We start from the raw sequence: 461,373 nt of genomic DNA on the forward strand, positions 1-461,373 counted from the left end.
TTGACATTGATGTAGCCGTTGTTCATGTAGTGGTCGGCGATCAGCAGGGCGTCGTTTTTCAACACCTCTTCCTTGTATGTGCCTGCCCCGGTCAGCCACGACAGAAACCACTTTTCCTTGGTTTCCATAACCTTGAGCAACTGCTTGTCGGTGAAGGCCCTGTTCCCGTCGAAGCGGATGGTGCGGATAAGGATCTTCTTCCCTTCGGTGACCTTGAAGGTAATCGCAAGCTCCGTGGGCGTACGTTTTTCCGTCAGCGGTTCGATCTCGGCGAGATAGTACCCTTCGTCGCCGTAGAGTTTTTTCATCTTGGCAACGCTCTTGGCAAGGTCCTTGGTGGAGAGGATGGCATTCTGACGGAATTCCAAGGCCTCCTTGAGCTTGTCGGTACTGATTTCCTTGTTCCCCTCGAATTTAATGTCGCGGACAACCGGTTTTTCCAGCACCGTATAGACGAGAACCACGCCTTTGTCGGTCTCTTCCGTCGCGGCCTGAATATCCTGGAAATGCCCCAGTTTGTAAATGGCGCGGATATCTGCGTCGGTCTTGTCGGCGGACAGGGTGTCGCCGGCCTTGCTCGAAACGACATTGAGGATGGCAGCCGATTCAATGCGCTGATTGCCCTTGGTCCGTACCTCGAGAATCTTTTCGCCCTCAGCCCGCGCCGTACCGGCGACGACAAGCTGAAACGCACATACCACCATCACTGCCATACGAAATATGGGCACTCTTCCCCCGAGACTCACAAGAATTATTCAAGCCGTCCATCAACCAGCCGCACGGTTCTTCCCATGGCGGCAGCCAGATGTTCGTTATGGGTGACGACAACCAGGGTCAGTCCCTTTTTCTGCTGCAATTCGGCCAAAAGAGCATGCACACCCTCGCTGGTCTTCATATCCAGATTGCCGGTCGGCTCATCCGCCAGCAGCAACTCCGGCGACAGCGCCAGGGCGCGCGCAATGGCCACCCGCTGCTGCTCGCCGCCGGACAATTCACCGGGGCGGTGCCCCAGGCGGTGGGAGAGCCCGACATCATCCAGCAACTCCTCTGCCGTTGCCCTGGCCTTGTCACGAGCAGTGCGGGCGATCAGGGCCGGCATCATGACGTTTTCCAGGGCGGTGAATTCGGACAGCAGATGGTGAAACTGGAAGACAAACCCGATGCTTTTGTTGCGGAAAAACGCCAGTTCACGGTCGCTTTTTCGAAAAATATCCTCGCCGCGAAAGCTGACGGTCCCCGATGACGGCCGGTCCAGCGCCCCCAACAGGTGCAACAGCGTACTCTTGCCGGCACCCGAAGCCCCCACCAGGGCGGTGGTGGTCGCGGCTTCCAATTCAAGGTCGATGCCGGCCAGCACCTCAACCCTGTTCGGCCCGGTTGCATAGGTCTTGCACAGGGCGCGAACCTCGAGAAGGTTGCTCACAATAGCACCTCTTGACGAAAAACGCAGCGGGTTGAAAAAAATTCACATTTCCTACTCATAGCGCAACGCCTCGGCGGGCAGCATCCTGGACGCCTGCCACGATGGGTACAGGGTGGCGATGAACGAAATCAGCACCGCGGTCACCGATATCAGGACCACATCCGACGGCACCACCATCGACGGGAAATGGTCCAGATAATACACGTCCTTGCTGAAAAAGTTCAGGCCGGTGACCTTCTCGACGACGGTGATGATCGGCTCGAGATTGAGGGCGATGAGGAGCCCCGAGGCAACGCCCAGGATGGTGCCGATGACGCCTATGATCAGCCCTTCCAGGACGAATATTTTCATGATGCTGAGACCGGTGGCTCCCATGGATTTGAGGATGGCGATATCCCGGGTCTTCTCCATAACCACCATGAACAGGGTCGAGGCGATGCCGAAGGCCGCCACGAGGACGATGAGGGTCAGGATGATGAACATGACCATCTTCTCCGTCTTCAGGGCAAAGAGGATGTTGCGGTTCATCTGCATCCAGTCCCGGGCATAATAGTCGCCCCCCATGGTCCGGTTGATGGCGCGTGCCAGTTCTCCGGTATGATAGACGTCATCCACCTTGAGCTGGATGCCGGAAACCGTATCCCCCAGGTCGAAGAAAGCCTGGGCCTGGGCCAGGCTGACGTATGCCAGGGTCGAGTCGTACTCGAACATGCCGGTATTGAAGATCCCCACCACGCGAAACGGCTTCATCTTGGGCATCATGCCCAAGGGGGTGATGTTCCCCAGGGGAGAAACCACGTTGATCGTGTCGCCGACGAACAGGTTCAGGTGTTTGGCCAACTCCTTGCCCACCACCAGCCCCGGCTGGCCGTCGGAGCCCGCCCCCATGACGGGGTCGAGTTTGTCGATGGAACCGTCTATGATCGACTTGCTCAGCTTGGTTACCAGGCGGTCCGACTGGACGTCGATCCCCCGCAGCACCACTCCGGAGACATTCTTGCCCGACGACAGCATGACCTGGTTGTAGATGAACGGCGTGGCCGCCTGCACCCCTTTGAAGCCCTTGAGCTTCGCCATGACTTGCTGGTAGTCGTCCATGGGGGCGCCGCTGCGGATGACCACCACATGGGCATTGGTCCCGAGGATTTTTTCCTTCAGGTCTTCTTCAAAGCCGGTCATGACCGCCAGCACCACGATCAGCGCCATGACGCCGAGGGTGACCCCGGCGGTGGAAATAAAGGTGATGATGGAAATGAATGTTGATTTGCGCTTGGCCTTCAGATAGCGCAACCCGATAAAAAGCTCGAAGGGCATCGCCTATTTCATTTCCTTCCGCAACTGGGGAAACAGGATCACGTCGCGGATCGACGCGGAATCCGTCAAGAGCATCACCAGGCGGTCAATGCCGATACCTTCGCCGGCCGTGGGGGGCATGCCGTACTCCAGGGCGCGGACATAGTCCTCATCCATGTAATGGGCCTCCTCGTCCCCCTTGTTCTTCTCGGCCACCTGGGAGAGGAAACGCTCCTTCTGGTCGACCGGATCGTTCAGCTCCGAGAAGGCATTGGCGATCTCGCGGCCGCCGATGATCAATTCGAAGCGGTCGACGATATCGGGGTTGTGATCGTTCTTGCGCGACAGCGGCGACACCTCGGTCGGATAGGCGGTGATGAAGGTCGGCTGGATCAGCTTGTGCTCGACCACCTCATCGAAGATCTCCATGACCAGCTTGCCGTGGCCGATGTCCTGGGGAAGGTCGAGGCCGAGGCCGCGGGCATAGGCCAGCGCCAGGTCGCGGTCGTCCAACTGTTTGGCGTCGATATCGCCGTGCTCCAGGATCGCCTCCCGGACGGTCAGGCGCTTCCAGGGGCGCTTGAAGCTGATCTCGTTCCCCTGGCAGGTGAAATCCAGCGTGCCGAGAATCTCCTGGGCCACATGGCAGAAGAGCTCTTCGGTGAAATCCATCAGTTCTTCATAGGTGGCGTAGGCCTGATAGAACTCCATCATGGTGAACTCGGGGTTGTGACGCACCGAGATTCCCTCGTTCCTGAAGTTGCGGTTGATTTCGAAGACCCTTTCCAGGCCGCCCACCACCAGGCGTTTCAGGTAGAGTTCGGGGGCAATGCGCAGAAAAAGCTGCATATCCAGGGCGTTGTGATGGGTGACGAAGGGCCGGGCCGTGGCGCCGCCGGGGATCGGGTGCATCATGGGGGTCTCGACCTCCAAGAAGTCGCGGCCGGCCATAAAACCGCGGATCAGGTTGACGACCCGGGAACGCTTGATAAAGACCTCGCGCGATTCCGGATTGACGATGAGATCCACGTACCGTTGGCGGTAACGGGTTTCCAGGTCGGTGAGGCCGTGGAACTTCTCCGGCAACGGGTGCAGCGATTTGACCAGGAGACGGATCTGCTTCGCGTGGAGCGACAGTTCGCCGGTCTTGGTGCGGAAGGGAAACCCCTCGATACCGACGATATCGCCGATATCGAAGGATTCGAAGGTCTCGAAGGCCTCTGCGCCGATCTCGTCCTTTTTGACATAGACCTGGATGCGCCCCTTGCGGTCCTGGAGCTGGATGAAGGCGGCCTTGCCGAAGGAACGCCGGGCAAGCATGCGGCCAGCCACGATGTACCGTTCACCGCTGGCATCGAACTGTTCCGTGCCGCCGTAGGCGGCAACCACATCGGCCGAGGTGTGCAGCGGTTTGAAATCATTGGGGTAGGGATTGACTCCGGCCTCCCAGAGGGCATCGACCTTGCGGCGTCTCTGAAGCAGGAGTTCGCTGAGTTCTTCCATGGTGTTTTTTCAGCCTTTCGTAAGCAACAATCCGGGATTCGGTGGGGCAAGACTGGTAAAAATATCGCCAACATCCTGTCAGGTCAAGAAAAAAAGGAAGCGGCCGTCAAGCCCCGCCACAGGCGGTTCTCATCCTGCGGAGGGGGCTGACCGACAGGGGCACTACCGGTTTTCTTCGTCCTTTTTGACGCTCCGGGAACGGCTCGCGCGTTTTTTCGGCGCCACGGCTTCCTCAACCACCGGCTCGGATGGGGCGGGGGCTTTGGCGGCCTTTTTAGCCGGAGCCCGGCGCGGTTTCGCCGTTTTTTTCTCCGGCTTCGCCGCCCCAGGGTCCGCTTCTACAGGGGGAGCGTCTGCCGCTGCCGGCGCCGGCTCGATCTTCTTCCGGGTGCGGGGGGCTTTGGCCCGTTTGGGCTTTTCCGTCTCCGGGGCCGCCTCGGTTTTATCCGCAACGGGCGGTTCGGGGGCAACGGCCCCGGGCTGGACGATAGCCGCTTCGTCCTCCTGCTTGGCCTTACGGGTCGTGCGGCGCGGCTTGGCACGCTTTTCGGGCGCCGGCTCCTCAGCCGGGGCAGCAGCGGCCGGGACGGCGACATCCGCGGCCACGGCGGCCGGTGCGGCGGCAGCCTCCGTGGCCGCCCGGGCCGTCTTGCCGCGCCGGGGCCTTTTGGGGACCGCCGCCGCTTCGGGCTCAACCGGGACAGCCTGTTCGGCGGGCGCCGCCGGGGCGGTTTCCACTGCCTCGGCCATTGGCGCCGCTGTTTCCGCGGTGTCCCCATCCTGCGCCTTGCCCCCTTTACGGCGACGGCGCTTGCGCTTTTTCTTGGCCGGGGTTTCCGGCGTAGCGTCGTCTTCCTGGTCGCGCGCGGCTTCCGCCGGTGGTGCGGCTTGCTGCCGCGATTCCTCCGGCCCCCCTTCCGGTGCCGGGGATTCGGCGGCCACGGCTACCGCCTCGGGTGCTCCGTCTCCGGCCGGTTTCTTCTTCTTGCGGCGGCGTTTGCGCTTCTTGCCACCTTCGGCAACGACGCCCTCGGCCACCTTTTCTTCCGCCCGCGCGGGTTCGGGCCGGTCAACCTTCCGTTCCGACGGTTCCGGCTGTTTCGGCGCCTCGGCAGCTTCCGCCTCGGAGGCACGGACATCCTCCATACGCGGTTTTTCCCGTTTGACGGTCTCCAGTTCGAGCTGGTTCATGGTAAAGGAGGGTTTCCCCTTCACCGTTACCTCGATCTCGTAATCGTTTTCGATCTGGGTCAGATCCCGCTTCTTGCGATTCAGCAGGTAATAGGCGACTTCCAGCGGCAGGGAACCGCGTACCTCGGCCACGGTCCCTTTGGCCGCGGCGGCATGCACCTTGCGCAGGAACGAGACGGCCATGGCCTCCACCGACTTGACCTTGCCGCGCCCCTCGCAGTGGGGGCACGCCAGGTGAATGGCGTCGTTGAGCGTCTTGGCGATGCGCTGGCGCGACATCTCCAGCATGCCGAATTCGGAGATCCGCCCCAGATTGACCCGGGCCTTGTCCATCTTGAGGGCATGTTTGAGGGCCTTCTCAACATCGCCGTTATGCTTCCGTTCCCGCATGTCGATGAAGTCGATCACGATCAGGCCGCCCAGGTCGCGCAACCGGAGCTGGCGCGCCACCTCTTCGGCGGCCTCCAGGTTGGTCTTGTAGGCGGTATCCTCAATCCCCCGCTCGCCGCAGGACTTGCCCGAGTTCACGTCGATGCTGACCAGCGCCTCGGTCGGTTCGATGATCAACGAGCCGCCGGAGGGAAGCGCAACCCGCTTCTCGTAGATCTGGTCGATCTGCTCTTCCAGTTGAAAACGGGAAAAAATGGGGCGTTTCTCCTTATGCAGCTTGACCCGTTTTTCGCACTTGGGCATGGTCTCGCGGAAAAACTCCTTGGCCTCCCGGTAGGCGTCCTTGCTGTCGACGAGCACCTCATCGATGTCGTCGGAAAAATAATCGCGGATGGAGCGGATGATCAGCCCGCTGTCGCGGTAGACTTCGCCCGCCCCGCTGATCCCTGCTGCCCGCGCTTTAATATCCGCGTACAACTCCAGCAGGTTTTCCAGGTCCTTGTGCAACTCCTCCGGCGTGCGCCCGACCGCCTCGGTGCGGATGATGTAGCCGATCCCCTCGGGGACGTTCAGGCCGGCCACGATTTCCTTCAGTTTTTTACGCTCGCCCTCCTGCTCGACCTTGCGGGAGATGCCGGTGGAGTCGCTACCCGGCATGATCACCATGTAGCGTCCCGGCAGGGAGATGTAGCTGGTCAGGGCCGAACCTTTGGTGTCCCGCTCGTCCTTTTCCACCTGCACCACCAGCTCCTGGCCGCGGCGCAGCACCTCCTGGATGCGGGGCCGGCGCTTGCGCTGATCCTCCGGGACATCGTCGCGCCACTGCCAGAAGTCGGGATGTAACTCCCCCATCTGGAGAAAACCCGGCTTGGCCCGCCCGATATCGACGAAGGCGGCCTGGAGGCCCGGTTCAACCCTCAGCACGACCCCCTTGTAGATATTGCCCTTGGTCTGTTCCTTGCCGCTGATCTCGATGTTGAGCTCCATCAGGCGGCCATCGTGCACGATAGCCACCCGCGTCTCTTCGGGATGCATGACATTGATCAGCATTTTTTTGCTTACGGTCTCGCTCATTGCGTGTATTCCTTTCAAGTGAGACGTGCTCACATGACTACATTTAAATGAGTTATTATATAGATTCCAGCACCGAAAGCAAAGAAAAAGGGACACCTGGCGGAAATTGGCTGCCGCCCGGCGTCCCTTGGCAAGGATGTATGAGTGCGGGCATCACCATGCCCCGCCCGTCGTCAGTTTTCCGTCATGAAGTGTTGTTCGTAGAGGTCTTCCAACGCCTGCAAATGGCGGCTTTCTTCCTTGAAAAGCTGTTGAAAGAGCTGCCCCATGGGGGCGCCGCTGCACCCCGATGCGACCTTGCCGTAAAAATCGACGGCACCCTTCTCCAGGTGAATGGCGTAGACCAACGCCTCCCGCACACCCGACTCGGGGCCAAGCTCCTGTTTTTTGAAGACATAGTCCAGGTGCATGGTGGGGATCGGCTTATCCAGGGCCTCGCCCCCCCCCATGCGCCCTTCCAGCAGCGCCTTTTCCAACTGGTGTTTATGGTCGAGCTCATCCAGCGCATTATCGCGCAGAAGTTCCCGCGCCCCCTTGTTCGTCACCCTGCGGAGGGCGGCAAGATAACTGCGAAAACCCTCGTTCTCCATCTCAATGGCCATCTCCACGGCAGCATCAAAGGTATAGCAGACCTGATCGTCGCTCATGCTGTACTCCCCTCCTCTATCTGATGTAGGCGTTACCTGCGTCTGCGCTAGCGGGAGTCATACTGTAGCTCATATTGTATACAGTTTCAAGAATGCAATTTCACGCAACAACTCATGACAAAAAGCAACGCCCCGATTCCGGGAGGGAAACGGGGCGACAGTGCCGACGAGCGTACTCGGAACCAGGCGCTATTCGACGACCTTGGCCGACACGATGAAAACCGGCTCCACGGGGACGTCGGAATGGCCCCTGCTGGTGCCGGTCTTGACGGCGCGGATCTCGTCAACCACCTCCATGCCTTCCAGCACCTTGCCAAAGACGCAGTAGCCGTAGAGGTCCGGCTGCTTGCCCCGGTGGTCGAGAAAGGAGTTGTCCACCACATTGATGAAAAACTGGGAGGTAGCGGAATCCACCACGGAAGTACGGGCCATGGCCAGGGTGCCGCGCTCGTTGGAAAGGCCGTTGTCGGCCTCGTTCTTGATGGCGAACTTGGGCTTTTTCTGCTCCAGGTTTTCATTCATGCCACCGCCCTGCACCATGAAATCCTTGATGACCCGGTGGAAGACCAACCCGTCGTAAAACCCTTCACGAACGTAGGAAAGAAAATTCTTTGCGGTGATTGGCGCCTTATCACTAAACAGCTCGATCTTGATGGAGCCCTTGGACGTTTCCAACATGACACGTGGGTTCTGCTCGGACATCTGCAACCTCCTGGTGCGTATAAATTCTGATCTTGTCCCGTCAGGTGGCTGTTTAGCACACTGCGGCGTAAAATTAAACCTTCTTTTTTCAGGGTTGTCAATGGAGGCCCCAAAATCGCGACGTGCCTGCCCCGCAGGAAAGATTAAAAGAAATACACGTTTCTTGATTGCACACCTCAGTGATATTATTATTTATTTTTTAACATGTTAATAAAAGTAACACTGACGCCCATGTCACAATATATCGATATTATTATCATTTTAAAGACAGTGTTAAAAATGTTACCATTTTTTCCCCCGAAAACCGTCCCTGCAACGCCGCCACAGGTCACCCGCCAAACCAACCAGTGGATAACTCTGGATTTTGCACACATGGCACGCATGTTGATAGAACCGCTCCAGGAGCCCGTGCGGCAGGGAGAGCCCAGCTGTTCCACGGGACGAAAAAAGCGGTGGTCAGGGAGGAGTAATGATGGAAGAGGACCTGGTAACGTTTTTCTGTATCTCCTGCGGTTTTGTCGGCACCCTGCCGCGCACGGGAGTAACCCATGAAACAAAACGGGCGGTATGCCCGAAGTGCCGATACTCGTTTCGCATCTCCGGTTGCCTGGCGGATGTGCAACCCCGCACCCTGCCGGCCGGCGTGCTCATGGTGTAAGGTCCCACCGTCGGCGGGGCATCCGCCGCGCCGCCCTTCCGGCAGCATGAAAGACGGCCGCGACCATTCGCGCCGCCCGCGCCTCTTTTTTTGTGGAGCATAGCCGCAGAATAGGTTAGTATCCGCCCATTCTTTTCGGAATGGCGACATGGCACATCAGGAACAGTGGACAACCATCAAGGTCCTTGCCTGGACCAAAGACTATCTGGGCACAAAGGGCATCGAAAACGCCCGTCTCGAAGCGGAATGGCTGCTGTGCGCCGCCACCGGCCTGGACCGGGTCGGGCTCTATCTCCATTTCGACAAACCGCTCAACGACGGCGAATTGGCTGCATTCCGCGCCATGGTGGCCCGCCGGGCCCGGCGCGAGCCGCTCCAGCACATCCTCGGCACCCAGGAGTTCTGCGGCCTGGAGTTCGAGGTTTCCCCGGACGTACTCATCCCCCGCCACGACACGGAAACCCTGGTAACGGAGGCGCTCATCCGTCGGCCGGAGGCGCGGAGCGTGCTGGACATCGGCACCGGCAGCGGTTGTATCGCCGTTGCCCTGGCCCATAGCCTGCCCCAGGCGGCCGTAACCGCCATCGACATTGCCCCGGCCGCCCTGGCGGTGGCGCGACGCAACGCCGAGCGCAACGGGGCAACGGTGGAGTTCCTGTCAGGTTCGCTCCTGGAGCCGGTGGCCGGGCGCAGCTTCGACCTGATAGTATCCAATCCCCCCTACATCCCCAGTACCGATATCGACCGACTCGAGCCCGAGGTGCGGGACTTCGATCCCCGCGGCGCCCTGGACGGCGGCGCGGACGGGCTGGACCTCTACCGGATCCTGATCCCCGCGGCCCCGGCGCATCTGAACCCGTCCGGCTGGCTGCTGGTGGAGGTGGGGATCGGCCAGGCCCCGGCGGTTGCGGAATTATTCAAAAAAACACAAGAGTACGATCACCCCATGACGGCGCGCGACCCCGGCGGTATCGAGCGCGTGGTGGGGGCACAACGAAAGGATGTGTCATGACGGTAGATGAAGCGAACCAGGTGTTGACGGAGGCCGACCTGCTGGTTGGCGAGGCGGGCGTGGCAGCGGCCATCGGGCGGCTGGCGGGAGAGATCACGGAGCAGCTCAAGGAAGCAAACCCGGTGGTGCTCTGCGTCATGAACGGCGGCTTGATCTTTGCCGGACAACTCGCGACCAAGCTGGTGTTTCCCCTGGAGATCGAGTATTGCCACGCCACCCGCTACGGCCATGAAACAGCGGGAGCCGGACTGAACTGGATCGTGCGGCCGCGTCAGGAGTTGCGGGGCAGAACGGTGCTGCTCGTGGACGATATCCTGGACGAAGGCATTACCCTGGCCGCCATTGCCGACTACTGCCGCGAGCAGGGGGCAGCCCGGGTGCTGATGGCGGTCCTGGTGGACAAACGTCACGAGCGCAAGGTCTCACCCGGTTTCCGGGCCGACTTCACCGGCATGGAGACCGACGACCGCTTCCTGTTCGGCTACGGCCTGGACTATAAGGGGTATTGGCGCAATGCGCCGGGAATCTACGCGGTGAAAGGGTTGTAAATGAAAGACTTTTTCCGGTTCGAACAGCACAAGACGAGCTACCGCCAGGAGACCCTGGCCGGGGTCACCACCTTCCTGACCATGGCCTACATCATCATCGTCAACCCGGCCATCCTGGAAAACGCCGGCATCCCCAAGGGGCCGTCGGTCACGGCCACGATCCTGGCGGCGGTGATCGGCACCGTGATCATGGCCCTCTGGGCGCGGCGTCCCTTTGCCATCGCCCCGTACATGAGCGAGAACGCCTTTATCGCCTTTGTGGTGGTCAAGGTGATGGGCTACCCCTGGCAGGTGGCCCTGGGGGCCGTCTTCATCGCCGGGGCGCTCTTCACGCTGCTCACGGTCTTCAAGATACGCAGCTGGCTGGCGGAATCGATCCCCCTGTCGCTCAAGGCCAGCTTTGCCGTGGGCATCGGCCTGTTTCTGACCTTTATCGGCCTCACCGAAACCGGGCTGGTGGTGCTCGGCGTGCCGGGCGCGCCGGTCAAACTGGGCAATATCTCCCAGCCGTCGGTGCTCTTGGCCATGGCCGGCTTTCTGCTGGTGGTGGTGCTGATGGCCCGCCGCGTCCGCGGCGCCCTGGTGATCGGCATCATCGCCACCACCATCGGCTCCATCGCCCTGCACATCACCCCCCTGCCGACCCAGTTCGTCAGCCTTCCCCCTTCCCTCGCCCCGATCCTGTTCAAGCTGGACATTGCCGGCGCCCTGGACGTACACTTTTTCCCGGTCGTGATGGTCATCTTCATCATGGCGTTCCTGGATACGGTCGGGACGCTGATCGGCCTCTCCATGCGGGCCGACCTGCTGGATGAAAACGGCAACCTGCCGGAGATCGAAAAACCGATGCTGGCCGACGCCCTGGCCACCATGGCGGCGCCGCTCCTGGGCACCAGCACGACCGGCGCCTACATCGAATCGGCCGCCGGCATCGAAGAAGGGGGCCGCACCGGCTTCTCGGCCCTGGTGGTGGCGGCGCTGTTCGCCCTCTCCCTGTTCTTCGCCCCGCTCTTCACCATCGTGCCGCCCCACGCCTACGGCATCGCCCTGATCGTGATAGGCTCCTTCATGATCCGCCCCATCACCCAGCTCAACTTCGACGACTTCACCGAACTGATCCCGGCCTTTCTGACCGTGGTCCTGATGATCTTCACCTACAACATCGGGGTGGGCATGACCTCCGGGATGATCGCCTACGTCCTGCTCAAGCTGTTCACCGGCCGGGCGGCCGAGGTCAAGGCCGGGATGTGGGTGTTGGCGCTCTTGTCCCTGTCCCTGTTCTTCTTCCTGCCCAAGATGTAGCCAGCCCCGACAGGTCGCCCGATATAACGAAAGGGAGGTGGGAGCCGTTGCGCTCCACCTCCCTTTCGTTATCCTGAATCAGTGACGCCCGAACGGCGGAGCGAGCGACATGCCGGAGTCCAACGCCGCCCATGCAGCACCATGCCGGCTATGCCGTGAGCCCTCCGCCGTGGTGGAGGCACAGCCGACACTGCCGGGACTGAGGCATGCTAAGCGAACGGAACCGCGAAGGCGTCACTGATTCAGGCTTGTCCTGCTATTTCCCGCCGAACTCCCCATCCGTTTAATCACCACGCAGATAGAAAAGCGTCCTCCTTTTGAGCAACTATGGCGTTTCCAGAAACGCAAGCACCTCGGCCGGGTGCTGTTCCGCCTTGGCGACCTTGGCCCAGTGCTTTTGCACCACGCCGTCCGGGCCGACGACCACGGTGGAGCGGATGGTGCCGGTGCTCTTTTTGCCGTACATGACCTTTTCCCCGAACGCCTGGTAGGCCTGCATCATGGTGGTATCCGGGTCGGACAGAAGGACGAACGGCAACCTCTGGGCCGCGATGAATTTTCCGTGGGAGGCGATGCTGTCCTTGCTGACCCCCAGAAGCACGATCCCCCGGTCGACGAGCTTCGTATAATCGTCCCTGAAACCGCACGCCTCCTTGGTGCAGCCGGGGGTGCTGTCCTTGGGATAGAAATACAGGACCACGGTTTTTCCGGCATACTCCTTCAGGCTGTGGCGCGCGCCGTCGCTCCCCTCCAGGTTGAAATCGGGGGCCTTCTTCCCTTCCAGCGACATGATTTCCCTCCTCGGCACAAACAGGATAATTTTTATCTTCAATCCACCATACCATTATTTTCGGAAAGGTCAACACCGGCAGCCGGATCATTTTTGCTGCGCCTCGGCGCGAACTATGTTACCATTTCGTAACACGGTTTCGAACGGAGGCATTCATGGGCGCAACACCGGATATCTCGACCATCCACCGGGCAATCCTGGAGAGTATGGGAGAGGGGGTCATCTTCATCAACGCCGAGGACCGGCTGACCTTTATCAACCATACCGCCGAGCAGATCCGGGGGATCAAGGCCGAGAACTTCATCGGCCGCCACATCCTCACCATCCATTCCCCCACCACCGCGGAACGGGTCAAACAACTTCTCAGCGGCCTCAAGGACGGGTCGATCCAGCAGACGCGGCGGGTGATCGAGGTCAAGGGCAAATATTTCGAGAACAGTTACTACCCCATACGGGCAACAGAGGGCTCCTACCTGGGGGCCGTCCTGGTCAGCCGCGACATCACCGAGAAACAACTCCTCAAGGAAGAGAACCGCCTGCTGCGGGACCAAATGGGGCTGGGCGACGCCTTCAACGATTTTGTGGGGACAAGCCAGCCCATCCTGCAACTCTTCCAGACCATTGCGGCCATCGCCACCCTGGACTCCACCATCCTGATCACCGGAGAAAGCGGGACCGGCAAGGAATTGGTGGCCGCGGCCATTCGCCAGCACAGCAAGCGGCTCAACAAACCGATGGTCAAGGTCAACTGCGCCGCCCTGCCGGAAAATCTGGTGGAATCGGAGTTATTCGGCCATGAGCGGGGGGCTTTCAGCGGGGCTTTTTCCAGCCATCGCGGCAAGTTCGAGCTGGCCCACGGCGGCACCATCTTCCTGGACGAGATCGGCGACCTTCCCTCCAGCGCCCAGGCAAAACTGCTGCGGGTACTCCAGGATCGGACCATCACCCGGGTGGGGGGCGAGAAGGAGATCGCCGTGGACGTGCGCATCATCGCCGCCACCAACCAGGACCTGCAATCCCTCGTGGCCGCGGGGCGCTTCCGGGAAGACCTGTACTACCGGCTCAACGTCATCACCATTCATGTGCCCCCCCTGCGGGAACGGCGCGAGGATATCATTTCGCTGGCCGAATATTTCCTGCGGCGCTTTGCGGACCAGATGGGGCGCCCGGTCACGGGGATCGGCCAGGCAGCGGCCCATATCCTGACGGCCTACGATTTCCCCGGCAATGTCCGGGAGCTGGAACACGCCATCGAGCGGGGCGTTGCCCTCTGCAACGGCGGGAACCTCATGCCCCAGGACCTCCCCGCCGGTTTCCTCGCGGCCGGCGGCAGGACCGCGCCGGTCCGGCGCGACAACGACACCCGCCCCCTGCGCGCCCTGTCCCGCTCGGTCGACGATTTCGAGCGCCAGATGATCCGTGACGCCCTTGCTAAGACCGGCGGCCGCAAGCAAGAAGCCGCGCGCCTGCTCAACATATCCCGCAAAACCTTGTGGCAAAAATTGAAACAGATGGAAAACGGGTAACAGATGTTACGCTAATGTTACCCTAAAGTAACATCCTCCCGCCGCATTTCCCTCACTCTCCACCCGCCCCGCAAAAAATAATGTGTGCTTATGAATAGTTACACATTCATCGTCTCCTTGGCACGCTCCATGTAACGCTGTTCTCCGGTTGGGGTTCCCCCGCATTGCCAGGCGCTATTCCGGTGATACACTTGGAGCCGTACCCCTACACGCTAGGTAACAATCTTAGCAAGGAGCATTCATGCCGGTTTCAGGAGTCGTCATCACCTGTGTTGACGGGTGCGCCCGGGAAGTGGCCCAGCGGCTCGCCGCCCTCGACGGCGTCGAGGTGCACGGCGTGCTCCCGGACGGGCAGATCGTGGCCGTCCTGGAGGCGGATACGGTCGATGGTGAGGTACGGATGTTTGCCGGCTTTCACGACGTTGATGGTGTGGTGGCGGTCAGGCTTGCCTACCATAATTTCGAGGATACGGAGCAGGTGCCGTCCTGAAGTCGCATTTCCCAGCACAGGAGGGGTATATGGAACTTTCCAGGCGTGATTTTCTCAAGAGCAGCGCGGCCGCGGCCGCATTCGCCGCGGCTGGCGCCGCGGCGCCGAGCCCCTTGCGACCAAAGGATGCAGCGGCGGCGGAGAGCGGCATCACCTGGGGCAAGGCCCCCTGCCGCTTCTGCGGAACAGGCTGCGGCGTGCTGGTCGGCGTCAAGAACGGCAGGATCGTCGCCACCAAAGGCGACCCGGCCGCCCCGGTCAACCGTGGGCTCAACTGTATCAAGGGCTATTTCCTCTCCAAGGTCCTCTATGGCACGGACCGCCTGACCAAGCCGCTCATCCGCAAGGGAAACAGGATGGTGGAGGCTTCCTGGGACGAAGCCATGACTCTCATCGCCTCGAAGTTCCAGGAGGCCATCGCAAAGCACGGCCCCGATTCGGTGGCCATGTACGGCTCCGGCCAATGGACCGTCTTCGAGGGATACGCCGCCAGCAAACTCTTCAAGGGGGGCATCGGCACCAACAACATCGAACCCAACGCCCGGCTCTGCATGGCCTCGGCCGTGACCGGATTCATGAGCACCTTTGCCAGCGACGAACCCATGGGGTGCTACGACGACCTGGACCTGGGGGATACCTACTTCCTGTGGGGCGCCAACATGGCCGAGTGCCACCCCATCCTCTTCTCCCGCATGATCGACAACCGTTTGAAAAACCCCAAGGTCAGGATCATCGATTTCGGCACCCGCCACACCCGCACCTCCCAGATGGCGGACCAGTACGTCCGGTTCACCCCCCAGACCGACCTGGCGCTCCTGAACGCCATCGCCCACGTCATCATCCGCGACAAGCTCTACGACGAGCAATTCATCAAGGATCATGTCGTCTTCAAGCGGGGCAAGGAACAGATCGGCTACGGCCTGGAGGACAAATTCAAATTTGCCGACGAGCCGAAACTGATCGGCTTTGACGAGTACACGGCGTTTCTCAAGCCCTACACCCCGGAATACGTGGCCGCCATCTCGGGAGTACCGGCCACAACCATCGTGGAGTTGGCCCACCTGTACGCCGACAGGAAGCGCAAGGTCACTTCCCTCTGGACCATGGGCTTCAACCAGCATACCCGCGGCACCTGGGTCAACAACCTGGTCTACAACGTCCACCTTTTGACCGGCAAGATCTGCAAGCCGGGGGAAAACCCCATGTCCCTGACCGGCCAGCCCTCGGCCTGCGGCACGACGCGCGAGGTGGGCACCTTTACCCACCGCCTGCCGGCCGACATGGTGGTCACGAATCCCGAACACCGGGCGAAGGCCGCAAAAATATGGGGCGTCGATCCCAAGAAGATCTCCGCCAAACCGACCTACAACGCCACGGAGATGTTCCGCGCCCTGGACCGGGGGGACATCAAGGTAGTCTGGGTGCAGGTCACCAACCCGTTCCAGTCCCTCCCCAACCTGAGCCGCTACCGCACGGGTGCCCGGAAGGGGGATGGCCGTTTCGTGATCGTCTCGGACATCTACCCGACCCGCTCCACGGAACTGGCCGACGTGATCCTCCCCTCGGCCTCGTGGGTCGAGAAGGAGGGGGTCTTCGGCAATGCCGAACGCCGCACCCAGCAGTGGTTCAAGCTGGTGGACGCCCCGGGCGAGGCCCGAAGCGACCTGTGGCAGACCATGGAACTGGCCCGGCGCCTCGGCCACGGCAACCTCTTTCCCTACAAGGAGGTGGAACGGGAGATGTGGGAGGAGTACCGCACCTTCAACGAGGGACAGGGCAAGGATCTGGCACCCTACGCGACCTATGCCACGACCCGCGGCCTGCGCTGGCCGGTGGTGAACGGCAAGGAGACCCTCTGGCGCTACGCCGAAGGCCACGACCCCTATGTGAAGCAGGGGGAGGGGATCAAGTTTTATAAGAACAAGCCCGACCACTACAAAGCGGTCATCTGGGCCCGCCCCTATGAACCGGCGCCCGAGGTGCCCGACAAGCAGTACCCGTTCTGGCTCTGCACCGGCCGCGTGCTGGAGCACTGGCACACCGGCACCATGACCGGGCGCGTGCCGGAACTCAAGCGCGCCTACCCCGCCGCGGTGTGCGAGATGCATCCCGACGACGCCAAACGGCTCGGCGTCCAAAACCTCCAAAAGGTGAAAATTTCCTCCCGGCGCGGCTCGATTGTGCTGCCGGTGGAGTTGCACGGCCGAAGCCGAGCCGAAAAAGGCAACATCTTCGTGGCCTTCTTCGACGAGGGCAAGCTGATCAACGAGTTGTGCATCGACGCCTACTGCCCCATCTCCGGTGAGCCGGACTTCAAGAAGTGCGCGGTCAAGATCGAAAAGGCGTAAGACCGAAAAGAACAAAGACAATCTGCCACAGAGACACAGAGACACGGATAAAACCAGGAGTAAGACACACAAAAGAACAGCGATTCTTGATGTACCTCAAAGATTTTTTTGCTGTTCTCTGTGAACCTCTGTGTCTCCGTGTCTCTGTGGCAGATATTGATTTTTAATCCCAGTAGGAGGTCATCCATGAAAGCTTTGCTCAGGATTCCGCCCCTGGTCGCCTGCGTCGTCGCCCTGGCGCTCCCGGCGTTGGCCCAGGAGCGGGAAAACTACGAGGCCGATGCCCGCAGCGCCGAAGACGCGCCGCCGGTGATCCCCCATTTTGTGGCGGACAACGCCAACGGCACAACGTGCCTGGCCTGCCACGAAACCGGCCTGAAGGGGGCGCCCGTGACGCCCCACCCCACCCGCCTCAATTGCACCCAGTGCCATGTCAGGAGCGAGATGAGTGCGAAAACGCCCGGAACAAAGACAAAGTCACGGCAATGAGCATCAACCGCAGGGGACGCCCCGGAACGGACGGACGTGCCCAACAGAGGGATAAAATGAAAAGAGAGCGATGGGAGGGGGTGGGAGCATGTCGAGTTTTTTGAACGGGAAACAGTGGTTAGTCCTGGGCCTTGCCGGTGTTGTCGCGCTGTTGGCGGTTGCGTTCCTGCTGGTGGGACCACCCCAGCTACTGGCCAAATCCGACTCTCCCGGTTTTTGCGCGGGATGCCATGTCATGGAGAGCGAGCATACCGCCTTCCTGCATGCCGGAGCGCACCGCAGAAACCGCTGTGTCGATTGTCATCTGCCGAATGAGAACCTGGCGATTCATTACGTCTGGAAGTCCATCGACGGCATGAAGGACGCGATCTTCTTCTATTCCGGCCACACCCCGGAACGGATCACACTTTCCGAACATGGGGCAAAGGTACTCCAGGCAAACTGCATCAGATGCCACGAAGAATTGGTTTCCATGATCAATACGGAACAAAAATGCTGGAGTTGCCATCGCAGCATTACCCATTTACGCAGCGGCGCAATAGAGACACTCTAACTTATAAACAAAAGGGGGTACACCAATGAAGATGAGAACTGTGGTTTTTGTGGTTGCTGCGGCAGGTATGGGGTTGTTCGCCGGCGGCTGCTCTCCGCAAAAGGCCGAGCAGGTGAAAACGGTACAGATCGCCGACGGCACGATCGATCCGGCAGAATGGGGAAAAGCGTACCCGGTTGAATACGAAATGTGGAAAAAGACCGCCGATGCGCCGGAGACGCCCGGTCTGAGCAAATACAAAAGAGGGAACGACAACCCCAAATCCATGGTCGACAAGCTCTCCGAATATCCGTACCTTGCCCTGCTCTTTAACGGCTGGGGTTTCGGCATCGGGTATAACGAGCCCCGCGGCCATTCCCACATGGTGCAGGACCAGCTCGATATCGATGCATCGCGTGTCAAGGCCGGCGGCGTCTGTCTCACCTGCAAGACCCCTTACGTCAATCATCTCGTGAAAACCATGGGCCCCGACTACTACAAGACCCCCTACAAGGAGGTCCTGGCCAAGATCCCCGATCAGAAGAACGCCACCCTCAGCGTGGCCTGCAGCGATTGCCACAACAACAAGGACATGTCCCTGATGCTCTCCCGGGATTTCACCCTCGGCGCGGCCCTGCGCGACATAGGGGTGGATACCACCAAGCTCGACCATCAGACGAAACGGACCCTGGTCTGCGCCCAGTGTCATGTTACCTATGTCATTCCCAAGGACAAGGAGATGCATTCAACCGGGGTGTTCTTCCCCTGGCAGGGAAGCAAGCTCGGCAATATCACCATCGAAAACATCATCAAGAAGATTCAGAGCGACCCTTCCTACGGCGAGTGGAAGCAGACCGTTACCGGTTTCAAGCTGGGATTCATCCGCCATCCCGAATATGAACTTTTCTCCAACAACAGCGTGCACTGGAAAGCGGGAGCGTCCTGTGCCGATTGCCATATGCCGTACACCAAGGTCGGTTCCCACAAGGCATCCGACCATCGCATCACGAGCCCGCTGAAAAACGGCCTGAAGGGTTGCCTGCAGTGCCATGCGGAGAGCCCGGAATGGCTCAAGGGCCAGGTCATCGCCATCCAGGACCGGACCGTTTCCCTGCAGATCCGTGCCGGTTATGCAACGGCCACCGTGGCCAAACTCTTTGAGATGACCCACAAGGCCCAGGCGGCCGGCAAGACCATCGACAAGGGGCTCTACGACAAGGCGAAGGAATACTACGAAGAGGCTTTCTACCGCTGCACCTTTATCGGCGCGGAGAACTCGGTGGGTTTCCACAACCCCAGCGAGTCCCTGCGGGTGCTGGGAGACTCGGTTGCCTTTGCCACCAAGGCGGAAGCGCTGCTCCGTCAGGCATTGGCCCAGGCGGGAGTAAGCGTCCCGGCCAAGGTCGATCTTGAGCTTGCCAAATACCTCAACGACCGGGGAGCAGGTAAGTTGAAATTCCGCAAAGAGCTGGAACTGCCCGATCCAAGCGGTGTCCAGAACCGTTTCTAGGTTTCGGTGCCATGCTTGATGCACAAGCCCCGCAGTCAATGACTGCGGGGCTTTCCTGTCCGGTTGTCCGGGACTTCAGAATTTTCTACCATTGGGGTGCCCAGTCGTGCCATTATATTCACAGGTATGGTCGCCGGTTACCCCTCCGCGGTGGAAGCCAACACCGACGGAGAGGTCTTTCCGGCGTATCGCGAACACACCCGAACAGAAGGCAAGGACAAGGCAATGGACATCAGCCGCAAGGAATTCTTCAAAAAGAGCCTGTTTTCCCTGGGCGAGGCGATCACCACGGTGAGCAGCGCCCTGAAGGAACCGGGGCACGAACAGCCCACCATCCGGGACACCGCCGATTTCGTCCCGGCCGGGCAGGAAAATATGCGGGCGGTGGCCTATAATGGGCAGTGCCTGGCCAAGAACTGCGGCTGCTTCGCCTGTTTCGAGCGGTGCGAGGCCCAGGCCCTCACCGTGGTCATGGGTGAGGGGATCAGGATCGATGAAGCCAAATGCACCGGCTGCGGCACCTGCGAATACGTCTGTCCGGTGACGCCCAAGGCGGTGAGGCTGCAACCCCGTAAGGAGTTGGAACCACCTGTCCAGAAGGCTGTTCCTGGAATAGCATAAGGAAAAGGGCCGGCTGAATACAAAGACGGCGGGCGCCAAAAAACGGAAAACAGACACGTACCGCGAAAAAAGCCCCGTTCCAAAAGGAACGGGGCTTTTTTCGCGCCGCCTGAGCCTGGGGTGAACTAGACATAATGTCTAGGCGGCCAGCAACCCGAACAGGCTCTCCTGGATATTTGCGATGTCCTCCGACGTCGGCTGCACGTTGCCGATCCGTTTGAGCCAGAAATGGTCCGATGCGGTCGCCCCCTCGGTCTCNCGCGCCGCCTGAGCCTGGGGTGAACTAGACATAATGTCTAGGCGGCCAGCAACCCGAACAGGCTCTCCTGGATATTTGCGATGTCCTCCGACGTCGGCTGCACGTTGCCGATCCGTTTGAGCCAGAAATGGTCCGATGCGGTCGCCCCCTCGGTCTCAATCTTCATCTCTACCGGGAACAGGGAAAAGTAGCTGAGCTGTCGCAGTATCCCCACCAGAAAACCTATCTTGTCGGCCCCCACGATCCTGGCGTAGAGCGAGCCGCCGTGCCGGGGGGATACTTCCAGGTGATAATCCTTCAGGCTGATGTTGGGCGCGGACCTGTAATCCGCCGGTTTGCCGAATATGGACGGGACATCCAGGGAGGTGAGGACTTCCGGACGCGCCATGCGCGGTTTTATCTCGAACTGGGCCGACCACTTCAGGGGGCTGGTCTTGACGGCGCTCCCCCGGATAATGCCGATGTCCTGCTGCGTGAGGGCGGACGCCAGGGAACCGGCCCAGCCTGACGAGAGTACCCCGCTAAGTTCCAAGAGCGCCGTCCCTCCCTGGGGCCTGATGGAATACTCGAGATCCCTTCCCGGAGACGTGTGGAGTCGGGTGCTGTCGGTCATAAAGCTGCTCGTCGTCATTGGCTGCCTCGCTTCGTTATTTTTCTCAGGGAAGCGTGCAATTTGCTTGCCGACATGAGACGAGCCGCCAACCCAATGGCCAAACCGGGTCAACGCCCGATTTCCGCCGTTTTCCCTCGGGTAACCGCAGGAAACCGCCCCCGAAAAGGTTCTGGCCGATGAGTAAGGGATTGACACGAGTGCCCGTATTTGCGGCAGGGATGCCGAGGTAACGGAAGACACTGCGGGCATCCCCAGGCCGACGACTTTCCACCGGCCAGGGGATGCCCGTCAAGGCTGTGCGCCGTCAGGCGAGCTTGTTTTTGCTGATCGGCAAGTGGCGAATCCGTTTGCCGGTGGCGGCAAAGACCGCGTTGCAGATGGCTGCCACCACCGGCGGCACGCCCGGCTCACCGACACCGGTCGGCCGCTCGCTGCTCGGCACCAGGTGTACCCGCGTCTCAAGCGGTGCGTCGCCCATCCGCGCCACCGGGTAATCGTGAAAATTGGATTGCTGGATCTGGCCGCCGGCCGCAGTGATCTCGCCCATCAGAGCAATGCTGGCGGCAAAGACCGCGGCGCCTTCGAATTGGGCCCTCACCCGCTCCGGGTGAACCACCAGCCCGGCATCCACGGCCACATCCACGCGGTGGATGCGGATCTTCCCGGCATTGTCCACCTCCAGATCCGCCACGGCGGCCACATAAGTAAGAAAACTGCGGTGAGCCGCAAAGCCGAGGGCGCGCCCCTTGGCGGGCGCCGCCTTCCCCCAGCCGGAGCGCTCGGCCACGACCTCCACCACACGCCGCAACCGTCCGGTATCCAGGGGGTACTGGTCCAGCGGTTTGCCGGAGTTGACGAATTTCGTCCCTTCGGCTTCAAAATCGATGATCCGCGCCGGGCCCAGCAGATCCAGGAAATACTCGATCCGGTCGCGGCTGGCCTCCGCCGCCAATTCGTCGACAAACGACTGCACGGCAAAGGCGTGATAGACGTTCGCCACGGAGCGCAGCCAACCGATGCGCACATGGTTTTGGGCCGGCCCGTTCTCGGCCCTCATGTTGGGGATGGCGAACGGCACGTCCACCCACCCCTGGCCAAGTTCGTTGTCCCCGCCATAGCGCGCCGAGGCATCGAATGTGGACCCGATGGGGGGAAACACGCTGCGCTGCAACCAGGCGATCGGCCGGCCGCTTCCGTCCGTGCCCGCCTTCAGGTACATGGCCGCCACGGAATGGTAGTAATCGAACTGGATGTCATCCTCACGGCTCCAGGCAACCTTGACCGGTTTGCCGACTTTTTTTGACAGCACGGCCGCTTCCACCGCGTAATCGGGTTTCGATTTTCTCCCGAAGCCGCCCCCCAGAAGCGTCACGTGACAGGTTACGTCCTTTGTGGCGATGCCGAGCGCCTTGGCCACCGCATCCTGCACCGCCTGGGGGTTCTGGGTCGCAACCCAGGCCTCCACCTTGCCGTTCTTGTAGGAGGCTAGGGCCGCAGGCGGCTCCATGGCGGCATGGGCCAGGTGGGGGGCATAATACTCGGCTTCGTGGATGGCAACAGCCCGGGCAAACCCGGCATCCACATCGCCGATGTTTCTCACGACCTTCTGCGGTTTGCGGGCCGTCTCCAGCAGGGATTTCCTGTAGCTCTCCGATTCGTAAGCGCCATTCGCCCCCAGTTCCCACTGCACCTTGAGCTTCGAGCGTCCCTGCCGGGCCGCCCAGGTGCTGTCGGCGACTACCGCCACGCCACCCAGGGCCTGGAAGGCGTAAGGCGGTTTCGCCGGTTCCATGACCACCACCTTTTTCACCCCCTTGACCTTGCGTGTCTCCCGGTCGTCGCAGGACTTGAGCGCCCCCCCCAGGACCGGCGAGCGCTCGATGGCGGCATACAGCATCCCCGGCAGCCGCGTGTCGTATCCGAACACGGCCGTGCCGGTGCAGATGGCGGCCAGATCAACGATAGGCACCCCCGTGCCGACGTAGCGGTACTCCGACGGCTTCTTGAAGCGCAGTTCGCCTGGTGCCGGCACCGGCTGCCGGGCGGCCGCAGCCACCAGTTCACCGAAGCCGAGGCTTCGGCCGCTGGGGAGATGCAGCACCCGGTGATGGTCGGCCCTGCATTCCGAGCCCGCCACCTGCCACGTGGCGGCGGCCGCATGTTCAAGCATCAAGCGGCCCGTGGCGCCCACATCGCGCAGCGCTTCATAAAAATCGCGGATCGATTTGGAGCCGTCGGTATTCTGGTCACCGTACTTGGGATCGCCGATGGCCTGTTCTATCTTCACCCGGCTCCAGTCGGCGCCCAGTTCGTCGGCTGCCACCATGGGGAGCGCGGTACGGATGCCCGTGCCCATCTCCGAACGGTGGGCAATGATGACGACCGTTCCGGACGGCTCGATGCCCAGATACACGCCGGGAGACCATGCCACCCGGGGATCATCCGCCGCCAGGGCGCCCAGCGTCTGGAAGGGGTGCAACCGGGCGCACAGGACAAAAGCCCCGGCTGAGAAGACGCTCCCAAGAAAAACCCGGCGGCTGACAAGAATCACGTCGGTCACGATCCACCCCCCGCCGCCAGCTTTACCGCCTGGCGGATACGTTGATAGGTCCCGCAACGGCAGATATTACCCTGCATGGCCTCCTCAATATCCTGGTCCGTCGGCTTCGGCTTCTGCCCCAGCAGTTCGGCAGCCTGCATGATCTGGCCGCTCTGGCAATAACCGCATTGGGGCACGTTGCACGTCTCCCACGCCTTTTGAAGCGGATGGTCGCCACGGGCGCTCAACCCTTCGATGGTTACGACCTTTTTTCCGGCCATGGTCTTCATCGCGGTGATGCAACTGCGGGTCGCCGCGCCATTCACCAGAACCGTGCAGGCCCCGCACTCTCCGATGCCGCAGCCGAACTTGGCCCCGGTCAGGTGCAACTCGTCCCGAAGATACCACAACAGCGGCATGTCCGGGTCACCTCCAAATGTCCGTTTCATCCCGTTTACCGTCAGTGCGATCCGTTTCATTGCGCCCCCTTCCCCGCCATTTTCCGAATGGCTCGACTAACACCATACCCGGGGCGGAACTGTCCCCCGTCCATTTCACCGCAACGGTGCGGCCCCTTGCGCCGGAATTTTCATCTAAGTATACCCCCATCCCCTCCCCCCGCAAGAAAAGGTGGCGGCGCTTGACCGGCACACTCTCTTATCGCTCTTGTGCTATAATAACACCATACGAAGGAGGTGAATGATATGGACGCGATCGAATTCATGGCCCGTTTCGAAGAAGACGGCCTTCGTTTTTTTGAAACCCTCGGCGCCGAAAGCACCGATGCCGAACGAAAAGAGCTGTTCGACCTCCTGGCCGACAACCAGAGACGCCACCTGGGCTCCCTTGAGAATCTGAAGGAGAACGTGCATGGTATCGAAACCGACACCACCCTGGTTGACCGGGCCGAGCAGGTAATCAACGGCTTCCGGCGGGCACTCGACCACCACGACCTTCTCAAGGAATTCAAACAGGATGCCGACGCCTTTGATCACATTGTGAAGGCCGAAGAAGAGATCATCGGCCTCTTGGACGGGATGGCCAAGGCCGAAGCGGAGGAAAATACGCGGGAATTGCTGGTGCTCCTGGCTGAGGAGGAGAAGCAGCATCTGCGCAGGATGGAGAACATCTACGAGTTCATCGAAGCCCCCCGCAGCTACCTGGAGTGGGGCGAATTTTCAAACCTGCAACCGCTGTAACAGATGCCGCAACGGAAGAACGCGGGGCGCCGGTGAGAGGCGCCCTTTTTTTATGGGTCAGTGGGCGTGGCCGTGATGGTGGTGGGATACGTGGTTCAGGTCCTTGATGACCGGCCGGGTCAGGCAGGCGCTGCATTCCACCTGCAGGGTGGTATGGGTGATGTGGTAGCGGTCCAGGAGCATGTGTTCCACCTCGTGGATCACCTCGGCCTGCTGCCACTTGAAGTCGTCGTTCACATCCAGGTGGGCGGAGAGGGCCACAATGTGGGAGCAGATGGACCAGACGTTGAGGTGATGGATATCCCGAACCCCCGGCACGCTGCGGAGGCTTCCGGCAATCTCGCTCACCTTCAACCCGCGGGGCACCCCTTCCAGCAGGATGTGGGTCGATTCCCGCAATACCCGCCACGCGCCAAAGAAGACCACGAAGCCGATGCCGATGGAGATGAGGGCGTCGAGCACATACCAGTGGGAAAAGTACATGACCACCCCGCCGACGATGACGCCGACCGAGGCGGCCGCGTCGCCGATGACGTGGAGAAAGGCGCTGTGCACGTTGAGATCGTCGTGGGAATGCCGGTGGAGGGCCGAGGCGGCGATCAGGTTCATGGCCAGGCCGATCACCGCGATGACGAACATGGGGAGGCTGTTGACCGGCTCCGGGTGCAGCAGACGCCCGGCCGCCTCGTAGAGGATGCCGAAGGCGATCAGGAAGATCGATACCCCGTTGATGAAGGAGGCGAAGACCTCGGCCCGGTGCCAGCCGAAGGTGCGGGTCTCGGAGGAAGGGAGCCCGGCCAGCTTGATGGCCCCCAGGGAGAGCAGCAGGGCGAACAGGTCCAGGAACACGTGGGCGGCATCGGACAACAGGGCCAGGGAGTTGGTCCAGATGCCGCCGATGACTTCGGCCACCAGGGTGACCACCGTGAGCAGGATGGCGTAGCGAAACCGGGCGGCGATGCTTTTGTCGGGATTATGCAGGTCCATAATAGTTCCACCATACCACAGGAACCGGTGAAATTCAAAAGCTACGGCGCTTCGGTAGGATTCATAAGACGCTGAGAGTGACACCGGCAATGGAGGCGGGAATTACGGATCACGTTTGGACGCTGGAGGAAATTGCTAACCTAGTTTAATTTAAGCATCAAATGAACATATCTCTTATATAATCTTCAACAATAACACTCTCAGTTACAGCTGCTCTTAGCCGTTCAACGACTTCCATTGGCATATCACTCTTAAACCTTAATTGGCCACTAGCATATTTTTGGGCCAATTCGTTTATGCTTTTTTCAAAAACAACGTTACAGTCTACAATAGACAATACCCTAAAATCATTGTAGGTATTAGGGTCAATTTCAACCGTTGTACCATGATGCATGCGCCTCATGCGTCTAACCTTCTCAACTTGAGAAGATGCACACACTAGGTAAAGTACACTGTCTGTATGGGGGTTGTTGTTAAGAACAATAAAATAATGGGGATCAGTAGCAGGGTCTAAGCATGGGTCAGCAAAATAATAGACAGAGCCAGGTTTTAGGTTAGCTCGAATAGGCATATCAAAGCTAAGCCCACTGAGCTTCAAGTTTTGATAAATTTTTTAAGTGGTCTTCAATGTCTTGTTTTTGTTCATCGTTAAGCACATAGCATTTTTCGACATCGCCGACTGGATCGGCAAGGAAATCTTCAAAAGACATCTTAACCCTTGTCAAGCGGTCTAATGCACTTTCGTGTTTTTGCCACTCAGGGTATAAATGTGTCAAATCACAGAGTCTGTATTTATCAAAATGTCCAAATTTTTCCCATGCGAACTCTAATGCCTCAATGTCACTTCTAGAAAAAACCTTGCTATCTACCTCTCGTTTCGAAGAAAAACAAAGTCTATTTGAATTTAGAAATTGGGTCGAATACAGTTCTTCCTTTTCATCAAGGAAAGAGCTGTTCTCAGCGATATCCTTCACCCCTGATGCAACAGGTCCCAATTTCATTGCATAATATTCATCATTCGTAATTGGTCTCCCAAATTTACGAAGATGATATTTATCAGCAAAGAAAATCAGTTTTAAAGCCTTTAGCTTCTCAATTTCACCGCCCTCTTTTGTGGCAAAAAAATTAAGGGCTTGTGTTGCTTTCTGATAATTAAATTTTAAATGCACGCACATGGTTGTTTAGCCTCCTTCGTTTCGAAATTCTATTCCGAAGTCCGTTGGCCATCTCATTTCTAATCAGTTTTACTATAAGTTATATCTTAAGCTAAAATTTATAAGAAATGAGATTTATTTTGTCAATTTTTAAATTTAAAATAATTTTGTCCTTGATTCGGAGCCCTCTCCAATATGTTGAATTTTATAAGCAAATAAAGTGCCAACCTTGAATAATTAATTTTCAAACTAACCCACTACCGGAGTTTCCGCGTAGTCCGGGCCGGCAGCATCCCGATCTTCTCCGCTCACGGGGTCCCTTCATCGACAGGCTCCTCGCCGGTCTGCTGCGCCGTTACCGCCACCCCCCTGCGGAGACGCAGGTTGAACATCTCCACCATGACGGAGAACGCCATGGCGAAGTAGATGTATCCCTTGGGGATGTGCATGTCCAGACCGTCGCCGATCAGCGACACGCCGATCAGGAGCAGGAAGCTGAGCGCCAGCATCTTGATGGTCGGGTGCCGTTCCACGAAAGCGCTGATCGCACCCGAAAAGAGCATCATGAACCCCACCGCGATCACCACGGCCGCAACCATGACCGCCAGCTTGTTGGCCATGCCCAGGGCCGTAATGATCGAGTCGAGGGAGAACACGATGTCGAGCATCAGGATCTGGACGATGACGCCGCCGAAGGTGGTTCCGGCACGGCCGGAGGCGGCGTGCTCCTCCTCCCCTTCAAGTTTCCCGTGGATCTCCATGGTGCTTTTGCCCAACAGGAACAGACCGCCCGCGATCAGGATCAGGTCGCGCCCCGAGATCGCGTTGCCCAATACCGAAAAGAACGGCGTGGTGAGCCCCATCAGCCAGGTCAGGGAAAACAGGAGGCCGATCCTGATGAACATCGCCAGCCCCAGGCCCACCAGCCTGGCCCGCTCCTGCCGATGGGCTGGCAGTTTGCCGGCCAGGATGGAGATGAAGATGATGTTGTCGATGCCGAGCACGATCTCCAGTGCGGTCAGCGTGGCCAGGGCCAGCCAGATCTGGGGGTCGGTGAGCCATTCCATGGCGTACCTCCTTGTTCGATTCCCGGCATCAGGATGAGCCAGCGCACGGGGATGGGGAAAAACGTGTGTCTCCGAAGGTTAAACTGTCGCCGGGGATAATAAAAAAGACCTTTATCCCCGGCGTGTGAGCGCCTGGATAAAGGTCTTGCTTTCGAACGTCATCGTCCCCGGCCCGGGCCGTACGGCCGTATTGACGGGCCTGGGGCCGGCCATGTCTCCGGCCGGTAGCTACTCCCCTTTATACGGCTAAGACTATAGCCAATCTCCGATGAGACTGTCAAGGGGATTGCGCCTACTTCCCTCCGCCGTAGCTGTGGAGGCCCGACAGGAACAGGTTGACCCCCAGGTAGCAGAAGATGGTGGCGGCAAAGCCGATGATGGAGAGCCAGGCCGCCTTTTTGCCGACCCAGCCGCGGGTGAAGCGGGCGTGGAGGAATGCGGCGTACACGAACCAGACGATCAGGGACCAGGTTTCCTTGGGGTCCCAGCTCCAGTAGGTGCCCCAGGCGTAGTTGGCCCAGGCCGCGCCGGTGATGATGCCCAGGGTCAGCAGGGGAAAGCCGACCATGATGGCGCGGTAGTTCAGGTCGTCCAGCACCCGGATGGGGGGGAACATGCCCATGAGGCCTCCCGCGGGGGTAGAGTCGCCCCTCTCCTCGCTGCCCGCCTTGATCAGGTACATGATGGAGATGCCGCAGGCCACGGCAAAGGCCGCATAACCTAAGAAGCAGGTGACCACGTGGTACAGGAGCCAGTTGCTCTGGAGCGCCGGCACCAGCGGCTCGATGCCGCTGTGCAGCCCGAGTTGGGCCCAGGCCATGCCCAGCAGGGCAAAAGGCATGACAAAGGCGCCGATGACCCGGTATTTGTACTTCAGGTCGAGCAGGGCGAAGATCAGTACGATGGTCCAGGAAAAGAAGACCACCGACTCGTACAGGTTGGAGAGAGGGGCGTGGCCGTACCCCATGTCGTAGGACTCCTTCCAGCGCAGCAGGATCGCCCCGGTCTGGGCCAGAAGACCGGCGTAGGCGGTCACGATGCCGGCCGTGCCGAGCGCCTTGGCACGGCTGGCGAGAAAGGCGAAGAACAGCAGCATGGAGACGAGATAGGTGAACGTGGTGACGTTGAACAGAAGTGAGCTTGTCATTATCTTTTCTCCCCTGAGCATTCCGTTTTGAGTTTATCGGCCAGCCCGTCGAAAAACAGCTGGAAGGCCGCCTGGTTCTTGCTGGCGTTGCCGCCCATGGTGACGGTTCCGTGCTGGATTCGCACCCAGATGCGGCGGTGGGACAGGAAGAACGCGGCAAAGATGCCCACCACCATGAGCAGGCAGCCGAGCCAGACGATCCAGACCCCCGGGTCCTTGGCCACCTGCAGGCCGGTGTACATCCGCTTTTCCTCACCCTTGAAGTGGATGACCGGTCCCTTGCCGTGCTCCTTGGCATGGGCGACGTTCAACTCGGGGTGGTTGGCGTAGACCACCACCCGTTCCGAGGCTCCGCCGGGGGCATGGATCTCGATGTTGGCCGCCGGGCCGGAGAGGCCGGGGGAATAGGGGGCGATGTCGGGCGTGGTCTCGAGCACATGCATGCTGCTGCCGTCCGGCAGGGTTGCCGAACCGGTGGCGGGCACCGTTACCGGGACGGCGTTATTGCCGTCGAGATCGGTGACCAGAAAGCGGTATTCACCGGCATTGCCGTAGCTGGACTGGTAGAAGGTGATCCCCTTGTAGGTCAGCGGTTCGTTGACGATGACCGGAACATGTTCGTACCCCGGCACCGGTTTGCCATTCTCCAGGACCGTCAGAATGCTCTTGAATTCCTTGGGGGCGCCGCTGTCGTAAAAGGCGACGCTGAACTTCTCGCAGAGCACCGAAAAGCCGAGATCGATCTCCTTCTCCGAGCGGGTTATCGCCTTGGCAACGCTCTCCCCTTCCATGATGTTGACGAAGCCCTTGTAGCCGAAGAGCGAGCCGATCATCGTGCCGATGAAGATGACGATGACGCTCAGATGGACGAAGTAGACCGAGAGACGGCACCAGGGGGTCTTCTGGGCAAACAGGTGACGGGCGCCGTCGTCTTCCGTCGCCACCGGCTCGGCGAACTCGGCCTTGAGAAAGGCCGTCACCTTTGCCTGGAGCGCCTCGGGCTCGCCGCCCGCCTTGAAGGAAACCACATTGGGCAGCGTTTTTTCCAGCCCGCTGCCCAGCACCGTCACCGGCTGGGTAATGGTCTTCCAGATGTGGGGCAGGCGTTTGATGGAACAGGCGACCAAATTGACCGTCAGCAGGTAGAGCAGCAGGATGAACCACCAGGAATGGTACATGTCGAAGAAGCCCAGGGCCTGGTACAGCTTGAATTTGGCCGGAGAAATCTGTTGCAGGTATTCCTGGGGCGGCGTTCCCTGGGGGATGATCGTCCCGATGATCGAGGTGACCGCCAGGGTGATGAGCAGGAACATGGTAAGTTTCAGAGAGCAGAAGAAGTCCCACAGGGAGTTCAGAAAACTGCGTTGATCGGTTGTCACGTTGGCAGACTCCTTTGGTAGTGTGTCCCCCTGCCGCCGGACGCCGGGAGGCGCACGCAGCAACAGGGCAGTATGATGAAAGGCTTGTCGATGCAGGGGGATGCCGAACAGGGGCGCAGCATCCCGACGGATGGCCGGATCAGGCGGTGCGGTTCTGCGGGGGCACGTAGATTGCGGGGTAGACCTGGGGCAACTCCCCGTGGACTTCAAGGCAGCGCTGGAACGTAACCATCGGTGTATAGGCGACCGTGACGCGCTGGCCGAAGGGGGCATGGCAGGGGCAACAGCAGGCGCTTTCGCAGCAATCCGCATGCTGCGTTCCCGAGCAGGGACACGAGCCGCAGGGGGCCTCGCCGCCGCTCTGTACGACCTGGGTTCCGGCATTGCAGGCCTCCGGGGCGGCGCAATGGGCAAAGGCCTTTACCGGCAGCAGCAGGTACAGGGCGATGACGATGATGGCGAATGGGTAATACACTGAATGGCGCATGGCTGGTTCACTTCGTATAGAATTCGGGCCGCCCTGTCAACGATTAATCGTCAGGCCCATCCTGCCGCCTGTTTCGGCAGATCCCCGTGTGGGGAATATTCCACACACGCCTGGCGGATATTCTCCACACGCAAAATACATTCCAGCGCGGACAGGCCGAATATATAAACGATATTACAGCCAGTTACGCAACACAACCACGCTGGCATGCTCCTTGAAGACAGGAAAACAACGTGGATCGGCCGGTGAAATGACCGTGCCTGACCGAATGGGGCGACTATGAAAAACAGAATCATCAATACGGCATTGGTCGTGACGGCGATCGTGTTCCTTGCCCTCCTGGCGGTGCACGTCAGGGCCGGGGCGACCGCCGACTCGGTGGCGGTCCTGAAGACGACCGGCATGACCTGCGGAAGCTGCGCCGACAGGATAACGAAGACGCTGCGGAGTACCAAAGGCGTCGCCACGGCCGAGGTGGACCTGGAGGGTGGTTGGGTCATCGTCGGCTACGACACCAAGACGATCAAACCGGAGGTATTGGCGGAGAACGTCAAAAAGGCCGGATTCGCAAGCACGGTCGAGGAGGTCGTGACGCCGGAGCAGTACCGGCGGATCACCGGCAAGGACGTGGGCGCGAGCGGTGCCGGCAGGCAAGGGTGTTGCGGGAACAGAGGCTGCGGGGCAGGAACTACAACCAAGTAGGGGGAGCAGGGTATGCACATGAATTACACCAAGAAACTGGTTTGGGCAGGGGTCGTCATCGGGGCGCTGTTGATCGGCGCAGCAGGGGTGTTTGCCTTTTCCCTGGGCAAGTACGAAAAGATCAAGGCCAACAACGGCACGGTTGCCATCCCGGTTTCCCGCTTGAGCGGCGACAAGGCCCGTTTCTACCGTTTCGACGACGGGGGCAAGAGCATCGCCTTCTTTGTCGTCAAGGCGCCGGACGGCAGCTACCGCACCGCCTTTGACGCCTGTGACGTCTGTTACCGGGACAAGAAGGGGTACGAGCAGCAGGGGAACCAGATGCTCTGCAAGAACTGCAATAAGAAATTCGCCATCGACCGTATCGGTCCCAACTCGGGCGGAGGCTGCAACCCCTCCTTTCTCCCCCACCAGGTGAGCGGGGGCGCCATCACCATCAAGGCGGCCGATCTCAAGGCAGGCGCGCGGTTCTTTTAGATGAGACTCCACACCATCGCCATAAACAATCTCAAGCGCCGCAAGGCCAAGATGGCCTTCCTGACCATCGGTCTGATGGTGGGGATCGGGACCATCGTCACCCTGATCACCCTCACCACGTCCATGTCCCGGGATATCGGACGCAAGATGGACGAGTTCGGGGCCAACATCCTGGTGACCCCCCAGAGCAACGGCCTGGCCATGAACTACGGCGGCATCAGCCTGGGGGGCGTGACCTTCGACCAGCGGGAGATCCGTGAAGCCGACCTGGCCCGCATCGCGACCATCGCCAACCGCCGCAACATCTCGGCCGTGAGCCCCAAGGTGCTGGGGAGCGTCCCCATCGGCGGACACGACGTCCTCCTGGTGGGGGTCAATTTCGCCAGCGAATTGAAGATGAAACAGTGGTGGCGGATCTTCGGCGATGCCCCCAAAGGGGACAACGAACTGCTGCTGGGGAGCGACGCCTCCAAGGTGCTCAATGCGGCGAGCGGGGACACGCTCCGAATCAAGGGAGAGGCGTTCAAGGTTGTCGGGGTGCTGGACCAGACCGGCTCCCAGGACGACGCGCTGGTCTTTGCGCCGCTCAGAAAGGCCCAGAAGCTGCTCGGCAAAGAAGGCAGGATCACCCTGGCCGAGGTGGCGGCCCTCTGTTCCGGCTGCCCCATCGGCGACATGGTCGTCCAGATTGCCGAAAAACTGCCCGACGCCAAGGTATCGGCCATCCAGCAGGTGGTGGAGGGACGCCTCAAGGCCCTGAACCAGTTCAAGCGTTTCTCCTACGCCATGGCCGGTGTTGTGGTGTTCATCGGCTCCCTGATCGTCTTCGTCACCATGATGGGGAGCGTCAACGAACGCACCACCGAGATCGGCGTCTTCCGCGCCATCGGTTTCAGGAAGAGCCACATCATGCGGATCATCTTGCTGGAGGCGGCCCTGGTCAGCCTGCTGGCCGGCCTTCTGGGGTACGGCGTCGGCATGGCGGGCGCCCGGCTGGCGCTCCCTTTCATGGCGGAGGCCAAGGACGCCAAGCTGCTCTGGGATGCCTGGGTGGCGGGCGGTTCCATCGCCCTGGCCCTGCTGCTGGGGCTTTTGGCCAGCCTGTATCCGGCGCTGCATGCCAGCAGGATGGACCCGACGGAAGCGCTACGTGCATTATGAGGCGGCCACTTTTCCGCAATCTCGGCGTCAGGCTTCGAGCCTCCTTGTGCGGCGTAGCGCTGCTACGCCTCCGCGCAATCCCTCGACAGCCTTGATCTTGCACAAAATCCACGTTTTTTACGGTGGTCTGCCATAAACAAAAAACCGTTTTTCAAGAGAGTCCCAATAATGTCACTCATTGAAATCAGCAACCTGACCAAGCACTACACCAGCGGCGGCGAGACGGTCGAAGCGCTCCGCGGCGTGGACATCGCCATCGAGGCCGGAGAATTCATCACCGTCATGGGCCAGTCCGGCTCCGGCAAGAGCACCCTCCTCTCGGTGCTGGGGGGTATGAACCACCCCACATCGGGGGAGGTGGAGATGACCGGGGTCAAACTCTACCAGCTTCCCGGCGAAAAACTGGCCGATTTCCGGGCTCAGAACCTGGGGTTCGTCTTCCAGTCCTTTCACCTGATCCCCTACCTGACGGCGCTGGAAAACGTCATGCTCCCCTTGGCCATCGTCAAGGCGAAGAACGCCCAAAAACAGGCCGCCGCCCGCCAGGCCCTGGAACGGGTCGGCCTGGGGGCCAAGGCCGGGCGGCTCCCCAACCAACTCTCGGGGGGTGAGCAGGAACGGGTCGCCATCGCCCGGGCCATCGTCAACACGCCCCACATTCTCTTGGCCGACGAGCCGACCGGCAACCTGGACTCCCGCACCAGCGACGAGGTCATGGCCCTGTTCCGGGAACTGAACGCCGCCGGCCAGACCATCGTCATGGTCACCCACAACCCGGACAACGGCAGACACAGCGATCGGACCATCACCTTGAAGGATGGACGGGTAGTATAACTTACGAGCCCGAGAGAAACTGATTTGGGTTTAACTTTCCGCGAGGTTGCGCTATATAGGTACCCATGAAATCAACCATCCTGCGCACCGTACTTCTGGCCTTTTCCATCCTCGGCATCAGCCTGCTCCACTACCTGACACCGCTGAACCTCCACTACCTGCACGACATCTTCCAGCGGTTCTACTACCTGCCGATCATCCTGGCGGCCCTCTGGTTCGGCTTCCGCGGCGGGCTGCTCTGCTCCCTGACGGTCAGCGTGGTGTACGCCCCCCACATCCTCTTCCAATGGGGGGGCGGCCTGGCCCTGGAGATGGAGAAGTACCTGGAGATCGTCATGTACAACGTGGTGGGGGGCGTCACGGGACTCCTGGCGCAGCGGGAACGCGCCCGCAGCCAGGAGCTCCAGCGGACCGCCCAGGGGTTGGAGGAGTCCTACAACAAGCTGCAAACCCAGTCGGAACGGATCATGACCATCGAGGAGCAGTTGCGGCGGGCGGAACGGCTCTCCACCCTAGGGGAAATGGCGGCGGTGCTGGCCCACGAGATCAGGAACCCCTTAGGCTCCATCCGCGGCACGGCCGAGATCCTGCGGGACGACTACCAGCCCGGCGACCCCAAGCACGAGTTCATCGAGATTCAGATCAAGGAGACCGAACGGCTCAACCGGGTGGTGGAGGAGTTCCTGCGCCTGGCCCGGCCCCAACCGTCGGCGATGGCACGTTGTTCCCTGCGGGAAGAGTTGGAGACCATCGTCACCCTCACCGCCAACGACGCCAAGGCCCGCAAAATCAGGCTCGCGCTGGAGCCGCCCGCTGGCGATCACGTTGTGAACGCCGACGGCGAAAAGCTGCGCCAGGCATTTTTGAATATCGTCATCAACGCCCTCCAGGCTACGCCGGAAGGGGGCACCGTGACCATCGCCACCCGGCAGGCCGATGGCTTCCACCAGATCCGTTTCAGCGATACCGGCCCCGGCATCGACGCGGATACCCTTGCCCGGATCTTCGAACCGTTCTTCACCACCAAGCCGGACGGCACCGGCCTGGGGCTGGCCATCACGAAGAAGATCATCGAGGCCCATGGCGGCATGCTTGAGATGGAGAGCGAGGTTGGCAAAGGCACGATGGTTGTTGTCAGGCTGCCAGTAATATAGGAATTACTTGCTCTCGCTACAAAGGGCCTGTCTGGTAACGTGGGCAAAGGTATGAAGTGCTGAATGTTCTCTTGGAAAAGCCGGATTGCATAGTCGTTGAAGAAGCACGATCAAGGCACCGCCATGCGAGGTCGATCATGAGCAATAAGCCTGCAATTTTTGAAGATTACAAAATTCGCAGAATCTACGACGAACAGACAGAGACTTGGTTTTTCTCCGTAGTGGATATTATCCAGGCACTACTGCAACAGCCTGATTTCCAGGCGGCCAGGAATTACTGGAAAGTGTTGAAAAATCGTCTGAACAAAGAAGGAAGTGAAACGGTTACAAAATGTAACCAGTTGAAAATGCCTGCCGAAGACGGGAAGATGCGGCTAACCGACGCTGCCAGCCCGGAAACGCTTCTGCGCCTGATCCAGTCCGTCCCCAGCCCCAAGGCAGAGCCGATCAAGATGTGGTTGGCCAGGGTCGGTTACGAGCGTATGCAGGATATGGTCGACCCCTCACGTTCGCTTGACCGGGCCAGGGAGTACTGGCAACAACATGGCAGAAGTGAAAAATGGATTCAGCAGCGGATGATGGGACAGGAAACCCGCAACAAGCTGACTGACTATTGGAAAGAGCATGACATCAGGAAAGAATCCGAGTTTGCCATCCTGACCAACATCATTCATCAGGAATGGTCGGGATTGACTGTGCAGGCGCACAAGAAGGCAAAAGGACTGAATACCCAGAATCTGCGTGACCATATGAGCGAGGCAGAGTTGATCTTTACCGCCCTGGCGGAACTCTCCACCCGCCAGATTGCCGAAGTGACCGAGGCCACCGGCATGGAGGAAAATAAGATTGCCAGCAAGAAAGGCGGAGGCATCGCCAAAAAGGCGCGTTTGGAGCTGGAACAAAAAACCGGTAGGCGTGTTGTGACCGGGGAGAACTATCTGCCCCCGGAGGCTATTGTTATTGCTGGTAAAACTAAGAAAGAATGATAGTCTCGATACATTACCAGACATACTGAAGAGTCAAAGTGGTAATGAAAAACACGAGGAAATTACAATGGATAGACGGTATCAAGTTTTTCTCAGTTCAACCTATGAAGATCTTAAAGAGGAACGGCTTGAAGTTATGAAAGCTCGCCTTGAGTTGGATTGCTTTCCCTGTGGAATGGAGTACTTTCCTGCGGCAAACGAGGATCAGTGGGCATACATCAGAGATTTGATCGATCAGTGTGATTACTACATAGTAGTGATAGGCGGCCGCTATGGGTCAACAGATTCGTCCGGGATTAGTTTCACGCAAAAAGAGTATGAATATGCCGTTTCCCTTGGGGTTCCGGTCATCGCGTTTGTTCACTCCGCCCCCGACACCATTGCGACAGGCAAAACTGATAAGAATGCCTTGGCAAAGGCAAAGCTTGATGAATTCAAAACCCTTGTCCAGACACAATTATGTAAGGGTTGGTCGAACGCTCACGAACTCGGAGCTGTCGTTAGCAGAAGCTTGACACAACTCATTAAAAGAACCCCTCGACCTGGTTGGGTGAGAGCTGACAGCCTTGCGAGTGCTGAAGCTTCACAAGAAATATTACGCCTCAGGCATTTGGTTGATCAGCAGCAGGAAAAAATTGATCATCTCAAGTTGAAATCACCTGAAGGTGCTGAAGGCTTGGCACAGGGTGCCGAACTGTTTGAGCTTGAATTCAACATCACGCTTTCTGCTAGGGCACGATCCTACAACGACCCGGATCGGTACATAAAAAAGCAGGCTTCTGCATGCCATAGCTGGGATAGTATCTATGCTGCCTTCGCGCCATATTTGCTGGTAGAGAACAGGGAAAATACTATAAAAACAGGAATTGGGAGAATGCTTCGCGACGCTCACCAACATGAGATTCTAAAAAGCCAAAAAGAATATGATTTAGGCTCCTTAGCCATTACAGAAAAGTCCTTACAAACCATTATCGTTCAGTTCAGCGCGCTCGGCTATATAGAATTGAGTACTTCTCAAGAAGAGCGAAAGGTAGTCCGAATGGCCAAACTTACGCCTCTTGGGCACAAATATCTTTTAACAGTGACAGCTATAAAGACCAATACTGACGTAAGGAAAATATCGTCAACCAAGACATCAAGCCAACCTGCTAAGCATGCCTGATGCTAGACGTTACGCAAATTTCAATAGGACTACCATGACCCCCAAAATCCTCATCATCGACGACGACACCTCGCTCCGGCGGGTGCTGGAATACAACCTCCAGGAGGCGGGCTATCAGGTGGTGGCCGCGGCTGGCGGCGAGGAGGGGCTGCGCCTGTTCGGAGAGGAGACGCCCGCCCTGGTGATCACCGACATGAAGATGCCCGGCATGGACGGGCTCCAGGTATTGAAGGCCGTCAAGGAGCGCTCGCCCGAAACCCTGGTGATGATCATCACCGCCTTCGGCACCGTGGACATCGCCGTGGAGGCCATGAAACTGGGGGCCTACGACTACATCACCAAGCCGTTCAACCGGGACGAGTTGAAGCTGACCGTGGCCAAGGCGCTGCAATTCACCGGCCTGGCCGCCGAGAACAAGCGCCTGAAGAATCAACTTGCCGACCGCTCCGACTTCCGCACCATTGTAGGCGCCTCGCGCCAGATGGAGCGGGTCTTCGACATCGTGCGCAAGGTGGCCGACAGCGAGGCGGCGGTGCTGATCACCGGCGAATCGGGCACCGGCAAGGAGTTGGTGGCCCGCTCGATCCACGCCCACAGCGGGCGCAGGGACGCCCCCTTCGTGGCCATCAACTGTGCCGCCATCCCCCGCGACCTTCTGGAGAGCGAGCTGTTCGGCCATGTGAAGGGTGCCTTCACCGGGGCGGTGAAAGACAAGACCGGCAGGTTCCAACTGGCCGAGGGGGGCACCCTCTTTCTTGACGAGGTGGGCGAACTGCCGCTGGAGTTACAGCCCAAGCTGCTCCGGGCCTTGCAGGAAAAGATCGTCGAGCCGGTGGGGGGGACCACGGCGCACAAACTGGACGTGCGCCTGGTGGCCGCCACCAACCTGGACATGGAAAAGGCTTTGAGTGAGGGGACCTTCCGGGAGGATCTGTACTACCGGCTGTCGGTCATCCCGATCCACCTCCCCCCCCTGCGGGAACGGCCGGACGACATACCGCTCCTGCTCCGCTATTTCTGCGCCAAGCACGACAGCCAGCAGGTCAACTTCGATCACCCGGCCCTGGATACGCTGGTGCACTACGGCTGGCCCGGCAACGTGCGGGAACTGGAGAACACGGTGGAGCGCCTGCTGATCATGCGCACCGGGGACACCATCACCCCGGAGGATCTGCCGGACAAGATCCGTTCCGGGAACGCCGCGGCATCGGGGACGACGGCGGTGTTCAACCTCCCCCCCGAGGGGTATTCCCTGGAACGGCTGGAACACGAGGTAGTGGTGGCCGCCCTGGAGCGCAACCACTGGAACCAGACCGCCGCGGCGCGGTTCCTGCGCATCCCCCGTCATACCCTCATCTACCGCATGGAGAAATACGGCATCGTTCCCCCGGAAAAATAAACATCTGCCACAGAAACGCGGAGACGCAGAGGTACACAGAGAAAGGCAAAACGAGGTGGAAAGCAAAAATCTTTTGAATTTCAGCCTGTGGTTTTACTCTAAAAAATATTGGCTTTCTCTCTTTTGCCTTTCCTTTGTGTCTCCGTGTCTCTGTGGCAGATTGATCTTTTGTGATTTGCCGTTTCACTATCTGAAGAATATGCTCCCCCCCTGTAGGATATTCCACAGCCTTTCACCTCCTTCTCACTGTACATTCCAAGCAATCGCTGTATAATCGCCATATTGCATCGTTGGCACACCCCTTGAATCAGAGTGATGCATGACCACGAAACCAATACCGAGGCACCCCATGAAAACCCGCGTCGTTTTTCTTGCCCTGCTCGTCACCGCCATGCTTCCGGCAGGCTTCAGCCGCGCGGCTGAGACCAAACCGACGGAAAATCTTGCTGAACTGGTAAAAACCGCCCTGGCGAACAATCCCGAGGTCACGGCCTCCGGGGCGCACCTCAGGATGCTTGAAAACAAAGCCAAACAGGCCGGGAGTCTGGAAGACCCCATGCTGATGCTGAAGATCCAGAACGGCGTCGTCAGCGATCCCCTCAACTTCAGGCGCGACAGCATGACCCAGAAGGTCGTGGGCATCAGCCAGCAACTCCCCTGGTTCGGCAAACGGGGCCTTAAAAGCGAGGTGGCGCGGCGCGACGCCGAGGCCTCCCACTGGAACCGGGAAGAGCGCATCCTGGACATCGTCCGGGGGGTCAAGGAGACCTACTACCAGATCTATTTTACCGACAAATCCCTGGAGATCCTGGCCAAGAACACCCGCATCCTGGATGACTTCATCACCATCGCCCAAAACCGCTATGCGGTGGGCCAGGGGGTCCAGCAGGACATCTTCAAGGCCCAGCTGGAAAAATCGAAACTGCTCGATATGAAAATCACCCTGGAGCAGCAGCGGCGCGGCCTGGAGATCCGGCTGAACAGCCTGCTCTACCGCTCGGTGAACACCCCCGTCGGCACCATCCCCGACCCGCAGATACTCCCGCTCAATCACGGCGATGCGGAACTGCTGGAACAGGCCGAGAAGAACCGCCCCCTGCTGAAGGGGATGCAGGCCCAGATCGGCAAGACCCAAGCCGCCCAGGCCCTGGCCCGCAAGGAATTCTTTCCCGATTTCACCGTTTCCTTCGAGTACATGCAGCGGGAACCGGCCATGGGGAGCGACGGCTCGGACATGTACGGCCTGGGCGTCACCTTCAACCTGCCGGTGCAGCGGGAACGGCGCCACGCCATGCTGGCCGAGTCGGCCTCGGAACAGGCCATGTCCACGGCCGAGTTGAACGACGCCAAGAACAGCATCCGCAGCGCCATCGCCGACCTGATCTCCCAGATGGAGCGGCGCCGGAAGCTGGCCGAACTGTACAAGGGCGGCATCATCCCCCAGGCCGAGCAGGCCCTGGAATCGGCGGTCATCGCCTACCGGGTGGGCAAGGTGGATTTCCTGGCCCTTCTGGACAGCCGGCTGACGCTCTTCAACTACGAGCGGGACTACTACGACTCCCTGGCCGATTACCAGATCAGGCTGGCCCAGTTGGAGGCCACGGTGGGGGCCGACCTGGAAAACGGCAACACACTGGCGGATCATTACCAGCACTAGAACATTGCAACATTACCTATTTTGTCCCCCCTCCCTTGACGGGAGGGGGTTAGGGGGTGGGTGAAGCTGCAACAAAAGATCATTCCATGCAACCTCCCCCCCACCCTAACCCTCCCCCGCAAGGGGGAAGGGGACGTTACAGTTACCAGGGAAACATCCTCCCTCCCTCAGAGGCGAGAAACCATAACGAGGAAAGGTGCTCCCCATGGCCTTAAACAAGAAGATAACCATCCCCCTGACCCTGGTGGTACTTGCCATCGTCGTCGCCAGTTGGCTCTACAAGAGCGGCAAACTGAGCAAGGAAGCCGGCTGGTTCAAGAAAGACGGGCACAACCATCAGGAGCAGAGCGCCAAACCGCTCTGGACCTGCCCCATGCACCCCTTCATCATCAAGGACAAACCGGGGGCCTGCCCGATCTGCGGCATGGAGCTGATCAAGAAACTCAACGACGCCCAGGCAACCACCACCCAGACCGCAGCGCAGAAGCAGCAGGCCGACATGCTCGGCCATGTCTCCCTTTCGCCGACCCAGCGGGTGATGGCCAATGTGGCCACGGTGGAGGTGAAGCAGGAGGACCTGAACCGGGAGATCAACGCCGTGGGCATCGTGCAGTACGACCAGTCACGCCAAGCCAAGGTCACGGCTTGGATCGCCGGCCGCATCGACAAGCTCCACGTGGGCGCGGTCGGTGCTTATGTCGGCAGGAACAGGCCGGTGGCCGAGGTCTATTCCCCCGACCTCCTGGCCTCCCAGCAGGAATACCTGCTGGCGGTGAAAAGCCGCGACCAGCTGAAGAACTCGCCCATCCCCTCCATCTCCCAGAACGGTGATGGGTTGGTGCAGTCGGCCAAACAGCGCCTGATGCTGTTCGGGGTCAAGGAGAGCCAGATCGCCGCGCTGGAACGGGCCGGCAAGCCCAACATCCGCCTGCCGATCTACACCCCCCTGTCGGGGGTGGTCATCGAAAAGCTGGTCCAGCAGGGACAGTACGTCAACACGGGCGACGTGCTGTTCAACATCGCCGACCTCTCCCGGGTATGGGTCGAGATCGAGGTGTACGAAAACGAATTCCCCAACATCAAGATCGGGCAGCGGGTGGAGATCCAGTCCCAATCCTTCCCCGGCAAGCCCTTCAGCGGCAGGATCGCCTTCATCTACCCCTTCCTGGACCCCAAGACCAGGACGGTCAAGGCGCGGGTGGAGATGGCCAACCCCGGCATGAAGCTCAAGCCCGATATGTTCGTGCGGGCGTCGATCAAGATAGGGTTGGGCAAGGCCATCGTCGTGCCGGTCACGGCGGTGATGGATACGGGCAAGCGCCAGGTGGCCTGGGTCGAGACCTCCCCCGGCATGTTCGAACCGCGTGCAGTGCAACTCGGCCAGCGCACCGACGACAAGGTGCAGATCCTCTCCGGCCTGAAATCCGGGGACAAGGTGGCGGTCTCCGGCGCCTACCTCATCGACTCGGAATCCCAGCTCAAAGGTGGCGGCGGTCATGAAACCATGCCCGGCATGAAGATGGACGACAAGAAACCGGCACCGACGGCACCGGCGGCTCCGGCGGCTCCGGCCAAGAAGGATTCGCTGAAGATGGATGACATGAAGATGTAGACTTTAGAATCTGCCACAGAGACACAGAGACACGGAGAAAACCAGGAGTAAGGCAAAGAAATAAACGAGATTTTGGTGTTGGTTTACCCAATAAAGTCTTTAGTTTTTCTCTGTGAACCTCTGTGTCTCCGTGTCTCTGTGGCGGAATTGGACTTTTAATTATGATCGAAAAAATCATCGAATACTCCGCCAGGAACCGCGTCATCGTCCTGATGATCTTTGCCCTGATCGTAGCCGCCGGGATCTGGTCGGTCTACAAGACCCCGGTGGACGCCATCCCGGACCTGTCGGACAACCAGGTGATCGTGTTCACCGACTACCCCGGCCGTTCGCCCCAGGTGGTGGAGGACCAGGTCACCTATCCTTTGGCGGTCAACCTGCAGGGGCTGCCCCAGGTCAAGGCCGTGCGCGCCTCGTCGGCCTTCGGCTTCTCCATGATCTACGTGATCTTCGAGGACAAGGCGGACATCTACTGGGCCCGCACCCGGGTCCTGGAGCGGCTCAACTACGCCGCCTCCCTGCTTCCCCCCGGTGTGGTGCCGACCCTGGGCCCTGACGGCACCGGCGTGGGGCATGTGTTCTGGTACACCATCGAGGGCAAGGGGTATGACCTGGAGCAGTTGCGCACCTTGCAGGACTGGTTCGTGCGCTACCAGTTGAACACCGTGCAGGGGGTGGCCGAGGTGGCCTCCATCGGCGGCTATGTGCGGGAGTACCAGATCGACCTGGACCCCAACAAGCTGTTCGCCTACAACATGAAGGTGGGCAAGGTGATGGAGGCGGTCAAGGCCTCCAACAAGGACGTGGGGGGACGGCTGATCGAACAGGCCGACGCCGAGTACCTGATCCGGGGGCGGGGCTATGTCCAGTCCAAGGCCGACCTGGAGAACATCGTGGTGGGCGCCGACATGCGCGGCACGCCGATCTACGTCAAGAACCTGGGCACGGTCCAGATGGGGGGCGCCATCCGGCGCGGCATGCTGGACATGAACGGCGAGGGGGAGGCCGTGGGCGGCATCGTGGTCATGCGCTACGGCGAGAACGCCAAGGATGTCATCGACCGGGTCAAGGTCAAGATCAAGGATCTGGAGAAGGGATTGCCGCCGGGTGTGAAGATCGCGGTTTCCTATGACCGCTCCGACCTGATCGAACGGGCCATCGATACCCTGAAACATAACCTGCTGGAGGAATCGGTCGTCGTCTCCCTGGTGATCCTGGTGTTCCTGCTCCACTTCCAGAGCGCCCTGGTGATCGTGCTGACCCTGCCGATCTCGGTACTCATCGCCTTCATCACCATGAAGCTCATGGGGGTCTCCTCCAACATCATGTCCCTGGGAGGGATCGCCATCGCCATCGGCGTCCTGGTGGATGCCGGGGTGATCATGGTGGAGAACTGCTACCGCCACCTGTCGGAGATGCCGCCCGAGGAACGGGCCGGGAAACGTCTCGAGGTCGTCATCGCCAGCGCCAAACAGGTCGGCCGGGCGATCTTCTTCTCCCTGGCCATCATCGTGCTTTCCTTCGTGCCGGTCTTCCTGCTGGAGGGGCAGGAGGGAAAGATGTTCCATCCCCTGGCCTTCACCAAGACCTTCTCCATGATGGGCTCGGCCATGATCGCCATCACCCTGGTGCCGGTGCTGATGTACTTCTTTATGCGCGGCAAGATGCCTCCCGAGAGCGCCAACCCGGTCTCCACATTCTTCATCAAGCTCTACTCGCCGGTTATCCGCTGGGTGCTGAAATGGAAAAAGACCACCATCGCCCTCAACCTGGTGGCGCTGGGGATCGCCGTCCCCCTGTTCATGCACCTGGGGAGCGAGTTCATGCCGCCTTTGGATGAGGGGTCGCTGCTCTACATGCCGGTCACCCTGCCCAACGTCTCCATCACCGAGGCCAAGCGGCTCATCCAGGTACAGGACACGATCATCAAAAGCGTGCCCGAGGTGCAGCACGTCCTGGGCAAGGTCGGCCGTGCCGAAACCTCCACCGACCCGGCGCCGGTCTCCATGTTCGAGAGCATCATCATCCTCAAGCCCAAGGAGCAGTGGCGACCGGGCATCAAGAAGGCCGACATCGTGGCGGAACTGGACGGCAAGCTCCAGCAGATCGGCGTGCGCAACGGCTGGACCCAGCCGATCATCAACCGCATCAACATGCTTTCCACCGGGGTGCGCACCGACTTGGGGGTCAAGATCTTCGGCTCCGACCTGAACGTGCTGAAAGACCTGGCCGTGCAGGCCGAGGCGATCCTCAAACCGATCCCCGGAGCGGCCGATGTGGTGGCCGAGCGGGTTACCGGCGGCAATTACATCGACATCGACATCGACCGCGAGGCGGCTGCCCGTTACGGCGTCAACGTGGCCGATGTCCAGGACGTGATCGAGACCGCCCTGGGGGGCGCGACCCTCTCCACCACGGTTGAGGGGAGGAACCGCTTCCCCATCCGCATCCGTTACGAACGGGACTACCGGGACAGCATCCCGACCATCCGCCAGATCCTGGTGGGGAGCGCCGACGGCGCCCAGGTCCCCCTGGCCATGGTGACCAAACTCAAGGTTTCCACCGGCGCGCCGGAAATCAACAGTGAGGGTGGCCTGTTGCGTTCGCTGGTCTTTCTCAACGTGCGTGGCAGGGACATGGGCGGGTTCGTCAACGAGGCCAAGCAGGTGCTGGAAAAGAACCTCAAGCTGCCCCCCGGCTACTACGTGGCCTGGTCCGGGCAGTGGGAGAATCAGGTTCGCGCCAAGGCGCGTCTTCAGGTGCTGATACCCATGGGGATGGTTATCATCTTCATCCTGCTCTACTTCACCTTCCACTCGGCCCTGGAGGCCAGCATGGTCATGCTCTCGGTCCCCTTCGCCCTGGTTGGAGGCGTCTACCTGGTGTCCGCCCTGGGGTACAATATGTCGGTGGCGGTGTGGGTCGGCTTCATCGCCCTGTACGGCATTGCCGTGGAGACCGGGGTGGTGATGGTCATCTACCTGCACGAAGCGTTGGACAAGAAGCTGATCAATGGGCCATGCACGGAGCAGGACATCTACGACGCCACCTTCGAGGGTGCCGTGCTCCGCCTGCGGCCCAAGCTCATGACCGTGGCCGTGGCGCTTTTGGGCTTGGTACCGATCATGTGGTCCACCGGCACCGGGGCCGACGTGATGAAGCCCATTGCCGCGCCGATGATCGGCGGCATGCTCTCCTCGGCGGTGCACGTGCTGATCATGACCCCGGTGATCTTCGTGCTCATGAAGAAACGTGAGTTACGGAAGGGGACACTGAAGTACAGCGGGATGAAACACTGAATCATAATCTGCCACAGAGACTCAGAGAAAATCAGGAGTAAGACACAAAAAACAATTCTTTGTTTTGGCCTACGTCGCAATGTTTTGTTTTTCTCTGTGAACCTCTGTGTCTCCGTGTCTCTGTGGCAGACGTTGATCTTTAAGCAGCAATAACCTCGTACGTGAAAAGGAGAACAACAATGAAAAAGCAACTACTGATGATCGCAGCGGCAACACTGGCCTTCTCGGCCCCGGCGGCCTTTGCGGCCGACCATGAAGAGCATGACCACGGTTCCATGGACATGGGGCACGGCGACCATTCCATGATGGAGATGGGGACTGCGGCTCACCAGGAGGTGATCGACGGGGTCAAGGCAACCTTCAAGGTCATGAGCATGAAGGAACATATGAAGGGGATGGATATGCCCAAGGGGATGAAGGAAACCCACCATCTCATGGTCGAGTTCAAGGATGCCAAGAGCGGCAAGGCCCTGACCACCGGCGAGGTCAAGGCCAAGGTAATCGGGCCGAACAAGGCCGAACAGACCAAGGACCTGATGGGCATGCAGGGGCATTTCGGCGCCGACTTCGACCTCTCCAAGAAGGGGAAATACGGCGTCATGTGCAAGTTCAAGCTGGCGGACGGCAAGGTGCGCAGCGCCAAGTTCTGGTACACAGTGAAATAGGGCCAACGCAGACAGCCCCCCCAAAAGGAACAGGCAGTCGATGTATTGCACATCGACTGCCTGTTTTTTCTTTCAGAATACCGGCGTGGGCCTAATCTATGGCAACGGCAGGTTCCAGCCGTTCTTCTACCCTCGCCATGCGGCTTCCCAGCTTGGCAAGGGTCTTGCGCATCTCCGGCAGATAGGGGAATATGGCGGCGGACTTGAGCCGCGCCTGGTGAGGCATTGCCGGGGTGCCGCTCAATACGGCTCCAGCCGCCACGTTGCCGAATACGCCCGACTGACCGGAGATCATGGCGTTGTCGCCGATCACGGTATGATCGACGATCGCCACCTGACCGCCGAGGGTGACGTGCCTGCCCAACCGGGCGCTCCCGGCTATGCCCGCCTGGGCGACGATGATGCAATCCTCGCCGATATCGCAGTTGTGGGCCACCTGCACCAGGTTGTCGATCTTGGTGCCGCGCCCGATACGGGTGGTCTCCAGGGCGGCCCGGTCAACGGTCGAATTGGCGCCGATCTCCACGTCATCCTCGATGACCACGTTGCCGATCTGCGGGATTTTGAACCATCCTTTTCCGTTGGGTGCATATCCGAAACCATCGCCGCCGATAATCGTGCCGTTGTGGATGGTGACGCGGCTCCCGAGCAGGCACCCCTCGCGCACGGATACGCCGGAATGCAGGGTCACGTCATCCCCCAGCACCACCCCCTCGTAGAGCGATACATTCCCGTGGATGGTCACCCGGTCGCCGATCCGCACCCCGTCGGCGATGCAGGCGCCGGGGTAGATGGAGGCATCTTTGCCGATAACCACGTCCCGGCCCACAAAGGCCCCCGCCATGACCCCCTTGGCGCTGCGCGGCCGGGAGGTGAAGAGCGTCAGCAGCTTGGCGAACGCCAGATAGGGGTTGTCCACCACGATGGCATTGCGGCCGAACGTCTCTGCCGTGGGAGGCATGACGATCGCCGCGGCGCGGGTCGTCCCGACCTTGGCGCCATAGCGGGGGTTGGCCAGAAAGGTGATCTGCCCCTCCACCGCGTTGTCCAGCGTCCCAAGCCCCGTGATGACGGCAGCGGGATCGCCCTTAACCTGGCCGCCGAGATACTCGGCCAGTTCCTGCAGGGTTTTACTCACGTCACATTCCGTTCCCGGCGAAGACGATGAGAGGAGTCCGCCACGTTTATTGTATGGTACTGTATGTACCATAGCACGTATCCCTAGTACTGTAATTCCATTTACACGTTACAATTAAGGAAATATGAATGAACAATGCCAAAGGCTCTGGACGCCGGCACGAAATCATCTCTTGAATCGAAACCAATCGCTGCTATCATAGGGCAACCATGCTGTCCCAACGGGAGGTTTTGTATGCGTTGTGCCGTACTGCCGTTTTTCCTGCTGCTGGCGCTGTTCTCCGGCTGCGCCTTTGTCAATGTGCCGTTGATCCCGCCCCCCAGTCCCCTGGCCGAACAGGTCTTTGAGGGGGATGGGACCAAAAAGATCCTGCTGCTGGATATCAGCGGCACCATCTCGGAGCAGGAGAAGCCGGGCGGCTTGCTGGGACGCGCCGCCCCCTCCCTGGTGTCTCTGGTCCGCGAGTCGCTGCACAAGGCGGAACAGGACAGGGCGATCGCCGGCGTCATCCTGCGCATCAACTCGCCCGGCGGCACCGTGACTGCCAGCGATATCATCCGCCACGACATCACGGTGTTCAAAAAACGCCGGAACGTCCCGGTGCTGGCCTGCATCGTGGCCACCGGCGCGTCGGGGGGCTACTACGTGGCCACGGCGGCCGACGAGATCACGGCGCACCCCACAGCCATCACCGGCAGCATCGGCGTGATTCTCATGAAATTCAACGTGGAGGGACTGCTGGGCAAGATCGGGGTGGAGGAGCAGACCGTCAAGTCCGGGGACAAGAAGGATATCATGTCACCCTTCCGCAAGGCCACGCCGGAAGAGGTGAGGCTGGGGCAGGAGATCATCGACCAACTCTACGGGCGGTTTCTGGATGTGATCATGGAGCGGCCCAAGAACAGCCTGACGCGGGATGAACTGCGCAAGCTGGCCGACGGGCGGATCTATACCGCGAACCAGGCGCTGGCAGCAAAGCTGATCGACCGGATCGGCTACCTGGATGACGTCATCGCCCAGATTCGCACGACCGTGGGTGACGGGAAGGCGCGGGTGGTGAGCTATTACCGCCCCGGCAGCTACAAGGGGAGCATCTATGCCGGCGCGGCCGAAAAGGAAGGGCTGGCCGAGGCGTTGAGCGGCTTCGACGGTTTCGATTCCTTTGGGGGCAGCAGCTTCATGTATTTGTGGCGGCCGTAAAAATCAATGGGACTTATGGGACCCATAAGTCCCATAAGACCTATAAGTCCCATGAGGGGCTGATTCAGGCCGCCCCCACGAAATTTTCCAGCAAGCGCCGTGCAGTTGCACCATAGTTTGCCTCGGCCCGCCAGGCGGCCACCAGTTCGTCGGCACGCTCCCGGGTGGCCGAGTCCCAGGCGCACCAGGCGCGGATGATCTCTTCGGTCACCTCGGGATGGAACTGGGTGCCCCAGGCGCACGGCCCGATACGGAAAGCCTGGTGCGGGCAGGCCGGGGAAGCGGCCAGCAGGACCGCCCCAGGGGGAATGTCGAAACTGTCGTGATGCCACTGGAAGGTGCCGAGCCGGGGGGCACACCCCGTAAAGAGCCGGTCCTCCCTCCCCGCCGTTGTCAGTTCCACCTCCAGCGTCCCCAACTCCTCCCAACGGTTCGCTACCACCTTCCCCCCCATGGCCGCCGCCAGCAGTTGCCCCCCCAGGCAGATCCCCAGGTAGGGGGTGCGGTGGGCCACCATCTCCCGGATGAAGCCCTTTACCTGGGTGAGAAAGGGGTGGCGCTGATCGTCGTTGGCGCACATGGCGCCCCCCAGGACGATCACCCCCTGCGTCTCCTCCGGCGCGGGCAGCGGTTCGTTGCGGTAGGCGTGGCAGACCTTGGCCGCAATACCCATAGCCTGAAGGTGGTCAGTGATGTTGCCCGGTGGAACCTCCGGGTCGTTCTGGATGATGTGGAACACGCAAGCACCTCATTTCAGCGGATAGTCGGACATGCGAACGAAGTGGAAACCGCGACGCAGCAACTCCGGGACAGCAGCCATGATCCCCGCCCCGGTGCCGCTTTCCGGGTGGTTCATGTGGCAGATGATGATATCCCCGGGGACGGCCTTCACCAGCGCCGCCGTAACCTTGGGGGCGCTGTAGGTCGCCCCGGCATCCCCCAGGATGCTGAAACCGGCCACCTCATGCCCCAGGGCGCCTGCGACCTCCACCGCCACCTCGTCGTAATAGGCCGTACCGGAGCGATAGAGCTTCGGCCGCTTTCCGGTGATCGCCTCGATCTTCCGGGCGTTCCGTTCGATCTCCTCCACCAACTCCCCTGCATCCTTCGTGCCCTTGATGCCGTACACCGACCGGCCGGTCACCGAGGCCGGCTTGTGCCACATACCGTGGTTTGCTATCTCGAACAGCGGGTTGGCGGCCAGGCGCTTGAACAGCTCGGGGTTGGCGTCGATCCAGCGGGCGTTGATGAAAAGGGTGGCAGGTATCCGCTCCTGCGCCAAAAAATCCATCAGCCGGGCATCGACCCCCTTGCCTTTCCCGCTGCCGCAGGCGTCAAGGGTCAGGGCGACCACCCGGTCTCGCGTATCCAGACGGGTGCGCACGCCGCTGACCGTCTCGCCCCACTGGAGCGGCTTGCGGCCGGAGAAGCGGGCACTCACCTCCTGCTTCAAGGCATCCAGGGGAGGAGCGGGCTCCGTTGCCCACACCGGTACGGCCGACAGCAGCAGAACCGATAGGGCCGGATAAACCACCCTGATCTTTCCGAACAATAATCCCAACATGATACCCCCTTGTTTCATTAATCCTGAAGACGCAGTTATTCACCACAAAGACACAAAGGGCACAAAGGATTCACCGTCCTAACGGCGAAAAGGTATTCACCCTGAAGCCGAGTCCAGCCAATTACAAAATTGTCATATAACTAACTGAAATCATCCTCTGTGTAGCTTTGTGTCCTTTGTGTCTTTGTGGTGAACTGCCGTTTCTCTAGTAATGCTTCTTGACGCGCAACAGCCGCGCGGCAACCATGCCGATTCCGGCCGCGGTGATACTCAACATGGCCCCCATCTTGGCCGCCCCCTGGAGTGACGGGTCGGCGAAGGCCTCACCCGCCACGAACAGGGCCACGGTGAAGCCGGTGCCGGCGATGATGCCGGCCACCAGGAGGTCGCTGCGGTGCATCCCCCGCGGCAGGCCGAAGCCGAACCGGGTCGCCAGGCAGCCGAAACCGAAGATGCCCAGACTCTTGCCGCAGAGCAGGGCCGCCAGCACCAGCCAGGTGGCGGTCCCCAGACTGGAGAACCCGACCCCGGCATTGGCCAGGCCGAACAGGAACATCCCCACGTCCACCACCGCCTTCCATTCGTGCTCGAACCGTGCAAGGGGCGAGCGGTCGGCCGGGTCCTCCTCGAAGAGCAGCTTGGTTTCGCGGCGGCTGTGGGGCAGGAAGGGGACGATGAAGACCAGGGCCAGGGCGGGGTGGAGATGGGCGTGGTGCAGGCCGCTCCAGCTCAGGGCGCCGCCGCAGATCACGGCGGGCCAGTAGCTTGTGACCTTGAGGCGGCGCAGGCCGTAGGCGACAAGCATCCCCAGGGCGGTCAGCAGCAGCCATAACGGCGCCACCGGGTGACTGGGATCGGGGTAGAAGACGGCGATGATGGCCAGCCCCACCGCATCGTCGGCCACGGCCAGAAGGAGCAGATAGGAGACGGCCGGGTGAGCCGCGCCGAAGACGGCCCGGGCTACCAGCCAGGCCAGGGCGATATCCGTGGCCGTGGGGATGCCCCACCCGTTGCGCAACTCCGGCCCGCCCACCAGGGCGTTCAGCCCCAGGTAGACCGCCACCGGCCCCAGCACGCCCCCCATGGTGCCCAGAAGCGGGTTGACGGCCCGGGAGGGGGGATTGAGGGCGCCCCCCGGCAGGCAACTCTGGGTGATCTCCACCGCGGCGATGCCGAAGAAGAGCACCATGAACAGTTCGTTGGTGATGAAGTGGAAGGTGAGCCCCCCTGCAAGCGGCTGGTGCAGGAAGGCGTAATACCCGGCCGGGGCCAGGTTGGCCCAGGCAAGGGCAACCGCCACGCCGGTGAGCATGGGCACGGAAAATTCCAGCAGCAGGTTGAGGCGTCGTTTCATGGGGCTGTCCGAGATTTGATCGGCAGAGTGTAGCACCCTTTGGGCGGGGTGTGAAGTGATGCCTGCTCTTTCTTGTTGACCTGTGCGGTGAAGCGGATATGATTTGAAGAGATCAAAGGAATGAGGAGAACCCGTGCCCAAAAAACTGCCCAAAATGCTGTACGCCGATGAAAAAGGCAATATCTACGATCACCCCGAACTGTGCATGGCCGGGATGAACGGCACCGTACCGGTGCTGCCCGAGGATGTTGAGTTGATCCCGCTGCCCGAGGACAGCCGGATGTTCACCATGCCCGCCATGCCGCCCATCGCCTGGGACGAGCGCAAGAAGAGCTTCGTCACCCTGGACAGCGTCAGGGAGGGGAAGCGGACGCGGCGCATCCAGGCGGTCTCCGCCTTCATGGCCCCCGGCTACGTGCGCACCCTGCTGCCGGCCTGCGACTATTCCCGCAAGGCGGTCCAACTGCCGCTCTGGTCCTACACCGCCGTGGGGTGGGATGAGGAGCGGGACTGTTTCGTGGTGGCCGCGTCCAAGGTGGACAGCAACAGCAACTGGAACCCGGTCAACTACGACGACCGCACCCTCGACCCGCTGGTGCGCCAACGGCTGGCGGAGATGCCGGGCAACCGCCTGCTGGAGCAGTTGTCCCGCTGCGCCCTGGACTATCACTGCTTTGCCGCGAAAAACCTCTTCTATCGCCGCTGGGAAGCGCCGTTGCCCACCTCGCCGGTCTGCAACTCGGCCTGCCTGGGGTGCATCAGCCTGCAACCGTCCGAATGCTGCCCGTCCAACCACGAGCGCATCGGCTTTGTGCCGACCCCGGAAGAGATCTGCCAGATCGCCCTCCCCCACCTGGAACAGGCCGAACAGGCCATCGTCTCCTACGGCCAGGGGTGCGAAGGGGACCCGATCCTCCAGGCCGACACCATCGCCGAGGCGACGCGACGCCTGAAAAAGGCCACCAGCCGCGGCACAATCAACTTCAACTCCAACGGCTCCATCCCGGAGCGGGTGCAGCTTCTGTGCGACGCGGGCATGGACTCCTTCCGCTTCTCCATGAACTCGGTGCGGGAAGAGCTGTACAACCGCTACTACCGTCCCAAGGGGTACAGCTTCGGGGACGTGCTCCGCTCCGTGGCCATCGCCAAGCAGGCGGGCCGTTTCACCATGATCAACTACCTGGTCTCCCCCGGCGTCAGCGACGCCCCGGAAGAGGTGGAGGCGCTGCTGCGCTTCGTGGGCGACACCGGCATCGACATGATCCAGATGCGCAACCTGTCCATCGACCCGGATTTTTACAATAAAGAGATGGGGGTAGAGGGCAAGGGGATCGGCATGTATCGGCTGTTGGAGCGGTTGAAGCGGGAATTTCCCCGGTTGCAGTTTGGGTACTACAATAGGACCAAGGAGAATTTCTTTCCGGAGGGATTTGAGCAGGGGTGGCCGATCAAGGGATAGGAAAAGGGGAGACTCAAAGGGGCGGGTCTACATTTGAAAGTAGACCTGACTCGCTATCCCCCCAATCAGGCGGCGAGCCGCAACGTCGTCGCTATCTCATTCCAGGGGACAAAAATTCGTTTCTGCTCATCGCGCTCAACAAGCCCGACAAGCTCCAACACCTTTATGTCGTCGTACACATTCTTGTAGCTTCGGTTGAGGAGCTTCGCCAGCGCGTTAATACTCATTGCGCCGGCTTTATGCAGCGTTTCCAGCAACACAAGGCGTTTCGGCGTGATATACCGCAGGAGCGTTTTAAAATCGTTGAAGTAAATCCGTTCGATAGGCTGCTCGGGGAAAATTCCCTGATCGAACTGCCTCAAAATGTTTCTGGTCTCCTCTGCCGACTCTTTCATATCCTTTATACCGATTTTCAGATCTCTCATACGGTGATTCCCCTTTCCCCGCTCATAAGGCCCGTGAGGTCAGGCTTCCAAGATGCCAAACTTGGTTCAGAATAGGCTTTCAAGGGTCCAATCAGTGTCGCCAAAGTGGCGAATTTTGCATGTTGATAACTATAGGCCGGACTTTCAACTTATCTACTTTGAAGTCTGATCTAACTGACTTCATTCTATAATCTATTGAATCTCAATGAATTTATGAGCAATTGCATTTTGAAAAAGATTACATACCCCATATGACTTATTTCCAAGTATCTCAACTCTATATCTCGCTCTAGTTATTGCGACATATAATCTATTATGAGCAGTATATGTCAAATAATGAATGCTATCCTCTGTCATAGCTTTATTAGTTGGTGGGACCCTTCCATCATCAACTCCAATTAAAATAACACCATCAAATTCTAAGCCTCCTACATAGTCAGGAGCGCCCAAAACAAACCGTCCAGACTTTTTCGCCTTGTTGACCACCTCCATGTCACCACGATTTTTCAACAATTCAACTGGCTTATTATGCTCAACTGCATAATTCTTAACCATGTTGAAAATTTCGGTAGAAAAAGGCACCAGCAAGACATCTGATTTTTGTGATGACATCGCGTCAACAATATTTTCTGCATGCTTGAAAGCATTCTCAATCATTTCATCATCTGTCGTGAATAAATAGTACTGAGGTAATTCAGATTTTCTTTCTTCCGCTTCTGTAAAAGTACTTGTTGCTAATTCCAAAGGATTATAAAAATTTGTAAACAATGAAGCTCCAGACGATGTAACAGAAAACGCAAGATTAACAATATCTGGTGAACATCTAAAAACAGCTTTAACATTTGTTTCTATTGCTGATTTATCATGTTTCAATATTTCTTTGCAATATTTGCTCGATGATATACCTCTATCACCTGTTGCTTGTGATGTATCAAGGGAGAATATTATATTATTTATTTTTACATCTTTTATAAGGTGGTGAAAAACTGATAGTTCATTAATATTGAATAAATGAGTTTCATCTATAAATATACTATCAAAACCTTCTTTTTCCTTTATCCTGCGCCAAATGGGTGTGTCAAGATGCCCAATTGCCGTCAAAATAACATCGTCAGTATCATATTGACTTATTTTATTGAGCATTTTTCGATATTTAGTAAAAATCATAAAAACAAAGCCGATATCATATTCATTATTAAGTGGCAGCCCATATTGAATACGTTCTAACTTTTTATACCGCTCCAAATCTTCATCTGCACGACCCTTTATCATGATCGAGATTTCATGTTGTAACATTTCACAGATATTCCATGGACTTTCTTTCTCTAAAAAGATTGCAAACTCATTTGATAATATTTTTTTATAGGTTGTAAAGTCATTAGACATAGCTTCATCGAATGCTTGAACAATATATAAGAGCTGAGCGTCTTTTGAATCCATTGCATCCCGATCAATCAATTCTGTTTCAGATATATTCACTCGAATATTATTAACACACCATTCATGCAGTGTAGTTACAGTAACACCAACTATATATTCAGTATTAGATTCGCACAGGTATTTACTTGCATCGTTTCCAACAAATATATCCTCTATTGTTTTCTTTGTTGAATTACTATGAGTAATAAATAATGAGTGATGCTCCTGACTCAATTTTTCGCATTCAATTAAATTATTTATGCATTTCAATATTAGACTCAATGTCTTCCCAGTTCCAGCAGGACCCTCAATCTTTTCAGGGCCACTGACTGCCCGCTTTACAAACGCTTTCTGGGCGACTGTCAATATTTCTAGCCAATTACTAAATCCAAGCGAAGTAACACCAATAGGCCTATCTATATTATCCAATTTAGTGACACAAAAAGAGGATATTTCTGGCTGCTGAAGACTAGCTTGCCTTAATTCGTCCAGCTTCAGATATGCTTGATTTAGACATGTAATTGCTTTTCTATAATTCGTTGTTGGAGCTTCTTCATTTTTACCTGCTCCGTCATCAGTGCTCAATTTATATACAAGCAAAAACATGTTGCCAATATCTCTTCTTTCAGCCCTTCTTTTGTCTGGACTTTCTTCAATAACGATTCTTGGTGGAGCGCTAGAGGTCGTAAACGGGAACGGAAAGATAACAGATTTGGTTGAATCCTGAATGTGCCTTTCTGTCATTGGGTGAGCTAATTTATTCCAATATCTAAGGGCAAATCTAACGGTTTTTTGGAACAAAATTATTACATCTTTATTTGACTTGTTATCAAATATTCTACTTTCACCTAAATCAAAAACAAGGTACTTAGTCGATTTTTTTGTATTACTTAAAAAATAAACACCATCATCAACGTAAATAAGAGCTACTTTTATATCAAACTGGTTATATTTAGTCCCACCAGTGAGCACATCAACCAATTGATTTGCTTGGTCGAAGTCAATTGACTGTAATGTGCGATTAGAGGCTATTTGATCAGCAGCTTCATCACCCACAACTATATACTTCATAACGCCTCCATATCGTGAACAATAAAGTGATTGGCAATCGACGCAATATGTTCAGAATCAGTATCTTTTACACCAATTCTGCAAAAAGTAGTACCAAAGCATTGCATAATATGTTCTATATAAGGAGATTTCATTTGCGAAATTGGCATAACATAGTCTGTGTTAGAAAATGACATTTTATTATCATATAATTTATTTTTGCTGACTAAATAGTCGTATTCTGCCTTGGATAAACCATTTGCCATCTTAGTTGCCAATTCATTTGGCAACCAGTTAATTTCTCTTAACAATACCACATAGCCCGTATCAATTGATTCTGAACCTATTCCAGGTATATAATAATAACCATTGAGTTTGTGCTTTACCAGATCATTGATTATTGCATCTCTAATTTTAGAATTAGAATTAATCAGTTCAAGAAATTTGTTTTTGTTAAATTTAACAGATAAAGCATCAATTATATCTAATTGTGATAGTAAATATAAATATCGTTCTCTTTGTTTTTTATTATTAATATCAATAATTATTTTATCATACACTACCCTAGCAGGTATTGTATCTAATATTGAATTAGATAAATTCATGTTAGTCAATATATTATTCATTTCATTACGGATTTGATTTATTATTTTAGGTAATATAATGCTATTAAAATCAACATAAATCCAATCACTCATATTAATTATTGGCAAGTAATTATATAAATTAACCTTACTATGTGCTATATCACAACGAGCAGTTATTATAAGCCCATACACTTGGCAATGGCTATATTCTTCTGCCACAGCACCTGTAAAAATAAGCCCTTGATGTAATTTATTATCTTGTGGAAGCGAAATTATCTCATTTTTTATCATTGGATATCGTAGCCTACTAGCTTAATATAATTAACCAAATGCACTCTTTAAAAGAGAGAAGAACAGTGACGGCTTCGACTTCATGCCATATGCATCCCCATATTTAAACACTCATATGTTCAGGAGATGTTCCGGGACAGGCTTGCACCTTTGCATTCATACAACCCTAGGAAGAACATCGGCGTCAGGTTCCCATTCTCCACAAACAACTTCATACCGCCGCCGGTGCGATCCTTCACGCCCTTCTACACCCCGCAAAACCAAATTTCAACGTAAAACCAGAGTGTTAAAAAAATTACCATAAAAAGGCCAATCCCCTATTTCATTGAAATTAAACAATAAAAGGCTCACGAATCTCACCCAGCCACCTCCCATTGCATCATTTTGATACAAAAAAAAACCGGAAAATATCCGGGCTTGTGGGTGCCTTTTTCAAAAAGAAGCAAGGGGGTCAAAGCTCCAAATATCAAATTTGAATTTTGGAGACCTACCCCTCCCGCCTTTCACAGAAATTGCGTGGCGCGTCAACAGCGCGGAGAGAATCCGTGACAAGAATTTAACTTGCCGAGTGTAAACATTTTGTTTATACTGCATCCATGATTAAGACCTTTGCCGACAAAGCAACCGAACGGTTCTTTGAATCCGGGAAGTCGAAAAGGCTACCGCCAGGCATTGTCACCCGTGCGGCCATGCGGTTGAACCAGCTCGACAATGCCACGGTGGTCGAGGACTTACGGATGCCGCCGTCAAACCACCTTGAAACGCTTTCGGGAGACAGAAAAGGTCAGTGGAGCGTCAAGATAAACGACCAATGGCGGGTATGTTTCACCTTCGCCGAGGGTCATGCGTATGACGTAGAGATCACCGATTATCACTAGAACTGGAGAACTGGCATGGCAACAAAGAATGGGCTTCCGGCCATCCACCCCGGAGAATATTTGAAAGAAATCCTTGAAGAGCTTGGGCTATCGCAAAATGCCTTTGCCGGCTCCATCGGCGTCTCCGCCATGAGGGTTTCCCATGTCATTCATGGCAAGCGCCCGGTGACTGCCGAACTGGCCGTGTTGTTCGGCAAAGCGTTCGGCCAGACGCCGCAGTACTGGATGAACCTCCAGACGAGCTACGATCTGAAAATCACGGAGAAGATCATGGCGCACCGGGTCAGGCAGATACGCCCGATTGCGCTGGCCGCGTGATCAAGCAGCTTATGGAGAGGTAAGGGGGCCAAAGCTCCAAACAGTAAATTTGAATTTTGGAAAAAAAGAGCAGGGTCTCAGCTACCTACACATCCCCGTAAATTTTGGCCTCGCCTGTCACGATAACACAGCGAACACTAAAACACGCCTTTCGCCCTTCTACACCCCGCAAAACTAAATTTCAACGTAAAAACAGAGTGTTAAAAAAATTACCATAAAAGCTCGACCATCTATCACCTTGATATCACATGTAAAAACCAACCCAAAACCGCCCATCCGCCCATCATTGCATCTTTTTGACACAAAAAAAGCCCGGAAAATATCCGGGCTTGCGGGTGCCTTTTTCAAAAATGCCGCAGGGTCCATCCCTCTCAGGCAATAGTATGCCGGATATCCTTCCCCTTAACCATGAAGATCACCATCTCGGCGATGTTGGTGGCGTGGTCGGCGATGCGCTCCAGGGACTTGGCCACGTAGTTGAGCTTCATGGAACGGGAGATGGTACTGGAGTCCTCGATCATGAAGGTCAGCAACTCCCGGTGGATCTGCTCGTTGATCTCGTCCACGAAGTTGTCGTCGTTGCAGACCTTGATGGCCAGATCGTCGTCGCCGTGCACGAAGGAGTCCAGGGACTCCTTAACCATCACCTCGGTCCAGTGGGCCATGCGGGGGATGTCGATATACGGCTTGAGCTGCGGCTCCGCGTTCAACTCCTTGGCCCGCTTGGCGATGTTGGTGCACTGGTCGCCGATGCGCTCCAGGTCGGTAACGATCTTGAGGGCCAGGGTGATGAACCGCAGGTCGCGGGCGGCCGGCTGGCGCAACGCCAGGAGTTCCAGGCAGCGCTCGTCGATGTTCACCTCCAGGTTATTCACCTCATGGTCCATGGCGATGATACTGTCGGCAAGGGGGGTATCCCGCTCCACGAGCGCCTTGACCGACCCGGAGATCATCATCTCCACCTTGCCGCCCATGGCCAGGAGCATGCTGCGCAGCTCGTCCAGCTCTGTGTCGAATGTTGCACTGAAGTGTTCACGTTCCATATATCGTCATCCTTTCCATCCCGGCAACCGGTTGGTGTGTTTTTTTGTTCATGGGGGCCGGGATAGAGCCCGCCGGCCGGTTCCCCTAGCCGAATCTCCCCGTGATATAATCCTCGGTCTGCTTTTTCTCGGGGTTGGTGAAGACCTTGCGGGTCTCGCCGATCTCCACCAGTTCGCCGATGTAGAAGAAGGCCGTCACGTCCGATACCCGCGCCGCCTGCTGCATGTTGTGGGTAACGATGACGATAGTATACTTTGATTTCAAGTCCTCGATCAACTCCTCGATCTTGAGGGTCGAGATCGGGTCCAGGGCCGAGGCCGGTTCGTCCATCAGGATCACCTCCGGCTTGACGGCGATGGTCCGGGCGATGCAGAGACGCTGCTGCTGGCCTCCCGACAGTTCCACGGCCCCCGTACGGAGGCGGTCCTTGACCTCGTCCCACAGGGCCACGCGCTTCAGGCTCGACTCCACGATCTCGTCCGCATCCCCCTTCTTCAACACGCCGTTCAGTTTGTAGCCGGCGATCACGTTGTCGTAGATGGACATGGCCGGAAAGGGGTTGGGCTTCTGGAAGACCATGCCGACCCGGCGGCGGATCGTGACCGGGTCCACGCTGCGGCCGTAGATGTCGGTGTCGTCCAGCATGATGGTGCCGGTCACCCGGGCGGAGGGGGTCAGGTCGTGCATCCGGTTGATGCTGCGCAACACCGTGGATTTGCCGCAGCCGGACGGGCCGATGATGGCGGTCACGCTGTTCTCGGCGACCTCCATGGCGACATTTTTGACGGCATGGTTATCTCCGAAGTGGATATTGAGGTCTCGTATGGCTAATTTGCTGTTCATGAAATGCCCTTTCAGGAATGTTTGCTTCTGCCGAGCCAGCGGGCGGCCAGGCTCAGGCCGAACATCAGCACCACCAGCACCAGGGCTCCGGCCCAAGCCAGACGGTGCCAATCCTCGTACGGCGAGATGGCGAAATTGAAGATCTGCAGCGGCAGGGCGGCCATGGGTTCCGTAAGTTTCTTGCTCCAGAACTGGTTGCCGAGCGCCGTAAAGAGCAGGGGCGCCGTTTCCCCGGCCACCCGGGCGATGGCCAGCAGGACGCCGGTGATGACGCCGGTCAGGGCGCTGCGCAGGGTAACCTTGATGCTGGTGCGCCAGAGCGGTACCCCCAGGGCCAGGGACGCCTCCCGCAGGGTGGCCGGCACCATCTTGAGCTGTTCCTCGGTGGTGCGCAGCACGATGGGGATCATGATGAGCGACAGGGCAAAAGAACCGGCCAGGGCCGAAAAGCCCTTGAGCGGCACCACCAGCATGCTGTAGGCCACCATGCCGGTGATGATGGAGGGGATGCCGGACAGGACGTCGGCGCAAAACCGGATGGCGGTGGCAAGCTTGCCGGTGCCGTACTCCGTCAGGTAGACCGCGCCGAAGATACCGATGGGGAGCCCCACCAGCGAGGCCATGCCGATCATGATGGCGGAACCGGCGATGCCGTTGGCCATGCCGCCCCCCGCCTCGCCGGTCGGCTTGGGTATCTGGGTGAAGAAGTCTAGGGAGATGGAGCTGATCCCCATCTTGACGATGTGATAGAAGATGATGATGAGCGGCAGCAGCACCAGGAGCGTCGCCCCCCCCATCAACAGCGTGGCGGACAGGTTGGCCGTCCGGCGCAGGGTAATGGAACGCAGGATCATGCCACGCCTCCTTTCCACTTGCGGGTGACGCTCCAGAGCAGCATGCGGGCCAGGAAGTTGATCACCAGGGTCACAAACAAGAGGATCAGGCCGATCTCCATCAGCGCCGAGGCGTGCATCTTGGTGGTGGTTTCTGCGAACTCGTTGGCAATGACGCTGGGCATGGTGTAGGCCGGCGACAGGAGCGACAGGGAGATCTGGGGGGTGTTGCCGATCACCATGGTGACCGCCATGGTCTCGCCGATGGCCCGGCCCAGGCCGAGGATCACCGCGCCCAGGATGCCGGAGCGGCCGTAGGGGAGCACGGCCATGCGGATCATCTCCCAGCGGGTCGCTCCCAAGGCGATGGCCGCCTCCTTCTGGCTCGACGGCACCGCCATCAGGACCTCCTTGGTGATGGAGGTGATGATCGGCACGATCATGATCATCAGGATAAAGACGGCGGCCAGCATGCTGACCCCGTAGGGTGCCCCCCGGAAAAAGGGGAGAAAGCCGAAATGCTCGATCAAGAACGGCTGGATGGTGCTCTGGAGCCAGGGGGTCATGACCAGGATGCCCCACAGGCCGTAGATGACGCTGGGGATGGCGGCCAGGAGCTCGACCAGGGCGGCGGTGGCAGCGCCGACCTTGCGGGGCGCCAGTTCGGTGATGAACAGGGCGGTGCCGATGCTCAGCGGGGTGGCCAGCAGGATCGCCAGGATCGAGGAAACGATGGAGCCGTACAGGTAGGGGAGCGAGGCAAACTCCTCCTGGACGGCGTCCCAGGTGCTGCCGCCGATGAATCCCCAGCCGAAACGGCTGATGGCCGGCAGGCTCTCCTTCACCATCTCGGCGGTCATGAGCAGAAGGATGACGATGATGCTGCAGGCGAGGAGCAGGGTGAATCCCCGGAATATGGCGTCACCCTTGATGCCTTGTGCGCTGTTCTGCATGTCTGGTTCCTATCTTTTTACTCGTTTGTATCTGTTTGGATCGTATCAAGAACATGTTACGGACATGTTACGGAGCGGGAACTATCCGGCAACATTGTCAAGTTTGTAACATGCCGCCATTTTGTCAAATTCAGGTGACTGCCGGGCAGCTGTTACACATGCCGGGCAAGAAAAAAGCGCGGGCGCCGTGGTGACGGCCCGCGCTCGGGATGACGGGGTAACTGCATCTGCCCCTTGCTTGATTAGTGCTTGATGGTCTTGATGGTTTTCTCAACCATCTTCACGACCGGTGCGGGGAGCGGCGCATAGAGCATCCCTGCGGCCATCTTCTGCCCCTTGTGCAGTTCCCAGTTCAGGAATTCCACCAACTTCTTCCCCTTGACCGCATCCTTCTGGTGTTCGTACACCACCAGCCAGGTGAAACCGACGATGGGATAGGCGTCGTCGCCCGGCTGGTTGACCAGGGATACGCGGTAGTCGGCCGGCATGTGTTTGACCGCGCCTGCTGCGGCAGCGCTGGTGGTCTTGATGGAGGGCTCGACGAACTTGCCGTTTTTGTTCATCAGCGTGGCATAGGGGAGCTTGTTTTCGAAGGCGTAGGCCAATTCGACGTAGCCGATGGAGTTCTTGGTGTTCTTGATCTGACCGGCAACACCCTCGTTACCCTTGCCGCCCAAGCCGATGGGCCAGTTCACGGAAGCACCCTTGCCGACCTTGCCGTGCCATTCCTGGTTAACACTGGAGAGGTAATCGGTGAAGATGCTGGTGGTGCCGCTGCCGTCGGAGCGGTGCACCACGATGATCGGCTCATTGGGGAGCTTCACCCCCGGGTTGTCGTCGGCGATGCGCTTGTCGTTCCACTTGGTGATCTTGCCGAGGAAGATGTCGGCCACATCGCTGGAGCGGAGTTTGAGCCCCTTGTGAACGCCGGGCAGGTTGTAGGTGACGACCACGGCGCCCATGACGGTCGGGATGTGCAGGAGCTTGCCCGGGGCGGCCTTGAGTTCTGCGTCGGAGAGGAACTTGTCGCTGGCGCCGAAGTCCACGGTGCCGGCGGTGATCTGCTTGATGCCGCCGCCGCTGCCGATGGACTGGTAGTTGAATTTCACCGAGGTATCGATCTTGGCGTATTCGCTGAACCACTTGGAGTAGAGCGGATAGGGGAAGGTGGCCCCGGCGCCGTTGATCAGCGTCTCCGCGGAAGCCTGGCCCGCAACGCAGACCGACGCCACCAGGGCGAGGGTCAGAACGGTCTTACGGATGGTTGAAAACATCATAATCCTCCTTGTTTTTGTAATCGTTACCGAAACAGTACAGGAGAAATATTACAGCGATGTTACGGCCAGGCAAATTACCCGTAACAGAAACGGGCCGGATCAGGCGGCGGCAATGGGCAGGGTGAACGAGAAGATGGACCCCTTGCCGAACTCATTGTTGGTCACGGAGATTTCCCCGCCGTGCAACTGGACGATGTGTTTGGCGATGGCCAGCCCCAGTCCGGTCCCCCCCTGGTCACGGCTGCGCGCCTCATCCACCCGGTAAAAACGTTCGAAGATGCGGGGGAGATCCTTGAACGGGATGCCGATGCCGGTATCGGCGACGGCGATCTTCAGGAACCCCGGGTCATCGCCCGGGCGGACCGAGAGGGTCACCATGCCCTGGGGCGGGGTGTATTTGATGGCGTTGTCCAGCAGGTTCACGAGCACCTGCTCCACGCGCCCCTGGTCGGCCAGCACCCGCGGCAGCCCTGCCGGGATGTCGAGCTGCATCCTGATGTCCTTCCTGTTGGCGTTCTCCTCCAGCAGCATGTAGGTCTTGCGCATGGTGCCGGAGATGTCCAGCGGGTGGCGGTCCAGGACCAGCGCCCGGGACTCCAGGGTCGAGAGGGTGAGAATGTCGTTGATCAGGGCGGACAGCCGTTCGGAATGGCTGAGGATGATCTCCACGAAACGCGCGGCCCGGTCCGCATCGGACTGCAGCGCCCCGTCCAGCAGCGTCTCGGCGTACCCCTTGATGACCGATACCGGGGTGCGCAATTCGTGGGACACATTCGCGACGAAATCGCGGCGGATATTCTCCACCTTCTTCATGTCGCTGATGTCGTGGAACACCGCCACGACCCCGCTCTTCCTGCCGTCCACGGCGAGCGGCGCCCAGTGGGTCAAAAGGGTGATCTCCCCCGGCTGGATGGTGATCTCCCGGATAAGCTCCTCCCCCTCGGCGGCCCCCAGGGCCGTAAAGGCCGCCAGGAGATCGGGATGGCGGGAGATCTCGATCAGCTTCTTCCCCTCCACGTCGCCCGAGAGGGAAAAGAGCCTGCGAAACGCCGGATTCACCAGGGTGATCGCCCCCTCGGGCGAGGTGACCATCACCCCTTCCCCCATGCCGCGCAGGATCGTGTCCAGCTGCTGCTTTTCCGAGGAGAGCCGCTGCATCTGCTGCTCGATCCGTTCGCTCATATCGTTGAGCACGCGGGCCAGCTCCCCTACCTCGTCATGGGCCGTCGCCGGTATCCGCACCGGCGATTCGCCGCGCCCGATGCGGGCGGCTGCCGCGGCCATGTTCCGCAGGGGGCGGGAGGTCAGGTTGGACAGGATATAGCTCAGCAGCAGGGCGGCCAGGGTGGTCAGCAGTACGGCGACGCCCACCACGCGATGCAGGGCATTGCTGGAGTTGGTGAGGTAGGACAGCGGCATGGCCAGCCGCACAAAACCGTCGGTCTTGCCGTTCCCATAGGTCATGGCCACGTAGAGCATATCGGTCTTGAGGGTCTCGGAGTAGCGCATGGCGATGCCGGTCCCCGAGGCGAGGGCCGCCTGCACCTCGGGGCGGTCCAGGTGGTTCTGCAACTCACCGAGCTTGGCGCCCTTGACGTCCGAATCGCCGATAACACGGCCATCGGGTGCGATCAGGGTCAGCCGCTCCCTGATGGTGGAACCGACCATCTCGGCCAACTGCTGGGGGGGCAGCTTCATATGGTCGGACATCACCAGAAGGCGGGCCAGCTTGGCCTGGCTCTGCAGGCTCGTCCGGCTCTCCTCCACCAGGTTCGTCTCCAGGACATGATCCATATACAGATAAAAACTGCCGGCGATCGCAACGATCAACAGCAGATACGACAGCATCAATTTCAGGCGGAATCCCATCATCACTCCTCTATCTTGTAGCCGAAGCTGCGTACGGTCTTGATCAGATCGCCCGGTTTGCCCAATTTGCCGCGCAAGCGGGTGATATGGGTATCAACGGTCCGGGTGTCCCCCACGTTGTTGTAGCTCCACACGTTCTGCAGGAGCAGTTCCCGGCTCAGCACCCGGCCGGGGCGCTCCGCCAGGTAGAGCAGAAGCTTGTATTCGGTGCTGGTCAGCTCCACCTCGTTCCCGGCGCTCAACACGCGGTGGCGTTCGGTTTCGATGGAAATATCCCCGATGGAGATGCCCCCTTCGGCCGCGGATGACGGCTGGCTGTCGCACCGCCGCAGGATCGCCCGGATGCGCAGCAGCAGTTCGCGCATGGAAAACGGCTTCACCAGGTAGTCGTCGGCCCCCACCTCGAAACCGACCACCCGGTCGATCTCCTCGCCCTTGGCGGTGAGCATGAGCACCGGGACCTGGCTGGTGCGGCCGTCCTTGCGCAACTCCTTGCACACATCCGTCCCCATCATGCCCGGCAGCATCAGGTCGAGCACAACCAGGTCCGGGGGGTCGCGGCGCGCCGCTTCAAGGCCTTCCAGACCGTCATAGGACCACTGCATCTTGAACCCTTCCTTCTCCAGGTTGAACACGAGCAGTTCGGTCAAATCTTTTTCATCCTCGATTATCAGGATATTTTTCATCGGGGCCTCCCTGAGGCGCAGCAGAAGAATTTTCTTGTATTTTTACCCTTTTTTGCTTTCTTGTAACATAGTATTATTGCGATCATGTTACGAAAGGCCAACATATTTGTGTGACTTACGGTTTTTTCTTCGCTTTCCCACGGAAAGCACTATACTGGCCGCACCCCGACGCTGGCCGCGGTATTTTTTTACTCTTCCTAAACGTGCCACGGCGGCTCACAATTTTGGCTTGCATTTTCCAAAGCATTTGTGTAAACAATAATAAACGCATTAAATTACGTTATAAACTCCGCAGTTAGGCAAATTCTACGGTACGCATATCCACCAGTCAACGATCGACTGGTGGAATTTTAGTTTCACTAAAAAAGGCATTCCTGTGAAAAAGAAGAAGATGCTTCTTTCGACCGAGACCATGGACGTGGATTTCGTCCGCAAGGTCGAAGCCCTCTCCGGGACATCGGTCCGGCGTTGCTTCCAGTGCGGCAAGTGTTCGGCCGGCTGCCCCATGGCCACCTTCATGGAGCATCCCCCCAACCGGGTCGTGCGACTGCTCCAGCTCGGCCAGTGGCAACGTATCCTGGCCGGCCGCTCCATCTGGTACTGCGCCTCCTGCGAGACCTGCTCCACCCGCTGCCCGAACAAGGTGCACCTGGCCTCCATCATGGATGCCCTGCGCAAGCTCTCGTGGGATGCCGAAGGGCCGTCCAAGGAGAGTTACGTGCAGTTGGCCAACCGGCTCTTCCTGCAAAACATCCGCACCTACGGCCGCCAGTACGAGATGCGCCTGGCCGCCGTGTTCAACGTCAAATCCGGTCAGTTTCTCAAGGACCTGATGCTGGGGCCCAAGCTGATCAGCAAGGGCAAACTCAAGATGTTCCACCAGAAAAACAAGAACATGACCGAGATCGAAAAGATCTTCGGCCGCATCGAGGAGATGCGTAAAAACGGGGAGGCCCTGTGACCCCCAAGAAGGCTCTCAACTACGCCTACTATCCCGGCTGTTCGCTCCATGCCTCGGCCGGCGAATACGACCTTTCGACCCGGGAGTTGTTCAAAAAACTCGACATCGGCCTGACGGAGGTGCCGGACTGGTTCTGCTGCGGCGCCACCCCGGCCCACAACGTGGACGAACTGCTCTCCCTCTCCCTGTGCGCCAAAAACCTGGAACTGGCCGAACAGGTGGAGGGCGATCTGGCGGTCGCCTGCGCCGCCTGCTTCTCGCGGCTCAAGACCGCTCAACACGTCCTCGCGGAAAGCGATATCAAGCGCAGGCAGGTGGAAAAGGCCATCGACGCCCCGGTGCCCCTGACGAGCAACGTCAAGCACCTGCTGGACATCCTGGCCCGCGACCTGGGACTGGAACAGCTGGAACAGGCCGTCACCAAGCCGCTTGCCGGCCTGAAGGTGGCCTGCTACTACGGCTGTCTCCTGACCCGGCCCACCGACGTGCCGAACCTGGATTGCGTCGAGGCGCCGACCATCATGGAAGATATCCTGAAAGCGGCCGGGGCCGAAACAGTGGCCTGGAGCCACCGCATGGAATGCTGCGGCGCCAACTTCACCCTGTCGCGACCCGGCGTGGTCATCCAGCTCTCCCACGCCATCCTGGATTCGGCCAAGGAGGCCGGCGCCGACTGCATCATGGTGGCCTGCCCCCTGTGCCACGGCAACCTGGATATCCGCCAAAAGGAGATCGAGGGGGTCTACAATACCGAGTACGCCATGCCGGTTTTCTACATCACCCAACTGGTGGGCCTGGCTACCGGCCTGGGAGCGGACAAACTCGGCCTGGACGCCCTGATCGTCAACCCCATGCCGCTGCTGAAAGAGAAAGGTTTGGTGTAGATGTCCAGAATAGGCGTATTTATCTGCCACTGCGGTGAGAACATCTCCCGGACGGTCGATGTGGAACGGGTTGCGGCCCAGGTCGGCACCCTGCCCGGCGTGGCCTTCTCCACCGATTACAAATACATGTGTTCCGACCCCGGCCAGGGGCTTTTGAAAAAGGCCATCCAGGAGCAGCGGCTCTCCCACGTGGTGGTGGCGGCCTGCTCGCCCCGCATGCACGAGAAGACCTTCCGCAAGGCGGTGGAGTCGGCCGGGCTGAACCCCTTCCTCTGCGAGATGGCCAACATCCGCGAGCACTGTTCCTGGGTCCACGAGGACCGGGAGGAGGCCACCCGAAAGGCCATCGAGATCGTGGGCATGATGGTGGAGCGGGTCAAGAAGAACCGCGTGCTCCCCACCATCACCGTGCCGGTCACCAAACGGTCCCTGGTCATCGGCGGCGGCATCGCCGGCATCCAGGCCGCCCTGGACATCGCCGATTGCGGCCACGAGGTGGTCCTGGTGGAGCGGGAACCCTCCATCGGCGGGCACATGGCCCAACTCTCCGAGACCTTCCCGACCCTAGACTGCTCCCAGTGCATCATGACCCCCAAGATGGTGGACGTGGCCAATCACCCCAAGATCAAGCTCTACACCTATGCCGAGATCGAGCACGTGGAAGGGTACATCGGCAACTTCCAGGTCACGGTGCGCAAGAAGGCTCGCTCGGTGGACGAGGATAAATGCACCGGCTGCGGGGTCTGCATGACCAAGTGCCCCCAGAAGAAGATTCCCAACACCTTCGACCGCAACCTGGGCATGCGCCCGGCCATCTATGTGCCGTTCCCCCAGGCGGTGCCCAACACGCCGGTCATCGACCGGGAGAACTGCACCAAGTTCAAAACCGGCAAATGCGGGGTCTGCCAGAAGGTATGCGGCCCGGGCGCCGTTGATTACGAGCAGGAAGACCAACTGATCGTGGAACCGGTGGGCGCCATCGTGGTAGCCACCGGCTTCGACCTCTACTCCATCGAGGAGAAGCCCAAGGGCTCCCCCATCAAGGGGTACGGGGAGTTCGGCCACGGCAAGATCCCGGACGTGATCGACGGCATGACCTTCGAGCGCCTGGCCTCCGCCTCCGGCCCCACGGGCGGCAAGATCCTCCGCCCCTCCGACGGCAGGGAACCGAAGCAGATCGTCTTCATCCAGTGCGTCGGCTCCCGGGCCCGGGAAAAGGGCATCTCCTACTGTTCCAAGATCTGCTGCATGTACACCGCCAAGCACACCATGCTCTACCACCACAAGGTGCATGACGGCCAGGCCTATGTCTTCTTCATGGACGCCCGCACGCCGGGCAAGAGCTACGACGAATTCTGGCGCCGCTCCATCGAGGAGGAAGAGGCGGTCTACATCAGGGGCATGGTCTCCCGCCTCTACCAGAAGGGTGACAAGATCGTGGTCATGGGGAGCGACATCGCCGTGGGGGTGCAGGTGGAGATCGAGGCCGACATGGTGGTGCTGGCCACGGCCGTGCAACCCCAGAAGGGGGCCGACACCCTGGCCCAGAAGCTGGGCATCTCCTACGACAAGTATCATTTCTATTCCGAGGCCCACGCCAAGCTGCGCCCGGTGGAGTGCGCCACGGCCGGCATCTACCTGGCCGGCGCCTGCCAGGGGCCCAAGGATATCCCCGACACCGTCAGCCAGGCCTCGGCCGCCGCGGCCAAGGTCATGACCCTCTTTGCCAAGGACAAGCTGGAACGGGAACCGATCGTGGCCAAGGTCAGGGAGGCCGGCTGCGTGGGATGTTTCTACTGCCAAAAGGTCTGCCCCTACGGTGCGGTGGAGGAGAAAGAGATCCGCGACCGCCAGGGCAACCTGGTCAAGGTGGTGGCCTACGTCAACCCCGGCGTCTGCGGCGGCTGCGGCACCTGCCAGGCCACCTGCCCATCCAAGAGCGTGGAACTGGACGGCTATACCGATGAGCAAATTGTCGCGATGATAGAAGCGTTATGACAGGGAGAAATGAAACAGTGCATACCGAAGGACAGAAGCACGCGTTCGAGCCCAAGATCATCGCCTTTGTCTGCACCTGGTGCACCTATGCCGGGGCCGACCTGGCCGGCACCAGCCGCATGCAGTACCCGGCCAACGTGCGGGTGCTCAAGTTCCCCTGTACCGGACGCATCGATCCGGTCTTCATCCTCAAGGCTTTCCAGCAGGGGGCCGACGGCGTCCTGGTGTCCGGCTGCCACCCGGGGGACTGCCACTACATCGCCGGCAACTTCCACGCCCGCCGCAGGTTCGCCGCCTTCAGGAAACTCCTGGAGTTCGTGGGGATCGATCTGGGCCGCCTGCAATTCTCCTGGGTCTCGGCCGCCGAGGGGGGCAAATGGGTGGAGATGGTCACCGACCTGACCGAGCGGGTAAGACACATGGGGCCGATGCAGGAGTTCAAAGAACTGGCCCTGGAGGAGCAGTGGTCCGGGGTTATCGACACACCGGAGTTGAAGGAAGTTTATAACTCAATCTAACAGCTTTGCTCACCACAAAGACACAAAGAGCACAAAGAAAGACTCAAATGACCAGAGAAGAAATCGATTCTTTATCGAATAAGGTCATTGGAGCGCTGATTGAGGTTCACCGGTGTTTGGGACCGGGACTTCTGGAATCGGCTTACGAAGAATGTCTTTGTAGAGAGCTTGAGTTGCGAGGAATTGCATTTGAAAGGCAAGCATCATTATCCATAGCCTATAAAGGCATACAGATTGATGCAGCGTATCGAATTGACATTCTTGTCGAGAATGCCTTGATTCTTGAGTTAAAGTCAGTTGCTAAACTTGAATCCATCCATGAAGCTCAGGTGTTAACATATTTAAAATTGAAGAATCTATGGCTGGGGCTTCTTATAAACTTCAATGTTTCTGTCCTTAAAGACGGCATCAGACGAATGGTCAATGGTTAGATCTTCTTTGTGCCCTTTGTGTCTTTGTGGTGAAACAATAAGGTGTTGAATCTATGAATGACAATCCCATCGACACAACCATCTACGCCGCCGTCACCGAGGCGATCCAGGACGAGGCGCGACGTATTCTGTCGGAAGGTAGCGTCTCCGCCGTAGTCGGCTATGCCGCCGCGCGGCGCAAAGGTTCTGCCCAGCCGGTGGTCATTACTCAGGCCGACGATGCCGGTAAACTGATCTTCTCCGCCGCTTGCGTCAACAACCTGGCCGTCTACCTGACCAAGGCCAAGAAGGAGATCCCCAAGGCCGGGAAGATCGGCATCGTGGTCAAGGGGTGCGACCTGAAGGCGCTGGTGGGGCTGATGGGTGAGTCCCAGCTGAAGCGGGAGGAGTTGTACCTGATCGGCGTTCCCTGCGCCGGGGTACTGGCCTCCACGGCCCAGCCTGCCCGGGAACTGACCGGCGACACCATCGCCCCCAAGTGCCGCGAATGCGATAACCACCTGCCCCAGGGATGCGACTTCGTGCCGGACCAGCGACCGGTCACCCTCGAGTTGGCGGGGAAGTACAGCGCCGAGATCGCCCGCCTGGAGGCCATGACCCCGGCCGAGCGCTGGGCCTACTGGAAAGAGCAGTTCAAAAAGTGCATCAAGTGCTACGCCTGCCGCCAGGTCTGCCCGTTCTGCTTTTGCGAGCAGTGCCTGTGCGACCGCAACAAGCCGCAAATGGTGGAGACCACCCCCCGCCCGGCCGGCAACACGGCCTGGCACATCGTCCGGGCCATGCACCTGGCCGGCCGCTGCGCCGGCTGCGCCGAGTGCGAACGGGTCTGCCCCATGGACATCCCGCTCAACCTGTTGAACCGCAAGATGGCCAAGGAGCTGAAAGAGCTGTACGACTACGAGGCTGGGTTCGAGGTGCGGGAAAAGGGGCCGTTGGCGATGTACGACGAGAAGGATGACCAGAGTTTTATAAAATAAACGGCTGAACATCTGCCACAGAGACACAGAGACACGGAGAAAGGCAAAAAAACAAAGTTATTGTGGGTTACACACGATGAATCTTTCAGACTTTGGTTTTCCCTGAAAATGTTTTGGTTTTCTCTCTTTGTTTTCCTCTGTGTCTCTGCGTCTCTGTGGCAGATTTTAAAGGTGTTAACATGCAGAAATTCATCTCACAACAAAACCTGGGCCGCCTGCTGGACAAGTTGATCGCCGACGGCAAGCGGGTCATTGCACCGCGCATGGATGCCGGCACGCCGCTGTACGGGCCGCTTGCGGATGCCGCCGGAATCGTGCTCGACCAGTTGCCGCGCCGCTCGGCCAAGGAGACCTTTTTCCCGGTCTGCGAGGACATCATGTCCTACGGCAAGGAGGGGCAGCAGGTCACACTGAGGGATGTAAGCCCCGCCAGCTTCCCGGAGACGATCCTGGTGGGGGTGCGCCCCTGCGACGCCGCCGCGATCCCGGTTTTGGACGCCGTATTCTCCTGGGACTACCAGGACGAGTTCTTCCTGGAACGCCGGAGGAGAACCACCATCGTCGGCCTGGCCTGCACGCAAGCGGACGACGCCTGTTTCTGCACCGCCGTTGGGCTCTCCCCGGCCGCTCCCAAGGGGAGCGACCTGTTCCTGACCCCGGTGGAGGGGGGCGGCTACGCCTGCGAGACCTTCACCGGCAAAGGTGAGGCGTTAGTCAACAACCACGGGGAACTGTTCGCCGAACCGAACGGCGCACCGGCGCTTCCCCTGGCCGAACCGCAGACGGAGAAGTTCGACCTGAAAAAGGTCAAGGCCTGGCTGGACGATCATTTCGAAGACCCGGCCTGGGACAGCATCGCCGTGCGCTGCATCGGCTGCGGGGCCTGCGCCTTCCTCTGCCCGGCCTGCCACTGCTTCGACATCGTGGACGAGGGGACCGAGAAGGCGGGCAAGCGCCGCAAGAGCTGGGACGCCTGCGGCTTCTGGAAATTTACCCACCACGCCTCGGGCCATAACCCGCGCGACCTCCAGCCCAAGCGCTACCGCAACCGCATCATGCACAAGTTCAAATACTACGACGACAAGTTCGGCCAGACGCTGTGCACCGGCTGCGGCAGGTGCATCCGCTTCTGCCCGGTGGGGATCGACATCGCTGCGATTGTCGACGAGATCAGCAAGAAATAAATCTGCCACAGAGACGCAGAGACACAGAGAACGTCAAGGACAAAAACGAGGGAAAAACAAAAAAGCTTCAAAGTCCTTATTCTGCCTTTTGTCTTTACCCGGATCGATTTTGTTTTTCTCTCTTTTGCCTTCCTCTGCGCCTCTGTGGCAAAAATGAGGTTTCCATGGAACGATTCATCAACATACGGCACGTCATCGCCGCCCAGATGACCACCCCGGAAGACAACCCGCTGGTATCGGACACCACCCGCATGATGGATGTGTGGTTCGGCGGCCCGGTGGTCAGGAAGCAGCTGTTCAAGAAGGTGTCCAAGGTTGAGCAGGAGGCGTTCGTGACGGCGCTCCGCCAGCGGGGTTTCATCCAGTCCGGCAACCTGCTGGTCGATCCGGCGGCGGTCCTGTTCGCCGAGATGGAGCATCAACTGGTGGGGGGCGTCATCACCATCGGCTTCGGCGACAACAACCGGCCGGTGGAGTTGAAAGTCAAGGCCCCGGCATTTGCGGAGATGGCAGCGAAACTAGAAGGTTGTTGAAAAACAGCCATCAGGCCTTCGTCCTCGAAGTTCCTTTCGTGCGGCGTAGCGCTGCTACGCCTCCTCAGGGACTTCTGCGGGTGCGACGATCTGACTATTTTTGAACAACCTAGGTTTTAACTTCATAATCTGCCACAGAGGCACAGAGACATCGAGAAAGACGAACATGTGTGATCACAGCAAGAACATCTACCTCCCCCACCTGGCCACCGTTGCCGAGGTCATCGACGAGACGCCGGATGTGCGCACCCTGCGCCTGGTCTTCCAGGACGAGGCGGTCAGGGACGATTTCGCCTTCCGGGCCGGACAGTTTGCCGAGTACTCCGCCTTCGGCGCCGGCGAGTCCACCTTCTGCATCGCCTCCTCGCCGACCCGCACAGGTTATATCGAATGCTGCTTTCGCGCCGTGGGCCGGGTGACCGAGGCCCTGCGGCGCCTGGAGCCGGGGGACACCATGGGGGTGCGCGGCCCCTACGGCAACTCCTTCCCCATCGAGGAGTTCTTCGGCAAGAACCTGGTTTTCGTGGCGGGGGGCATCGCCCTGCCGCCGTTGCGCACCCTGATCTGGAACTGCCTGGACTGGCGCGACAAGTTCGGCGACATCACCATCGTCTACGGCGCCCGCACCGAGGCGGACCTGGTCTACAAGCGGGAGTTGCAGGAATGGCAGGAACGGGCAGACGTGCGACTGGTGAAGACCGTCGATCCGGGGGGCAACGAGCCGGATTGGGACGGCAAGGTCGGTTTCGTGCCGACCATCTTGGAGGAAACGGCCCCCAGCGCGGAGAACACCGTTGCCCTGGTATGCGGCCCGCCGATCATGATCAAATTCACCCTTCCGGTGCTGGAACGGCTGGGCTTTACGGACGAACAGGTCTACACCACCCTGGAGAACCGCATGAAGTGCGGCCTGGGCAAATGCGGCCGCTGCAACGTGGGCAACGTCTATGTCTGCAAGGACGGCCCGGTGTTCACGGCGAAACAGGTCAAGGCCATGCCTGCGGAGTTCTGAACCGGACGAGCCGGGGGTTGCCTCCCGGCTCATCTCGTGTCATGCTACCTTCAACCTCGGCAACAATCCTGGATATCGTATTTTTTTGCCACAGCAGCGATCCTATCCTTAAGATCCTTAATCTCGGCCTCAAGCTGGCGCACTTCAGTGATCGTGGAATCATACCCAAGCAGTTGGGACAACTCCATCTCCTTGGCCCTCACGGCATCGGACAGTGGAGCAGTCTCCTGCTGATACTGCCGCGCGGACGATTTATCGAAGCAGACCCCCTCATTGCAGCAGGACGTGGTGGTGGCGGCTGAAGCGCCCACGACGCCGGTTGAAAGCACCCCCAGCGCAATGGCAATCCCCATGACAATATTCCTTTTCATTGTGTCGTTCTCCTTTTCTTGAAAATGTGATCTGTTTGATCCGTTGCCAGGGGATATCTCAATTAGCATGCCAAACCGGAGCAATCAGCATAACACGCACGAACGACTACGCTATTTCCCAACCACCCTTCTTTGCCACCGGTTGCGACGCTAACGAATATGCGACAACCTGTGGAGAAAAATCTACAGACGGCTGTTCGTACGGCAAACGGACGCAAAAAAACGGGAGCAGGCTTGCAAGCCTGCTCCCGTCGATCGAGCTGCTGAAATCTGCGTGAATCTTATCTGCCCAGCGCCTCTTCGATCTTCTTCTGATCGAAGCCTTCGATAATCCTGCCGAACAGCATGAAGGTGGGCGTGGCGGAGACATTGTTCTTCTTGACGATCTCGTACTGTTCCTCCTGCAGCTTGATCCCCGCGGGCGTAACGGCAAAAGTCTGTTGGCTGTCCAATTTGCCCGACATGACGTCATGATAGGCCTTGGCCTTGTCATGCTGGGAGAGGATGAATTGGGCCTTTTCCTTCGCCTTGGGATGGCGGGGAAGCGGCCAGAAAAAGATATACTGGGTGACGTCCGTGCGTCCCGCAAAAAACTTTGCCGCCTTGCGGCAGAAGGGGCAGTCGGGATCGGTGAACTCAACGACCTTCTTGGGGCCGGAGCCGATGACGACCGCCTTGTCGAAATCCATACCCGAGGCGGATGCCGGCCCGACAGACAACGCCAGGACGGCGATCACAAACAGAACATACTTGAAGCAACCCATGAAACCTTCCTTTTTGTTCATTTTCCGGTACACTCCGTGCCGTTTAAATAGCAGGGGACCAGGATGACGAAGATACTCCCCAGCCCGGCCTCGCTTTCCACCCAGATGATCCCCCCGCAACTCTCCACCGCCATCTTGCAGAACGCCAGTCCCAGCCCGGCCCCGCCCCGCTCCCGGCCGACGCCGCTGCGCGACTGGCTATACCGTTCGAAGATGCGCCCCAGGTCGTCCGGCGGGATACCGCTGCCGGTGTCGCGAATGCTCACCTGTACGAAACAATCTTTCTCCGCAAAGCCATCGGGTACCGCCACATAGCTTGGCAGACGCGTCCAGGGAACCTCCGCGCCTTTCAGGCAACGGCAGGACACCACGATCTCGCCCCCCTCGGGGGTAAATTTGACGGAGTTTGCCAGCAGGTTGGCGATAACCCGGCTGAAAACGTTTTTGTCGACGGCAATCTTGGGCGTTTCGCGGAAAAACCGTTCCCTCAGCCTGATGCCGTCGTGCTCGGCAATCCGCGTGAAGGGTCGCGTCACCCCCCGCAGAATTTCCACGGCGCTGTGCGCGGCGACCTTCATCTGCATGCGGCCCGCCTCGAAGCGATGGATGTCCAGCAGATTGTCGATCATGGCAATGACTTCATTGCAACTGTCGATGGCCGCGTGGAGATACTCCGCCTGCTCCTGGTTCACCGCCCCCAACCGCCCCTCGCGTATGATGTCGATGGAGCCGATCACGGCGGTCAGGGGGTTTTTCATATCGTGGGAGAGCATGGAGACGAAATCGTCCTTTTCCTGCTCGAGGCGCCGCTTTTGCAGCAACACGCGCCGGTTGGTCATGGCGCGCATGACCCGCTGGAGCATATCGTCCATGGCGAAAGGCTTGGTGAGGTAATCCACGCCCCCGGCCTTCATGCACTCCACCGCCAGGTTTTCGTTGCCGGGGGCGGTCATCACGATGACCGCCGTATCCTTGCCCGATTCGCGGATATGGTCGACGACTTCGATTCCGTTGGCCTTGAGAAGCCTGATATCCAGCAGCGCCAGGGAGTAGTCGTCCCCGTCCAGCATGCCGATGGCCGCCTCCCCGTCCCCCGCCCAGGCAGCGGTGAAGCCGGCCTCCTGGAGTTGCAGCACGATAAGTTTCGCACTATCGGCCTGACCGTCCACGACCAGGATCTTTTCGGAAGGCTGCCGTGCGGCCATCAGAGAGCTCCATTCTGTCCGCTGCCGGCCAGGAACGCCTCGGCCAGAACGATATCTTCGGGCGTCGTAATCTTGATGTTGCGATAGTCCCCGCGTACAATGCGGACCGCGCCGCCGCGCCTCTCAATCAGGGAGGCATCGTCGGTCCCCGTGAATCCTTCCTGTTCCGCCGCCAGATGTGCTGCGTAGATGACGCCAAAACGGAACGCCTGGGGGGTCTGGGCCTGCCAGAGGGTTTCCCGGTCCGGGGTCGCGATGACGAATCCGTCCCGGACGGTTTTGATGGTATCCTTGGCCGGAACCGCCACCAGGGCGCCGTCGCAGGCGCGGGCCACAGCAATGGCTTCCCGCAGCAGTTCCGGGCTGATGAGCGGCCTGACCCCGTCGTGGATTACGACGACGTCATCCTCCCCCATCCGTCCCTGAAGCGCCCGCAACCCGTTCATGACCGAGTTCTGACGTTCCTTGCCGCCCGGCACGATGTCCACAACCTTGCGGAACCCGTAGGCATCGACCACATGTTCGCGGCAGTAAGGGATCTCGCCGGTCGGAGTCACCAGGAGGATACCGTCGATACAGGGGGCGTTTTCAAATACGGAGATGGTCCGGGCCACGATCGGCATGCCGGCCAGTTGCAGGTACTGTTTGTTGATGGAAGCGCCCATGCGCTTGCCCATGCCGGCGGCCGGGATCACGGCAAAGGTTCTGGAAGCTGTCACTGGTCTCCCCCTGACAATGAGGCCGCCGCCTCGCCGAGCGCGAGTGCCAGGCCGGGAAGGTCGTGGTCGAGGATGGTGCGCACATCCAGCAGAAACCGGTCCCGCTGGATACGACCCACGACCGGGATCGATGCCAGGCGGAGGCCCTGCTCGATCTGCTGCACGGAGGCGCCGGCAATGCGCACCTCGATGAGGCTCGTGGGCAGGCGGAGCAGGGGGAGCGATCCCCCGCCGGCGCTCGACTCCCCCGGTTGTTTCGCCAGGGTGACCGTTTTGGGGAGGCGGCGGCGCAGCATGCCGAGGATGCGGTCGGCCCGCCGCGACAGATCCGCCGGGGTGGCCGTCAGCATGGCCAACGTCGGGATCTCGCGGATTGCGCGCCGCTCGTCGCGGTAGAGCCGCAACGTGGCCTCCAGTGCCGCCAGGGAGAGCTTGTCCATGCGCAGGGCGCGCAGGAGGGGGTGGCGTTTCATGGGCTCCACGAGGTCCCGGCGCCCGGCGATGATCCCGGCCTGGGGACCGCCCAGGAGCTTGTCGCCGCTGAAGGTCACCACGTCGGCACCTGCGGCCAGGTAGCGGCGGATGGTCGACTCCCCGGCAATGCCGTAGGGGGCCAGATCGATCAGACAACCGCTGCCGGCATCCACCATGACCGGGACCCCGGTCTCGCGCCCCAGGGCCGACATCTCTTCCGCCGTAACCTCGGCAGTGAACCCGACCACGGCAAAATTGCTGGTATGCACCTTGAGCAACAGCGCCGTGGCATCGTTGATCGCGGCACGGTAGTCCCGGGGATGGGTGCGGTTGGTCGCACCGACCTCTACCAGACGGGCTCCGCTCTGGAGCATCACCTCGGGAATGCGGAACGACCCGCCGATCTCCACCAACTCACCACGGGAGACGATCACGTCCCGCCCCTGGGCCAGGGACGACAGGGCCAGGATAACCGCGGCGGCATTGTTGTTGACCACCAGGGCGGCCTCGGCACCGGTCAGCTCGCAGATCAGTCCCTCCACATGGACGTAGCGGGTGCCCCGTTCTCCGGCAGCGAGGTCGAACTCAAGGTTTGAATAGCCGCGGGAGGCCCGGTGGATGGCCTCTTCAGCGGCGGTGGCCAAGGGTGAGCGCCCCAGGTTGGTATGAATCACCACGCCGGAGGCATTGACGACCTCCCGCAGGCTGGGCATGGAACGTTGATCAAGCTCGGCCCGCACCAGAGAGACGACCCGCTCCTCGGAAAAATCGACGGGATCGCCGTTTCGAACGGCAGCGCGCAACCGGTCCAGCACCGAACGTATGGCTGCAAGCAACTCGGGACGCTGATGCGAAGCCGCAAGCGGCGCCATCAGGTCCCACGACAGGACACGGTCAACCTTCGGGATATGCCTCAATGTCTCTTTTTGCACAGTGGTGGCCTTGATCATGGTGTACTAACGGGATTGTGGATAAAACTGGAATATGACCAGGATATATTGCAGAGAAGCAGAGTTGATTAAATCACACAAATGGGGAAAGTGCAAAAGGAATCAGGGGATACCAGACAAGGGAGAGTGCGGGGTGGTACAGTCACGGGAGAATATCTGCGCCAGTTCCGGGCTTGCCCGCCCGGAACGTCCTTTGTCACAGGTCCATCGGCATGGCGTCGGACGGGGAAAGAACCGCAATGCCGCAATCCATGAGCGCCTTGCCGCCGTACACGGCATTCTTGCGCACCAGCGTCTCGGCGGCCTCGGCATCTTTGCGGCGGAAGGCTTCGATGATCTTTTCGTGTTCCTGCACCGAGCTTTCCATGCGGCCGGGCAGGGAGAGCGACATGAGACGCAGCCGCTGAAAGCGGGTCACCAGGCTGTTGATGAGTTCGCGAAGTTTTTCGTTGTCCGCGGCCTTGATGAAGACGTCGTGAAAATCGTTGTGGATCTTGAAAAAGGCCTTGATGTCGTTATGCGCAGCCAGTTCCGCCAGACGGTCATTGATAGATTGCAGCCGGTCCAACTCCTTGGGGGTCAGCTTCTCGCAGGCCCGGCTGGCGGCATACCCTTCCAGGATGCTCTTGATGGCGTAGAACTCTTCAACGTCCTTCTCGCTGAAATCGCTGACCACCGCCCCCCTGCGGGGAATGACCGTCAGGTATCCTTCCGATTCCAACTGGCGGAAGGCCTCGCGGATGGGGGTCCGGCTGATGCCGTAGCGTTCGGCCAGATCCGGCTCCGAGACCCGGCTGCCGGCCTTGAGAGCCCCGGAGATGATGGCGTCGCGGATGTTTTCCAGTATCTTTTCCCGCAGGGTGAGGTGTTTTTCCATCGGTTTTTTCATGGATGACCGGGCTCCGGAACAGTTTCTACGTATTGTATACAGTATGCATCATTTGTCAACCGTAACCTTACGGTATTGCAGTTTTTTGCATGTTCGGCGCCGCTGAAAAACGATTTTGACCCGCTTATTGACGCAGGAGGCAGCCACGACGGGGGAGAAAAAGAATAATCATCCTTGAATTTTACGGGTTCTGCGGGTAATCTTCTTAAAATTTGGCAGGTTGCTGAAAATCGTCATGGGCCGGCCGTTATCCGGGGAAGCGAGGCCCCCCGATCGGTACGTTGGGTTCCCGAACGAACGGCGACGCCGCAGAACGGCCTCGCAGTAGATTTGCGGCAGCCTGCTTGAGGAGATTCATGGAATGGACCCTGTCAGGCACCTGAAAATATCCGTGCTGGTGCTCCTGCTCTTGGTATCGGCGGGCACTACCGGCTTTATGACCATCGAAAAGTGGCAACCGCTCGACGCCCTCTACATGACGATCATCACCCTGAGCACCGTGGGGTTCCGGGAGATACACGATCTGTCCGACGGCGGCAAGATCTTCACCATGTGCCTGATCGTGGTGGGGGTGAGCGTCCTGGGCTACATCGTCGGCAGCTTGGCCCAGATCATGTTCGAGGGCCAGATTCAGCGGGTTATCGGGAGGAAAAAAGTGGAGAAGATGATCGAAGCGCTCAATGACCATTATATCATCTGCGGCTTCGGCCGGATCGGCTCACTGATCTGCAAGGAGTTCAAGGCCAATGGCCTCAAGTTCGTGGTGGTGGAAAAGGACGGCGACACCCTTGAGAAGATCAAGGGGGAAAGCTACCTGCACATGAGAGGCGACGCCACCCAGGACGAGAGCCTGCTCAAGGCGGGGATAAAGCGGGCCAGGGGGCTCATCTCGGTGGTCACCTCCGATACGGAGAATGTCTACATCACCCTGACCGCCCGCGGCCTCAACCCCGACCTGTACATCCTGGCCCGTTCCGGCGAGGAGGGTTCGGACATCAAACTCAAACGGGCCGGGGCCAACAAGGTGGTTTCCCCCTACCTCATCGGCGGCAGCAGGATGGCCCAGTCGGTGCTGCGCCCCAACGTGGTCGATTTCATCGAAATCGCCACCGGCAGCGAACATATGGATCTGCAGATGGAGGAGATCACCATCCCCCATCACTCAGCCTTTGTGGGGGAAACCCTGGTCAGCTCGGGATTCCGCAAGGAGATCGGCGTCATCATCGTCGGCATCAAAAAGACCCACGGCAAGATGGTTTTCAACCCCCATTCCCAGGCCAAGATCGAGGGGGGCGACACCCTGATCATCCTGGGTGAGCCGGGTGCCATCACCAAGCTGGACGACCTGGTGGCGCGACCCGCCACGGATGAGGTTATCAAACAACACCGGAGAGAGCACAGCGACCATGAAAAATAAGATCCACGCCCACGTCCCCTACCCCCAGCTTTCCGAACACCTGGCCTATCTGGTGGAGCGGCGCATCAACCCCGAGATCTATCTGCCGGCCGAGGCCCTGGACCGCATGGTCTGGGAAGAGCTGGGCGTCCAGGCCCAAACCCTCCATTCGGCGGGGCTTGCCGTCACCATCCATTCCCCCTTCATGGACTTGAACCCCGGCGCCCTGGACGCCAGCATCCGGGAAGCGACCCGGCGGCGCATCGGGCAGGTATTCAAGGCGGCGGAACTGCTGCGGCCGCGGGTGATCGTGGTGCACCCCGGTTTCGACGACCTGCACTACGGCGAGAACCGGCTGGTGTGGCTGAACAACAGCATCGACTTCTGGCGGGAATTCGTCCCCCGCGCCAAGGAACTGGACACGGTCCTGGCCGTAGAAAACATCTTCGAAAGAGAACCCTCCACCCTGCGGGCGCTCCTGGAAAGCATCGATGCCCCCTGCTTCCGGCACTGTTTCGACGTGGGGCACTGGAACATGTTCACCACCGTGCGGATGGAGGAGTGGTTTGCCGAACTCGGCCCGTATATCGGCGAAAGCCACATCCACGACAACCACGGCCAGACCGATGAGCACCTGCCCCTGGGCGAGGGAGAGATCGACTTCGACCTGTTCTTCGGCCTGCTGAAGCATTACGCGCCCGACGCCGTCTGGACCATCGAGGCCCACAGCATCGAACACCAGCAACGGGCGCTGAACAACATCGGAAAATACCTGTGAGACGTGAATGGTGAAAGAAGAAAATTCATGATTCACCATTCACGCATCACAATTCACGGTATACTATCCACGTTCAACCACTCGTCATCAACAAAGGAGTCCCCATGCCTGAAACCATTCTCGTAAGCGGAGGCTGCGGCTATATCGGCAGCCACGTCGTCCGTCAACTCAGCGAAGCGGGACGCAAGGTCGTTGTCTACGACAACCTCTCCACCGGATTCCGCGACGCCCTGCTCCACGGCGAAGAACTGATCGTGGGCGACCTGGCCGACCGCCAGGCCCTGGAGGCGGCCTTTGAGCGCCACCGTTTCACCACGGTCCTGCATTTCGCCGCCTCCATCGTGGCCCCGGAGTCGGTCTCCCAGCCGCTCAAGTACTACGGCAACAACACCCGCAACACCTTGGGACTCCTGGAGACGTGCACGAAGTTCAAGGTGCAGCGCTTCATCTTTTCCAGCACCGCCGCGGTCTACGGCATCCCCGACGGCGTGGCGGCCTCCGAGGAGAGCACCCTGGCCCCCATCAACCCCTACGGCACTTCGAAGCTGATGAGCGAATGGATGCTGCGGGACACCTCCGCAGCCCACGGCATGCAGTACGTGGCCCTGCGCTACTTCAACGTGGCCGGCGCCGACCCCCAGGCCCGCATGGGACAGCGCACCCCCGAAGCGACCCACCTGATCAAGGTGGCCTGCCAGGCCGCCCTTGGGTTGCGGGAGAGCGTCGCCATCTACGGCACCGACTACCCGACCCCGGACGGCAGCGGCATCCGCGACTACATCCATATCGAAGACCTGGCGGCCGCCCACCTCTGCGCCCTGCAGTACCTGGAAAAGGGGGGCGAGCCCACCGCCATGAACGTCGGCTACGGGCGGGGGGGCAGCGTGCGGGAGGTGCTTGCGCTAGTAAAGGAGGTCAGCGGGGTGGATTTCAAGGTGGTAGAGGCGGAGCGCCGTCCCGGCGACCCGGCCTCGCTGGTGGCCCAGGCCGACAAGATCAGACGCCTGACCGGCTGGCAGCCCCGGCATGATGATCTGCGGACGATTATCGCCGACGCCTGGCGGTGGGAGAGCAAGCTGGCGGGACGCTGAATCGGCGGTTGCGGACGGTTATGTACCGCTCAAACGTGGCACCCTGCCGCCACGTTTGAGCGGCACCCTTTACGGCGTTCAGGCGCCGCCGGCGAACAGCCGCTTCTGAAACCGGAAGGCCACGTTGACCAGACCGATCATCACCGGCACCTCCACCAGCGGGCCGATCACGGCGGCAAAAGCGGCCCCGGAATTGAGCCCGAACACCGCCACCGCCACGGCGATGGCCAGCTCGAAGTTGTTGCTGGCAGCGGTGAAAGCCAGGGTGGTGGTCTTGCCGTAGTCGGCCCCCAGCCGCTTGCCCATCCAGAACGATACCAGGAACATGACCACGAAATAGATCAGGAGCGGGATGGCGATGCGCAGCACGTCCAGGGGCAGGTGCACGATCAGTTGCCCCTTGAGGCTGAACATGACCACGATGGTGAAGAGCAGCGCCACCAGGGTGATGGGGCCGATCCGGGGGACGAAGTTCGCGTGGTAGCGTTCCTTGCCCACCAGTTTCAGGCCGACCAGACGGGTCAGGGCCCCGGCGATGCAGGGAATACCCAGGTAAATGAAGACGCTCTTCGCGATCTGGCCGATCCCCACATCCACCACCACCCCTTTGAGACCGATCAGCGGCGGCAGTACGGTGATGAAAAACCAGGCGTAGACGCTGTAGAACAGCACCTGAAAGATGCTGTTGAAGGCCACCAGCCCGGCGGCATACTCGGTGTTGCCCTTGGCCAGCTCGTTCCAGACGATCACCATGGCGATGCAGCGCGCCAGGCCGATCATGATCAATCCCACCATGTACTCCGGCTTGTCCGGCAGAAAGACCGCCGCCAATACGAACATCAGCACCGGCCCGATAAACCAGTTCTGCACCAACGACAGCCCCAGCACCTTCCCGTTTCGAAAGACCCGGGGCATCTCCTCGTACTTCACCTTGGCAAAAGGGGGATACATCATCAGGATCAGCCCCGCGGCAATGGGGATATTGGTGGTGCCGACCCGAAAGCTGTCGATGAAGCCCTCCACCCCCGGCACGAACCAGCCGAGCCCCACCCCCAGCGCCATGGCGGCGAAGATCCACAGGGTCAGCCAGCGGTCGAGAAATGAAAGTTTCCGGGATACATGTTCGCCCATGGTGTGCGCTCCTAAAATCGAGATTGATCCATAACCGAGCCTGTCACCATGATGTACATAATTTAGTTGCAAAATGCAAATAAATTATGTAGCGTTATTTCCCAGGAGAACAATGAATGGGAACAATCAGGGAAGAACTACAGATATTCGTGCGCCGTTTCGGCCTGTTGAACGCCTCCTGCTGCGACGAATGCTGCGGCGAGCAGGTGTCCATGGTGCAGAGCCACATCCTGTTCGAGATCAGGAGGATGGGGCGACCATCCATGCAGCAGGTGGCCGAGGAATTGGGCATGGACGTCACCACCTTCAGCCGCCAGGCCAAAAGCCTGGAGGGGAAGGGCCTCATCACGCGGCAGATTTCGCCCGACGACCGGCGGGTAAGCCTCCTGGGGTTGACCGCCGGGGGGCGCGAGGTACTGAAAAAGATCGACCGTTACATGACGGCGACACTTGAACGGGTCTTCTCCCACATGAGCGGCTTCGAGCGGGACACGGTGGTCAGGTCGCTGGAACTCTTGAACGAGGCCGTGGCCAAGACTGGCGACGACGCTTCACCGCAGGAGGGCAAGATTGCATGTTGCAACTAAATGACGGAACAGGTAGGCCCATGAAGATCACGAGCATCCGCAGGGTCACAGAGGCGGACCGTACCCCGGCCGCCTCCGCCTGCGGCGACGTCTCCGGTGACGGCCAGGACAAGCCACCTTGCTGAGGCCCCCCAACCTCCGCCGGGGGCGGAGCAATTACGGACAAGGTGCCCGGTTTCATTGAATGGCTGGAGACCCCGGCCGGGCGGGTCCCCAGGATCACGTCGAAACTTGGGCTCAAAGACCACCTGGGCGCCTGCAAGGTCCGGTGGGGCATCGGCCGCATGAGCTATATGGTGCCGCCCGGCCTCTACGCCATCGGCCGACCGACGCCGGAAGACCCGGTGCTGGTGACCGCCAACTACAAGATGAGTTACGACATCATCCGTCATACACTCTCGGAGCGCAACCTCTGGTTGCTGGTGTTGGAGACCTACGGCATCAACGTCTGGTGCGCGGCGGGTAAAGGCACTTTCGGCACCGGCGAAGTGGTGCGCCGGGTCGCGGCCACCGGCCTGGCCCGGGTCGTCAACCACCGCCGCCTGATCCTGCCGATCCTGGGGGCGCCCGGCGTGGCGGCCCACCAGGTAGCCCGGCGCTGCGGCTTTTCGGTCAGCTATGCGGCCATCCGGGCCGCCGACCTGCCCGAGTACCTGAACAACGGCATGGTCACTACCCCGGCCATGCAGCAGTTGACCTTCACCCTCTACGAGCGGCTGGTGCTGGTGCCGGTGGAGTTGGTCATGGCCCTCAAATCCGTCGCCATCATCGCAGGTGTCGTGTTGCTGCTCGTAGCCGCACTAGGCGGCCTCACGGCGGGCGTTACGGTCCTTATCGCCTATGTGGGTGCGGTCGTGACCGGGACCGCCGTCGGGCCGCTGCTCCTCCCCTGGCTCCCCGGCAAAAGCTTTTCCGTCAAGGGTGTCGTCGCCGGGCTGATCTGGAGCGGGGCATTCTATCTTCTTGCCGACGGCCCCGCCTGGGGCATACCGACAACCATCGCGCTCTTTCTGGCGTTGCCCGCGGTGAGCGCCTTCCACACTCTTAACTTTACCGGGTGCAGCACCTACACCTCCCGTTCCGGAGTGAAGAAGGAGATGCGCATCGCCCTGCCTGCCATGGGCGGCGCGCTGCTGGCGAGCGTGGTCTTGCTGTTGGCGGGAAGATTTCTGTAAGCACCAAAGGAGCGAGTGATGAAAGGCTTCCGATATTTGCAAAACGTGGTCACCCTGGAACTTGACCAGGCAGTCTGCATCGGCTGCGGCAGGTGCCTGGAGGTCTGCCCCCACCAGGTATTCTCCCTGGCGGAGAAGAAGGCTTCCCTCGCGGACCGGGACGCCTGCATGGAGTGCGGCGCCTGCGCCCTCAATTGCCCGGTCAAGGCCATCACGGTGGATGCCGGAGTCGGCTGCGCTTCGGGGATGATCAACGAGTGGCTCCAGGAACGCAAGCTGCGCGCGCCGAGCGGCGGTTGCTGTTCCTGATCCTTTGCGGGACTGTCGTCAACCAACACCACACACGGAGGACATCATGTTGCCGGGACAACAGCAGAAGGCGTTCGGAGAATTTTACGATACGGTCAGGGAAAATCGGATTCTCGACCCCAAGACCACGCTCCTGCTCCACCTGGGGGCTGCCATGGCGCTCGGCTGCTCCCCCTGCATGGAGTATTACCTGGGGCAGGTGGAGGGGGCCGGGATCACGGCCGAGGAGATCGGCGCCGTGCAGGGGGTGGTGATGGCGGTTTCTGCCGGCAAGGTCAACGCCCAACTCGGCGAGGTAGAGCGTCGCATACGGAAAGAGCGGAAGGAAACGAGCCCGGCATGATGAACCGCTAATTTGAGCGGCCCACAGATAATAGCCATAAGGAGGGTACCGTGTCCGATCGACAAAGAGAGAAAGCAGAGGCATTTCTCAGGCTTCATCAAGGTCCGGCGACCCTGGTTCTCCCCAATGCCTGGGATGTGGTAAGCGCCAGGATATTCGAGCAGGCTTCATTTCAGGCCATCGGCACGACAAGCAATGCCATTGCCGCCTCCCTCGGTTACCTGGATGGGGAGCGCATCCCATTTTCGGAGATGGTGGCGGTGATCGAGCGCATCGCTCAGCATACCGATCTCCCGGTCAACGCCGATATTGAGTCTGGTTATGGCATGGATATCGCCGCCGTGGCCGGGACGGTCAGGAGCGTGATCAAGGCCGGTGCCGTGGGGATCAACCTAGAAGATGCCACTCGCGATCCCGCGCAGCCGCTCTTTGAACCGGACTTTCAGTGCGAAAAACTGAAAGCCGTCAGGGAAGTCGCGAACACCCTCGATATGCCACTGGTTATCAATGCGCGGACCGACACCTACCTGGCTCCTTTCCATGACCCGGAGGCGCAGTTTCAGGAGACGGTGAAACGGGCCAATGCCTATCGCGAGGCGGGGGCCGATTGTATTTTTGTCCCCGGCAGACTCGACGGCGAACTGATAGCGCGTCTGGCCGCCGCGATCCATGCACCCTTCAATGTTTTCGCCACCCCCGTTACCCCCAGCATTCCCGAACTGAATAAAATGGGCGTGGCGCGCCTGAGCATCGGCCCCGGGGCGTTCCGGGCGGCGTTGGCAGGCACCGTAAAGATTGCGACCGAACTGGCCGGACAGGGGACCTATAAAACCCTTTTCGGCGAGGCTTTGACGAAAGCGGAGGTCGAGAACCTGCTCAACCGCGCAAGCTCTTATTCGGAAAGTGCGGCGAGTTGATTCCTGTTTTTTTGTTTGTACGTTTGGCGATTTTAACCCACCCCGGCTTTGGCAGACGCCCAAGTGAGTGACTATCCCCGTGCCGTTTCTACGGCTTGGCCTGTTCTTGCCATGCTGCAAATTCCAACGGGCGGATGCCGAAACGTATCGCATTCCCTTCATGCAGGTTTTCAAACTCTTCGAGGACAAGCTCGACAAACTTGTTATGGTCTTCTGCGGCTACCGAGGAGGGAGTGACTGCCGTCACTGTTTCACTGGTGGGTCGTTGCTGCTGTTGGACAATGGCCCTGACTGTTTCGCTGAGTGCCTGCCGGTACCTCAAACGGAAGATGTCCGGCGGCACGAGTTCCTGGCGAATTGCCAGATAGTGCTGACAAGAACGTTCATAGGCCCAAACAAAGACATCGCGCAACAGTTCGGTCCTATTCAGTTCGTACACCCCGAGCACGGCTTCTACATACGCACGTGCCGGAACGTCGATGAATGAGAGCGGACAGAGATTGTGCCGGATCAAGGGGATATTGGCGGCCAACCTGGAGACGCGCTTGTTGACGTCTTCAAACGGTTGCAGGTATGGCAGATGCACCATGAGAAAGAAAGCCTGCTCGAATGGGTCCCTGATCTCCTGGGTCGTGGAGAGAATTATCCTGAAAAGTTCTTCTAGCCGTTGCGGCATGGCAATCGGCAGGTAGACGCTTCCGCCGATGTCAACCGGACGGTGCCGAATCTTTCCACAGGCGCTGCTATGTGACAGAAGCCCATCGGAAAGGAGTGCATGCAGGTTTAAGATGGTAAATGGGGTAAAGTCAACCAGATCAGCCTCGTTTACCAGCAACTCGATAGCAGCCTTGTGGTTGAGGATCATCTGTGTTTCAAAGGCGTCTTTCCCTTCGGCCGCCTGGCCGAATTCAATCAACCGCTGTGTGTCGAGGCGGCTATAGGTGTTGCCTTCAAGTCGTGAAGAGGCCCATGAAAGATCAATCAGCAGCCGGTTCAGAATATCTCTGGCAAAGGTTCCAGCCGGACGTTCATCTTCGGGTGGTGTACCGATCTGACGAAGCTGTTCCCGCAGTTCGACCGGCAGATACGAAGTTTCATTGGGATAATACGCTTCCAGAAAACTCTGATTATACCCGATTGGTTTGCGCATCTGTCGGGGTTGCCGAACATACGCTTTTATTTCTTCGCTTTCAGACGACAGAGGGATGTATAACTCAAGTGAGGCCTCCGAAGCAATGGATGTGGATACCGCGTCATCTGCGTAAATATCTCTGATTACTGGCTGATATATGCGCCCTTTTTTCTCTCCAACCAGGGCAATGCGCCCCCAGTCATGCAGCACCGCCAACCGGCGTAGCAAGGTCCGCCGCTGTATTACAAGTCCTTGCACAGAAAGTTCAGCTTCCAACACAGAGACGCCGACACCTTCCTGGTGCCCGGCAATGCACTTTTCAATTAATGTCAACTCGTTATCGGCGATATCCTTGATCACCTTGTTACCCCATGGCCTTTATTTTCCGACACTATTAATGACACATTTTGTCTGAAAAATCAATTTAACAGACAGAATGATTGTCGTATAAAAATACTCTCAATAGGTGTGACAATGTCGTATTATTCGCCCAGTCATAATCAAATGAAATTTCACGGCGGAAACGCCGCAGGAGGTAAGGGTGCCGGAGCTTCCCGAGGTGGAACTGACCCGACGCAGGCTGGAACCGGATCTGACGGGCAAGAGGGTTGAAGGTGTGGAGGCGCGGGTACCGAAGCTCCGCCTCCCCATTCCCGAAGAGCTGGCAACAGTCCTGCCGGGGCGGACCATCCGCTCCGTGGCACGGCGGGGCAAGTACCTGCTGCTGGACTGCGAGGCCGGGTGGCTCATCATCCACCTGGGCATGACCGGCTTTCTCCGGTTCCTCCCCCACATCACGCCGCCCGGCAAGCACGATCATCTCGATATCCGTTTTGCCGGCGGCTCGGCGCTCCGCTTCCACGACCCGCGCAAATTCGGCACCGTGGCCTGGACAACCGACGCCCCGGCAGGGCATCCGCTCCTGGCCGGGATCGGCCCGGAGCCGCTTACCCCCGCCTTCGACGGCGACTACCTCTTCCAGGCGAGCCGTTCCCGCAGGGTTGCGGTGAAGCAGTTCATCATGAACGGGGCAATCGTTGCCGGGGTCGGCAACATCTACGCCAACGAGGCGCTGTTCCGCGCCGCTATCCGCCCCGACCGGCACGCCTCCTCCCTCACCAGCCCTGAGTGCGAGCGGCTGGCCCTCACCATCCGGGAGGTGTTGCAGGAGTCCATTGACCAGGGGAGCACCTACCGGGTGGCGGAGAATTCGGTCGCCTACCACCCCCTGGAGTTTGCCGTGTATGGCCGTGGCAAGGGGATGTGCGCCCGCTGCAACGGGGCGCTGGAAGAGATCAGGCTGGGAAACCGGAGCACGGTATTCTGTCCCCGCTGTCAACGGTAGGCTCCGAGTCCGCGCAAACGCCCCACCACCAACTACCTCATGTTACAAGGAATCCAATCATAGCCAATGCGCCAACACAAAAAGGGCTGCCGGTCGGGCAGCCCTCGTGGATTCAGGCGTAAATAGCCGTTTCAACCCCGCCCGACATACTCCCGCAGGCTGGTAATCATGGACGAATCAGGCGTCGGATCGATGTGCGGGATCTTGGTCTGCCCCCCCAACTTACCCCGCACCATCCTGGACCACTCGTAGATCGTCCCCTCCCCCGCCGTCACCACCTGGGGCGGATTGATGCGTCCCTGGCTGCGGAAGGTGGCATAATCCGCGTTCATGCCGCACAGGGCGGCATCCAGCAGGTGGGCGGCCTGTTCCCAGTTTCCCTCATCCGTCGTGGCCAGGACCCACACATGCCGTCGGGCCTGCACGTCGGCACCTACCATGAACTCCCGCACGCTCCAGCTTCCGAAGGCGTTCAGCTCCGCAATGACCCGTTCCACCTCCCCTTGGGTCACCTTTTCCTCCAGCTTGTCCAGAAAACGGTCTCGGCCGGTGAACTCGATGAAGTGCGGGGCAAGGGAGGTAAACCGGATGGTGTCGCCGATGTGGTAGCGCCACAGCCCGGAGCAGGTGCTGAGGATCACGGCGTAACGCTGGCCCGTCTGTACCTCTTCCAGCGGGATCGCCGCGGCGTCCCGCGCCGGCCGCCCCTGTTCGTCCAGATCGTCGAAGCGCACGAACTCGAAGAACGCCCCGTAAAAGGGGGTCAGGCGCATCTGCGCGTCTCCCTGCCGCTGGAACGCCATGAAGGCCTCGGAGGAGGGGAGCAATTCCAGCAGGTTGGGGAGCCGGTCGTGGAACAGCGCCTCGAATTCACTGCGATAGGGCTTGATGCTGGTGCCGCCGTGGATGATCAGCTCCAGGTGGGGCAGCAGCTCGGTCAGCGGCCTCCCCCCCATCTCGGCGCAGCGCTTCAGGAGCAGGAGAATCCAGGGGGGCACGCCGGAGATGACCCGAATCTCCGGGTCGCCCAGCAGCAGTTCGGCCATGGCCTGGAGCTTCTCCTCCCAGGGGAGGGCCGACACAGGGGCCTGGGGCTCCACGAAGGGGTCGAGCCAGCGGGGCCGGAAACGGAGCGTGAGGGCGCTCATGTCGCCGGAACAGATACCTCCCCCCATATCGTTCAGTTCCGTGGAGCCGGACATGTAGAGGATCTTGCCGGAGCCGATGCGCGATGCCCTTTGGGTGGCCAGATAGCAGGCGATCATGTCCGTGGCAGCCCGGCGGTTTTCCTGGAACATCCGGTCGGAAAAGGGGATGTACTTGGTCGGAGCTGTGGTGCCGGAGGTTTCGCAAAACATGCGCACCCTGCCGGGCCAGGTGACGTCATCCAGGCAAATCCGTTTTCTGCCGTCAATGCCGGTGCGGCAGCCGGCCTGGAAATAGTCGTTCCAGAAATCCTGGTAGGTACGGATCGGCACCAACTGCCGGAACCGCGCATAGGCTTGATCATAGGGGAGACGCGCCAGGACCGGGAAGTCGTGGTCGCGGCCGAAGCGGGTCCCGGCCGCCGTGCCGACGAGTTGCTGGAAGATGTCCCGCTGGGCTGCGAGCGGGTCGCGCTGGTGGAAGCGCCGGGCCCTAAAGGCGGCCGTCTGTCTGATGAGCCCCTGCACGGGGCCTGTCCGCAATGCCTGCCTGAGAAGGGCCATGGATCAGACCGCCATCTGGAGCAGGGGTGCCGAAAGTCTGCTGTACCAGCTTTCCAGCAGGGGGTTGTAGGCGTCGTGGTGGAAGATCATGGAGGCGTGGGGCACGCTGTCCTCTTCATTCTTTGATATGACCTTCTTCACCCGGCAGTTGGGAAACAGCTTGGTGTAGCGGCTCGAATCGGCGAAGAGCTCCAGGGTCGGCGACAGCGGCACAAGGATATCCCCCTCGTTCTCCGCCAAGAGCGTCAGCACCGGCCCGGCGAAGACCGAGCCGTCAAACTCGGGGAATTGAAGCTCCCGTAGCGCCTTGACCCGCTCGTACCCTCCCAGGGCCGAGGTATGGGCCAGGACGTCCATGATCTTGCGGCGGATGGCCAGGTGCTTGCTGCTCAACACCCGGTTTTCGGCCCCGGCTGCGAACAGTGCCTGAAAGCAGCGCCGGGAGCGCTCCACCTGCTTCTCCAACTCGTCCCGCTTGGCCGGGTCGGCGGTGATGATCTTCTGCAGGCTGCTCTCCAGGAACCGGATGCCGTCCCGCTTCTCCCCCTTGGGGCGGATCAGGTCGTCGGTGCAGATCACCGGGCTGATCAGGAGCAGGCCGCGAATCTTCTCGTGAATCTGTTCGTCGGCCTGCCGGAGAAAATCCACCAGCAGGCCGGAACCGAAGCTGACGCTCATGATCAGCGGCTTGGTGCCCCCGGTGTGGATATCGTCGATCAGGTCGGACAGTTGTGCGGAAAACATCTCTGCCGAGAAGCCGTTACGGGGATAGTTGAAATAATAGATACTGCCGTACCGGCGCAGCAGCGGACGCTGGAACTCTATCGTTTCCGTGGCGTCCGGCACGAAACCCGCGACCACGATGGTCGGCAGGGAACCGCCCCCCTTTTCCCGGAACAGTTGGCAGCGGACGCTGTGCATGCTGTGGATTTTCTTCATCTGGCTGAACTCGCGGCGCCGGTCCCGCGGTGCGTAGGGTTTGATGGCCATGGAGCGCATGAGGCCGTGGGCCATGGTTGCTGCCGAAACAAGTACGGGGTGGGCCTCTTTCGCTGGGCCGCTCTTTAACGAAACGGACTTCATGTCACCTCCTGATCTTCGTGGTTACTTCCGTCAGTAAAGCATGGCAACGTTACACGTGGGAGGCGAATGGGAAACAGTTGGTGGAGGATTTGTTGCGATCATGAAAAAAGCGCCGGGACCATGACTTCGATCCCGGCATAACATGGGGGGAACTGCTGGTGCAACACTGGTCCGCCGGGCTGGTCAGGCCGCCCGGCCGCACTGGAGGATGGTACTGTAGGCGTCGTCGCTGGCGGGGGCCCTGAGCAGGGCGAAGCTGCGGGCATTGTGGCTCATCTCGGCCAGCACCGCCCGGTTGTTGAGGAAATACCTGATAGCGGCGGCCAGTTCCGCCCCGCTGCCGGCGCCGAAGACCATGCCGGTCTCGCCGTCGGCCATCAGCTCCTTCGGGCCCCCGGCATCGGAGACGATCACCGGCAACCCGGAGGACTGGGCCTCCAGGACCACATTGCCGAAGGTATCGGTGGCGCTGGGGAAGACGAACAGGTCGGCCGAGGCGTACCCATTCTGTAATTCCTCTCCCCCCAGGTAGCCGGTGAAGAAGGCCGGATACCCTTTCAGGCGCTCCTCCATCTCCTGGCGATACGGCCCATCGCCGACGACCACCAGGGATGCGTCGAAACCGGAGTCGATCAGTTCGGCGAACGTGTCCGCCAGCAGTTCCAGCGATTTTTCCCGCGATACCCGCCCCACGTAGAGGAGCCTGATCCCCTCAGGGATGCCCCGTCTGGTCCAAAAATCCGCACTCCGTCTGACCGGCGTGAACTGCTCCGTGTCCACCCAGCGCGGCAGCGGTTTCATCTTTTCCTCCGCCAGGCCGCGGGAGAGGAGTTGCTGCCGGGTCCCGTTGGACGGCACCATGACCTCCTCCATCTGGCTGTAGAACCAGATCATGTAGCTCCAGGCGGCCTGCTCCAGGAATTCGTCGTTGGTCAGGCTGCGCACGTACTGGGGAATGTCGGTGTGATAGGTGCCGGCCACCGGGATGTCCATCATGCGGGCGATCAGGAGTCCCAACAGGCCGACGGTTCCCGGGGTGCTGATATGGATGCGGGTGAAGCCCCCCTGCTCGATGTAATCCATGACGTCCAGGATCGGCGGGAAGGAAAATTTCAATTCGGGGTATTCGGGCAGCACGAAATCACCCACCGATTCGAAGCGCTTGACCCCCTCGGGGAGCGGAGCGTCGGCATTCCCGGCGGTGATCACCGTCAACTCCACCCCTCGGTTTCTGGCGGTCTGGATCAGGCGGTGGATGGTGATGGCCACCCCGTTGATCTCGTCCAGGGTATCGGTGAACAGGGCGATCTTCTCTCCGCCATCGTCGCCGGCATCGGGAAAGGTCTCCTTGAGGCCGCGCATGATGTCCTTGCCCTTGTGCTGGTGGTGGAAGGCCAGGTAGTAGGGGGTCACCAGCAGGTGCACCAAGCCGATGGTGGACAGCGTGGTGACGTAATCGAAGAACCCGGCGGAGAGCGGCAGCGACATCAGGCGATTGGTGTAGATGTAGATCATCCGGTTGGCCAGATAGCTGGTCACGGCGAAGATGGTGCGGTTCTGGTCGGCCCCCTTGAGCGTGGCCAGGAAGACGCTGTCGTTGAGCAGCACCCGTGCCTCCCGGTCCAGGACCTCCTCGAAACTGCGGCTCCGGTGGCTCCGGGACTCGGGGATGTTCTTCAGGATGAACAGCCGGATCTTTTCCACGAACGATTCCCGGGCCGAACCCACATTGAAGAAGCGGTTCAAGAGGGCGCTGATAAAGGGGGTCGAACTGCGGCCGCGGTCGCCGAAGCGCTCCCGGTAGAAGCTGTGGGCGATGCCGTACATGCTGTGGGCCATGGTCAGCGGGCCGCCGCTCTCCCCCTCGGGACGGCTCCGCCCCGCTTTTACAGCCTCGATGAAGCTGTCCACGCTGTCGGCGCCCTCTGCGGCCGTGTGGGCCCGGCTGATGAACAGGCCGCCGTGGTCGTCCGAGCCCCCCACCATCCCCTTGATCCATGGCGTGGCGCCGTAGGGGCGGATATCGTGCCGGTTGGCGAGCCGCTCCAGGGTTTCCCGGTCGAGGCTGGTGACGATCTGTTCGGTAAAGGCGTTAAAACGACGCGCCCGACAGCCGTTTCTGACCTCGAAGGTGGAGAAGAGCACCAGGGACTTCTCGATGATGGCGGTGGTCAGCTTGTCGTTCTGCGCGTAGAGCGGATGGGCCAGGAAGTGGGCGACCCCCTCCCTTTGGAGGTAGGCCACCATCTCGTAGATATTCCTGCGCAGTTCCATGATCTGGCGGAACTGGGCCTCGGTGATGTGCAGCACCACCACGTGGACCTTGCAGCCGGTCTCCGGGAAGTAGGCGGTGATCTCGGAGCTGACGAACGCACCGGGCAGGTGGGCGATCTCCAGGGCGCCGTTGATGCTGTTGTGATCGCTGATGGTGACGAAATCCATCCCCCGGCTCCGGGCGGTCTGGTAGAGATACTCGGGCGAGGTGTAGCTTTCGGGGCAGTTGAACTTGCGCATGGCCCAGTAGGTAGGCTTGTTGGAGTGACTCGAATGGACGTGCAGGTCCGCTTTGTAGGTTCTCATGGTTCGCGATCCTAGCAGGCAATGATTACAAACATGTGAAGGCTCTGCAATAAGTATGTTGCCGTTCAGGGGGTGGTACGGCAGGGACCTTTTCTCAGTGCCGTGTTTTTTGTCCTTGACAGCCAGAATACCGGCCGGTATATTGATTTAAGTTTTCAATATCATAAACAAGATGACCAGCGGCACCAACTACCCATACCAGAGGAAGCGGCAGACATGACCCATCACATCGACAGGCCGGCATACACGACTGTCCGAACGTATGACGGCCGTTGTTGTCCACCGGGCGCGCCGGCCACGGGAATGCCTCGACAGCGAACGGCCACCGGCGGCGGGGTGTTCTCCGCCATCGCAGCCAACGACTTCCGCAGCCCCCATCTCACCGACGTAAATCAGAACCGTTAAGCGTACCATGTGCACCATGAAGGGCATAGCTGTCCTTTTTTGCCACATTGTTGATAATGACTATCAATATCTTATTCCGGGAAGGAGATAACCATGAGTGTCGTGCTGATCGGCGGGATGGACCGCCTGGAGCCACAGTATCTGCGGGAGGCCGCGAGGGCAGGCGTGGAGTTGAGCGTGTTCATCACCGCCCAAAACGGCATCGCCGCGAAACTGAAACATGCCGATGCCGTGGTGATCTTCACCAACAAGGTCTCCCACCGGGCGAAAAACGAGGCGATGACGGCGGCGCGCGCCAACGACGTTCCGGTTTTCATGCACCACGCCTGCGGGGTCTGCACGCTCCGCGAGTGTTTGAAATGTATGCATATCATCAATCACACAGGGGGAAGGAACGATGTCTGAAACCATCACCACAGGGGAACAGGAGCGTACCGCGGGGAGAATCGTGCGGCGGGGGATCACGGCGGCACTGCTGGCGGGCATGGTAACCCTGGGAGCGGTCCCGTCCTTTGCCGGGCCGCCGCTTGTCACGGACGACACCGGAACCGTGGAGCCGGGCCATGCCGAGGTGGAGCTGAACGGCGGCTACGCCTACGACAAGGAGTCGGACAACGGGATCGCCACGCGCCGCGAGGCCTTCGACGGCGAGATGAAGATCACCACCGGCATCACCAAGGATCTGGGGGTGTCCCTGGCAGTGCCCTATCTCTTCAGCGAGCGGGTCAGGGAAGCGGGCCAACTGGCCGGGACCAGCGACGGTTTCGGCGACATGGCCCTCGAAGTGAAGTACCGCTTCTTCGAGCGCGAGGGTTTGAGCCTTGCCGTCAAACCGACCATCCTGCTGCCGACCGGCAAGTACAGCGCCGGACTCTCGGACGGCCGTTGGGGCTTCGGCGGCGCGCTCATCGCCACTAAAGAGTTCGCCGAGGGAAAGTATCTGCTCCATGCCAACTTGGGCTATGAGCACCACGGTTTCCGCACCGACATCCAGAGAGACGAGAACCGCTCAGACCTCTGGTCCGGCTCCCTGGCCGCCGAGGTGCAGGTCATGAAGGGGCTGACGCTGATGACCGACTTCGGTGTAGCCACGACCCGGGAGAGGTCAACCAGCGAACTGTGCAGCTACGGCCTGGTCGGAGCCCGGTACGAGGTTTCCCCGTTCCTGGATGTGAACGCCGGCGTCAAGGTCGGGCTCACCAAACCGGAGGATGATCTGGCCCTGCTCTACGGGGTAGTGCTCAAGTTTTAGAAGCAGGTAGTCGTCCGCTCCCCTGCGGGAACGGGCGAGGAAAGGAAGTTGTGCGGATGATGCCATTGGGACTGATGGGCCCCGGGGAACGGGGCGAGATCGCCGAGATCGGACAATGCACACCGGAGTGCGGCGCATGCCGCTGCAAGGAAGAACGCAAGCCGGGAGACGTGCGGGTGGAAGACATGGGGCTCAGGGTCGGCAAGCAGGTGGAGATGTTGAACAACAGCAGTAACCTGGTGCTGTTGAAGGTGGACGAATCACGGATTGCCATTGATCGCGGCGTGGCTATGAAAATAACGATACGGAGGTAGGGGATGCATCTGGCGATGATGAAACCGGGGCAGCAGGGGAGGATCGTTCACATCGGGACGGCCGTCGGCCCCATAAAGCGGCGGCTGATGGACATGGGGGTACTGGCCGGCGAGCCGGTCAGGGTGGAAAAGGTGGCCCCTCTGGGGGACCCGATCGAGGTGACCATCAAGGGGTATCATCTCTCGTTGCGCAAGAAGGAGGCGGAAGGGATCGAAGTGGAGGTGGCGTCATGACGGAGCAGGCATCGCACGCCGACCACACCGTTTCGGCCTCGGAGGCACGCCCCCTGGTAGTGGCCGTGGCGGGCAACCCCAACGTGGGCAAGTCCACCCTGATCAACGCCATTGCCGGCACGCGGCTCCAGGTGGGCAATTGGCCCGGCGTAACCGTGGAAAAGAAGGAGGCCCTGTTCGAGCATAACGGCCGGAAGATCCGGCTGGTTGACCTCCCCGGCACCTACTCCCTCTCCCCCTACACCCAGGAGGAGATCATCGCCCGGGATTACCTGGTGAAAGAACGGCCCGACCTGATCGTCAACGTGGTGGACGCCACCAACCTGGAACGCAACCTGTACCTGACGGTGCAACTCATGGAACTGGGCATCCCGGTGGTCATGGCCCTAAACATCTACGACGAGGCCGAGGCCAAGGGGTATCGCTTCAACCTCCACGACATCGAGACGATGCTGGGCGTCAGCGTGGTCCCCACCTCGGCCACCCGGAGGAGCGGCCTGACGGAACTGTTGGACAAGGTGCTGGAGATGGCCGCGCAACCGGCCGACCACGCCCCGCGCATCCTCAACTACGGCGACGACATCGAGACCGCCGTGGCGCTGCTGGGCGATACCCTGCGCCGGGAGCATCCCGCCCTGTTCGCGTTGTACCCGGAGCGCTGGCTGCTGCTCAGGCTCATGGAGGGGGACGAACGGCTGGGCCGGGAGACCGACCTGGCCCAGGACGCCCTGCCGGAGGAGATCTTCCACCACCTGCGCCGGGGGCATGGCGAAGACCTGGAGGCGCTCATGGCCGACGCCCGCTATTCCCAGGCCGCCGGATTGGCCCGGGAGGTGCTCTTCAAGAAGGAGGAGCGCCGGGTTGAGATGACCGAGCGGATCGACCGGGTGGTGCTCAACCGCTTTCTCGGCATCCCGATCTTCCTGGCAGCCATGTGGCTGGTGTTCAAGCTGACCTTCGACCTCTCCAAACCTTTCGGCGACTGGATCAACGACATGGCCGGCGGCCCTTTCAAACACTGGACAACGCAACTGCTGGGCCTGGTCGGTGCCCCGGACTGGACGGTTTCCCTGGCCACCGAAGGGGTCATCTCCGGGGTCGGCTTCGTGCTGGTGTTCGTCCCGGTCATCTTCATGATGATGTTCTTCATCACCTTCCTGGAGGGGAGCGGTTACATGGCGCGCGCCGCCTTTGTCATGGACCGGGCCATGCACGCCATGGGGCTCCACGGCAAATCGTTCATACCGCTTCTGCTCGGCTTCGGCTGCAACGTGCCCGGCATCTACGCCACCCGGACCCTGGAAAACCCACGGGACAAGGTGTTGACCGCCCTCCTGATCCCGCTCATGTCCTGCGGGGCAAGGCTGCCGGTCTACGTACTCTTTGTGGGGGCCTTCTTCCCCAACAATCCGGGCACGGTGATCTGGTCCCTGTACGTACTGGGCATCGCCCTGGCCATCGTCATGGGCGTGTTCTTCAAGCGCACCCTCTTCCGGGGCGAGGCCCCCATGTTCATCATGGAGTTGCCCCCCTACCGGATGCCCTCCTTCACCAGCCTCTGCCTGCACACCTGGGAGAAGGGGAAACATTTCCTCATCAAGGCCGGTACCTACATCCTGGCGGTCTCCATCTTTGTCTGGTTCCTCCTGAACCTCCCCTGGGGGGTGGAGCACAAGAAGGATTCCTACCTGGGACAGGCCGGGCAGGTGATGGCCCCGGTCCTGAGCCCCCTGGGATTCGGCACCTGGCAGGCGGCCTCATCCCTGATCACCGGCGTCATCGCCAAGGAGATCGTGGTCGGCACCATGGGCGAGATCTATGCCCCCAAGAAGGGGGAGCAGAAAAAACCCGAGGCGAGTTTCGGAGAAGACCTGCAGGAGATTGCCGTCTCTTTTGGCAAGGCGGTCAAGGAATCCGCCTCCAATGTGGTCTCCACCTTCGGCGTCTCCAGCCTGGCGGCGGACGAGAAGGAGGACCGGGGTCCGCTGAAAGCCACGATTCAGCAGACCTTCACTCCCCTTTCCGCCTATGCCTTCATGGTGTTCGTCCTGCTCTACATGCCGTGCGTGGTGGTCGCCATCGCCATGCGCCAGGAGTTCGGCTCGTGGAAATGGTTCGGGGTAGCCTTTGCCTATCAGAGCGCGTTGGCCTGGGGCATGGCGATGATCGTCTACCAGGGGGGACGACTCCTGGGATGGGGGGTGTGACATGGGAGCATTCGATATCGTGCTGATGATTGCCATACTGGCCGGCGCTGCCTGGCTGCTCTATAGTTCCCTCTGGAAGAAAAAGGGGCATTGCCCCGGTTGCGACGGCGGCGGTTGCGGCGGCAAGTGAGAGCGGATGGAAGGCTGCCCGGCGGTGGGTCGCGGACGAATTCTTCCGGGAACTGTGAGCCCACAACCACGCCCTGGCGGCCATCTACCGCAGGAACGACACTATCTTCGGGTAAGCTAAATGCCCCTGTTTCTGCACCGGTAACGGGCAGAAACAGGGGAAACAGGGAAGGCGCTACAGCGTGGGGTGAGGTGTTGCATCGGTACTGGCCGGTAACAGCGGATAGACGATCTTGGGCTGCTTGCCGGTCAGGCTGCCAAGAAACGCGACAATGGCGCTGCTTTCCTCATCGCTGAGTTGGATGCCGAATTGGGCCGAACCCATGACGTCAACCGCCTCTTTCAGGCTCCAGACCACGCCGGAGTGAAAATAGGGGGCCGTGATGGCCACGTTGCGCAACGAAGGTGCCCGGAAGACGTACTCATCCGCCGAGGTATTGGTGACGGCAAACCGCCCCTTATCCTTCCGCGGCATGATATTCTCGGCCGGCTTGGCCACCACGCCGAAGGGGAAATAACCGGAACCGCCCAGATTGAGGCCACCGTGGCAGGCAACACATCCCTTGTCGATGAAGAGCTTGAGCCCGGCGGTTTCCCTGGCGCCCAGGGCCTTGCGGTTCCCCTTGAGGTAGCGGTCAAAGGGGGCATCCGGCGTGACCAGGCTCGCCTCGAAGACCTCGATTGCCCGGGCCATGTTGTCGAAGGTCAGCGGCTCCTTTTCACCGGGGAAGGCTTTTTTGAAGAGTTTGACGTACTCGGGGATGCTGTTCAGGGTCTGCAACACCAGTTCAGGTGTGTTGTTCATCTCCACCGAGGCTTGCACCGGCCCCTTGGCCTGCTCGGCCAGGTCCTTGGCACGGCCGTCCCAGAACTGGGCAATATTGTAGGCGGAGTTGAGGACGGTCGGGGCGTTACGCGGCCCCTTCTGCCAGCCGTGGCCGGTGGAGGTCACCTGGAGGTCGGCTCCGCCCAATCCCGCATTATGGCAGGTGTTGCAACTGATGAGCTGGGACCGGGACAGGCGTGGATCAAAGTAAAGCTTGGCCCCCAGTTCAACTTTGGCAGGCGTGGCCGGATTGCCCTTCAGAACCGGCGGTTTGGCCGGGATCGGCTTGAAGAGGGCTTTGGCGCGGGCCTGAAGATCATCTGCGGCAGCGGACTGGCCGGCGACGACGGCCAGCGACAGCACGAAAGCAAGCGACAGACAAATTCGTTTCATGGGCATTCCTCCTTGAGTTTGGGATAAGACGTCCAATCCGACTACCGTGACAGCCCCCTCACAGAGGCGCACAGTCCACGTCAAAAAGAGCCGCCCACCGGCTTGATAACAACACGTCCGGCAGCTTCTTCGCGTCCCTTGCGCCTCGGTGAGGGGTTCTTCTGGTCGGTCAGTAGTTCTCGGCCAGCAGCTCGAAATGGGCCTTGGGGTGGGCACAGGCGGGGCACAGTTCCAGGGCGGCAGGTCCTTCGTGGAGGTAACCGCAGTTGCGGCATCTCCAGACCACCGGCTCGTCCCGCCGGAAGACCCGGTCGTTCTCGATATTGGCCTGGAGGGCCCTGAAACGTTTTTCATGCTGTTTTTCGGCGACGGCGATGGCCGTGAACACGGCGGCCAGCACCGGGAACCCCTCTTCCTTGGCGATGGCGGCGAATTCCGGGTACATCTCCGTCTGTTCGTGGTGCTCTCCTTGGGCCGAGGCCAGCAGGTTTTCCGCGGTAGTCCCGACCACGCCGGCCGGAAATGCGGCAGTGATCTCCACATCGCCCCCCTCCAGAAATTTGAACAGCCGCTTGGCATGTTCCCTCTCCTGGTTGGCCGTTTCTTCGAAGATCTCGGCAATCTGCACGTAGCCGTCCTTCTTCGCCTGTGCGGCAAAATAGGTGTAACGGTTGCGGGCCTGGCTCTCGCCGGCGAATGCGGTGAGGATGTTTTTCTCGGTGCGGGTTCCTTTTAATGACATCTGTTCGGTTCCTTTCTGTGGTTGGGGTGAGTCCCTTCGAGGAAATGCCGCAGGCAATTTCAACGTGATGGGACGGTACAAAGAGCTTGGTGGCAAACAGGAACGATTCCTGCCTGTTCGATAAAAAAACTCGTTAGGGCTTACGGCACTGTTTGCACAGCCCGTAGTACTCAAAACGCATATCGTGGGGGGCAAAGCCGGTGTGCTGTTCCACCACCTCGGGCGGCACGGGAACGGCGTCGGTAAAGTCCTCGATCCTTCCGCAGTTGGTGCAGATCAGGTTGAGGTGATTGGCCGTATCCATATCGTAACGGTTGTCCATGGTCTCGAACTCCAGCTCCTTGATCAGCCGGTGTTTCTTGAGCAGAGCCAGGGTATAGTACACGGTGGACAGGCTTATGTTGGGATATTTCTCCCGCGCCGTTTTAAAGATGGTCAGGGCGGACGGATGACTCTTGTCGCGGGTAAGCACGCTTATGACCTCAAGGCGCTGTGAGGTCAGCTTCAACCCCTTTTCCCTGAGCCCCTGGATGATGTTTTTTTTGATCTGTTCCCGTTTGATGGCGCGCTCCTAATCAGGAATCATTCCTGACAAAAAAACAATACGTCCTTGCGCGACGTCTGTCAAGAATCAAAATGAACGGGGCATGCGAGACACCACGGGAACGGCTCCGAAACCGACCGCCTCAGACATACGGGTAAAACAGGAGGAAGCGGCTACCTGATAATCTGGGCAAAATCGGCCACCGCCGTGATCCGCGCCGGACCGTGCCCGATGAAATCCCCATCGAGCTGGATCGGCTTTGCTCCACGCAGTTCGATCTCCGTGGCGGTGAGCCAGGTAAGAGCCGCATCCGGCATCGGCTGTCCCAGGAAGAGGTTGCGGATAATCGCCAGGTATCCCCTCCGATGGTTGCTCGTGACGCAGGCGATCTCAAAACCGGGGCGGAACAGGTCGCTGTCGGGCGAGAGCCTGAAGTTCCCCCCATAGCGCGAGGCGTTGCATACTACCGCCGTGTGGCAGAGACAAAGCTTCCCGTCCGCGACGATCTCCTGCATGCCCCGATCCCACCCAAGCGCCGCCCTGAGCGCCGACAGGGCGTAGGCCCCCTGCTTCAGCGCCCGTTTTTCCCCCGCCCTGACGCCGCCCACCACGGCGCCGTCCAGGCCGCTGCCCGCCATGAGTGCGAAATAGCGGCGACCCGCTTCGAACTCCAGGAGCCCCACCGAGAGCGGCCCGGTCTTGCCCGCGCATATGCGCGCGATGCCGTCCTCAAGGGAGGTGATCCCCAGTTCGGCGGCCAGGACATTGGACGTGCCCAGGGGGAGCACCGCCAGGGTCGCCGGTCCGGGGCCGAGCCCGTTCAAGACGGCGTTGAAGGTGCCGTCTCCGGCGGCCACGATGATGAAGGGATGTTCGCGTACCCGGCGGATGGCCTGGCAACAGGGGAGCGCCTCGGCGGGGTTCCTGACCGGATGGATGACGGGGGGCAGACCGGCTCGTTTGAGGCTGTCAACCACCCGCGCAATGCGTCTGCGGCTGAAGCTGCCGGAATCGGGGTTAATGATCAGGAAAGGTGTGGTGTGCATGGGCCTGGACGTTTCGCTGCCGGTCCGGCGCGGCGGACAGCAGACCTTTGGCAGAGTGAGAATCCCCCGGAGGCGGCACCCCGACCGGATGTCGCCCATGGGGTTGCCCTTGTATGATACCAAAGTCGCAGGTTATATCCAGACGTTAAATGGATTTGCGGGGTGTGCCCGGTAATCTGCCGTGTCAGCAGAGACCCGCAGCGATGGAGTTGTCGATAACCACGCCCTGCGGGCTGTCGGGCAGACTCATGGGGCGGTGGCAGGCGCCGCAGTAGGCGCCGGTGTGCAGCCGCGCCCAGAGGACGAGGTTCTCCGTGTCGCACCAATCGCAGCACCAGTAGTAATAGTCTTCATCGGGTCGAATTTTCATAACGAGTCTCCTTTGCATGTTTATAGCAACCTACATACAGGCGGATTGTTACAGACACGTGGAAAAAGGACAACAGGTAGGCAATTTTACGGCATGACGGCCGGACAAAGGCGGGGCTTGCAGAGTGTCCCCCCGGGAGGATAAAATATAGTCAGGAAAAGAGAAAGGGGGAAGGGCCATGAAAACGAAACAATACGATCAGGTCTGCTACTGGACCGAGCAGCGCGAAGAGCACGTTCCCCTCCGCAACCTGAAAAACGGGCAACTCGGCTATTCGTTCGGTTGCACCTACGAAGGTGAAACCGTCCAGGTACGGCTTGAAAACGGTGAACTGGATTCGTGGGAGCGCAAGGAATGCGCCGAGGTCACCCACTGAACACTTGGTAACGATCATCCCAAAGGCCTGCCGCACGGCAGGCCTTTTTCGCGGGCGCACTCCCCGCGGACGTGTTGCCGGCAAAGGTCAGGGAGATGCTGGCACAGAGTTGCCTGCACCCAAGCGGGCCATCTGCCGGAGCGCCCGGTAGCAGCCACGGGGCGTGCCGTCGAAGGTGAGCACCGGGCGGCCGAGGCGCCCCTGCAACTCCTCCAGGGACACATCGTCCAGAAACAGCCCCTCCCCCTCCTTGAGCATCACGTCCGGCACCAAGAGCCCCGCACCGATCTCCACCCCCTCAAGCGCCGCCATGATGTCGTTACCCGCCACCAGGCCGCTGACCGTCACGCTTTCTCCGAACAGGCGGTTTTTCACCGCCAGCGGTACGATCCGGGCGCCGGTCCGCTCCTCCAACCCGGCCAGGAAGACCCCCACGAAGCCCACGGCCGAGACGCCGGTCACCACCGTGACCCGCAGGTCGCCCACCGGCCGGGCCGTTCGCAGCACCTGTGCGGCGTCCCGCTGGAACAGCGGCACCATGCCGACCCCGTTCTCTATCTGGGGGAGGTCGCCGTACTCCCGCAGCGGGGGAAACGGAACGCCTCCCTTGAGGTAAAACTCGTCGGCCAGGAAGAGGAACGGCTCGCCCAGGCGTTTTTTCACGGCCTTGGCCCGCGGCCCCCAGGTAGTGACGAAGGCCCGGGCATAATCGGTATCCACCGGCGTGAGCTGCGGCAGGCGCCCACGGTGGCGGGTCAAGCCCAACGGCACGACGGCCAGGGATTGCACCGCAGGGTAGAGTCCCGCCAGATCGTCGACGGTCCGCTCCAACTCAAGGCCATCGTTGAGGCCGGGGCAGAGCACCACCTGGGTGTGCATGCTGATGCGCGCGGCGGCCAACTCCCGCAACTGGTCGAGGATGGGGGGGATGCCCGGCCGGCCCAGCAACCGTTCGCGCAGCGCCGGGTTGGTGGCATGGACCGAGATATAGAGCGGCGAGAGGCGCTGGTCGATGATGCGGGCCAGTTCGGGAGCTTTCAGGTTGGCCAGGGTGACGTAGTTGCCGTTGAGGAAGGAGAGGCGGTAGTCCTCGTCCTTGACGTAGAGCGGCTTGCGCAGCCCGCGGGGGAGCTGATGGACAAAGCAGAAAACGCAGTTGTTGCGGCACCGGGCCGGTTCCGGGGCCGGGAAGGTGAGCCCCAACGGCTCCCCCGGCTCCCGCTCGATCTCCAGTTCCCAGACCTCGCCGTCCGGCTTGGCGACCTCCAGCAGCAGTTCGTCGGCGACGGCGGTGTGGTAGCTGTAATCGATGATGTCCCGCAGGGGATGATTGTTGACGGCCAGGAGCCGGTCCCCCGGCTCCACCCCCATTTCATCGCTGATGGAGCCTGGCGTGACTGTTTCGACGAGAAGTCCGTTCATCAGGTCCCCCGGTAGAAGTCGGATTCGCAATACCAAGCGGCCAGGGAGCGCAGGAAGACCTGTAGCACGGCGGTAACCGGCACGGCCAGCAGCATCCCCACGAGGCCGAACATCTGCCCCCCGATCAAGAGCGCAATAATGGCCACCAGAGGGTGCAGGCCGACCGTGTCCCCCACCACCTTGGGGGTAATGACCGCCCCCTCCAGGGTCTGAACCAGGCCGAACCACCCCAGACAGAGCAGGGGATGGAGGATGTCGTGGAATTTGAGCAGCGCCATGGCGACCGACAGGCAGATGCCGATGATGGTGCCCACGTAGGGGATGATGAAGGTGATGCCGGCCAGGGTGCCGATGGCGACGGCCAGGTCGATGCCGATGAAATACAGGCCGATGCTGTAGAGCACCGCCAGGATGGCGCAGACCGAAAGCTGGCCCCGGATGAAGCCGCCCAGCACCCTGTCGATTTCCCCAAGCTTTGCGTTGTAGGCCCGGTGGTGGCGCTCGGGGACAAACGACTGAACGAACGCCTTCAACCGGGGCAGGTCGGCCAGCAGGTAGAAGAGATAGACCGGGATGATGAAGTAGCCCAAAAGCGCCAGGACAAAGGAGATCGTGGAGGAAAACGCCTCCCGCAGGAGATTCAGGAGCGGCTTGGCGATGTCCGGTGCCACGCCTTTGGCCTGGGTCAAGACATCATTCAGGCGTAGCGAGAGCTTGTCCGGGGTTTCGACCCCCAGGTAGGACTTGACCGCCGCCGGGGTGATCTCGTAGAGGTGCTGGGCATAGGCGGGCAGATTGAGCTGCATGTTGGAAAACTCGCTGCCGAGGGAGACGACGAAGAACACGGCGATGCCGACGCAGATAACCAGCGCGGTGGTGAAGACGACCAGGATGCCGGGGATGCGCCCAACCCCCTTCCGCTCCAGGAATATCACCGCCGGGTTGAGCATGTAGGCCAGGGCAAAGGCGATGAACAGTTGCAGGAATACGGAGGACGAAAAATAGAGGATGACCGCAGCCAGGGCCGCGAGGGACAGGGCCGTTGCGAGAAGGAGCTTTGTACTTTTGTTCATGGGAACCTGATTCATGATGCCGTCTCCGGGGCCGCGGCGCCCCGGAGACGGTTGAACGGATTATTGGTGCAGCCGGAAAGCGCCGTCAGCCGAGGTGATGGTGGATATGGCATGTTTATAGATAAGGATGTCGCCGTTGTAATCCAGCAGCACGGAGAAGTTGTCGAACGACTTGATGTGGCCTTCCAGCTTATCGCCCGACATCATGGTAACAACCACGCGGACACGCTCCTTACGGGCCTGATTGAGGTACTGGTCCTGAATGTTGAAGGGTGCTTTTGCCATGAGGGGCGTTCCTCCTGTTATTCAAAAAATTCAATAGCATGCTGTAAAATACTAGCAAACTTTCCCGGATATTCAAACCATAATATATCCGGGTCGGCATTGAACCACGTCAATTGGCGTTTGGCATAGCGGCGCGTGTCCCGCTTCATGATCTGCACGGCCTCATCCAGGTCGCATTCTCCGGCCAGATACGCGGCCGACTCCTTATAGCCGATGGCCCGCATGGCTTTCAATTGGCGGTCATATCCCCGGGCCAGGAGCCCGCGGACCTCTGCCAGCAACCCCGCCGCCAGCATCTGATCAACCCGGGCCTCGATACGCCGGTAGAGTTCCTGGCGGTCGATGCGGATACCGATCTGGAGGCTTTCGTAACGCCGGACGCCGAAGGCGTGCTCCTGCTGGTGGCGGGAGAGGGGGACGCCGGTCAGGCGGTGCACCTCCAGGGCGCGGATGATGCGCACCAGGTTGTTGGGGTGCATGCGCGCCGCCGACTCCGGGTCAACCTCCCGCAGCCGTTCCAGCATGGCCTCGTTGCCCAGCTGCGCGGCCTCTTCCTGCAACGCCTTTCTGATGGCGCCCGCGCCGCTGGGGGAATCCACCAGCCCCTTGAGCAGGGCGCGGATGTAGAGCCCGGTGCCGCCGACCACAATAACCCGCTTGCCCCGGTCGGTGATGGCCCGGATGGCCTCGTCGGCGGCCTCGGCGAAATCGGCGGCGGAGAAGAGCCGGTCCGGCTCCGCCACATCGATCAGGTGGTGAGGCACGCCGGCGCGCTGTTCAAGGGTCGGCGTGGCGGTGCCGATGTCCATGCCGCGATAGACCTGCATGGAGTCGGCATTGACGATCTCGCCATCCACTGCCCGGGCCAGGCGCAGGGCCAGCTCGCTCTTGCCCGATGCGGTGGGCCCGACGACGACCAGCAGTTTTGGTTTGTCCGATACGTTCATATCGCCCGCCCGCCATTGACCGCCGGACCGGCACTCCAGCAATTGCCAAATGGGTTTTCATGTGATGTATTTGGTGCTATATTCGTCCGCAATTTCGTCACAATCTGCCGCAATCGATCACAATCCCCCCAAATTTCCTTGAAATTTCATATGCTTCTATAAACGAAGGAGGATGTATGTGGCTCAAGAATCTCTCGATCGGTGCAAAACTCATCATGTCGTTCCTGCTCGTCCTGCTGCTCACGGTCTTTTTGGGCATCTTCATGATCGGCAGGCTGAACCTGGTCCGCACCAGTGCCGAGGACGTGGCCCAAAAGCAGGTGCCGGGCATCCTCTCCGTAGCCCGCATCAGCGATCTCTTCGGCAGCCTCCGGCGGGGAGAGCTGCTGATGGTCGTCTCCAACAACCCGGAAGACATCGACAAATACATCAAACGCAACCAGGAAACCGCCGAAAAGCTCAGGAAGGAGCAGGCGGCCTATGAGAAGATGATCGACACCGACGAGGAACGCAAACTCTACGGCGAGTTCACCAAGGCGTTGCAACGGTACCTGGCCGAGACCCCCAAAGTAGCCGAAATGGCCCTGCAGAACAAGGATACCGAGGCCGGGGAACTGATCCGAGGGGCATCGAGCAAGTACTTCAACCAGGCGCTCAAGGCCCTGGACGCCACGGTGGAGAATCAGGCAAAACAGACCACGACGGAGAGCCGCGGCATGGCGGCCATCAGTTCCGCGGCTCGCACCTGGGTCATGATCGCCCTGGCGGTCTGCATCGCCATCGGCCTGCTGGAGGCGGTCATCCTGGCGCGCCTGTTCAGCGCCCCCCTGCGCAGCCTGGCCCGCAAGGCGGACCAGATCGCCTCCGGTGACCTGGGGGTCGAAATCGAATTGAACTCCCGGGACGAGATCGGCCAGTTGAGCGCCGCCTTCGGCGCCATGGTGAAAAACCTGCGGGAACTTATCGGCAAGGTCATGGAGACCGCGGCCCAGTTGTCGGCAGCCGCCGCCCAGGTCAGCGCTACGGCCGCGCAGATGTCCACCGGCACCGAGGAGGTCGCCGCCCAGGCCGCAACCGTCGCCACCGCCAGCGAAGAGATGGCGGCCACCTCCTCGGATATCGCCACCAACTGCCACATGGCCGCCGGGGGGGCTCAACAGGCCGCGGCCACGACGAACAGGGGGTTCGAGGTCGTCAAGAACACCGTGGACGGCATCCGCCAGCGGGGTGACGGCACCCGCGCCAACGCCGGGATCGTCGAGTCGCTGGGAGAGCGCTCGGACCAGATCGGGGCCATTGTGGCCACCATCGAGGACATCGCCGACCAGACCAACCTCCTGGCCTTGAACGCCGCCATCGAGGCGGCCCGGGCCGGCGAGCAGGGGCGGGGCTTCGCGGTGGTCGCCGACGAGGTGCGCGCCCTGGCGGAGCGTACGACCCGCGCCACCAAGGAGATCGGCGACATGATCAAGGCGATCCAGGGCCAGACCAGGGAGGCCATCGTCTCCATGGAGGAGGGGGTCAGGGGCACCGAGCGGGGAGCCGCCGAGGCCGCCCAGTTGGAAACGGCCCTGAACGAGATTCTGGAGCAGGTCAACGCCGTCACCATGCAGGTCAGCCAGATCGCCACGGCCGCCGAGGAGCAGACCGCCACGACCAGCGAGATCACCAACAATATCCACATGATCACCCAGGTGGTGCACGACACCTCCCGCGGCGCCCAGGAATCGGCCGCCGCCGCCGCGCAGATGGCACGGCAGGCGGAGCACCTCCAGGGCCTGGTACGGCAGTTCAGGCTGTGACCGCCGGCTTAGCCCCGGCGGGACCGCACATCCACGGAAACGGCAGCAAACAAGGCCCCCGGCAAACGCGCACCCGCGCTTGCCGGGGGTTTTTCGTTCGCCGTTCCCGAGCAGCCGCGGCGGCCGGAAGCGGTCAGGTCCGCTTGAAGATCTTTTCCAGTTCCCCCAGGGTGATGGTGTGGGATACCGGCCGGCCGTGGGGGCAGCTGGCGGCAAAGTCGGTTTCGTCCATGGCCCGCAGCAACTCAGTGATCTGACGGTGCTCCAGGGGATGGAAGCCGCGTACCACCGAATGACAGGCGATGCGGGCCAGCAGGTCGTCGATGGCGCCGTCGAAGGCAACGCTGGTCCCCAGTGCGGCAAGTTCGGCCAGGATGTCCCGCACCAGCTGCATGCCGTCCCGGCCCGTAGCCAGACGCGGCAGGGCGGCAACGATAACGGTGGTGCCGCCGAACGGCTCAAGATCGAAGCCGATCCGGGCGAGGTCCTCGCGGAAACGTCCCACCACGGCCGCCTCCCCAAAAGAAAGCTCCAGGGTCTCGGGAAAGAGCAACCGCTGCGACTCCACCCCGCCAGCCCGGAACTGCTGCCGCAGGCGTTGGTAGGCGACTCGTTCGCTGGCGGCATGCTGGTCGATGATCACCAGTTCGACGCCCGACTGGCACAGGAGATACTCCCCGTGGAACTGGCCGATGATCGCCAGTGCAGAGAAATAGCCTGCGGCTTCCGCCGACGCGGGCTCCGGCTGGAACGGTTCCACCGGTTCCCGGACCGAAACCGAAACGGTGGGGGCGGGAGGAGCAACGGCAGCGACCGGCACGGTACGCCTCCCCTCGCCGGAAGCGGGGGGGAGGGACGAACGCGACGGCTGCTCCACAAACCTGAGAGACGCCTGGGCCGCGGCGGCGATCCGCTCGCGATAGGCCTGACCGGTGGGAGGAGCGGCCTGTGCCGGGGGTGCCGGCTCCTGACGGTGCGCCAGCCAGGGGGAGCGGCGCAGCACCCCTTCCAGGGCCGCCTGGAGGGCGTCGTGCACAGCGGATTGGCGGCGGAAGCGCACCTCGTGCTTTGTAGGATGGACGTTGACGTCCACCTCGCCCGGGGGCAGTTCGATGAACAGGGCCAGGATCGGATAACGGCCACGGTCGATCACGCCCCGGTAGGCCTGCATGATGGCGTGCTGCACGACCTTGTCCCGCACGAACCGGCCGTTGATGTAGGTGAACATGGCCGAGGTGGTGGAGCGGACAGACTGGGGGCCGGAGATGAACCCGGTGACCGTGATGCCCCCCTCGGTGCCGGCGACCTCGTGGAGAGCGGCAGCGGCGTCCTTGCCCACGGCCTGGGCGATGCGCCGGCGCAGGTCGCTGCGTTGCACCCGCAGCATCTCCCGGTCGTCGCTGGTCAGCCGGAAGGCCACATCGGGACGGGAAACGGCCATGCGGGCCACCGTGTCCCCCACGTGTCCCGTCTCGGTCTCGGCGCTCCGCAGGAACTTGAGGCGTGCCGGGGTGTTGAAGAACAGCTGTTCCACGCTGATGACCGTGCCGGGGGCCATGCCGCAGGCCTTCACGTCCTTGACCCGCCCCCCTTCCACGATGATCTCGGTTCCCTCCAGGCTGCCGGCTTCGCGGGTCGCCAGCCGGAAACGGGAGACCGAGGCGATGGAGGGGAGCGCCTCGCCGCGGAATCCCAGGGTCAGGATGCCGTCCAGGTCGCTGTCGGTCCTGATCTTGCTGGTGGCGTGGCGTTCCAGGGAAAGCAGGGCGTCCTCCCGGGACATGCCGTGGCCGTTGTCCGTGATGCGGATCAGCCGTCTCCCCCCGGCGGCGACCTCCACCGAGATATCGCTTGCGCCGGCATCCAGGGAATTTTCAAGCAACTCCTTGATGACCGAGGAGGGCCGTTCGACCACTTCGCCGGCGGCGATCTTGTTGGTGATGGTTTCGGGAAGAATGGCGATGCGTTGGGACACGTGAAGACTCCGGGGAAGCGTTTTTCATTCGGGATTGCATAGGGTGGATACGTCAAGGCCCGTCCGCCCTGAAACGAGAGGGGGAACGGGCCTGAGGCCAGCGGACCGGCACGCGGCGGGACTACTTCTTGGTGCCGCCGAACAGGCTGCCGAAGTCATCTTCACGGGGCTTGCTGCCGCCCTTGTCGTCGCCGGCGGAACCAGGCGTGTCGTCCCAGGAAAAGTTTTCCAGATCGAACTCGTCGTTCGCGGCAGCGGGCTTGCCTGCCGGCGCGGCAGTGCTCTTGTGCGGGGTTGACTCCAGCAGGCTGGCGAAGGCGTCCTCTTCGGCCTTGGCCTGGGCCGATTTCTGCTCCTCGCCGAAGGAGAGGTCGCCAAACCCGGTCGCAAAGGAAGCGCCCGGCTCATCGTCGAAGCTGAAGGGGTCGTGGACGGCACCGCCTCCCTGGGACGACGCCTCCTCCCCCGCATCGCCCAGGTCAAAGGAGAAGATATCGGCGGTCATATCCGTATCCTCCGCCGAGTGATCGTCTGCGTGAGCCTCGTTCGCCATGGCCCGGGCCATATCCGTCCGGGCCGCGAGGGGCAACACCATGGCCTTGAGCCCGTAGGTCGCCTTGTAGCCGGTGAGATCATTGAGGCACTTGGGGCAATTATCATGGTACTCAAAGCTGTTGTATCCGCACTTGGGGCATTTCATCGGCGGCTCCTTGCGACCTGTAATTCTCGTTACTGAGTATCCCAAATATACTGTAAAATTGCGGTAATGGCAATAGCGGCGGTTTCGGTCCTCAGAATCCGGTCTCCCAGGGAAACCGGCAGATACCCCTGCTGGAGAAACTGCTGCACCTCAAGGGGGTCGAAGCCCCCCTCCGGCCCCACAGCCACGATGACTGAGGCGGGGCAGGCCCGGTCGGCAAGGGCCGCCTTCAGGCCCTGTTTCCGCTCCCCCTCCCACAGCAGCAGGCGGAGCTCCTGGGAGGTGGAGCCGGCCGCCTCGGCCGCCGACGGCGACCAGGAGACGCCGGGAATGGAGCGCCGGTTGCACTGGCGGGCCGCCTCGGCCGTTATCCGCCGCCAGCGTTCCAGCTTGGCGGCGATCTGTTCCTCGCGTACCCGGGCCACGGAACGCCGACCGCCGAACAGGCTGAAGTCGTGAGCCCCCAACTCCGTCCCCTTCTGGAGGATCAGATCGATTTTTTCCCCCTTGGGCAGGGCCTGGCAGATGGTGATCCGCGCCCCCCCCTCCCCGGCCGGGGCCGCCTGCCGGGGAGCCTCCACCCTGACGGCGACCCACTCCCGGGACACCTGGTCGATAACCCCCTGGTGCTCGTTGCCCGCCTCGTCCACCAGGGTCACGCCATCGCCGGTGCCGAGCCGCAGCACCCGCACCATGTGGTTGAAGAGATCGCCGTTAAAGGAGGCATACCCGTCCCGGATATTCCGGGACGATATCATGAAGCGCCGCTGGCTCATGCCGGTGCGGCATCCTTGCCGTAGAGCATCGCCACCCACTCCCCCTGGTGCGCCGTTTCCCGGTAGACCAGGGGCTGAGCCGCGAACCCGCTCCGCACAAAGGCCTCCTTCTCGGCCAGGATGCCGGAGAGGATCAGCACGCCGCCCTGGGCCAGCCGCTCCGAGAGTTGGGGGGCCAGCCGGACCAGTTCCTCGGCCAGGATGTTGGCCAGGATGACGTCGAAGGGCCCGGCCAGGGATTCCAGGGGGGCCGCGCTGCACTCGATCCGCTCCGCCAGGCCGTTGATCGCCAGATTTTCCCGCGCCACCGCCACCGCGTCCGGGTCGATGTCCACGGCGCAGATGCGGCCCGCGCCCAGGCGTGCCGCGGCCATGGCCAGAATGCCGGAACCGGTCCCCAGGTCCAGCACCGAGGGGGGAGTGGCGGCCGGGCGGTCCAGCAGGACCGTTTCCAACTGCTCCAGGCAGAGCCGGGTCGTCTCGTGCCCGCCGGTGCCGAAGGCCATGCCCGGGTCCAGACTGAGGACGATATCATCCGGCCCGGCCTCGACCTCCTCCCAGGACGGCACGATCAAAAGCCTCCGGCCGATACGGAGCGGTTTGAAGTTGACTTTCCAACTCGTGCTCCAATCCTCGCTTTTCACCGTCGTAACGGCAGGCTTTCCGATGGCTGCGCCGGGGTTGGCGGCGGCCAGGTCATCCAGAAAGGCCGAGATCTCGGCCAGGCGGGCAGCCATATCGTCGCCGGAGCTAAAATATGCCTTGACGGTCATAAGCGGACTGTGGGCTATCTCGGAAGGGGAAAAGGCATCCACATTCAGGTTTTCGACACAGACGCCGGCGCCCGAGACGCCGGCCAGGTATTCGGCCAGGATATCGGCAAGTTCGCTGGGCAGCTCGCAGGCCACCTCCAACCAGGTATCGTTCATATACAGTCAGTGACTCCTCGATTATTTTTACGTTATTTCGGAAAGTTAGCAGAACAGCCCGTCATTGGCAATATAAATCAGGCCGCCGTTCCGGACAATGAGACCTCCGGCCGGAGTACACACTGAATGCTTGACGGCGTATCGCGCATCACATAAACTGTACGGTCAGGCGTTGCATACCCCTTTCGGAAATAGGGAGCATTCATTCAGATGAATAACGTTGCCGCAATCATCCTTGCCGCAGGCAAGGGAACCCGTATGAAATCCGGCCTGGTAAAGGTCCTGCACCCGGCGGCCGGGAGGCCGATGATCGACTACCCGGTAACGGCGGCCCGGACGGCGGGAGCGACCCCGGTAGTGCTGGTGGTCGGGCACCAGGCCTCTGCGGTGCAGGAGCATTTCCGCGCCGCAGAGGATATCCGCTGCGTGATCCAGAAGGAACAACTCGGCACCGGGCACGCCGTGGCCTGCACCCGTGAGGCGCTGACCGGCTTCGACGGCACGGTGCTGATCCTGTGCGGAGACACCCCCTTGCTGCGGGCGGAGACCCTGGAAAACCTGATCGGATTCCACCGCGCCCAAAAAGCGGCGGTGACGGTCCTGACCGCCACGGTGAATGATCCCTATGGTTACGGCCGGATCGTGCGCGACGACAGCGGAGCGGTGCTGCGCATCGTCGAGCAGAAGGACGCCGCCCCGGAAGAGCAGGCCCTCCGCGAGATCAACAGCGGCATCTACTGCATGGATGCGGCCTTCCTGTTCGACAATATCGACAGTGTGGGGAGCGACAACGCCCAGCAGGAGTTCTACCTGACCGATCTGGTGGCCGTGGCCGTTCGCAGGGGAGCCGGCTGCCAGGCCCTGTGCTGCGACGACGCCGAGGAGATCATGGGGGTCAACGATCGCAGCCAGTTGGCCGAAGCGGGGCGCGTTCTGCGCCGACGCATCAACCGGGAGCTGATGCTCTCCGGCGTCACCATCATCGATCCCGACCAGACCTACATCGACGATGGTGTCGCCATCGGCAGCGACACCATCGTCCACCCCAACTGCCAGATCAGCGGCACAACGGCCATAGGCTCCGGCTGCGTGATCGAAAACGGCGTCACCATCTCCAACTGCCGCATCGCCGGCAACTGCCATATCAAGGCGGGATCGGTCCTGGAGGATTCGGAACTGCACGAGGCGGTGGCCGTGGGCCCCATGGCGCACCTGCGTCCCGGAACGCTGCTCCACGCCCACGTCAAGATCGGCAATTTCGTGGAGACCAAGAAGGTCGTCATGGGTGAGGGCTCCAAGGCGTCCCACCTGACCTACCTGGGTGATGCCGAGATCGGCCGCGACGTCAATATCGGCTGCGGCACCATCACCTGCAACTACGACGGGGTCAACAAGCACCGCACGGTCATCGGGGACCAGGTGTTCATCGGCAGCGACGTCCAGCTCGTGGCCCCGGTCACCGTGGGGCGCAACGCCCTGGTGGCGGCCGGGACGACCGTCACCATCGACGTGCCGCCCGACTCGCTGGCGATCTCCCGCGTACCCCAGGTGAACAAGGATGGCTGGCGACTGAAGAAAAAATAGTCCCCACAAGGTTCCACGGGTGACGAAGAGAGAGCGCATGACGGGATCGCCTTACACTATAAAGGCCGGAAGCACCATCCTCATCATTGAGGACGACATCGCTTTTGCCGAACTGACATCGGACACCCTCCAGGAACACGGTTTCAAGGCCATTGGGGCGACCAGCGGCCAGGAAGCCATGGAACTGCTCTCCGCCACGATCCCTTCCCTGATCATCCTCGACTATTCCCTCCCCGACATGACCGGGGTCGCCATCCTGGAGCAGATCGCCGACCGCGGACTTTCCGTCCCGTTCATCATGGTCACCGGCCGGGACGACGCCCTCCTGGCGGTCCAGATGATGAAGACCGGCGCCTGCGACTACCTGTTGAAAGACACCAGTTTTCTGGACCGCCTGCCGGCGACGGTCCTGCGAACCCTCCATGACGCCGAAACCCGCGAACGGCTGCACCGCGCCGAAGAGTCCCTGCGCCAGAGCGAGACCCGCCTGGCACGGGCCCAGAAGATTGCCCGCATGGGAAGCTGGGAATGGAATCCCCTGACCGGGGAAACGTACTGGTCCGACGAGTTGTACCGCATCTTCGGGTTCACCCCCGGCGAGCCCCGCCACGTGGAGTTGGAGTGGTTCATCAACCTCATCAACGAGGCGGACCGTCCGGCCTTCAAGAAGGCCATCACCAACGCCGCCCGGCAGTGCCAGTCGTTCAGCCTGATCTACCGCATCAAAGCGCGCACCGGCGACGAACTGGTCGTCAACAGCCAGGCCGAGGTGGAATGCGACAGCGAAGGCAGGGCCCAGCTCGTCTCCGGTACGACCCTCGACATCACGGCCCGCATCAGGGCCGAGAACGAGATCCAGCAGCTGATCAACTACGACACCCTGACCAGCCTTCCCAACCGCACCCTGCTCAACGACCGCCTCAGGCACGCCATCGCCCAGGCGGCACGGGATCGCCAGATGGCCGGCGTGCTGTTCCTGGACCTGGACCGCTTCAAGGGGATCAACGAGACCCTCGGCCACCGGGCCGGCGACAAGCTGCTCAAGACCATCGCCAAACGCCTCAAGGCCTGCGTCCGGGAGACCGATACCCTGGCCCGCATCGGCGGCGACGAATTCGCCGTCGTCCTGATGGGCGTCTCCAACGAAGAGGTCATCACCGCCATTACCAAGAAGATTCTGGGGCTGATCTCCGAGCCGATCTACATCAACGGCCACGAGATCTACACCACCGGCAGCATCGGCATCGCCGTCTACCCCATGGACGGGGAGGACGGCCCCACCCTGCTCAAGCATGCCGACCAGGCCATGTACCAGGCCAAGGAGCGGGACGGCAACAACTTCCAGTTTTTCTCCAGCGAAATGAACATCAAGGTGCTGGAGCGGATGATGCTGGAGAACTCCCTGCGCAAGGCGCTGGAACGCGAGGACCTCTTCCTGCTGTACCAGCCCCAGGTGGATACCCGCACCGGGGAGCTCACGGGGCTGGAGGCGCTTCTGCGCTGGAGACACCCCGACCTGGGGGTGATCCTCCCGGACAAATTCATCTATCTGGCGGAAGAAACCGGCCTGATCATCCCCATCGGGGAATGGGTCCTGCGAACCGCCTGTTTCCAGGCAAAGGCATGGCAACAGCAGGGCTTCCCGCCGGTTCGCATGGCGGTCAACCTGTCGGCCAAGCAGTTCGCCCAGAAGGACCTGAGCGGGACCATCGCCGCCATCCTGTTGGAAAGCGGACTCGACCCCGGCTGGCTGGAACTGGAGATCACCGAAAGCACCATCATGAAGGACCCGGACACCAACACCCGCATGCTGCACAAGCTCAAGGACATGGGCATCAGCCTGGCCATCGACGATTTCGGCACCGGCTATTCGTCCCTCTCCTATTTGAAGCACTTCCCCATCAGCCGGCTCAAGATCGACCGCACGTTCGTGCGGGACATCGCCATCAACCCGGACGACGCCGCCATCGTGGAGATCATCATCTCCATGGCCCACACCCTCAAGCTCAGCGTCACGGCAGAGGGGGTGGAAACGCGCCCCCTGATGGAGTTCCTCGCCTCCCGCAACTGCGTCGAGATGCAGGGCTACCTGTTCTCCCGGCCGGTCAAGGCCGAAGAAATCACCACTATCCTCGAAAACGGACTGAAATACTGACCCATGGCACACTCCAGCATAATCGTCAAAGGCGCCTGCGAGCACAACCTCAAGTGTATCGATGTTGAAATCCCGCGGGACGAGTTAGTCGTCATCACCGGCATCTCCGGCTCGGGCAAATCCACCCTGGCCTTCGACACCATCTACGCCGAGGGGCAGCGCCGCTATGTGGAATCCCTCTCGGCCTACGCCCGCCAGTTCCTGGAACAGATGGAAAAACCGGACGTGGAGTCCATCGAAGGGCTCTCCCCGGCCATCTCCATCGAACAGAAGACCACGAGCAAGAACCCCCGCTCCACCGTGGGCACGGTCACGGAGATCTACGACTACCTGCGCCTGCTGTTCGCCCGGGTCGGCCATCCCCACTGCACCTCCTGCGGCAGGGAGATCACCTCCCAGACCGTCTCCCAGATGGTGGACCAGATCATGGCGCTGCCCGCCGGTGCCAAGTTGACCCTGCTGGCCCCCATGATCCGGGGCCGCAAGGGGGAGTACAAGAAGGAACTCAACCAGTTGCGCAAGGAGGGCTTCACCCGGGTCGTCATCGACGGAACCTTGCGGGAGTTGGCCGACGAGATCGAGCTGGACAAGAAGAAAAAACACGACATCGACATCGTCATCGACCGCATCGTGGTCAAGGAGGGGGTCCAGCGCCGCCTGGCCGACTCCCTGGAGACCGCCCTGCACCATGCCGAAGGGGTGGTGAAGGTGGAGACCGTCCTGCCGGCCACGGATGAACCGGACGAGGAGGGGGGCAGGAGACCTCCCAAGCCGGTTACCCATATCTTCTCCGAAAAGCTGGCCTGCGTGGAGTGCGGCATCTCCTACCAGGAGGTCACACCGCGGCTCTTCTCCTTCAACAACCCCCACGGCGCCTGCCCGGACTGCACCGGCCTGGGTACCCGCATGTACTTCGATGCCGAACTGGTGATTCCCAATCAGGAACTGTCCCTGCGGGAAGGGGCCATCGCCCCGTGGGAAAAACGGCTCTCGGGCTGGTTCCACCTGATCCTGGAGGCGTTGGCCAAGGCCTACAAATTCGACATCCGCACCCCCTTCAAGGATCTGCCCCACCAGGTTCGGGACGTGATCCTGAACGGTTCCGGGGGCAAGAAGATCGAGTTCTGGTGGGAAGAGGACGGCGGACGGCGCCATACCTACCAGAAGGAGTTCGAGGGGGTGCTGAACAACCTGGAACGGCGCTGGCGCGAGACCGAATCGGACGCATCCCGGGAAGAGATGGAAAAGTACATGAACGTCATGCCGTGCCCCACCTGCCAGGGGGCGCGCCTGCGCCCCGAGGCGCTGCATGTGCTGGTGGGGGGGCGCACCATCCGCGACGTCACCGCTTTCTCCATCCGTGACTGCCTGGCCTTTTTCGAGGGTTTGGAACTCACCGACAAGGAGAAGGAGATCGCCCGGCGCATCCTCAAGGAGATCCGCGAGCGCCTGTCGTTCCTGGTGAACGTAGGGCTGGACTACCTCTCCCTGGACCGCACCTCCGGCACCCTCTCCGGCGGCGAAGGGCAGCGCATCCGCCTGGCCACCCAGATCGGCTCGTCTCTGGTGGGGGTACTCTACATCCTGGACGAGCCCTCCATTGGCCTCCACCAGCGGGACAATGCACGCCTGCTGGACACCCTCAGGCATCTGCGCGACCTGGGCAACACCGTCCTGGTGGTGGAACACGACGAAGAGACCATTCTGGAGGCCGACTATCTGATCGACATGGGGCCGGGGGCCGGGGTCCACGGCGGCGAGGTGGTGGCCCAGGGCACACCTGCCGAGGTCATGAAGAATCCGGAATCCCTCACCGGCAGATACCTGTCCGGGGAGTTGTCCATCCCGGTGCCGAAGAAGCGCCGCAAGGGGACCAAGCACTTAAAGATCATCGGCGCCTCCGAAAACAACCTGAAGAACGTGGATGCGGAGATTCCCCTGGGCATCATGACCTGCGTGACCGGCGTTTCGGGCTCGGGGAAATCGACCCTGGTGATCGACACCCTGTACAAGGTGCTGAGCCAAAGGCTCTACCGCAGCCGGGAGAAGGCCGGCGCCGTGAGGGACATCCGCGGCCTGGAGCATCTGGACAAGGTCATCAATATCGACCAGTCCCCGATCGGCCGCACCCCGCGCAGCAACCCGGCCACCTATACCGGCGTGTTCGGCGATATCCGCGACCTGTTTTCCAACCTGCCCGAATCCAAGCTGCGCGGCTACAAGCCGGGGCGCTACTCCTTCAACGTCAAGGGGGGACGCTGCGAGGCCTGTTCCGGGGACGGCATCATCAAGATCGAGATGCACTTCCTGCCGGACGTGTACGTGGAGTGCGAGGTCTGCAAGGGGGCGCGCTACAACCGGGAGACCCTGGAGGTGCTCTACAAGGGCAAGTCCATCGCCCAAGTGCTGGACATGACCGTTTCCCAGTCCCTGGAGTTCATGGGCGCCATCCCGCGCATCAAGAACAAGCTCAAGACCCTGGAAGAGGTGGGCCTGGGCTACATCAAACTGGGACAATCCGCCACCACCCTCTCGGGAGGCGAGGCCCAGCGGGTCAAGCTGGCCAAGGAACTTTCCCGCCGCGCCACCGGCCGCACCATCTACATCCTGGACGAACCGACCACCGGCCTGCACTTCGAGGATATCCGCAAGCTCCTGGAAGTGATCCAGCGCCTGGTGGACGCCGGCAACACCATCGTCATCATCGAGCACAATCTTGACGTGATCAAGACCGCCGACCACATCATCGATCTGGGCCCCGAGGGGGGCGACCGGGGGGGCGAGATCATCGCCAGCGGCACCCCGGAGCAGGTGGCCAAGGTCAGCAAATCATACACCGGCCAGTACCTGCGCAAGATGCTGTAGCAGGTTGTTGAAAAACAGCCATCGGGCCTTCGTACTCGAAAACTCCTTTGTGACTTCGGCCTGCGGCCTCACCCTTCGGGCGCCTTCGCGGTCCAATTTCACAAGTGAAATTGTGCGGCGTAGCGCTGCTACGCCTCCGCGGGGCTTTCTGCGGGTGCGACGATCTGACTATTTTTGAACAACCTGAATTTTTCAATGCTAACCGTTGCGGCGTCGTTCACCGTTTATCGTGGACATAGTTGGCGTCAACATCCATGACAAATAACCACACCATGATGACCTCTGCCTCTGAACAGACGCCCTTCCGTATCGGCATCGACCTGGGAGGCACCAAGACCGAGGCGCTGCTCCTTGCCCCCGACGGTACGGTCCTGTTCCGGGAGCGCCGGGGCACGCCCCTTGACCGGGGCTATCCCGCCGTAGTGGCAACCGTAACCACGGCCATTCGGGAAGCCATGGCCCTTGTTCCGGCCGGGGCGCCCTGCACCGTGGGGATCGGCATCCCCGGCTCCAGTGACGAGCGGACCGGCCTGGTGCGCAACGCCAACTCCACCTGCCTCATCGGCAGGCCCCTGCAGGGGGACCTGGAACGGCAACTGGACCGGGCCGTGGCCCTGTGCAACGATGCCGACTGTTTCACCCTGGCCGAGTGCTGTCAGGGGGCGGGGCAAGGATACGGGCTGGTATTCGGGGTGATCATGGGGACCGGCTGCGGGGGCGGGATCTGCATCGACGGACGGGTACGCCAAGGGCCTCACCGCATCGCCGGGGAATGGGGGCACCTGTCGGTGGACCCGGCCGGGACGGCGTGCTACTGCGGCAACCGGGGGTGCGTGGAGACGAAGATCAGCGGCTCCGGGGTCGAGGCGGCCTTTGCACGGGAGTACGGCGAACGCTTGACCATGGAGCGGATCGTGGCAGGCGCCCGGGAGGGGGAGCCCCGCTGCCGCGCCGCCTTCGACCGGTTCCTGGACGACTTCGGCCGCTGCCTGGGGGGACTGATCTCGATCCTCGACCCGGATGCCGTGGTTCTGGGGGGCGGCTTGTCCAACATCGTCGAGCTGTACACCACCGGCATCGAGCGGGTACGGCACTATGCCTTCCACGACCACCTGGCCACCCCGATTCTGAAGAACCGCCTGGGCGACTCGGCCGGCGTCTTCGGCGCCGCCTGGATCGGAATCTGAGCTTACACCGGATAAAACCTCTGAAACGGCCTTTATCCGCCTCAGGTTACGGCGGCTACCGACTCGAACCGTTTCCCGGTTCACCCGCCTCGCCCCCGGACGACAGCATCACGATATCGACTCGACGGTTTTTGGCCCGGCCTTCCGCAGCCCCATTGTCGGCCACGGAACGGTATTCGCCGTACCCCGCCGCCGACATCACGGCCGGATCGAAGCCGTAGGAATCGACCAACTTCTGGAGAACATTAGTGGCGCGCATCGTTGAAAGCTCCCAATTGGAACGGAACTGGCCGGTGTGGATCGGTACGTTATCCGTATGTCCCTCGATCCGATAGGGATTGGCATAATGGGACAGGGATTGGGCGATCACGCTGAAAAGCTCCTCAGATCCCGCCTTGATCCGGGCGCTGCCCGAATCGAAGAACCCCGCCTCCTTGAGACTTACCACCAGCCCCCGGCGGGTGATATCGATGCTCACCTTCCCCCTATTGCCGCTCTTCGTCAGGTAGGCATCCAGGGATGCCTTGATCGTTCCAAAATCCTTCTCCATCGCATAGGCGCGCTGCTTCCCCTGGGCTTGGCGCTGCTGCACCGGCAAGCTTTGGGGTTTGATGCTCGGAACAATGCTGATATTCCCAGACTCGATCACCACCGGCTTTGCCCCGAGGGACGCTTTGGAGTACCCGAAGGACTCCCGCAGCGACTCCGCCACCTCTTCAACCTTCTTCTTATCGGCCAGGGACATGGCGTACAGGACCACGAAGACCGCTAAGAGCAGCGTCAGCAGATCGCCGTATGAGACCAGCCAGCGTTCATGATTCGGGTGCTTTTCCGGTTCCCGCTTCAATGCCATGACAAAAATTCCTCGCAGCGTAATTAGGAGTGAACGTTCACTCCTAATTACGGTAAAAAAATAAATACTCTATTACTACTGCCGGATCGCATCCCAACAGGTGGTGACCACCGTTTCGATAAGTTGGTCGTCCAAAGGAACAAAGCCCAGGAGATGCTCTCGTGCAACGGTGAATAACGGCCCGAACAGCAGGGAAAAGAGCATCATCAGGGGAAGATTCTTTACAACCTGCTGTGCCGTTCCGTCCTGAAAGAGGACCATAAAGACATCGCGATACTCTGTACGCTCCAAAAGCCGTTCCCTGCGGAATGCGCCACCGTAGGGCGAGATGTGAAACTGTTCGAAATAATGGAATTCCGCCGGATTGCGTATGAAGTAGGAGAGCACTCCGACTCCGAGATGGAGGAAGCGCTCCCTGACGGGACGTTCGGACCGGTACCCCTCCAGGATATGAGCCATGAGCCGTTCTTCTATCTCCAGGTAAATCTCGTTGATCAGTACATCCTTGTTCGCAAAATAGCGGTAGATGGTCCCGGCCCCCACATTGGCCCTGGCTGCGATCACGGCTATGGGGGCGTCATGGAAACCAAACTCGGCGATGAGTTCCATCGTCGCACGCACTATCTCGTCACGCTTTTCCGATTTTGCCATGGGGTGCCTTTTTACGGAATGAATGTTCCGTTTTCAGTTAATTACAATTAACCGACACTGTCAAGGCGTTTTTATCTGCCAATAAACATATACCGTGTCCACGGAACAGGATAAAAGAGGTATAATTACACTTAAGAAATAAGCAACCGAATCCGGAGAAAGGACCTGGACAGATGAAACGACCATTACAACTGGCAATGATCGGGCTCGCGATGGCGTTCGTACTGGCCCCGGCCGCTGTTGTGGCGGCAGGTTCAGCCCCAGTTTTGGAAAAGGCCACCTTTGCCGGCGGCTGTTTCTGGTGCATGGAACACCCCTTCGACGAACTGCCCGGGGTGATCTCAGTGACCTCCGGCTATACGGGCGGCCAGACCAGAAACCCGACCTACGCAGAGGTCTCCGCCGGCGGCACCGGCCATGCCGAATCGGTGCAGATCGTCTACGACCCGTCCCGGATCGGCTACGACAGGCTGCTCACGGTCTACTGGCACAATATCGACCCCACCGTGAAGGACCGCCAGTTCTGCGACAACGGACACCAGTACCGTAGTGCCATCTTCTACCACAACGAGCAGCAGCGCCGGCTGGCCCAACAATCGAAAGAGGCCTTGGCACGGAGCAAGCCCTTCCGGGAGGCGATCGTGACCGAGATCACTCCGGCCGGTCCCTTCTATCCGGCGGAGGAGTACCACCAGCACTACTACAAAAAAAATCCGATCCGTTACAAATTCTATCGTACCAGTTGCGGCCGCGACAAACGACTCAAAGAGCTGTGGGGCGGCGCGGCGGGGCATTGAGCATGCGGCCCTGCCCCACGGCACGGGAGGTATCCCATGAAACGGCATCACATCCTTCCGGCCGCCGTCATTATCTGTTCGGTGGCCGGCGCATGCAGCAACGGCAACGGCACGCCAACGGCCACGACGGCTGGCCAAAGCGCCCAAACCGCTTCGCCGGGCTCGGCGAGCCGCGTCCGGCTCTACTCCGTGGCCCGGAAAGGGTATATCATGAGCGACAAGGTCACCAAGAGCGAGGCAGAGTGGCGCAAGCTCCTCACCCCGGAGCAGTACCGCGTCACCCGGGAACAGGGGACCGAGCGGGCCTACACCGGCGCCACCTGGAACAACCACGAGAAGGGGATTTACCGCTGCGTCTGCTGCGGCAACGATCTCTACAGCTCGGACACCAAGTATGAATCCGGCACCGGCTGGCCCAGCTTCTGGCAGCCGGTCGCCCCGGAAAACGTGACCCTGCGGCCGGACAACGGCTTCTTCATGAAACGCACCGAGGTGGTGTGCAGCCGCTGCGAGGCGCACCTGGGGCATGTCTTCGACGACGGCCCCCAGCCGACCGGGCTGCGCTACTGCATGAACTCGGCAGCCATGCAGTTCGTCAAAACGCCGTGAGCGGAGCACCGGCCATAGCGCCCGACACCCCGGAGAACCGGGAGTTGCGGGATAATGTTCACCCCAGCGACTGGGCCCTCCCCCAGCCGGCAGGATGCTACAACCTGGTGGTGATCGGCGCCGGGACCGCAGGCTTGGTCTGCGCCGCCGGGGCGGCCGGTCTGGGCGCCAGGGTGGCCCTGGTGGAGCGGCACCTCATGGGGGGCGACTGCCTCAACTACGGCTGCGTCCCGTCCAAGGGACTTATCCGCGCGGCGCGGGCCCTGTTCGACGCGCGCAACGGCGATGAATTCGGCATCAGGGGGGGCGCGGGGGTCGGCTGCGACTTCGGCGCGGCCATGGAGCGGATGCGGCGGCTGCGCAGTTCCTTGAGCCGCCACGATTCGGCCCGACGGTTCCGCGACGAACTGGGGGTCGACGTTTTCCTAGGCGAGGCCCGTTTCACCGCCCGCGACCGGGTAGCGGTGGACGGCCGGGAGATATCTTTCAGGAAGGCCGCCATCTGCACCGGCGGGCGGGCGGCAGCGCCGCCGATCCCGGGTTTGGCCGAGGCCGGCTACCTGACCAGCGAAACCGTATTCTCCCTGACCGAACTGCCACGCCGCCTGGCGGTGATCGGCGCCGGGCCCATCGGCTGCGAACTGGCCCAGGCGTTCTCCCGCTTCGGCAGCCGGGTGACGCTGATCGAAGCGGCGCCCGGGATCATGGGGCGCGAGGACCGGGACGCTGCCGACATCCTGCGGAAGGTCCTGATGCGTGAAGGGATCGACCTGCTGACGGGAACAACGGTCCGGGCCGCGGCACAGCGGGGCAGCGACAAGGTACTGCGCCTGGAACGGGACGGTGCGGCAACCGAGGTTACGGCGGACGCCATCCTGGTGGGGGTCGGCCGGGCTGCCAACACGGAGGGACTGGGACTGGAGGCGGCCGGTGTCGCCTACGGACCGGGAGGGGTAACGATCAGCGACACCCTGCAAACCTCCAATCCCCGCATCTATGCCGCCGGCGACTGCTGTTTCCCCTTCAAGTTCACCCACACCGCCGATGCCCTGGCCCGCATCCTGATCGCCAACGCCCTCTTCATGGGGCGGCAGAAGGCATCCGGCCTGGTCATCCCGTGGTGCACCTACACCGACCCGGAGATCGCCCATGTGGGGTTGTATGAACGGGATGCGCGGGAGCGGGGCATCCCGGCCTCTACCCTGACCGTGCCCCTGACAGAGGTGGACCGGGCCGTGCTGGACGGCGAGACCGAGGGTTTCGCCCGGGTCCACCTGCGCGCCGGCACCGACAGGATCATCGGCGCCACCATCGTGGCCCGCCACGCCGGGGAGATGATCAACGAATTCTCCCTGGCCATCACAAGCGGCCTCGGCCTGGGGACCATCGCCCGGACCATCCACCCCTACCCGACCCAGGCCGAGGCGATCAAAAAGCTGGCCGACGCCCATAACCGCACCCGCCTGACGCCGTTCCTCAAAAGGATGCTCGGCGCCTGGCTGCGCTGGCAGCGGGGCGGGAGTTGCGACGCCGGCAAAGGAGGTAGGAAACCATGAAAACAACACTTGCGGCGGGACTGGAACACACCTTCAGCTATCGCGTGCCGCGGGAGAAGACCGTCCCTTTCCTGTACCCCGAGTCGGACCTGTTCCGTGACATGCCCGAGGTCTTTGCCACCGGCTTCATGGTCGGCTTCATGGAATGGGCCTGCATGGAGGCCCTGCGTCCCTATCTGGACGAAGGGGAGCGGACCCTGGGCACCATGATCAACATCACCCACCAGGCGGCCACTCCTCCCGGCATGGAGGTGACGGCGCGGGTCCGCTGCATCGAGGTGGACGGGAAACGCACGGTGTGGGAGATCGAGGCCCGGGACGAGGCGGATGTCATCGGCAGGGGAACCCATGAGCGCGTAACGGTCAATCTGGACAGATTCAGCGCCCGGGTGGCGGCAAAAGGCAAGGCGGCAAAGGGCTGAAGGAGTACGCGGTCATGCGGTGGAAAAAGCTCCTGATCGCCCTGGCCGGGGGGCTCGGGGTGGGCCTGTTCCTCTGGTTCGACCTGGGACGCTTCCTGACCCTGGAGGCCCTCAGGGCCAACCGCCAGAGCCTGATGGCATACCATGCCGCCCATAGGGCCCTCATGGCAGCCGGCTTCATGGCGGTCTACATCATCCAGACCGCCCTCTCCCTCCCGGGCGCCGCCGTCCTTTCCCTGGCTGCCGGCGCCATCTTCGGTTCGCTCAGGGGAACGGTCTACGCAAATATCGCCGCCACCATCGGCGCCACCCTGGCCTTTCTGGTGACCCGCTATCTGCTGCGCGATGCGATCCAGAACCGGTTCGGCACGAGACTGGAAACCATGAACCGGGAGTTGGAGGCCCGCGGCTTCAACTACCTGCTCTTTCTGCGGCTGGTGCCGCTGTTTCCCTTTTTCCTGATCAACCTGGCGGCTGGCTTGACCCGACTGCCGCTGCGCACCTTCGTGCTCGGCACCATGATCGGCATCATCCCCGGCGGTTTCGTTTATGTCAACGCCGGGGCCAGCCTGGCCACCGTCACGTCCCTCTCCGGCATCGCCTCACCGCGGGTGCTGGGCTCGTTTGCCCTCCTGGGCCTGTTCGCGCTCCTGCCGGTGCTGTACAACCGGCGGAAGGCGGGCAGAACCCCTCCGAATCCTCCCGCTGAAAGCTAACCTTCGGCTTTCCATTGTTTCTATTTCCGGTGCGTTAGCAACGGCGGCACGTCATCACTGCCGGTCGGCATTCTCGATGACCACACCGGAGAACCCCTCAAGGGGCTGCCGGGGGTTCCCGAGAACGGCCCTGATCGGTTCCCTGGACGAGTCCTGCTGCCAGCCTGGCACGACCGGGGTTGCCTTCACGGGGGTAACAAACTCCTTGCTGTGGATTTCATTCCCCGCGGCGTCGACAACGACAACACGGTACCGGAGCGCCGTGGCGCCCGATTCGAGGGCAGGCAGGGATGCGCCATAGGTAAACTGGCTTCCCGGCACCTTTGCCATCGGCACCCAGGCGTCGCCCCCCTTATCCCCGGCGCGGAAGCGGCACCGAACTGACTGCACCGCGTCCAGGCTGACCACGGCCTTAACAGTGGTCCGTTTGCCCGGCACCACATAGCTGTACGGCTCATGGCTGATGTTGGCGCTGTCCGCTGTTTCCAGGGCAGTTGCCGCGTTCTGGGCCACTGGCGGCGCAGGGATGGACGGGGCGGAGGTGCCTGACGGTTCCGACACCTTACGGGGCGCCGTATGAGCCCGTCTCTTTTCCGCGTGTTTCCTGGTTTCCGCTTTCTTCGGTTTCTTCTTCTCCACCTTTTTAAGCTCGCTCAGGGGTATCTCGTAGACGTTGCCCCCGGCAGCGGAAGATGCCGCCGACAGATCGAGAACCGGCTGAACCAGCATGGATGCCACTACCAGGTGGGCGGCAATCCGCCACCTTGAAAACATACTCATACGCCACCTCTTTCCGCTTTGCTGCAAACCACTGTCAGCATAGCTCAAACAGCGGTAATTCTAAAAACAAAAAATTTTAAAAAATACCGTACGCGGCCAAACGACCACCGGTTCCCCGAACAAGCCGGATAACTACGAACCGACGCCGCGGTTGCTCTTGACAATAATTATCACGGGAAGCATGCTGCGTTTTGCTGCAATCCCGGCACCGGCACCCCCAGGACTCGTTCATGGCGACGGGCCGGCCCTTCCGCCCGCATGGTTCACACAAGAAAAGGAGACCATCATGCACAAAAAGATCCTGCTCGCTTATGACGGCACCGAGGAGGGCCGGGTGGCGCTCCTCGAATGCGCAGACATTGCCCACCTGCTCCGTGCGGAAACCCACCTGCTGGCGGTCATGCGCATGCCGGCGGGCGTCTTTCTCGCCGAGGGTTTTGTGCCGGAGACGTTTCTGGAGAAGGAACAGCGGCATATCCAGAGCACCATCGACGATGGGGTCGCCCTGTTACGCGAGGGTGGGGGTAGCGCTTACGGCCATCTGGCTTACGGGGAGCCGGTTGAAGAGATCTGCCGCCTGGCGGCCGAACTGGAGGTGGACCTGATCGTGCTGGGGCACCAGAAGCAGACATCCTTTGCCTCCCGCTGGTGGAAAGGGTCGGTGGGCGTATCGCTTCTGGAACGGGCTCCGTGCAGTATCCTGGTGGCGGTCGGCGACTAGTGTCCCGTACGCTTTGGCGGTGGGGTTACTCGTTTTCCGCCAGAAGGGTGCGCAACTGGTCCTGCTGATGGGGGTCGAAGACATACATACCCATGGATATGCTGCCGTCAGGATTGTAGGAGGAATAGATACACCGGCAGCTAACCCGCAGGCGCGAAGCGTGAAAGACAACCTCGACGGTTTCGCTCTTTCGGGGGATCGTCAGGGGGACGGGGGTCGGGGGGATGGCGAGCTTCATCCCCTGACAGCTGATATCCATCAACTGTGATGTAATCTCGAACCTGTCGGGCAATACGAGCAGGACCGTGGACAGGGAGTCAGGTAACTGGTCGGAGCGGTGGCGGGGGACAAGTCGGGTTTCCATAGTGTATCCGCGGCATTTCCCTTACGGCAAGAGTGGCTGCCGGTTCCCATCGGCAGGTGACAATGCAAGCATGGGGCACGATGGGATGTCGGCTCGCACGATATTTCAAGTGGTTATCGCACAGCCGGGCTCATTCGGCAATACTAAAATGTTCTTCCCGCCCATATACCCATGAAATAGCCTTATTTTCCCGATCCGACCGGCCAGGGCATCAACCTCACATCGGATCAGAGCCGAAGCTGCGAACTGCGGGCTAGCGCCGATAATCAGTTGCCTACTCTCCCGAGCTCATCGAGCAAGGCCTTATGAAACATTGCCGGGGCTTCGATCTGCGGCGCATGCCCGAAACCGGGGAACTCGATTAAACGGCCGTGGGGAATCGTCTTGACGACCTCCTTGCCCAGCAGCTTGTAGCGGCCGACCTTTGCCTTGACCTCCGGCGGGGCGATGTCACTGCCGATGGCGGTGGTGTCGGCATCGCCGAGCATCAGGGTGGTAGGCACCTTCAGCAGGGGAAACTCATACACCACCGGCTGAGTATAGATCATGTCGTAGATAAGCGCGGAATTCCAGGCGACCGCTTTGTGCCCCGGCCCCCGGTTGAGTCCTGCCAGCATATCCACCCAGCGGTCGTAGTCCGCTTTCCAGCGTCCGCCGTAATAGACCGACCTTTCGTACTGGCGCACCCCCTCGGCCGAAAGTTTCAGCTCCCGCTCATACCACTGGTCCACGGTCCGGCTCGGCACGCCCAGCGCTTTCCAGTCTTCCAGTCCGATGGGGTTGACCATGACCAGTTTCTCGACGGCTTCCGGGTACATCAAGGCAAAGCGGGTCGCCAGCATCCCCCCGGTCGAGTGGCCGACCAGCAGGACGCGGGATACTCCCGCCTGCTTCAGCAGGGCCCTGGTGTTGGCGGCAAGCTGCTGGAAGCTGTACTGGTAATACGCCGGCTTGGTCGAGGTGCAGAAGCCGATCTGGTCGGGAGCGACGACCCGGTATCCCGCGGCGGCCAGGACAGAGATCGTGGCCTCCCATGTGGCACCGCAAAAATTCTTCCCGTGCATCAACACCACCGTGTGCCCGTTGGGCCTGCCCGTGGGCTTTACATCCATGTACCCCATCTGGAGGTCGCGCCCCTGGGAGGCAAACCGGAAATGCTCGACTGCGTAAGGATAGGGAAAACCCTCGAGTTCGGCGCCATAACCGCCGGCGGCGCCTTCCGCGCAGGCGGTACCGGCAGCGGCGAACAACAGAACCGCCAGGGACAGGCAAATTATATATCGCATGATAACTCCTTTTGTAACATTCGTGATGACAACCGGACTGCGGGAAAAGAGCCGGAACACGGGACCTTTTACTGAGGTCTTGGCTCCATTATACCTCTAACGCCCTGTTTGTTCGCCTGTGGATGCCGCCGGCGGCGTCTCTTTCTCTTCCGTTGCGGCGCCCCGGCTTCTGCGGCGGGCCCGGAAGGAGGCGGCAGCGGCGCCTGCTGCCGTGCCTGAGCCGCCCACCAGTCGAGCTGTTTGACGACATCCTTGTTGTCGCCGCAGGTTATCCGGCAGTATTCGACGATGTCATTGAAATCGGGTCGGGCGATGAACGACTCCGGCCGGCGCCCGGGGATCTTTTTCAGGCGCATCTGCTGGCTGATGATGTCGCGGAGCGCGAGCCCGACGCGGTTCGCGATCATGATGATCGGACAGGTTTCGCCCATGAACTCGGCGACCGCGGCGTTAACGCTCTGCTGCCAGGGCATACCCTGCCGGCGGGAATGCGCCGCCTTCTCATCGAGGTACTCGCCGAAAAGAAGTGCCAGGAGGAGCGGCGGGGAGACCGTGCCGCCCTGCTGGATACGGGAATCGGCGTAGCTGAGCATTTCCCCGAACCGGGCGTGGGGGAAGCCTTCGCTCTCGGCGTCGAGCCAGTTCGAAAAATCCGGGAAAAGCGCTGCAAAGAGCCCGGTCCGGCGGAGGAGTTCGTAGCACCTCGCCCCCTCACCCGAGAGGAAAAGCTTGAGCACCTCTTCGTAGAGGCGCGGCGGCGCCGCCCTGACAATGGTATCAGCGGCGGCGACCAGCGCTTTCAGGGTCTTTTCCTCAATGGTGAAGGCGAGTTGGGCGGCAAACCGCACCGCCCGCAGCATCCGTACCGGATCTTCCTGGAAGCGGACGGCGGGATCGCCGATGGTGCGGATGATGCCGGCGTTGAGGTCGGCGAGGCCTCCCGTGTAGTCGATGATCGAAAAATCGGCGATATTGTAGGACAGCGCGTTAATGGTGAAGTCACGGCGAAGGGCATCCTCTTCGGGGGTGCCGTAGACGTTGTCCCGCAGGATCATGCCGGCATCGTCCTTCACTATCCGTGGGGGCCGTTGCCGGTGATCCGGCCCGTTTGCGTCTTCCGGTTCGGACTCCGGCTCGTTCGAAGCCAGGGACCGAAAGGTCGCCACCTCGATGATCTCATCCTGGAAGTGGATGTGCGCAAGACGAAAACGCCGCCCGACAAGACGGCAGTTGCGGAACAGCCGCTTCACCTCGCCAGGGGTGGCGTCGGTTACCACGTCGAAATCCTTCGGTTCCCGCCCGAGCAGGAGGTCGCGCACGCAGCCGCCGACGAGATAGCCGAGAAAGCCGTTGTCCCTCAAGCGGTAGAGGGTGCGCAGGGCGTTCGGGCTCATGAGTTTGCGGGAGACCCCGTGTTCCTGACGGGCGATGATCACCGAACAGCTTTTTTCCTTTTTCATCCCGTTACCGCCACCTCTTCTTCATATGGTACCAGACACCCGAGATGGGCCGTTCTCAAGCAACGGCGGTCCATCTCACGCATAACCTCAAGTATGTGTTCCGGCAACGTGTTCCGCACTCTGTCTTTTCCCTGCGCCGAGACCATCAGTTCCCGGCGGAGAATTTTATTTCACGGGGCACGTTCACCGAAACATCCCCCCCTACTCCACGGTCACCGATTTTGCCAGGTTCCTGGGCTGGTCCACGTCGGTCCCCTTCAACACGGCGATGTGATACGCCAAAAGCTGCAACGGCACGGAGAGGAGGAACGGGTCCAGGTCCTCGTCGATGCGGGGGATCTGGATGGTATCCTCGGCGCGCCCCTTGACCTCTTGATCGCCTTCGCTGCACAGGGCGATCACCCGGCCGTTGCGGGCGATGACCTCCTCCATGTTGGACAGGGTCTTTTCAAAGGCGCTGTTCTCCGGGGCAAGCATGACCACCGGCATGTCCTCGTCGATCAGGGCGATGGGACCGTGCTTCATCTCGCCGGCCGGATAGCCTTCGGCGTGGATGTAGGAGATCTCCTTGAGCTTGAGCGCCCCCTCCAGGGCGATGGGGAAGTTCTTCCCCCGCCCCAGGTAGAGGAAGTCGCGGGCGTTCATGTACTTGCGGGCGATGCGCTCGGTATCGGCATTGAGTTTGAGGGCCTCCTCCAGCAGGGTCGGGACCTTTTTGAGGGAGGCGATCATGCCCTGGCCGGTGGGGGCGTCGATGGCGCGGACGGCCCGCCCCAGGCGGATGGTGAACAGGTACAGGGCCGTGAGCTGGGTGACGAAAGCCTTGGTGGAGGCCACCCCGATCTCGGGGCCGGCGTGGGTGTAGATCACGCCGGTGGCTTCCCGGGCGATGGAGGAATCCAGCACGTTGCAGATGGCCATGCTCATGGCGCCGCGGGATTTGGCTTCGCGCAGGGCCGCCAGGGTGTCGGCGGTCTCCCCCGACTGGGAGATGACCATTACCAGGGTAGTCCCGTCGATGACCGGGTTGCGGTAGCGGAATTCCGAGGCGATGTCGATCTCCACCGGGATGCGGCAATACCCCTCGATATAGAATTTGCCCACCAGGGCGGCGTGCCAGGAGGTGCCGCAGGCCACGATGACGATCCGCCTCACGGCCGCCAGCTGCTCGTCGCTGAACCTCAAATCCTCCAGATACACATCCCCTTCATTCTCCAAGAGACGGCCGGCGATGGTGTCGCGCACGGCCCGGGGCTGTTCGTGGATCTCCTTGAGCATGAAATGCCGGTAGCCGCCTTTTTCGGCCATGAGCGGCGACCAGTCGATATGCCGCGCCTTCTTGTCCAGCGGAGCGCCGGCGATGGTGGAGAAGGCGACCGCGCCGGCACGGAACACGACCATCTCCCCGTCCTCCATGAAGACCATCTCCCGGGTATGGGCCAGGATGGCGGGGATGTCCGAGGCGACGAAGAATTCCCCCTCTCCCAGGCCGACCACCATGGGGGAGCCCAGCTTGGCGGCGATCAGGGTGCCCGGTTCGCGCTCGTTGAGGATGCACACGGCATAGGCGCCCCGAAGCTCGGCCAGGGCCTGCCGGACCGCCTGCGCGAAATCGGAGGTCCCCTTGAGCTTTTCCTCCACGAGGTGGGAGATGACCTCGGTATCGGTCTCGCTCTTGAAGATATGGCCGGACTGCTTGAGCTGTTCCCTGAGCGGCAGGTAGTTTTCGATGATGCCGTTGTGCACCACGATGACCGGCCCGGCCTTGTGGGGGTGGGCGTTGATCTCCGAGGGGCGGCCGTGGGTGGCCCAGCGGGTGTGGCCGATGCCGATCACGCCGGAGAGCGGCTGCTCGCGCAGCAGTTTTTCCAGGTTGACCAGCTTGCCTTCGCTACGCCGGATGCCCGATCCGCTACCCGCCAGCGTCGCGATGCCGGCCGAATCGTAGCCGCGGTATTCCAGTTTTTTGAGCCCTTCCAGTATGACCGGCGTCGCCTCGTGCCCACCGATATAGCCAACAATTCCGCACATAGCAGATTCCTCCGAAAATTAAGTTAGTTGTTCTATTCTGCCCTCTACCCCGTCCAGGTCCGGCACCTGCACCACCAGCAGGAACAGTCCCAGCCTGTTCAGCATCTCGGCGAACTTCTGGTAATCCACCGGCTTGGTGACGTAGCAACTGCATCCCAGGGCGTAGCAGGTACGGACCTCCCGGGGGTCGTCGGTGGTGGTCAGCATGATCACCGGCATATTCTTCAACTCCGGGTCGGACTTGATCTGCCGGAGCACCTCCACGCCGTCCACCTTGGGCATGCGGATGTCCAGGAGCATCATATACGCCAGTCCCTTTTCACACCGGGGCGCATCGCCGTCGGACGCGCCGTAGAAGAAGTCAAGAGCCTCCTGGCCGTTGCGAAACCGGACGATCGGATTTCTGAGGCCCGCCTCCTGAAGATTGTCCTGGATCAGTTCGGCGTGGCCGTCATCGTCCTCGGCAATCAGGATGGTGACCTCTTTCTTGAACCTGTCATCGATCATCTCATGCTCCTGTGGCCACATGTCCATCAGATTCGGGTGCGCACGGCAGGACGACATAGAAGCTGCTGCCCGCGTCCGGCTCGGACTCCACCCAGATGGCGCCCCCCAGGCGATCGACGATGCGGCGCGCCATGGTCAGGCCCAAGCCCTCCCCCGGGGTGTCCCCCGGATTGAGGCGATGGAAGATCTCCCAGATCTTGTCCTGCTGGTCGCGGGGGATGCCGATACCGTTATCCGCTACGCAGTAGCGCACCCCCTCGGCAAACTCCTCGCTGAGGATATGCACCACCAGCGGACGATTCGCGGCGCGGTATTTTAAGGCGTTATCCAGCAGATTGCTGAATATCTGGGTAACCTGAACGCTGTCCCCGATACAGGGGTGCAGAAACGGGGCGACCTCGACCCGAGCCCCCGCGGATTCGATCTGGTAGGTTACGGAAGCAATAATATTTGACATCACAAGGCGCATGTCAAGGGTTTCAAAGCAAATCGCCGTCCTCCCCAGGCGGGAGAGCCGCAGCAGGCCGTTCAACAGGCTGTCCATCTTCTCGATGCTGCGGGTGATGAACCCGAGGGATTTGGGGATGGTTTCCCTGAGTAGCGGCTCGATGCGGGCCTGTTGGGCCCCGTCCAGGGCCAGCCCGGCCATGAACTCGTCCAGTTCGGCGCAGCTCTTGGCCAGCTTGCGGCTGAATCCCTGCACATTGACCAGAGGCGAGCGCAGATCGTGGGATGCTACATAGACGATCCCCTCCAACTCCTTGTTCTTTTTCTGCAACTCCACCATCAGGTGGTCGCGCTGGCGCTCGGTCGTCTTCCGCTCGGCAATCTCCTTCTGCAGCTCCTCGTTGGCCCGGGTCAATTCCCCGGTGCGCTCCGCGACGTGATGTTCCAGCGTCTCGTTGGTGTAGGTGATCTCCTGGAAACGCTGGCTGAGGGCGATGGACATAACCTTGAAGTTGCCGATCAACTGGTCGATCTCGCTGACCATGCTCTCCGGCCACGCGCCGATGTTTTCCCGCAGCAGGCGTTTGGGCAGGTCGGTCGTCACCTGGGACAGCCGGTAGAGGGGAGCGGCCAGGCGATGGGACAGGGAGAGGGAGGCGACCAGAACGAACATGTTCAGGCCGAGCACGATCAACAGCGACTTGATATGATCATGGAGCAGCGCGCGCTGGTAGGGCGCAAACGGGGATTCGACCGCCACGCTCCAGGTGGTGCCCGCCAGGGGGACGCGACGCAGGAAGGTCGCGTCGTGCATCCGCTGCAGGAGCGGCACGGGCCTGTCCGCCGTGGGCATGCAGCGGTAGACGCCGGCCTCCCCGGTCGGTTCCAGCGAGCCGCTGCGGCAGGGATCGTACGGTGACGCGCTCCCCGGAGCGCTGTCGGTGCCGGCGATAACGCGGCCGGCATCGTCCACCAGGGTGATGCGCCATGGCTGCCTGCCCCGCATGTCCATAAAGATCCGCCCGAGGGCGCCGGCGGCCTCGGCGTTCCGCGGGACGGCCCCGTCGGCCTTCGCAGCCAATTCCCGGAGCCTGAGCCGCGTCTCGTAGCCGGCGACCTTCAGGCTGTCGTCGATGCCCGCATGCATCTCCTTGAGGTAGCGGTTCTCGGCCCCCTTGCCGTAGATCACCATGACCACGATGGACGGTATCAGCACCACGGCCATCAGGATATTGAAGATGAGGTGGTGGATCGGGATGGTGCGGGACATGTCCAGGCCGTAAAGGGGAGCGATGCGGGGGATATAGGTCAGCAGGAGACTGGCGACCAGCGCATTGGTGATGCCCACCACCCAGTAGGTCAGCATGGCGGCCACGGTTCCCAGCACCGAAACATGCATGACATGCTGGAAGAACAGCCACACGAGGGGTACGCCCACCAACGGCCAGTAGCAGGCGTCATAGAGGAGGATGTTGCGCTTTTTCCCCTGGTGCAGCAGCCAGCCGACAAAGAGCGGTTCGCCGCAGAGCCAGATCACGGCATAGGGGTGCCCGTAGAGCGGGACGGTCCATGCCGAAGCGGCCAGTCCGGCCACAAGGCCCCAGCGGATGCCGAACAGCCGGACCACCAGGAGTACCGCTATGCTGCCGAACAGGAAGTTGAAACCGGTGAACAGGCGCAGGGAGAAGAAGTTTCCGGCAAAACCGGCAGCGATCAGAGCGACCAGCAACAGCAAGGACTTGCCGCTGTATGTGAGGCGCCGCCCCTGTTCCCCCATGACTTGTCCCCCTGGCGCACGGCCGTCTGAATCCTTTTGTCTATATCACACTTTGCCTTTTATGATAAGGCGTTTCCCGGGCGACCCGCAAAAAAACGTCAGCGCACTTGAAGCTCGCACCGTTTGCGGCTATGATCGGAAAATCCAAACACCCAAGAAGGAAAGCGCGTGAACATTGCCCAACTGAAGCTGGTTCTGAGGGAAATCCTCGCAAAAACCGATTTGACGCCGTGTGTCGTCGGGCACCGCGGCGTCGGTAAAACCGCCGGGATCATCCAGGTCTGCCGCGAAGACAATTGGCGCTATGCCTCCCTGCGCCTCGGGCAGATGGAGGTCGGCGACCTGGTCGGCATCCCGTATCGGGAGGGGGACATCATGCACTGGTCGCGCCCGTCCTGGTGGCCGGCCGACGACGACCCGCCCACCGTGGTCCACTGCGACGAGTTGAACCGCGCCCAGCAGGAGGATACCCTCCAGGCCATCTTCCAGTTCGTCGAGCCCCCCATCGAGGGCGAGCCGCGCGCCCTGCACACCCACCGGCTGGCTCCCCGCCACAAGGTGGTGGTGACCATCAACCCGCCCGACGGCAGCTATCAGGTGGCCACCCTGGACCGGGCCCTGATCGACCGGATGGTGATGCTCTACGTGGAGAGCGACCACGCCTGCTGGTCGCGCTATGCCGCCGAACGTGGGCTGGATGACAGGGTCCGGCAGTTCCTGTCCGCCAACACCAACCTGCTGGCCGGCCCGGGGGCTCCCATGGACCTCCCGGTGGAGCCGACCGAACGGGCCTGGGAGATGATCAGCGTCCTGCGCCGGAACTGCCGTTTTCCCGGCGATCTGGAGATGGAGGTCTATTCCGGCATCGTCGGCCGGGAGGCGGCCATCATGTTCATGCGCTGGCTGGCCGACGAACGCCACCGTCCCCTGACGGCCGCCGATATCCTGGACAACTGGCCCCAGGTGGCCGAACAGGCGGCCGCCCAGCGCGACGACATCCAGGCCGCCACCATGACCGACCTGACGGCACTCCTCCAGGCTTCACCGGTGCTGGCACCCGAGCAGGAGGAGCATCTGGTGGCCTACATCGCCTGCCTCCCCCGGGATCTGCGCTTCGGCTTCGTCAAGACCCTGCTCAAGATCCCCGCGGTCGCCCAGGCCATCAGCCAGGACAAATACGACACCGTAGTCTTCGATGCCATCCGGGCCATCAGCGAAGAGGCCCGGCGTTAGAAAACCACCCTCTCAGGCCGGTCATGCGCCGGAACATTTATTGACAAGGAGAGAACTTCCATGAAAACCATCATCGCCCTGCTCATAACCCTGGCCCTGGCTGCCAACGCCCTGGCGGCCGACTCACTGGGGATCGGCATCCGCGGCGGAGCCGCCACCAACCGCAGCAGCAACTTCACCGAGGCCTTTGCCGACCTCTACCTCAACCGGCTGGTCTCCATCGGCGCCACCGCGGCCTATGTCATGCTCGACAAGGACAACGCCAAGTCCATCAGGCGCGACGAGTCTCTGCCCATCACGGCCCTGTTCAAAATCCACGCCCCGATCCCCTTTTTCCAGCCCTACGCCGGCCTCGGCGCGGCACTGGTGTTTCATGACAAGCGGGGCACCAAGGGTACTCCCGTGGCCCTGGCCGGGGGCGACCTGCTCTTTGGACCGTTCTTCGTCAACGCAGAATACCGGCGCCAGTTCGACGACGAGTTGAATTTCCTGGGGGGCGGCGTAGGAGTCAGGTTCTGACCCTCTGTACTCATAACGCGACACCCCGCCGGAAGGTCTCCGGAGGGGTGTCGCATATCGCACAACTATTTTCACTGCCCGGCGAAGAACCGGCGCAACCGGGAGACTGCACGCCCAACGGCCGCTTCTTCACTGACAAGCCGTCACGGGGCTAGGCCGCCCTCCGCTCAACGCCGTGGTAATTCGGGCTTTTTCTCCAGCGAAGGGGGTCTACGCCGACGGTGACCCACCCCGTACTCCGCTTGAACTTTTGAACCTTCTTCACCTCCAGCAACCTGTCGAGCTGGAAGCCTTTGACGTAATCATACTTATTGTCGTCATACAGAACGTGGATAAGCATGGCTGCCTCCGTGCGGATTTTTCCCGTTGTTGTTGAAAAACCCTTATTTCCAGCAGTTACACCAACTATTACTAGAATACACCCCCCCGACACAAATGCAAGATGGCCATGTCACTCCATGGCCTGAGGCCCCCAGGCTTCGTAATGCACGATTTCATCCAGGGATTTCCGCGAGGCCCCGCATTCGGGTGCCTCCGAGGGATACCCCAGGGGGATGAGCCCCACGATACTGATGTAGGCCGGAATACCGAGCAGACTTCCCACCTGCTTCTCGTCAAAGATGCCGACGAAGACGCTCCCCAGCCCCACGGCATGGGCCGCCAGCATCAGGCTCGCCACAGCCATCCCCACATCGGCCATATAATACTGCTGTCCCCGTGTGTCCCCCGACCGGTTGCATTCGGCACAGGCGACGATCACCACCGGCGCCTCGGCAAGAGCCCGCTGGGAAGGGTTGGATTTGTACCCTCTGGCCGTGACGAATGAATCCGCTGCCGAATATTCGCTGAGCCTTCGCTTCATGGCCGGGTCCCGCACCACCACAAATCGCCAACACTGCATGTTGGCCCATGAAGGCGCCATCCGGGCTGCCTCCAAGACGCTCTGCAGCTTCTCCGCCTCCACCGGCCTGTCGGAAAACCTACGGACGCTTCGCCTGGTCTGTATCGCTTCAAGGGTGTCCATCATTGCCCAATTCCACTCCATGACCGCTTGGTCCGAACGGGTGCGGGACGCCCAAAACGGCACGCCACCTCACGCAACCCATGTGAAAATGCTACCTGCCTTGCAGTAAACGCGCATCTCTCCGCTTGATCAGTACGCCCAGTAGGGGCCGGTCCCCAGGCTCGAACTCGCCCCATCGATCCCCACAAAGACACTTCGCCCCAGGAAAAAGGGAAGCCCCCAATCAAAACTATTGGCCGCGCCGCCGCCCAGATCGCCGAACACTTGGTTTGACGTAGTGAAGTGACTGACGGCATTGCCGATCAGGAACGAAACAATCCCGCTCGGCGAACCGCCGGCCCCCGTATTGGTCGCGGAGAAACTGACCGTGGCCGGCGGGCAGAACCAGGCGGCATTGGGAGAGGGACAGGCGGGAAGCTGGGTCGCCGAGGTGCTCGGGAAGAAGAGCCCGTTCGAACCGGTATCGAGGAAACTGGCATACCGGAGACCGTTGAAGGTGGTGCTGAATTCGGCGAATTGATTGGCACCATAAGTCGTTACCGCGGAAGGCACATTGTTGGACTGGGTGCCGATGCCGAGTATGAGTGAACCGGTGGCAGAACCCGCCCCGTTCGCGGGCACGCCGGGGAGCTGCACGATCACACCGTTGTTGTCCCCGGGAAGGGCGGCAACCGGGTTTATGAGTTGGCTGGCATTCGGCACCGCAGTCGCCGCACACGAGGATCCGCTCGCCGCCCCGCTGCAGGAAAAATACAGTCCGGAATCCTGCGCAAAAAGGCCCACGCCGAGGATCCCATTGTAGTTGGCTTCGGAAGGGCTGGTGTTCGGGGTAGAGTTCGGGCTCGTGCAGAGGTTGGACGGAGTCCCGAAATTCTGGTTGACGACCTGGACGGGAATCTGAACCGCGGGCTCATTTCCCAGAATCACGCGGGCCATCTGAACCGGCCCCCACATGGATGAGCCATCGCCGAAGTTGACGCATTCCGCTAACAGCCCGGGACCTGCCGTTACTTGAGCAAGCGGGACCGCGAGCGCCTGATTAAAGATACGGAGCCCACTGCTTCCGGTATCGAGGAGGATGTCGCCGATAGTCTGGCAGTTGGTCGTGCCGGGGGCACAAATCGTGACGCTGACGCACGGTTCGTTGGGATAGGAGGGGTTACCCGAGCAGAGAGAACCGTTCACGGTGACACTCATCACGTTGTTCCCGGCAGCGGGCGGCCCCCCGATCGTGGTGCCCGGCGAACCGGAACCACCCCCGGAGCCGCCACAGCCGGCAAGCACCATAAGCATCAGCAGCAAAACTGCGGCCATCTTACTTGATTTCATCGATGGGCACCCCCGAAGGCACCAAGGCCGGGACATAGGCCCGCCCCTGCAGGTTTCGCATATGTCCCCATTTTTCGACAACGACCCGGCTTCCCCTTACCTCACGGCGCCTCTGCCCCATCTGGCGTGGCGTCTTTTGTGCGGCCTGCTGATATTCTCCGACATACGAGCCCAGTAGTATCGTGAGGTCGGGATGCATCAGCCCATTCCAGGCGATTGCAAACACAATCCCGTCTCGCGACACGTATTCCCGCACGTTGGTTGCATCGGACGCGATTTCCTGGACCGTATAACCCGGCCCGACCGTTGTGGCACGCCGCGCGGCTGAGAGCGCCTTGCGGTCCGTAGTGACAGAATCGGCAGATCCGCCCAAGGCGGCCCCGGCCCTCGGGACCATCGTGAAGACCGTTGCCAGCATGAGGCCGAAACAGGCTCCTAAAATGTACGCTTTTTTCTTCATTGCCCCCCCTGCCGCTCCCCTGCCTCAAAAGAACATTTCCGCTCCATCCGGCGGGGCTTAACCGCTTCCGCATATATCGGTTTATGGTTACATTCTACTCTTTTTTCGACAAAAAAAACAAAAAAGCCGTCTCGCGACGGCTTTCAAAGGGATGGTATCTGCGGTGGCAACGCACAGTGCTACCTTCTGGCCACCATGCGCCGCTGCATGCGGCCGCCCATGGCAGCCATCTGGTGTTTCTGCAAGGCGCCCAGGCTCTCAAGGTGAAACTGGAACCACATGTCGCCGTAGTTTCTCATCTTCATCTTCTTGCCCTGTTCCAGGCAGGCCAGGTTATCCGCGAGCGTCGCATCGCCGGGCAGCTTCTTCAGCCCCTTGCCCAGAACCTCCTTGGCCTTCGACACATCGCCACACTCGTTGAGGCAATAGGCATACACCCCCCAGAGCAGCGATTCCTTGCCGTTCCACTGCACCGCCTTGTCGAAGGTGGCAATCATCTTGTCCTTCTTCTGGCGTTTCATGTAGCAGATGGCCAGCATGCCCATGGCTGCCCAGTTTTTGAAGAACGACTTTTCCAGATACGGGAAGGCGTTGGAAAAATCGCGTTTCATGTAGTAGATCATGCCGATCTGGGAGTTGATCTGCCCTTCCACATAGACCTGCCATTTGCCGTATTGCAAGGCATCCTTCAATTCGCGGACCGCCTTTTCAAAACGCGGCGGCTGCGCCTGGAGATCCTTGCCGGCGGTCTCGATGGAAGCCATGACCTTCTTCATGATAACGCGGGAAATGACCACGAAGAGAGCGGTAAAAATTACCAGGCCGACCAGGAGCGCCGCCCACCAGGGAAGTTTGACGGCAAGGAGCAGCAGGGACAGGACTGCGCCCGACGCGGCGGAAATGAGAATATTATACATCGGTCTTTCCTTTCATGATGAGGCAGACAGGGCGGAAAACATCAGCTTTTCCGTGCTTCAGGTACCATTTCCCCGTTTTTTTCGATAAACTTGGCGATGATGATACGCCGTCCCGGCTTCAGGGCAACCCTGACCTTCAGGTTGTTCCAGAGCGAGAGGAGCTTGGAAGAAACGTTGAAACGCTTGGCGAGAGACGTCAGGGTATCGCCCTTCTTCACGGTATAATACTTCGCATAGCCGCCCTTCGCAGTACCGGCGGTGGCGGCGGAACGGCCCTCGTGGCTGAAATCAACCGTCTGCCGGGCCGGAACGACCAGCGTCTTGCCGGCAATACGGCTCTTCTTTGAGAGCCCGTTCAATTCGGCCAGCGCATCCGGGGTCGTGCTGTACCGGCGGGCGACTCCCTTGAGCGAATCCCTTTTGCGGGCGTGATAGTGGGTGTAAAGCACCTTTTCGGTGTAGCGCTGGTCCTCGGGGACCTTGCCGTAAGCGGCATCGAACTGCAGCTTTGTCCCCTTGGGCACCTTGAGTTCATAGTCGGGGTAATTGGGAGGGGTGGACCAATGGCGCAGATCCGGATTCAGTTCCTTGATCGTCTCGTAGGTCGTGCCGGTCAGCTTGGCAACCAATTCCAGATCGGTGCGCGAGGGGATCTTGACGATATCGAACTCAATCGGAGACAGGTAGGCCACGTCGGAAAAACCGTAGCGGGCGGGGTCCTTGGCGATTATGGCCGCGGCCAGCAGCTTGGGGACATATTCTTTTGTCTCGCGCTTGAGATAGGAACCGCGGGAAAGCTCCCAAAAATCGCTGGTGTTGTACATGCTGATGGCGCGCAGAATCTTGTTTTCACCGGCGTTATAGCCGGCGGCCGCCAGATACCAGTCGCCGTTGAACATGCCGTAGAGTTCTTTCAGGTACAGGGCGGCGGCAACCGTGGCCTTGAGCGGGTCCTTGCGCTCGTCGATCCACTGGTCGATACGCAGGGAATAACGCCGGCCGGTGCCGGAGATAAACTGCCACGGCCCCACGGCATTGGCCACCGAACGGGCCTGTAGATGGAAACCGCTCTCGATCATGGCCACGTAGACCAAGTCTTCCGGCATCCCCTCGCGCTTGAGGATCTCTTTCATCATGGGGATGTAGCGGGACGAGCGGGAGAGCCAGCGGGAGAAGGATTGTTTTCCCCTGGTCTGGAAATAGGAGAGGAAATATTCGACCTTGCTGTTGAGGGCCAGGGGGATGTCCGCCTGGGGCAGATCGACATCGGGCAGCGCCAGTTCGACAGCGTCGCTTCCTTTGTCCTTGAGTTCCTCAAGGGTAAAGAGTTCGCTCGCGTCCTGCTGCTGCGGCTCATCCTCGTCCGTCAACTCGTCGCGTGGGACGAGCGCCACCTGTTCCAATGCGGGCAACGCCGGAACAGTAGGGCTGGTCAACTCGGCCAGCAGAGGCTGGACCGGCTCCGTAGCGCCTGCCGGAAGGGAGCACGCTACAAGGGCTATGGCAATGACGATATGCTTCACACGCTTCCCGATGACTACTACGCGGTAGTGTCGCGCCGTCATGCTGAGTGCCGACGCAGAGTTTGATAAAGCTATGGAATTATAAAGGAGTTGCCAAGGAAAGTCAATCCCGGGGAAAACCTTGCGGCATGGGCGTTTGCGAGATATTGCCCCGCCGGTCGCCCACCGCGTCCGCGGTTCGGGCAGGTATGCCCTCCTGGAGATATCTGACAAATTCCATCCCCGCCAGGACGATGATCCAACTGGTGTAAATCCAGACCATGAAGACCGGCAGCACGGCCAACGTACCGTAAATGGCGTTATAGCGCGATACGCCGACCTGAAAATGGATATAGGCCCACTGGGCCACCTGCCACACGGTGCCGGCCGCCACCCCGCCCATCACGGCATTGCGCAAGCTCACCCGCACGTTCGGGATGAACTTATAGAGAAACACAAGGGCGATCCAGCTACTCAGGTAGGGGACCAACCGGAACAGCATCAGGATCAGGTAGCCGAATACCGGCAGCCGGAAGAACCACTGCACCACCCCCTGATGCTGGAGACTGCTGGTAATGCTGACGGCCAGGGCGATCAGGAGCGGCACGCTCAGGATCACGATCACATAATCCCGCAATTTGTGGTGGAGCCGCTTACCCCGTTCGAGGCTCCAGATCTGGTTGAAGGCGTCCTCAACGCTATCCAGAATCGCCATGGCCGACACCAGCAGGGTCATCAGGCCGGCCGCCCCCAACGATCCCACATGGGTGTTGGCGATATAATGCAGCATGCGGGTAACCAGCTCGTGCGACCCGGCCGTCACATGGGAAAGGATCATGGGCGCCAGGACCGCATGCATATTGAGCGCCTTGAAGGTGGCGAAGAGCAAGGCCAGAAAGGGCACGATGGAGAGCATGCTGGAGAAGGCCAGCGCCGAGGCGTGGGTCGTACAGCGGTCGTCCATGAATCGTTGGACCAGAATCCGGCCCGTGGTTATCATCCTGCGCTGACGCTCCGAAAGCGGCATGGATCCCCTCATACAAAAAAGCCCACCGTAGTGGGCTTTTCCCCTTCGTTTTCCCGCCAAAGGTCAGGAGGCGGCGGTACGTTCCTTCTCCTTGTGCATCGCTTCCCGGCCGGCTTCGATGGCCGACGCGAGGATGGACTTCTTCTCCACGATGGTTTCCTTGCCGTCCTCGATGGCCGTCTTGATCTTGTCCTGGGCGTCCTTGGCGTATTCCTTGATCTTGTCGACCGCATCTTCGGTCAGATCGGCGATGGTCTCACGCATCTCCTTGCCGCTCTTGGGCGCGTACAGCAACGCCAGCCCGGCGCCGAGAGCCGCCCCGGCCAGAAATGACACCATCACCGTTCCCGCGGAAATTCCTTTTTCGTCGTCAGACATGGTCATTTTCCTCCCCGTTTTTTGAGATAGCGTTCAAGCAGATATTTCCCCGCCACCTTGGCGCCGACCACCCAGGTCGAGGTGGCGTTGAGCACCCCGGCAACCATCCCTACCGATCGGTTTATGGTGTTAAGGTTGTCGCCGGTCTCGCCCAGCGCCGTCATGAAACGCTTGACATCGTCCGCATGCTCGGCCACGTCGCTGCCAACGGCCCGCAACTCGGTCAAAGCCGCGGTCAGTTCCTGGAGGGCCGGTTTCAACTCCGTATGCACCATTTCCGACAGCGCCCCCAAGGAGATCGCCGCCCGCTTCACGGCCAGCAGCGTCGGAATAAAGGCGAGCACCATGATGCAGAGCGCCGCCGAGATGATGATCAGCACAATTCCGGTCAGGGTCATTTTTTTCTCCGGCTCACGTTTTCAGGCCTTCCAAGGTACGTCACAGTATAAAACAAAATCGGAATAATTCAATCTGTTTCAGTCCCGGCGTGGGCCGATTTTGTCCAGAATCCCCGCCGCCAGGAGCGGAATCATGATTTCGTGGTGACCCGTAATCGCCAGACCGCGGCTGTCGCCGGCGGTCGGCCGCTTGACCACGTTCTGCAGCGGGCGGTAATGCTGCTGCATATCGAAGTTGGCGGTGGTGAAATGGTCCACGTGAAAGCCCATGTTCTGGACGATGGAGAGAGCCTTGAGAAACACCTCCGGCATGATCACGGCACTGCCGATGTTGATGAAGACCCCGCCGTCCCCCAGGGTCGCCACCACAGAGGCGAAGAGCCGGAAATCGGTGAACGTGGCCTGTCCCAGCACGGCGCCGTCGGCCTCCGGGTGCTGGTGGATGATGTCGGTGCCCATGGCCACATGCACCGTGGCGGGAATCCCCTTGGCGCGGCAGGCCGCCAAAAGGCTGGCCCCGGCGTGGGGATTGCGGTTTTCGGCGATGAAGCGCCCGAGGGACTCGCCGTAGCCCATCCCCTCGGCGACCCCGGCCTTGAGCGCCCGGTTGATGTCGCGCCCGGTCTCCTCGGCCATGCCGAAGGTGCCGCAGTGCAGCACAGCGCCCACATCCTCGCTGGTCTCGCCGATCAGGGATATCTCGTAATCGTGGATCGAGGCGGAACCATTCATGGCCACCGCCGTCACGACGTCGGCGTCAATGAGGGCCTTCAGCACCGGTTGCAGGCCGCATTTGATCACGTGGCCGCCAATGGCGATCACCACCGGCTTCCCCTTGCGGCGGGCCGCAACGACTGCGTCGATGGTCGCCTTGAGGTTCTCGGCGCCCAACTGGTTGGGCATGGCCGCCAAAAGGCCGGCAACGGTCATTCCGGGGGTGACGGCAGCGGCAAAATCACGTTCGAGCGAGACCTTGTTCCTGCGCTCGGCGATGGGGTAGGTCTTGACGGCGGCGAGATCGATAGGCTGGAGTTTCATTTCGGAACCTTCCGTGTTGGTCGTGTTCCCCCTTTGTCAAAGGGGGAAGAAAACGATTATCCGAACAGCGACCGTTCCACCAGGTCGCAGATGATGTGAATGATGGTGATGTGCCCCTCCTGGATGCGCGGGGTGTCATCGGAGGGGACCACCAGCGCCACGTCGGAGGCGGCCTTGATGCTCCCGCCGTCGCGCCCCAAGAGACCGACGGTGCGGCAGCCGCGCTCCCGCGCCGCCTGAAAGGCCTTGAGCACATTGGGGGAGTTGCCGCTGGTGGAAATGCCGACCACCATGTCGCCCGCCGCCGCAAGGGCCTCGACTTGGCGGCTGAAGATCGCCTCGAAACCGTAATCGTTGCCGATGGCGGTCAGGATGGAGGTGTCGGTGGAGAGCGCCACGGCGGGCAGGGCGCGGCGCTCCAACTTGAAGCGCCCGACGATCTCGGCCGCGAAATGCTGGGCATCGGCGGCCGATCCTCCGTTGCCCATCACCAGCAGCTTTCCTCCGCTCTTGAGGGTATGGGCAAGCAGGCCCGCCGTCTCGGCGATCAACGGGGCCATATCCCGCTCCATTGTCTCTAACAAAGCGCGATGGGCCTGCAACTGCGCCTTCACATCTCCAACCATGAACCACCTCCGCTCCGTGCCAGACGGCACGGCACTGGGTATTTCCCGTTATTCGTCATACATCCCCGAGTGCGGCGGCTACGTCGGCGAATGGAATGGACATCTCCATGCCGGCGACAGACGCATCATCCTGCCAACGCACCATGATCATCTCAGGGACACTCCCCCTGAGCGCTCCGATCTTGCGCACCAAGTCCCGGTGCGGCATGATCATGGACAACCGAACCTGGTCTATGCCGGTATGCAGGCAATTCCAGCCGCAACGGCGAAACTCCCGGGCCTGGCGGTGATGCAGCAACAGGGTGAAGCGATGCCCCCGGCGGGCCCCCTCTCGGATGGTTTCCATGGCGTCGGCAAGAGCGGCCGCATCCGTATCGGCACCGAAATAAACGCCGTAATGGCGGCTGATGCCCCACTGTTCCCGATAGTGTTCCCAGCTGATATGAGCCTGGCTCTTCCGCCGCGCGTCCGAGCCGAAAACCGGCTCCTGGCTGCAAATCAGGTGAGAGCGCGACGTAACACCGGTGCGATACCCCTTGCTCCAGGCGCGGCGAATATAATCGATCAGGCACCATTCGCCGCTATCCAGCCCCTCGTCGAAGCAACCGATCTGCACCCGCATCTCGCTCTTCAGCAACAGGGCCGAAAACGACACCGAGAAGGTCTCGATGAACGGGCAATCGTGCCTGCTGTTGACGGCAAGGCGTTGCGAAGCCCCGCTGCCGCTGAAAACCGGCGAGACAATACCGACCGAAGCGTCCCGGGCGGCCTCCCTGAGGGCGTCGAGCCATCCGGGGGTGACCAGGACATGCGGCCGGACAACGATGGCAAGATCGCCATCGGAACGCGCCAGCCCCCTATTGATGGCCGGCACCAGCCCGATGTTGCGCTCGGACTTTATGAACAGGCCCTGTTCCCCCAGCGGCTCGGAGAACTCCTCCATCATCAGCTCGGTTTCCCGGCTGCTGCCGTTGTCGACGACGATCATGCGCGCCCCGGGGGAGTGCCTGAGGATCGCGGCCAGGCAGGCGCGGGTTTCGAAGGGACTGTTCCAGACCGGGACGATTATGTCGATGGAGGGATTTGTCATATCAGCACAGTAAGACGAAAACAGGGATAAACAGGATGAGCAGGAACGACGATTCGCGGCGCATCCTGACTGTCCTGTTCATCCCCGCTCATGGAGAGTTTCTTCACACCCCTTGGGACCGGCACGGCTACGATGTGACTGCGACCCGGCGGAGGAGGTTCAATTCATCAAGGACCTTGCCGGAACCGAGCACAACGCAGTCCAGAGGATTCTCGGCAATGAGCACCGGCACCTTGGTGACCTCGCGCAGCAACATGTCCAGGTTGCGCAACTGGGCGCCGCCGCCGGCCAGGAAGATACCCTTGTCAACGATGTCGGCCGCCAGTTCGGGGGGGGTTTTTTCCAGACAGATGCGCACCGTGTCCACAATGGCGTTGACCGCTTCCTTGAGGGCTTCGCGGATCTCGTCCGAATTCACCTCGATCGTCTTGGGGATGCCGGACACCAGGTCGCGCCCCTTGACGCTCATGGACAGGACATCGGGACCGGGATAGGCTTCGCCGATCTCGATCTTGATGCTCTCGGCCATGCGCTCGCCGATCTGCAGGTTGTACTTCTTGCGGATGTACTGGACGATGGCTTCGTCCATCTTGTCGCCCCCCATGCGGGTGGACTGGGCATAGACGATGCCGGCCAGGGAGATGACCGCCACCTCGGTGGTGCCGCCGCCGATATCGACGATCATGTTGCCCGAGGCCTCGGTGATGGGCAGGCCGGCTCCGATGGAAGCGGCCATCGGCTCCTCGATCAGGTAGACTTCGCGGGCGCCGGCCGATTCGGCCGATTCTTTGACGGCGCGCTTCTCGACCTGGGTGATGCCGGAAGGAACGCAGATCACGATACGGGGGCGCACGAGGGTCTTGCGGTTATGCACCTTGTGGATGAAGTAGCGCAGCATCTCCTCGGTGATGTCGAAGTCGGCGATGACCCCGTCCTTCATGGGGCGGATAGCGGTGATGGAGCCGGGGGTGCGCCCCAGCATCTGTTTTGCCTCCATCCCGACCTTGAGCACCCTCTGCTGGCCGTTGGGCATTTTCTGGACCGCAACCACCGAAGGTTCGCGAACCACGATCCCCTTGCCCTTCAGGTAGACCAGGGTATTGGCGGTCCCCAGGTCAATGGCTAAATCATTGGAAAACATACCAAACAGGTAATCGAATATTTTCAACATTATTCTTTCAATCCTTTCGTACAGGGGTCCGGTTTTAGTTCAGGAAAAGGCTAAATATGCTAGCAGAGGGAGGCGGCAAATGCAAGGGGGAATCTGGTTCCTCAGACTTCAATCATGAATTCGGCACCCCCTCCACATTGCGGGCCAGAAGGCGACCGCCCATGTTGTACACGATGATGACGTTGGATTGTAACACCGATACCTTCACTGACAACCGACGCGCGGTATTTGCCATCTGCCCGGCAACCACAGGGCATTCCTTGACATTTCTCTGCTATCACGATACTTTTGTAAAATTTGCACAATCAGCAGAAGCCTGTGAGGAGACAGCACCATGGATTATAAAGACACACTCAATCTGCCCCAAACCGATTTTCCCATGAAGGCCAACCTGAACCAGCGGGAGCCGGAAATCCTGAACAAGTGGGAAACCGAGGGATTGTATACCCGCATGGAGGAAAACGGCAAGGACAAGCCGCTCTACATCCTGCACGACGGCCCCCCCTACGCCAACGGCCATATTCATATCGGCCACGCCCTGAACAAGATCCTCAAGGACGTGATCCTGAAAAGCAAACGCATGGAGGGGTTCCGCGCCCCCTACGTTCCGGGCTGGGACTGCCACGGCCTGCCGATCGAGCTGCAGGTGGAAAAGAACCTGGGGTCGAAAAAACACGAGATCTCCAAACTGGAGATGCGCCGCGAGTGCCGGAAATATGCGGAGAAATTCATCGCTATCCAGAGGGATGAGTTCAAGCGCCTGGGCGTGCTGGGGGACTGGGACACCCCCTACCTGACCATGAACTACGCATACGAAGGGCAGACCGCCCGGGAACTGGCCAAGTTCGCCAAGAGCGGCGGACTGTACCGCGGCAAGAAACCGGTCCACTGGTGTTCCTCCTGCGTCACAGCCCTGGCGGAGGCGGAGGTGGAGTATGCCGACCACACCTCGCCGTCGATCTACGTCCGTTTCGCCCTGCGGGACGACGTTTCCGCCGCCATCCCGGCCCTGGCCGGCAAGCAGGCCTACGTGGTGATCTGGACCACGACCCCCTGGACCATCCCGGCCAACCTGGCCGTGGCTCTGCACCCCGAATTCGACTACGTGGCCCTGGAAACGGAAAAAGGCATCCTGATCGTGGCAGAGGGGCTCAAAGACACGTTCCTGCAAGCCGTCGGCCTGACGGGAAAGGTCGTCGCCACCTTCAAGGCGGCCGCCCTGGAGCGCAAGCGCTGCAAGCACCCCTTCTACGATCGGGATTCCGTCGTCCTTTTGGGCGAGCATGTGACCCTGGAGGCCGGCACCGGCTGCGTCCACACCGCCCCCGGCCACGGCCAGGAGGACTACGAACTGGGCCTGAAAGAAGGGCTTGACATCTACAACCCGGTGGACAACCACGGCAGGTACCTCCAGAACGTGGAGTTCTTCGGCGGCCAGTTCGTCTTTGCCGCCAACCCCGCCGTGATCGAGAAACTGACCGAGGTGGGGGCGCTGCTCGGGCAGGCCGACATCGTCCACTCCTACCCCCACTGCTGGCGCTGCAAAAAACCGATCATCTTCCGGGCCACCGAGCAGTGGTTCATCTCCATGGAGGCCGATGACCTGCGCACGAAGTCGCTGAAGGCCGTCGACCAGGTGCAGTGGATTCCCAAATGGGGCAAGGAGCGCATCCACGGCATGATCGAAAACCGCCCGGACTGGTGCATCTCCCGCCAGCGCACCTGGGGGGTGCCGATCACCGCCTTCTCCTGCAAGACCTGCGGCGAATACCTGGCCGACGGCGCCGTCATGGACCATGTGGCCGACCATTTCACCCAGCACAGCGCCGACGTCTGGTTCGACTGGGAGGCCGCCCAACTCCTCCCCGAGGGGACAAAATGCCCCAAATGCGGGGCAACGGAATTCGAGAAGGAGATGGACATCCTGGACGTGTGGTTCGATTCGGGCGTCTCCCATGCCGCCGTGCTGGAACCCAACCCCAGGCTGGCCTCGCCGGCCGACATGTACCTGGAGGGGAGCGACCAGCACCGCGGCTGGTTCCACTCCTCGCTGCTGGAGAGCGTCGGCACCCGCGGCCGCGCACCCTACAAGAACGTCCTGACCCACGGTTTCGTGGTGGACGGTTCCGGCCGCAAGATGAGCAAGTCGGTGGGCAACGTGGTGGCCCCGGAAGAGATCATCAAGAAGTACGGCGCCGAAATCCTGCGCCTGTGGGTGGCTGCCCAGGACTACCGCGACGACATCCGCATCTCCCAGGAGATCCTGAGCCGCCTGTCCGAGTCCTACCGCCGTATCCGCAACACCAGCAAGTACATCCTGGGGAACATCAACGACTTCGACCCGGCCCGGGACAGCGTGGCATACGCGAACATGCCGGAGATCGACCGTTGGGCCCTGCACCAGTTGGAACTGCTCAAGGAAAAGGTGCTGACCGCCTACGACGAGTACGAGTTCCATGTCCTCTACCATGCCGTGAACGGCTTCTGCACCGTGGAGATGAGCTCGTTCTACCTGGATATTCTCAAGGACCGGGTCTACACCAGCAAGAAGGACTCCCTGGAACGGCGCAGCGCCCAGACCGTCATGTACCGCATCCTGGATACCCTGCTGCGCCTGATCGCACCGGTACTCTCCTTCACCGCCGACGAGGCCTGGCAGTACCTGCCGGGCGAGCGCGAGGCCAGCGTCCATTTGGCCGCATTCCCCACACTCCAGCCCGAGGTGAAGGACGACAAGCTGGTGGAACGCTGGGAGCGGCTCATGAAGGTGCGGGCCGAGGTTTCCAAGGCCCTGGAACAGGCCCGAGTAGCCAAGACCATCGGCCACTCCCTGGATGCCGGGGTAACCATCGGCGCCGAACCGGAACTGTTGGCCTTCCTCCGGGAATACGCCGCAGAGTTGGCTGCGATCTTCATCGTTTCCAAGGTCACCCTGGTTGACACCATGGCTGGCGACAGCTATGCGGCTGAAACCCTCCCCGGCCTGCGGATACAGGTGTCCGCCGCTCCGGGCGAGAAGTGCGACCGTTGCTGGTGCTACAGCGAGGAACTGGGACAGGATACATCGCACCCAACCATATGTCCCAAATGCACCAAGGCGGTGGTCTAGCGATGCGGCGCTGGGCTATTTTCGGCAGTATCGCCATCGTCGGACTGATCGTCGATCAGATCACCAAGTTGTACATCGACCGGAGCATGCAGATGTTCCAGTCGATCCCGGTGATCGACGGCCTGTTCAACATCACCTATGTGCGCAACAAAGGGGCCGCTTTCAGTTTTCTCTCCCACGCCTCCTGGCGGCTCCCTTTTTTCATCGCCATCTCAGCCATCGCTGCGGTGGTGATCGTGATCGCCTTCAACCGCCTGCGCAACGACCAGCAATTGGCCCAGGTCTCCCTGGCCATGATCTTCTCGGGCGCCGTGGGCAACCTCATCGACCGGGTCCGCCTGGGCGAGGTGATCGACTTCCTCGATGTGTACTGGAAAGCGCACCACTGGCCGGCCTTCAACGTCGCCGACTCGCTGATCTGCGTCGGCGTAGCCCTGCTGGCGCTGGACATGCTGCGGGAGGAACAGCGGCAGAAACGGATAAAAAGCTAGTCCTGAATCCGTAATGCCGGAATACCGCAGTGTCAGGAAGAGCCGGGGCCAGCCCGCCGCCATGCCGTAACAGCTCACTCACTCCACCGGTCCTCCGCCTGATGGCTGCAAACTCTTCAGACGCAAAGGCAGAGGCCTGCCGGACCAGCGAAGGCGGATGGTGTCACGGATTCAGGTTGGACTGACTGCGTCAGGGGCGTCAGGGCCCGATGGGGGGGGGAGACTTACATATGATGACCTACTGGCTTTCATACGTGGCGCTGGGCGGCTTTGCCGGCATCCTGGCGGGGCTCCTGGGCGTGGGGGGCGGCTTGGTGATCGTACCGATACTCACCTTCCTGTTCACGGCCCAGCAGTTGCCGGCCGCCTATATCCTGCACCTGGCGCTGGGCACGTCGCTGGCCACCATCATGTTCACCTCGGTCTCCAGCATGCGGGCCCACCATGGCCGCAAAGCGGTCGACTGGGGGGTCGTCCGGCGCATAACCCCCGGTATCCTGGCCGGGACCTTCCTCGGTTCCTGGCTGGCGTCACACCTCTCCACCGGTTTTCTCAAGGGTTTCTTCGTGGCGTTCCTGTACTACGTGGCGCTCCAGATGCTGTTGGACATCAAGCCCAAGGCCCAGCGGCAACTCCCCGGCACGGTCGGCACCTCCGGCGTCGGCAGCCTGATCGGCGGCGTTTCCAGCCTGGTCGGCATCGGCGGCGGCACCATGACCGTGCCGTTTCTGTTGTGGTGCAACGTCCCCATGCGCAACGCCATCGGGACCTCCGCTGCGGTCGGTTTCCCCATCGCCTTCGCCGGGGCGGTCGGCTATGCGGTTAACGGCCTGGCGGCCACGGCGCTGCCCAGCTTCAGCATCGGTTTTGTCTACCTCCCGGCGCTGGCCGGGGTGGCATGCGCCAGCTTCGCCACGGCCCCCCTGGGCGCCAAACTGGCCCACACCCTGCCGGTGCCCCGCTTGAAAAAATTCTTCGCCCTGCTGCTGGTAGCCATGGCCACCAAGATGCTGGTGAGCCTGCTCTGACAAGTTGTTGAAAGCTCAGGTTGTTCAAAAATAGTCAGATCGTCGCACCCGCTAGACAAGCTCTGAGGAGGCGTAGCAGCGCTACGCCGCACGAAAGGGCCTTCGAGGATGAAGGCCTGATGGCTGTTTTTCAACAACCTCACAGATCGCCGGTCATCTCCTGCAACAGGTAGAGCTTGGGATTCAGGCCGCTGACGCAGGCGATCACCTCTTTCAGCCGTTCCTCATCCAACCCGCACTCCTCGTCGATCCCCTGGAAATAGTCGAAGCCCTTGGGCAGGCTGGTATAGCTGCCCGCACGCAGCAGCGATACGTCCACCATATCGTTGATCCTCCCCTGGGCCTCCCAGGGGTCGCGGTAGTTAAACTGGCGCGCCACCACATGCAGCCCCATGCCGTTGGGAAACGTGGCCTTGACCTCGAAGGAGAACTCCCGCGGGGCGCCATAGCTCTCGCTCCTCCCGGAGCGCACCAGTACCTCGGCTCCCGCCTCTTCCAGCAGGCTCCCGACCGACTCCGCGGTCATCGGTTTGAATTCGTCCATACCATCCTTTCATAAAAATAATTCTGCCACAGAGACACAGAGAAATACGGGAGTAAGGCAAGCACAACCTGACGACTTTTGTTTGTTCCAAAAATGTTTTGCTTTTCTCTGTGAACCTCTGTGTCTCCGTGTCTCTGTGGCAGATGTTGATTTTAAAGCTTCCCTGTTTCTATGGCGGACTTTTCCGATCACACATCCAACCGCAACTCTACCCCCCACGGTACCGGCCGTTCCCCTTCGCGGGTCAGCACCCACAGGGTGGGGAACGGCATCGTTTCAGGGGCCGGGCCGATGCCGTCGGTCAGGTAGATGATCGCAGCCGGTAACGGATGCATCCCCCTGGCATACTCGAAGACCGGCCGCAGGTCGGTGAAGCCGCCGCCGTCGTACCGCAGGGCCACGAACGACGAGCCGTTGAACGCCTCTACGCGCTGGATGCGGCTGTTGGCGTACAACACGGTGATGTGGGCGTCCCGCCCCCGGGCGATCTGCACCAACTCTCGGGCAAAGGCCTCGCGCAGCTCCACGATATTGGTGGAGTCGCTGACATCGATGCCCACCAGCAGGTTGAGCCGCCGCCGCTTGCGAATCCCGGGGGTGCCCGTGCCGAAACGGCGATGTTCCCGCGTCCAGGTGCTCTTCCGCCCCACCCGCCCGGCCGTGGCGACGAACTGCCGCAGCAGTTGACGCCAGGGGATGGGCGATGGCCGCAGCAGCCCCTCCACCACCGCCCGGATATCTCCCGGCGCCTCGCCATCGCTCCCCCGCAGGCTGTCCCGCGTGATGCTCCGCACCATCTCCTCGCCCAGGGGCAGGGGGGTGCTGTCGGCATCGCTCCAGATCTCGTGGTCGTCCAGGGTTGCCCCGTCCTGCACGGCGGCCCGCCCCTGCCCGGCAGCCCCCCGGTCATCCCGTTCTCCATCGCCGTAGCCGCTGCCGTCCAGGTTTCCAGTATCGAAGGGGGGCACCAGCAACCCGTAATACTCCTCCGCCGCCAACCCCGCTTCCAGGCCGTACTGTTCCGGTACGAGCGCATCGTCCGGCAGCCCCTCGATGCCGGGGTTGATGGCCAGATCGCAGGCAATGTCCCAATCGTGGTTGTTGCGCTGTTTGCGCCGCAGGGGATGGAGATGGAGGAGATGCTTGACCAGGTGTTCCAGCAGGGCCTGCTGCCCCTTGTGGGACAGGGCGGCAAACAGCGGGGGATTCAGGGAGAGGGTCGGCACGCCGTCCCGGATGGTCACACCCGCGGCGCGGTTGGACGAGGGCAGTTCCGCACGGCGCAGGTTGAGGATGAAATGGCCGTAGAACGGTTTATCCCGCAGCAGGCGGACGATGGCGGTTTCAAGGGTGTTCATGGTCGGCATGATCGGTAGTGTGCCACAGGGGCTTGGAAAATTCAAAGTATTGCCTCAAAGACGGCGGACAAGAGGCCCTCTCAGCCGGCAGAGCCCGCATACCGTTCCCCGCCCGCATAGACCTCCTGAACCGCACCCTCGCCCACAAGCCGTTCCAGCACCTTCTCCGCCTCTGCCCCACCGTTCCCCGCCACCTGAAAATCAGCGCGCTTTCCCGGTTCCAGCGAACCGCAGGATGAGGCCATACCGAGGGCAGTAGCCCCCCCGACCGTAACCATGCGGAAGGCTTCGGCCGGGGACAGGTCGTGACGGAACAGATCAAGGGCGAAGCGCATCTCCTCCCACAGGGAGAGGGAGTCGTTGCTGGCCAGGGAATCGGTGCCCAGGGCCAGCGGAATGCCGAGCTTCTTGAACAGATGCAGCGGGGCCTTTCCCACATCGAGACGTTCGTTGCTGCGTGGGCAGAGCACGACTGAGCAGCCGCGCTCTTTAAGGGTTTCCCCATCCGATGGGGTGACGTGGACGCAGTGGATGGCCAGGGTGGTGGGGGTCAGCAGGCCGAAGCGGCCCAGGAGTTCGGTGGAGCTGCAATGGCGGGGCGGCATCAGCAGTCCCTCCCACCCCACGAAGGGATAGAACTGCTCCGCCAGGGGACCGGCGGTGTCGAAGATGAAATCGGCCTCCTCCCGGGATTCGGAGATGTGGATCGCCAGGGGGAGGGATCGGGAAGATGCCGCCTCGCGGATCTGCGCCAGGCTTCCCTCGCCCAGGGTGTAGGGGCTGTGGGGCGACAGGCCGCTGGCTAGCCGGTCGGTGTCCTCTCCACAGGCGGCAAGCGCCTTGTCCAGCATGCCGCGGAACCGGTCAGGGTCGTGGCCGAGCAGTTCGAAGAAGAGACGCCCCCCAAGGGGAGATGTTTGGTAGCGCGGCGCCAGGGCGGGGTTGGTGACGATCTCCCCCACGGCTGTGGTGCCGGACTCCAGGCACATGCGGACCCCCTCCCGCAGGGAGGCGAGGATATCCTCGTCCTTGAGGCCGCGCCTGATCTTGATCAACTGGATGATCCAGTCCACGAAGCGGCGCGGATTGTACTCCACATGGGTACGCAGGCGCCAGGAGGCGAAATGGGTCAACTCCAGGTGGGTGTGGGCATTGACGAAACCGGGGATGATGGCGCTGCCGGGAAATTCCACCACCGGGGCGGCATGGGCGCTCCGCAGCTCGGCGAGCGTACCCACGGCGGCCACCGTACCATGGCGCACCAGGAGCGCGCCGCCGGCAACGGGGGGGGCGTCGGGGTTGATCAGCCATGAGGCGGCGTAGATGGTAGATTCAGACATGTTCAACCCCCAGCGCGGTGTCCGCCCTGAAGGCGGGAATCCGTCATGAAACGGGACGGCGGTGGTTAATTATACCCACAACCCGTACAAAAAGAAACAGGCAGAAAGCCTTTGCCCCCTGCCTGAATCCCTCTCATCCTACCCACCAGTCTTTAACTTTCGGAGGTTGTCAAAAAACTCAGGTTGTTCAAAAATAGTCAGATCGTCGCACCCGCTAGACAAGCCCTGCGGAGGCAGCCCTCTCTCTATCTCTCCCCCAGAGGGGGAGAGCATGCCTTGCCCTCTCCCTCCGGGAGAGGGATTGGGTGAGGGACCGCAGCGCTACGCCGCACAAAGGGCTTTCGAGGATGGCGGCGAGATGGCTGTTTTTCAACAACCTTTTAGTGCACGCACTTCAGTTTGGACTGCCCCGCATCTTCCTTACGGGTCGGCAGCATGCGGTTCTGCTCGTCCACGAAGACCAGTTTCGGCTCGTGGGTGATGGCCGCCTCGTTGTCCATGTTGACGAAGCTGGCGATGATGACCAGATCCTTGGGGGCCACCAGGCGGGCGGCGGCGCCGTTGAGGCAGATGACGCCGGAGCCGCGCTCGCCTTCGATGGCATAGGTTTCCAGGCGGCTGCCGTTGGTCACGTCCCACACCGCCACCTTTTCGTAGGAAACGATGTCGGCCGCATCCATCAGGTCGCGGTCGATGGTGACGCTCCCCTCGTAATGGAGGTCGGCTCCGGTCACGGTGGCACGGTGGATCTTGCTCTTCAACATGATTCTCTGCATGGTTACAGCTCCTCTCCCACTATGGTGTTATCGATCAGTCGCGTCTGTCCAACTTTGACCGCCAGCGCCACGAGCGTACCGCTGTCCACGGTCTGCAACGGTTCCAGCGTGGCGCCGTCGCGCACTTCCAGATAGTCTATTGCGGCCAGGGGCTCCTGGGCGATAACGGCCAGGGCCTCGTTTTTCAGGGCTGCTGCGGAGCGTTCCCCGGCGGCGTACCGATCCCTTGTCCGCGCCAGAGCGCGGGAGAGACAGAGGGCAGCCTGCCGCTCCGCCGGCGACAGGTAGCTGTTCCGCGAGCTCAGGGCCAGGCCGTCCGCCTCCCTGACGATCGGCATGCCGACCACCTGCACCGGCAGGTTCAGGTCGGCCGCCATACGCCGGATGACGGCCAATTGCTGGTAATCCTTGCGCCCGAACAGGGCCACGTCCGGCTGGACGATGTTGAACAACTTGGTCACCACCGTGGCCACGCCGTCGAAGTGTCCCGGACGGCTGGCGCCGCACAGGGGTTGGGAAAGTTCCCGCACCGCCACGCCGGTCTGAAACCCGGACGGGTACATGCCGGCGCTCATAGGGGTAAAGACGATGTCCACGCCGCACGCCTCCGCGGTACGAAAGTCCCGCTCCCGGTCCCGGGGATAGCTGTCCAGGTCCTCGTTTTGGCCGAACTGGATCGGGTTGACGAAGATGGAGAGCACCAGGATATCGCCCCGTGTACGCCCCTCCCTGAGCAGCGAGGCATGCCCCTCGTGCAGGTAGCCCATGGTGGGAACGAAGGCGATGGTCTTGCCCTGGCGCTTGAGACCCAGGGCGGTTTGCTGCATTTCCTCTATGGCGGAGATGATCTTCATGGATTTCCTGATTTCCTCGATTTTACTTTCCCCATTTTAAAGGGATAGATTTCAATTGAACGAATGCTCGGCTGTCGGGAACTCCCCGGCCCGGACCTCATCCACGTAGGTTTTGACCGCCTCGGTGATGATCGGCGTCAGTTCGGCGTAGTGCTTGACGAATTTGGGGGAATACTTTTCGCACAGCCCCAGGATGTCGTGGATCACCAGCACCTGGCCGTCGCAATCCGGCCCCGCGCCGATGCCGATGGTCGGGATGGAGAGTTCGGCCGTGATGCGGGCCGCCAACTGTGCCGGTATCCCTTCCAGGACCACCGAGAAGGCACCGGCCTCCTGAACCGCCCGGGCATCCTCCATGATCCGCTCGGCCTGGTCCTTGCGCCCCTGCACCTTGTAGCCCCCCATGCGGTGGATCGACTGGGGGGTCAGGCCGATGTGGGCCATGACCGGGATGTCGATGGCGGATACTGCGCGGATGACGGAGGCCATATTCACGCCCCCCTCGATCTTCACCGCCTCGGCGCCCCCCTCCTTGATCATCCGGCCGCAGTTGCGGCAGGCATCCTCGATGCCGGTCTGGTACGACATGAACGGCATGTCGGCCACCACCAGGGCCTTGGGGTCGGCGCGCCGAACCGACTTCGTATGGTACAGCATCTCATCCATGGTAACCGGCAGGGTCGTTTCGTGACCGGCTACCACGACGCCGGCCGAATCCCCCACCAGAATCATATCCACCCCCCCCTGGTCCACGAGGCGGGCAAAGGGGAAATCGTAGGCGGTCAGCATGGTGATGCGCCGCCCTTCCCGTTTCATCTGGAAGATGTCCGGTATGGTCGTTTTCTTCTGCATATCGTCCCTCCGTCCCCAAGAAACAAAAAACGCGCCGGAAAGGCGCGATATCGTTCAGTGCAAAGTCATGCCCGCACTGTCGGGTATTCCCTTCCGTCCCGGTTCGTTGCCGAATCCTGGCGGTATATGATCCTGCTCTCCGGTCCCGTGGCTGATCGACCCCCTGCTTGGGTAGCCGTCATAAGAACCGAACATCTATTTATACCAAAAGGCCTATAAAAGGGCTACAAAAAAATACCCTGTTTGTCTGGTGCCGCTGGAAATCCCCAAGGGAGACCGCATCTCACCAGGCTTTCAGGCGTTCTGGCTCCTCAGGGACTCCAACTCCTTGATCACCTCCGCGCTCTGGTCGCGACGGGTTTCCATGTTGTCGAACATCTCCTTCACCATGCCGCCGACCGACTCGACGATCCGGCTGATACGGAGGCCGTCTTCCACCTGATGGGAGGTGGAATCCACCATCTCGTGGGCCATCTCCTTGATGGTTTCGATGGAGCGGGCGATACTCCTGGTGGCCTTGGACTGGTCGGTGGAAGCGGCAAAGATCTGGGTGGTCATGGCACTGATGTCTTCCATGGACTTTGCCACCAGGTGAACGCTCATGGCCTGCTCTTCCGTAGCCTGCTTGATCTGCTGGGTCATGTCCATGGAGCAGACCGAGCGGTCGAAAATGGCCTTGAGGGTTTCCCCCGTGGAATTGCCCAACTCGACGCCGCGCTGCACCAGGCCCTTGGTGGCGGTGATATTGCTGGCGGCGGTCTTGGACTCGGTCATGATCTGTTCGATGATGGAAGTGATCTCGCTGGTGGAATGACCGGTCTGGAGCGAAAGGGTGCGGATCTCCTCGGCCACCACGCCGAAACTTTTGCCGTATTCGCCCGCCTGGGCGGCAATGATCGAGGCGTTCAGGGCCAGCAGGTTGGTGCGCTTGGTGATATCGTTAATCACATTGACGATATTCTCGATCCGGTTGCTGTTCTCGGACAGCCGGGTGATGGCCTCGTAGGAGAGTACGACCGAGGTCTGAATCTCGGCCAGGGAATTGATCGTCTCGGCAACCACGGCGCGGCTCTCGTCCGCATTGGACTTTACCTGGCTGGAGACCTCGTGGGAGATGGCGGCGCTTTGCTCCACGCTGCTGATGGTGTTGCTGATCTGTTCCATGGCCGATGCGGATTGCAGCACGATGCCGGTCAGGTGATCCAGGTTGCGGGTAACCTGTTCGATGGTTACGGAGATTTCACTGACGGCGGTGCTGGTTTCATCCACCGAGGCCATGACCCCCTCGGCGGCCGAGGCGATGACGGCCGATCCGTCGGCAACCGACTCGACGCTTTCCTCCAGGTTCTTGACGTTCTTGAAATGCTGCTCCCGGCTGCTCAGCAGGAAGGCAAAGGAGTTGTCCATCTCCGACGTCAGGGTGTCGATGGAGGCCAGGAGATTGATACGGGTGATGGCCGACGCCACCTGATCGGCGAAGAGCATGATCGTATCCACGTCGGAATCGTTCAAGGAGCGGCGGCTGGATTTGTTGTCGATGCCGAAGACGCCGACGGCCTCGCCCTTGACCGCGATGGGACAGAGGATGAAGCTCCGGGAGCGGAGCGGCTCCAGGCTGTTGTAAGGGGCTTGCAGGTGGTACTCTTCGGGATAGCGGGAGATGTCGTCCACCAGGAAGACCTTTCTCTCGGCCAGACACTTGTGGATCACGCCGATCCTCCCGTCGAGGGGCAGCGTCACGCCGGCGGCGTCGAAACCATCCGTGCCGGCGGTCGTGACGAAACGGAGCTCCGTGCCATTCTGGACCATGAGGATGTTGACCCGTTCATAGCCCAGCACCTCGTGAAGCCCCGCGGCGCACAGCCGCAGGATTTCATCCAGGTCGAGGGACATCTGCAGCTTGCTGCTGATCTGGTGGAAGTTTTTGATGTTGTTGTCCAAGACCTTGTAACGGTTCTCGAATATCTCCTTCTGGGAGGCGACCTCCCTGTGGAGGGCATCCAGTTCCGTGGCCCGCTCGCGCAGTTCGTCGTCGTTCTGGCCGATCAGGTAGCCCAGGCCGGCCAGGACGATGGCGGTCCCGAGCCCCATGTAGTTGTACATGGCGAGGTGTTCGGGCGAAGCGAAGATATCGGCGGAAATCTGCCCCAACAGCGGCTTCCCGCTATCGTAAAACAAGAGCATGCGGATGATGATCCAGCCGATAGGGGCACTGCTGCCGAGCAGGAAACCGGACAGCGCCAATGCCTTGGAGCGTTTTTTCGCGATGAGTTCTTTACGCACGATGGTTGTCTCTCACTTTTCCGCGGCAAACTTTTCGTCGATGGAGTGGTAAATCTCCTCCATTGCCTTCTCGGCATCGTCGCTGTTATAGGCAATGATATTCTTGAGGTGGGTATAGGAATCCAGATCTATCTTCTCGAAGGTGAACGCGATACCGTTCTCGGCCTCCCGGCTTACCTTGCCGCTGAAGCCGACAAACAGTTCGGGGGACGTCCCCGTCAGGACGATGGTGATTTCCACCGGTTCCCCTTCCGGCAAACGCTCCTCGGTGATGAGCAGCATGCCGCTCATGCTGAGGTTCTCCACATTGCCGTAAAACTGGCGGTCCGCCGTCTTGACGGTGGCATTGACCCGAAAAGGGACGCGGGAAAACTTTCTCGTACTACTCATGGGAGTGTCTCCTGAATTCGTGCCGACGCGGCCGGCGCATCCACAGCTACCGACCGCACCCGGCATGTCGTTGTGCCGAACGGCTCCTTCGGTCAGTCCTCGAAGTTGCCTTCCGGCCCCTTGTCGCCGGCAATGGATTTCGCCCGCTCCACGATCTGCTCCCTGGTCCAGTGGGCGGGGTCCTCCACCTGGCTCCCCTTGGGGCCGAGGTCGTGGGAGCCGGCCTTGAGGATCGCCTCCAGGGCCAGCGGCGCCGTATCCCGACTGTTGAGCACCTCGGTCATCATCTTGTAGGCGAACTCCTCGACCCGTTTGGCCATGCGTTCCCTGATCGCCTTCGGCTGTGCCAGGAGTTTGTTCTCAAAGGGGAGGTTCAGGTTCTTGTAGTCCCCCTTCTTCCACCCTTTGGAGTCGGCATAGGCAACCATCTCGGCCCACAACTCCTCGGTCACCCCCTCGCCCGGCACCTTGATGAAGTTGCCGTTTCCGTCCAGTTGGGCGTTGCCGTAGTCGTTCACCTCCAACCCCCAGGAGATCATCTGCAGGGCGGTGGCCACATTGGCCTTGGTGGTGGCGGTCTTCTGGGCGATCTCCCGCAGGCGCTCGGAACTGTTGCCCGAGGTGCCGTGCTGGGCGCCGCTCAACTTGTAGGGGGCCAGGGCGTGGTGGATGTCGGCGGTAAGAGCGACCTGGATGCCGGCGTCGCTCGCTTCCAGGCCGTGGGTGGTCCCGTTGTTCAGGGCGATCCAGTCGGGGAAGATCTCATGGGCGTTCAGCCCCTGGATCAGGAACTTGGCCTCGGGGACGGTGGAAAGCCCCTCTTTCCCTTTGATCTCGCCCACCTCGGTCTCAAGCCCGGCCCATGCGGGGATAAACGGGTTGATCTCCAGGTTGGCCAGCAGATTCTGATCGTCGGGGAGATGGGAGGCGTCGATGGCGATGGAGGTGATCCCCGCCTCGAACATGGTCGGGACCTCCACCTTGGCTGCCGTCAGGTCCTTGTCGTTCTTGATCCCGTAGTGGTCGGCGTGGATGGCGACTGGCACGGTGATCCCCAGTTCGTTGCAGAGGGCATCGACGATACGGGCTATGTTCCAGTAGTTGACGGCGCAGTAGGCTTTCTGCCCACCCTCGGACTTGGCGATCTCGATGATAAGCGGTGCATTGGCGCGCTGGGCGGCGGCAAGTGCTCCGCGGATGACGAAGTAGTTGCGGCCGTTGGCGGCCAGCGCCACCGCCTTGCCCTTGGCGAGCATGGCCCGGTCAATGACCTTGCCGCTGACGATCAGTGCCTTGGAGTTGGGAAAGAGACCACAGATAGTGGGGGGACGCCCCACCTGAAGTGCTTTTTCGAAATCTGCCGCGTAAGCCATACCACCCTCCTTCTATCGATAGTGTCAGTACTTCTGTCATTGCATGCCAGTGCTGTATTAATTTGAAATAACGGTGTTTTTCAGCCAGTATACAGCGCTTTATAAATATCATGTAACCGCCCCGGAATCAAGGAGTAAACAGTGCACTTCCCTGTTGCCAGACCGGGATACATCACCTATAATCGGCCATTCGGAGTAAAACCATGCCCCATGTCATATCGTTCACCCCTTCGTTGTTGGACACGCACTGCATCATCGACGTCCGCACCCCCTTGGAATTCGCCGAGGACCATCTACCCGGCGCCGTCAACGTCCCGATCCTGACCAATGAGGAGCGTGTGGAGATCGGTACGCTCCACAAGCAGGCAGGCCCCCGAAAGGCACGCATGCGCGGCCTGGAGCTGACCTGCGGCCGCTTTGCCGCCATGGTGCATGAGGTGGTTGACTACGCGGCAGGCAGGCAGGTCCTGGTCTACTGCTGGCGCGGCGGCCTGCGCAGCCTTTCCATGGCCATACTGCTGGAGATGAGCGGCTACCCGGTGGTACAGCTCAAGGGGGGGTACCGGGCTTTCCGTAATCAGGTCGTTTCCTACTTTGAGGATTTCACCCCTCCGGGACCGTTGGTCGTCATCCACGGCATGACCGGCACCGGCAAAACCACGTTCATCAACGGCCTGGACCGGGAAGCGTGGACCCTGATCGATCTCGAAGGGTTGGCCTGCCATCGCGGCTCCGCCTTCGGCGAGGTCGGGCTCGTCCAGGCGATCAGCCAGAAGCGCTTCGACACCCTCCTGTGGGACGCTTTCCGCACAGCCCCCGACGGCCGCCCGGTTATTGTGGAGGGTGAAAGCCAGCGCATCGGCAAGATATCGCTCCCCGGAAGGGTCTATGAGGCCATGGGCGACGGGTGCAAGGTCTGGTGCCACGCCTCCCTGGAAACCAGGGTACACCGGTTGTCCGCGGAGTATGCGTGTGAGGAGTACCGGGAAGCCATGGCTGTGGCCTTGGAGCGGATCAAAAAGAAACTGGGGGGCGTGCGCTACACCGAGATCAAAACGCTCCTGGAGTGTTGGGACGTGGAAGGGGTCGCCCGTGGGCTGATAGAACACTACTACGACCGGCTCTACTACAAAAATCGCCCCTGGACCCCGGACGTAGAGATCGACCTGGAGGATTTCGGCCGGGCCGGACAACGCTTGGCCGAGTTCTGGAGCGAGCGGCAGGGCCGCCCGTAGCAGGTTGTTGAAAAACAGCCATCAGGCCTTCGTCCTCGAAAGCCCTCTTGTGCGGCGTAGCGCTGCTACGCCTCCGCGGGGCTTGCCTCGCGGGTGCGACGATCTGACTATTTTTGAGCAATCTGAGTTTTTCAATAACCTCCGCGTCTCTGCGGCTCCGTAGCTATCTCCGGGTTCAACGTCCCGGTGAAACAACCAACTCCCTTCCGGCGTCCGGCAGGCGGGTAATGTCGAAACAACCGGCGGCCCAGCGGAGAATCTCGTCACAGGGTGCGCCGACCAGGTCATGGGGCGGGTCCTGCCCCAGAAAACGCAGCACAGCCAGCAGCACCCCCCACTCCTTGCCGCGCCAACTCCCCAGATGATGGGAAACCAGATTATCCCGCTTGCTGAGCTTTGCCCCCTCCGGTCCGGTCACCAGGGGGATGTGGCAGTAGGCGGGCCGCGCAAAACCGAGCAGCCCCTGGATGTAGACCTGCCGCGGTGTCGAGGGAAGCAGATCCTCACCCCGCACCACTTGGGTCACCCCCGTAAGATGGTCGTCCACCACCACCGCCAACTGGTAGGCGATCTCCCCATCCCCGCGCCGTACGGCAAAATCCCCGCACCGCTCCCCCAGATGCTGACAGATCATTCCCTTGTGCAGATCGTGGAAACAGACCTGCTCCGGCGGCACCCGCAGACGCCAGGAACGCACCGCCGCCCCCTCCCGCATCCCGTCCCGGCAAGTGCCGGGGTACGGGAGACAATCGTCGTCGGGATGGGGCGCCGAGGCGGCTTGGGCGATCTCCCGGCGAGAACAGCCGCAGGGGTAGACCAGGCCGGTGGCGAGCAGTTCGTTGAAACAGTGCTGGTATGCCTCCCGGTTGCAACTCTGGCGGGTGACCTCGCCATCCCACCACAGGCCGAAGAGTTCCAGAGCCCGCATGATGTCGTCGGCCATGCCCGGCACCTGGCGCGGGGCGTCCAGGTCGTCGATGCGCAGCAGCCAGCGTCCTCCCGCACTCCGGGCCATGAGCCAACTGGCCACGGCCGTGGCCAGGGAACCGGTATGCAGAGCGCCGGTGGGTGACGGGGCGAACCGGCCCACGGGCGGTTTGGGGGTTTCATCAGGCATGGGGGTATTCCGTTTTTGAGGTTGTGCCGGGCAGGGCAGCGTCTGTTCCATCCATCCTGCCGGTCAGACAGTTCCCTTGTATCATATTTCCCCTCCCATGGCGAGATTCGCTGGCTCGCCATGACCTTTGTCTTCCCGATCGACGCAGATCCCGCCCCAATAAAGAATGTACCGCCGAAAAGCGGCCTTATGGCGTTTCGGTCACTGGGGGCTCAAGAAGCGCCCCCCATTTGGCCGAAATTACGTGTTTATTGTCATTGTGCCAGGCAGGTTCCTGCGCTAAGGTGTGGCCATGAAACATCAGCCCCGCACATCCACCGACATGGACACGCCGCTGCTCGTGACGATGGCCGCTTACGACGGTGCCGAGATCCTGGACATAACCGGCCCCCTGGATGTTTTTGCCCTTGCCAACGCCGTACATCGGGAAAATGGCGGCAAGGGACCACTCTATCGGGTCGAAATTGCGGCCGGGGCAAAAGACGCCGTGGTGGCGACGTCGTCCGGCATCAGGCTGGTGGCCGACACGGCCTGGTCTGCCTGTTCAGGAACGGATACGCTGCTGGTGGCCGGCGGCCCCGCAGCAGAACAGGCGCCGGAAGAGCTGGTGAACTGCCTGCGCCGGACGGCGCCCCTGGCGCGGCGGGTCGGGTCGATATGCACCGGCACCTTCATCCTCGCACAGGCGGGACTGCTTGAAGGACGGCGCGCAACGACCCATTGGTCCAGGGCCGCACTGCTGCGCCGCCTCTATCCGCACATCGATGTCCATGAGGATGCCATCCATATCAAGGACGGTTCCGTCTACACCTCGGCCGGGGTAACGGCGGGAATCGATCTGGCGCTGGCGCTGCTGGAGGAGGATTTCGGCCGCGCGCTGGCGCTGGATGTCGCCCGGCTGATGGTGCTGTATTTCAAGCGGCCGGGAGGACAGTCCCAATTCAGCACCGGCCTTTTGGCTCAGCTTCACGAGGGAGGCTCCCTCGCTCCGACCATTGAGTGGATACGCGACAACTATCGACACAACCTGGGCAATGAAGCGCTGGCCGACCACGCATCCATGAGCCTGCGCAATTTCGCCCGCATCTTCAAGCGGGAGACCGGCACCACGCCGGCCCATTTTATCGAACGAGTTCGCCTTGAAGCAGCGGTCAAGCGCCTTGAAGAAACGAGCCAGACACTGGGAACCATCGCCCGGGAGTGCGGTTTCCAGTCTGGTGAACACTTCAGGGTGGCTTTTGTGCGCTTCTTCAGGATCACCCCCGGTCAGTACCGGGAACGGTTCCGATCAGGAACCGAATAATCAGCAATGGAGGATACCATGAAACAGATACGCCTTCGGGGTATCGCTATACGCTTGTTGATCATGTCGGCGTTCATTGCCACGGCTTTGCCCGCCGCGGCCCGGACGGACAAACCGCCGACAGCGCAGGAGACGCTGTATGAACGGCAACCTGCACCCGCCACCCGGCAGATAACCGTCGGGGTGCTCATTTTCCCCGGCTTCGAGATGCTGGATGCCTATGGCCCCATGGAGATGTGGGGCACCCTGAAGCACGCGCCGGCCAAGATATGGGGCGGCGAGGAGAAAAGGGTCGGTGTGCGGTTGGTCACCATCGCCGCCAAACGGGGCGAAATTCCCTCGAACCAAGGGCCGAAAACCATGGCCGATTTCAGCTACGACAATGCCCCGTCGCTGGATTTTCTGGTGGTGCCGGGTGGCTTGGGGGTATTCCCCCTGCTGAAGGACCCGGCAACGATGAATTGGCTACGGGCGCAGGCGGGGAAGGCCGGAATCGTCATGTCGGTCTGCAACGGCGCCTCTCTGCTGGCTGCTGCCGGCATTCTTGATGACCGGCCGGCAACGACCAACAAGATGGCCTTTCACCCTTCGACCGCGCCGGGACCCAAGGTGAAATGGGTCAAAAAAGCACGCTGGGTGGACGACGGCACGGTGGTCACTTCTTCCGGCGTCTCGGCAGGGATGGATATGAGCCTGGCGGTCATCTCGCGTCTGTACGGCAAGGATATTGGCGCTTGGCTTGAACGCGTCACCGAGTACGATGCCCACCGCGACCCGTCGTGGGACCCTTTTGCGGCAAAGGCCGGCCTGGTGGAGTAGCCGCCTGCCACGATACGGCTACGGGGGCTGTCCACCCATACGGCGGCGGCAGACCAGTGGCCCAGAAACAACGAGGCCGTTCCCGGAAGGAACGGCCTCGCCTGGTGCTGCCGATGAATGTTGTACCCTAGTTGCCGCTTGCCGTCTTGAAGGCGTCCATAACCTTCTGCATCGGAGCGGACGGCGCGCCGATGGTGATGAAGCCCAGCGGCCGTTCGATCTTCTTGGTGGCGACGATGGTCACCTGGGCCGGATCGACGAACCCCAGACCGAGGCCGCCAATGCCGCCGGCATCCACAGCCACCCTGTCGTTTACCTCTTTCACGAAACCTACCGCCTTGGCGCTGGCCGCATATTCCCCGTTAGCCATGACGACCTGCTTGATCAGCCCACGGGTGGCGCTGGCCTTGGCATCGGTATAAACGGTAATCGGCAGGTCCCTGCCCCCCACCGCCTTCCAGTTGACGATCTTGCCGGTGTGGATGTCCTTGATCTGCTCCCAGGTGAGGCTCTTCACCGGGTTGGAGGGGTGCACGACAAAAACCACCTCGGATTTTGCGATGACATGCATCTTCAGGTCCGGCACCGCCTTGGTGAGACCGGCCGATTTGGCCGCCTTCACGGTGGCGTCCAGGGATGCCGACGCCATGGCGGCGTCGCATTTCCCGTCGATGAGGTCGATCAACCCCTTGCCGGCATTGCTCTTGTCCACGACCAGCTTGTAGCCGGTGGCCTTTTCCACGGCGGCCCGGTGCGGCGCGACCAGGTCGGTGACGACGCTGGCCGCCCCATTCAGCCTGACCTCCTGGGCCAAAGCCCCCTGTGCCAGGCAGAAGGTCATGGCCGCGGCCAGGATGCTGCCCTGCAACCCGAACATACGTTTCATGGGTAGTTCTCCTCTCTGAGTTGGATAGCGTTGCAACTGACCCGGCATCAAAGTTTCCGGTGGCACTTCTCGCAATCGTTGAACACCTTCGTGCCGTCGTGGCAGGTGAAGCATGCCACGGCCTTGAAATGGTCATCCATGGTCATCAGGGCCTTCTTTTTCGTATCGAAGATGGCGCTGTGGCAGTCCTTGCACACCAGCCCCCTGGAGGCATGGAGCCTTCCGTCAAATATAACCCTGCCCTGTCCCGCTCCTCCGTACAACAGCGCCTTGTCGCTGGTGGCGAACACGACGCTGCCCAGGGTGCAGAGGGTCAGGGCGATTACACCTACTAACACGTTTCGCATGTGGTATCTCCGGACAACGGGCCTGGCGGGGGGCAGCCACAGGGTGCCTCCCGATGCTCCCCCGCCACGCCCATCAGGTAATGAGTGATTATGCCAGAATGTTCCTGCTCACCTTTTTCACGTCGGCGGTGCCGGTGATGGTCATGGCCACGACCAACTCGTCCTGCAGCTTCTTGAGCATGAGCGCCACACCTTCGGCGCCGCCCCCCACCGAACCCCGGACCAGCGGCCGGCCGACCAGCACCGCATTGGCGCCCAGGGCCAGCATCTTCAGGACGTCGGCACCGTAGCGCACCCCGCCGTCGGCCAGGATGATCATCCGTCCCTTGACCTTGTCCGCAATGGCGGGCAGCACCTGGGCCGTCCCCGGCGTATGGTCCAGGACCCGGCCGCCGTGGTTCGAGACGACGATGCCGGCGGCACCGGCCTCAAGGGCCATGAGCGCCTCTTCGGGGGTCATGACCCCTTTGATCAGAAACGGCAATTTGGTGGATTTGGCGATCTCCCGGAGTTGCTTCAGGGTCTTGGGCTCGACGGTCTTGCCCGGCAGGGCGCGCCCCGCACGGCCGGCGGAATCGATATCGATGGCAAAAAACGGCGCGCCGGTCTGCTCGATCAGGCGGATGCGCTCGATGATCTCGGCCTGGGTACGCGGCTTGATCTGGGCCACGGCTTTCCCGCGGTACTTGGCCACGGTCTTCAGCCTGGTCTCGTAGACCGAGAGCGGGTCGCCGATGCCGTCCGCCGCAAAGCCCAGGGTGCCGGCCAGGACACAACCGCCGATGATCCCTTCGGCGTACTCCTCTTCGCCGACCTTGCCTCCCAAGCCCATGTTGTAGGTCACGCCGCCGGTTACGCCGGAGAGGATCGGCATGGACAGCTTGGCGCCGAACAGGGTCAGGGTGGTGTCCGGCTTTTTCACATCGTGGAAGGTGCGCATCTTCAGGTCGTATTTGGCAAGGGCCTGGAGATTGTTCCTGAAGGCCCTGCCCGAATCGATGCCGCCCATGCCCGGCACCTCACCGGAACAGGCAACCCCGTCGCACTCGGGGCAGACCCGGCAGCGGGGGTACATCTTCTCGCGGGCGACCTTGAGCACGTCGGAAAGCTTCTTGGCGCCACCGCCGGCAGCTGCTGCCGAGGCCGCCTTGGCTTCCTTCTTCGCATCTTCGGCCGCGTGGGCCTCGGTGCGGCCGACGGCCTGCACCGCCAGCACGCTGGCCCCCACCACCGCCGCTGTTTTGATGAAATTGCGGCGGCTTACCCCTGCGCCTTCCTGTTCTGCGGATTCGATCAACTCTTCAGACATACCTGCCTCCTTCAATGTGTGGTGACGGAGTCCCGGCCGGTGACCGTTCCTCCAACAAACCCCTCGTTGTTTGAGACAATAGCCGACTGTAGCGTTGCGGATAAGGTAATTATAGCGAATGGCACAAATTGACAGATGAATGGCAGAAATCAGGGTTGAATGGTTCTCCCCCGGGATACGGGCACAGGCATCACGCGAGCGCCCGGAGACGAAGAGTGCTATTTGCTTAAAATAAGCCGTTGTTTCAGTTCCTTGGCGTTGTATCGGCTGACCAGCACCTCGCTGCCGCTGTTGTCGCTCATTACCAATTTACAGCTGCCGTTGAACCAGGGGATGATCTCGATGATGCAGTTCAGATTGACCAGGGAGTTGCGGTGGACCCTGACGAAGGAGTACGGTTCCAGGACGTTTTCCAGGGTACTGAGGGTGCTCTTCGAGGTAAAGACGCCGTCCGTCGTATGGACCTGGGCTTCGCCTTCCGTGGCCCGTATGAAGACGATGCTCTCGGGCGGCACGGGAATCATCTTGCCCCCCTTATGCACGATGATCCGCTTGATCTCGGGTTTCTCGGAACTATGAGGCGCCTCCTGGGGAACGAGGGGTTTCCGGGCCGTTACCCGGGTGTCAAGGGCCTTGCCGGCCTTGTGGACTGACTTGGCCACCCGCTCCAGGGTGAACGGCTTGAGGATGTAGTCGAAGGCGTCCACGCTAAAGGCCTGCACGGCAAACTGCTCGAAGGCGGTGGCGAATACGACCAGCGGCTTGTCGGGCAACTCCCTGATGACCTGGGCCAATTCGATCCCACTCAGGCCGGGTAGTTGAATGTCCAGGAATACGAGGTGGGGCTTGGTCTCCCGAATCCCCTGCAACCCCTGGGAAGGATTGGACGCCTCACCGAGGATAGCCACATCGCCCACCTGCTCGAGCAGGTAGCGCAACTCCCTGCGGGCCGGAGCCTCATCGTCGATGATGAATACGGTGATCGTCATGCGTTCACCGGTACGCGGAAGTAAACAGTGGTGCCTTCACCCGGGTCGCTCTCGATCTTCAAACCATTCTCCTTGCCGTACAGGGTTGCCAGGCGGCTGTTGACGTTTCGAAGCGCCAGTCCCAGCCCGCCGCCTTCATGGGGCGCCACCGCCTCCGACAGCAAGCTGCGGACACGCTCCCGGGACATGCCCACGCCGTTGTCCTTGATAGAGATGAGCAGACCACCCGCCCCCTTTCTGGCTCCGATATGAATCACGCCGCCCCCCTCCTTCGGCAGGATGCCGTGGCGCACGCCGTTTTCCACCAAGGGTTGCAGGATCAGCGAGGGAACGTTGCACGACAGGGCCTCGGCGTCGATCTCGTAGACGATGGAAAGCCGTTCCTCGAAACGGGCCTTTTCGATGGCGATATAGGCCTCGCAGTGTTCCAGCTCGACCGACAGCGGCACCTTGTTGGCGGTGGGGCTGATGTTCTTGCGGAAAAACTCGGCCAGCTTCACCAAGAGGCAGGAAGCGGTCTGGGGATCGGTTCGGGTATAGCTGATGATCGTGGAGATGGCATTGAACAGGAAGTGGGGATTGATCTGGGCTTGCAGGGCCTTGATCTCCGCCTCGGCCACCAGCTTGCGCTGGAGTTCGATCTCGCCCAGTTCGAGCTGGTTGGAGAACAGGTGGGCAAGGCCGTTGGCCAACTCCACGTCCAGCCGGCTGATGGCGTGCTCCTTCTGGCGGTACAGCTCCATGACCCCTACGGTCTTGTCCCATTTTTTGAGCGGCACCACGATGGCCGAACCGAGCCGGCCCGCCTGACTGGCGCAGCCGATGGCCTCTTTCGTGGGCGCGATCACCACCGTGCCCGTTTCAAAGGCGCGGCGCGCGGCAGGCGGCAGGGAATGTCCGCCCGGCGTGTGCTGGTCGCCATCCAGCCCTTCATGGGCCAGGATTTCATGCTCGCTGGAGATGGATACCGCATCCAGACCGGTCATCTCCCGGATAATGTGCGACGCCTCCATGGCCGAACCGCGGTTCAACCCGTGGCGCAGATGGGGCAGGGTCCTGAAGGCGATATTGAGCGTGGTCTGCGCCTGTTGCGCCATGGCCCGCTCCTGCTCGCGGGTGACGGATGCGAGCACCTCCACGAGCACCGCGATGCCGAAGGCGTTGGAGAGGATGCTGGGGAGGCCTATGGCATGCACCACGTTCAGGGCTGCCTCCTGGGGATGGGCCAGGAGCAGGATCAGCCCCATCTTGATCGACTCGGCCACGATGCCGATGAAAAAGGCCATCAACGGATCGAAAGCCCGCCGGTGCAGCCAGCGGTAGAGAAGACCGGCCACAACCCCCGCCAGGGGCGTCGCAATGGCGCAGGAGACGGAGGTCACCCCGCCGATATCGTAGAAGTAGCGATGCGCTCCAGCTATGATGCCGGCGGACAGACCGACCAGGGGCCCACCCAGGATGCCGCCGATCACGACCGGAACCGTACGCAGGTTGGCGATCGCTCCGTGCACCGGAAAGCCGTAGTAGGTTGCAAAAATACCGGCCGCCCCGAAATAAACGGCATGGAACAGCTTCTCGCGGCTGCTCGCCGTGGCGACCTTGCCGGTCAGAAGCCGTCGGAACAGTTCGAACCTCATCATGAGGAAGAAGAGAACCGCTAGAATCCCCAATCGCTCGAAGAGATCAAGGGACAGGCCGACCATTTCATCCATAGAACCACCGAAGAGCCCAATGCGGCATTCAGTACCAAACCGATTGACTTATAGCACAAATCCTGCTGCCGCAGCGAGTAAAAAGCCTGCCGGAGCAGACCGGTTGCCCCCCGACACCCCGCGCATCCTGCGTTTCGCGCCCCCTGGCACCACCGAGGGTGGCGCCAGGTTCGCGTACCAGCCTTGTCCGGCAATTGACCAGGGAGCCGTCAACATGGCCGACGGTTCAGGGCTTTCGCTTGCCCACCATTGCAGCATACTCGTCCGGCGTGTTCACGTTACAAAACGAGAGTTCCGCGCCGGGGATGGAGGCACGTTCCTCTGGCGTAACATATCGCGTCCTTACACGATCCAGCAGGATCAGGAGCCGCCGGTCGCCCTGGCGGATGACCTGCTCAATCTCCGCCAGGCAGCGCCGCCCGTACAGGGCGTGCAATGGCTCCTTGCCCCCCTCGCTGATCGGCACCACCGCATCATACCCTGCGGAAACGGCGGACAACATGCGTATCACATCCGGGTTGATGAAGGGCGCGTCGCAAGCCGCAACGAAAATCCATTCCTCGGAACTGGCCGCAAGGCCGGCGTGCAGGCCGGCAATGGAGCCAAAGCCGGGATAAATATCCGTCACCGTGCGGCACGGCAGAAAGGCATACACCTCCGGCGTATTGGTAACCAGCACCACATCCCGGAAGAGCTGGATCATGGTGCGATGAATCTTCTCGATCAGCGGCATGCCGTCCACCATCAGCAGGGCCTTGTTTCTGCCCATGCGGCTGGATGCTCCGCCGGCAAGGATCACACCGGTTATGCCGTCGAGCGGCCCTCTCGTTTCCTGCATGCAGGGGGATCTGTCCATTATGTCTCCTGACGGCCCGGGCACCACAAGCGAGGGTTTGGCGCGACGCGGGAAAGCAGGCTGAAGCCGCTATTGGCCGGGATCACGATCTCCCCGTTTTCATTCACCACGATGCGGGCCGGGATGTACGCAGGGAGGCTCTCCCCACCACTCTGGACCTCCTCGGTCACCTCCAGGCAGGATTCGCCCCCCCCCATTTTATCAACGCTGCTTCCGTTCGCCACCCTATCCCGGCCAGAGTTGCAGAACCGGCATCAGTGCGAAAATTTTCCTCCGCAATCGCTCTCGTCGCCGCGGATCTTTTCCACGGCGTGGCCGATAACGGGCCAGGCCGCCTCCAAGTTTTCCCGAGCTCCCTTGGGGCTGCCCGGCAGGTTGATGATCAGCGCTTGGCCGCGGATTCCTGCCATCGCCCGCGACAGCGATGCCATGGGGGTCTTCTCCAGGCTCCTCAGGCGCATCAATTCGCCGATGCCCGGAATCTGGCGTTCAACGACCTTCATGGTGGCTTCCGGGGTTACATCCCGGGGCGAGACTCCGGTACCTCCCGTGGTCAGGATCAGATCGGCCGTGTCGGCATCGGCCCATGCGCTCAACACGGCCACGATCCGGTCAAAATCGTCGGGGATGATCTCGGTCTGCACCGTGGCTACGCCCCGCTCCGCCAGCCAGGCGGCCAGCGCCGGGCCACTCTCGTCAATGCGCTCGCCCCGCGATCCCTTGTCGCTCAAGGTCAGAATGGCCGCTCTCATTGTCCCTCCTCCCGACGGTACACGCCACTTTTACCACCTTCCTTGTACAGGAGCCGGATATCACCGATGCTGATTGATTTATCGCTCCCCTTGCACATGTCGTAGATGGTCAGGGCGGCCACGGCCGCGCCGGTCATGGCCTCCATCTCGACGCCGGTGCGCTCGAAGGCGCGGACGGTGCACTGCACCTCGATCTTGCCGGCAGCGCTGTCCTGCTCAAATTCCACCGCCACGGAATGGAGGGAGAGCGGGTGGGAAAGCGGGATCAGGTCCGGTGTCCGCTTTGCCGCCATAATTCCCGCCAGCCGTGCAACGCCCAGCACATCGCCCTTGGCTATCGCGCTGTTTTGGATGGCGGCCAGCACCTTGCCGGACATGTGCACCTCCGCCGCGGCCGTGGCCGTTCGCAACGTTTCCCGCTTGCCGCTCACATCCACCATGACGGCATTGCCATGATCGTCGAAATGGTTGAAATTCATGGTCCTCACCTGTGCTTGAATTTTAGACATCAAAAACGTCGCGCCGTGGCCAGTTTGATGGCAAGGCCGGCAAAGATGGTACCTGCAACGCGGTTCAATAGCAGCTGCGCCCGGGCGGACTGCCTGAGTTTGTCTCCCAGCGCCCCGGCCAGGAGGCTGACCGTCCCGAACACCAGAATGGTGGCAACGATGAACAAGCAGCCCAACAGCAGGAATTGCATAGCCAGAGGCCCCCTGCGCGGATCGACGAACTGGGGGAGAAACGCCAGAAAGAAGATGGATACCTTGGGGTTGGTGACATTCATGATGATGCCGCGCCGGAAGAGCTTGCCCGGGCTCAACCGATCCACCCTGTTTGCCGGCCCGGTCTGGGCGTTGGCCCGGAACGCCTGCCAGGCCAGGAAGAGCAGGTATCCGGCGCCGGCAAATTTCAGAAGAGCGAAGGCGGTGGCAGATGCCGCAAAAACCGCCGCCAGCCCGAAGGTGACGGCGGTGGTATGAACCACCAGCCCGCCGCAGAGCCCGAGCGTAACCAGAAACCCGGCCTTTACCCCCTGTTGCGCCGCCTGCGCCAGGACGAACAGGTTGTCAGGGCCGGGCGACAGTGACAGGAGAAGTGATGTTGTGAAAAAGAGTAACAGCATATTTGCTTCAATCATGGGGCACTCTCTCTTGCCGGCCCTTGTACTAGAGGCCGAGGAGTCGTTCGGGCTTTCCAGGTTTTTGAAAACCGGCTTCCAAGCTTATATTATAACATCATTAAAATTTCGTTGAATGATCAAGAGGCGTGCTGCTGCTCAAGATTGCGCTCCTTGTCGCGGGGCAGGAGGAGATTCAGCAGGATCGCGGCGATACCGCACAGGCTGACCCCGTGCAGGCTAAGACCGCCAAGCTGGAGCGTCAGGCCGCCGATGCCGAATACCAGCACCAGCGAAACGATGATGAGGTTGCGCGGGCGGTGCATATCGACCCGGGCTTGGATCAGCGTATTGAGGCCCACGGAGGCGATGCTCCCGAACAGCAGCATCATGATGCCGCCCATGACCGGGGCGGGAATGGATTGCAGGATGGCGTTGAACTTGCCGAAAAAGGCCATCAGGATGGCGAAGCAGGCGGCCCAGGTCATGATGACCGGGTTGTAGTTGCGGGTGATCATTACCGCCCCGGTCACCTCGGCATAGGTGGTCACCGGCGGCCCGCCGATCATGGCGGCGCAGCAGACCGCCAGGCCGTCGCCCAGCATGGTGCGGTGCAGGCCGGGGCGCTCCGTGTAGTCGTGCCCCGTAACGGCCCCGATGGCGACGATGTCCCCCACGTGTTCAATGGCGGGGGCCAGGGCGACCGGGATCATGAACAGCACGGCGGACCAGTTCCACTGGGGGGCCACCAGATGGGGAAGGGCGATCCAGGGGGCGGCGGCGATCTTGCTGAAATCCACCAGCCCCAGGGAGACGGAAATGCCATACCCCACCGCCACGCCGGAAAGGATCGGCAGGAGACGGAAGATGCCCTTGGCCTTGGTCGCCACCAGTGCAGTGGTGGCCAGGGAGGCACCCGCGATCAGAAGGGCGGTGGTGTAATCCACCAGCACCGTCTTGCCGTCGCCGGTCTTGCCCATGGCCATGTTCACCGCCACACCGGCCAACCCCAGGCCGATGATCATGATGATCGGCCCCACCACCACCGGGGGCATGATCTTATGGATGAAACCGACCCCCTTGAGGTAGATGACGGCACTCAAGGCCAGATACAGCCAGCCGGCGGCAAAGAGCCCGCAGAGCGTTGCCGGGAAGCCCCACGTCTGGGTGCTGTAGATGATCGGGGCGATGAAGGCAAAGGACGAGCCGAGATAGATGGGGACCGTACGCTTGGTGCAGGCCTGGAAGATCAGCGTGCCGATGCCGGAGCCCAGCAGGGCCATGCTGGGGCTCATCCCGGTAAGGATCGGGACCAGCACCAGGGCGCCGAAGGCGACGAAGAGGATTTGGGCGCCGGCCAGCGCCTGGCGCCAGACCGGCTCGGGGGAATGGGACATACGACTGCTCCTTTGACGGGATGTAGAGAGTGAGCGGGTGGTCTGTTACTTCGTGCCGAAGATCTTGTCGCCGGCGTCCCCCAGGCCGGGCAGGATATAACCGCTCTGGTTGAGCCGTTCGTCGATGGCCGCCACATAGACATCCACTTCGGGGTGGGCCGCCGAGATGCGGGCGAGCCCTTCCGGCGCCGCCACCAGCGAGAGCACACGGATCTGCCGGCAGCCATTGTTCTTCAGCATGACGATGGTGGCGTCCAGGGAGCCGCCGGTGGCCAGCATGGGATCGATGATCAGGGCCAAACGCTCATCCAGTCGGCCGACGAACTTTTCATAATAGGTATGGGCCTCCAGGGTTTCCTCATTGCGGGCAAGCCCCACCACGCTGACCTTGGCGTTGGGGATCATGTCCAGCACCCCGTTGAGCATGCCGATGCCGGCCCGCAGGATAGGCACCACGGTGACCTTTTTCCCCTTGATCTGCTGAATCTGCACCGGGTTGCCATCCCACCCTTCGATGGTCTTGCCCTCCAGGGGGAAGTCGCGACAGGCCTCATAGGAGAGAAGAGAGGCGATCTCCGCCGTCAGTTCGCGAAACTTTTTGGTGCTGATGCCGGCCTCGCGCATCAGGCCGATCTTGTGTTTCACCATGGGGTGATTGACTTCGTGGACGCTCATAGTAGGTGTTCCTCTGAGATGGAGTTCCCCGAAGGGGTGCCGCAATGACCGGCTACGGCAAATAAGAACAGCAATAATCCACAACCGTTTCCATCCTCATCAGGAACGTGGAGTGGGCGGGCACGTTGAATGTCTGGCCGGCCGAAGCCTTTTTCCACACCTTTTCACCCTTCACCCGCCATTCCAGGTCACCGGCCAGGATCTCCATCTCCTCGGCCGCTCCGGTGGAGAATTCGTACTCCCCCGGTTGCATGATCCCCAGGGTCTTTTTACTGCCGTCGGGGAACAGCACCGTCCTGCTGACCACCTTGCCGTCGAAATAGACATTGGCCTTTTTGACTACCGTAACGTTCGAGAACTGCGACATGTACACCCCCCTGATTTTTTCGTGGTATTTACTCACAACCTGCCGAGGGACGCAAAGAAAAAAAACGCCCGTTGCAATTTTGCAACAGGCGTTGATTTTCGATTGCCATGAATCATGACATCAGCAGGCCATTATCAGAAGGTTCCCCGCAACAACTCGGCCCGCCAGGTGATGGTTGTCTGGCGCGAGGCCGGCGAGTCTCCGAGATCGGGGAGGACGGTCGGCAGGGCGAACTTGATGCTGCCGTTGTCGATCTGTGCCAGGGAACGGGTCGATTTCACCAAACCATAGGCGGAACCGACCAGAACGCCGGAAGCGGCCCCATAGGCCATGTAATCCAGATGATCGGCCGGTTTCTTGGCAAAGGCCATCAGGGCGGCGCCCACCAATGCCCCCGCCGCGCCGCCGTAAAAGGCATCCTCGAACACCTCCCGGAAGGCGTTATCTCCGGCAAGGGCCGAGGTCGCCGTGGTCAGAAGGACACAACAGGTGATCAGAGAGATGAGACGCGCCATTGATTTCATGCATTCCCCTCGCTGGGATGGATTTGTCATCTCGATAAAATGCAAGGATGACGCCAAAGAGTGCACCACCTTCCCATACATCGGAAATAGATCGCACTTACGGCAGGTTATGCGTGCAAAAGCGGCATGCCGCAGCAGAGGACCTGGGCCGCATCAACAGATCAGTGATGCATTTTTGCAACACTGGCTCCGCCATCTGACGCGATAAGCAGCAGCGCCAGGGCTCGCTCCTGCTCGTCATTGACGACCTCGCCATCGAGCCGCGCCACCAACAGCCGGTCCATGATCGTGCGAAACCGGGGGCCCGGCGCCAATCCCAGTGCCGCCAGCCCGTCCCCATCCAGGGAGCAGCGGACCTGGCGCAGACGAGAAACGTACTGGGAGACAAAACGTCTGACCTCCTCGCGGTTGGCGCGCGCGGCCAGGTAGAGGAGCATCTCCAGCGGCAGCCCGTGGAACCAGTCGTAAATCTCGCTGTTACGAACCTCGGGATTGCGGCGCAGGCGGCGTTGAATGGCATCCAGGGTTCCCAGCGCCTGCCGACGGTGGCTGAATACCTTTGTCGAGATCCGTCCCGGCACCGCCAACCGGCGGCAGGCGTCATGGAACTCGTCGGTGGTGAGCCGGTCGCCCAGGGCCAGGAAGTAGACCTGCCACTGTTCGCAGGCATCCGGCAGATACAACAGGCGGAACCAGGCCAGGACCCGCCCGGTTTCCTCCACGACCCGCCTGATCTCGGGAAGCAACTTGAGGGCGGGATGGACAAACGGCAGCAGGCCGAAGCCGGCCATGCGGACAATGGCCCCCACCGGCTCATTTTCCCGCAGGATCTGGATCAATTCGTTCAATAGACGCAGGCCACCGACCTTATTGAGGACGTTCATCCGCACCGCGCTGCGGATCAGGTTCTCGGTGTGAGGCGCGATATGGAAACCGAGGCGCTGTTCGAAACGGATCGCCCGGAAAACCCGGGTCGGGTCCTCCACGAAGGAGAGGTTGTGCAGCACCCTGACCAACCGTTCCTGAAGGTCCTGCTGGCCGCCGAAGTAATCGGTCAGGCGCCCGAACGACGGGCCGTTGAGGCACACCGCCAGGGTGTTGATGGTGAAATCCCGCCGATACAGGTCGTGGCGCAACGAGGAGCGTTCCACGGTTGGCAGCACACCGGGGGACTCGTAGTATTCCAGGCGGGTGCTGGCCACGTCGATCTTGGCTCCGTCCGGGAAGATCACTACCGCCGTGCTGAAGGTCCGATGGCTGCGAACCCGGCAACCGTGGCGGGCGGCAAACTGTTCCGCGAAAAAGATGCCGTCCCCCTCCACCGTGACGTCGATGTCCAGGTTTGCCACCCCCAGCAGCAGGTCGCGTACGAATCCGCCGATGGCATACACCGCCAGCCCCAATTCGTCACCGACGGTCCCCAGGTCGTGCAGGAGCTTGCCGGCGGCAACGGGCAGCCGCTTGCCCAGCAGGCCGGCAATGGAACGATTTTTGGGGGAGAAGTCGAGGGCCCCCACGTCGTAGAGCGCCCCCGGTTCGCCCCGGCGGCCGCCGTACATGTGGCGCAACAGATCGGTGCGCGTCACCGCGCCCGCAAGCTCTTCCCCTTTGAATACCGGCACGAAACGGCGGTTGCCCTCCACCATGTATTCCTGGATGTCGGCGATGGGGGTGGTGGGAGCGGCCCGCATGAATTCGGTGTGCATGAAGTCGGTGGCCGGGGCTGCACCCAGATCGTGGTAGAGCGCCTTCTCCACGATCTTGCGGGAGATGATCCCGATCATCCGGCCGGCGGCAATGACCGGCATGGCGTTGCAGTTGTAGCGGGTCAGCAGGTCCCGGGCGTAGGCTACGGTGACATCGTCCGGCATGGTCTTGACCGGTGCGGACATGATATCCCCGGCGCAGAACCGGGGACTGACCTCGACCCGCAGCTGCTCCTCCAGGCGTTGCAGTACCTGGTGCAACGTCTGGTCACGCACCACGGCCGATGCGGCGGTGGCGTGCCCCCCCCCGTGGAAACGGCGCAGGATCTCCCCCACGTTGACCTCCAGGATACGGCTGCGCGCCACCAGGTAAATGCGCCCCTCCATGGCGACCACCACGAAGAGGGTGTCCAGATTCTCCATGTCCCGCATCAGGTGGGCCAGGGCGGCGATGTCGCCCACGTACTGATCGCTCGTGGCGTGGGCGATGGAGATGTTGACGCCGTTGATGGCTGTGGTCTTGAGCGTGGTCAGCAGCCGTTTCAGGAGCCCCATCTGCTGACTGCTCAACTCCTGGGAGAGGGCCTCGGCCACCACGTTTACTCGCGCGCCCCGCTCCATGAGCCAAGCCGCCACGCGATAGTCGTCCCGCGTGGTCGAGACGAACAGCAGCCGGCCGGTATCCTCGTGGATGCCGAGCATGATCAGGGTGGCCTCTTCCGGCGTGAGTTCGACCGCCTGCTCCATCAGAAGCCCGCCCAGGATGGTGGATGACGAACCGCAGGGGCGGATCAGGCCGCCGGTCGGCCGGATGCTCTGTTCCGTGATCGGGTGATGGTCATAGATATGAATCTCAAGGCCGGGACGTTCCAGGAGGCCGGCAAAACGCCCGATGCGCTCACTCTGCTGGCAATCGACGACGATCAGGCGGGTGATGGCGTCCAGGTCGAGGTCCCTGGCGCGAACCACGCCGGGCAGATACTCGGGGCGGACTGCCAGGAAGTCGCGCACCGCCTTTTCCTGGGAACCGGGAAAGGCGATCAGGGCGCCGGGATAGAGCCGGGCCGCGGCGACCATGGCGCCCAGGCAGTCGAAATCGGCATTGGTGTGGGTGGTTATGACATCCATCAACGCTCCATCTCCCGAAGACGTCGTGCCACTTCGGGGGTCGTCGTATCTGGCTAAGTATACACGCTGTTTATCCAGTTAGACATACTGATTGTGCATGTGCGGCCAATCCGCGGCAAATTCGGTGTGGGCATGCGCACCATCCGGGAACCGTACAAGTTGAACGCCACCGCGGGACCCGGCGAAGACGCTGCAAAAGGTTGCTTGAAACGTGGCGTAATGGTATTGTATCGCTCATTTCGGACCGATCGCAAGGGAGATAGAGTTATGGCGCTTCACGAGAATCTGAAATCACTGGGGGCCGGGGCAACGGCCTACCGCTACGACCGGCCCGACGCCGGGCTTCTGGAATCATTCCCCAGCCCCTTTGCCCAACCGGACATGAACCCGGCCAAGGCCGTGGGCACGTTGCACATCGAATGCCCGGAATTCACCTGCCTCTGCCCCATGACCGGGCAGCCGGACTTCGCCAAAATCGTCATCGACTACCAGCCGGACCGTCTCTGCGTCGAAAGCAAGAGCCTCAAGCTCTACCTGGGCTCCTTCCGCATGCACGGAGAATTCCACGAGGCCAGCGTCAACCGCATCTGCAACGACCTGGTGGCGCTGCTCGAACCGGTCTGGCTGACGGTGCGGGGCGAGTTCACCCCCCGGGGCGGCATCCCCTTCTGGCCCACGGCCGAGTACCGTAGGTAAAAATGGTAACATCTGCCACAGAGACACAGAGGTTCACAGAGAAAAACATAACATCATCGAGCAAGCCAAGACCGGAATCGTTGTTTTTTTGTTTGCCTTACTCCTGATTTCTCCGTGTCTCTGCGGCAGATGTTGCTTTTGAAAGACTATCTATTAACAAGGAGAATACCATGTTCACCACATCCGATTTCAAAAAAGGACTCGTCATCCAGTTGGACGGGGCGCCCTGCCTGATCCTCGACGTCACCTTCCAGTCCCCGTCGGCCCGGGGCGCCAACACCATGGTCAAGACCCGCTACCGCAACCTGATCACCTCCCAGGTGCTGGACAAGACCTTCCGTTCCGGCGACAAGGTGGACGAGGCCGACTACGGCCGCAACAAAGGACAGTTCCTGTATGCCGACGGTGCAAAGGGGGTCTTCATGGATCTGGGGACCTATGAACAGTTCGAGGTTGACGAGGAGGCGTTCGAGGCGCTGGCCCCCTTCCTGCTGGAGGGGACCGAGGTGGTGCTGGGGCTCTTCGAGGGGCGTCTGGTCAATGTGGAACTGCCCATGACCGTGGAACTGGTTGTCACGGAAACCGCACCGGTGCTCAAGAATGCCACCGCCACGGCCCAGACCAAAGAGGCTATCCTGGAGACCGGCCTCAAGCTCCAGGTCCCGCCGTATCTGGCAACCGGGGAGAAGATCAAGGTGGATACCCGGGACGGCAGATTCATATCACGGGCTTAGCATCGGAAAGACAGCGCCCTGTCAAGCGGCCCCGGAAAATCCCTCAGAAGGACTCCCGGGGCCGTTTTTGCGTTCAAAAGGGGGGTGCCGTTCCGGAAAACCCAAGAGGCATCCGCAGGCGAGCAGGTAGCAGTAGGAGAGCCCCAGCATGTCGGCCACCCCCCCCATGGTAAGATTCATCCTGATATACTCCCTGTTGAGACTGTGGAGAAACGGCTCGCAATCCTCCCCCATGGCGATGAGCCGCTCGATCTGCCGGCCATCCCTCCTGATGCGGGAGAGCCCCATGCTGCCGCACCGGTGGAGCGTGGTGGTGTCGTCGACGGTCTGCATCAGGCGGCCCAGCATGGCAAACGAGGCGATGTTGGGATGCCCGTGGATTTCCAGGGCCGCAAGGTAGGCCGGGACCGCCTCGTCGAAGAGCGCCGGCAGGCCGTTCATGGCCTCCCGCACGATCCCTCCCGCACCGTGCAGAGCCCTCTGCTGTTGCCCATGGGTGGCCTGTTCCCCCTGGGCGGCAAAGAATTCCCCGGCCAGGGCGGCGACCTGTTTCCGAAAGCTCTGTTCGTCGGCCGATGGGGCATGCCAGGCTGCAACGAGCAGCAGACCGCTCAGAAAGAGATACCCCTTGTGGGTATTGGTGCCCAGGCTTGCCAGCATGGCCTGTTCGGCCCTCCTGCCGATGGCGGCCTGACGGGCGAACTCCTCGCCGGCAGCCAGGGAGCGGCAGAGCTGGTCGAGATAGTCGGCAATGATATGGATCGAACGCTCCATGGTGGCCAGGGACAGGTCGTGGTGGGAACCGCAGTCATCCAGGTCCACCAGCCCCGGCTTGGGGGTCAGGTACAGTTCCATGGCAACCCCCTTGACCAGAAACATGGCCAACAGTTCAATATCTGAAGTGCGCGAGGAGTTCATCAGTCCTTTCCATTAGCTACGTGCATGGTATGCCGCCCGCGCGCCGACGGCAACGAGTTCGTTGTTCTCGAGCACGTTGGTCGCGTCGTCGCCCCCCTCCTCGAAGGCAAGGCCACTCTGCTCGATAACATGCCGGGCGCCCTGATATCCGCGGGGCAGTCCAGTCCCACAACCATCCGGTCACATCATCAGGCGATATGCGTGAGCATAGCAGAATTCCCCAGCCTGTCCAGCCGGGTTGCGGTATACATGGGTATGGCAGGGTATACAATGGGGGAGCGATTTCCAACCAGGCCTTTGGAAAATAATGCCATCATGGCGGAAACCGCGATTCAAAAGTTCTTGACACTCCCGGCACACTTCCGTAGTATTAACTCCTCCGGGCCTATAGCTCAGTTGGCTAGAGCCACCGGCTCATAACCGGTTGGTCCCAGGTTCGAGTCCTGGTGGGCCCACCATTTCATTTACAAGGAAAACGCGCCGGATGCCGGCAATACTACGAACGGGACGCCCCGTACCATCAATTTCGCAAGAGTGCACACCGAAGGGTTGCACTCTTTTTGTTTGTACCCGATGAAGACGCCAAAACTCTCCGACATACTTGGAATCATTAACAAAATAGCCCCTCCCGGTTTGGCGGAATCGTGGGATAACTCGGGATTGCAGGTCGGAAACCCGGATGCCGGGATAGAGCGCATCATGATCGCCCTGGACGCCACCCCGGCCGTCATGGAAGCCGCCCGCACCAGTTCCTGCCACCTGCTCGTCACCCACCACCCCCTGCTGTTCAAACCGCTTAAAACCATTTCAACCGCCACCCCCCAGGGAAAACTCGTACACGACGCCATCAGGTCCGATCTGGCGGTCGTCAGCATCCACACCAGCTACGACGTGGCCGTGGGGGGGCTGAACGACCTGTTGGCCGAACGCCTGGGAGTCTCCGGTTGCCGGCCGCTCCAGGCAACTGCCGGGCAGGAGTTGGTCAAGCTGGCGGTCTTCGTGCCGGGCGACCACCTTGAACAGGTCCGTGGAACGCTCCTTCCCTGGGCCGAGGCTCTGGGCAACTACCGGGACTGCTCCTTCAGCGCCCTCGGCGAAGGGACCTTTACCCCCCTGGCCGGCGCTACGCCGTTCATCGGCGCGGTGGGCAGCCGGGAACAGGTCTCTGAACAGCGCCTGGAACTACTCATGGACCGACGCAATCTGCCGCGGGCCGTCAAGGCGCTCCTGGCGGCGCACCCCTACGAAGAGCCGGCCTTCGACATCTATCCCCTGCTCAACGAGGGCAAACAACTCGGACTGGGCCGGGTAGGCTCCCTGGCGGAGCAGACGACCCTGGCCGACTATGCGGCGCGGATCAGGGAAATGTTGCATGCCCCTGGGCTGCGCTATGTGGGCGACCCCGCGACTGTGATCAAAAAAGTGGCTCTGTGCAGCGGCAGCGGGGCGTCGCTCTTGCGCGATGCGGTCCGTTGCGGAGCCGACGTCCTGGTGACGGGCGATGTGAAATACCACGATGCCCGGGATGCGCACGACCTGGGCATCGCCCTGATCGATGCCGGGCATTTCCCCAGCGAGATCATCATGGTAGACGATGTGGCCGAACGCCTGGGCCGCATGCTATCCGAGGCGGGTTACGAAAACTGCCGGATACTACCCTGCCGTATCGAATCCGACCCATTGAGAGTCTGATTACCATACACCACAATTTTTTGTACCGGGAGGAAGCTGATTTTGAAAAAGAAACTTGAGATGTTGGAACAACTCCAGGAGATCGATTATCTGATCGACAACCTGAAAGCCACCCAGAACGGGCTGACGGAAGAGATGAGCGGGATCGAACAGGCCCTGATCGACGCCCGGCAGGAACTTTCCGGGCTGGAAGGCCGCGTGGTGCAGCTTGAGCAGGAGAAGGAAGAGCTGGAAAGCAGCCAGACCGTCGAACAGGAAAATATCCGGCGCTCCGAAACCAACATGAAAGAGATCAAGACCAACAAGGAATACCAGGCCGTTGGCCGGGAGATCGCCGCCGCCCGCAAGCAGGCCGCCGAGATCGATGAGCAGACCTTGCAGAAGGTGAGCCAGATCGAGGAGTTGAACACCGAGATCGCCACCCGCAAGGAGACCCTTGCCGAACTGGAGCAGAACACCTCGCAACGCCGCGACGAAAAGCAGACCGAGATCGGCAAAATCCAGCAGGATATCGATGCCGACGTCGCCCGGCGCGAAGCCATCACCAAGGAGTTGCCGCCCAACTTGGTCAAGCGCTACAACGCCCTGCGCAAACAGCGGCGCGGACAGGCGGTCGCCGGCGCCCGGGATGGCTATTGCCTGGGCTGCAACATGAACCTTCCTCCCCAACTCTACAATAGCCTCTATAAGGGCGACGAACTTATCAGTTGCCCGCACTGCCAGCGGGTGTTGATCCTGAAGCTGCAACCGGCGGCCCAGTAACCAAGGTGACGATATAGCATCAATAAGGGCTTCGTCCACCGCTCACGCGGGCTGCGGACGAGGCTGCAGTTTGGTTGAAGCAGGACAGATGGCCGCTCTTTTTCGAAAGGGAGGAAAGTCCGGGCTCCATAGGGCATGACGCTGGATAACGTCCAGCGGGGGCGACCCCAGGGCAGAGTGCCACAGAGAGAAGTCCGCCTGCCACGGCAGGTAAGGGTGAAAGGGTGAGGTAAGAGCTCACCGGGTCCGGCGGCGACGCCGGATGCCAGGTAAACCCCGTCAGGAGCAAGGCCAAATAGGGAGGCGCTAAGGGCTGCCCGCCCATGCCTCCGGGTTGGCTGCTTGAGGCTGCCGGTAACGGCAGTCCCAGATGAATGACCATCGCCCGGTGAGGGGTAACCCGCTCCGGGAACAGAACCCGGCTTATGGACTGCTTCAACCAAAATTTTCACGAGAACCGCCGATGAACGACCAAGAGGCATGGGACCGGGGGGTACGGCTCATGGAGAGAATCCATGACCGGCTTCCCCACGACCTGCGGCAGCAACTCGAAGCGGTGCTCGCAGGCTACCGGCGGCGCAAGGAAGAGATGCTGGCGCTGACCCTGGCCGGCGGCAGCGCCGGAATCTGCCGTGCATGCGGCGGGCAGTGCTGCCAGAATGGGAAATACCGTTTCAGCGGGCTTGACCTGCTGGCCCTGCTTGAGCAGCAGACGCCGCTGCCGGCGCCCGATTTCACCCAAAAACCGCTCTGCCCCTATGGCGATGCCGGCGGATGCCGCATGCCGGCGCCGTTCCGGCCGCTCGACTGCGTCCTGTTCATTTGCGAGGCCATAGCAGACCGCCTGGAAGAGCCGGCCACCCACACCCTGGCCCGCCTGGAACAAGAGCTGCGCCAGAGTGTGGGACAGGCGGAGACCCTGCTGGGGCGGCGACTCGGCCAACCGCTCCTGCTGTTGGCCGGACATCCCGACGGCACGGACACGCCGCGGCGGAGAGCTGCCAATTAAAAAAACAAAGAATCGCGAGGATGCACCATGGTCACCACCCACGATATCGTCCTGATCAACGTTGACAACAAACCGGGCTTCTATGCCCGCATCGAGGAGCTCACCCCCGACGTAAAGCCGGGATGGTGGCAGGTGCGCCTGATGGTGTTCACCTTTCCGCTCCAGATGTTTACCTGGATACTGGACGAGTTCCAACTCGACGGCGCCGACTTCACCATGGGGGGCACCCCCATCCGTATGGAACAGGTCGTCCCGCCGGTTGAGCAGGAACAACTCCAGGAGGGACGGGGCGAAAAGGAACAACAGGAGCGTGCCGCGCATAACTCCGGCAACCCCAAGGTCATCTCCCTTTCGGACCGTCGGAAGAAATAACGGTTCCGACATGCCTGAGACTCTCGACCTCCCCCGGAAACGGGGGAGGTCTTTTGTTGAAGAAACCCACCGCAACCTCACGTTTTATCTTGACATACCCCTTGACCGCCGCTATAAATTTCCCACAAGGTGGAAAAAAGTGGAAATTGGTGGCAGATGACCGAAGCGATCGACATATTCGGGGGGGAAACCCCGAGCACCATCGACGGCAAAGGACGGACCTGTATCCCGGCAAAATTCAGGGATGCGCTCGTCGGCCTGTCGGGGGATGCGCGCTTCATCATCACCAAGGCCGCCCCCGTGGACCTGGGCGACGGCACCTTTGGCCGCGGCCTTTCCGTGTATCCCCTGGATGCATGGTCCGGGATAAAGAAAAAGATCCTTGCCAACGAGGGGGGGTTCACATCGGCGCAATTGAACAGTATCAAGCGCCAGATCATCAACCCGGCGGAGGAGTGCAGCGCCGACAAGCTCGGGCGGGTGTTGATCCCCTCTGCACTGCGGCTGCACGCCGAATTGGAACGGGACATCTGGTTCGCCGGCATGGGACAACGCTTCGATATCTGGAGCAAGGGAACGTATAGCCGCATCAACGCGCAGGACGAGAAAAACTTCCCGCTGGATTCGGAAGCGCTCGCCGTACTGGGCATTTAAGATGACCTCCTTCCATCACCTGTCGGTCATGCCGGACGAGGTCATCGCCCTGCTGCAACCCCGGCCGGGAGGGATCTACCTGGACGGCACCCTGGGGGGCGGCGGGCATACGGCGCTGATCGCCGAGCAGTGCGGCCCCGATAACGGGATGGTGATCGGGATCGATCAGGACCAAGAGGCGCTGGAGGCGGCCGGCCGCAGGCTGGCTGAATTCGGCCCCGCGGTCCGCCTGGTTCACGGCAACTTCGCCGAGCTCGACCGGTACCTGGACGCAATGGGCATTGCCGCCCTGGACGGGTTCATCCTCGATCTGGGGGTTTCCTCCCACCAGCTGGACAGCGGGGCGCGCGGCTTCAGCTTCCAGCAGGACGCTCCGTTGGACATGCGCATGGATGCCGGCGGAGCGGAAACCGCCGCCGACCTGGTGAACGAGTTGCCGGAGCAAGAGTTGGAACGGATCATCCGGGACTATGGCGAGGAGCGCTGGGCCAAGAGGATCGCCGCTTTCATCGTCAAGGCCCGTGGCGAGCAGGCGATCCTGACCACGCTGCAGTTGTCGGATATCATCAAGGGGGCCATCCCCAAGGCCAAGTGGGAGGAACGCATCCACCCCGCCACCCGCACCTTTCAGGCCCTGCGGATCGCCGTCAACCGGGAGCTGGAAAGTCTGGAGCAGGGGCTGCGCGCCGCCCTCGACCGTTTGAAGCCGGGTGGACGGGCGGCGGTCATCTCGTTCCACTCCCTGGAAGACCGGATCGTCAAACATATCTTCCGGGAGTACGCCACCGGCTGCACCTGCCCGCGCCAGTTCCCGGTCTGTGTCTGCGGACAAAAGCCACGGGTAAGGGTACTGACCGGCCGTCCGGTCACGGCGTCGGAGGCTGAAATCGACCGGAACCCGCGGGCGCGCAGCGCCAAGCTGCGGGGCGCGGAGAAGCTGAATTTAAGCGCGTAGTCAGCCCATTCTTCTTGCTAAACGGGGCCGTCGCTTCGAACAGACGCAGATTCAAAGTTAAAAGTTCACGATTCACAATGTAGGGAGGTACCGCATGGCACAGGCAAGAACCGAATACGGCAAGGTCGTCGCTCCGCGCCCCTTGAGCGGAACCGAACTGGTCACCCAGCGGGTGGACATGTTCAAGTTCCTGATGATCTGCATGGTCCTTTTCACGATCGTCTCGGTTTTCCATGTCTGGTCGCGTTTCAAGCTGATCGACCTGAATCTGCGCATATCCGAGACCAACCGCCAACTGAAGGATGCGGAGGAGGAACAGAAACGGCTCAAACTTGAGGCGGCATCCCTCAAGACACCTGAACGCATCGAGACCATCGCCAAAAGCGACCTTGCCATGGGCCTGCCCACCGAGCAACAGGTGATCGTCGTCAAATGAATACCGACCGGGAAAAATGGGCCAGGGTCCGGATCGTCATGATCGGGACCATATTCGGCCTGTTGTTCCTGAGCGTCACCGGCAGGGCGTTCTATCTCCAGATACTCCAGCACGAGGAGCTGGTGAAGAAGGCCGAGCGGCAGCACCAGCATATCGTCCAGCTCAACCCGGGGCGCGGCGTCATCATGGACCGCAACGGCACGCCGCTGGCCGTGTCCGTGGACATGGATTCATGCTATGCCGAACCGCGCCGCATCAAGGACATGGACGGCACGGCCGGGGTGCTGGCGCCGTTTCTCGGGACATCAAAGCAGGAACTGCTCAAGAAGCTCTCCAGCGACAAGGGGTTTGTCTGGATCGAGCGGCGCCTGACCCCCGAGGTAGCGGCCCGGATCAAGAACCTCAAGCTGACCGGCATCGGCTTTGTCTCCGAGTCGAAACGCTTTTACCCCAATAGCGAGGTCGCTTCCCACGTGGTCGGGTTTACCGGCGTGGACCCGGTCGGGCTGGAAGGGGTGGAACGCAAATACGATTCCGTCATCCTGGGCAACACCGGCTACATGGTGACCGAGCGCGATGCCCTGGGACGCGATATAGCCCTCAAGGATACGGTCATCAAAAATTCTTCGCCGGGCAAGAACATCGTTCTCACCCTGGACAAGAACATCGAATACATCGCGGAAAAGGAACTGGCCAAGGCGGTGACGGAGAGCGGCGCCAAGAACGGCATGGCCCTGGTCATGGAATCGGATACCGGCAGGGTTCTCGCCATGGCCAATTATCCCACCTTCAACCCCAATGCCTATGCCCATTACCCCCAGGCCATACTGCGCAACCGCGTCGTCGCCGACAGTTTCGAGCCCGGTTCGACCTTCAAGATCTTCCTGGTCTCCGCGGCACTGGAGGAGCGGATCCTCAGGCCAAACGACGTCATCAACTGCGAGAACGGCCGCTATACCGTCGCCGACCGGACCATCCACGATACCCACAGCTACGCCCGGCTGTCCGTGAGCGACATCCTCAAGTATTCGAGCAATATCGGCGCGGCCAAGATCGGCTTCAAGCTCGGCGATGAACGCCTGTTCCGCTATCTGAGAAATTTCGGGTTCGGCGAGCGCACCGGCGTGGACCTCCCGGGGGAGTCCCCGGGCAACCTGCGGGACAAGCACCGCTTGTACGGGGTTGATCTGGCCACCATCTCCTTCGGCCAGGGGGTCTCGGTCTCGGCCATCCAACTGGTGAGCGCGGTTTCCGCCGTTGCCAACGGCGGCACGCTCATGAAGCCTTTCCTTGTGGAGCGCATCCTGGACGACAGCGGCCGCGAGGTGCAGAAATTCGAGCCCCAGGCGGTGCGCCGCGTGATCTCCACGGATACGGCCAAAAAGGTCACCAGGATGATGGAGAGCGTCACCAGCGAAGGCGGTACCGGCCTCAACGCCGCCATAGACGGGTTCCTGGTGGCCGGCAAGACCGGCACGGCTCAAAAGGCGGACCCGGTGACCCACGGCTACTCCGCCACCCGGAGGACCGGTTCGTTTATCGGTTTTGTCCCGGCCGACAAGCCCAAGCTGACGATCCTGGTGGTGATCGACGAACCGAAGACCAGCCCCTACGGCGGCGTTGTTGCGGCCCCGGCTTTCCGCTCCATTGCCGTGAATGCGCTGGCCTATCTGAAAATCATGCCCAAGGGCGAGACCCAAAAGGCGCCCAAGGTCGTTGCCGCCCAGACCCCGCCCCCCCCGAAGACGGATGCCGCGTCGGAGGGAGACGCCCTGGATGCGACTACCGGGGTTGCCGTCATGCCGGATTTCCGAGGCATGAGCATGCGCCGGGTCATGCAGGTGATGGAAAAACGCGGTATCAATATCAAGCTGATGGGTAGCGGACGGGCCGTGGAACAGAATCCTCCCCCCGGTCAGACGATCCGAGGGGTAGACGAGGTTTGGATAAAATTCACACCTTCCGCATGAACCGTCACAACCTGCACCCGTCGGCAGGTTGTGTCATTTTTCGGAGAATAGCATGAAACTTGCCCACATCCTTGCCCCGGTACCGGACGCCGAACTCCACGGCAGCGAAGCCATCGAGATCACGGCCCTGAGTTGCGACTCGCGCCAGATCAAGCCGGGCACGCTCTTCTTCGCCCTGCGCGGCACGGCGGCCGACGGCCACCGTTTCATCCCCCAGGCAGTGCAGGACGGTGCAGCCGCCGTGGTGCTGGAAGATGCCGCCTGTGCCCCCGCCGGCTGCACCTGGATCAGGGTGACTGACGGCCGTGCGGCCATGGCTCGCATGGCGGCGGCGTTCTACGGCAATCCAACCGCGGACCGGCCGCTGATCGGCATTACCGGCACCAACGGCAAGACCACCACCACCTACCTGATCGAGGCGATCCTGGCGGCGGCGGGCCTGCCCGCGGCGGTGCTCGGCACCATCAGCTACCGCTTCGGCGCAACAACCATCGAGGCGTCCCGCACCACGCCCGAATCCACGGAATTGCAGGCCGCGTTCCGCCGGTTGGCCGATGCCGGCGCCCAGGCCTTCGTGATGGAGGTGTCGTCCCATGCCCTGGAACAGAAACGGGCCGACGGTTGTCACTTCGATGTGGGCATCTTCAGCAACCTGACCAGGGATCATCTCGACTATCACGGCACCATGGAGGAATACCTGCACGCCAAGCAGCGCCTCTTTGCCGAACTGCTGCAGCCCACCGCCGCCAAACCGCGCCGCCGGGCCGCCGTCAACATGGACGACAGCTACGGCGCCCGCGTGGCGGACAAGGCGGCCTGTCCGGTGATCGGTTACGGCATCGATTACCCCGGCGACGTCCGCCCGGTGGAGGTGGCCATCACCGTCAACGGCATCAGCGGGACCATCAGGACGCCCGCCGGAGAGTTCACCTTTGCCTCCAAACTGTTGGGCCGCTTCAACCTCTCCAACATCCTGGCGGCCGTTGCGGCCGGCGTCGCCCTGGACCTGCCGCTCACGGCCATCAAGGCCGGCATCGAAGGGCATGCCACGGTTCCGGGACGCCTGGAGCGGATTGGCAATACCTGCGGCGTCACCTGCCTGGTGGACTACGCCCACACCGGCGACGCCCTGTACAACGTACTCGCGACCCTGAAGGAGATAGCAACGAACCGGCTCATCACCGTCTTCGGCTGCGGCGGCGACCGCGATCCGGGCAAACGTCCGATCATGGGGAAGATCGCCGCGGAGATGAGCGACCTGGCCATCGCCACCTCGGATAACCCCCGGACCGAGGACCCGCTCGCCATACTGGCCCAGGTCAAGGAAGGCATCACGCCCCTCGGCATACGGGAATACACGTCCGAGGAGTTGACGGCACGGCCGGCATTGGACGAGCGGGGCTTCGTCATGCTGGAAAACCGCCGTGCAGCCATCCGTTTGGCAACGCGCCTGGCACGGCCGGGCGACATCCTGCTCCTGGCCGGCAAGGGGCATGAGGATTACCAGATCATCGGCACGACCAAACACCACTTTGACGACCGCGAGGAGGCCGCCGCGGCATTCGGGGAGAAAACAGCCTAGATGTTTACCGCACACGAGATAGCCGCCGCCACCGGCGGCCGCATCATCGGCAGCGCCGGGACCGGCGTATCGGCCGTATCCACCGACTCGCGCACTGTTGCGCCCGGAGAGTTGTTCGTGCCGCTCAGGGGCGACCGCTTCGACGGACACGACTTCATCGCCGAGGTGGCCGCCAAGGGCATCACCATGGTACTGGCCGAAGAGAAATGGCTCGTCCATCACGTGCTCCCGGCCGGATGCTCGGGCGTTGCGGTCAAAGACACGTTGCGGGCGCTGGGCGACCTGGCAGCGGCCTATCGGCAACGCTTCGACATCCCGGTCATCGCCGTGACCGGAAGCAACGGCAAGACCACCACCAAGGAGATGCTGGCCACCATCCTGGAACAGCTCGGGCCAGGCCTGAAAACCGAGGGGAACCTCAACAACCTGATCGGCATGCCCCAGATGCTGTTCCGTCTGCGTCCGGAACATCACTGGGCCGTACTGGAGATGGGCATGAGCGAACCGGGCGAGATCGACCGTTTGGCGGAGATTGCCCGCCCCCGGGTCGGCATCGTGCTGAACGCCCTGGCGGCGCACCTCCAGAGCATGGGCACGGTCGAGGCCGTGGCCAACGCCAAGGGAGAGTTGCTCCACCGCATCAGCGACGGCGGCCTGGCAGTCGTGAACGGCGACGATTCCCGGGTCAGCAGCCTGGGGCAGAATGCCTCGGCGCGGCGCATCAGCTTCGGCATCAGCCGCGGCGAGGTCAGAGCCAAGAACATCGAGCACCTGGGGCTGGAGGGGGAATCGTTTCTGGTCGTCACCCCCCGTGGGGAGTTCCAACTCCACCTCAGCGCCTTCGGCCAGCACAACGTATCCAACGCCTTGGCGGCCACTGCGGCCTTGCTTGACAAGGTGCCGCTTGACACCATAGCCGAGGGTCTTGCCGCATTCAGACCGTATAAGGGGCGTTTCCAGTTGGAACGGCTCGGGGCAATCACCCTGGTGGATGACAGCTACAACGCCAACCCGGCCTCCATGAAGGCGGCGCTGGAGACCTTGGCCCAGATCGCCCCCGAGGGGCACCGGGTCGCCCTGCTGGGGGACATGCTGGAATTGGGCGGGCACGAGGCCGAGGCCCACGAAGGGGTCGGCACGGTCGCAGGGCGAAACGTGGACCGGCTCTTCCTGCTGGGCAATCTGATGAATCGCCATGCCGCCCAGGCGGCCATCCAGGCCGGTTTGCCTGCCGAGTCGGTTCACTGCTGCCAGAGTCACGACGAACTTGCCGAAGGGGTGAAGCGGTCGCTTCTACCGGGAGACGTGATCCTGATCAAGGGCTCCCGGGGCATGACCATGGAGCGGTCGGCGGCGATCCTGAGGCAGTCCATGTCACACAACGAAAAGGGATAAACCATGCTTTACCACATTTTCTACCCGCTGGCGGCGAATGTAAAACTATTCAACATCTTCAAATACCTGACCTTCAGAACTATCTATGCCATGATCACGGCGCTCCTCGTCTGCTTCGTGCTCGGCCCCTGGATCATCCGCAAACTGGAGAGCCTCCAGGCCCGCCAGGTGATCCGCACCGACGGCCCGGAATCGCACCTGCAGAAACAGGGCACCCCCACCATGGGCGGGGTGATGATCCTGGCCGCCATCGTGATCCCCACGCTCCTGTGGGCCGATCTTTCCAATCAGTATGTCTGGACGGCGCTCTTCATCACCATCGGCTATGGCGTGATCGGGTTCGTGGACGATTACAAGAAGGTGACGGAAAAGAACACCAAGGGGCTCTCCGCACGCCAGAAGATGTTCTGGCAGGTGCTTCTGGCCGTGGCCGTGGCGGTGTTCCTGTTCCTCAAACCCGGCTTCAGCGAGGAGCTCTACTTCCCCTTCTTCAAACGTTTCCACCCCGATCTGTGGATATATTTCATCCCGTTCGTGGCCCTTGTGATCGTGGGCGCCAGCAATGCCGTCAACCTGACCGACGGGCTGGACGGGTTGGCCATCGGCCCGGTGGCCATCAATGCCGCCACCTATATGCTCTTTGCCTATATTGCCGGCCACGCCACCCTGTCGGCCTACCTGCAGGTCCCCCGGGTGCCGGGGGCCGGCGAACTGGCCGTCATGTGCGGCGCCATGGTGGGTGCCGGGCTGGGGTTTCTCTGGTACAACTCCTACCCGGCCGAGGTCTTCATGGGTGACGTCGGCTCCCTTTCCCTGGGCGGCACCCTGGGTGTCATCTCCGTTCTGACCAAGCAGGAGATCCTGCTGGTGATCGTGGGGGGGGTGTTCGTGGTCGAGGCGTTGTCGGTCATCTTCCAGGTGGGCTCCTACAAGTACCGGGGCAAGCGCATCTTCCGCATGGCGCCGATCCACCATCACTTCGAGTTGAAGGGGGTGGCGGAACCCAAGATCATTGTGCGCTTCTGGATCATCACGATCATCCTGGCGCTGGTGGCGATCTCGACGTTGAAGATGCGCTAGATTCGATCCAATCCGCCACGGAGCCTCAGAAACGCGGAGAAAGGCTGGAGAAAACCCTCGATTGAGCGCATGATAGGCAGAAGTGAAGATGAAGAATAACTATCCGCGTACAAGAGACGAGAAGAACAAAGGACGTATGAGTGATCTGCAAAGATTTTCTCCGGGCCGCTGTGGCTCCACGGCAAAAATGAAGGTCTCACTATGGAACTGAATGACAACAACATCCTCGTCGTGGGCCTGGCCAAAACCGGCGTGGCCTGCGCCCGCTTCCTGGCCGCGCGGGGCGCCCGCGTCACCGTGACCGACATGCGTGATGAATCGGCCCTTGCCTCCCAACTTGCGGAGCTGGCGGCTTGTGACATCCGGAAGGTATTGGGCAGCCACGATGAGCGGGACTTCACCGGCGCCGACCTGATCGTGGTCTCGCCCGGCGTGCCCCAGGACCACCCCCTGCTGGTGAAGGCCGCGGCAGCGGGCCGGGAGATCGTCAGCGAGATCGAGCTGGCCTCACGCTTCATCGACGCGCCGCTGGCGGCCATCACCGGCACCAACGGCAAGACCACCACCACGACCCTGGCCGGCGAGATCTTCAGGGCCAATGGCTACCGCACCTTTGTGGGGGGGAACATCGGCAATCCGCTGATCGAGCTGGTGGAGTCGGGCGAACCGGTGGACCGGGTGGTTGCGGAGATCAGTTCGTTCCAACTGGAGTGGATCGGCACCTTCCGTCCCCGGGTGGCGGCCCTGCTGAACCTGAGCGAGGACCACCTGGACCGCTATGCCAGCTACCAGGAGTATATCGACGCCAAGCTGCGCATCTTCGAGAACCAGGAAGCCACGGATTTTGCCGTGGTCAACCGGGACGACGCACTGGTGTGGCGCTACGCCCAGGGGTTGCGGGCGCACCTGTTCCCCTTCAGCCGCAAGCTGGAGTTGACCGAAGGGATCTTCCACCGGGACGGTGTGATCGTCTGCCGCCACAACGGCCGGGAGGAGCGTTTTCCCACCAGGGACATCCGCCTCCAGGGGGTGCACAACCTGGAGAACATCATGGCCGCCCTGGCCTGCGCGCTGCTCTTGGGGTGCCGGCCTGACGCCAGCTTCGAGGCCGTCCAGGGGTTTGGAGCGCTGCACCACCGCATGGAGTTCGTGGCCGAGAAGAACGGCGTCCGCTATTACGAGGACAGCAAGGCCACCAATGTGGGGAGCGTGGAAAAGGCGCTGGAAAGCTTCGACGCCATCACCCTGATCGCCGGAGGCAAGGACAAGGGCGGCTCCTACGCCCCGCTGGAGCCCCTGGTGCGGGACCGGGTGCGGCACCTGGTTCTGATCGGCGAGGCGGCCGGCCGCATGCAGGCCGAGCTGGGGTCCCTGACCGACACCCGCCGGGCAGCGACCCTGGAGGAGGCGGTCGCCCTGGCGGCCCGAATCACGGAGCCCGGGGGGACCGTCCTCATGTCGCCGGCCTGCTCCAGCTTCGACATGTTCAGCGGCTACGAAGAGCGGGCTCAGCGGTATATTGCAGCGGTAAAGGCTCTCTAACCCATGTTCAAAAAACTCGACGAATATGATCTGGTGATCATGCTGATGGCCATTGCCCTGACCTGCTTCGGGGTGGTGATGGTCTATTCGGCGTCGTCGGTCATGGCCGCGAAACGTTTTCACGATGGCTTTTTCTTCCTCAAGCGCCAGGGTCTGTTCGCCCTGTTGGGCTTTGGCATCATGCTATCGGTGATGCGGGTCGATTACCATACCTGGAAACGGGTAGCCGTACCGGGGCTGCTGCTCTGCCTGGTGTTGCTCGGCCTGGTCCTGATACCGGGCATCGGCGGCAAGGCCGGCGGCTCGTCCCGCTGGATCAAGCTGCCCGGTTTCAACCTGCAGCCGTCGGAAATGGCCAAGCTGGCCCTGATCATGTACATGGCCTATTCCCTGGACAAAAAGCAGGACAAGGTCAAATCCCTGACCGCCGGCTTCATCCCCTACATGATCGTGCTCATGTTCCTGATCAGCCTGCTGGTGCTCCAACCGGACCTGGGGGGGGCGCTGACCCTGGCGTTCGTGGCCATGGTGATGCTCTTCGCGGCCGGCACGCGGCTGGTGTACATCTTCTCCATGCTGCTGTTGGCCATGCCCTTTCTGATGTACAAATTGAGCAGGGGCTACCATAAAGGACGCATGGAGGCGTTCCTCAACCCCTGGAGCGACCCGGAGGGGAAAGGCTTTCAGATCATCCAGTCCTGGCTGGCCCTGGGGACCGGGGGCGTCTTCGGCCAGGGCCTGGGTGAGGGAAAACAGAAACTCTTCTACCTGCCCGAGGCCCACACCGACTTCATCCTCTCCGTGGTGGGGGAAGAGCTGGGGTTTCTGGGGGTGGTGGTCATCATCGGCATGTTCTTCCTGCTGGTGCAGCGCGCCATGCGCATTGCCGTGGCCGCGCCCGACACCTTCGGACGCTTTCTGGCCCTGGGGATCGCCGTGCTGTTCGGCATCGAGGCCACGGTCAACATGGGGGTCGTGACCGGCCTGCTCCCCACCAAGGGGCTGGCGCTCCCCTTTATCAGCTATGGCGGCAGTTCGCTCCTGATCAGCCTGTTCGCCGTAGGCATCCTGCTCAACATCTCCTCGGGGCTGAAGATCGCACCGATCAGTCTGAAGGAGGAAAAATGAGACTGCTGATTGCCGGCGGCGGCACCGGCGGCCATCTCTTTCCCGGCATCGCCGTGGCCGAGGAGTTTCTCTCCCGCGACCCGGCCAACGAGGTACTGTTCGTCGGCACCGAACGGGGCATCGAAGCCCGCGCCGTCCCGGCGGCAGGCTACCGGCTCGAGCTGATCTCGGCGGCCGGCATCCGCGGCAAGGGGGGGCTGAGCCAGATCAGGGGGGCGGCCATGATGTTCTACGGGTACGCCCAATCCCGCAAGATCCTGAAAGAATGGCGCCCCGACATGGTGATGGGCGTGGGAGGCTACGCCTCGCTCCCCATGGTACTGGCGGCCCGCGGCATGCGGCTCCCCTGTTTCATCCACGAGCAGAACGCCATCCCGGGCCTCACCAACCGCCTGCTGGCGAAATTCGTCGACCGGGTGTTCATCACCCTGGACGAGTCGTCCCGTTTTTTCCCCAAGGGAAAGACGCTCTTGACCGGCAACCCGCTGCGGCGGCAGATCCTGGAGATGGTGGCGGGACAGACGCCCCCCTCCATTGCGGAGATTCACCAACAGCAGTACGGAAACGGTGGGGGCGGCCCCTTTCGCCTTTTCATCTTCGGCGGCAGCCAGGGAGCCCACGCCATCAACATGGCCATGCTGGCGGCGCTGCCCCATCTGGAACGCTACGCCGCCAGACTGGAGATCACCCACCAGACCGGCGAGAAAGACGCGGCCCTTGTGGCCGAGGCCTACCGCAACCACGGCTTCAACGCCAGCGTCATGCCGTTCATCCAGGATATGGCTGCGGTCTACCGGCGGGCCGATCTGGTGATCTGCCGCGCCGGGGCCACCACCATCGCCGAGGTGACGGCCTGCGGCAAGGCCTGCCTGTTCATCCCCTTCCCCTTTGCGGTGGATGACCACCAGCGCAGGAATGCCGAGGCGTTCCTCAAGAAGGGGGCTGGTTTCATGCTGCTGGAACGGGAGTTGTCAGGGGAGCGGCTGGCCGGGATCATCCACGAACTGGCCGAAAGCCCGGAGACGGTACAACGCACCGGGGCACTGGCCTTCGGTCTGGCCCGGCTGGACGCGGCCCGGATCATCGTGGACGAGATGATGAAGACACTATAAAAAAATATTACATCCGCCACAGAGACACGCAGACACAAAGGGAAGCATTCCGGCAAAAGGCGCTGTTCGGATGGCTGCCATTCTCTCTGGCTCAATGGCAAAGAGGTGTTGACCATGTACGGTAAAATAGAAAGAATCCATTTCGTCGGTATCGGCGGCATCGGCATGAGCGGCATCGCCGAGGTGCTCATCAACCTCGGCTACAAGGTGTCCGGCTCCGACCTGCGCAACTCCGACACCACGGACCGCCTCGCCTCCCTGGGGGCCGAGATCGGCATCGGCCACAAGGCTGAAAACCTGAAGAGCTGCGACGTGGTGGTGATCTCCTCTGCCGTGCACGACGACAACCCCGAGGTGGTGGAGGCCAAACGGCTGCACGTGCCGGTCATCCCCCGGGCCGAGATGCTGGCGGAACTGATGCGCATGAAATACGGCATTGCCATCGCCGGCACCCACGGCAAGACCACGACCACCTCCATGGCCGCCTCCATCCTGGGCCATGCCGGCATCGACCCGACCATCGTCATCGGCGGCAAGCTGAATGCCATCGGCACCAACGCCCGGCTCGGGCAGGGGCAGTTCCTGGTGGCCGAGGCGGACGAATCGGACGGCTCCTTCCTGGTGCTCTCCCCCACCATCGCCGTGGTGACCAATATCGACGCCGACCACCTGGACCATTATTCCGGCGGCATCGACGAGATCAAGGACACCTTTGTGGAGTTCATCAACAAGGTGCCGTTTTACGGCCTGGCCGTGCTCTGCCTGGACGACAAGAACATCCGCGAAATCCTGCCCCGGGTGAAAAAGCGCTATATGACCTACGGCCTCTCCTCCCAGGCCGACATCCGTGCCACCCATGTCAGGCACGACGGTTTCAGCACGTCCTTCGTGGCCCATTACAAGGGGTACCGGCTGGGAGAGATCACCTTTCCCATGCCCGGCTCCCACAACGTGCTCAACGCCATGGCCTGCATCGCGGTGGCCCTGGAATTGGACATCCCCTTTGCCGCCATCCAGGAGGGCTTTGCCGCCTTCGGGGGGGTGGGAAGGCGCTTCACGGTCAAGGGAGAACCCCGCGGGATCATGGTAGTGGACGATTACGGCCACCATCCCGCCGAGATCAAGGCGACCCTGGCAGCGGCGCGCCAGGGATGGCCGGAGCGGCGCATCGTCGCGGTTTTCCAGCCTCATCGCTACAGCCGCACGCATGAACTGTTCAACGAGTTCGTCACCGCCTTCTACGACGCCGACGTGCTGATCGTGACCGATGTGTATGCCGCCGGCGAACAGCCGATCGAAGGGGTAAGCGCCGAACGGCTCTCCCAGGAGATTCGGCGCCACGGCCAGAAGGACGTGACCTACATCGCCGGCCGGGAGTTGATCCCCGAACACCTGGCCGGGATCGTCAGGGAAGGCGATATCGTCATCACCCTCGGGGCCGGGAGCATCTGGCAGCAGGGCGAGGCGCTGGTCAAACGGCTGGAGGCATGATCTGAATCTGGAGAACATCAGCATACGGGGCCAACTGCTGTACGACGAGCCCATGAGCAGGCATACCTCCCTCAAGGTGGGCGGGGCGGCCGACCTGTACGCCGAGCCGGAGGACGCGGACGACCTGCTGACGCTGGTGCGCAGCCTGAAGGAGCGCCAGGCGCCCTGGCTGACCATCGGCCGTGGCTACAACCTGCTGGTGCGGGACGGCGGCATCCGGGGAGCGGTGATCTCCCTGGCGCGCTTCAACCGCATCAGCGAGGCGGGCGAACGGTTGATCCGGGCCGAAGCCGGGGTGGAAAACCTGGCGTTGGTACGCTTCGCCCAGGAACGGGGCCTGGGCGGCATCGGCTACATCTCCGGCATCCCCGGCACGGTGGGGGGAGCGGTCAAGATGAATGCCGGAGCCTATGGCTCGGGGGTCCTGGAACGGTTGGAATCCCTGACACTCCTCTTGGGGGACACGGTGGCCGAGTACCGCAGGGAGGAGTTGGATTACGGCTATCGCCGCCTGACGCTGCCGGTGGGGGCAATCGTGCTGGCCGCCCTGTTCAGACTCGTGGAATACGACCCGCAGCAGACCGAGGAAGAGATTCGCAAGGATACGGAATTGCGGCGCTCGAAGCACAACGTGGGCTTTCCCAGTGCCGGGTCGTTTTTCAAGAACCCTTCGGGCCAGGCCGCCTGGCGGCTGATCGACCGGGCCAACCTGCGCGGTGTCACGGTGGGCGGGGCCCAGGTGTCGAAGGTACACAGCAATTTTCTGATCAACCGCGGCGGGGCAACGGCGGCCGACTTCCTGGGACTGGCCACAAGGGTCAAGGAGGCGGTATTCGCGGCAACCGGCGTGCAGCTTGAGGAAGAGGTCAGGATCGTAGGAGAGGAACCATGAAAGACAAAAGAATCGGCGTGCTGATGGGGGGGCTCTCGGCGGAACGGCAGGTGTCCCTGAACAGCGGCGCCGCCGTGCACAAGGCCCTGATTGCCCAAGGGTACGATGCCGTGGCCATCGACGTGGGTCGCGACCTGGCGGCGGTGCTTGAACGGGAGGGGGTCCAGGCGGCCTTCATCGCCCTGCACGGACGCTACGGCGAGGACGGCTGTATCCAAGGGCTTCTGGAGCTGCTGCAGATCCCCTATACCGGTTCCGGGGTTCTGGCCAGCGCCCTGGCCATGCACAAGCTCTTCAGCAAACAGACCTTCACGGCAAGCGGTATCCTGACGGCCCCCTTCCGCCATTTCCGCCGGGGCGAGGCGGTACGGCTCCCGGAGCTCCCCTTCGGCCTGCCCCTGGTGGTCAAACCGGTGCAGGAGGGCTCTTCGGTGGGGATCTCCATCGTCAGGGAGGAACGGCAACTGGTTCCCGCCCTTGAATTGGCCTTCCGCCACGACAGCGAGATTCTGGTGGAACAGTACATCAAGGGGCAGGAGGTGCAGGTCGGCATCCTGGAGGACCGCCCCGTCGGCGCCATCGAGATCGTGCCCAAGGGCGAATTCTACGATTACGAAGCCAAGTATACCGACGGCATGGCCGAGCATATCTTTCCGGCCCGCCTGTCAGGGCCTCTGTACGAAAAGGCGTTGCAAACCGGCCTGGCGGCCCACCGCTCCCTGGGGTGCAGCGGTTACAGCCGGGTAGACCTGCTCGTCACCGCAGACGGGGAATGTTACGTCCTGGAGGTCAACACCCTGCCCGGCATGACCGCCCTGTCGCTGTTGCCGGAGATCGCCGCCAAGGGCGCCGGGCTTTCCTTTGAGGCGCTGGTGTCACGCATCATCGACGCGGCAACACTCTCGATCAAGGCAGACTGAAGATGCGCGATTTCGCAGCCTCGCCATACCACCGTAAAAAGGTGGCCGTCAACAAGGTCAAGATTCAGCGCCAACCGCTGGACCTGAAGAAATACCTGCGCCCGTTGGGCAAGGTTACCCTTGGCCTGAGCGGCGCGATGTTGCTCTGCGCACTGTTCTTCGGCATCTACCGGGCCGTTTCCTCCGCAACCTTCTTCCGCCTCAAGAATGTGGAGGTTTCCAATTCCAAGCGCCTGACCCGGGAGGAGATCCTGGCCATCGCCGGTGCCGAACCGGGCGGGGACCTGCTGCGCATGAATCTTAAGCTCATGGGCGAGCACCTCATGCGGAATCCCTGGATCGAGTCGGTCCGTATCCGGCGCTACCTCCCGGACGGCCTTTCCATCGCCGTCACCGAACGCGAACCGCTCGCCGTGGTCAACATGGGCTTCATCTACTACCTGGATACCAAGGGCAACGTCTTCAAGGTACTCAACCAGGGGGACCGCCTGGATTACCCGGTCATCACCGGCTTCAGCGAAGAGGACCTGAACACCGACCCGGCCGGGACCCGGGAAGCCCTCAAAGCGACCTGCGACCTGCTCACGATTTTGCGTGAAAAAGGCGCATTTATCCTTGCAGATGTATCGGAGATTCATTACGATAAGGGCTACGGATTCACGATGTTTACCTCTTCCGGCGCACTGCCGGTGAAGATCGGCTCCGGCGATTTCGCCGCCAAGGTGGATCGGTTTGCCCGCATCTACCGGGAACTCATGGCCCAGCGAGCCACGCTGCATTACATCGATCTCGATTACAACGACAAGATCGTGGTAAAAAAAGGTTAATAATTACTATTTTCATATGAGGCAGGGGGGCGCATGTCAGCAACCAAAAGAGATAATCTGATTGTCGGTCTCGATATCGGCACCACCAAAATCTGTGCCATTGTGGGCAATGTCACGGAGGACGGCATCGACATCGTCGGCATCGGCACCAGCCCGTCCAGCGGTTTGCGCAAAGGGGTGGTGATCAACATCGAGAGCACGGTTGCCTCCATCCGCAAGGCCATCGACGAGGCCGAGCTGATGGCCGGCTGCGAGATCAAGTCGGTGTATGCCGGCATCGCCGGCGGTCACATCAAAGGGATCAACTCCCAGGGGGTGATCGCCATCAAGAATCGCGAGGTGGCCCAGGAAGACGTGCGCCGGGTGATCGACGCCGCCAAGGCCATCGCCATCCCCATGGACCGCGAGGTGATCCACATCCTGCCGCAGGAATTCATCATCGACGAACAGGACGGCATCCGCGAACCGCTCGGCATGAGCGGCGTTCGCCTGGAGGCCAAGGTGCACATCGTCACCGGCGCCGTGGCCAGCGCCCAGAACATCGTCAAATCCTGCAACCGGGCCGGCCTGGACGTGGCCGATATCGTGCTGGAGCAGCTGGCCTCCTCCGAGGCCGTTCTGTCGGCCGACGAGAAGGAACTGGGTGTCTGCCTCGTGGATATCGGCGGCGGCACCACCGACATCGCCATCTTTGCCGAAGGGGCCATCAAATACACGTCGGTCCTCTCCCTGGGGGGCAACCACCTGACCAACGACATCGCCGTCGGCCTGCGCACCCCCATGGCCGAGGCGGAAAAGATCAAACAGAAGTACGGCTGCTGTCTTTCTGCGTTGGTGGGCAAGGACGACAAGATCGAGGTGCCCAGCGTCGGCGGCCGCAAGCCGCGGGAGCTGTCCCGCAACGTGTTGTGCGAGATCCTGGGCCCCCGCGTGGAGGAGATGTTCACCCTGGTGAACCGCGAGATCATCAAGTCCGGCCTGGAGGATTCCATCGCCTCGGGCGTGGTCATCACCGGCGGTTCCAGCATCCTGGAGGGAATGCCCGAACTGGCCGAGCAGATCTTCAACCTGCCGGTGCGCCGCGGCCTGCCCCAACGGATCGGCGGCCTGGTTGACGTGGTCAACTCCCCGGTCTATGCAACCGGTGTCGGCCTCATCGTCTACGGCAGCCGCAACTTCGGCGCCCGGGAATTCCCCACCAGCAAGTCGGAGGACAGCATCTTCAGCAATGCCGTGCGGCGGATGAAGACATGGTTCAGGGAGTTTTTCTGAGACGCTGCCGTTAACGCGGAAAACCAGAATCGCCTTGTTGACCGAGGGGTTACGATGGCCGTTCGTCAACCACCACAGACCGCAGCTTCCGAGTGCCTCCACTCTCGTCTCCGTCCGATCCCGCGACGCCCTCCGAGATCTGCCCGGCGTGGGCAGCCATCCCTTTCAGAATCCGATAAACCGAATTTGATGACGGCGCATTTTTACGAAGATTTTAATGATTTTTCCTTTGATTCTTGCGGCAATTGCGGTTACATTTCAGTGTCAACGGGATAAGAAGTATCTGCCATTTATTAAGGGGGAACCACAATGTTCGAATTTGATGAAACGATTGAACAAAGTGCCATTATCAAAGTGATTGGCGTGGGCGGCGGCGGCGGCAATGCCGTCAACACGATGATCGCCAATAACATACATAAAGTCGATTTTATCGTTGCCAATACCGACGCCCAGGCGTTGCGCCACTCCAAGGCGCCGGTCAAGCTGCAGCTGGGCGGGCAGCTGACCAAGGGGCTCGGGGCCGGCGCCAATCCCAACATCGGTCGGGATGCGGCCCTTGAAGACCGGGAAAATATGACAGAAATGCTCAAGGGCGCCGACATGATCTTCATCGCCGCCGGCATGGGCGGCGGCACCGGCACCGGCGCAGCACCGGTCATTGCCGAGGCGGCCAAGGAAGCCGGGGCGCTGACCGTCGGCATCGTCACCAAGCCGTTCTCCCGCGAGGGCAAACAGCGCATGGCGAAGGCCGAAGAGGGCATCCGCGAGTTGAAAAAGCATGTGGACTCCCTGATCATCATCCCCAATGACCGCCTGCTCAATATCGCCCCCCGCTCGCTGGGCATCCTGGACGCCTTCAAACCGTCCGACGACGTCCTGCGCCAGGCCGTGCAGGGCATTTCAGACCTGATCACCACCTCCGGCTTCATCAACGTCGACTTTGCCGACGTCAAGTCCATCATGAGCGAACGCGGCATGGCCATGATGGGCATCGGTATCGCCAAAGGCGAAAACCGCGCCGTGGAAGCGGCCAAATGCGCCATCTCAAGCCCGCTCTTGGAAGATATCGACGTTTCCGGCGCCAAGGGCGTACTGGTCAACATCACCGGCTCATCCGCCATGACCATGGACGACTTCGACGCGGTCAACAAGACCGTCCACGAGAAGGTCCACGAAGACGCCAATATCATCATCGGCGTCGTCATCGACGAGAGCCTTGAGGATGAGATCAAGGTCACCGCCATCGTCACCGGTTTCGGCGACCGCTTCGACATGGAACGGGGCCGCGAATTGCGCCAAAATGTCACCCCGTTGGGTGAGAAAAGCACGGTCAACAAGAAGTGGCTGGACATCCCCACCCATATCCGCGACCGTCAGCAGACGGAGAACGCCACCCGCATCAGGCCGGCCGTTTCCTTTATCGAGGACGACGAGGACCAGTACGACATCCCGACCTTCCTGCGGAAATCGGTGGACTAGACAGCGCACCAACAACGAGGGGAGGCAGCGATGCCTCCCCTCTTTCTGCCCGGCTTCTTCTGAAGAACCGGGTTTTTTGTACCCCAAAATCCTGCATTACAACGTCCCACGGCACGAAGGTTGACGCACATGGATTGGATCGAAACCGCACACGGCAGAAAGATGATTCCCGTTGCCACAGGTATTGTTGCCGTGGCGCTGCTGGCGGGCACGGCCTGCGCCGCCCCCGAAGTCATCCCCATGAAAAACGGGGTCACATTCAGGCACAAGGCCCACATGCTCGCCACCCACACCTGTAGGCCCTGTCACGAAGCTGGGCCGGGCAAGATCGAGGGTTTCGGCAAGGAGTGGGCGCACAAGAACTGCAAGGGGTGCCACGGGGAGCGGAATGCGGGGCCGTATCACTGCGCCGGCTGCCATGCGAAGGTGTATGATTAGCGGGACGCTGAAAGAAAGATAACCGGCTTTAAGTGTTATACTCCGGGCAGTACATCATCACCAGCCTGGCCCGGTTCTCGAGGCAGAGGGGGCACAGTTCTCCGGCATCCTGCCACACCTCGCCAGCCAGCCATTCCCCGGCCTCGGCGTATTCCGAACGCTCACCAGTCTCATCAAACTCCTGCTTGCAGATGCTGCATCGCTTCATGGCGTCCTCTCCCCTCCCCCCATGGCTCGTTCGTACTCATTCCTCAGATGTTCCCGGTCCGCCGTGCCGATGACGCTCCAGGGCAGGATCGCATCTTCGGGGATCTCGCGGCACACATAGCCGTCCGTATCGATCCCGCACTGCTTGGCCGCCTTCTTGAGGGAACACCCCGCGGCCATGGCGGCCACCAGGGCCGAGAGCCGCCGGTCCCCCCGGGACAGCAGGGCCTGGAGGTAGGACTCCCGCAGGCTTTCCACCTTGAGGCGCACGTTGGGCATGGCACGCACGGCCGTTTCCAGGAGCTTCACCTTGCGCTCCAAGGAGGCGAGCGGCTCCATGCCGCACCACTGGAAGGGGGTGAACGGCTTGGGAATGAAGGGGTTGACCGACAGGATAATCTCGCCGATCCGCTTGTTGGCCCGCGCCCGCTCCAACACCCGCTCGCGGATGGCCGCCACCAGCCGGAGCAGTTCATCCAGATCAGCCTCCGTCTCCGTCGGCAGGCCGATGATGAAGTACAGCTTCAGGTTCAGGATGTCCCGGGAGATCAGCATGTCGCAGGCATCCAGGATCTGCCCCTCGTTCAGGTTCTTGCGGATCAGGTCCCGCAGCCGCTGGGAGCCACCCTCCGGCGCCAGGGAGATGGTCTTGTGGCCGCTTTGCGTCAGGGCATCAAGCATGGCGCTGTCCAGCCGGTCGATGCGCAGGGACGAGACCGAGACCTTGGCCCCTTTTTCCACAATGTAGCTACAGAGGCGGCCGATATCCCGGTAGTCCGACACCGCCGCCCCCACCAGCCCGACCTTGGAGCGGTGCCTGAGCCCCTCGTCCACCGCAGCCGTGAGGTGCTCGAAGGGCTGCTGGCGAAAGGGGCCGTAGATGAAACCCGCACTACAGAAGCGGCAACCGCGCGGACACCCCCGGCTCACCTCCACCAGGAACATGTCGCCGAATTCCGTGTTGTCGGTCAGGATGAGGGACGCCGCCGGCCGATGCTGTTCCAGTACGGGGCAGGCGCGCACCACCGGCAGCGGGGCGCCCGGAGCACCCTCAAAGCCGGTCAGGCAGCCATCGGTATCGTACCGCGGTCGGTAGAGGCTCGGGACATAGAAGCCGGGCCGGGCGGCCAAGGCGGACAACAACCCTCCCCTCCCCCCCTGCTGGGGGGACATCAAGCACGACACCAGGGCCGGGATGAGCTCCTCCCCCTCGCCGATGCAGACGACGTCCAGGAAGTCGGCCACCGGTTCGGGATTGATGAAAAACGCCGCCCCTCCCGCAATGATCAGGGGATCGGCAGCGGTGCGCCCGGCAGCCGAAACCGGGATACGCGCCAGTTCCAGCATGAGGGGGATATGGAGGTAGTCAGGCTCGAAGGAGGTGGAAAAGGCGACGACGTCGAAATCAGCCAGGGGGCGTTGGCTTTCCAGAGAGAGGAGCGGCGTGCCGCTGCGCCGGTATTCCTCCCGATCCTCCCGGTCGGGTAGAAAGGCCCGTTCGCACAGGATATCGGCAGATTCCGCCAGGAGCCCGAAGACCGTCTGGAACCCCAGGCTGCTCATGGCGGTCTGGTAGGAGTTGGGGTAGACGAGGCAGACGGCGAGCTGCCCGCCCCGGCTCCGCACATCGGGGCGCAGGCTGGTCTCCGCCTCCAGCAGGGCGCGCAGTTTTTGTCTGATCTTCCAGGTCATGGGACGAGTATACAGGCGCAGCGCGGGATCAGGCAAACAAAAAGGTCGTTGAAAAACAGCCATCTCGCCGCCGTCCTCGAAAACCCCTTGTGCGACGTAGCGCTGCTACGCCTCCGCGGGGTTTTTCTGCGGGTGCGACGATCTGACTATTTTTGAACGACCTGGGCCTTTCAGCCAATGTAGGTCCGGCATCAGGCCTTTTCCAGCTTGACCCCCACCGTGTTCCCCGCCCCCTGGGTCAAGAGGTTCACCTGGGCCTCCCGGAAATGGGCAGGGACGAACAGCGTGCCCTCCGGGGCCGTCTCCAGTACCTTGGCGGTGAGGAGAATGCTCCCCCGGGAGGAGGAAATCTTGACCGCACTTCCGGTGACGATACCCGCCTTGCGGGCATCCGCTGGCGCTATCTCCACATACGCCTCGCCGGCAACGGCCATATTGTTGTCCGACCAGGTGGAGAAGGTGCCGTTGTGGTGCAGCACCGGCCCGATGATGAGGCTCAGGGGGTAGGCCCCATCCCGCCGGGCAGGGGAGGCGGGCGTTACCGGCGCAAACGTCGCCGGCTTGTCGCTGAGGGCCGGCCGGTTCTTGGCCCGCCCCATACGGCACCCCTCGTGGTCGCACTGCTCGCTGTAGAGCCCGGTCAGCCGGGCGATCTCATGGTGCAGCTCTTCCGCCGACGCCGCCGTGATATTCGCTACGGGCGACACGAGATCGTGCAGCTTCGCCAGGATCTCGCCGTCGGTGCGGGCATCGCCGGCCGGGGCCACGGCCCGTGGGAAACACTGCACCCGATTGTCCACGGAGGTGAAGGAGCCGGACTTCTCGGCCCCGCTGGCGGCGGGCAGCACGATGTGGGCCAGACGGGCGGTGTCGGTCAGGAACAGGTCCTGCACCACCAGCAGGTCCAGCTTCTGAAGAGCCTTCATGATGCGGGTGCGGTCCGGCATGAAATGCAGCGGGTCGCTTCCCATGACGTACAGTGCACGGATTTCGCCCTTTTCGATCCCTTCGACGATCTGGAAGAGATCCTTGCCCGGCGTGGTGGAAACAGCGACCTTCCAATCCGCACCGAAGCGGGCGGCGGCATGGGCGTAGTCGTGATAGCCGGGCAGATACTCGGGGCAGACCCCCATGTCCAGCATCCCCTGGGTGTTGTTCTTCTCGTCCAGCGGATAGATACCGGCGCCGCCCGTGCCGGCCGCCCCGGTCAGGAGGGCCAGATTGACCACGCCGGTGACGGCATTGGCCGCATCAACGGAGCGCATGACCTCGGCACCGTAGATGACGGCCACGCGGCCGTTAACGCCTATGAGGCGAGCCGCCTCGCGCAACTCGGCCTCGCCGACGCCGCTCGCCTCGGCGATCTGCTCAAAGGTGATCCCGCCGAGGGCCGTGGTGAACGCGGCGAACTCCTTGGTATCGGCGTCGATGAAAGCCTTGTTTTCAAGCCCTTCAGCCAGGATAGCCTTGTTGAGGCCGGCCACCAGCCAGGCCTCGCCGCCGGAACGGTACTGGAGAAACGCGTTGGCGAACGGCGTGATCCAACTGGCGCGGGCACCGGCCACGACCAATTTGGCGTCGTTCCGGGTGGCGGCCCGGATCACCCGGTAGGCAAAACCGGCCGATTCGGCCTTGAGGTCGCTCCCCAGGACCACGACCGCCGTGGCCTGCTCAATGGCGTCCATGGCAACGGTTCCGCCGCTGTAGCCCAGCATCCGCCACTGGATGAGCTGGGCCGGGAAATAGCCGAGACGCGCCTCGGAGTCGATGTTGTTGGTGCCCACGGCGCCACGCAGGAACTTCTGGAAGAGATAACTCTCCTCGTTGGTCACCCGGGGCGAACCGATACCGGCCACACTGGCCCCGCCGCTTGCGGAAACGATATCCTTCAAACGGGCCGCAACCGTGCCCAGGGCCTGATCCCAGCCGGCCTCCTGCTGTTTGCCGGCTGCGTCCTTGAGGAGTGGTTCGGTCAGTCTGCCGGAAGAGTTGAAGGCGGCATAGCCGAAACGGCCGTTGATACACAGGTTGCCGCGGTTGAAGCCGTCATCGGAACTGGTGACCCGCTCCACGCGGCCGTCGCGGGAATGGTAGTCGATCTGGCAGCCGGACGAGCAGAAGGCGCAGACGCTTCTGGTCACGTCGAAGGTCCAGGGGCGGCCGCGGAACTTGAACGGTTTGCTGATCAGGGTGCCGGTGGGGCAGGCGTTGATGCAGTTGCCGCAGAAATCGCAATCAAGCGGCTTGCCGTCCACGGTGCCGATCAGGGAGCGGTCGCCGCAGTTCTTGACCTCGATGGCATCGGCCCCCACGATCTCGTGGCAGACCTTGACGCACTTCTCGCACAGGATGCAGCGGGTGGAGCAATTCTCGATCAGGGGCCAGTCGTAGACGATCGGCAGAGGTTCCCGCTCGGCGGCATACTCGTTCCGGTCCACCTTGAGGGCAAAGCAGGTATCCTGCAGGTCGCATTCGCCCCCGGCGTCGCACACCGGGCAGTCCAGCGGGTGGTTGACCAGCATCAACTCCAGCGTCTTTTTGCGGGCTTTCTCCAACTGCGGCGACGTGGTGGTGACAACGATGCCTTCCTTGACCGGGGTGTTGCAGGCGGTCATGAACCGGTCAACCCCCTCGATCGCCACCACACAGATACGACAGGCCCCGGTGGTGGAAACCTTTTTCAGCCAGCAGAGCGTCGGGATCTTGATCCCCAGCCCGGCGGCCGCATCCAGGATGGTCGTCCCTGCAGGGACCTGTATCTGTCTGCCGTCAATCGTCAGCGTAACCATGTGCAACTCCAGACTTTAAGTGCTATTTTTCTCTTAGCAGGCTATTCAAAAATTCATAGGTTGTTCAAAAATAGCCAGATCGTCGCCCCCGGAGAGAGCCCTGAGGAGGCAGGCCCTCTCTCTATCTCTCCCCCAGAGGGGGAGAGCATGCCTTGCCCTCTCCCTCTGGGAGAGGGATTGGGTGAGGGTTTGCAGCGCTACGCCGCACGAAAGGGCTTTCGAGGAGGCGGCGAGATGGCTGTTTTTCAACAACCTCCCTACACAACCGCCATGGCCATGCGGTAGCAGCGCAAACACCGGTCGGCCTCGGCCTGGGCAGTGCTGTCGCTGAAACCCAGTTCGACCTCGTTGTAGTTCTTGAGGCCGGCCCGCTCTCTGCCGTGGACCTCTTTCTGGTTGGCGCGCCCGGCGGCATCGAGCCAGGCCACCTTCTCGCCCTTGTCGTATACCCCCAGGTAGGTTAAGAGGTCGTCAAAGATATCGTCTTCGGTGAGATAGGCCTTGCCCTCCTCCAGCCAGCGCTGGATTACCCGGGCGGCACGGTGAGCATTGCCCACGCAGGCCACCACGGTCAGGGGGCCGATCTCGGCGTCGCCGCCGGCAAAGACCCCGTCGCAGTCGGTCATGAGGAAGCGGGAGAGCGGGTTGCCCATGCCGTCCTTGAGATCCTTTCCCGCCGCATCCTTGAGGGACAGGTGCCTGGTGACCACCGTATTCCACTTGCTGATGTCGATGCCCATATCGGGGGGAATGAACCCCAGGTCGGCGTCCTGGCCGATGGCCGGGATGACCGTGTCGCACTCGATGACGAACTCGCTGCCCGCCATCGGTTCGGGACGGCGGCGGCCGGAGGCGTCGGGCTCTCCCAACTCCATGCGGACGCATTCCACGCCGACCACCTCGTGCTGCTCGTTGGCGATGATCCGGGTGGGGAGCACCTGGAACTCGAACTGGACCCCCTCCTCGTCGGCGCCGTCCACCTCCCACACATCGGCAGGCATCTCCTTGCGGGAGCGGCGGTAGACCAGGTAGGAGTCCTGGGCACCTTCGCGCAGGGCGACCCGGACGCAGTCGATGGCGGTATTGCCCCCACCGACCACCACGACCTTCTTGCCCATGCCGGTCGGCTTGCCCATGTAGGCCTCACGCAGGAAGTCGATCCCCCCCTTGAGGAAGCCCTTGTACCCCTTGTCCTCCCCTTCCACACCCATGGGCTTGGAGCGGTGGGCGCCGGGGGCGATGAACACCGAGTCGTGCTTCTTCTTCAGGTCGGCCAGGGAGATGTCCGTGCCGACGCGGCAGTTATAGACGATCTCGACCCCCAGGGACTGGATGATGTCGATGTCGCGTTGCAGGATCGTGCGCGGCATGCGGTAGGCCGGGATGCCGACCGCGATCATGCCGCCGCCGTACCCTTCCGGCAGCGCCTCGTAGATGGTGCAGGGGTATCCTTCCAGGGCCAGGTAATAGGCGGCGGCCAGACCGGCAGGACCGGCGCCCACGATGCCGACGGTCTTGCTCTTCCGCGGCTTGGGCTGCATGGGGGGGGCAAGTTTGTGCACTCGTTCGTAATCCGAGGCGGATCGTTTGAGCACCATGATGTTGATGGCATCATCCACGTTCTTGCGGCGGCAGGCGCTCTCGCAGGGGTGGGGGCAGACCCGCCCGCAGACGGCCGGGAGCGGCATGTTCTCGCGGATGGTGGCCAGGGAATCGGAAAAACGGAGGTTCTTGATATCCTCGATGTACCGGGGGATGTCGATATGGGACGGGCATCTGTCCATGCAGGGGGCGGTGATCCTGTGGAGGTATCCGTCGGTGTTGTTGACCGCACGCCGTTCATGGAGGCGGGTGACGAATTCGGCGCGGTAGTGTTGTACCGCATCGAAGACCGGCACCGTGGCGCTCTGGCACAGGGTGCACTTGCAATTCCTGAGCAGTTCCGCCAGATCCCCGACCATGTCCAGGTCGGTCTCTTTGGCCGTACCGTCCAACACCCCCTTGAGCAGGTCCATCAACACCTTGGTGCCCTTCTTGCCCGGCGTGCACTTGCCGCAGCAGTACAGGGTCTGGACGCGCTTCATGTACTCGGCCGTCATGGCCGGCACATCAACCGTCTTGTCGAACAGAATGATGCCATCCCACCCCATGAACGCGCGCAAGGGACGTTCGCCGTCAAAGGCCGCCGGCAGCTTGAAGGCGACCGCCTGCGGTTCACCGGAAACATTCCTGTTGTCAACGACGTTTCTGCCCCACGTGGAAAAGAGTACTGAAGACACTCGAACCTCCAAAAACCGGCCCCCGGGAGTCAAGGGGTTAAACTCTTGCAATTATTGTTAAATTTTGCATAAGCAAAGTGTATACAGTATGCATGAGTAGCACAATAATGTTCCAGAAATCAAGGGAAAAAAAATCTTTGCATACCACTGCCTTTCAAGCGGTTTCACCTTTGCGCCATTCTGTGCTATAGAGAGGTGACAGGAGTACCCCACGCTATGGAAGGATACGGTCATGACCCCTCTCGACGGAGCATTTCGTTCACTCTTTGAAACCAACATGGGTATCCGCGCCAATGAACGGGTCCTGGTGTTCAGCGACACGATCCGGGCCGACGAAACGGTCTCCGCAAGCGACCGGGACCGGCGCGTACGCCTGCATGCCACCGCCCGCATGGCGGCGGCATTCGCCGCGAGGACGTATGGCAGCGGCGGCTTCGTGGAATTCCCCGCCACCCCTGCCTCGGGAGCCGAGCCGCCCCGGGAGCTCTGGCTGGCGACCTTCGGCGCAGACGCCATCGCCGAACTGGAACGGACGGGGCTCCTGGCAAAGCTCCTGGCAAAACAGGCTGCACCCGACGAGATCGGCACCGCCCGGGAGATCATCCTGGCCCACCGGCACGCCGTGGCCGACGTCATCATCGCCCTGTCCAACAACTCCACCAGCCATACCCGCTACCGCGCCCTGGCCTGCGCCACCGGCACACGCTTCGCCAGTCTGCCCCACTTCGACCCGGACATGTTCCACAGTTCCATGACCGTGGACTGGCAGGCCTTGGCAGACCGCACCGCCCGGCTGGTGGCGGCGGTCAACCGGGCGGAGTGGGTACGGGTCACCTGCCCCAACGGCACCGACATGATGATCTGCAAACAGGGGCGCCACGCCGGGGGGGACGACGGTCTGCTGACCGCGCCCGGCTGCTTCGGCAACCTCCCGGCCGGCGAGGGATATCTTGCGCCGTTGGAGGGCAAAAGTCACGGCATCATGGTGATCGAGTGGGCGCCGACCCGCAAATTGGACGAGCCGCTGCGTCTCTTCGTGGAGAACGGCACCGTGGCGCGGATCGAGGGAGCGGACCGGCATCGCGCCAAGCTTGAGGCCAAATTCGCCGAGGACGCCAACTGCCGGAACATCGCCGAACTGGGCATCGGCACCAACGACAAGGCCAGCCGGCCGGACAATGTGCTGGAAGCCGAGAAGATCCTCGGCACCATCCACATCGCCCTGGGGGACAACTCCGGCTTCGGCGGCCGGGTCAGCGCCCCGTTCCATGAGGATTACGTCTTCTACCACCCGACCGTGACGGCCATCATGGCCGATGGGAGTGAGCGGGTCCTTATCGATGACGGGAAGATGCTGGTTTAACCGCCAGAGAATGCGATCCGGGCAAACGGGCGGAGTCCCGTGTGTCCCCGCACTAACCAAACAACATTGTAAAGGGTTCGGATGCCGGGCGCCTAGGGCGCAACGAAGCGGACGGACCCGATCCCGAGTTATAGAACGGAGTTGCCATGAGTAATCCACTCACCCTCGGTTTTTCCCCCTGTCCCAACGATACCTTCATGTTCTACCCCCTCGTCCACGATCTGGTGGACACCCGCGGCATCTCCTACCGGGAGCGGTTGGAGGATGTGGAGACCCTCAACCAGTTGGCCCTCAAGGGTGAGTTGGACGTCACCAAGGTTTCCTACCACGCCCTGGGGCATATCCGCGATGAGTACGCCCTGCTCCGCTCCGGCAGCGCCCTGGGACGGGGCTGCGGGCCGCTCCTGGTGGCAAAAGACCCCATAGATCCCAACGATCTGCGCGACAAGACCATCGCGATCCCGGGACGCTTGACCACGGCGCTGCTCTTGTTGCGCATGTTCGATCCCACCCTGAAAAATTTCCTGGTCATGCCCTTCAACGAGATCATGGATGCCGTCCTGAACGGCAACGTGGACGCCGGCGTGATCATCCACGAATCCCGTTTTACCTACCAGGGGTTCGGCCTGCACAAGATGCTCGACCTGGGGGAGTGGTGGGAACGGGAGAGCGGCCTGCCGATCCCCCTGGGGGGTATCGTCGCCAGGCGTTCCCTGGGGGCAGACACCATCGCCGCCATCGAGGGGGCCCTGCGGGACGGGGTGGCCTACTCCCGGGCCAACCCCGCCGCCGCGGCCCATTACATCCGTGAGCACGCCCAGGAGATGAACGCAGAGGTCTGCTCGGCCCACATCGGCCTGTATGTCAACGACTTCTCCAGCGATCTGGGGGACGAGGGGATCAGGGCCATTCAGTGCCTCATGGAACGGGCCGAGAAGACGGGCATTGTCCCGACCTCCACGGCGCCGCTTTTTGGCTAGGAGGTTGTTGAAAAACAGCCATCAGGCCTTCGTCCTCGAAGGCCCTTTTGTGACTGAGGCCTTTGGCCTCACCCTGCGGGCGCCTTCGCGGTCCAATTCCACGAGTGAAATTGTGCGGCGTAGCGCTGCTACGCCTCCGCAAGGCCTGTCGAGCGGGTGCGACGATCTGACTATTTTTGAACAACTTGGGGGTTTTCGGTAGCCTTCCGGACGAACGGAGGCGTGGCGGCGTCACGGATTCAGGTGATGCCGACCGCCCCTTTACAAACAACACCGATATGATTATGTTGCATCCCTAAAACGTTCATTGTGCAGGAGGAAGATGTATGGCGGAAGAACAGAAGGAAAAATGGCAGGGGTGGCTGGCGCTGTCCACGGCCATCGTGGCGGTCCTGGCCGCCCTGACTACGCTCTATATGGGGAAATACTCGTCCCGCGCCATCATGGCCCAAGGGCAGGAGAGCGACCAGTGGGCCTATTATCAGGCCAAGAGCATCAAACAGCATAATTTTGAAATGAACAAAAAGGCGCTGGAGTTGCAGTACCATGCCCAGAGGGGACTGCCGCCCGAAGTGGCCGCCGACTATGAGAAGACCCTCGCCAAATACGGTGAGGAGATCAAGCGCTACGATAATGACAAAAAGGAGATCAAGGACAAGGCGGAGGGTATCGCCAAGACCAAACTCAAGGCCCAGGAGATGGGTGGCAACTTCGCCTACGCCCTCATCTTCCTCCAGATAGCCATCATGCTTTCATCCCTGGCCAGCCTGACCAAGCGCCACTACCTCTGGTACATCGCCCTCGTGTGCAACCTGGGGTGGCTGTTCTTCTTTCTGGATGCCTGGATGCTCTTTTACTGAAAGCCTCCCACAGCTGACGCCAAAAAGGCCGCCCGATCCCAGGGCGGCCTTTTCTCATGCTTATTTCCGGTAGTATGACATGGCTTCCGGTATCAGGCGTTCTATCCCCGTGATCCGGGTGGCATCGGACGGATGGGTGCTGAGGAACTCCGGGGGCGCCTGCCCCCCTTTCTGTGCGGCCATGCGTTGCCAGAAGACAACCGCCTCGTGGGGATCGTAACCGGCCATGGCCATAAAGATCAACCCCAGGTGGTCGGCCTCGCTTTCCTGCAATCTGCTGTAGGGGAGGATGGCCCCGTATTGGGCCCCGACGCCGTACACCGACATCCAGAGCTGCTGCGTGGCGGCCGACTTTGTGGCAAGCGCCGTGGAGAGCGCCACCCCGCCCATTTGCGTGATCAGCCCCTGACTCATGCGCTCGTTGCCGTGCTCTGCGATGGCATGGGCGATCTCATGCCCCATCACCACGGCCAGGCCCGCTTCCCCCTGGGCGACCGGCAGGATACCGGTATAGACGACCACCTTTCCCCCCGGCATGCACCAGGCATTGACCTGCTTGTCTTCCACCAGATTGAACTCCCACTTGTAGTTGGCCAGATGCCCGCTCAGGCCGCTGGCGGCAAAGTAGCGTTCAACCGCATCCTGGACCCGCGCCCCCACCCGCTTGACCACCCGGGTCTGCTCCATGTTGGCGCTGACCTTGTGCTCCTTCAGGAACTGGTCGTACTGCTGCAGGCTCATGGAGATCATGGACGAGCCGGGGATCAGGTTGAGCTGCGAGCGCCCGGTGATGGGAACGGTGCTGCACGCGGCCAGGGCAAAGGCCAGGCAGAGTATTGGTGCAATTCGTCCAGACATCAGGACCACCTCCTCACGGCAATCTCAGAATATGGGCCACCACATCCAGCAGCGGGGAAGGAGAGAGGCCAAGGAAGAGGATGGCGGCGGTGGGGATGGCCAGGGCGACACTCTCGGAGATGGACAGGCGGCGCACCGGCGCGTCCCCACCGTCGGCAGGCCGCATGTAGAGCGCAACCACCACCCGCAGATAGAAGAAGACCGCCACCAGGGCAGAGAGGGCGCCCACCACGGCCAGGGCGGTTTCGCCGGCCCGCAGCGCGGCGCTGAAAACCGCGAACTTGGCCATGAAACCGACAGCCGGGGGTATCCCGGTCAGGGAGAACAGCGCCACCGCCAGGGCCGCACCGGCCAGGGGATTGCGGTAGCCCAGGCCGCGGTACTGTTCGATGGCGTCCCGGTCCGTGCCATCCGACAGGACCGCTACCGCCCCGAAGGAGGCCAGCCCGGCCGCAGCATAGGCCACGATGTAGAAGAGCGCGGCCCGTGCCCCACCGGCCGGCAGGGCCACAAAGGCCAGGGCCACATACCCCATCTGGGCCACCGACGACCAAGCCAAAAGCCGCTTGATGCTGCTCTGCACCAGGGCCGCCAGGTTGCCGCAGACCAGGGTGGCGAGCGCCAGGCCCCAGAGGATGTCGTGACCGCCGCGCCATACGGCCGCCAGGGGCAGGACGAGGAGCACGGCCGCCGCCGAGGCCCCCTTGGAGGCGGTGGAAAGGAGCGCCGTTACCGGCGCCGGCGCCCCCTGGTACACGTCCGGGGTCCAGAGATGGGCCGGAACCCAGGAAAGTTTGAAGGCCAGTCCCACGAGGACCATGCAGACCCCAGCCAGGAACAACGGCTCGGGCGGGGCCGCTTGCAGGGCCAGTTCGGCCAGTTTGAGCGTACCGCGGCTGCAATAGACCAGCGCGATCCCCATGGCCAGGATGGCCGCAGACAGGGTGCCGTTGAGCAGGTATTTCAGCCCTGCCTCGCCTCCCCGGACCGAATCCCGTTCAACGGCCACCAGGATGTAAAAGGCAAAGGTAAAGGCCTCCAGGCCGAGGAACAACATCAGCAAATCGGTGGCGGCACAGGCCGCCCCCATGCCGGCCAGGGCGAAGAGCAGGGTGGCCGGATACTCCTCCCCCACGATGCCGCGCCGCTTGTTGTAGCCGGAGGCCAGCAGCAGGGCCACCAGACCGGTGCTGTCGAGGAAGACGGCGAAGAAACGGGAGAAGGGGGTGACGGCAAGGCCCGGCATGACGGCGTTAGCCGGGAGGGCAATCGTCCACACCAGGGCGGCGACGACAAAAGCGAGAGCCAACTCATACAGCCATCCCCCCGGTCGTACCGCCCCCGCCAATAAGACCACGACGCTGCCGCCGGCCAGGATAATCAAAGGCATGAATGCCATCAGGTCGGCATTTGTCATGGCGCCCCTCCAACCAGAAGCTGCACCGGTCCGTGGATCAGATCCAGAAGCGGCGTGGGATGCACGCCCATCCAGACCACCAGCAGGGCCAGCACGGCCAGGAGGCAGAGTTCCCGGCGATCCAGGTCCGCCAGCGGCAAGGGTGTGCGTTCCGTCTGAAAGACCACTTCCTGCACCAGCCGCACCGTGTACACCAGGGTCAGGACGATGCCGGTGAAGGCCAGCCCCGCCGCCAGGGGGGACCTGGTGAAGGTGCCGGACAGTACCAGGAACTCGCCCACGAAGTTGTTCAGCCCCGGCAGGCCGGCCGAGGCCATGGAGAAGAGCAGGAAGAAGAACGACCAGAGCGGAATCTTGCCCCACAATCCGCCGAAGGCGTTGATCTCCCGGGTGTGCGCCCGCTCGTCCAGCATGCCCACCATGGCGAACAGGGCGCCGGTGGTCACACCGTGGTTGGCCATCTGGATGATGGAGCCGGACAGCGCCACCGGTTGCCAGGCGGCGATGCCGATGGCCACGTATCCCATGTGGCCGATGCTGGAATAGGCGATGAGGCGCTTCATATCCTCCTGGGCAAAGGCCACCAGCGAGGCGTAGACGATGCCGGCGATGGCCAGGGTGTAGAACAGGGGGGTCAAGGTCTGGGCCGCCTGGGGGAAGAGCGGGTAGCCGAAACGGAGCAGGCCGTAGCTCCCGGTCTTGAGCAGAAGCCCGGCCAGGATCACGCTCCCCGCGGTAGGGGCGTCGGTATGGGCGTCCGGCAGCCAGGTGTGCAGGGGAAAGAGCGGGAACTTGATGGCGAATGCCAGGAAAAAGGCGCCGAACAGCCAGAGCTGGGTACCGCCCGGCAACCGGGTCGCGATCAGTTGCTGCAGCCCGAAGGTGGCCACGCCGCTCTGTTGGGCATGGAGCAGGTGCAGGGCGATGATCGCCAGGAGCATCAGGAGCGAACCGAACATGGTGAAGAGGAAGAACTTGACCGTGGAATAGATGCGCCGGCCATGCCCCCAGATGCCGATCAGGAAGAACATGGGGATCAGCATCACCTCCCAGAACAGGTAGAACAGGGCCAGGTCCAGGGCCAGGAAGACCCCCATGATGCCGGTTTCCATGGCCAGGAGCAGCGCCAGGAACAGGCCGACCTTTTCGCCGACGGCGCGCCACGACACCGCCAGGGCCACACAGAAACTGAAGGCGGTCAGCATGACCATGAGGAGCGATATGCCGTCCAGCCCCAGGGTGTAACGGATACCGAAGGCCCCGATCCACGGCGCGTCCTCCACCAGCAGGTAACCGGGCAGGATCGGTTTCAGCGCCGCCAGCCCGTGCCACGAGGCGTACAGCCAGAGCGCCAGCAGCAACTCTCCGGTCATCACCCCCAGGGCCAGCGGCCGCGCGGCCACAGGGCGCTTCCAGACCGGCAGCATCAGCAGGCCGCCCGCCAGGGGGAAGAAGACCAGGATGGTCAGGAGAGGCAGATCGGCCATCATGACAGCGTCACCCAAACGAGGTAAACCAGCACCACGCAGACCCCGGCCGCCAGGCCGAACAGGGAGGTGGCCACCCGGCCGCTGCTCCAGGCGGCGGGCAGGCCACCCAGGCGGGCGGTGAGACGAGCCAGGCCGTCCAGGGTGCCGTCGATGCCGGCCTCGTCCCACCGCTTCCAGAGGAAACGCGCCAGGTGGTTGAACGGATTGATGACCAGCACCCAGTAGAGGCTGTCCAGATACCAGCCGTTCAGCAGGAACCGAGCCCCCGGCTGGCCTGCCTCCTCGCGGGCCAGGGTTTCGGCCCGTCGGCTGCCGGTGTAGCGGGACCACGCCAGGCCCAGACCCGTGAGGCTCAAGGTGGCGGCGACGATCTGCAGGGCGATCTCGTCGGCATGCGGGGGCTGCTCAACACCCCCAAAACCGGGGATCGAACCGAGGAAGCCGTCCAGAAGCCCCTGATACCCCAGGTAGGCGGGCAGATTGAGCAGGCCGCCGCATAAGCCCAACAGGGCCAAGGGGACGAGGGTGAGGGTCATGATCAATGGGAGTGGGCCGGGTGGGAGGGAATGTCCCTGTTCCCCATGAAAGACCACAAAGACCATGCGAAAGGTGTAGAAGGAGGTCAACAGCGCCGTAAAGAGGCCAAGGAGCAGCAGGCCACCGTACAGGGGACCGCCTTGGGCGACAACCCCACCCAGAATGGCGTCCTTGCTGAAGAAGCCGCCGGTCAGGGGAAACCCGGCCAGGCAGAGCGCTCCGGCCAAAAACGGCCAGTAGACCGCTGCCAGCTTTGTCCTGAGCCCCCCCATGCGGAAGATGTCCTGCTGGTGGTGCAGGGCGGTGATGACGCACCCCGCCCCCAGGAACAGGAGCGCTTTGAAGAAGGCGTGGGTCAGCAGGTGGAAGGTCGCGCCGGTCAGCGCCCCGGCCCCCACGCCGAGCACCATGTAGCCGATCTGGCTGATGGTGGAGTAGGCCAGGATGCGTTTCAGGTCGCGCTGGCAGCAGGCGCAGGTGGCGGCGTAGAAGGCGGTGATGCCGCCGGTCAGGGCGATGGCGGCCCGCACCGTGTCGGAGGAACCGATCAGGGGAAACATGCGCGCCAGCAGGTAGACCCCGGCCGTGACCATGGTGGCGGCGTGGATCTGGGCCGACACCGGCGTGGGGCCGGCCATGGCGTCCGGCAGCCAGACCGACAGGGGCAGTTGGGCCGATTTCCCGGCGGCGCCGGCCAACAGCAGCAGGCCGATGGTCGTCACGATGGCAGCCGGGACCAGCGCGCCCATGGTGTTCAGGTGGGTGATGGATACGGAGCCGGAGAGCTGGTACATCCAGACGATGGCGATGCCGAAGGCGGTGTCGCCGATGCGGGTGGTGATGAAGGCCTTGCGCCCGGCGGTGGCGTTCTTCTCCTCCGTATACCAGAAGCCGATCAGGGCGTAGGAGCAGAAGCCGACCCCCTCCCATCCCAGGTAGAGGAGCGGCAGGTTCTCGGCCAGCACCAGGGTCAGCATGGCAAAGACGAAGAGGTTCAGCAGGGCGAAGTAGCGGGCCCAGGCCGGGTCGTCCTGCATATAGCCCACGGAATAGAGGTGGATCAGGCCGCACACGAATGTGATCATCAGGGTCAGGCTCAGGGAGAGCTGGTCCAGATACAGGGCGATGGGGGCCTGGAAAGTGAACGCGGCCAGCCAGGAGCCAAACTCCACCCTGACCGGGCCGGTGAAGCCGACACAGGCCAGCACGGCGCAGCAGAACGCGCCCCAGATCACCCCGCAGGCCACCGCCTCGCCCACGCGGCGGGGCAGCAGCCGCCCCAGCAGGGCGTTGTAGAGGCCTCCCAGGAGCGGCAGCAGGAGTATGAGGGCGAGGTAGAGGTGCATCGGTTCTTTCGTTTACCCTTTCATCTCGCTGAACAGGTCCGTATCCACGGTCTTGCGCCGCCGGTGCAGGTAGACCACCATGGCCAGGGCCAGGGAGACCTCGGCCGAGGTGAGGGCCATGATGAAGATGGCGAACAGTTGGCCATCCGCAGTGCCCCAACGGGCCGAGCCCGCCACGAAGACCAGCATGACGGCGTTCAGCATGACCTCGATGCAGACCAGCATCATGATCAGGTTGGCGCGCCAGGCCAGAAGCCCCCCCATGCCCAGGAAGAAGAGCAGACCGGCCAAAATGAGGATATGTTCCAGCGGGACGATCATGACGGATTCCCCTCATCTCCACCCCCTCTCCCCGGGGGAGAGGGTGGCCGAAGGCCGGGTGAGGGGGAATCTTGCCGCCCCAAATACAAAGCCCCCACTAAAGCAAACAGAAGCTGTAACGAAACCAGTTCCACCGCCAGACCGTGATCCTCAAACAGGCGCCGGGCCACCTCGCGGATCGGCAGGGCCGGGGCCGGTGCTGCGGAACCACGGCGGGAGACGATGACGACCGCCAGGGAGGCGATGCTCGCCCCGGCCAGCACCAGGGCCGACAGCCACTGGCGCCACCGGGGTGCGACCCCTTTTTCCGGGTGCCCCAGGTCGAGCATCATGATCACGAACAGGAACAGCACCATGATGGCCCCGGCGTAGAGGATCACCTCGAAGGCCGCCACCAGCGGCGCCATCAGCAGGTAAAAGATCACCGCGATGGAGAACAGGGAGGTGACCAGGTACAGGATGGCATGCACCGGGTGTTTCTCGGTAATGGCCAGGATCGTGCCGATAACGGCCACGCCTGCCAGTATGTAGAAGATGATCTGTTCCATAGTTCAATTCATTTTGCCGCGGAGACGCAGAGGCGCAGAGAGACAGGGGAATTCAACAGCAAGAGACAACTATACCCGAAAAAAAGCGTTCCGCCTTTCTCTCTGTTTTTTTGTTTCCTCTGTGTCTCTGTGTCTCCGTGGCAGATTCGATTTCCGCCGTTACGGCATCAACGACCTGGCATCCACCGGCGGATTTTCCTCCACCCCCTCGCCCCGGGGCTGGGTCACGGCGATACCGGCATGGCGGTAGAAGTTGTAGGAATCGTCCTTGCCGCAGCCATCGATCAGCAGGTCCTCTTTTTCATAAACCAAGTCCATGATGTCCCGCTTGCAGATCTCGAAATCGGGGGTCATCTGGATGGCCAGGGTCGGGCAGGCCTCAGCGCACAGGCCGCAGAAGATGCAGCGGGAGAAGTTGATCCGGAACCATGCGGCATAGCGGCGGCCATCCGCCCCTTCGGCGGCCTGCATGGAGATGCAGTCCACGGGACAGGCGGCGGAACAGAGGTAGCAGGCCACGCAGCGCTCGCCGCCGTCCGGGTCGCGGGTCAGCACGATCCGCGCCCGGTAACGCGGGTACGGGGTGCGTTTTTCCTCGGGATACTGGATGGTGACCGGCCGGCGCAGCATGTGCGCCAGGGTGATGCGGAAACCGCCCAGGATGGCCCGTATGTCGGAGAATATCGGCATGGTTCGTTCTTCTAAAGAGGTTGTTGAAAAACAGCCATCTCGCCGCCGTCCTCGAAAGCCCTTTTGTGCGGCGTAGCGCTGCTACGCCTCCGCAGGGCTTTCTGCGGGTGCGACGATCTGACTATTTTTGAACAACCTGGGTTTTTCAACAGTTTGTAAAAAAACGAGACGCCCCGGCGGGGCGTCTCGGCTCGGGAGTTCGAACGTATCAGGCGTTACCGTGTTTGGCCCGCTCGGCCTTCTTGAGCAGCGCCGAGGCCAGGGGGTGGCTGTTGTTGTCCGCATAGCGGCTGGCGGTATTGCCGGTGGACGTTTTGAGTCCCGCATCGGCGCCGCCGTCCAGCAGGGCCTGCACCGTCAGGTTGCAGCCGTAGATGGCGGCCAGCATCAGGGGAGTATGCCCCTCATGGTCGCGGACGTCAACGTCGGCGCCCTTGTCGACCAGCATCTTGACGATTTCGGTGTGGCCGTTGGCGGCGGCGTAGTGGAGGGCCGTTTTGCCTTTGTCGCTGCTGGCGGTCAAGTCGGCGCCCCGGTGCAGCAGGTCTTGAACAAAGTCCTTCTGCCCCTCTTTCGCGGCATTGATCAGAGGGGTGTGGCCGTGACGGTCTTTGGCGTTCACACTTTCCATGTTCGACTCCTCCCGTGGTTGATGTATGTTCCGGACGGCGATGTCCGCAGTTTCATCGTGATAAAGGTATCATGTCCCCACGCAACGCCAGCCACCAGCCGGTGACCAGGATATTCGCCAGGGCCAGGGGCGTCAGCACCTTCCACCCCAGGTGCATGAGCTGATCGTAGCGCAGACGGGGCAGGGTCCCGCGCATCCAGATGAAGAAGAAGGCAAACCCCAGGGTCTTGAGGGAAAACCAGATCACCGGCGCCAGAAAGGGGCCGTGCCATCCCCCCAGGAAGAAGGTCGTCGCCAGTCCGCCCAGCACGATGATGTTGATGTATTCCCCCACAAAGAACAGGCCGAAGCGCATGCCGGAGTATTCGGAGTGGAAGCCGGCCACCAACTCCCCCTCGGCCTCGGGGATGTCGAAGGGGATGCGTTTGCACTCCGCCGTGATGCTGATCAGAAAGATGAGAAAGGCCAGGGGCTGGTAGACGATGAACGGGATGGGGGCCTGGGCGGCGACGATGTCCGCCAGGCTGAAGGAACGGGCCAGCATGACCACCGGCACCAGGGACAGCCCCATGGACAGTTCGTAGGAGATCAGCTGGGCCAGGCCGCGAATGCCCCCCAGCAGGGAGTACTTGGAGTTGGAGGCCCAGCCGCCGATGGCAACGCCGTACACGGCGATGGAGGAGAGCGCCAGGAAAAACAGCAGCCCGACGTTCAGATCGGCCACCAGCATCGGCACCCGGCGGCCGGCAATGGTCACCGGCGCACCGAACGGGATGACGGCAAAGGTCAGAATGGCCGGGATGGCGGCCATGGCCGGGGCAAGGTAGAACAGCCATTTGTCGGCGGCTCTTGGGATAAAATCTTCTTTGGTGAGGAGCTTGATCAGATCTGCAAGGGGTTGGAGAAGTCCAAGGGGGCCGACGCGATTGGGTCCCTTGCGATCCTGGATCCAGGCCAGGACCTTCCGTTCGGCGAATACCAAGTAGGCGGCCAGGGTAAGGATCACGAAGAAGATCATCCCCAGCTTTGCCGCAAACAGCGCTATGTCCACAGTGGATGCCGTCATCGGTACCTGGTCAGGAGCATGTAAGAGGACACCAACGGAATGGTATTCATATATCACAAAAACGTGTCGAACGCCACCGACTAATTCCAGGGCGCGGATGGCAGCGCGGGGGACGCTGCACGAAGAACTGCGGCAGAACTCCGGCGCTTCAAGGGGTTACGTTTGCCCCCCCGGCAAGGATATTCCGTCAACAGGAGGTCGGAGGTGCGAATAAATTCCAAATTGTCGGCGCCAGAGAAATAAGCGCTTGAACAGCCACGACGCGGCGCACTATAATATGATCGCCAAGGAGAGTGTTGACATGGATGTACACCAGGCGGAATTCATCAAAAGTGCGGTAAAACCGAAGGACTACCCGGAGACGGCCCTGCCCGAGGTGGCCTTTGTGGGCCGCTCCAACGTGGGCAAGTCGTCGTTGATCAATGTGCTGGTCAACCGCAAAAGCCTGGTTCGGACCAGTTCCACTCCCGGCAGAACCCAGTTGATCAACTTTTTCGACGTTAACGGCCGCTTGGTCCTGGTGGACCTGCCCGGCTATGGCTACGCCAAGGCGCCGCCCGAGGTGCGCAAACAGTGGCAACCGATGATCGAGACCTACCTGGCCAAGCGCGAGAACCTGCGGGCGGTGGTCTTGATCCTGGATATCCGCCGCATCCCCGCGGACGGGGATCTGGAGATGCTGCGCTGGCTGGAGACCTATGGTATCCCGCCGATCATCGTGTTGACGAAATGCGACAAACTCTCGAAGAACGAGCAGGCCCGTCAGGCGGGAGTGATCGCTGCGGCCATCGGCCGCAGGCGGGAGGAGCTGCTCCCCTTCTCTGCCCTGTCGAAGGCCGGGCGCGACATGGTCTGGCGGGTGATCACGGAACTGGCCGGGCTGGAGAGCGTCACGACCTGATGGAGAACCCCGTGAATTCGCCGACGCAGGTCTCACGGCGCAGGTCGAGCCGTTCCACCCAGGCGGCGGGCGGCCCCTGATGGCACCATTCGACCAGGGCGTTCACCCCACTCTCATCGCCCTCGAACACGCCGGCTACCGAGCCGTCCGGCAGATTCCCGACCCAGCCGTTGACGCCCAGCTCCGCGGCGCGGAGGCTGGTGTAGTGACGAAACGCTACCCCCTGGACACGGCCGAAAACCGTGACGGAAACCCTGATATTCATACGGTATCCCCCTTGGATACTGAACAGATCCCAACCGATCCACAGGACAATCCCATGGTGCAACAACCAACCAAAACGGCAGCGGACAAGACGGCCATGCCGGACATGCAGAAACGCCCCGACCACCGCAGGATACCCATCGCCAAGGTCGGCGTCAAGGACATCTCCTACCCCATCGTGGTGATGGACAAGAACCACTCGCTCCAGCACACGGTGGCGCGGATCAACATGTACGTTGACCTGCCCCACCACTTCAAGGGGACCCACATGAGCCGCTTCGTGGAGATCCTCAACCGCCACCGTGAGCATATCGGCCTGGACAAGCTGGAGCCGATCCTGGACGAGGTGAAGGCCCGGCTCGGCTCCGCCAGTGCCCACGTGGAGATCCAGTTTCCCTACTTCATCGAAAAGAAGGCGCCGGTCTCGGGCGCCAAAAGCCTTATGGAGTACAGCTGCGAGTTCAAGGCGTCCATGACCGATACCCTGGATTTCGTGCTGGTGGTCAAGGTGCCGCTCACCTCGCTCTGCCCGTGCAGCAAGGAGCTTTCCCGCGCCGGCGCCCACAACCAGCGCAGCGTCATGACCGTGCGGGTGCGCTACCGGGAGTTCATCTGGATCGAGGATCTGGTGGAGTTGATCGAGCAGTGCGGCAGTAGCCCGCTCTACTCCCTGCTCAAACGGGAGGACGAGAAGTACGTCACCGAGCAGGCCTACGACAATCCGCGTTTTGTGGAGGACATGGTCCGGGAGGCTTATTCCCGGCTGGCAGCCGTGGAAAACATCACCTGGTTCTCGGTGGAGGCGGAAAACTTCGAGTCGATCCACAACCATTCGGCCTATGCTGCCGTGGAGCTCGACCGCCGGGCATGACCAGAGGACTGATCATCTTTGCCCGGGAGCCGCTCGTCGGCACGGTAAAAACCCGGCTGGCCCAGGATCTGGGCAGCCATCGGAGCGCAACGGACCTGTATGCGGCCATGCTGGCCGATGTGCTCGCCGCCGCCGTCACCCTGGACGATACCCGCCTGCTGATCTTCTGGGCGTCGAAAAACGGATCCGTTCCCTCTGTTCCGGCCCTGCCCCAGGCGGCGATGTTCGAACAGCAGGGGGGAGACTTGGGCGAACGCATGGCCAACGCCTTTGAAACGGCCCTGGCGAGCGGTTGCGAAACATGCTGCATCATCGGCAGCGATGCGCCCGACCTCCCCCCGGAGTACATCCTCCGGGCGTTTGACCTCCTGGAGCTGGGGGAAGCCGAGGCGGTTTTCGGCCCGGCCGAGGACGGGGGCTATTACCTGCTCGGCCTGCGGCGCTTGCAGAAGCGGCTGTTCGAGGAGATTGCCTGGAGCAGTTCGGAGGTTCTGCACACCAGCCTGGAACGGGCCCAGCTCTGCGGGCTCGGGACCGCCCTCCTGCCGCCGTGGCGGGATATCGACACAGGTGAGGACCTGGAGGCATTTCTGGAGCGGCCCACGCGGGATACTGCGCCCCGGACCCTGGCCGTGGCGCGACGCCTGAAAGGAAGTGCGACCTTATGTCCGACTATCTGATGGCAATACTGGTCGAGTTTACCGGCGGGGACTTTGCCCCCGATCATTTCGTTCGCCTCGGCACGGCGGCCCTGTTCTGGGTCCTGCTCATCTGGGCGGCCATGCGCCAGCGCCGCCACGACCCGCAGCGCAACAGGCTGCTGCTGATCGGCTTCGCCCTCGGTCTGGTGCGGGAACTCTTCATGTTCGCCGTCCTGTTCCTCTCCTTCAGCAAGACGATTCCAAACGCGCTCATGCAGCCGTTCACCGAACCGGTGGAACAGCTTTTGACCGGTGTTTCCCTGGTATGGATCGCCTCCGCCTATCTGGACAGCCTGCTCGACGCCCGCTTGGCCGGGCGCTACCTCAAAGGAGGAGTGGCCTGTCTGCTCGCCGCCTATCTGGCAACCTTCCGGGGCTGGGCCTCCTTCAGCAGCAGCCTTCCGGAGGCGAACTTCCATGCCAGCGGATATGGCGTGACCTTCCACCTCGCCGGGGCCCTGGTGCTGGCTGCCGCCCTCGTCTTCCTGTGGCGTGTCTCGGGATGGCGCCGAACGGCGCTCCTGATCGCCTTCGGCTGTTTTTTTCTGGATGACGCCCTGGGCCTGGCATACGGCATCGCATCCGCAAGCGCCATCACCGTTCTCGGGCCGATCCGCCACGGTCTGCACATGTTCGCCATCCCGGTCTTCGGCTATATCTACGGCCGCGAATTGTGGGAACATCACCTGACAGCGGAACGGGAGGCGCTCCGCTCCCGGGAACGCCACCAGAAACTGGTTGATACGATCGAGGGGATCGTCTGGGAGGCGGCTGCGGATACGCTTCGTTTCACGTTTGTCAGCGCCCAGGCCGAGCGGATTCTGGGATACCCGGTGTCGGTCTGGCTGTCCGATCCGGACTTCTGCCATGACCGCATCCACCCGGAGGATCGCGGCTGGGTGCTGGATATCTGCCGCGCAATGGGGCGTGATGGCGCATCACGACAGTTCGAATTCCGTATGATCGATGCCGGCGGCGGCACCCTGTGGCTGCGCAATGCCGTCTCGGTGATTGCCGAGGATGGCCAGCCGCCGATCCTGCGAGGGCAGATGTTCGATATCACCGAACGGCGAAAAATGATTGACTCCCTGCGGGAAAGCGAGGCCAAATTCCGTTCGTATATCGAGTTTGCGCCCATCGGCGCATTCGTTGTCGACCATTTGGGGCGGTACGTCGAGACGAACCGCACCGGGGCCGCGATGCTGGGGTATGCCGAAACCGAACTGCTCGACATGTCAATCGCGGATGTGCTGCCCCCCGAATACCGGGAAACGGGACGGCAAAATTTCGAACGGCTGAAGGAAGTGGGTTCTGCCAGCCGGGAGTCGCTCCTGGTGCGGAAAGACGGGGGCTTGCTCTGGGTCTCCCTCCAGGCCGTCAAGCTCGGCCACGACCGCTACATCGGGTTTTTCCAGGACATTACCGAACGGAAACAGACGGAACAGGCCCTGATTTCGGCCAAGGACGCAGCCGATGCGGCCAATGCCGCCAAGAGCCAGTTTCTGGCCAACATGAGCCACGAGCTCCGCACACCCTTGAACGGTATCATCGGCATGAGCGGGCTTCTGATGGATACGGATCTGACCCCCGAGCAGCTCGAATACGCCGGGATCGCCCTCAAAAGCAGCAAGGATCTGCTGGACCTCATCGATGAACTTCTCGACTTCGCCCGCATCGAGGCAGGAAAACTCCTGTTTGAAAAACGCGACTTCAATCTCCAGACCGTCCTCAAGGACACCATGCAGATACTGTCACTGCAGGCCGCGGAAAAGAGGCTGCAGTTGGACTGGGGGGTGGAACCGGATGTGCCGCTGCACCTCAAGGGCGATCCGGGCCGTTTGGCCCAGATCATCAGGAACATCGTGGGCAACGGCATCAAATTCACCCGGCAGGGTGGTGTGGCGGTCCACGTATCCCGCGAGGCGGAGGAGGGGGGAGAGGTGACGCTCCAGTTTGCCGTAACCGATACCGGCATCGGTATCCCCCAGGAGTACCTGAGCCGCATCTTCACCCCCTTCGTCCAGGTCGACGGCTCAAGCACGCGCAAATACAGCGGCACGGGACTGGGGCTGGCCATCAGCAACCAACTGGCCGAACTCATGGGCGGCTCCATCAACGTGGTAAGCGCCGTGGGCTCGGGTTCGACCTTCCGCATCGTCCTGCCGTTCGAGAAACAGGAGCAGAAGCCAATGAAGAATCAGGAAGGCGAAAACCGGACCATATTCTTCAGCCGTGACGCCGACGCCCCCCAACGCGCCCGCATCCTGCTGGCCGAGGACCATACGACCAACCGGCGGGTGATCAGGATGATGCTCAACAAGCTGGGCTACGAGACCGACGCCGTGGCCAACGGCCGCGACGCGATCAAGGCCCTGGAAAGCACCTCCTACGACCTGGTGCTGATGGACTGCCAGATGCCGGAAATGAACGGCTACGACGCCACCGCCGTCATCCGCGACCCCGCCTCCCGCGTCCTCGATCATGCAACGCCGGTGATCGCCCTGACGGCCAACGCCATGGCCGGCGAACGGGATAAGTGCATCGAAGCGGGCATGAACGATTACCTCTCGAAACCGGTGCTGGTCCAGGACCTGGAAACGGTCCTGAGCAAATGGCTTGAAAACCGATAGACCAGCAAACAAACAGAGAAAGGCTATTCCCCCAGATATGCAACCGATTCTCATCATGACGGCAGTGCCGCAGGAAATGACCCTGCTGGAACACGCCCTGACCAACACAGTCCGACGGACGGCAACCGCTTTCGAGTATGCCGAGGGGACCATCGGTACGCTCCCCGTACTACTCTGCGCGGGTGGCGTCGGCAAGATCAACGCCGCTGCCGCCACGGCTACCCTGATCGAACGCTGCCGGCCGCGCCTGGTGATCAATACCGGCTGCGCGGGCGCCTATCCCGGGAGCGGGCTTTCCATCGGCCACCTCGCCGTTGCCAGCAACGAAATTCTGGGGGATGAGGGGGTCCTGACGACCGGCGGGTGGAGGGATCTGCGCTTCATGGAGTTACCATCCTTCATGCAGGGCAAGCGGGCCTATCACAATGAAATCCCCCTGTCCAAACACGCCGCCGAAAAGGCCATGCAGCTTGCCGATTATTACGGAGTATTCCTGATGCGGGGACGGTTCGTGACCGTTTCCACCTGTAGCGGGACGCGTCAGCGCGGCGAGACCTTGGCGCGGCACTTCAACGCCATTGCCGAAAGCATGGAGGGGGCGGCCGTGGCCCAGATATGCCTGCGGTCGGGCGTGGACTGCCTGGAGATCCGCGGCATCAGCAATCCGGTGGTCGATCGGGATATGAGCGCCTGGGATATCCCGCGGGCTGCGGAATCGGCACAACGCTTCGTGCTCAAATACCTGGAAGACCTGGACCGGCCGGAGTTGAGCGCTTTTATGCAGGTGGCGCCCGAACGGTAAGACAAAAGCCGGCTCACGTACACAACAAAGGCCCTGGGGGATACTCCCAAGGGCCTTTGTTTGTTGTGGTGTGTTTATGCGGCCGTCAGGGGACCATGTCCGCAAAACGTTTACTGCGCCGGGGAAAACCGGAACGGTCAACGGACACGGCGCCCGCCTCGCGCACATTTTCGAGGCGCTCATCGGTTCCGGGATGAGTGGCCAGGATGCCCCCCTTCGACCCTCTGCCCGCCTCCTGAAGCCGATCCAGATACCCCACCAGCCCCTGGGGGTCGTAACCGGCGGCGGCAAGATACCCGAGGGCGGCCAAGTCGGCCTTTTTCTCCTGATCCCGGCCGTAGCCGTTCACCACGAGGGTCTTGACCACATCGTCGATGGAGCCCTGGAACAGGGAGACCAGTTGCGCGGTATCCTTGGAACTGAACTCCCGGGCCGCCTGGCTGCCGATGATCAGCAGCGCCTGGCTCCAGCGGGAGGACTGGATGGCCGCAATGCCGTCGCGATGGATGACATGACCCAATTCGTGGGCCAGTACGGCGGCCAGTTCATCCTCGTTCTTCACCGAGGCGATCATCCCCCGGGTGATCAGGACGGTGCCGCCGGGACAGGCGAAGGCGTTGATCTCCGGGGTGTCCAGAACGGCAAAATGGTAGCCGCCGAAGGTTGTCGGTTGTTCGGTGTGGAGCGCCAGCGTCTGCCCCACCAGGTTCAGGTACTCGGTGAGGCGCTTGTTGCGGTAGAGGGGGTAGGTGGCGGTGAGTTGGGCCGCCACGGCCCGGCCGATGTAGTATTCCTCTTCGTCGGAGACGGGGCGCGCCGCCTTGCCGATGGTCTGCACCGACGAGGCGATCATGCCGATCTGCTGGGGGGTGAGATCCTCCAGCCGGCAGCCGGCCAGGGAGAGGCCGGCCAGCAGGAGGCAGATCATACGGCGGGCGGCTGATGGCGACGGGAACATCATGGCTGGATCAGACCTCCCTGCTGGATGAACGTCTCCAGACTCTTCTCGCCCACGGCGAGACGTTCGATCTCGTCCACCGTCCCGTAGTTCAGGTTTTTGTTGGCGTTGCGATACCCCGCCTCGACCTGGGGATTGAACCCCTTGCCGGCCAGGGAGACCTCGTCGGCGGACACCCCGCCCGCGGAGCGCCCCCGGCCGGATGCCGAGTAGGAACGGGACTCCACGGCGCTCTTGTGGACCCAGCCGTTCACCCCCTTGGCGCTCACCTGGTACCAATCCCCTTTGCGGCCGATGACGGTCAGGCGGTCGCCGTAGCGCACCTTGGCCCTGACCGGGGCGAAGAAACGGCTCTCGGAACGGATGGCGTTGTCCCGGGTGACCACGCTCACCGTCTCGGCGGCGGCATCCACGGTCCAGAGCAGGCAGATCAGCAGTATGTAACGGGTTAATGGTCTCATTTCTCTTTCAGATGTATCACATTCCAGTCATCAGTCAATGGGGGAGTTTCAAGGCAGCGCCGGCACCAGTCCAGATAAAAGAGGGCCGGGCCGTCCTGGGGCCGTTGGGCAAGGGCTTCTTCGAACTGCGCCGCGGCGGCTTGCCACTCCCGATGGTGAAAGGCGTCAACCGCCCGGCCGTACAATGCCACCCATGCCGCCAACTCCGGCGGGGCGCCGTCCCGTTCCGCCAGCAGCTCATGGATGCGCACCGGCAACGCCTTCCCCTTGACGGCGATCAGCCCCAGTTCCCGCGCCAGGAAGCCATCCCCGGCCTCCACCAGGGTCGCGTCGCTGACCATGATGCGCGTGGCAAAGAACTTGTTGGCCGACTCCAGCCGGGAGGCAAGGTTGACCGTATCCCCCACCACGGTGTAGTCGAAGAGGCGGTCGCTCCCCAGGTTGCCCACAATGGCGTCGCCCGTATGGAGCCCGATGCGCAGGGAGATCGTCCCCAGGCCGCGGGTTTTGAATGCGGCGTTGACCCGTTCCAGGGCGGTCAGGGCGGCCAGGGCCGCGCGGCAGGCGTTACGTCCCGCATCCGGCCGGGCCAGGGGCGCGCCCCAGAAAGCCATCACGCAGTCGCCGATATACTTGTCGATCACCCCCTGGTGGCCGATGACCTCTTCGCTCACCGCGTTCAGCACGTCGTGCAGCATGAGGGCCGTCTCCTCCGGCGGAAACTGTTCGGCAATGGTGGTAAAACCGGCGATATCGGCAAAAAAGACCGTCACCCGCCGGCGCTGCCCCCCCGGCTTGATCAGGTCGGGATGCTTCAGCAGGTGGGCCACGACGGTCTCGTCCATGTACTGGGAGAAGGCGCGCCGCACGAAGCGGCGCTCCCGCCCTTCCGTGGCATAGCTGTAGGTGGAGGCGGCGGCAAAGGCGACCGCCAGGGCGGCCAGGGGAGGAATGAGCGGCAGGTAGACCCCCTGGCTGAACAGGAGCGCCGGCACCCCCAGGGAGGCCAGCAGCAGGCCGGCCAAGAGTGCCAGGTTCGCGGCGATGGAGGTGTGGGTCAGGATGAAGGCGCAGGCCGCCGCGGCGATGGCGGCCATGAAGACGATGGCGAGGGCGTCCGGCACCCGTTGGAGAAACGTGCCGTGCAGCAGGGCATCCAGGGTGGCGGCGTGGACCTGCACACCGGAGGTCACCGCCGATACGGCCGTGGGCTTCAAGTCATAGAGGCCGGCGGCGGTCAGCCCGAGAAAGACCTTTTTCCCCTTGAACCATGAGGCCGGATAGGCGCTCCGGCCATCGTCGCGGATCAGCTCCCGGATCGATACGATCTGGTACGGCTGCGCGCCGCGGGGGAAACGGGGCAGCAGGGCGCCGCCGTCCAGGGGGAGCGGTGCGGTGCCGCGCACCAGCCGGCCCTCGCGCACGGAGACCACCCGGCGCTCCAGGAGATGCCCCAGCACGAAATGCGGCAGGGTGCGGCCGGCTGCCTGGAACAGGAGCGGCAGGCGGCGGTAGACGCCGTCCCGGTCCGGCTTGATCATGACGTTGCCGCCGCCGTGGGCGCCACGGGCCAGGGGTGCGATGGGGGTGATGGCCGACGGCAGGGACGGGGACGGGGCCGGCACCCCTTTGACGGTCATGCGATCGAGGAACGCCTGTCCCGCAGCGTCGTTTTCCCGCTGGTTGGCGGTGGCGAAGACCGGGAGGACGACGTTGCCGGCCCTGGCCACGGCGGCAGCCAGGAGTTGGTCGTCCTCCTCGCCGTAGGAGGAGGGCTCGGTGAACAGGATATCCACGAAGACCGCATCGGCCTGGGCGAGCCGTTCGAAGACCGGGGCGTAGACCTGGCGCGGCCAGGGCCAAGTGACCCCCTCGGCGGCCAGGGCGTCCAGGCTCGGCTGGTCCACCTGGACGATGACGATATCGGAGCCTCCCCGCTCGGGGTTGAGCAGGCGCGACAACAGGTCGTAGGATTTCAGTTCAAAGGAGGAAAAAAGCGGGGTAAGGGTAAGGCTGGCGAGGAGGAGCGACGCCAACGCAAGAAGGACGATCCGCAGGGATTTCGCCGAAACGGTTCGGGGCGCCGGGGCGGGCATCAGCGTTTACCGAAGATGGCGGTGCCGACCCGCACCAGGGTCGCCCCTTCCTGGATGGCGGCCTCGAAGTCGCCGGACATGCCCATGGAAAGCTCCGCCATCTCCACCCCCGGAACGGCTGCGGCGGCGATCAGTTCCGACAAGCGCTTCAGCTCCGCGAAATAGGGGCGGGCCCCTTCGGGGTCGTCGAAGAGGGGGGGCATGGTCATCAAGCCCCGCACCCTGACGTTGGGCAGTTGGGCGATGGCACGCACCAGGTGGAGCGCCCCGGCCTCGGTCGTTCCCGACTTCGTGGCCTCGCCGGCGATGTTCACCTGCACCAGCACGTCGCAGCACCGCCCCAACCGGCCCCACTGGCGGCTGATCTCCTCGGCCAGGGAGAGGCGGTCGACCGAGTGGACCAGCGTCACCAGCCCGGCCAGGTATTTGACCTTGTTGCTCTGGAGATGGCCGATGAAGTGCCATTCCAGCGGTTCCGTTATCGCGGCCGTCTTGGCGGTCAGTTCCTGGACGTAGTTCTCGCCGAAGACGACCTGCCCGGCCCGGTAAGCGGCCAGCAGGTCCTCCGGGGGGCGGGTCTTGGAGACCGCCACCAGGCGCACCGCCTGCGGGTCACGGCCGGCCTTGACGGCCGCATCCGTGATCCGCGACCGTATCTGATTGAGGCGTTCTGCAATGGACATGGGATTCTTCCTGTTCCGGGCGGATTGCCACCACCGGAATCAAAGATAGTAAGAACTTGTTCGTAAATAATTTTGTTCAAGTATCGCGCCCGGCTTTGGGGGAGATTTTCCTGGCCTGATTGAGTAAAACCGCAGGCGTAGCCCGGCTACGTCGAGGATTTTACGATTGAGGGACAGGGAAAGATGCCCCGAAGACGGGATGCGATCAGGGGAGCGCCTCGACCGTCTGCAGCACCTCGTACAGCTCCGCCATGGGCAGGCCGACCACATTGGTGTACGACCCGCTGATGGAGCGGACGAAATGCACGGCCCCCCCCTGGATGGCGTAGGCCCCGGCCTTGTCCCTGGGACAGCCGCTGGCGATGTAGTCCCGGATCTCTTTTTCGCCGACGGTGCGGAAGGTCACGTCGGTATGCACGCTCCGGCTGAGATGGATGCCGCTCACCGCGTCGAAGACCGTAAAGCCGGTAATCACCTCGTGGTTCCTGCCGGACAGGGCGGTCAGCATGCGGAAGGCATCGGCATCGTCGACGGGCTTCCCCATGATGGTGTCGTCCAGGACCACCACGGTGTCGGCACCGATGAAAAAACGTCCGGCAGTCTTGTGCGCCACGGCGTCGGCCTTCTCCCGCGACAGGCGGATGACATGCGCGGACGGTTTCTCGCCGGGCAGCGCATCCTCGCAGATATCCGCCGCAACCACCGTGAATTCGATGCCTGCCAGGGCCATCAGCTCGGTGCGGCGCGGCGAGGCAGAGGCCAGAACGATTGCTCCATGTTTCATATCGATCACTTCTCCCGAGGCGGGTCTGCAGGAGGATTTTTCTGACCGCCACGGGCCTTCTGCTCCGCCTCCAGATCCTGCCAATGTTTTTGCCAATCCTTCTTGCGGACCTTCATCAGGATGAAAACGCCGGGGATGATGACGACCCCCCAGAGGATGCTGGTCTCCACGCCGTTGACGATGCCGTAGACGAGCGATGCCACCCCCATGAGGAGCAGCATGGTCTCCAGCGACAGGATCCGCCCGACGAGCGAGACCTCCTGGCGTCCCTTACCGCTATCCTGCGGCATGCGTCCCCTCCCCCCCGGGAAACATCTTGCCCGGATTCAGGATATTGTTCGGATCGAGGGCGTGCTTGACGGCCTTCATGGCCCCGATCTGGTCCGGGGACAGCTCCAACTCGATATAAGGGGCCTTGGAAAGCCCCACGCCGTGCTCGCCCGACATGGTTCCCCCCAGATCCAGGGCGGCCTGGAAGATTTCCTTCACCGCCCCCTCGGCCCGCTCCGGCATGCCGGGGATCTGCTTGTCGATCATCACGTTGACGTGGATGTTGCCGTCCCCGGCATGGCCGAAATTGACGATCGGCACGTCGTACTTCCGCTGGATGGCCTCGATCCGCCTGATCACATCCGGGACCTTGCTGCGGGGCACCACGATGTCCTCGTTGGTCTTGTCGGGATTGATGTCCCGCAGGGACGGGGACACCAGGCGGCGCACCTTCCAGAGCTGCTCCGATTCGGCGGCGTTCGCGGCGGCGCGGAACTGGACCAGCCCCAGCGGCTTGATGATCGCGTGGATCTGCCCGGCCTGTTTCTCGATCAGATCACGGTCCCCGTCCACCTCGATCAGCAGCACGGCGCGCCCCTCGGGGGGGATGCCCAGATTGAAACGGCGCTCGACGCATTGCAGGGTGGCGTAATCCATGAACTCCAGGGTGGTGGGGATGATCTTGCCGCCGATGATGGCCGAGACCGCCTTGGCCGCCCCGTCGATGGAGTCGAAGATGGTCAGCATCGTTTTTTTGGCGTCGGGATAGGGGAGGAGCTTGAAGATGATGCGGGTGATGATCCCCAGAGTCCCCTCGCTGCCGCACAGGAGCTTGGTCAGGTCGTAGCCCACCACCCCCTTGTAGGTCTCGCCGCCGGTGCGGATGATGGCGCCGCTCGGCAGGACCACCTCCAGCCCCATGACGAAATCCTTGGTGCAGCCGTACTTCACGGCCCGGGGTCCGCCGGCGTTCTCGGCCACGTTCCCCCCCAGGGTTGAGAACTTGAGGGAGGCCGGGTCGGGCGGGTAGAACAGACCCAGCTTTTCCACCTCCTGCTGGAACAGTTCCGTGACGACCCCCGGCTCCACCTCGGCAATCAGGTTTTCGGTATCGATGCGCAGGATGCGGTTCATGCGGGTGGTGACCAGCACGATGCCCCCCGCCTTGGGAAGCGCGCCGCCCGAGAACCCGCTGCCGGCGCCGCGGGGGAACACCGGGAAACCCTCGCGGTTGGCCAGTCTGAGCACGGCGGACACCTCCTGGGCGTTCGCCGGGTGGACAACGGCGGAAGGAAGAAACTCCATCTGGGTGGCATCGTAGGAGTAGCAGAGCATATCCTGTTTTTCGGTCAGGACGTTGTCCGTCCCGACTATGGCGGCGAGTTCGCCGAGAATCCGTGAATCGAGCATCGGCATACCTTTCGAATTGGTTTCCATCCGGGCTCTACGATACATGATTACCCCGGTCCGGCGCAAGGCACATTTGCGGCGCTGCGGCCAACAATCATGTTGATTACGCATAGTTCATGCCGTAGAATGGATTCCATTTACCGTTATTGGAGGAAACCTACGTGACCGACCTGCTGCTGATAACCGATGTACCGCGCCTCAGAAAGGTCTTCAACCGACTCGCGGACGACAAGGGCATCACGCTGCGTACGGCATCCAGCCTTGAAAAAGGGGTCGAGGAGCTGATCGCCAGGAAACCGGCCATGGTCTTTGTCCAGACCCATCTCTCCGGGCTTTCCGCCGACATCCTGCTGATGCACCTCAAAAAACAGCTCGGCAGGAAGCGCAGCCGCTTCGTGCTGCTCGGCACCCCCACCCAGGTCAGCGCCGAAACCATCAAGCTCTACCAGGGGCATATCGATACCTCGCTGGGCGAAAAGGCGCTGTTGGACGCTATCCGAAACATGGTCGCCACCCCCGCCCGGAAAGGCCAAAGCGGCCTGGAAGCCGCCCTGGCGGTGGAGGACATGGTTTCGACCACGACCGCGGCACGACCGGCGCCCCCCCCGGAACCGGCAGCCGCGGAACCGGAACGGGAAGCGACCGTTGCGCCGGTCACCCGGGACATCCTGGCCCTCACCGTCCCCCCGACCGCCCCACCTGAACCGTCCCTGGAGGATCAGGGCATCACCTATGCCCCCCGTTCACGGGTCACGGTCTACTCGGAGTTTACCAGTTCCTTCGACAGCGCCGTGGAGAGCATGCAGGAACAGGAGCCGCCTGCGGAACCGGTGCGGCAGCATTTCTCCGGGTGGGATGTGGAACAGCTGGAGACCATCGAACCGAAAAAGACGCTCTCCAAGCGCTCCTCCTTCCTGCTCTGGCTGGCTCCGGTGCTGATTGCCGCCGTGGTCGTCACGGTGATCCAGAACCGCAAGCCGGAGGGGCGGAAGCCGGTCGCGATCATCACCGAACCGCCGCTGCAGCAGGCGAAGCCGGCCCCCCAACCGGCCGTCCCTGCACAGCCCCCGGTTGCCGCCGTACAGAAGCCGGCCGCCGCTCCCGTCCCCCGGGTTGCCGCCGCGCCCCCCACGGCGGATGGCGGGGCCACGCCTCAATTGAGCGACAAGGCCATCCTGTCCGACATCGCCGGGAACCGCGGTTCCAAGGAGCAGCCCACCCCGTCCCGGGCGGGTGTGCGCCCCAGCAAGTTGCCGGACTTCATCCCCCGCTACGGCGCGGACAAGAGCTACGGTGCCGCCAATCCGGGCTGGGAACGCTACAAAGGACAGGTTACCGAGTTCAAGGTGTTCCGGGAAAAGGAGACCATCAAGGCCATTCAGGTGATCGACCGGGGTGGGCAGGGGGTCCCCGAATCGTTCATGAGGGGGGTGCTCCACCAGGTGGTTAAGAAACCGGCCTTTGTCCTCGAAGCGACCGAGAAAAAGGATGGCTACGAGATCCAGCGCGGCCGCATAGCCGACAATCTCAAGGTGGTCTATTACCGGGACGAGCGCGGGGGCCGCTTGCGCGCCTTCGTCATGACGTGGCAGTAGTATAAGGTCTGGATTAGTACATTGGGCTGGGATCAAAAAAACCGCCGCCGGCAAGGGAGCCGACGGCGGTTTTGTATTGTTCCATGAGTGACACTGCTACTGGCTGGAGAGCTTCAGATAACACTCCGCCTTGTACAGGCTGGCATCGGCCGCCAAGGGTGAGCCGGGGTTCTTTGCCAGGAAACGGTCGAACAGTTCCAGGGCTCCGCGGAAGTCATCCTGGCGGTAGGCCTTGACCGCTTGGGCGAACAGCTTCTGACCGGCGTCCTCGCCCGTTGCCGCCGGGACAGATGCCGGGACGCTCTTGGTAACCCGCTCCTCGCCCACCGGCTGTTTGGCCTTCTGCCGCCCTTCCACACCACGATTGCGCGCCTCGGGCGCGGCCTTTTTCCGCAGCTCCGCCTTCTTCTCCCGACCGCTGTCCAACTGTTTCAGATCGCTGGGGGAAAGATCCATGGAGCGGTCGCCAGGGGCCTTGCCGGTTGCCGACTGCTGTTTGCGCTTGGCAGGCACTGCGGCGGACGGAGGCTGAACAGCGCGAGACGCCTTTTTGCGTCCGGCATGCCGGACGCTCTTTTTCCGGGCCGCGGGGGTCGGCTGTGCCTCGGAAGGCTCTGCCGCGGCCGCCTGCCCCGCGCTCACCGGGACCCTGAGGGTCGAACCGGCGTAGATGAGGTTCGGGTTTTTCACATCGTTGAAGAGCAGTATCTGGGGATAGTAGGAACCATGGCCGCTGAACCTGCGGGAAATGCCGGAGAGCGTATCCCCCTTCTCCACCGGCACCTCACGGACCAGGATGCCGTCCTTGCCCTGCCCCTGTTCTTCCGGGCCAACCGGCTTGGGCGTATAGAGATACTGCTGTTCACCCCACGCCGGTACGACGGCAAGCGAAAAAATCAGCGCTGCTGCGGCAGTTCCCCATGGGCGTCGCGCCATATTCAGTACCTGTTCCCCAGTTGATCTTCATAGGTCATGATGTTCTTGACCTGGATATTCGTGCCGACCCCGATGCCGTGCTTGACCCTGAACGAGACCTTGATGGCCTTCTTCTCTCCGGCGCCCAGTTCCTTGAACTTCCAGAGGATATTCCCGTTGGCGGCGGCACTGTTGGCGGGATCGGCGCCGACCAGTTCAAGCTGCTCGGGCCAACTGCTCTGGAGTTCCACGATCCGGGCCAGGTTGGAGCCGCTATTGGTGACCATCAGGTCGAAGGACGCCACCTCTCCCGGTTTGAGCCGGCCGTCCCGGGCTGCGATGGCCAGTTTCAGCACCGGACGCGAGTAGAACAGGCGGGCGGAGGCCACGGCCGGGCGGGCCGCATCCCCTTCAGGGGTGAAGGTGAGCTGCACGCTGTCTTCCGTCCCGTCGCCAACGCTCCGCGGGGTCTTGACCTCCACGATGATGGCGGCCTCTTCCTTGGGCGCCAGCGGGCCGATCTCGGTGATGGCCGGCTCGTTCGCCTGATGGATGCCGTCGCGGTTGATGTCGTGGTAGATGACCATGTCCGGGGCCGTCTTCAAGTTCGAGGCGATCCGGTATTTCTCGCTCACGTTGCCGGTATTGGCCACCACGAACGGAATGGTCATGGTCTGGCCCGGGATGACCACCTGCCGCTCGGAAGCGGTGTGGACCCTGATGCCGTGCTGCGGATCGACGGAGGCCAGATTGGAGACGAACACCGCCGTGCTCTGGAGCGGGTTGTTCACCAGCTCGGCACGGGTGATCAATTCCTGACCGGCCAGGGAATCGTCCTTCAAACGGAAGGCGACGCTGAACTCCCTGCTTTCCCCGGACTTGATCTGCAGCCCGTCGGTGACCATCACGGACTTCATCCCCTGTTTGAATCCGGTGGCGGAATAATCGAGCGGCTCAAGCTGCGGGGGATAATTCAGGTTGAGGGTGACGTCCCTGGCGGCCATGGTCCCGATGTTGAGGACGACGATGCGGTAGACGACCTGTCCGCCCGGCAGGAGGTGCGTTTTGTCGGCCTTCAGCACGGCCCGCAGAAGCGGGGCCGAGGCGGTCATGGCGACCTCGCGCGACTGGCTCGCCTCGGCCATGAGGGTAGAGGCGGCCTTGACGGGATGCGTGATCTTCAAGCCGTCGATGCTGGCGGCGGGAATCTCGAAACTCACCACACCCCGGAATACCTCGCCCGGAGCCAGTCTCGGCGTTTCCCTGATCCCCTTTTCGGGTGCGCCGGCGGCGGCGAACTCGGCCTTGAATTCAGCCGGGAAGGCCGATTCCAGCACAAAGGAATCGCTGCCGTTGCCCCGGTTGATGACCTCGAACGGTATGCCGGCCCGGTGAGCTACCTCGTATGCCTTGGGCTGGGCCAAGAGATTGAATTCGAAACCGACGTACTGCCCCACTTCAAATTTCAGGACCTGCGCGTTTTCCTGGCGCTCAACCGCAGCGGCCTGGGGCGGCAGGGCGACCGCGACCCCCAATGCCTTCAGCTTGGCGGCGGCCGTGACGGCCGCGCTGCTGCCGGGATAGGTTTCGATGATTGATTTGTACTGGGCTATGGCCTTTTCACGCAGCAGCGCCTTTTCGGCACGTGTCTTCTCCTCTGCCTGGCGGGCCTGGGTTTGGCGCTGCTCTTCAGCTCTGGCTGCCGCCTGCTGCTGAGCCGCACCCGCCTCGGCAGCGGCCCGCTCTTCCCCAGCCTTCTTCGCCGCCAACAGTTCACGCTCGGCCTGTACCGCCACCTGATGCTGCTGGGCAGCCTGTTCGGCTGTTTTGCTCTCTTCCTCGGCCTTGAGAATCGCTTGGCGTTTCTGCTCGGCCTTTTCACGGGCAAGGCGCATGATTTCAGCCTGTTCGGCTACCTGTTTTTCCTGGACAGCCTGTGCCTGAACATTCTTTTCCTGCGCCAGTTTTTCCTCTTCGGCCTTTTCGATCGCCATGCGTTCCTGGTCGGCCTTCTGCTTCGCAAGGCGTTCCATTCCGGCCTGCTGTTTGGCAAGCTGCTCCTTGGCGGCCTGTTCCTGGGCCAAACGTTCCTGCTCAGCCTTCTCGGCTACCAGGCGTTCCTGTTCGACCTTCAGCTTGGCGAGACGTTCCTGTTCAGCCTGCTGCTTGGCAAGCTCGGCCTTGGCGGCCTGTTCCTTCGCCAGCCGTTCCTGTTCCGCCTTCTCGGCGGTCAGGCGTTCCTGCTCGGCCTTCAGCTTGGCGAGACGTTCCTGTTCAGCCTGCTGTTTGGCAAGCTCGGCCTTGGCAGCCTGTTCCTTCGCCAGCCGTTCCTGCTCCGCCTTCTCGGCGGCCTGGCGTTCCTGGTCGGCCTTCAGCTTGGCGAGACGTTCCTGTTCAGCCTGCTGCCTGGCAAGCTCGGCCTTGGCGGCCTGTTCTTTCGCCAGCCGTTCCTGCTCAGCCTTCTCGGCGGCCTGGCGTTCCTGATCCGCCTGCTGTTTGGCGAGACGTTCCTTTTCCGTCTGCTGTTTGGCAAGCTCGGCCTTGGCGGCCTGCTCTTTCGCCTGCTGCTCCTGCTCGGCCTGCTGTCGGACCGGCGGGGCAACTACCGGCTTCACCTGCGGTGCCTGGGCCTGTTTTGCAGGCGCCTCGCCGGCCGTTATCGTTTCCCCCCTGTCATAGCGGGCCGTCAAGGCGAGGAGTTCATCCTCCACGGTCGCCCTCAGGGGATTGTCGGGATATTCCTTGGCGAACCGGGACATGTTGCGGGCGGCGTCCTGAAGATTGCCGTTTTTGTAGTAGGAGCGGGAGAGCCAGAATATGGCCATGTCACGCAGGGGAGAGTCGGGGTACTTTTGCAGTACCTCGTTCATCCTCTTGATGGCGGCGGGATAGTTTTTCTGCTGATAGGCGTTGAAGCCCGCCATGAAGATCTGGGAGTCTTCAGTTTCCTGACAGAATCCGGGAGGGACAATGAGCGTTGAAATTATTGCCACTACGAGGAAAAGCCGAAACAGAATATTGCGGCAAAATTTCATTGAAATCACGGCAAGTAACCTCTTCTTGGCCAGGACGCGGCGCTAAGGCGCACGGAGAGCTGCGAAATGTCAGGTAAAATGCCTTTTAGATAGCATCTCTCCGTGGCCTTGTCAACGAAAGAAAAGGTTATTTCCATGTGTTAGACGGCCCCGAGCGGGAAAGCCGGGCACGTTTCGACGATCACCGGACATGATCCTCCGGATAGGCGCCGATACTGTGGATGGACAGGTCGGCTCCGGCATACTCCTGTTCCTGGCTGAGGCGGATACCCACGGTCTTGCCGAGGATGCCGTAGACCACAAAGCCGCTGACCAGGGCGAAGACGATGGCCGAAAGGCTGCCGGCAATCTGGGAGACAAAGGTCACCCCACCCATGCCGCCCAAGGCCTTTTGCCCGAAGATGCCGGCGGCGATGCCGCCCCACGAGCCGATCACGCCGTGCAGCGGCCAGACCCCCAGGACGTCGTCGATCTTCAGCACCTCCTGCTCACAGTGAAAACCGTACACAAAGATGACCGATGCGACACATCCCACCACAAAGGCAGCCAGGGGGTGCATGATGTCGCTGCCGGCACAGACGGCGATCAGGCCGGCCAGGGCGCCGTTGTGCACAAAACCGGGGTCGTTCTTGCCCGCCACCAGGGCCGCCAGCACGCCGCCCACCATGGCCATCAGGGAATTGACCGCCACCAGGCCGGAGATCTTCTCCAGGTTGCCGGCGCTCATGACGTTGAAGCCGAACCACCCCACCGCCAGTATCCAGGAGCCCAGTGCCAGAAAGGGAATATTGCTGATGGGCAGCGGATGGGACTTGCCCTGGATATAGCGCCCCATGCGCGGTCCGAGGACGAGTACGGCCGGCAGGGCGATCCAGCCCCCGATGGAGTGCACCACCACCGATCCGGCGTAATCATGGAACTCGGCACCGCCGATGCCCTTAAAAATCCCTTGCAGCAGGGAACTGTTTTTGCCCCAGATGAGCGATTCGAACAGCGGGTAGGAAAGCCCGGCGAAGACCGCGCCGGCGAAGACCTGGGGCCAGAACTTGGCCCGTTCGGCAATGCCGCCGGAGATGATGGCCGGGATGCAGGCGGCGAAACAGAGCAGGAAGAAGTAATGCACCAGGTCATACCCCTGGGTCTTGCCCAGCAACTCTTCGGCCGGCTTCAGAAAGGAGATGCCGTAGGCGACCGGAAAACCGACCACGAAATAGACGATCGTGGAAACCGACCAGTCGGTGAGAATCTTGACAAAGGCGTTGACCTGGTTCTTTTTGCGCACCGAGCCCACCTCAAGGAAAGCAAACCCGGCATGCATGGCAAAGACCATCACCGCCCCCAACATCAGAAAAAGCACATCTCCGCTACTCTTCAAGCCAGTCACCGTTGACATGGTCTCCATGCTCGACTACCCCCATTGGTATTCGTGAAATATGCCCGCCGTTGGGCAAACTGTGTGGCGCATGCAAAATAGCGTCCATGTCGTTTTACATCGTAACATACCGTAATAATTAAATTCATACACACACGCACCTCAGCTTAATGCCTATTTAATAGGCTTATGCATAATATTTATGCAACCATCAGCCAAACGATGGGCTTTTCATTCCGGGCATAAGCCGGTACTATTGCGGCATGAGCCTTGAGGACAAAATACGGCAGCTGCCCACCTCGCCCGGCGTGTACCTGATGCGCGACGGGAAGGGCGTGATCATCTACGTGGGCAAGGCCCGCAACCTGCGCCAGCGGGTACGCACCTATTTCGGCGCAACCGGCGACGGCCGCTACCACGTCAGGTTTCTGGTGGCCAAGGTGGCCGACATCGAGGTGATGCTCACCGACACCGAAAAAGAGGCGCTGCTCCTGGAGAACACCCTCATCAAGCAGCACCACCCCCGCTACAACCTGGACCTGAAGGACGACAAGACCTACTTCTCCCTGCGCCTCGACCCGCGGGAGGAATTCCCCCGCTTCAGTATCGTGCGCAAGGTGCCCCGCGACGGCGCCCGCTATTTCGGCCCCTATGCATCGGCCTCGGCGGCGCGGGAGGTGCTGCGCCAGATCACCCGCATGTTTCCGCTGCGCCATTACCCGCTCAAGACCTGCATGGCCCGCAAGCGCCCCTGCCTCTATCATCAGATCGGCCAGTGCAGCGCCCCCTGCCACGGCCTGATCTCCGTGGCCGACTATGCCGCCCTCGTGGAGGGTGCCGCCCTGTTCCTGGAGGGGAAGGGCAAACAGCTGGTGGCGGAATTCAAGCGGCGCATGGCCGAGGCGGCCGAGGCGCTGCGTTACGAGGAGGCGGCCCGCTGGCGCAACCTGCTCCGCTCCATCGAGGTCACGGTGGAAAAACAGAAGGTGGTCGTACGGGGGGGCGGGGACAGCGACGTTGTGGGGTATTTCCGCGACGGGACCCGACTGGAGGTGGCGCTCCTGTTCATCCGGGGCGGGCTGCTGAGCGGCAGCCGCCTGTTCAGCCTGACCTGGGAGTTGGACGATGCCGAGGGGCTATCGTCGTTCCTGCACCAGTTCTATGGCGGCGAGACGTTCATCCCCGAAGAGATTCTGCTGCCGCTGGCGATCGAGGAGGCCGGGACGCTCGCCGAACTGCTGGGCGAGACCAAGGGGAAAAAGGTCGCCATCGCCCATCCCCAGCGGGGCCTCAAACGGGAGTTGGTGGAACTGGCCGGCAAGAATGCCGCGGCCGCCCTGCGCGAACGGGACGAGGCCGCCGCGTCGGCCGAGGCGGTGCTGGAGGAGTTGCGGCAACGCTTGCACCTGGCGCGCCTCCCCCACCGGATCGAGTGTTACGACATCTCCACCATCCAGGGACGCCACTCCGTGGGGAGCGGCGTCGCCTTCACCGACGCCAGGCCGGACAAGGCCCATTACCGCCGCTACCGCATCCGCGACGTGCAGGGGCAGGACGATTTCGCCATGCTGGCCGAGGTCTTTTCCCGCCGGTTCCGCGAGGAGAAGGTGGCGGAGGCGGGGCTCCCGGACCTGGTGGTGGTCGACGGCGGCATCGGCCAATTGAACGCGGCCCAGGAGATCGTCGCCGGCCTGGGGCTGACCGGGCGCTTCGACCTGGTATCCCTGGCCAAGAGCCGCACGGCCCGGGACGCGGCATCGGCCACCATCGAGAAGAGCGACGAGCGGGTCTTCCTGCCGGGACGCAAGAACCCGGTGGTGCTGCGCCAGAACTCGGCCCCGCTGCTGCTCCTGGCGGCCATCCGCGACGAGGCCCACCGCTTTGCCATCGGCTACCACCGCACCCTGCGCGGCAAGGAGGGGCTCGCCTCGGGCGTCGAACAGATCCCCGGCATCGGCGCCAAGCGGCGCACCGCCCTGCTCAGGCACTTCGGCAGCCTGCAACGGCTGAAGGAGGCAAGCGTGGCGGAGATCGCCGCGGTGGCGGGGATGAACCCCACCATCGCCGCAACGGTCTTTGCGGGGCTGCACGGGGAGGAGGCCGCCCATGACTGACACGCCCCCCTTCAACCTCCTCACCATCCTCGGCCCCACCGCCTCGGGCAAAACCCGCCTGGCCGTGGCCCTGGCCGGGGAGATGAACGGCGAGATCATCTCGGCCGATTCGCGCCAGGTGTTCCGCGGCATGGATATCGGCTCCGGCAAGGACCTGCACGAGTACGGCGCGATCCCCTTTCACCTGATCGACATCCTGGACGCCGGAGAGGAGTTCAGCGTCTTCGCCTTCCAGCGCCTCTTTATCGAGGCGTTCGAGTCGATCGCGGCCCGCGGCCGCCTGCCGCTTCTGTGCGGCGGCACCGGCATGTACCTGGACGCGGCCCTGCGTGGCTACCGCCTGGTGGAAGTGCCCGAGGACCCGGCCCTGCGGGCGGAGCTGGCCCTACGGAGCGACGTCGAACTGGCGGCCATGCTGCGGGGACTGCGGCCGGAGCAGCACAACAGCACCGACCTGGCGGACCGACAGCGCACCATCCGCGCCATCGAGATCGCCCGCCACGAACAGGGGAGGCGCACGGCGCCCGAGCCGTTCCCCGCCATTCGCCCCCTGGTGATCGGCATCCGCTGGGAGCGGGCCGAACTGCGGCGCAGGATTACGGAGCGCCTGCGACAGAGGCTGGGCAGCGGCATGATCGAGGAGGTGCAACGACTCCACGATGGCGGCATTCCCTGGGAGCGGTTGGATTACTATGGCCTGGAGTACCGTTACGTGGGAATGCTGCTACGGGGGGAACTGACGCGGAACGACCTGTTCCAAAAACTGAACAGCGCCATCCACGACTTTGCCAAGCGCCAGGAAACCTGGTTCCGCAGGATGGAGAAAAACGGGGTGGCCATCCATTGGGTGGACGGGGCGGGGGACCCGCTGGCCGAGGCGCGGCGGATCGTCGGGGAGAGGCGTGAATAGTGAATAAAAACACGGACCTTCACCATTCACTATTCACGATTCACAAAAAGAAAAGGCCCTTCAAGCGAAGGGCCTTTTCCGATCGGCTTCAGGAAAAAACGGGATTACACCAGTTCGAATGCGTTGAAGAAGTAGGGAATCTCGAAGGCGGCCGTTTCGGGAGCATCGGAACCGTGGGCCGAGTTTTCCTCGATGTTGATGGCGAAGTCCTTGCGGATGGTGCCCGCCTCGGCGTTGGCCGGATTGGTGGCGCCCATCAGGGTACGCCAGTCGGCGATGGCGTTGTCCTTCTCCAGGCAGAGCACGATCACCGGGCTGCGGGACATGAAAGCGCACAGGTCGTTGAAGAAAGGGCGCTCCTTGTGCACGTAGTAGAAACCTTCGGCCTGCTCCCTGGTCATCTTGATCTTCTTCATGCCGCGAATGGCGAAGCCGTTGGCCTCGATCCTGTCCAGAATCTTTCCGGCCAGCTTGCGCTCGACGGCGTCCGGCTTGATGATGGCGAATGTACGTTCCATTGTTTCCTCCAATAGTCTCAAAATGTGATCGAATTACATAGCATCGCCATGGTCCACTTGTCAAGTTTATTTAACCGGTTAGGCCCTCCTCGCCCGCCCTCCCCTTGCGCTTTTCGGCGGCAATGTTTATGATGATGGGACAGATCTGTTCTGCTTATTTTGCACGTTGCGAGGTACTCTGATGAATATGCTGAAGACGACACTGCTCATGGGGCTTTTGACCGTCCTCCTGGTGACCATCGGGGCCGCCATTGGTGGCAGGGGGGGCATGACCATGGCCTTTCTGCTGGCCGCCGGCATGAACTTCTTCTCCTACTGGTTCTCGGACAAGGTGGTCCTCTCCATGTACGGCGCCCGCCAGATCGAGGAGGCGGACGACCCGCGCTTTTACGGGATCGTGCGCCGCCTGGCCCAGCGGGCCAACCTGCCCATGCCCAAGGTGTACCTGATCGACTCCGACACCCCCAACGCCTTTGCCACCGGCCGCAACCCGGAGCACGCCGCCGTGGCCGCCACCACCGGGATCATGCGCATCCTGGGGGACGATGAACTGGCCGGGGTCATGGCCCATGAGCTGGCCCACGTCAAGAACAGGGACATTCTCATCTCGACCATTGCCGCCACCTTTGCCGGGGCGATCACCTATCTGGCCCACATGGCCCAATGGGCCGCCATCTTCGGCGGCGGCCGGCGCGACGACGACGAGGGGGGTGGCGGCGTCTTCGGCATGATCCTCATGGCCATCCTGGCCCCCATCGCCGCCATGCTGGTGCAGATGGCCATCTCCCGGTCGCGGGAATTCGGCGCCGACGCCGGCGGGGCCAGCATCTCCGGCAATCCGCTCTCCCTGGCCAACGCCCTGCAAAAACTGGAGATGGCCAACCAGCGCATCCCCATGGAGGCCAATGCAGCCACGGCCCACATGTTCATCGTCAACCCCCTGACCGGCGACGGCCTGATGACCCTCTTCTCCACCCATCCCCCCATCCCTGAGCGGGTGGCGCGCCTGCAGGACATGTCGCGGACGCACAGCTATTGAGCGCCCTGGCCCCCAGCACCGCCAACCCCCGTCAAGCCGCCTGCCGGGTCCTGCTCCGCATCGCCAAGGAGGGGGGCTTCGCCGACCGGCTCATCGACCACGAACTGGAGAAGGGACACCTGACCGGCCCGGACCGGGGGCTGTTCCCGGAACTGGTCTTCGGCGTGCTCCGCCGCCGGGGCAGCCTCGACCACATCCTGGCGCAACTCGTGGAGAAACCGCTCGATACGCTGCAGCCCCAGGTTGTGGCGATCCTGCGCCTGGGACTGTACCAGCTGGCCTACCTGGACCGGATTCCCGAATCCGCCGCCGTCAACGAGTCGGTCAACCTGGCCAGGGAGATGGTGCCCCGCGCCGGCGGCCTGATTAACGCCGTGCTGCGCACTTACCTGCGCCGCAAGGACGGCCTCACCTTTCCCGATCCCGCCGCCAACCCGGCCGCGGCCCTGGCCGCCCGCCACTCCCAGCCGGAATGGCTCGTAGCCCAGTGGCTCGGCCAGCTCGATCGCCCGGGAGCAGAGGCCCTGGCCGAGGCGTCGTCCCGGCAACCGCCCCTGACCCTACGCACCAACACCCTGCGGACGACGCGGGACGAATTGCTGCGCCTTTTCACCGAGGACGGCGTGTCCGCGGTTCGCTGCGCCCACTCCCCCCACGGCATCCAGGTGGAGGGGCGGCACCAGATCCCCACCCTGCCCGGCTACCGGGAGGGCCTGTTCTGTGTGCAGGACGAGGCATCCCAGATGGTCGCCCTGCTCCTGGCACCGCAGCCGGGGGAGCGGGTGCTGGACTGCTGCGCCGCACCGGGCGGCAAGGCGACCCACCTGGCGCAGTTGATGGCAAACCGCGGCGAACTGCTGGCCACGGACATCTCCCGCGCCAAGCTTCCGGTGATCCGGGAGGCGGCCCAGCGGCTCGGCATCGACTGCCTCGCCGTCGCCACCGTTGACCTGCACCGCCCCGAGACCTTTCCCGCCGGGACCTTCGACCGGGTTCTCCTGGACGCCCCCTGCTCCGGCCTGGGGGTCATCCGCCGCAATCCCGAGGCAAAGTGGCGGCTCACGCCGGACGATATCCTGCGCCTGGCCGCGGCCCAGAAGGCCATGTGCGCCAATGCCGCGACCATGGTGAAAAGCGGCGGCATTCTCGTCTATTCCACCTGTTCCACCTCCCGGGAGGAGAACGAGCAGGTGGTGCAGGATTTCCTTTCGCGCCACCCCGATTATGTGCTAGAAGACCTGAACGGACTTTTCCCGGACAATCGGGAGCTGTTCACGGCCGAAGGGATGTTCCGCGCCTGGCCCCACCGCCACAACATGGACGGCTTCTTCGCGGCGCGGCTGCGCAAGTTATAACCATTGAAATGCAATCTGCCACGGCAAAATTTTTCCGAGGTCTCAAACACATGAAAAAAATCGCCCCTTCGATCCTCTCGGCCGACTTCTCCCGTCTCGGCGATGAAATCCGCGCCGTGGAAGCCGCCGGCGCCGATTACATCCATATCGACGTCATGGACGGTCACTTTGTCCCCAACATCACCATCGGCCCGTTGATCGTGGAGGCGGCCCGCCGGGTGACCAGCCTGCCGCTGGACGTGCACCTGATGATCGAAAACCCCGACCGCTACATCCCGGACTTTGCCGCCGCCGGCGCCGACATCATCGTGGTGCACGCCGAGGCGGTCCACCACCTGCACCGCACCGTGCAGTTGATCCGGTCCCTGGGCAAGAGGGCCGGTGTATCCCTCAACCCGGCGACACCCCTCAACGCCCTGGAGTTCGTGCTTGGCGACCTGGACCTGGTGTTGCTGATGACCGTCAACCCCGGCTTCGGCGGCCAGAGCTTCATCGAGGCGTGTCTGCCCAAGATTCAGGCCCTGCGCGCCATGCTCGACCGGCGCGGCGGCGAGGCGGAACTCGAGGTGGACGGCGGCGTCAAGACCGCCAATATCGCCCGCATCGCCCATGCCGGGGCGGATGTCTTCGTGGCAGGCAGCGCCGTGTTCGGCAGCCCGGACTACGCCGCCACCATCGCCGAGATGAAGCGCCTGGCCAGGGAGACGCTGCTCTGAACCTGCCGGAGCGCGTTCGCGCAGCCCTGGCGGCTCGCAGCCGCAGGACCATGGAGGCGGGGCCGGTACCCGCCGCGGTGCTGCTGCCGCTCTTCCTGCGCAACAACGACTACCACCTGCTCTTCACCAAACGGACCGGCCATCTGTTGCACCACGGCGGGGAGATCTCCTTTCCCGGCGGCGCCCTCAACCCGGAGGAGGAGCCGGAGCAGGGCGCCCTGCGCGAGACCTGGGAGGAGGTCGGCATCCATCCCTCCCACGTGGAGATCCTGGGGGCCTTGGACGATTTTTACTCCATCCACCACTATCTGGTTACCCCTCTCGTGGGGGTCATCCCGGGAGACTACCCCTACGCCGTCAATCCGGACGAGATCGACCGCCTCATCGAAGCGCCGATCGCCCATTTCCTCGACCCTACGGTCCTGCGCATGGAGCCGCGCCAGTGGCAGGGGGAGTCCCTCATGCTGCGCCACTACGACTTTCGCGGGGACGACATCTGGGGCTTGACCGCGGCCATTCTGGCCCAGTTTTTAGAAATTGTGTTTGATGGTAAATTGGAGTAAATATACCCGCATGTCCAACAGCGTTTTGATCATAGACGATTCGGATACCGTTCGCGAACGGATCATCCACACGCTGGAGTCGTATGAGCTGTTCTCCCGCTACCACGAGGCGGACGACGGCCTGGAGGGCTTCAAGAAGCTGCTTTCCTCCCCGGTGGATGTCATTCTCTGCGACCTGGAGATGCCCCGCATCGACGGTTTCAAATTCCTGAATATGATCAAGGCGCGCCCCGACCTGCAGGATGTGCCGGTCATCATCCTGACCGGGATGAACGATCGGGAATTGAAGCTCAAGGGGCTCGAACAGGGGGCCAGCGACTACATCACCAAGCCCTTCGATCCCGAGGAGCTGGTGGCGCGGGTCAAGGTCCATCTCAAGATCAAGCACCTGCAGGACGACCTCAAACGGACCAACGAGCTCCTGCTGGAGTTGTCCAACACCGACCACCTGACCGGCCTCTTCAACCGGCGCTACCTGATGGAGGCCCTTGAGAAGGAGTTCCAGCGCAGTCTCCGCAAGGGGGGCAACCTCTCCCTGATCATCCTCGACATCGACCATTTCAAAAAGGTCAACGACACCTACGGCCACCTGCAGGGCGATATCGTGCTGAACAAGGTGGCGCTCCAACTCCAGAAAGAGCTCCGCAGCTACGACATCGCCGCCCGCTACGGCGGCGAGGAGTTCGTCGCCCTCCTGCCGGACGCCACGCTCAAGGAGGCCCTGTTCGTTGCCGAGCGGGTTCGCCAGGCGGTCCAAGGGACCAAGTTCAACGGGGCGCTCTCTTCCCTGGCGATCACCGTCAGCATGGGGATCGCCACGCTGCCGACCCCCGAAGGCGCAACGGTCGACAACTTCATCAAGATGGCCGACGACGCCCTCTACCGGGCCAAGGCCAACGGCAGAAACCGGGTGGAATACCTCACCAACACCCTCTGAACAGGTTTTATTCGTGTCCAGTGCGCTCAGGTCACCGGCATGGCACACCACTGCGGCACCCCGGGCAGTAAACCCTACACGATCAGAAGGAGAGCTGGACATGGAGCTGACCCTCGACGAACAACGGCTGATTGCCGAATACCGCAGATTGACCGCCACGGGCAGGGATGACCTGCTGGCCTACGCAGCGTCGTTGGCGCGCCAGGCCGGGACCGAAACGAGCGGCGCTAACGATACCGCGACGAATCAGTGCCGACTGAAGCGTGCCGAGCCACACCCGGAAGCGGAGAAAACGCCCTTTTTTACCGAATAGCATCCGGGCGGCCGGACATACGCCAGCCGCAGGGCACAACCGGAATGCGGAAAAAGTATCCACTTTTTTGAACGACCCGCCGGATCTGTTGTAACCGAATGCCGATTTCTTCCGTCTTCCCTGCATTCCCTGCGGCGAAGGGGACTACCGCATGCAGCCATCACCCGTGGCGCAGCATCGGCAGCTCCAACAGCACCATCTGCCCCACCCCTTCTCGAAAAAAGGAGCATTCATGAAAATAGCCCTCCGTGTACTCATTACCCTGGCCTTCACCCTGACCGCCGTATTCCCTGCCGCGGCCGCCCCGTTCAAAAAACTGGACAAACCGCCGCTTTCGGAACGCTGGTTCGGGATCTATGTGGACAACGAGCGGGTCGGCTTCTATCGCCAGGCGATCTCCGAGGCCCCCGATGGCTACCGGATCGAGGGTGACGGCAGTGTGCGCATGAAGGTCATGGGCTTTTCCAAGGAATCGTCGATGCGCGAGACCTATCTGGTGGGCAAAGGCCTCGCCCTGCGCTCCTTCGAGGTGGAGCAGGCCATCAACGGCAGCGCCTCGCGCATCTCCGGCAAGGTTGCGAGCAACATCATGCGCATCACCAGCGTGGCCAACGGCAAGAAAACGGAAAAACAGCTCAAATACAAAGGCGAGGTCTATCCCGGACCAGTGCTCAACCTCTACCCCCTGATGCGCGACCCCTCTCCCGGCAAATCCTTCACCACCCTGACCTTTGATCCCGAGGAGGTCAAGATCAAGGAGGTCAAGATCAGCGTCCTGGGGCAGGAGAAGACGCCCGACTCCCAGCCGGCCCTCAAGTTGCGCAACAACCTGTACCCCTTCGTCAACAACGACATCTGGGTGGACGACCAGGGGAACACCCTTCGGGAATCGGTGCGGGACGGCCTGGTGATCACCAGGGCCGAGGAGCCCAAGCAGCTCGGTTCGTTTGTGGGAGGACTGGCCCTGGCCAAGAAGGACCTGATCTATGATTTCAGCCTGGTGCGTGCCGAACCGCCCATCAGGGATTCCAAGAAGCTGACCGGCCTCAGTGTGGAAATCAGCGGCTGGAACGACAATCTGCCGCTCCGGCGGGATGGCGGCCAGACGGTCGAGAAGAGCGGCGAGGGCAGGATCGTCATCAAAACCGGGGGGGCCGTTCCGGAAACGGCGGCCCAGGGCAAACCGGCGACTCCCCAGGAGAGCTACCTGAAACCGGCGGAGAAGATCGAATCCGATGCGCCGGAGATCGCGGCCAAGGCCAAGGAACTTGCAACCGGCAAGAAGGAACCGCTGGAGATCGCCAGGACGCTGGCCTCATGGACCTCCGACTGGCTGCATGACACGGTGGAAGACGGGGGGGGCGCGCTTGCCAGCTTCAAATCCCGCAACGGCAACTGCCAGACCCATGCCCGTCTCTACACGGCCCTGGCCCGGGCGGCCGGCATCCCGACCCGTTTCGTGTCGGGGCTGGTCTACCTGGACGGCAAGGGCTTCCTCTACCACAGTTGGGCCGAGAGCCTGCTGAACGGGCGCTGGGTGGCCATCGATCCGACCTATGACCAAGTGCCGGCCGACCCGACCCACCTGAAGCTCTTGGAAGGGCACCTGCCGGAGGATATGGCGCCGATCATCACCATCATCGGCAGGATTCACCTCAAGGTGCTGGAAGCCAAGTACTAAGAGGTTGTTGATAACCCCAGGTTGTTCAAAAATAGTCAGATCGTCGCCTCCGCGAGACAAGCCCCGCGGAGGCCCTCACCCGGCCTTTGGCCACCCTCTCCCGGAGGGAGAGGGTAACGGTATCCCTTCTCCCTTTGGGAGAAGGACAGGATGAGGGGCGCTACGCCGCACAATTTCACTCGTGAAATTGGACCGCGAAGGCGCCCGAAGGGTGAGGCCAAAGGCCTCAGTCACAAGGCGGCTTTCGAGGATGAAGGCCTGATGGCTGTTTTTCAACAACCTGCTAAAGGTCGAACCCGCAGTAGGAGAGATTGAAGCTCTTGTTGCAGATGGGGAAATCGGATATCTGCCCGCCACGCAACGCCATGGCCAGGCCGGACCAGTTGTGGAACGAGGGGTCCGTGACCTTGTAGCGCAGGAATTTTCCCGCCCCATCGGTGATGGCCACGTGGCAGACCTCGCCACGCCATCCCTCGACCAGCGCCACGGCCAGACGCCCCTTCCCCACCTGCCCGCAGGCCGACAGGCAGTCGCCCCCCGGCAGCGAACCGAGCCGGTCAAGGCAGAACTCCATCGAGACCTGGGACTCCTTCCAGCGCACCAGCGCCCGGGCCAGGACATCCCCCCCCGGTTCTACGCACACGGGCGGATGAAACGACCGGTAGAGGCCGAATGGGTGGTCGTGGCGCACGTCCCGCACGATGCCGCAGGCCCGTACCGCCGGTCCGACCAACCCGAGGGCCAGGGCGTCGTCGCTGCCGACCCGACCGGTCTTTTCAAACCGCGCCATGACCGAGGGTGAGTCCCACAGCAACTCCACCGCCCCGCCGTAGTCCCGTCTCGCCTCCTCCAGACGTCGCGCCAGTTCGGCCGCCTGGCCCGGCTCGCAACCGAAGTACGTACCGCCCGGCCGCACCAGCCCCCGCCCGAAGCGACTGCCGCACAACAGGGCGGTCATGTTGAGAAAATCCCCCCTGATCCTGCCGCAGAAGGACATGGTCGGCAGAAAGCCCACATCCCCGGCCAACGCCCCCAGGTCGCCGCAATGATTGGCCAGCCGTTCCAGTTCCAGGGCAACGGCCCGGATGGCCTCGGCCTGGGGAGGCGGCGCCATGCCGGCCAATCCTTCCCGGATCATGGCATAGGCCGTGGCATGGCCGATGGTAGTGTCGCCGGCAATGGTCTCCATCTGGGCCATGGAGGCGGCCCGGGGGCCGTTGACCAGCGCCCGTTCGATGCCCCGGTGCTGATATCCCAGGGCGATCTCCAGGTGGAATACCGTCTCGCCGTGGCACTGGAAACGGAAATGCCCCGGTTCGATGATGCCGGCATGCACCGGACCCACGGCAACCTCGTGGACCTCCTCCCCGCCGATGCGGTAGAAGTCCCCCACGCCGGGCAGGATCGGCTCGTCCTTTCCCCGTCCCCAGGCATCCCGGGCCCGATCGAGCGACCGTTGGTAACGCACCGGCTTGAACCAGGGGTGGTCGTCCACCGGGATGCCGCACTGTTCGGCGATCTCCCGTTCGAACAGATGCGCTTCGGGGCAGACAGGGGTAATGCTGGGCAGGCGCCCTTCCACCCACGAGCGGAAGACGCCCAGGCGCCCCAGGCTCCCCGCCAGGATGCACCACAGGTCAACCCCCTCCCGTTCAGGCACGCCGAAGTAGGAGGCGATGCGCCATCCCATGCCGGTAAGATCCACGATCCCCTGGAGAAAGACCTCCAGCGCCGTCTCCGGCACATCCTTCACCAGGATGCTCTCGCCGTTTGCCAGGGTATTCAGCATGCTGTCGTCGCTCATCGGGCGACCTCCAGGAGCGCCGCGGCGGCGTTCACCAGCCGGTACAGCGGCTGCGGCAGCCAGACCCCCACCACGCCCAGGATCGTCAGCAGCGCCAGGGGCGGGCCGACCAGAAGGGGCGTATCACGGTATTTCGTCCGCTCCCGGTTCCTGGGAGGTTCGCCGAAGACCACCGGCAGCACGGTCATGGCCATCCCCAGGAAGGCCACCATCAGCAGCACCGCCAGCAGCCATCCCACCAGCGGATACCCCTGGGTGAATGCGGCGACAAAGAAGGAGTATTCGCTGGAGAAGATGAGGAAGGGGGGCGAACCGGTCATGGCGAGAAACCCGGCCAGGAACAGAGCGCCGCTCCACGGGGCGCGCCTGAGGGTTCCGCGGGCGCTGTCCCGGTTCTTGGAGGCAAAGGCCCGGTGAATGTTGCCGGCCGCCAGAAAGAGGACCCCCTTGGCCAGGCCGTTGCCGATCAGGTGCAGCATGGCGCCGTAGAGCGCCTTGCCCCCCAGCCCCAGCGCCACGGCGAACAGCCCCATGTGTTCGACGCTGGAATAGGCCAGCATGCGTTTGAAGTCGGTCTGGTGCACCAGAAAGGCGGCAGCCGTGAAGAGCGACAGGAGCCCGATCCCCAGCAGCGCGGCGCGGTAAAAATGCACATCCCCCGAGGACAGGCAGATCTGGTAGATGCGGATCAGCCCGATAAAGCCGCAGTTGGCCAGGCCTCCGGCCAGCATGGCCCCCACCAGCCCCGGCGCCTCGCCGTAGGCGTCCGGTTTCCAGGTGTGCAGCGGCGCCAGCCCCATCTTGGTCCCATACCCCACCAGCAGGAAGACAAAGGCCGCATCGAGCCATCCGGCCGGCAGGCGGGGCGCATACCCCTGGAGCGGTTCCAGCAGGAGCGACGGCGGGAGTCCGGCCACCACCGTGGAATAGGCCAGGAAGAAGATGCCCAGAAGCGCCAGGGCGATGCCGACCGAGCAGATCAGCATGTACTTCCAGGTCGCCTCGATGGAGCGGGCGTTGCGGTTGAAGTAGACCAGCGGGGCCATGGAGAGGGTGGTGGTCTCGATGGCCAGCCACAAAAGCCCCATGTGGTGGACCCCCGCCGCCAGGGACATGGCGGCGAGACAGACCTGCATCCCCATGCAGAGCACCCGGTTGTTCCGTTCCCGGCGGTAGTGCAGGTAACTGACCGAATAGAAGGCGCAGGCCGCGAAGAGCGCCGACACCTCAAGCAGGAACAGCTTGCCTATGGCGTCCAGATCGATCCATTCGTTGCGGGACTGGAGCGGCGGGGCGGCGACGATGGCCACGACGAGGGCCAGGTGCAGGCAGGCCGTCACCGGCATCACCCAGGGGCGCTTCACGTTGGAGGGGATCAGCCAGGCGATCAGGGCTCCCGCCACCGGGATGAGGACCAGGAGGGTAAACAGCGCCATTACTCTTCCTCCCGCAGGGCGGTCATGCGGCTGGTGTCGATGGATGAGAATTCACGGCCGATCTGGTTGATGATGATCCCCATGACGAAGATGCCGGCGATCAGGTCCAGGAGCGCCCCCGCCTCCACCATCAGCGGCATGGCTTCCGTCAGGAGCAGGCCGAAGATGAAGATGCCGTTCTCCAGCATCAGGTAGCCGATGACCTGGTTGATGGCCTTGCGGCGGCTGGCAAGGGCGATGAACCCGGCCAGAATGGTGGCCAACGCCGCCGGCACGGTCAACAGCTCCTGGTGGTGGGGGGCCAATGGGAGCCGTGCGGCGAAGACGAACGCCATCACGGTGGCCACGGCGCCGGCGATGACATTGCCGGCATAACCGAGAAACGGCGGCAGGTCCTCGCTGAATTCGATCTTGCTGAGGGCGCCGAAGAGCAGCCAGGGGATGCAGACCCCCTTTGCCAGCACCACAAACAGAGTGATCAACAGGATATGCCCCTGCACCGGGTGGATCAGGAGCGGCATCATCCCCAGGACGACCCCCTGGACGGCAATGGCGCGGATGGCGACACGGGCCCGGTGGGTCCCCAGGATGAGGATGTTGATCAGCAGCACCAGCACGAGCAATTGGTCGGCAAAGGAACTCATAACCTCACCTTACTACCAGGACCATGGCAAAAGCCGCCATGACGCAGGCCGCCAGGAGCATCTGGGGCACGCGGGTCAGCCGGAGGCGGGCCATGCAGGATTCCACCACGCCGATGACAACCGCCAGAAGGATCATGGAGATCACGAAAACAAGCCAGTCCAGATACGGATCGGCATCCCGCAACGGCAGGGCCACATGGAGAAAAAGGGCGGAAAGGATCGAGAGCTTGAGCGCCGCGCCGTAGGTGATCATGCCGAAGGCGGGGCCGCTGTGGTCCAGCACCAGCACCTCGTGGATCATGGTCAGTTCCAGGTGGGTGGTCGGGTCGTCGAAGGGGATGCGGCAGTTCTCGGCCAGGAGGACCATGAACAGGCCCGCCACCAAGAGGATCAGTGAGGCGCCGGAGGCCAGCCAGAGGGTGGTGGAGCTGTGGGTCAGGATGCCGGCCAGGGAGAGCGAGCCGGAGAGGCGCGACAGCACGAGGAGGGTGATCAGCAGCACCGGCTCGGCCAGGCAGGAGAAGGTCACCTCGCGGGCGGCGCCCATCCCCTCGAAGCTGGAACCGGTGTCCAGGGCCGCGGCCGTGGTGAAGAAACGCCCCAGGGCCAGCAGGTACACGAACAGGAGCATGTCGCCGTTGAACGAGAGGGGGGGAGCGTGGTTGCCTAAGGGGATAAACAGGGCGGCGGCCAGGGTTGCGGCCAGGGTCACTAGCGGGCCGGCCCGGAACACCCAGGTGGTGGTGCGGCTGAAGACCGTGCCCTTGCGCAGCAGGCGGTAGAGGTCGTAATAGGGTTGGAGCAGCGGCGCACCGGTACGGCCCGCAAAGGCGGCCTTGGTGCGGTTGATCACCCCCGGCAGCAGGGGGGGGATGAGGATGATCAGTACGAGATGGATCAGGAGATCAATCACCCGAATGTGTTCCTCCCGTTGCGATGCTGGTGCCCTGTGCGGCCGGTATTCAGGGTGCTAACGGCGGCCGCGGCGCCTGCCGCTCCCCTCCCGGGCATGGCGGAACTCCCAGGGCGGTTGCGGGTTGGCGTCCCGCCAGAGCCCTTTATGCCGGGCACGGGCCAACTCCTCCACGCCGATATACTCCGAGGCGTACGGCCCCTGCAGATACTGGCGGTAGGCCCAGGCCATACCTTCAGCCACCATGTCCCGGTTGATGTCACGGCCGCCGTAGCGGATGACCGCCACCGTGCGGCGGTACTGGTCCACATCCATGACCTCCACGGAAACCTGGCGTCCCATGATCTTGTACATCAGGGTCCGCCGGGAGATCTCCCCGAAGGGTTGCCCGGGGCTGTCCGGCTTGGTGGTTTCAGGGGCATCGATGCCGTACAGGCGCACCTTGAGCCGGCTATCCTCCCGCGTGGCCAGCAACACCGTATCGCCATCGTAGACCGCCCGCACCATCCCGTCGATGATGCGGCCCGCATGGGCATCGGCACCCACCGACAGAAACAGCGCAAGGACGGTGAAAAACCGTTTCATCGAAATCACACCAGTTCCGCAGCGTAGTTGAACTCCGTCGTGCCGGGGATCTCGCGCCCCGCCTTGAAGGCCGCCAGGATCTCGTTCCAACTCTCCCGGGGCGCCTGGCGCAGGTCGATCACATAGGAGCCGCACCCCGCCCGGCGCAGCTCGCCGTGGCGGGCGGTCAGGGAATAGGGTGTGGCGGCGGAGATGGTCTGGAGGCCGTCCCGACTGGTGACACTATACGCCTCTCCCCGGTCCGAGTGAAGCGGAATGTTGCTGTGCACGTCCTTGATGCGGATCTTGGTGGTCATGACCGGCAGCGGCGCATAGGCGATCACCCGCCGCTCCACGTCGATCCCCGCGGCCAAAAGCTCCGCCAGGTTGGCGGCGTCGTCCTCGATATAGAGGGTGCAGGCCTCGGCCCCCAACTCCTGCCAGGCGGCCAGGGCCTGGCTGTTGAGGGTAAAACAGCGGTGCCAGGTGGAGATGCGCAGGTCCGCCAGCCCCTTGAACAGGTGGAAGTGGGAGAGGTTGGCCGCCTCGAAGCGCCGGAATCCGGCCTGGTGCAGCTGGCGCAGGGTATCGCGGTACAGGGGCATGTCCCGGTCGAAGATCATGAAGGGGAGTTGCCAGATCACGCGTTCCTCACAGCCGCGCATGCGGGGGACAACCCCGGGAAGCTGGTGGATGGCCGCCCGGGAGAGCGGCAGAATCGTGGCATCGGCGCCGCTTTGCAGCGGGAAACGCCACTCCTTGGGCTGGTCCATGACTACCGCCAGGGTTTCCTTGGGAGCGGCGTGGGGGGAGCCGGCGCGAAATGCCGCCACATCGCGCAGGGCCGCCGCCCGGGCTGCGGCGATCCGCTCCCGGAACCCGGTGGAAAGCGCCTCGTCCAACTGCCGGTAGAACTGCCGCCGCACCTCCTTGAAGGTGGCCGACGGTATCAGCACCGCCGGAAAGCCGGGGGCCTCCAGCGCTTCCAGCAGAAAAGGGGTCTCGCCGGTCCTGGCGAACTGCCCCTGGAGCACCGCCTGCATGTCGCCGCTGCGGGCCGGCTCCAACGGGCCAAGGGGGAATTGGAACGGGTACGGCACGCCGCCGACCTCGGCCTCCAGGTGCATGACGCCATCGCGCAGGGCGACCCGCAACCGGCACGGCACCTTGTCCCGCTGCACCGACTCCAGCCGCCGCAGACAGGCGTTTTCGCTCAGGGTGAAGGCCTCGCGGGAAGAGACCTTGTAGACCGCATCCCCGGCCGTGAAACGGAAAGGCGTTTCCACCTCCACCACGCTCCCCGCCTTGGCCTCCATCACCTTCTTGCGCCCCACGAACAGCTCGCGCACGGTCCACGCCTGGCCGGCCATATCGCTCTTGGGCTGGGCCCGCAGCCGATCCCCCACATACAGGGCGTCCCGACTCTCGAAGGTCAGGCGGTTGCCCTTGACAGACTTGATCTGGCCGACGAAACGCCCGGTCCCCCCCTTCTGCCACGGGTTGGCGATATCGTCCGGTTGCTGGGAGGCCAGAAAACCCTTGGTCGGGGTGCGGCCGAAAGAGTATTTCAGGATCTCCTTGGCGGCGCCCAGCGCCTCCTTGCGGGACCGTTCCGGCGCATCCAGCACCAGGCGGTAGGCCTCCACCACGCTGGCCACGTACTCGGCCGATTTCATGCGTCCCTCGATCTTGAGGGATTTCACCCCGGCCTTGGCCAGTTCCGGCAGCATGTCGATGGCCGACAGGTCGCTGGTGGAAAAGTAATGCCCCTCTTTGCCGCGATGGTTGTACAGGCGGCGGCAGGGCTGGGCGCAGCGCCCCCGGTTGCCGCTGTGCCCTCCCAGGTAGGAGGAGAAGAAGCACTGCCCCGAGACGGAGAAGCAGAGGGCGCCGTGGATGAAGGTCTCGATCTCCACCGGCGTGGCCGCGGCAATGGCCGCCACCTCGTCCAGGGCCAGTTCGCGGGCCAGTACCGCCCGCTGGAATCCCAGCTCCTCCAGCATCTTGACACCGGCCGTGTTGTGGATGGTCAGCTGGGTCGAGGCGTGAAGCGGTATGGTGGGAAAGTGGCGGCGGATCAGTCGGGCCACGGCCAAATCCTGGAGGATTACCCCGTCCACCCGCATCCCCGCCAGGGCGGCCAGGGTCTCCACCAGTTGCGGCAACTCCTTCTCATTCACCAGGGTGTTGAGGGTGATATAGATCCGCCGGCCGTGGCCATGGGCATAGGCCAGCATCCGTTCCATCTGCCCCAGGGTGAAGTTCTTGGCCCGGGCCCGGGCGGAGAAATCGCGCATGCCGGCATAGACCGCGTCGGCACCTTTTTCCATGGCGGCAAAGAAGGATTCCAGAGACCCGGCCGGGGCCAGGAGTTCGGGTTTTTGTGGTGAAATAGACATTTGGTTCCTTAGACCTAAGAGAATAGTTTACCACAAAGACACAAAGTACACATAGTTACACAAATAATGATTCCAGCTAGTTATATGACAATTCCATAATTGGCTGGACTCTCCTTTTGCGTGAGTACCTTTTCGCCGTTAACTCTGTGAATCCTTTGTGCTCTTTGTGGTGAATAACTACCGTCTTTAGGTTAAACAGAAAACGCCCCATGAAGGGGCGCTCCGACGTTACCTGAAAAACGTGAGTTTTGTGCAAGGTCAAGGCTGCCCGAAGACTTGCTCAAGGCTTGCGCACAAGGCACGTTCTCATTCATTACTTCTCAACGAGTATCCGCAACATGCGCCGCAGCGGCTCCGCCGCCCCCCAGAGGAGCTGATCGCCGCAGGTGAAGGCCTGCAGGTAGTGGGGTCCCATCCGCATCTTGCGCACGCGGCCGACCGGAACCGTCAGGGTGCCGGAGACCGCAGCCGGGGTGAGCTGGGCCAGGGTGTCGGCCTTGGTGTTGGGCACCAGTTTGGCCCACTGGTTGTCGTTGGCGATCAACTGCTCGATGTCGGCCAGCGGCACGTCCTTATTCAGCTTGATGGTCAACGCCTGGCTGTGGCAGCGCATGGCGCCGACCCGCACGCAGATGCCGTCCACCGGGATCGGCGCGGTCGTGCCCAGGATCTTGTTGGTCTCGGCAAACCCTTTCCACTCCTCGCGGCTCTGGCCGTCCTCCACCTCCTTGTCGATCCAGGGGAGCACGCTCCCGGCCAGGGGGTAGCCGAACTCCTTCTTGGGCAGGGCGTCGCTGCGCAGGGTGGCGGTCACCTTCCGGTCGATCTCCAGAATGGCCGACGAGGGGTCCTTGAGCAGGTGCGCGACCGAATCGTGCAGGGCCCCCTTCTGGGCCAGGAGTTCGCGCATGTTGGGAGCGCCGGCGCCGGAAGCCGCCTGGTAGGTCATGGAGGTGAGCCATTCCACCAGCCCGGCCCGGAACAGCCCCCCCAGCCCCATGAGCATCAGGCTGACGGTGCAGTTGCCGCCGATGAAGTCCTTCTGCCCCTTGGCCAGGGCACGATCGATGACGTTGCGGTTGACCGGGTCGAGGACGATGACCGCCTCCGGCTCCATGCGCAGGGTACTGGCCGCGTCGATCCAGTAGCCGCTCCACCCCTGTTTGCGCAACTCCGGGTGGACCGCCTTGGTGTAGTCCCCCCCCTGGCAGGTGAGGATGACGTCGAGCTTCTTCAACTCGGCCATATCGTCGGCGCTCTTGAGGGTGCCGGCGTCCATGGGGGCCGGCTGCCCGGCCTGGGACGTGGAGAAGAACACCGGCTCGATGCCGGTAGCGAAATCACCTTCCTCCTGCATCCGCTGCATGAGGACCGAACCGACCATACCGCGCCAACCGACGATTCCGACTTTCATAGTCTGTTCCTTTTTTCCGAAGATGTGATTAGTTACACCTGAATACGTGACGACTGAACAATGGAACGAGCGACATGTCGGGGCCCAACGCCGCCCATTCAGCGTCATGCCTGCTTTGCCGTGCGTCCTCCGCTACGGCGGAGACACGGCCGGCAATGCCTGGACTGAGGCATGATAAGCGAGAGGAGCCGGTCAGGCGTCACGGATTCAGGTTACAGTGCCGCAATGACGGCGTCGCCGATCTCCTTCGTGTTCACCAGCTTTTCGCCCGCCTTCTTCTGGTAGATGTCGCGGGTGCGGAACCCCTGGTCCAGCACCGTGGCCACGGCGTTGTCGATGGCGTCGGCCGCCTCGACCATGCCGAAGGAGAAGCGGAGCATCATGCCCGCCGAGAGGATCTGGGCGATGGGGTTGGCGATCCCCTGACCGGCGATGTCCGGGGCCGAGCCGCCGGACGGCTCGTACATGCCGAAGCTGCCTTCGGCCAGGGACGCGGAGGGGAGCATGCCCAGGGAGCCGGTCAGCATGGCCGCCTCGTCGGAAAGGATGTCGCCGAACATGTTCTCGCACAGGATCACGTCGAACTGCTTGGGCCAGCGCACCAGCTGCATGGCGGCGTTGTCCACATACATGTGGGACAGCTCAACGTCCGGGTATTCCTTGGCGATGGTCGTGACGATCTCGCGCCACAGCACCGAGCTGGAGAGGACGTTGGCCTTGTCGATGGAGCAGACCTTCTTGCCCCGCTTGCGGGCCGCCTGGAAGGCCACGTGGGCGATGCGCTCGATCTCCGGCACGGAGTAGCGCATGGTATCCACGCCGATCCGGTCCCGGCCGCTCCCCTCGATCCCCTTGGGCTGGGAGAAGTAGATGCCGCCGGTCAACTCGCGGATGACCAGGACGTTGAAGCCCCCCCCGATGACCTCCTCCTTGAGCGACGACGCGCCGGTCAGGGACGGGAAGATGATGGCCGGCCGCAGGTTGGCGTAGAGGCCGAAGATCTTGCGCAGGGGGAGCAGCGCGCCGCGCTCCGGTTGCTCGTCGGGCGGCAGGGTCTCCCACTTCGGCCCGCCCACCGAACCGAACAGGATGGCGTCGCTGGCCCGGCAGATGCTCACCGTGGTTTCCGGCAGGGCCTTGCCCTCGTTGTCGATGCCGGCCCCGCCCACATTGGCGTGGGTCCGCTCGAAGGTCACCTGATATTTCTTTTCAATGGCGTCCAAAACCCGCAGCGCCTCGGCCATCACCTCCGGTCCGATGCCGTCACCCGGCAGAACCGCTATCTTATACGCCTGTGCCATGTAAATCTCCTCTGTAAGTCTCTGTAGTATACTAATTTCCATACCCCTGTTTTGTCAACAGCGGGTATCCAGTAAGTGCCCCGAGCGGCAACAAAACGGGGCGGTTTCGCAACCGCCCCGGCCTTGTCCATCCACTCGTCAGGATGTATGCAGCTGTGCGGCTCGGGCCCTTAGATACCCGCCTTGGTCTTGAGAATCGCTGCCTTGTCGGTCTTCTCCCAGCTGAATTCGGGCAGTTCACGACCGAAGTGCCCATAGGCGGCGGTCTTCTTGTAAATCGGGCGGAGCAGGTCGAGCTGTTCGATGATGGCGCGGGGGCGCATGTCGAATACCTCGCGCACCAGTTCCGCCAAACGGTCTTCGCTCACCTTGCCGGTGCCGAAGGTATGCACCATGATGGAGACCGGCTGGGCCACGCCGATGGCATAGGCCACCTGCACCTCGCACCGTTCGCACAGGCCGGCGGCCACCAGGTTCTTGGCCACGTAGCGTCCCATGTAGGCCGCCGAGCGGTCCACCTTGGAGGGGTCCTTGCCGGAGAAGGCGCCGCCGCCGTGACGCCCCATGCCGCCGTAGGTATCGACGATGATCTTGCGGCCGGTCAGACCGCAGTCGCCCATGGGGCCGCCCACCACGAACCGGCCGGTGGGGTTGATGAAGTAGCGGGTATCGGCATCCAGCAGTTCGGCCGGGATGACCTTCTTGACCACCTCGGCGATCACCCGCTCCTCGATCTCCTTGTGGGTCACGTCGGGGGTATGCTGGGTGGAGATGACCACCGTGTCGATGCGGTTCGGCTTGCCGTCCACGTATTCGACCGAAACCTGGGATTTGGAGTCGGGGCGGAGGAAGTTCAACTGGCCGGATTTGCGCACTAAGGCCAGCTTTGCCACCAGTTCGTGGGCCAGCTGGATCGGCATCGGCATCAGTTCCGGGGTCTCGTTGCAGGCGTAACCGAACATGAGCCCCTGGTCGCCGGCGCCCTGTTCCTTGTGCAGGCCGGCGCCCTCGTTGACCCCCTGGGCGATGTCGGGCGACTGCCGGTCGACGGAAACCAGCACCGCGCAGGTGTCGGCGTCGAAGCCCATTTCGGAGTCGGTGTAGCCGATCTCCTTGATGGTGTTGCGCACGATCTCGGAGTAGTTGATCACGGCGTTGGTGGTAATCTCTCCGGCGATAACCGCCATGCCGGTGGTCACCAGGGTTTCGCAGGCCACGCGGGCCGTCTTGTCCTGGGCAAGGATGGCATCGAGGATGGCATCGGAGACCTGATCGGCGACCTTATCGGGATGACCTTCGGATACCGACTCTGAGGTGAATATGAATTTTTCGGACATGAAACGGAACTCCTCTCTGATGGCAATTATTGCTCTCTCAAGCCCTGGAACCGACGGATCGGAACCCATACTGAAATACTCGCCGAATGAACCTGTTAATTTATAAATATGTATCTGTTTTGTCAAGCAAAGATAGTCCGGCTTCATTCCGTTTGACTCGCACCCGCAACTTACTGCACAATAGCGCACATTTTGGGAATTCGCCTCTTTCGGAGCAGCTCTATGCCCGCCGTTTTCAACCTCATACTCGCCGTGGTCGTCTGCCTGTTCCTGGGTGGTGCGGCCGTAGCCGCCGCGAAACGGCCGAGTGGTGCCTGGCATTATTACCATTTCGACGGAAGCCGCTTTGTCGCCGGCCTGGCGGCAGACGGGAAGCGCGCCGTGGCGGTGCGGGACGGGGTTCGGCCGGTGGCCGCGCTCCCCGGTGCGAGGATCGAGGCGGTCGCCCTGCCGGCAGGCACGGGGGCCGTGGCCGGCATCTGCTACCTCCAGAGTGCGGGCGGCACACTGACCGGCGGGGCCGGATACCTGGCCGCCCCTGCCATGCGCCTGCCGATCTCATCGGGCGCCAACGTCGTGACGACGGTACAGACCGACGATCAGGGGTATTTCAGCGCCGTGCTCCCAGCGGGGCGGTATGTGGTCGGAGAGGGCCCCCTGGCCAGGGACGTGCGGATAGATAGCGATCAAACGTCGCTCATAGCATTGCGCGTGGGCAAAAGGATGGTGGATTGATGGGAATGGCATTCACACGGTTTGCGGTGGCGTTTGCGTGCGTGCTTGGCCTCTCCCTGCCGGGGGCTGCCGGGCCGCTCGACGACTATTACCTGGCCGCCTTCAATGAGCAGGGCGGCAGCGCCCTGGAGAAGGCGATTCTGTCCACGACAGCGGAGACGGTCGGGGCCATCCAATGCGGAACGCCGCTCAAACACGAGCTCAGCCGGGACTGGAGCCTGCTGGAACCGGCAACCCGCAAGACACTGGCCAAACAACTGGCCGCACCGGCGCTGACGGGCGAAGCGACCCTCCTCTCCGGCGGCGGGCACTTCCTGATTCACTACGCCACATCGGGCAGCGATGTCCCGACGCCGGCAGCCGGGTATACCGTCCCATCCTGGGTGCAGGCCGTGGCCGACACCTTCGAGAGCGTCTACGCGACCTACATGACCACCGACGGCTACCACCCGCCGCCGGGCACCCCATACCACATCTACCTGCGCAGCCTGGCTGCGTTGAAGATATACGGCCAGACGACATCGACCTCTGCGTCGCCCTCCGCCGGCTTTGCCAACGCCTACGGGAGCTACATCGAGATCGACAAGGATTTCACCAGTCCGATCTTCCACCCCCAGGTCTACACGCCCCTGCAAAGCCTCCAGATCACCGCAGCCCATGAGTATCACCACGCCATCCAGTACGGCTACAACTTTTTCTTCGATATCTGGTACGCCGAGGCGACCTCCACCTGGTACGAGGACGAGGTGTACGACACCGTCAACCAGCTCTACGCCTATCTCGATGCGGCGCTGCTGAACACAAACCTGAGCATCGATATCGCCCCCAGCATCACCACGGGAGGCGGATACGGCCGTTGGCTGTTCAACCGCCATCTTGCCGAGGCCCACGGCGGGCAGAGCATCGTGCGCAGCTTCTGGGAACGGTTGGCGACAACGGCGCCAGCCGGACAGGGCGATATCCCCATGACACCCATAATCGACGCCTTGTTGCAGGACAGCGGCTCAAGCCTGAGCACGGACTTCCTCGGGTATGCCGGCAAACTGTACACCGGCGCCTGGAGTACCCACCTGTCGGAGATACCGCTGATCCCAGCGGCGGCCATGACGGGGACCTTTACATCCTATCCGGTTGCGGGTACCTCCACCCCCGCCCCATCCGTAACCCTGCCCCATTACTCGTTTGCTTTTTTCCGCATGGTGCCGTCGGCAACCTCGCCCGCCACACTGACCATTACCCTCACCGCCGATACCGGCATTTCTGCGGTCGCGTTCAGCAAGACAGGGAACAGCGTCAACTCGTTCACCGCCGGCGGCGGCAACCAGATCACGATACCCGGTTTCGGCGCGACCACCGAGGTTGTGCTCCTCCTGGCAAACACCACCGGCAGCGACAACCTCTTTGCCGGGTTCAGCAGCGACGGGAGCCAAGTCACGCGCACACCCTCCGGCGGTGGCGGCGGTGGTGGCGGCTGTTTCATCGCCACCGCCGCCTACGGCAGCTACCTTCATCCCCAGGTCCGGGTGCTGCGCGAGTTCCGCGACCGTTATCTGTTGACCAACGTCCCCGGCCGGGCCTTTGTGGAGCTCTACTACCGCCTCAGCCCGCCGCTGGCGGACGTCATCGCCCGCCATGAGACCCTGCGCTGGGCGGCGCGGCTTGTCCTGACCCCGGTCGTCATGGCCGTTGCCCACCCCGCAGCCATGGCCGCTGCGCTGATGATGGCGGCAGGCCTGTATATCCCGCTCCGCCGGCGGCGCAGGACCGTGGTCCAGACCGTTTGACACCGGCGGGGGCGCGTGCCTTCGCCCGTTCCCGTGGTACACTTGAAACCGGGTACACCCATTGAACAGAGCAACTGGGGGAGGCCTTTGATGCACTGGAAGAAGATGATTATCGCCGCCGTCATTGTCGTTGTGCTGGCAATGACGGTATTTTTCGTCATGCGCCACAGACCGGAGGAGTCAGGCACGCTCAAGGTTTCCGGCACCATGGAGGTCACCTCGGTCGAGCTGTCGTTCAAGGTCGGCGGCCGCCTGGCCCAACGCCTGGTGGACGAGGGGGAGATGGTCACGGCGGGTCAGTTGGTGGCGCGCCTGGAGGATGACGAGCTGAAAGAGGACAAAAACGCCCGGGCGGCCGAAAAACGGGCCGCCCAGGCGGCCCTGGCCGACCTGCAGGCCGGCAGCCGCCGGGAGGAGATCGCCCAGGCCGAGGCGGCCCTGGCGCGGATGCGGGCCGATGCCGAACGCTTGAGGAAGGATGCCCTCCGCTCGGAGGCGCTCTTCAAGCGCGAGGTGATCCCCCAGAAAGACCTGGATGCCGCCCGAGCCGGGCGCGACGCTTCGGCCGCCGCGGTGCGCGAGGCCGAGCAGCACCTGAAACTCCTGCGGATCGGCCCCCGTCCGGATGCAGTACGACAGGCAAAGTCGCATGTTGAAGCGGCCGAGGCCGGATTGGCCCTGACCGAAACACGCCTCTCCCAGAGCACGCTCACCGCCCCCCTGACGGGGCTGGTGCTGGCCAAACATGCCGAGCAGGGGGAGATGCTGGCCGCGGGCGCCCCGGTCGTCACCATCGGCAAGATGGACGACGTCTGGCTGCGGGCCTATATCCCGGAAACCGAGATGGGGCGGGTCACGGTGGGACAGCGGGCGCGGGTCACGGTGGACACCTGGCCGGGACGGGTCTTCGAGGGGACGGTCTCCTTCATCTCCCCCGCGGCGGAGTTCACCCCCAAGAACGTCCAGACCGAAAAGGAGCGGGTCAAACTGGTCTACCGCATCAAGATCACCATGGCCAACCCCAGGATGGAGCTGAAGCCGGGCATGCCGGCCGATGCGGTGATCGAGACGGGGGCCCGAAAGGGCTCGCCCCAGGGGGCCAACCGTTGACGCCGGGCCTGTTTGCCGCACACCTTTCCCCTATTGACAGGTTGTTGAAAAACTCAGGTTGTTCAAAAATAGTCAGATCGTCGCACCCGCTAGACAAGCCCCGCGGAGGCGTAGCAGCGCTACGCCGCACAATTTCACTCGTGGAATTGGACCGCGAAGGCGCCCGAAGGGTGAGGCCAAAGGCCTCAGTCACAAAAGGGCTTTCGAGGACGAAGGCCTGATGGCTATTTTTCAACAACCTGTTAAAGAAGGCGGACCGGCATGGCCATAGTCGCCACAAACCTCACCCGCCGCTTCGGCGGCCTGACCGCCGTGGACGGCCTGACCCTTTCCGTGCCCCCCGGCGAACTGTTCGGGCTTGTGGGCTCGGACGGCGCGGGCAAGACCACCACCATCCGCATGCTGACCGGCGTGATGGACCCCACTTCCGGCGATGCCCGGGTGCTGGGGTGCCCCTGCCGCGACCTGGAACCGGTGCGGAACGATATCGGCTACATGAGCCAGCGCTTCGGCCTCTATCCGGACCTGACCGTGGCCGAGAACATCCGCTTCTATGCCGACATCTTCGGCGTAGCGCGCCGCGAGCGGCTGGAGCGGACCGAGCACCTGCTCGCCTTCAGCAACCTGGCCCCGTTCCGGGACCGCAAGGCCGCCAACCTTTCCGGCGGCATGAAGCAGAAACTGGGGCTGGCCTGCGCCCTGATCCACACCCCCAAGGTGCTGTTCCTGGACGAGCCGACCAACGGGGTCGATCCGGTCTCGCGCCGCGACTTCTGGCGCATCCTCTACGGCCTGCTGCAGGACGGGGTGACCATCTTCGTGGCCACCGCCTACCTGGACGAGGCGGATCGCTGCCACCGGGTCGGCCTGATCCACAAGGGACGGCTTCTGGCCTGCGACAAACCGGTCGCCCTGCGGCGGCTGGCCGGCGGGAGCGTCCTGGAACTGGTCACCCCCGATGCGCGTGCCGCGGCCCAGATGCTGCGACAGGAACGCCCCGGTCTCGCCGTCGCCCTGTTCGGCGACCGGCTCCACCTGACCAGCGATGCGCCGGAGCGGACCGACCGGGAGGTGCGGGAACTCTTTCGCCAAGCCGGCATGGAATTGCAGGCCCTGGAGCGGGTCGAGCCATCCCTGGAGGATTGCTTCGTCGCCATGATCGGCGAGGCGGACGGGCAGCAGGAGCCGGAACCTGCCGCCCTCGCCCCATCCGACCCTTCCCCGGTAAAGGTGGCCGGGGAACCTGCCGTGTCGGTGCGGGGCCTGACCCGCCGCTTCGGCGACTTCACTGCCGTCGACGCCATCGACCTGGAGGTGGCCCAGGGGGAGATCTTCGGCTTCCTCGGCCCCAACGGCGCCGGCAAATCCACCACCATCCGCATGCTGTGCGGCATCCTGGAGCCCTCCGCCGGCGAAGGCCGGGTGGCCGGCTGCGACGTCATGCGCCAGCCGGAACAGATCAAGACGCGCATCGGCTACATGAGCCAGAAATTCTCCCTGTACGAAGACCTGACCGTGGAGGAGAACATCGCCTTCTACGGCGGCATCTACCGCATCCCCCCCAAAAAACTGGCCCGGCGCGCGGAGTGGGTGATCGCCATGGCCGGGCTGGAGGAGCGCCGCCGCTCCAAGGCGGGCGAACTGTCCGGCGGCTGGAAGCAGCGCCTGGCCCTGGGGTGCGCCATGCTGCACGAGCCGCCGGTGATCTTCCTGGACGAGCCGACCTCGGGGGTGGACCCCATCAGCCGCCGTTCCTTCTGGGACCTGATCAACCGCCTGGCGGCAAATGGTGTGACCGTATTCGTCACAACTCATTACATGGACGAGGCCGAATACTGCGACCGCCTGGGCATGATCTACCGGGGGGAACTGGTGGCCCTGGGGAGCCCGTCGGAATTGAAACGGGGGCACATGGCCGAAGAGGTTCTGGAAGCGGCCTGCGAACGCCCCCAGGACCTGTTGGAGGAACTGGAACGGCTCCCCGGCGTGCGTCATGCCGCCCTGTTCGGCCGGGGCGCCCATGTGGTGACCGAGGACGGCGCCGCCACCGAAACGGCCCTGGCCGCCTCTCCCCTGGCCGGGCAGGTGCGCCTGCGCCGGGTGCTCCCCTCCCTGGAGGATGTGTTTGTTTCCCTGATCGAGGCGCGGGACCGGGACGAAGGAGCAAGCCGGCTGCAGAGGGGGGGGCCATGACGGGCCGTATCGCCATAAAACTGCGCCGCACCCGGGCCGTGGCCCGCAAGGAGACCCTGCACCTGCTGCGCGACCCCCGCAGCCTGATCATGGGGCTGGCCATCCCCATGCTGATGCTGTTCCTGTTCGGCTACGCCCTCAACCTGGACATCGAAAAGGTCCAGCTGGCGGTCTGGGACCGGAGCGATACGGTGGCCAGCCGGGATTTCGTCGCCCACTTCGCCTCTTCCCGCTACTTCCAGCTGGTGGAACGCGCCTCGTCCTACGGCGAGATCGAGCGGGCCATCGACAGCCGCCGCGCCATCATCGCCCTGGTGGTGCCGGAGGGCTTCAGCCGCACCCTGGAGGGACGCGCCCGGGCCGATGTGCAGGCCATCCTGGACGGCAGCGACGCCAACACCGCCACCCTGGTGCTGGCCTATGCCGAAGCGGCGGCGCGCACCTTCTCCACCGAGATCATGGTGCAACGCCTCCACCGGGCCGGCCGCTCCCCGACACCGCCGCCGGTGGACCTGCGCCCCCGGGTCTGGTTCAACACCGACCTGGTGTCGCGCTACTACATCTTTCCCGGCCTGATCGCGGTGATCATGATGGTCATCGCGGCCCTGCTCACCTCCCTGACCGTGGCGCGGGAATGGGAGACCGGCACCATGGAGCAACTCATCGCCACGCCGCTCACCGGCGGGGAGATCGTTGCCGGCAAGCTGCTCCCCTACTTCATGATCGGGATCATCGACCTGGTCCTGTGCGTGCTGGTGGGGTACTTTGCCTTCGGCGTGCCGTTCAGGGGGAACCTGGCGCTCCTGTTCGCCCTGTCCCTGGTCTTCCTGGTGGGGGCGCTGGCCCTGGGTATCCTGATCAGCATCCTGGTCAAAAGCCAACTCCTGGCCAGCCAGTTCGCCCTGGTGACCACCATGCTGCCGGCCTTCCTGCTCTCCGGGTTCATGTTCCCCATCGACAACATGCCCCAGGTGATCCAGATCGCCACCAACGTGGTCACGGCGCGCCATTTCGTCCACATCCTGCGCGGCATCTATCTCAAGGATGCGGGTATGGGGGAGTTGGCCCCCCAGGTGCTGGTGCTGGCCCTCTTCGGCGCGGCGGTGCTGGCGCTGGCGGTGAAGAAGTTCCGAAAAAAGATCGATTAGCAGGCGGCTGAAAAACCCAGGTTGTTCAAAAATAGTCAGATCGCCGCACCCGCAGAATGCCCCGAGGAGGCCCTCACCCGGCCTTTGGCCACCCTCTCCCGGAGGGAGAGGGTAACTGTATCCCTTCTCCCTTGGGGAGAAGGATAGGATGAGGGGCGCTACGCTGCACAAGGCGGCTTTTGAGGACGAAGGCGATCTGACTGTTTTTCAACAACCTCCCAGGCGGATCGCATGTTCGAACGGCTGAAGGCCATGCTCATAAAGGAGTTCATCCAGGTGCTGCGGGACCCGCGCACCCGGTTCGTGATCTTCGTCTTTCCGGTGTTCCAGGTGGTGGTCTTCGGCTATGCGGTCAACACCGACGTGCGCAACAGCCGCACCGCGGTGCTGGATCGGGACAACAGCCGCGAGAGCCGGGCGATCGTGGAGCGTTTCCAACGCTCCGGGTACTTCGACATCACCGAGCGGGTCACGGACGAGCGCCGTATCCGCTATCTGCTGGATCGGGGCCAGGTGCGGGCGGTACTGGTATTCGACCACGGTTTCGAAGGGCGGCTGAAAAAGGAGGGGGCGGCACCCCTGGCCCTGATCCTGGACGGCAGCGACGCCAACTCGGCCGGAATCGTGCTGGGCTACGCCTCCTCGATCATCGGCGCCTACAACGCCGAAGAGCTGGCCCTTCGCCTGGCCCGGAGCGGGGTTGCCGCCCGGCCGGAGGGGGTGACGCTCCGCTCCCGGGCCTGGTTCAACCCCAACCTGGAAAGCCGGGTCTATTTCGTGCCGGCCGTCATCGCCATGCTGGTGATGGTGGTGACCATGCTCCTCTCCAGCATGGCCGTGGTGCGGGAGAAGGAGATCGGCACCATCGAACAGGTGGTGGTCACCCCCATCACCAAAGGGGAATTCATCCTCGGCAAGACGGTCCCCTTCATCCTGATGGGCTACGCCAATGTGATCATCGTGGCCTTCGTGGCGGTGCGCTGGTTCGACATCCCCATCCGGGGGAGCCTGGGGCTTCTGGCCTTCAGCACCGGCCTATTCCTCATGAGTTCCCTGGGGGCGGGGCTGTTGATCTCCACCGTCAGCAGCACCCAGCAGCAGGCCATGATGACCGCCTTCTTCGTCATCTTTCCCTGCATGCTGCTCTCCGGCTTCTCCTTCCCCATCGACAACATGCCGGTTGCGGTGCAGTACATCACCCTGATCAATCCCCTGCGTTATTACATGATCATCCTGCGTTCCATCTTTCTCAAGGGTGTGGGGATCGTGGTGCTCTGGCGGGAGCTGGCGGCCCTTACGGCCATCGGCGTCGTGGTGCTCATGGTGGCGGTGGGGCGTTTCAGAAAGACGGTGGGGTAAGGGGCGGGCGGGTGACCGCCCGTTATTCTTCCGCTTTTTCCTTGCGGTAGAACCTGATCAGAAACTCCCCATCCCTGGGGGAGAGGTCGAACTTGAAGACCGCTTCCTGGAGAAGCGGCGCTAACGGCTGGCCGGGGTTTTCCTGAAGGTTGCCGGATATCCATTTGATTGCGCGCCGCAACTCTTCTCCATCGGGCAACAGGTCATGCATGGCGATAGCTCCTTTACACAATATGTCATCCCTGCGTCCCCTGCTCTTCAGGGGCCTGCCGGAGCGGCAGGATGACGCTGAAGATCGTGCCCTGGCCCGGCTCGCTCAACACCTCGATCTCGCCCCCGTGGTCCCTGACGATGCCGTAGGATACCGCCAGCCCCAGGCCGGTCCCATGGGGCTTGGTGGTATAGAAGGGGGTGAACAGTTTCTCCACCTGCTCTTCGCTGAGGCCCGGTCCGGTATCCGCGACCGCTACCCGGCACAACCCGGCCTCCGGGTCGGCTCCGATGTCCACGAAGAGCGTCCCGCCTCCCTCCATGGCCTGCAGGCCGTTGACGATCAGGTTGGTGAAGACCTGCCGCAACTGGTCTTCGTCCGCCTCGATCATGATCTTCTTGCCGCGATAATGCCGGGTGACGGTATAGGGATCGAGCAACACCTGATGTCCCACCTGGTCCAGGATATCCTCCAGCACCTCCGCGAGGGAAAACCGGCTGAGCTGCTTGGCGCTGCCGCGCGAGAAGGCCCGAAGATTTTTGACGATCCGCTCGATCCGTGCCACCTGGCGCATGATGGTATCCAGCTCCTCGGGGCCGTGATCGCCGGCAGCGCTGTTCATCTCCAAAAGCTCCACATTGCCCCGGATGATGGCCAGGGGATTATTGATCTCGTGGGCCACGCCGGAGGCCAGAAGACCGATGGCCGCCAACCGTTCGGCCTGGGCCAACTCCTTTTGGGCAAGCAGCAGTTGCTCGTTCTTTTCCTCGAGCTGGGTGGTGCGTTCCGTCACCTTTTCTTCCAGGGTATGGTTGAGGGACAGAATCTCCCGCTCCCGTTCCTTCAGGCGACGCTTCATGATGTTGAACTCGCCGGCCAGCGAGGCGATCTCGTCATGGCTGTCCACGGTGATGTCGGACTGCTGTTCACCGGCGGCGATCCTCCGGGCCCCCTCTTCCAGCGCCTTGATCGGCCGGGCCATGTTGGAGCCGAGCCAGGCCGAAAGCGGGACACCGAACAGAGTGACGAAGGCCAGGACCCCGGAGAAGATGGTGTTGATCTGGGAGCGCAACTCAGCATAGGGCTGCTCCGACATTCCCACATAGAGCGCGCCGACCACGCTTCCCCGGTAATCCCTGAGCGGTTCGTAGGCGGTAAAGTTCCATCTGTCCACGACGAATGCCTTGCCGTTCCATTTTTCCCCCCGGCTGACGGCGCTATACACCTCGGCTGACATCATGCTGCCGATGGCCCGCTCGCCCCGCCCGTCCATCACGCTGGTGGCGATGCGCACATCATCCAGGAATATCGTCGCGCTGCCCACCGGCTGGCCGGCACTTTCCCGCGGTTGGAAAATGACCCGCGTGATGCGGTCAACGAGCCTGTTTTCGCCATTCAGCAACATGCCGCCGTAGATCACGCCGGCAACGGTGCCGTCGGCCGCGATGACCGGGGCAGCGGCAATCAGGAACAACCCGCGGTTTTCGACCTGTTTCGTGTAGATCCGGGCATGGGGGGTAGGTTTGAGGGGGATATTCATCAGCGAAGGCAACTGGGGATTTTCACGGACGACCTGCTCGGGCCGCAACAGGAAGATGCCGCTGCAGACGATCCCCTTGGCGGCATCGGCGAGGATTTTCTCCGATCGCAGCGCATCGCCCGTACTGCCGGGGTTGGCGGCCCGGTAGCGGACAAAGCCGTAACGGTCCACCAGGGTCAGGAAACTGAGGCGATCGTTCCTGAGTATGGACTGAAGGGGGATAACGGCCGACAGGTTTCTGTTGTCGCGCAGGGCGGCCGACAATTCCGGGGAGAGGCCGGCCAAGCGGATGATGTCGCTCAGACGCGCCATCTCCCCCAGAAAGATCTCGTTAGCCGAGCTGAGATTGCTCTCCACCGTCTGTTGCGCCTCGCTGATGAAGCGCGTGATGATGATCGAGGAACCGATGACCCAACAGACGGCAATGGCCGCCACCAGCGGCACCATGGTGCCAACCGTCAGCTTGAAGCGTATGGAGGTCCGCAGGAATTTCATGCCGCCTCACGTCCATGCGGGCCACGGCCAGGCATTACTCGGCCCGGCCGGCACTGAGGCCGAATTCGACGATCTTGCGGTCCAGCGTCTTGCGCGAGATGCCGAGGATCTCGGCCGTGCGGCTCTTGTGGAAGCCGGTGCGCTTCAACACCGCCTTGATATGTTGCCGCTCCACCTCATCCAGCGCCACCAGGGGGGCCGCCCCATGGGGGGCGGCCGCGGTCTCGCGGCGCCTCCCGATGGGGAGCAGGGCGGCGGTGATGATGTTGGAACGGGCCAGGATCACGGCGCGCTCCATGACGTTCTCCAACTCGCGCACATTGCCGGGCCAATCGTAGTCCATCAGCATCGCCAGGGCTTCATCCTCGAAATCGTGCACCTCTTTCTTCATCTTGGCGGTATAGATATCCAGGAAGTGGCGCGCCAGCGGTTCGATGTCCTCGCGCCGCTCGCGCAGGGAGGGGAGATTCACGGTTATGACGTTCAGGCGGTAATAGAGATCCTCGCGGAAACGGCCGTCCCGAACCTCATTGACCAGGTCCTTGTTGGTGGCGGCGACAAAACGTACGTCCACCTTGCGGGGCCGGGTCGAGCCGACGGCGATGAAGTCCTTTTCCTGGATGACCCGCAGCAACTTGGCCTGCACCGTCGGGCTGACATCGCCGATCTCGTCCAAAAAAAGCGTCCCGCCGTCCGCCTCCTCCACCAGCCCCTTCTGATTGATCACGGCGCCGGTAAAGGCACCGCGCACATGCCCGAAGAGCTGGCTTTCCAGCAGGGTATCCGAGAGGGCGGCGCAGTTGAGGGAGATATACGGCTTGCCGGCACGCGGACTGTTGGCGTGGATGGTGCTGGCGATCAGCTCCTTGCCGGTGCCCGATTCCCCCAGGATCAGGATATTGGCATCGCTGGAGGCGACCTGAAGGGTCAGGTCGTACACCTCGCGAAAACAGGCGCTCCTGAAAACCATTGTTTCGGAACGGCCCGTCCCCCGCTGCAACTCCTTGCGCAACATGAGATTTTCGTTGGCCAGCCGGTGATGGTCGAGCAGTCGGTCCAGCACCGTCAGCAGCTTCTCTTTGGGAAACGGTTTGGTGATATAGTCGTAGGCCCCCAGCTTGATGGCCTGGACCGCATCGTCGATCGTGCCGTGGGCCGTCATGATGACCACCGGCACGTCCGGGCGTTCGCTACGGAGATGTTTGAGAACCTGGAGGCCGTCCATGTCGGGCATGCGCACATCCTGGAGGATCACATCGCACTCCGCGGCATCCGACGCCTTTACCCGCTTCAGAAGCTCGTTGCCGCGCAAAAAGGTCTCGACCTGATAGCCGTTCGCACTCAGGAGCTTATCAAGATAGCGGAGAATATCCGCTTCATCATCACATACAAACACAGTTGGCATAGGACATGCTCCTTATTCACGCGGGTGGCGTCGCTCCCCCTTTGCCCCCTGCGAGACCGGCGAGCGGACGAGCTCGCAATCTCTCTGTTGAACTATGGAGTGGCTGTTTTTCCCCCTGTGGGAACAGAGGGAAGCGGAGAGGACTGCCTGGGACAAAAAGATACATCATGTGCCAAAAAGACGCAACCGTTGTTTTGTTTTGTCGTCTACCCGCCTGGCCGCAAACACAACGAATTCAGCAATTATAAACAGTTGCAGCAAGTCGCTCCAAAAAGCAAGATTGGCACGCCTGTTGCCGTATACTACAAGGTTTTTAACCAGCCACATACTCAAGTACATGACAGCGGAGGATGCAATGACAAAAGAGGGCCTTTTCCCCGGCGTTACCCGTCGAGACTTCATGAAGACCTGCATGACCGTATCAGCCATGCTGGGGCTTCCCTACGGGATGGTTACCAAAGTTGCCCAAGCGGCCCAGAAGAGCGACAACAGGCCAGCAGTAATCTGGCTCCATTTCCAAGAGTGCACCGGTTGTTCGGAGTCACTGCTGCGTTCGACGCATCCAACCGTCTCCAACCTGATCCTCGACATGATCTCCCTGGACTACCACGAGACCCTCATGGTCGGCTCCGGACATCAGGCCGAAAAATCCCTGACCGACTCCTTGCTGGCCAACAAAGGAAACTATATCCTGGTCGTCGAGGGCGCCATCCCCACCAAGGACAACGGCATCTACTGCAAGGTCCACGGTAAAACGGCTCTGGATTCGCTGAAGCATGCCGCCGAGGGCGCTGCCGCCATCATCTCCATGGGCACCTGCGCCAGCTACGGCGGTATCCAATCCGTCGGCCCCAACCCCACCGGCGCCGTGGGGGTACGCGACATCGTCAAGGACAAGCCGATCATCAACATCCCCGGCTGCCCTCCCAACCCTTACAACTTCCTTTCGACCGTTCTCTACTACGTAACGTTCAAAAAGCTGCCCGAACTGGATCAGATGGGCCGCCCCAAATTCGCTTTCGGCCGCCGGATCCACGAGCACTGCGAACGCCGCCCCCATTTCGACGCCGGCCGTTTCGCCCGCGCCTACGGCGACGAGGGGCACAGCCAGGGGTACTGCCTCTACAAACTGGGCTGCAAGGGACCGGCCACCTATGCCAACTGTTCGGTGCTGCGCTTCAACGATGTGGCGGTCTGGCCGGTTTCCGTGGGGCACCCCTGCATCGGCTGCACCGAGCCGGACCTGCTTTTCAAAACCGCCATCGCCGACAAGGTTCAGATTCACGAACCGACGCCGTTCGATAGCTATGCTCCGATCGACCTGAAGGAAAAAGGCAAGGGTCCCGATCCTCTGACCACCGGCGTCATCGGTCTTGCCGCCGGCGCCGCCATCGGTGCGGGTGTCATGATGGCCAAGAGGCTGCCGGATGGTCCGGAGAAGGGAGATGACCATGGGAAAACCGAGTAGACGCCAGTTCCTCAAAATCATGGGCGCCACCGGCGCGGCCCTGCTGGCCGGCAAGAAGGCTGCCGTGGCCAATGAGGGGCACAAGATCAACAATGAAACCATCGGCATGCTGTACGACGCCACCAAGTGCGTCGGCTGCAAAGCCTGCATGTCTGCCTGCAAGCGGGTCAACGGCGATTACGGCAGCCTCTCGTACGAGCGCGCCAAATTCGACACCGACGGCCTGTGGGATGCCCCCGAAGACCTGTCGGGGAGTACCCGCACCCTGATCAAGCTCTTCAAGCAGTCCGAACAGGAGTGGTCCTACGTCAAATACTCCTGCATGCACTGCCAGAAGCCGTCCTGCGTTTCGGTCTGCCCGGTTGCCGCCATGACGCGCGATCCGGAAACCGGCATCGTGGATTACAACAAGAATACCTGCATCGGCTGCCGCTACTGCCAGGTCGCCTGCGCCTACAACATCCCCAAATTCCAGTGGGACCGCGCAATCCCCCAGATCGTCAAATGCGATCTGTGCAAGAACACCAATCTGCCGAAGAAGGGGATCAGCGCCTGCGCCGAGGTCTGCCCGGCCGGCGCGATCATGTTCGGCAAACGCAAGGATCTCCTGGAAGAGGCAGAAAAACGGCTGCGGGAGAATCCGGGCAAGTACATCAACCACATCTATGGCGCAAACGAACTCGGCGGCACCAACCATCTCTATCTCGCCAGCATGCAGTTCAACAAACTGGGCCTGCCGACGCTCAAGGACGAGGCGCCCGCCGAATTTTCGGAAAAGATCCAGCACACCATCTACAAGGGCTTCATCGCCCCGGTGGCGCTCTACAGCACGCTCTGCTTCATCGCGTTGAAAAACATGAAAAAACACGGCGGGGAAGAGGGCGGGCATGACACCAATACCGACAAGGGGGGCCATCACTGATGGGACACGATGAGTACCAGGTACATGAAGCGAAGATCTTGACCCCCTCGTTCATAGTTCTTCTGACCTTGACCCTGATCGGGTTCGCCCTGATCGCGCTCCGCTTCATCAAGGGGATCGGCGCCGTATCCAACATGAGCGACGGCTACCCCTGGGGCATCTGGATCACCTACGACGTCGCCACCGGCACGGCCATCGCCTGCGGCGGCTACGCCATGGCGATCCTGATCTACATCCGCAACCGCATGCACTACCACCCCATGATCCGTTCCGCCATCCTGACCAGTATGTTCGGATACGGACTGGCCGGTTTTTCGGTCATGGTGGACGTGGGGCGCCCCTGGAACGCCTACAACTTCTTCGTTCCTTCCAAGTGGCAGGTAAACTCCGCCATGTTCGAAGTCGCCGTCTGCGTCATGGCCTACACCACGGTTCTGATCATGGAATTTCTGCCCGCCATCCTGACGACGCTGGAAAAGACCGAATGGAAGACCTTGCAGCATATGCTGGATCTGGTATACGGCCGCCTCGGCATGGAGCGTCCCGAACGGATCGGCGATCGGCTCGACAAGGTCAAGGAACTGGCGGCCTGGGCTCGCCCCCGGCTCGACAAGGTTCTGATCTTCATCATCGTCCTGGGCATCACCCTGCCGACCATGCACCAGTCGTCGCTCGGCTCGCTCCTTTTGATCGCATCGACCAAGCTGCACCCGCTGTGGCATACCGGCTTCCTGCCGCTCCTGTTCCTGATCAACTGCATGTATATCGGCTACTCCATCGCCATTCTGGAATCGGTCCTCTCATGCTACGCTTTCAAACGTCCCTTCGAGACCAAGGAGCTTTCGGGGCTGGCACGCATCATCCCCTTTCTGACGGTCATCTGGCTCTGCGTCGTCATCGGCGACCTGGCATGGCGCGGTCAACTGGGCAAAGCGCTCTCCTTCGACTTCTACTCGCGCTTCTTCCTGCTCGAGTTCTGCCTGATCGCCTGCGGCTCCCTGCTGTTGTTCAGCAAACGCAAACGGGAATCCGTCCGCTGGCTGTTCGTTTCAGCCGCCCTGATCGTGCTGGGCGGGGCGCTGTACCGTTTCAACGTCTATCTGATCGGTTTCAACCCCGGCAAAGGGTGGCATTACTTCCCGGCGCTGGCCGAAGTGATGATCACGGTCGGCATCGTTGCCTTCGAGATCCTGGGCTACCAGGTGCTGGTCAAGATTCTGCCGGTCCTGCCGAAACTGCACACCCGTGAACAGCACGCAGCAGGGCACCCCATGGGTGAAAAGGCGTAAGCCAAGATACAATCGCTCTATGTTGATGGATTCAATACATAAAAACCGATAACGGAGGAAATACATGGCCCGCATTACCCTTGACCCGATCACCCGTATCGAAGGTCACCTGAGAATTGATGCAGAAGTAAACGGTGGCGTCGTCACCAATGCCTGGTCGTCCGCCCAGATGTGGCGCGGCATCGAAACCATCCTGAAAGACCGCCCTCCCCAGGATGCCTGGATCTACGCCCAGCGTTTCTGCGGCGTGTGCACCACGGTCCACGCCATCTCCTCGATCCGTTCCGTGGAACACGCCCTCAAGGTCGATGTCCCGCTGAACGCCCAGTACATCCGAAACATCATCATGGCCCAGCATTCGGTGCAGGACCATATCGTCCACTTCTACCACCTGTCCGCCCTGGACTGGGTGGATGTGGTCTCGGCCCTCAAGGCCGACCCCAAGAAGACCGCCCAACTGGCCCAGTCCATCTCCAACTGGCCGGGCAACAGTGAAACCGAATTCAAGGCCGTCCAGCAGAAGTTGAAATCCTTCGTGGAAACCGGACGCCTCGGCATCTTCGCCTCCGGCTACTGGGGCCACCCGGCCATGAAACTGCCGCCCGAGGCCAACCTCATGGCGGTTGCCCATTACCTCAAGGCCCTGGATTATCAGCGCAAAGCCGCCCAGGCCATCGCCATTCTGGGGGGCAAGAACCCCCACATCCAGAACCTGTGCGTCGGCGGTGTCGCTACCGCCATCAACATGGAAAACCTGGCCACCCTCAACATGGAGAAGATCGCCTCACTGAAGACCCTCATGACGGAGACCCGCGACTTTGTCCAGCAGGTCTACTATCCGGACATGGTGGCCATCGCCTCCATCTACAAGGATTGGTTCAAATACGGCCGCGGCGTGGTCAACTACCTGGCCGTGCCGGAGATGCCCGAGGACACCAAGAACACCAAGTTCGCCCTGCCGGGCGCCATCATCAACGGCGGCGACATCAAGAAGGCACGCATCGTCACCAACCACCAGGACCTGGACCTGATCGCCAACATCAAGGAAAACGTGTCCCACGCCTGGTACGAAGGAAACGGCACCCTGCATCCATGGGACGGCGAGACCAAACCGAACTACACCGACTTCCAGGACAACGGCAAATACACGTGGTGCAAGGCTCCCCGCCTGGACGGCAAACCGGTTCAGGTCGGTCCGCCGGCACAGCTGTTTGCCGCCTATGCCGGCGGCAACGAAAAGGTCCGGAAACTGGTGGACGCAAGCTGCGCCAAGATCGGCGTCGGCGTGAACGACCTGCACTCCACCATGGGCCGTCTCGGCGCCCGCGCCATCCGTGCCCATCTGATGGCCGACTACTCTCTGGAGTATCTGGACAAGCTGGTGGAAAACGTGGGCAAAGGCGACAAGGTCTACGCCAATCCCACCGAGATCCCCAAAGGCGAGTACAAGGGCGTCGGTTTCCACGAAGCGCCGCGCGGCACCCTGTCTCACTGGATCGTGATCGAAAACCGCAAGATCAAGAACTACCAGGCCGTCGTTCCCTCGACCTGGAACGCCTCGCCGCGTGACGACAAAGGTGCGCTCGGCCCGTATGAGGCCTCGTTGGTCGGCAACCCCGTGGCGCAGGCCGACAAACCGTTGGAAGTGCTGCGGACCATCCACTCCTTCGACCCTTGTATCGCCTGTGCGGTGCATACCATCGATCCGGAAGGGAAAGAGATCACGAACGTCAAGGTGATGTAGTCGTCACGGAGCAACTCTCGCACCAGAAGCACAATGGGCGCTGACAACAGTGAAGAGACTTAGAGCACACGAGTCGCATGTTCCTGTTGTCAGTCGCCTTTGTGCTCTTTGTGTCTTTGGCAGGGGCTGTAACGTGCTATAAACGAGTGAAGCGGGATGGCAGCTCAATCCCAGCCCATAGTAGTCTGAAACGACCTCTTAGTGATGGAAAAGGACAATTACGATGAAAACACTTATCTTCGGCGCCGGCAACCTGCTCCTCTCCGATGAAGGCTTTGGGGTCCACTTTATTGAGTACCTGCAGAAACACTACGTTTTCCCCGACGACGTCACCCTGTACGACGGCGGAACGCTCGGCATCATGGTCTGCCACATGCTGGAGGAAGCCGACCAGGTCTTTCTGGTGGACGTCATCGAGGCCACGGGCGAGCCGGGAGATATCTACCGCTACGAGAAGGAGGACTTCATGCTGGGCAAACTGCCCATCAAGATGTCGCCCCACCAGATCGGCATCCAGGAGGTGCTGGCGCTCTCCGAGATCCGTGATCGCTGTCCCGAGAAGGTAACCCTGTTCGGCATCATCCCTGCCTCCTACGAAGCGGGTGCCGAATTGTCGCCCCTGTTGGCCGGGAAGCTTCCGGGACTGGCCGAACTGGTTGTTGCCGAGATTACGGCCTCAGGGAGCCCCGTTGAAAAGTGCTGATTGCCGCCCCCGGCGGAGTGACAGCCGCCGAGGGGAGTTCGTTCATCGCGGAGACAAAAGGACTTTAGCAATCCTGTCCATGTAAAACACCCGCGCCTCATGTCCATCCCGCCGCAGCCGGACGCTCCGGAAACGTATCCCGGTCGGTCGATTCACCGGCCACGGCGGTGACGCAGCAATCCCATAATCTCTTGCACGTTGCCGACAAACCGGCACAAGAGTGCGGTTCCCTGCACGAATCGATCGACGGCCTCAGCGGCGCGGTCATCGCCACCGCCGAGGCCGTCCATGAGGCATGCGGCATTGCCGACCGGCTCTGACCACGACACAAAGGAGGCGCCATGCCAACCCTCAAACCAAAACTCGCCATGTACTGGGCCGCATCCTGCGGCGGTTGCGAGATCGCCCTGGCAAACATCAACGAAGCGCTCCTTGAGGTCGATGCCCACTTCGATTTCATGTTCTGTCCCTGTCTCCTGGACACCAAACGGGCGGATATCGAGGCGTTGCCCGACAAGGCGATCTTCCTGACCCTGTTCAATGGCGCCCTGCGGACCGAGGAAAACCTGGAGATGGCCGAACTGCTGCGCCGCAAGTCCCAACTGTTCGTCGCCTTCGGCGCCTGCGCCGCCAGCGGCGGCATCCCGGCCCTGGCCAACCAGCACGGCATCGGCCATGTGCTCGAAACCGTTTTCCGCACCTCGGCAAGCGCCGATAACCCGCAGGAGTTGATCCCGGGGGCAACCTCTCCCGTACCGGGCGGTGAGCTGGAGTTGCCGGCATTCCTCCAACGGGTGCTGGCCGTGCACGAGGCCGTGACGGTTGACTACACCATGCCGGGCTGCCCCCCCGAGCCGGAACAGATCGTCGCCGTCATCCGCCACATCGCCTCGGGCAAACCGCTGCCGGAAAACGGCACGCTGCTCGGCTGCACGGCCCGGGCCGTCTGCGACCAATGCGGCCGCGAAAAGCGCGGTTCCCTGGCCGCCCGCCTGATACGCCCTTTTGAGGCGCTTCCCGAGGCTGGCTGGTGCCTGGCCGAACAGGGATTCCCGTGCATCGGTACGGCCACCCACGGCGGGTGCGGCGCCCTCTGCCCCGCCGTCGCCATGCCCTGTACCGGCTGCTACGGCGCCCTCGACCAGGATGCCGATCCCGGCGCAGCCGCGCTGTCCGCCCTGGCCGCGGTCGTCGATCCCGGAGCGTCCGGCGGCAAGGCGGAAGCCGATATCCACGCCCATCTGCACGGCGCCCTGGCCGGCGTGGCCGATCCGCTCGGGACCTTTTATCGCTACACCCTGGCAACGACCGTGGTTGCCGACCGCCGCCCGGAGGTTGAACCATGAACCAACGCATCACCATCGACCCCATCACCCGCCTTGAGGGGCACGGCAGGATCGAGATCTTTCTGGACGACGCCGGCGAGGTGGTTTCCGCCTACTTTCAGGTTCCCGAGCTGCGCGGCTTCGAGTCGTTCTGCGTCGGCCGCCAGGCCGAGGAGATGCCCAACATCACCAACCGCATCTGCGGGGTATGCCCCGAAGCCCACCACATCGCCGCGGCCAAGGCCCTCGACGAACTGTTCGGGACCCCCTGCCTCCCCGCGGCGGCCCGGATCCGGGAGTTGATCTACAGCGCGTTTTTCGTCACCGACCATACCACCCATTTCTACTGCCTCGGCGGACCCGATTTCATCGTCGGCCCCGATGCCCCCAAGGAAGAGCGCAATATCCTCGGCGTGATCCGCAAGGTCGGCCTGGATGCCGGCAAGGCGGTCATCGCCTGCCGGGCGCGTAATCACGAGCTGATCAAAAAACTCGGCGGCCGGGGCGTCCATCTCTGCGGCGCCCTGCCCGGAGGCTGGAGCGTGGCGGTCACCCCGGAGATCGCCGATGAGGCGCGGCAGATCGCCCGGCAGAACATCGAGTTCGCCCTGTTCTCCCTGGAAACCTTCCATAGGATCGTCCTGGGCAACGCGGCCTACCGGGACCTGGTGCAGGGCGACCTCTACGCCCACCAGACCTATTCCATGGGCACCGTGGACGCCCATAACGCCCCGAACTTCTACGACGGCACCATCCGGGTCGTGGACCCGGCCGGCAACGAGTTCACCCGCTACCGCCCCCAGGAGTACCTGGACCATATTGCCGAGCACGTGGAGCCGTGGACCTACGTCAAGTTCCCCTACCTGAAGGAGATCGGCTGGAAAGGGTTCGTGGACGGTCCCGCGAGCGGCGTCTACCAGGCAACCCCCCTGGCGCGGCTCAACGTGGCCGACCGGATGGCGACGCCCCGCGCCCAGGCCGAGTTCGAACGGTTCTTCGACGCCTTCGGCTGCCGCGGCACCGGCCCGGGCGGCCGCAATAGCCCGGTTCATCATCGGCTCGCCACCCACTGGGCGCGTCTGATAGAGTTGCTCTATGCGGCGGAACGGATGCAGGAGCTGGCCGACCACCCCGACCTGTGCGACCCGAAGGTGCGACAGGCCGTGTCGTGTCGTGCCGGTGTCGGTATCGGTTCCGTGGAGGCCCCACGCGGGACCCTGACGCACCATTTCACTTGCGATGAGCACGGCATCCTCACCAGCGTCAACCTGGTGGTCGGGACGACCAACAACAACGCCCCCATCGGCATGTCCATCGCCAAGGCCGCCAAGGGGCTGATCCATAAGGGCGTAGTCAGCGACGGCATCCTCAACCGGGTCGAGATGGCGTTCCGCCTGTACGATCCCTGCTGTTCCTGCGCAACCCACGCCATCGGCACCGCGCCGCTGGAGGTCACGGTTCGCCGCTCCGACGACGGCACCATTCTCGACCGGATCAGCCGGGGGTGATGATGGTGGTCATCGGCCTGGGATCGCCGTTTCTCACGGATGACAGTGTCGGCCCCCGGGTCGTCCGGGAACTTGCCGGGGAGGAGCACCCCGGCGTCCGTTTTGTGGAGGCCCATGCCGGCGGCCTGTTGCTGTTGGAGGAGCTGTCCGGCACCCGGGGTGCCATCATCATCGATGCGTTGCTCGACGAGAACCTCCCCCCGGGCGAGGTGGTCGTGAGCGGCATCCAGAGGGCATCCCACAATGCGGCATGCAGCCACGATTGCGGTCTCCCCGAGGCGCTCGACATCGGCCGGGCCATGGGGATGCCGCTCCCCGACGACTCGGACATCAGCCTGGTGGCCGTGGTCGCCAGGGATGTCACCACATTCAGCGAAGCTCTTACTCCCGAGGTTGAAGCGGCCGTACAGCGGGCCTGCACCGCCGTCCGCTCCATCCTCGCCCGGAAAAATGCGGGGTCACCCGCGGAGGCGTCATGAACAAGCAACCCAAAACCGCCGTCATCCTGTGTACCTGCAGCGGCATCATCACCGAGAAGATTGATTGGGACACGGTACGGGCCCACCTGGCCGAACACCCGGACAAACCGGTCGTCACGACCGATGAGCTGGCCTGCGGTGCCGAGAATCTGGAAAAACTGGCCGCCTGGCTGAAGGAAGAAAAGCCGGAGCGGGTCGTGGTTGCGGCCTGTTCGCCGCGGGAGCACGAGAGGACCTTTCGCACCCTCCTGGCCTCGGCCGGCATCAACCCCTATTACCTCCAGATGATCAACGTCCGCGAACAGGTGGCGTGGGTTACCGCCGATCCCGCCCAGGCGACGCGCAAGGCGGCACGCCTGATCGGCGCGGCCCTGAAGCGGGTCCGGCACCACCGGCCGCTCGTGGAGCGCCGCGTCCCGGTACGGACCGACGTAGCCGTCATCGGCGCCGGCCCGGCCGGCATCCAGGCGGCCCTGACCCTGGCCCGGGCCGGCCGCAGGGTGACGCTGATCGAAAGGGAACCCTTTTTCGGCGGCATGCCGGTGCGCTTCGAAGAGCTGTTCCCCAACCTGGAGTGCGGTCCCTGCCTGCTTGAGCCGGGCATGGGCGAGCTGCTCCACGGGCCCGAAAGCGAGCACATCAAGCTCCTCACCCTGACGGAGGTGACCGAGGTCAAGGGGAGCTTCGGCAACTGGCAGCTCTCCCTGCGCCAACAGCCCCGGTACGTGAATCCCGAACTCTGCATCGGCTGCATGGTCTGCGCCGCCGTCTGCCCGGAACGCCGGGAAAACCCCTGGAACTGCGGCGGCGAACTGGCTGCCGTGGATGGCCCGTTTGTGGGCGCGCTCCCCAACCTGCCCCATGTGGATGCCACCCGCTGTCTGAAATTGAACGGTCAGGAATGCGGGGCCTGCCTGGCCGAATGCCCGGTGGAGGGCGCCCTTGACTTCGGCGACACAATCCGTGATAGTGTGGTGGAAGTTGGCGCCATCATCGTGGCCACCGGGGCCGAGGAGCTACCGGTCGTCCCGCCCGCTTTCGCGGGTAAGGACAATGTCTTCTCCGCCTATGCCTTCGAGCGGCTGCTGGCCATGACCGGTCCCAGCGGCGGCGAACTCGTCAAAGGGGACGGTTCCGCTCCCGCTTCCCTGGCCATCGTACAGTGCGCAGGGTCGTTCGACGACGCCGTCAGCTACTGTTCGGGCACCTGCTGCCAGGCGGCCCTGAAATATGCCCATATCGCCGCCGCAAAACAGGAGGGGCTGACCGTCACCCGCCTGATCAGGGAACAGGTGGTTCCCGGGATCAACGCCGCCCGCCTCTTCGGCCACGATCACAGTCATGTGGTCCGCTATGGCGGGCTCGGTGACCTGACGGTGGCCGAAACGCCGAATGGGCGTGTTATCGTCTGCGGATCGAACGGCGCCGAGGTCCCCGCGGACATGATCGTGCTCTGCGGGCCCACGGTGCCCGGCTCCGGAACGACGCAAACGGCACGCCTCCTGGAACTGGGCCTGGACGACGCCGGCTTCATCGCTCCGATTCATGCCCTCTCCGGCTCCTTTCTCAGCCCGCTCAAGGGTGTCTATCTGGCCGGCACCTGCCGCGGGCCGGGGGACATACGCGAGGCCTTTGCCTCGGGTACCGCGGCGGCCGGCGTTGCGCTCTCGGAACTGGTGGAGGGGCGCGACCTGACGGTCGATCCCCAGGTGGCGGTCGTGGATGCGGAGCAATGCGCCGGGTGCAAGAGCTGCATCAGGGTCTGCCCCTACAAGGCCATCTCCTGGGATGAGGCCACCAAGGCTGCCGATATATCGGACATTCTCTGCCGGGGCTGCGGCACCTGCGTGGCGGTTTGTCCGGCGGGCGCCATTACGGCCCAGGGGTTTTCCCGCGCCATGCTGCGCGCCGAAATTGAGGGGGTGCTATCATGAGTTGCCAAACAATGCCCAACGCAGCAGCACACCCCGCCCCGAAGATGATGAGCGACGGCGTCCCGGGCGAGGTCAGGGTCGTGGCCTTTCTCTGCAACTGGTGTTCCTATGCCGGAGCGGACAAGACCGGCATGAACCAACTGCCCGTCCCTGACGAACTGTCGGTCGTGCGCGTCATGTGTTCGGGCCGGGTCGAACCGACCCTGATTCTGGAGACGTTCCGGAAGGGTGCCGACGGGGTGATGGTGCTGGCCTGTCACCCGGGCGACTGCCACTACAAGGAGGGGAATCTGCGGGCCTTCTGTCGCGCCGAACTGTTGGAACGGATGATGCCCCAACTCGGCGTCGATCCGGCGCGTTTCTATTTCGATTACGTTTCCGCGGCAGAGGCGGAGAAATTTTCCCAGGCGACGAACGACTTCGTCGCCTCCATTCGCGCGCTGGGCGGCACGGCTCCGGGACGATACGCAAAGTGATTGCGGCATGAACCACCCCGCAGACGAATCCACATATCCCGCTTAATGGGGTTTGGTAACACATCACACATAGGGAGGTTAACAATGGCGACACAAACACTCGACTGTCTGGGAATGAAATGCCCGCAGCCAACCCTGAAGGTCAGCATCCTGGCAACGAAGATGAAGCCCGGCGATATCCTGGAAGTCGTCGCCGACTGCTCCACATTCGAAAACGACGTCCGGGAATGGTGCAACCGCTCGAAGAAGACTCTCCTCTGGGTCAAGGATGAGGGCGGCGGCAAGAAACGTGTTCAGATAAAATTCTGATCCGCGGCGGTTCCGTTTCACACGCAAAAGGCCGGTTCTCAATGGAGAGCCGGCCTTTTTGCCGCTCAGGGTAGCATCAGCACCACAGCGGCGTCAGTCATCGCGGACTTCCTCGAGCAACTCTGCCGCCACGCCCCCCTCCTGTTCCAGCAGCATGTCGAAGGGAGGCAGGTTGTGATCGAGCAGCATCCGCAGGATGCGTGCCTTGAGGATACTTTTCCGGGGGGCATCGGCATGCCTGAAAAAGGCGCGGATCAGCGATTCCACCGATTCCATCGCGTCCCCCTTGATGTCCATCACCGTCCCCTCCTTGGAGAGGGCGAAGAAGGCGGGGTAACTGCCGTCGGGCTGAAAATAGCTCATCACCGTGCGCGTCGGCTCCTCGCCCAGCACCGCGCGCACGGCAGCGATGATCTCGTTGAGGGCGGCGATCAGCGCCGGCAGCTTATCGTTCAGGGAGATGATGATATCCAGCCCCACCTGGAGTTGCTCCATGCGATCGAGGAAATCGCCGATCAGATCGCCCTGGATGAGGCCGCCGTGCTGGGGAGCCAGCATGATCGGCTGCGGGTCCAGTGCCCTGATCCTCCGGACCGCCAGCCGGATGGCATCGTTGCTCGGCATGTAGAGCTGATGGAAGGCTTTGATGCCCGCCCAGTTGGTCGCGTCGGCCCAAAGCCCCGAGGCGGCGATCCCGCCGAACAGGTCGCCGGTAAAGAGTATCCGCGATTCCAGGTCGTATACCATGCAGGCGCCCCGAAAATGGCAGAACGGGGTCGGAATGAATTGCAGGCGGTGCCCCGAGGGGAGCGAGATGCGCATATTCCTGAAACGCTCCACGGGACGGAAATCCCTGCCTTGCAGGCCGTTCAGACTGACCAGCCGCCAGGTATCCTCGCTGGCGAGAAAAAGAGCGTGGGGATTGAGCTTGGCCAACAGCGGCAGGCTGCCGACCACGTCCGGGTCCTGGTGGTTGACGAACAGCATGTTGACCTTTGCGATGTCGCCGGCAGCGCCGACCACCTTGGCCACGACCGTGTCGAAATCCGAGGTCGGGCCCGGGTCCATCAGCATGGCGGCATTCTGGCCGCCGCCGTTGAACAGCCTCAGGTAACTGTTGCGATTCAAAAACGATTTACTGCCCGTCCCCACCCAAAAGATGCCGTCGCTGATCTCCACCGCCTCGTCAAGGTTCTCCGTCCCTGCTGCCATGCCCGTTCCCCCCATGATCGTCTTGTGCGGCGCCTTTGCGACAAGGCGCCCTCCTGGTGCTATTCAAGTGCCCTTTTCGGCCTCTCCACCTTTACCACATCGGGACGGTCCTGTTCGCCGGTAGAGAAAACCACCAGCCGTGCCGGCTCATTGCCCACGGTCCTGACGTTCTGGGCAAGATTCTGCACCCCCACGATGGCGTCCCCCTGGCGGAAGACATAACTCCTGCCGTCGGCCATCTCCACGTCCAGGGAACCGGACAGCACATAGGCGTAGACCGGCACGTTATGCCGATGCCAGCCGGTCTCGCCGCCGGGGGGGAGTTCCACCACCAGCGCCGTGACCTCCGGCTGGTCGGTGGCCAGATAGGAGATCTTCTGGCCGTTGCTGGCCGTAGAGGTGGTCAGCAGCTTACGGCTCGTAACGCCGGCATAGTCGTTGGCCCGGCAGGTACCGGTTGCTCCCCACAACGCAATCAGGATGATGGGTACGAATCGAGTCTTCATGCTGTCGCTCCTTTCGTGGCGGTCGTTCCCGGCCGCAGGTCAATCGCTATACCGGGGCCTCCGCCAACCCGGCGGCCGCCTCGTCGCCGATCCCGCCGAACTGTCCGTTGATATCCTCGGCCCGGTGCAGGGCCGAACTGATGTTGGGCAGGATATTACGCGCCCCCAGGAGATGGGGCAGGTTCGAGGTGTAGATCAATCTTTTGGGCTGGCCCCGGGTGCCGCACAGGAGCAGCGTCCGCCCCGATTCGCGGAGCTTTTCGTTGAATTGTTCGATGGCATACAGGCCCGTGGCGTCGATGGCGGTCATATAGCGCAGCCTCAGGATAACGATCGGTTGCAGACGCTCCACCGAATTGGCCATGCGGGTCAGTTTTTCCGCCGCGCCGAACAAAAGCGGCCCCTGCACGTGAAACATGCTGATGTAATGGGGGATGCTGTGATCCTGCACGATGTGAGCCTTTGCCTTTTCGATGGCCTCGGCCGTCAGGGGCGCCACCACGGTGGTGCGCGAGACCTGGTAGATGTACAGGAGCGCCGCCAGGGTCATGCCCACTTCCACGGCGATGGTGAGGTCGGCCGCCACGGTCAGGACGAAGGTGATCAGCCAGACGGATATCTCTTTCCGGTTGAGGCGCAGGATCATGGGTATCTCGTGCCACTCGCCCATGTTGTAGGCCACGACGAACAGCACCGCAGCCAGGGTGGCAAGGGGGATGAAGCGGGCCAGCGGCGCGGCGAACATGATGATGCAGAGCAGGGTCAGGGCATGGATAATACCGGAGAAGGGAGAGCGCGCCCCGGAACGAATGTTGGTGGCGGTGCGGGCAATGGCGCCGGTTACCGGAATGCCGCCGAACAGCGGCACCGTCAGGTTGGCGACCCCCTGGGCCACCAGTTCCACATTGGAGTTGTGGCGGTCGCCGCTCATGGAATCGGCCACCACCGCCGAGAGCAGACTCTCGATAGCCGCCAGGAGCGCCACGGTCAGGGCCGAGGGAAGCAGCGGAATAATCAACTCCTGGCGAAACTGGGGGATCTGCAGATGGGGCAAGCCGGTGGGGATGCCGCCGAATTTGCTGCCGATGGTCTCCACCGGGAGATCCAACAGGGCGACACAGGCCGTGGCCCCCAGCAGGGCGACGATCGAACCGGGTATGCGGCGGGTTAAGCGCGGTACGATCAGGATGACGGCCAGGGAGGCCACGGCCAGCACAATGGCGGCCAGGTCAGCCCTATCCAGGTTCAGGACGATGAAACGCATCCGCTCGATGAACTCGCTGGGCACCTTGGCGGCCACCCGCAGTCCCAGGAAATCCTTGAACTGGGTGGAGGCTATCAGGATGGCGATACCGTTGGTAAAACCGATGACAACCGGCCTGGGTATGAATTTGACCGCATTCCCCAGGCCGGTCAGCCCCAGGAAAATCAGGATTACGCCGGCCATCATGGTGACCATCAGCAGGCCCGAAAGGCCGTGCCTGGCGATGATGGCGGCAATTACCACCACGAACGCCCCGGTCGGACCGCCGATCTGGGTCCGCGAACCGCCCAGGGCCGAGATCAGGAAACCGGCGATGACCGCCGTATAGATGCCGGCCTGGGGCGTGACGCCGGAGGAAATGCCGAAGGCCATGGCCAACGGCAGGGCCACCAGGCCGACCGTGATGCCGCTGGTCGTGTCGGCCGCCAGGTCGGCCCTCGTATAGCCCTTGAGCGCCTGGACGGACTTGGGCAGCCATTGCGACAGCTTGCTCTGCTTCATGATGTTTTTCGTACCATTCCTTTCCCGATGCCGACTAGAGAAACACCAATATGCCTATCGTCTGATTATGAGTGCCGCACCGGCAGCCAAAAGGACGATGCCGAGGAACCGCTGAGGGGTGAGCGGCAGGTGGCGCAGCCCGAACAGCCCATAGTGATCCAGGAACGCCCCGGCGGCCAATTGCCCGGTGATGATCGCTGCCATGACGGCTGCCGTCCCGAGGCGCGGCACGGTAATGATCGTCAGAGTGACGAAAAAGGCACCCAGGAGGCCGCCGGTCAACTCCCACCAACTGGCGGCAGTGACGCCGCGCCACGTCCCGCGCCCGGTGAGCATGACCACCGCCAACAGGGCCAGCGTTCCCACGGCAAATGAGATCATGGAACTTTCATAACTGCCGACCTTCTGGGCCAGCCGGGCATTGATCGATGGCTGTACCGCAACCGCCACGCCACCGCAGACCATCAGTGCAACAAGTAGAATGTTGCTCACCGCTTTTCCCCTCCACCGCACTCGACGTTCCCCACGCCGATCGCTACCCATTCGGGCCAAAACCGTCGCAGTACCCTGCATAGGTACTAGTATGAGAAAACGCCGAATGTCAACAATTTTGGCTCACCATGGCCGGAAAAGTTGACAAGAGCAACACGGAGGCTTTAGAGTTACTTGCGTTTGGAGTACCAATGTTCAATAAGAAAAAACTCATACAACGGTTCAAGGCCCTCCTGTCGCTGGACGGTCATCCCGCCCATATTGCGGCCGGCTTTGCGGTCGGTGTTTTCATCAGCTTCACCCCCTTCTTCGGTCTCCACACCCCCCTGGCCATCGCCCTGGCTTTCGTCTTTCGCCTCAACAAGGTCAGCTGCATCAGCGGCGCCTGGGTCAACACGCCGTTTACCGTGGTGCCGACCTTGGCGCTCAGCTACAAGCTCGGCAGATACCTGCGGGGAAAGCCGGTTAACGAACTGGCGCTCAAGGGACTGGAATGGCAGTATATCAAGCCCTACGCCAAATCCCTGCTGCTGGGCTGCTCCATCATCGGCTTCATCTCGGCAGTGGCGGCCTATTTTCTCTGCTATTGGCTGGTGGTCGTCTTCCGACGCCGGGATGCCTCAATGACGGAGATAACGAGGGAGATGGAAGAGGTGGGAGAAGACTTGGAATAGGGTGAACAGGCGGGCGGATGGCCCGCCTTTTTTGTGCATGCGCGAGAGCCCCCGCCGCAGGGGGGCGCCTACCTCTACCTGCCGAGCAGCGGACTCAGCACCTGATAGGCCAGATAGGCCATCAACCCCGAAGCCGGGATGGTCAGTACCCAGGCCAGCACGATACGCTGGGCCACCTTCCAGTTGACCGCCGTGAGCCGCTTGGAAAGCCCGACGCCCAGGATGGTGGACGTGATGACATGGGTCGTGCTGGTGGGCATGCCCAAAGCCGACGCCCCCAGGATAACCCCGGCCGAAGCGGTTTCCACGCAGAAGCCGTGCACCGGCTGGAGCTTGACGAAATCACGCCCCACGGTCTTGATGATACGCCAGCCCCCGAGGGCCGTTCCACAGGCCATGGCGGTGGCGCAGGCCACCATCACCTCCCAGGGAACCGCGAAGGTTTTCAGGAAACCGTAACTGACCAGCGCCATGGTGATGACCCCCATGGATTTCTGGGCATCGGCCGTCCCATGGGAGAAAGCCATGAAGGCCGCCGAAAGGACCTGCAAGCGGCGAAAATACTTGTTGAGCGCGCTTGGGGCGCTGTTGTGGAAGACGCGGTAGAGGAACAACATGAAAGCGAAGCCAACGATGGTCCCCAATATGGGGGAGATCAGCAGGGCGAGAACGATCTTTTCCAGACCGCCCCATTTGAGCGCGCCGAGGCCGGCATGGGCATACACCGAACCCATGAGGCCGCCGATGATGGCATGGGAGGACGAGGAAGGAAGCCCGTAATACCAGGTGATCAGGTTCCAGATGATCGCGCCGAGGATACCGGCCAGAACCACCATCTGGGTGATGTTGGCGCTGTCCACGATCCCCTTGCCGATGGTGGAGGCCACCTTGGTGGAGATCATGGCGCCGGCGAAGTTGAGCACCGCAGCCATGCAGATGGCGGCCTTTACCGAGAGCGCCCGGGTCGAGACACAGGTTGCGATGGCATTGGCCGTATCGTGGAATCCGTTGATATAGTCGAACAGAAGCGCCGCCAGGATGACCAGGCAAAGCATCACCAAGACCGGATCAAGCATTTTTCACCACCACGCTCTCGAGGATGTTGGCAGCGTCTTCGCACTTGTCGGTGGCCTTTTCCAGCGTCTCGAAGATTTCCTTCCATTTGATCAGTTGGATCGGGTCCTTTTCCTCATCGAACAGGCGGCTGATAGCCTCGCGGGATACCCGGTCGGCCTCGTTTTCCAAGGCATTGATCTCCACACACGCCTCGAAGATATGTTCGTTCGACTGTTTGCCCAGCATGGCCACGGCCTTGTCCACGACCTGGCACGACTGGAGGATGATGAAACCGAGCGACTTGGCCTCGTGGGGGATGGTCTCCGCGTTATACATGATGATCCGCTGGGCCGAGGCGTCGATCAGATCGAGGATGTCGTCCAAGGCACTGGACAAGGCATAGATATCCTCCCGGTCAAAAGGGGTGACGAAGGTTTTGTTCAGCTTCTGGATAATCTCGTGGGTGAGCGAGTCGCCGTTGTGTTCGATATCCTTGATTTTGCGCTGGCTGGCAGCGGGGTTCTCAAAATTGTCGAGCATATCCTTGAGGGCCAGGGCGCCCTCGATGGTGTTTTCCGTCATCTGCTTGAATAGTTGGAAAAATTTTTCTTCCTTGGGGATCAATCCGAACATTCCGCCTCCCGTCGTTGTAGAGCCGTTGCGATTAATGTAAAAAAACCTATCGTATATACCATGTTTTTGTGCCGCTTCCCACAGAAATGTCACGGGGGCGCAACGAGGTTGTCACGCAGCGGTTTCGGCGGTTGCCTTTGGGGCTGTCTTGCAGTATTCTGCCCCTTTCGAGGGGTGCGGACGGGTGGGTAGCCATCCCAGCCCCCTTGCCGGAAAGGAATCGTTCATGAACATGTTGCACGCCGTCGTCCTCGGCGCCCTCCAGGGATTTTGCGAAGTACTCCCCATCAGCAGTTCCGCCCACCTGATCCTGGTGCCCTGGTTTCTGAAATGGCCCGAATCGGGCCTGACCTTCGATGTGGCCCTGCATCTCGGCACCTTGATCGCCCTGGCGGTCTATTTCCGCCGGGACATCGTCCAACTGGCGGTCTCCGCCCTCGACGCCATCGCAACACGCTCCCTGGACACGCCGGCCAAACGGCTGCCGTTTTTGCTCCTGGCTGCCACGGTCCCGGCCGGTGTGGTCGGCAAGCTTTTCGAACAGACCATGGAGGAGGTCTTCCGTGAGAGCCCCTTGCTGATCGCCACCTTCCTGATCGTCTTCGGCATCATCCTGGGCCTTGCCGACCGCTGGGGACGCAGGCGCTACGGCCTGAGCGACGTCAAAACCGGCAGCGCCCTCACCATCGGCCTGTTCCAGTGCCTGGCGCTGATCCCGGGCGTTTCCCGCTCGGGCATCACCATCACCGCCGGCCTGATGCTGGGCTTCACCCGCGAGAGCGCGGCCCGGTTTTCCTTCCTGCTCTCGCTCCCCATCGTGGCCGGAGCGGCACTGCTCAAAACGCTGCACGTGGCCAAGCACGGCATCCCCGCCGGCGAAGGACTTCCCATGCTGGTCGGTATCGCCGTGTCGGCGGTCACCGGCTATATCAGCGTGGCTTTCCTGTTGCGCATGGTCCAGAAACGGAGTATCGCGCCGTTTGTCTGGTATCGCCTGCTGGCGGGTGGTGTCGTGATCGCCCTCGTCATGGCAAGATAACCCCTTCCCCTGAAGGGAAAGTGACACACCCAACTGCGGGAGGTGATCATGAGCGGCGGGATCAAGGAATGGCCCCAGGATGAACGTCCTCGGGAAAAGATGCTCAAACAGGGGGCGGCCGGCCTGACCGACGCCGAACTCCTGGCCCTCATCCTCAGGAGCGGCGATCCGACCACCGGCCAGAGCGCCATCGACCTGGGGCGCAAGCTGATCGGTCACTTCGGCAGCAACCTGCGGGAACTGGGCAGCGCCGAAATCACCGAGATCACCGCCATCAAGGGCATGGGGCTGGCCAAGGCGGCCGGCGTCAAGGCCGCCTTCACCCTTGCTTCGCGCTTTCAGGCCCGCAAGCTGGAGAGCTTCGACCGCTTCACCTCCCCCCGGCAGGTCTTCGACTACTTCCACCACGAATTCCGCGACAGCCGCAAGGAGTATTTCCTGGCACTGCTCCTGGACGGCAAGAACCGCATCATCCGCCGCGTTCAGATCTCGGAGGGCTCCCTCAACCAAAGCATCGTCCACCCCCGCGAGGTCTTCAACCCGGCCGTCAGGGAATCCGCCGCAGCCATGATCCTGGTCCACAACCATCCCACCGGCGACCCGGCCCCCAGCGGCGAGGACGTGGCCGTCACCCGCCGCCTGCGCGAGGCCGGCGACATCATGGGGATCAGGGTGCTGGACCATATCGTCATCGGCGACGGCGAGTACGTGAGTTTCGTGGAGCGGGGACTGCTGTAATCGCAAGCCAGACAACATGATCGGAGAGAGGTTGACCATGGAGGAGAGAAACGTGGGGGCAAGGGAAGCCGCCCGAACGGCAGATGAGCCGAATGCGCCCGGGGCCGGTGCCGTTATCCGCTGTGCCTGGGCCGGCAGCGACCCGCTCTACCAGGCCTACCACGACCGGGAATGGGGTGTGCCGGTGCACGACGACCGGGTGCTGTTCGAGTTCCTGACGCTGGAAGGCGCCCAGGCCGGGCTCTCCTGGATCACCATCCTGCGCAAGCGGGAGGCCTATCGCGCCGCCTTTGCCGGCTTCGATCCCGAGGCGGTGGCCCGCTTCGACGAGAACAAGGTGGCGGCACTGCTGGCCAACCCCGGCATCGTCCGCAACCGTCTGAAGGTGGAATCCACCATCACCAACGCCCGCGCCTTCCTGAAGGTCCAGGAGGAATTCGGCTCCTTCGCGGCCTACCAGTGGGGTTTCGTGGACGGCAGGCCGCTACGGAATGGCTGGGGGAGCATCAAGGAGGTTCCGCCCAGCACGCCCCAGTCCGACGCCCTGAGCCGCGACCTGAAACGGCGCGGCTTTCGCTTTGTCGGCACGACCATCTGCTACGCCCACATGCAGGCGGTCGGCATGGTCAACGACCACACCGTGGATTGCTTCCGCTGGCGGGAATTGCAGGAAGAGGAGTCATGGCGGGTGCGCTGAGGGAATACCGGCGGTTGATCGAGGAGCTGATAATCAGGTTCCGCACCAGCAAACGCCTTCATCGCCCTCGGTAGGGCGGACAAGTCGTAGGTTATTGCCGGCAGTATTCTCCCCTGGAACCCTTGCCCCTGCTCCTATTTGATCGCCGAATCTTTCCGCGGCACCACCACGATGCCCGATTCGGTTACGGTGTAGCCCCGGCGCAGGTCCGCCTCGCGGTCGTAGCCGATGATCGCCCCGTCCGGGATGACCACCCCCTTGTCGATGATCGTCTTTCTGATCTTGGCGTGCCTGCCGATGTTCACGTTTTCGAACAGGATGGAATCCTCCACGAGGCTGAAGCTGTTGATCTTGCACAACGGGCCGATGATCGACCGGCGGACCGTGCCGCCGCTGGTGATGCAGCCCGCGCAGACGTACGAGTCGATGTTCTGGCCGCGGCGGTCGTCGTCGTCGAAGACCGTCTTGGCCGGCGGCAGGTTCCCCTGGTTGGTGAGGATGGGCCATTTGTAGTTGTAGAGATTGAGCTGGGGCGATACATGGATCAGGTCCATGTTGGCCTCGTAGTAGGAGTCGATGGTGCCCACGTCCTTCCAGTAGCCCCGCTCCTCGCTCTTCATGCCGGGGATCAGGTTATCGTTGAAGTTATAGGCGAACACCCGGTCCCCCTTTTCCAGCATCATGGGGATCACGTGCTTGCCGAAATCCAGGTCTTCGTGCTGCTTCTTCCCTTCCAGCAGCACCTCGATCAGCTTCTTGGTGGGAAAGATGTAGTTGCCCATGGAGGCAAAGCAGGTTGCCCTTCCGGGGATGGTTTCGGGATTGGCCGGTTTTTCCGCGAAAGCGGTCACCCGGGAATCGTCGTCCACGGAAAAGACCCCGAACCGTCTGGCCTCTTCCACCGGCACCTCCAGGGCCGCGATCGTGATGTCGGCCCGGTTCATGCGATGGTAGTTGATCATCTGGCTGATATCCATCTTGTAGATGTGGTCGCCGCCGAACACGGCCACGTAATCCGCATCCGAGGACTCCACGAACCGCAGGTACTGCAGGATGGCGTCGGCGGTTCCCTTGAACCACTCCTCGCTCTCGCTGCTGGTTTCCGGCGAGATGGCCACGTAGAACTCCCCCAGGCCGGTCCACTTGCCCCAGGATTCCCGGATATGCTTGTTGAGCGAGTAGGCCCGGTACTGGGTCAGGATGTAGACCTTCTTGATGCCCGAGTTGAACAGGTTGGAGAGCACGAAATCGATGATCTTGTATTTGCCGCCGAAGGAAACGCTCGGTTTCGCCCGGCGCATGGTCAGCGGATTGAGCCGTTCCCCCCTGCCTCCGGCCAGTACCATTGCGATCGTGTTCCTGCCGACGTTGTCAGAGCTGTACATGGGGCGCCTCCTTTGCAGCTTATGGGGTTGTTATGGGTATAAGGGCCAGGTGTATCTCCGGGGCTGATGGATGGTGAGGGGAGCGCCCGGCCAACAAAAAAGCCGCCCGATCAGCAATCTGCTGACCTGAGCGGCTTTTCATCCGGCCTATAGGGCTTCATCCCGTGAAACCATATCCTCACCCCATGAGAGCGAATCGTAACGCAACCGGTCACAAATTACGCCGGAGAAGCCGGGCTGTCAAGGAGCGCCACGATATTTCCGCGGGAAAGGCGGCCCGGCAATGGAACGCCATGGCGCCCCCCACAACCACTCGGAGAAAAATCCTTTTCCCGTATCAGGGCGGCAGTGATCTACAGCAGCCCCAGCGCCTCGTCCGAAGCCCGCTGGGCTGCGGCCACGCAGTCGTTCAAGCCGATGCCCCGGTAGGAGTTGCCGGTCAGGATCAGGCCGGGATGGGCCGCAAGCCCCGCCCCCAACGCCTCCAGGCGCTTGCCGTGCCCCGCCGTGTACTGGGGGATGGCCTGTTCGTGGCGGAAAATCCGCACGAACGACGGATCAACGCCGATCCCCATCGTATCCTTGAGGTCCCGCTTGACCCGCGCCGTCACCTCGTCGTCGCTCAGCTTGACATACTCCGGGAAACAGGCCCCGCCCATCATGCTGCGCAGGAGCACCTTGCCTTCCGGCGCGCGGTTCTCGAACATGCTGGAATCCCACAGGGTGCCCAGGATGCTGCGCCCCTCCTTCTTGGGGACCAGATAGCCGAAGCCGTCCAGGGGGTGAGAGATCCGGTCGCGCTCGTAGCCGAAGCAGATCACGGTCATGGTGGCGTAGGGGATCTGGCGCAACACGCCGGAAAGCCCCGCATCCAGGCCGGTGAGCATCTCGGCCGTGGCAAAGGCGGGAGCGGCGACGATGACCACGTCCGCCTCCCGCTCGCTGCCGTCGGCGCAGCGCACGCGGTAGGGGACGCTCTGCCCCTTCGCCACCGCCGCCACCGGGCTGGCCGGCTTGACCACGTCCCCCAGGGATGCGGCCAGGGCGTCGGTCAGGTACTGGATGCCCTCGCGGAACGAGGTCAGGACGCCCCCCGGACCGGCGGCGCTGGAGACCGCCTTGCCCGCGGCCCGCTCCTTTTTCTTCTTCCTGGCCAGCATGATCATGGCCCGGACCAGCCCACCGTACTCCCGTTCCAGTTCGGCAATGCGCGGGAAACAGGAGACGAGCGACATGGTTTCCGGGTCGCCGGCAAAGATGCCCGACACCATGGGCGCGATCAGCTTGTCCAACGCCTCCTCACCCAGCCTGCGGCGGCCGAAGGCGGCCAGGGTCTCGTCCACCCCCTGGGGGGCCTTGGCGATGAACGGCGTCGGCTCCAGGGCCAGGCGCAGCTTGCCGGGCCAGGAGATCAAGCGGCTCTTCAGGAAGGATGCGCCGTTCTCCGGCAGTTGGTGCAGTTCGCCGCCGGAGAAGATGAAGCGCTTGCGGGCGTTGTCGTTGCTGCGGTGCAGGTTGCCGTCGACGCCGATGGCCGAGCAGAGCTCCAGGGTCTGGGGCTTGCTGTCCAGGAAGCCGTTGGGACCCCATTCGCAGGTATAGCCGTCGGCCTTGATGCTCCAGATCTTGCCGCCGACCCGTTCATCCTTCTCCAGCAGGGCCAGGTCCAGTTCCACCCCCGCCGTGCGCGCCTTGTCCCGCAGCAGCCAGGCCGTCGCCAGCCCCGAAATGCCGCCGCCTATCACGATCACCTTTTTCATCACAGCCTCCTTCTTGCCGTCAAAGTCGGTACCTGCCCTATTCCAGCTTGCCGAGAATCTCCGCCAGGTTTTCAAAGGCGACCACCAGCCGCTCCTGATCCCGGGGCGGCAGCCGGTCCAGCAGGGTGCGGTAGTTCTCCACGATCCCCCGGCGCAACTCCCGGATCAGTTCCTCGCCCTTTTCCGTGGTGTAGATCATCACCTGGCGGCGGTTGTCTTCGTCCACGGTCCGGTACACGAACCCCAGGTTGACCAGCCGGTCCACCATCTCGCTGGCCGAGCTCATGGCGATCTGGAGCTCCTTGGCCAGCACGTTCAGGGTGCAGTTGCCCTTGTCGTAAATGGTCAGCAGCATCTTGTACTGGTTGTAGGTCAGGTCCATCCCCTCGTGGACGATGCTCCTGATCCTCCCCATGACCCGCATGATGACCGGGTAGAGCTGGGCTATCCGTTCGATCTGTTCCATGACCCGTCTCTTAAAATAGTTTTCCGAACTGTTCGGATAACTAAATGTTAGTCACATTAATTGAGATTGTCAAGCGGGAAAACCGTTACCTTTTCCCGCGCCTGTTTGCAGAAATGAGACAAAAAGGGCCGCACCCGTTCGAGGATGTGGCCTTTTTCTTTGTTCAAAGATCCTGCAGTTATGCCTCTTTCGCCTTGACCTCGATCTCGTCCCTGCCTTCTGACGCCTTTTTGAAATTGCGGATGGTCTTGCCCAGGGCACCGCCGATCTCAGGAAGGTGGCTGGCTCCGAAGACCACCACGACTATGGCGAGAACGATGAGCAATTCCGGTACGCCGAATCCGAACATGGTATCCCTTTCCGCCGCCTAGACGCCGGCCACGGCGGCGAAGTAGCCGTTGTAGTTGACGACCGCCCAAACCGTGCCGCTGGCCGTATCCACACCATAGGTGCCCAAGGTATAACTGGATTTCCAGGGGCCGAGCACGAACTTTTTCGTGCCGCCGGTGCTCTTGTTCACGGCGTTGGTCCAGTTGCCGCTGTCGTCCGGCGCAGCCAGGGCGAAGGAGCCGGCCTGGATCTGGGTGTCGGTCACCTTGGTCTTGTCGTAGGTCAGGGAGAGGGCGAAGATGTCGGTCTGGGTGCTCCCCAAGGAGGCCGACATGCCCCGCAGCAGCAGGATGTCGCTGGCGGTGGCATTGGCAGCATACCAGCCGGTGTTGACCGTGGCGCTGAAAAAGCGTCCCGAAGGATCGGTCACCGTATAGCCGTTGGAACCGGCCAAAACCTTGGCGACCGTGCCGCTCCCGGCCGTGCTCGTATTCTGTACCGCGGTATAGGCGGCACCGGCCGCCACCACGAACTGGGTGCCGTTCAGGCTGTACCCGAAGGTCTCACGCTTGGTGAAGGTGAGGGGCGGCACGGTGGCGATCACCCCGCCGTTGACCGGCGCGGGATAGGCGGGAGCGGAGTAGTAGTCCACCGTCACGTGCGACCCGTCAACGGTCACGATGCAATAGCCAATGGTGTTCAGTTCCTGTTTGGCAAGTGTCTGGCGCTTGCCGCCGCTGTAGGTCACGTCGTTGGAGGGATTGGCGGGATAGTAGAACTTGCTGCTGTTGGAGGCACCCACAATCTGCATCACCTTGGCGGTCATGCCGTCTGAGGTGGCCACCAGGCTGCGGTCGTACATGTGGTCGTGGCCGCAGAAGTGATAACCTACGTTGTTGTTCTTCAAGCTGGTGATGAAAGCGTCCAGCCCCGGGGAGCTGGCGGCCGACGGATCGTTACCGAAGAGCACATCCGTATGATCCTGGGTGATCATCCCCTTGTGGCTGAAGACAAAGGCGTGGCCGCCGGTGGGCTTGCCGGCCAGGGTGGCATCGATCCAACTCTGCTGCGCGGCGATGGTCGTGCCGAGGGCATAGGCCGTGCCGTCGGCGTTAAGGTTGTTGGCCGGATTAAACTGGTCGAGCAGCACGAAGCGCACATTGTTGTAGTCGAATGAATAGGACAGGCCCTTCAGGTTATTCACATCGGTGCTGGGGCTGCTGAAGTTGGAGCCGAGGGTGAAGGCGGCGCCGTTCTTGGCTGGGGAGGGCTGGAGGTCGGCATCGGGGTTGGTGAGGCTTAAGACATCCGCCGGCGTTGTGTTCATCTGGCCGTTCTGTGTCTGGGGAAAGGCACGTTGGAACTCGGTGGCCGTGGTTGTCGCACTGTCGTGGTTGCCGCGCAGGGGGAAGAAACCGATCCCGGCGTTGTACAGGGTCTGGGCAAAGACCGCCCGCATGTCCTCGGCGGCGGTGTTCGAGTAGGTATAGGTCGTGGTCGTGCCGTTGACCGTCTTGGTGGCGCTGGTGGTACCGGTCGAACTTGCCTTTTCCGTCAGGTCACCGGTCTGCACCACAAACTTGACACCCTTGTTGATAAACTCCTGGTTCAGCTTGGCAATGATGTCCACTGGCGTGCCGTTGGGGTTGTAGCCGTCATCGGTCTGGGTCCATTGGGTGTCGTTCATGACGGCGAATTTCCATGCGGTCTTGGACGGCACTACGGCTGCAATCGAACTGGTCGTGGCAGCAGACGACGATGTCCCGCAGCCTCCCATGACCATACCCACCGCGACGGCGCCGGCGCCGGCTGCGGTGCGCTTTATGAACTCGCGCCGGTCGATACCCTTTGTCGCACCTGGTTCGAGACCCTTGTTCTTGTCGTCATTCTGTGACATGCGTACGTTTCCTCCTTCATCTGGTATTTGGTTGTGAACTGCCGTCCAAAGCCTCCGGGAAGCGCAGTTGCGCAGTGATGCTCCGACGGATTTAGTACCAGACAATCTCAGGTGTTGGCGTTAAGGTCCGGTTAAGAGTGCGTGAACTTTTCCGGGGCTGGTGGGAAAATGTTGGGGCGTTCCCAAAGGGATTCATTGACAGACGGGCGTCCAGCAATTACATTTTGCTGAGACGCTGCACGACAAAGGATGGAAACAACCATGGCACAGACGGATTATTACAAAGCGCTGGGAGTCGATAAGAGCGCCACCCCGGACGAAATCAAGAAGGCTTTCCGCAAGCTGGCGGTCAAGTACCACCCCGACCGCAATCCGGGGGACAAGGCGTCCGAGGATAAATTCAAGGAGATCAATGAGGCCTATGCCGTGCTCTCCGATGCCAAGAAAAAGGAAGAGTACGACACCTTCGGCTCGAGCGGGTTCCACCGGCAGTACAGCCAGGAGGACATCTTCCGCGGTTTCGACTTCGGCAACGCCTACAAGGATATGGGGGCGGGAGGCGGCGAAGACATCTTCTCGCGCCTGTTCGGTGGTGCCTTTGGCCGCGGCGGGCGGAACGGCTTCCGGGCGGCGCCCCAAAAGGGTGCTGACCACGAAATGGAGACCGACGTCAGTTTCCGCGATGCCGCCCAGGGCGCCGAAAAGCTGGTGGCTTTCCGCAGGAACGGCAAGCGGGAGGAACTCAAGGTAAAGATCCCGGCCGGCGTGGAAAACGGCAGCAAGATTCGTATTGCCGGCAAAGGTGGGCAGGGGGAAGGCGGCGGGCCGCAGGGGGATCTCTACCTGATCATCCGCGTGCTGGCCGATCCGGTCTTTACCCGCGAGGGAGGCGATCTGTTCGTGGAGCGCTCCATACCCTTCAGCGCCGCCTGCCTGGGGACCTCACTGGATGTGCCTACCCTGGAGGGGGATAAGCGCATCAAGGTGCCGGCCGGCATTCAGGCCGGTACGAAGATCCGCCTCAAGGGGTGCGGCGTGAAGCCGCTGGGATCGAACACCAAGGGGGATCTCTATGTGAAGATCACCATCCAGATACCGGGGTCGCTGAGTACCGAGCAGAAAAAACTGGTGGAGGCATTGGCCGGAAACGGCCTGTAGGACAACGACTCGATAATAAGGCTGATTTTATGAGCGTATTTCGTGGACGGTTGTTTTGAGAATCATTACTCTTCAACGGCGAAGGTCACGGTAAAGGTCGTCCCCTCCCCTTCCGTGCTTCGCACCCCGATACTCCCCCCCAGATTTTCCACCAGCGTCTTGGTGACGAACAACCCCAGCCCGGTGCCTTCACCCGGCTTTTTGGTGGTGAAATAAGGATCAAATATCTTGGTCAGGGCTGCGGCCGGGATGCCGGGCCCGGTATCGGCGATGACGATGCTCACCTTTCCCGGCTCCGGCGCCAGGGTTTCGACCATCAGGCTGCCCCCTTCCCGTTCCATGGCCTGCAGGGCATTCATGATGATGTTGAGCAGGACCTGTTTCAGCAGGTTGGCGCCGACCTCCACCACCGGCAGATGGTAGTCCAGTTTCCGCAGCAGGGTCACTCCGCGCCGAGCCGCTTCGTAGTCGAGAAAGTCCAGCACGAACCCCACCGTCAGGTTGACGTCCGCCTCCCCGCCCGATTCCGTTTCCTCCTGGCTGCTGAAATTGAGCAACCCGCGCGTCATGTGGGAGAGGCGCAGGGCCTCGGAGCTGATTCGGGCAACCATCTCCCGGACGAACTCCGGCACATCGGCTTCCCGCATGATCAACTGGGAGGCCGAGATGATGACGGAAAGCGGCGCGTTCAGTTCATGGACCACACCCGCGGATATCCTGCCGAGTTCGGACATCTTCTCGTTGTATGCCAATTGCTTGAGAAGCTCTAGACTGATGGCTCCGTCGATATGCCTGTCTGCCGGGGTTTCCATACTGATTGATCTCCGGAAGGATCGTCAGAGTGAATGACAAGGGCGGAAGCCGTCCCGGGGGACGACTTCCGCTTCTTCGGTTGCTGCGGGTGGTGAAAGGGCTGTTACATATTGTAGCCGGACTCGGAGTGCTGCGTCTGGTCGAGGCCCATGATTTCGTCTTCCTTATCCACGCGCAGGCCGATGGTCTTATTCAGAACAAAGGCGATGATCAGGGTGACGATGAAGGCATAGCCCCCGGCCGCAAGAACCGCGATCAACTGGATCATGAGCTGCTTGGCGTTGCCGGTCAGAAGGCCGGTTGCGCCGACGGTGGCGAAGACGCCGGTCAAGATGGCGCCAAAGGTTCCGCCGATGCCGTGCACGCCAAAGGCATCCAGGGAGTCGTCATATTTCAGCTTGGCTTTCATCAACACACCCAGGTAGCAGACGATACCGGCGGCAAAACCCATGAGCAGGGCAGCACCCGGCTGTACGAAACCGGCTGCCGGGGTGATGACGACCAGACCGGCCACGATACCCGAACCGAAACCGAGGGCGCTGGGCTTGCCGGCGTGGAACCATTCGGCGAACATCCAGGAGAGGCCGGCGGCAGCCGGAGCGATGGCGGTGGTGGTAAAAGCCAGACCGGCCAGGCCGCCCGCCGCATCGGAGGTGTTGACGCCGACAACCGCTGAACCGGCGTTGAATCCGAACCACCCGAACCAGAGCAGGCCAACGCCCAACAGGGTCAGCGGGAGGCTATGGGGAGCCATGCGCTCGGTCGGGAAACCGCGGCGCTTGCCGAGAAACACCAGGAACGCCAGGGCCGAAATACCGGAGGAGAGATGGACGACCGTACCGCCGGCGAAGTCCAGAGCGCCTTTTTTAAAGAGCCAGCCGTCGGTCATCCAGACCCAGTGGGCCAGGGGGTCATAGACCAGGGTGGTCCAGAGCAGCACGAACAGGCAGAAGGCAGAAAACTTGACGCGTTCCGCCAGGGCGCCGGAGATGAGGGCGACGGTAATCATGGCGAACATGGCCTGGTACATGGCGAATACCAACTCGGGAATCGCGCCGGGCTCCTTGGCGTAGTTCTGGAACAGGGCCCAATCCACCGTGCCGGTGGCGGCATCCTTCATGATGATGAGGCCGTTCAGCATGAACTTGCTGCAGTTGCCCACCAGGCCGCCGCCAAGGTCGGGGGCGAAAGCGAGTGAGTAGCCGATGACCGCCCACTGAACACCGACGATGCCCATGGCCACGAACGAATGCATCATGGTGGAGAGGACGTTTTTCTGACGGACCATGCCGCCGTAGAAAAAGGCCAGACCGGGGGTCATCAACAGCACCAGGGCGCAACAAACCAGCATCCAGGCGGTATCGCCGGTGTTGAGCACCGGCTTGACGTCGGGCGGCGTGGCCGGGGCTGCTGCCGCCGGAGCGGCGGCGGCAGGCGCGGTTGCGGCCGGGGCCGCGGCGGGTGCTGCCGGGGCGGCGTCCTTTTTCTCTTCAGCCATGGCGCAGATCGGTATCAGACCGGCCAGGATGACAAGCATAATTGCGGCAAAATACAGTTTGAGCTTCATGATAGTCCTCCGTAGATAAGTGGTTATATCCAATGATTGTTAAATCGCGTCCGTACCTTTTTCGCCGGTTCTGATCCTTACCGCCTCTTCAAGCGAGACGATAAAGATCTTGCCGTCACCGATCCTGCCGGTCTTGGCCGTATTTTGAATCGTCTCCACTACCTTGGTGACCAGATCGTCGCTCACTGCAATCTCGATCTTGATCTTGGGGATGAAATCAACCACGTACTCTGCACCGCGATAGAGCTCGGTGTGCCCTTTCTGCCGGCCGAACCCCTTGACCTCGCTGACCGTTATACCTTCGATGCCGATTTCATTGAGGGCATCCTTAACCTCGTCCAATTTAAAGGGCTTTATGATAGCTTCGATGAGTTTCATTGCGTCTGCCTCCTTTGTTTGCGCGTATATGGGCCACTCCTGGAAAAAGGCGGGGGCGCGGGCAGCCGCCCCCGAATTATAAGGAGGGACAGCTTAGAATGCGATATCCAACTGGGTGGTAAAGGCCGGCTTGCCGCCGGGATTGACATTACCCCCGTTACCGTTGCCGGGATCGGAAACCGATGTGGTGTAGAACGGGTTGAAAACAACAACACCAACGATCAGCGAAACCTGTTTGGAGAAGGCCCACGAACCGCCCACCGAAACTTCGCCGTTGGCGTTGTTGCCCCCCATGTAATCGACCGCCAGCCAGAGTTTGTCGGAGATCTCGCTCATGGTGCGGTCCCAGGACGCCATGACGCCGCTGTTGGCGCCCTTGCCAAGGGCACGCTCGGAGCCATAGTAACCGCCTGCGGAGAAGCGGCCGACGACCGGCAGAGTTTTCCCGACCAATCCATAGACGATATTCTGCCGCGTGGTGAGGCCCCTCACCTCCGGCTTATCGTAGGTGCCGAGGTTATATGCGCCTATGGCAAACTGGGGCAGTCCCTTGATGCCAAAGGCATCCTCGGGCGTACCCAATTTTGCGTTGAAATAGAAGGGTGCCCGGTCATAGCCATAAATGGCATCGTCCTGGTAGCCCGACTTAAGAAAATCAACCCCGACCTCCAGCTTGACGTTTTCCGACGGCAGTACGCCGGCACTCAGACCGATATTGTACAGATTGGGGTTGAAGCCACCCTCGGTTTTTCCGGAAAAGCGGGTATAATTGTCGACATCGATATGAATTTCTTTGAAACCTTTGACATCGGGGGAAGGAATCCAAATCTGCGTTGAAGGGGTCGCCAGTGCCGTTCCACAGGCAAAGGCCAGTGCTGCCATTGTTGTTGCTGCTACGTTACCAATCCTCATCTTTCCTCTCCTTTTCATCGTTGATTTTGAACGGTGATTGGATGAAAGCGACATTGGTTTCATCGATGCACGTTCTGTAGAGTAGAATGCGTGAATATATATGTATTTGTATTGTCCGCTGCACCTCACTTTATGGAAATTTCCTTAGCACAGAGCGTGCCATATTATATTTAACAATAATATCAAATATATACAGCATGTTTGTCATAGACCCTGCTCTTTTTGCATACCGAATGCCCCGGCAAATTGCCTGTTTTTTAATCAGTTTTTTGCCCCATGATTTTTTTTTGAGCCGTAACCAACGGACTTGCATTGTGCCCCGCCGGCACCTTTTTCGCCGCGCCAGGTTTTCCGTGTTGGCACAAACCTTAAACCATGCGATGTTCCTTGTCTTTTCAGCCTTTTTGAGGTAGATTAACCAAACTCATCCCTTCAAGGAGGTGCTCCCATGACACCGGTGGCAAAGGTCGGCGAGATTCCTAACTTCGGCAAGAAGGTTGTTTCCGTCTCAGACCGGGAAATTCTCCTGGTCAACGTCAAAGGGACCATCTTCGCCTGCGAGAACGAATGTCCCCACCAGGGGAGCCCCATGAATGCCGCCGTTGTCAAAGAGGGGTATATCGCCTGCCCGCGCCACGGCTACCGCTTCAACCTTGCCGATGGCGGATGCACGGATCACCCCGACCTCACCCTGAAAACCTTTCCCGTCCAAATCAGTGGAGACGACATCCTCATCGATCCGGCATAGACCTCTCCATGGATCATGCCTTCATCGTCCTGTTCGCCCTCTGTGTCTGCCTGCTCTCGCTGGTCACGGCGGGGCACGCCCTGCTCCATAAACGCGATTCCCGTTCCGCCCTGGGCTGGATGAGCATCAGCCTGACGTTGCCGCTGCTTGGCCCATTCCTCTACTGGTGCCTGGGGGTCAACCGCATCTCCCGCCAAGCCCGGCGCTGGCAGGAAAGCGGCCGCAGACTCAGCGGAAGCGAGATACACCCCCTTAAGGACCCCGGCAGCGAGGCGGTGCGACTTCCTCTGGCCGCGGCACATCTGGATGACCTGCGCGTACTGGGGGACCGAGTGGTGCGCACCAGGCTGCGGGAGGGCAACAGGATCATCCCGCTGGTGGATGGCGAGGAAGCCTATCCGGCCATGCTGGCGGCCATCAGGCGGGCAGAGGAAAGCATCAATCTGAGCAGCTATATCTTCGACGCCGACGGCATCGGTGCCGAGTTCATCGATCAGCTCAAGGAGGCGACCGAACGGGGCGTTGCGGTGCGGATCATCATCGACGCCCTGGGGGAGAAGTACAGCCGCCACCTCCCCCGCACGGCCCTCGCAGGCACCCAGGTGCGCCTGGTCCGCTATCTTCCCCTGAGCCGGGGCGCCTACATCAACCTGCGCAACCACCGTAAACTGCTGATCATCGACGGGCGCGAGGCCTTCACCGGCGGCATGAATATCCGCAGCCGCCACCAACCGGCCTCCACCGACAGGGGCACCGCCATCCGGGACATGCACTTTTCCGTCCAGGGTCCGGTGGTGGCAGATCTGCAAAGGACCTTTCTGGAAGACTGGTATTTCGTTACCGGCGAACGTTTGGACGCGCCCTCCTTCTTTCCCCCCCTCGCTCCCCAGGGCAACTCCCTGGCCCGCGCCATCAGCGGCGGGCCGGATAACGAGTTCCGCAAACTCGAGCACATCATCATGGGGGTGCTCGCCTGCGCCAAGAAGTCCGTATGCATCATGACCCCTTACTTCATCCCCGACCGGCCGATGATCGCCGCCCTGATCACCACCGCCCTGCGCGGTGTGACTGTGCGCGTCGTCCTGCCCGGCCTCAACAACCTGCCGTTTGTCCACTGGGCCACCCGCGGGCTCTTATGGGAGCTTCTGGCCAACGGTATCAGGGTATTCTACCAGCCCCCACCCTTTGTCCATACCAAACTGTTTCTGGTGGATGACGTCTGGTCGCTGGTCGGCTCGGCCAATCTCGATTCCCGCAGCCTGCGCCTCAATTTCGAACTCAACCTGAGTGTTTTCGACGAGTCCTTTGCCGCCAGCCTCAAACGGCATTTCGAACAAGCCTTCGCCGCCTCCCACGAGGTCACCCAGGAGGAGATCGACGGCCGTTCTCTGCCCATCAGGCTCAGGGATAATTACGCGCGGCTCTTTTCACCCTATCTGTAGAGAGTTCATACGCCCACTCCGGGGTATCCGTACACAACCCAATAAATCCACGGTATTTTCTCATTTTATTTTTGCAATCATTACTGGCGGTATGTTATATCTAATAGCTTAGATTGGGCGTATACAGCCCCACAATATGCACGGCTGAACAGCGACCGCGCCACCGGCTGGGGTGTCATCCGGATCGATCCCAAATACTTCCGGCCGGCCGAGGTCGACCTGCTGCTGGGCGCCCCTTCCAAGGCGAAATGCCAGTTGGGTTGGGAGCAGAAAACGAGCTTCGATCAACTCGTGAACATGATGGTGGATGGCGATTTGCAGCAGGCGGAGCGGGAAATGCGGGCCAACGGTTAAGCTGCCGCTGGCCGGTCGTACATTGGCTACAGATTGTCCATTGGGCAGTGAGAGGTAAACCATGTCCAAGATTCTCGTAACCGGCGCTGCCGGGTTTATCGGCTTTCATCTTAGCAAGCGCCTGCTGGCCAGGAGCGACGAGGTCGTTGGCCTCGACAACCTCAACGATTATTACGACGTCCGGCTCAAACATGACCGGCTCAAGCAACTGGAGGAACAACCCGGCTTCCGGTTCGTCAAGACCTCCCTCGAAGACCGGGAGGCTATTGCCCGCCTCTTTTCCGACGAACGGTTCGACAAGGTTGTAAACCTGGCCGCCCAGGCCGGGGTACGGTACTCCCTCCAAAATCCCCACGCCTATATCGACAGCAACATCGTCGGCTTCATGAACATCCTGGAAGGGTGCCGCCACAACGACGTCAAACACCTCGTCTACGCCTCGTCCAGCTCGGTCTACGGCGCCAACACCCTGATGCCCTTCTCCGTGCACCACAACGTGGACCATCCGGTTTCCCTGTACGCCGCCACCAAAAAAGCCAACGAGCTGATGGCCCACACCTATTCCAGCCTGTACCACCTCCCCGCCACCGGCCTGCGCTTCTTTACCGTCTATGGCCCCTGGGGGCGGCCGGATATGGCGCTGTTCCTCTTCACCAAGGCAATCCTGGCGGGCAAACCGATCAATGTCTTCAACCAGGGCAAGATGCAGCGGGACTTCACCTACATCGACGATATCGTGGAAGGCGTGATGCGGGTCACAGATACCATACCGGTTCCAAGCTTATCATGGAATGGCGACCAGCCCGACCCCGGCACAAGTTATGCGCCGTACCGTCTTTACAACATCGGCAACAACAGCCCGGTGGAGCTCATGCGCTTTATCGAGGTACTTGAAGACCGCCTCGGTAAAAAGGCGGAAAAGAACCTGCTGCCTATCCAGGCCGGGGACGTGCCGGCGACCTATGCCGATGTGGATGATTTGATGAGGGATGTGGGGTTCAAGCCGGCAACCTCCATTGAGGAGGGGATTGGGCGGTTTGTGGAGTGGTATCGCGGGTATTATTGTATTTGAACATTACAACCATTAACCAAAGGACATAAATTTAGATGGAAACAAGAATAGTATCAGTTATTGGTCTGGGATATGTTGGCTTACCAGTTGCAGTTGCTTTTGGGAAACAGCGCAAGACAATCGGTTTTGACATCAACCCAATCAGAATCCAGGAGTTGAAAACTGGCTATGACCGCACTGCCGAGGTAACTTCAGAAGAACTTCTCTCCTCGAATATCCTTTTTACCGACAGTATTAATGAGCTTAGCCAAGCAGACTTTCATATCGTTGCCGTTCCTACGCCTGTGGATGAGGCGAACCAGCCTGACCTGACCCCCATGCTCAAAGCCTCGGAGACTGTCGGCAAAGCACTTAAACGGGGGGATATTGTTGTCTATGAGTCGACCGTTTATCCTGGAGTTACCGAGGATGAATGTGTTCCGGTATTGGAAAGGTTATCCGGGCTCGTATGTGGAAAGGATTTCACCGTAGGGTATAGTCCAGAAAGAATCAACCCCGGTGATAAGGAGCACACCTTTACGAAGATCAAGAAAATTGTCTCCGGCCAGGATGCGAAAACACTTGAAATTGTGGCGCAGGTCTATGAATCTGTCGTGCTTGCTGGTGTGCACAGGGCACCAAGTATAATGGTTGCAGAGGCGGCAAAGGTTATCGAAAACACCCAGCGCGACCTGAATATTGCCTTGATGAATGAACTGGCCATTATTTTTGACCATATGGGTATCGACACTCACGATGTTCTTGAGGCAGCCGGGACAAAGTGGAATTTTCTGCCGTTCAAACCAGGTCTAGTAGGTGGGCATTGCATCGGCGTCGATCCTTATTATCTTACACACAAAGCAGAAAAGATGGGCTATATTCCGCAGGTTATCCTTGCCGGCAGGAGGATCAATGACGGCATGGGCAAGTTTATTGCCCAGCGCACTGTTAAGGAGATGATTCGCGCCGGACATAACGTGTTGGGGGCAACAGTTACGGTGCTGGGACTGACTTTCAAGGAGGACTGCCCGGATCTGCGTAATTCCAAGGTGATTGATATTATAAATGAGCTTCAGGACTATGGTATTGCTGTCCAGGTATGCGATCCGTTGGCTGACCCCTCGGAGGCACTACACGAATATGATGTAAAGCTCATACCTTATAATGAACTTAAACCCGCTGCTTCCCTAATTATTGCCGTAGCGCACCATGAATACCTCAACCTTACCCCTCATGAGTTATTGCATCTCGCTCCATCACAACCAGTTATTTGTGATGTGAAAAACATCTATGACCGTCATGCCCTCGAACAGGCAGGCATGACGGTCTGGCGGCTCTAAAGGCCTCATTCTACAAGCAAGTCAGGGGAAACAATGTCCACACCGTATGACACGTGCAGAGACGCTCTACATAAAAAACCGAAACGCTGGTTAATTACGGGTACCGCTGGCTTTATCGGGTCCAATCTTCTTGAACACCTCCTAAAGCTGGATCAAACTGTCGTTGGGCTGGATAACTTTTCAACGGGAAAACAAAGTAATCTGGACGAAGTAAGGTCACTTGTCACTGCACAACAATGGCAACGCTTCAACTTTATTGAAGGCGACGTCCGCAATCTTCCGACCTGTCAGGCCTCATGCCGAGGTATTGACTATGTGCTCCATCAGGGTGCCTTGGGGTCAGTACCCCGTTCCATAGCCGATCCAATCGCCAGCACGGAGAACAACGTTAACGGTACGCTCAATATGCTGGTCGCGGCCAGGGACAACAAAATCAAGCGTTTTGTTTATGCCTCCAGCAGTTCAGTCTATGGCGACCATCCAGCGCTACCAAAGGTTGAAGAGCATATCGGCAATCCGCTTTCACCCTATGCCGTCTCCAAATTTGTCAATGAGTTACACGCTGCACAGTTTGCCTTACATTATGGTCTTGAGTGCATTGGACTACGCTATTTTAACGTATTCGGCCCGCGTCAAGATCCAAATGGTGCCTATGCAGCTGTTATTCCTAAATGGATTGCCGCCATGATCAAGGGAGAATCTGTAAAGATTAATGGCACCGGCGAAACCAGCCGTGATTTTTGTTATGTTGAGAATGTTGTACAGGCAAATATTTTGGCGGCGACAGTGGTTAATTCTGCAGCAGTCAATCAGATATACAATGTTGCTCTCAACGACCGCACTACTCTCTGTCAACTCTTTGCCAATATTCGTGATCTGTTAGCTGGCGAGTATGCACACCTTGCTGAGTTTAAGCCAGTTTATGGAGATTTTCGCACCGGCGATGTTATGCACTCGCAAGCGGATATAGGCAAAGTCTCGCAGTTGCTAGGCTATGAGCCTGCACATACCATTAAACAAGGCTTAGCCAGTGCTATTGAGTGGTATAAATTTAATTTAATTTAGAATTTTGCCTATGGATCTTCATTTTTTCCGCCTTTTCTGGAGCTAGTGTATGCTACAAAAATTCTTTTATGTATTGATCTTATGCTGTTGTTCCGCTTGTGGAAACGCAGACTCCCAAAGTAGTACGCCCTTTGAAGATGTTAAATTTGCTGAAGATAAAATGAGCCCAATTCTGGTGCCTGGATCTGCTGGGGCGTGGAATGAATTAAAAGCAGACACCGGTGATTCTTTATTGTTCAAGGACAGTAAATGGTGGCTATACCATAGCGGCCAAAACAGTTCTGCTACCAATCTAATTGGTTTACATATCAGCGATGGGCTTTCTTTAGAGGGACCTTGGAATGATTTGCCTAATAATCCTATTCTAGGGCTAGGTAGTCCAGGTGATTGGGACGAAAACGGGGTCGCACATCCCTCCGTCATTGAAAGAAGCGGACAAATCATGATGTATTATTCAGGGTTCGGCTTGGAAGGAGAACAGATCGGATTAGCAAATTCTACGGATGGGGTTTCTTTTACTAAATTTTCTGGGAACCCTGTCGTTAAACTTGGCGGAATGGGTGAATGGGATTCGGGGGGAGTAGACCACCCTTCAATTATTCATGATGGAAAACAATATGTTATGGCATACAGAGGATGGGCATCTGGAACTACTGATATACATAGCTCAATAGGAATTGCTACTAGTTATGATGGTATAAATTGGACTAAAAATCCATCAAACCCGGTATTGCGGCCCGGCCCTCCTGGCTCGTGGGATGACTACGGGGTATTAGCACCTAGGTTATGGTTCGACTCTGGAGTGTATAATATGAATTATAGCGGGAAACCCAATAATACCTTATTAAGTAGCATTGGCCATGCGCAGGCCACCTCACTAGCATCTTGGGTGAAAAGCAACAAAAATCCCATTATATATGCAGGAGACTATTCTTGGCATGAGCTTGAATGGGGGACTAATGTGAAAATAGGGAACGATTGGTTTATGCTTACTACGGCTTGGTATAATGACGGACGTACCGTACTTTGGGTTGGTAAGTTTAGTTAGCTCATTAATTTTGTATCAATAAAGGTGAAAAGGTGTAATAACTGTGCGGCTTGCAACTATACTTGGTAGCCTGACCGGCATAAATGTTCTACTCACGTTTATTTATCAGTGGTATATAGTTACAATAATTGGACCTGGCACTGAGACAGATTCCTTTTTTGCAAGCATGGTCGTCCCCCAACTCATCCTAACAGTAGTCACTGGCTCTTTAATATTTGTTCTAGTACCAATACTCGCAACAGAACAGGATGACTCTTTCCATCAAGAAACGTGGAACTTCTTTTTAGCAATTGGCGTATTGTTCTCCGTAACAACGGTAATACTATACCTAACCACGAATTACTGGGTGCCAATGACTGTACCTGGTTTTTCGCCCCACTCAAAAACCCTTACGATAGCTTTAACGAAAATACAACTTGTTGGCATGCTGTTCACCGCACTTGCAGGAGTTTTGGGCGCGGCATATAATGCAAAGCAGCAATTTGTATGGGTAAGTTTAAGCCCAGTGTTTTCAACGATTATTGGGTTAATCTTTCTCGTTTGCTTACTCCCTCGTATGGGGGTAATGGCAGCAGCATGGGCAATGGTACTTAAAATGTTTATCCAAATGGCATTACTTTTGCCAATTTTGGGTAAGTTTAAAAGGCTTGATTTTGAAAGCATCGCTTTCAAAAAAGCATGGACAAAACTTAAGCCCCTTTTATTAGGGAATACCTATTCAAAAACAGATCAATTGATTGATAGATTTTTGGCTTCTATGGCGCCAATGGGTGAACTTTCCCTTTTGCATTTATCACAACAGATCTATGGCGCCGGGAATCAGGTTATTACCTCTGCCATTGCAAGCCCAATGGTACCATTATTGGCACAGAAGGCCAGTAGTGGCGAGTGGAATACCTTTAAAGATATATCAAAAAAGCGTCTATCAGTTGTGGTATGGCTTACGGGTATTATTTTATTGGTTATCATAGTGATTGGTAGGCCAATTCTAAGTGTCGTTTTTGGTCATGGCCGTTTTTTAGCAGCCCAGTTACAATATTTCTGGCTGATTTTAATAGCACTCGCCGGGGTTTTGATTGGCGGCGCTATGGGGCAAATTCTTTCAACAAGTTTTTATGCTAAAGGAAATACACATACACCGACTAAAATTGGTGTTATCGGATTTAGTATTGGAATTGTCTTAAAGTTGACTGGCTTTAATTTGTTCGGAGTTATTGGTGTTGCACTTGCAAATAGCATATACCTTTTTCTTAACGCATTCATAATGCAATATTATTTAACAAAAAATTTAGAGATACTTATTCATGCACCTAATATCGTATCGAAAACTAGGTTCTAATAACTAAAATGATTAATGTCGCAGCATTAACAACAGGCAAAAATATTCCATCCTCTCGATTTCGTATACGGCAATACATAGAGCCGTTGAGGTCGCTTGGAATTGCTGTACATGATTACTGTCCCTTTTATGACGAAACTATGGGCTTTAAGAAACTATTAAATATTAGGAAGCGGTATGTCCCCCCTCTTGCTTTAGCTCAATTTTTACTCAAAGGTATTGCCCGAGTTCCTGGGATCATTGCGACTCATGCCTCTCAAATCACTTGGATTGAGCGAAATATTTTACCTGGATTTGAATTTCCAGTTTATTTGACCAAGTCTCCAAGAGTTCTTGATGTCGATGATGCTATTTGGATGTCATCCTTTATGTCTGGAACTTCTGCAAAAACATTGGCACGTAGTGTTGATGTTGTCATAGCCGGTAACACCTTTTTAGCAGATTGGTATTCAAATTATTGCCATAAGGTTTACGTGATACCAACGGCAATAGACTGCCATCGTTTTACCCCCCTCCAAAAAACTGATGTAAATACTGATAAACCATTTATTGTTGGTTGGACAGGAACATCCGGCAATTATAAATATTTAAAAATGATAGAAGCCCCATTAAAAAAATTCTTGTTGGGCCACAACAATGCTTATTTATTGATAGTTGCCGATAAACCGCCGAGTAACATAAATATCGATGGTCGTATAAAATTTGTTGAATGGACCCCAGAAATCGAATCATCAATATTGCATAGTTTTGATGTAGGAATCATGCCATTAACTGACGAAGATTGGGCACGAGGAAAATGTAGTTTTAAGTTGTTGCAATATATGGCTTCCGGTCTGCCGGTGATTGCATCACCGGTCGGAATGAACAAGGAAGTTATCAATGATAATGAAAATGGTTTTTTTGCTAACACTTCTAGTGAGTGGGTAGACTCATTAGAGACTTTATTCTCTGATCGGTCTTTGTGTTCACGTTATGGTGAATCTGGTCTTAAAATTGCCCGAGATCGATTTAGCCTTGAATCAAATGCGAAGTTAATAGCAACCATATTTAAGACATTAAGTGACAATTTATGTTAATTACACTTTTTTTTATCTCATTACTTTCTGTTTTAATTTTCCTTTTGTACGTTAAAGAAAAAATAATATATTACACTTTACTATCACCAGTATTTTGCTGCTTAATATCATTTTTAATAGTTTTTATAATGTATCCGTTTGGCATGGATTTTCTTAGAATCAAAACTATTTTAATTCTATTGTCTTTTCTTTTTGCTTTTTTCTGTTCTGAAGCATTTGTACCTAATATTTCAAATGTCAAGAATAAAGATCATAAAACTCAGCACATTGTTAAGAGTAAAGATATAAATAAACTATCAATGTTATTAATACTTATGCAATTAATTGCACTTTTTTCAGCTTATTTAACTCTTATGAAGGCAATAAACTTTGCAAAGTATGATACGGTGCTTTATGCAAGCACATCAATAACATCATCTCAAGCTATAATCAGAGGTGTTATGTCGAATGAAGATTATGGTATTCCAATTTGGCTTAAAATAATCAGTCAGTTTAAATATATAAATTACATAGCGCCATTATTTTTTATGGTACTTTCACATAAATCTACTAAAAATAAGTTTATTTGGTTTTTTTCAACAATATTAGCATGTTGTTATTCTGTATTTTTTTTAGAGAGGAGTGGTATTTTTAGAATTATCGTATTAAATAGCATGTTCTGGTATTACTGGTACAAGCCTAGTATTAAAACTGTAGGATTAAAAATGTTTAGTGCCATAGTTGTGCTGGTACCAGTTTTTAATTTAATTTTATTGCTTCGAGGGCAGGCAGATTCTGGTGGAGGAAATATATACACATACTTTGTTGGCGCATTAGCAGGTTTAGATTCATTTGTGAGTGGAAATACTGGCATAGTAGACAGTCTGTCTTTTAACGAAATTTATGTTACAGCTGGAGGGTATTCTTTTGGAGATGCTCCAATAGGCCAAGAAACCCTGACAGAGCTATTTAAATTTGTTAATAATATATTGCAGCTTGGGTATACTATACAGACTAACCAAGAATATATATATAGTCCTATTCAAACTAACGTTTACACTGCTATTAGAGCCTTCTACCAAGATTATGGATTTTTAGGGATACCTTTTGTATTCATCTTGGGGATTGTAACAAACTATATTCATCGTTATTGTATGAATAATAAGACCATTTGGTCTGGATATATAATAGCATATTTATGTTATGTTGCTATATACTCCGTGATAGCATATAATTTTCTTATTCGTGATATTTTAGTGCCATATATAATTTTGCTCATTCTCACGCATTACACAAAATCGAAAAAATTTATTTTTTGTAGAATAGCAGATATGAAATTAAATTCGTTGAAAGCGTGACTAGAATGTGTGGAATATTAGGGGTAATAAATAGCGGTACAATTGATAGGATCCTAGTTAGCAAAGCGCTTGGGTTGCTTGCTAAAAGAGGACCAGATGATTTTGGAGAATGGCAAGAATCCGGCGTTTATTTTGGGCATCGCAGGTTATCAGTGATTGATTTGGCAAAAACTGGTCACCAACCGATGGTGTCATTTGATCACCGTTTTGTAATAGTCTTTAATGGAGAAATCTATAATTATAAAGAAGTTCGGTGTTTATTAGAACCTTCTGTTAGTAATTGGAATAGCGATAGTGACACGGAAGTAATTTTGGCTGCTTATGCAAAATGGGGGACAAACTGCCTTAAATATTTTCATGGCATGTTTGCTTTTGCCATTTGGGATCGAAAAGATAAAGTACTTTTTGCAGCACGAGATCGCATGGGCATAAAGCCTTTTTATTACCACTATTCTTCATCTTGTTTTGCCTTTTCCTCTAGGCCCCGTTCGTTGTTTTATCTTGAACCTGCATTGTCAAAAGAAATAGACGAGCAGGGGCTTCGATTTTACCTGGAGGCGGGGTATGTGCCGGCTCCTCACTCCATTTACAAAGACGTGCGCAAACTCCCACCCGCTCATTATCTATTAGTTGATAAGAAAGGGTTACGGCTTGAACGATATTGGGATTATCGTCATATTCAGCCAGAATTGTCCTGGGTTCATCGAAGTGAAGAAGAGTTGCTCGATGAACTCGACAGGCTTGTTTCACGGTCGGTTGAATCTCGCTTGATAAGTGATGTACCGCTGGGAGCATTTTTATCGGGTGGAATAGATAGTTCATTGGTCGTGGCGATCATGGCCAAGCGTTTGTCGCAACCGGTTAAAACATTTACTATCGGCTTTGCGGATAAAGCTTATGATGAAAGCTCTCATGCGCTGGCTGTTGCGGAGTGCTTGGGCACAGAGCATCACTGTGAACATCTGCAGGTGAATGACCTTCTCCAACTTCTGCCCACCTTTCAAGAGGAATACGATGAACCCTTTTTCGACAGCTCGGCATTTCCTGTCATGGCGGTATCACGACTAGCGCGTAAACACGTGACTGTAAGCCTTTCTGGCGATGGAGGTGATGAACTTTTTGGTGGATACCACTACTACCAGATTGCTCAGAAGATAAATCATTTTTTCGATCTGCCTCCACAGTTGCGTTCAGTGATTACTTCCTTGATAGAAAGGTTGCCGCAGCATAAGTTTAAACTTTTATCTGGTGCCCTGCGTCAGCCTGATAGAGCATCAGCCTTTGCTTTTTCCAGAAGTATTGCAAAGGATTTTGGAGGAGTGCTTACCCTCGATCTCATTGAGCGAACGAAGAGTATATATGCACTTTTTTCTTCGGCTGCAGAAATTTTCCCGAGGGAGTTGCACCCTAGTGAACAGGGGATGCGACTTGATGCATTCTACACGCTTCCCGATGACTATCTGCAAAAAGTTGATGTTGCAAGCATGGCATTTTCTCTGGAGTCCAGGGACCCGCTGCTTGATCAGGATTTGATAGAATGGGCTATGAAGCTGCCGCTTCAGTGGAAGCTTCGGGGGGGCGTGAACAAATACTTACTCAGGAAATTGGCTTATCGTTACGTACCCCAAAGAATATTAGACCGACCCAAGCAGGGTTTCGGTGTCCCTATTGACAGTTGGTTACGCGGGCCACTTGAGTCATGGGCAGAGGATCGCCTCTATGACAAGACCTTATTTAGCAAGGTTCCTCTTGATCAGTCTGCCGTGCTTGCCCTCTGGAAGATGCATAAATCAGGCAAGCGCAATGTTCATCCATTATTATGGGCAATCCTCATGTTCTTGAATTTTTTTGACCGCTACGGGGCCGAATGAATGGCACGCTAAAATGGACGGCAATCATAATTCCGGGGCCACACACATGAAGATCGTTATCAATGCTTTTTCCGCACGACGCGGAGGCGGACAGACATATCTGCTTAATCTCCTACAATATCTTGAAGATTGTTCAGGACTGGACATTTTCATTTTTTGCCCGGATACTCTGAGGTTCCCTGATCATCCTGCAGTCAAAAGGTTGACTACAAGCTGGCCAATAGAGAACCCTCTTTTACGCGCGTTGTGGGAAAAGTTTGTGTTATCTAAAATCCTTAAGGAAATTGATGCAGATATTCTCTTTTGCCCTGGTGGCCTTATAAACACCAGAGCTCCAAAAAGGTGCAAGACTGTCACCATGTTCAGAAACATGATCCCTTTTGACATGTCAGTTCGCCAAAAATATCCTCTTGGCCTGATGCGGATTAGAAACTGGCTGCTTGAACACTCCATGCTTTCGAGCATGATGAAGGCTGATATGGTGATTTTCATATCCGAATTCGCCCGCAAAGTCATCGAAGAAAAATCCCATGGTCACCTCAGAAAGGCGGTGACAATCCCACATGGTATTAATGACCATTTTAAAATAGACAACCTTCCATCCAAACCCAAATGGTTGCCGGATTGCGAATACCTTCTGTATGTTTCAATTTTTGATGTTTATAAAAATCAGATGGAAGTTGTGCGTGGTTATCATCTGTTGAAGTCTCGGCGCGAGATGAAGGAAAAACTCATTCTGGCTGGACATTGTACTGCAGCATATGCATTAAAGGTGATGGAGGAGATTCAACGTCTTGGTTTGAAGAATGATGTTATCCTGACTGGAAATATCGCCTATCAGGAATTGCCTGCCGCGTATGCCCATGCTAAAATCAACATCTTTGCTTCAACTTGTGAAAATTGTCCGAACATCCTCCTAGAGGCGATGGGGGCTGGACGGCCCCTGTTAATATCTGGCATTCAGCCAATGCCGGAATTTGGTGGTGAGGCAGCAGTTTATTTTGATCCGTTCGATCCAGAAGATTTTGCCAGACAAATAATGTCAATTATTGATGCTCCCGAGGAGTTGGACCGACTTGGACGCATGGTGGCGAAACGCGCAGAGAAGTATGACTGGAAAGAAACTGCCCATCGCACATGGCAAGCAATTAGAGAATTGGCTCTTTCCGGCAAATGAACGCAATTAGAACTGAGGTAAGTATGTTTAAAAACAAAACACTACTGATAACTGGTGGAACCGGTTCATTTGGTAATGCTGTGCTCCGACGTTTTCTCAATACTGGCATTAAGGAAATTCGTGTGTTCAGCCGCGACGAAAAAAAACAGGAAGACATGCGTATCGAACTGAATAGCAGCAAAGTCAAGTTCTATATCGGCGATGTACGCAACTATAACAGCCTGCACTCGGCCATGCATGATGTGGATTATGTCTTCCATGCAGCAGCTCTCAAACAAGTTCCATCCTGCGAATTTTACCCCTTAGAAGCTGTGAGGACCAACATTCTGGGTACAGAGAACATGTTGAATGCGGCGCTAGACAACAAGGTGAAAAAGGTGATTTGCCTAAGTACTGACAAGGCGGTTTACCCGATCAACGCCATGGGTATTTCCAAGGCGATGATGGAAAAGCTGATGGTCGCCAAGGCCCGCACAACAGATACCTCACAAACAATTATTTGTGGCACACGGTATGGTAATGTTATGGCGTCCAGAGGTTCTGTAATTCCTCTCTTCATTAAACAGATTCGTGAGGGTAAGCCGCTAACCGTGACCGATCCCAACATGACCAGATACCTCATGTCGCTTGAAGACGCCGTAGATTTGGTTGTTTACGCCTTTAAAAATGCACGCCAAGGCGATATCTTTGTTCAGAAAGCCTCGGCATCAACGATCATGGATTTAGCGATCGCAGTACGAGAGATTTTCAAAGCCGACAATGAGATCAAGATCATCGGGACCCGGCATGGCGAGAAGCTTTACGAGACCCTTTTGACGCGTGAAGAGAAAAACAAGGCCGAAGATCTTGGGGGGTATTACCGGATTGTACCTGATGGCCGTGATTTGAACTATGGCAAGTACTTCACCGAAGGCGAAGAGAAGATTGCAGAAATCGAGGACTATAATTCTCACAATACCCGCCGGTTGAATGTCGGAGGGGTTAAAGAGTTGTTGTTGAAGCTTGACTATATCCAGCAAGAGCTTGCTGCTTCAGGAATCGGGCAATGAAGACCGTTCTCATAACAGGGTCAGAAGGCTTTATAGGCAAAAATTTGAGGGCAACACTCCAGGGCAGAGAGGATGTGCGCATCATTTGTTTCGATGTGAAGCATGATCACACCAAGCTCCCAGCCCTTCTCTCCCAGGCTGATTTCGTATTTCATCTGGCAGGTGTGAACCGTCCGCAAAATACGGAAGATTTTCGCACCGGAAATACCAGCCTGACTGAGCAGATTTGCCGTTCTCTTGCTAATAGCGGCAAAATTGTACCGATTGCCATAACCTCATCGATCCAGGCTGCCCTGGATAACCTCTACGGGGCCAGCAAACGAGGGGCAGAAGAGGCGGTTTTTTCCTATGGCCGGGAAACCGGAGCGGCAGTGCATGTGTTCCGCCTTCCCAATGTCTTTGGCAAATGGTGCCGTCCCAACTACAACTCTGTCGTTGCAACCTTTTGCAACAACATCGCCAATGGTCTCCCTATTCAGCTCAATGATCCGAATGTAGTGATGAATCTGGTTTACATCGACGACGTTGTGCGAGCATTCGTCTCACTCCTAGATGGCATTGTTGTGATGCGGGATGTTTTTTGTGTTGTAGAACCGGTGCATACCATCAAGTTGGGATATATTGTAGAACTAATCCGCTCCTTCCAAGCAAGTCGTGACCTGAAAAGCATCCCAAACATGGCCGATCCGTTTGTAAAAAAGTTGTACAGTACATATCTCAGTTATCTGCCCAAAAATCAGTTCAGCTATCAACTTAAGATGAATATTGATAAGCGTGGTTCCTTTACCGAGTTTATCAAGACTCCCGATCGTGGGCAGGTGTCGGTCAATATCTCCAAGCCGGGCATTACCAAGGGCAACCACTGGCATCATACCAAAAACGAGAAATTCCTTGTGGTTAGTGGCCAAGGGATAATTCGCTTCAGGCGTGTTGGAAGTAACGATATTATCGAGTACCCTGTTTCCGGCGACAAGCTGGAGGTGGTGGATATCCCTACCGGCTATACCCACAACATCAGCAACACAGGTACAACTGACCTAGTGACCGTGATGTGGTGCAATGAAATGTTTGATCCTGAGAACCCTGATACTTTTTTTGAACCCGTGGAGCGTGGAGTATGAAGAAAATGAAAGTGATGACTATTGTCGGTACGCGCCCGGAGATCATCCGCCTTTCCCGCGTCATGACCTGTCTCGATCAATATGGCGATCACGTTCTGGTGCATACCGGCCAGAACTATGACTATGAGCTGAATGAAATTTTCTTCCATGACTTGGAAGTGCGAAAGCCGGACCATTTCCTAAATGCGGCCGGGGCAAATGCTGCCGAAACAATCGGTCAGATGATCATCAAGGTAGATCAGTTGCTGGAACAGGAAAAACCGGAAGCAGTCCTAATACTGGGTGATACCAACAGTTGTCTGGCAGCCATCCCGGCCAAACGTCGAAAGATTCCCATCTTCCACATGGAGGCTGGTAATCGTTGTTTTGATCAACGTGTTCCGGAAGAGACCAACCGCAAGATTGTCGACCATATTAGCGATATCAACATGACCTACAGTTCGATTGCCCGTGAATATCTACTGAGAGAGGGGTTACCACCGGACAGGATTATCAAGACAGGCAGCCCGATGTTCGAGGTATTGAATCACTATATGATAAAAATTGATGCATCTGATGTGCTGTCCCGGTTGGGGCTGACTCCGCAGGAATATTTTGTAGTAAGTGCCCACCGTGAAGAAAACATTGATTCTGAAATAAATCTGGTTAAGCTTGCAGCGATACTGAACGGTGTTGCGGAGCATTACGACAAAAGAATCATCGTTTCCACACATCCTCGAACAAGAAATCGAATTGAGTCAAGGGGGTTGATTTTTCATAAAAAGGTCGAGTTATTAAAACCACTCGGTTTTATGGATTATGTGCATCTGCAAAAACATGCGTACGCCGTCTTGTCTGACAGTGGTACGATAACGGAAGAATCGTCGATTCTCAATTTCCCTGCACTCAACATACGTGAAGCTCATGAGCGTCCTGAAGGGATGGAAGAGGCATCCGTAATGATGGTTGGGCTAGAGTTTGAACGTGTTATGCAAGGGCTCGCCGTGCTTGAGGACCAGCAACGTGGATCGGATAGAACACTATGCCAGGTCGGCGACTATTCCATGCCCAATGTTTCGGACAAGGTAGTGAGAATTATTGTAAGTTACACCGACTATGTAAATCGTGTAGTTTGGAAAAAATAGAAAAGGGCGGTGTGAGTGCACATTCTTGTAGTTACTCAATACTTCTGGCCTGAAAATTTTAGGATAAATGATCTGGTTTCCGGCCTTATAGGGCGAGGCCATCGGGTAACCGTGTTAACAGGCATTCCTAACTATCCGGAAGGCAAATATTATGACGGCTATGGGCCATTTCAGAAGCATGAACAAGAATATGCTGGCGCCCGGGTGGTTCGCGTGCCGATACTCTCGAGAGGAAAGGGCAGAGGATTCCGGTTAACGTTGAATTATCTCTCTTTCGTAATCAGTGCGTGCCTTTTAGGCCCCTTACGTTGCCGGAATAATTATGATCTCATATTTGTTTTTGGGCTATCCCCCATAACCCTAGTGTTGCCAGCATTATTTTTCAAAAAAATACATAAAATTCCCCTAATGCTCTGGGTACAGGACCTCTGGCCGGAAAGTCTGATTGCGGCAGGGGCGGTTTCATCACCCGCAGTAATTGGCATGGTTGGCAGACTGGTTAAGCTTATTTATAACCGTTGTGATCGGATTTTGATAACCTCACGTGCATTTGTTTCCTCAATAATCCAATATGTTAACGATAATGGCCAGATTTGCTACCTCCCTCAGTACGCTGAAGACGTTTACCACGTTGTTAACCCCTTTGACAATACACCGGAACGCTTGTTAATACCGGAAGGCTTTGTCGTTATGTTCGCCGGAAATATCGGCGCAGCCCAGGATTTCGAAACAATAATCTCTGCAGCAGCACAATTGAGAGAGTATAAGGATATTCACTTCGTAGTCCTTGGCGATGGACGAATGCGTCAATGGGTTGAAGGTGAAATATCAAGATTACAACTTTCTGACACCTTTCACTTGTTAGGACGTTATCCCCTAGAATCCATGCCATACTTTTTTTCACTGGCTGATGCGATGCTGGTAACACTTAAGAAAAATCCTATTTTTTCTCTTACAATTCCAGCAAAGATCCAATCATATCTCGCGTGCGGCAGGCCTATCATAGCCGCCCTTGATGGTGAAGGCGCAAGAATAATTGAAGAGGCTGCCGCAGGCTATACCTGTACCACGGAAGACCCTACTGCACTTGCTGCCACCATCCTGCAAACTCGGAATACCTTAGACGATCAACGGCGACTAGCGGGGGAAAACGGCCTGAAGTATTATCGAACTCATTTTGATAGGAACATGCTGATTGACCGTCTTGAACTGTGGATGAAACAACTGGTAGCTGAAAACAAGAAAAAAAGTGCCGATCTATGAATATGCTTGTCACCGGTGCAACGGGCTTTGTTAAACATTTCCCCTACAAACAATTGTTGCCGTTTCCTACTTCTCTCATGCGCATTGCCGGCAAGCTGGCCGGTAAGAGTGCAGCGGTCAATCGGCTCACCGGCTCGCTAACGGTGGACAGCTCAAAAATCCGGCAAGAACTGGGCTGGGCGCCTCCCTTTACGATGGAAGAGGGGCTTCGGGAGACAGCGGAGTGGTATAAGCAACGAGTGGAGACCAAAAGGTGACTGGATGCAACGATCTCTCGACTATTTTAGGCGGTGCCTTTCTCCTTGGACTCCTCGGTGCATGGCTCACGTCGCATTATGCCTATCGCTTCGGCCTGCTGGACATCCCCAACAACCGAAGCTCCCATGAACTTCCCACGCCGCGTGGCGGCGGCATCGGTATCCTGGCGGCACTCATCGTATCGGCACTCTATCTGCACGTTCCAACATTTTTCTGGCTTCCGGCGATCCTCCTTTCGCTGGCAAGCTTTTTTGATGACCGGCAGGGTCTATCGCCGCGAACACGTTTGATTCTGCAATTTGCAGCGTCTCTCGCCGTGCTGTTCCCGCAGCTCCTTGCCTTTCCCTCCTCACCAGTCACCTCTTACCTGCTGTTACCCGTTGCATGCCTATTTATGGCCGGTACCGCCAATTTCTATAATTTTATGGACGGCATCAACGGCATCGCCGGCATAACCGGCTTCGTGGGCTTTGCACTTTTGGGCATATTTGCCGGTCTGACAACACAAGCAGAGCCCTACCGCATGCTGGCATTTTCACTCAGCGCCGCCTGCCTCGGTTTCCTTCCGATGAATATGCCGCGGGCCAGGGTTTTCATGGGAGATGTGGGCAGTGTGCTACTTGGCTTTATGTTTGCCGCATTTTGCATCTTGCTTTCGACATCCTTTGGCGATTTCATCGTGCTTGCCGGGTGCCTGTTTCCATTTTATGCCGACGCACTGACAACATTGGCGGTTCGGTGGCGCGACGGGGACCGTCTTTCCCTGGCCCACCGCAGACACCTCTATCAGTTGTTTGCAAATCAGATGAACGTCCCTCACTGGCGGGTCGCCGTCGGTTATGGTATACTGCAACTTTTGGTTGGCTCCAGCATGTTGGCCCTGCGAAAAACCGGCCCTATCGCTACAATTCCTTTGGGGCTTGTTCTTTTTGGGTGTTGGTGGTCGGCAATGTCGCGGGTACGCACCCGTGTGGAGGTTAAATAGCATGTACAATAAGCGCAGAATAATGGTGTTCCTGTGCGATGTTTTTCTCGTCAGCACCTCACTCTGCCTGGCATTCCTGCTCCGTTTCGATTTTTCCATTCCGCCCCAGGAACTCCACCTCTTCCGGGAGTGTCTGCTCGTCGTGCTGGTAGTCAAACCGCTGGTTTTCATCTCCATCGGCTTCTATAAGAGCATGTGGCGCTACGCATCCCTGCAGGATGGCATTGAGATATTCAAAGCTGTCACCCTCTCCTCCATTCTTTCGATATTTGCGGTCGTCTTCTTCAGACAGTTCGCCCCGGTCCCCCGTTCCATTTTTCTGCTCGACTGGTTTCTGCTTCTTTCCTTTGTCGCCGCCAGCAGGCTTTTATGGCGCATCTATCGGGAAAGCTACGTCCTTGGCAAAAACTGCGAGGGGCCGCGCACCCTTATTGTTGGCGCCGGAGAGGCCGGCAGCATGCTGCTCAAGGAGATTCGGCGGCACCCCCACACGGCCTATAACGTGGTCGGCTTTGTTGACGACGATCCCGAGAAGAAAGGCATGAAGCTACACGGCATCCCGGTACTGGGAGCGACGAGACACCTGAAGGCCCTGATCCGCATGAATGATGTCGAAGACGTGATCATTGCCATGCCCTCGGCCGGCGGGAAGATAATCCGCGAGATCGTCAGCTCGTACCAGAATGCCCATGTGACGTTCAGGACCCTGCCCAGCATCGGCGAGTTGATTGACGGAAAACTTTCGGTATCCCAGATCAAGAAGGTGGATATCGAGGACCTGTTGGGGAGAGAGCCGGTTGTGCTGGACAGGGGGCTCATCGGCAACTACCTGACCGGCAGGCACGTTCTGGTTACCGGCGCGGCCGGAAGTATCGGCAGCGAAATATGCCGCCAGGTAGCACACTTCAAGCCGGCCAAACTTATCATGCTCGAACAGGCGGAGACTCCGCTTTACAAGATCGAAATGGAGCTTGCCGCAAACTTTCCAGACCTACGGTTACTTCCGCTTATTGCCGATGTTCGGGACCGGGACAAGGTCGGGGCCATATTTGAGGAGTTCGCGCCCGACGTGGTGTTCCACGCCGCAGCGTACAAGCACGTGCCGATGATGGAATACAACCCGGCCCAGGGAGTGCTCAACAATATATTCGGTTCCAAGAATGTCGCCGACGCGGCCCACAGGCATAACGTCAAGAACTTTGTCATGATCTCCACCGACAAGGCGGTCAACCCGACCAACGTGATGGGGGCCACCAAGAGGGCTGCTGAGATCTACATCCAGGCGCTCTCCCGCATCAGCGCCACCAAGTTCACAACGGTCCGCTTCGGCAACGTGCTGGGGAGCAATGGGAGTGTGATCCCGCTCTTCAAGGAGCAGATTGCCAAAGGCGGCCCGGTGACCGTTACCGATAAGCGGGTGATTCGCTATTTTATGACCATCCCCGAAGCCAGTCAGCTTGTCCTGCAGGCCGGCAGTCTGGGGACCGGCAGCGAAATTCTGGTGCTGGACATGGGCGATCCGGTCCGCATCATTGACCTGGCCGAAGAGTTAATCCACTTGTCGGGGCTTACGCCGTACGAGGACATCGACATCGTTTTTACCGGCTTGCGGCCGGGCGAAAAACTGTTTGAGGAACTGCTCTTGGATGGTGAGGGCATCATGCCGACCTCGCATGACAAAATCAAAGTGCTTGCGCCGGTGCAGATCGCCCTTGAGCCGGTTGTAGAACAATTGGAAGCACTCTATGCCGCAGCCCGTTCCAATGACGTTATTGCTTTAATGGAAGGGTTGAGACGGTTAATCCCCGAGTTCCGCCCCACGTATTCGTTCCAAGGAGAGGCCCCAGCGGCATTTCAGAGGGTGCGCCCCGACCTGTTTGCATCCACTTTGACGAGGAATGCTAAAATTCTACCCATCAGGACGTCATAAAGGATTACCGTGCAAAACTGTTTTGATGCCAAAGGCCGCCTCTTGGTGTGTATGCTCTCAGCGATGGCGACGTTCCTGTTAGTGCAATTGCCCGCTACAACCTGCCTGGCTGTTTCCTCCGCCAACATCCCCCTGGATAGCCCGATCTACCTCTACCTGGAAAAATTGGCCGGGTTCGGCCTGATCACCAGCGACGTGAAGGGGCTGAAACCCTTCAGCAAGGCCGAGGCTGCCCGCCAGGTGATGGAGGCGGAGACGAACCTGGAATCCGGCGGGGCCGGGGTGCCGGCCTTTGCCCGCGAGCTGATCGACCGCACCCGCGAACTGCTCCCGCGCGAGGTTTCCCTGCAAAAGGCCCCCGAACGCAAACCGCAATTTGTGGACCTCAACCCGATCGCATCACTCCGGATGCGCTACGTGCACCTGAACGGGGCGCCACGCAACTATGTCCGGCCGGTGCACGATCCGGGCGATGACGGCGTGTTCGGTTTCGGCTCGGGCCTGCGCCCGGCGACACCTGGGTTGAACATACGGCAGGTGGGGAGCGAAGGGACGCCGCTATCCGAGAACAATGACGGTGCGGTCTATCACCAGGGCAGCAACCTTGAAGTGCGCTGGGCGGCCGAGGGGTATGTGAGCGACAAGATGACCGGGCTGCTGGAGCCGATGGTGCTTGCCTCGGGGACAGAGACCACCATGCGGCTCAACCGGGGCTATCTCAAGGTCGGCGGGGGCGCTTTGGAGTTGGAACTCGGCAAGGATGAGAACTGGCTGGGACTGGGCTACCGCGGTAACATCACCCTGACCAACAATGCGGAAAACCTCACCATTGCCAAGCTTTCCAGCCCTGAGCCGTTTCGAGTCGGCTGGCTTTCGTGGCTCGGTGACCTGAAATATGCCTTGATCCTTTCCCGATTGGACAAGACCGTCACCGATGGACAGGAGCGCCGACCCTGGTTCTATGCCATAAAGCTCAGCTCCAAGCCGACCGATAACCTGGAAATCGGCTTAAACCTCGGCCGCATGCAGGGCGGTCCGGGGGTCAATAACAGCATCCGCGACTGGGTGAACGGCCTTGTCGGCGGCACGAACGCGGACAATTCCAAGGCCAACGCGGGGTTCGAGGCGCGCTACCGCATCCCCTGGCTGCGCAACACCGAATTGTACGGTGAATTCTCCGGTTGCGACGCCGCCTCCTTCTGGCCCATCGTGGAGAGCTACGTCGCCGGCTTCTTCATCCCGCGCCTGACCGCCGAAGGGCGGGACGATTTCCGCTTCGAATTCTTCCAGGGCAACCAGATACTCTACACGAGCGGCACCTTCCCGGCAGGCTTTCTCTACAAGGGACTGCCGCTGGGCGACTCACAGGGGGGCGCCACCCAGGATTTCTTCTCCCGCTACAGCCACTGGTTCGGCACGCGCAACAATCTCGCCCTCGAATACATCTACACCAACCGCGGTATGATCGGACGCGTACAGGGCCAAGCCATCGAGCGCAAGCATGCCGGGCGCGTCTTCTGGACCGTCCCGGTCTATGGCGACGTGGACGCCCAGGTGGAGTACGGCGTCGAGAAGGTCAGCAACCTGAATCTGGTGGACGGGGCGCAGCGGACGAACCAACTGTTCAAAATGGAGTTGCGCTATCGCTATTGACTCCGCCCACCGGTCCGCCGCACGGAAAGCTCTCCACCATCCCCCGCATCATGAACTAGAGACAAATCGCGAATAATGTGATAGGATTCCGCTCCGGTCGAAAAAGCGTTCCCACGGCGGAAAGCGCTGAACCGTCGGGTAAATAGAAGCCACTGAAAGAGGAATCAATGAGCAACGATCCCACCACGCCGCACAACAAGATATCCGTCAACATCGAAGACGAAATGAAACGCTCCTACATGGATTACGCCATGTCGGTCATCATCGGCCGCGCGCTGCCCGACGTGCGCGACGGACTCAAGCCGGTCCACCGGCGCTGTCTGTACGCCATGTACGACATGGGCAACGAATACAACAAGCCTTACAAGAAATCGGCCCGCGTGGTCGGCGACGTGATCGGCAAGTATCACCCCCACGGCGACACGGCCGCCTACGACACCATCGTCCGCATGGCCCAGGACTTCTCACTGCGCTACATGCTGGTCGAGGGCCAGGGCAACTTCGGTTCGGTGGACGGCGATTCCCCGGCGGCCATGCGCTACACCGAGATCCGCCTGCGCCAGCTTACCCACGAGCTCCTGGCCGACCTGGACAAAGAAACCGTCAACATGGCGCCCAACTACAACGACGAGTTGCTGGAGCCGACGGTCCTGCCCTCCAAGTTCCCCAACCTGCTGGTCAACGGCTCCGCCGGCATCGCCGTCGGCATGGCCACCAACATACCGCCCCACAACCTGACGGAGATCATCGACGGCATCATCGCCGTGATCCACAACCCGGAGACGAGCTTCGAGGAGTTGCTGGAGATTGTGCCCGGCCCCGATTTCCCCACCGGCGCGACCATCTACGGCCGCCAGGGGATCAGGGACGCCTACGCCACCGGCCGCGGCATCATCCAGATTCGCGCCAAGGCCCATGTGGAGATCCAGAAAAAATCGGAGCGCCAGTCGATCGTCATCACCGAGATCCCCTACCAGGTCAACAAGTCCAAGCTGGTCTCCAGCATCGCCGACATGGTCAAGGAGAAGAAGATCGAGGGGATCACCGATCTCCGCGACGAGTCGGACCGCGAGGGGATGCGCATCGTCATCGAGGTCAAACGGGACGAAAACGCCGAGGTGCTGCTGAACCAGCTCTACAAACACACCCAGTTGCAGACCTCCTTCGGCATCATCATGATCGCCATCGTCCACAACCGCCCCCGGGTGCTGACCCTGCGGGAGATGATGGACTGTTTCATCGATCACCGCCGCGAGGTGGTCACCCGCCGCACCAACTTCGAGTTGAAGAAGGCCCTGGCCCGGGCCCATATCCTGGAAGGCCTCAAGATCGCCCTGGACTGGCTGGACGCGGTCATCGAGCTGATCCGCGAGTCCAAGACCCCGCCCGAGGCCAAGCTGGGCTTGATGGAGGGACGATTCGCCGACCCGGAATACTTGAAACGCCTCGACCTGCCCCGGCCGGCCGGCTACGAGGGTGCGGTGCAGTTGAGCGATATCCAGGCCCAGGCCATCCTGGAGATGCGCCTGCAACGCCTGACCGGCCTGGAGCGGGACAAGATCGTCGCCGAATACGAGGAGGTGCTGGCCTTCATCACCCGCCTGCGGGAGATCCTGGCTTCCGACGCCGAGATCCTCAAGATCATCGTGGCCGAACTGACCGAGATCCGCGACAAATTCGGAGACCCGCGCCGCTCCGAGATCGTGGACAAGACCGCCGACATCTCCCTCGAAGACACCATCGAGGACGAGGAAATGGTGGTGACCATCTCCCATACCGGCTACATCAAGCGCAGCGCCGTGGACCTGTACCGCTCCCAGCGGCGCGGCGGCAAGGGCAAGACCGGCATGAAGACCAAGGAAGAGGATTTCGTCGAACAGCTCTTCATCGCCTCCACCAAGGACTACCTGCTCTGCTTTACCGATGCCGGCCGCATGTATTGGCTCAAGGTCTATGAGATCCCCGAGGGAAGCCGCACCACCAAGGGCAAGGCGGTGGTCAACCTGGTGAATGTGGCCATGGACGAGAAGATCACCACCATCCTGCCGGTCAAGGAGTTCAGCGAAGACACCTTCCTGTTCATGGCCACCCGTAACGGCGTGGTCAAGAAGACGCCGCTGATCGAGTACTCCAACGTGCGCAGCGGCGGCATCATCGCCGTCAAGTTGGACGACGGCGACCGCCTGATCTCCGTGGCCCTGACCGACGGCAGCAAGGATGTCTTCCTGGCATCCAAGAACGGCAAGGCTATCCGCTTCAACGAAGGGGATGCCCGCTCCATGGGGCGCGTCACCCGGGGCGTGCGCGGCATGAACCTGTCCGACGACGACCGGGTGATCGGCATGGAGATCGTGGACAACACCGCCGTCGGCTCCACCATCTTCACGGTCTGCGAAAACGGCTACGGCAAGCGCACCGACCTGGACGAGTACCGCGACCAGAGCCGGGGCGGCAAGGGGATCATCACCATCAAGACCACCGAGCGCAACGGCAACGTGGTCAACGTCATGCAGGTAGCCGACGACAACGACCTGATGGTCATCACCGACAACGGCAAGATCCTGCGGGTTCCGGTCTCCGGCTTCTCGGTGATCGGCCGCAACACTCAGGGGGTGCGCCTGATCACCACCGAGGAGAAGGAAAAGGTCGTGGCCGTGGCCAAACTGGCCGAAAAGGAAGAGGACGATCTCGAGGACGGGACGGACGCAAGCAACGAGGAAACCGAGTAACGGCTGAACAGCATTCGCCACTGAGGACACAGAGGTACACGGAGAAAAGAAAAGGGACCGAACAACGCGAGAATTATTCGTGTCATAGGGAATTCCTCAGACGTTCCTCTGTTGCCTCTCCGCCCTCCGTGGTAAAATAAAACCATTATGACCAGAGCCTTGAAAATTGATAAATCCCTGCGGGAACGGCGGCGCATCATACGCCTTCTGGATTTTCTCAAACGGGACGACCTGACCGGCGACCAGATGGAGCGCATCGGCCGACGCCTGCAGAAATCGGGCAAACGCGCGCTCAACCCGCTGGTCCGCAAACTGTGGCAGGAGCACAACGGCACCGCCATCTACCGCTACACCTGCATGCTGGACTTCTTCGACGCATCGGCCTGGATGGATCAGTTGATCCAGATCACCATCCAGCGCAAGGACCTGGAAGAAGACGGCAAACTGGCCCTCCTGGACCTGCTGCACGACAGCGGCATCGACGTCACCGCCCCCCCCTTTGCCTCCCTGACCGGATACGGCGCCGCATCACTGGACGGGTTCATCGACGATTGCCTCAAGGACGGCGAGCGGGGACTGGTGCGCTTCATCGACAATTTCCTGGATGTCACCGATGATTTCCGCGAACGGATGATCCACCGGCTGGCCGAACTCAACTCCCCCGACGCCGTGGCCCTGCTCGAGATCCTGCTCTCCTTCGAACGGCCCGAGATCGTCAAAGAGGCCATCCTGGCGCTGGGGCGGATCAAGAACGGTTGCGCGCTGGACGTGCTGACCAGGGCCGAGCGGCGCCACGAGGGCGACGTGGCCGATCTGATCCGGCGCAGCATCCGGCGGCTCTCCTTCCTGGGCATCAAGGAGCCGACGGAACTGCCGCAACCGTTCCCCATGCCGCTCCCGTTCCACGAGGTCCAGGCCGGTCCCATCGACTTTTATGGCGCGCGGTCGCTCTGGTTCGCCTGGAAGCTGGACGATTCCGCCTTCGCCGCCCTGCTCATCCTGACGGGGGAGTCCGACGGGCTCCTGAACGCGGTCAGCTATCGCATGCGGGACGAGAAGGAATACAACCTCGTCCTCAAGGACCTGATCAACGGCGAGATGCTGCTCCCGGTCGATCCCGGCTACGCCCTGGCCTCCCTGCGGGAAGCCCTCCACCGCAGCCGCGAGCAGGGTTTCTACCTGCCGCCCGATTTTTACGTGGACATGCGCCTGTTCCGGCCCGATTCCCTCAAACCCGAGGCCTACATCCCCCGTTTCAGCCTGAACCACCTGGACGGCATCGTCGAGAAGATCCCCGGCTACGTCATGACCAGCAACGAACTGCTGGACGACCCGAGCCTGGAAGGGTGGATCCTGTCCGAACCGGCCGTCTACGACGCCGCCGAGCGTTTCATGGCCCTGGAGGAGAAGGACGGTGTGGAGGGCGTGACGGCGGAGGCGCTGGAGGCCGAGATCAACCTGTTCTGCGACGAGATGGTCGTTCCGCGCCGCGCCGAGATCATCAAGCGGCTGCTTTTGACCGCCGACTACATGCAGCAGACCGGCAGCGAGGACGACGCGGTCCAGCGCACCCTGGCCACGGCCTTGAGCCTGGTGGGAGGCTTCCTGCCCGAGAGCCGCCATCCCTTTATCCGGCGCCTGGTGCTGGATAGCGTGGATACGGCCCGCCAGGCCCTGGCCGAAGGGTACGACTTGCGACTGGAGGAAGGCTATACCAACGATGAAGAGTAAGAGCGAGCAGATAGCCGTCATCGGCGGCGGGAGTTGGGGAACGGCGCTGGCCAACCGCCTGGCGGCCAACGGCCACGATGTCCTCCTGTGGGCCTACGAGGAGGAGCTGGTCCGGGAGATCAACACCGCCCACACCAACTCCCTGTACCTTTCCGGCATCCCGTTGCAGCCGAAGCTGGTTGCGACCGGGGATCTCCGCGGGGCCATCGACGGCCGCGGCATCATCCTGCTGGTGACCCCCGTGCAGGTCATGCGGGGGGTACTGAAACAGATCGCCCCCGCCATCGGCAACGGGACCGTTATCGCCAACGCCTCCAAGGGGATCGAACTGGAGACGCTCCAGACCGTCTCCCAGATCTGCGGCCAGCTGCTGCCGCCGGAAGCGGCCGAGGGCTATGTGGCCCTGTCGGGGCCGACCTTTGCCCGGGAGGTGGCTCAGGAACTCCCTTCGCTGATCGTAGCCGCATCCCGCGTCGAGGCCAACGCCCGGCGCATGCAGGCGGCCTTCAGCAGCCCCCAGTTCCGGGTCTATACCAATAGCGACGTGACCGGCGTGGAGCTGGGGGGGGCGGTCAAGAACGTGATCGCCATTGCCGCCGGCATCTGCGACGGCCTCGGCTTCGGCCATAATGCCCGCGCCGCCCTGATCACCCGCGGCCTGGCGGAGATGAACCGGCTGGGGCGCGCCATGGGGGCGCAGCCGGCAACCTTCGCCGGCCTGGCCGGCATGGGCGATCTGGTCCTGACCTGCACCGGCGACCTCTCCCGCAACCGCACCGTCGGCTTCAAGCTCGGCCAGGGGATGCGGCTGGCCGACATCCTGGGGGAGATGCGCATGGTGGCTGAAGGGGTCAAGACGGCGGAATCGGTCCACCAACTCGCCCTGCGCCTGGGGGTGGAGATGCCGATCGTCGAGAAGACCTACCAGATCCTCCACGAGGACAAACCGGCCCGCGAGGCGGTGACGGAACTGATGGCGCGGGATTTGAAAGCGGAATAAACGACAGAGAGGTTTGGCTGTATGCGCATAGGGCACGGCTACGACGTCCACCGCCTGGTGGAGGGAAGAAAACTGATCATGGGCGGGGTGGAGATCCCCTGGGAGAAGGGGCTTCTGGGGCATTCCGATGCCGACGTCCTGCTGCACGCCATCGCCGACGCCATTCTGGGCGCCATCGGCGAGGGTGATATCGGCAAGCACTTCCCGGACACCGACCCGGCCTTCGAGGGGGCGGACAGCCTCAAACTGCTGGCGCACGTCATGACGGTCGCCGACCGCCGCGGCTACCGGCTCGGCAACCTGGACGCCACCATCATCGCCCAGCGGCCCAAGATGGCGCCCCACATCGCCGGGATGCGGGAGAACATCGCCCGCGTGCTCCACGCCGACCGGGACCGGATCAATGTCAAGGCCACCACCGAGGAGGGGCTCGGCTTCACCGGAACCGGCGAGGGGATTTCCGCCCATGCCGTGGCACTCCTGGAACCCAAGGGATAATGCCGGCCCGGCCGGTCTCCCCGTAACCCACACGAAGGTTTCCCCATGAGCACTTTTGAAAACATAGCCGCAAAAGTCCGCGCCGGTCAGCGCATCGACGCCGACGAGGCGCTGTTTCTCTTCAACTCCACCGACCTCTTGGCCATCGGGGAACTGGCGGCCCTGGTCAACGAGCGCAAGAACGGCAAAAACGTCTTCTTCAACGTCAACCGCCACATCAACCCGACCAACATCTGCGTCAACCGTTGCGCTTTCTGCGCCTTCTCCCGTACGCCGGGGGACGAGGGGGCCTATACCCTGGCCCTGGAGGACATGTGCCGCAAGGCCAGGCAGGCCGAAGAAGAGGGTGCCACCGAGGTGCATATCGTCGGCGGGCTTCACCCCGATCTCCCCTTCGAACACTACGAGCGCGTGCTGAACGCCATCCGCCAGGTCGCGCCGACCTTGCACATCAAGGCCTTTACCGCCGTGGAGATCGACTATTTCGGGCGCATCTCCGGGCTGACCATCGAGCAGGTCTTCGAGCGGCTCAAGGCCGCCGGGCTCGGCTCCATGCCGGGGGGCGGCGCCGAGATCCTGGTGGAGGAGGTCCGCCAGAAGATCTGCCCGGAAAAGATCTCCGGGGCCCGCTGGCTGGAGATCATCCGCCTGGCCCACCAGGCCGGGCTGAAGACCAACGCCACCATGCTCTACGGCCATGTGGAAGGGCCGGCCGACCGGGTCCGGCACATGGAGTTGCTGCGGGAGTTGCAGGACCGGACCGGGGGTTTCCAGGCCTTCATCCCCCTGGCCTTCCAGCCGGAGAATTCGGACCTGAAGCTGAACATCAAGGGGACCTCGGGACTGGACGACCTGAAGACCCTGGCCGTTGCCCGCATCTTCCTGGACAACTTCAACCACATCAAGGCCTACTGGGTCATGCTGGGGGAAAAGATCGCCCAGGTCGCACTGGCCTTCGGGGTCAACGACCTGGACGGCACCGTGGTGGAGGAAAAGATCGGCCACGACGCCGGAGCCCGGAGCCCCCAGTCCCTGACCAAGGAGGGCATCATCCGCATGATCGGCAAGGCCGGCCGGACCCCCGTGGAGCGGGACACCCTGTACCGGCCGCTCAACAGCTATCCTAAAGACGGTCATTAGTAACCACAAAGGCACAAAGAGCACAAAGGATTCACAGGGTTGGCGACGAGAAGGTATTCACCCAAAAAGTAAGTCCAGCCAATTACGAAATTATCATATAACCAACTGAAGCCATTCTTTGTGTTCTTTGTGTCTTTGTGGTGGACTGTTTTTACAGGATTATTGATGCTCCATTTTACCCCGTCCCTTGACCCCGCGGTTGCCGGTTGCCATCTCGAAAGGCTCATCCCGTCCCGTCTCGATCCCGCCCATTTTCAAGCAGACCTGGAGCGGCTCCGTCGCATGTCCGCTGCCTGTGCCGCATTCTGTCCGCCCCCCTGGCCCGCCCCCGGCCTCTGCCCGACCCCCGAACTCCACTACCAGAGCGAACTCTGGTTCCCCCTGGCCTTTGTGCGGCCGATCTTCAACCGCTTCCAGCGGGCCGCCCTCAGCTACCCGACGCCGCCTGCCGCCGGGGTTTTCCGCGACGCGCTCAGTTGGGCCGGCGTGGCGTCTCTCCTGCCGTCGCTCCTCTCCGCCTGCACGACCCCGGCCCGTCTGCTGCAACGGCTGGTGGCGGATAGTGAGGCGCGCAGGAACTACCTCTTCTGGTCCGGCATGCCGAAACGGTTCTACGGGGGGGCCATGGACCGCTACCCGGAGCAGACCGCCGCTATCCGGCGCTGGCTGAAGCTCCGCCCGGCACGCGAACAGCCGGTGCGCTGCCTGGATGCCGCCTGCGGCGACGGCGCCGCGACCTATGGCCTGGCGCGGCTGCTACTTGAGCACGGCATGACACCGGGAGGCTTTCGGGTTGAAGGGTGGACCGTCGATCCGTTGGAGGTGTGGGCCGCGGCCCATGCCGCCTTTCCCCACGACCCGATGCGGCAGGGCGCTTTCCGGGAATGGGCGGCACCGGTATTCGCCGGCGGTGCGGAGCGGTGCCTCTCCTTCCGGCAGGCCGACCTTCTGGCCCTCCCCCCGGAGCGGCAGCGCTTCGAGCTCATCCTCTGCAACGGGCTCCTGGGGGGACCGATCATCAACCAACCGGGGGAGATCAGGCAGGTCGTGGAAAACCTGGCGCAGCTGCTCGCGCCGGGCGGGGTTCTGCTGGCGGCGGACAGTTTCCACGGGGGGTGGAAACAGAAATGCCCGCACCATGAAGTGCAGGCATTGTTTACCTCGGCAGGACTTGCCCCGCTTGCAGCCGGCGCGGGGATCGGCGGCTTGAAACGGTAATGCTCACTTGCGGTTCCGTTCGTCCCTTTCCTTCTGGTTCTTGCGTGTCTCCCAATCGGCGACGAGCTTTCGGAACGTTTCCCGCTGGTCCGGCCGCAACACCGCCTCCACGCGCCCTTGCCCCCTCGTGAGCAGGGCCTCGATCTGGGGACGGATCTGTTTTTTCAGCGCGCCGATCCCCTCATGGGTCTCATGGGTGATGGCCTTGACCTGTTCCTGCTGGCGGCTGTCCAGGCCAAGCTCCCTGGTGAGCCGTTCGACGATAAGCTCTTCCCGTATCTTGCGGTTGCCGATGATGGATTGTTCGAAATGGGCCTTCTGGACCATATAGGTGACCAAAGCCCCACCCGCGGCACCGAGGAGGAACACCACCAGGATTCCCGCTATCACCTTGAAATTCTTCATATCATTCCCCCGTCAGGATGTTCTGCGCCAGATACTCTTCCTGACTGGAACTGATGGCCGCAAACAGGTCGCCGCCGGAGGGCGCCGGCCCGAAGCTGGTGCCGTACACCGCGATGACGGCCACCAGAACGGCGAACAGCGGCACCATGCGCCACATCACCGCATACCAGGGGATGACCTCCCTGCGCCGCTCCCCTAACCTGGCCATCAGCCTGGTCTCGAAATGCTCTTCCAGGGCGGAGGTGTCAACCGGTACGGTACGCGCCGCCGCAAAAAGCCGGTCCAATCTTTCATTCGCGTTATGGTTCATCGCTTTCCTCCAGTACCCGCTTCAACACCTGACGCGCCCGATGGGCACGAACCTTCACGTTTGCTTCGCTCCACCCCGTCAATGCCGAAATCTCCCGTACCGAATGCCCCTCCAGCTCCAGCAGGGTAATGACGATCCGCTCGTCCGCCTTGAGGCGCGAAAACGCCCACTTCAGAAGTTCACGGGCCTCGCGCGCCTCGTGACGCGCCTCGGCGGCAACGTCCCGCACCTCGAAGACATAGTCGTCGAAACCGCTTTGCCCCTTTTCGCGCCGCCGCCGGCGGAGCGCGTCGTGGCTGGCCCGCACGGCAATGCGCGTCAACCAGTGCTCAAAGGGGGCGTCGTGCCGGAACGACGCCAGGTTTTCAAAGGCCTTGATGAATACCTCCTGGCAAATGTCCTCCAACTCGTCGTTGTCGCGGGCAAAACGTGCGGCCAATCCGAAGATGCGCCGCTTGTAGCGGGTGACCAGCAGTGCATATGCCCCATCGTCGCCCGCAAGGGTGGCGCTGATCAGGCTCTCGTCGGAATGCGGCTCTGGCACATTGGTCACAATTGTTGAAATATTCCTGGTCATTGCACGCGGTACGATACGAAGTTGTATGGGAAATCCCTTTTCGCACCATCCCGGCTCGGCTGTGCCCGTTTTCTGCACATTAGACGGCGGGGACAGCTAAAAGGTTACACCATGGGGGCAATAAGCAAAGCCACCAGAACGCGGTGGCTTTGCTCGATGGGGGTGACGTCAGACGTTCTGCGCGGTCGCCATCAGAACCTGATCAGCAGGCCGCCCCAGGAGAGGCCGCCGCCAAAGCCCATGGTCAGGACCAGGTTGCCCGGCTTGATGGTGCCGTTGCGCAGGTTTTCGTCGAGCACCAGGGCCACCGAGGCGGCCGAGGTATTGCCGCACCGGTCCAGGTTCAGGAGAAAACGTTCCTTGGGATAGCCGCATTTCTTGGCGATGAAATCAATCATGCGCACGTTGGCCTGGTGCGGGATGATATAGTCGATATCCGATACCTGGATGCCGCCCCTCCTGCAGATCTCCACGATAATCTCGGGGATCACCTCGGTGGCGAAGATATAGACCTGTTTGCCGGCCATCTTGAAGGTATTCTCGTGGGCGGCGATGGTCTCGGCGGTGACCGGTTTGCGCGAACCGGAGGAGGGAACCTGGATCAGCGGCCAGCCGCTGCCGTCGCTGCGCATGTAGGTGCAGAGCACCCCCTTATCCTCTTCGGTGGCCCTCAGGATCGCCGCCCCGGCGCCGTCGCCGAACAACGGGCAGGAGGACTTGTCCGCGAAATCGAGGATCTTGGAGTAGGTGTCCGCGCCGATGGCCATCACCGTCCTGTACTTGCCGCACTTGATGAAATTATCGGCCACTTCCAGGGCATAGACGAAACTGCTGCACACCGAATTGACATCAAAGGCGAAGGCATTGGTGGCGCCGATGTTGTGCTGGACGATACAGGCCGTTGCCGGCAGGATCATGTCCGGCGTCGAGGTGCCCACCACAAGACAGTCTATCTCGGAGGCGTCGATGCCGGCCGCCTCCAGGGCCTGCCGGGCGGCAATGGTCGCCAGGTCGGAGGTCGCCTGATCCTCTCGGGCGAACCGGCGCTCGCGGATGCCGGTGCGGGAAAACACCCATTCGTCGGCGTTCGGCACCAGCTCCTCGAAAAACTCGTTTTTGACCACCCGTTCCGGTGAATACGCCCCGCTGCCGATGACCTGCGCATGAATCATGATATCCCCGATGCCGCACGTGCCGTGCACTTGCTCTCCGTAATAAGTAAATATTGTCGAATTTCTCACAAAATAACGTTGTTTGTCAATCGGAATGTTGTATAAACGACACACTCACGGAACCGGGGCAGCGCGCAATCATTCCCCGACGCGGCAGCGCAGGACATCGGCAACGGAAAAGGCCCACACCAAGGCAAATGCGGCCAATAATCCCTTTCCGAAACCGGAGACCCCCTTCAGGGCAGCCATGACCTCGCCGGGCGAGACCGTGACCGCGCCGGCGGTCGCCTTGGCGGCAATCACCGGCCCGAGCCCCTTCAGCACCACGAACAACGCCAGGAGCAGGAGCAGGTTGAGCACCATGATGATGGCGATGCCCGCCACCTTGCGGCCGAGGTAGAGTTGCCCCAGGCCGGGCAGGACAAAGGCGGAGAGCAGCAGCGCGGTCCGTTTGCGCGTCATGGGGCGGTCCCCGCGGCCGACGCGGCGAGCAGGGCCGTCATGTCGTCGTGGATCAGACCGTTGCTGGCCAGGATGCGGTCATTGAAGACGTCGTAGGCCGAGCCGTCGAAGGTGGTCACCATCCCCCCGGCTTCGCGGACCAGCAGGACCCCGGCGGCCACGTCCCACGGCTTGAGCTTCAGCTCCCAGAAACCGTCCAGACGGCCCGCGGCGACAAAGGCCAGGTCCAGAGCTGCGGCGCCGGCCCGGCGGATACCGCGGGCCGCCTTCTGGAAGGCGACGAAGCTGGCGAAGTTGTTGGCCGGATCGGTGGCGCAGTCATAGGGAAAACCGGTGCCCAGCAGGGTGTTCTTGAGGGGGGCGTTGGTGGAAACCCGCAAACGGCGGCCGTTCATGTAGGCGCCGCCCCCTTTTGCGGCAGTGAAGAGTTCGTCGGACAGGGGGTTATAGATCACGCCCGCCGCCAGCTCCCCCTCCACCTCCACTGCGATGGAAACGCAGAACCAGGGGAAGCCGTGGGCGTAGTTGGTCGTGCCGTCCAGGGGATCGATAATCCAGCGGAACCGGGAGTCCCCCGGCGGATACTCCCCCTCTTCCGCAATAATGGTGTGGCCCGGAAAACGGACCAGGAGGTGTTCCACGATCAGCCGTTCAGACTCCCGATCCACCTCGGTCACCAGGTTCTTGTCCCCCTTCAGGTCGATCTCCAGACGGGACGCGAAACGGTGGCGCTGGAAACTTCCCGCCGCCAGGGCCGCAGTTACGGCATTTTCTAGGTATTCCCGGTACTCATGCATCGTCGCACCTCGCCATAAAAAGAAGGCGGCCCGGATGCGCCGCCTTTACCGGAGCTGTTTATACCAGACTTGTCGCCCCCTGACAAGCATCTGTCTTTCTGCTTTGACATTGTACCTACTTTAAGGCATATTCTAGCCCGTTTATCGTATAAAACAATGCCGACCGGGCACCATACACCATACGGAGCTATCAGACGTGGTACTCTTTGCAAACATACTCCTGGCCCTGGCCAAGATCGTGGAACTGGGCAACGGCCTTTTGACCATCTACAAGTACATCCTGCTGGCCAGCGTGGTCATCTCGTGGGTGAATGCCGATCCCTACAACCCGATCGTCAACTTCATCTACCGCGTCACCGACCCGCTCCTGCGCAGGATCAGACGCCACATGCCCGACACCGGCATGCTCGATCTGTCGCCCCTGGTGGCCTTTGCCCTGATCTACGTACTGCAGATCGTGGTATTCGATACCGCCTACCAGTACCTCATGACGGCCAGCATGTCACTCAAACTGAGAGGTTAACCAGCGATGAAGATCACCCCGCTCGATATCCAGCAGCAGCAGTTCAAAGGCAAGATGCTGGGAGGCCTGGACCCGGAAGATGTGGACGCCTTCCTGCAATCCGTCGCCTCGGAAATGGAAAACCTGCTCCGCGAAAATAACGAACTGAAAGAGCAGCAGGCCCGTCACAACCGGGAGATGGCCGAGATGGGCGAGAAGGAGAAGGACCTCCGCGAAACCATGCTGGCCGCCCAACGGATCACCGAGGAGATGAAGGCCAATGCCCAGAAAGAGGCGGCGCTGCTCGTTTCCGAAGCCGAACTCAGGGCCGAACGGATCGTGATGGATGCCGAACGGCAGTTGGGCGATCTCAAGGCCCGCATCGAAGAGGTCCGCCGCCAGAAAGTTCAGTTCGAGATCAGCCTCAAAGCCCTTCTGGACAGCCACGCCCGTCAACTCTCCGGCGATGAGCAAAACTGACCCGCCCCTCTGTGCCGATACGGACGGTGGCATCATCCTTACCCTTCACATCCAGCCACGGGCAGCCAAGAACGAGGTGTGCGGCATCCAGGACCATGCCCTGAAGATCCGCCTGACCTCGCCGCCGGTGGATGGCGCAGCCAACAAGCTGTGCCGGGAATTTCTGGCCGAACGTTTTGACGTCGCCAAATCGGCGGTGGAGATCGTCTCGGGAGAAACCTCGCGGCACAAGCGCGTCAAAATCTGCGGCAAGGACCCCGCATTGCTGAGAAGAACACTGGAAGCGTTGATCACCCCGTAACGCCGACCAGACAACACGTATCGGCCCTTACGGATTATGCCTGTTCCCCACCTATCTGTCAGATGGCTGAATTAAACAACGAAAGGAAAGACACACATGGCACAGGCAAAAAACGGCGACAAGGTTCGCGTGCACTATACCGGCACGCTTGAGGATGGCTCCATATTCGACAGTTCGGAAAAGGGTGCCGACGAATGCAGCGACGATTCGTGCGGATGCGGCGGCCAGGCCGGCGCACCGATGGAATTCGTCATCGGCGAGGGGCACCTGATCCCAAAATTCGAAGCTGCCGTGATCGGCCTTGAACCGGGCCAGAGGGTTCAGGTTTCCATAGCCTCCGAGGAGGCCTATGGCCCCCGCGCCGAAGAGATGGTAGCCGTGATCGAACGGAGCGAGATTCCGGGCGACATCAACCCGGAACCGGGTCAGCAGATGGAGGTCATCCTCCAGGACGGCTCGGCAATGCCGGTCATGGTAACCGAGGTGACCGACACCACCGTCACCCTCGATGCCAACCACCCGCTGGCCGGACAGGATCTGACCTTCGACATCAAACTGGTGGAGATACTCTAACGGTTCCGGGGCAAGCGCCTCCCAAAAAACAGAAGGGCCGCGGAATTGCTCCACGGCCCTTTTTCTTTCATCCCGCCACGCGGTGAGCGCTAGGGTTGTTTTCCCGTAGCCACCGTGGAGCCGGCCGGCTGCACGCCGTAGTCCCTGGCATCCGCTGGCGGCTTGGCGATCACGATCACAAAGGGGATCGCTTTCCCCGGCTGCACCTCCAGATTGTCCAGCGAATCGCCGAACTGGTTGGCCATGGCGGCCTCTATCTTGTCCAGCGGCATACCGGCCAACTGTTCCCTGGTCAAGGGATTTCCGCAGAAGGCGCTCTTGCTTGCCAGCACCTGCCCGTTCGGACCGTAGATCATCCCCTTCACCTGGATGGCGGCCCGCGGCCCCCCGAATTCGTTGACCGCCTCACCGCTGATCACGACGAGCTCACCGGCGGCGCTGTTCTTGACAAAAGCGGCATTTATCCCGCGTACCGAAATCCGTCCGCTCTCCTTTGCCACCTTCTCCCCGCCGAACATCGAGTACCCGGCATAGCCCAACAGCGCCACGACAGCCACGACGAGCGCGGCGGCCACCCCCATGAAGACGGGGCTCTGCTTGCGGCGCGAGGAGATGGAAAGCGGCGGCAGCTCTTCCTGCTGTGTGGTAAAAAAGGCCGCGGCGTCAGGCCCCTCCCCGACGTCGGAGCCCTTCTTTTCCTGCGCTTCCGCCAGGGGGGCAAAGAGCAGTTCCTGGGCGGGCTTGAGTTCCTCGGGGTTGACGTGCTGCACGGCTACGGAGGTCAACTCGTCGCCGAAGTCGATTTCCCCCAGGCTGAAGGGTTCGTCGGTCTGGGCCGCAGCGATGCCGCTCACTGTCCCCCCCCCTCCCGGCGCCTCTTCAGACGCCCCCAGGGAATCGGCAAACGCCTCGGCCGAAAAATCGAAGGAGATCGGCTCGGCAGGTTCTTCGGGCGCAGGGGCTGCGACCGCATCGCCGAACAGATTCCCATCGCCGAAGTCGAAACCGGCGGCATCCGGGGCGGGGTCCGCGGAATGGCGGCCGTCTCCGCTGAAATCCAGGGCCGGCGATGCACTCACCTGCTCCTTGGCTGCTGCAACATCGCCGAAATCGAAATCGGAAAAATCTGCCTCGTTGGCGGGAGCCGGGGCTTCCTCATGGTCTGCAGAAACACCCGGCGCCTCATCGGAAAAGGAAAAACCGAAATCAACCTCCCCTGTCGGAGCCGGGGGCGGCTCTATCGCCGGCGAAGCGAATGACACGTCATCACCCGGACTCCCTGCGGCAAACGGATGGCTCGGCAGCGCCCCACTCTGGGCAACGGCATCATGAGCCGGAGCCTCATCCGGGCCAGGCGCAGACGGCAGCCCAAAGCCGGCCGGGATTTCGTCCGGGGACTCCAGATCCTGCTGTTTCGTGACGGTGAATACGTGCCGGCACTTGGCACAGCGGACCTTGACGCCCTTGTCCTTGATCTTGGCATCGTCGAGCCTGAATTTCGTGGAGCACTGTTCACACTGGATAATCATCTGCGACTCCCCGCTGAATAAGTGGTGGCACAGTACTTAACCACTTGAACCGTCTATGGTCTATATCAAAAAGGGGTAGCGGTGTCAAATTCTTAAAAAACAGTTCATACTTCGCCCGCCGCGCTCCGTAACCAGTGGGAATCCGGCACGCACTTTTTTCCAATTGACAACCGGCCTGCGCGAAATAGTGGTTTTGGTTGAAAGTGGGTGGCTATACGTAGTATATGGTAGCAGTTTAAATCTCTGATGTGGACGGAGAAATCGTTGCGCAGGTTCATCGTATCCATACTCCTCGGCACCGTGATCATGTCCGCACACAGGGATTGCCTGGCTGCCCTGGATTTCCGCGCTCCACGCCAAGCCGCCGCCGTCACGCCTTCGCTCTCCCTCACCCCGGTTGCCGGCGTGGTCGTGTTCGACGGCCACAGCAACCTGGAGGCAAGCCCCAGCTACGGCCTCCGTCTGGGATACGACATCATCGGCCGCAACGCCATCGACAGCCTGGGGATCGAAGCCGGGCTCGATGTGGCCATGACCCGCCAGAAATCGACTAAGGACTCCGTCAATGTCTATCTCCTGCGCACCGAGGCGCTCTATTCCCTCCGGCCCAGGGAGCGATTCGTCCCCTCTGTTGCCGTCGGCGTCGGCGGCATGTACGTGGATGGCGGGAACAGCGGCTCGTCTGCAAACGCATTTTTCGACTACGGCGCCAGCGTCAAATACTTCCTCAGGGATTATCTGGCGCTGCGCCTGGACCTGCGCCACCTCTTCGTGTACCGGGACATGGCGGCCCGCAGCAACTTTGAATCGACCCTCGGCCTGTCGTTCCTCCTGGGCTACGACAAGTCGCTGAAACGGGTGCCGCCGGTGGATTCCGACAAAGACGGGGTGCCGGACTACCTGGACAAATGCCCGGAAACCCCCAAGGGGGTCAAGGTGGACCGGGACGGCTGCCCGATGGACAGCGACGGCGACGGCGTGCCCGACTATCTGGACAAATGCCCCGGAACGCCGCCAGGGGTCAAGGTCGATAAGGACGGCTGCCCGCTTGACAGCGACGGCGACGGTATCCCCGACTACCTGGACAAATGTCCCGGAACAGCGGCAGACGTCAAGGTCGACAAGGATGGTTGCCCGGCCAAAACGACGGAACAGGCCGAAACCGCCGCCCCCGCACCGGCCGGGCAAGCTCCGGCAGGGGCGATAACCGGGGAGAAAACAACGACCAGCCTCGCGGCACCTGCCGTCGCGCCGCCGGCCGCCGCCGTTCCCCGGAAGGGACCGCAGCCCGCCCCCGGGGCCGCCATGACGGATTGCATCGCCAAGCTCAATGGCGTAACCCTGCTGGATTCCGATTGCGACGGGGTCCCCAACTATCTCGACAAATGCCCCGGAACCCCCTGGGGGGTCCCGGTAGACAAGGATGGCTGCCCGCTGGGGAGCGCCACTACGGTGCCCACGGCTCCCGCAATTACCGCTCCGGCGGTTGCTCCTCCGACGGTTGCTTCCCCAACGGTTGCTTCCCCAACGGTTGCTGCTCCGACGGTTGCTGCTCCGACGGTTACCGCTCCGGTTCCTCCTGCTGCGGTAGTTGCCGCTCCGCCGGCTCCGGCGCCGCGGCCGGCCCTGGCGCCCGTACGGTCGACACCACCCGTGGCTGCCGCCCCCCCGGCGCCGGCACCCCAAAGGCCGGGACCGGAGCCCGAGCCCCCTGAGGCGGCGCCCATACTGATCGAGGTGCCCATCAAACCGTTCCTGCCGCGAAAAGGCATGTCCAGCGCAGGCTATTTTACCGCAGCCACGGACAGCTGCCCCGCGACCCCCGACAGCAGGATCGTTTACGACGAAAAGCCGCTGATGAAGCTTGTCATCACCTTCAGGGTGGACAAGGCCGACATCAACCCCAAATATTACCGGAAGATCAAGGAAATCTACGAATTTATGAAGAAGAACCCCCAGGTATCCGCCCATGTGGAAGGGCATGCCGATTACACGGGACCGTTCGATTACAATATGACCCTTTCCCGCGTCAGGGCCATCAATATCAAAAACCAGATACTGCGCAACGGGGACATCGATCCGGAAAGGATCAGCATCAACGCCTATGGCTGTTCCATCCCCGTCGCCAGCAACAGGACGGCCGAGGGACGCCGCAAAAACCGGCGGGGCGTGACCGTGATAACCCTCACGGCACAGGGCCCCACCGTGGTAAAGTAACCTCTTCCGCGACATCGGCCCGGGGGTTCCGGCATGATGCGACAGGGGGCGATGCCGCACCGCCTCGTCAGGCCGACAGATGGCAAGCACCGCAGAAACACAACAAATCATTTTTATGGGAGCAGCACCATGGCACTGCGCGTCTACAACACCCTTTCCGGTGAAAAGGAAGTTTTCATACCGCTCATACCCGGCAGGGCCGGGATGTACGTCTGCGGGGTAACGGTCTACGACTACTGCCACATCGGCCACGCCCGGGCCAATGTGGTCTTTGACGTGATCTACCGCTACCTGGGGTACGCAGGTTACGATGTCACCTATGTGCGCAACTATACCGACATCGACGACAAGATCATCAACCGCGCCAACCGGGAAGGGGTGGACTACCGCACCATCAGCGACCGCTACATCCAGGCATTCGACGAAGACATGGAGCGTCTGGGGCTGGCCAAGCCGACGGTGGAGCCCAAGGCCACCGACCACATCGGCGGCATCATCGCCATCATCGAGGCCCTGATCGCCAAGGGGCACGCCTATGAGTCTGAGGGGGACGTGTATTATGCCGTGGAGACCTTCCCCGACTACCTCAAGCTTTCCAAGCGCAACCTGGACGAGATGAAGGCCGGGGCGCGGGTGGAGGTGGGGGACAAAAAACGCCACCCCATGGATTTCGCCCTCTGGAAGGATTCCAAGCCCGGGGAACCGTGGTGGCAGTCGCCGTGGGGCAAGGGGCGCCCCGGCTGGCACATCGAGTGCTCGGCCATGAGCATGGAGTTCCTGGGCATGACCTTCGATTTTCACGGCGGCGGCAAAGACCTGATCTTCCCCCATCACGAAAACGAGATCGCCCAGTCCGAGGCGGCCAATGGCTGCCAGTTCGTCCGCTATTGGCTGCACAACGGCTTTGTCAACATCAACTCGGAGAAGATGAGCAAGTCCCTGGGCAACTTTTTCACCATCCGCCAGGTGCTGGAGAAGTTCGACCCGGAGACCCTGCGCTTCTTCATCCTCTCGGCCCATTACCGCTCGCCCATCGACTTCTCCGATCAGAACCTGGACGAGGCCCAGGCGGGCCTGGAACGGATCTATTCCTTTCTGGCGGCCCTGGACGACATCCTGCTTGACAACCCCGCCCCTCCCGAACTGCCGGCGGGAGAAGCGCCGGCCGATGCCGGAATGGAACTGCAGGACAAACTGGAAAACCTTATCCCCCGTTTCTGCGAAGCCATGGATGACGACTTCAACACCGCCCAGGCCCTGGGCGTGCTGTTCGATGTCGTGCGCGCCGGCAACCGGTTCCTGGCGGAGATGGGCGCCCCCGACCCGGCCGGCCTGTCGCTCATTGCCCGGACGCGCGACCGTTTTGCCGAGGTGGGGCAGGTGCTGGGCCTGTTCGGTAGTCGTCCGGCGGCGTGGCTGGAAGGGATCAAGAGTTCCAAGGCAGACCAGATCAACATCTCCCCGGCGGAGATCGAGCGGCTGATCGTCGAGCGGGCCGAGGCCCGCAAAGCCAAAAATTTCAAACGAAGCGACGAGATCCGCGACCTGCTGCTGGAAAAAGGGGTGCAATTGCTCGATTCCGCCCAGGGGACCACATGGAAAATACGGTAGGCAACGCCACGAATTTATCCGTCATGACTTGAAGCCCGTTCGTCTCCTGGTATAATTAACTACGCTTTATCTATGAACGCCGTGGTATAAACGAGGAACCGCGTGGATTGGGAGTGCTGCTGGGATAGAGATGTGGTTGCATTGGGTGATTGCCCGAACATCCATGAAGGCGATGAAGACCTGCTGGAATCCCCGCGGCGGCGTATCCTGGAGAAATGCTGCGACTGCCCCAACTTCAGGCGCGACCTGGAACGTTTTCAGAGCAGCGGTCACCCCTTGGGGCCGGTTTTTTCCCTGATCCACGACGAATACCGCCGGCAGAAGATCCATATCCAGTCCCTGCTCAGCTTCCTGGACAGCAAGAGCCTCGAAATCCGCTTCTTCCACGAACTGGGGTCCGTCCTGCAGAGTTCCGTAGACCTGGAGGAGGTGCTGTCGGTGGCCCTGACAGCCATCACCGCCGGAAGGGGTTTCGGCATGAACCGGGCTTTCCTGCTGATGACCGACCACAAGCGGGACCATCTCCAGGGATACCTGGCCATCGGACCGCGCAACTTCGAAGAGGCCCACCAGGTCTGGGACGAGATAAGCCACAACGACATGGACCTGCAGACCCTGGCCCAGAACTTCCGCAAAAACAAGCTCTCCGCCGAGCGGGCCAAATTCCACGACATCCTGGAACAGATCACGGTTCCGCTCTCCAACACCACCCATATCCTCATCAAGGCCCTGGACGGGAAACAGCCGCTCCTGATCGAGGACGCCTACCACCACCCCGACGTGGACCCGGATTTTGCCCGTTTGCTGGGGGTGGACACCTTTCTGCTCATGCCGCTCGTCTCCCGCAATCGCCGGGTGGGCATGATCATCGCCGACAACTGCATCACCCATCGCCGCATCACCGCGGAAGACATGCATTCCCTCGAGACCTTCACCTTTCCCGTGGCCTTCGCCATCGAGCGGGCCTCCCTCTACGAACGGCTCCAGGAGGAACTCAGCCGGGTCACGGAAGCCCATACCAAGCTGCAGGAGCAGCAGGAGTTGATCGTCAGGATGGAAAAGATGGCCCTCGTCGGCCGGATCACCTCCAGCATCGCCCATTCCATCCGCAACCCCCTGATGGTCATCGGCGGGTTTGCCCGTTCCATATTGAAAAACACCCCTGACGGCGATCCCAAGCGCAACTTCATCGAATCCATCGTCGGCGAGGCCCGCCAACTGGAGGGGGTCCTGGATGAAATCCTCAACTACTCCGACTCCCTCTACCCGACCAGGGATTTCTGGGACGCGAACCAACTGGTGGAGACCGCGCTCCGCGAATCGGCCGCTGCGTTGCGCACCCGGGGCTACGAGAGCACGTTCTCGGCAGGAAGCGAACTGCCGCCGGCCTATATCGATTTCAAGCAGGTGTCCTACTGCCTGCGCACCATTCTCCAATGTGATCTGAACGGCACCGGACACCCGCGGGCCATGGACATCGACACCCATCGGGAAGCAGATGCCGTCATCATCCGTATCCGGGACCACGGCCGGTATCTCCCCCAGGAGGAGTTGGATGCCATCATGATGCCGTTTTCATCCACCCAGGAGATGGGGGCCGGCCTGGGGCTGGCCCTGTGCAAGACCATACTGGAGAAGCAGGGAATCCCCCTGAATGCGCAATCAGTGCCCGAAGACGGCATTTTTTTCACGATAGCACTTCCCATCCGGAAGGAGGAGCAGTAAATGAACAGGCTACTTGTGGTGGATGACGAGGCCAACATCAGGCTTTTGTATGCCGAGGAGCTGGCGGACGAGGGGTATGAGGTGGTGACGGCGGCCGGGACCGCCGAGGCGGTGGAAAAGCTCCAGGAGGGTGCCTTCGACTTGGCGGTGCTGGACATAAAGCTCAAGAACGAGAGCGGCATCGACCTGCTGCAGAAGCTGGTCAAGGAGCGCCACGACATGCCGGTCATCCTCTGTTCGGCCTTCTCCTGCTACAAGGACGACTTCTCCGCGTGGCTGGCGGACGGTTATGTGGTCAAATCCGGCGACCTGAGCGAGTTGAAGCAGGAGATCGCCCGGGTCCTGGCCAAGAAGGCCCAACGGCAGAAGGCCGGCCTGTAAACCGCTCCTTTGCCGCGGAGGACCGGGCCGGTTTCGCCCATGAATGCCCGGCACCGGCCCATCTCGTCACAAAGGGGTACGAGATCATTATTTCACGCAAGGAGCCCACCGTATGAAAGCCGTCATCATGGCCGGCGGATTCGGAACCCGCATCCAGCCGCTCACCAGCAGCATTCCGAAGCCGATGATCCCCCTCTTCAACCGCCCGATCATGCTGCATATCGTGGAATTGCTCAAAAAACACGATATCACCGATCTGGTGATGCTGCTCTACCATCAGCCGTTCGTCATCAAGAACTTCTTCCGCGACGGTGCCGATTTCGGGGTCAAGATCACCTATGTGACCCCCCTGCAGGATATGGGCACGGCCGGAGCGGTCAAGGCGGCCGAGAAGTACCTGGACGAGCGGTTCCTGGTCATCAGCGGCGACCTGCTGACGGACTTCAACCTCAAGAAGGTCATCGATTTCCACGTCGACAGCAAGGCCAAGGCCACCATCACCCTCACCTCGGTCAAAGATCCGCTCCAGTTCGGGGTGGTCATCACCGACAAGGAAAAACGCATCACCCAGTTTCTGGAAAAGCCGGGGTGGGGCGAGGTCATCTCCGACACCATCAACACCGGCATCTACGTGTTGGAACCGGAGATCCTGGCAAGCATCCCCGACGGGGAAAATTTCGATTTTTCCCAGGACCTCTTCCCGGCCATGCTGAAGAACAGGGAGGCCCTGTTCGGCTATCCGGCCAAGGGGTACTGGCGCGACATCGGCAACACCGACTCCTACCGCGAGGCCTATCACGACATCTTCAAGGGCAGGATCAACCTGAAAATCGACGAGCCCAAGCAGGATTTCCTGGGCAAGGACCTGCGCATCGGCGCCGACGTGACCCTGGAGTACCCCACCGGCCTCGAAGGGACGGTGGTCATCGGCGACAACACCCAGGTTCTCGGCGATGTGCGGATCAAGGATTCGGTCATCGGCCGCAACTGCACCATCGAGGCCGGGGTCAAGCTCAACCGCTGCGTGCTCTGGGACAACTCCTACGTCAAGAAGGGGGCCAGGATCACCGACAGTGTGATCTGCTCAAATGTTCGCGTCGGTCAGGGGGCCGTACTGGAGGAGGGGGTCATCGTTGCCGATGAGACCTCCATCGGCGACGAGGCGGTCATCAAGAGCGACGTCAAGATCTGGCCGCGCAAGATGATCGAGGCCGGCGCCACCGTCACCGCCAACCTGATCTGGGGCGAGAAGTGGAAAAAGGCGCTCTTCGAAGGGGCCATGATCAAAGGCCTCTCCAACGTGGAACTGACGCCCGAATTCGTGGCAAAACTGGGTTGCGCCTACGGCACGACCCTGCCCAAGGGGAGCTACGTCCTGGGGGGCCGCGATTGCAACCTCTCCTCGCGCATGCTCAAGCGCTGCTTCGTGGGGGGCATCCTCTCGGCGGGGGTCAATGTGCGCGACATGAAGATGACCCCCCTGCCGATCCTGCGCTACAAGCTGAAGACCTTCGGCGAGGTGGGGGGATTCTACCTGCGCCAGGCGCTGGATGACCCGGCCGCCCTGGAGATCGTCTTCCTGGACGGGGACGGCCTGGATTTTTCCAGCGGCATGGCCAAGAACGTGGAACGCATCTACTACAAGGAGAACTTCCGCCGCGCCCACCACAGCGAGCCGGGCGCCATCATCGAAATCAACAACGTGGTCGAGTTCTACCGCGAGGGTTTCCTGCGGGCCATCGACAAGGAGGCGCTCAAAAAAGCGGCCTGGACCGTGGTGGTGGACTTCAACTTTTCGCCTGCCAGCCAGATCCTGCCCCTGATCCTCAACGAACTGGGGTGCAACGTGATCGCCCTGAACGCCTATGTGGACGAGGGGCGGGGCAGTAAAAAGGCCCTGGACAAGCAGGCGGGCTTGAATCGACTCTCCAAGATCGTCGCCTCGCTGGGGGCCCAGGCCGGATTCTGGCTCGACCCCACCGCCGAGGCTCTCGTCCTTTTGGACGGGAGCGGCCGCATCTTCGACGGCGTGGAACTGCTCTCCCTGGTGACTGCGCTCTTTCTGAGGACCGGCCAGAAAGGGGTCATCGCCGTACCGGTACACGCCCCCTCCACCATCGAACAGATGGCCAACCAGAAGCGCTGCCAGGTCACCCGCACCAAAAGCAGCGACCGCGCCATGCTGGAGGCGGCCAGTTCCTCCGAGGTGATCCTGGCCGGCACCATTGACGGCCGCTTTGCCTTTCCCCGTTTCCAAGCATCCTTCGACGGCATGTTCGCCATCGCCAAGCTGGTGGAACTGGGCGCTGCCGGCGCTATCCCCTTCTCCAGCGCCCTTGCGGAAGTGCCGGCGAGCGTATTCCTTCAGACCAGCGTGCCCTGCGCCTGGGAGATGAAGGGTGGCATCATGCGCAAGATGAGCGAAGACAGCCTGGACAAGGAAGCGACCTTCATCGACGGCATAAAGGTGCACTTCGGCGACGAGTGGGTGCTGGTGCTGCCGGACCAGCACACCCCCTACGCCCACATCGTGGCCGAAGCCAAGGACCAGAAAGCGGCCCAGAGGCTGTTGTCGGAATACCAGAAAAAGGTGGAGGGGTGGAAGAAGGAGTTGGAATGATGCCTTTCCCGTCAGGACACCTGCGAGCTAAGCGGTTGTCGAAAAACTCAGGTTGTTCAAAAATAGTCAGATCGTCGCACCCGCAGAAGGCCCCGAGGAGGCCCTCACCCGGCCTTTGGCCACCCTCTCCCGGAGGGAGAGGGGAACGGTATCCCTTCTCCCCTTGGGAGAAGGATAGGATGAGGGGCGCTACGCCGCACGAAAGGGCTTTCGAGGACGCGGCGAGATGGCTGTTTTTCAACGACCTCTCTAAGAGACAAGGAGCCGCCTGAGATGCCGATTCCGCTCGACGTGGTCATCATATGGCACATGCACCAGCCATACTACAAGGACCCGCTCAAGAACGAGTACGCCCTCCCCTGGACCTATCTGCACGGCATCAAGGATTATTTCGATATGCCGGCCATTGTGGAGGATACCCCGGGGGCAAAGGCGGTCTTCAACCTGGTTCCGTCCCTGATCGAGCAGATTCTGGATTATGCCGCCGGCACCGCCGCGGACCCATTCCTGGAAAGGGGCAAGGCGGCCCCGGCCGACCTGGGGGAGGATGACCGCATCTTCCTGCTGGAGAATTTCTTTTCCGCCAACCGGCAGCGCATGATCGAACCGTCCCGCCGCTACCTGGAGCTGCTCTACATGGCGGGCGAGGGAAAACCGGGCAGCGCCCGGGACCGGGTCCGACACTTCAGCGACCAGGACCTGCTGGACCTCCAGGTCCTCTTCTTCCTGGCCTGGACCGGCGAGGCCTCCCGCCGGCGCTATCCGGCCTTTGCCGAACTGGCGGCCAAGGGGGAGGAGTTCACCGCTGCCGACAAGGACCTGCTCTTCGCCACCCAACGGGAACTATTGCAGGCCATCATCCCGTGCTACCAGCGTCTGCACCGGGAGGGACGGGTCGAGTTGGCCGTTTCCCCCTACTACCACCCCATCCTGCCGCTGTTGTGCGATGTCCGCAGCGCCCAGACCGCCATGCCGCGCGTCACGCTGCCCACAGCCGCCTTTCGCCACCCCGAAGACGCCCGCGCCCAGATCACGCGCGGCATCGACTACTTCACGCAGGTCTTCGGCTTCACCCCCACCGGCATGTGGCCGTCGGAGGGATCGGTCAGCAACGAGGCGCTGGAGATCATCGCCGAAAACGGCATCGGGTGGATCGCCACGGATGAAGACATCCTGGTCAAAAGCCTCGAAGGGGGCCTGGGGGACCACAAGGAACGCCTCTACCGCCCCTGGCGTTTTGCCTGCCGGCACGGCGAGATCGGCGCCTTTTTCCGCGACCACCAACTCTCCGATCTGGTCGGCTTTACCTACTCCCAGTGGGATGCGGGCCGGGCCGTGGCGGATTTTTGCGGACGGTTGCACGCCATCAAGGGGCGCGCCGGCGGCGAAGGGAAGGTGATTCCCATCTGCCTGGACGGGGAAAATGCCTGGGAGTATTATCCCACCAACGCCTACGACTTTTTGCAGGGGCTGTACCGGGGCATTGCCGAATCGCCGGCCCTCAACCTGACCGTCTGTTCCGACGTCCTGGCCCGCAGCAGCTTCGACGGCCGCTTGCACGGCATCCATCCCGGCTCGTGGATCAACGCCAACTACGGCATCTGGATCGGCCACCCGGAGGAGAACCTGGCCTGGGACCTGCTGGCCGCGACGCGGAACGCCGCCGTCTCCCGCAGCCCGGCCGTGGCCGAAGCCCTGGCGAGCGGGAAACCGGCTGCGGATGCCGCAGCGGAGATGATTTGCCGTTCACTGTACGCCGCCGAGGGGAGCGACTGGTTCTGGTGGTACGGGGACGATCATTTTTCACCCCACAGCGACCGGTTCGACCGGCTCTTCCGCCAGCATCTGATGAACGTTTACCGGCTGCTGGGGATCGACACGCCGCGCGAGCTCCTGGAAGCGATCAAGAAAAAGAGCCCGGCCGGGCTGATCCGGGAACCGGCCGGCTTCATCGACCCCGAAATCAACGGCAAGATCAGCGACTACTTCGAATGGCTGGCAGCCGGCCTCTACGACCTGACCCGCCAAGGTTCGGCCATGCATTCCTCGGACCGCATGCTGCAGAGCTTCTACTACGGCTACAACAAGGACCATCTGTTCTTCCGCATCGACGGCATCCAGGAACTCTCCCGGATGCTGCGGGAGATCGATCTACTCAACCTGCACCTGATCTATGACCGGGAATACCGGCTGCCCCTGCAGATGCGCGCCGACGAGGGGCTCCTGCAGGTCAGGGAAAACAACGCCTGGGTGCCGACCAGCGGCCATTGCCGTTGGAAAATCGCCAAGACCTGCGAGGTCGCTATTCCGCTGGAGGCCATCAAACCGGCCCCCAAGAGCAAGCTGTTCGCTTCGGTGACCCTGGTGCGCGACAACGAGGAGATCGGACGCTGGCCCACGGATGCGCCGTTGATGATCTATTATGCGGGGCCGGAGATCGAGCTGGACAACTGGCTCATATAGCCGCAACGCCATATTTGAGCGCTGAGGGCGGCGGCTCGTCGAAGGCTTGTCGGCATAGCGCTGCTATGCCTCTGTCGCCTTCTCCTCGCCGCCACCCCCATCATCTCAAATCTGACGTTGCTGAACGTGGCAGATGGTTCTGGATGATGAAATTTACTACGATACACGGGTGAAGGAGCTTACCATGTCAGAACTTCGCTGGGACCCCCTAAAGCTGCACTGGGTCATCATCGCCACCGAGCGCGGCAGGCGGCCGCGGGATTTCCATGTCGAGCCGGAGGGGGACGGCATGACCGCCTGCCCCTTCTGCTACGGCAACGAGGACAAGACGCCGCCCGAGATCTTCGCCATCCGCCCCAGCGGCATGCCCAACGCCGCCAACTGGCGGGTGCGGGTGATCCCCAACAAATACCCGGCGCTCAGGGTGGAGGGGGAGCTGAACAACCGCGGCTATGGATTGTACGATGTGATGAACGGCATCGGCGCCCACGAGGTGGTCATCGAAACCCCCGACCACAGCCGCAGCATGGCCGACCTCATCCCCCACGAGATCACCGACGTCCTGACCGCCTACCGGGCGCGCTATCAGGACCTGCGCAGGGATTTCCGCTTCCGCTACATGGTGCTCTTCAAGAACCACGGGCTCCGGGCCGGGGCGACCCTGAACCACTCCCACAGCCAGTTGATCGCCGTGCCGCTCCTCCCCCCGGTTGCCGCCACCCAGCTCAAGGTGGCGCGCAACTACTTCAACACCAAGGAACGCTGCATCTTCTGCGACCTGATCGCGTTCGAGCTGGACTGCGGCGAGCGGGTGGTGCGGGAGTTTTCCAACTTCGTCACCCTGACCCCCTATGCCTCCAGTTCCCCCTTTGAACTGCGGCTGTATCCCAAACGCCACAGCCACGACTTCGCCCTGATGAACGACGCCCAACTGGCCGAACTGGCCGTGGCCATGAAGGACATGCTGCTCAGGGTCAAGAACGTGCTGCGGGATGCGCCCTACAATTTCATCCTCCACACCGCCCCCCCCATGCACCGGCGCCCCGGGAAACCGACCCACTGGAACTCCCTGGAACAGGACTATCACTGGCATATCGAACTGGTGCCGCGTTTGACCCAGGTCGCCGGCTTCGAATGGGGCACCGGGTTCTACATCAACCCCACGTCGCCCGAGGATGCGGCCAGCTTCCTGCGGGAAGCGGACGTATGATGCGATCCCCCGTAAATAACGTTGACAGCATGGCACAATCGGCATATTGAAATGAGGATCGCACGAAACCGCCCGTCGCGATTCCACTCACAGGAGGACTCGTTATGAATGCACTCACCCTGGTCTTCGTCGCCCTCTGCGTCTTTGCCATTGCCTACCGCTTCTACGGCGTGTTCATGGCCAGCAGGGTGCTCGAACTCAAGGATGACCGGGAGACTCCCGCCGTGACCATGGCCGACGGCCACGACTACGTCAAAACCAACAAGTACATCCTCTTCGGCCACCATTTCGCGGCCATAGCCGCAGCCGGGCCGCTTCTGGGGCCGGTGCTGGCGGCCCAATTCGGTTTCCTCCCCGGCGCGCTCTGGATCATCGTCGGCTGCGTCCTGGCCGGAGCGGTCCACGACACCATCGTGCTGTTCGCCTCGGTACGCCACAAGGGCAAGAGCCTGGCCCGCATCGCCGAGTACGAAATCGGCAAGACCACCGGCACCGTGGCCTCCTTTGCCGTGCTCTTCATTCTGATCCTGACCCTGGCCGGTCTCTCCATCGCGGTGGTCAACGCCATGTTTTCCAGCCCCTGGGGGACCTACACCGTCTTCTGCACCATCCCCATCGCGATCCTGATGGGCATCTACCTCCAGAAGATTCGGCCCGGCGACGTGAAGGGGGCCAGCGTAATCGGCGTGGTGCTGCTCTTCTTCGCCATAGTCACCGGCCCGTTCATTGCCGCCGATCCGGTCCTGGCGGGGCTGTTCACCTTCAGCAAGAAACAGATCGCCCTGTTCATCCCGGTGTACGGTTTCTTCGCCTCGGTCCTGCCGGTCTGGCTGCTCCTCACCCCCCGGGACTACCTCTCCACCTACCTGAAGATCGGCACCATCGTCATGCTGACCCTGGGGATCGTGGTCGTCCACCCGAACCTCTCCATGGAGCCGGTAACCAAATATATCTCCGGCGGCGGCCCGATCATACCGGGCGCGGTCTTCCCCTTCATCTTCATCACCATCGCCTGCGGTGCCCTGTCCGGGTTCCATGCCATCATCGGCACCGGCACCACCCCCAAGATGATCGGCAACGAGAGGGAGATCCTCTTCATCGGCTACGGCGCCATGCTGACCGAAGGCTTCGTGGCGATCATGGCCCTGATCGCCGCCTGCGTGCTGGTCCCGGCCGATTACTTCGCCATCAATGCCGCCCCCAAGGCCTTCCAGGCCCTGGGCATGGTGCCGGTGCACCTGCCCGAACTGGCGGCCGAGGTCGGTGAGCAGGTGCAGGGGCGACCGGGCGGCGCCGTCTCCCTGGCGGTCGGCATGGCCTACATCTTCTCCGCCGTACCCTTCATGAAGAGCATGATGGCCTATTGGTACCACTTCGCCATCATGTTCGAGGCGGTCTTCATCCTGACCGCCGTGGATGCCGGCACCCGCGTGGGCCGCTATCTGCTCCAGGAGATGCTGAGCAAGGTCGTGCCTAAATTCGGCGACTTCACCTGGAAGCCGGGCATCGCCATTGCCAGCTTTCTCTTCACCGCTTCCTGGGGGTATCTGGTCTATACCGGCGACATCACCACCATCTGGCCCCTGTTCGGCATGAGCAACCAACTCCTGGCCACCAGTGGCCTGATCATCGGCACCACCATGCTGATCCGGCTCGGCAAGGCCCGATATGCCTGGGTAACCGCCATCCCCGGCATCTTCATGATCCCGGTCACCATGTCCGCCGGCTATCTCAACATCACCAAAAACTACCTGCCCAAGGGGCTGACCCTGCTGGCCATCCTCTCGGTGGTCCTGATGGTCCTCATGGCGATCGTCTTCATCTCCGCCTTTGTCAAATGGTATCAACTGATGCGGGTCAAAGAGCCGGTTCCCGACCAGTACGGCGACATGGTGCTTGAGGAGGTGGAGGAGTAAGCCCCCTTCACAGCCGTGGCGTACAGCCCCATGCGCAACGCCATTCCCGGCCCGCTTCCCCCCCAAAGGGAGCGGGCCGGGGAATTCCTGCCGGTCCCCATCCCGAGTCCACCCGAGTACCCGATGCCACGTACCCCTGACCTGAAAACCTGCCTCGACGACCTGTACGCCGCCCGGTCTGCCGCCCACCTGGCCAACGACCCGCTCTCCTTCTGCCACCGCTACGGGGAGACGGCCGACCGGGAGGTGGCCGCCGTCATCGCTTCATCCTTCGCCTACGGCGGAATCAAGATCATCCTGCGCACCCTGGAGAGGATTTTCGCCGAACTGGGGCCGTCGCCGCGCCGTTTTGTCGAGCGCTTCGACCCAAAACAGGGTCTGCGGACCTTCAGCGGCTTCAAGCACCGCTTCAACGACGGCCGCGACCTGTGCGCCCTCTTGTGGGCCTGCCGGCTGATGATCGAGGAGAGCGGCAGCATCAACGCCTTCTTGACCCGCTTTCACGATAGCGGGGCCGGGGATGTGACCGCCGCCTTGGACGGCTACGCGTCGGCCGTGCGGGGCCTGGATTACCGGCCCATATTTCGGAAGAGCACCATCCCCGCCGACTCCTACTTCCCCTTTTTCTTCCCCGCCCCCGCCTCGGGCAGTGCCTGCAAGCGCCTCTGCATGTTTCTGCGCTGGGTGGTGCGCCCGGCCGACGGCATCGACCTGGGGCTCTGGCAGGGAATCACCCCCGCCCAACTGGTCATCCCGGTGGACACCCACATCAGCCGCATCTGTTCCTACCTGGGCTTTACCCAGAGAAAGAACGCCGACTGGCGCATGGCCCAAGAGATCACGGCCAGCCTGCGGCTCCTCGATCCACGTGACCCAGTCAAATACGACTTCTCCCTGGCCCACCTGGGTATCAGCGAGGGGTGCACCGGCACCGATCCCCTCCGCTGCCTGAAGTGCGCCATCGCCGGGGTCTGCCCGCAGGCGGTTTCGAGCTAGTCCTAAAAGCAATTTAAAAAATGAGATAAGCGCAATTGATCTCAACAAGTCTAGGCACGTTCCTACCATTTTCGGGGTTTATCCGTCGTTACCTTATCCGCCTACGATTAGTTATCGTTTGGGCAAATTTTTCCCACCCTCAAACCCGCCTCGGCCTTTTTCTCATTTTGACATAAGGCTGCCATTCATATCCTGGCGACATCATTTCATCAATCGGGACACTGTTAAAAAAATTAACACTCCAAGCCGGTTATCATATTGTTTTATAATGATATTTTCTATTTTATTTATTGATTTCATTTTTAAGACAGCGTATTTAATGAAAACCCATCGCGCAAAGAATTGGTACGCAACCTTGTATTCCATCCACGGTTTTCACAGGCAATTGAAATACCAAAACGAGGGAGGTTTTTATGGACCTGCTGAAACGACTCGGAATTCGACCAATTTTTGAAACTCTTCTTACTCTCCTGTCACTACTGATATTTTTTTCTGCGGCCGCATTTGCCGCGGTAACCCCGAAGGTCGCTGCTGGCACTTCCAACACCATGGTACTGAAGAGCGACGGTACCGTGTTTGCTTGGGGGTGGAACCTCTACGGCCAACTTGGGGACGGGACCACTACCGACAGGCACTCGCCCACCGTCGTGCCCGGACTGACCGGGGTGACGGCCATCGTTCCAGGGTATGCCCACACGGCGGCGCGGAAGAGCGACGGCACCGTACTCGCCTGGGGAAATAACCTCCATGGACAAATTGGGGATGGGACCACCACCGAACGGCACTCGCCCACCGTCGTGCCCGGGCTGACCGGGATGGCGGCCATCGCTGTGGGAGATGCCCACACTGTGGCGCTGAAAAACGCTGGCACCGTGCTCGCCTGGGGATCGAACCTCCGCGGCCAACTTGGGGACGGGACCACCACCGACAGGCACTCGCCCACCGTCGTGCCCGGACTGACCGGAGTGACAGCCATCGCTGCGGGGTACCAACACACTGTGGCGCTGAAGAGCGACGGCACCGTAGTCGCCTGGGGGTGGAACGTCAACGGCCAACTTGGGGATGGGACCACCACCGAGAAGCACTCCCCCACCGTCGTGCCCGGGCTAACCGGGGTGACGGCCATCGCTACGGGGTATAACCATACCGTGGCGCTAAAGAGCGACGGCACTGTGGTCGCTTGGGGAGAGAACCAAAACGGCCAACTTGGGGATGGGACCACCATTGAGCGGCACTCGCCCATTGTCGTACCAGGACTGAACGGGGTAGCGGCCATCGCTGTGGGGCAGTACCATACCGTAGTGCTGAAGAACGACGGCACCCTAGTCGCCTGGGGGTGGAATGGCTCTGGCCAACTTGGAGACGGGACCACCACTCAACGGACTTCGCCCACCGTCATGTCCGGAGTGACCGGGGTGACGGCCATCGCTGTGGGGCAGTACCATACCGTATTGCTGAAGAACGACGGCACTGTGGTCGCCTGGGGGAGAAACGGCTCTGGCGAAGTTGGAGACGGGACCACCACTCAACGGACCTCGCCCACCATCGTTCCTGGCCTGAACCTTGGCGCCAGTATCTTTACCATCACAACCGGCGTTACCGGAAACGGTTCCATAACCTGCACTCCCTCGGCAACGGTAAGCCTGAACGGCAGTACCACCTGTACCGCCACACCCGATGCGGGAAACTATGTCGCCTCGGTAACCGTGGATGGCACTGTGCAATCGGCCGCGGCCAATACCGCAAGCTACTCACAACCGTTCACCAGCGTCACCGCAAATCACACCATGACCGCAATATTCAGCGTTCAGAACAACCAGACCATCACTTTCAACCCTGCCACCAAAACCTACGGTGACCCGCCATTTAACCTGGGTACCCTCGTCAGCAGCGGCGGTTCGGGCAATCCCGTGACATTTACTCTGATCAGCGGACCCGGCAGCCTGAGCGGCACAAACAACGCCACCTTGACCATCACCGGCGCGGGGAGCATCGTGTTACGCGCCTCACAGGCGGGCAGCGCCGCTTATATCGCCGCTGCGGATGTAGTGCAGACGATTACCGTCAACAAAGCCACCGCCACCATCATTCTGGGCGACCTGACCGCCACCCACGACGGCACGGCAAAATCGGCTACAGCCACCACCATCCCGGCCGGCTTGGCCGTCACCATCACCTATACCTATGACGGCAGTATCGTGATACCGACCAATTGCGGCAGCTATACTGTCGTTGCCGCCATCAACGATGCCAATTACCAAGGCACGGCCAGCGGCACGCTAGTCATTAAGGATACCACGCCTCCGGTCATCCATATGTCCACCCTGCCCGACGGCAGCTACACCAACAATGAGATGCTCAACATCACCGGCACGGTCACCGACGATGTCGGCGTGAAGTATCTCACCGTCAACGGCGTGGTGCTTCCGGTCAATTCCGACGGCAGCTTCAGCTTGGCCATGATCCTTGTCGACGGGCCTAACCAGATTACCGCCCTGGCCAGTGATTCGGCCGGCAACAAGTCAACCGACAGCCGCACTATTATCCTGGATGTGACTGCGCCAAACCTGCTGATCACAGCCCCGGCGGACAATAGCAAGACCGCTACGGCCCTGGCCACAATCAGCGGCACCGTGGACGAGGCCTCCACCGTTGCCGTCAAAGTGGGCAACGACATCGTCAACGCCACCATGAACGGTACGAGCTACACCGCCTCCGTGACGCTTGTTGCCGGCATCAACACCATCGAAGTAACCGCCACCGATCTGGCCGGCAACACCAATACCCTGAAACGAACCGTTATCTACGACGACCAGAGCCCGGATTTGGCGATCACCGCGCCATCCCAAGACAGCCGCACCAATCAGGCCAATCTCACCATCCGCGGAACCGTCAGCGACCCTTACACCGCCGTTACCGTCAGCATAGCCATGGACGGCCAGACCTACACCCCTGCCGTAATTAACGGGCAGTTTGAACAGGCTGTCACCTTTACCACTGAAAAGAGCTACGCCATCGTGGTCACCGCCACCAACGAAGCAGGCGTCAGCTCTACAATCCAACGCAACGTGCTATACGATGCCACCAAGCCGGGCCTGACCATCGACCCGGTTACCAGCCCGACCGGCCAAGCCAGTGTCGTGCTGACCGGCACCAGAGAGACGGGAACCATCGTCTCACTCAGCGTGGACACGGCCGCCGTCATAGGACAGATGACCTACCCGGATGCCACCACCTGGAGTTGCGCGGTGAGCTCCCTCGCAACGGGGACGAACACCATTACCGTGACCGGTCAGGATCAGGCCGGCAATACCACCAGCGTAACGGCACAGGTTGTTTATCAGTAGGATTATTCCGGCAGCAGGACGCTGATCAACACGGAACAAGCCTCCCCCCCGCGGCCATCAGGGAAAAACCTGATGGCCGCGGCATTTTCGACAATGGGCAGGGAAGAAGGATTATAGGGCGGCCAACAAAAAAACACCCCGGCAACTAGGAGGGAAAGTCGCCAGGGCAAATGAGGGTTCTTAGGGAACCCCCGCAATGTTTTCTGTAAGTATATTTTACCAGACGCCCCCTACCCTGGCAAGCGTGAAAAAAACCCACAACAGCATGGTATCATGCGTAAAAAGCGGAGAAGCCCACCAAATCGGTCGTGGTCAGGCATGGCAGCCGGAGCGGAAGGTGGGGCACTGCGGCGCCAACGGGCAGCCGGCGCACAACGGGCGGGTGCGGCAGAAGACCTTGCACTCCTCCACGATCAGGGCGTGGTACTCGTTGAACAGCGCGGCGTCGGCGGGGAGATGCTCCATGAACAGCCGCCGGGTCTCGCCGTAGTCCGTATCCGCCGGCAAGAGCCCCAGGCGGTGGAACAGGCGCCGGGTGTAGGCGTCGACCACAAAGGTCGGCTTGTTCCCGGCGTAGAGCAGGATCGCATCGCAGGTCTCCGGGCCGATGCCGCGCACCTTCAGCAACTCCCGGCGCAGGTCGCGCCACTCGCCGCTGAACAGCACGTCCAGGGAGCCGTTGTGGTACTCCCGGAGCCACCCCACAAACCCCTTGATCCTGATACTCTTGACATTGTAGTAGCCCGCCGGCCGGATCAGTTCCGCCAAGCGACCCGTTTCAATCGCCTCTATCCCCTCCATGGTCAGGACATTGGCCCCCTTCAGGGCGCTGATGGCTTTCTCCACGTTGGTCCAGGCGGTGTTCTGGGTCAGGATCGCCCCGATGCAGACCTCGAAGGGGGTCTCGGCCGGCCACCAGAACCGGGGGCCGAAGTGCTCCAGCAACGGGAGGAAGATCGCCTTGAGCCGTTCCCCGGTGGGGGAGAGGTGTGTCGTGGCCAGGAGGTTCATGCCGCCTCGACCGAGGCGGCAAGCCCCTGGGCCATGGTGGGGTAGCGCAACCTGACGCCCAGCTTCTCCAGCATGCGGGAATTGTCCACCACCCGCGACTCGCTCACGTAGGAGAACATCAGGGGGGACATGGCCTGGCGCGCCTCATCCAGGGTCACCTGGGGCTGGCGGGGCATGCCCAGGGCGTCGGCGGCGGCGTTGAAGTAGCTGGTCATGCTGGCGGGATGGCCGTCGCTTATGTTGAAGATGGCGCCATTCTCCCCCTTCTCGACGGCCGCCAGGCAGACCTGCGCCAGGTCGTCGGCGTGGATGCGGTTGCTGGGGCCGGACTCCTCTTCCCTGAGAAGCGGCTGCCCCTGGCTGATCTGCATCAACGGCAGGCGGCCGGGACCGTAGATGCCGCTGACGCGCAGGATGACCACCGCTGTGCCGTGGGCCGCCCCGAACTCCCGGAAGGTCGCTTCGGCATCGAGGCGGCGCTTGCCCATGGCCGATGCCGGGATAACGGGGGAATCCTCCGTCACCACGCCGCCGCGAGTCTCGCTGTAGACCGAGGTGGCGCCCAGGTAGACGATCATGGCGGGGGGCGGCGATACCGCCGTCATGGCGGCGCAGAAATGCCTGGCCCGGGTGTCGAAGAGCCCGCCTCCCGGCGGCGGCACACAGTACAGCACCACCCCTCCGGCCGCCGCCTCCAGAGCCGGTATCCCGGCCGGGTCGTCCAGCGTGGCGACCAGCGTCCCGAAGCCCGACCGCTCCAGGGCCTCGCCATGCTCCGCCGACCTGACCAGGCAGGTCGTCCCGTATCCCGCGTCCCGCGCCAGGCGGGCGACGCGCCGCCCTATGTAGCCGCAACCGGCTATGAACAGTTTCTTCATGATTCCTCACCGAATAACAAAATGACACTGCTCGCTCGGCGCACTATAGGCAGCCGGCGGCGGCAGAAGGAAAAAGGCCCCGTGCATGCCACGGGGCCTTATTGTGATGCGATTTGCTTATGACAACCCTACTTCGGTTCGTCGTAGGTCAGCGCCGCCAGCTTCTGGAAATAGGCAAAACGGCTGGCGGTGAAGACGGTGGCCTTCTTCATCAGGGAGGCCGCGGCGTCGGGATTGCTCTTCTGGAGCACCTTCCAGCGGTTCTCCCCGTAGGCGTACTCTTCCAGAGTGATGGTCGGCGCCTTGCTGTCCAGTTGCAGGGGGTTCTTGCTCTCGGCGGCCAGGGCCGGGTTGTAGCGGTAGAGCGGCCAGTAGCCGGACTGCACCGCTTTCTTCTGCTCGTCCACGGCGGTGGTCATGTTGATGCCGTGGGCAATGCAGTGGGCATAGGCGATGATCAGGGACGGGCCGTCGTAGGCCTCGGCCTCCAGCATGGCCTTGACGCACTGTGCCGGGTTGGAGAGGGAGACCGTGGCCACATAGACCGAGCCGTAGGCCATGGCCATCATGCCCAGATCCTTCTTGGCCACCGACTTGCCGCCGGCCGCGAACTGGGCCACGGCGCCCAGCGGGGTGGACTTGGATGCCTGGCCGCCGGTGTTGGAGTAGACCTCCGTGTCCAGCACGATCAGGTTGATGTTCTTGCCCGAGGCGATGACGTGGTCCAGGCCGCCGTAGCCGATATCGTAGGCCCAGCCGTCGCCGCCGACGCACCACACCGACTTCTTCACCAGGTAGTCGGCGATGGGGGCCAGGAGCCGTGCGGTCTGATCCTTGCTCCCTTTCAGGACCGCCTTCAGCTTGTCGACGCGGCCGCGCTGCTGCTCGATGCCGGCCTGGGTGGACTGGTCCGCCCCGATGATCTCCTTGATCAGCTTGGCGCTGGCGGCGAAGGCCTTGCTAGCGGCAAGCTCGTTCAGGTACTCCAGGGCCGATTTGTTGAACTGGTCCACGGTGAGGCGCATACCGAAACCGAATTCGGCGTTGTCCTCGAACAGCGAGTTGGACCAGGCCGGACCGCGGCCGTCGGCCCGCTGGGCCCAGGGGGTGGTGGGGAGGTTGCCGCCGTAGATGGAGGTGCAGCCGGTGGCGTTGGCGATCAGCATCCGGTCGCCGAAGAGCTGGGAGAGCAACTTCAGGTAGGGGGTCTCGCCGCAGCCGGCGCAGGCGCCGGAGAACTCGAACAGCGGGCGTACCAACTGGTTGCTGCGCAGGGTTTCCAGTTTCACCTGGGTCGGGTCCACGTCGGGCAGCGTGAGGAAGAACTCGAAATTTTCGGCCTCCGGGGCGCGCAGGGGGGGTTGGAAGTGCATGTCCAGGGCCTTGTGATCCGGGTTCTGCTTGTCCTTGGCCGGGCAGTTGTGGGCACAGGCGCCGCAGCCGGTGCAATCCTCCGGGGCCACCTGAACGGTGAACTTCTTGCCGGCCATCTCGGGGATCTTGCAGTCCGCGGACTTGAAGCTGGCCGGAGCCCCTTTGAGCAGCTTGGCGTCATAGGCCTTCATGCGCACCACGGCGTGGGGGCAGACGAACGAGCAGATGCCGCACTGGATACAGAGCTTGTCGTCCCACACCGGGATGTCGATGGCGATGTTGCGCTTCTCGTACTGGGAGGTGGCAGTGGGGAAGGTGCCGTCGGCCGGCATCTTGGAGACCGGCAGGTCGTCGCCCAGGCCGGCCACGATCACCCCGGTGACCTCCTTGACGAACTTGGGCGCCTTGGCGGAGACGGCGGCGGCCATCCGCAGCTTGCTGGTGGCCTTGGAGGGCACCTTGACCTCGTACAGGTTGTTCAGGCCGGCTTCCACCGCCTTGTAGTTCATCTCCAGCACCTTCTCGCCGGCCTTGCCGTAGGACTTCTTGATGGCGTTCTTGATGGAGGCCACGGCGGTCTTGAGCGGAATGATGCTCGAAATCTTGAAGAATGAGGTCTGCATGATCACATTGATGCGGGGTCCCAGGCCGATCTCGTTGCCCAGCTTGACGCCGTCGATCACGTAGAACTTGAGTTTCTTGTCGATGATCTGCTGCTGCACCTCTTTCGGGATGCGGTCCCACACCTCGTCGTGGTCGAAGGGGGCGTTGAGCAGGAAGGTGGCCCCTTTCTTGGCCTTGGAGAGCATGTCGTACTTTTCCAGAAAGGAAAAGTTGTGGCACGCCACGAAATCGGCCTCCTGGACCAGGTAGGGGGCGCGGATCGGCTTCTTGCCGAAGCGCAGGTGCGACGTGGTCATGGAGCCGGCCTTCTTGGAGTCGTAGACGAAGTAGGCCTGGGCGTTGTTCTTGGTCTCCTCGCCGATGATCTTGATGGAGTTCTTGTTGGCGCCCACGGTGCCGTCCGAGCCCAAGCCGTAGAACATGGCCTGATAGACGCCGTCCATGGGGTTCTTGTAGCTTGTGTCCACCTTCAGGCTGCAGTTGGTGACATCCTCCTCGATCCCGACCACGTAGTGATTCCTGGGGGATTTCGCCTTGAGGTTGTCGAGCACGGCCTTGGCCATGGCCGGGTTGAATTCCTTGGAACCCAGGCCGTAACGGCCGCCGACGATGATCGGGTAGCCGTCGAAGGAGAACTTCTTCTCGGCCATGGCCTCGCCGATGGCGGTGCGCACATCCAGGTAGAGCGGTTCGCCCAGGGCGCCCGGCTCTTTGGTGCGGTCGAGCACGGCGATCTTCCTGACGCTCTTGGGCAGGGCCTTGATGAAGGCGTCCAGCGGGAAGGGGCGGTAAAGATGGATCTTGACCACGCCGACCTTTTCCCCCTTTTTGACCAGGTTTTCCACGGTCTCCTGGACCACGTCGGCGCCCGAGCCCATCACCACCACCACCCGGTCCGCGTCCTTGGCCCCCACGTAATCCACCAGCTTGTACTTGCGGCCGGTCAGCTTGGCGAATTTGGCCATTTCCTCCTGAACGATGTCGATGCATTTGGGATAGTAGGGGTTGACCGTTTCACGCCCCTGGAAGTAGACATCCGGGTTCTGGGCCGTGCCGCGCATCATCGGGCGGTCGGGGCAGAGCCCGCGCCCCTTGTGCTCGGCGATCAGCTTGTCGTCCAGCATGGCGCGCATGTCGTCGAAGGTGAGTTCCTCGACCTTGAGGACCTCGTGGGAGGTGCGGAAGCCGTCGAAGAAGTGCAGGAACGGCACCCGGGCGCGCAGGGTGGCGGACTGGGCGATCATGGCGAAGTCCATGGTCTCCTGGACGTTGTTGGAACAGAGCATGGCCCAGCCGGTGGAGCGGCAGGACATGACGTCCGAGTGGTCGCCGAAGATGGACAGGGCCTGGGCCGCGATGGCCCGGGCCGAGACGTGGAACACGGTGGAGGTCAACTCCCCGGCGATCTTGAACATATTGGGGATCATGAGCAGGAGCCCCTGGCTGGCGGTGAAGGTGGTGGTCAGCGCCCCGGCCTGCAACGCGCCGTGGACCGCCCCGGCGGCGCCACCCTCGGACTGCATCTCCACCACGGTGGGGATGTTGCCCCAGATATTTCTCTCGCCGGCGGCGCTCTTGGCGTCGGATATCTCACCCATCACCGATGACGGAGTGATCGGATAGATGGCAATGACCTCGTTGGTGGCATGCGCCACGTGGGCAGCAGCGGTATTGCCGTCGATGGTTACCATTTTTCTGCTCATGGGTTCCTCCTGTTTGTGATTATCCTGGCTATTCGTTCAATTTGAGGTGTTATCAGTATATTTTACCATGCCATGGAAATGGCGCCACCTAGCTGTTGAAACTCAGGTTGTTCAAAAATAGTCAGATCGTCGCCCCCGCTAGACAAGCCCTGCGGAGGCAGCCCTCTCTCTATCTCTCCCCCAAGGGGGGAGAGCATGCCGTGCCCTCTCCCTCTGGGAGAGGGATTGGGTGAGGGACCGCAGCGCTACGCCGCACAAGGCGGTTTTCGAGGAGGCGACGAGATGGCTGTTTTTCAACAACCTGCTACAGTTCGTTTCGCCCCTGGAGCGCCCACTGCACCGTCGCCGCATCGACGAATTCAATATCGCTTCCCAGCGGGATACCGTGGGCCAGGCGCGTGACCTTGACCCCGTACGGCTTGAGCGCCTTGGTCAGATACAGGGCCGTCGCCTCCCCCTCCACCGTAAAGTTGGTGGCGATGACCACCTCATGGACCCCGTCGCGTCCGACCCGCTCCAGCAGTTCGGGAATGCGCAGGTCGGACGGGCCGATGCCGCCCAGGGGCGAGATCGCCCCCTCGAGGACATGGTACATCCCCTGGTAGGCGTTGCTCCGTTCCAGGGCCATCAGATCCTGGGAGTTCTCCACCACGCAGATCGTGCCGCCGTCCCGGTTGCCGGTGCAGATGGCGCAGGGGTCATCCTCGGTAACGGCAAAACAGTTGGAGCAGGCGTGAACCCTGGTGCGGACCTCCTCAAGGGATTCCGCCAGCGCCGTCATGTTGTGGGGAGATTTGAGAAGATGGAACGCCAGCCGCAGGGCCGTGCGTTCGCCGATACCGGGCAGCTTCTTCAGTTCTCCAACCAGACGCATCAATGAGGAAGATTTTGTTAGCATATTTCCCGACACAAATAAAACATTTTTTTAAAATTATAGCATGGATAAAAAATGTGCTCCCCCGACATGGAACGGGCCGGCAGACGACCGAATACCCTGGAGGAGCACATATGAGTGACTTTCATGCCCGCAGTAGTACGGTAACGGCCTTTGCCGTATACGCTACTGACTATTAGCCGAACTAAAACTTTTAGTCAAATTAAAAACGCTCGTTGCCACCATGATTGCAGAAACAGCGCCGGACGCCCGTGGGGCCTAGAAGAGCCCCGGGATGTTCATGCCGCCGGTGATTTTGGACATCTCCTCGGAGATCTCGCTGTGGACGCTTTTCATTGCTTCATTTACCGCAGCGATAATAAGGTCTTGCAGCATTTCCACATCATTCGGGTCAACGGCTTCCTTTTTTATCGAAAGTGAAACTATTTCGTTCTTGCCGTTGACCTGAACGTTCACCGCACCGCCGCCCGATGACGCTTCGGCCGTCCGCTGGCTGGCCTCTTCCTGGAGCCTCGCCATTTTCTGCTGAATCATCTGGGCCTGTTTCATGATGCTTGCCAAACCTTTTGACATCTGTGCCTCCCTGGGTGTGAAATGCTCTAAAACCTGGTTATATGATTGTTTTCCCGTCGGAACGCTACGCCTTGCGGACATCCGTAACAATGCCGCCGAAGATCCGTGCCGCCTCATTGATCACCGGGTGTCCTGCTACCTCCCGCTTCAGCTCCTCCATCAGGTGTTCGTTATCGCTCTTTTTTTTTTCGGCCAGCGACTGGGGGGTTTCACCGGTTTCGGGTCTGATCGCCTTGATCCTGAGCACCGTCTCATGCCCCGTAAACTCCTGTGCCAGCGTCCTGATCTCGGCGATGAAATCCGCATCCTGGGCCATGTCGAGATAATAGCCGGCCGGGAAGCCGATTTCCATCTGCCCCGGTTCCAGCTTGAGCGGGCTGCCGTGCTCCAGCACCGACCCGTTGGCCGGGCGTTTCTCGATGCAGAACGCCACAAAACGCTCCCAGTCGGCGTACCCTCCCCGCGCCTGCGGTCGCACCGGCGGCTGTTGGGCGGCTGCGGCGACCGGTTGCGACGCCGGCTCGTCACGGGGCGGCGCCGGACGGTGCGGCGGCGCAGCGGCGGCGGTAGCCGCCGGAGCGGCCGGCCGGACGGCGTCCCAAGGGAGCGCAGGGGTATGGACCGCGCCGGTTTCGAGCCCCTTGATCTTCTCCAGCAGCTCCTGGATCGGGATGACCGGCACGAGGGTGGCCGCCTTGAGCAGCGCAATTTCCAGGATCAGGCGGGGGAAGGTGGCGTAGGCCATCTCCGTTTCCGCCTTCAGGAGGAGGGTCAGGCGGCGCTGGATCTCCTGGGCCGAAAAGCCCCCCGCCTGGCGGCGCAGCTCTTCCAGTTCCGCCTCGGCCAGATCGAGGATCTCCTCGGGGCTCTTCACCGAGCGGATCACCAGGAGATTGCGGAAGTGGTCGATCAACTCCTGGCAGAACTGGCGCATGTTGTAACCGACCCCGTCCACCCGTTTCACGCCGGCCAGCACCCCCTGGGTGTCGCCGGCAAAGACCGCAGCGGAAATCTCGGCCAGCAGGCGGCGATCCACCGCCCCGATCATGGTGGCCACGTCCTCGTCGCTCACGCTGTTGCCGCAGAAAGCCAGCACCTGATCGAAGACCGACAGGGAGTCGCGCATGCTGCCGTCGCCTTTGCGGGCGATCATGGCCAGGGCGGCGTCGCTGATGGAGATGCCCTCCTCGCCGGCAATGAAGCGCAGACGCTCGATCAGCTTCGGCAGCAGGATGCGTTTGAAATCGAAACGCTGGCAGCGGGAGAGGATGGTGACCGGAACCTTATGGGGCTCGGTGGTGGCAAAGATGAACTTTACATGGGCCGGCGGCTCCTCCAGGGTCTTCAGCAGGGCGTTGAAGGCGCTGGTGGAGAGCATGTGAACTTCGTCGATGATGAAGATCTTGTACCGGCTGTGGGAGGGGAGATACTTGATGTTGTCGCGCAGGTCGCGCACGTCGTCCACGCCCGTATTGGAGGCGCCGTCGATCTCGAAGACGTCGGTGGAGGTGCCGTCGGTGATCTCCTTGCAGATCGGGCAGACGTTGCACGGCTCGGTGGTCAGTCCCTGCTCGCAGTTGAGCGCCTTGGCCAGGATGCGGGCCGAACTGGTCTTGCCGACGCCCCGGGCGCCGGTGAACAGGAAGGCATGGGCAACCCGGCCGGTATCGATGGCGTTTTGCAGCGTACGGCTGACATGCTCCTGGCCGGTCAGCTCTGAGAAGGTCTGGGGGCGATATTTACGGGCGAGAACAACGTAGGACAAAGGGGCGTTACCTCACAAGGGCTGCGTTCGGAGGCCATGAAACCGCGGGCAGTGCCGGCGGGGCAGCTCTCACTGCAAGCCGATCAAGGGGTGCAACGTCTTCACAACCTGCTTGCAGGCGGATATGATAGCCGGGCTTACCCACGGCACACGGGGAAGCCGTTGCCGTTGCTTCCTTCCGGACCTGGCGGAGTTCACGGCGTACCGTTGCGTGGGGCCCGGCTATCATATCCGCCTGCAAACGAGGAACTGCAGAACGCGGCGTTTTCCAGCTATAAAAGGAGTATCAGCGTACCATGTCGCCACGGCTTTGTCAAAACGATTTCATCGACCCGGCAGCCTGCGGAAGAGTGCAACAATGGTGGAAATGGGGATGGTGGCGTTAGGTGGGCTTTTCCAGTTTTTCCTGCAACAGGGGGATGATCACGACCTTGATCCTGCCCTTGCCCCACAAACCGATCTTCTTGGCCGCCGCGCGGGACAGGTCGATGAAGTGGAAGGCCTTTCTGGCGCAACGGTCGGTGATCGTGACATGCACCTCCTGGTGGGTGGCCGGGTTGACGACCCGCACCACGGTGCCCAAGGGCAGACTTTCATGGGCGGCGGTCAGTTTGTCGGGATGATAGCGGTGACCCGACGTGGTCCTGCGTCCCTCGAAGCGCTTGGCGTAGTAGGAGGCGAACCCTTCCATCGGCTCCAGCGGGCTGCTCTTCAGGATGAGCCCCTCGAGCGCCTCCTCCAGCTTGACCGGCTCCGCCCCGGCGGCGACGGCAGGCGTGGCGGCACACGTCAGCAGCAGCGCGATCCCGGCAACAAGCAGATATATGGTTGGGCGTCCTGTCATAGCGAATTCTCCGTACGATGTTTTATACAATAAAACAATCGCCGTGTCAAGCCCGGGGCAAAACCGCTGTTTGCCGCACCTCCGGGGAGGACTATGTGGTGAGGTATTCGCCGATCCCCTCCCTGAACCCCTTGGGCTCGAAGCCAAAGGTCTGCTTCCAGCGGCCGTCGCAGATATTTTCCTCCACCAGCATCTGCAACTGGTCCATGGTGATGGGAAATCCGGGGATGCCCTGCAAGGCCGGAATGGCCAGCCTCATCACCCCCAGGGGGAGGCGGGGCTTGAACGGTGCCGGTTTGCCCAGGGCAGCGGCAACCGCATCCAGCAGATCCACATACCTCAGGCGGTCGTTGCCGCACAACTCATAGCACTGGCCGATGGTCGCGGGCATCTCCAGGGCCAGGGCGAAGCAGCGGGCCACGTCGTCGGCATGGATCGGCTGGAGACGGTACGCCCCGCTGCCGATGACCGGCGCCACCGGCGCCAGGCGCAGCTGGCGGGCCAGCATGCCGACGAAGGCGTCCTTGGGGCCGAAAATCAGGGAGGGGCGCAGGATGGTCCAGTCGAGGCCGCTGTTACGCACCAGCTCCTCGGCCCGGAACTTGGTCCTGTGGTACGACGAGACGGCATCCGGCCTCGTCCCCAGGGCCGACATCTGCACATAGCGCCGGATGCCGGCCTGTTTGGCGGCCGCCAGCATGGTGGCCGTGGCCTGCACGTGCAGCCGTTCGAAGGTCACCCCCCTGCCGGGGAACTCACGGATGATGCCCACCAGGTTCAGCACGGCGTCGCATCCGGCAACGGCCTGCCCAAAGCCCTCCGGGCGGGTGACGTCCCCCTCCACCTGTTCGACACCTTCTGAGGGCGCGGCCCGCCGGTGTACCAGCAGACACAGTTGGTGCCCCTGCCGGAGCAGTTCACGGGACACATGTTCACCGACAAAACCGGTTCCACCTGCGATGAATACCCTCATGGCGCCCTCCCGAGCCCCGCGCCGGTCCGTCCAACCAGTGGGCGGCCAACGCGGAATGATACCAAGCGTCCTGCATGACGGAACGGCACGGCGCCGCCCGACAGCCACGCAAACCGTTACCGGGGCCGGTTTTCGCCCCACAACCGTTCCCGAAGTCCCGAACTCCTGACGGTACGCCGCTCCACCGTGCGGAGAAAGACCTCTTCGGTCCCCCAAATCTCCACATGGGACCTGGCCCGCGTAACCGCGGTATAGAGCAGCTCACGGCTCAACGCTTCCGAAACGCGTTCCGGCAGGATCAGGAGCACCCGGTCGAACTCCGAGCCCTGGCTCTTGTGGACGGTCAGGGCGAACGCGCTTTCATGGGGCGGCAGGCGCAGGGGAGAGAGACGGCGGAGCGTCCCGTCCGGGTCGTTGAACCAGGCGGCCAGGCCGCCCGAAGCCGGGTCGTCCATCATGACACCGGTGTCGCCGTTGAACAGCCCCAACTCATAATTGTTGCCCGTTACCATGACCGGCAGCAGGCGGTCATCCCGGCCATGCAGTCCCAACGCATCCCTGCAGAGCCGGTTCAGGCTTTCCACCCCCCAGGCCCCTTCACGGTGGGGGGCGAGGACCCGGAAGCGGTCCAGTTCGTCCAGGGCCGCCCCGGGGGTCCGGGCACGGCTGTAGGCGGCGTAGCCGAGCCGTACGCGTTCTCTGAAGAGCTGGCCGAAGGCTTGGCCGGCGGGCAGGGGACGCCAGACCACATCGCCGTACCTCCCGGACACGAGCAGGTCCAGGGCCGCCGCGCCGTCACCGGCATTGACCAGGCGGCTCAGGTTGCCGATACCGCTGTCGCGGCCGAAACGGTAACTTCTGGACAACTGGACCACCGCGGGACGGCCCGGCTCCCCGACGCCAGAAGCGGCCGGCCCCGAACAGATGTCGGCCAGTACGGCGCCCGCTTCCACCGAGGCGAGCTGATCCCGGTCGCCCAGCAGGACCAGACGGGCGCTGTCGGGCAACGCCTCCAGCAACCGCGCCATGAGCGGCAGATCGACCATGGAGGCTTCGTCCACCACCAACACGGAGCACTCCAGGCGGTTTTCGCGATTGTGGCGGTAGGAGGCCTTTCCCGGCACGGCGCCCAGCAGGCGGTGGATGGTGACCACCTCCGTCGGCAGCATCCGCCGAAGGCTCTCGGGGAGCGGCAGTTGCTCCGTGGTCTGCATGATGGACCGCTTCAGGCGCATGGCTGCCTTGCCGGTGGGGGTCGCCAGGACGATGCGCGGCGGTTCGTGGGCCAGTTCGGCGACCAGGGCCAGGATGCGGGCCACGGTAGCGGTCTTGCCGGTGCCGGGGCCGCCCGATACCACGGCGACCCCCCGGGTCAGGGCCAACCGGGCGGCTTCCCGCTGCTGATCGGGCTCACCGCCGCGTGCGGAGGGGAAATAGCGCTCCAGGGCGGCGGACAGGTTCCCGTCGTCCACCGTTCGCGCCACGCTGCGCAGCAGGATGCCGTCGGCCACCTGCCGTTCGTACTCCCAACTGCGGTGCAGGTAGAGGCGGCCGCCATCCAGCACCAAGGGTGCATAGTCGCCCGGCCGGCCGACCGTCACGCACGGTTCGAGCGCCCCCAGCCAGTGGGCGGGGTCGGATATCCGCCATTGGCGGTCCGAGGCGTGCTGCGACACGATCTCGGTTCCGCGGAGCGCAGTCGGGTCGAGGCAGATGTTCCCCCGGCAGGTTGCGTTGCTCACCAGGGCCGCCGCCAGCCAGAGTTCTTCGCAGGGGTGGGGGTCGATGCGGTGGATAAAATCTGCAAAATGCCGGTCCAGGCTGCTCAGTTGAAGGCTTTCGGTCATGGCGGCGCTTGTCCCTTGTCGTGTTTTCCCGAAGGAATTTTCATACGCCGTGCCGTTGAAAACGGTCAGACGGTTCTTGCGGGTGCGCGTGCCGATATACATGGCTTCGTCGGCATTGGCCATGACCGGGCGCAGATATCGGAACCGCGGACCGGGGAGGTAAATCATGGCGGCCACGATGATCCCCGGAAAGGCCATGAGGTCCCCAGGAGTTCCCGTCAGCGGGCTATCCGCAAGGTTATCCAGGCGGTCACCGCGTAGCGCAGCAATTTCCCCGACGCCACCAGGACCGAAAAGAGCCCGAAGTTGATGCGCATCATCCCCCCCACCATGCAGAGCGGATCGCCGATCACCGGCAACCAGGAGAAGAGCAGGGAAAAGGCACCGTACCGGCGGTAGCGGCTGCGGGCGCGTTCCTCCTGTTCCTGCGAGATGCGCAGGACCTTTTCGATCAGCCAGCGTCCGCCGTACATGCCGATCAGCCAGGTCGTCACCGCCCCCAGGTAGTTGCCGGCAGTGGCCGTTGCCACCGTCGTCAGCGGCTCGTACCCCTTGACGAGCATCAGCACCAGCAGCCACTCCGAACCGAGCGGCAACAGGGTCGAGGCCAGGAAGCTCAGGGCGAACAGGGCCGTGTATCCCGGCTGATTGAGCCAATCGTGCAGCATGACAGTATATGTCAGAAATGTGTTGTCAAAATGGCTCAATTGTTTACAATGTCCTCCCGTTCCGTATCCCGCATCCGTGATCACATTGTAGCGATAATTCACAATTCGGCAAGGGGGAAGCATGCAGAAAGGAAAACCGGCCAAGAAGTATTCCCAGGCGGGCCGACTGCACAGCATCATCCGGCTGTTCGAGGCCCGGCGGGGCATGACCCTGGACGATCTGGCGGAGGAGTGCGGCGTTGACCGGCGCACCATCCACCGCGACCTGAACGCCGTGGAGGAGGCAGGCTACACCCTCACCTCCGAGTGGCAGGGAGGGAAAAAGGTCTACAGCTTTCTGACCAAATCCCGCAACATCCCCCCCATCACCTTCACCCTCCCCCAGTTGATGTCCCTCTACCTGCTGCGCTCCCTGGGCGTCTACCTGGCAGGCACTCCCTTCCAGGCGGAGATCGAGGAGTTGTTCCGCGCCATCACCTCGGTCCTGCCCGACCGCTACGCGGCCCACCTGGACCGGATCGCGCGGGTCTCCCTGCCGATCCTCCACGGAGCCCGGGACTACTCCGCCGCGGCCGGCTATTTCGAGGGGCTGCAACGCGCCCTGCTGCACCAGTACCGGGTCCGGCTGAGCTATGCCAAAAAAGGGCGGGACGAACATGATGAGTACGAAACCGACCCCTACACCCTGGTCTTCCACAAGGGGGGCATCTACCTGCTGGGGTATGCCCACAACCGCAAGGCCATGCGCCTGTTCGCCCTGGAGCGGATCCGCGGGATCGAGGTAACCCGGCAACGGTTCGAGATCCCCGAGGGCTACCAGCCGGAAGCCCATTTCAGAAGCGCTTTCGGCCTGGTCAACGACACGCCCATGAAGGTCAGGGTCCGTTTCTCGCCGGATGTGGCCCATGCGGTGAAGGAACGCATCTGGATGCCAGGGCAGAAGATCAGGACTGACAGGGATGGTCGGGTAACGGTGGAGTTCGAGGCCGCCGGCGAGATGGAACTGGTCTCCTGGATACTTTCCTACGGCATGCACGCCGAGGTGCTCGACCCGCCCGAGTTGCGGCGTGAGGTGAAACGCCAGGTGCGCGAGATGCGCCAATATTACCGCAGCAGGGAAAAGAAACAGGAGAGAGCGGTTAAGCAGTAAATTTAATTATGTAATATTAACGCAGTGGAAAATAAATAATTGAACAAGGTTCAACCATGGGACAGTACGCCGAACAAGTCGTTACGAGCAAGCTCTTCAAACAATTCGATGCCCTCGTCAACTATGAGGATATAGTCGAAGCCGATGTTACCACTTTGAAGCAGCTTGTTCTGGATACCGCAGACTTCGTTGGTCCGTATCTGGATCGTATTCGCATTACTTTTCAGCAGTATACGGAACACGACTTGCGCCATCTATGCAATGTCGCCGATTTGGTCTACCGTTTTCTTCCCAAACAACAAGGCTCCCCCCAAAACGGCTTGTCACAGGTCGAAGCTATCCGCCTGAACGCGGTTGAACTGGCTTTTCTTTGGCTCGCAATCCTTCTGCACGACGCGGGAATGTTTGTCAGCGACAAGGAAAAAGAAGAAACACTGAAATCCGAAGATTACTTGCACTACTTGCGCCACTGCCAGGATCAGGTTACGGCGGCCCATAAGGCCCGTGAACAAGGGCTGGAAGTAAAAGCCCGCACCATCGAAGACGCCCTGTTGGCCGAATATTTCCGACGCCTGCATCCAGAACGGGTTTACCCTTTTATTACTGAAAAACTAAGCCACACAACTCCTCTCAAATTCCGCGATGTATCGCTATACAACGACATTGCCGAACTATGCGAAAGCCATGCATGGGGGGTGCGCGAGTCAAATAACCCTCGCGATCTGAATAAGTGCGTCGCCCGCATGGAACCGAACCGTCGTATCAAATCGTTTCGCGTCAATCTCCGCTATCTGGCTTGTTGCCTCCGTTTGGGAGATATCCTGGACTTCGACAGATCGCGCACCCCCTTGCCAGTATACGAGGAGATCGACTTCACTGAGGATGCGTCATTCAAGGAATGGAATAAGCATCTGAGCATTGAAGGTTGGAACGTGGACGAACACCGTGTGTTGTTTGAGGCGCGTTGCACTCACCCCGCATACTATGTGGCGGTGCATGATTTTCTGAATTGGGTTGATGAAGAGTTACGCGAATGCCGCTATCTGCTGGACGATGCCCCTGCCGGTGATGAAGAAAAATACTCCCTGAAGCTTGCCCATGCAGCCGACCGGCGGCAGGTGCGTATGAGTGACAGCCGTTACGTGGCCGGCGGGTTTCGTTTCCAACTCGAATACGAAGAGATCATGCGGCTGTTGATGGACAAGAGCCTCTATCCCGACTCAACTCTTTTCCTGCGGGAGTTATTACAAAACGCCCTGGATGCCTGCCGCTATCAGGAGGCCTTGGCTAAGGACGCCGACATGGCGGACAAATACAAGCCGCGTATCATGGTCTGGGATTATAGCGAAGATCCGGTTTCACCACGAGTCATTTTTCAGGACAACGGCATTGGCATGTCGCAACAACATGTAGAGAACTTTTTCCTGCGGGTCGGCAAGAGTTTCTACCGGTCCCCCGAGTTCTTGGCGGAGCGCCAGCGTTTGGCCAGCCACAACGTCCACCTGGACGCTTGTTCCCAATTCGGTATCGGCTTTCTCTCCTGCTTTCTGGGAGGTGACACAATAACGGTGGAGACGTGGCGCTATGGTAATGCACCGCTTAAGATCACTATCACAGGACCGAACAAATATTTTCTGATTGAGCGCTTGCCGGAGCCGACAGGCACGATTCAGTTCAAATCACCCAGCAATGAGTTGGAAGACGGGCCACCTTGGTTCTCCGGCACACGGATTACGGTGCACCTTAAGGAGGGATGGCACGTATGTACCGATAAACCGGGGCGAAGCATTGTTCACCAAACGCTCGAGACCTTTGCGGTAAACCAAGAGTATGACATTCTTGTGTATCGTGAGGCGACCGGTAAGCCCGAGACAATTGAGCGTCGTCGCTGGGAAAAAGCAGAGCCATTGTTTTGTAACAAACCAACCCCCAAAAAAACTGCGCTATTTCCTTTTCTAGCCCCGTTAGTATTCAATCTGCAAGATTACTCGGACGAGCTACGGGGACAAGCTGCCATATGGATGCTAAAAGGCCCTGACGGCAACCCTGCCCCTGAATGTGGTTTTCTTTCTATAATGAGAAGAAGTTATGAAGCAGGCATTAGCGTTCGTATTAATTCTACTGTCCTTGAACTTTTTAATGAAATATGCCGCTTAATAAGATTTACCGAGGCCAAAGACAGGAAATCAATAACTAATTTTGTTGTGAATGATATTTTGTTTAAATCGTTTGATACTGATGAATTGTTTGACAATTTATGTGATAAACACAAATTAAGAGAAGAAATAGAAGAGTTTATTGCCAACAATGAAGATGACTTCATTGAATTGACATCAAAAGAACGTAATTTAATTTCGCGTTTATGTAAAATTATATCAAAACAACCCAATATAGAAATTGGAAAACTCGAATGGCATCAAAGTATAGATTGTGTGCATTCATTAGTAATTGGTGACATAACCGCATTGATCAAGTCCATGCGAACTAATGGCATTCCTGACCTTGGCTCTCCTTTGAGATTTGAAAAACAGCAATTGCTTGGATTGTTTGGTATCAACGTACCCGGACTAATCGTTAGCTGGGAGCCCGCAAAAGGAGCCGCAAGTCAGCGCACCATACTTCCCGACAGTGTTAGTATGAGGATCGATGCTTACGGAGCGCTTGCTCCAAAGCCGAGCGCCAGCAGATTGTTTGTCCCTGACGAATACTCTCTGGCTCTACGTATTGCCATTGGCCGTGCTCTCGTGCGATACACGACGACCATTTTTCATGAGCACCGATCTGATCCTGTTTGGAAGCGTTGGTACCATGGTTTTCTGAAAAGATCGGCCCCAATTGAAGATGCCATTTTGGAAGAGATCGCAACAATAAACGATTTCATAGATATAGAGTGTTGCATACAGGGAGAACTCAGCACATTAAAACCTAGACAACTGGTTGATGTTTTTGGAGAAACTGCGCTGGTAATTAAAAGAGGTGGAAACCTGAAAGAGACGGGAATATTCGGATCCGAAATAAGCAAAGATGGTATATTCGATACTCTTTTTTTACCTACAACACATTGGATTTTAAAATTTTTCCCTCGTGTAAAAACGCCCGACGGAAAAGAGGCTTTCGACCTTAAGCCCATACGCGAAAAACTTGGGATGTGATTCAAGTTGTGTCATCATTACTGACAAATAATTGCTAGAAGAGAACTGCCCCATAAATCCGAACCCAAAAGGCAACACTATGTCAGATCAATCAGCCGATAATCATCTGGCCGTTGAACAGCTTCGCCGCGCAATGTACTACAGCCCATGCTTATTTTTGAGAAAGTCAATGGGACTCCGCCAAAGCGCTCACAAACTATCGCTAGAAACTTCTGGCCGTTTGGCGTTCGGCTGAGACAAAAGTTCGGTGTTCGTTATCGCCCAAAGCGTGCAGCACCGAAGTAGGAATCAATGTTTGGAGAAATTGTGCCTGCTGACCGCCTTTCCTAAAAGGACAGTCATTGAGGCCAGAAATGCTTGACATCCACGGATGCAATATTGGATAAGAATTATCCACCAAAGATTACAATAGAATTCACCGTTTGCGAGAAGCAGCACACATTATGACTGAAAAAACACCACTTAACGATATCCTTACAGCCCGCATAGCAATGGCGGGCAGGATCACCTTTGCCGCCTTCATGGAGGCCTGCCTGTACGAACCGGGGCTGGGGTATTACACCTCGCCGGGACGCAAGGTGGGGGCGGAAGGGGATTTCTACACCAGCATCTCGGTGCATGCCGCCTTCGGCCGGGTCATCGCCCGGGAGGTGGCCCAGATGTGGCGCTGCCTGGGGTCGCCCGCCTCGTTCACCCTGGTGGAGTGCGGCGCCGGCAACGGTCGCCTGGCGTGCGACATCATGGACTATCTGGCCGAGCGGGAGCCGGAGATGTACGCCGGCCTGGACCTGGTACTGGTGGAGCGGGAGCCGTCCCTGCAGACCGCCCAGGCCGAGCTTCTGGCCCGCCACAGGGAGCGGCTCCGCTGGCTCCCGCCGGAGATCTTCGGGACGGACGGTTTCAGCTTCAGCGGTTGCCTCTACTCCAACGAACTGATCGACGCCCTGCCGGTGCACCGGGTGGTGATGACACCGGAGGGGCTGCGGGAGATCTACGTTACCCTCAGGGACGGCGGATTCGCCGAGGAGATGGGGGAACCGTCCACGCCCGCCATCGCCGCCTACCTGGAGCGCATCAAGATAACGCTCCTGCCCGGCCAGCAGGCCGAGGTCAACCTGGCCGCCCCGGAGTGGCTGGCTGCGGCCGCCCGGTCATTGCAGCGCGGTTTCGTCCTGACCATCGACTACGGCTACCCGGCGGAGGAGCTCTATGCGCCCCAGCGCAAGCAAGGGACCCTCCTCTGCTATTATCGCCACCAGGTGGAGGATGATCCCTACATCCGCCTGGGACGCCAGGACATCACCGCCCACGTGGACTTCACCAGCCTGATGCGCCGGGGAGAGGAACTGGGGCTGGAACCGGTCTGGTTCGGCGAACAGTGCCGTTTCCTGCTCTCGGCCGGCATCGTGGAGGAGATCGAGGAGTCCGAACGCTCGACGGCGTCCGAAAAGGAGAAGCTCAAGGTGCGCTTGGCCTTGAAGAAGCTGATCATGCCCGAGGGGGGCATGGGCGATACCTTCCGGGTCCTGATCCAGGCCAGAGGGGTCGAGAGTCCCCGCCTGCTCTGCCAGCGCCGGATAGGGGGCTGAATGCCGGAATGCTCCCTTTCCGCCATCCGCGGCATCATCTTCGATCTGGACGGCACCCTGTATGTGTCGGACCCGTTTGCGGCGACCATCCAGGCTACGGCTGCCGGCTATATCGCCTCCCTCAAGGGGGTCAGCGACGACGAGGCCCGTTCGCTCATGACCGCCACCCGCTCATGGCTTTCCGAGGTACACGACATTACCCCGACCCTCTCGGCGGTCTGCACCGAATTGGGCGGCAGCATCAGGGACCTGCACGCGCTTTTCGAGGCCCGGCTGCGGCCCGAGGCATATCTGGTGCGGGATGAACGGGTCATCGCCCTATTGGAACGCCTGTCCCGGCGTTTTGACCTCGCACTCCTTACCAACAACAACCGCGCCCTGGCGGCCCGCATTACCGGATACCTGGGGCTGGACGGCTTTTTCCGGCAGGTCTTCGCCATTGACGACCAATGGCTCGCCAAACCACACGAGATGATACTGGAGCACGTGCTGAACCGGCTCGGCCTGGCTCCCGCCGAGGCGCTTTTCGTCGGGGACCGCTACGACGTGGACCTGCGGCTGCCCGAGCAGCGGGGCTGCCCGGTCTATCTCAGCCAGAGCATCGAACAACTACTGCGGCTGGAGGGGTTGCTGTACTGACCCTCCCCTTGAGGAACACACGACGACAAAGGAGGCAAACTCATGACCCAAAGCAAGGAGATGCTCGACGCCATCATGCGCGCCATCGAGCTTGAAAAAGAGACCTTCGACCTGTACGTGAAGGCCGAGCACAAGACCTTCAACCCTGCCGGAAAACGGATCTTCACGTGGTTGGCCAAAACCGAGGAAGAGCACTACATGAAGCTGACCGAGCTGTACCACTCCCTGCACGAGGGCGGCCGCTGGGTATTTTACGGCGGCTCCAGCTTCGAGCTCGAGCCGACCGGCAGCGATGAGCAGCAGGTCAGTTTCGACACCGACGACACCGAGGCCCTGAAGATCGCCCAGAACATCGAGAAGCGCGGCATGGTCTATTATGAGGAACTGATCGCCAAGACCGGCGACCCGGACGGCAGGGCGATGTTGGAGACCCTCAGAAACGAGGAGGTCGAGCACTTGCGGGTGATCACCGAAAAGCTGGAGGGGTTGAAGGGATGACCGACAAAAAGGCCCGCTTTTGGCGGGCCTTTTTGCTCCATACGCCTATGCAAGGCGGAATCTTCTTACCTCTTCCTGCAGTGTTGCAGCCAGGCGGGCGAGATCGGAGGCTGCCTGGGCCGACTCCTGGGCGCCATGGGCGGTGTCATCCACCACCCGGCTCATTTGCTGGATATTACTGGTGATCTCGTGGGTGGTGGCCGTCTGCTGCTCCGCCGCCGTGGCGATCTGATTGACCTCCATGGCAACCTCGCTGACCTTGTCGAGGATTACATGCAGGGCTTGCCCGGAACTGGCCGCTCCCTCACTTCCCCGCTCGACCTCATGCACCCCCTCTTCCATGATGGCCACGGCACCCCGGGTTTCCGCCTGGATGGCCTTGATCATCTCCCCGATCTCGCGGGTGGCCTTGGTGGTGCGTTCGGCAAGCGCCCGCACCTCGTCGGCCACAACCGCAAAACCACGCCCCTGCTCCCCGGCGCGAGCGGCCTCGATGGCGGCATTCAGCGCCAGCAGATTGGTCTGATCGGCGATATCCTCGATGGTACTGACGATTGCACCTATCTGATCGGAACGTTTCCCCAGCGCCTCCACCGTGCGTGCCGACTCGGAGACCTTGTCGCTGATACGCCCCATGCCGGCGATGGTCGACTCGACGACCTCGGCGCCATCCCGCGCAGAGTCGCTCGCGTGGCGGGCGCCATCCGCCACCCGTCCGCAGTTTTGGGCAATCTCACCGCTGGTGGCGGCCATCTCCTCGCTGGCGGTCGCCACGGCATTGGCCTGTGCTGCGACCTCTTCGGCACCCGTGGCGATCCGCACCGAACTTGCCGAGAGCTGTGACGAAGCAGCGGAAACCTGCAGGGCGCTCTCGTTCATAGACTGGATGATCCTGCGCAGACTGTCGAGCATGGCGTTCAGCCGCACCCCCATCTGGCCAAACTCGTCTCGATGTTCCACATTCACCTGTACCGTAAGGTCGTTATCGGCAACACGGTCTATGGCTGCCGAAAAATCGGCGATGCTCTTCCTGATCCCCCGGCCCAGCAACGTGCTGAATGCCAGCAGGACGACGGCAGCGCCAAACGCACACGCCATCTGCACATAAACACGCTGTTGCGCCCGCGCTCGAACCGTCCCACGCGTCGTCTCCATGGCCTTTTTATTGGTTTCCGCCAAAGTGACCAGCGCCTTTCGCACCTCCATGTCGAAGCCATGCCCCAACTGGGTGTCAACCTCGGTGGCATTCGTGTTGGCCTGCCGGAGTCCGACCAGTTTATCCATGCTGGCCCGGTAGCCGGCAAGAAGCTGGAGCGCCCGCTCCGCCGCCTTCCGGTCATCGGCATCCGAAAGCGTGATAAACTCCCTGAGATTGTCCTCAATGGCCCCGGTTTCCTTCCGGAACTCCTCCACGTGCTTGGCGTTGCCGCGGATCAGATAGTTTTTGTACGCCCGCATCGCCATACCCATGCGGTCCAACGAATCCGTGGAGAGCTGGACTTGGCGATAATCGCTGCGAAACATCTCATCGTAGCTTCCCTCGATGAAACCGGCCGTTGACCAGGAAAGCGCCGCAACAAAGACCAGTACCGCCAGACTGCCAACCATGAGAAACAAAAGTTTTTTCGCTACCGTCATGAAATCCTCCCGATATTGTGCCACGTATGCGTGGCACAATTTAATCCGGCCCGGGCGTTCCCATAATAAAAATATGCCGAATGGCCGAATACGGCATCCGAACGGTCTATTTTCGGACATGAATGGTTGTTGCCGTTTTTCAGGGAAGGGGGCCTCCCGGAACGGAAAGACCCTGGAACAACGGTGGGGGATACAAGGACACAGCCGTGCGTCACAGAAAAGGGCGTCACGCGGAACCGGCAGAATGGGGATGCGGGTCTTCCTCCCGGGAGGGAGCGGCCTTTAGGCGATACTCTTCCGGAGGTAGTCGATCACGGCCGCCATGTCCTCGGGCGGTTCGGTGGTGAACTCCAGAAACTCGCCCGTGGTGGGATGGATGAATCCCAGCGTGTGGGCGTGCAGCGCCTGCCGTCCCAAGGCTGTGATCAATTTGCGGAGTTGCGTATCGGCGAGGTTGTTGAAGCGACCGCCGTCGGGGTAGAGCGGGTCCCCCAGGAGGGGAAAGCCGGCCTCGGAGAGGTGCACCCTGATCTGGTGGGTGCGTCCGGTCTCCAGGCGCAGCTCCACCAGGGACACGCGGGCGTAACGCTCCTTCACGCGCCAGCGCGTTACCGCATGCCTGCCGCTCTTGGCCTTGCCCGACAGACGTACCCGCTCGGTGGGATGGCGGCCGATAATCCCTTCGATCTTGCCCGTATCTTCCTTTGGGCTCCCGTAGATCAGGGCCTGGTAGATGCGTTTGACGGAATGCACGCTGAACTGGCTCGACAGCGACTGGTGGGCGCGGTCGTTCTTGGCCGCCACCAGTACCCCCGAGGTATCCTTGTCCAGACGATGGACGATGCCGGGGCGCAGTTCGCCGCCGATGCCCGACAGGTCGCGGCAGTGGGCCAAGAGGGCGTTCACCAGGGTGCCGGAGCTGTTGCCCGCCCCCGGATGCACCACCATCCCGGCCGCCTTGTTGATGACGATCAGGTCGGCATCCTCGTAGAGCACCTCCAGCGGGATCGCCTCGGGCTGCGGCTCGGCGGGCTGGGGCGGCGGTATCTCCACCAGGATGCGCTCCCCCCCTTTGACCTTCAGGGATGCCCGGGCCGTCTTGCCGTCAACCAGCACATTGCCCGCCTCGATCAGGCGCTGGACCGTGGCGCGCGTCTCCCCTCCCAACTCCCGGCAGATGTAGAGGTCGAGCCGCTGGGGTTCCGTGTCCGGCGGACAGATGAGAATCGTCTGGTTCATAAGCGTTTAAACTCCGTGGGTATCAAAAAAGCAGAGGCGCATCCCCTGTGCAGGGGAGCGCCTCCGGAAAAGAACCGCTGCCGTGGCCGCGAGCCTACCAGATGTTCGACTCGATCTTGCCGGCCCGCTTGATGAGCACATCCACCACGGCAATGTCGAAGATACCCTCGGGGCCGACTTCGGGGGACACCCGGGAAAAGAAATGTTGACGCCCCTCTTCCAACTCTTCCCGGAGGACATCGAAGATATTGTCGTTCTTGATGCCGCTCTCCACCTTTTCGGCGTTGTACATGGCCACATCGGAGATGATGGCCCGCGCCAGCCGTTTGGCCTGGTCGGGATTCTCAATCATGTTCATGAGCGCTCTTTCCCCGTCTGTCGAAATTTATCCGTCCATACTCGCACAAATTTGAACAAAACTCCAGAAGCAAGGCAGCAAGATCCCGATGACTATACCAGCAGCACTACCTGGGACGCAAGGCAAAGTAGATGTTGGCGTCGCCGCGCCGCACCAGGAGGGTCAGGGTGCTTCCCGGACGCACCTGCCGGATGGCGCGTTGGTAGTCGGCGCTGCCGGTAACCCTCATACGGTTGACGGAGACGATCACGTCGCCGCGCCGCATGCCCGCCTCGGCGGCCGTGCCGCCCCGCGCCACGTCGACAACCACCGCGCCGTCACCTTCCTCGGAGTCGTCCACCGTAAGGCCGAGCTGATCGCCCCGCCCCTGGGGCTCGCCGCCCGCTCCGCGGCGCTGTTTCGACGCTGTGTCGGAACTGGTCAGGGTCATGGTCACCTCCCGCGGCGTGCCGTCCCGGAAGATCGTCACCTTGACCGGCTTGCCGATCCCGGCCTCGCCCACCAGGCGCTGCAGGTGCGACGGGTCCTTCACGTCGGTGCCGTTAAAGGCGATGATCACGTCTCCCTGGCGAATGCCGGCCCTCTCCGCCGGGCTCCCCTTCATGATGTCGTTGATCAGAGCCCCCTTGGTCTGCTTCAGGCCGAAGGACCTGGCCAGTTCTTCCGTGACCGGCTGGATCGTCACCCCCATCCAGCCGCGGCTCACATTCCCCTTCCGGATGAGCTGGCTGAAGATCGGCTTGGCCATGTTCGCGGGGATGGCAAAACCGATGCCCTGGCCGGCGGCTACGATGGCGGTGTTGATGCCGATGACCTCGCCGTAGATGTTGAGCAGGGGGCCGCCTGAATTGCCCGGGTTGATGGATGCGTCGGTCTGAATGAAGTTCTCGTAGGTTTCGATGCCCACGTTGGAGCGGCCGGTAGCCGAGATGACGCCGACCGTCATGGTCCGGTCCAGGCCGAAGGGGTTGCCGATGGCGATGGCCCACTGGCCGACCTCAAGCTTGTCCGAATCGCCCAGAACCGCGGTCGGCAGGTCCGTGGCGTTGATCTTGATCACGGCTATATCGGTCTTCTGGTCGCCGCCTACGACCTTCGCATCGTAGACTTTGTCGTTGGAGAGCTTGACCTGGACCGTCTCGGCATCGCGCACCACATGGTCATTGGTCACGATGTAGCCGTCCTTGCTGATGATGAACCCCGAGCCAAGGCTCTTGTCGCGGCGGTACTGGGGTTGCCCGTCCCCTCCGAAAAAGTCCTCGAAAAAGGGCGACATTTCAAAGAACGGCTGCATCATCTTCTTCTTGCTGATGGTGGATATGTTGACGACGCAGGGGGTGACCTTCTTGGCCACCGTGCTGAAGGCCTTCTGGGTGGAGAGGATGTCGGAGGGCACATCCTTGACCGGCGCCTCCGCCTCGCCCGCCTTGCGTTTCGATTCGAGAAACAGGGGTGAATCGCTTTTGCCGCTGCAGGCCGCCAGGCCGCCGAGCAGCAGCGCGCAGATGACGGCGAACAGCAGTACATGGGAATAGGTTTTAAATTTCATAGGGTTCTCGTATGCACTCCCCTCATTGGATTCGGCTCGGAAACTATTGATTCAAGTATAAGTCGGATGTCAACGGAATTCAAGGGCGGCAGGCGGGAACCGCCGCATGTTCTACCTGATATAATAATGTTATTGTAAACAGTATCCATTTTGTGTAAAAATAATTTCATACACCCGAAACATTCGGAGGGGCATATGACCGACATCAAGGCGCAGATCAAAGAATTCCGCATCGGCCAGAAGATCAGGGGGCTCCGCCAGCAGAAGCGGTTGACCCTCCAGGAACTGTCCGACCTGACAACCCTTTCCAAGCCGCTCCTGTCGCAGATCGAGAACGAGCAGGTCGTTCCCCCTCTGGCAACGCTGCTCAAGATCGCCAAGGGGTTGAAGGTCGGCATCCATTTTTTCTTCGAGGACGAGAGCAACCGGCAGCGATACGTCATGACCAAACGGGAGGCGCTCCCGGGGTTCGAAGCGGTTCAGCGGCCGATCATCAACGACGTTTCACGCCCCTATGTCTACCATTCCCTGGCCCAGGGGATGCGGCACAAGCACATGGAACCGTTTTTGGTGGAGTTCGACGCCTGTTCCTGGGATGAGCGGCTTTTCTTCAAGCACGAGGGGGATGAGGAGTTTCTCTACATCGTCGCCGGGGAACTGGATCTCCACTACAACAACGAGGTCATCCGCCTGCGCGCCGGCGACAGCATCTATTACGACTCCAGCCAGCCCCATGGCTGGGTTGCCGTGGGCGAAGAAAAGGCCAAGGCGGTGGCGGTGCTGTACACGAAGGATTGATGCGGGTACGGAATGGGGGGCCTCAACGAGCGTTTCCCGCCGCTCCCTCGTCGTCAGCCGACCGCCCCTTCACGAACGCGCTCTGCGTACCCGGCGGCAACGCACCTCCTGCCGCGCTCCGGTTGCAGATCAGCATCTTTTTGCCCTTGGTCCCCAAGACGACGGGTGCGGGGACGAGCCGGGGGGCAATCCGCTCGTAGTCGGCCCGCTTGAGCAAAGCGGCAACCGGCTGCTCCCCCTGCCACAACCGCAGGAAATCGGTTTCCTCGACAAACCAGGCCGTCTGGTCCCCCTGCCTGCTCCCGAACTCCAACTCTCCCCTGCCTCCCACGACCACCACCCGCTTCCCGGCATAAAACGGCAACGACTGTTCGTAACCGAATGAGGCCAGGCAGCCGCCATGGGAGGTGGCCTGCCGCCCCAGCAGGGCGAGCTCCTTCGAAGACTTTTTGAACTCGATCCCCTCAAGGAACAGTTGCAGCCCCATGGTCTCCAAAAAGTACGAACCGAGGCAGAGCCCGGCGAACAGGATCAGCAGGCTCCTTTTCCGGCCGGCCAGCCAGACCGCCGCCCCCATGGACAATGCCAGGCAGGCGACGACAACGCCCCCCAGGGGCGACAGGAGGGGCGGTTTCGTCACCAGCGACCCGCCGGGGCGCACCAGGCCGGAACCGGTCAGAATCGGGGCAAGCTCCCGTACGTGCGGGTAGATAATGGCCAGCACGGCCATTACTGCCAAAAGCGTTCCCAGAATGGCCTTTTCCGGCCCAAACGTCTGCCGCTGTTCCTCCGCGTCCATCAGGTCGGAGAACATCTTTCCGGTCAGGAGGGCCAGGGCCGGAAACACGGGAAGGATATACGGGATCAGCTTGGAGTGGGACGCGGAAAAGAAGAGGAAGATGAAGGCGGCCCAGAGGAGCAGGAACAGCAGACGCTCTCCGTTCCGGCTGCGCCGTTCGCCCCAGGCCCGCGCAATGGCCCGAGCGCCGTATAACGACCAGGGAAACATGGTCAGGAGCAGGATGGGGATAAAGAACCAGAACGGCTGATAACGGTCGTGGACCGTGGTGAGGAAACGTTCCAGGTGCTCGTGGATAAAGAAAAAACGGGCGAATGCCGGGTTGCGCGCCGAGACCAGCACGAACCAGGGGGCCGCCACTGCCAGGAAAAGCGCGCTGCCGCCGGGGAGGCGCATTTCCTTCAGCAGATGCCAGCGCCGGGTCGTTGCCAGGTAGAGGACGATGATGCCTGCGGGGAAGAGCAGCCCGACCAGCCCCTTGGCGAGCACGGCCAGGGCCGCGAAGAGGTACAGTGCATAGTAGTAGCGCCCTTTATGCCGTTCCTGGTCATCGGCGGCGATGATGAAGCAGCACAGGGCCGCCGACAGGCACACGGTCAACGTCATGTCGGTCAGATTGATGCGGGACTGGGCGATGAACCCGGTAGAGGTGCCCAGGATGAAGGCGGAGAGCAGCCCCTCGCGTCTGCCGAACAGTTTGCGGCCGGTATGATAGACCAGCAGCACGGTCAAAAGACCCGCCAGCGCACCGGCAAACCGGGCGGCGAATTCGTTCAGCCCGAAGAGTTTGAACGAAAGGGCGTTCAGCCAGTAGTGCAGGGGAGGCTTTTCGAAATACGCGACATAGTTGAGCATCGGGGTGACGAAATCGCCCCGCTCCAGCATCTCCCGGGGGACTTCCGCATAACGCCCCTCGTCCGGCTCGATCAACCCGGCATTGCCGAGGAAGAGAAAGAAGGCCCCCCCGAACAGGATCATCAGTATCAGTATGTCGCGCGGCGCCGGATAGTGGCGGGGGAAAAAATAGGCCTTGAGATCTTTCATGGCAACCATCCCTGGTACGGCAACAGTGCCCGGCACTGACAAATTGCTGCACTGCAATCGCCTGCCGGACACTGTCGTTTTTTTCGCATTACTCTTTGTACCACACTTTTTTTAAACCGCATGCTCGTCCGCTCTTCACCCGCACCGCACTGACGGCCGCAGTTCGACCTGTCAGGTGCGGTGGGGATGGGTAACGGCCTATCTATATGCCCCCGCCGCCAAGCACCTTGTAGAGCGTCACCAGGTTCGTCAGCCGCGAAAGGCTGACACTGATCAGATTCTGCCGGGCCGCGTACTGGGAACGCTGGGAGTCCAGCACAACCAGGTAACTATCGACCCCGTTGCGGTAACGCGCCTCGGACAGGTTGTAACTCACGGTAGTCGCCTCGACCAGCGACTGTTGGGCCGCCAACTGGTCGCCCAGGGTTCCGCGCTCCGCGAGGGCGTTGGCGACCTCTTGGAAAGCGGTCTGGATCGCCTTTTCATACTGGGCCACGTAGATCTGCCGGTCCACCTTGGCCACGTTAAGATTGGCTCGGTTTGCCCCGCCATCGAAGATCGGCAGGGAGATCTGGGGAGCAAAAGCCCAGGCCGCCGAACCTGGCGCGAAGAGGTTGGCAAGCTGATCGCTGGTGGTGCCGGCAGAGGCGGTCAGGGAGATGCGCGGGAAAAAGGCGGCGCGGGCAGCCCCGATATTGGCGTTGGCCCCCTTGAGCAGGCTTTCGGCCTGGAGGATGTCGGGGCGGCGTTGCAGCACCTCCGACGGGAGCCCCGGACCGATCTCCTTCAGCATGGCCGTCGTGCCGAGCTTGGACGGGAGCAACTCCGCCGGGACCGGGGAACCGACCAGCAGCGTCAGGCCGTTCTCGTCCTGGGCCACCTGGGAGGTGTATTTTGCCATGTCCGCCCGTGCCGTGTCGACACTGGTCTGGGCCTGGCGCAGGTCGAGTTCCGATGATGCCCCCAGCTCGTAACGGCGCTTGGTCAGGTCGTAGGAGGCCTGCTGGCTGGCAAGCGTATCCGTGACGAGTTGCAGGCGTTCCCGGTCCGCGGCAAGGGTCAGGTAACTGCTGGCGACCTGGGCCACCAGGGAGATCTGGCTGCTGATCCGTGCCTGTTCCGTGGCCAGGTATTGCTCCAGCGCCTGGTCCTTGAGACTCCGCACCCGTCCGAAGAAGTCCAGCTCATAGGAGCTGAAGCCCAGATTGGCGCTGTATGCGCGGGTAATAGAGGCATTTCCGCTGCTCGAGACGCTTGCCGGGTAGCGCTGGACCGTGCCGCTGCCGGTGGCGTTGACCGTCGGGAAGAGTTCGGCCCGCTGGATCTGGTACATGGCCTGGTATTTCTCGATGGTGAGCGTGGCCACCCGCAGATCGCGATTATTGGCCAGCGCCAGCTCGATGACCTTCCTCAGGTTCTCGTCCTGGAAGAAATCCTTCCAAGGGATATCGGCAGCCGCCCGCTCGCCCGGTTTGGCCGCGCTGTTCTTGTAGGCCGGACCGCTCGGCCATGCGGTCGGGGCGGGAGATTCGGGACGCGTATAGGTGGGCGCCATGGTCGAGCAGCCGGCCAGGCAGACGAGCACCCCCAACGGGAGGCACAGGGATGTGGTTATGCGTTTGATATCTCTCATATCAGTTCACCTCCGAAGGTTTGACGGCAACGTCCGGTTCTGCGGGGGGGAGCTGGTGGTTCTGCTTCTTCCCGAACAGGCGGGAAACCAGGACAAAGAAAAACGGAATAAAGATCAGGTCGATGAAGGTTGCCGAAAGAAGGCCGCCGGTGACGGCGGTGCCGATGGCGTTCTGGGCCCCGGCCCCCGCTCCCTTGGTAAGGGCCAGCGGCAAGGTACCGAAGAAGAACGCCAGCGACGTCATGAGGACCGGCCTGAGCCGGATCTTCACCGCCGCCAGGGTGGCCTCGACCAGTCCCAGCCCCTGATGCATCTCGCTCTTGATAAACTGGATGATCAGGATGGCGTTCTTCGTTGAAAGCCCCACGGTGGTGAGCAGGCCGATCTGGAGGTAGATATCGTTGGGGAGCACCCGCAGGGTAACCGCCGTAACCGCACCCACCAGGCCGAGCGGCAGCATCAACAGGTTGACGAACGGGATGGTCCAGCTCTCATACAACGCCGCCACGCTGAGAAACACCACGATCAGCGAGATGGCGTAGAGCGCCGGTGCCTGGGCACCCGCCTGCTTCTCCTCGTAGGAGAGACCGGTCCACTCATAGCCGATCCCCGGGGGCAATTGGGCGGCCATCTTCTCCATCTCGGCCATGGCTTCACCCGTACTTACCCCGGTTGCAGCCTGTCCCTGAATCTCCACGGAGGAAATGCCGTTATACCGTTCCAGGCGTGGCGAGCCGTACTGCCAGCGAGCGGTGGCAAAGGACGAGAACGGCACCATGTCACCGTTTTTGTTGGTGACATACCAGGTGTTGATATCCTCAGGCACCATGCGGTACTTGGCATCGGACTGGAGATAGACCTTCTTGACCCGTCCGTTTTCAATGAAGTCGTTCACGTAGGAACTACCCCAGGCAGTGGCCAGGACACTGTTGACATCCGCCAGGGCAATCCCTTGGGCCCCGGCCCTCACGTCATCGATATCCAGCTTGAACTGGGGAGAGTCGTCCTGGCCGTTGGGGCGCACCGCCATCAGTTTCGGATTCTTCGCGGCCATGCCCAAAAGCTGGTTACGTGCCTCCATCAGTTTTTCGTGCCCAACCCCGCTACGGTCCTGGAGCATGAAGTCAAAACCGTTGGCCTGCCCCAGTTCAATTACCGCGGGGGGGGAAATGGCAAAAACCAGGCCGTCCTTGATCTTGGAGAAAGCCCCCATGGCTCGCGCGGCAATAGCCGGCGCCTTCAGCTCAGGGGACTGGCGAAGCTTCCAGTCCTTAAGCTTCACAAAGGCAAGGCCCATATTCTGGCCGCGACCGGCAAAGCTGATACCCGCCACCGTAACTACCGATTCCACGGTCTTTTGTTCCTGTTCATTAAAGTGCTTTTCCAGCTGATGTATGACCTGGATGGTCCGTTCTTCCGTAGCCCCTGCCGGCAACTGGATCTGGCAAATGAGAAATCCTTGGTCCTCATCCGGCAGGAACGCGGTTGGCAGACGGAGGAAGAGGAAGGCCATGCACGCGACGATGGCACCGTACACCATCAGATAGCGCAGCGGCTTGCCGAAGGAACGGCCGACGAGCCCCTCGTACTGCTCCCTGCGGCGGTCAAACCAGTTGTTGAACAGATGGAAGGGCGTTTTGAACCAGCCCGATTCGCCTGGGACATGCCCCTTCGCCACCGGCTTGAGCAGGGTGGCGCAGAGGGCCGGGGTGAGGGTCATGGCCAGCACGACCGAGAGGATCATGGCGGAGACGATGGTAATGGAAAACTGGCGGTAGATGACGCCGGTGGAGCCGCCGAAAAAGGCCATGGGCGTAAAGACCGCCGTCAACACGGTGACGATCCCCCAAAGGGCGCCGGTGATCTGCCCCATGGACTTGATGGTCGCCTCCTTAGGAGGCAACCCCTCTTCGCTCATGATGCGTTCCACGTTCTCGACCACGACGATGGCGTCATCAACCAGGAGGCCGATGACAATGACCAGGGCGAACATGGTGAGGGTGTTGATGGAGAACCCGCAGGCCGACAAGACCCCGAAGGTGCCCAGGAGCACCACCGGCACCGCGATGGTGGGGATCAGCGTCGCCCGGATGTTCTGCAGGAACACGAACATGATGATAAAGACCAGGAAGACCGCCTCAAACAAGGTCTTGACCACCTCTTCGATGGAGATCTTCACAAAGGGGGTGGTGTCGTAGGGGTACGCCACCTTGACGCCGGCAGGGAAGAACTTGGACAACTCCGTCATCTTCGCCTTGATCCTGGTGGCGGTATCCAGCGCGTTGGCGCCGGCAGCCAGCCTGATGGCCATCATCCCCACCGGTTTCCCTTTGTAGAAACCGTTGATATCATAGCTTTCCGTGCCGATCTTGCACTCGGCCACATCCTTCAGCTTGACCGTGGAGCCGTCGCTGTTGGTGCGCAGGATGATCTCCCCGAACTGCTCCGGCGTCTGGAGCAGGGTCCGGGCGGTGATGGTGGCGTTTAATTGTTGTCCCTGCATAGCGGGGGTGCCGCCGAACTGACCGGCCGAGACCTGGGCGTTCTGGGCCGTGACCGCGTTGCTCACATCAGTGGAAGTCAGCTTGTAGTTGTTCAGCTTGGTCGGATTCAGCCAGATGCGCATGGCGTTCTGGGAACCGAACACCTGTAGCTCGCCCACCCCTTCGAGCCGGCTGACGATGTCCTGCACGTTGGCCACCAGGTAGTCGGTCAGGCCGAAGCGGTCCATGGAACCGTCTTCCGAGACGAGGCCAACCAATATCAGGTAGTTCTTTGTGGACTTCACCACCGAAATCCCCTGTTTCTGCACGACCTGGGGCAATAGCGGGGTGGCCAGTTGCAGCTTGTTCTGTACCTGCACCTGGGCAATATTCGGGTCGGTCCCGGCCTTGAAGGTCAGGTTGATGGAGACGGAGCCGGCGGAATCGCTGGTGGACGCCATATAAATCAGGTTGTCGATGCCGTTGAGTTTCTGTTCGACGACCTGGGTAACCGTATCCTGCACCGTCTGGGCCGAGGCCCCCGGATACGTGGCGTTGATGGTGATCTGGGGCGGCGCAATCGGCGGATACTGGGAGACCGGCAATGTCTTGATCGCCAGAAGACCCGCCAGCATGATCATGATGGCGATCACCCAGGCAAAGATCGGGCGATTGATGAAAAAACGAGGCATGGAGGATCTCCTTTATTTTTTTGCTGCGGCGGGCTGAGTTGCTGCGGCAGGAGAGGCCCCTGCGGCAGGCTGGCTGCCGAAGGGAACGGCCTTGACCGGCGTTCCCGGACGCGCCTTCTGCAACCCTTCCAGAATCACGCGGTCACCCGCCTTGAGGCCGTCGCTGACCAGCCAGTTCTCGCCGACGGTCCGGGCAACCTTGATGACCCGCTGCTCCACCTTTTCCTCCGCCCCTACCACCATGACCGTGGCTTCCCCCTTCTGGTTGCGGGTCACGCCGCGCTGCGGGACCAGGATGGCGTTCTCATTAACCCCCTCCTCCAGAATGGCGCGGACGAACATACCCGGCAACAGGGCCTGTTTCGGGTTCGGGAAGACCGCCCGCAGGGTCACGGAACCGGTGCTCTGGTCCACGGTAACCTCGGAAAACTTCAGGGCGCCCGGCAACGGATAGGCGCTGCCGTCCTCCAATATCAGCTTGACCCGGGCCTGGGTTGCCGCATTGCTTTTCAGAATGCCGCTGGCCAGGCTCTGCTTCAGACGCAGCAGTTCGGCGCTGGACTGGGTGACATCCACATACATGGAGCTCAACTGCTGGACGGTGGCCAGGGCCGTAGCCTGGTTTGCGGTCACCAACGCCCCGTCGGTCACGCTGGAGCGGCCGATCCGCCCGGAGATGGGGGCCGTTACCTTGGTATAGGCCAGATTGATGCGGGCGGTTTCCACCGCGGCCTTGGCGGAGGCCACATCGGCCTCGCCCTGCTTGAGCGCGGCGTAGGCGTCATCGTAGTCCTGCTGGCTGACCGCCTTGATCTTCACCAACTCCTTATAGCGCCCCGCTTTCAGCCGGACGCTCGCCAGACTGGCTTCCGCCCTGGCAAGCGCCGCCTTGGCGCTGGCGTAGGTCGCCTGATAGGTTGCCGGATCAATCTGGTAGAGTACCTGGCCTGCCTTGACATCGCTTCCTTCGGTGAAAACCCGCTTCTGGATGATGCCGTTGACCTGGGGGCGGACTTCGGCAATCAGGTGGGGCGAGGTACGTCCCGGCACTTCCGTCGTCAGGGCAACGCGCTGCGGCTGAATAACCACCACCCCCACTTCGGGGGGACCGGCCTTCGGCGCCGCTCCGTCGGCAGTCTGCTTTTTCCCGCAGCCCGTCAGCAGCAGCCCGCCAACAAATACCCCCATGAGGGTAATCAGCATGATTCTTACATTGTTTTGCATGGAACACCTCTAAATTGAATAATTTCCGGCTCAACCACAGCGTTGAGGCGAATCGTGTTGTTACGTACCGAGAACGAGAGACGACTGCGGCATCTGAATGGGTACGTCATGAGTGGCAACCCTATTGGAATCACCTTAGAATTTATTTAGAATGAACACTCATTCAAAAAACGGTTCTAAAAAAACCGTATCCGAAACCGCTCCCTCGTTATGCGGTTATCGCCGTACGGAATCCCAACTTGCCGCAACGACCTCCTCTATGAGAGGTTTGTCCAGGGTGATGAACCCGAGGATATGGTCCCGCATCACCGCGAGCAGCGGGCCAAACGCCAGGGAATCTATGACAAAAAACGGCAGATCCTTCAAGACCTGCTGGGCAACGCCCTGTTCGAACAGGTCGTTATACACCGTGCGCTTGCCCGGCTCACCCATGATTCTGTCCCTGCGAAAGGCCGTGCCGTACGGGGAGTTGTAAAATTGCTCCCCATAGCGGAAATCAAGGGGGTTGGCGATGAAGTAGGTGATGAGACGCGTTCCGAGATGGATGAACCGCTCCCTGATCGGTCCTGTTTCCGGATAGCCCTTGAGGATGAAGGCCGATACCCGCTTCTCGATATCCCGGTAAAGCTCGTTGATGAGGATATCCTTGCTCTTGAAGTAGAGATAGATCGTACCGGCGCCGACCCCGGCCCGGTCGGCGATCAGGGAAACCGAAGCCCCATGGAAGCCGCACTCGGCGATAAGTTTACGTGCTGCATTAAAAATGTCGTCGCGCTTGCAGGACATTTCTTCTCCTATTCTGAATGATCACTCATTCAGAATAGGAGTCCGCGTCTTCTCTGTCAAGATTTTTTTGCACGCGACAAAAACAGTGGCACCAACCGGGGCGACAAACCCCGGGGTGTCAGGGGGACGGGTCCCCCTTGCCGGTGGCAGAGATTGCATTCCGTAGCGCCCGGACCCTCTCCACGGCTGGCGGATGGGAATAATAGAAAGCGGCATACCAGGGATGGGGGAACAGATTGGAGAGGTTCTCGACCGACAGCTTAACCAGGGCCGAGGCCAGATCCTGGGGGCGGCCGGTCAGGTCGGTGGCGAAGCGGTCCGCTTCCCGTTCGTGGCAACGGGAGCGCCACGCCGAAAACGGCGTCACGGGGAACAACACCAACGAGCCGATAAAGCCTAAGATGACCATCCGGGACGGAAGGGAGAGGTCACCCTCAATCCCCAAGAGGCCGGGCAGGGCGGGCCAGGTGAGCAGTTTGAAACTGATCCAGGCCCCGCCAAGGGCCAGCAGTTCGGCGGTCACCAGCCGTTTCCAGATATGCCCCTTCTTCCAGTGGCCGATTTCGTGGGCCAGCACCGCCACGATCTCGCCGTGGGTCATCTGCTCGATGAGGGTATCGAACAGCACGATGCGCTTGACCTTGCCGATGCCGGTAAAGTAGGCATTGGAATGCTTGCTGCGCCGGGAGGCGTCCATCTGCATCACCCGCCCCACTTTCAGGCCCGCCTTCCCCATCATGACGCGAATCTCCGCCTCCAGCCCCTCCTCCGTAACCGGCTCGAACTTGTTGAAAAGCGGCTCAATCACATAGGGGGAGAGAAACATCATGAACAGGCTGAACAACGCCATGAAGGCCCACACCCAGATCCACCAGTGGCCGGGGCTCCATTGGATCAACCAGAAGGCCACGGCGACCAGGAAGGCCAGCAAGAGGGCTCCGATGGCCTGGGATTTGAAAAGATCCATGAGCCACAGCTTCGGCGTGGTCGTGTTGAAGCCGTAACGGGCCTCGATGCGGAAGGTGCCGTACAGATCGAAGGGGAGGCCCAGCAGGGTCTGTATCCAGGCAAGGAGAAGGAAATAGATGATGGCCGAAGTGATGACGCCCCCGCAGAGCCCCATGACAAACCGGTCATACACCACGACCAGCCCGCCGAACAGGAACAGGAGCAAAAGCCCATTGTCGAACAGCGACTCCCACAGCCCGAGCCGGCTGCTGTCCAGGGTATAGGCGGTGCTTGCGCGCAGTTTGTCCTCGTCGATGCTCCCCGCGAACTCCTCGGGCACGGCCGAGCCGTATTGCTTCAGGTGGCGCAGATTGATGTGGCGCAGCCAGTAGGTGAAAGCGGTGACCAGGGCAAACAGGATGAACAGGGCCAATTTCATCGTTCCTTTTCCTTCTTTCGTTTCTGGACCGCAAAGAAGGCACGGAGACTGCCCCGCGCCTTCTTTGCGTATGGTCGACCAGAGAGTTGACAGGTTCTTTCAAGGGGGGAGGACCATATCATATCGTCATAGCAATGCAATCACTTCCTTCACGCATTTGTCGATCCCCTCGTACGCCTCCGAGATACGGTGCGCCAGCATGTAGGCCGGAGTGGACACGATCTTGTTCGCGCGGTCCACGACGAATTCGGTGACCGGGCACTCCTGATGCCGGGCGCCGGTCTTTTCCATCTCGGCCGCCGTGCCCGCATCATTGCCGATGGTCAGGGTCGGCGCCCTGTCCTTGCCCAGCACCATCGCCACAACGGCCGGGGCGATGCAGATGGCGCCGATCGGTTTGCCGGCCGTCGCCATCTCCCGGAGCAGACGTGCCACCTCGGGATGAACCGTGGCGCCGGCCCCCTTGACGGCAAAATCGCAGAGGTTTTTCACCGCCCCGAATCCGCCGGGGAGGACGACGGCGTCCAGATCGGCCGCTTGCACCTCACTGATATCACGGATATTACCGCGGGCAATGCGGGCGGCCTCGACCAGTGCGTTGCGCTTGTTCCCGGTTTCCTGCATGGTCAGATGGTTGGTCTCGGGGTAATCGGCATTGGGCGCCATGCAGACCGCCTCGGCTCCGTTCCGGTCGATCGCCAGGAGGGCAAAGACCGCCTCGTGAATCTCGCTGCCGTCGCGCACTCCGCACCCCGAAAGCACCACGCCGATCTTTTTCATAGTACGTCCTCCTTCGTGGTTATGGCTTCAATTGTCTTCTTAGGCGGCATTCGGCATATACGCCCGCACCGCGGCAGGGGAAAACACATCCTTATTACCCGGCGCACCGATTTGTGCGGAGGGCCGTGCCACCTTTGATCATGATGAGAAGGTTATTGTGACACAACTTCGTCCGATGGCAAGGAACGGGGTTTCCGCCCCCATTCCAGCACCCCGAAGGCCAAAGCCATCACCCCGTAACCGGCGGCCAGATGCCAGACGATCGGAGCAGGGGGCGACAGGGGCGAAAACAGCGCCCCCGAAGCGAGCGGCGAATGGATCACCCCGCACAGGGAGCAGAGGGCGCAGGCCGTGAGGTAGAGGGCCGCCCGGCCCGGCCGATGGTCCAGGACATGGGAGAAGGTGGCGCCCCAGAGCAGCGACGTGACGATGAAACCGTTCCCCAGAAGGGTCGTGGCGGTATAGGTCGCCAGCAAATCCCCCGACAGGTCGGCGGCGCTCTTGCCCAGTCCGCCCAGCATCTGGCCGAATTGGATCGACACGAGGCAGGCGATTGCCGGAATGAAGGAGATGGCAATGGCCCGGTAATGGTTGTGGGGGGTTGCCTCAAAAGCCTGGGCGGTGATCTCGACCCCGATGAAGATCAGGATCGGCGCCACCGCCGCCTCGGGCAGGAGGCTGACGAAGAACGAGAGGTAGCCCAGTATCCCCCCCAGGCCGATGAACAGGGCCGTGGCGATGGTGTACCCGGAGCGCCCCCCCATCTCCTTGTAGGCCGGGTGGCCGATATAGGGGCAGGACTGGATCACGCCGCCGCAGACGCCGGCCACGAGGGTGGCAACCCCTTCCACCAGGAGGACGTCGCGGGTGTTGTAGTCGTCACCGGCCACGGCCGCGCTCTCGGTGACATCGACACCGCCAACCACCGTAGCAAGGGCAAACGGGATCGCCAGCGGCAGATAAGCCAGGGCTTTCGTCAGGCCGGGCACAAATTCCAGGGTCGGCAACGGCAGATGAACGGAGAGCGCAAAAGGCCGGAAGACAGCGTGGCCCGTACCGGGCAGCAGGTCAAAGGCTGACAGCAGATAATAGGCCGCCGTGCCGAGCAGGATGCCCGCCAGTGCGCCCGGCATGCGCAGGGGCAGCCGGAAACGTGCCAGAAGCGAAATGAAAACGATCCCAAGGGAGAGGAAGCCGACCACGGGCGAGGCGAACAGCTTGAGGAACGGCAGATAGGCGATCAGGAGCAGCGCCACGGCAGCGATGCTCCCCAGCAGGCCGGCCCGGGGGATGGCACGGCGCAGGGCCGGTCCGCAAAAGGAGACGGCGATCTTGAAGATCCCCATCAGCACGATGACCCCCATGGCCACCTGCCAAGTGAAATGGGCATCCTTGCTCGCCAGGTAACAGGGGCCGATCACGCCGAAAGCCAGGCCAAAGGTGGAGGGGGTGTCCAACCCCAGGGGCATGGCGGTCACATCAGCCCGCCCCGTGCGCCTGGCCAGGCGCCAGGCCATCCAGGAGTACAGCAGGTCGCCCACCAAGACCCCCATGGCGCTGCCGGGCAGCATGCGGTAGAGCACGATTTCCCGCGGCATGCCGAAGGCGCCGGTCAGGATGGCGGCCATGATGACCAGGCCGGACATGTTGTCCAGCATCAGGCCGAAAAAGGCATTGACATCGCCAATGGCGAACAGGCGTTTTTTGTGCAACACCCCAGACACCTCGCACGATAAAGTTTCGCGCATCATTGCGGTTGCGGCCCACAGGTGACCTGAACAAACTCCGCAGGCCTGATCCATCGTGAAAAAGCGGACCTTACCTGGGTAGCGGTTATCTTCTGATATTTAGCCGCCGCTCGTCCAACGGCAAATCCATCCGCGACAGATGAAGAAACCCCACGGCGATACCTGAGGTGCTGGCGTTGGACAATACTACCTCGTGGACAAGAAGATTCTTTGCCCGGGGCAGCTCTTCGGGGGTGACGAGCCTCGTCTGCATGTCCGTCAGATCCCGCTCTATCCTCCGCATGAATAGCAACAATTTCCATTCATGGGCCGATAGATTCAATAGGGGTGGGTATTTTCGCCGGAATTTTTCATACGCCGATTCCATGGAAAATAAACACAACGAGCGAGGCGCCCAGGCAATAGTAGCCGAAGAAGTGCCAACGCCCTTTCTCCAACCAGTCGGAGAGCCAGCGCAGGGCCAGAAGTCCCGCGAGGAAGCTCGACATCATCCCCACGACACCGGGGAGGAAGAGACCCATCAGATCCGCTCCCGATGTGGCGAGCTCATGCGCTTTGAGCAACCGCAGGATCTCGCGGGCGATGACGGGCGGGGTCAACACCACGGCCAGGGCAAAACTGAATTCCTCGGCCTTTACCCTGGCGACCCCCAGCAAGAGACCGACGGATATGGTCGCCCCGGAGCGGGAAAAGCCCCGGAACGGGAGACAGAGCCCCTGCACCATGCCAATCAGGATTGACTCTCCCGTCCCAATCTCGCGAGGCTTCACCGGGGGGGTTCCTCTCAGGCCGGCGATGATGATCAAAAGCCCTGCCGCGGCCAGGGCCGCCGAGATCAGGCCCAGATTACCGAACAACAGTTCGATCTCGGCATGCGGGACGTTGCCCAGGGCAAAACGTTCGATCAACGCCTTCAGCGCCAGCCCCACAGCTCCAGTCAAGATCGTGGCGAGTGTGATCAGCTTGAGGGATGCCATAAATTGCCGACGCGAGGCAAAGAACCCACTCTTCCAGGATTTCCAGAAATAGCAGATCACCGCAAACATGGTGCCGGTGTGGAGCATGACTAAAAGCAGCGTCATCTCCGGGGTGGTCGGGTCGAGTCCCATCAGCTTGGCAATCACAATGACATGGGCGGAACTGGACACGGGCAAGAGCTCGGCGGCCCCTTGAACTGCCGCAAGAATAAGGATATGGACTATGGTCATGGAGGGTGTCACCTACCGATCGGTCGGGATATTGAAAAAACGGCGTCCGGAGTCCCCGGATAAGGCGAGACTAGCATAAAAAACATGACACTGCCAGATGGCAACGCCACGGGCAGTTCAAAACGTGAGGGCATGACGGCAATGGCCATTCATGGCAGTCTGACCGGTCTCTTGCCTGAAAATGATTGCAATATCTCAAACCAATGGCAGAATGGGCCGTACTTGACGGCACCTCTACCAATACGGTCCGGGAATCCGCTCCTTCTATCTGCGGTTAACCGCGGTTTCCATGACCAGCAATCTCGGCAGTAATGAGGAATACCACTAGCCATGCACACCCACACCGCCCCTTATTGGACCGAACTGCTACAGCTCGCCCGCCATCCCGAGGGGGGATGGTTCCGCGAGACCTACCGCTCCGCCGAAAAGGTGGCCGGCTCCGGCGATTTTGCCCTGGTGGGGTGCACCGTGGCGCCCGGCTTCGATGTCAACGACTTCGAATCGGGGAATGAGCGCGACCTGGCCGAACTCTTCCCGCAGCACGAAGCGCTCATCGGGCGCTTGACCCGGGGCTAGGCCATGCCGCTGCCCCGCGATCAGGAGATCGCCTGCCAGCAGGTCCTGGTGGACGACGCGTCGGTCTTCTCCATCCAGTGGAGCGTCTTCCCGGCCACCCTTGCGGCGCCGCTCACGCCGGAGATACTCCTGGACCGCTATCTGGCCTACATCCGCCGATGCACCGCCACCGTCATCCGCCCCCACTGCTCGGCCTCGGGCATTCGGTTCCGCCTGTTCACCAGCCGCTGGAGCCTGATCAGCTTCCTCCCGCCGGTGGCAGAGCAACAGGCCGTCGTGCTGCGCATCTGCGGCGGCATGCTGGTGCAGCCGGGTCAAAACGAGCGGGGCGAACTGCGCTTCGGCGTCAAAGAGCTGCCGGACGGCGTCCGCGTCTCCCTGGAACTCTCCGAATATTGCCCCCTGCTCCTCGGCAGCCCCTCGCCCTCACCATTCCGCCGTCTGCTCTACCGCCTCTCCCAGGCGGCAGTTCACCGGCTGGTGACGGTTCGCTTCCTGGCGCGGCTCTATCGGGAACTGGCGGGACCGGGCGCCCGCGTTCGCGTGGTGGGTGTCAAGGTACGGGACGGACAGCCGGTGTAGGTTCGCCGCCGCATCGGCCTCGCCCCTTGGGCCCGACCGAAAGCAGACCCACGGCCGGCCTGCCCCACGTGGTCAGAACCATCTGAATTTTATACAATTACCGGACCATGACCGGAGAAGACCGTCGTTTCGGGGTTTAGATTTTTGAATAAGCTCCGAAAGTATGTTAAAAGAATAAGACATCACTTATCACCCCTTCAGACAAGGAACAGGTTTCCATGCCCCATACAAACATCGAAATACCGGAAAGGCTGCCGCTCTACCCCCAGAAGGAGATGGTGCCCTTTCCCTACATGATCTTCCCGCTCTACGTGGACGAACGCGAATTGCGCGTCTTCTCCGAAGCGGACAATTATGAAAAGTACGTGGCCATCGTGCTGCTCCGCCCGGAGGCCGCCACCGCCAGTACCCTGGCGGATATGAGCGAGATCGGGACACTCTGCCGGGTCAATCAGATCAAAAAGCTGGGAGACGGCAGGTTCAAGGTGACCCTGGAAGGGATGGCCCGGCTGCGCATCCTGGGCATCGAGCAGACCGCTCCGGTCATGCTGGCCACCTGCGAACTGGTGCGGGAATTCGTGGAGAAGAGCCTGGTATCCGAGGCGCTGGTGCAGAGCCTGAACGCCCTGCTGAAGATCTCCCTTTCCCACGGCAAACCGCTGCCGGATGACGTCATGAAGATGATCGACTACATCGACAACCCGGCGCGCCTGTCCGACCTGGTGGCGCTGTACGTCAACCTGCCGGCCTCCGACCTGCAGGAACTGCTGGAAACCGTCGATCCCCTGGACCGCCTCAAAAAGGTCTACGTGCACCTGACCAACGAGGTTCAGCGCATGCAGATCAAGAACGAGGTCTCCAGCGAGGTGACCCGCCGGGTCGGCAAAAATCAGAAGGAATACATCCTGCGCGAGCAGATGAAGCACATCCAGGAAGAGTTGGGCGAGGAAGACCCCCGCGCCTCGGACATGAACGAGTTGCGGCGGCTGATCGAGGAGGCCGGCCTGCCGGAAGAGGTCCAGAAGATCGCCGACAAGGAACTCAAACGATTGGAGCGGATCAACCCGGCCTCCCCCGAGTACACCGTATCCCGCACCTACCTGGACTACCTGGCCGGCATGCCCTGGAACAAGAGCACGGAAGACAGTCTGGACATGGTCCGGGCCGAGGAGATCCTCAACGAGGACCATTACGACCTGAAAAAGGTCAAGGAACGCATCATGGAGTTCCTGGCGGTGCGTTCCCTCAAGGAGAACATGAAGGGGCCGGTGCTCTGCTTCGTCGGCCCTCCCGGCGTGGGCAAGACCAGCCTGGGCAAATCCATCGCCCGCTCCCTGGGGCGCAAATTCGTGCGCATCTCCCTGGGGGGGGTGCGGGACGAGGCCGAAATCCGCGGCCACCGCCGCACCTACATCGGCGCCCTGCCCGGCCGGATCATCAAGGAACTCTTCCGCTGCGGCAGCAACAACCCGGTCTTCATGCTGGACGAGATCGACAAGCTGGGGCTGGACTTCCGCGGCGACCCGGCCTCGGCACTGCTGGAGGTGCTGGACCCGGAGCAGAACTTCTCGTTCAACGACCATTACCTGGACGTCCCGTTCGACCTGTCCAAGGTCATGTTCATCACCACAGCCAACCAGCTCGACCCGATCCCCGGCCCGCTCAAGGACCGCATGGAGGTCATCCGCCTGGCCGGCTACAGCACCGAGGAGAAGCTGCACATCGCCCGCAACTTCATCATCCGCCGCGAGATCGAGGAAAACGGCCTCACCGGCACGCCTCCCGAATTCCATGACGCGGCGGTGCTGAAGGTGATCGGCGACTACACCCGCGAGGCGGGCGTGCGCAACCTGCAACGCACCATCGGCTCGGTCTGCCGCAAGGTGGCCAAGGAGATCACCCAGAAAAAGGAGCCCCGCCGGGAGATCACCACCGAGGTGGTGACGGAACTGCTCGGGCCGCGCAAGTTCCACAACGAGGTGGCGGCCGAGGACGACCGGATCGGCGTGGTGACCGGCATGGCCTGGACCGAGACCGGCGGCGACATCCTCTTCGTGGAGGCCACCAGCATGCCGGGCAAGCCGGAACTGATCCTGACCGGCTCCCTGGGGGACGTGATGAAGGAATCGGCCCGGGCCGCGCTCTCCTACGTGGAGGCCCATTACGGCGATTTCGGCATTGCCCCGGACGCCTTCGAAAACAGGGTCATCCATATCCACGTGCCGTCGGGGGCCATCCCCAAGGACGGCCCGTCCGCCGGCGTGACCATGGTCACGGCCCTGGTGTCGCTCCTGACGAACAGGCCCGCCAGGCGCAATGTATCCATGACCGGCGAGATCACCCTGACCGGCAGGGTACTGGCCATCGGCGGCCTCAAGGAGAAGGTGCTGGCCGCCCACCGGGCCGGGGTCAGGAAGATCATCGCCCCGGACCGCAACCGCGACGACCTGGAGGATATCCCCGAGAACGTGCGCCGGGAGCTGGAGTTCACCTTTATTCACGAGGCCGCCGAGGCGGTGGCCGTGGCGCTGTAGGGGGTTGGTGAAAAACAGCCATCAGGCCTTCATCCTCGAATGCCCTTTTGTGCGGCGTAGCAAAGCTCACGCCTCCGCAGGGTTTGCCGAACGGGTGCGACGATCTGACTATTTTTGAACAACCCGCGTTTAAAAGGCACTATGAATATTACCGTCATCGACAAGCTCATGCTGCGCTTCTTCGCCGAGCTCCAGGGGTGGTTCGCCCTGGCGGCCACGACCTTCGCACGCATGTTCCGCCGTCCCTATTATTACCGCGAATTCGCCGTGCAGTTCGATAAACTCGGTTTTTCCTCCCTGTTCATCTGTATGCTGACCGGCCTGTTCACCGGCATGGTCATGGCCCTGCAGGCCCTGGTGCAGCTCAAGCCCTTTGCCGCCACCAGCTACGTGGGGGGCATGGTGGCGGTGACCATGATCAAGGAGTTGGGGCCGGTGCTGGCCTCCCTCATGGTGGCCGGCCGGGTCGGCTCCGCCATTACCGCGGAGTTGGGCACCATGGTGGTCACCGAGCAGGTTGACGCCATGCGGGTGGAGGGGACCGACATCGTCAAGCGGCTCGTGGCGCCGCGGCTGAAGGCCATGCTCCTGGCGCTGCCGCTCCTGACCGCGGTGGCCGACGCCGTCTCGCTCCTGGGTGGCTATATCATGGCCTCGGGCTACGGCATCAACCCCACCATGTACCTCAAGGGCATCCCTCAATTCATGGTCTTCCAGGACCTGATCGAGGGGTTGGTCAAACCGACCTTCTTCGGCTTCCTGATCGCCATGACCGGTTGCTACGTGGGGCTCAACACCCGCGGCGGCGCCGAGGGGGTGGGCAACTCGGCCAAACAGGCGGTGGTGGTTTCGTCGGTGCTGATCCTGATGTTCGATTTCTTCCTGACCAAGATCTTCGTGGTCTTCAGGGGATAGGATAACCATGGCCTACTGGCTCTTCAAAACCGAACCGGGCTGTTTCTCCTTCGACGACCTGAAGGCCCGCCCGAACATGACCGAACCGTGGGACGGGGTGCGCAACTACCAGGCGCGCAATTTCCTGCGGGACCGGATCAAGCCGGGCGACCGGGTGCTGTTCTACCACAGCAATATCCCCGAGCCTGCCGTTGTCGGCATTGCCGAGGTGGTGCGGGGGGGATACCCCGATTCCACGGCCATGAACCCGGCGGGCGAGCATTTCGACCCCAAGGCGTCGCCGGAGAACCCGATCTGGTACATGGTGGACGTGCGCTATGGCGAGCCGCTGCCCCGGCCGGTCTCCCTCGAACAGATCAAGGGCAACCCCCTTCTGGCCGAAATGCCGCTGGTCAAGCGCAGCCGGCTCTCGGTCCTGCCGGTAACGGCCGATGAGTGGCGGATCATCCTGATCATGGGCGGAGCGGAACCCAAATGAGCGGCAGCGATTCCATCCGCATGGAGAAACTGTCCTACTCGGTGGGGGGGCGGAAGATCCTGGAGGATTTCGACTTCTGCCTGGAGCGGGGGGTCAACCGCACCATCCTGGGGGTAAGCGGCGCCGGCAAGACCACGATCCTCAAGCTGCTCCTGGGGCTGCTCCCCCCCCAATCGGGGCGGGTCTGCATCGGCGACGTCTGCATCACCGGCCAACCGGAGTCAATCTTCAGCGAACAACGCAAGCGCATCGCCATCGTCTTCCAGGGAGGGGCGCTGTTCGATTCCATGACCGTGGGGGAGAACGTGGGCTACCGGCTGTTCGAGGAGGGGCGCCTCACCGAAGGGGAGATCGAACGGATCGTGCGGGAAAAGCTCTCCTTCGTGGGTGTGGAAGAGGCCGTGAACCTCTATCCCGCCGAACTGTCGGGCGGCATGAAGAAACGGGTCGCCATCGCCCGCGCCCTGGCGGCCAACCCGGATTTCATCTTCTTCGACGAGCCGACCACCGGCCTCGACCCCATCGGTGTCTATAACATCTGCAACCTGATGCAGCGCCTGCAGGCCGAGGGGAAGACCACCCTCATGGTGACCCACGACCTGGCCACAGCCTTCGCCACCTCGGAGCGCTTCACCTTCCTGCACCAGGCGCGGATGATCTTCGAGGGGACCGAGGCCCAGATGCGGGCCTGCACGATCCCGGAGGTGCAGGAGTTCTTGCAGCCGACGCAAGAGTCGCTGTTTGTGTAAACACGCATTATTGCCACGGAGCCACGGAGGGATCACAGAGTTTTCGAGCAGATGAGCGCCGGAACGACGGCAGCGTTTTCCAGCTCATCTCAAGATTCACCACCCTGCGTTTTCTCAAAGATGTTCTCCGCGGCTCTGCGGCGGATTGTGATTTTAAACCGGAACAGGTGAAATTATATGGAACGGAGCAACAAGATAGGCTGGGCCCAGGTACGCGCCGGCGTGTTCATCTTCGTAGCGATGATATGCGTTGCCGGCGGGGTGCTGCTCATGGGGCAGAAGACCAAGATGTTCGTCCCCAAGGGGAAATTGCAGGTGGTGATGGACGACGTGGCCGGCCTCAAGGAGGGCGCCCCGGTCTGGCTGGCCGGGGTGGACGTGGGGGTCGTGACCGATATCCGTTTCGCCGATCCCCAAAAGACCAACGAGGTGGATATCCGCCTGGAGATCGATGACGAGGCCCTGAAAAAGATCGGCGCCGATTCGAAGATCACCATCAAGACCCGGGGGCTCATGGGGGAAAAATACGTGGACATCACCCCGTCGCAGTACTATTTCGAAAAACCGGTCGCCGTTCTGCGCGGCACACCGGTCGTGAAGCTGGACGACGTGGTGCAGAAAGCCGGCACCACCTTCGACCGCCTGAACACGATCGTGGACAATATCACCCAGGGCAAGGGGACCTTGGGCAAGCTGACCACCGACGCCAGCCTCTACACCAACATCGTCAGCCTGACCGGCGAACTCCACGCGCTGGCGGTCACCATCAACCGCGGCGAGGGGACCCTGGGCAAGCTGAACCGCAACCCCGAGCCCTACAACAGGCTGGTCAGCATCCTCAACCGGGCCGACCAGACGCTCCGGGACATCCAGGAGTCCGACGGCACCATGAACAAGCTGATCTACGACAAGGCGCTCTACGACAAGCTGGTCACCCTGGCGCAAAAGAGCAATGATGCCGCCGACTATGTGCGGGAGCTGAACAAGAAGATCACCTCCAGGGACAGCACCCTCGGTCTTTTGATCAATGACCGGGAGTTCTACGACAAGGGGCTGTCGCTGCTGACCCGGGCCGACAATTCGGTCAAGTCCATCGAGGAGGTTACCGCCAGGATCAAGAGCGGCGAGGGAACGGCCGGCAAGCTGGTGACCGACAAGGAGTTGTACGAACGCATGAACCACATGGTGGACAACCTGGACGCCCTGGTGAAGGATTTCAAGGAGCATCCCCGCAAATACATCAAATTCTCATTGTTTTAAATCGCCCATCATCTTACCATGATAGACACGGTGCCCGGCCTCCGATCAGGAGACCGGCACCGTGCCGGACGAAAAGAAAAACCAGAGGTGAAAACCTATGAAACGGATGTGGTTGTTTCTCATAGCGCTCTGCCTGTGCTCAACCAGCCTCTTTGCCTCAGGGTTGGAAGACAAGGTCGTCGAGCATACCATGAAGAACGGCATGAAACTCCTGCTGGTGGAGCGCCATACCTCCCCGACCGTGGCGGCCTGGATCCGGTTCCGGGTGGGGAGCGTGGACGAGCGGAGCGACGAGCAGGGCATCGCCCACATGCTGGAACATATGCTCTTCAAGGGCACCACCACCCTGGGGACCAAGAACTATGCCGCGGAAAAGCCGCTTTTGGACAAGATCGAACAGACCGCCCAGGCGATGATCGCGGAGAAGGCCAGGGGGGATAAGGGAGACAAGGCCAAGATAGCCGATCTGGAAAAACAGTTGGCGGCGCTGGAGGCGGAGGCGTCCCGGTATGTCATCAAGGATGAGTTCTTCGAACTGTACGCCAAGAACGGCGGCGTGGGGTACAACGCCTTCACCAGCCGCGACGGCACCACCTACCTGATCAACCTGCCGGCCAACAAGCTGGAGTTGTGGGCGGCCATCGAGTCCGACCGCATGCAGAACGCCGTGCTGCGGGAGTTCTATTCGGAGCGGGCCGTGGTGATGGAAGAACGCCGCCGTTCCACCGACGCCGACCCGGAGAACAAGCTGTGGGAGACCTTCGTCGCCTCCGGCTTCCTGGTCCATCCCTACGCCCATCCCACCATCGGCTGGATGTCGGATATCGAGAACCTGACCCGCACCAAGGCCGAGCGCTTCTTCCACTCCTACTACGGCCCCCAGAGCGCCATCGTGGCCATCGTGGGGGACATCGACACCGAGGCGACCATCGCCCTGGTGGAACGCTATTTCGGCGCCATCAAGCCCGGGAAACTCCCGGCGCCGGTCACTGCCGAAGAACCGAAGCAGGAAGGGGAACGGCGCATCGAACTGGTGGCCGAGGCCGAGCCGACCATGATGGTCGGTTTCCACAAGCCGGCCATCAACGCGGCCGACGACTACGTCTTCGACGTGATCAGCATGATCCTGGGCAACGGCCGGACCTCGCGCCTGTACCAGAAGCTGGTCATCGAAAAGCAGATCGCCACGGAGGTGGGGGTCTTCGATGCCCCGGGCAGCCGCTATCCCAACCTCTTCCTCGTCAACGCCAACCCCCGCGCCCCCCATACCACCAGGGAGGTTGAGGAGGCCATCCTCCGTGAACTGGAACGGCTCAAGACCGAACCGGTCGCCGCGCGGGACCTGCAGCGCGTCCTCAACAAGATCGAATACGAAGATGCCCGCAGGATGGGCACCAACGGCGGCCTGGCCCGCAACCTGACCGAGTACGAGGCGGTCGCCGGCACCTGGCGCTACATGACCGAATACCGCCGCAAGGTGGCGTCGGTCACCGCCGCCGATATCCAGCGGGTTGCCAGACAGTATTTCACCGAGGAGAACCGCATGGTTGGATTCCTCAGCAAAAAGGGGGGTGACGGCAAATGAAACGACTGATCCTCTCCCTCGTGCTCCTTGTTACGGCATGGGCGGCTGTTGCCGCCGCCGACGGCGGAAAGGCCGATCCCCGCACCATGAGCTTCCCCGAGTTGCGCTTCGAGATCCCCACCGCCGAACGGGTGGTGCTGGAATGCGGCATGCCGGTCTATCTGCTGCGGGACACGGAATTGCCCATCATCAACATCACCGCCCTGGTCCGCACCGGATCGGTCTATGAGCCGGCTGCCAAAGCCGGCCTGGCGGCCCTGACCGGCAGCGTCATGCGCAGCGGCGGCGCCGGCGGACTCTCGCCGGAACAGATGGACGACGAACTGGAGTTCATGGCCTCGGCGGTGGAGAGCGGCATCGGCCCCGACATGGGCACGGTCTCCCTGACGTCGCTCACCAAGAACTTCAGCCGGACCCTGCGCATCTTCGGCGATGTGCTGCTGCACCCCGACTTCAGCCAGAAGCGGGTCGATCTCGCCCGCAAGCACCTGATCGAAGGATTGCGGCGGCAGAACGACGACCCCAAGGAGATCGCCGGGCGGGAACTCAACCGGGCCATCTACGCCGGCCACCCCCTGGGCGCGGTTCCCACCTTTGCCTCGGCCAACGCCATTACGCGCCAGGACATGGTTGATTTCCACCGTCGCTTCTTCCGGCCGGACAGGGTGATCCTGGCGATATCGGGGGATTTCGACCGTGGGGCCCTGCTCAGGGAGTTGAACGCCGTTTTCGGCAAACCGGCCATTACCCCTCCGGCGGCGCTGCCGGATATTCCCCAGCCGAAGGCGGAATTCCGCCCCGAGGTGATCTACGGCAAAAAAGAGGTCAACCAGACCGTGATCCGCATGGGACACCTGGGGGTCACCAAGGACTCCCCCGACATCTACGCCCTGCGTATCATGGACTATATCCTGGGGGGGAGCTTCACCTCGCGCCTGACCATGGAGATCCGCACCAATCAGGGACTGGCCTACAACGTTGACAGCCGCTTCGACGTGGGTCGGCGCTTCACCGGCACCTTCATCGCCGAGACCGAGACCAAGGCCGGGTCCACCGGCAGGGCCGTCTCCCTGATGGAGGAGATCATCGCCGGCATGACCAGGGAGCCGGTGAGCGACCAGGAATTGAAGGCGGCCAAGGATTATATCATCAACTCCTTCATGTTCGGTTTCACCAGCCCCGCTTCCATCGTGACCCAACGGGCGCGACTGGAGTTCTACGGCTATGCTCCCGGCTACCTGGAAGGCTATCGGGACAACATCGCCCGGGTGACGAAGGAGGAGGTGCTGGCTGCCGCCCGAAGGCATCTGAGGCCCGAGGCGTTTAAACTGGTGGTGGTGGGCGACGCCGCCAAATTCGACAAACCGCTGACCGCCTTAGGCGCTGTCCGCGAACTGGATCTCAAACAACCTGAAAAGTAAGGGGTAAGGGAATTATGGCACTTCCTGAGTGGGATGAAAGCATGGCGCTGCATCTTCCCGCCGTCGACAGCCAGCACAAGCAGTTGCTCGGCTGGATCAAGGCGCTGGGCGACGCGGTGCAGAAGGGCGAGGGCGCCCGGATCATCGACGAGGTCCTGCAAAACCTGATCAACTACGTTCACGAGCACTTCTCCGCCGAGGAGCGCCTGATGCTTGCCCATAACTTTCCCGGCTTTACGGGCCACCGCCAGGAACACGATTTTTTCGTTGCCAAGCTCAAGGATCTGCATACCGGCGTCACGAGCGGGGAGGAGTTGAGCGGCAAGACCCTGGATTTTCTGATCGATTGGACGATCTCCCACATCAAGGGCACCGACCAGAGATACGGCCGGTTTATCCGGGAAACCGCGGCAGGTTCCAAATTGGATTAAAGCTTTACCCCTACTCTGCCGATGTAGTTTAAAAGAGCAGAAGAGCACGTTTGCAGAGGAGGCCGCCATGAAGATCGAAACCGGTGTTCAAGCCCTGGCCAAGCCGCAGAGAAAAGAGATAAAAGGTTCATCCGCGCAGAGGAGCGCCGATGCCACATCGACACAGGATGAGGGGGACGCATTCAGCGTCGAGCTTTCATCGACCACCGCGAAGCTGCTGTCTGCCGCCCCTACTGAGGACACCATCCGTTGGGAGAAAGTCGCCTCCATCAGGGACCAGTTGGCGGCGGGCACCTACAGTATCAGCGGCAAGGATGTCGCGGCCAAGATGCTGAATGCCTTTACGGGCTGAAGAAGAAACCCCGCCGCTGCCGCCGGGGTTTTTCAGGTGAATAATTTCCCTCCACACTGCCTCCCCTTTATACACCCGCCATTCCCATGGCCATCCTGATGGCCGCCAGCAGGCTCTTCTCCGAAGCCGTGCCGGTCCCTGCCAGACCATAGGCCGTGCCGTGGTCCACCGATGTGCGGATAATCGGCAATCCCAGCGTGACGTTGACCCCGTCGTCGAAATGGAGCATTTTGAGCGGTATCAGCCCCTGGTCATGGTACATGGCCACCACTCCGTCGTACAAACCCTGTTGAGCGAAATGAAAAAGGGTATCCGCCGAAAGCGGCCCCTGGGCGTCGATCCCCTCGTGCTGCGCCGCTTCGATGGCCGGTGCGATTGCCAGTTCCTCCTCGTTGCCGAACATCCCACCCTCGCCGCAGTGCGGGTTGAGCGCCAGCACCGCCAGGCGCGGGGCGGATTTGCCGGTCAGGCGCCGGACCCCGTCCGCCGTGACCCGGATCGTATTCAGCACCCGGTCCCTGGTGATCAGGCCGGGAACGGCACGAAGCGCCTCATGGATCGTCACCAGGCTGACCCGGAGCACATCGCCCGCCAGCATCATCACATAATCGTCCACCCCGCACAGCTCGGCCAAAAGTTCGGTGTGCCCGTGGTACACATGGCCGGCGCGGTTCATGGCCTCCTTGTTGATGGGCGCCGTGACCATGGCCGCCACCCGGCCCGCCAGGCAGAGGCGGGCAGCCGTGCAGATATAGCTATGGACGGCATCGCCGGCAGCCAGCGTGGGCTTCCCGTACTGCATATCCCCTTCGGGCAGGCGGGAAACCGGCATTAACGCCACGGCGCCCTCCGGGACGTGGCGCGCCTCCTCGGGCGCAACGATTTCGACGGGTTTCAGCCGCGAACCGCAGACGTGCGCCGCCCGGTCAAGGGCACCCCTGTCGCCGACGACCAGGGGCGTGCACCCCGCGGCTACCTGGGGATTGCCCAACGCCTTGACGATGATCTCCGGCCCGATGGCGCAGGGATCGCCCATGGTGATCGCTATCAGGGGTTTTTCAGACATGGGGCTCCTCTTCCTCGATCTCGGCCACCGCCAGGGTGACGTTCTCCGACTTGACCTTCTTCAGCAGCAATCTTCCGCCCCCCGAACCGAGTATGGCCGCCGGTTCCGCCACCCCCGAGGCGCCGATGGCCGCCATGGCATGGGACGACGGCGGCGACGGGGCGGCGACGGCATTCAATTCGTCGCTCCCGAAGAACGCCAGGGGAACGCCCAACCGCTCAGCAAAGGCGATCAGCCCATCCTCGTCTCGCTTGACCGCTACCGTGGCCACCAGGCGCACGCTCTTGCGGGAGAGGAAGATGCGCTTGAGTTGAGCCGTAACGAAATCATCGATATCGTCCACCGTCGTGCCGCGGTTGCAACCGATGCCCAACACCAGGTTGCTGGGGCGCAGGATCAGCAGGTTGTCGGGCTGGGTCTGGGGCGGAAGATGACGATTGGTTACGAACAGGAATCCTTGGGCCGGGCTCTCCATGGCCTCGGCAAAGGTGTCGTGGAAGGAGGTCTTGCCCCGACCGCACAGCCAGCAGCGCGTCTTCCCCGTGGGATCGACGACGGCGATCTCCTCGCCGTCCAGGAGCAGCCGGTTGAGCACCTTGACCCGGCCGATGTCGTCGATCACCCACCCCTGCTCCTTGGCCAGGAGGTCAAAGGAGGGGAGACCATTGACATCGGTGGCGGTGGTGATGACCGGCCGCGCTCCGGTGATGAAGGCGCAGCGTTCGGCCAGTTCGTTGGCGCCGCCCAGATGGCCCGCAATGAGCGAGATGGCGAATTTGCCCGCATCGTCCATCACCACCACGGCCGGGTCGGTCTCCTTGGACTCCAGAAGCGGCGCGATCATGCGCACCACGATGCCGGCGGCCATGATGAAGACGAAACCGTCGTACCCCTTCCAGAGTGCGGCGGCCAGCGTCTTCAGGTCGGCAGGGTCGAAGAGGCGCCTGGCCGTTCCGGCCTGGCCGGCATAGCGGCTGGAAACATGCAGCTCCGCTTCGGGCAGCCCTCCCCGCAACCGCTGCCCCAACTGCGCCCCGTTACGGGTTATGGCGATCACGGCGACGCGCATGTCACCCTATGGCGCCGCCGCGAAAACCGTGGGAGAAACCGTCGTCGTAGAGCAGCGAGCGGGCCGTGAGCCCTTCGCGGCGCGCCGCCAGCACATCGCCCACGATGATCAGGGCCTGGCGGTCGATGCCCGCCTCCCGGACCTTGGCGGCGATATCGGCCAGGGTCCCCTCGATGATCAACTCATCCTCCCAGGAGGCGCGGCAGACCACGGCGGCGGCGGTCTCCGGGGTGTAGGCGCCGGCCAGAAGCTCTTCCACCACCCGGTCGATCATGCCCACCGAGAGATAGATCACCAGCGTGGCGCCGATGCCGGCGATCCGGCTGAGGCGTTCCCGTTCCGGCACCGGCGTGCGCCCCTCCATGCGGGTGAAGATCACCGACTGGGACACTTCCGGCAGGGTCAGTTCCTGTTTGAGGGCGGCGGCGGCGGCAAAGGCGCTGGTCACGCCGGGCACCACCCGGTACGCCACCCCCAGGCGGTCCAGAGCCTCCATCTGTTCCTGGATGGCGCCGTAGATCGATGGGTCGCCGGTATGAAGCCGCACCACGCTCTTGCCGGCCGAGACGGCTTCCATGACCACGGAGAGAACCTCGTCGAGGGTCATGCCGGCCGAATCGTACACATCCGCCGTGGCGGCATAACGACGGACCAGCTCCCGGTCCACCAGGCTGCCGGCATAGACGACCACATCGGCATGGCGCAAGAGCCGCGCGCCGCGGATAGTGATGAGGTCGGCGGCCCCCGGTCCCGCACCGACGAATGAAACCTGTAGCGACATGAGATGTTCTCCAGAAAATGCAACTCTATTGTAATAAAAACTAGTACGTTCTGTAATCCGAAAACGGCACCATGTCAAGGCCAGGCGGCTATTTAGCGGACGTCCAACGGCAACAGAACTGCGATATGGCGACACCCTGCGGCCAAAGCTCGTTTGCCAGTGCTTCGCCTGAAATAGTGACAACTATTATCCTTGATTTGTTAGCACCTTATAATAGCTTCGCGAAAGCTCCATTTATTTGCCTCCAGCGGTCCACATATTGCAATTTAAATAAATTTTCTATGAACCGGATTCAACCGGCGATAATTTACTGGCAGTGGACCATTGTGAAAATATATTTTTCTTGCGTCATCTCCATAATCATTTTTCTATGCCAGGGTGTCATGGTAGCTTACTGTGGGCCCAATGCCGGGACAGGCGTCAAAGGATCAAAACATGACCTGAATATGTTCACCTTGCAGGGGCAAGACCCGCAGGGACGAATTTGTGTTTATTGCCATGTGCCGCATCATGCTGAAAAAGGAACGACACTGACTCCGCCACTCCTCTGGGCCGCAGCGGCCAATAAATCCTTTGCCCCCTACGCAAGCGCCACGTTCGACGCGTTCATAGAAGATCTCACCATGGGGCCTACCAAAATATGTCTTTCTTGCCATGACGGAACCATTGCCAGCGATACCCATCCGAATTTGAGATCCGACGCCTTTGGCGGCGCAGGCGTAGGCATGAGTAGCGACCTCAGCAATGACCACCCCATAGGCTTCGATTATCTGAAAATAGTTCAAAGCAAGCCGGATGACTATAAATCTCCCAATGCACTCTGGCACAACGGCAATGGAACCGTTACCGTTGCGAGCTGCCTATATCAAGGCAAGTATGTCACCTGCGCCACCTGCCACGATATGCACAATACAAAAAATGTGGCAGACCCCGAAAACTCATATAATTACTTCATTTATTCGAGACAAAAGGACTCATCCCTCTGCCTGAGTTGCCACCTGAAATGAATTATTTTGAGTTGACATTTCCACCGGCTCATATAAGATTGATTCAGTCTTATTTTACAGCCACGAAAGGAGAACCCGACCATGTGGACTGCAAGATTCAGAATTCGTCCGGTATCCCACTGCAAAGAGGGTTGCCCTAGCCGGCCCGCTGCGTGATCCGCCGCGGGCGTTTCGAAAAAGCCCCCTGCCCTCTGGACAGGGGGCTTTTTTTTTGAAGGTAATCTGTTATGATGCCGGTTCGAGCAACAATGGCATTCCACTCCAGTTGGCTGTCTGCAAAGCGAAAGAGAACGGCATGAAAAAATATCTCCTCATCCTGGCTGCCATCCTGCTCGCGGCCGGCACCGCAGCCGTCTTCTTTCTCAAACGCACGCCCGAGATCAGCTACAAAACCGCCAGGGTCGAGCGGGGGGCCATTATTGCCGCCGTGTCGGCCACCGGCAACCTGAGCGCCGTCATCACCGTCCAGGTCGGCACCCAGGTCTCGGGCACCATTCAGAAGCTCTACGTCGATTACAACTCGCGGGTCAAAAAGGGGCAACCGATTGCCGAGATCGACCCGTCGCTCTTCAGGGCCGCGGTGGAGCAGGCCGCGGGAAATTACCGCAACGCCGAGGCCAACCTGATGAAGGCCAGGGTCACGCTGGCCGACGCGGAGCGGACCATGAAACGCACCAAAAAGCTGCTGGCCGACGGCATCATCTCCCAAAGCGACTACGATGTGGCCGAAACCGCGTGGCAATCGGCCAAGACCGGCATCAAGGCGGCCGAGGGGAGCGTGGTCCAGACCCGCGGGGCGCTCATGCAGGCCCGCACCAACCTGAATTACTCGGTCATCCGCTCGCCCGTGGACGGCACCGTCATCTCCCGCGCGGTGGATGTGGGGCAGACCGTGGCGGCCTCCTTCCAGACCCCGACCCTCTTCACCATCGCCCAGGACCTGACCAAGATGCAGATCGAGGTCAGCGTGGACGAAGCCGACATCAGCCGCATTACCCTCGGCCAGCCCACCTCCTTTACGGTGGATTCCTACCCGGAACAGACCTTCAAGGGCAAGGTGGTCCAGATCCGCAGCGCCCCGATCATCACCCAGAACGTGGTCACCTACATCGTGGTGGTCAATGTGGACAACAGCGACTTGAAGCTCAAACCGGGCATGACCGCCAACGTATCCATCGAGGTGGCCCGCAAGGACAACGTGCTCAAGCTCCCGCCGGCCGCCCTGCGCTTCAAGCCGAAGACAAGGGAGAGCGCGGCCAGGGACGCACGCCCCGCACAGCCGGAAGCGGGTAAGGGCCAACGCCGGGATAAGGGGCAACGGGTCTACATCCTCAAGGAGAACAAACCGGTCCCCATCACGGTAAAGACCGGCATCTCCGACGCCGGCTCCATCGAGCTGACGGAAGGGGGGCTGAAGGAGGGGGATGCGGTCATCGTCGAACAGGTGGGCGGCGACGCCAAGAAGAAGAGCGGCGGCTCTCCCATGGGCCCGCGTTTCTAAACCATGGGCGAGGTCATCTCCCTCAAGGATATCCGCCGCGTGTTCACCATGGGCGACCAGCGATTCGAGGCATTGCGGGGCATTTCCTTCAACGTCGCCGCAGGTGAATTTGTGGCCATCATGGGCGCATCGGGCAGCGGCAAGTCCACCTGTATGAACATCCTGGGTTGCCTGGATCACCCCAGTTCGGGCACCTACCTGCTGGACGGCCTCGATGTGGCCGGCATAGACCTCAACCGGCTGGCCGGCATCCGCAACAGGAAGCTGGGCTTTGTCTTCCAGGGGTTCAACCTGCTGGCCCGTACCCCGGCGGTGGAGAACGTGGAACTCCCCCTGGTCTATGCCGGATTGTCCGCGAGGGAGCGCCGCGCAATGGCGCTAACGGCCTTGGAGCAGGTCGGGCTGGGGGGCAAGGAGGGCAATCACCCCAGCCAGCTTTCCGGGGGGCAGCAACAGCGGGTGGCCATCGCCCGAGCCCTGGTCAACAACCCGGCGGTGATCCTGGCCGACGAACCGACCGGCAACCTGGACAGTTCGACCAGCGAGGAGATCATGGACCTGTTCACCGACCTGAACAGGCGCGGCATCACCATCATCATGGTCACCCACGAGGCGGATGTGGCGGCCTATGCCGGACGCAGGATAACCTTCCGCGACGGGCAGATCATCGGGGATACCGGGGCGAATCCGTAAAAAGTCCATCTGCTGCGTTACGCTCGTCACGTTCCCCGCAAGCAGAGCTTGCGGGAGCTTTCTACGGACTCGTGGAGGGCAAGTTTTTTGAGATCGAGGGCTTATACGTGGACCTCCTCCAAACCCTGAAAATAGCCCTGCGGGCCCTGCGCACCAACAAGCTGCGCTCGTTTCTGACCATGCTGGGGATCATCATCGGCATCGCGGCCGTGATCGCCATGATGGCCGTGGGGGCCGGGGCACGCCACGTCATCTCCCAGCAGATCGCCAGCATCGGCAGCAACATCATACTGGTCATCCCCGGCTCCACCACCAGCGGCGGCATCCGCATCGGCAGCGGCGCCAGCCAGACCCTGACCAGCGACGACGCCAAGGCCATCATGGCCGAGTGTCCCTCGGTGGAGACCGCCGCTCCCACGGTGCGCAGCACGGGCCAAGTGGTCTACGGCAACATGAACTGGTCCACCATCATCATGGGGAGCACGCCGGAGATGTTCGATATCCGCGAATGGCCGGTGACAAGCGGCCGCAGCCTTGTCCAGCAGGACGTGGACAGCGCCGCCAAGGTCTGTCTGCTGGGGCAGACCGTGGCGGAGAACCTGTTCGGCTCCACCGACCCGGTGGGCAAGATGGTGCGCATCAAGAAGGTCCCCTTCACCGTGGTCGGCCTCCTGGAGCGCAAGGGGCAATCCCCCCAGGGGACCGACCAGGACGATGTGATCTTCGTGCCGCTCCGCACGGCCCAGCGCAAACTGGTCGGCTCCCAGTTCCCCAACACCGTGGGGGCGGTCATGATAAAGGCCAAAAGCGAGGCCCTCCTGAGCAAGGCCGAAGACGAGGTCAATGACCTGCTCAAACAGCGGCACCGCATCACCGGCAGCAAGGAGCCGGATTTTTCCACCCGCAACCTCTCGGAGATCCTGGCCGTGGCCGAGCAATCCTCGAAGGCCATGTCCCTGCTGTTGGGCGCAGTCGCCTCCATCTCCCTGCTCGTCGGCGGCATCGGCATCATGAACATCATGCTGGTGTCCGTTACCGAGCGGACCCGGGAGATCGGCATCCGCATGGCCATCGGCGCGCGCAAGAACGACATCCTCCTCCAGTTCATGACCGAGGCGGTGCTGCTGACCATGATCGGCGGCCTGATCGGCATCTGCCTGGGGGGGGCGGGGGCCATGGTCGTCTCCCGGATCCTGTCGTGGCCGACGCTTATCTCGGTCGAATCCGTCAGCGTCGCCTTCATCTTCTCCGGTGCGGTGGGCATCTTCTTCGGTTTCTACCCGGCCCGCAAGGCGGCCGGGCTCAGTCCCATCGACGCACTGCGCTACGAATGAGGGCGTGAAACGTGAATGGATGAATCGTGAAAAAGCCTTTGCCACCCACGTTTCGCCATTCACTATTCACAAAAAAAGGCACGCATGGAACCAAGCATTTTCACGAATGATTTTCCGGTTCGCTACCATGACCTGGACAGTTGCGGCAATCTGCGGGTGGCGACCCTGCTCAACTACCTGCAGGACACGGCAGGGATGCATGCGGCCCTGCTGGGCGTCTCCCTGGCGGACCTGCACAAGCTGGGGCTGACCTGGGTGCTGTCACGCATCCATCTGCTGGTGGAACGCTATCCCCGCGCCGGGGAAACCGTGACGCTCCGAACCTGGCCCGCGACCCGCCAGGGGCTCTTCACCTGCCGCGAGTTCGAACTGTGCGACCGCCTTGGCGCCTGCGTGGCGCGGGCGACCACCTCGTGGGCGGTAATGAAGGTCGCCACCCGCCGCCCGGTCCGCCTGGACGGGAACCTCCCCCCCTATCCGCTGGTGTCCGGGCGGGCGGTCGACGACGACTTCGCGCCGTTGCCCCCCTTTCCCGAAGCCGCCACAACAGAGATGGGGTTCCGGGTACTGCGCGGCGACCTGGACATGAACCACCACGTCAACAACACCATCTATGCGGGATGGGCGCTGGAAGCGGTGCCCGATGCCGTGGCGACGGGCTGCCTGACCGAACTGGAGATCGCCTTCCGGGCCGAGGTCCGGCACGGCGACAGCATTACGTCCCGCTGCGCCGTTACGGACACGGAGCCGACAACCTGCTGCCTGCACCAGATCGCAAGCCAGCGGGACGGCAAGGAACTGGCGCGCCTGCGCACCCGCTGGAAAAAATAAGAACATACCGGAGCTATCCATGACCCTATCACCATGCCCCATGTGCAGCCGTTGGGAGAGCGACGCCGATCTGCGCATCGCCGAACTCGAACACTCCTATGTCATCCTCAACCGCGACCAGTTCTTCCCCGGTTACACGCTGCTGTTCAGCAAAACCCACGTTACCGAGCTGTTCCACCTTGATCGCCGGGTGCGGGGCGAGCTGATGGAAGAGATCAGCCGGGTGGCCGAGGCGTTGTTCGCCACCTTCCGGCCCGACAAGATCAACTACGAACTCCTGGGCAACATGGTCCCCCATATGCACTGGCATCTGGTGCCCCGCTTCGCCTCGGAGCCGCTCTGGCCGCGCCCCATCTGGGCCGAGCCCCATGACGACGTGCTCCTGACGCCGGAAGCCTACCGCCAGGCCATCGAGCGGATCCGGGAGGCGCTGGCATGATCCGGCCGTTTCTTCACACCCTGAGCAACGGCCTGCGGGTCGTATGCGTCGAGATGCCCCACCTGCATGCGGCCGAACTGGCGATCTACGTCAAGGTTGGGGGGCGCAACGACCCGCCCGGCAGGGAGGGACTGTCCCACTTTCTGGAACACATCCTCTTCCGCGGCACGGCCGATTATGCCTCGTCCCTTGCGATCGAGACCGCCTTCGAGGCGGTCGGCGGGGCTCCCAATGCCGCCACCGACGCCGAATCCACCTGCTACTATTCCCGCGTCCACCCGGACCATGTGCGGCACGGCCTGGAAATCTTCGCCTCCATGCTGCTGCGGCCGCTTCTGGAGGGAATCGAGGTCGAACAGCGCATCATTGCGGAGGAGGCGCGGGAAGACCTGAACGAGCGGGGGGACGAGGTCAACCCCGACACCATCACCAGCCGCCTCCTCTGGCCGCGCCACCCCTTGGGCATGCCGACCATCGGCACCCTGGAGAGCATTGCCGCCATCGACCGGGCAGACCTGGCGGCGCACCTGCAACGCTACTATGTACCCACCTCCGCGGTGGTCGTGGTTGCCGGGCCGGTGCGCAGCCGTGAAGTCTTCGCCGCCGCCGGCGAGGTCTTCGGCGCCTGGGGCGGGGCGACAGCGCCGCCGACCCCCATGGTCACCAAGCGCAACACCACCCCCCAGATCCGCTTCGTGCGCGACTCCGACAGCCAGGTAAATCTGCAGCTTTCCTTCCTGGGCTTTCCCCGCAACGACCGCCACTTCATGGCCGTTCGCCTCTTGCGCCGAATCCTGGCCGGCGGCGGCAGTTCGCGCCTGCACCTGCGGCTGCGGGAGGAGCTGGGGATCGTCTATTCCGTGGAGGGGGCCGTTGGGGCCTACGACGAGACCGGCTGCCTGACCTTCGACCTCTCCACCGCCCCCGCGAACCTGCCCCAGGCGATCGAGGTCACCCTGGACGAACTCCGGCGCATGGCGGACGCACCGATGACAACGGCAGAACTGGACCGGTTCCGCCAGTCCTACATCTTCGACCTGGAATACAGCCGCGACTCGGCGTACGAAATGGGGGTGCGCTACGGTTGGGGGGAACTGGTGGGGGTCAAGCGGAGCATCGAGGAGGACCAGGAAGAGGCGCGCCGCATCACGGCGGAGATGCTGCAGGAAACGGCCCGCGCCCTCTTTGCGCCGCAAAACCTGAACCTGGTGGTCGTTGGGCCCTACAAGACCGGCATGAAGAAAACGGCCCGGGGGTTGATCGAGCGCTACGCGGAACGCTTTACGCCTCTTATCCCCTGAAGCTGCCGGAACGGAATCTGGCATTCATCAGACAGAAGAGAGCCGGGGCGACTATGCGCCCCGGCTCTCGGTCTTTTATTTCCTCAAGATCATTTATGTACGCTTAACGTCACGCCGGTCACATCCGCTGTGTTGGCATCGACCAGCACGGTATTGGTCAGGCTAAAAGCCGATGCCAAGGGGGCGACGGTCCCCTGCGTAACGTCAAAGACCACCCTGATGATATCGCCAGCAACCAAGTTACCTGTACCTGCTGTGGCAAAGTTCAATTTGAGTGTGGCCGGGGTGGTTGTGGAGGTATAACTCCCGTTAAGCAACGACGACGTGCTCCCCGCCAGTGGGGTAAGAACGCCGTCCAGCGGTTCGCCGCTGGTAATGGCGTGAGCGCGGACTTTGATCCCGGTGGGCAGATTGATTGTCGTTTGAATCGCCTTGACCGACGCAACGTTGGTTCCGCTCAAAGCAAGGGTCAATGTCATAGTGGTGGTGCCGATATTTTGCAGGCCGGTGTCGAAAACAGTTGTCACGCCGGTTTGATTATGGGTGGTATCGGCAAGGAATGCGCTAAGCGCGGTTGTTAGATTAGTGGTTGTCCCCGCTGACATGCCGGTGGTCAGACCGATTCCCTCAAGTAAAACGCCAAGTTGAGCCGATAGGTCTGTGGAAGAATTGGTTTTCATAAATTGCGAAATGGTCGCCAGGGCCAGGGCATAGTCCTTCTGTGCCTGGGTGGCTGCACTGAACGCGGTTGCCGTAGGAGCAACCGGCAATGTGGCAATGATGTCCATCTTGAACAGTTGCGATATCATGCTGTTGGCCGCATCGATATTTGTCTTGGTCAGCTTGTTGCCGGCGGTTTTCGCCAGCCTGAGGGCAAGTTCGGTCAGGGGGGTGACCGCAACGCTGAGGGGGCCGCCGGCAGCGTTCACGGCCGCACGCAAAGGGGCAGCTGCCGGAATGGTCATGGTGCTTGGGGATGTGGCCTCGTCGGTGTAGCTGCCCCCGGTCACCTCGACGATCACCGGCCCGGTATAGGAGCCAATATCGATCTTGTAAATACCGTTGGCATCGGTTGTCCCGGTGCTGCCGAGTTGTTTTTTAACCTCGTTGGCACTGCTGTAGGCAGCAAACACCTTCACCGTGCCGCCCGAAATGATCCCGGCGGAGGCCACACCGCTGACGACGGTTGATGCGGAGTTGCCATAATCACCGCTGCCGCAGGCGGAAAGTGCGAGTACCATGCCAAGCAATACCAAACCTTTTATAACATTCATATTTACCTCTCCGTAATGGTTGTTTGCACGTTTACCAAGTAATTGTCCCAACGGCCCTCTCAAGAACCAAGAGAACATCGCGGATATCGATCACGCCATCCGGCGACGGCTTTTTGTTGCCGTCCAGAGGACCGACGTCGCAGTTGACCAATTGGGCAGCGGTCGGCGTGTCCAGGCCCAAGGAAAAACGCAGCACCTTTATAGCATCGGCAACGGTCGGTGTCGAGGTACCATCCAGCGCACCCGTGGGGTACGCCCTGATCACGTTGCGCTGTACCGTGGCGGCGTTCAGCGCCAAGTCGGTAGCGGTAACGATAATCGGATACGTCTTGAAATCCGGTAACGGGATAAGCTGGCTGAAGCTGCCGTCGGCCGCGACCGCCGGGGTGTATGTCTGGCCATTTGCCGAGATGCTGATCTGGGCGCTGGTAACGGCATCCGTGACCGTGCCGCTCAGGGTGATGCTTGAATTGCGGATCGTGACGTCCTGAGCCGGGCTGGTTATCTGTAGGGTGGGGGCGTTGGTATCCGAAGTAATGTTTCTCTGAACGGTGTGAACGCCCGTCACGGTATCTGTCGCGGTAATGAGAATGGTATTTGCCCCCGAGACGAGATTATTGACCGTATAGGTAAAATTATCCCCATTGAGCGTGGCCGTGCCATTTAAGACACCGTTGAGGGTAATGGTTACTGTCGTGGACTGGGGAGCGCCTACCGTTCCGACGATATCGACAAAGGTCTTGCTGGTGTAACTGCCGTCGGTCGGTTGGGTTATCGTCAGATCGGCCAGGGTCGGGTCCAACGTAATGGTACGCGTATTGGTACTGGTGTTGCTGCCCGCGTCGGTTGCGGTGACGACAATGACATTCGCACCGGTTGACAATGTTATGGCGGTGCTGAAATTGCCGCTGCCGTCGAAGGAAACGCTGATGGGCGTACCGCCATTGTCCGTGATGGTCAGGCCCGAAACGGCACTGCCTCCAGTGGCGGCGGTTACGGTGCCGCTGATGGTAAGCGTCAGATTCTTGGTGCTGGTGCCGTCCGGCAAGGTGTTGACCGTCAGGGTCGGGCCGTTGAAGACCGTCAGTGTGCCGTTCACCAGGGTAAAGGTGTAGTTGGATGCAGCCAGGGTTCCTGCGCCGATGGTGATGGGATAGGTTCCCACCGGGCTCGACTGGACGGCGGTGGTGGTAAGCGTCGGAGCGCCGCTCAGGACGGCAGCCGTTTCACTATTGACGAAGCCGCTGGGGGTGTAGGTCAGTGTCGGGTTTGCCGTGTTGATGAGCCTGCTCTTGTTGTCGGCGGTTATGGTCAGAGCAGCCTTGCCGACCGTCAGGGTCTGGGAGACGCTTGTTGCTGCGTTGACGGTGGCAGTGCCGGCCTGACTGGCGGTGATGGTGGAGGTTCCGACACCGACGATATGGATGTTACCGGCAACGATGGTGGCGACCGCCGCATTGGAACTGGCATAGCTGACCGCCAAGCCGGAACTGGCCGTGGCGCCGGGGCTGAAGTCGGCGGCCCCGTAGGTCTTGGCGGCAAGCGCGCCAAAGGTGATGGTCTGGTCCGCCTTGTTGACCGTCAGGGTCTGCTGGACGTTTGTGGCGGTACTGTACGTGGCATCGCCTCCCTGGCTGGCGGTGATGGTGGAGGTTCCGACACCGACGATATGGATGTTACCGGAGACGATGGTGGCAACGGATGTATTGGAACTGGCATAGCTTACCGCCAGGCCGGAACTGGCCGTGGCACCGGGGCTGAAGTCGGCGGCCCCGTAGGTCTTGGCCGGAATTGTCGGGAATGTGATGGTCTGCGCCAGAAGCGCCTTGGTCAAGGTTTCGTTGGTACCGGTGATATTCGGCGGCAAGATATCGCTTCCTTGTGCGTCAGTTGCCGACGGTGCATTTGTCAGGGTCAACGTCCCTGAGGCGCTTGCAGATACCGTAAAGGTAAGATTGGCAACGGTGCCGTCAGGAATAATGGCAGTTTGCGAAACAGGCAGCACGCCAAACCTGATGATGTTGTTCGTCGGTTTGCTGATGGTACTACTCGTTATGTCGGCGCCGACACTCGCGCCAAAACCTACGGCAACGGCCGATGCCCCGGCGGTTGCACTGACAAATGTCAACTGGGTGGGGTCGTAACCGATATCCATACCGACAGTGGCCAGCGTGTTGTTACTGTTGGAGAGCGTGATGGGCACGGTAACGGTGCCACCTGCCGTATACGTAGTTGTAGCAGGAGGTCCTATGTCAAGTGCCGGTACAACAGCAAATGCAGGGGCAGCCATGATAACTTGCAAGAATAAAAAAAACACAATGGACTTAAATTTCATATTTCCTCCAAAAGCGTCTATCACTCATCCGTATAACCGCCTATAACCTTCTAAACTTACAGCCCAAAATACGAATTAATTGCCTTTCTGGCTTCCCCGAGCGAAACGGAGCCATTTTCGTCCAAATCAATGCATTGGGGCGGGCTCGATGGAGAAAAGTACTGATTGATGGCGGTTCTCGCTTCGCCTAACGTCACTTTCCCATCTCCGTTACAATCTCCCGGCCGGAAGACGATGTTGCGGAGAATAGCCGCCGTGCCGGTGCCGGTGGCGGTAACCGCAATAGTATATGTCTGGACGCTGCTCAAAGCTATCGTTTGCGTGAAAGCATTACCGGCGATGGCGGGGGTGTACGTCTGGGTGGTGATGTAGGGGCCGCTCACGCTTATGCTTACACCGGTAACATCGCTGCTGACCGTTCCATTGAGGGTGATGTTCACCTTGGTTGTGGTGAAATCCTGAGTAATCGTCTGGGCCGGATTGGTTACGCCGGCAGTAACGGCGAGACTCGGCTGGCTGCTGTTGTAGATGACCGTCCTCTTGGCGGTGCTGGTGCCGCTCGGCGTCGTTGCGACAATATCAACAGTATTCCCACCCGCTGTCAAGGGGATGTTGCTGAAACTATACGTTCCGCTGCCTGGGGCAGCGGACGTGGTGCTGGTTGTGGCATCAACGGCATTACGGACCGTTACCGTGACGTTGGTAGCGGTCGCATCAACGGTGCCGCTGACCGTAATGGCGGCCTGGTTCGTGGTGCTGACATCCGCAGGGGTGTCGACCGTCAAAAGCGGAGCAGAGGAACTGTACGTAATCGTGCGGGTGATCGTTGTCACGTTGTTGGCGTTGTCGGTGGCTACAATGGCGACGGTGTTTGCGCCGCTGTTCAGAACGACCGCCTTGCTAAAGAACCCACTGGCGGTAATCAAGGCCGGATCGACCGTCTGCCCCTTCACGGTCAAACTTTTAAGACCGCCGACATCGCTGACGATCCCGCTGACATTCAGCACCGGGTTGTTCGTGGTGGCCCCATCGAGCAGGGTGGAAACCGTAAGGGCGGGCGGTGTCGTATCGACAACCAGCACGCTGGCCGAACAACTCGCCGTGGTGCCGCCGTTGGTGCCGGCGCACGTCCAACTCCAGGGCCCTGTGCCGGTTACCGATGAAGCCGTTCCGGTCGAGCAGAGGTTCGTGGTGGGGGCGACGGAGAAGCTGCCCCCATTGGCAGAGCCGCAGATCCCGTTAGACGGCAGTGTTATCGTCACGGTCTGCGGGCTCCCATAGACCGCCGACACCAGGTTGGTGGAGTCCTTTGCCCAGGGGTACAGGGTTATGACGCCACTATTGGAAGCGGTATAGCTGGTGGGAGCGGTTGCCGACCAACCACTGGCGGTGTAGAGTGGCGCCGTTGAGCTCTCGGTGATCAGATAGCCCGTGACACCGTTGGAACCGCTCGCGGTGAGGGTAATGCCCGTGAGCGTCGTTGAACTCGACGTGGCCGGCGCGCTGAAACCGGTGATCGCAGGCTTGACGTTCGATGCCAGGGCTGCGTTGATGCCGGATGTGGTTGAATTCGTGGCAACGGTTATGATATCCGCCGCACCGAGTGACGTTTGATTGTTGTAGTAATGCTTGTGTGTTGAGTCCGAATATACTTTATTGGCGTCATCAAACTGGACGACACATTGCCCGGCGGCGATACCACCGATTTTGTACGTCCCGTCCGCCAGTGTCTGCACCCCGGTAAAATTATCATAGAAATTTCCGCTTTTGTCTGAAGTTAAAAGATAGACCCAAATGCCGGCGATCCCCGTGCCGGTCAAATTGGTAACCTTTCCCGTTATCTGGCTACGAACAAGTAATGTGTTCGGGGCAAGAGTATTGATACCCGTACCTGCCCCGGCGGTGACGGTCCACGCAGAGGTTTGATCAAGATAATTGGCGCCGCTGAATTTGAGTTTGTAGGTTCCTGCGGGCACCAACCCCGCAATGAAGTTGCCGTTGGCATCCGTCACGACACTGGGAATGTTTGACAGCACCGCACCATTCTGATCGCAGACATTCACCTGAACACCGGAAATAACTGCACTTGTGGCGTTGTCTATCACCTTGCCGGAGATGGTCCCCCAGGTGCCGAATTTGGCATCGATGCCGGAAGTCACAACGCCTGCCACAACCGCAACCGGATCGGCAGAAGCGGCCTGTGACGTCAATTTGTTCTTATAATAAATCTGTGCGTTTTCTCCCGCCGGCGCGGCAGGATTTGTGAACATCACATAATAGGTCCCTGCGGCAAGGGCTGAACAGCTGCCGCCGTCGTTCGTGTACAGCGTGCTTGAATCATCATACGTATAGTTGCCGCTTGCATCCGTCAAGACATAGCAATTGGGGAACTGGGTCACCGATACCTGTATATTGGCTTTAGCCGTTCCGGCCAGATCGGTTGCGGTACCCTTGAATCCGATAGCTGCGAATGCGTCGGCGTATCCAGCAGCAATACAGAGCATCGTCATAACTATCGCACAGAATACCCGTGAAACTCTTTTCCGTATCAACATCTGCACAACACCATGCTTCATCATGCCGGACACTCTCCTTTTTCGTTCGAAGCAAAAATAACGGCCAACGGTCCCAATATCGCCAAAACCCTACTCAATATGGTTAAAAGGCTAACCTAACAAAAATTGTGAATTATTTCGAATAATTTGAATCTGCCCATCAGGGCTTATCCGCACGAACCGCCATACAAGGAATGCCCGGCCAATCGCGTGAGCAAATTCAGGCGTGAAATATTTTCATGCAAAAAAAGTACCTTGACGGAAAACCGGGACAACCCGAGCCAGACAGATTGAAGATAGTCATACCCACCAATGCACAGAGCCCCGCAAGGTTACCTGCGAGGCTCTGTAATACATTTTACTGAAAATATTCCGGCCAGAAGAGCGCCGACTAGGACTTGGACTTCCTGTCCAGCTTGATGACCGATTCGCACGGCGACAGGTAGCCGATGCGGATGCCGCCCCAATGCCGGCCGCCGATCATGAGCGGCCGCGACATGTCGTTGAGGATCTCGCCCGTATCGCGACGATAGGTTTGGAGCAGGAAACCATCGGTGTTCTGGGCGCAGCGGATGCCGGTACGGTCGTTGAAAATTCGCTTGGTGCGGTTATTGCTCTTATCCGTCTCCGGGTCTCCGGTCAAAGGCTTCGTGTAGCGCAGGTTGTGGCACGGGCAATACCCGTTGCTGTCCACGCAGATGGCGTAAAAGAGCTTGCCGTCCTTGCCGACCGCTTTCTCCTGGAAAGAGGATATCACGCGGTCGAAAAAGGCATCGAATTTGGTCGTGTATTTTTGAGGGTTGGTATTGGGGACCGGGACATGGTTTCTGTCGAACAGGGCCTCCATCGTGATCGTCCGGTCGCGCAACGCCGTCTCGATCGCAGCCAGCACCTCCCCTTCCATCTCGCGGACATGGGATTTGACGGTATCGTGATAGTTGCCGACCGAAAATTTGCCCACCGTGCCGTAGATCTGCTCTATCAGATCCGAGAAGGTCCCAAAGGCCTCGTTGGTCGCCTGGGTCAATTCAAACGTCTCGTTCGCCGTGGCGGAAACGCTCTGGATATTTTCCGAAATCTCCTGGGTGGTGGTGCTCTGCTGTTCGGAAGCGGCCGCAATCTGCTCAATCATGGTATGCGATTCGACGGCATGGCTTTTTATGTTCTCAAGACGCTGCCGCGCCTCTTCAGCCTTGGTGAGACCGGTCTGGACGAGGTCCGTTTCAGTAACGATCATGGCGGCTGCCTTCCGGCTGGCTTGCTGGATATTGGTCACAATCCGTTCGATCTCCCGGGTGGACCGGGTAGTCTTCTCGGCCAGCCCCTTCACCTCGCTGGCCACCACGGCGAACCCCTTCCCGGCGTCGCCGGCGCGGGCGGCCTCGATGGAGGCGTTCAACGCCAACAGGTTGGTCTGGTCGGCGATATCCTCGATCAGGACCACCATCTCGCCGATACTTGCCGATGAGGCCTCCAACTGGCGGATGGTCTCCAACGTACTGTTCACGCTCTCGCTGATCTGCCGCATGCAATTCCAGGTTTCCTCCACCACCACCATGCCGTCGCTCGCGGCAACATCGACATCCGACGAGAGCGTTGCCGCCCGGTGGGTGTTGCCGGCCACGTCGTTGATGGTCATGGTCATCTCTTCCGATGCCACCGCCACCGCCGAAGCCTGCTCCTTCTGATCCTGGCTCATCCTCAGGGTGCGGTCCGTGCCGAAGGAGAGCTCGCAGACGCCGCTGCCGATCATGCAGGCCTGCTGGTACAGGAGCGAGATGGTTTCGCGAATCTTCGTCGTCAGCCGGTTGACCTCCGTACCCAGGTTCCCCAGTTCATCGTCGGAACGGACGCGCAGTACCTGGGTCAGATCCCCCTCGCCGCTGGCCATTTCGGCCAACTGCTCGTGCAACTCCCTGACCTGGAGCACCAGCGTCCGGCTAAAAAAGAGGTACAGGGCCGCGAGGATCGCAAAGAAGAAGCAGAAGCCGACCACCGACAGCACGATTGTCAGCCGGAAGGCGCTTGCATACCCCTCTTCCAGGGAGGTGGTCAGCATCAATCCCCCCCGATGCCGGGCGGTGGCATCGTGGCAGCTATGGCAGCGCTGCTCGTTCTCCAGGGGCAACGCCAGGGTCAAAAGATGCCGGCCATCCTTCGTATCCAGACGTTCGACGTTCTTGCCCGCTTTTAAGGCCGCGCGAACTTCCTCGCTTGGCGCACCGTTGCCGCCCCACTCTTTGCCATCGCCGTTGAACAGCCGGATCTCCTGAATTCCACCCTTGGCTTTGATGTCCTTGACGTACGTATCGAAATTCTTCATATCGCCGATGGTCATCAGGTTGAGCAGGTCATGGCTCACCGTTGCCGCAATCTGGCGGGCATTGTGCTTTTCCAGGTCCATAGTGGCACTGTATTCAAGGTAAATCGAAAGAACGCCCAGGCCGGCAAAACCGATACAGAGTATGCCGCCGATCATGGTCAGGATCTTGCGCGTCAATTTTGATTTGAACATGGGAGCCTCTGGAATCAGGAAGGTATTTGGTAGCGTTTGCAGCGGATGGTTGCTAGCTAACTAGCCTGTTATACTAAATTTTTGTAGTATACAGTAAAATAACGGCGAGTGCAAACAATATATTTAAACATCGTTCTGTTATTTCCCTTGGCCACAAAAAAACCCGGAAGGTTTATCTTCCGGGTTTTGAGAACTGATTTAACGGCGCTTAGTTGGGATATACGGAAACCTTTTTCCGGTCCTTGCCCATACGCTCGAAGGTCACGATGCCGTCGATCAGAGCGAACAGCGTATAATCCTTACCGCAGCCGACATTGTTGCCGGGGTGGATCTGGGTGCCGTGCTGACGATAGATGATATTGCCGGCCGTAACGGATTCGCCGCCGAACTTTTTGCAACCAAGCCTCTGGCCGTCCGAATCCCTGCCGTTGCGTGAACTGCCTACACCTTTTTTATGTGCCATTTCCGTGTCTCCTGGGAAAAAATATCGTGTATTATGCGCTGATCTTTTCTATCTTGAGGACCGTGCGCTCCTGGCGATGGCCGCGAAGTTTGCGGGAATCCTTACGGCGTTTGGACTTGAACACGAGAATCTTCTTGTCCTTGCCCTGAGCCGCGATCTTGGCAGTTACCGTGGCGCCGGCAACCAGCGGAGCGCCAATGGCAATCTTTTCGCCGCCGACCATGAGAACCTCGGCAAATTCAATGCTGTCGCCGATGTTGCCATCAAGTTTTTCAACCTTGAGGAACTCACCTTCACTTACCTTATACTGCTTGCCGCCTGTCTTGATAACTGCGTACATATGTGGTCTCCATCTAATTCAATTTTGCAGAGTTTTGGACTATAGGTGATGCCGCCCCACAAGTCAAGTATTTTTTGCCCACGGATTTTCTATTTCGCGCATGATTCCACTTTTCCGTCGATTTCGCATATTCGGATATTTCCGCCGATGAAATAGAAACTTACGGCTTCCAAATCTGGCGGGAATAGTGTAAAAATAAATAGACGATCTTCCGTGCCTGATAGGCATATTGTTCGTTCGATCCAATTCAAATTGACAGGAGCCAGAAAAATGAATGTTCGCTGCAATGCCTTTGCCGCCGGTTGCTCACTTGCCTTCGCCGTAGCCCTCCAATCCGGCTGTGCGACCGCCCCGAAAACAACCCCCGCCACGCCGCAGACCGCGCAACAGACCCAGCAGCAAACCGCTGCGCAGGAAGAGCAACCGCAAATTCTGGCCGGCAAGGTTGTCGAAACCATGAACAGCGGTGGTTATACGTACATCAACCTGGAAAGCAACGGCAAAAAGACCTGGGTGGCGGTCCCTCCCATGAAGGTTGAGGTCGGCCAGGAAGTAAAACTTTCCCCGGGCATGGAGATGGGCAAATTCACCAGCTCGACCCTGAAACGGACCTTCGACAGCATCATCTTCTCGTCGGGGCCGGTGGGAAATAGCGCCGTTCAAATGCAGGGGAACCTCCCGAAAGTCGACCCGACCGCCAAACTCCCGGCGGGCCATCCGTCACTGGGCCAGATGCAGCAGAAACAGCAGATGCCGCAGGGACACCCGGCAATCGACGCCAAAGCGGCTGCCGCACCCGCAGCTAACGCAGGCGCCGGGATCTCCGGCAAGGTCGTCGAAACCATGGACGGCGGCGGATACACCTATGTCAACGTGGAAAAAGACGGCAAAAAAACCTGGGTCGCCATTCCTGTCACGCCCGTGACGGTAGGGTCGGAAATCGAACTCCAGCCCGGCGCGGTAATTTCCAACTTTTCCAGCAAAACCCTCAAGAGGACTTTTGACAGCGTCGTATTCTCGGGCGGAATCGTAACGAAGTAATCCCCAACCCGAGACTCGTCTGTTCCCCACCAGGAAATGAGCACTTTTTTCGCCACGGCGGGAAAGTGCTCATTTTCGAATGAAAACAAAATACACTCCGCGACGGTGCAGAGCGTTTCGATCCCCTGAAAGCGAAAGGTTGGACCCATTACATGCGTTGGATATACGGGCTGGTCGCTGTTTGTTTCATGATGCTGGCAGCAGGGTGCGGGAACCTGTCCCGGCCGATGGATTTCCACTTTGATACACAGAATAACGTGGCCCAGAATGCGACCATAACGTCAAACACCATCACGATCCAGGGCAACCAGTTTGCGGCCGACATCACCATCGTCAACGGCACCTATTCCATCAGCGGGGGGGCCTATACCAGCGCCGCCGGGAAAATAGGGCTGAACCAGACGCTCACCATCCAGCAGACGTCCGCCGCCACGACCAACACCGCCACCGTCACCACGGTCACGGTGGGCGGCTACACCACCACCTTCACCTCGGTCACGAACAGCGAGCTGTCGTTCCAGGCACAGACCGGCGTCGAGCTCAGTTCCACCATTACGTCCAACACCCTCACCATCCCGTCCACCTGGTCTTCATCCGCCATCAGCATCGTTGGGGGAAATTATTCCATCGACGGCGGCGCATACACCAACGCAGACGGCACCATCGGACCGGGCCAGACCTTGGCGGTCCAGCACACCTCTTCCGCGAGCAATTCGACGACGACAACCACGACGGTGACCGTCGGCAGTCATACCATAACCTTTACCTCCACGACCAAGGGCGTAACCTTGCCGAGCTTTTCCGCCGTGGTAGATGCCGAGCTCAACACACTGGTCGAATCGGCTCCGATTACCTACCCCAGCACCCTTACCGCAGCGACCGTATCGATTCTCAACGGCCTGTTTGCCATCTCGACCGATACCAGCGGTACGGCATGGGGCAGCTTTACCAATGGGACCGATACGGCAAACAACACCATTCAGCCGGGTCGATTGCTGAAGGTCAATCAGACCACTGCCAACAGTTACCTGGGCCAGACGGTCACGACCGTCACCATTGGCGGCAGCAGCACGACCTTTATTACCACCACCAAGATCGGCGGCACGACCGATGCCACCGGCACGATCAAGTTCCTCAGTTTTCATCCGAGCACGACGCTGTTCGATGCAACGACTACTTCGTTGAGTTTATATGCAAACTTGCAGAATAGCGGCAGCGCTTCCGCCGCTGCAACCGTTACCTGGCAAGCCAAGGATAGCAGTAACGCCGTGATCGCAAACGGCTCCTTCACAACCGCCAGCATCGCGCCTAACGGCGGGACGGTCACCTATACCTCTACGGGGACCAGTCTGCTCACGAGCCAATACCTTAAAATAGCTTCCTGGACTGTTTCGGTGGTGAAAAACTAGGCGCTGATTCAGCGATCGGCTGGATACAAAAAAAGCAGCGGGGCGGTCGCCCCCTGCTTTTTTTGTTAGCTCCCTTCCCCGGAAGCCCGTGCAAAAACGCTTGCATACCGACTCCACCCTCCCGTGACGGGAGCCCCACGGAGCCTGAAGGGGCTGGAGAGAAAACGGCGACATAAGGAATAACAAAGCTCCCTCCTCCCTGGCGAGGGGGAAGGGAGCTTTGTGGACTTCTTACGACGCATCATCGTATGCGCTCAACGGGCGCAGCCCGATTATGATCGTCGCCGGCTCGGTGCGGCCTGGGCGATTACCCTTCTATTCGGGATTATCCGAACCCGAAGTCGCCCGCGATCCCCGTGACGGACCGGCCGCCCGGCCTCCCCTGCCGCTGCGGGCGGCCTCTCTGGCTTCTTCCTGCTTTCTGCGTGCCTCGTCCTGCTGCTGCGTCGTTGCCGCGCCGTTACCCCCGGCTTGGGGGGCCGGTGCCGGTGCCTGCTGCTGCGGCCCGGGCTGCCCCGCAGCCTTGCTATCTGCCGGCTTGTCTGCGGCATCGCCCGTGTATTCGATAATGATCTGGGTATCGGTTTCGCGGATAGTCCCGTGGCCCGCCCCTGCCCGGACCTGGGCCGGAAGAGCGGCCATCAGCAGCGCCGGCAGGAGGTTTTTTGCCATCTTCAGCATAGCGCACATCCCCCTTTCCTCATCATGAACGTTCCCATCTTCTTTCCATGGCCGGCGGCAAAGCAGCCAACAACAGCCTTGCGTTTGTTCCTCCAGGCCGCCCTCACGTCTTGTTGCCCTACCCGGTAGTAATACCATTGTGCCGCCATTCGGCGCAATCGCATTTTCTCCGCCGCCGACACCGCGAGGGCGGAGAAATCATAAAAAAACCCCGCCTCTTTCGAGGCGGGGCAGCGGATTGCATTACATCAAAGCTTGCTACACCTGAGCACTACGGACGCTCAAATGTGTTCCATGCACCACTGGTACGGCTCCAGCCAAGGAGATAGACCATGGCTTCGGTGGTGCCGGAGGACAACGTGGTCAGGGTGCCGTCCGTGTAGGCAGCCGCACCCTTACCGAAGGTGAGGGTAACACCGTCGGCATTCAACTGGCCAGACGCAAGAGCCGTAGCGCCAGCCGATTGGTTCATGACCCCATCATCGAGGAAGTCGATGGAGTCGTACAGCAACCGACGTGCATAGGAACGAGCATGCACATAGGCAGCCGGGTCGCGGCTCAGCAGGTTGATGTTGAAGGCGGCACCTTCAAGCTTCAGGGCCTGCGCCGCGGTCAGCGCACCACTACGAGTCCAGTCGGTGACAGCTTTGTTGCTATTGGCCGTGTCGTAGAAGTACGGGTAGCTTGCCGGGTTGTAGCTGATGCCGTATTTGCTCAGCAGCTGGTTCTTGGCAAGTGTCAGCGCAGCCTGGAACACCTCGGACTGCGGCTCGATGAAGTGGGTGTTGAAGTTATCAATGGTGGTGATGTCATTCCCACCTTCCGACGTGTGGCACTGGTTGCAGACCTGGGTGATGGTAGCCTGGTCGATCTGCAGGCTATGACCCTTGGCACTGTTGCGCGGAGTCCCTGCGTTGGTGAAGCCCTGCATGTGGCAGGTGACGCACGGACCGTTGCTATCCAGGTTGCCGGCAACGAAGAAGGTCGGGTTATGGCTGTCGCCAATCATTGCTTTGGTACCCAGATTGCGGTGCGTACTGGTCAGGCCGCCTGCAAGGCCGTCGGGGGTACTGATCGCATCAGGTATCAAGGTTTTGCCGTACGTGCTTGTGCCGGCAGCCGCACTTGTCGAAGTGAAGTTGATGAAACCGGCTTTGGCATACATCAGGCCAGCTGCTGCCATGTAGTGCGAGTTCTGGAAGCTGGAGTTACCCATGCTCAGACCGTTGGTCTTCGCCGTAACCAGAGCGCCACCGGAAACACGGCCACTGTGGCAGGAGATGCAGATGTTGGATTGGCCCACGTCCGGGAACTTGGCAGTGATGCGGGCTTTTACCGTCAGCGCGGTGGCCTTGTCAACCGTGCTGATGTTGTAGAACGTCTGTACGCCTACGCTCTTACCGTAGCTGGACCGGTTGGTGAACGCAAGCGGGCTGACCGCAACGGTGCGGAGAGCTGTCGTGGTGCTTCCGCTGACATCGGCAGTGTGGCAGGCCGAGCAAGCAAGAGGCGAGTTGAACTTCTGGCCGTCGTTGGCGCCGACAGTGGCGACGGTGACGTACTTGCTGTCGGCAAACTGAGCGAAGCCGGCAGCAGTGTGGCAGCGAACGCAGTCGCTGGCCGGGATGGTGGTCTGGAAGTTGGCGGCGGAGCCGGAGTTCCTCCAGTCGTGGCTTGCACCCGGAACCCAGGCGGCGCCGGAACGGTTGCCGTGGTCGGAATCAGCCCATGCGGCGAGAACGTCCGCATTGGTCTGGAAGGTCTGGGTGGTGGTTGCGCCAATGCCGTGCGGATCGAACTTGAAGTGGCACTGGGCGCAGACGTTGATGCCCTTACCGACGTAACCGACATAGGCGGCGGATACGTTGTGGAAGGTTGCCGTCGTTGCGTTGGTGAAGTGGGCAACGCCGTCGAAGAGTTTGCTGTAGGCACCGGTATGGCAGGCGATGCAGGCAGCGCCGGCGCCGGTAGCGGAATACCCTTTGGCAAGCGAAGGCGTGCTCATGCTTGCGTAGGGGTGTGCCAGCCCGTTGACCGGGGTATGGCAGGTTGCGCAGTCAGGACCATGGCCGTTTTGGAAATGGCCGCTGGCAGCATACTGAGTTGCGATGACATTACCGGAATACGGATCAACGGTTGAGTTGTGGCAAGCGGTGCAGTCGGCTGTTGCCGAACCGGCCCTGTTGCCGTCGCCGCCGATGATGTAGGCTTTTGCTGCGGATGCATCTGCAGCCGCTACGCCGGAACCGCTGACGGCGGAGCTGATGTTGGCGTACGATGCCGTACCGGCTTTGAGTGAGCCGTATTTCACGAGCTCGATGGAGTCGAAGACGAGCTGTTTAACGTAGCTCGGGTTGTGGATGTAGGATGCTGCGTCTGCAGACTGGCCGTTGAGGAGCTGCAGGTTGAAGAATGCACCGTAGACCCTGGCAAACAGGGCCTGATTGCCGGTCCAGACATACCCGCGGGCGATAGTGGTCGCCGTGGTTCTATTTGCTGCCGTTTTCTGCAGCGAGTAGGCTTGACCGGTCAGGGTCGAGGTGCTGGTTGCGGAAGACAGCATCTTGAAGCCGGTGAAGTTGTTGGTGCTGGTCATCAAGCCGCCCAGTACCTTGAGGGACGATGCCAGTTCGGCTTTGGCCTGGTCGAGGTTGGCCTGACCGAAGTCGCTGGAGTGACATGCGGCGCATGCGGTGAAGCTGGTGATCTCCAGGCTGTGGCCTTCAGCCATGTGGCAACCAACGCACGGACCGTTGGCGGTGCCGGTGTTACCGGGGTTGGTAACGCCAATGTTGCTGTGGTTGTTCGCCGCTTCCGTGTAGGTCCTGCCGTCAGCGGTGTAGCGGTAGCCGACCTTCTGATCGACGATGGCCGACTGGTAGACACCGTGACCGGTCAGTGCGGAACCGGTGAAGCCGGTGCTGGTGAAGCCGCTGAATGTGGCAGCGAGGGCATTGATCATGGCCTCGCCGTTGGTCGCATTGGAGCGGCCGGCGTGACAGGAAACACAGACGTTGGACAGCTTGAGGTCGGAGTACATGACCGGAGTACCGGTTGCACCCTGAACACCGTTGAACCACTTGCCGGTGTTCTTGGTGGAGAAGTTGTAGAATGCCGGGTAGGCGCCTACGGCACGAACCGTAGCGGCGTTTTCAGGCATGGCCACGTTCTTCTCGCCGGAGACCGAACCCGGGGCGTCGTAGTGACAGGCGCGGCAGGTAATGACTTCGCCGGACACGTTGGTGTTGTTGGTGGCGGCAGAAGTCGCTGCTACCGTGTAGCCGGCCTCCTGGTAGCCCCAGGCGCGCAGGTCGTTGTACTTGCTGATGCCCAGAACCGAGCTCGTGTAGGAAACGAACTTCACGAAGCCGGTGGTGGTGTGGCAACGCACGCAACCGTCGGTGTAGCTGTTGGACGGTTTGATGCTGGCGGAACTGAAACCTCTGTACTTGAAGTAGTTCTTGGCAGCCCAACGGCCAAAGCCCGGGTCGGCATGAGTGCTTTCGGCATACTCGGCGTTCCGGGTGTTGTCGTGGGAGTGGCAGTTGGAGCAGCTGTTGTAGGTTGTGACGTACTGGGAAGACGAGTTGTAGAATACATACCGGCTTCCGGTGTACCAGCCGGTGGTGGTGGAACCCACATTTTTGGCGGCAGTGCCCAGTTTCGAGTACTGGTTGCCGTAGCTGTGCGGCACTTTCATGGCGCCGGTGGCGTCATAGATGCCGTAGCCGCTGCCGGCTGCATGGCAGGTCTGGCAATCGGTCCCTTTCTTCACCAGTGCCTGGTCGGCAGCGCCAGCAACAGGAGCTGCACCGCTGTAGGTGAAGAATTTTGCGATTGTGGAGTGCGGGTTGTGGCAGCTTGTGCACTCGAGGGTTTCAAAGGTGTTGGTAAAGTGGGACGATTTGTGGAATGCCACGGTGGTGGGGCCGTGTTTGCCGCCGGTATGACATTCTTCGCACGTATTGGCCGAGTTCGTGGTCGGGTTGTGCGGATCATGGCAAGCGACGCAGGCGTCCTTACCGGGACGGTTGACTGCTTGAGTGTCTTTCTTTCTCATGTTGGTGGTGTAGCTGGCCAACGGGTTGAGATTGGGTTTGAAGTGACACCGGTAGGCGCAGGTGGTGAGGCCGTCGGGGGCTTCACTGGTCGTCCAGGATTCATTGGGGTTGATCTGGCCTTCGGTAGCGGTACCGCCGTAAGGGGCGATCGCCGAGGCGCCGGTAAATTCAGGACCGTACTCGAACGAGTTGTTCCAGTGCGGGCTGGAGAAGAAGTCGACGGACGGCGTACCATGCTTGCCGTCGTTGACGTGGCAGTACAGACAGGTGTTGAAGGTGGAGACCACTCCATTGGCTACTTTGCCGGGGTGGCGAACCGTCGCGCCCGTCATGGTGTTGAACGTGCCGCCTGAGGTAGGTACCGAGGCTGCGGTCCATACGCCGATCGGGTTGACATTTGTACCCTGCAGGTTGCCGGAGTGGCAGACCTGGCAGCCGGTGGCGTCTTTGTACTGGGGGTTGGAGAAGTTGGCCGTGACCAGGTTGGGATCGCCGGCGGGGTTGAAGTGGCACTGGGTGGCGCAGGTGTGCTGGCCGTGTGCCGTCGAGACGTTATTGTAGGCGTTGGTCCAGTGTTTGCTCGTATTGAAGTTCGACGGATACATGCCCGGGTGGCTGCTGGTATCCACCTGGTGACAGTTGTTGCAGGAGTACACACTGGCTAAGCTGGAAGCGTTGAATCCGGCCATAGCATCGGGATTCCTGCCGTTGTGGCATGCGCTGCAGTAGTTGTTAACCGTGTTGGCAGACGACAACACGGTAATGGTAACCGGGGCGGCGACTTTGCTGCCATTCGTGGTCGTCACGGTAAGATTGGCAGTGTAGGTGCCTGCCACGGCAGGTACGGTAAAGGTGGCGGTCGGCGTGGCTGCCGAAGCCTGGGTTACCGTTACGGCCGCAGGACCGGTGACGCTGAAGGCGTAGCCGGTGATGGCGGTGTCGTTTGTGGACGATGCACGGCCGTCAAGCTTTACGGTTGCACCTTGGGCTGCGGTAGTGGGGGCCGACAAGATGGCCGACGTTTTGTAGGAAGCCGAGTAGGTTGCCGTAATGGTCGGGCTGCTCTGCAATTCGGCAGCGGTCAAGGTAACCTTGCCCACGGCGCCGGGGGTAACGCCTCCGGTCATCGTGTTCGTGGCGGCATTACCATTGACCTTGATGCCGGTAACGATCGAAGTGGAGCCGGGATAAACGCTGATGACCACCGTTGCGCTGCCGCCGATGCCCGTGAGGGCGGTCGAGAGGTTCGAGCTGAGCGACGGTGCGGTCTGCTGGATGAAAATGGTGCCGCCGGTCGACTGCGACGCGGTCACGGTGTACGAGGCCGCTGCCGCAAAGGTCACGGCCAGGTAGTGGGTGCCGCCGATCTGGGCGGGCAACTTGTTGCCCAGGGTAAAGGCAGCGCCGTCAAGCGTTGCGCTGGCGACAGTGCCCAGAACCGACGTGGCTACCGTTGCGCTGTTGTTGGCAGGGTAGGTGTAGTAAGTGCCGGAGCCCGCTGTTGTCAGACCGTTAGCGGTAACGGTATTAACACCTGTTTTGCCGCCACTGACCTTCACCTGCAGCGTATAGGCGCTGGCAAGTGCCGGTAGGAGCAGCAACAAGGTGCATAAAATGAAGCTGATCTTTCTCATTCTTTTCTCCTTTGGGGATTCATTACCGTAGAAATGTCATAGTATTCACACTGCCCCGAAGTATTACTTGATGTGGCAGGTCAGGCAGAGTGCTGAATCCTTCTGCGGAGCGAGAACCAGATAGTTCATGGTCTCTGCGCCCTGGAGGTTCTTCTTGTTGTGCACATCGTGGCAGGTTGCGCAGGTCATGATGCTGCCGTTGTAGAGGCGGTCAGCGACTTTAATGTTGGCTGGATTGTCGCGGTAGGTGAGGCCTTGGTCGGCCTTGCGGATATAGTTGTACTGGTCCGGGGTGGTGGCGGTGCCGGCCGTGGTGCAGATGTTGGAGTCGCCACAACCGGCGGCGATGGCCATGTAGTCGAAGCCGACCGGATGGTCGTTGGACAGGTCTTTATTCACACCGACGCCGGGGCCGCCGAAGTTGTCGTTGGTCAGCATCGTGCCGGTGTTGGCGCTGCCGTAGTGCTGGTCGAGGGCGATGGAACCGTCGTGGCAGGTCATGCAGAGACGGGTCGGGCCGGCGGCGGCGTCACCGGTGCTGTACACGGTCGAATCAAAGGTAGCCGATTGGTAAGCGACGAAGGTCTGCTGATCGTCCATGCGGGACCAGAGCGGGGCATAGGAGCTAGCCGCAGCCGGTTTGATAGCGTGGTGAGGGGTATGGCAGAATGCGCAAACACGGTCGTTCCCGCCGATATCGGTGATATTGGCGGAAACGCGCATGTCATGCACCGAGTTAAGCACCCCCTGGCCGGCAGTGGCGGTCGGAGCAGAGTACGCTACAGCGGCGTTAAGCCCCACGATGGCTACTGCTGCTAAAATTCTCTTCTTCATGTACATGTTCTCCTTTTCTTGTGGTGTTACGACAATTGAATCGAAGTACCCTGTGCAACGTGTGATAGCTGCTCTCCGTCATCGGCCTCCTTTCGGTAAATTGCTTGGAATGCCAGTCGTTCCAAGTGGTTAAGCTATCGAGCTTTTTTGTCCTCACTTCACGCAAGGAAAGTCGGGCATTCTCCAGGTGAGCAAGCATTGTGCCAACGCGATTATGCCGCCGGTGCCGAGCGGGACGACTCCCTGCCGAGCTCCTGAAATCAGCATTCCAGCCCTATCCAGGCGTTTGCCGGCATACCGCGCCTCCACCGGGCATGACCGGATATGTGCCGTTATTTCACGGAAGGGTTGTTTTTTGGCGTTGCCCCTCCCTGCCGGGAGGGGCAACGCAACTCATTGAATGATTGAGGTATTACGGAGAATAGGGATAGGGGTTGTAGCTGGCCGGGTTGGTGGTGGTAGTGTGGCAGGTGAGGCCGCTGGTGCCGGGACCGACGACAAAACAGGTCTTGGCGCCGGCATCGTAGGGCTGGTTGGGGGCTTGCGGCGTCGCCGCATAGCGCAAATCGAAGTTGATCAGGTGGAGCGAATTGGTGTCGGTAGTCAGCCCCGCCTTGTAGGGCACGCCGTGGGGGTCGTGGCAGGCGGAACAGGAGGCCTTGGTGTTGTTGCTGCTGAGCGGATTATGCAACCCCTGGACATGCGCCTTGTGCAGCTTGCCCAGATCGGTGGCCGTGTTCATCAGATAGGTTTCGTCGTGGCAACTGTAGCAGAGCGGGTAGGATGTGCCCTGGGCGGCCGAGAAGGTGTCCTGGTTGTCCAGACGCAGCAGGTGCGTGCCGGAACCGTGGGAGTCATGGCAGTCGTTGCAGTAGATCGAGGTTATGCCTTTGTTGAGCAGGCTGTTCCCGGTCCCGGTGCGCTGATGGGCGATCGGGTGCCAGGACTTGGCGCTGCCCCAGTTGATGCGCTCACGTTCGTCCAGGGAACTGAACATGCGCGATACGGGGGGATATTCATTGAAGTTTCCGGCCAGGGCCGCATCGCCGGAGTGGCATTTGAGGCAGATCTCATATTCATAACTGGCGCCGGCCGTCGTGACGGCGCCGTTGATGGTGACCCCCCTCACCCCCGTAAGTACGCCGTTTACATTGGGCGCCGTGCTTGAGTTGAGCGGGGCGTTCTGCCAGAGGGTCTGGTGCGGGTTATGGCAATCGACGCAATGGACGTGTTTGCCGGGAGCGGTCAGCGGCAGGGTTTCCGCCTCGGTATGCGTGGTTCCGCCGCCGTCGTAGCCGCCGCCGCCGGCCGGGTTGTGAAAGCCGGCCGTGCGCATGTCCAGATACGGAGCGCCGTTATCGTTGTTGTGGCACGAGGCATAACAGTTGGTATCCATGCTGGCGGTGCCGGAGGTGAGCTTCAGGAGATTCTCGCCCCGCTGGGCGCCATGGGGGGTGTGGCAGGAGATGCAGCCCTGCTGGGAGACGGCCGTCGCGACCGTCGCGCCGTACCTGGTCCCGCCGGTCTGGTGGGCGCTTCCCGACCAGCCGTTCTTGGTATGGCACACGGTGCAGAGGGCATCGGCCTGGGTGGCGGTATTGGTCACCAGGAAATTGCCGTACTGGTTATCGTGGGCGTTGTGGCAGGAACTGCATTCTACGTAGTTTGTGCCGTTACGCGACACCAGCTTGACGCGCGATACGGCGGCTATTGTGGCCGGATCCCGAAACTCGCCCGTCTTGAGGCCGTACTCCATGGAAATCGGATGGTCGTCGCGCAGGTCCTTGCCGAGCACCGTCGATTTTTGGGGAAAGGATGGCGGCGTCAGCACCCCGAGTTGCGCGGTGGTGCCGTGAGCAACGGGAGAGCCAAGGGCAATGGTGCCGTCATGGCAGCTCAGACAGAGGCGGGAGGCTCCCATCGGCTGTCCCGGCTTGGCGGAAATGGTGCTGGAAACATAAGTTATGTAGTCCTGCGCCGTATTTTCATCGCGGCTCCACAACGGCCCCGAATCGCTCGTATCGGTCAGCTTGGTCGCATGGTGGGGGGTATGGCAGAAGATGCAGACCCGCTCCTCGCTGGACTTTATCCTCCCCGGACCGCTGGACGACAGGTTGTGGGGCGACGTGAGGATGCTGTCGGCGCCCGCGGGGAAGACCGGAGCCAGGAGGGAGCACAGGACGGACAGGGTCATGATTGCCGCAAGTCGATTCATGGCGTTAGCGATCCTTCCCTTGGAGAGCTGTCGGGCGGACATGGCTGAATACCTGGATGCGCCGGTTATAGGTGTCGGCCACGTAGATCCGGTCGCTACGGTCGATAAAGACCCCCGACGGCATCCAGAACTGGCCGGGGCCGTCCCCGGTCGCACCGAAGGCAAAGCGGTAGCGGCCGGCGGGGTCGAAGACCTGGACCGCATCGCGCAGGGAATCGGCGATATAGATATTCCCGCCGCTGTCCACCGCCACCCCCTTCGGTTTGACGAATTCACCGCCGGTATCGCCCGGTTGGCCGAAAGCCTTCTGGAAGACCCCCGCGGAGGAGAACAGTTGGATTCTGGCGTTCAGGGGGTCGGTGACATACAGCGTTCCCGCATTGTCGATGAATAAATCGGTGGGGTGGTTGAACTGTCCCGGAGCAGCGCCATGGCTACCGATGCGAAAACGCTCCTTGCCGTTCAGGTCCAGGACGACAACCTGATGCGCCGTGGTGTCGGTCACATAGAGCAAGCGATTGTTCCGGTTGAAGGCGATGCCGGTCGGCCGTTCCAGAGAACCGGTAAAGGTTGTCAGGACGTTGCCTTTTACGTCGTAGCGATAGACCATCGCGCCCGCCGAGTCGGTGATGTAGATATTTTCATTGTCGTCGCCGGTAATGGCGATGGGGCTTTTGAAAAGCGGCGGCTCACCCGTGCCGATCAGCAGATACTTCATGCTTTGGCTGTCCATGAAATGGACGATGCCGTTGGCGTTATCGGCGATGAACAGCCGGCCCCGGTTATCCACGAAGATGCCGTAGGGGCGGCCGAGACGGAGGTCGCTTTCACCTACCACAAAATCGGCCAGGCGCCGCCAGAAACCCTTGCGTATGCCCGCATCCCGGTAGTCGCGGATCTCCTGGTTCCAAGTCACCTGGGCCTCGGCCGGTGACGGCGGCCATTGCAACGGCGCCGGCGGCGGCCCGGGGGTAGCGCAAGCCGTCAGCAGAAGCGCCAGCAAGGCGGAGGCCAGCAGGTTACGACAACGATTCGTGCGATTCCCGGTGTTCACGGGGCACCTGGTCGGGGAATCAGAAATAACGCGATAGTATAAGATGAATATGCTCATCATATGAAATCCTTCCTGCTTCGCGGCGCGCTCCGAAGCCAGAAAGCAGTGAGAGGGCCAGCTTACCGGCGCTCCAGCGCAACGAGTTGCCAATCGTGAGGCGGTCACTCTGCCTGGCTCCGCCGATGTTCTCATAATCGACATTGAGCGTCATCGCAGTCGTGGAGAAGAGCACCGCATTGTAGCCGGCTGAAACGCTGAACGTGTTTTCATCGGCACGCCGGGTCGTGCCGATTGCCTCATACCAGCGGTAGTTGTCGCGCAGCGAAAGTGTCAACGTCCCATCCCGCAGATAGCTGTTGTACCGCGCCATCGCTCTGGCCTCTTGGTGCTTGTCGGAATCGGAATCAAGGGTCTCATATTCCGAGGTCAGCGTGATGGCCCCCCATTTTACTTCGGCTCCGACCCGCGACATGCCTTGCGCCGTCAAACCGGCCAGGGAGGCCTGGCTGGAAACCCGATCCTCGCGGCTCTGGCTCACGTTACCGTAGAGCTGGAATGCGCCCTTGAAAAGCATGAGCGCGCCATCCACGCCATAGGCGGCCGTTGTGCTGTCGACACGCGAATCGACCTTGTAATCATAGCTGATCAGCAGGGTGTCCCCCTCCTTGATCGCGCCGGTCGAGACCGGGACGATTTCGGCCTGCGTCCCGGTCACGACCACCTGATAATCGGTGTTCAGGTCGTAGGGGGGCAGACGTTTCAAGGAATCGGCATTACGAACCGTAATGCTGGATTCAATCACATTCGGCTGGCCAAGATAGATGTGCCCACCGAAAACGACCGTATGGCTCTCGTTCAGAATATGCAGATGGTCGGTGTTTCCGAGCTGGCGCTTGATCGCTCCGAGCTGCTGGTAGCCGTTCAGGGTAAGCCGGCCCTCTTTCGGCAATTCCTTGACGTAACCGAAGGAATACCTCCCCTTCACTTCCTGTTCGTATCCGGTCGGATATTCATCTTTCCTGGCGTTGAGGTCGATCCGGGTCGTCAAACTCTTGAATAGCAGGTGCTGCAACCAGACGTCGGCGGCGTTATGCACCTGCGAACCGCCGTCACCTCCGCTGTTGAAGAACGAATAGGTTGCGCCGCTCCGCAGGGCCTTGCCCCAATCCCAGAGCAGGTTTTCATTCAGGTCCAGGTTTCTGATGTAATTAATGCCGGTGGCCTCCGAGGCGGTCAGGCGGGTGGACAGCATCCTGTTCTTTCCCGCCTTCGTCCATTGCAGGTCATTGTTGAACCGTAGCTCGTAGCGTTTGTCGGTTCTGCTGGCCCCTTGCGTGGGGACGTACCTGTTGATAATGTCATATATCTCCAACGAGCTCCGGCTGATGCCCAGGGTATGCTGGGTAGAAATGGAAACCTGGTCGGTATCGCTCTTCGAATCCACCACCAAGCCGGACGTTTCCGAGTTTCCCTTTGAGTAGCGGATCGTCGTGGGAAGTATGTCGTTTCGTAACGACCACTGCAGGTTATAGGCCGTGGTGGTTTGTTGGTAGGAATTGGCAAATGGCTGCGCCACCTCGGTTATGGTCGAATCCAGGGCAAATGAAGCCGGCGCGACGGAACGCTCCAAAAGGACCCCGTTGATATGGTAAAAAAAACCCTCGCCGGTAAGGATTCCCGTTGACTGTGAGCTTGTGCCGGACTGCCTCTGGTCAAGTTCCAGCTTTAACGCAATCGAGCCTCGCAAAAGACTTGGTCTGATCACGGCATACTGGAATTTATAGTTGTAATCCTCCGCCAGTTGATGCTGTTCTGTGGTGGTTGACTGCTGCTGCCCAAGAAACTTGTAGTCGATGTCAAGCCATTGCTGGGGGGGCGTGAGCATGAGAAGCCCCACCCTTTCTGCCTGGGCGTCACCGATAACTAGCAACAGAAGCGCGCTTGCAAAAAAAATGATTTTCCGCACATCAACGCTCCCGGTCATCTCAGGAAATATTGTACATTCCCGTAATGGGGATCGTGACAGTTGATACAAATAAGATCGTGGCTGGCGGAATTCTCATGCAGGCCTGAAGCCTGCCTTTTTTCACGATGGCAGGCATTGCAGACTTGGCCTGCCGGAGATTTCAGCAGCGACGGATTTGACGAACTGTGCGGTTCGTGACAGGCAAGACAGTCTCCCACCGCAATCGGTCCATGCACGAAGCTCCCTTTGACGAATCCGGTGTGACAGACAAAGCAGAGTTCATTTTTCGATTTGACGACAAAGCCGCTTTCGGTTGTTTTGTCATGGCACCTGTCGCACTGTTTTTCATTGTAGGGTTTGTGCGACGAGGCCTTGCCAGCGGCATCGCCACGATTTGCCCCGCCGCTGGCAATGTCGGCGCGCAGTTTCGCCACAACGCTGCTGGCATACTCCCCGCAAAACTGTTCCGGAGGGGGCATGCTCGGAACACCGTCAAATATGGTTGAAACTGCCTTATACCGGTCAATAGGACTGCACCCGGCAACAATCGCGATCAGGCACAGCGCCAGCACAACCCTCTGAAGCGGAAAACCCGGCACGTCAGTCCGCTTTCCTGCCGGCGGCTTCCGGTGATGTTTCGGCGGCACCCTTGCGATGCCCAAAGCCGTAAACCGATATTTTGTCATTACCCATCTGATTGGTAACGAAAACCACTTGCTCCAGTACAAAGTCGGGAGCGGCAAATTGCTGGAAATAATCCAGATCTTCGTTGGTGACGGTTATGCCAGCCGGGAGATTCAGCGCTCCTGCCGGCAGGGGCGGATCGCCGAAAAACATCAGCAGCCGGTTATTTTCGTTAAAAAGTTGTACATTCTGGAACCCGCCGTCAACCACCCAGGTACGGTTCTTGTCGTCGACGGCAATCCCTTTGGGGCGGGTAAATTCGCCAAAGGCGTCACCAAGTTTGCCAAACGTGTTGATCAGATGGCCATCCTTGTCCAGGGTAACGACATTCCCGGCGCCGACATTGGTGACATGGATCAACCCCTTGCTGTCAACCGTCAGGTTTGTCGGCAAGGACAAAAACGGGGTGCCGTCGGTGTTTTTTTGAATACTTTTTTCAAACTGGCCGGTCTTACGGTCAAACACCTTGATATCATTCCCCTTTATATCAAGAACAAAGATCGAGGTATCATCCACAGCCACATCGACCGGCTTCGTGAGATTTTCCTTGCCGATACTGCCGATGTAGTTGCCTGCGGCATCATAGCGCAAAATCTCCTGTCTGAGGGAATCCGCTACGAAGAGGCCCCCATCCTTATCCACCGCCAGGTTGATGGGTTTTTTCAGCCTGCCCAGGTTGGTGTTTCCCTTGAGGTAGTTAAATGTTTTGTTCTTGAAATCAACGATAATGACCGACGGCGGGCTTTGTGTATCGCAGATATACAGCTTGCCGCGGATATATTTGACGCCGTAGGGCCTGATGATCGGCTTGATCAAGTCTTTTTCGCTGGTTCCCGTGACCAGCAGGGTAAAGCCGCTTTTATCGGGTTCCACGTCGCGGGAACTATTTACCGATTTTAAAAACTGAACCCGTGGCTCACTTGGGGGCGGCGGAAAAAAGACCGGGCCCGCCTTTGGGGCAGGGGCCGTGGCACAGGCCGTCACGAGCAGTGCAACAAGCAGTGCCATAACGACGATTTTCGCGCTCGAGACAACTCCGGCTACTTGGTTCCTTATTGGATTCATACTATTGATTACCTCCATGTTATTTCTGGCCCTTTTCCTCTGATCGATAGTCTTCCGGTTTCTCCCGGTCATAGGCAAAGGGGCGATGGCATCCCGGCGAACAACTTCCTCCGGTCGGCGTGAGCATAAAGTTGATCGGAATCTTCCAATCGCCGAATTGTACACCTTCCTTGCTGATCAACTTCTCCCCGGTGCTGGCGTGGGGTTCATGGCAGACGCGGCAGGTGCGCCCTTTGCGGTTGACGACGTGGACATAGTGCAGATTGCGATTCCCGTTGCGAAATTTGGTATAGATCGTGGTTTCCGGAAAGCGAAGCAGGTTCTTTTCGTGGCACGACAGGCATACGCCATAGATGCCGTCCTTATAAGCGACATAGAGGTCCGACGGATAGCTTCCCTTGAGCAAACGGAAATTATCGCTTCCGTGGGGGTCGTGGCAGGCCCGGCATTCGCCCAGTTCCAGCGGCCCATGCAGATATTTCTTCCCCTCGATCTCCTTCTTGATGTTTTTGAGGGGCGGCTTGCCGAGTTTGTCCGTGGCGTGACATTCCAGGCAAACGCTCATATCATCCCCTGACAGAAGTCCTTTGGCCTTGGAAAAGTGGCTGGAATGACAGTTACCGCAGCCTCCCGTCTCCTGAAGGGGTTTATGCACAAGTTTCATCCTCAGCTTTTTTTCAACCCCCGGATGGCAACTGATGCAGATATCCGGCATCTTTTTCTTGAGCAGTTGGCCGTTTTCACTGCTGTGCGGGGCGTGACAGGAGGTGCAGGGGCCTTTTTTGACCGGTGGGTGGATGAAAGGCGACTCCTGAAGTGTTTTCAAAAAATCGGCATGGCATTTGAGACAACTTTCCCAGACCGGCCCCCTGAGAAGCTTCTTCTCATCCGATTCGTGGGGATTGTGGCACCGGCTGCAAGAACCGACAGCTACGGGGCCATGCCTGACTTTCTTCTTGAAATCAGCGGCATCGTGACATCCCATGCAGAGGGCGGTCTGATCGTCTCCCCCTTCCAGAAGGAAACGGCCGGCGCCGCCATGGGGCTTGTGGCAGTACGCACACTCCCCGTCCTTGACCGGGGGGTGCACATTCTTTTTCTTCCCGAAGGTATCGTGGCACTGGTAGCAGAGGGCGGCCCCCTGTGCAGTCATGGCAAAACTCTTGGCGCCCTTGAGCGGGTGGAGCGGATTGGTCTGTTTATGGCAGCCCGAGCAGTCCCCCTCCTTGACCGGCTCATGCATATTCTGTGTTCCGCCAATTGACGTATGGCACTCTGCGGTTTTACATGACACATCGGCAGCCTGGGCGACGCACGGAAATATCGCCGTCAGCAGGAGGAGGCCCACAGATCTAACATTCATCGAGATTGTCTCCATCAAAAAAGCCCGAAAGAACCCAAAAAACAGCGGCGCGTTTGAATATCTATAACTCGCCGGAATTATTACGAGCAAGTACCGTACCAGCCTGTCCTCGCCGACAACTCCGCCCATCCCTGCTTCAGGCATAATAGCCTGATTTATAGAATGTATACTATTGACACATTTTTTTAAACAGAAGAATTGGTTACGTTACCTTGCGGTCCAGGCTGCGGTACTGGATCGCTTCGGCGATATGCTCTTCGCGGATCTGCTCGCTGTCCGACAGGTCGGCAATGGTGCGGGCCACCTTGATGATCCGGTTGTAGGTCCGGGCGGAAAATCCGAGGCGGTCGGTAACCAGTTCCAGCATCCGGCTGCCGGCGCTGTCCAGTTCGCAGAACCTCTTGATGAAACGCGGCGTCATCTGGGCGTTGCAGTGGACCTTGGTCCCCTGGTAACGTTCGGCCTGGCGCTTTCGGGAGCACGCCACCCGCAGGGCGATATCCCGGGAACTCTCGGCCTCCCCCCGGTCGGACAGGTCCCGGTAGGTTACGGACGGCACCTCGATATGGATATCGATCCGGTCCAGGAGCGGGCCGGAGATACGCGAACGGTAGCGGTGGATGGCGAGGGGGGTGCAGACGCAGGGATGGATCGGATCGGCAAGGTAGCCGCACGGGCAGGGGTTCATGGCCGCGACCAGCATCACCCGGGATGGATAGGTCAGGGTCAAGAGGGAGCGGGAGATGGTGACGCGGCCGTCTTCCAGCGGCTGGCGCAGCACCTCCAGGACATTCTTTTTGAATTCGGGCAGTTCGTCCAGGAACAGGACGCCGTTGTGGGCCAGGGAGACCTCCCCCGGCTTCGGCGTGGTGCCGCCGCCGATCAGGCCGACGTCGGAGATGGTGTGGTGCGGGGAGCGAAACGGCCGCGCCGCCAGAAGCGCCCGGCCGTTCTCCAGCATCCCGCTGACGCTGAAGATTTTGGTGGTCTCGATGGCTTCGTCGAACGACATGCGCGGCAGGATGGTAGGGATGCGGCGGGCCAGCATGGTCTTGCCCGATCCCGGAGGTCCGATCATCAGGATGTTGTGGCCGCCGCTGGCGGCGACTTCGAGGGCCCGCTTGGCGTGCTCCTGTCCCTTGACCTCGCTGAAGTCTTCACCGTATTCGCAACCGCTGGTGAAGAGGGATTGGAGGTCCACCGCGAAGGGGTCGATCCCGTCGTGGCCGTTGAGGAACTCCACCACCTGGGAAAGGGCGGTGGCGGCGATGATGGCGATCCCCTCCACCACCGCGGCTTCCGGCGCGTTCTCCACCGGCAGGATGACGCCGGCCAGACCGGCCCGTTTGGCGGCGACCGCAATGGAGAGTGCGCCGCGGATCGCCTTAAGTCCCCCATCCAGCGAAAGCTCTCCCACAAGCAGGTACTCCCGCAGGCGGGCGGTCTTCACCACGCCGGTCGCCGCCAGGATGCCGATGGAGATGGGGAGGTCGAAGGCCGCCCCTTCTTTCTTGATGTCGGCCGGCGCCAGGTTGGCGGTGATGCGCCGTGCCGGAAAATCGTAGCCGGAATTTTTGAGGGCCGCCTTGACCCGGTCCTTGCTCTCCTTGACGGCGCCGTCGGGCAGGCCGACCGTGGCAAAGGAGGGCAGGCCGGCGGCCAGGTCCACCTCCACATCGACAAGCATGGCATCGATCCCGATCAGGGCACTGCTGAGGACTTTGGCAAGCATCTCTCACCTCTTAACCCATGGTATCCGGGAATCGCTCAACGACGGGAGCGTTACGGGCACGATGGCAGAATGCGGATGATAACAAAGACGGCGAGTCCAAAACGACGGTGCTGAGGTGTCACTATGCCACGGGTTGTTCAGCGAGGCAGCGGGCCCACGCCCGGTTATGGCGCCGTGAGCATGATGAAGCCCATCTGCCTGCCCGTATCCCCACTATCCCTGCGGTAGGAGAAGAACAGGTCCTTCCGGCAACAGACGCACATATCGGAGACCTGTATCCCGGCGGCCGGCACACCGGCGGACAGGAGCAGGTCCCGGTTGGCGGCGGCCAAATCGAGCCGCCACTTGCCCTCGCCATGGGCCTCGGCGAAGGAATCCCACGGCATCCCGCTCTGGAGAAAGGCCTGCCTGACCGGAGCATCGACCTCGTAGCAGCACTTCCCGATGCTGGGGCCGATGGCGGCCTGCAGCTCACCGGGGGCGCTGCCGAAGAGCGAGCCCATTCCGGCCACTGTTTTGGCAACCAACTTGGCCGCGGTTCCCTGCCAGCCCGCATGGACCGCAGCGACCACCTTGTTGCGGGGGTCGCAGAGCAGGATCGGCACGCAGTCGGCCACGCAGATGCCGATCATGACGCCGGGCTGGTTGGTTATGATGGCGTCGCTCTCCACGCCGGAGAAGTGGCTGTACTCCTCGTTGGGCTCGTCGATTACCAGGATGTCGTTGCCGTGCACCTGCCGCACGCTGACCAGGGCCTCCTGGTTGACGTCGAACGCGCGGGTCAGGATGCTGCGGTTGCCTTCAACGTTAAAGGCCTGATCCTGGGTGTTCAAACCCAGATTGAGCGAGTTGTAGGGGGGGCGGGACACCCCTTCGTGGCGGGTGGTGAACCCCTGAACCGATCCGGGCGAACCGGCGAAATCGACGGCAACGTAGTGGATGCGCCCCGTGCGCTTGATCTGCATGAATAACCCCTGCGAATGATGAATGGTGAATAGGTGGAGGGTTCCCCTTTCACCATTCACGTCCGCCATTCTCGTTTTTTATTTTGCCTTCTCGCTGGCTTTACGCTTTAATACCGTTGCGCCGGCGATAGCGCCATACGTAGACGGCAATCAGAATACTGCTGAACCCAATGACCCAGGCAAGGGCTCTGTGGGAGTACTGCATGATCAACTGCTGGTTCTCGCCGATGGCATAGCCGATGACGGTCAGGATGCTGCACCAGAGACCGGCGCCGGCCAGGGTGTAGAGCGAGAAACGGAGGTGCCCCATGCCGGACAGGCCGGCCGGGATGGAAATGAGGTGCCTGACCACCGGCAAAAGCCGGCCGATGAAGGTCGATATCTCGCCATGCTGGAGGAAGAAGCGCTCCACCCGTTCAAACTTCTCCGGCGGGATCAGGACGTATTTGCCATACCTGATGATCAGCGGCCTCCCCAGGTAGCGGGAGGCAAAATAGTTGGCATAGGCCCCCACAAGACTTCCCAGGGTGCCGCACAAAATAACGGCGACCAGATTCATCTTTCCCTGGAAGGCCAGGTAGCCGGCCGGCGGCATGACCAGTTCGCTCGGCACCGGGATCACCGAACTCTCCATGAGCATCAACAGAAAGATGCCGGGGTAGCCCATGGTGCCGATGGTGTGGAGGAGCCATTGAATAAGAGCATGCATCGTAAGTATTCCATCCTGGAGCAGAAATAGGAGAGCATCCTATATACCCCATCTCGGGGATTCGGGCAACAGCAGATACGCCAAAGCCCAAGAACGTGGTTACCCAATGACCGTACTCGACAAACTCACAACAGAGATCCTTACCGGAGACGGGGCCGTTGGCACCATGCTCTACGCCAGGGGGATCGGGCTCGACAGCAACTTCGAGCACTTGAATCTGGTACGCCCGGCCCTGGTCCTGGAACTGGCCCGCGAGTACGCCGCCGCCGGGGCGCAGGTGATCGAGACCAATACCTTCGGCGCCAACTATACCAAGCTGGCGGCCATCGGATTGGGCCACAAGGTTGGCGAGATCAACCGGGCCGGCGTTCGTATCGCCCGTGAGGCGGCCGGGGATGGCGGCATACTGGTGGCCGGTTCGGTGGGCCCCCTGGTGCGCATGAAGGGCGAAGAGCGGGAGTTGACCCCCGACGCCATGGAAGGGCACTTCCGGGTGCAGTGCACCGCCCTGGCCGAGGGGGGGGTGGACCTGTTCCTGCTGGAAACCTTTGGTTCCCTGGAGCAGTTGGTCGCCGCGGTACGGGCGGCCCGGGAAACCGGCCTGCCGGTCTGTGCCTCCATGGCCTTTCTGGAGGGGGGACGCAGCGGCGACGGTACGACGGTGGAGGCGTTCTGCGCCGCCGTGGAGGCGGCCGGGGCCGATATGCTGGGGGCCAACTGCGGCGCCGGTCCCCTGGAACTGGTCAAGGTGGTGCGCCGCCTGGCCGCCCTGACCGCCAAACCGATCTCCGCCTATGCCAACAGCGGTTTTCCCGAGTACCACGAGGGGCGCTACATCTACCGCGCCACCCCCGACTATTTCGCCGCCATGGCGGACGAGATGGCGGCGGCCGGGGCCAACCTGATCGGCGGCTGCTGCGGGACCACGCCGGACCACATCGCCGTTCTCGCGCGCACCCTGGCAGGGAAGCGGCCCGCTCCACGCCACCCCGCGGCATCCCGTACCGCGGCAGGGGCGCAGCCCGGTTCCCGGCCCGACAGGCCTTCGTTCCTGGACCCGTGGGGATGCCGCAAGGTCATCGCCGTCGAACTCGACCCGCCCAAGGGAATGGACTGCCGCCGGATCATCGAGAGCAGCCGGCGCCTGAAAGAGGCCGGAGTCGATGCCATCAACCTGGCCGAAAACCCGCTGGCCCGTCCCCGTATGGGGAACATCGCCCTGGGGAGCATCATTCAGCGCGAGGTCGGCATCGAGGTCATCATCCACATCACCGGCCGGGACCGCAACCTGATCGGCATGCAGTCCGACCTCATGGGCGCCAGCCTCCTGGGGCTGCACACGATCCTGGCGGTGACCGGAGATCCGGCCGCCATGGGGGACCATGCCGGGGCCACCTCGGTCTTCGACCTGCACTCCTTCACCCTGATCAAGCTCCTCTCCGACATGAACCGCGGCGTGAACGCCATCGGCAACCCCATCGGCGGTGGGACCGGTTTCACCATCGGGGCGGCGTTTAACCCCAACACGAAGAATATGGCGGTTCAGGCCGAACGGCTGCGCAAGAAGGTGGCCAACGGCGCCCGTTTTGCCCAGACCCAGCCGGTCTATGACCCGGCCCTGTTCCTGGAAGCGCTCGACCAGACCC

Annotated in this window: 411 protein-coding genes, 1 tRNA gene, 2 other RNA genes and 2 pseudogenes (2 of these 416 cut by a window edge); 207 read left to right on the top strand and 209 right to left on the bottom strand. The window is 60.9% G+C overall.

What is annotated here, in order from left to right; genetic code table 11:
• From bamA to F6V30_RS00510, 7 genes are all read right to left on the bottom strand, one after another.
• Positions 1 to 713 carry the 5' end (the start) of an outer membrane protein assembly factor BamA gene (gene bamA / locus F6V30_RS00480; RefSeq protein ID WP_151154584.1) on the bottom strand. Its footprint begins 1,585 nt before the window's first position, so only the first 713 of its 2,298 coding nucleotides appear in the window; the start codon lies at positions 711 to 713; the stop codon falls past the left edge of the window.
• A gap of 38 nt (positions 714 to 751) precedes the next feature.
• Positions 752 to 1,423: an ABC transporter ATP-binding protein gene (locus tag F6V30_RS00485; RefSeq protein WP_151154585.1), complete on the bottom strand. Its 672-nt coding sequence runs from the start codon at positions 1,421 to 1,423 to the stop codon at positions 752 to 754.
• A gap of 51 nt (positions 1,424 to 1,474) precedes the next feature.
• Positions 1,475 to 2,737: a lipoprotein-releasing ABC transporter permease subunit gene (locus tag F6V30_RS00490; protein ID WP_151154586.1), complete on the bottom strand. Its 1,263-nt coding sequence runs from the start codon at positions 2,735 to 2,737 to the stop codon at positions 1,475 to 1,477.
• 3 nt (positions 2,738 to 2,740) lie between these two features.
• The gene (gene lysS / locus F6V30_RS00495) at positions 2,741 to 4,219 is read right to left on the bottom strand and encodes a lysine--tRNA ligase (RefSeq protein WP_151154587.1); all 1,479 of its coding nucleotides are present in this window, start codon (positions 4,217 to 4,219) and stop codon (positions 2,741 to 2,743) included.
• Positions 4,220 to 4,381: 162 nt separating this feature from the next.
• Positions 4,382 to 6,874, bottom strand: a complete 2,493-nt coding sequence (locus F6V30_RS00500) for an Rne/Rng family ribonuclease (RefSeq protein WP_151154588.1) — start codon at positions 6,872 to 6,874, stop codon at positions 4,382 to 4,384.
• Between the two features lie 173 nt (positions 6,875 to 7,047).
• Positions 7,048 to 7,521 carry a ferritin-like domain-containing protein gene (locus F6V30_RS00505; RefSeq protein ID WP_151154589.1) on the bottom strand — a complete coding sequence of 158 codons (474 nt, stop codon included), beginning with the start codon at positions 7,519 to 7,521 and terminating at the stop codon, positions 7,048 to 7,050.
• A 189-nt stretch (positions 7,522 to 7,710) separates the two neighbouring features.
• Positions 7,711 to 8,223 carry a peptidylprolyl isomerase gene (locus tag F6V30_RS00510; protein WP_151154590.1) on the bottom strand — a complete coding sequence of 171 codons (513 nt, stop codon included), beginning with the start codon at positions 8,221 to 8,223 and terminating at the stop codon, positions 7,711 to 7,713.
• A gap of 469 nt (positions 8,224 to 8,692) precedes the next feature.
• Between F6V30_RS00510 and F6V30_RS00515 the strand changes: the two genes are divergently transcribed.
• The 4 genes from F6V30_RS00515 to F6V30_RS00530 all read left to right on the top strand — a co-directional run bounded on the left by F6V30_RS00515 (position 8,693) and on the right by F6V30_RS00530 (position 11,743).
• Complete coding sequence (locus tag F6V30_RS00515; protein WP_151154591.1) at positions 8,693 to 8,881, top strand: hypothetical protein; 189 nt, start codon at positions 8,693 to 8,695, stop codon at positions 8,879 to 8,881.
• A 148-nt stretch (positions 8,882 to 9,029) separates the two neighbouring features.
• Complete coding sequence (gene prmC, locus F6V30_RS00520) at positions 9,030 to 9,893, top strand: peptide chain release factor N(5)-glutamine methyltransferase (RefSeq protein ID WP_151154592.1); 864 nt, start codon at positions 9,030 to 9,032, stop codon at positions 9,891 to 9,893.
• The gene (locus F6V30_RS00525) at positions 9,890 to 10,441 is read left to right on the top strand and encodes a hypoxanthine-guanine phosphoribosyltransferase (RefSeq protein WP_151154593.1); all 552 of its coding nucleotides are present in this window, start codon (positions 9,890 to 9,892) and stop codon (positions 10,439 to 10,441) included. Before prmC ends, F6V30_RS00525 begins: the two co-directional genes overlap by 4 nt.
• On the top strand, positions 10,442 to 11,743 hold the full coding sequence (locus F6V30_RS00530) for an NCS2 family permease (RefSeq protein WP_151154594.1): 1,302 nt from the start codon (positions 10,442 to 10,444) through the stop codon (positions 11,741 to 11,743).
• Between the two features lie 325 nt (positions 11,744 to 12,068).
• Here the strand turns inward: F6V30_RS00530 and F6V30_RS00535 are convergent, their stop codons facing one another.
• Positions 12,069 to 12,533, bottom strand: a complete 465-nt coding sequence (locus F6V30_RS00535; RefSeq protein ID WP_151154595.1) for a peroxiredoxin — start codon at positions 12,531 to 12,533, stop codon at positions 12,069 to 12,071.
• Positions 12,534 to 12,688: 155 nt separating this feature from the next.
• On the opposite strand from F6V30_RS00535, the gene F6V30_RS00540 reads away from it, so the two are divergent.
• The 7 genes from F6V30_RS00540 (at position 12,689) to F6V30_RS00570 (ending at position 20,049) form a co-directional block, all read left to right on the top strand.
• Complete coding sequence (locus F6V30_RS00540) at positions 12,689 to 14,059, top strand: sigma-54 interaction domain-containing protein (RefSeq protein WP_151154596.1); 1,371 nt, start codon at positions 12,689 to 12,691, stop codon at positions 14,057 to 14,059.
• Positions 14,060 to 14,300: 241 nt separating this feature from the next.
• Positions 14,301 to 14,549, top strand: a complete 249-nt coding sequence (locus F6V30_RS00545) for a chaperone NapD (RefSeq protein WP_151154597.1) — start codon at positions 14,301 to 14,303, stop codon at positions 14,547 to 14,549.
• A 29-nt stretch (positions 14,550 to 14,578) separates the two neighbouring features.
• Positions 14,579 to 16,897, top strand: a complete 2,319-nt coding sequence (locus F6V30_RS00550; RefSeq protein WP_151154598.1) for a molybdopterin-dependent oxidoreductase — start codon at positions 14,579 to 14,581, stop codon at positions 16,895 to 16,897.
• 186 nt (positions 16,898 to 17,083) lie between these two features.
• Positions 17,084 to 17,386 carry a hypothetical protein gene (locus F6V30_RS00555; RefSeq protein ID WP_151154599.1) on the top strand — a complete coding sequence of 101 codons (303 nt, stop codon included), beginning with the start codon at positions 17,084 to 17,086 and terminating at the stop codon, positions 17,384 to 17,386.
• Between the two features lie 88 nt (positions 17,387 to 17,474).
• On the top strand, positions 17,475 to 17,939 hold the full coding sequence (gene nrfH, locus F6V30_RS00560) for a cytochrome c nitrite reductase small subunit (protein WP_151154600.1): 465 nt from the start codon (positions 17,475 to 17,477) through the stop codon (positions 17,937 to 17,939).
• A 25-nt stretch (positions 17,940 to 17,964) separates the two neighbouring features.
• Positions 17,965 to 19,428 carry an ammonia-forming cytochrome c nitrite reductase subunit c552 gene (locus F6V30_RS00565; protein ID WP_151154601.1) on the top strand — a complete coding sequence of 488 codons (1,464 nt, stop codon included), beginning with the start codon at positions 17,965 to 17,967 and terminating at the stop codon, positions 19,426 to 19,428.
• Positions 19,429 to 19,653: 225 nt separating this feature from the next.
• Positions 19,654 to 20,049: a 4Fe-4S binding protein gene (locus tag F6V30_RS00570; RefSeq protein ID WP_191965535.1), complete on the top strand. Its 396-nt coding sequence runs from the start codon at positions 19,654 to 19,656 to the stop codon at positions 20,047 to 20,049.
• A gap of 296 nt (positions 20,050 to 20,345) precedes the next feature.
• On the opposite strand, the gene F6V30_RS00575 is transcribed toward F6V30_RS00570, so the two are convergent.
• From F6V30_RS00575 to F6V30_RS00585, 3 genes are all read right to left on the bottom strand, one after another.
• On the bottom strand, positions 20,346 to 20,921 hold the full coding sequence (locus F6V30_RS00575; RefSeq protein WP_151154603.1) for a hypothetical protein: 576 nt from the start codon (positions 20,919 to 20,921) through the stop codon (positions 20,346 to 20,348).
• A gap of 304 nt (positions 20,922 to 21,225) precedes the next feature.
• Positions 21,226 to 23,481, bottom strand: coding sequence for a xanthine dehydrogenase family protein molybdopterin-binding subunit (locus tag F6V30_RS00580; protein ID WP_151154604.1), 2,256 nt, complete (start codon positions 23,479 to 23,481; stop codon positions 21,226 to 21,228).
• Positions 23,478 to 23,939, bottom strand: a complete 462-nt coding sequence (locus F6V30_RS00585) for a (2Fe-2S)-binding protein (RefSeq protein WP_151154605.1) — start codon at positions 23,937 to 23,939, stop codon at positions 23,478 to 23,480. Before F6V30_RS00585 ends, F6V30_RS00580 begins: the two co-directional genes overlap by 4 nt.
• Positions 23,940 to 24,164: 225 nt before the next feature.
• Between F6V30_RS00585 and F6V30_RS00590 the strand changes: the two genes are divergently transcribed.
• Positions 24,165 to 24,659 carry a ferritin family protein gene (locus F6V30_RS00590; protein ID WP_151154606.1) on the top strand — a complete coding sequence of 165 codons (495 nt, stop codon included), beginning with the start codon at positions 24,165 to 24,167 and terminating at the stop codon, positions 24,657 to 24,659.
• A 57-nt stretch (positions 24,660 to 24,716) separates the two neighbouring features.
• On the opposite strand, the gene F6V30_RS00595 is transcribed toward F6V30_RS00590, so the two are convergent.
• The 7 genes from F6V30_RS00595 to F6V30_RS00625 all read right to left on the bottom strand — a co-directional run bounded on the left by F6V30_RS00595 (position 24,717) and on the right by F6V30_RS00625 (position 30,880).
• Entirely contained in the window at positions 24,717 to 25,646 is a 930-nt protein-coding gene (locus tag F6V30_RS00595; RefSeq protein ID WP_151154607.1) for a cation diffusion facilitator family transporter, read from the bottom strand.
• 157 nt (positions 25,647 to 25,803) lie between these two features.
• Complete coding sequence (locus F6V30_RS00600) at positions 25,804 to 26,049, bottom strand: hypothetical protein (RefSeq protein WP_151154608.1); 246 nt, start codon at positions 26,047 to 26,049, stop codon at positions 25,804 to 25,806.
• Between the two features lie 175 nt (positions 26,050 to 26,224).
• Positions 26,225 to 26,821, bottom strand: a complete 597-nt coding sequence (locus F6V30_RS00605; RefSeq protein ID WP_151154609.1) for a Panacea domain-containing protein — start codon at positions 26,819 to 26,821, stop codon at positions 26,225 to 26,227.
• 287 nt (positions 26,822 to 27,108) lie between these two features.
• Complete coding sequence (locus F6V30_RS00610) at positions 27,109 to 27,867, bottom strand: TerC family protein (protein WP_151154610.1); 759 nt, start codon at positions 27,865 to 27,867, stop codon at positions 27,109 to 27,111.
• 292 nt (positions 27,868 to 28,159) lie between these two features.
• Positions 28,160 to 29,014, bottom strand: a complete 855-nt coding sequence (gene ccsB, locus F6V30_RS00615) for a c-type cytochrome biogenesis protein CcsB (protein ID WP_151154611.1) — start codon at positions 29,012 to 29,014, stop codon at positions 28,160 to 28,162.
• The gene (gene resB / locus F6V30_RS00620; protein WP_151154612.1) at positions 29,014 to 30,393 is read right to left on the bottom strand and encodes a cytochrome c biogenesis protein ResB; all 1,380 of its coding nucleotides are present in this window, start codon (positions 30,391 to 30,393) and stop codon (positions 29,014 to 29,016) included. The genes ccsB and resB overlap by 1 nt, the downstream gene beginning before the upstream one ends.
• 139 nt (positions 30,394 to 30,532) lie before the next feature.
• Positions 30,533 to 30,880, bottom strand: a complete 348-nt coding sequence (locus F6V30_RS00625) for a hypothetical protein (protein ID WP_151154613.1) — start codon at positions 30,878 to 30,880, stop codon at positions 30,533 to 30,535.
• A gap of 279 nt (positions 30,881 to 31,159) precedes the next feature.
• On the opposite strand from F6V30_RS00625, the gene F6V30_RS00630 reads away from it, so the two are divergent.
• The 12 genes from F6V30_RS00630 to F6V30_RS00685 all read left to right on the top strand — a co-directional run bounded on the left by F6V30_RS00630 (position 31,160) and on the right by F6V30_RS00685 (position 45,988).
• Positions 31,160 to 31,582, top strand: coding sequence for a heavy-metal-associated domain-containing protein (locus F6V30_RS00630; protein WP_151154614.1), 423 nt, complete (start codon positions 31,160 to 31,162; stop codon positions 31,580 to 31,582).
• 12 nt (positions 31,583 to 31,594) lie between these two features.
• Complete coding sequence (locus tag F6V30_RS00635; protein WP_151154615.1) at positions 31,595 to 32,059, top strand: DUF2318 domain-containing protein; 465 nt, start codon at positions 31,595 to 31,597, stop codon at positions 32,057 to 32,059.
• On the top strand, positions 32,060 to 33,220 hold the full coding sequence (locus F6V30_RS00640; protein WP_151154616.1) for an ABC transporter permease: 1,161 nt from the start codon (positions 32,060 to 32,062) through the stop codon (positions 33,218 to 33,220).
• Positions 33,221 to 33,388: 168 nt separating this feature from the next.
• On the top strand, positions 33,389 to 34,054 hold the full coding sequence (locus F6V30_RS00645) for an ABC transporter ATP-binding protein (RefSeq protein WP_151154617.1): 666 nt from the start codon (positions 33,389 to 33,391) through the stop codon (positions 34,052 to 34,054).
• Between the two features lie 65 nt (positions 34,055 to 34,119).
• The gene (locus F6V30_RS00650) at positions 34,120 to 35,208 is read left to right on the top strand and encodes an ATP-binding protein (RefSeq protein WP_151154618.1); all 1,089 of its coding nucleotides are present in this window, start codon (positions 34,120 to 34,122) and stop codon (positions 35,206 to 35,208) included.
• A gap of 137 nt (positions 35,209 to 35,345) precedes the next feature.
• Entirely contained in the window at positions 35,346 to 36,194 is an 849-nt protein-coding gene (locus F6V30_RS00655) for a BRO family protein (protein ID WP_151154619.1), read from the top strand.
• Between the two features lie 67 nt (positions 36,195 to 36,261).
• Positions 36,262 to 37,356: a DUF4062 domain-containing protein gene (locus F6V30_RS00660; RefSeq protein WP_191965537.1), complete on the top strand. Its 1,095-nt coding sequence runs from the start codon at positions 36,262 to 36,264 to the stop codon at positions 37,354 to 37,356.
• Between the two features lie 34 nt (positions 37,357 to 37,390).
• A complete protein-coding gene (locus F6V30_RS00665; protein WP_151154621.1) occupies positions 37,391 to 38,755 on the top strand; it encodes a sigma-54-dependent transcriptional regulator in 1,365 nt (454 codons plus the stop codon).
• A gap of 349 nt (positions 38,756 to 39,104) precedes the next feature.
• Entirely contained in the window at positions 39,105 to 40,412 is a 1,308-nt protein-coding gene (locus F6V30_RS00670) for a TolC family protein (RefSeq protein WP_151154622.1), read from the top strand.
• 205 nt (positions 40,413 to 40,617) lie between these two features.
• Positions 40,618 to 42,024, top strand: coding sequence for an efflux RND transporter periplasmic adaptor subunit (locus F6V30_RS00675; protein ID WP_151154623.1), 1,407 nt, complete (start codon positions 40,618 to 40,620; stop codon positions 42,022 to 42,024).
• Between the two features lie 161 nt (positions 42,025 to 42,185).
• Positions 42,186 to 45,323, top strand: coding sequence for an efflux RND transporter permease subunit (locus F6V30_RS00680; protein WP_151154624.1), 3,138 nt, complete (start codon positions 42,186 to 42,188; stop codon positions 45,321 to 45,323).
• A gap of 179 nt (positions 45,324 to 45,502) precedes the next feature.
• A complete protein-coding gene (locus F6V30_RS00685) occupies positions 45,503 to 45,988 on the top strand; it encodes a hypothetical protein (protein WP_151154625.1) in 486 nt (161 codons plus the stop codon).
• Positions 45,989 to 46,079: 91 nt separating this feature from the next.
• On the opposite strand, the gene lpxD is transcribed toward F6V30_RS00685, so the two are convergent.
• Complete coding sequence (gene lpxD, locus F6V30_RS00690; protein WP_246163112.1) at positions 46,080 to 47,126, bottom strand: UDP-3-O-(3-hydroxymyristoyl)glucosamine N-acyltransferase; 1,047 nt, start codon at positions 47,124 to 47,126, stop codon at positions 46,080 to 46,082.
• Between the two features lie 234 nt (positions 47,127 to 47,360).
• Here lpxD and sppA point away from each other — a divergent pair, with 234 nt between their 5' ends.
• Complete coding sequence (gene sppA, locus F6V30_RS00695) at positions 47,361 to 48,326, top strand: signal peptide peptidase SppA (protein ID WP_151154627.1); 966 nt, start codon at positions 47,361 to 47,363, stop codon at positions 48,324 to 48,326.
• Positions 48,327 to 48,390: 64 nt separating this feature from the next.
• On the opposite strand, the gene F6V30_RS00700 is transcribed toward sppA, so the two are convergent.
• The 3 genes from F6V30_RS00700 to F6V30_RS00710 form a co-directional block, all read right to left on the bottom strand.
• Positions 48,391 to 49,065 carry a type 1 glutamine amidotransferase gene (locus F6V30_RS00700; protein WP_151154628.1) on the bottom strand — a complete coding sequence of 225 codons (675 nt, stop codon included), beginning with the start codon at positions 49,063 to 49,065 and terminating at the stop codon, positions 48,391 to 48,393.
• A gap of 9 nt (positions 49,066 to 49,074) precedes the next feature.
• Positions 49,075 to 49,890 (bottom strand): polysaccharide deacetylase family protein, encoded by an 816-nt coding sequence (locus F6V30_RS00705; RefSeq protein ID WP_151154629.1) that lies wholly within the window; start codon positions 49,888 to 49,890, stop codon positions 49,075 to 49,077.
• A 205-nt stretch (positions 49,891 to 50,095) separates the two neighbouring features.
• The gene (locus tag F6V30_RS00710; RefSeq protein WP_151154630.1) at positions 50,096 to 51,244 is read right to left on the bottom strand and encodes a Na+/H+ antiporter NhaA; all 1,149 of its coding nucleotides are present in this window, start codon (positions 51,242 to 51,244) and stop codon (positions 50,096 to 50,098) included.
• A 154-nt stretch (positions 51,245 to 51,398) separates the two neighbouring features.
• Between F6V30_RS00710 and F6V30_RS00715 the strand changes: the two genes are divergently transcribed.
• On the top strand, positions 51,399 to 52,703 hold the full coding sequence (locus F6V30_RS00715; RefSeq protein WP_151156360.1) for a radical SAM family protein: 1,305 nt from the start codon (positions 51,399 to 51,401) through the stop codon (positions 52,701 to 52,703).
• 65 nt (positions 52,704 to 52,768) lie between these two features.
• Here F6V30_RS00715 and F6V30_RS00720 read toward each other — a convergent pair whose 3' ends face one another.
• The 3 genes from F6V30_RS00720 to F6V30_RS00730 all read right to left on the bottom strand — a co-directional run bounded on the left by F6V30_RS00720 (position 52,769) and on the right by F6V30_RS00730 (position 56,475).
• The gene (locus tag F6V30_RS00720; RefSeq protein ID WP_151154631.1) at positions 52,769 to 53,128 is read right to left on the bottom strand and encodes an HVO_A0114 family putative DNA-binding protein; all 360 of its coding nucleotides are present in this window, start codon (positions 53,126 to 53,128) and stop codon (positions 52,769 to 52,771) included.
• Between the two features lie 192 nt (positions 53,129 to 53,320).
• Positions 53,321 to 55,618 carry a UvrD-helicase domain-containing protein gene (locus F6V30_RS00725; RefSeq protein ID WP_151154632.1) on the bottom strand — a complete coding sequence of 766 codons (2,298 nt, stop codon included), beginning with the start codon at positions 55,616 to 55,618 and terminating at the stop codon, positions 53,321 to 53,323.
• Positions 55,615 to 56,475, bottom strand: coding sequence for a hypothetical protein (locus F6V30_RS00730; protein WP_151154633.1), 861 nt, complete (start codon positions 56,473 to 56,475; stop codon positions 55,615 to 55,617). Before F6V30_RS00730 ends, F6V30_RS00725 begins: the two co-directional genes overlap by 4 nt.
• Positions 56,476 to 57,071: 596 nt before the next feature.
• On the opposite strand from F6V30_RS00730, the gene F6V30_RS00735 reads away from it, so the two are divergent.
• A complete protein-coding gene (locus F6V30_RS00735) occupies positions 57,072 to 57,353 on the top strand; it encodes a type II toxin-antitoxin system RelE/ParE family toxin (RefSeq protein WP_149212053.1) in 282 nt (93 codons plus the stop codon).
• A 15-nt stretch (positions 57,354 to 57,368) separates the two neighbouring features.
• Entirely contained in the window at positions 57,369 to 57,671 is a 303-nt protein-coding gene (locus tag F6V30_RS00740) for a HigA family addiction module antitoxin (RefSeq protein WP_151154634.1), read from the top strand.
• Positions 57,672 to 58,042: 371 nt separating this feature from the next.
• Here F6V30_RS00740 and phoU read toward each other — a convergent pair whose 3' ends face one another.
• The 7 genes from phoU to F6V30_RS00775 form a co-directional block, all read right to left on the bottom strand.
• Positions 58,043 to 58,714, bottom strand: coding sequence for a phosphate signaling complex protein PhoU (gene phoU / locus F6V30_RS00745; protein ID WP_149307031.1), 672 nt, complete (start codon positions 58,712 to 58,714; stop codon positions 58,043 to 58,045).
• A gap of 85 nt (positions 58,715 to 58,799) precedes the next feature.
• Positions 58,800 to 59,558, bottom strand: coding sequence for a phosphate ABC transporter ATP-binding protein PstB (gene pstB / locus F6V30_RS00750; protein WP_151128560.1), 759 nt, complete (start codon positions 59,556 to 59,558; stop codon positions 58,800 to 58,802).
• 11 nt (positions 59,559 to 59,569) lie between these two features.
• Positions 59,570 to 60,412, bottom strand: a complete 843-nt coding sequence (gene pstA / locus F6V30_RS00755) for a phosphate ABC transporter permease PstA (RefSeq protein WP_420819515.1) — start codon at positions 60,410 to 60,412, stop codon at positions 59,570 to 59,572.
• Positions 60,409 to 61,344 carry a phosphate ABC transporter permease subunit PstC gene (gene pstC, locus F6V30_RS00760; protein WP_151154635.1) on the bottom strand — a complete coding sequence of 312 codons (936 nt, stop codon included), beginning with the start codon at positions 61,342 to 61,344 and terminating at the stop codon, positions 60,409 to 60,411. Before pstC ends, pstA begins: the two co-directional genes overlap by 4 nt.
• Positions 61,345 to 61,586: 242 nt before the next feature.
• Positions 61,587 to 62,618: a phosphate ABC transporter substrate-binding protein PstS gene (gene pstS, locus F6V30_RS00765; protein ID WP_151156361.1), complete on the bottom strand. Its 1,032-nt coding sequence runs from the start codon at positions 62,616 to 62,618 to the stop codon at positions 61,587 to 61,589.
• Between the two features lie 102 nt (positions 62,619 to 62,720).
• Positions 62,721 to 64,490: an ATP-binding protein gene (locus F6V30_RS00770; RefSeq protein WP_151156362.1), complete on the bottom strand. Its 1,770-nt coding sequence runs from the start codon at positions 64,488 to 64,490 to the stop codon at positions 62,721 to 62,723.
• Positions 64,491 to 64,492: 2 nt separating this feature from the next.
• Positions 64,493 to 65,176, bottom strand: coding sequence for a response regulator transcription factor (locus F6V30_RS00775; RefSeq protein ID WP_151154636.1), 684 nt, complete (start codon positions 65,174 to 65,176; stop codon positions 64,493 to 64,495).
• A 376-nt stretch (positions 65,177 to 65,552) separates the two neighbouring features.
• On the opposite strand from F6V30_RS00775, the gene F6V30_RS00780 reads away from it, so the two are divergent.
• The 9 genes from F6V30_RS00780 to F6V30_RS00820 all read left to right on the top strand — a co-directional run bounded on the left by F6V30_RS00780 (position 65,553) and on the right by F6V30_RS00820 (position 73,674).
• Positions 65,553 to 66,137, top strand: coding sequence for a 4Fe-4S dicluster domain-containing protein (locus F6V30_RS00780; protein ID WP_149307036.1), 585 nt, complete (start codon positions 65,553 to 65,555; stop codon positions 66,135 to 66,137).
• Entirely contained in the window at positions 66,134 to 67,021 is an 888-nt protein-coding gene (locus tag F6V30_RS00785; RefSeq protein ID WP_151154637.1) for a CoB--CoM heterodisulfide reductase iron-sulfur subunit B family protein, read from the top strand. Before F6V30_RS00780 ends, F6V30_RS00785 begins: the two co-directional genes overlap by 4 nt.
• The gene (locus F6V30_RS00790; protein ID WP_151154638.1) at positions 67,022 to 69,019 is read left to right on the top strand and encodes a CoB--CoM heterodisulfide reductase iron-sulfur subunit A family protein; all 1,998 of its coding nucleotides are present in this window, start codon (positions 67,022 to 67,024) and stop codon (positions 69,017 to 69,019) included.
• A complete protein-coding gene (locus F6V30_RS00795; protein ID WP_191965538.1) occupies positions 69,016 to 69,537 on the top strand; it encodes a hydrogenase iron-sulfur subunit in 522 nt (173 codons plus the stop codon). Before F6V30_RS00790 ends, F6V30_RS00795 begins: the two co-directional genes overlap by 4 nt.
• A 47-nt stretch (positions 69,538 to 69,584) precedes the next feature.
• Positions 69,585 to 69,968, top strand: a complete 384-nt coding sequence (locus F6V30_RS00800; protein ID WP_151154640.1) for a GxxExxY protein — start codon at positions 69,585 to 69,587, stop codon at positions 69,966 to 69,968.
• 53 nt (positions 69,969 to 70,021) lie between these two features.
• Positions 70,022 to 70,945: a ferredoxin family protein gene (locus F6V30_RS00805; RefSeq protein ID WP_151154641.1), complete on the top strand. Its 924-nt coding sequence runs from the start codon at positions 70,022 to 70,024 to the stop codon at positions 70,943 to 70,945.
• A 179-nt stretch (positions 70,946 to 71,124) separates the two neighbouring features.
• Positions 71,125 to 72,129, top strand: a complete 1,005-nt coding sequence (locus F6V30_RS00810; RefSeq protein WP_151154642.1) for a 4Fe-4S dicluster domain-containing protein — start codon at positions 71,125 to 71,127, stop codon at positions 72,127 to 72,129.
• A 164-nt stretch (positions 72,130 to 72,293) separates the two neighbouring features.
• Positions 72,294 to 72,662 carry a hypothetical protein gene (locus F6V30_RS00815; protein WP_151154643.1) on the top strand — a complete coding sequence of 123 codons (369 nt, stop codon included), beginning with the start codon at positions 72,294 to 72,296 and terminating at the stop codon, positions 72,660 to 72,662.
• A gap of 166 nt (positions 72,663 to 72,828) precedes the next feature.
• Positions 72,829 to 73,674: an FAD/NAD(P)-binding protein gene (locus tag F6V30_RS00820; protein WP_151154644.1), complete on the top strand. Its 846-nt coding sequence runs from the start codon at positions 72,829 to 72,831 to the stop codon at positions 73,672 to 73,674.
• Positions 73,675 to 73,724: 50 nt separating this feature from the next.
• Here the strand turns inward: F6V30_RS00820 and F6V30_RS00825 are convergent, their stop codons facing one another.
• From F6V30_RS00825 to F6V30_RS00850, 6 genes are all read right to left on the bottom strand, one after another.
• Positions 73,725 to 74,045: a hypothetical protein gene (locus F6V30_RS00825; protein WP_151154645.1), complete on the bottom strand. Its 321-nt coding sequence runs from the start codon at positions 74,043 to 74,045 to the stop codon at positions 73,725 to 73,727.
• Between the two features lie 281 nt (positions 74,046 to 74,326).
• Positions 74,327 to 74,809 (bottom strand): thioredoxin fold domain-containing protein, encoded by a 483-nt coding sequence (locus F6V30_RS00830; protein WP_151154646.1) that lies wholly within the window; start codon positions 74,807 to 74,809, stop codon positions 74,327 to 74,329.
• A 17-nt stretch (positions 74,810 to 74,826) separates the two neighbouring features.
• The gene (locus tag F6V30_RS00835) at positions 74,827 to 76,014 is read right to left on the bottom strand and encodes a hybrid sensor histidine kinase/response regulator (RefSeq protein ID WP_151154647.1); all 1,188 of its coding nucleotides are present in this window, start codon (positions 76,012 to 76,014) and stop codon (positions 74,827 to 74,829) included.
• Positions 76,014 to 76,733, bottom strand: coding sequence for a 2-C-methyl-D-erythritol 4-phosphate cytidylyltransferase (ispD, locus tag F6V30_RS00840; protein ID WP_151154648.1), 720 nt, complete (start codon positions 76,731 to 76,733; stop codon positions 76,014 to 76,016). The genes F6V30_RS00835 and ispD overlap by 1 nt, the downstream gene beginning before the upstream one ends.
• Positions 76,730 to 78,157, bottom strand: a complete 1,428-nt coding sequence (selA, locus tag F6V30_RS00845) for an L-seryl-tRNA(Sec) selenium transferase (RefSeq protein WP_151154649.1) — start codon at positions 78,155 to 78,157, stop codon at positions 76,730 to 76,732. The genes ispD and selA overlap by 4 nt, the downstream gene beginning before the upstream one ends.
• 196 nt (positions 78,158 to 78,353) lie before the next feature.
• Positions 78,354 to 79,046 (bottom strand): GntR family transcriptional regulator, encoded by a 693-nt coding sequence (locus F6V30_RS00850; RefSeq protein WP_151154650.1) that lies wholly within the window; start codon positions 79,044 to 79,046, stop codon positions 78,354 to 78,356.
• A gap of 361 nt (positions 79,047 to 79,407) precedes the next feature.
• On the opposite strand from F6V30_RS00850, the gene F6V30_RS00855 reads away from it, so the two are divergent.
• The 3 genes from F6V30_RS00855 (at position 79,408) to galE (ending at position 82,311) form a co-directional block, all read left to right on the top strand.
• Entirely contained in the window at positions 79,408 to 80,463 is a 1,056-nt protein-coding gene (locus tag F6V30_RS00855; protein WP_151154651.1) for a potassium channel family protein, read from the top strand.
• Positions 80,453 to 81,220, top strand: coding sequence for a sugar phosphate isomerase/epimerase family protein (locus F6V30_RS00860; protein WP_151154652.1), 768 nt, complete (start codon positions 80,453 to 80,455; stop codon positions 81,218 to 81,220). Before F6V30_RS00855 ends, F6V30_RS00860 begins: the two co-directional genes overlap by 11 nt.
• A 104-nt stretch (positions 81,221 to 81,324) precedes the next feature.
• Entirely contained in the window at positions 81,325 to 82,311 is a 987-nt protein-coding gene (galE, locus tag F6V30_RS00865) for a UDP-glucose 4-epimerase GalE (RefSeq protein WP_151154653.1), read from the top strand.
• Positions 82,312 to 82,389: 78 nt separating this feature from the next.
• Here galE and arsB read toward each other — a convergent pair whose 3' ends face one another.
• Positions 82,390 to 83,442 (bottom strand): ACR3 family arsenite efflux transporter, encoded by a 1,053-nt coding sequence (arsB, locus tag F6V30_RS00870; protein ID WP_151154654.1) that lies wholly within the window; start codon positions 83,440 to 83,442, stop codon positions 82,390 to 82,392.
• A gap of 116 nt (positions 83,443 to 83,558) precedes the next feature.
• On the opposite strand from arsB, the gene F6V30_RS00875 reads away from it, so the two are divergent.
• Genes F6V30_RS00875 through F6V30_RS00895 form a run of 5 tightly spaced genes read left to right on the top strand, consistent with a single transcriptional unit; the run spans position 83,559 to position 86,773 of the window.
• Complete coding sequence (locus F6V30_RS00875) at positions 83,559 to 84,029, top strand: MarR family winged helix-turn-helix transcriptional regulator (protein WP_151154655.1); 471 nt, start codon at positions 83,559 to 83,561, stop codon at positions 84,027 to 84,029.
• Between the two features lie 20 nt (positions 84,030 to 84,049).
• Complete coding sequence (hgcA, locus tag F6V30_RS00880) at positions 84,050 to 85,204, top strand: mercury methylation corrinoid protein HgcA (protein WP_250697418.1); 1,155 nt, start codon at positions 84,050 to 84,052, stop codon at positions 85,202 to 85,204.
• Positions 85,205 to 85,222: 18 nt separating this feature from the next.
• The gene (gene hgcB, locus F6V30_RS00885; protein ID WP_151154656.1) at positions 85,223 to 85,513 is read left to right on the top strand and encodes a mercury methylation ferredoxin HgcB; all 291 of its coding nucleotides are present in this window, start codon (positions 85,223 to 85,225) and stop codon (positions 85,511 to 85,513) included.
• A gap of 46 nt (positions 85,514 to 85,559) precedes the next feature.
• The gene (locus tag F6V30_RS00890; protein ID WP_151154657.1) at positions 85,560 to 85,856 is read left to right on the top strand and encodes a carboxymuconolactone decarboxylase family protein; all 297 of its coding nucleotides are present in this window, start codon (positions 85,560 to 85,562) and stop codon (positions 85,854 to 85,856) included.
• A 50-nt stretch (positions 85,857 to 85,906) separates the two neighbouring features.
• Positions 85,907 to 86,773 carry an isocitrate lyase/PEP mutase family protein gene (locus F6V30_RS00895; protein ID WP_151154658.1) on the top strand — a complete coding sequence of 289 codons (867 nt, stop codon included), beginning with the start codon at positions 85,907 to 85,909 and terminating at the stop codon, positions 86,771 to 86,773.
• 88 nt (positions 86,774 to 86,861) lie between these two features.
• On the opposite strand, the gene F6V30_RS00900 is transcribed toward F6V30_RS00895, so the two are convergent.
• Positions 86,862 to 88,265: a Fic family protein gene (locus F6V30_RS00900; RefSeq protein WP_218043296.1), complete on the bottom strand. Its 1,404-nt coding sequence runs from the start codon at positions 88,263 to 88,265 to the stop codon at positions 86,862 to 86,864.
• Between the two features lie 181 nt (positions 88,266 to 88,446).
• Here F6V30_RS00900 and mutM point away from each other — a divergent pair, with 181 nt between their 5' ends.
• A complete protein-coding gene (gene mutM, locus F6V30_RS00905; protein WP_151154659.1) occupies positions 88,447 to 89,250 on the top strand; it encodes a bifunctional DNA-formamidopyrimidine glycosylase/DNA-(apurinic or apyrimidinic site) lyase in 804 nt (267 codons plus the stop codon).
• 131 nt (positions 89,251 to 89,381) lie between these two features.
• Here the strand turns inward: mutM and F6V30_RS00910 are convergent, their stop codons facing one another.
• The 3 genes from F6V30_RS00910 to F6V30_RS00920 form a co-directional block, all read right to left on the bottom strand.
• Positions 89,382 to 90,959, bottom strand: coding sequence for a GH3 family acyl-acid amido synthetase (locus tag F6V30_RS00910; protein ID WP_151154660.1), 1,578 nt, complete (start codon positions 90,957 to 90,959; stop codon positions 89,382 to 89,384).
• A 3-nt stretch (positions 90,960 to 90,962) separates the two neighbouring features.
• A complete protein-coding gene (locus F6V30_RS00915) occupies positions 90,963 to 92,042 on the bottom strand; it encodes an alpha/beta hydrolase (RefSeq protein ID WP_151154661.1) in 1,080 nt (359 codons plus the stop codon).
• A gap of 183 nt (positions 92,043 to 92,225) precedes the next feature.
• Entirely contained in the window at positions 92,226 to 94,622 is a 2,397-nt protein-coding gene (locus F6V30_RS00920) for a glycosyltransferase (RefSeq protein WP_151154662.1), read from the bottom strand.
• A gap of 216 nt (positions 94,623 to 94,838) precedes the next feature.
• Here F6V30_RS00920 and F6V30_RS00925 point away from each other — a divergent pair, with 216 nt between their 5' ends.
• From F6V30_RS00925 to F6V30_RS00955, 7 genes are all read left to right on the top strand, one after another.
• Positions 94,839 to 95,027 (top strand): hypothetical protein, encoded by a 189-nt coding sequence (locus F6V30_RS00925; protein WP_151154663.1) that lies wholly within the window; start codon positions 94,839 to 94,841, stop codon positions 95,025 to 95,027.
• A gap of 93 nt (positions 95,028 to 95,120) precedes the next feature.
• Entirely contained in the window at positions 95,121 to 95,432 is a 312-nt protein-coding gene (locus F6V30_RS00930; RefSeq protein ID WP_151154664.1) for a DUF2325 domain-containing protein, read from the top strand.
• Complete coding sequence (locus F6V30_RS00935) at positions 95,425 to 96,279, top strand: transporter (RefSeq protein ID WP_151154665.1); 855 nt, start codon at positions 95,425 to 95,427, stop codon at positions 96,277 to 96,279. Before F6V30_RS00930 ends, F6V30_RS00935 begins: the two co-directional genes overlap by 8 nt.
• Before the next feature lie 56 nt (positions 96,280 to 96,335).
• Positions 96,336 to 96,593, top strand: coding sequence for a FeoA family protein (locus F6V30_RS00940; protein ID WP_151154666.1), 258 nt, complete (start codon positions 96,336 to 96,338; stop codon positions 96,591 to 96,593).
• Positions 96,594 to 96,596: 3 nt separating this feature from the next.
• The gene (locus F6V30_RS00945) at positions 96,597 to 96,827 is read left to right on the top strand and encodes a FeoA family protein (RefSeq protein ID WP_151154667.1); all 231 of its coding nucleotides are present in this window, start codon (positions 96,597 to 96,599) and stop codon (positions 96,825 to 96,827) included.
• Positions 96,824 to 99,034: a ferrous iron transport protein B gene (feoB, locus tag F6V30_RS00950; RefSeq protein ID WP_151154668.1), complete on the top strand. Its 2,211-nt coding sequence runs from the start codon at positions 96,824 to 96,826 to the stop codon at positions 99,032 to 99,034. The genes F6V30_RS00945 and feoB overlap by 4 nt, the downstream gene beginning before the upstream one ends.
• A gap of 1 nt (position 99,035) precedes the next feature.
• On the top strand, positions 99,036 to 99,164 hold the full coding sequence (locus tag F6V30_RS00955) for a FeoB-associated Cys-rich membrane protein (protein ID WP_151154669.1): 129 nt from the start codon (positions 99,036 to 99,038) through the stop codon (positions 99,162 to 99,164).
• Between the two features lie 174 nt (positions 99,165 to 99,338).
• Here the strand turns inward: F6V30_RS00955 and F6V30_RS00960 are convergent, their stop codons facing one another.
• The 5 genes from F6V30_RS00960 to F6V30_RS00980 all read right to left on the bottom strand — a co-directional run bounded on the left by F6V30_RS00960 (position 99,339) and on the right by F6V30_RS00980 (position 103,084).
• Positions 99,339 to 100,382, bottom strand: coding sequence for a cytochrome-c peroxidase (locus tag F6V30_RS00960; RefSeq protein WP_151154670.1), 1,044 nt, complete (start codon positions 100,380 to 100,382; stop codon positions 99,339 to 99,341).
• 169 nt (positions 100,383 to 100,551) lie between these two features.
• Positions 100,552 to 101,124, bottom strand: a complete 573-nt coding sequence (rbr, locus tag F6V30_RS00965) for a rubrerythrin (RefSeq protein WP_151128516.1) — start codon at positions 101,122 to 101,124, stop codon at positions 100,552 to 100,554.
• 133 nt (positions 101,125 to 101,257) lie between these two features.
• Complete coding sequence (locus F6V30_RS00970; protein WP_191965539.1) at positions 101,258 to 101,632, bottom strand: Fur family transcriptional regulator; 375 nt, start codon at positions 101,630 to 101,632, stop codon at positions 101,258 to 101,260.
• A gap of 209 nt (positions 101,633 to 101,841) precedes the next feature.
• Entirely contained in the window at positions 101,842 to 102,813 is a 972-nt protein-coding gene (locus F6V30_RS00975) for a diacylglycerol/lipid kinase family protein (protein ID WP_246163115.1), read from the bottom strand.
• 85 nt (positions 102,814 to 102,898) lie between these two features.
• Positions 102,899 to 103,084, bottom strand: a complete 186-nt coding sequence (locus F6V30_RS00980; protein WP_151154671.1) for a hypothetical protein — start codon at positions 103,082 to 103,084, stop codon at positions 102,899 to 102,901.
• A gap of 178 nt (positions 103,085 to 103,262) precedes the next feature.
• Here F6V30_RS00980 and F6V30_RS00985 point away from each other — a divergent pair, with 178 nt between their 5' ends.
• Entirely contained in the window at positions 103,263 to 103,460 is a 198-nt protein-coding gene (locus tag F6V30_RS00985) for a hypothetical protein (protein ID WP_149307073.1), read from the top strand.
• An 87-nt stretch (positions 103,461 to 103,547) separates the two neighbouring features.
• Here the strand turns inward: F6V30_RS00985 and F6V30_RS00990 are convergent, their stop codons facing one another.
• Genes F6V30_RS00990 through miaA (F6V30_RS01005) form a run of 4 tightly spaced genes read right to left on the bottom strand, consistent with a single transcriptional unit; the run spans position 103,548 to position 107,187 of the window.
• Positions 103,548 to 104,882, bottom strand: a complete 1,335-nt coding sequence (locus F6V30_RS00990) for a DUF512 domain-containing protein (RefSeq protein ID WP_151154672.1) — start codon at positions 104,880 to 104,882, stop codon at positions 103,548 to 103,550.
• The gene (locus F6V30_RS00995) at positions 104,882 to 105,955 is read right to left on the bottom strand and encodes an AI-2E family transporter (protein WP_151154673.1); all 1,074 of its coding nucleotides are present in this window, start codon (positions 105,953 to 105,955) and stop codon (positions 104,882 to 104,884) included. The genes F6V30_RS00990 and F6V30_RS00995 overlap by 1 nt, the downstream gene beginning before the upstream one ends.
• Positions 105,956 to 106,015: 60 nt before the next feature.
• A complete protein-coding gene (gene hfq / locus F6V30_RS01000; protein ID WP_149209068.1) occupies positions 106,016 to 106,240 on the bottom strand; it encodes an RNA chaperone Hfq in 225 nt (74 codons plus the stop codon).
• A gap of 17 nt (positions 106,241 to 106,257) precedes the next feature.
• Positions 106,258 to 107,187, bottom strand: a complete 930-nt coding sequence (miaA, locus tag F6V30_RS01005; RefSeq protein WP_151154674.1) for a tRNA (adenosine(37)-N6)-dimethylallyltransferase MiaA — start codon at positions 107,185 to 107,187, stop codon at positions 106,258 to 106,260.
• 176 nt (positions 107,188 to 107,363) lie between these two features.
• Here miaA (F6V30_RS01005) and F6V30_RS01010 point away from each other — a divergent pair, with 176 nt between their 5' ends.
• Complete coding sequence (locus F6V30_RS01010; RefSeq protein ID WP_151154675.1) at positions 107,364 to 108,989, top strand: methyl-accepting chemotaxis protein; 1,626 nt, start codon at positions 107,364 to 107,366, stop codon at positions 108,987 to 108,989.
• Between the two features lie 133 nt (positions 108,990 to 109,122).
• On the opposite strand, the gene mutL is transcribed toward F6V30_RS01010, so the two are convergent.
• The 4 genes from mutL to prmA form a co-directional block, all read right to left on the bottom strand.
• Positions 109,123 to 110,964 carry a DNA mismatch repair endonuclease MutL gene (mutL, locus tag F6V30_RS01015; protein WP_151154676.1) on the bottom strand — a complete coding sequence of 614 codons (1,842 nt, stop codon included), beginning with the start codon at positions 110,962 to 110,964 and terminating at the stop codon, positions 109,123 to 109,125.
• 121 nt (positions 110,965 to 111,085) lie between these two features.
• Positions 111,086 to 111,664: a hypothetical protein gene (locus tag F6V30_RS01020; RefSeq protein WP_151154677.1), complete on the bottom strand. Its 579-nt coding sequence runs from the start codon at positions 111,662 to 111,664 to the stop codon at positions 111,086 to 111,088.
• Positions 111,665 to 111,693: 29 nt separating this feature from the next.
• Positions 111,694 to 112,440, bottom strand: a complete 747-nt coding sequence (locus F6V30_RS01025) for a 16S rRNA (uracil(1498)-N(3))-methyltransferase (RefSeq protein WP_151154678.1) — start codon at positions 112,438 to 112,440, stop codon at positions 111,694 to 111,696.
• Positions 112,437 to 113,369, bottom strand: coding sequence for a 50S ribosomal protein L11 methyltransferase (gene prmA / locus F6V30_RS01030; RefSeq protein ID WP_151154679.1), 933 nt, complete (start codon positions 113,367 to 113,369; stop codon positions 112,437 to 112,439). The genes F6V30_RS01025 and prmA overlap by 4 nt, the downstream gene beginning before the upstream one ends.
• 210 nt (positions 113,370 to 113,579) lie before the next feature.
• Here prmA and glmU point away from each other — a divergent pair, with 210 nt between their 5' ends.
• The 4 genes from glmU (at position 113,580) to F6V30_RS01050 (ending at position 121,160) form a co-directional block, all read left to right on the top strand.
• Entirely contained in the window at positions 113,580 to 114,953 is a 1,374-nt protein-coding gene (gene glmU, locus F6V30_RS01035; protein ID WP_151154680.1) for a bifunctional UDP-N-acetylglucosamine diphosphorylase/glucosamine-1-phosphate N-acetyltransferase GlmU, read from the top strand.
• Between the two features lie 37 nt (positions 114,954 to 114,990).
• Complete coding sequence (locus F6V30_RS01040; protein ID WP_151154681.1) at positions 114,991 to 117,108, top strand: putative bifunctional diguanylate cyclase/phosphodiesterase; 2,118 nt, start codon at positions 114,991 to 114,993, stop codon at positions 117,106 to 117,108.
• A 3-nt stretch (positions 117,109 to 117,111) separates the two neighbouring features.
• Positions 117,112 to 119,973 (top strand): excinuclease ABC subunit UvrA, encoded by a 2,862-nt coding sequence (uvrA, locus tag F6V30_RS01045; protein WP_151154682.1) that lies wholly within the window; start codon positions 117,112 to 117,114, stop codon positions 119,971 to 119,973.
• Positions 119,974 to 120,227: 254 nt separating this feature from the next.
• Positions 120,228 to 121,160, top strand: a complete 933-nt coding sequence (locus tag F6V30_RS01050; RefSeq protein ID WP_246163116.1) for an ROK family protein — start codon at positions 120,228 to 120,230, stop codon at positions 121,158 to 121,160.
• Positions 121,161 to 121,215: 55 nt separating this feature from the next.
• On the opposite strand, the gene F6V30_RS01055 is transcribed toward F6V30_RS01050, so the two are convergent.
• Positions 121,216 to 122,013: a flagellar motor protein MotB gene (locus F6V30_RS01055; protein WP_151154683.1), complete on the bottom strand. Its 798-nt coding sequence runs from the start codon at positions 122,011 to 122,013 to the stop codon at positions 121,216 to 121,218.
• Positions 122,014 to 122,088: 75 nt separating this feature from the next.
• On the bottom strand, positions 122,089 to 122,664 hold the full coding sequence (locus tag F6V30_RS01060) for a TetR/AcrR family transcriptional regulator (protein WP_151154684.1): 576 nt from the start codon (positions 122,662 to 122,664) through the stop codon (positions 122,089 to 122,091).
• A 212-nt stretch (positions 122,665 to 122,876) separates the two neighbouring features.
• Between F6V30_RS01060 and msrA the strand changes: the two genes are divergently transcribed.
• The 5 genes from msrA to F6V30_RS01085 are packed head-to-tail and all read left to right on the top strand — an operon-like array spanning position 122,877 to position 126,764.
• Positions 122,877 to 123,461 carry a peptide-methionine (S)-S-oxide reductase MsrA gene (msrA, locus tag F6V30_RS01065; protein WP_338042761.1) on the top strand — a complete coding sequence of 195 codons (585 nt, stop codon included), beginning with the start codon at positions 122,877 to 122,879 and terminating at the stop codon, positions 123,459 to 123,461.
• A 36-nt stretch (positions 123,462 to 123,497) separates the two neighbouring features.
• A complete protein-coding gene (gene msrB / locus F6V30_RS01070) occupies positions 123,498 to 124,070 on the top strand; it encodes a peptide-methionine (R)-S-oxide reductase MsrB (RefSeq protein ID WP_218043297.1) in 573 nt (190 codons plus the stop codon).
• Positions 124,067 to 125,626: a mercuric reductase gene (locus F6V30_RS01075; RefSeq protein WP_151154686.1), complete on the top strand. Its 1,560-nt coding sequence runs from the start codon at positions 124,067 to 124,069 to the stop codon at positions 125,624 to 125,626. Before msrB ends, F6V30_RS01075 begins: the two co-directional genes overlap by 4 nt.
• A complete protein-coding gene (locus F6V30_RS01080; RefSeq protein ID WP_151154687.1) occupies positions 125,623 to 126,048 on the top strand; it encodes a thioesterase family protein in 426 nt (141 codons plus the stop codon). Before F6V30_RS01075 ends, F6V30_RS01080 begins: the two co-directional genes overlap by 4 nt.
• 14 nt (positions 126,049 to 126,062) lie before the next feature.
• Positions 126,063 to 126,764, top strand: a complete 702-nt coding sequence (locus F6V30_RS01085) for a TVP38/TMEM64 family protein (protein ID WP_151154688.1) — start codon at positions 126,063 to 126,065, stop codon at positions 126,762 to 126,764.
• Positions 126,765 to 126,818: 54 nt separating this feature from the next.
• Here the strand turns inward: F6V30_RS01085 and F6V30_RS01090 are convergent, their stop codons facing one another.
• Complete coding sequence (locus F6V30_RS01090) at positions 126,819 to 127,544, bottom strand: hypothetical protein (RefSeq protein ID WP_151154689.1); 726 nt, start codon at positions 127,542 to 127,544, stop codon at positions 126,819 to 126,821.
• 286 nt (positions 127,545 to 127,830) lie between these two features.
• On the opposite strand from F6V30_RS01090, the gene F6V30_RS01095 reads away from it, so the two are divergent.
• On the top strand, positions 127,831 to 128,265 hold the full coding sequence (locus F6V30_RS01095; protein WP_151154690.1) for a universal stress protein: 435 nt from the start codon (positions 127,831 to 127,833) through the stop codon (positions 128,263 to 128,265).
• 25 nt (positions 128,266 to 128,290) lie between these two features.
• Here F6V30_RS01095 and F6V30_RS01100 read toward each other — a convergent pair whose 3' ends face one another.
• The 6 genes from F6V30_RS01100 to F6V30_RS01125 all read right to left on the bottom strand — a co-directional run bounded on the left by F6V30_RS01100 (position 128,291) and on the right by F6V30_RS01125 (position 136,137).
• The gene (locus tag F6V30_RS01100; RefSeq protein WP_151154691.1) at positions 128,291 to 128,629 is read right to left on the bottom strand and encodes a PilZ domain-containing protein; all 339 of its coding nucleotides are present in this window, start codon (positions 128,627 to 128,629) and stop codon (positions 128,291 to 128,293) included.
• Positions 128,630 to 128,895: 266 nt separating this feature from the next.
• Positions 128,896 to 129,915 carry an alpha/beta fold hydrolase gene (locus tag F6V30_RS01105; RefSeq protein ID WP_151154692.1) on the bottom strand — a complete coding sequence of 340 codons (1,020 nt, stop codon included), beginning with the start codon at positions 129,913 to 129,915 and terminating at the stop codon, positions 128,896 to 128,898.
• 68 nt (positions 129,916 to 129,983) lie between these two features.
• A complete protein-coding gene (pcnB, locus tag F6V30_RS01110; protein WP_151154693.1) occupies positions 129,984 to 131,375 on the bottom strand; it encodes a polynucleotide adenylyltransferase PcnB in 1,392 nt (463 codons plus the stop codon).
• Between the two features lie 201 nt (positions 131,376 to 131,576).
• A complete protein-coding gene (glmS, locus tag F6V30_RS01115; RefSeq protein ID WP_151154694.1) occupies positions 131,577 to 133,406 on the bottom strand; it encodes a glutamine--fructose-6-phosphate transaminase (isomerizing) in 1,830 nt (609 codons plus the stop codon).
• Positions 133,407 to 133,424: 18 nt separating this feature from the next.
• Positions 133,425 to 133,913 (bottom strand): response regulator, encoded by a 489-nt coding sequence (locus F6V30_RS01120; RefSeq protein ID WP_151154695.1) that lies wholly within the window; start codon positions 133,911 to 133,913, stop codon positions 133,425 to 133,427.
• A gap of 1 nt (position 133,914) precedes the next feature.
• Complete coding sequence (locus F6V30_RS01125) at positions 133,915 to 136,137, bottom strand: sensor histidine kinase (protein WP_151154696.1); 2,223 nt, start codon at positions 136,135 to 136,137, stop codon at positions 133,915 to 133,917.
• A gap of 168 nt (positions 136,138 to 136,305) precedes the next feature.
• Here F6V30_RS01125 and F6V30_RS01130 point away from each other — a divergent pair, with 168 nt between their 5' ends.
• Together F6V30_RS01130 and F6V30_RS01135 are read left to right on the top strand one after the other, a co-directional pair.
• Entirely contained in the window at positions 136,306 to 137,370 is a 1,065-nt protein-coding gene (locus F6V30_RS01130) for a hypothetical protein (RefSeq protein ID WP_151154697.1), read from the top strand.
• A 60-nt stretch (positions 137,371 to 137,430) separates the two neighbouring features.
• Entirely contained in the window at positions 137,431 to 137,889 is a 459-nt protein-coding gene (locus F6V30_RS01135; RefSeq protein ID WP_151154698.1) for a hypothetical protein, read from the top strand.
• Positions 137,890 to 138,040: 151 nt separating this feature from the next.
• On the opposite strand, the gene F6V30_RS01140 is transcribed toward F6V30_RS01135, so the two are convergent.
• The 13 genes from F6V30_RS01140 to F6V30_RS01200 all read right to left on the bottom strand — a co-directional run bounded on the left by F6V30_RS01140 (position 138,041) and on the right by F6V30_RS01200 (position 148,849).
• Positions 138,041 to 138,229 (bottom strand): GSU3473 family protein, encoded by a 189-nt coding sequence (locus F6V30_RS01140; protein ID WP_149307098.1) that lies wholly within the window; start codon positions 138,227 to 138,229, stop codon positions 138,041 to 138,043.
• A 111-nt stretch (positions 138,230 to 138,340) separates the two neighbouring features.
• Positions 138,341 to 138,913 (bottom strand): nitroreductase family protein, encoded by a 573-nt coding sequence (locus F6V30_RS01145; protein ID WP_151156368.1) that lies wholly within the window; start codon positions 138,911 to 138,913, stop codon positions 138,341 to 138,343.
• A 129-nt stretch (positions 138,914 to 139,042) separates the two neighbouring features.
• Positions 139,043 to 140,242 (bottom strand): DUF3443 family protein, encoded by a 1,200-nt coding sequence (locus F6V30_RS01150; protein WP_151154699.1) that lies wholly within the window; start codon positions 140,240 to 140,242, stop codon positions 139,043 to 139,045.
• Positions 140,229 to 140,702, bottom strand: coding sequence for a DUF2844 domain-containing protein (locus F6V30_RS01155; RefSeq protein ID WP_246163117.1), 474 nt, complete (start codon positions 140,700 to 140,702; stop codon positions 140,229 to 140,231). The genes F6V30_RS01150 and F6V30_RS01155 overlap by 14 nt, the downstream gene beginning before the upstream one ends.
• A 179-nt stretch (positions 140,703 to 140,881) precedes the next feature.
• Positions 140,882 to 141,619 (bottom strand): tetratricopeptide repeat protein, encoded by a 738-nt coding sequence (locus F6V30_RS01160; RefSeq protein ID WP_151154700.1) that lies wholly within the window; start codon positions 141,617 to 141,619, stop codon positions 140,882 to 140,884.
• Between the two features lie 41 nt (positions 141,620 to 141,660).
• Entirely contained in the window at positions 141,661 to 143,184 is a 1,524-nt protein-coding gene (locus F6V30_RS01165) for a lytic transglycosylase domain-containing protein (RefSeq protein ID WP_151154701.1), read from the bottom strand.
• 61 nt (positions 143,185 to 143,245) lie between these two features.
• On the bottom strand, positions 143,246 to 144,160 hold the full coding sequence (locus F6V30_RS01170) for a YihY/virulence factor BrkB family protein (RefSeq protein ID WP_151154702.1): 915 nt from the start codon (positions 144,158 to 144,160) through the stop codon (positions 143,246 to 143,248).
• A 51-nt stretch (positions 144,161 to 144,211) separates the two neighbouring features.
• On the bottom strand, positions 144,212 to 144,526 hold the full coding sequence (locus tag F6V30_RS01175) for a YtxH domain-containing protein (RefSeq protein ID WP_151154703.1): 315 nt from the start codon (positions 144,524 to 144,526) through the stop codon (positions 144,212 to 144,214).
• A 2-nt stretch (positions 144,527 to 144,528) separates the two neighbouring features.
• On the bottom strand, positions 144,529 to 144,924 hold the full coding sequence (locus F6V30_RS01180) for a DUF948 domain-containing protein (protein WP_151154704.1): 396 nt from the start codon (positions 144,922 to 144,924) through the stop codon (positions 144,529 to 144,531).
• Between the two features lie 78 nt (positions 144,925 to 145,002).
• Entirely contained in the window at positions 145,003 to 145,962 is a 960-nt protein-coding gene (locus tag F6V30_RS01185) for a GSU2086 family protein (RefSeq protein WP_151154705.1), read from the bottom strand.
• Positions 145,963 to 146,018: 56 nt separating this feature from the next.
• Positions 146,019 to 146,588: a D-sedoheptulose 7-phosphate isomerase gene (gene gmhA / locus F6V30_RS01190; protein WP_151154706.1), complete on the bottom strand. Its 570-nt coding sequence runs from the start codon at positions 146,586 to 146,588 to the stop codon at positions 146,019 to 146,021.
• A 55-nt stretch (positions 146,589 to 146,643) separates the two neighbouring features.
• Positions 146,644 to 147,678: a glycosyltransferase family 2 protein gene (locus F6V30_RS01195; RefSeq protein WP_151154707.1), complete on the bottom strand. Its 1,035-nt coding sequence runs from the start codon at positions 147,676 to 147,678 to the stop codon at positions 146,644 to 146,646.
• Positions 147,679 to 147,805: 127 nt separating this feature from the next.
• Positions 147,806 to 148,849 carry a rod shape-determining protein gene (locus tag F6V30_RS01200; RefSeq protein WP_149307109.1) on the bottom strand — a complete coding sequence of 348 codons (1,044 nt, stop codon included), beginning with the start codon at positions 148,847 to 148,849 and terminating at the stop codon, positions 147,806 to 147,808.
• Between the two features lie 334 nt (positions 148,850 to 149,183).
• On the opposite strand from F6V30_RS01200, the gene ileS reads away from it, so the two are divergent.
• From ileS to F6V30_RS01215, 3 genes are all read left to right on the top strand, one after another.
• Positions 149,184 to 151,958 carry an isoleucine--tRNA ligase gene (ileS, locus tag F6V30_RS01205; RefSeq protein WP_151154708.1) on the top strand — a complete coding sequence of 925 codons (2,775 nt, stop codon included), beginning with the start codon at positions 149,184 to 149,186 and terminating at the stop codon, positions 151,956 to 151,958.
• Between the two features lie 2 nt (positions 151,959 to 151,960).
• Positions 151,961 to 152,449: a signal peptidase II gene (lspA, locus tag F6V30_RS01210; protein ID WP_151154709.1), complete on the top strand. Its 489-nt coding sequence runs from the start codon at positions 151,961 to 151,963 to the stop codon at positions 152,447 to 152,449.
• A gap of 233 nt (positions 152,450 to 152,682) precedes the next feature.
• Positions 152,683 to 153,477 (top strand): sulfite exporter TauE/SafE family protein, encoded by a 795-nt coding sequence (locus F6V30_RS01215; protein WP_151156370.1) that lies wholly within the window; start codon positions 152,683 to 152,685, stop codon positions 153,475 to 153,477.
• 139 nt (positions 153,478 to 153,616) lie between these two features.
• On the opposite strand, the gene F6V30_RS01220 is transcribed toward F6V30_RS01215, so the two are convergent.
• The 9 genes from F6V30_RS01220 to F6V30_RS01260 form a co-directional block, all read right to left on the bottom strand.
• Positions 153,617 to 154,021, bottom strand: coding sequence for a hypothetical protein (locus F6V30_RS01220; RefSeq protein ID WP_151154710.1), 405 nt, complete (start codon positions 154,019 to 154,021; stop codon positions 153,617 to 153,619).
• A gap of 188 nt (positions 154,022 to 154,209) precedes the next feature.
• The gene (locus F6V30_RS01225) at positions 154,210 to 155,388 is read right to left on the bottom strand and encodes a vWA domain-containing protein (RefSeq protein WP_151156371.1); all 1,179 of its coding nucleotides are present in this window, start codon (positions 155,386 to 155,388) and stop codon (positions 154,210 to 154,212) included.
• 71 nt (positions 155,389 to 155,459) lie between these two features.
• A complete protein-coding gene (locus F6V30_RS01230; protein WP_151154711.1) occupies positions 155,460 to 156,719 on the bottom strand; it encodes an amidohydrolase family protein in 1,260 nt (419 codons plus the stop codon).
• A gap of 380 nt (positions 156,720 to 157,099) precedes the next feature.
• On the bottom strand, positions 157,100 to 157,495 hold the full coding sequence (panD, locus tag F6V30_RS01235) for an aspartate 1-decarboxylase (RefSeq protein WP_149307116.1): 396 nt from the start codon (positions 157,493 to 157,495) through the stop codon (positions 157,100 to 157,102).
• Positions 157,496 to 157,497: 2 nt separating this feature from the next.
• Entirely contained in the window at positions 157,498 to 158,349 is an 852-nt protein-coding gene (panC, locus tag F6V30_RS01240) for a pantoate--beta-alanine ligase (RefSeq protein WP_151154712.1), read from the bottom strand.
• A 51-nt stretch (positions 158,350 to 158,400) separates the two neighbouring features.
• Entirely contained in the window at positions 158,401 to 159,201 is an 801-nt protein-coding gene (gene panB, locus F6V30_RS01245) for a 3-methyl-2-oxobutanoate hydroxymethyltransferase (protein ID WP_151154713.1), read from the bottom strand.
• Positions 159,202 to 159,495: 294 nt separating this feature from the next.
• Positions 159,496 to 161,484 carry a methyl-accepting chemotaxis protein gene (locus F6V30_RS01250; RefSeq protein WP_246163119.1) on the bottom strand — a complete coding sequence of 663 codons (1,989 nt, stop codon included), beginning with the start codon at positions 161,482 to 161,484 and terminating at the stop codon, positions 159,496 to 159,498.
• Between the two features lie 12 nt (positions 161,485 to 161,496).
• Positions 161,497 to 161,874 carry a PilZ domain-containing protein gene (locus tag F6V30_RS01255; protein WP_151154714.1) on the bottom strand — a complete coding sequence of 126 codons (378 nt, stop codon included), beginning with the start codon at positions 161,872 to 161,874 and terminating at the stop codon, positions 161,497 to 161,499.
• A gap of 92 nt (positions 161,875 to 161,966) precedes the next feature.
• The gene (locus F6V30_RS01260; RefSeq protein ID WP_151154715.1) at positions 161,967 to 163,247 is read right to left on the bottom strand and encodes a class II fructose-bisphosphate aldolase; all 1,281 of its coding nucleotides are present in this window, start codon (positions 163,245 to 163,247) and stop codon (positions 161,967 to 161,969) included.
• 203 nt (positions 163,248 to 163,450) lie between these two features.
• On the opposite strand from F6V30_RS01260, the gene mnmH reads away from it, so the two are divergent.
• A complete protein-coding gene (gene mnmH / locus F6V30_RS01265; protein ID WP_151154716.1) occupies positions 163,451 to 164,482 on the top strand; it encodes a tRNA 2-selenouridine(34) synthase MnmH in 1,032 nt (343 codons plus the stop codon).
• A 175-nt stretch (positions 164,483 to 164,657) separates the two neighbouring features.
• On the opposite strand, the gene gluQRS is transcribed toward mnmH, so the two are convergent.
• On the bottom strand, positions 164,658 to 165,599 hold the full coding sequence (gluQRS, locus tag F6V30_RS01270) for a tRNA glutamyl-Q(34) synthetase GluQRS (RefSeq protein ID WP_151154717.1): 942 nt from the start codon (positions 165,597 to 165,599) through the stop codon (positions 164,658 to 164,660).
• Positions 165,600 to 165,891: 292 nt separating this feature from the next.
• On the opposite strand from gluQRS, the gene F6V30_RS01275 reads away from it, so the two are divergent.
• Both F6V30_RS01275 and F6V30_RS01280 read left to right on the top strand, forming a co-directional pair.
• Positions 165,892 to 166,902 (top strand): GlxA family transcriptional regulator, encoded by a 1,011-nt coding sequence (locus tag F6V30_RS01275; protein ID WP_246163120.1) that lies wholly within the window; start codon positions 165,892 to 165,894, stop codon positions 166,900 to 166,902.
• 18 nt (positions 166,903 to 166,920) lie between these two features.
• On the top strand, positions 166,921 to 167,721 hold the full coding sequence (locus tag F6V30_RS01280) for a DJ-1/PfpI family protein (protein ID WP_191965540.1): 801 nt from the start codon (positions 166,921 to 166,923) through the stop codon (positions 167,719 to 167,721).
• Positions 167,722 to 167,848: 127 nt separating this feature from the next.
• On the opposite strand, the gene F6V30_RS01285 is transcribed toward F6V30_RS01280, so the two are convergent.
• The 15 genes from F6V30_RS01285 to F6V30_RS01355 all read right to left on the bottom strand — a co-directional run bounded on the left by F6V30_RS01285 (position 167,849) and on the right by F6V30_RS01355 (position 181,486).
• Positions 167,849 to 168,607, bottom strand: a complete 759-nt coding sequence (locus F6V30_RS01285) for a substrate-binding domain-containing protein (protein ID WP_191965541.1) — start codon at positions 168,605 to 168,607, stop codon at positions 167,849 to 167,851.
• Positions 168,608 to 168,654: 47 nt separating this feature from the next.
• Complete coding sequence (locus tag F6V30_RS01290) at positions 168,655 to 168,954, bottom strand: c(7)-type cytochrome triheme domain-containing protein (protein ID WP_151154720.1); 300 nt, start codon at positions 168,952 to 168,954, stop codon at positions 168,655 to 168,657.
• 88 nt (positions 168,955 to 169,042) lie between these two features.
• Positions 169,043 to 170,263, bottom strand: coding sequence for an alpha-hydroxy-acid oxidizing protein (locus tag F6V30_RS01295; protein ID WP_151154721.1), 1,221 nt, complete (start codon positions 170,261 to 170,263; stop codon positions 169,043 to 169,045).
• Positions 170,264 to 170,481: 218 nt separating this feature from the next.
• On the bottom strand, positions 170,482 to 171,252 hold the full coding sequence (locus tag F6V30_RS01300) for a LytR/AlgR family response regulator transcription factor (protein WP_151154722.1): 771 nt from the start codon (positions 171,250 to 171,252) through the stop codon (positions 170,482 to 170,484).
• Positions 171,249 to 172,964 (bottom strand): sensor histidine kinase, encoded by a 1,716-nt coding sequence (locus tag F6V30_RS01305; RefSeq protein WP_246163121.1) that lies wholly within the window; start codon positions 172,962 to 172,964, stop codon positions 171,249 to 171,251. Before F6V30_RS01305 ends, F6V30_RS01300 begins: the two co-directional genes overlap by 4 nt.
• Positions 172,965 to 173,190: 226 nt before the next feature.
• Positions 173,191 to 173,820 carry a molybdenum cofactor guanylyltransferase gene (mobA, locus tag F6V30_RS01310; RefSeq protein WP_151154723.1) on the bottom strand — a complete coding sequence of 210 codons (630 nt, stop codon included), beginning with the start codon at positions 173,818 to 173,820 and terminating at the stop codon, positions 173,191 to 173,193.
• Entirely contained in the window at positions 173,820 to 174,044 is a 225-nt protein-coding gene (locus tag F6V30_RS01315) for a hypothetical protein (protein WP_151154724.1), read from the bottom strand. Before F6V30_RS01315 ends, mobA begins: the two co-directional genes overlap by 1 nt.
• A gap of 30 nt (positions 174,045 to 174,074) precedes the next feature.
• Positions 174,075 to 174,572, bottom strand: coding sequence for a MogA/MoaB family molybdenum cofactor biosynthesis protein (locus F6V30_RS01320; RefSeq protein ID WP_151154725.1), 498 nt, complete (start codon positions 174,570 to 174,572; stop codon positions 174,075 to 174,077).
• Positions 174,569 to 175,051, bottom strand: coding sequence for a cyclic pyranopterin monophosphate synthase MoaC (gene moaC, locus F6V30_RS01325; RefSeq protein WP_151154726.1), 483 nt, complete (start codon positions 175,049 to 175,051; stop codon positions 174,569 to 174,571). The genes F6V30_RS01320 and moaC overlap by 4 nt, the downstream gene beginning before the upstream one ends.
• Before the next feature lie 29 nt (positions 175,052 to 175,080).
• Complete coding sequence (locus F6V30_RS01330; protein ID WP_151154727.1) at positions 175,081 to 175,710, bottom strand: LysE family translocator; 630 nt, start codon at positions 175,708 to 175,710, stop codon at positions 175,081 to 175,083.
• Between the two features lie 119 nt (positions 175,711 to 175,829).
• Complete coding sequence (locus F6V30_RS01335) at positions 175,830 to 177,086, bottom strand: uracil-xanthine permease family protein (protein WP_151154728.1); 1,257 nt, start codon at positions 177,084 to 177,086, stop codon at positions 175,830 to 175,832.
• Positions 177,087 to 177,131: 45 nt separating this feature from the next.
• Positions 177,132 to 177,761, bottom strand: coding sequence for a uracil phosphoribosyltransferase (gene upp / locus F6V30_RS01340; protein ID WP_151154729.1), 630 nt, complete (start codon positions 177,759 to 177,761; stop codon positions 177,132 to 177,134).
• Between the two features lie 52 nt (positions 177,762 to 177,813).
• Positions 177,814 to 178,128 (bottom strand): pyrimidine/purine nucleoside phosphorylase, encoded by a 315-nt coding sequence (gene ppnP / locus F6V30_RS01345; protein WP_151154730.1) that lies wholly within the window; start codon positions 178,126 to 178,128, stop codon positions 177,814 to 177,816.
• A gap of 134 nt (positions 178,129 to 178,262) precedes the next feature.
• On the bottom strand, positions 178,263 to 178,652 hold the full coding sequence (locus F6V30_RS01350; RefSeq protein ID WP_151154731.1) for a hypothetical protein: 390 nt from the start codon (positions 178,650 to 178,652) through the stop codon (positions 178,263 to 178,265).
• Positions 178,653 to 178,813: 161 nt separating this feature from the next.
• The gene (locus tag F6V30_RS01355) at positions 178,814 to 181,486 is read right to left on the bottom strand and encodes a CBS domain-containing protein (protein WP_151154732.1); all 2,673 of its coding nucleotides are present in this window, start codon (positions 181,484 to 181,486) and stop codon (positions 178,814 to 178,816) included.
• A 267-nt stretch (positions 181,487 to 181,753) separates the two neighbouring features.
• Here F6V30_RS01355 and queF point away from each other — a divergent pair, with 267 nt between their 5' ends.
• Together queF and F6V30_RS01365 are read left to right on the top strand one after the other, a co-directional pair.
• Positions 181,754 to 182,182, top strand: coding sequence for a preQ(1) synthase (queF, locus tag F6V30_RS01360; protein ID WP_149307141.1), 429 nt, complete (start codon positions 181,754 to 181,756; stop codon positions 182,180 to 182,182).
• A gap of 170 nt (positions 182,183 to 182,352) precedes the next feature.
• Positions 182,353 to 182,916 (top strand): elongation factor P, encoded by a 564-nt coding sequence (locus tag F6V30_RS01365; protein WP_151154733.1) that lies wholly within the window; start codon positions 182,353 to 182,355, stop codon positions 182,914 to 182,916.
• A 21-nt stretch (positions 182,917 to 182,937) separates the two neighbouring features.
• On the opposite strand, the gene F6V30_RS01370 is transcribed toward F6V30_RS01365, so the two are convergent.
• On the bottom strand, positions 182,938 to 183,834 hold the full coding sequence (locus F6V30_RS01370) for a triphosphoribosyl-dephospho-CoA synthase (protein ID WP_151154734.1): 897 nt from the start codon (positions 183,832 to 183,834) through the stop codon (positions 182,938 to 182,940).
• A gap of 381 nt (positions 183,835 to 184,215) precedes the next feature.
• Between F6V30_RS01370 and F6V30_RS01375 the strand changes: the two genes are divergently transcribed.
• The 23 genes from F6V30_RS01375 to F6V30_RS01485 all read left to right on the top strand — a co-directional run bounded on the left by F6V30_RS01375 (position 184,216) and on the right by F6V30_RS01485 (position 206,842).
• Positions 184,216 to 184,292, top strand: a tRNA-Ile gene (locus F6V30_RS01375).
• 115 nt (positions 184,293 to 184,407) lie between these two features.
• The gene (locus F6V30_RS01380; protein WP_151154735.1) at positions 184,408 to 185,526 is read left to right on the top strand and encodes a Nif3-like dinuclear metal center hexameric protein; all 1,119 of its coding nucleotides are present in this window, start codon (positions 184,408 to 184,410) and stop codon (positions 185,524 to 185,526) included.
• Between the two features lie 42 nt (positions 185,527 to 185,568).
• A complete protein-coding gene (locus F6V30_RS01385; RefSeq protein ID WP_151154736.1) occupies positions 185,569 to 186,288 on the top strand; it encodes a zinc ribbon domain-containing protein in 720 nt (239 codons plus the stop codon).
• 76 nt (positions 186,289 to 186,364) lie between these two features.
• Positions 186,365 to 186,729, top strand: an RNA gene (gene rnpB / locus F6V30_RS01390) — RNase P RNA component class A.
• 22 nt (positions 186,730 to 186,751) lie between these two features.
• On the top strand, positions 186,752 to 187,297 hold the full coding sequence (locus F6V30_RS01395; protein WP_151154737.1) for a hypothetical protein: 546 nt from the start codon (positions 186,752 to 186,754) through the stop codon (positions 187,295 to 187,297).
• A 27-nt stretch (positions 187,298 to 187,324) separates the two neighbouring features.
• Positions 187,325 to 187,669, top strand: coding sequence for a hypothetical protein (locus F6V30_RS01400; RefSeq protein ID WP_151154738.1), 345 nt, complete (start codon positions 187,325 to 187,327; stop codon positions 187,667 to 187,669).
• A 156-nt stretch (positions 187,670 to 187,825) separates the two neighbouring features.
• Positions 187,826 to 188,323 (top strand): division/cell wall cluster transcriptional repressor MraZ, encoded by a 498-nt coding sequence (gene mraZ / locus F6V30_RS01405; protein ID WP_151154739.1) that lies wholly within the window; start codon positions 187,826 to 187,828, stop codon positions 188,321 to 188,323.
• A 1-nt stretch (position 188,324) separates the two neighbouring features.
• Positions 188,325 to 189,278: a 16S rRNA (cytosine(1402)-N(4))-methyltransferase RsmH gene (gene rsmH / locus F6V30_RS01410; protein ID WP_151154740.1), complete on the top strand. Its 954-nt coding sequence runs from the start codon at positions 188,325 to 188,327 to the stop codon at positions 189,276 to 189,278.
• A 94-nt stretch (positions 189,279 to 189,372) separates the two neighbouring features.
• Positions 189,373 to 189,714, top strand: coding sequence for a cell division protein FtsL (gene ftsL, locus F6V30_RS01415; protein WP_151154741.1), 342 nt, complete (start codon positions 189,373 to 189,375; stop codon positions 189,712 to 189,714).
• Complete coding sequence (locus F6V30_RS01420; RefSeq protein WP_151154742.1) at positions 189,711 to 191,684, top strand: penicillin-binding protein; 1,974 nt, start codon at positions 189,711 to 189,713, stop codon at positions 191,682 to 191,684. The genes ftsL and F6V30_RS01420 overlap by 4 nt, the downstream gene beginning before the upstream one ends.
• 52 nt (positions 191,685 to 191,736) lie before the next feature.
• On the top strand, positions 191,737 to 193,266 hold the full coding sequence (locus tag F6V30_RS01425; RefSeq protein ID WP_151154743.1) for a UDP-N-acetylmuramoyl-L-alanyl-D-glutamate--2,6-diaminopimelate ligase: 1,530 nt from the start codon (positions 191,737 to 191,739) through the stop codon (positions 193,264 to 193,266).
• The gene (locus F6V30_RS01430; protein ID WP_151154744.1) at positions 193,267 to 194,661 is read left to right on the top strand and encodes a UDP-N-acetylmuramoyl-tripeptide--D-alanyl-D-alanine ligase; all 1,395 of its coding nucleotides are present in this window, start codon (positions 193,267 to 193,269) and stop codon (positions 194,659 to 194,661) included.
• Between the two features lie 3 nt (positions 194,662 to 194,664).
• Positions 194,665 to 195,741, top strand: a complete 1,077-nt coding sequence (gene mraY, locus F6V30_RS01435; protein WP_151154745.1) for a phospho-N-acetylmuramoyl-pentapeptide-transferase — start codon at positions 194,665 to 194,667, stop codon at positions 195,739 to 195,741.
• 201 nt (positions 195,742 to 195,942) lie between these two features.
• Positions 195,943 to 197,283, top strand: a complete 1,341-nt coding sequence (murD, locus tag F6V30_RS01440) for a UDP-N-acetylmuramoyl-L-alanine--D-glutamate ligase (RefSeq protein ID WP_151154746.1) — start codon at positions 195,943 to 195,945, stop codon at positions 197,281 to 197,283.
• Positions 197,284 to 197,286: 3 nt separating this feature from the next.
• Positions 197,287 to 198,411, top strand: a complete 1,125-nt coding sequence (gene ftsW / locus F6V30_RS01445; RefSeq protein WP_151154747.1) for a putative lipid II flippase FtsW — start codon at positions 197,287 to 197,289, stop codon at positions 198,409 to 198,411.
• Positions 198,408 to 199,523: an undecaprenyldiphospho-muramoylpentapeptide beta-N-acetylglucosaminyltransferase gene (gene murG / locus F6V30_RS01450; RefSeq protein ID WP_151154748.1), complete on the top strand. Its 1,116-nt coding sequence runs from the start codon at positions 198,408 to 198,410 to the stop codon at positions 199,521 to 199,523. Before ftsW ends, murG begins: the two co-directional genes overlap by 4 nt.
• A 114-nt stretch (positions 199,524 to 199,637) precedes the next feature.
• Entirely contained in the window at positions 199,638 to 201,014 is a 1,377-nt protein-coding gene (gene murC, locus F6V30_RS01455; RefSeq protein ID WP_151154749.1) for a UDP-N-acetylmuramate--L-alanine ligase, read from the top strand.
• A gap of 1 nt (position 201,015) precedes the next feature.
• A complete protein-coding gene (gene murB, locus F6V30_RS01460) occupies positions 201,016 to 201,906 on the top strand; it encodes a UDP-N-acetylmuramate dehydrogenase (protein WP_151154750.1) in 891 nt (296 codons plus the stop codon).
• The gene (locus F6V30_RS01465; protein ID WP_151154751.1) at positions 201,903 to 202,826 is read left to right on the top strand and encodes a D-alanine--D-alanine ligase; all 924 of its coding nucleotides are present in this window, start codon (positions 201,903 to 201,905) and stop codon (positions 202,824 to 202,826) included. The genes murB and F6V30_RS01465 overlap by 4 nt, the downstream gene beginning before the upstream one ends.
• A gap of 2 nt (positions 202,827 to 202,828) precedes the next feature.
• Entirely contained in the window at positions 202,829 to 203,653 is an 825-nt protein-coding gene (locus F6V30_RS01470) for a cell division protein FtsQ/DivIB (protein ID WP_151154752.1), read from the top strand.
• Between the two features lie 33 nt (positions 203,654 to 203,686).
• On the top strand, positions 203,687 to 204,925 hold the full coding sequence (gene ftsA, locus F6V30_RS01475; RefSeq protein WP_149307162.1) for a cell division protein FtsA: 1,239 nt from the start codon (positions 203,687 to 203,689) through the stop codon (positions 204,923 to 204,925).
• A 309-nt stretch (positions 204,926 to 205,234) separates the two neighbouring features.
• Complete coding sequence (gene ftsZ, locus F6V30_RS01480) at positions 205,235 to 206,404, top strand: cell division protein FtsZ (RefSeq protein ID WP_151154753.1); 1,170 nt, start codon at positions 205,235 to 205,237, stop codon at positions 206,402 to 206,404.
• Between the two features lie 162 nt (positions 206,405 to 206,566).
• The gene (locus tag F6V30_RS01485) at positions 206,567 to 206,842 is read left to right on the top strand and encodes a cytochrome c3 family protein (RefSeq protein WP_151156375.1); all 276 of its coding nucleotides are present in this window, start codon (positions 206,567 to 206,569) and stop codon (positions 206,840 to 206,842) included.
• Positions 206,843 to 206,870: 28 nt separating this feature from the next.
• Here the strand turns inward: F6V30_RS01485 and F6V30_RS01490 are convergent, their stop codons facing one another.
• The 4 genes from F6V30_RS01490 to F6V30_RS01505 all read right to left on the bottom strand — a co-directional run bounded on the left by F6V30_RS01490 (position 206,871) and on the right by F6V30_RS01505 (position 213,809).
• The gene (locus F6V30_RS01490; protein ID WP_151154754.1) at positions 206,871 to 207,050 is read right to left on the bottom strand and encodes a hypothetical protein; all 180 of its coding nucleotides are present in this window, start codon (positions 207,048 to 207,050) and stop codon (positions 206,871 to 206,873) included.
• Positions 207,047 to 208,777: a radical SAM protein gene (locus F6V30_RS01495; protein ID WP_338042753.1), complete on the bottom strand. Its 1,731-nt coding sequence runs from the start codon at positions 208,775 to 208,777 to the stop codon at positions 207,047 to 207,049. The genes F6V30_RS01490 and F6V30_RS01495 overlap by 4 nt, the downstream gene beginning before the upstream one ends.
• A gap of 155 nt (positions 208,778 to 208,932) precedes the next feature.
• On the bottom strand, positions 208,933 to 211,530 hold the full coding sequence (locus tag F6V30_RS01500) for a molybdopterin-dependent oxidoreductase (protein ID WP_151154756.1): 2,598 nt from the start codon (positions 211,528 to 211,530) through the stop codon (positions 208,933 to 208,935).
• A 257-nt stretch (positions 211,531 to 211,787) separates the two neighbouring features.
• Positions 211,788 to 213,809, bottom strand: coding sequence for an FAD-dependent oxidoreductase (locus tag F6V30_RS01505; protein WP_151154757.1), 2,022 nt, complete (start codon positions 213,807 to 213,809; stop codon positions 211,788 to 211,790).
• Positions 213,810 to 214,041: 232 nt separating this feature from the next.
• Here F6V30_RS01505 and F6V30_RS01510 point away from each other — a divergent pair, with 232 nt between their 5' ends.
• The 3 genes from F6V30_RS01510 to F6V30_RS01520 all read left to right on the top strand — a co-directional run bounded on the left by F6V30_RS01510 (position 214,042) and on the right by F6V30_RS01520 (position 217,012).
• Entirely contained in the window at positions 214,042 to 215,172 is a 1,131-nt protein-coding gene (locus F6V30_RS01510; RefSeq protein ID WP_151154758.1) for an aminopeptidase, read from the top strand.
• 146 nt (positions 215,173 to 215,318) lie between these two features.
• Positions 215,319 to 216,152, top strand: a complete 834-nt coding sequence (locus F6V30_RS01515) for a 1,4-dihydroxy-6-naphtoate synthase (protein ID WP_151154759.1) — start codon at positions 215,319 to 215,321, stop codon at positions 216,150 to 216,152.
• Positions 216,153 to 216,478: 326 nt separating this feature from the next.
• On the top strand, positions 216,479 to 217,012 hold the full coding sequence (locus tag F6V30_RS01520; RefSeq protein ID WP_151154760.1) for a DUF4337 domain-containing protein: 534 nt from the start codon (positions 216,479 to 216,481) through the stop codon (positions 217,010 to 217,012).
• A 60-nt stretch (positions 217,013 to 217,072) separates the two neighbouring features.
• Here F6V30_RS01520 and F6V30_RS01525 read toward each other — a convergent pair whose 3' ends face one another.
• The 9 genes from F6V30_RS01525 to nuoH all read right to left on the bottom strand — a co-directional run bounded on the left by F6V30_RS01525 (position 217,073) and on the right by nuoH (position 225,916).
• Complete coding sequence (locus F6V30_RS01525) at positions 217,073 to 217,870, bottom strand: M48 family metallopeptidase (protein WP_151154761.1); 798 nt, start codon at positions 217,868 to 217,870, stop codon at positions 217,073 to 217,075.
• Positions 217,871 to 217,883: 13 nt separating this feature from the next.
• A complete protein-coding gene (locus tag F6V30_RS01530) occupies positions 217,884 to 219,287 on the bottom strand; it encodes an NADH-quinone oxidoreductase subunit N (RefSeq protein ID WP_151154762.1) in 1,404 nt (467 codons plus the stop codon).
• Complete coding sequence (locus tag F6V30_RS01535) at positions 219,284 to 220,774, bottom strand: complex I subunit 4 family protein (protein ID WP_151156376.1); 1,491 nt, start codon at positions 220,772 to 220,774, stop codon at positions 219,284 to 219,286. Before F6V30_RS01535 ends, F6V30_RS01530 begins: the two co-directional genes overlap by 4 nt.
• Positions 220,774 to 222,660: an NADH-quinone oxidoreductase subunit L gene (gene nuoL / locus F6V30_RS01540; RefSeq protein ID WP_151154763.1), complete on the bottom strand. Its 1,887-nt coding sequence runs from the start codon at positions 222,658 to 222,660 to the stop codon at positions 220,774 to 220,776. Before nuoL ends, F6V30_RS01535 begins: the two co-directional genes overlap by 1 nt.
• Before the next feature lie 12 nt (positions 222,661 to 222,672).
• Positions 222,673 to 222,981: an NADH-quinone oxidoreductase subunit NuoK gene (gene nuoK / locus F6V30_RS01545; RefSeq protein WP_151154764.1), complete on the bottom strand. Its 309-nt coding sequence runs from the start codon at positions 222,979 to 222,981 to the stop codon at positions 222,673 to 222,675.
• Positions 222,978 to 223,529 carry an NADH-quinone oxidoreductase subunit J family protein gene (locus F6V30_RS01550; protein WP_151154765.1) on the bottom strand — a complete coding sequence of 184 codons (552 nt, stop codon included), beginning with the start codon at positions 223,527 to 223,529 and terminating at the stop codon, positions 222,978 to 222,980. Before F6V30_RS01550 ends, nuoK begins: the two co-directional genes overlap by 4 nt.
• 159 nt (positions 223,530 to 223,688) lie before the next feature.
• A complete protein-coding gene (nuoI, locus tag F6V30_RS01555; RefSeq protein WP_151154766.1) occupies positions 223,689 to 224,219 on the bottom strand; it encodes an NADH-quinone oxidoreductase subunit NuoI in 531 nt (176 codons plus the stop codon).
• 208 nt (positions 224,220 to 224,427) lie between these two features.
• Positions 224,428 to 224,850, bottom strand: coding sequence for an ankyrin repeat domain-containing protein (locus F6V30_RS01560; RefSeq protein WP_151154767.1), 423 nt, complete (start codon positions 224,848 to 224,850; stop codon positions 224,428 to 224,430).
• 52 nt (positions 224,851 to 224,902) lie between these two features.
• Complete coding sequence (nuoH, locus tag F6V30_RS01565; RefSeq protein ID WP_151154768.1) at positions 224,903 to 225,916, bottom strand: NADH-quinone oxidoreductase subunit NuoH; 1,014 nt, start codon at positions 225,914 to 225,916, stop codon at positions 224,903 to 224,905.
• A gap of 301 nt (positions 225,917 to 226,217) precedes the next feature.
• Here nuoH and yihA point away from each other — a divergent pair, with 301 nt between their 5' ends.
• Positions 226,218 to 226,817 (top strand): ribosome biogenesis GTP-binding protein YihA/YsxC, encoded by a 600-nt coding sequence (gene yihA / locus F6V30_RS01570; protein ID WP_151154769.1) that lies wholly within the window; start codon positions 226,218 to 226,220, stop codon positions 226,815 to 226,817.
• Here yihA and F6V30_RS01575 read toward each other — a convergent pair.
• A complete protein-coding gene (locus F6V30_RS01575; protein WP_151154770.1) occupies positions 226,807 to 227,082 on the bottom strand; it encodes an acylphosphatase in 276 nt (91 codons plus the stop codon). The genes yihA and F6V30_RS01575 overlap by 11 nt on opposite strands.
• 96 nt (positions 227,083 to 227,178) lie before the next feature.
• On the opposite strand from F6V30_RS01575, the gene folE2 reads away from it, so the two are divergent.
• The 4 genes from folE2 to mqnB are packed head-to-tail and all read left to right on the top strand — an operon-like array spanning position 227,179 to position 232,085.
• Positions 227,179 to 227,952: a GTP cyclohydrolase FolE2 gene (folE2, locus tag F6V30_RS01580; RefSeq protein ID WP_151156377.1), complete on the top strand. Its 774-nt coding sequence runs from the start codon at positions 227,179 to 227,181 to the stop codon at positions 227,950 to 227,952.
• On the top strand, positions 227,949 to 228,632 hold the full coding sequence (locus tag F6V30_RS01585) for a TIGR04282 family arsenosugar biosynthesis glycosyltransferase (protein ID WP_151154771.1): 684 nt from the start codon (positions 227,949 to 227,951) through the stop codon (positions 228,630 to 228,632). Before folE2 ends, F6V30_RS01585 begins: the two co-directional genes overlap by 4 nt.
• Positions 228,617 to 231,283 (top strand): PAS domain-containing hybrid sensor histidine kinase/response regulator, encoded by a 2,667-nt coding sequence (locus F6V30_RS01590; RefSeq protein WP_151154772.1) that lies wholly within the window; start codon positions 228,617 to 228,619, stop codon positions 231,281 to 231,283. The genes F6V30_RS01585 and F6V30_RS01590 overlap by 16 nt, the downstream gene beginning before the upstream one ends.
• Before the next feature lie 37 nt (positions 231,284 to 231,320).
• Complete coding sequence (gene mqnB / locus F6V30_RS01595; protein WP_151154773.1) at positions 231,321 to 232,085, top strand: futalosine hydrolase; 765 nt, start codon at positions 231,321 to 231,323, stop codon at positions 232,083 to 232,085.
• An 85-nt stretch (positions 232,086 to 232,170) separates the two neighbouring features.
• On the opposite strand, the gene F6V30_RS01600 is transcribed toward mqnB, so the two are convergent.
• From F6V30_RS01600 to F6V30_RS01630, 7 genes and pseudogenes are all read right to left on the bottom strand, one after another.
• Positions 232,171 to 233,046 carry a M48 family metalloprotease gene (locus F6V30_RS01600; RefSeq protein WP_246163125.1) on the bottom strand — a complete coding sequence of 292 codons (876 nt, stop codon included), beginning with the start codon at positions 233,044 to 233,046 and terminating at the stop codon, positions 232,171 to 232,173.
• Complete coding sequence (locus F6V30_RS01605; protein WP_151154774.1) at positions 233,043 to 233,504, bottom strand: SH3 domain-containing protein; 462 nt, start codon at positions 233,502 to 233,504, stop codon at positions 233,043 to 233,045. Before F6V30_RS01605 ends, F6V30_RS01600 begins: the two co-directional genes overlap by 4 nt.
• A 320-nt stretch (positions 233,505 to 233,824) precedes the next feature.
• A pseudogene (locus F6V30_RS01610) lies at positions 233,825 to 235,600 on the bottom strand (CHASE2 domain-containing protein); the annotation flags it as partial.
• A complete protein-coding gene (locus tag F6V30_RS01615) occupies positions 235,600 to 236,283 on the bottom strand; it encodes a YggS family pyridoxal phosphate-dependent enzyme (RefSeq protein ID WP_151154776.1) in 684 nt (227 codons plus the stop codon). The gene F6V30_RS01615 and the pseudogene F6V30_RS01610, both read right to left, overlap by 1 nt.
• 205 nt (positions 236,284 to 236,488) lie before the next feature.
• On the bottom strand, positions 236,489 to 237,067 hold the full coding sequence (locus F6V30_RS01620) for a Maf family nucleotide pyrophosphatase (RefSeq protein WP_151154777.1): 579 nt from the start codon (positions 237,065 to 237,067) through the stop codon (positions 236,489 to 236,491).
• Positions 237,068 to 237,072: 5 nt separating this feature from the next.
• On the bottom strand, positions 237,073 to 237,357 hold the full coding sequence (locus F6V30_RS01625) for a hypothetical protein (protein WP_151154778.1): 285 nt from the start codon (positions 237,355 to 237,357) through the stop codon (positions 237,073 to 237,075).
• Positions 237,344 to 238,747, bottom strand: a complete 1,404-nt coding sequence (locus F6V30_RS01630) for an FAD-binding oxidoreductase (RefSeq protein ID WP_151154779.1) — start codon at positions 238,745 to 238,747, stop codon at positions 237,344 to 237,346. The genes F6V30_RS01625 and F6V30_RS01630 overlap by 14 nt, the downstream gene beginning before the upstream one ends.
• Positions 238,748 to 238,908: 161 nt before the next feature.
• On the opposite strand from F6V30_RS01630, the gene F6V30_RS01635 reads away from it, so the two are divergent.
• Complete coding sequence (locus tag F6V30_RS01635; protein WP_151154780.1) at positions 238,909 to 240,342, top strand: hypothetical protein; 1,434 nt, start codon at positions 238,909 to 238,911, stop codon at positions 240,340 to 240,342.
• 96 nt (positions 240,343 to 240,438) lie between these two features.
• On the opposite strand, the gene F6V30_RS01640 is transcribed toward F6V30_RS01635, so the two are convergent.
• The 3 genes from F6V30_RS01640 to F6V30_RS01650 all read right to left on the bottom strand — a co-directional run bounded on the left by F6V30_RS01640 (position 240,439) and on the right by F6V30_RS01650 (position 245,694).
• Complete coding sequence (locus tag F6V30_RS01640; protein ID WP_151154781.1) at positions 240,439 to 241,278, bottom strand: LysM peptidoglycan-binding domain-containing protein; 840 nt, start codon at positions 241,276 to 241,278, stop codon at positions 240,439 to 240,441.
• Between the two features lie 2 nt (positions 241,279 to 241,280).
• On the bottom strand, positions 241,281 to 244,181 hold the full coding sequence (locus tag F6V30_RS01645) for a tetratricopeptide repeat protein (RefSeq protein WP_246163127.1): 2,901 nt from the start codon (positions 244,179 to 244,181) through the stop codon (positions 241,281 to 241,283).
• A gap of 292 nt (positions 244,182 to 244,473) precedes the next feature.
• Positions 244,474 to 245,694, bottom strand: a complete 1,221-nt coding sequence (locus F6V30_RS01650; RefSeq protein ID WP_151154783.1) for an ammonium transporter — start codon at positions 245,692 to 245,694, stop codon at positions 244,474 to 244,476.
• A gap of 233 nt (positions 245,695 to 245,927) precedes the next feature.
• Here F6V30_RS01650 and uvrC point away from each other — a divergent pair, with 233 nt between their 5' ends.
• Entirely contained in the window at positions 245,928 to 247,778 is a 1,851-nt protein-coding gene (uvrC, locus tag F6V30_RS01655) for an excinuclease ABC subunit UvrC (protein WP_151154784.1), read from the top strand.
• Positions 247,771 to 248,688, top strand: coding sequence for a tRNA (adenosine(37)-N6)-dimethylallyltransferase MiaA (gene miaA, locus F6V30_RS01660; protein WP_151154785.1), 918 nt, complete (start codon positions 247,771 to 247,773; stop codon positions 248,686 to 248,688). Before uvrC ends, miaA (F6V30_RS01660) begins: the two co-directional genes overlap by 8 nt.
• 104 nt (positions 248,689 to 248,792) lie before the next feature.
• On the opposite strand, the gene ndk is transcribed toward miaA (F6V30_RS01660), so the two are convergent.
• Positions 248,793 to 249,206, bottom strand: a complete 414-nt coding sequence (gene ndk, locus F6V30_RS01665) for a nucleoside-diphosphate kinase (protein ID WP_149307196.1) — start codon at positions 249,204 to 249,206, stop codon at positions 248,793 to 248,795.
• Positions 249,207 to 249,387: 181 nt separating this feature from the next.
• Here ndk and htpX point away from each other — a divergent pair, with 181 nt between their 5' ends.
• The 7 genes from htpX (at position 249,388) to F6V30_RS01700 (ending at position 255,810) form a co-directional block, all read left to right on the top strand.
• Positions 249,388 to 250,245, top strand: a complete 858-nt coding sequence (htpX, locus tag F6V30_RS01670) for a zinc metalloprotease HtpX (protein ID WP_151154786.1) — start codon at positions 249,388 to 249,390, stop codon at positions 250,243 to 250,245.
• The gene (rsmB, locus tag F6V30_RS01675) at positions 250,242 to 251,600 is read left to right on the top strand and encodes a 16S rRNA (cytosine(967)-C(5))-methyltransferase RsmB (protein ID WP_338042754.1); all 1,359 of its coding nucleotides are present in this window, start codon (positions 250,242 to 250,244) and stop codon (positions 251,598 to 251,600) included. Before htpX ends, rsmB begins: the two co-directional genes overlap by 4 nt.
• A gap of 50 nt (positions 251,601 to 251,650) precedes the next feature.
• Entirely contained in the window at positions 251,651 to 252,316 is a 666-nt protein-coding gene (gene rpe, locus F6V30_RS01680; protein WP_151154787.1) for a ribulose-phosphate 3-epimerase, read from the top strand.
• Between the two features lie 50 nt (positions 252,317 to 252,366).
• A complete protein-coding gene (locus F6V30_RS01685) occupies positions 252,367 to 252,879 on the top strand; it encodes an NUDIX hydrolase (protein WP_151154788.1) in 513 nt (170 codons plus the stop codon).
• A gap of 10 nt (positions 252,880 to 252,889) precedes the next feature.
• Complete coding sequence (locus tag F6V30_RS01690) at positions 252,890 to 253,816, top strand: diguanylate cyclase (protein ID WP_151154789.1); 927 nt, start codon at positions 252,890 to 252,892, stop codon at positions 253,814 to 253,816.
• Positions 253,817 to 253,916: 100 nt separating this feature from the next.
• Positions 253,917 to 254,129, top strand: a complete 213-nt coding sequence (locus F6V30_RS01695; protein WP_151154790.1) for a hypothetical protein — start codon at positions 253,917 to 253,919, stop codon at positions 254,127 to 254,129.
• Positions 254,130 to 254,361: 232 nt separating this feature from the next.
• The gene (locus tag F6V30_RS01700) at positions 254,362 to 255,810 is read left to right on the top strand and encodes a transglutaminase-like domain-containing protein (RefSeq protein ID WP_151154791.1); all 1,449 of its coding nucleotides are present in this window, start codon (positions 254,362 to 254,364) and stop codon (positions 255,808 to 255,810) included.
• 283 nt (positions 255,811 to 256,093) lie between these two features.
• Here the strand turns inward: F6V30_RS01700 and F6V30_RS01705 are convergent, their stop codons facing one another.
• From F6V30_RS01705 to metK, 9 genes are all read right to left on the bottom strand, one after another.
• Complete coding sequence (locus F6V30_RS01705; protein WP_151154792.1) at positions 256,094 to 257,614, bottom strand: hydrogenase large subunit; 1,521 nt, start codon at positions 257,612 to 257,614, stop codon at positions 256,094 to 256,096.
• Positions 257,611 to 259,044 carry a proton-conducting transporter transmembrane domain-containing protein gene (locus F6V30_RS01710; RefSeq protein WP_151156380.1) on the bottom strand — a complete coding sequence of 478 codons (1,434 nt, stop codon included), beginning with the start codon at positions 259,042 to 259,044 and terminating at the stop codon, positions 257,611 to 257,613. Before F6V30_RS01710 ends, F6V30_RS01705 begins: the two co-directional genes overlap by 4 nt.
• Positions 259,045 to 259,049: 5 nt before the next feature.
• Positions 259,050 to 259,694, bottom strand: a complete 645-nt coding sequence (locus F6V30_RS01715) for a hydrogenase (protein WP_151154793.1) — start codon at positions 259,692 to 259,694, stop codon at positions 259,050 to 259,052.
• 4 nt (positions 259,695 to 259,698) lie between these two features.
• Complete coding sequence (locus F6V30_RS01720) at positions 259,699 to 260,607, bottom strand: respiratory chain complex I subunit 1 family protein (RefSeq protein WP_151154794.1); 909 nt, start codon at positions 260,605 to 260,607, stop codon at positions 259,699 to 259,701.
• A gap of 57 nt (positions 260,608 to 260,664) precedes the next feature.
• Positions 260,665 to 261,192 (bottom strand): thermonuclease family protein, encoded by a 528-nt coding sequence (locus F6V30_RS01725; protein WP_151154795.1) that lies wholly within the window; start codon positions 261,190 to 261,192, stop codon positions 260,665 to 260,667.
• A 5-nt stretch (positions 261,193 to 261,197) separates the two neighbouring features.
• Positions 261,198 to 263,570 (bottom strand): peptidase U32 family protein, encoded by a 2,373-nt coding sequence (locus tag F6V30_RS01730; RefSeq protein ID WP_151154796.1) that lies wholly within the window; start codon positions 263,568 to 263,570, stop codon positions 261,198 to 261,200.
• 313 nt (positions 263,571 to 263,883) lie between these two features.
• Positions 263,884 to 264,984, bottom strand: coding sequence for an aspartate-semialdehyde dehydrogenase (gene asd, locus F6V30_RS01735; protein WP_151154797.1), 1,101 nt, complete (start codon positions 264,982 to 264,984; stop codon positions 263,884 to 263,886).
• Positions 264,985 to 265,196: 212 nt separating this feature from the next.
• A complete protein-coding gene (gene leuB / locus F6V30_RS01740) occupies positions 265,197 to 266,285 on the bottom strand; it encodes a 3-isopropylmalate dehydrogenase (protein WP_151154798.1) in 1,089 nt (362 codons plus the stop codon).
• 170 nt (positions 266,286 to 266,455) lie between these two features.
• Complete coding sequence (metK, locus tag F6V30_RS01745; RefSeq protein WP_151154799.1) at positions 266,456 to 267,622, bottom strand: methionine adenosyltransferase; 1,167 nt, start codon at positions 267,620 to 267,622, stop codon at positions 266,456 to 266,458.
• 222 nt (positions 267,623 to 267,844) lie between these two features.
• Here metK and F6V30_RS01750 point away from each other — a divergent pair, with 222 nt between their 5' ends.
• From F6V30_RS01750 to F6V30_RS01775, 7 genes and pseudogenes are all read left to right on the top strand, one after another.
• Positions 267,845 to 268,357 (top strand): hypothetical protein, encoded by a 513-nt coding sequence (locus F6V30_RS01750; protein WP_151154800.1) that lies wholly within the window; start codon positions 267,845 to 267,847, stop codon positions 268,355 to 268,357.
• The gene (locus tag F6V30_RS01755) at positions 268,357 to 270,141 is read left to right on the top strand and encodes an MXAN_6640 family putative metalloprotease (RefSeq protein ID WP_246163130.1); all 1,785 of its coding nucleotides are present in this window, start codon (positions 268,357 to 268,359) and stop codon (positions 270,139 to 270,141) included. Before F6V30_RS01750 ends, F6V30_RS01755 begins: the two co-directional genes overlap by 1 nt.
• Before the next feature lie 90 nt (positions 270,142 to 270,231).
• Positions 270,232 to 271,251, top strand: coding sequence for a beta-barrel domain-containing protein (locus F6V30_RS01760; RefSeq protein ID WP_151154801.1), 1,020 nt, complete (start codon positions 270,232 to 270,234; stop codon positions 271,249 to 271,251).
• 261 nt (positions 271,252 to 271,512) lie between these two features.
• Positions 271,513 to 271,983: pseudogene (locus tag F6V30_RS17485) on the top strand (ABC transporter ATP-binding protein); the annotation flags it as partial.
• Positions 271,984 to 272,406: 423 nt separating this feature from the next.
• Positions 272,407 to 273,444, top strand: a complete 1,038-nt coding sequence (locus F6V30_RS17245; protein ID WP_218043309.1) for an ABC transporter ATP-binding protein — start codon at positions 272,407 to 272,409, stop codon at positions 273,442 to 273,444.
• A gap of 14 nt (positions 273,445 to 273,458) precedes the next feature.
• Positions 273,459 to 274,592, top strand: coding sequence for an ABC transporter permease (locus F6V30_RS01770; protein ID WP_151156382.1), 1,134 nt, complete (start codon positions 273,459 to 273,461; stop codon positions 274,590 to 274,592).
• Between the two features lie 231 nt (positions 274,593 to 274,823).
• Entirely contained in the window at positions 274,824 to 275,951 is a 1,128-nt protein-coding gene (locus F6V30_RS01775) for an ABC transporter permease (protein ID WP_151154803.1), read from the top strand.
• Positions 275,952 to 275,973: 22 nt separating this feature from the next.
• Here the strand turns inward: F6V30_RS01775 and F6V30_RS01780 are convergent, their stop codons facing one another.
• The 3 genes from F6V30_RS01780 to F6V30_RS01790 are packed head-to-tail and all read right to left on the bottom strand — an operon-like array spanning position 275,974 to position 279,602.
• Complete coding sequence (locus F6V30_RS01780) at positions 275,974 to 276,162, bottom strand: hypothetical protein (RefSeq protein ID WP_151154804.1); 189 nt, start codon at positions 276,160 to 276,162, stop codon at positions 275,974 to 275,976.
• A gap of 25 nt (positions 276,163 to 276,187) precedes the next feature.
• Entirely contained in the window at positions 276,188 to 278,197 is a 2,010-nt protein-coding gene (locus tag F6V30_RS01785) for a cache domain-containing protein (RefSeq protein ID WP_151154805.1), read from the bottom strand.
• A 34-nt stretch (positions 278,198 to 278,231) separates the two neighbouring features.
• Entirely contained in the window at positions 278,232 to 279,602 is a 1,371-nt protein-coding gene (locus F6V30_RS01790; protein ID WP_151154806.1) for a sigma-54-dependent transcriptional regulator, read from the bottom strand.
• A 355-nt stretch (positions 279,603 to 279,957) separates the two neighbouring features.
• On the opposite strand from F6V30_RS01790, the gene F6V30_RS01795 reads away from it, so the two are divergent.
• The 12 genes from F6V30_RS01795 (at position 279,958) to F6V30_RS01845 (ending at position 291,759) form a co-directional block, all read left to right on the top strand.
• Positions 279,958 to 281,070: a hydrogenase small subunit gene (locus tag F6V30_RS01795; protein ID WP_151154807.1), complete on the top strand. Its 1,113-nt coding sequence runs from the start codon at positions 279,958 to 279,960 to the stop codon at positions 281,068 to 281,070.
• Positions 281,054 to 281,992, top strand: a complete 939-nt coding sequence (gene hybA / locus F6V30_RS01800; protein WP_151154808.1) for a hydrogenase 2 operon protein HybA — start codon at positions 281,054 to 281,056, stop codon at positions 281,990 to 281,992. Before F6V30_RS01795 ends, hybA begins: the two co-directional genes overlap by 17 nt.
• Positions 281,992 to 283,281, top strand: a complete 1,290-nt coding sequence (gene hybB, locus F6V30_RS01805) for a Ni/Fe-hydrogenase cytochrome b subunit (protein WP_151154809.1) — start codon at positions 281,992 to 281,994, stop codon at positions 283,279 to 283,281. Before hybA ends, hybB begins: the two co-directional genes overlap by 1 nt.
• A gap of 64 nt (positions 283,282 to 283,345) precedes the next feature.
• A complete protein-coding gene (locus tag F6V30_RS01810) occupies positions 283,346 to 285,025 on the top strand; it encodes a nickel-dependent hydrogenase large subunit (protein ID WP_151154810.1) in 1,680 nt (559 codons plus the stop codon).
• A gap of 223 nt (positions 285,026 to 285,248) precedes the next feature.
• Positions 285,249 to 285,728: a HyaD/HybD family hydrogenase maturation endopeptidase gene (locus F6V30_RS01815; protein WP_151154811.1), complete on the top strand. Its 480-nt coding sequence runs from the start codon at positions 285,249 to 285,251 to the stop codon at positions 285,726 to 285,728.
• A 167-nt stretch (positions 285,729 to 285,895) separates the two neighbouring features.
• Entirely contained in the window at positions 285,896 to 286,048 is a 153-nt protein-coding gene (locus F6V30_RS16965) for a hypothetical protein (RefSeq protein ID WP_191965542.1), read from the top strand.
• 21 nt (positions 286,049 to 286,069) lie between these two features.
• Positions 286,070 to 287,074, top strand: a complete 1,005-nt coding sequence (locus tag F6V30_RS01820) for an NADH-quinone oxidoreductase subunit B family protein (RefSeq protein ID WP_151154812.1) — start codon at positions 286,070 to 286,072, stop codon at positions 287,072 to 287,074.
• Positions 287,071 to 288,561, top strand: a complete 1,491-nt coding sequence (locus tag F6V30_RS01825; RefSeq protein ID WP_151154813.1) for a Ni/Fe hydrogenase subunit alpha — start codon at positions 287,071 to 287,073, stop codon at positions 288,559 to 288,561. Before F6V30_RS01820 ends, F6V30_RS01825 begins: the two co-directional genes overlap by 4 nt.
• Positions 288,561 to 289,040 carry a hydrogenase maturation protease gene (locus F6V30_RS01830; protein ID WP_246163322.1) on the top strand — a complete coding sequence of 160 codons (480 nt, stop codon included), beginning with the start codon at positions 288,561 to 288,563 and terminating at the stop codon, positions 289,038 to 289,040. Before F6V30_RS01825 ends, F6V30_RS01830 begins: the two co-directional genes overlap by 1 nt.
• Positions 289,037 to 290,974, top strand: a complete 1,938-nt coding sequence (locus F6V30_RS01835; RefSeq protein WP_151154815.1) for a CoB--CoM heterodisulfide reductase iron-sulfur subunit A family protein — start codon at positions 289,037 to 289,039, stop codon at positions 290,972 to 290,974. The genes F6V30_RS01830 and F6V30_RS01835 overlap by 4 nt, the downstream gene beginning before the upstream one ends.
• A complete protein-coding gene (locus tag F6V30_RS01840) occupies positions 290,971 to 291,450 on the top strand; it encodes a hydrogenase iron-sulfur subunit (protein ID WP_151154816.1) in 480 nt (159 codons plus the stop codon). The genes F6V30_RS01835 and F6V30_RS01840 overlap by 4 nt, the downstream gene beginning before the upstream one ends.
• An 84-nt stretch (positions 291,451 to 291,534) precedes the next feature.
• Positions 291,535 to 291,759: a sulfurtransferase TusA family protein gene (locus tag F6V30_RS01845; protein ID WP_149307229.1), complete on the top strand. Its 225-nt coding sequence runs from the start codon at positions 291,535 to 291,537 to the stop codon at positions 291,757 to 291,759.
• A gap of 93 nt (positions 291,760 to 291,852) precedes the next feature.
• On the opposite strand, the gene F6V30_RS01850 is transcribed toward F6V30_RS01845, so the two are convergent.
• From F6V30_RS01850 to F6V30_RS01865, 4 genes are read right to left on the bottom strand one after another with little or no spacing between them, the layout of a single operon-like run.
• Entirely contained in the window at positions 291,853 to 292,971 is a 1,119-nt protein-coding gene (locus F6V30_RS01850; RefSeq protein WP_151154817.1) for an oxygen-binding di-iron domain-containing protein, read from the bottom strand.
• 59 nt (positions 292,972 to 293,030) lie between these two features.
• Positions 293,031 to 293,477 carry a cupin domain-containing protein gene (locus F6V30_RS01855; protein WP_151154818.1) on the bottom strand — a complete coding sequence of 149 codons (447 nt, stop codon included), beginning with the start codon at positions 293,475 to 293,477 and terminating at the stop codon, positions 293,031 to 293,033.
• Positions 293,478 to 293,523: 46 nt separating this feature from the next.
• Complete coding sequence (locus tag F6V30_RS01860) at positions 293,524 to 295,242, bottom strand: SulP family inorganic anion transporter (protein WP_151154819.1); 1,719 nt, start codon at positions 295,240 to 295,242, stop codon at positions 293,524 to 293,526.
• 54 nt (positions 295,243 to 295,296) lie between these two features.
• A complete protein-coding gene (locus F6V30_RS01865; protein WP_151154820.1) occupies positions 295,297 to 295,734 on the bottom strand; it encodes a DMT family transporter in 438 nt (145 codons plus the stop codon).
• A gap of 191 nt (positions 295,735 to 295,925) precedes the next feature.
• Here F6V30_RS01865 and F6V30_RS01870 point away from each other — a divergent pair, with 191 nt between their 5' ends.
• Positions 295,926 to 296,408, top strand: a complete 483-nt coding sequence (locus F6V30_RS01870) for a DUF2062 domain-containing protein (RefSeq protein WP_151128356.1) — start codon at positions 295,926 to 295,928, stop codon at positions 296,406 to 296,408.
• A gap of 74 nt (positions 296,409 to 296,482) precedes the next feature.
• Here F6V30_RS01870 and F6V30_RS01875 read toward each other — a convergent pair whose 3' ends face one another.
• Together F6V30_RS01875 and F6V30_RS01880 are read right to left on the bottom strand one after the other, a co-directional pair.
• The gene (locus F6V30_RS01875; RefSeq protein WP_151154821.1) at positions 296,483 to 297,484 is read right to left on the bottom strand and encodes an inorganic phosphate transporter; all 1,002 of its coding nucleotides are present in this window, start codon (positions 297,482 to 297,484) and stop codon (positions 296,483 to 296,485) included.
• A complete protein-coding gene (locus F6V30_RS01880; protein ID WP_149307235.1) occupies positions 297,477 to 298,097 on the bottom strand; it encodes a DUF47 domain-containing protein in 621 nt (206 codons plus the stop codon). The genes F6V30_RS01875 and F6V30_RS01880 overlap by 8 nt, the downstream gene beginning before the upstream one ends.
• 226 nt (positions 298,098 to 298,323) lie before the next feature.
• Here F6V30_RS01880 and uppP point away from each other — a divergent pair, with 226 nt between their 5' ends.
• From uppP to F6V30_RS01895, 3 genes are read left to right on the top strand one after another with little or no spacing between them, the layout of a single operon-like run.
• Entirely contained in the window at positions 298,324 to 299,136 is an 813-nt protein-coding gene (gene uppP / locus F6V30_RS01885) for an undecaprenyl-diphosphatase UppP (RefSeq protein WP_151154822.1), read from the top strand.
• A gap of 48 nt (positions 299,137 to 299,184) precedes the next feature.
• The gene (radC, locus tag F6V30_RS01890; protein ID WP_151154823.1) at positions 299,185 to 299,874 is read left to right on the top strand and encodes a RadC family protein; all 690 of its coding nucleotides are present in this window, start codon (positions 299,185 to 299,187) and stop codon (positions 299,872 to 299,874) included.
• Between the two features lie 37 nt (positions 299,875 to 299,911).
• Complete coding sequence (locus tag F6V30_RS01895) at positions 299,912 to 300,571, top strand: DNA-3-methyladenine glycosylase I (RefSeq protein ID WP_151154824.1); 660 nt, start codon at positions 299,912 to 299,914, stop codon at positions 300,569 to 300,571.
• A 134-nt stretch (positions 300,572 to 300,705) separates the two neighbouring features.
• Here F6V30_RS01895 and glgC read toward each other — a convergent pair whose 3' ends face one another.
• The 5 genes from glgC to F6V30_RS01920 all read right to left on the bottom strand — a co-directional run bounded on the left by glgC (position 300,706) and on the right by F6V30_RS01920 (position 306,409).
• Positions 300,706 to 301,956 (bottom strand): glucose-1-phosphate adenylyltransferase, encoded by a 1,251-nt coding sequence (gene glgC / locus F6V30_RS01900; protein ID WP_151154825.1) that lies wholly within the window; start codon positions 301,954 to 301,956, stop codon positions 300,706 to 300,708.
• Between the two features lie 353 nt (positions 301,957 to 302,309).
• Entirely contained in the window at positions 302,310 to 303,716 is a 1,407-nt protein-coding gene (gene hemG / locus F6V30_RS01905) for a protoporphyrinogen oxidase (RefSeq protein ID WP_151154826.1), read from the bottom strand.
• 37 nt (positions 303,717 to 303,753) lie between these two features.
• A complete protein-coding gene (locus tag F6V30_RS01910; protein ID WP_149307240.1) occupies positions 303,754 to 304,182 on the bottom strand; it encodes a MarR family winged helix-turn-helix transcriptional regulator in 429 nt (142 codons plus the stop codon).
• A gap of 178 nt (positions 304,183 to 304,360) precedes the next feature.
• Entirely contained in the window at positions 304,361 to 304,531 is a 171-nt protein-coding gene (locus F6V30_RS01915) for a twin-arginine translocase TatA/TatE family subunit (protein WP_151154827.1), read from the bottom strand.
• An 18-nt stretch (positions 304,532 to 304,549) separates the two neighbouring features.
• Positions 304,550 to 306,409: a metallophosphoesterase family protein gene (locus F6V30_RS01920; RefSeq protein ID WP_151154828.1), complete on the bottom strand. Its 1,860-nt coding sequence runs from the start codon at positions 306,407 to 306,409 to the stop codon at positions 304,550 to 304,552.
• A 261-nt stretch (positions 306,410 to 306,670) separates the two neighbouring features.
• On the opposite strand from F6V30_RS01920, the gene F6V30_RS01925 reads away from it, so the two are divergent.
• On the top strand, positions 306,671 to 307,567 hold the full coding sequence (locus tag F6V30_RS01925) for a DnaJ C-terminal domain-containing protein (protein WP_151154829.1): 897 nt from the start codon (positions 306,671 to 306,673) through the stop codon (positions 307,565 to 307,567).
• 65 nt (positions 307,568 to 307,632) lie between these two features.
• Here the strand turns inward: F6V30_RS01925 and F6V30_RS01930 are convergent, their stop codons facing one another.
• The 4 genes from F6V30_RS01930 to F6V30_RS01945 form a co-directional block, all read right to left on the bottom strand.
• Entirely contained in the window at positions 307,633 to 308,379 is a 747-nt protein-coding gene (locus tag F6V30_RS01930; protein ID WP_151154830.1) for a sensor histidine kinase, read from the bottom strand.
• A 104-nt stretch (positions 308,380 to 308,483) separates the two neighbouring features.
• On the bottom strand, positions 308,484 to 309,947 hold the full coding sequence (locus F6V30_RS01935) for an ammonium transporter (RefSeq protein ID WP_151154831.1): 1,464 nt from the start codon (positions 309,945 to 309,947) through the stop codon (positions 308,484 to 308,486).
• A gap of 39 nt (positions 309,948 to 309,986) precedes the next feature.
• Entirely contained in the window at positions 309,987 to 310,325 is a 339-nt protein-coding gene (locus F6V30_RS01940) for a P-II family nitrogen regulator (protein ID WP_151128339.1), read from the bottom strand.
• 93 nt (positions 310,326 to 310,418) lie between these two features.
• On the bottom strand, positions 310,419 to 311,300 hold the full coding sequence (locus tag F6V30_RS01945; protein WP_338042755.1) for a hypothetical protein: 882 nt from the start codon (positions 311,298 to 311,300) through the stop codon (positions 310,419 to 310,421).
• A 385-nt stretch (positions 311,301 to 311,685) separates the two neighbouring features.
• Between F6V30_RS01945 and F6V30_RS01950 the strand changes: the two genes are divergently transcribed.
• The 26 genes from F6V30_RS01950 (at position 311,686) to F6V30_RS02075 (ending at position 342,784) form a co-directional block, all read left to right on the top strand.
• A complete protein-coding gene (locus F6V30_RS01950) occupies positions 311,686 to 311,985 on the top strand; it encodes a Rieske (2Fe-2S) protein (RefSeq protein WP_151154832.1) in 300 nt (99 codons plus the stop codon).
• Between the two features lie 8 nt (positions 311,986 to 311,993).
• The gene (cls, locus tag F6V30_RS01955) at positions 311,994 to 313,427 is read left to right on the top strand and encodes a cardiolipin synthase (protein ID WP_151154833.1); all 1,434 of its coding nucleotides are present in this window, start codon (positions 311,994 to 311,996) and stop codon (positions 313,425 to 313,427) included.
• Positions 313,428 to 313,571: 144 nt separating this feature from the next.
• Positions 313,572 to 313,781: a GDP-mannose 4,6-dehydratase gene (locus tag F6V30_RS17305; protein ID WP_275938127.1), complete on the top strand. Its 210-nt coding sequence runs from the start codon at positions 313,572 to 313,574 to the stop codon at positions 313,779 to 313,781.
• Between the two features lie 61 nt (positions 313,782 to 313,842).
• A complete protein-coding gene (locus F6V30_RS01965) occupies positions 313,843 to 314,853 on the top strand; it encodes an NAD-dependent epimerase (RefSeq protein WP_151154834.1) in 1,011 nt (336 codons plus the stop codon).
• Positions 314,854 to 314,888: 35 nt separating this feature from the next.
• Positions 314,889 to 316,172, top strand: a complete 1,284-nt coding sequence (locus tag F6V30_RS01970; protein ID WP_151154835.1) for a nucleotide sugar dehydrogenase — start codon at positions 314,889 to 314,891, stop codon at positions 316,170 to 316,172.
• A gap of 33 nt (positions 316,173 to 316,205) precedes the next feature.
• Positions 316,206 to 317,237: an SDR family oxidoreductase gene (locus F6V30_RS01975; protein WP_151154836.1), complete on the top strand. Its 1,032-nt coding sequence runs from the start codon at positions 316,206 to 316,208 to the stop codon at positions 317,235 to 317,237.
• A 49-nt stretch (positions 317,238 to 317,286) separates the two neighbouring features.
• Positions 317,287 to 318,285 carry a glycoside hydrolase family protein gene (locus tag F6V30_RS01980; RefSeq protein WP_151154837.1) on the top strand — a complete coding sequence of 333 codons (999 nt, stop codon included), beginning with the start codon at positions 317,287 to 317,289 and terminating at the stop codon, positions 318,283 to 318,285.
• Positions 318,286 to 318,328: 43 nt separating this feature from the next.
• Complete coding sequence (murJ, locus tag F6V30_RS01985) at positions 318,329 to 319,624, top strand: murein biosynthesis integral membrane protein MurJ (protein ID WP_191965543.1); 1,296 nt, start codon at positions 318,329 to 318,331, stop codon at positions 319,622 to 319,624.
• Positions 319,625 to 319,632: 8 nt separating this feature from the next.
• The gene (locus F6V30_RS01990; RefSeq protein ID WP_151154839.1) at positions 319,633 to 320,700 is read left to right on the top strand and encodes a glycosyltransferase family 4 protein; all 1,068 of its coding nucleotides are present in this window, start codon (positions 319,633 to 319,635) and stop codon (positions 320,698 to 320,700) included.
• A complete protein-coding gene (locus F6V30_RS01995) occupies positions 320,694 to 322,037 on the top strand; it encodes an O-antigen polymerase (RefSeq protein WP_151154840.1) in 1,344 nt (447 codons plus the stop codon). Before F6V30_RS01990 ends, F6V30_RS01995 begins: the two co-directional genes overlap by 7 nt.
• 5 nt (positions 322,038 to 322,042) lie before the next feature.
• A complete protein-coding gene (asnB, locus tag F6V30_RS02000) occupies positions 322,043 to 323,908 on the top strand; it encodes an asparagine synthase (glutamine-hydrolyzing) (RefSeq protein WP_151154841.1) in 1,866 nt (621 codons plus the stop codon).
• A gap of 46 nt (positions 323,909 to 323,954) precedes the next feature.
• A complete protein-coding gene (locus tag F6V30_RS02005; RefSeq protein ID WP_191965544.1) occupies positions 323,955 to 325,085 on the top strand; it encodes a glycosyltransferase family 4 protein in 1,131 nt (376 codons plus the stop codon).
• Between the two features lie 23 nt (positions 325,086 to 325,108).
• Positions 325,109 to 326,134, top strand: coding sequence for a nucleoside-diphosphate sugar epimerase/dehydratase (locus tag F6V30_RS02010; protein ID WP_151154843.1), 1,026 nt, complete (start codon positions 325,109 to 325,111; stop codon positions 326,132 to 326,134).
• Complete coding sequence (locus F6V30_RS02015) at positions 326,131 to 327,255, top strand: capsular polysaccharide biosynthesis protein CapF (protein WP_151154844.1); 1,125 nt, start codon at positions 326,131 to 326,133, stop codon at positions 327,253 to 327,255. The genes F6V30_RS02010 and F6V30_RS02015 overlap by 4 nt, the downstream gene beginning before the upstream one ends.
• Positions 327,252 to 328,379 carry a non-hydrolyzing UDP-N-acetylglucosamine 2-epimerase gene (gene wecB, locus F6V30_RS02020; RefSeq protein WP_151154845.1) on the top strand — a complete coding sequence of 376 codons (1,128 nt, stop codon included), beginning with the start codon at positions 327,252 to 327,254 and terminating at the stop codon, positions 328,377 to 328,379. Before F6V30_RS02015 ends, wecB begins: the two co-directional genes overlap by 4 nt.
• Before the next feature lie 15 nt (positions 328,380 to 328,394).
• Positions 328,395 to 329,642, top strand: coding sequence for a glycosyltransferase family 4 protein (locus F6V30_RS02025; protein WP_151154846.1), 1,248 nt, complete (start codon positions 328,395 to 328,397; stop codon positions 329,640 to 329,642).
• Positions 329,639 to 329,899: a hypothetical protein gene (locus F6V30_RS02030; RefSeq protein WP_246163132.1), complete on the top strand. Its 261-nt coding sequence runs from the start codon at positions 329,639 to 329,641 to the stop codon at positions 329,897 to 329,899. Before F6V30_RS02025 ends, F6V30_RS02030 begins: the two co-directional genes overlap by 4 nt.
• Complete coding sequence (locus F6V30_RS02035) at positions 329,896 to 330,885, top strand: MraY family glycosyltransferase (RefSeq protein WP_151154847.1); 990 nt, start codon at positions 329,896 to 329,898, stop codon at positions 330,883 to 330,885. Before F6V30_RS02030 ends, F6V30_RS02035 begins: the two co-directional genes overlap by 4 nt.
• 1 nt (position 330,886) lies before the next feature.
• Complete coding sequence (locus F6V30_RS02040) at positions 330,887 to 332,815, top strand: polysaccharide biosynthesis protein (protein ID WP_151154848.1); 1,929 nt, start codon at positions 330,887 to 330,889, stop codon at positions 332,813 to 332,815.
• Positions 332,816 to 332,866: 51 nt separating this feature from the next.
• A complete protein-coding gene (locus F6V30_RS02045; RefSeq protein WP_151154849.1) occupies positions 332,867 to 334,468 on the top strand; it encodes a capsule assembly Wzi family protein in 1,602 nt (533 codons plus the stop codon).
• 167 nt (positions 334,469 to 334,635) lie between these two features.
• On the top strand, positions 334,636 to 337,197 hold the full coding sequence (gyrA, locus tag F6V30_RS02050; RefSeq protein WP_151154850.1) for a DNA gyrase subunit A: 2,562 nt from the start codon (positions 334,636 to 334,638) through the stop codon (positions 337,195 to 337,197).
• Positions 337,198 to 337,344: 147 nt separating this feature from the next.
• Positions 337,345 to 338,928, top strand: a complete 1,584-nt coding sequence (locus F6V30_RS02055) for a HEAT repeat domain-containing protein (protein WP_151154851.1) — start codon at positions 337,345 to 337,347, stop codon at positions 338,926 to 338,928.
• Positions 338,918 to 339,928 carry an NAD(P)H-dependent glycerol-3-phosphate dehydrogenase gene (locus F6V30_RS02060; RefSeq protein ID WP_151154852.1) on the top strand — a complete coding sequence of 337 codons (1,011 nt, stop codon included), beginning with the start codon at positions 338,918 to 338,920 and terminating at the stop codon, positions 339,926 to 339,928. The genes F6V30_RS02055 and F6V30_RS02060 overlap by 11 nt, the downstream gene beginning before the upstream one ends.
• A 21-nt stretch (positions 339,929 to 339,949) precedes the next feature.
• On the top strand, positions 339,950 to 340,426 hold the full coding sequence (gene ispF / locus F6V30_RS02065; RefSeq protein WP_151154853.1) for a 2-C-methyl-D-erythritol 2,4-cyclodiphosphate synthase: 477 nt from the start codon (positions 339,950 to 339,952) through the stop codon (positions 340,424 to 340,426).
• A 45-nt stretch (positions 340,427 to 340,471) separates the two neighbouring features.
• Positions 340,472 to 341,566, top strand: coding sequence for an aminofutalosine synthase MqnE (gene mqnE, locus F6V30_RS02070; protein ID WP_151154854.1), 1,095 nt, complete (start codon positions 340,472 to 340,474; stop codon positions 341,564 to 341,566).
• Between the two features lie 165 nt (positions 341,567 to 341,731).
• On the top strand, positions 341,732 to 342,784 hold the full coding sequence (locus F6V30_RS02075; RefSeq protein ID WP_151154855.1) for a class I SAM-dependent methyltransferase: 1,053 nt from the start codon (positions 341,732 to 341,734) through the stop codon (positions 342,782 to 342,784).
• Positions 342,785 to 342,787: 3 nt separating this feature from the next.
• Here F6V30_RS02075 and F6V30_RS02080 read toward each other — a convergent pair whose 3' ends face one another.
• The 6 genes from F6V30_RS02080 to F6V30_RS02105 all read right to left on the bottom strand — a co-directional run bounded on the left by F6V30_RS02080 (position 342,788) and on the right by F6V30_RS02105 (position 346,507).
• A complete protein-coding gene (locus F6V30_RS02080) occupies positions 342,788 to 343,189 on the bottom strand; it encodes a hypothetical protein (RefSeq protein ID WP_151154856.1) in 402 nt (133 codons plus the stop codon).
• 1 nt (position 343,190) lies between these two features.
• Positions 343,191 to 343,499 (bottom strand): hypothetical protein, encoded by a 309-nt coding sequence (locus F6V30_RS02085; protein WP_151154857.1) that lies wholly within the window; start codon positions 343,497 to 343,499, stop codon positions 343,191 to 343,193.
• Positions 343,489 to 344,052 carry an RNA polymerase sigma factor gene (locus tag F6V30_RS02090; RefSeq protein ID WP_246163135.1) on the bottom strand — a complete coding sequence of 188 codons (564 nt, stop codon included), beginning with the start codon at positions 344,050 to 344,052 and terminating at the stop codon, positions 343,489 to 343,491. The genes F6V30_RS02085 and F6V30_RS02090 overlap by 11 nt, the downstream gene beginning before the upstream one ends.
• Before the next feature lie 215 nt (positions 344,053 to 344,267).
• The gene (locus F6V30_RS02095; RefSeq protein ID WP_151154859.1) at positions 344,268 to 345,248 is read right to left on the bottom strand and encodes a beta-ketoacyl-ACP synthase III; all 981 of its coding nucleotides are present in this window, start codon (positions 345,246 to 345,248) and stop codon (positions 344,268 to 344,270) included.
• A 138-nt stretch (positions 345,249 to 345,386) separates the two neighbouring features.
• Positions 345,387 to 345,710 (bottom strand): hypothetical protein, encoded by a 324-nt coding sequence (locus F6V30_RS02100; RefSeq protein ID WP_151154860.1) that lies wholly within the window; start codon positions 345,708 to 345,710, stop codon positions 345,387 to 345,389.
• Positions 345,707 to 346,507: an inositol monophosphatase family protein gene (locus F6V30_RS02105; RefSeq protein WP_151154861.1), complete on the bottom strand. Its 801-nt coding sequence runs from the start codon at positions 346,505 to 346,507 to the stop codon at positions 345,707 to 345,709. The genes F6V30_RS02100 and F6V30_RS02105 overlap by 4 nt, the downstream gene beginning before the upstream one ends.
• Positions 346,508 to 346,703: 196 nt before the next feature.
• Between F6V30_RS02105 and F6V30_RS02110 the strand changes: the two genes are divergently transcribed.
• The 4 genes from F6V30_RS02110 (at position 346,704) to F6V30_RS02125 (ending at position 348,363) form a co-directional block, all read left to right on the top strand.
• Complete coding sequence (locus F6V30_RS02110; RefSeq protein WP_151154862.1) at positions 346,704 to 347,030, top strand: YggT family protein; 327 nt, start codon at positions 346,704 to 346,706, stop codon at positions 347,028 to 347,030.
• Positions 347,031 to 347,036: 6 nt separating this feature from the next.
• Positions 347,037 to 347,489 carry a DivIVA domain-containing protein gene (locus F6V30_RS02115; RefSeq protein ID WP_151154863.1) on the top strand — a complete coding sequence of 151 codons (453 nt, stop codon included), beginning with the start codon at positions 347,037 to 347,039 and terminating at the stop codon, positions 347,487 to 347,489.
• The gene (locus F6V30_RS02120) at positions 347,476 to 347,790 is read left to right on the top strand and encodes a DUF167 domain-containing protein (RefSeq protein ID WP_151154864.1); all 315 of its coding nucleotides are present in this window, start codon (positions 347,476 to 347,478) and stop codon (positions 347,788 to 347,790) included. Before F6V30_RS02115 ends, F6V30_RS02120 begins: the two co-directional genes overlap by 14 nt.
• Positions 347,791 to 347,886: 96 nt before the next feature.
• Positions 347,887 to 348,363: an FKBP-type peptidyl-prolyl cis-trans isomerase gene (locus F6V30_RS02125; protein WP_149307623.1), complete on the top strand. Its 477-nt coding sequence runs from the start codon at positions 347,887 to 347,889 to the stop codon at positions 348,361 to 348,363.
• Between the two features lie 89 nt (positions 348,364 to 348,452).
• Here the strand turns inward: F6V30_RS02125 and F6V30_RS02130 are convergent, their stop codons facing one another.
• A complete protein-coding gene (locus tag F6V30_RS02130; protein WP_151154865.1) occupies positions 348,453 to 349,892 on the bottom strand; it encodes a DUF3426 domain-containing protein in 1,440 nt (479 codons plus the stop codon).
• A 264-nt stretch (positions 349,893 to 350,156) separates the two neighbouring features.
• Here F6V30_RS02130 and F6V30_RS17250 point away from each other — a divergent pair, with 264 nt between their 5' ends.
• From F6V30_RS17250 to F6V30_RS02190, 10 genes are all read left to right on the top strand, one after another.
• The gene (locus F6V30_RS17250; RefSeq protein ID WP_218043299.1) at positions 350,157 to 352,109 is read left to right on the top strand and encodes an OmpA family protein; all 1,953 of its coding nucleotides are present in this window, start codon (positions 350,157 to 350,159) and stop codon (positions 352,107 to 352,109) included.
• Between the two features lie 129 nt (positions 352,110 to 352,238).
• Positions 352,239 to 353,720 (top strand): cysteine--tRNA ligase, encoded by a 1,482-nt coding sequence (cysS, locus tag F6V30_RS02150; RefSeq protein WP_151154866.1) that lies wholly within the window; start codon positions 352,239 to 352,241, stop codon positions 353,718 to 353,720.
• A gap of 132 nt (positions 353,721 to 353,852) precedes the next feature.
• Positions 353,853 to 355,445 (top strand): GAF domain-containing sensor histidine kinase, encoded by a 1,593-nt coding sequence (locus tag F6V30_RS02155; protein WP_246163137.1) that lies wholly within the window; start codon positions 353,853 to 353,855, stop codon positions 355,443 to 355,445.
• Positions 355,446 to 355,826, top strand: coding sequence for a response regulator (locus F6V30_RS02160; RefSeq protein WP_151154867.1), 381 nt, complete (start codon positions 355,446 to 355,448; stop codon positions 355,824 to 355,826).
• Positions 355,827 to 355,938: 112 nt separating this feature from the next.
• Positions 355,939 to 358,446 carry a mannose-1-phosphate guanyltransferase gene (locus tag F6V30_RS02165; RefSeq protein ID WP_151154868.1) on the top strand — a complete coding sequence of 836 codons (2,508 nt, stop codon included), beginning with the start codon at positions 355,939 to 355,941 and terminating at the stop codon, positions 358,444 to 358,446.
• A gap of 273 nt (positions 358,447 to 358,719) precedes the next feature.
• The gene (locus tag F6V30_RS02170) at positions 358,720 to 360,909 is read left to right on the top strand and encodes a glycoside hydrolase family 57 protein (RefSeq protein ID WP_151154869.1); all 2,190 of its coding nucleotides are present in this window, start codon (positions 358,720 to 358,722) and stop codon (positions 360,907 to 360,909) included.
• 184 nt (positions 360,910 to 361,093) lie between these two features.
• Positions 361,094 to 362,119, top strand: a complete 1,026-nt coding sequence (gene galT, locus F6V30_RS02175) for a galactose-1-phosphate uridylyltransferase (protein WP_151154870.1) — start codon at positions 361,094 to 361,096, stop codon at positions 362,117 to 362,119.
• Between the two features lie 104 nt (positions 362,120 to 362,223).
• Positions 362,224 to 364,035: a carbon starvation CstA family protein gene (locus tag F6V30_RS02180; RefSeq protein ID WP_151154871.1), complete on the top strand. Its 1,812-nt coding sequence runs from the start codon at positions 362,224 to 362,226 to the stop codon at positions 364,033 to 364,035.
• A 123-nt stretch (positions 364,036 to 364,158) separates the two neighbouring features.
• On the top strand, positions 364,159 to 365,031 hold the full coding sequence (locus tag F6V30_RS02185; RefSeq protein ID WP_151154872.1) for a TIGR02757 family protein: 873 nt from the start codon (positions 364,159 to 364,161) through the stop codon (positions 365,029 to 365,031).
• A gap of 413 nt (positions 365,032 to 365,444) precedes the next feature.
• Positions 365,445 to 368,378: an RCC1 domain-containing protein gene (locus F6V30_RS02190; protein WP_151154873.1), complete on the top strand. Its 2,934-nt coding sequence runs from the start codon at positions 365,445 to 365,447 to the stop codon at positions 368,376 to 368,378.
• Positions 368,379 to 368,690: 312 nt separating this feature from the next.
• On the opposite strand, the gene F6V30_RS02195 is transcribed toward F6V30_RS02190, so the two are convergent.
• From F6V30_RS02195 to F6V30_RS02245, 11 genes are all read right to left on the bottom strand, one after another.
• A complete protein-coding gene (locus F6V30_RS02195; RefSeq protein ID WP_151154874.1) occupies positions 368,691 to 369,389 on the bottom strand; it encodes an endonuclease III domain-containing protein in 699 nt (232 codons plus the stop codon).
• A complete protein-coding gene (locus tag F6V30_RS02200; RefSeq protein ID WP_151154875.1) occupies positions 369,386 to 370,267 on the bottom strand; it encodes an SDR family oxidoreductase in 882 nt (293 codons plus the stop codon). Before F6V30_RS02200 ends, F6V30_RS02195 begins: the two co-directional genes overlap by 4 nt.
• 128 nt (positions 370,268 to 370,395) lie before the next feature.
• Entirely contained in the window at positions 370,396 to 373,968 is a 3,573-nt protein-coding gene (gene nifJ / locus F6V30_RS02205) for a pyruvate:ferredoxin (flavodoxin) oxidoreductase (RefSeq protein ID WP_151154876.1), read from the bottom strand.
• Positions 373,969 to 374,272: 304 nt separating this feature from the next.
• Complete coding sequence (gene recR, locus F6V30_RS02210; RefSeq protein ID WP_151154877.1) at positions 374,273 to 374,866, bottom strand: recombination mediator RecR; 594 nt, start codon at positions 374,864 to 374,866, stop codon at positions 374,273 to 374,275.
• Between the two features lie 255 nt (positions 374,867 to 375,121).
• Positions 375,122 to 375,436, bottom strand: coding sequence for a YbaB/EbfC family nucleoid-associated protein (locus F6V30_RS02215; RefSeq protein ID WP_149307637.1), 315 nt, complete (start codon positions 375,434 to 375,436; stop codon positions 375,122 to 375,124).
• 64 nt (positions 375,437 to 375,500) lie between these two features.
• Positions 375,501 to 377,201 (bottom strand): DNA polymerase III subunit gamma/tau, encoded by a 1,701-nt coding sequence (gene dnaX, locus F6V30_RS02220; protein WP_151154878.1) that lies wholly within the window; start codon positions 377,199 to 377,201, stop codon positions 375,501 to 375,503.
• Between the two features lie 126 nt (positions 377,202 to 377,327).
• An RNA gene (ffs, locus tag F6V30_RS02225) (signal recognition particle sRNA small type) lies at positions 377,328 to 377,425 on the bottom strand.
• 158 nt (positions 377,426 to 377,583) lie between these two features.
• Positions 377,584 to 378,045: a septal ring lytic transglycosylase RlpA family protein gene (locus F6V30_RS02230; RefSeq protein ID WP_151154879.1), complete on the bottom strand. Its 462-nt coding sequence runs from the start codon at positions 378,043 to 378,045 to the stop codon at positions 377,584 to 377,586.
• Between the two features lie 91 nt (positions 378,046 to 378,136).
• Positions 378,137 to 379,018: a complex I NDUFA9 subunit family protein gene (locus F6V30_RS02235; RefSeq protein ID WP_151154880.1), complete on the bottom strand. Its 882-nt coding sequence runs from the start codon at positions 379,016 to 379,018 to the stop codon at positions 378,137 to 378,139.
• A 116-nt stretch (positions 379,019 to 379,134) separates the two neighbouring features.
• A complete protein-coding gene (gene recD, locus F6V30_RS02240; protein ID WP_246163139.1) occupies positions 379,135 to 381,063 on the bottom strand; it encodes an exodeoxyribonuclease V subunit alpha in 1,929 nt (642 codons plus the stop codon).
• A gap of 20 nt (positions 381,064 to 381,083) precedes the next feature.
• Positions 381,084 to 381,533 (bottom strand): YqaA family protein, encoded by a 450-nt coding sequence (locus tag F6V30_RS02245; RefSeq protein WP_151154881.1) that lies wholly within the window; start codon positions 381,531 to 381,533, stop codon positions 381,084 to 381,086.
• A gap of 121 nt (positions 381,534 to 381,654) precedes the next feature.
• Here F6V30_RS02245 and F6V30_RS02250 point away from each other — a divergent pair, with 121 nt between their 5' ends.
• From F6V30_RS02250 to F6V30_RS16975, 5 genes are all read left to right on the top strand, one after another.
• Positions 381,655 to 382,683, top strand: coding sequence for a helix-turn-helix transcriptional regulator (locus F6V30_RS02250; RefSeq protein ID WP_151154882.1), 1,029 nt, complete (start codon positions 381,655 to 381,657; stop codon positions 382,681 to 382,683).
• A gap of 56 nt (positions 382,684 to 382,739) precedes the next feature.
• Positions 382,740 to 385,835: an HD domain-containing protein gene (locus tag F6V30_RS02255; RefSeq protein WP_151154883.1), complete on the top strand. Its 3,096-nt coding sequence runs from the start codon at positions 382,740 to 382,742 to the stop codon at positions 385,833 to 385,835.
• Positions 385,836 to 386,278: 443 nt separating this feature from the next.
• The gene (locus F6V30_RS02260) at positions 386,279 to 387,424 is read left to right on the top strand and encodes a class I SAM-dependent methyltransferase (RefSeq protein WP_151154884.1); all 1,146 of its coding nucleotides are present in this window, start codon (positions 386,279 to 386,281) and stop codon (positions 387,422 to 387,424) included.
• Complete coding sequence (locus tag F6V30_RS16970) at positions 387,425 to 388,063, top strand: HAD family hydrolase (protein WP_191965546.1); 639 nt, start codon at positions 387,425 to 387,427, stop codon at positions 388,061 to 388,063.
• 42 nt (positions 388,064 to 388,105) lie between these two features.
• The gene (locus F6V30_RS16975; protein ID WP_191965547.1) at positions 388,106 to 388,561 is read left to right on the top strand and encodes a ferritin family protein; all 456 of its coding nucleotides are present in this window, start codon (positions 388,106 to 388,108) and stop codon (positions 388,559 to 388,561) included.
• A 45-nt stretch (positions 388,562 to 388,606) separates the two neighbouring features.
• On the opposite strand, the gene F6V30_RS02270 is transcribed toward F6V30_RS16975, so the two are convergent.
• The 4 genes from F6V30_RS02270 to F6V30_RS02285 all read right to left on the bottom strand — a co-directional run bounded on the left by F6V30_RS02270 (position 388,607) and on the right by F6V30_RS02285 (position 393,345).
• Positions 388,607 to 390,199: a methyl-accepting chemotaxis protein gene (locus tag F6V30_RS02270; protein ID WP_191965548.1), complete on the bottom strand. Its 1,593-nt coding sequence runs from the start codon at positions 390,197 to 390,199 to the stop codon at positions 388,607 to 388,609.
• Between the two features lie 282 nt (positions 390,200 to 390,481).
• Positions 390,482 to 391,438 carry an RluA family pseudouridine synthase gene (locus tag F6V30_RS02275; protein ID WP_151154885.1) on the bottom strand — a complete coding sequence of 319 codons (957 nt, stop codon included), beginning with the start codon at positions 391,436 to 391,438 and terminating at the stop codon, positions 390,482 to 390,484.
• Between the two features lie 94 nt (positions 391,439 to 391,532).
• Positions 391,533 to 391,796: a hypothetical protein gene (locus F6V30_RS02280; protein WP_151154886.1), complete on the bottom strand. Its 264-nt coding sequence runs from the start codon at positions 391,794 to 391,796 to the stop codon at positions 391,533 to 391,535.
• 106 nt (positions 391,797 to 391,902) lie between these two features.
• Positions 391,903 to 393,345: a DegQ family serine endoprotease gene (locus tag F6V30_RS02285; protein ID WP_151154887.1), complete on the bottom strand. Its 1,443-nt coding sequence runs from the start codon at positions 393,343 to 393,345 to the stop codon at positions 391,903 to 391,905.
• 195 nt (positions 393,346 to 393,540) lie between these two features.
• On the opposite strand from F6V30_RS02285, the gene F6V30_RS02290 reads away from it, so the two are divergent.
• A complete protein-coding gene (locus F6V30_RS02290; protein WP_151154888.1) occupies positions 393,541 to 394,143 on the top strand; it encodes a helix-turn-helix domain-containing protein in 603 nt (200 codons plus the stop codon).
• A gap of 22 nt (positions 394,144 to 394,165) precedes the next feature.
• Here the strand turns inward: F6V30_RS02290 and F6V30_RS02295 are convergent, their stop codons facing one another.
• The 10 genes from F6V30_RS02295 to F6V30_RS02335 all read right to left on the bottom strand — a co-directional run bounded on the left by F6V30_RS02295 (position 394,166) and on the right by F6V30_RS02335 (position 407,927).
• A complete protein-coding gene (locus F6V30_RS02295; protein ID WP_151154889.1) occupies positions 394,166 to 395,986 on the bottom strand; it encodes a glycosyltransferase family 39 protein in 1,821 nt (606 codons plus the stop codon).
• Between the two features lie 202 nt (positions 395,987 to 396,188).
• Positions 396,189 to 397,619, bottom strand: coding sequence for an AdeC/AdeK/OprM family multidrug efflux complex outer membrane factor (gene adeC, locus F6V30_RS02300; protein WP_151154890.1), 1,431 nt, complete (start codon positions 397,617 to 397,619; stop codon positions 396,189 to 396,191).
• Between the two features lies 1 nt (position 397,620).
• Entirely contained in the window at positions 397,621 to 400,794 is a 3,174-nt protein-coding gene (locus F6V30_RS02305; RefSeq protein WP_151154891.1) for an efflux RND transporter permease subunit, read from the bottom strand.
• A gap of 12 nt (positions 400,795 to 400,806) precedes the next feature.
• On the bottom strand, positions 400,807 to 402,018 hold the full coding sequence (locus F6V30_RS02310) for an efflux RND transporter periplasmic adaptor subunit (RefSeq protein WP_151154892.1): 1,212 nt from the start codon (positions 402,016 to 402,018) through the stop codon (positions 400,807 to 400,809).
• Positions 402,019 to 402,234: 216 nt separating this feature from the next.
• The gene (locus tag F6V30_RS02315; protein WP_151129043.1) at positions 402,235 to 402,804 is read right to left on the bottom strand and encodes a TetR/AcrR family transcriptional regulator; all 570 of its coding nucleotides are present in this window, start codon (positions 402,802 to 402,804) and stop codon (positions 402,235 to 402,237) included.
• Positions 402,805 to 402,922: 118 nt separating this feature from the next.
• Positions 402,923 to 404,191: a M48 family metallopeptidase gene (locus F6V30_RS02320; RefSeq protein ID WP_151154893.1), complete on the bottom strand. Its 1,269-nt coding sequence runs from the start codon at positions 404,189 to 404,191 to the stop codon at positions 402,923 to 402,925.
• Positions 404,192 to 404,317: 126 nt separating this feature from the next.
• The gene (gene elbB / locus F6V30_RS02325; protein WP_151154894.1) at positions 404,318 to 404,971 is read right to left on the bottom strand and encodes an isoprenoid biosynthesis glyoxalase ElbB; all 654 of its coding nucleotides are present in this window, start codon (positions 404,969 to 404,971) and stop codon (positions 404,318 to 404,320) included.
• A 152-nt stretch (positions 404,972 to 405,123) separates the two neighbouring features.
• Positions 405,124 to 406,686, bottom strand: a complete 1,563-nt coding sequence (locus F6V30_RS02330) for an MFS transporter (protein WP_151154895.1) — start codon at positions 406,684 to 406,686, stop codon at positions 405,124 to 405,126.
• 118 nt (positions 406,687 to 406,804) lie between these two features.
• Positions 406,805 to 406,972 (bottom strand): hypothetical protein, encoded by a 168-nt coding sequence (locus F6V30_RS16980; protein WP_191965549.1) that lies wholly within the window; start codon positions 406,970 to 406,972, stop codon positions 406,805 to 406,807.
• A 97-nt stretch (positions 406,973 to 407,069) separates the two neighbouring features.
• Complete coding sequence (locus F6V30_RS02335) at positions 407,070 to 407,927, bottom strand: undecaprenyl-diphosphate phosphatase (RefSeq protein ID WP_151154896.1); 858 nt, start codon at positions 407,925 to 407,927, stop codon at positions 407,070 to 407,072.
• A 330-nt stretch (positions 407,928 to 408,257) separates the two neighbouring features.
• On the opposite strand from F6V30_RS02335, the gene F6V30_RS02340 reads away from it, so the two are divergent.
• From F6V30_RS02340 to flgM, 11 genes are all read left to right on the top strand, one after another.
• Entirely contained in the window at positions 408,258 to 408,503 is a 246-nt protein-coding gene (locus F6V30_RS02340) for a cupin domain-containing protein (protein ID WP_151154897.1), read from the top strand.
• A gap of 3 nt (positions 408,504 to 408,506) precedes the next feature.
• The gene (locus F6V30_RS02345) at positions 408,507 to 409,085 is read left to right on the top strand and encodes a hypothetical protein (RefSeq protein ID WP_151154898.1); all 579 of its coding nucleotides are present in this window, start codon (positions 408,507 to 408,509) and stop codon (positions 409,083 to 409,085) included.
• Positions 409,086 to 409,303: 218 nt separating this feature from the next.
• Positions 409,304 to 411,619, top strand: a complete 2,316-nt coding sequence (lon, locus tag F6V30_RS02350; protein ID WP_151154899.1) for an endopeptidase La — start codon at positions 409,304 to 409,306, stop codon at positions 411,617 to 411,619.
• Positions 411,620 to 411,787: 168 nt separating this feature from the next.
• On the top strand, positions 411,788 to 412,534 hold the full coding sequence (locus tag F6V30_RS02355) for an MlaE family ABC transporter permease (RefSeq protein ID WP_420850263.1): 747 nt from the start codon (positions 411,788 to 411,790) through the stop codon (positions 412,532 to 412,534).
• Positions 412,535 to 412,541: 7 nt separating this feature from the next.
• A complete protein-coding gene (locus F6V30_RS02360) occupies positions 412,542 to 413,012 on the top strand; it encodes an EVE domain-containing protein (RefSeq protein WP_151154901.1) in 471 nt (156 codons plus the stop codon).
• Positions 413,009 to 413,761: an ABC transporter ATP-binding protein gene (locus F6V30_RS02365; RefSeq protein WP_151154902.1), complete on the top strand. Its 753-nt coding sequence runs from the start codon at positions 413,009 to 413,011 to the stop codon at positions 413,759 to 413,761. The genes F6V30_RS02360 and F6V30_RS02365 overlap by 4 nt, the downstream gene beginning before the upstream one ends.
• A gap of 177 nt (positions 413,762 to 413,938) precedes the next feature.
• Positions 413,939 to 415,021, top strand: coding sequence for an MlaD family protein (locus tag F6V30_RS02370; RefSeq protein ID WP_151154903.1), 1,083 nt, complete (start codon positions 413,939 to 413,941; stop codon positions 415,019 to 415,021).
• Positions 415,022 to 415,118: 97 nt separating this feature from the next.
• Positions 415,119 to 416,606, top strand: a complete 1,488-nt coding sequence (locus F6V30_RS02375; RefSeq protein ID WP_151154904.1) for a M16 family metallopeptidase — start codon at positions 415,119 to 415,121, stop codon at positions 416,604 to 416,606.
• Positions 416,603 to 418,027, top strand: a complete 1,425-nt coding sequence (locus tag F6V30_RS02380; protein ID WP_151154905.1) for a M16 family metallopeptidase — start codon at positions 416,603 to 416,605, stop codon at positions 418,025 to 418,027. The genes F6V30_RS02375 and F6V30_RS02380 overlap by 4 nt, the downstream gene beginning before the upstream one ends.
• A gap of 14 nt (positions 418,028 to 418,041) precedes the next feature.
• Entirely contained in the window at positions 418,042 to 418,458 is a 417-nt protein-coding gene (locus F6V30_RS02385) for a bacteriohemerythrin (protein WP_151154906.1), read from the top strand.
• A gap of 67 nt (positions 418,459 to 418,525) precedes the next feature.
• On the top strand, positions 418,526 to 418,810 hold the full coding sequence (gene flgM, locus F6V30_RS02390) for a flagellar biosynthesis anti-sigma factor FlgM (RefSeq protein ID WP_151154907.1): 285 nt from the start codon (positions 418,526 to 418,528) through the stop codon (positions 418,808 to 418,810).
• 67 nt (positions 418,811 to 418,877) lie between these two features.
• Here the strand turns inward: flgM and pdxA are convergent, their stop codons facing one another.
• The 3 genes from pdxA to cobM are packed head-to-tail and all read right to left on the bottom strand — an operon-like array spanning position 418,878 to position 421,726.
• The gene (gene pdxA / locus F6V30_RS02395; RefSeq protein WP_151154908.1) at positions 418,878 to 419,876 is read right to left on the bottom strand and encodes a 4-hydroxythreonine-4-phosphate dehydrogenase PdxA; all 999 of its coding nucleotides are present in this window, start codon (positions 419,874 to 419,876) and stop codon (positions 418,878 to 418,880) included.
• The gene (locus F6V30_RS02400) at positions 419,869 to 420,945 is read right to left on the bottom strand and encodes a cobalt-precorrin 5A hydrolase (protein WP_151154909.1); all 1,077 of its coding nucleotides are present in this window, start codon (positions 420,943 to 420,945) and stop codon (positions 419,869 to 419,871) included. The genes pdxA and F6V30_RS02400 overlap by 8 nt, the downstream gene beginning before the upstream one ends.
• Before the next feature lies 1 nt (position 420,946).
• Positions 420,947 to 421,726 carry a precorrin-4 C(11)-methyltransferase gene (gene cobM / locus F6V30_RS02405; RefSeq protein WP_151154910.1) on the bottom strand — a complete coding sequence of 260 codons (780 nt, stop codon included), beginning with the start codon at positions 421,724 to 421,726 and terminating at the stop codon, positions 420,947 to 420,949.
• Positions 421,727 to 421,851: 125 nt separating this feature from the next.
• Here cobM and F6V30_RS02410 point away from each other — a divergent pair, with 125 nt between their 5' ends.
• The 7 genes from F6V30_RS02410 (at position 421,852) to F6V30_RS02440 (ending at position 428,832) form a co-directional block, all read left to right on the top strand.
• Positions 421,852 to 422,733, top strand: a complete 882-nt coding sequence (locus tag F6V30_RS02410; protein ID WP_151154911.1) for a hypothetical protein — start codon at positions 421,852 to 421,854, stop codon at positions 422,731 to 422,733.
• A gap of 295 nt (positions 422,734 to 423,028) precedes the next feature.
• Positions 423,029 to 424,234, top strand: coding sequence for an efflux RND transporter periplasmic adaptor subunit (locus tag F6V30_RS02415; RefSeq protein WP_151154912.1), 1,206 nt, complete (start codon positions 423,029 to 423,031; stop codon positions 424,232 to 424,234).
• A gap of 3 nt (positions 424,235 to 424,237) precedes the next feature.
• Positions 424,238 to 424,927, top strand: a complete 690-nt coding sequence (locus F6V30_RS02420) for an ABC transporter ATP-binding protein (RefSeq protein WP_151154913.1) — start codon at positions 424,238 to 424,240, stop codon at positions 424,925 to 424,927.
• A 107-nt stretch (positions 424,928 to 425,034) separates the two neighbouring features.
• Positions 425,035 to 426,261: an ABC transporter permease gene (locus F6V30_RS02425; RefSeq protein WP_151154914.1), complete on the top strand. Its 1,227-nt coding sequence runs from the start codon at positions 425,035 to 425,037 to the stop codon at positions 426,259 to 426,261.
• An 84-nt stretch (positions 426,262 to 426,345) separates the two neighbouring features.
• Positions 426,346 to 427,092, top strand: a complete 747-nt coding sequence (locus F6V30_RS02430; protein WP_151154915.1) for an acyl-[acyl-carrier-protein] thioesterase — start codon at positions 426,346 to 426,348, stop codon at positions 427,090 to 427,092.
• A gap of 4 nt (positions 427,093 to 427,096) precedes the next feature.
• A complete protein-coding gene (locus F6V30_RS02435; protein ID WP_275938128.1) occupies positions 427,097 to 427,531 on the top strand; it encodes an HIT family protein in 435 nt (144 codons plus the stop codon).
• A complete protein-coding gene (locus tag F6V30_RS02440; RefSeq protein WP_151154917.1) occupies positions 427,528 to 428,832 on the top strand; it encodes a M16 family metallopeptidase in 1,305 nt (434 codons plus the stop codon). The genes F6V30_RS02435 and F6V30_RS02440 overlap by 4 nt, the downstream gene beginning before the upstream one ends.
• Positions 428,833 to 428,921: 89 nt before the next feature.
• Here the strand turns inward: F6V30_RS02440 and F6V30_RS02445 are convergent, their stop codons facing one another.
• The 6 genes from F6V30_RS02445 to rplU all read right to left on the bottom strand — a co-directional run bounded on the left by F6V30_RS02445 (position 428,922) and on the right by rplU (position 438,314).
• On the bottom strand, positions 428,922 to 430,106 hold the full coding sequence (locus tag F6V30_RS02445; RefSeq protein WP_151154918.1) for a hypothetical protein: 1,185 nt from the start codon (positions 430,104 to 430,106) through the stop codon (positions 428,922 to 428,924).
• A 31-nt stretch (positions 430,107 to 430,137) separates the two neighbouring features.
• Positions 430,138 to 432,441: an MBG domain-containing protein gene (locus tag F6V30_RS02450; RefSeq protein WP_151154919.1), complete on the bottom strand. Its 2,304-nt coding sequence runs from the start codon at positions 432,439 to 432,441 to the stop codon at positions 430,138 to 430,140.
• Between the two features lie 56 nt (positions 432,442 to 432,497).
• Positions 432,498 to 435,020, bottom strand: a complete 2,523-nt coding sequence (locus tag F6V30_RS02455) for a carboxypeptidase regulatory-like domain-containing protein (protein ID WP_151154920.1) — start codon at positions 435,018 to 435,020, stop codon at positions 432,498 to 432,500.
• Between the two features lie 367 nt (positions 435,021 to 435,387).
• Positions 435,388 to 437,511 (bottom strand): methyl-accepting chemotaxis protein, encoded by a 2,124-nt coding sequence (locus tag F6V30_RS02460; protein ID WP_191965551.1) that lies wholly within the window; start codon positions 437,509 to 437,511, stop codon positions 435,388 to 435,390.
• 208 nt (positions 437,512 to 437,719) lie between these two features.
• A complete protein-coding gene (gene rpmA, locus F6V30_RS02465) occupies positions 437,720 to 437,974 on the bottom strand; it encodes a 50S ribosomal protein L27 (protein WP_149307681.1) in 255 nt (84 codons plus the stop codon).
• A gap of 31 nt (positions 437,975 to 438,005) precedes the next feature.
• The gene (gene rplU / locus F6V30_RS02470) at positions 438,006 to 438,314 is read right to left on the bottom strand and encodes a 50S ribosomal protein L21 (protein ID WP_151154921.1); all 309 of its coding nucleotides are present in this window, start codon (positions 438,312 to 438,314) and stop codon (positions 438,006 to 438,008) included.
• A gap of 270 nt (positions 438,315 to 438,584) precedes the next feature.
• Between rplU and F6V30_RS02475 the strand changes: the two genes are divergently transcribed.
• Entirely contained in the window at positions 438,585 to 439,355 is a 771-nt protein-coding gene (locus F6V30_RS02475) for a hypothetical protein (RefSeq protein WP_151154922.1), read from the top strand.
• Positions 439,356 to 439,507: 152 nt separating this feature from the next.
• Positions 439,508 to 440,764: a hypothetical protein gene (locus F6V30_RS02480; protein ID WP_151154923.1), complete on the top strand. Its 1,257-nt coding sequence runs from the start codon at positions 439,508 to 439,510 to the stop codon at positions 440,762 to 440,764.
• A gap of 315 nt (positions 440,765 to 441,079) precedes the next feature.
• Here the strand turns inward: F6V30_RS02480 and F6V30_RS02485 are convergent, their stop codons facing one another.
• The 12 genes from F6V30_RS02485 to F6V30_RS02540 all read right to left on the bottom strand — a co-directional run bounded on the left by F6V30_RS02485 (position 441,080) and on the right by F6V30_RS02540 (position 459,727).
• Complete coding sequence (locus tag F6V30_RS02485; protein WP_151154924.1) at positions 441,080 to 441,445, bottom strand: hypothetical protein; 366 nt, start codon at positions 441,443 to 441,445, stop codon at positions 441,080 to 441,082.
• A 271-nt stretch (positions 441,446 to 441,716) separates the two neighbouring features.
• Entirely contained in the window at positions 441,717 to 447,140 is a 5,424-nt protein-coding gene (locus F6V30_RS02490) for a PKD domain-containing protein (protein ID WP_151154925.1), read from the bottom strand.
• Between the two features lie 63 nt (positions 447,141 to 447,203).
• On the bottom strand, positions 447,204 to 447,974 hold the full coding sequence (locus tag F6V30_RS02495) for a cytochrome C (RefSeq protein ID WP_151154926.1): 771 nt from the start codon (positions 447,972 to 447,974) through the stop codon (positions 447,204 to 447,206).
• 412 nt (positions 447,975 to 448,386) lie between these two features.
• Positions 448,387 to 450,189 carry a cytochrome c3 family protein gene (locus F6V30_RS02500; protein WP_191965552.1) on the bottom strand — a complete coding sequence of 601 codons (1,803 nt, stop codon included), beginning with the start codon at positions 450,187 to 450,189 and terminating at the stop codon, positions 448,387 to 448,389.
• A 4-nt stretch (positions 450,190 to 450,193) separates the two neighbouring features.
• Positions 450,194 to 451,243, bottom strand: a complete 1,050-nt coding sequence (locus F6V30_RS02505) for a 6-bladed beta-propeller (protein WP_246163141.1) — start codon at positions 451,241 to 451,243, stop codon at positions 450,194 to 450,196.
• A 19-nt stretch (positions 451,244 to 451,262) separates the two neighbouring features.
• Positions 451,263 to 453,209, bottom strand: a complete 1,947-nt coding sequence (locus F6V30_RS02510) for a hypothetical protein (protein WP_151154928.1) — start codon at positions 453,207 to 453,209, stop codon at positions 451,263 to 451,265.
• A gap of 14 nt (positions 453,210 to 453,223) precedes the next feature.
• Positions 453,224 to 453,808 (bottom strand): cytochrome c3 family protein, encoded by a 585-nt coding sequence (locus F6V30_RS02515; RefSeq protein WP_246163143.1) that lies wholly within the window; start codon positions 453,806 to 453,808, stop codon positions 453,224 to 453,226.
• A gap of 1 nt (position 453,809) precedes the next feature.
• Positions 453,810 to 454,958, bottom strand: coding sequence for an NHL repeat-containing protein (locus F6V30_RS02520; protein ID WP_151154930.1), 1,149 nt, complete (start codon positions 454,956 to 454,958; stop codon positions 453,810 to 453,812).
• Between the two features lie 19 nt (positions 454,959 to 454,977).
• Positions 454,978 to 456,201: a cytochrome c3 family protein gene (locus tag F6V30_RS02525; RefSeq protein WP_246163146.1), complete on the bottom strand. Its 1,224-nt coding sequence runs from the start codon at positions 456,199 to 456,201 to the stop codon at positions 454,978 to 454,980.
• Positions 456,202 to 456,523: 322 nt separating this feature from the next.
• The gene (locus F6V30_RS02530; protein ID WP_151154932.1) at positions 456,524 to 458,053 is read right to left on the bottom strand and encodes a YifB family Mg chelatase-like AAA ATPase; all 1,530 of its coding nucleotides are present in this window, start codon (positions 458,051 to 458,053) and stop codon (positions 456,524 to 456,526) included.
• Positions 458,054 to 458,217: 164 nt separating this feature from the next.
• Positions 458,218 to 459,018, bottom strand: a complete 801-nt coding sequence (gene pgeF / locus F6V30_RS02535) for a peptidoglycan editing factor PgeF (protein ID WP_151154933.1) — start codon at positions 459,016 to 459,018, stop codon at positions 458,218 to 458,220.
• 100 nt (positions 459,019 to 459,118) lie between these two features.
• Positions 459,119 to 459,727 carry a DedA family protein gene (locus tag F6V30_RS02540; RefSeq protein ID WP_151154934.1) on the bottom strand — a complete coding sequence of 203 codons (609 nt, stop codon included), beginning with the start codon at positions 459,725 to 459,727 and terminating at the stop codon, positions 459,119 to 459,121.
• Positions 459,728 to 459,833: 106 nt separating this feature from the next.
• Between F6V30_RS02540 and F6V30_RS02545 the strand changes: the two genes are divergently transcribed.
• A protein-coding gene (locus F6V30_RS02545; protein ID WP_151154935.1) for a bifunctional homocysteine S-methyltransferase/methylenetetrahydrofolate reductase crosses the window boundary here: on the top strand, positions 459,834 to 461,373 show its 5' portion. 293 nt of this gene lie beyond the right edge of the window; only the first 1,540 of its 1,833 coding nucleotides appear in the window; it begins with the start codon at positions 459,834 to 459,836; the stop codon falls past the right edge of the window.

It is taken from the genome of Oryzomonas sagensis (genome assembly GCF_008802355.1).
GTDB lineage: Bacteria > Desulfobacterota > Desulfuromonadia > Geobacterales > Pseudopelobacteraceae > Oryzomonas > Oryzomonas sagensis.

Bases quoted from the DNA above. Each gene is read 5' to 3' on its own strand.
- F6V30_RS00490 (WP_151154586.1), bottom strand. From the start codon at position 2,737: ATGCCCTTCGAGCTTTTTATCGGGTTGCGCTATCTGAAGGCCAAGCGC.
- lysS (WP_151154587.1), bottom strand. From the start codon at position 4,219: ATGGAAGAACTCAGCGAACTCCTGCTTCAGAGACGCCGCAAGGTCGAT.
- F6V30_RS00500 (WP_151154588.1), bottom strand. From the start codon at position 6,874: ATGAGCGAGACCGTAAGCAAAAAAATGCTGATCAATGTCATGCATCCC.
- F6V30_RS00505 (WP_151154589.1), bottom strand. From the start codon at position 7,521: ATGAGCGACGATCAGGTCTGCTATACCTTTGATGCTGCCGTGGAGATG.
- F6V30_RS00510 (WP_151154590.1), bottom strand. From the start codon at position 8,223: ATGTCCGAGCAGAACCCACGTGTCATGTTGGAAACGTCCAAGGGCTCC.
- F6V30_RS00515 (WP_151154591.1), top strand. From the start codon at position 8,693: ATGATGGAAGAGGACCTGGTAACGTTTTTCTGTATCTCCTGCGGTTTT.
- prmC (WP_151154592.1), top strand. From the start codon at position 9,030: ATGGCACATCAGGAACAGTGGACAACCATCAAGGTCCTTGCCTGGACC.
- F6V30_RS00525 (WP_151154593.1), top strand. From the start codon at position 9,890: ATGACGGTAGATGAAGCGAACCAGGTGTTGACGGAGGCCGACCTGCTG.
- F6V30_RS00530 (WP_151154594.1), top strand. From the start codon at position 10,442: ATGAAAGACTTTTTCCGGTTCGAACAGCACAAGACGAGCTACCGCCAG.
- F6V30_RS00535 (WP_151154595.1), bottom strand. From the start codon at position 12,533: ATGTCGCTGGAAGGGAAGAAGGCCCCCGATTTCAACCTGGAGGGGAGC.
- F6V30_RS00540 (WP_151154596.1), top strand. From the start codon at position 12,689: ATGGGCGCAACACCGGATATCTCGACCATCCACCGGGCAATCCTGGAG.
- F6V30_RS00545 (WP_151154597.1), top strand. From the start codon at position 14,301: ATGCCGGTTTCAGGAGTCGTCATCACCTGTGTTGACGGGTGCGCCCGG.
- F6V30_RS00550 (WP_151154598.1), top strand. From the start codon at position 14,579: ATGGAACTTTCCAGGCGTGATTTTCTCAAGAGCAGCGCGGCCGCGGCC.
- F6V30_RS00555 (WP_151154599.1), top strand. From the start codon at position 17,084: ATGAAAGCTTTGCTCAGGATTCCGCCCCTGGTCGCCTGCGTCGTCGCC.
- nrfH (WP_151154600.1), top strand. From the start codon at position 17,475: ATGTCGAGTTTTTTGAACGGGAAACAGTGGTTAGTCCTGGGCCTTGCC.
- F6V30_RS00565 (WP_151154601.1), top strand. From the start codon at position 17,965: ATGAAGATGAGAACTGTGGTTTTTGTGGTTGCTGCGGCAGGTATGGGG.
- F6V30_RS00570 (WP_191965535.1), top strand. From the start codon at position 19,654: ATGGACATCAGCCGCAAGGAATTCTTCAAAAAGAGCCTGTTTTCCCTG.
- F6V30_RS00575 (WP_151154603.1), bottom strand. From the start codon at position 20,921: ATGACCGACAGCACCCGACTCCACACGTCTCCGGGAAGGGATCTCGAG.
- F6V30_RS00585 (WP_151154605.1), bottom strand. From the start codon at position 23,939: ATGAAACGGATCGCACTGACGGTAAACGGGATGAAACGGACATTTGGA.
- F6V30_RS00590 (WP_151154606.1), top strand. From the start codon at position 24,165: ATGGACGCGATCGAATTCATGGCCCGTTTCGAAGAAGACGGCCTTCGT.
- F6V30_RS00595 (WP_151154607.1), bottom strand. From the start codon at position 25,646: ATGGACCTGCATAATCCCGACAAAAGCATCGCCGCCCGGTTTCGCTAC.
- F6V30_RS00600 (WP_151154608.1), bottom strand. From the start codon at position 26,049: ATGAGGCGCATGCATCATGGTACAACGGTTGAAATTGACCCTAATACC.
- F6V30_RS00605 (WP_151154609.1), bottom strand. From the start codon at position 26,821: ATGTGCGTGCATTTAAAATTTAATTATCAGAAAGCAACACAAGCCCTT.
- F6V30_RS00610 (WP_151154610.1), bottom strand. From the start codon at position 27,867: ATGGAATGGCTCACCGACCCCCAGATCTGGCTGGCCCTGGCCACGCTG.
- ccsB (WP_151154611.1), bottom strand. From the start codon at position 29,014: ATGACAAGCTCACTTCTGTTCAACGTCACCACGTTCACCTATCTCGTC.
- F6V30_RS00625 (WP_151154613.1), bottom strand. From the start codon at position 30,880: ATGCGCCATTCAGTGTATTACCCATTCGCCATCATCGTCATCGCCCTG.
- F6V30_RS00630 (WP_151154614.1), top strand. From the start codon at position 31,160: ATGAAAAACAGAATCATCAATACGGCATTGGTCGTGACGGCGATCGTG.
- F6V30_RS00635 (WP_151154615.1), top strand. From the start codon at position 31,595: ATGCACATGAATTACACCAAGAAACTGGTTTGGGCAGGGGTCGTCATC.
- F6V30_RS00640 (WP_151154616.1), top strand. From the start codon at position 32,060: ATGAGACTCCACACCATCGCCATAAACAATCTCAAGCGCCGCAAGGCC.
- F6V30_RS00645 (WP_151154617.1), top strand. From the start codon at position 33,389: ATGTCACTCATTGAAATCAGCAACCTGACCAAGCACTACACCAGCGGC.
- F6V30_RS00650 (WP_151154618.1), top strand. From the start codon at position 34,120: ATGAAATCAACCATCCTGCGCACCGTACTTCTGGCCTTTTCCATCCTC.
- F6V30_RS00655 (WP_151154619.1), top strand. From the start codon at position 35,346: ATGAGCAATAAGCCTGCAATTTTTGAAGATTACAAAATTCGCAGAATC.
- F6V30_RS00660 (WP_191965537.1), top strand. From the start codon at position 36,262: ATGGATAGACGGTATCAAGTTTTTCTCAGTTCAACCTATGAAGATCTT.
- F6V30_RS00665 (WP_151154621.1), top strand. From the start codon at position 37,391: ATGACCCCCAAAATCCTCATCATCGACGACGACACCTCGCTCCGGCGG.
- F6V30_RS00670 (WP_151154622.1), top strand. From the start codon at position 39,105: ATGAAAACCCGCGTCGTTTTTCTTGCCCTGCTCGTCACCGCCATGCTT.
- F6V30_RS00675 (WP_151154623.1), top strand. From the start codon at position 40,618: ATGGCCTTAAACAAGAAGATAACCATCCCCCTGACCCTGGTGGTACTT.
- F6V30_RS00680 (WP_151154624.1), top strand. From the start codon at position 42,186: ATGATCGAAAAAATCATCGAATACTCCGCCAGGAACCGCGTCATCGTC.
- F6V30_RS00685 (WP_151154625.1), top strand. From the start codon at position 45,503: ATGAAAAAGCAACTACTGATGATCGCAGCGGCAACACTGGCCTTCTCG.
- sppA (WP_151154627.1), top strand. From the start codon at position 47,361: ATGCGTTGTGCCGTACTGCCGTTTTTCCTGCTGCTGGCGCTGTTCTCC.
- F6V30_RS00705 (WP_151154629.1), bottom strand. From the start codon at position 49,890: ATGTTGGGATTATTGTTCGGAAAGATCAGGGTGGTTTATCCGGCCCTA.
- F6V30_RS00710 (WP_151154630.1), bottom strand. From the start codon at position 51,244: ATGAAACGACGCCTCAACCTGCTGCTGGAATTTTCCGTGCCCATGCTC.
- F6V30_RS00715 (WP_151156360.1), top strand. From the start codon at position 51,399: ATGCTGTACGCCGATGAAAAAGGCAATATCTACGATCACCCCGAACTG.
- F6V30_RS00720 (WP_151154631.1), bottom strand. From the start codon at position 53,128: ATGAGAGATCTGAAAATCGGTATAAAGGATATGAAAGAGTCGGCAGAG.
- F6V30_RS00725 (WP_151154632.1), bottom strand. From the start codon at position 55,618: ATGAAGTATATAGTTGTGGGTGATGAAGCTGCTGATCAAATAGCCTCT.
- F6V30_RS00730 (WP_151154633.1), bottom strand. From the start codon at position 56,475: ATGATAAAAAATGAGATAATTTCGCTTCCACAAGATAATAAATTACAT.
- F6V30_RS00735 (WP_149212053.1), top strand. From the start codon at position 57,072: ATGATTAAGACCTTTGCCGACAAAGCAACCGAACGGTTCTTTGAATCC.
- F6V30_RS00740 (WP_151154634.1), top strand. From the start codon at position 57,369: ATGGCAACAAAGAATGGGCTTCCGGCCATCCACCCCGGAGAATATTTG.
- phoU (WP_149307031.1), bottom strand. From the start codon at position 58,714: ATGGAACGTGAACACTTCAGTGCAACATTCGACACAGAGCTGGACGAG.
- pstB (WP_151128560.1), bottom strand. From the start codon at position 59,558: ATGAACAGCAAATTAGCCATACGAGACCTCAATATCCACTTCGGAGAT.
- pstA (WP_420819515.1), bottom strand. From the start codon at position 60,412: ATGATCCTGCGTTCCATTACCCTGCGCCGGACGGCCAACCTGTCCGCC.
- pstC (WP_151154635.1), bottom strand. From the start codon at position 61,344: ATGCAGAACAGCGCACAAGGCATCAAGGGTGACGCCATATTCCGGGGA.
- pstS (WP_151156361.1), bottom strand. From the start codon at position 62,618: ATGTTTTCAACCATCCGTAAGACCGTTCTGACCCTCGCCCTGGTGGCG.
- F6V30_RS00770 (WP_151156362.1), bottom strand. From the start codon at position 64,490: ATGGGATTCCGCCTGAAATTGATGCTGTCGTATCTGCTGTTGATCGTT.
- F6V30_RS00775 (WP_151154636.1), bottom strand. From the start codon at position 65,176: ATGAAAAATATCCTGATAATCGAGGATGAAAAAGATTTGACCGAACTG.
- F6V30_RS00790 (WP_151154638.1), top strand. From the start codon at position 67,022: ATGTCCAGAATAGGCGTATTTATCTGCCACTGCGGTGAGAACATCTCC.
- F6V30_RS00795 (WP_191965538.1), top strand. From the start codon at position 69,016: ATGACAGGGAGAAATGAAACAGTGCATACCGAAGGACAGAAGCACGCG.
- F6V30_RS00800 (WP_151154640.1), top strand. From the start codon at position 69,585: ATGACCAGAGAAGAAATCGATTCTTTATCGAATAAGGTCATTGGAGCG.
- F6V30_RS00805 (WP_151154641.1), top strand. From the start codon at position 70,022: ATGAATGACAATCCCATCGACACAACCATCTACGCCGCCGTCACCGAG.
- F6V30_RS00810 (WP_151154642.1), top strand. From the start codon at position 71,125: ATGCAGAAATTCATCTCACAACAAAACCTGGGCCGCCTGCTGGACAAG.
- F6V30_RS00815 (WP_151154643.1), top strand. From the start codon at position 72,294: ATGGAACGATTCATCAACATACGGCACGTCATCGCCGCCCAGATGACC.
- F6V30_RS00820 (WP_151154644.1), top strand. From the start codon at position 72,829: ATGTGTGATCACAGCAAGAACATCTACCTCCCCCACCTGGCCACCGTT.
- F6V30_RS00825 (WP_151154645.1), bottom strand. From the start codon at position 74,045: ATGAAAAGGAATATTGTCATGGGGATTGCCATTGCGCTGGGGGTGCTT.
- F6V30_RS00830 (WP_151154646.1), bottom strand. From the start codon at position 74,809: ATGGGTTGCTTCAAGTATGTTCTGTTTGTGATCGCCGTCCTGGCGTTG.
- F6V30_RS00835 (WP_151154647.1), bottom strand. From the start codon at position 76,014: ATGGCCGCACGGCAGCCTTCCGAAAAGATCCTGGTCGTGGACGGTCAG.
- selA (WP_151154649.1), bottom strand. From the start codon at position 78,157: ATGATCAAGGCCACCACTGTGCAAAAAGAGACATTGAGGCATATCCCG.
- F6V30_RS00850 (WP_151154650.1), bottom strand. From the start codon at position 79,046: ATGAAAAAACCGATGGAAAAACACCTCACCCTGCGGGAAAAGATACTG.
- F6V30_RS00855 (WP_151154651.1), top strand. From the start codon at position 79,408: ATGGACCCTGTCAGGCACCTGAAAATATCCGTGCTGGTGCTCCTGCTC.
- F6V30_RS00860 (WP_151154652.1), top strand. From the start codon at position 80,453: ATGAAAAATAAGATCCACGCCCACGTCCCCTACCCCCAGCTTTCCGAA.
- galE (WP_151154653.1), top strand. From the start codon at position 81,325: ATGCCTGAAACCATTCTCGTAAGCGGAGGCTGCGGCTATATCGGCAGC.
- arsB (WP_151154654.1), bottom strand. From the start codon at position 83,442: ATGGGCGAACATGTATCCCGGAAACTTTCATTTCTCGACCGCTGGCTG.
- F6V30_RS00875 (WP_151154655.1), top strand. From the start codon at position 83,559: ATGGGAACAATCAGGGAAGAACTACAGATATTCGTGCGCCGTTTCGGC.
- hgcB (WP_151154656.1), top strand. From the start codon at position 85,223: ATGAAAGGCTTCCGATATTTGCAAAACGTGGTCACCCTGGAACTTGAC.
- F6V30_RS00890 (WP_151154657.1), top strand. From the start codon at position 85,560: ATGTTGCCGGGACAACAGCAGAAGGCGTTCGGAGAATTTTACGATACG.
- F6V30_RS00910 (WP_151154660.1), bottom strand. From the start codon at position 90,959: ATGGCCCTTCTCAGGCAGGCATTGCGGACAGGCCCCGTGCAGGGGCTC.
- F6V30_RS00915 (WP_151154661.1), bottom strand. From the start codon at position 92,042: ATGAAGTCCGTTTCGTTAAAGAGCGGCCCAGCGAAAGAGGCCCACCCC.
- F6V30_RS00920 (WP_151154662.1), bottom strand. From the start codon at position 94,622: ATGAGAACCTACAAAGCGGACCTGCACGTCCATTCGAGTCACTCCAAC.
- F6V30_RS00925 (WP_151154663.1), top strand. From the start codon at position 94,839: ATGACCCATCACATCGACAGGCCGGCATACACGACTGTCCGAACGTAT.
- F6V30_RS00930 (WP_151154664.1), top strand. From the start codon at position 95,121: ATGAGTGTCGTGCTGATCGGCGGGATGGACCGCCTGGAGCCACAGTAT.
- F6V30_RS00935 (WP_151154665.1), top strand. From the start codon at position 95,425: ATGTCTGAAACCATCACCACAGGGGAACAGGAGCGTACCGCGGGGAGA.
- F6V30_RS00940 (WP_151154666.1), top strand. From the start codon at position 96,336: ATGATGCCATTGGGACTGATGGGCCCCGGGGAACGGGGCGAGATCGCC.
- F6V30_RS00945 (WP_151154667.1), top strand. From the start codon at position 96,597: ATGCATCTGGCGATGATGAAACCGGGGCAGCAGGGGAGGATCGTTCAC.
- feoB (WP_151154668.1), top strand. From the start codon at position 96,824: ATGACGGAGCAGGCATCGCACGCCGACCACACCGTTTCGGCCTCGGAG.
- F6V30_RS00955 (WP_151154669.1), top strand. From the start codon at position 99,036: ATGGGAGCATTCGATATCGTGCTGATGATTGCCATACTGGCCGGCGCT.
- F6V30_RS00960 (WP_151154670.1), bottom strand. From the start codon at position 100,382: ATGAAACGAATTTGTCTGTCGCTTGCTTTCGTGCTGTCGCTGGCCGTC.
- rbr (WP_151128516.1), bottom strand. From the start codon at position 101,124: ATGTCATTAAAAGGAACCCGCACCGAGAAAAACATCCTCACCGCATTC.
- F6V30_RS00975 (WP_246163115.1), bottom strand. From the start codon at position 102,813: ATGGGCGACATCCGGTCGGGGTGCCGCCTCCGGGGGATTCTCACTCTG.
- F6V30_RS00980 (WP_151154671.1), bottom strand. From the start codon at position 103,084: ATGAAAATTCGACCCGATGAAGACTATTACTACTGGTGCTGCGATTGG.
- F6V30_RS00985 (WP_149307073.1), top strand. From the start codon at position 103,263: ATGAAAACGAAACAATACGATCAGGTCTGCTACTGGACCGAGCAGCGC.
- F6V30_RS00990 (WP_151154672.1), bottom strand. From the start codon at position 104,882: ATGAACGGACTTCTCGTCGAAACAGTCACGCCAGGCTCCATCAGCGAT.
- F6V30_RS00995 (WP_151154673.1), bottom strand. From the start codon at position 105,955: ATGAACAAAAGTACAAAGCTCCTTCTCGCAACGGCCCTGTCCCTCGCG.
- hfq (WP_149209068.1), bottom strand. From the start codon at position 106,240: ATGGCAAAAGCACCCTTCAACATTCAGGACCAGTACCTCAATCAGGCC.
- miaA (WP_151154674.1), bottom strand. From the start codon at position 107,187: ATGAACGTATCGGACAAACCAAAACTGCTGGTCGTCGTCGGGCCCACC.
- F6V30_RS01010 (WP_151154675.1), top strand. From the start codon at position 107,364: ATGTGGCTCAAGAATCTCTCGATCGGTGCAAAACTCATCATGTCGTTC.
- F6V30_RS01020 (WP_151154677.1), bottom strand. From the start codon at position 111,664: ATGAAATGCCCCAAGTGCGGATACAACAGCTTTGAGTACCATGATAAT.
- F6V30_RS01025 (WP_151154678.1), bottom strand. From the start codon at position 112,440: ATGAGCCAGCGGCGCTTCATGATATCGTCCCGGAATATCCGGGACGGG.
- prmA (WP_151154679.1), bottom strand. From the start codon at position 113,369: ATGAACGATACCTGGTTGGAGGTGGCCTGCGAGCTGCCCAGCGAACTT.
- glmU (WP_151154680.1), top strand. From the start codon at position 113,580: ATGAATAACGTTGCCGCAATCATCCTTGCCGCAGGCAAGGGAACCCGT.
- F6V30_RS01040 (WP_151154681.1), top strand. From the start codon at position 114,991: ATGACGGGATCGCCTTACACTATAAAGGCCGGAAGCACCATCCTCATC.
- uvrA (WP_151154682.1), top strand. From the start codon at position 117,112: ATGGCACACTCCAGCATAATCGTCAAAGGCGCCTGCGAGCACAACCTC.
- F6V30_RS01050 (WP_246163116.1), top strand. From the start codon at position 120,228: ATGACAAATAACCACACCATGATGACCTCTGCCTCTGAACAGACGCCC.
- F6V30_RS01055 (WP_151154683.1), bottom strand. From the start codon at position 122,013: ATGGCATTGAAGCGGGAACCGGAAAAGCACCCGAATCATGAACGCTGG.
- F6V30_RS01060 (WP_151154684.1), bottom strand. From the start codon at position 122,664: ATGGCAAAATCGGAAAAGCGTGACGAGATAGTGCGTGCGACGATGGAA.
- msrA (WP_338042761.1), top strand. From the start codon at position 122,877: ATGGCGTTCGTACTGGCCCCGGCCGCTGTTGTGGCGGCAGGTTCAGCC.
- msrB (WP_218043297.1), top strand. From the start codon at position 123,498: ATGAAACGGCATCACATCCTTCCGGCCGCCGTCATTATCTGTTCGGTG.
- F6V30_RS01080 (WP_151154687.1), top strand. From the start codon at position 125,623: ATGAAAACAACACTTGCGGCGGGACTGGAACACACCTTCAGCTATCGC.
- F6V30_RS01085 (WP_151154688.1), top strand. From the start codon at position 126,063: ATGCGGTGGAAAAAGCTCCTGATCGCCCTGGCCGGGGGGCTCGGGGTG.
- F6V30_RS01090 (WP_151154689.1), bottom strand. From the start codon at position 127,544: ATGAGTATGTTTTCAAGGTGGCGGATTGCCGCCCACCTGGTAGTGGCA.
- F6V30_RS01095 (WP_151154690.1), top strand. From the start codon at position 127,831: ATGCACAAAAAGATCCTGCTCGCTTATGACGGCACCGAGGAGGGCCGG.
- F6V30_RS01100 (WP_151154691.1), bottom strand. From the start codon at position 128,629: ATGGAAACCCGACTTGTCCCCCGCCACCGCTCCGACCAGTTACCTGAC.
- F6V30_RS01105 (WP_151154692.1), bottom strand. From the start codon at position 129,915: ATGCGATATATAATTTGCCTGTCCCTGGCGGTTCTGTTGTTCGCCGCT.
- pcnB (WP_151154693.1), bottom strand. From the start codon at position 131,375: ATGAAAAAGGAAAAAAGCTGTTCGGTGATCATCGCCCGTCAGGAACAC.
- glmS (WP_151154694.1), bottom strand. From the start codon at position 133,406: ATGTGCGGAATTGTTGGCTATATCGGTGGGCACGAGGCGACGCCGGTC.
- F6V30_RS01120 (WP_151154695.1), bottom strand. From the start codon at position 133,913: ATGATCGATGACAGGTTCAAGAAAGAGGTCACCATCCTGATTGCCGAG.
- F6V30_RS01125 (WP_151154696.1), bottom strand. From the start codon at position 136,137: ATGGGGGAACAGGGGCGGCGCCTCACATACAGCGGCAAGTCCTTGCTG.
- F6V30_RS01135 (WP_151154698.1), top strand. From the start codon at position 137,431: ATGAAAACCATCATCGCCCTGCTCATAACCCTGGCCCTGGCTGCCAAC.
- F6V30_RS01140 (WP_149307098.1), bottom strand. From the start codon at position 138,229: ATGCTTATCCACGTTCTGTATGACGACAATAAGTATGATTACGTCAAA.
- F6V30_RS01145 (WP_151156368.1), bottom strand. From the start codon at position 138,913: ATGGACACCCTTGAAGCGATACAGACCAGGCGAAGCGTCCGTAGGTTT.
- F6V30_RS01150 (WP_151154699.1), bottom strand. From the start codon at position 140,242: ATGAAATCAAGTAAGATGGCCGCAGTTTTGCTGCTGATGCTTATGGTG.
- F6V30_RS01155 (WP_246163117.1), bottom strand. From the start codon at position 140,702: ATGAAGAAAAAAGCGTACATTTTAGGAGCCTGTTTCGGCCTCATGCTG.
- F6V30_RS01160 (WP_151154700.1), bottom strand. From the start codon at position 141,619: ATGTATAATATTCTCATTTCCGCCGCGTCGGGCGCAGTCCTGTCCCTG.
- F6V30_RS01165 (WP_151154701.1), bottom strand. From the start codon at position 143,184: ATGACGGCGCGACACTACCGCGTAGTAGTCATCGGGAAGCGTGTGAAG.
- F6V30_RS01170 (WP_151154702.1), bottom strand. From the start codon at position 144,160: ATGAGGGGATCCATGCCGCTTTCGGAGCGTCAGCGCAGGATGATAACC.
- F6V30_RS01175 (WP_151154703.1), bottom strand. From the start codon at position 144,526: ATGTCTGACGACGAAAAAGGAATTTCCGCGGGAACGGTGATGGTGTCA.
- F6V30_RS01180 (WP_151154704.1), bottom strand. From the start codon at position 144,924: ATGACCCTGACCGGAATTGTGCTGATCATCATCTCGGCGGCGCTCTGC.
- F6V30_RS01185 (WP_151154705.1), bottom strand. From the start codon at position 145,962: ATGAAACTCCAGCCTATCGATCTCGCCGCCGTCAAGACCTACCCCATC.
- gmhA (WP_151154706.1), bottom strand. From the start codon at position 146,588: ATGGTTGGAGATGTGAAGGCGCAGTTGCAGGCCCATCGCGCTTTGTTA.
- F6V30_RS01195 (WP_151154707.1), bottom strand. From the start codon at position 147,678: ATGACAAATCCCTCCATCGACATAATCGTCCCGGTCTGGAACAGTCCC.
- F6V30_RS01200 (WP_149307109.1), bottom strand. From the start codon at position 148,849: ATGTTGAAAATATTCGATTACCTGTTTGGTATGTTTTCCAATGATTTA.
- ileS (WP_151154708.1), top strand. From the start codon at position 149,184: ATGGATTATAAAGACACACTCAATCTGCCCCAAACCGATTTTCCCATG.
- lspA (WP_151154709.1), top strand. From the start codon at position 151,961: ATGCGGCGCTGGGCTATTTTCGGCAGTATCGCCATCGTCGGACTGATC.
- F6V30_RS01215 (WP_151156370.1), top strand. From the start codon at position 152,683: ATGACCTACTGGCTTTCATACGTGGCGCTGGGCGGCTTTGCCGGCATC.
- F6V30_RS01220 (WP_151154710.1), bottom strand. From the start codon at position 154,021: ATGGACGAATTCAAACCGATGACCGCGGAGTCGGTCGGGAGCCTGCTG.
- F6V30_RS01225 (WP_151156371.1), bottom strand. From the start codon at position 155,388: ATGCCGACCATGAACACCCTTGAAACCGCCATCGTCCGCCTGCTGCGG.
- F6V30_RS01230 (WP_151154711.1), bottom strand. From the start codon at position 156,719: ATGTCTGAATCTACCATCTACGCCGCCTCATGGCTGATCAACCCCGAC.
- panD (WP_149307116.1), bottom strand. From the start codon at position 157,495: ATGCAGAGAATCATGTTGAAGAGCAAGATCCACCGTGCCACCGTGACC.
- panC (WP_151154712.1), bottom strand. From the start codon at position 158,349: ATGAAGATCATCTCCGCCATAGAGGAAATGCAGCAAACCGCCCTGGGT.
- panB (WP_151154713.1), bottom strand. From the start codon at position 159,201: ATGCAGAAGAAAACGACCATACCGGACATCTTCCAGATGAAACGGGAA.
- F6V30_RS01255 (WP_151154714.1), bottom strand. From the start codon at position 161,874: ATGAGTAGTACGAGAAAGTTTTCCCGCGTCCCTTTTCGGGTCAATGCC.
- F6V30_RS01260 (WP_151154715.1), bottom strand. From the start codon at position 163,247: ATGGCTTACGCGGCAGATTTCGAAAAAGCACTTCAGGTGGGGCGTCCC.
- mnmH (WP_151154716.1), top strand. From the start codon at position 163,451: ATGCCCCATGTCATATCGTTCACCCCTTCGTTGTTGGACACGCACTGC.
- gluQRS (WP_151154717.1), bottom strand. From the start codon at position 165,599: ATGCCTGATGAAACCCCCAAACCGCCCGTGGGCCGGTTCGCCCCGTCA.
- F6V30_RS01275 (WP_246163120.1), top strand. From the start codon at position 165,892: ATGAAACATCAGCCCCGCACATCCACCGACATGGACACGCCGCTGCTC.
- F6V30_RS01280 (WP_191965540.1), top strand. From the start codon at position 166,921: ATGAAACAGATACGCCTTCGGGGTATCGCTATACGCTTGTTGATCATG.
- F6V30_RS01285 (WP_191965541.1), bottom strand. From the start codon at position 168,607: ATGAAACGTATGTTCGGGTTGCAGGGCAGCATCCTGGCCGCGGCCATG.
- F6V30_RS01290 (WP_151154720.1), bottom strand. From the start codon at position 168,954: ATGCGAAACGTGTTAGTAGGTGTAATCGCCCTGACCCTCTGCACCCTG.
- F6V30_RS01295 (WP_151154721.1), bottom strand. From the start codon at position 170,263: ATGTCTGAAGAGTTGATCGAATCCGCAGAACAGGAAGGCGCAGGGGTA.
- F6V30_RS01300 (WP_151154722.1), bottom strand. From the start codon at position 171,252: ATGACGATCACCGTATTCATCATCGACGATGAGGCTCCGGCCCGCAGG.
- F6V30_RS01305 (WP_246163121.1), bottom strand. From the start codon at position 172,964: ATGGATGAAATGGTCGGCCTGTCCCTTGATCTCTTCGAGCGATTGGGG.
- mobA (WP_151154723.1), bottom strand. From the start codon at position 173,820: ATGGACAGATCCCCCTGCATGCAGGAAACGAGAGGGCCGCTCGACGGC.
- F6V30_RS01320 (WP_151154725.1), bottom strand. From the start codon at position 174,572: ATGAGAGCGGCCATTCTGACCTTGAGCGACAAGGGATCGCGGGGCGAG.
- moaC (WP_151154726.1), bottom strand. From the start codon at position 175,051: ATGAATTTCAACCATTTCGACGATCATGGCAATGCCGTCATGGTGGAT.
- F6V30_RS01330 (WP_151154727.1), bottom strand. From the start codon at position 175,710: ATGATTGAAGCAAATATGCTGTTACTCTTTTTCACAACATCACTTCTC.
- F6V30_RS01335 (WP_151154728.1), bottom strand. From the start codon at position 177,086: ATGTCCCATTCCCCCGAGCCGGTCTGGCGCCAGGCGCTGGCCGGCGCC.
- upp (WP_151154729.1), bottom strand. From the start codon at position 177,761: ATGAGCGTCCACGAAGTCAATCACCCCATGGTGAAACACAAGATCGGC.
- ppnP (WP_151154730.1), bottom strand. From the start codon at position 178,128: ATGTCGCAGTTCTCGAACGTTACGGTAGTCAAAAAGGCCAATGTCTAT.
- F6V30_RS01350 (WP_151154731.1), bottom strand. From the start codon at position 178,652: ATGAAATCAATGGCGCGTCTCATCTCTCTGATCACCTGTTGTGTCCTT.
- F6V30_RS01355 (WP_151154732.1), bottom strand. From the start codon at position 181,486: ATGGATGTCATAACCACCCACACCAATGCCGATTTCGACTGCCTGGGC.
- queF (WP_149307141.1), top strand. From the start codon at position 181,754: ATGGCGCTTCACGAGAATCTGAAATCACTGGGGGCCGGGGCAACGGCC.
- F6V30_RS01365 (WP_151154733.1), top strand. From the start codon at position 182,353: ATGTTCACCACATCCGATTTCAAAAAAGGACTCGTCATCCAGTTGGAC.
- F6V30_RS01370 (WP_151154734.1), bottom strand. From the start codon at position 183,834: ATGAACTCCTCGCGCACTTCAGATATTGAACTGTTGGCCATGTTTCTG.
- F6V30_RS01380 (WP_151154735.1), top strand. From the start codon at position 184,408: ATGAAGACGCCAAAACTCTCCGACATACTTGGAATCATTAACAAAATA.
- F6V30_RS01395 (WP_151154737.1), top strand. From the start codon at position 186,752: ATGAACGACCAAGAGGCATGGGACCGGGGGGTACGGCTCATGGAGAGA.
- F6V30_RS01400 (WP_151154738.1), top strand. From the start codon at position 187,325: ATGGTCACCACCCACGATATCGTCCTGATCAACGTTGACAACAAACCG.
- mraZ (WP_151154739.1), top strand. From the start codon at position 187,826: ATGACCGAAGCGATCGACATATTCGGGGGGGAAACCCCGAGCACCATC.
- rsmH (WP_151154740.1), top strand. From the start codon at position 188,325: ATGACCTCCTTCCATCACCTGTCGGTCATGCCGGACGAGGTCATCGCC.
- ftsL (WP_151154741.1), top strand. From the start codon at position 189,373: ATGGCACAGGCAAGAACCGAATACGGCAAGGTCGTCGCTCCGCGCCCC.
- F6V30_RS01420 (WP_151154742.1), top strand. From the start codon at position 189,711: ATGAATACCGACCGGGAAAAATGGGCCAGGGTCCGGATCGTCATGATC.
- F6V30_RS01425 (WP_151154743.1), top strand. From the start codon at position 191,737: ATGAAACTTGCCCACATCCTTGCCCCGGTACCGGACGCCGAACTCCAC.
- F6V30_RS01430 (WP_151154744.1), top strand. From the start codon at position 193,267: ATGTTTACCGCACACGAGATAGCCGCCGCCACCGGCGGCCGCATCATC.
- mraY (WP_151154745.1), top strand. From the start codon at position 194,665: ATGCTTTACCACATTTTCTACCCGCTGGCGGCGAATGTAAAACTATTC.
- murD (WP_151154746.1), top strand. From the start codon at position 195,943: ATGGAACTGAATGACAACAACATCCTCGTCGTGGGCCTGGCCAAAACC.
- ftsW (WP_151154747.1), top strand. From the start codon at position 197,287: ATGTTCAAAAAACTCGACGAATATGATCTGGTGATCATGCTGATGGCC.
- murG (WP_151154748.1), top strand. From the start codon at position 198,408: ATGAGACTGCTGATTGCCGGCGGCGGCACCGGCGGCCATCTCTTTCCC.
- murC (WP_151154749.1), top strand. From the start codon at position 199,638: ATGTACGGTAAAATAGAAAGAATCCATTTCGTCGGTATCGGCGGCATC.
- F6V30_RS01465 (WP_151154751.1), top strand. From the start codon at position 201,903: ATGAAAGACAAAAGAATCGGCGTGCTGATGGGGGGGCTCTCGGCGGAA.
- F6V30_RS01470 (WP_151154752.1), top strand. From the start codon at position 202,829: ATGCGCGATTTCGCAGCCTCGCCATACCACCGTAAAAAGGTGGCCGTC.
- ftsA (WP_149307162.1), top strand. From the start codon at position 203,687: ATGTCAGCAACCAAAAGAGATAATCTGATTGTCGGTCTCGATATCGGC.
- ftsZ (WP_151154753.1), top strand. From the start codon at position 205,235: ATGTTCGAATTTGATGAAACGATTGAACAAAGTGCCATTATCAAAGTG.
- F6V30_RS01485 (WP_151156375.1), top strand. From the start codon at position 206,567: ATGATTCCCGTTGCCACAGGTATTGTTGCCGTGGCGCTGCTGGCGGGC.
- F6V30_RS01490 (WP_151154754.1), bottom strand. From the start codon at position 207,050: ATGAAGCGATGCAGCATCTGCAAGCAGGAGTTTGATGAGACTGGTGAG.
- F6V30_RS01500 (WP_151154756.1), bottom strand. From the start codon at position 211,530: ATGGTTACGCTGACGATTGACGGCAGACAGATACAGGTCCCTGCAGGG.
- F6V30_RS01510 (WP_151154758.1), top strand. From the start codon at position 214,042: ATGACCCCTCTCGACGGAGCATTTCGTTCACTCTTTGAAACCAACATG.
- F6V30_RS01515 (WP_151154759.1), top strand. From the start codon at position 215,319: ATGAGTAATCCACTCACCCTCGGTTTTTCCCCCTGTCCCAACGATACC.
- F6V30_RS01520 (WP_151154760.1), top strand. From the start codon at position 216,479: ATGGCGGAAGAACAGAAGGAAAAATGGCAGGGGTGGCTGGCGCTGTCC.
- F6V30_RS01525 (WP_151154761.1), bottom strand. From the start codon at position 217,870: ATGTCTGGACGAATTGCACCAATACTCTGCCTGGCCTTTGCCCTGGCC.
- F6V30_RS01530 (WP_151154762.1), bottom strand. From the start codon at position 219,287: ATGACAAATGCCGACCTGATGGCATTCATGCCTTTGATTATCCTGGCC.
- F6V30_RS01535 (WP_151156376.1), bottom strand. From the start codon at position 220,774: ATGGCCGATCTGCCTCTCCTGACCATCCTGGTCTTCTTCCCCCTGGCG.
- nuoL (WP_151154763.1), bottom strand. From the start codon at position 222,660: ATGCACCTCTACCTCGCCCTCATACTCCTGCTGCCGCTCCTGGGAGGC.
- nuoK (WP_151154764.1), bottom strand. From the start codon at position 222,981: ATGATCGTCCCGCTGGAACATATCCTCATTTTGGCCGGTCTGCTCTTC.
- F6V30_RS01550 (WP_151154765.1), bottom strand. From the start codon at position 223,529: ATGGAACAGATCATCTTCTACATACTGGCAGGCGTGGCCGTTATCGGC.
- nuoI (WP_151154766.1), bottom strand. From the start codon at position 224,219: ATGCCGATATTCTCCGACATACGGGCCATCCTGGGCGGTTTCCGCATC.
- F6V30_RS01560 (WP_151154767.1), bottom strand. From the start codon at position 224,850: ATGGAAAGTGTGAACGCCAAAGACCGTCACGGCCACACCCCTCTGATC.
- nuoH (WP_151154768.1), bottom strand. From the start codon at position 225,916: ATGACGGCATCCACTGTGGACATAGCGCTGTTTGCGGCAAAGCTGGGG.
- yihA (WP_151154769.1), top strand. From the start codon at position 226,218: ATGGATGTACACCAGGCGGAATTCATCAAAAGTGCGGTAAAACCGAAG.
- F6V30_RS01575 (WP_151154770.1), bottom strand. From the start codon at position 227,082: ATGAATATCAGGGTTTCCGTCACGGTTTTCGGCCGTGTCCAGGGGGTA.
- folE2 (WP_151156377.1), top strand. From the start codon at position 227,179: ATGCCGGACATGCAGAAACGCCCCGACCACCGCAGGATACCCATCGCC.
- F6V30_RS01585 (WP_151154771.1), top strand. From the start codon at position 227,949: ATGACCAGAGGACTGATCATCTTTGCCCGGGAGCCGCTCGTCGGCACG.
- F6V30_RS01590 (WP_151154772.1), top strand. From the start codon at position 228,617: ATGTCCGACTATCTGATGGCAATACTGGTCGAGTTTACCGGCGGGGAC.
- mqnB (WP_151154773.1), top strand. From the start codon at position 231,321: ATGCAACCGATTCTCATCATGACGGCAGTGCCGCAGGAAATGACCCTG.
- F6V30_RS01600 (WP_246163125.1), bottom strand. From the start codon at position 233,046: ATGATGTTCCCGTCGCCATCAGCCGCCCGCCGTATGATCTGCCTCCTG.
- F6V30_RS01605 (WP_151154774.1), bottom strand. From the start codon at position 233,504: ATGAGACCATTAACCCGTTACATACTGCTGATCTGCCTGCTCTGGACC.
- F6V30_RS01615 (WP_151154776.1), bottom strand. From the start codon at position 236,283: ATGTCCATTGCAGAACGCCTCAATCAGATACGGTCGCGGATCACGGAT.
- F6V30_RS01620 (WP_151154777.1), bottom strand. From the start codon at position 237,067: ATGAAACATGGAGCAATCGTTCTGGCCTCTGCCTCGCCGCGCCGCACC.
- F6V30_RS01625 (WP_151154778.1), bottom strand. From the start codon at position 237,357: ATGCCGCAGGATAGCGGTAAGGGACGCCAGGAGGTCTCGCTCGTCGGG.
- F6V30_RS01630 (WP_151154779.1), bottom strand. From the start codon at position 238,747: ATGCTCGATTCACGGATTCTCGGCGAACTCGCCGCCATAGTCGGGACG.
- F6V30_RS01640 (WP_151154781.1), bottom strand. From the start codon at position 241,278: ATGGCGCGACGCCCATGGGGAACTGCCGCAGCAGCGCTGATTTTTTCG.
- F6V30_RS01645 (WP_246163127.1), bottom strand. From the start codon at position 244,181: ATGGCGGGCTTCAACGCCTATCAGCAGAAAAACTATCCCGCCGCCATC.
- F6V30_RS01650 (WP_151154783.1), bottom strand. From the start codon at position 245,694: ATGGAGACCATGTCAACGGTGACTGGCTTGAAGAGTAGCGGAGATGTG.
- uvrC (WP_151154784.1), top strand. From the start codon at position 245,928: ATGAGCCTTGAGGACAAAATACGGCAGCTGCCCACCTCGCCCGGCGTG.
- miaA (WP_151154785.1), top strand. From the start codon at position 247,771: ATGACTGACACGCCCCCCTTCAACCTCCTCACCATCCTCGGCCCCACC.
- ndk (WP_149307196.1), bottom strand. From the start codon at position 249,206: ATGGAACGTACATTCGCCATCATCAAGCCGGACGCCGTCGAGCGCAAG.
- htpX (WP_151154786.1), top strand. From the start codon at position 249,388: ATGAATATGCTGAAGACGACACTGCTCATGGGGCTTTTGACCGTCCTC.
- rpe (WP_151154787.1), top strand. From the start codon at position 251,651: ATGAAAAAAATCGCCCCTTCGATCCTCTCGGCCGACTTCTCCCGTCTC.
- F6V30_RS01685 (WP_151154788.1), top strand. From the start codon at position 252,367: ATGGAGGCGGGGCCGGTACCCGCCGCGGTGCTGCTGCCGCTCTTCCTG.
- F6V30_RS01690 (WP_151154789.1), top strand. From the start codon at position 252,890: ATGTCCAACAGCGTTTTGATCATAGACGATTCGGATACCGTTCGCGAA.
- F6V30_RS01695 (WP_151154790.1), top strand. From the start codon at position 253,917: ATGGAGCTGACCCTCGACGAACAACGGCTGATTGCCGAATACCGCAGA.
- F6V30_RS01700 (WP_151154791.1), top strand. From the start codon at position 254,362: ATGAAAATAGCCCTCCGTGTACTCATTACCCTGGCCTTCACCCTGACC.
- F6V30_RS01705 (WP_151154792.1), bottom strand. From the start codon at position 257,614: ATGAGCGACGACAGCATGCTGAATACCCTGGCAAACGGCGAGAGCATC.
- F6V30_RS01715 (WP_151154793.1), bottom strand. From the start codon at position 259,694: ATGAGTTCCTTTGCCGACCAATTGCTCGTGCTGGTGCTGCTGATCAAC.
- F6V30_RS01725 (WP_151154795.1), bottom strand. From the start codon at position 261,192: ATGAAACGGTTTTTCACCGTCCTTGCGCTGTTTCTGTCGGTGGGTGCC.
- F6V30_RS01730 (WP_151154796.1), bottom strand. From the start codon at position 263,570: ATGTCTATTTCACCACAAAAACCCGAACTCCTGGCCCCGGCCGGGTCT.
- asd (WP_151154797.1), bottom strand. From the start codon at position 264,984: ATGAAAGTCGGAATCGTCGGTTGGCGCGGTATGGTCGGTTCGGTCCTC.
- leuB (WP_151154798.1), bottom strand. From the start codon at position 266,285: ATGGCACAGGCGTATAAGATAGCGGTTCTGCCGGGTGACGGCATCGGA.
- metK (WP_151154799.1), bottom strand. From the start codon at position 267,622: ATGTCCGAAAAATTCATATTCACCTCAGAGTCGGTATCCGAAGGTCAT.
- F6V30_RS01750 (WP_151154800.1), top strand. From the start codon at position 267,845: ATGCCCGCCGTTTTCAACCTCATACTCGCCGTGGTCGTCTGCCTGTTC.
- F6V30_RS01755 (WP_246163130.1), top strand. From the start codon at position 268,357: ATGGGAATGGCATTCACACGGTTTGCGGTGGCGTTTGCGTGCGTGCTT.
- F6V30_RS01760 (WP_151154801.1), top strand. From the start codon at position 270,232: ATGCACTGGAAGAAGATGATTATCGCCGCCGTCATTGTCGTTGTGCTG.
- F6V30_RS17245 (WP_218043309.1), top strand. From the start codon at position 272,407: ATGATCGGCGAGGCGGACGGGCAGCAGGAGCCGGAACCTGCCGCCCTC.
- F6V30_RS01775 (WP_151154803.1), top strand. From the start codon at position 274,824: ATGTTCGAACGGCTGAAGGCCATGCTCATAAAGGAGTTCATCCAGGTG.
- F6V30_RS01780 (WP_151154804.1), bottom strand. From the start codon at position 276,162: ATGCATGACCTGTTGCCCGATGGAGAAGAGTTGCGGCGCGCAATCAAA.
- F6V30_RS01785 (WP_151154805.1), bottom strand. From the start codon at position 278,197: ATGAAATTCCTGCGGACCTCCATACGCTTCAAGCTGACGGTTGGCACC.
- F6V30_RS01790 (WP_151154806.1), bottom strand. From the start codon at position 279,602: ATGCCAACTGTGTTTGTATGTGATGATGAAGCGGATATTCTCCGCTAT.
- F6V30_RS01795 (WP_151154807.1), top strand. From the start codon at position 279,958: ATGACAAAAGAGGGCCTTTTCCCCGGCGTTACCCGTCGAGACTTCATG.
- hybA (WP_151154808.1), top strand. From the start codon at position 281,054: ATGGGAAAACCGAGTAGACGCCAGTTCCTCAAAATCATGGGCGCCACC.
- hybB (WP_151154809.1), top strand. From the start codon at position 281,992: ATGGGACACGATGAGTACCAGGTACATGAAGCGAAGATCTTGACCCCC.
- F6V30_RS01810 (WP_151154810.1), top strand. From the start codon at position 283,346: ATGGCCCGCATTACCCTTGACCCGATCACCCGTATCGAAGGTCACCTG.
- F6V30_RS01815 (WP_151154811.1), top strand. From the start codon at position 285,249: ATGAAAACACTTATCTTCGGCGCCGGCAACCTGCTCCTCTCCGATGAA.
- F6V30_RS01820 (WP_151154812.1), top strand. From the start codon at position 286,070: ATGCCAACCCTCAAACCAAAACTCGCCATGTACTGGGCCGCATCCTGC.
- F6V30_RS01825 (WP_151154813.1), top strand. From the start codon at position 287,071: ATGAACCAACGCATCACCATCGACCCCATCACCCGCCTTGAGGGGCAC.
- F6V30_RS01830 (WP_246163322.1), top strand. From the start codon at position 288,561: ATGATGGTGGTCATCGGCCTGGGATCGCCGTTTCTCACGGATGACAGT.
- F6V30_RS01835 (WP_151154815.1), top strand. From the start codon at position 289,037: ATGAACAAGCAACCCAAAACCGCCGTCATCCTGTGTACCTGCAGCGGC.
- F6V30_RS01840 (WP_151154816.1), top strand. From the start codon at position 290,971: ATGAGTTGCCAAACAATGCCCAACGCAGCAGCACACCCCGCCCCGAAG.
- F6V30_RS01845 (WP_149307229.1), top strand. From the start codon at position 291,535: ATGGCGACACAAACACTCGACTGTCTGGGAATGAAATGCCCGCAGCCA.
- F6V30_RS01850 (WP_151154817.1), bottom strand. From the start codon at position 292,971: ATGGCAGCAGGGACGGAGAACCTTGACGAGGCGGTGGAGATCAGCGAC.
- F6V30_RS01855 (WP_151154818.1), bottom strand. From the start codon at position 293,477: ATGAAGACTCGATTCGTACCCATCATCCTGATTGCGTTGTGGGGAGCA.
- F6V30_RS01860 (WP_151154819.1), bottom strand. From the start codon at position 295,242: ATGAAGCAGAGCAAGCTGTCGCAATGGCTGCCCAAGTCCGTCCAGGCG.
- F6V30_RS01870 (WP_151128356.1), top strand. From the start codon at position 295,926: ATGTTCAATAAGAAAAAACTCATACAACGGTTCAAGGCCCTCCTGTCG.
- F6V30_RS01875 (WP_151154821.1), bottom strand. From the start codon at position 297,484: ATGCTTGATCCGGTCTTGGTGATGCTTTGCCTGGTCATCCTGGCGGCG.
- F6V30_RS01880 (WP_149307235.1), bottom strand. From the start codon at position 298,097: ATGTTCGGATTGATCCCCAAGGAAGAAAAATTTTTCCAACTATTCAAG.
- uppP (WP_151154822.1), top strand. From the start codon at position 298,324: ATGAACATGTTGCACGCCGTCGTCCTCGGCGCCCTCCAGGGATTTTGC.
- radC (WP_151154823.1), top strand. From the start codon at position 299,185: ATGAGCGGCGGGATCAAGGAATGGCCCCAGGATGAACGTCCTCGGGAA.
- F6V30_RS01895 (WP_151154824.1), top strand. From the start codon at position 299,912: ATGGAGGAGAGAAACGTGGGGGCAAGGGAAGCCGCCCGAACGGCAGAT.
- glgC (WP_151154825.1), bottom strand. From the start codon at position 301,956: ATGTACAGCTCTGACAACGTCGGCAGGAACACGATCGCAATGGTACTG.
- hemG (WP_151154826.1), bottom strand. From the start codon at position 303,716: ATGAAAAAGGTGATCGTGATAGGCGGCGGCATTTCGGGGCTGGCGACG.
- F6V30_RS01910 (WP_149307240.1), bottom strand. From the start codon at position 304,182: ATGGAACAGATCGAACGGATAGCCCAGCTCTACCCGGTCATCATGCGG.
- F6V30_RS01915 (WP_151154827.1), bottom strand. From the start codon at position 304,531: ATGTTCGGATTCGGCGTACCGGAATTGCTCATCGTTCTCGCCATAGTC.
- F6V30_RS01920 (WP_151154828.1), bottom strand. From the start codon at position 306,409: ATGTCACAGAATGACGACAAGAACAAGGGTCTCGAACCAGGTGCGACA.
- F6V30_RS01925 (WP_151154829.1), top strand. From the start codon at position 306,671: ATGGCACAGACGGATTATTACAAAGCGCTGGGAGTCGATAAGAGCGCC.
- F6V30_RS01930 (WP_151154830.1), bottom strand. From the start codon at position 308,379: ATGGAAACCCCGGCAGACAGGCATATCGACGGAGCCATCAGTCTAGAG.
- F6V30_RS01935 (WP_151154831.1), bottom strand. From the start codon at position 309,947: ATGAAGCTCAAACTGTATTTTGCCGCAATTATGCTTGTCATCCTGGCC.
- F6V30_RS01940 (WP_151128339.1), bottom strand. From the start codon at position 310,325: ATGAAACTCATCGAAGCTATCATAAAGCCCTTTAAATTGGACGAGGTT.
- F6V30_RS01945 (WP_338042755.1), bottom strand. From the start codon at position 311,300: ATGAAACCAATGTCGCTTTCATCCAATCACCGTTCAAAATCAACGATG.
- F6V30_RS01950 (WP_151154832.1), top strand. From the start codon at position 311,686: ATGACACCGGTGGCAAAGGTCGGCGAGATTCCTAACTTCGGCAAGAAG.
- cls (WP_151154833.1), top strand. From the start codon at position 311,994: ATGGATCATGCCTTCATCGTCCTGTTCGCCCTCTGTGTCTGCCTGCTC.
- F6V30_RS01965 (WP_151154834.1), top strand. From the start codon at position 313,843: ATGTCCAAGATTCTCGTAACCGGCGCTGCCGGGTTTATCGGCTTTCAT.
- F6V30_RS01970 (WP_151154835.1), top strand. From the start codon at position 314,889: ATGGAAACAAGAATAGTATCAGTTATTGGTCTGGGATATGTTGGCTTA.
- F6V30_RS01975 (WP_151154836.1), top strand. From the start codon at position 316,206: ATGTCCACACCGTATGACACGTGCAGAGACGCTCTACATAAAAAACCG.
- F6V30_RS01980 (WP_151154837.1), top strand. From the start codon at position 317,287: ATGCTACAAAAATTCTTTTATGTATTGATCTTATGCTGTTGTTCCGCT.
- F6V30_RS01990 (WP_151154839.1), top strand. From the start codon at position 319,633: ATGATTAATGTCGCAGCATTAACAACAGGCAAAAATATTCCATCCTCT.
- F6V30_RS01995 (WP_151154840.1), top strand. From the start codon at position 320,694: ATGTTAATTACACTTTTTTTTATCTCATTACTTTCTGTTTTAATTTTC.
- asnB (WP_151154841.1), top strand. From the start codon at position 322,043: ATGTGTGGAATATTAGGGGTAATAAATAGCGGTACAATTGATAGGATC.
- F6V30_RS02005 (WP_191965544.1), top strand. From the start codon at position 323,955: ATGAAGATCGTTATCAATGCTTTTTCCGCACGACGCGGAGGCGGACAG.
- F6V30_RS02010 (WP_151154843.1), top strand. From the start codon at position 325,109: ATGTTTAAAAACAAAACACTACTGATAACTGGTGGAACCGGTTCATTT.
- F6V30_RS02015 (WP_151154844.1), top strand. From the start codon at position 326,131: ATGAAGACCGTTCTCATAACAGGGTCAGAAGGCTTTATAGGCAAAAAT.
- wecB (WP_151154845.1), top strand. From the start codon at position 327,252: ATGAAGAAAATGAAAGTGATGACTATTGTCGGTACGCGCCCGGAGATC.
- F6V30_RS02030 (WP_246163132.1), top strand. From the start codon at position 329,639: ATGAATATGCTTGTCACCGGTGCAACGGGCTTTGTTAAACATTTCCCC.
- F6V30_RS02040 (WP_151154848.1), top strand. From the start codon at position 330,887: ATGTACAATAAGCGCAGAATAATGGTGTTCCTGTGCGATGTTTTTCTC.
- F6V30_RS02045 (WP_151154849.1), top strand. From the start codon at position 332,867: ATGCTCTCAGCGATGGCGACGTTCCTGTTAGTGCAATTGCCCGCTACA.
- gyrA (WP_151154850.1), top strand. From the start codon at position 334,636: ATGAGCAACGATCCCACCACGCCGCACAACAAGATATCCGTCAACATC.
- F6V30_RS02055 (WP_151154851.1), top strand. From the start codon at position 337,345: ATGACCAGAGCCTTGAAAATTGATAAATCCCTGCGGGAACGGCGGCGC.
- F6V30_RS02060 (WP_151154852.1), top strand. From the start codon at position 338,918: ATGAAGAGTAAGAGCGAGCAGATAGCCGTCATCGGCGGCGGGAGTTGG.
- ispF (WP_151154853.1), top strand. From the start codon at position 339,950: ATGCGCATAGGGCACGGCTACGACGTCCACCGCCTGGTGGAGGGAAGA.
- mqnE (WP_151154854.1), top strand. From the start codon at position 340,472: ATGAGCACTTTTGAAAACATAGCCGCAAAAGTCCGCGCCGGTCAGCGC.
- F6V30_RS02075 (WP_151154855.1), top strand. From the start codon at position 341,732: ATGCTCCATTTTACCCCGTCCCTTGACCCCGCGGTTGCCGGTTGCCAT.
- F6V30_RS02080 (WP_151154856.1), bottom strand. From the start codon at position 343,189: ATGAAGAATTTCAAGGTGATAGCGGGAATCCTGGTGGTGTTCCTCCTC.
- F6V30_RS02085 (WP_151154857.1), bottom strand. From the start codon at position 343,499: ATGAACCATAACGCGAATGAAAGATTGGACCGGCTTTTTGCGGCGGCG.
- F6V30_RS02095 (WP_151154859.1), bottom strand. From the start codon at position 345,248: ATGATTCATGCGCAGGTCATCGGCAGCGGGGCGTATTCACCGGAACGG.
- F6V30_RS02100 (WP_151154860.1), bottom strand. From the start codon at position 345,710: ATGACGCGCAAACGGACCGCGCTGCTGCTCTCCGCCTTTGTCCTGCCC.
- F6V30_RS02105 (WP_151154861.1), bottom strand. From the start codon at position 346,507: ATGCATGAGTACCGGGAATACCTAGAAAATGCCGTAACTGCGGCCCTG.
- F6V30_RS02115 (WP_151154863.1), top strand. From the start codon at position 347,037: ATGAAGATCACCCCGCTCGATATCCAGCAGCAGCAGTTCAAAGGCAAG.
- F6V30_RS02120 (WP_151154864.1), top strand. From the start codon at position 347,476: ATGAGCAAAACTGACCCGCCCCTCTGTGCCGATACGGACGGTGGCATC.
- F6V30_RS02125 (WP_149307623.1), top strand. From the start codon at position 347,887: ATGGCACAGGCAAAAAACGGCGACAAGGTTCGCGTGCACTATACCGGC.
- F6V30_RS02130 (WP_151154865.1), bottom strand. From the start codon at position 349,892: ATGATTATCCAGTGTGAACAGTGCTCCACGAAATTCAGGCTCGACGAT.
- cysS (WP_151154866.1), top strand. From the start codon at position 352,239: ATGGCACTGCGCGTCTACAACACCCTTTCCGGTGAAAAGGAAGTTTTC.
- F6V30_RS02160 (WP_151154867.1), top strand. From the start codon at position 355,446: ATGAACAGGCTACTTGTGGTGGATGACGAGGCCAACATCAGGCTTTTG.
- F6V30_RS02165 (WP_151154868.1), top strand. From the start codon at position 355,939: ATGAAAGCCGTCATCATGGCCGGCGGATTCGGAACCCGCATCCAGCCG.
- F6V30_RS02170 (WP_151154869.1), top strand. From the start codon at position 358,720: ATGCCGATTCCGCTCGACGTGGTCATCATATGGCACATGCACCAGCCA.
- galT (WP_151154870.1), top strand. From the start codon at position 361,094: ATGTCAGAACTTCGCTGGGACCCCCTAAAGCTGCACTGGGTCATCATC.
- F6V30_RS02180 (WP_151154871.1), top strand. From the start codon at position 362,224: ATGAATGCACTCACCCTGGTCTTCGTCGCCCTCTGCGTCTTTGCCATT.
- F6V30_RS02185 (WP_151154872.1), top strand. From the start codon at position 364,159: ATGCCACGTACCCCTGACCTGAAAACCTGCCTCGACGACCTGTACGCC.
- F6V30_RS02190 (WP_151154873.1), top strand. From the start codon at position 365,445: ATGGACCTGCTGAAACGACTCGGAATTCGACCAATTTTTGAAACTCTT.
- F6V30_RS02195 (WP_151154874.1), bottom strand. From the start codon at position 369,389: ATGAACCTCCTGGCCACGACACACCTCTCCCCCACCGGGGAACGGCTC.
- F6V30_RS02200 (WP_151154875.1), bottom strand. From the start codon at position 370,267: ATGAAGAAACTGTTCATAGCCGGTTGCGGCTACATAGGGCGGCGCGTC.
- nifJ (WP_151154876.1), bottom strand. From the start codon at position 373,968: ATGAGCAGAAAAATGGTAACCATCGACGGCAATACCGCTGCTGCCCAC.
- recR (WP_151154877.1), bottom strand. From the start codon at position 374,866: ATGCTAACAAAATCTTCCTCATTGATGCGTCTGGTTGGAGAACTGAAG.
- F6V30_RS02215 (WP_149307637.1), bottom strand. From the start codon at position 375,436: ATGTCAAAAGGTTTGGCAAGCATCATGAAACAGGCCCAGATGATTCAG.
- F6V30_RS02230 (WP_151154879.1), bottom strand. From the start codon at position 378,045: ATGACAGGACGCCCAACCATATATCTGCTTGTTGCCGGGATCGCGCTG.
- F6V30_RS02235 (WP_151154880.1), bottom strand. From the start codon at position 379,018: ATGAGGGTATTCATCGCAGGTGGAACCGGTTTTGTCGGTGAACATGTG.
- recD (WP_246163139.1), bottom strand. From the start codon at position 381,063: ATGGCCTTTCCGGGGATCATCGTGGCCGCCATGATTTACCTCCCCGGT.
- F6V30_RS02245 (WP_151154881.1), bottom strand. From the start codon at position 381,533: ATGCTGCACGATTGGCTCAATCAGCCGGGATACACGGCCCTGTTCGCC.
- F6V30_RS02250 (WP_151154882.1), top strand. From the start codon at position 381,655: ATGCAGAAAGGAAAACCGGCCAAGAAGTATTCCCAGGCGGGCCGACTG.
- F6V30_RS02255 (WP_151154883.1), top strand. From the start codon at position 382,740: ATGGGACAGTACGCCGAACAAGTCGTTACGAGCAAGCTCTTCAAACAA.
- F6V30_RS02260 (WP_151154884.1), top strand. From the start codon at position 386,279: ATGACTGAAAAAACACCACTTAACGATATCCTTACAGCCCGCATAGCA.
- F6V30_RS16970 (WP_191965546.1), top strand. From the start codon at position 387,425: ATGCCGGAATGCTCCCTTTCCGCCATCCGCGGCATCATCTTCGATCTG.
- F6V30_RS16975 (WP_191965547.1), top strand. From the start codon at position 388,106: ATGACCCAAAGCAAGGAGATGCTCGACGCCATCATGCGCGCCATCGAG.
- F6V30_RS02270 (WP_191965548.1), bottom strand. From the start codon at position 390,199: ATGACGGTAGCGAAAAAACTTTTGTTTCTCATGGTTGGCAGTCTGGCG.
- F6V30_RS02275 (WP_151154885.1), bottom strand. From the start codon at position 391,438: ATGAACCAGACGATTCTCATCTGTCCGCCGGACACGGAACCCCAGCGG.
- F6V30_RS02280 (WP_151154886.1), bottom strand. From the start codon at position 391,796: ATGAACATGATTGAGAATCCCGACCAGGCCAAACGGCTGGCGCGGGCC.
- F6V30_RS02285 (WP_151154887.1), bottom strand. From the start codon at position 393,345: ATGAAATTTAAAACCTATTCCCATGTACTGCTGTTCGCCGTCATCTGC.
- F6V30_RS02290 (WP_151154888.1), top strand. From the start codon at position 393,541: ATGACCGACATCAAGGCGCAGATCAAAGAATTCCGCATCGGCCAGAAG.
- F6V30_RS02295 (WP_151154889.1), bottom strand. From the start codon at position 395,986: ATGAAAGATCTCAAGGCCTATTTTTTCCCCCGCCACTATCCGGCGCCG.
- adeC (WP_151154890.1), bottom strand. From the start codon at position 397,619: ATGAGAGATATCAAACGCATAACCACATCCCTGTGCCTCCCGTTGGGG.
- F6V30_RS02305 (WP_151154891.1), bottom strand. From the start codon at position 400,794: ATGCCTCGTTTTTTCATCAATCGCCCGATCTTTGCCTGGGTGATCGCC.
- F6V30_RS02310 (WP_151154892.1), bottom strand. From the start codon at position 402,018: ATGCAAAACAATGTAAGAATCATGCTGATTACCCTCATGGGGGTATTT.
- F6V30_RS02315 (WP_151129043.1), bottom strand. From the start codon at position 402,804: ATGTCCTGCAAGCGCGACGACATTTTTAATGCAGCACGTAAACTTATC.
- F6V30_RS02320 (WP_151154893.1), bottom strand. From the start codon at position 404,191: ATGAAATTGGCCCTGTTCATCCTGTTTGCCCTGGTCACCGCTTTCACC.
- elbB (WP_151154894.1), bottom strand. From the start codon at position 404,971: ATGAAAAAGATCGGCGTGGTGCTTTCGGGGTGCGGAGTGCGCGACGGC.
- F6V30_RS16980 (WP_191965549.1), bottom strand. From the start codon at position 406,972: ATGCAGACGAGGCTCGTCACCCCCGAAGAGCTGCCCCGGGCAAAGAAT.
- F6V30_RS02335 (WP_151154896.1), bottom strand. From the start codon at position 407,927: ATGACCATAGTCCATATCCTTATTCTTGCGGCAGTTCAAGGGGCCGCC.
- F6V30_RS02340 (WP_151154897.1), top strand. From the start codon at position 408,258: ATGCACACCCACACCGCCCCTTATTGGACCGAACTGCTACAGCTCGCC.
- F6V30_RS02345 (WP_151154898.1), top strand. From the start codon at position 408,507: ATGCCGCTGCCCCGCGATCAGGAGATCGCCTGCCAGCAGGTCCTGGTG.
- lon (WP_151154899.1), top strand. From the start codon at position 409,304: ATGCCCCATACAAACATCGAAATACCGGAAAGGCTGCCGCTCTACCCC.
- F6V30_RS02355 (WP_420850263.1), top strand. From the start codon at position 411,788: ATGCTGCGCTTCTTCGCCGAGCTCCAGGGGTGGTTCGCCCTGGCGGCC.
- F6V30_RS02360 (WP_151154901.1), top strand. From the start codon at position 412,542: ATGGCCTACTGGCTCTTCAAAACCGAACCGGGCTGTTTCTCCTTCGAC.
- F6V30_RS02365 (WP_151154902.1), top strand. From the start codon at position 413,009: ATGAGCGGCAGCGATTCCATCCGCATGGAGAAACTGTCCTACTCGGTG.
- F6V30_RS02370 (WP_151154903.1), top strand. From the start codon at position 413,939: ATGGAACGGAGCAACAAGATAGGCTGGGCCCAGGTACGCGCCGGCGTG.
- F6V30_RS02375 (WP_151154904.1), top strand. From the start codon at position 415,119: ATGAAACGGATGTGGTTGTTTCTCATAGCGCTCTGCCTGTGCTCAACC.
- F6V30_RS02380 (WP_151154905.1), top strand. From the start codon at position 416,603: ATGAAACGACTGATCCTCTCCCTCGTGCTCCTTGTTACGGCATGGGCG.
- F6V30_RS02385 (WP_151154906.1), top strand. From the start codon at position 418,042: ATGGCACTTCCTGAGTGGGATGAAAGCATGGCGCTGCATCTTCCCGCC.
- flgM (WP_151154907.1), top strand. From the start codon at position 418,526: ATGAAGATCGAAACCGGTGTTCAAGCCCTGGCCAAGCCGCAGAGAAAA.
- pdxA (WP_151154908.1), bottom strand. From the start codon at position 419,876: ATGTCTGAAAAACCCCTGATAGCGATCACCATGGGCGATCCCTGCGCC.
- F6V30_RS02400 (WP_151154909.1), bottom strand. From the start codon at position 420,945: ATGCGCGTCGCCGTGATCGCCATAACCCGTAACGGGGCGCAGTTGGGG.
- cobM (WP_151154910.1), bottom strand. From the start codon at position 421,726: ATGTCGCTACAGGTTTCATTCGTCGGTGCGGGACCGGGGGCCGCCGAC.
- F6V30_RS02410 (WP_151154911.1), top strand. From the start codon at position 421,852: ATGGCGACACCCTGCGGCCAAAGCTCGTTTGCCAGTGCTTCGCCTGAA.
- F6V30_RS02415 (WP_151154912.1), top strand. From the start codon at position 423,029: ATGAAAAAATATCTCCTCATCCTGGCTGCCATCCTGCTCGCGGCCGGC.
- F6V30_RS02420 (WP_151154913.1), top strand. From the start codon at position 424,238: ATGGGCGAGGTCATCTCCCTCAAGGATATCCGCCGCGTGTTCACCATG.
- F6V30_RS02430 (WP_151154915.1), top strand. From the start codon at position 426,346: ATGGAACCAAGCATTTTCACGAATGATTTTCCGGTTCGCTACCATGAC.
- F6V30_RS02440 (WP_151154917.1), top strand. From the start codon at position 427,528: ATGATCCGGCCGTTTCTTCACACCCTGAGCAACGGCCTGCGGGTCGTA.
- F6V30_RS02445 (WP_151154918.1), bottom strand. From the start codon at position 430,106: ATGAATGTTATAAAAGGTTTGGTATTGCTTGGCATGGTACTCGCACTT.
- F6V30_RS02450 (WP_151154919.1), bottom strand. From the start codon at position 432,441: ATGAAATTTAAGTCCATTGTGTTTTTTTTATTCTTGCAAGTTATCATG.
- F6V30_RS02455 (WP_151154920.1), bottom strand. From the start codon at position 435,020: ATGATGAAGCATGGTGTTGTGCAGATGTTGATACGGAAAAGAGTTTCA.
- F6V30_RS02460 (WP_191965551.1), bottom strand. From the start codon at position 437,511: ATGTTCAAATCAAAATTGACGCGCAAGATCCTGACCATGATCGGCGGC.
- rpmA (WP_149307681.1), bottom strand. From the start codon at position 437,974: ATGGCACATAAAAAAGGTGTAGGCAGTTCACGCAACGGCAGGGATTCG.
- rplU (WP_151154921.1), bottom strand. From the start codon at position 438,314: ATGTACGCAGTTATCAAGACAGGCGGCAAGCAGTATAAGGTAAGTGAA.
- F6V30_RS02475 (WP_151154922.1), top strand. From the start codon at position 438,585: ATGAATGTTCGCTGCAATGCCTTTGCCGCCGGTTGCTCACTTGCCTTC.
- F6V30_RS02480 (WP_151154923.1), top strand. From the start codon at position 439,508: ATGCGTTGGATATACGGGCTGGTCGCTGTTTGTTTCATGATGCTGGCA.
- F6V30_RS02485 (WP_151154924.1), bottom strand. From the start codon at position 441,445: ATGCTGAAGATGGCAAAAAACCTCCTGCCGGCGCTGCTGATGGCCGCT.
- F6V30_RS02490 (WP_151154925.1), bottom strand. From the start codon at position 447,140: ATGAGAAAGATCAGCTTCATTTTATGCACCTTGTTGCTGCTCCTACCG.
- F6V30_RS02495 (WP_151154926.1), bottom strand. From the start codon at position 447,974: ATGAAGAAGAGAATTTTAGCAGCAGTAGCCATCGTGGGGCTTAACGCC.
- F6V30_RS02500 (WP_191965552.1), bottom strand. From the start codon at position 450,189: ATGAATCGACTTGCGGCAATCATGACCCTGTCCGTCCTGTGCTCCCTC.
- F6V30_RS02520 (WP_151154930.1), bottom strand. From the start codon at position 454,958: ATGAATCCAATAAGGAACCAAGTAGCCGGAGTTGTCTCGAGCGCGAAA.
- F6V30_RS02525 (WP_246163146.1), bottom strand. From the start codon at position 456,201: ATGCATGAGCCGGTCAAGGAGGGGGACTGCTCGGGCTGCCATAAACAG.
- F6V30_RS02530 (WP_151154932.1), bottom strand. From the start codon at position 458,053: ATGCTTGCCAAAGTCCTCAGCAGTGCCCTGATCGGGATCGATGCCATG.
- pgeF (WP_151154933.1), bottom strand. From the start codon at position 459,018: ATGCAGATCAAGCGCACGGGGCGCATCCACTACGTTGCCGTCGATTTC.
- F6V30_RS02540 (WP_151154934.1), bottom strand. From the start codon at position 459,727: ATGCATGCTCTTATTCAATGGCTCCTCCACACCATCGGCACCATGGGC.